This is a genomic window from Pseudomonas sp. MAFF 730105, assembly GCF_055380705.1.
On the sequence record NZ_AP018438.1, the window covers coordinates 4,615,981 to 5,069,086 of the forward strand.

408 protein-coding genes, 20 tRNA genes, 3 rRNA genes, 23 pseudogenes and 1 riboswitch (1 of these 455 cut by a window edge) are annotated in these 453,106 nt (G+C 60.5%); of the genes and pseudogenes, 167 read left to right on the top strand and 287 right to left on the bottom strand.

What is annotated here, in order from left to right:
- Positions 1-125: 125 nt before the first annotated feature.
- On the top strand, positions 126-770 hold the full coding sequence (locus PCOSP_RS19815; RefSeq protein WP_464709376.1) for a hypothetical protein: 645 nt from the start codon (positions 126-128) through the stop codon (positions 768-770).
- A gap of 332 nt (positions 771-1,102) precedes the next feature.
- On the opposite strand, the gene PCOSP_RS19820 is transcribed toward PCOSP_RS19815, so the two are convergent.
- The gene (locus tag PCOSP_RS19820) at positions 1,103-1,303 is read right to left on the bottom strand and encodes a hypothetical protein (protein WP_464709377.1); all 201 of its coding nucleotides are present in this window, start codon (positions 1,301-1,303) and stop codon (positions 1,103-1,105) included.
- Between the two features lie 113 nt (positions 1,304-1,416).
- Positions 1,417-1,962 (bottom strand): DUF4410 domain-containing protein, encoded by a 546-nt coding sequence (locus tag PCOSP_RS19825; protein ID WP_053194322.1) that lies wholly within the window; start codon positions 1,960-1,962, stop codon positions 1,417-1,419.
- A gap of 655 nt (positions 1,963-2,617) precedes the next feature.
- Between PCOSP_RS19825 and PCOSP_RS19830 the strand changes: the two genes are divergently transcribed.
- The gene (locus PCOSP_RS19830; RefSeq protein ID WP_464709378.1) at positions 2,618-3,388 is read left to right on the top strand and encodes a hypothetical protein; all 771 of its coding nucleotides are present in this window, start codon (positions 2,618-2,620) and stop codon (positions 3,386-3,388) included.
- Between the two features lie 309 nt (positions 3,389-3,697).
- On the opposite strand, the gene PCOSP_RS19835 is transcribed toward PCOSP_RS19830, so the two are convergent.
- The gene (locus tag PCOSP_RS19835; protein WP_175385649.1) at positions 3,698-4,258 is read right to left on the bottom strand and encodes a TetR/AcrR family transcriptional regulator; all 561 of its coding nucleotides are present in this window, start codon (positions 4,256-4,258) and stop codon (positions 3,698-3,700) included.
- A gap of 96 nt (positions 4,259-4,354) precedes the next feature.
- On the opposite strand from PCOSP_RS19835, the pseudogene PCOSP_RS19840 reads away from it, so the two are divergent.
- Positions 4,355-4,974: pseudogene (locus tag PCOSP_RS19840) on the top strand (DJ-1/PfpI family protein).
- A gap of 29 nt (positions 4,975-5,003) precedes the next feature.
- Entirely contained in the window at positions 5,004-5,531 is a 528-nt protein-coding gene (locus PCOSP_RS19845) for a DUF2867 domain-containing protein (protein ID WP_464709379.1), read from the top strand.
- Between the two features lie 90 nt (positions 5,532-5,621).
- On the opposite strand, the gene PCOSP_RS19850 is transcribed toward PCOSP_RS19845, so the two are convergent.
- A complete protein-coding gene (locus PCOSP_RS19850; RefSeq protein WP_464709380.1) occupies positions 5,622-5,894 on the bottom strand; it encodes a hypothetical protein in 273 nt (90 codons plus the stop codon).
- A gap of 423 nt (positions 5,895-6,317) precedes the next feature.
- On the opposite strand from PCOSP_RS19850, the gene PCOSP_RS19855 reads away from it, so the two are divergent.
- On the top strand, positions 6,318-7,403 hold the full coding sequence (locus tag PCOSP_RS19855) for a type I restriction endonuclease (protein ID WP_464709381.1): 1,086 nt from the start codon (positions 6,318-6,320) through the stop codon (positions 7,401-7,403).
- Between the two features lie 165 nt (positions 7,404-7,568).
- A pseudogene (locus tag PCOSP_RS19860) lies at positions 7,569-8,145 on the top strand (DNA cytosine methyltransferase); the annotation flags it as partial.
- A 139-nt stretch (positions 8,146-8,284) separates the two neighbouring features.
- Here PCOSP_RS19860 and PCOSP_RS19865 read toward each other — a convergent pair.
- Positions 8,285-8,719 (bottom strand): hypothetical protein, encoded by a 435-nt coding sequence (locus tag PCOSP_RS19865; protein ID WP_464709382.1) that lies wholly within the window; start codon positions 8,717-8,719, stop codon positions 8,285-8,287.
- A 3-nt stretch (positions 8,720-8,722) separates the two neighbouring features.
- Positions 8,723-9,109 carry a hypothetical protein gene (locus PCOSP_RS19870; protein ID WP_464709384.1) on the bottom strand — a complete coding sequence of 129 codons (387 nt, stop codon included), beginning with the start codon at positions 9,107-9,109 and terminating at the stop codon, positions 8,723-8,725.
- Between the two features lie 246 nt (positions 9,110-9,355).
- Between PCOSP_RS19870 and PCOSP_RS19875 the strand changes: the two genes are divergently transcribed.
- From PCOSP_RS19875 to PCOSP_RS19885, 3 genes are all read left to right on the top strand, one after another.
- On the top strand, positions 9,356-9,634 hold the full coding sequence (locus PCOSP_RS19875) for a hypothetical protein (RefSeq protein ID WP_464709385.1): 279 nt from the start codon (positions 9,356-9,358) through the stop codon (positions 9,632-9,634).
- Between the two features lie 438 nt (positions 9,635-10,072).
- The gene (locus PCOSP_RS19880) at positions 10,073-10,612 is read left to right on the top strand and encodes a hypothetical protein (RefSeq protein ID WP_464709386.1); all 540 of its coding nucleotides are present in this window, start codon (positions 10,073-10,075) and stop codon (positions 10,610-10,612) included.
- On the top strand, positions 10,564-11,220 hold the full coding sequence (locus tag PCOSP_RS19885) for a tyrosine-type recombinase/integrase (protein WP_464709387.1): 657 nt from the start codon (positions 10,564-10,566) through the stop codon (positions 11,218-11,220). The genes PCOSP_RS19880 and PCOSP_RS19885 overlap by 49 nt, the downstream gene beginning before the upstream one ends.
- Positions 11,221-11,245: 25 nt before the next feature.
- On the opposite strand, the gene PCOSP_RS19890 is transcribed toward PCOSP_RS19885, so the two are convergent.
- A tRNA-Val gene (locus PCOSP_RS19890) sits at positions 11,246-11,322 on the bottom strand.
- A 184-nt stretch (positions 11,323-11,506) separates the two neighbouring features.
- Here PCOSP_RS19890 and PCOSP_RS19895 point away from each other — a divergent pair.
- Positions 11,507-12,790 (top strand): NAD(P)/FAD-dependent oxidoreductase, encoded by a 1,284-nt coding sequence (locus PCOSP_RS19895; protein ID WP_464709388.1) that lies wholly within the window; start codon positions 11,507-11,509, stop codon positions 12,788-12,790.
- Between the two features lie 39 nt (positions 12,791-12,829).
- Here PCOSP_RS19895 and PCOSP_RS19900 read toward each other — a convergent pair whose 3' ends face one another.
- Together PCOSP_RS19900 and PCOSP_RS19905 are read right to left on the bottom strand one after the other, a co-directional pair.
- Positions 12,830-13,693, bottom strand: coding sequence for a PhzF family phenazine biosynthesis protein (locus tag PCOSP_RS19900; protein WP_464709389.1), 864 nt, complete (start codon positions 13,691-13,693; stop codon positions 12,830-12,832).
- Between the two features lie 45 nt (positions 13,694-13,738).
- Positions 13,739-14,368 carry a LysE family translocator gene (locus PCOSP_RS19905; protein ID WP_175385655.1) on the bottom strand — a complete coding sequence of 210 codons (630 nt, stop codon included), beginning with the start codon at positions 14,366-14,368 and terminating at the stop codon, positions 13,739-13,741.
- Positions 14,369-14,517: 149 nt separating this feature from the next.
- Here PCOSP_RS19905 and PCOSP_RS19910 point away from each other — a divergent pair, with 149 nt between their 5' ends.
- The gene (locus PCOSP_RS19910) at positions 14,518-15,054 is read left to right on the top strand and encodes a GntR family transcriptional regulator (RefSeq protein ID WP_464709390.1); all 537 of its coding nucleotides are present in this window, start codon (positions 14,518-14,520) and stop codon (positions 15,052-15,054) included.
- Positions 15,051-15,875, top strand: coding sequence for an aminotransferase-like domain-containing protein (locus PCOSP_RS19915; protein ID WP_464709392.1), 825 nt, complete (start codon positions 15,051-15,053; stop codon positions 15,873-15,875). The genes PCOSP_RS19910 and PCOSP_RS19915 overlap by 4 nt, the downstream gene beginning before the upstream one ends.
- Positions 15,876-15,899: 24 nt before the next feature.
- On the opposite strand, the gene PCOSP_RS19920 is transcribed toward PCOSP_RS19915, so the two are convergent.
- The 20 genes from PCOSP_RS19920 to leuC all read right to left on the bottom strand — a co-directional run bounded on the left by PCOSP_RS19920 (position 15,900) and on the right by leuC (position 37,322).
- On the bottom strand, positions 15,900-17,948 hold the full coding sequence (locus PCOSP_RS19920) for a 2Fe-2S iron-sulfur cluster-binding protein (protein WP_464709393.1): 2,049 nt from the start codon (positions 17,946-17,948) through the stop codon (positions 15,900-15,902).
- A gap of 282 nt (positions 17,949-18,230) precedes the next feature.
- Positions 18,231-18,307: transfer RNA gene (locus tag PCOSP_RS19925), tRNA-Asp, on the bottom strand.
- Positions 18,308-18,394: 87 nt separating this feature from the next.
- Positions 18,395-18,471, bottom strand: a tRNA-Asp gene (locus PCOSP_RS19930).
- Positions 18,472-18,529: 58 nt separating this feature from the next.
- Positions 18,530-18,605 (bottom strand) — tRNA-Val (locus PCOSP_RS19935).
- Between the two features lie 172 nt (positions 18,606-18,777).
- A complete protein-coding gene (locus PCOSP_RS19940) occupies positions 18,778-19,551 on the bottom strand; it encodes an SDR family oxidoreductase (protein WP_175363735.1) in 774 nt (257 codons plus the stop codon).
- The gene (locus PCOSP_RS19945) at positions 19,548-20,759 is read right to left on the bottom strand and encodes an O-succinylhomoserine sulfhydrylase (protein WP_464709394.1); all 1,212 of its coding nucleotides are present in this window, start codon (positions 20,757-20,759) and stop codon (positions 19,548-19,550) included. Before PCOSP_RS19945 ends, PCOSP_RS19940 begins: the two co-directional genes overlap by 4 nt.
- A 59-nt stretch (positions 20,760-20,818) precedes the next feature.
- Entirely contained in the window at positions 20,819-22,324 is a 1,506-nt protein-coding gene (gene purF, locus PCOSP_RS19950; protein WP_139644589.1) for an amidophosphoribosyltransferase, read from the bottom strand.
- Between the two features lie 41 nt (positions 22,325-22,365).
- Positions 22,366-22,926: a CvpA family protein gene (locus PCOSP_RS19955; RefSeq protein ID WP_041023745.1), complete on the bottom strand. Its 561-nt coding sequence runs from the start codon at positions 22,924-22,926 to the stop codon at positions 22,366-22,368.
- Between the two features lie 92 nt (positions 22,927-23,018).
- Positions 23,019-23,681, bottom strand: coding sequence for an SPOR domain-containing protein (locus PCOSP_RS19960; RefSeq protein ID WP_139644591.1), 663 nt, complete (start codon positions 23,679-23,681; stop codon positions 23,019-23,021).
- Entirely contained in the window at positions 23,665-24,972 is a 1,308-nt protein-coding gene (gene folC, locus PCOSP_RS19965) for a bifunctional tetrahydrofolate synthase/dihydrofolate synthase (protein ID WP_175363733.1), read from the bottom strand. Before folC ends, PCOSP_RS19960 begins: the two co-directional genes overlap by 17 nt.
- Complete coding sequence (gene accD / locus PCOSP_RS19970) at positions 24,969-25,889, bottom strand: acetyl-CoA carboxylase, carboxyltransferase subunit beta (RefSeq protein ID WP_024779156.1); 921 nt, start codon at positions 25,887-25,889, stop codon at positions 24,969-24,971. The genes folC and accD overlap by 4 nt, the downstream gene beginning before the upstream one ends.
- A 256-nt stretch (positions 25,890-26,145) precedes the next feature.
- Positions 26,146-26,778: a phosphoribosylanthranilate isomerase gene (locus PCOSP_RS19975; protein ID WP_464709395.1), complete on the bottom strand. Its 633-nt coding sequence runs from the start codon at positions 26,776-26,778 to the stop codon at positions 26,146-26,148.
- A gap of 62 nt (positions 26,779-26,840) precedes the next feature.
- Entirely contained in the window at positions 26,841-27,665 is an 825-nt protein-coding gene (truA, locus tag PCOSP_RS19980) for a tRNA pseudouridine(38-40) synthase TruA (RefSeq protein WP_464711973.1), read from the bottom strand.
- A 274-nt stretch (positions 27,666-27,939) separates the two neighbouring features.
- On the bottom strand, positions 27,940-30,546 hold the full coding sequence (locus tag PCOSP_RS19985) for a motility hub landmark protein FimV (protein WP_464709396.1): 2,607 nt from the start codon (positions 30,544-30,546) through the stop codon (positions 27,940-27,942).
- 208 nt (positions 30,547-30,754) lie between these two features.
- The gene (locus tag PCOSP_RS19990) at positions 30,755-31,765 is read right to left on the bottom strand and encodes an aspartate-semialdehyde dehydrogenase (protein ID WP_175363731.1); all 1,011 of its coding nucleotides are present in this window, start codon (positions 31,763-31,765) and stop codon (positions 30,755-30,757) included.
- Positions 31,766-32,032: 267 nt separating this feature from the next.
- The gene (asd, locus tag PCOSP_RS19995; protein WP_024779161.1) at positions 32,033-33,145 is read right to left on the bottom strand and encodes an aspartate-semialdehyde dehydrogenase; all 1,113 of its coding nucleotides are present in this window, start codon (positions 33,143-33,145) and stop codon (positions 32,033-32,035) included.
- A 54-nt stretch (positions 33,146-33,199) separates the two neighbouring features.
- Positions 33,200-34,282 carry a 3-isopropylmalate dehydrogenase gene (leuB, locus tag PCOSP_RS20000; RefSeq protein WP_139644601.1) on the bottom strand — a complete coding sequence of 361 codons (1,083 nt, stop codon included), beginning with the start codon at positions 34,280-34,282 and terminating at the stop codon, positions 33,200-33,202.
- Positions 34,283-34,343: 61 nt separating this feature from the next.
- Positions 34,344-35,108, bottom strand: coding sequence for a class I SAM-dependent methyltransferase (locus PCOSP_RS20005; protein ID WP_464709397.1), 765 nt, complete (start codon positions 35,106-35,108; stop codon positions 34,344-34,346).
- 137 nt (positions 35,109-35,245) lie between these two features.
- Positions 35,246-35,890, bottom strand: a complete 645-nt coding sequence (gene leuD, locus PCOSP_RS20010; protein ID WP_464709398.1) for a 3-isopropylmalate dehydratase small subunit — start codon at positions 35,888-35,890, stop codon at positions 35,246-35,248.
- A gap of 13 nt (positions 35,891-35,903) precedes the next feature.
- The gene (leuC, locus tag PCOSP_RS20015) at positions 35,904-37,322 is read right to left on the bottom strand and encodes a 3-isopropylmalate dehydratase large subunit (protein WP_139644606.1); all 1,419 of its coding nucleotides are present in this window, start codon (positions 37,320-37,322) and stop codon (positions 35,904-35,906) included.
- A 156-nt stretch (positions 37,323-37,478) separates the two neighbouring features.
- Here leuC and PCOSP_RS20020 point away from each other — a divergent pair, with 156 nt between their 5' ends.
- Positions 37,479-38,369, top strand: coding sequence for a LysR family transcriptional regulator (locus PCOSP_RS20020; RefSeq protein ID WP_175363729.1), 891 nt, complete (start codon positions 37,479-37,481; stop codon positions 38,367-38,369).
- Positions 38,370-38,436: 67 nt separating this feature from the next.
- Positions 38,437-41,715 (top strand): EAL domain-containing protein, encoded by a 3,279-nt coding sequence (locus PCOSP_RS20025; RefSeq protein WP_139644611.1) that lies wholly within the window; start codon positions 38,437-38,439, stop codon positions 41,713-41,715.
- A 207-nt stretch (positions 41,716-41,922) separates the two neighbouring features.
- Here the strand turns inward: PCOSP_RS20025 and PCOSP_RS20030 are convergent, their stop codons facing one another.
- The 11 genes from PCOSP_RS20030 to uvrB all read right to left on the bottom strand — a co-directional run bounded on the left by PCOSP_RS20030 (position 41,923) and on the right by uvrB (position 50,220).
- Positions 41,923-42,375 (bottom strand): Hsp20 family protein, encoded by a 453-nt coding sequence (locus PCOSP_RS20030; protein ID WP_047700569.1) that lies wholly within the window; start codon positions 42,373-42,375, stop codon positions 41,923-41,925.
- A 119-nt stretch (positions 42,376-42,494) separates the two neighbouring features.
- Positions 42,495-43,454, bottom strand: a complete 960-nt coding sequence (locus PCOSP_RS20035; protein WP_024779169.1) for a tRNA dihydrouridine synthase — start codon at positions 43,452-43,454, stop codon at positions 42,495-42,497.
- A gap of 211 nt (positions 43,455-43,665) precedes the next feature.
- A complete protein-coding gene (locus PCOSP_RS20040; RefSeq protein WP_464709399.1) occupies positions 43,666-44,124 on the bottom strand; it encodes an acyl-CoA thioesterase in 459 nt (152 codons plus the stop codon).
- Positions 44,125-44,264: 140 nt separating this feature from the next.
- The gene (locus PCOSP_RS20045) at positions 44,265-45,098 is read right to left on the bottom strand and encodes an alpha/beta fold hydrolase (protein ID WP_139644616.1); all 834 of its coding nucleotides are present in this window, start codon (positions 45,096-45,098) and stop codon (positions 44,265-44,267) included.
- Between the two features lie 29 nt (positions 45,099-45,127).
- Positions 45,128-45,667, bottom strand: coding sequence for a TetR/AcrR family transcriptional regulator (locus PCOSP_RS20050; RefSeq protein ID WP_139644618.1), 540 nt, complete (start codon positions 45,665-45,667; stop codon positions 45,128-45,130).
- Between the two features lie 181 nt (positions 45,668-45,848).
- A tRNA-Glu gene (locus tag PCOSP_RS20055) sits at positions 45,849-45,924 on the bottom strand.
- A gap of 76 nt (positions 45,925-46,000) precedes the next feature.
- Positions 46,001-46,076: transfer RNA gene (locus tag PCOSP_RS20060), tRNA-Ala, on the bottom strand.
- Positions 46,077-46,129: 53 nt separating this feature from the next.
- Positions 46,130-46,205: transfer RNA gene (locus PCOSP_RS20065), tRNA-Glu, on the bottom strand.
- Positions 46,206-46,283: 78 nt separating this feature from the next.
- Positions 46,284-46,359: transfer RNA gene (locus PCOSP_RS20070), tRNA-Ala, on the bottom strand.
- A gap of 146 nt (positions 46,360-46,505) precedes the next feature.
- The gene (gene gltX / locus PCOSP_RS20075; protein ID WP_041023763.1) at positions 46,506-47,987 is read right to left on the bottom strand and encodes a glutamate--tRNA ligase; all 1,482 of its coding nucleotides are present in this window, start codon (positions 47,985-47,987) and stop codon (positions 46,506-46,508) included.
- A gap of 217 nt (positions 47,988-48,204) precedes the next feature.
- Positions 48,205-50,220, bottom strand: a complete 2,016-nt coding sequence (uvrB, locus tag PCOSP_RS20080; RefSeq protein WP_041023764.1) for an excinuclease ABC subunit UvrB — start codon at positions 50,218-50,220, stop codon at positions 48,205-48,207.
- A gap of 332 nt (positions 50,221-50,552) precedes the next feature.
- On the opposite strand from uvrB, the gene PCOSP_RS20085 reads away from it, so the two are divergent.
- From PCOSP_RS20085 to PCOSP_RS20100, 4 genes are all read left to right on the top strand, one after another.
- Complete coding sequence (locus PCOSP_RS20085; protein ID WP_258625724.1) at positions 50,553-51,749, top strand: amino acid aminotransferase; 1,197 nt, start codon at positions 50,553-50,555, stop codon at positions 51,747-51,749.
- Between the two features lie 241 nt (positions 51,750-51,990).
- Positions 51,991-52,066, top strand: a tRNA-Asn gene (locus PCOSP_RS20090).
- A 245-nt stretch (positions 52,067-52,311) separates the two neighbouring features.
- Positions 52,312-52,506, top strand: coding sequence for a hypothetical protein (locus PCOSP_RS20095; RefSeq protein WP_024776483.1), 195 nt, complete (start codon positions 52,312-52,314; stop codon positions 52,504-52,506).
- 88 nt (positions 52,507-52,594) lie between these two features.
- Entirely contained in the window at positions 52,595-52,777 is a 183-nt protein-coding gene (locus PCOSP_RS20100; RefSeq protein ID WP_024776482.1) for a hypothetical protein, read from the top strand.
- Positions 52,778-52,786: 9 nt separating this feature from the next.
- Here PCOSP_RS20100 and PCOSP_RS20105 read toward each other — a convergent pair whose 3' ends face one another.
- Entirely contained in the window at positions 52,787-53,848 is a 1,062-nt protein-coding gene (locus PCOSP_RS20105) for an AI-2E family transporter (protein WP_139644623.1), read from the bottom strand.
- A gap of 146 nt (positions 53,849-53,994) precedes the next feature.
- Between PCOSP_RS20105 and trhP the strand changes: the two genes are divergently transcribed.
- Positions 53,995-55,320: a prephenate-dependent tRNA uridine(34) hydroxylase TrhP gene (trhP, locus tag PCOSP_RS20110; RefSeq protein ID WP_139644625.1), complete on the top strand. Its 1,326-nt coding sequence runs from the start codon at positions 53,995-53,997 to the stop codon at positions 55,318-55,320.
- Positions 55,321-55,642: 322 nt separating this feature from the next.
- On the opposite strand, the gene PCOSP_RS20115 is transcribed toward trhP, so the two are convergent.
- From PCOSP_RS20115 to PCOSP_RS20145, 7 genes and pseudogenes are all read right to left on the bottom strand, one after another.
- Positions 55,643-56,464, bottom strand: coding sequence for a methyl-accepting chemotaxis protein (locus PCOSP_RS20115; protein WP_373682455.1), 822 nt, complete (start codon positions 56,462-56,464; stop codon positions 55,643-55,645).
- An 84-nt stretch (positions 56,465-56,548) separates the two neighbouring features.
- Positions 56,549-57,436 (bottom strand): annotated as a pseudogene (locus PCOSP_RS20120) (cache domain-containing protein); the annotation flags it as partial.
- Positions 57,437-57,490: 54 nt separating this feature from the next.
- On the bottom strand, positions 57,491-58,807 hold the full coding sequence (locus PCOSP_RS20125; RefSeq protein ID WP_464711975.1) for a Na+/H+ antiporter family protein: 1,317 nt from the start codon (positions 58,805-58,807) through the stop codon (positions 57,491-57,493).
- A gap of 241 nt (positions 58,808-59,048) precedes the next feature.
- On the bottom strand, positions 59,049-60,362 hold the full coding sequence (locus PCOSP_RS20130) for a sensor histidine kinase (RefSeq protein WP_464709400.1): 1,314 nt from the start codon (positions 60,360-60,362) through the stop codon (positions 59,049-59,051).
- Positions 60,359-61,027, bottom strand: coding sequence for a response regulator transcription factor (locus PCOSP_RS20135; protein WP_139644633.1), 669 nt, complete (start codon positions 61,025-61,027; stop codon positions 60,359-60,361). The genes PCOSP_RS20130 and PCOSP_RS20135 overlap by 4 nt, the downstream gene beginning before the upstream one ends.
- A complete protein-coding gene (locus PCOSP_RS20140; RefSeq protein WP_139644635.1) occupies positions 61,027-61,338 on the bottom strand; it encodes a PepSY domain-containing protein in 312 nt (103 codons plus the stop codon). Before PCOSP_RS20140 ends, PCOSP_RS20135 begins: the two co-directional genes overlap by 1 nt.
- Positions 61,338-61,646, bottom strand: a complete 309-nt coding sequence (locus PCOSP_RS20145) for a PepSY domain-containing protein (RefSeq protein ID WP_464709401.1) — start codon at positions 61,644-61,646, stop codon at positions 61,338-61,340. Before PCOSP_RS20145 ends, PCOSP_RS20140 begins: the two co-directional genes overlap by 1 nt.
- A gap of 238 nt (positions 61,647-61,884) precedes the next feature.
- Between PCOSP_RS20145 and PCOSP_RS20150 the strand changes: the two are divergent.
- From PCOSP_RS20150 to codA, 5 genes and pseudogenes are all read left to right on the top strand, one after another.
- A pseudogene (locus PCOSP_RS20150) lies at positions 61,885-62,962 on the top strand (patatin-like phospholipase family protein).
- Positions 62,963-63,045: 83 nt separating this feature from the next.
- The gene (gene queD, locus PCOSP_RS20155; protein WP_003203918.1) at positions 63,046-63,402 is read left to right on the top strand and encodes a 6-carboxytetrahydropterin synthase QueD; all 357 of its coding nucleotides are present in this window, start codon (positions 63,046-63,048) and stop codon (positions 63,400-63,402) included.
- Between the two features lie 325 nt (positions 63,403-63,727).
- Complete coding sequence (locus tag PCOSP_RS20160) at positions 63,728-64,558, top strand: alpha/beta fold hydrolase (RefSeq protein ID WP_464709402.1); 831 nt, start codon at positions 63,728-63,730, stop codon at positions 64,556-64,558.
- A gap of 264 nt (positions 64,559-64,822) precedes the next feature.
- A complete protein-coding gene (gene codB / locus PCOSP_RS20165) occupies positions 64,823-66,094 on the top strand; it encodes a cytosine permease (RefSeq protein ID WP_464709403.1) in 1,272 nt (423 codons plus the stop codon).
- Between the two features lie 14 nt (positions 66,095-66,108).
- Positions 66,109-67,356, top strand: a complete 1,248-nt coding sequence (gene codA / locus PCOSP_RS20170) for a cytosine deaminase (RefSeq protein ID WP_175363721.1) — start codon at positions 66,109-66,111, stop codon at positions 67,354-67,356.
- Positions 67,357-67,528: 172 nt separating this feature from the next.
- Here codA and PCOSP_RS20175 read toward each other — a convergent pair.
- A pseudogene (locus PCOSP_RS20175) lies at positions 67,529-68,516 on the bottom strand (diaminopimelate epimerase).
- 179 nt (positions 68,517-68,695) lie between these two features.
- Between PCOSP_RS20175 and PCOSP_RS20180 the strand changes: the two are divergent.
- Complete coding sequence (locus PCOSP_RS20180; RefSeq protein ID WP_464709405.1) at positions 68,696-69,847, top strand: MFS transporter; 1,152 nt, start codon at positions 68,696-68,698, stop codon at positions 69,845-69,847.
- A gap of 62 nt (positions 69,848-69,909) precedes the next feature.
- On the opposite strand, the gene PCOSP_RS20185 is transcribed toward PCOSP_RS20180, so the two are convergent.
- The 6 genes from PCOSP_RS20185 to PCOSP_RS20210 all read right to left on the bottom strand — a co-directional run bounded on the left by PCOSP_RS20185 (position 69,910) and on the right by PCOSP_RS20210 (position 77,701).
- Positions 69,910-72,348, bottom strand: coding sequence for a TonB-dependent siderophore receptor (locus tag PCOSP_RS20185; RefSeq protein ID WP_464709406.1), 2,439 nt, complete (start codon positions 72,346-72,348; stop codon positions 69,910-69,912).
- A 98-nt stretch (positions 72,349-72,446) separates the two neighbouring features.
- Positions 72,447-73,430, bottom strand: a complete 984-nt coding sequence (locus PCOSP_RS20190; protein ID WP_464709407.1) for a FecR family protein — start codon at positions 73,428-73,430, stop codon at positions 72,447-72,449.
- A 66-nt stretch (positions 73,431-73,496) separates the two neighbouring features.
- The gene (locus PCOSP_RS20195; protein ID WP_464709408.1) at positions 73,497-73,991 is read right to left on the bottom strand and encodes a sigma-70 family RNA polymerase sigma factor; all 495 of its coding nucleotides are present in this window, start codon (positions 73,989-73,991) and stop codon (positions 73,497-73,499) included.
- Positions 73,992-74,675: 684 nt separating this feature from the next.
- Positions 74,676-75,116 carry a carboxymuconolactone decarboxylase family protein gene (locus PCOSP_RS20200; RefSeq protein ID WP_041020941.1) on the bottom strand — a complete coding sequence of 147 codons (441 nt, stop codon included), beginning with the start codon at positions 75,114-75,116 and terminating at the stop codon, positions 74,676-74,678.
- 103 nt (positions 75,117-75,219) lie between these two features.
- A complete protein-coding gene (locus PCOSP_RS20205) occupies positions 75,220-76,662 on the bottom strand; it encodes a mechanosensitive ion channel domain-containing protein (RefSeq protein WP_464709409.1) in 1,443 nt (480 codons plus the stop codon).
- A gap of 172 nt (positions 76,663-76,834) precedes the next feature.
- Positions 76,835-77,701: a pirin family protein gene (locus PCOSP_RS20210; RefSeq protein WP_139644651.1), complete on the bottom strand. Its 867-nt coding sequence runs from the start codon at positions 77,699-77,701 to the stop codon at positions 76,835-76,837.
- Positions 77,702-77,808: 107 nt separating this feature from the next.
- On the opposite strand from PCOSP_RS20210, the gene PCOSP_RS20215 reads away from it, so the two are divergent.
- A complete protein-coding gene (locus PCOSP_RS20215) occupies positions 77,809-78,717 on the top strand; it encodes a LysR family transcriptional regulator (RefSeq protein ID WP_175386785.1) in 909 nt (302 codons plus the stop codon).
- Positions 78,718-78,903: 186 nt separating this feature from the next.
- Here PCOSP_RS20215 and PCOSP_RS20220 read toward each other — a convergent pair whose 3' ends face one another.
- The 4 genes from PCOSP_RS20220 to PCOSP_RS20235 all read right to left on the bottom strand — a co-directional run bounded on the left by PCOSP_RS20220 (position 78,904) and on the right by PCOSP_RS20235 (position 83,872).
- Entirely contained in the window at positions 78,904-79,518 is a 615-nt protein-coding gene (locus tag PCOSP_RS20220) for a response regulator transcription factor (RefSeq protein WP_139644702.1), read from the bottom strand.
- A 113-nt stretch (positions 79,519-79,631) separates the two neighbouring features.
- On the bottom strand, positions 79,632-80,066 hold the full coding sequence (locus PCOSP_RS20225) for a response regulator (RefSeq protein ID WP_464709410.1): 435 nt from the start codon (positions 80,064-80,066) through the stop codon (positions 79,632-79,634).
- A 148-nt stretch (positions 80,067-80,214) separates the two neighbouring features.
- Positions 80,215-83,466 (bottom strand): transporter substrate-binding domain-containing protein, encoded by a 3,252-nt coding sequence (locus PCOSP_RS20230; RefSeq protein WP_464709411.1) that lies wholly within the window; start codon positions 83,464-83,466, stop codon positions 80,215-80,217.
- Between the two features lie 103 nt (positions 83,467-83,569).
- Positions 83,570-83,872: a hypothetical protein gene (locus PCOSP_RS20235; protein WP_464709412.1), complete on the bottom strand. Its 303-nt coding sequence runs from the start codon at positions 83,870-83,872 to the stop codon at positions 83,570-83,572.
- Positions 83,873-84,038: 166 nt separating this feature from the next.
- On the opposite strand from PCOSP_RS20235, the gene tam reads away from it, so the two are divergent.
- The 3 genes from tam (at position 84,039) to PCOSP_RS20250 (ending at position 87,539) form a co-directional block, all read left to right on the top strand.
- On the top strand, positions 84,039-84,821 hold the full coding sequence (gene tam, locus PCOSP_RS20240) for a trans-aconitate 2-methyltransferase (protein WP_464709413.1): 783 nt from the start codon (positions 84,039-84,041) through the stop codon (positions 84,819-84,821).
- A 101-nt stretch (positions 84,822-84,922) separates the two neighbouring features.
- Positions 84,923-85,723: an SDR family oxidoreductase gene (locus tag PCOSP_RS20245; RefSeq protein ID WP_139644662.1), complete on the top strand. Its 801-nt coding sequence runs from the start codon at positions 84,923-84,925 to the stop codon at positions 85,721-85,723.
- The gene (locus tag PCOSP_RS20250) at positions 85,716-87,539 is read left to right on the top strand and encodes a glycoside hydrolase family 15 protein (protein ID WP_464709414.1); all 1,824 of its coding nucleotides are present in this window, start codon (positions 85,716-85,718) and stop codon (positions 87,537-87,539) included. The genes PCOSP_RS20245 and PCOSP_RS20250 overlap by 8 nt, the downstream gene beginning before the upstream one ends.
- Positions 87,540-87,717: 178 nt before the next feature.
- On the opposite strand, the gene PCOSP_RS20255 is transcribed toward PCOSP_RS20250, so the two are convergent.
- Positions 87,718-88,077 (bottom strand): DUF6124 family protein, encoded by a 360-nt coding sequence (locus tag PCOSP_RS20255; RefSeq protein WP_464711977.1) that lies wholly within the window; start codon positions 88,075-88,077, stop codon positions 87,718-87,720.
- A 436-nt stretch (positions 88,078-88,513) separates the two neighbouring features.
- Here PCOSP_RS20255 and PCOSP_RS20260 point away from each other — a divergent pair, with 436 nt between their 5' ends.
- Together PCOSP_RS20260 and PCOSP_RS20265 are read left to right on the top strand one after the other, a co-directional pair.
- Positions 88,514-88,891 carry a hypothetical protein gene (locus PCOSP_RS20260; RefSeq protein WP_047698505.1) on the top strand — a complete coding sequence of 126 codons (378 nt, stop codon included), beginning with the start codon at positions 88,514-88,516 and terminating at the stop codon, positions 88,889-88,891.
- Between the two features lie 28 nt (positions 88,892-88,919).
- Positions 88,920-89,822 (top strand): alpha/beta fold hydrolase, encoded by a 903-nt coding sequence (locus PCOSP_RS20265; protein ID WP_175386775.1) that lies wholly within the window; start codon positions 88,920-88,922, stop codon positions 89,820-89,822.
- On the opposite strand, the gene PCOSP_RS20270 is transcribed toward PCOSP_RS20265, so the two are convergent.
- Positions 89,791-90,783: a GlxA family transcriptional regulator gene (locus PCOSP_RS20270; protein ID WP_139644672.1), complete on the bottom strand. Its 993-nt coding sequence runs from the start codon at positions 90,781-90,783 to the stop codon at positions 89,791-89,793. The genes PCOSP_RS20265 and PCOSP_RS20270 overlap by 32 nt on opposite strands.
- 98 nt (positions 90,784-90,881) lie before the next feature.
- Between PCOSP_RS20270 and inhA the strand changes: the two genes are divergently transcribed.
- Positions 90,882-91,568 (top strand): isonitrile hydratase, encoded by a 687-nt coding sequence (inhA, locus tag PCOSP_RS20275; RefSeq protein ID WP_175386773.1) that lies wholly within the window; start codon positions 90,882-90,884, stop codon positions 91,566-91,568.
- Between the two features lie 61 nt (positions 91,569-91,629).
- Here the strand turns inward: inhA and PCOSP_RS20280 are convergent.
- Both PCOSP_RS20280 and PCOSP_RS20285 read right to left on the bottom strand, forming a co-directional pair.
- Positions 91,630-91,886: pseudogene (locus tag PCOSP_RS20280) on the bottom strand (Atu4866 domain-containing protein).
- A gap of 28 nt (positions 91,887-91,914) precedes the next feature.
- The gene (locus PCOSP_RS20285; protein WP_175363709.1) at positions 91,915-92,652 is read right to left on the bottom strand and encodes an SDR family oxidoreductase; all 738 of its coding nucleotides are present in this window, start codon (positions 92,650-92,652) and stop codon (positions 91,915-91,917) included.
- A gap of 202 nt (positions 92,653-92,854) precedes the next feature.
- Here PCOSP_RS20285 and PCOSP_RS20290 point away from each other — a divergent pair, with 202 nt between their 5' ends.
- Both PCOSP_RS20290 and PCOSP_RS20295 read left to right on the top strand, forming a co-directional pair.
- On the top strand, positions 92,855-93,802 hold the full coding sequence (locus PCOSP_RS20290; RefSeq protein ID WP_139644680.1) for an AraC family transcriptional regulator: 948 nt from the start codon (positions 92,855-92,857) through the stop codon (positions 93,800-93,802).
- A gap of 176 nt (positions 93,803-93,978) precedes the next feature.
- The gene (locus PCOSP_RS20295; RefSeq protein WP_464709415.1) at positions 93,979-94,398 is read left to right on the top strand and encodes a hypothetical protein; all 420 of its coding nucleotides are present in this window, start codon (positions 93,979-93,981) and stop codon (positions 94,396-94,398) included.
- 485 nt (positions 94,399-94,883) lie between these two features.
- Here the strand turns inward: PCOSP_RS20295 and PCOSP_RS20300 are convergent, their stop codons facing one another.
- Positions 94,884-95,342 carry an SRPBCC family protein gene (locus tag PCOSP_RS20300; protein WP_139644684.1) on the bottom strand — a complete coding sequence of 153 codons (459 nt, stop codon included), beginning with the start codon at positions 95,340-95,342 and terminating at the stop codon, positions 94,884-94,886.
- Between the two features lie 154 nt (positions 95,343-95,496).
- Between PCOSP_RS20300 and PCOSP_RS20305 the strand changes: the two genes are divergently transcribed.
- The gene (locus PCOSP_RS20305) at positions 95,497-95,898 is read left to right on the top strand and encodes a lysozyme inhibitor LprI family protein (RefSeq protein ID WP_464709416.1); all 402 of its coding nucleotides are present in this window, start codon (positions 95,497-95,499) and stop codon (positions 95,896-95,898) included.
- A 140-nt stretch (positions 95,899-96,038) separates the two neighbouring features.
- On the opposite strand, the gene rrf is transcribed toward PCOSP_RS20305, so the two are convergent.
- The 5 genes from rrf to PCOSP_RS20330 all read right to left on the bottom strand — a co-directional run bounded on the left by rrf (position 96,039) and on the right by PCOSP_RS20330 (position 101,237).
- Positions 96,039-96,154, bottom strand: a 5S ribosomal RNA gene (gene rrf / locus PCOSP_RS20310).
- 159 nt (positions 96,155-96,313) lie between these two features.
- Positions 96,314-99,205: ribosomal RNA gene (locus PCOSP_RS20315) — 23S ribosomal RNA — on the bottom strand.
- 252 nt (positions 99,206-99,457) lie between these two features.
- A tRNA-Ala gene (locus tag PCOSP_RS20320) sits at positions 99,458-99,533 on the bottom strand.
- Positions 99,534-99,559: 26 nt separating this feature from the next.
- Positions 99,560-99,636 (bottom strand) — tRNA-Ile (locus PCOSP_RS20325).
- A 65-nt stretch (positions 99,637-99,701) separates the two neighbouring features.
- Positions 99,702-101,237, bottom strand: a 16S ribosomal RNA gene (locus PCOSP_RS20330).
- Together the 16S, 23S and 5S rRNA genes with 2 tRNA genes alongside form the textbook arrangement of a ribosomal RNA operon.
- 672 nt (positions 101,238-101,909) lie before the next feature.
- Here PCOSP_RS20330 and rhtA point away from each other — a divergent pair.
- Both rhtA and PCOSP_RS20340 read left to right on the top strand, forming a co-directional pair.
- The gene (gene rhtA, locus PCOSP_RS20335) at positions 101,910-102,797 is read left to right on the top strand and encodes a threonine/homoserine exporter RhtA (protein ID WP_175363563.1); all 888 of its coding nucleotides are present in this window, start codon (positions 101,910-101,912) and stop codon (positions 102,795-102,797) included.
- Positions 102,798-102,963: 166 nt separating this feature from the next.
- On the top strand, positions 102,964-103,245 hold the full coding sequence (locus PCOSP_RS20340) for a hypothetical protein (protein ID WP_041021352.1): 282 nt from the start codon (positions 102,964-102,966) through the stop codon (positions 103,243-103,245).
- Positions 103,246-103,255: 10 nt separating this feature from the next.
- Here the strand turns inward: PCOSP_RS20340 and PCOSP_RS20345 are convergent, their stop codons facing one another.
- Positions 103,256-103,825 carry a TetR/AcrR family transcriptional regulator gene (locus tag PCOSP_RS20345; protein ID WP_139649537.1) on the bottom strand — a complete coding sequence of 190 codons (570 nt, stop codon included), beginning with the start codon at positions 103,823-103,825 and terminating at the stop codon, positions 103,256-103,258.
- 90 nt (positions 103,826-103,915) lie between these two features.
- On the opposite strand from PCOSP_RS20345, the gene PCOSP_RS20350 reads away from it, so the two are divergent.
- Together PCOSP_RS20350 and PCOSP_RS20355 are read left to right on the top strand one after the other, a co-directional pair.
- The gene (locus tag PCOSP_RS20350) at positions 103,916-104,644 is read left to right on the top strand and encodes an SDR family oxidoreductase (RefSeq protein ID WP_139649535.1); all 729 of its coding nucleotides are present in this window, start codon (positions 103,916-103,918) and stop codon (positions 104,642-104,644) included.
- Between the two features lie 33 nt (positions 104,645-104,677).
- Complete coding sequence (locus PCOSP_RS20355) at positions 104,678-105,268, top strand: 2-hydroxychromene-2-carboxylate isomerase (protein ID WP_139649533.1); 591 nt, start codon at positions 104,678-104,680, stop codon at positions 105,266-105,268.
- 8 nt (positions 105,269-105,276) lie between these two features.
- Here the strand turns inward: PCOSP_RS20355 and PCOSP_RS20360 are convergent, their stop codons facing one another.
- The 5 genes from PCOSP_RS20360 to PCOSP_RS20380 all read right to left on the bottom strand — a co-directional run bounded on the left by PCOSP_RS20360 (position 105,277) and on the right by PCOSP_RS20380 (position 109,908).
- Entirely contained in the window at positions 105,277-107,085 is a 1,809-nt protein-coding gene (locus PCOSP_RS20360) for an aminopeptidase P family protein (protein ID WP_464709417.1), read from the bottom strand.
- Positions 107,086-107,133: 48 nt separating this feature from the next.
- Positions 107,134-108,300, bottom strand: coding sequence for a cysteine desulfurase family protein (locus tag PCOSP_RS20365; RefSeq protein ID WP_464709418.1), 1,167 nt, complete (start codon positions 108,298-108,300; stop codon positions 107,134-107,136).
- 154 nt (positions 108,301-108,454) lie between these two features.
- Entirely contained in the window at positions 108,455-109,069 is a 615-nt protein-coding gene (locus PCOSP_RS20370; protein WP_139649527.1) for a LysE family translocator, read from the bottom strand.
- Positions 109,070-109,165: 96 nt separating this feature from the next.
- The gene (locus PCOSP_RS20375) at positions 109,166-109,432 is read right to left on the bottom strand and encodes a hypothetical protein (RefSeq protein WP_139649525.1); all 267 of its coding nucleotides are present in this window, start codon (positions 109,430-109,432) and stop codon (positions 109,166-109,168) included.
- A 110-nt stretch (positions 109,433-109,542) separates the two neighbouring features.
- Positions 109,543-109,908: an antibiotic biosynthesis monooxygenase gene (locus PCOSP_RS20380; RefSeq protein WP_139649523.1), complete on the bottom strand. Its 366-nt coding sequence runs from the start codon at positions 109,906-109,908 to the stop codon at positions 109,543-109,545.
- A 94-nt stretch (positions 109,909-110,002) separates the two neighbouring features.
- On the opposite strand from PCOSP_RS20380, the gene soxR reads away from it, so the two are divergent.
- Together soxR and PCOSP_RS20390 are read left to right on the top strand one after the other, a co-directional pair.
- Positions 110,003-110,455, top strand: coding sequence for a redox-sensitive transcriptional activator SoxR (gene soxR, locus PCOSP_RS20385; protein ID WP_139649521.1), 453 nt, complete (start codon positions 110,003-110,005; stop codon positions 110,453-110,455).
- Between the two features lie 102 nt (positions 110,456-110,557).
- Positions 110,558-111,016 (top strand): VOC family protein, encoded by a 459-nt coding sequence (locus tag PCOSP_RS20390; protein ID WP_041021362.1) that lies wholly within the window; start codon positions 110,558-110,560, stop codon positions 111,014-111,016.
- A 156-nt stretch (positions 111,017-111,172) separates the two neighbouring features.
- Here the strand turns inward: PCOSP_RS20390 and prpF are convergent, their stop codons facing one another.
- The 5 genes from prpF to PCOSP_RS20415 form a co-directional block, all read right to left on the bottom strand.
- Positions 111,173-112,375, bottom strand: a complete 1,203-nt coding sequence (gene prpF / locus PCOSP_RS20395) for a 2-methylaconitate cis-trans isomerase PrpF (protein ID WP_175386341.1) — start codon at positions 112,373-112,375, stop codon at positions 111,173-111,175.
- A 26-nt stretch (positions 112,376-112,401) separates the two neighbouring features.
- On the bottom strand, positions 112,402-114,993 hold the full coding sequence (acnD, locus tag PCOSP_RS20400; RefSeq protein WP_139649517.1) for a Fe/S-dependent 2-methylisocitrate dehydratase AcnD: 2,592 nt from the start codon (positions 114,991-114,993) through the stop codon (positions 112,402-112,404).
- Positions 114,994-115,191: 198 nt separating this feature from the next.
- Positions 115,192-116,319 carry a bifunctional 2-methylcitrate synthase/citrate synthase gene (gene prpC / locus PCOSP_RS20405; protein ID WP_139649515.1) on the bottom strand — a complete coding sequence of 376 codons (1,128 nt, stop codon included), beginning with the start codon at positions 116,317-116,319 and terminating at the stop codon, positions 115,192-115,194.
- A 40-nt stretch (positions 116,320-116,359) separates the two neighbouring features.
- Entirely contained in the window at positions 116,360-117,250 is an 891-nt protein-coding gene (gene prpB / locus PCOSP_RS20410) for a methylisocitrate lyase (RefSeq protein WP_055127049.1), read from the bottom strand.
- Positions 117,247-117,960, bottom strand: a complete 714-nt coding sequence (locus PCOSP_RS20415; protein WP_175363555.1) for a GntR family transcriptional regulator — start codon at positions 117,958-117,960, stop codon at positions 117,247-117,249. Before PCOSP_RS20415 ends, prpB begins: the two co-directional genes overlap by 4 nt.
- Before the next feature lie 290 nt (positions 117,961-118,250).
- Between PCOSP_RS20415 and rloA the strand changes: the two genes are divergently transcribed.
- The 4 genes and pseudogenes from rloA (at position 118,251) to pabB (ending at position 122,932) form a co-directional block, all read left to right on the top strand.
- On the top strand, positions 118,251-118,787 hold the full coding sequence (gene rloA, locus PCOSP_RS20420; RefSeq protein WP_139649509.1) for a retropepsin-like aspartic peptidase RloA: 537 nt from the start codon (positions 118,251-118,253) through the stop codon (positions 118,785-118,787).
- 5 nt (positions 118,788-118,792) lie between these two features.
- Entirely contained in the window at positions 118,793-120,325 is a 1,533-nt protein-coding gene (gene rloB, locus PCOSP_RS20425) for an osmotic stress tolerance membrane protein RloB (protein ID WP_139649507.1), read from the top strand.
- Positions 120,325-121,310 (top strand): annotated as a pseudogene (locus tag PCOSP_RS20430) (alpha-L-glutamate ligase-like protein). The gene rloB and the pseudogene PCOSP_RS20430 overlap by 1 nt, the downstream one beginning before the upstream one ends.
- Before the next feature lie 278 nt (positions 121,311-121,588).
- Positions 121,589-122,932 (top strand): aminodeoxychorismate synthase component I, encoded by a 1,344-nt coding sequence (gene pabB / locus PCOSP_RS20435; protein ID WP_464709420.1) that lies wholly within the window; start codon positions 121,589-121,591, stop codon positions 122,930-122,932.
- A 144-nt stretch (positions 122,933-123,076) separates the two neighbouring features.
- On the opposite strand, the gene thrH is transcribed toward pabB, so the two are convergent.
- Positions 123,077-123,694 (bottom strand): bifunctional phosphoserine phosphatase/homoserine phosphotransferase ThrH, encoded by a 618-nt coding sequence (gene thrH, locus PCOSP_RS20440; protein ID WP_139649501.1) that lies wholly within the window; start codon positions 123,692-123,694, stop codon positions 123,077-123,079.
- A gap of 153 nt (positions 123,695-123,847) precedes the next feature.
- Between thrH and PCOSP_RS20445 the strand changes: the two genes are divergently transcribed.
- The 3 genes from PCOSP_RS20445 to PCOSP_RS20455 all read left to right on the top strand — a co-directional run bounded on the left by PCOSP_RS20445 (position 123,848) and on the right by PCOSP_RS20455 (position 127,362).
- Complete coding sequence (locus tag PCOSP_RS20445) at positions 123,848-124,588, top strand: phosphoadenylyl-sulfate reductase (protein WP_139649499.1); 741 nt, start codon at positions 123,848-123,850, stop codon at positions 124,586-124,588.
- A 455-nt stretch (positions 124,589-125,043) separates the two neighbouring features.
- Positions 125,044-126,573 (top strand): NCS1 family nucleobase:cation symporter-1, encoded by a 1,530-nt coding sequence (locus PCOSP_RS20450; protein WP_464709422.1) that lies wholly within the window; start codon positions 125,044-125,046, stop codon positions 126,571-126,573.
- 60 nt (positions 126,574-126,633) lie between these two features.
- Positions 126,634-127,362 (top strand): aspartate/glutamate racemase family protein, encoded by a 729-nt coding sequence (locus PCOSP_RS20455; RefSeq protein WP_464709423.1) that lies wholly within the window; start codon positions 126,634-126,636, stop codon positions 127,360-127,362.
- A gap of 128 nt (positions 127,363-127,490) precedes the next feature.
- Here PCOSP_RS20455 and PCOSP_RS20460 read toward each other — a convergent pair whose 3' ends face one another.
- Positions 127,491-128,414: a LysR family transcriptional regulator gene (locus tag PCOSP_RS20460; protein ID WP_464709424.1), complete on the bottom strand. Its 924-nt coding sequence runs from the start codon at positions 128,412-128,414 to the stop codon at positions 127,491-127,493.
- A gap of 125 nt (positions 128,415-128,539) precedes the next feature.
- Here PCOSP_RS20460 and PCOSP_RS20465 point away from each other — a divergent pair, with 125 nt between their 5' ends.
- Positions 128,540-129,286: a 3-oxoacyl-ACP reductase family protein gene (locus PCOSP_RS20465; RefSeq protein WP_464709425.1), complete on the top strand. Its 747-nt coding sequence runs from the start codon at positions 128,540-128,542 to the stop codon at positions 129,284-129,286.
- Between the two features lie 69 nt (positions 129,287-129,355).
- On the opposite strand, the gene PCOSP_RS20470 is transcribed toward PCOSP_RS20465, so the two are convergent.
- The 6 genes from PCOSP_RS20470 to PCOSP_RS20495 all read right to left on the bottom strand — a co-directional run bounded on the left by PCOSP_RS20470 (position 129,356) and on the right by PCOSP_RS20495 (position 134,673).
- Positions 129,356-130,051: an HAD-IA family hydrolase gene (locus PCOSP_RS20470; protein ID WP_139649491.1), complete on the bottom strand. Its 696-nt coding sequence runs from the start codon at positions 130,049-130,051 to the stop codon at positions 129,356-129,358.
- A gap of 263 nt (positions 130,052-130,314) precedes the next feature.
- Positions 130,315-130,674: a hypothetical protein gene (locus tag PCOSP_RS20475; RefSeq protein ID WP_139649490.1), complete on the bottom strand. Its 360-nt coding sequence runs from the start codon at positions 130,672-130,674 to the stop codon at positions 130,315-130,317.
- Between the two features lie 86 nt (positions 130,675-130,760).
- The gene (locus PCOSP_RS20480) at positions 130,761-131,060 is read right to left on the bottom strand and encodes a hypothetical protein (RefSeq protein WP_464712019.1); all 300 of its coding nucleotides are present in this window, start codon (positions 131,058-131,060) and stop codon (positions 130,761-130,763) included.
- Between the two features lie 265 nt (positions 131,061-131,325).
- Positions 131,326-131,733 carry a glycine zipper domain-containing protein gene (locus PCOSP_RS20485; protein ID WP_139649487.1) on the bottom strand — a complete coding sequence of 136 codons (408 nt, stop codon included), beginning with the start codon at positions 131,731-131,733 and terminating at the stop codon, positions 131,326-131,328.
- 407 nt (positions 131,734-132,140) lie between these two features.
- Entirely contained in the window at positions 132,141-132,362 is a 222-nt protein-coding gene (locus PCOSP_RS20490) for a hypothetical protein (protein ID WP_241801653.1), read from the bottom strand.
- A 121-nt stretch (positions 132,363-132,483) separates the two neighbouring features.
- A complete protein-coding gene (locus PCOSP_RS20495; protein ID WP_139649483.1) occupies positions 132,484-134,673 on the bottom strand; it encodes a GAF domain-containing hybrid sensor histidine kinase/response regulator in 2,190 nt (729 codons plus the stop codon).
- Positions 134,674-135,208: 535 nt separating this feature from the next.
- Between PCOSP_RS20495 and PCOSP_RS20500 the strand changes: the two genes are divergently transcribed.
- Positions 135,209-135,487, top strand: a complete 279-nt coding sequence (locus PCOSP_RS20500; RefSeq protein WP_139649481.1) for a short-chain dehydrogenase — start codon at positions 135,209-135,211, stop codon at positions 135,485-135,487.
- Positions 135,488-135,539: 52 nt separating this feature from the next.
- On the opposite strand, the gene PCOSP_RS20505 is transcribed toward PCOSP_RS20500, so the two are convergent.
- Together PCOSP_RS20505 and PCOSP_RS20510 are read right to left on the bottom strand one after the other, a co-directional pair.
- Positions 135,540-135,728: a hypothetical protein gene (locus PCOSP_RS20505; protein ID WP_041024573.1), complete on the bottom strand. Its 189-nt coding sequence runs from the start codon at positions 135,726-135,728 to the stop codon at positions 135,540-135,542.
- A 144-nt stretch (positions 135,729-135,872) separates the two neighbouring features.
- Positions 135,873-136,901, bottom strand: a complete 1,029-nt coding sequence (locus PCOSP_RS20510) for a sterol desaturase family protein (RefSeq protein WP_139649479.1) — start codon at positions 136,899-136,901, stop codon at positions 135,873-135,875.
- Positions 136,902-137,046: 145 nt separating this feature from the next.
- Between PCOSP_RS20510 and PCOSP_RS20515 the strand changes: the two genes are divergently transcribed.
- The gene (locus PCOSP_RS20515; protein WP_464709427.1) at positions 137,047-137,901 is read left to right on the top strand and encodes a DMT family transporter; all 855 of its coding nucleotides are present in this window, start codon (positions 137,047-137,049) and stop codon (positions 137,899-137,901) included.
- A 213-nt stretch (positions 137,902-138,114) separates the two neighbouring features.
- Positions 138,115-138,989: pseudogene (locus PCOSP_RS20520) on the top strand (DUF1206 domain-containing protein).
- Positions 138,990-138,999: 10 nt separating this feature from the next.
- Here the strand turns inward: PCOSP_RS20520 and PCOSP_RS20525 are convergent.
- Positions 139,000-139,326 carry an AzlD domain-containing protein gene (locus tag PCOSP_RS20525; RefSeq protein ID WP_139649475.1) on the bottom strand — a complete coding sequence of 109 codons (327 nt, stop codon included), beginning with the start codon at positions 139,324-139,326 and terminating at the stop codon, positions 139,000-139,002.
- A complete protein-coding gene (locus PCOSP_RS20530) occupies positions 139,323-140,051 on the bottom strand; it encodes an AzlC family ABC transporter permease (RefSeq protein WP_139649473.1) in 729 nt (242 codons plus the stop codon). The genes PCOSP_RS20525 and PCOSP_RS20530 overlap by 4 nt, the downstream gene beginning before the upstream one ends.
- 122 nt (positions 140,052-140,173) lie before the next feature.
- Between PCOSP_RS20530 and PCOSP_RS20535 the strand changes: the two genes are divergently transcribed.
- Entirely contained in the window at positions 140,174-141,130 is a 957-nt protein-coding gene (locus PCOSP_RS20535) for a LysR family transcriptional regulator (protein ID WP_464709428.1), read from the top strand.
- A gap of 224 nt (positions 141,131-141,354) precedes the next feature.
- Here the strand turns inward: PCOSP_RS20535 and PCOSP_RS20540 are convergent, their stop codons facing one another.
- The 4 genes from PCOSP_RS20540 to PCOSP_RS20555 all read right to left on the bottom strand — a co-directional run bounded on the left by PCOSP_RS20540 (position 141,355) and on the right by PCOSP_RS20555 (position 145,330).
- Complete coding sequence (locus PCOSP_RS20540) at positions 141,355-142,311, bottom strand: 2-hydroxyacid dehydrogenase (RefSeq protein ID WP_464709429.1); 957 nt, start codon at positions 142,309-142,311, stop codon at positions 141,355-141,357.
- 82 nt (positions 142,312-142,393) lie between these two features.
- Positions 142,394-143,152 carry an SDR family oxidoreductase gene (locus PCOSP_RS20545; protein ID WP_139649470.1) on the bottom strand — a complete coding sequence of 253 codons (759 nt, stop codon included), beginning with the start codon at positions 143,150-143,152 and terminating at the stop codon, positions 142,394-142,396.
- 40 nt (positions 143,153-143,192) lie between these two features.
- Complete coding sequence (locus PCOSP_RS20550; RefSeq protein ID WP_175386322.1) at positions 143,193-143,885, bottom strand: fumarylacetoacetate hydrolase family protein; 693 nt, start codon at positions 143,883-143,885, stop codon at positions 143,193-143,195.
- A gap of 92 nt (positions 143,886-143,977) precedes the next feature.
- The gene (locus PCOSP_RS20555; protein WP_464709430.1) at positions 143,978-145,330 is read right to left on the bottom strand and encodes an MFS transporter; all 1,353 of its coding nucleotides are present in this window, start codon (positions 145,328-145,330) and stop codon (positions 143,978-143,980) included.
- A 403-nt stretch (positions 145,331-145,733) separates the two neighbouring features.
- On the opposite strand from PCOSP_RS20555, the gene PCOSP_RS20560 reads away from it, so the two are divergent.
- Positions 145,734-146,666, top strand: a complete 933-nt coding sequence (locus tag PCOSP_RS20560; protein ID WP_464709431.1) for a helix-turn-helix transcriptional regulator — start codon at positions 145,734-145,736, stop codon at positions 146,664-146,666.
- A 220-nt stretch (positions 146,667-146,886) separates the two neighbouring features.
- On the opposite strand, the gene PCOSP_RS20565 is transcribed toward PCOSP_RS20560, so the two are convergent.
- From PCOSP_RS20565 to PCOSP_RS20575, 3 genes are all read right to left on the bottom strand, one after another.
- A complete protein-coding gene (locus PCOSP_RS20565) occupies positions 146,887-147,114 on the bottom strand; it encodes a hypothetical protein (RefSeq protein ID WP_047699184.1) in 228 nt (75 codons plus the stop codon).
- A gap of 244 nt (positions 147,115-147,358) precedes the next feature.
- Complete coding sequence (locus tag PCOSP_RS20570) at positions 147,359-147,847, bottom strand: DUF2059 domain-containing protein (protein ID WP_464709432.1); 489 nt, start codon at positions 147,845-147,847, stop codon at positions 147,359-147,361.
- Positions 147,848-148,016: 169 nt separating this feature from the next.
- Positions 148,017-148,106, bottom strand: a tRNA-Ser gene (locus tag PCOSP_RS20575).
- 306 nt (positions 148,107-148,412) lie between these two features.
- On the opposite strand from PCOSP_RS20575, the pseudogene PCOSP_RS20580 reads away from it, so the two are divergent.
- The 3 genes and pseudogenes from PCOSP_RS20580 (at position 148,413) to PCOSP_RS20590 (ending at position 151,181) form a co-directional block, all read left to right on the top strand.
- Positions 148,413-149,101: pseudogene (locus PCOSP_RS20580) on the top strand (crotonase/enoyl-CoA hydratase family protein).
- A 252-nt stretch (positions 149,102-149,353) separates the two neighbouring features.
- Complete coding sequence (locus PCOSP_RS20585; protein WP_464709433.1) at positions 149,354-150,076, top strand: 1-acylglycerol-3-phosphate O-acyltransferase; 723 nt, start codon at positions 149,354-149,356, stop codon at positions 150,074-150,076.
- 133 nt (positions 150,077-150,209) lie between these two features.
- Positions 150,210-151,181, top strand: coding sequence for a magnesium and cobalt transport protein CorA (locus PCOSP_RS20590; RefSeq protein WP_041020886.1), 972 nt, complete (start codon positions 150,210-150,212; stop codon positions 151,179-151,181).
- Between the two features lie 137 nt (positions 151,182-151,318).
- Here the strand turns inward: PCOSP_RS20590 and PCOSP_RS20595 are convergent, their stop codons facing one another.
- The 3 genes from PCOSP_RS20595 to PCOSP_RS20605 all read right to left on the bottom strand — a co-directional run bounded on the left by PCOSP_RS20595 (position 151,319) and on the right by PCOSP_RS20605 (position 155,497).
- Positions 151,319-152,053, bottom strand: a complete 735-nt coding sequence (locus PCOSP_RS20595) for an amidotransferase (RefSeq protein ID WP_464709434.1) — start codon at positions 152,051-152,053, stop codon at positions 151,319-151,321.
- 81 nt (positions 152,054-152,134) lie between these two features.
- Complete coding sequence (locus tag PCOSP_RS20600) at positions 152,135-154,279, bottom strand: 3-hydroxyacyl-CoA dehydrogenase NAD-binding domain-containing protein (protein ID WP_464709435.1); 2,145 nt, start codon at positions 154,277-154,279, stop codon at positions 152,135-152,137.
- A 12-nt stretch (positions 154,280-154,291) separates the two neighbouring features.
- Positions 154,292-155,497, bottom strand: coding sequence for an acetyl-CoA C-acetyltransferase (locus PCOSP_RS20605; RefSeq protein WP_139649436.1), 1,206 nt, complete (start codon positions 155,495-155,497; stop codon positions 154,292-154,294).
- Positions 155,498-156,106: 609 nt separating this feature from the next.
- Between PCOSP_RS20605 and PCOSP_RS20610 the strand changes: the two genes are divergently transcribed.
- Positions 156,107-156,934 carry a c-type cytochrome gene (locus PCOSP_RS20610; protein ID WP_175386343.1) on the top strand — a complete coding sequence of 276 codons (828 nt, stop codon included), beginning with the start codon at positions 156,107-156,109 and terminating at the stop codon, positions 156,932-156,934.
- Between the two features lie 46 nt (positions 156,935-156,980).
- Here PCOSP_RS20610 and PCOSP_RS20615 read toward each other — a convergent pair whose 3' ends face one another.
- The 14 genes from PCOSP_RS20615 to PCOSP_RS20680 form a co-directional block, all read right to left on the bottom strand.
- Positions 156,981-157,781: a transglutaminase family protein gene (locus PCOSP_RS20615; protein ID WP_139649434.1), complete on the bottom strand. Its 801-nt coding sequence runs from the start codon at positions 157,779-157,781 to the stop codon at positions 156,981-156,983.
- The gene (locus PCOSP_RS20620; protein WP_464709437.1) at positions 157,778-158,728 is read right to left on the bottom strand and encodes an alpha-E domain-containing protein; all 951 of its coding nucleotides are present in this window, start codon (positions 158,726-158,728) and stop codon (positions 157,778-157,780) included. The genes PCOSP_RS20615 and PCOSP_RS20620 overlap by 4 nt, the downstream gene beginning before the upstream one ends.
- A gap of 211 nt (positions 158,729-158,939) precedes the next feature.
- Positions 158,940-159,281, bottom strand: a complete 342-nt coding sequence (locus PCOSP_RS20625; RefSeq protein ID WP_041021831.1) for a ribonuclease E inhibitor RraB — start codon at positions 159,279-159,281, stop codon at positions 158,940-158,942.
- A 203-nt stretch (positions 159,282-159,484) separates the two neighbouring features.
- On the bottom strand, positions 159,485-159,721 hold the full coding sequence (locus PCOSP_RS20630) for a hypothetical protein (RefSeq protein ID WP_139649431.1): 237 nt from the start codon (positions 159,719-159,721) through the stop codon (positions 159,485-159,487).
- Between the two features lie 147 nt (positions 159,722-159,868).
- Positions 159,869-160,477, bottom strand: a complete 609-nt coding sequence (locus PCOSP_RS20635; RefSeq protein ID WP_139649429.1) for an START domain-containing protein — start codon at positions 160,475-160,477, stop codon at positions 159,869-159,871.
- 79 nt (positions 160,478-160,556) lie between these two features.
- Positions 160,557-160,811, bottom strand: a complete 255-nt coding sequence (locus PCOSP_RS20640; RefSeq protein ID WP_139649428.1) for a YkgJ family cysteine cluster protein — start codon at positions 160,809-160,811, stop codon at positions 160,557-160,559.
- 144 nt (positions 160,812-160,955) lie between these two features.
- Positions 160,956-161,429 (bottom strand): translation initiation factor 2, encoded by a 474-nt coding sequence (locus PCOSP_RS20645; RefSeq protein ID WP_464711979.1) that lies wholly within the window; start codon positions 161,427-161,429, stop codon positions 160,956-160,958.
- Between the two features lie 72 nt (positions 161,430-161,501).
- Positions 161,502-162,944: an aminotransferase-like domain-containing protein gene (locus PCOSP_RS20650; RefSeq protein WP_139649424.1), complete on the bottom strand. Its 1,443-nt coding sequence runs from the start codon at positions 162,942-162,944 to the stop codon at positions 161,502-161,504.
- A gap of 198 nt (positions 162,945-163,142) precedes the next feature.
- Positions 163,143-163,952, bottom strand: coding sequence for an OmpA family protein (locus PCOSP_RS20655; RefSeq protein WP_139649423.1), 810 nt, complete (start codon positions 163,950-163,952; stop codon positions 163,143-163,145).
- Positions 163,949-164,308 carry a DUF4398 domain-containing protein gene (locus PCOSP_RS20660; RefSeq protein ID WP_041021838.1) on the bottom strand — a complete coding sequence of 120 codons (360 nt, stop codon included), beginning with the start codon at positions 164,306-164,308 and terminating at the stop codon, positions 163,949-163,951. The genes PCOSP_RS20655 and PCOSP_RS20660 overlap by 4 nt, the downstream gene beginning before the upstream one ends.
- A gap of 9 nt (positions 164,309-164,317) precedes the next feature.
- Positions 164,318-165,142, bottom strand: a complete 825-nt coding sequence (locus PCOSP_RS20665) for a substrate-binding periplasmic protein (protein ID WP_139649420.1) — start codon at positions 165,140-165,142, stop codon at positions 164,318-164,320.
- A 138-nt stretch (positions 165,143-165,280) separates the two neighbouring features.
- The gene (locus PCOSP_RS20670) at positions 165,281-166,210 is read right to left on the bottom strand and encodes an electron transfer flavoprotein subunit alpha/FixB family protein (protein WP_041021840.1); all 930 of its coding nucleotides are present in this window, start codon (positions 166,208-166,210) and stop codon (positions 165,281-165,283) included.
- A 2-nt stretch (positions 166,211-166,212) separates the two neighbouring features.
- Positions 166,213-166,962, bottom strand: coding sequence for an electron transfer flavoprotein subunit beta/FixA family protein (locus tag PCOSP_RS20675; protein ID WP_024776877.1), 750 nt, complete (start codon positions 166,960-166,962; stop codon positions 166,213-166,215).
- 255 nt (positions 166,963-167,217) lie between these two features.
- Complete coding sequence (locus PCOSP_RS20680) at positions 167,218-167,409, bottom strand: hypothetical protein (RefSeq protein ID WP_464709439.1); 192 nt, start codon at positions 167,407-167,409, stop codon at positions 167,218-167,220.
- Positions 167,410-167,506: 97 nt separating this feature from the next.
- Between PCOSP_RS20680 and PCOSP_RS20685 the strand changes: the two genes are divergently transcribed.
- Entirely contained in the window at positions 167,507-169,171 is a 1,665-nt protein-coding gene (locus tag PCOSP_RS20685; protein ID WP_464709440.1) for an electron transfer flavoprotein-ubiquinone oxidoreductase, read from the top strand.
- Positions 169,172-169,353: 182 nt separating this feature from the next.
- On the opposite strand, the gene PCOSP_RS20690 is transcribed toward PCOSP_RS20685, so the two are convergent.
- On the bottom strand, positions 169,354-170,244 hold the full coding sequence (locus PCOSP_RS20690) for an AraC family transcriptional regulator (protein ID WP_139649414.1): 891 nt from the start codon (positions 170,242-170,244) through the stop codon (positions 169,354-169,356).
- Between the two features lie 179 nt (positions 170,245-170,423).
- Between PCOSP_RS20690 and PCOSP_RS20695 the strand changes: the two genes are divergently transcribed.
- Positions 170,424-171,476: an NAD(P)-dependent alcohol dehydrogenase gene (locus tag PCOSP_RS20695; protein ID WP_139649412.1), complete on the top strand. Its 1,053-nt coding sequence runs from the start codon at positions 170,424-170,426 to the stop codon at positions 171,474-171,476.
- Positions 171,477-171,531: 55 nt separating this feature from the next.
- Here PCOSP_RS20695 and PCOSP_RS20700 read toward each other — a convergent pair whose 3' ends face one another.
- From PCOSP_RS20700 to PCOSP_RS20720, 5 genes are all read right to left on the bottom strand, one after another.
- Positions 171,532-172,335 carry an IclR family transcriptional regulator gene (locus PCOSP_RS20700; RefSeq protein ID WP_041023886.1) on the bottom strand — a complete coding sequence of 268 codons (804 nt, stop codon included), beginning with the start codon at positions 172,333-172,335 and terminating at the stop codon, positions 171,532-171,534.
- 60 nt (positions 172,336-172,395) lie between these two features.
- Positions 172,396-173,706, bottom strand: coding sequence for an MFS transporter (locus tag PCOSP_RS20705; protein ID WP_139649410.1), 1,311 nt, complete (start codon positions 173,704-173,706; stop codon positions 172,396-172,398).
- Between the two features lie 187 nt (positions 173,707-173,893).
- A complete protein-coding gene (gene dgoD, locus PCOSP_RS20710; RefSeq protein ID WP_024776883.1) occupies positions 173,894-175,042 on the bottom strand; it encodes a galactonate dehydratase in 1,149 nt (382 codons plus the stop codon).
- Positions 175,043-175,091: 49 nt separating this feature from the next.
- Entirely contained in the window at positions 175,092-175,712 is a 621-nt protein-coding gene (locus PCOSP_RS20715) for a 2-dehydro-3-deoxy-6-phosphogalactonate aldolase (RefSeq protein WP_175363422.1), read from the bottom strand.
- Positions 175,713-175,731: 19 nt separating this feature from the next.
- Positions 175,732-176,715, bottom strand: coding sequence for a 2-dehydro-3-deoxygalactonokinase (locus tag PCOSP_RS20720; protein ID WP_139649406.1), 984 nt, complete (start codon positions 176,713-176,715; stop codon positions 175,732-175,734).
- Positions 176,716-176,904: 189 nt separating this feature from the next.
- On the opposite strand from PCOSP_RS20720, the gene PCOSP_RS20725 reads away from it, so the two are divergent.
- Positions 176,905-177,537: a glutathione S-transferase family protein gene (locus tag PCOSP_RS20725; RefSeq protein WP_464709442.1), complete on the top strand. Its 633-nt coding sequence runs from the start codon at positions 176,905-176,907 to the stop codon at positions 177,535-177,537.
- A 4-nt stretch (positions 177,538-177,541) separates the two neighbouring features.
- On the opposite strand, the gene PCOSP_RS20730 is transcribed toward PCOSP_RS20725, so the two are convergent.
- Positions 177,542-178,024 (bottom strand): GNAT family N-acetyltransferase, encoded by a 483-nt coding sequence (locus PCOSP_RS20730; protein WP_003179435.1) that lies wholly within the window; start codon positions 178,022-178,024, stop codon positions 177,542-177,544.
- A gap of 176 nt (positions 178,025-178,200) precedes the next feature.
- Between PCOSP_RS20730 and PCOSP_RS20735 the strand changes: the two genes are divergently transcribed.
- Entirely contained in the window at positions 178,201-178,545 is a 345-nt protein-coding gene (locus PCOSP_RS20735) for a hypothetical protein (RefSeq protein WP_139649403.1), read from the top strand.
- Between the two features lie 32 nt (positions 178,546-178,577).
- Positions 178,578-178,958 (top strand): Rho termination factor N-terminal domain-containing protein, encoded by a 381-nt coding sequence (locus PCOSP_RS20740; RefSeq protein ID WP_464709444.1) that lies wholly within the window; start codon positions 178,578-178,580, stop codon positions 178,956-178,958.
- Between the two features lie 258 nt (positions 178,959-179,216).
- On the opposite strand, the gene araH is transcribed toward PCOSP_RS20740, so the two are convergent.
- The 23 genes from araH to PCOSP_RS20855 form a co-directional block, all read right to left on the bottom strand.
- A complete protein-coding gene (gene araH, locus PCOSP_RS20745; protein ID WP_041020454.1) occupies positions 179,217-180,185 on the bottom strand; it encodes an L-arabinose ABC transporter permease AraH in 969 nt (322 codons plus the stop codon).
- 10 nt (positions 180,186-180,195) lie between these two features.
- Positions 180,196-181,740, bottom strand: a complete 1,545-nt coding sequence (gene araG, locus PCOSP_RS20750) for an L-arabinose ABC transporter ATP-binding protein AraG (protein WP_464709445.1) — start codon at positions 181,738-181,740, stop codon at positions 180,196-180,198.
- A 68-nt stretch (positions 181,741-181,808) separates the two neighbouring features.
- Positions 181,809-182,813, bottom strand: a complete 1,005-nt coding sequence (locus PCOSP_RS20755; protein ID WP_047699126.1) for a substrate-binding domain-containing protein — start codon at positions 182,811-182,813, stop codon at positions 181,809-181,811.
- A gap of 171 nt (positions 182,814-182,984) precedes the next feature.
- A complete protein-coding gene (locus PCOSP_RS20760; protein WP_464709447.1) occupies positions 182,985-183,803 on the bottom strand; it encodes an SDR family oxidoreductase in 819 nt (272 codons plus the stop codon).
- A gap of 236 nt (positions 183,804-184,039) precedes the next feature.
- Positions 184,040-184,915 (bottom strand): SMP-30/gluconolactonase/LRE family protein, encoded by an 876-nt coding sequence (locus PCOSP_RS20765; protein ID WP_464709448.1) that lies wholly within the window; start codon positions 184,913-184,915, stop codon positions 184,040-184,042.
- The gene (locus PCOSP_RS20770; RefSeq protein WP_139649393.1) at positions 184,912-185,658 is read right to left on the bottom strand and encodes a FadR/GntR family transcriptional regulator; all 747 of its coding nucleotides are present in this window, start codon (positions 185,656-185,658) and stop codon (positions 184,912-184,914) included. The genes PCOSP_RS20765 and PCOSP_RS20770 overlap by 4 nt, the downstream gene beginning before the upstream one ends.
- 186 nt (positions 185,659-185,844) lie before the next feature.
- Positions 185,845-186,405, bottom strand: coding sequence for a DUF1285 domain-containing protein (locus PCOSP_RS20775; protein WP_464709449.1), 561 nt, complete (start codon positions 186,403-186,405; stop codon positions 185,845-185,847).
- A gap of 15 nt (positions 186,406-186,420) precedes the next feature.
- Complete coding sequence (locus tag PCOSP_RS20780) at positions 186,421-187,026, bottom strand: DUF4823 domain-containing protein (protein WP_041020461.1); 606 nt, start codon at positions 187,024-187,026, stop codon at positions 186,421-186,423.
- Between the two features lie 172 nt (positions 187,027-187,198).
- Positions 187,199-188,167, bottom strand: coding sequence for a GTP 3',8-cyclase MoaA (locus PCOSP_RS20785; protein ID WP_464709450.1), 969 nt, complete (start codon positions 188,165-188,167; stop codon positions 187,199-187,201).
- A gap of 138 nt (positions 188,168-188,305) precedes the next feature.
- Positions 188,306-188,944, bottom strand: coding sequence for a TetR/AcrR family transcriptional regulator (locus tag PCOSP_RS20790; RefSeq protein WP_003204240.1), 639 nt, complete (start codon positions 188,942-188,944; stop codon positions 188,306-188,308).
- A 383-nt stretch (positions 188,945-189,327) separates the two neighbouring features.
- On the bottom strand, positions 189,328-190,122 hold the full coding sequence (locus PCOSP_RS20795; RefSeq protein ID WP_139649385.1) for a TatD family hydrolase: 795 nt from the start codon (positions 190,120-190,122) through the stop codon (positions 189,328-189,330).
- 11 nt (positions 190,123-190,133) lie between these two features.
- Positions 190,134-190,490 carry a PilZ domain-containing protein gene (locus PCOSP_RS20800; protein WP_024776899.1) on the bottom strand — a complete coding sequence of 119 codons (357 nt, stop codon included), beginning with the start codon at positions 190,488-190,490 and terminating at the stop codon, positions 190,134-190,136.
- 206 nt (positions 190,491-190,696) lie between these two features.
- Entirely contained in the window at positions 190,697-191,683 is a 987-nt protein-coding gene (locus PCOSP_RS20805; protein ID WP_464709452.1) for a DNA polymerase III subunit delta', read from the bottom strand.
- Positions 191,676-192,308, bottom strand: a complete 633-nt coding sequence (tmk, locus tag PCOSP_RS20810) for a dTMP kinase (RefSeq protein WP_139649381.1) — start codon at positions 192,306-192,308, stop codon at positions 191,676-191,678. The genes PCOSP_RS20805 and tmk overlap by 8 nt, the downstream gene beginning before the upstream one ends.
- A 19-nt stretch (positions 192,309-192,327) precedes the next feature.
- Positions 192,328-193,488 (bottom strand): endolytic transglycosylase MltG, encoded by a 1,161-nt coding sequence (mltG, locus tag PCOSP_RS20815; protein ID WP_139649379.1) that lies wholly within the window; start codon positions 193,486-193,488, stop codon positions 192,328-192,330.
- Positions 193,489-193,491: 3 nt separating this feature from the next.
- The gene (pabC, locus tag PCOSP_RS20820; RefSeq protein WP_464709453.1) at positions 193,492-194,307 is read right to left on the bottom strand and encodes an aminodeoxychorismate lyase; all 816 of its coding nucleotides are present in this window, start codon (positions 194,305-194,307) and stop codon (positions 193,492-193,494) included.
- Entirely contained in the window at positions 194,307-195,551 is a 1,245-nt protein-coding gene (fabF, locus tag PCOSP_RS20825; RefSeq protein WP_139649375.1) for a beta-ketoacyl-ACP synthase II, read from the bottom strand. The genes pabC and fabF overlap by 1 nt, the downstream gene beginning before the upstream one ends.
- A gap of 107 nt (positions 195,552-195,658) precedes the next feature.
- Positions 195,659-195,895 (bottom strand): acyl carrier protein, encoded by a 237-nt coding sequence (gene acpP / locus PCOSP_RS20830; RefSeq protein WP_139649372.1) that lies wholly within the window; start codon positions 195,893-195,895, stop codon positions 195,659-195,661.
- 190 nt (positions 195,896-196,085) lie between these two features.
- A complete protein-coding gene (fabG, locus tag PCOSP_RS20835; protein WP_139649371.1) occupies positions 196,086-196,829 on the bottom strand; it encodes a 3-oxoacyl-ACP reductase FabG in 744 nt (247 codons plus the stop codon).
- Positions 196,830-196,844: 15 nt separating this feature from the next.
- On the bottom strand, positions 196,845-197,783 hold the full coding sequence (gene fabD, locus PCOSP_RS20840; RefSeq protein ID WP_464709454.1) for an ACP S-malonyltransferase: 939 nt from the start codon (positions 197,781-197,783) through the stop codon (positions 196,845-196,847).
- 123 nt (positions 197,784-197,906) lie between these two features.
- Positions 197,907-198,917, bottom strand: a complete 1,011-nt coding sequence (gene plsX, locus PCOSP_RS20845) for a phosphate acyltransferase PlsX (protein WP_139649367.1) — start codon at positions 198,915-198,917, stop codon at positions 197,907-197,909.
- Between the two features lie 3 nt (positions 198,918-198,920).
- Entirely contained in the window at positions 198,921-199,103 is a 183-nt protein-coding gene (gene rpmF / locus PCOSP_RS20850; protein ID WP_003179396.1) for a 50S ribosomal protein L32, read from the bottom strand.
- A gap of 13 nt (positions 199,104-199,116) precedes the next feature.
- Positions 199,117-199,644, bottom strand: a complete 528-nt coding sequence (locus PCOSP_RS20855) for a YceD family protein (protein ID WP_003204262.1) — start codon at positions 199,642-199,644, stop codon at positions 199,117-199,119.
- A gap of 266 nt (positions 199,645-199,910) precedes the next feature.
- Here PCOSP_RS20855 and PCOSP_RS20860 point away from each other — a divergent pair, with 266 nt between their 5' ends.
- Positions 199,911-200,489, top strand: coding sequence for a Maf family protein (locus PCOSP_RS20860; RefSeq protein ID WP_139649365.1), 579 nt, complete (start codon positions 199,911-199,913; stop codon positions 200,487-200,489).
- Positions 200,490-200,494: 5 nt separating this feature from the next.
- Here PCOSP_RS20860 and PCOSP_RS20865 read toward each other — a convergent pair whose 3' ends face one another.
- From PCOSP_RS20865 to rluC, 3 genes are read right to left on the bottom strand one after another with little or no spacing between them, the layout of a single operon-like run.
- Positions 200,495-201,484, bottom strand: a complete 990-nt coding sequence (locus tag PCOSP_RS20865; protein ID WP_041024284.1) for a S49 family peptidase — start codon at positions 201,482-201,484, stop codon at positions 200,495-200,497.
- 20 nt (positions 201,485-201,504) lie between these two features.
- Positions 201,505-202,167 carry an HAD-IA family hydrolase gene (locus PCOSP_RS20870; protein ID WP_139649363.1) on the bottom strand — a complete coding sequence of 221 codons (663 nt, stop codon included), beginning with the start codon at positions 202,165-202,167 and terminating at the stop codon, positions 201,505-201,507.
- The gene (rluC, locus tag PCOSP_RS20875; protein ID WP_464709455.1) at positions 202,157-203,113 is read right to left on the bottom strand and encodes a 23S rRNA pseudouridine(955/2504/2580) synthase RluC; all 957 of its coding nucleotides are present in this window, start codon (positions 203,111-203,113) and stop codon (positions 202,157-202,159) included. The genes PCOSP_RS20870 and rluC overlap by 11 nt, the downstream gene beginning before the upstream one ends.
- Positions 203,114-203,810: 697 nt before the next feature.
- On the opposite strand from rluC, the gene rne reads away from it, so the two are divergent.
- The gene (rne, locus tag PCOSP_RS20880) at positions 203,811-207,008 is read left to right on the top strand and encodes a ribonuclease E (RefSeq protein ID WP_464709456.1); all 3,198 of its coding nucleotides are present in this window, start codon (positions 203,811-203,813) and stop codon (positions 207,006-207,008) included.
- 463 nt (positions 207,009-207,471) lie between these two features.
- Here the strand turns inward: rne and PCOSP_RS20885 are convergent, their stop codons facing one another.
- From PCOSP_RS20885 to PCOSP_RS20940, 12 genes and pseudogenes are all read right to left on the bottom strand, one after another.
- Positions 207,472-208,062 (bottom strand): nucleotidyltransferase family protein, encoded by a 591-nt coding sequence (locus PCOSP_RS20885; protein ID WP_464709457.1) that lies wholly within the window; start codon positions 208,060-208,062, stop codon positions 207,472-207,474.
- Positions 208,063-208,088: 26 nt separating this feature from the next.
- Positions 208,089-209,060, bottom strand: a complete 972-nt coding sequence (locus PCOSP_RS20890; protein ID WP_139649356.1) for an XdhC family protein — start codon at positions 209,058-209,060, stop codon at positions 208,089-208,091.
- Positions 209,060-211,374: pseudogene (locus tag PCOSP_RS20895) on the bottom strand (xanthine dehydrogenase family protein molybdopterin-binding subunit). The gene PCOSP_RS20890 and the pseudogene PCOSP_RS20895 overlap by 1 nt, the downstream one beginning before the upstream one ends.
- Positions 211,371-211,841: a (2Fe-2S)-binding protein gene (locus PCOSP_RS20900; RefSeq protein ID WP_024776917.1), complete on the bottom strand. Its 471-nt coding sequence runs from the start codon at positions 211,839-211,841 to the stop codon at positions 211,371-211,373. Before PCOSP_RS20900 ends, PCOSP_RS20895 begins: the two are co-directional and overlap by 4 nt.
- A gap of 254 nt (positions 211,842-212,095) precedes the next feature.
- Positions 212,096-213,115 (bottom strand): UDP-N-acetylmuramate dehydrogenase, encoded by a 1,020-nt coding sequence (murB, locus tag PCOSP_RS20905; protein WP_139649350.1) that lies wholly within the window; start codon positions 213,113-213,115, stop codon positions 212,096-212,098.
- On the bottom strand, positions 213,112-213,576 hold the full coding sequence (locus PCOSP_RS20910) for a low molecular weight protein-tyrosine-phosphatase (protein ID WP_464709458.1): 465 nt from the start codon (positions 213,574-213,576) through the stop codon (positions 213,112-213,114). The genes murB and PCOSP_RS20910 overlap by 4 nt, the downstream gene beginning before the upstream one ends.
- Positions 213,576-214,340, bottom strand: a complete 765-nt coding sequence (gene kdsB / locus PCOSP_RS20915) for a 3-deoxy-manno-octulosonate cytidylyltransferase (protein ID WP_139649348.1) — start codon at positions 214,338-214,340, stop codon at positions 213,576-213,578. The genes PCOSP_RS20910 and kdsB overlap by 1 nt, the downstream gene beginning before the upstream one ends.
- Positions 214,337-214,522: a Trm112 family protein gene (locus tag PCOSP_RS20920; RefSeq protein ID WP_003179363.1), complete on the bottom strand. Its 186-nt coding sequence runs from the start codon at positions 214,520-214,522 to the stop codon at positions 214,337-214,339. Before PCOSP_RS20920 ends, kdsB begins: the two co-directional genes overlap by 4 nt.
- A 23-nt stretch (positions 214,523-214,545) precedes the next feature.
- A pseudogene (gene lpxK / locus PCOSP_RS20925) lies at positions 214,546-215,555 on the bottom strand (tetraacyldisaccharide 4'-kinase).
- Complete coding sequence (locus PCOSP_RS20930) at positions 215,555-215,983, bottom strand: ExbD/TolR family protein (RefSeq protein WP_024776922.1); 429 nt, start codon at positions 215,981-215,983, stop codon at positions 215,555-215,557. The pseudogene lpxK and the gene PCOSP_RS20930 overlap by 1 nt, the downstream one beginning before the upstream one ends.
- Positions 215,980-216,615, bottom strand: coding sequence for a MotA/TolQ/ExbB proton channel family protein (locus PCOSP_RS20935; RefSeq protein ID WP_175363457.1), 636 nt, complete (start codon positions 216,613-216,615; stop codon positions 215,980-215,982). The genes PCOSP_RS20930 and PCOSP_RS20935 overlap by 4 nt, the downstream gene beginning before the upstream one ends.
- Before the next feature lie 107 nt (positions 216,616-216,722).
- Positions 216,723-218,956: pseudogene (locus PCOSP_RS20940) on the bottom strand (DNA internalization-related competence protein ComEC/Rec2).
- A gap of 144 nt (positions 218,957-219,100) precedes the next feature.
- Here PCOSP_RS20940 and PCOSP_RS20945 point away from each other — a divergent pair.
- A complete protein-coding gene (locus PCOSP_RS20945; protein ID WP_139649342.1) occupies positions 219,101-219,616 on the top strand; it encodes a DUF2062 domain-containing protein in 516 nt (171 codons plus the stop codon).
- Between the two features lie 141 nt (positions 219,617-219,757).
- Here PCOSP_RS20945 and PCOSP_RS20950 read toward each other — a convergent pair whose 3' ends face one another.
- The 3 genes from PCOSP_RS20950 to PCOSP_RS20960 all read right to left on the bottom strand — a co-directional run bounded on the left by PCOSP_RS20950 (position 219,758) and on the right by PCOSP_RS20960 (position 222,223).
- Positions 219,758-220,537: an ABC transporter permease gene (locus tag PCOSP_RS20950; protein WP_041024632.1), complete on the bottom strand. Its 780-nt coding sequence runs from the start codon at positions 220,535-220,537 to the stop codon at positions 219,758-219,760.
- The gene (locus PCOSP_RS20955; RefSeq protein ID WP_139649340.1) at positions 220,534-221,466 is read right to left on the bottom strand and encodes an ABC transporter ATP-binding protein; all 933 of its coding nucleotides are present in this window, start codon (positions 221,464-221,466) and stop codon (positions 220,534-220,536) included. Before PCOSP_RS20955 ends, PCOSP_RS20950 begins: the two co-directional genes overlap by 4 nt.
- A 133-nt stretch (positions 221,467-221,599) precedes the next feature.
- Positions 221,600-222,223, bottom strand: a complete 624-nt coding sequence (locus tag PCOSP_RS20960) for a glutathione S-transferase (RefSeq protein ID WP_175386878.1) — start codon at positions 222,221-222,223, stop codon at positions 221,600-221,602.
- A 451-nt stretch (positions 222,224-222,674) separates the two neighbouring features.
- Between PCOSP_RS20960 and PCOSP_RS20965 the strand changes: the two genes are divergently transcribed.
- From PCOSP_RS20965 to PCOSP_RS20985, 5 genes are all read left to right on the top strand, one after another.
- Positions 222,675-225,122 (top strand): acyl-CoA dehydrogenase, encoded by a 2,448-nt coding sequence (locus PCOSP_RS20965; protein ID WP_464709459.1) that lies wholly within the window; start codon positions 222,675-222,677, stop codon positions 225,120-225,122.
- A 94-nt stretch (positions 225,123-225,216) separates the two neighbouring features.
- A complete protein-coding gene (locus tag PCOSP_RS20970) occupies positions 225,217-225,624 on the top strand; it encodes a PA2817 family protein (RefSeq protein ID WP_024776930.1) in 408 nt (135 codons plus the stop codon).
- A 382-nt stretch (positions 225,625-226,006) separates the two neighbouring features.
- Positions 226,007-227,230: a type II and III secretion system protein family protein gene (locus tag PCOSP_RS20975; protein ID WP_139649332.1), complete on the top strand. Its 1,224-nt coding sequence runs from the start codon at positions 226,007-226,009 to the stop codon at positions 227,228-227,230.
- Positions 227,231-227,286: 56 nt separating this feature from the next.
- Positions 227,287-228,000, top strand: coding sequence for a tetratricopeptide repeat protein (locus tag PCOSP_RS20980; RefSeq protein WP_139649330.1), 714 nt, complete (start codon positions 227,287-227,289; stop codon positions 227,998-228,000).
- Positions 228,001-228,022: 22 nt separating this feature from the next.
- Positions 228,023-228,292 carry a DUF3613 domain-containing protein gene (locus PCOSP_RS20985; protein WP_041024639.1) on the top strand — a complete coding sequence of 90 codons (270 nt, stop codon included), beginning with the start codon at positions 228,023-228,025 and terminating at the stop codon, positions 228,290-228,292.
- 1,062 nt (positions 228,293-229,354) lie between these two features.
- On the opposite strand, the gene PCOSP_RS20990 is transcribed toward PCOSP_RS20985, so the two are convergent.
- The 12 genes and pseudogenes from PCOSP_RS20990 to PCOSP_RS21045 form a co-directional block, all read right to left on the bottom strand.
- Positions 229,355-230,320, bottom strand: coding sequence for a type II secretion system F family protein (locus tag PCOSP_RS20990; RefSeq protein ID WP_139649119.1), 966 nt, complete (start codon positions 230,318-230,320; stop codon positions 229,355-229,357).
- A gap of 27 nt (positions 230,321-230,347) precedes the next feature.
- Entirely contained in the window at positions 230,348-231,334 is a 987-nt protein-coding gene (locus PCOSP_RS20995; RefSeq protein ID WP_139649117.1) for a type II secretion system F family protein, read from the bottom strand.
- Entirely contained in the window at positions 231,331-232,773 is a 1,443-nt protein-coding gene (locus tag PCOSP_RS21000) for a CpaF family protein (protein ID WP_139649115.1), read from the bottom strand. The genes PCOSP_RS20995 and PCOSP_RS21000 overlap by 4 nt, the downstream gene beginning before the upstream one ends.
- A 3-nt stretch (positions 232,774-232,776) precedes the next feature.
- Positions 232,777-233,997, bottom strand: a complete 1,221-nt coding sequence (locus PCOSP_RS21005; RefSeq protein ID WP_139649113.1) for an AAA family ATPase — start codon at positions 233,995-233,997, stop codon at positions 232,777-232,779.
- Positions 233,991-234,485, bottom strand: a complete 495-nt coding sequence (locus tag PCOSP_RS21010) for a TadE family protein (protein ID WP_139649111.1) — start codon at positions 234,483-234,485, stop codon at positions 233,991-233,993. Before PCOSP_RS21010 ends, PCOSP_RS21005 begins: the two co-directional genes overlap by 7 nt.
- 8 nt (positions 234,486-234,493) lie before the next feature.
- The gene (locus PCOSP_RS21015) at positions 234,494-234,973 is read right to left on the bottom strand and encodes a TadE/TadG family type IV pilus assembly protein (protein WP_139649109.1); all 480 of its coding nucleotides are present in this window, start codon (positions 234,971-234,973) and stop codon (positions 234,494-234,496) included.
- A gap of 8 nt (positions 234,974-234,981) precedes the next feature.
- Positions 234,982-236,300: pseudogene (locus PCOSP_RS21020) on the bottom strand (pilus assembly protein TadG-related protein).
- A 63-nt stretch (positions 236,301-236,363) separates the two neighbouring features.
- Positions 236,364-237,176: a Flp pilus assembly protein CpaB gene (gene cpaB, locus PCOSP_RS21025; RefSeq protein ID WP_139649106.1), complete on the bottom strand. Its 813-nt coding sequence runs from the start codon at positions 237,174-237,176 to the stop codon at positions 236,364-236,366.
- Positions 237,177-237,191: 15 nt separating this feature from the next.
- Entirely contained in the window at positions 237,192-238,520 is a 1,329-nt protein-coding gene (locus tag PCOSP_RS21030) for a P-loop NTPase family protein (RefSeq protein WP_175385784.1), read from the bottom strand.
- 2 nt (positions 238,521-238,522) lie between these two features.
- Positions 238,523-239,053 carry an A24 family peptidase gene (locus PCOSP_RS21035; RefSeq protein WP_139649102.1) on the bottom strand — a complete coding sequence of 177 codons (531 nt, stop codon included), beginning with the start codon at positions 239,051-239,053 and terminating at the stop codon, positions 238,523-238,525.
- A gap of 25 nt (positions 239,054-239,078) precedes the next feature.
- Positions 239,079-239,273, bottom strand: a complete 195-nt coding sequence (locus tag PCOSP_RS21040) for a Flp family type IVb pilin (RefSeq protein WP_139649100.1) — start codon at positions 239,271-239,273, stop codon at positions 239,079-239,081.
- 155 nt (positions 239,274-239,428) lie between these two features.
- The gene (locus PCOSP_RS21045) at positions 239,429-239,623 is read right to left on the bottom strand and encodes a Flp family type IVb pilin (protein ID WP_008070254.1); all 195 of its coding nucleotides are present in this window, start codon (positions 239,621-239,623) and stop codon (positions 239,429-239,431) included.
- Positions 239,624-239,889: 266 nt separating this feature from the next.
- On the opposite strand from PCOSP_RS21045, the gene PCOSP_RS21050 reads away from it, so the two are divergent.
- Positions 239,890-240,762: a helix-turn-helix transcriptional regulator gene (locus PCOSP_RS21050; RefSeq protein WP_464709461.1), complete on the top strand. Its 873-nt coding sequence runs from the start codon at positions 239,890-239,892 to the stop codon at positions 240,760-240,762.
- Positions 240,763-240,798: 36 nt separating this feature from the next.
- Here PCOSP_RS21050 and PCOSP_RS21055 read toward each other — a convergent pair whose 3' ends face one another.
- A complete protein-coding gene (locus tag PCOSP_RS21055; protein WP_175363779.1) occupies positions 240,799-241,230 on the bottom strand; it encodes an Lrp/AsnC family transcriptional regulator in 432 nt (143 codons plus the stop codon).
- 199 nt (positions 241,231-241,429) lie between these two features.
- On the opposite strand from PCOSP_RS21055, the gene PCOSP_RS21060 reads away from it, so the two are divergent.
- The 4 genes from PCOSP_RS21060 (at position 241,430) to PCOSP_RS21075 (ending at position 246,217) form a co-directional block, all read left to right on the top strand.
- Complete coding sequence (locus PCOSP_RS21060; RefSeq protein ID WP_139649097.1) at positions 241,430-242,143, top strand: YczE/YyaS/YitT family protein; 714 nt, start codon at positions 241,430-241,432, stop codon at positions 242,141-242,143.
- A gap of 99 nt (positions 242,144-242,242) precedes the next feature.
- A complete protein-coding gene (gene amrS / locus PCOSP_RS21065; protein WP_464709462.1) occupies positions 242,243-243,727 on the top strand; it encodes an AmmeMemoRadiSam system radical SAM enzyme in 1,485 nt (494 codons plus the stop codon).
- Entirely contained in the window at positions 243,724-244,869 is a 1,146-nt protein-coding gene (locus tag PCOSP_RS21070) for a trans-sulfuration enzyme family protein (protein ID WP_464709463.1), read from the top strand. The genes amrS and PCOSP_RS21070 overlap by 4 nt, the downstream gene beginning before the upstream one ends.
- 64 nt (positions 244,870-244,933) lie before the next feature.
- Positions 244,934-246,217 (top strand): aminotransferase-like domain-containing protein, encoded by a 1,284-nt coding sequence (locus PCOSP_RS21075; RefSeq protein ID WP_464709465.1) that lies wholly within the window; start codon positions 244,934-244,936, stop codon positions 246,215-246,217.
- Between the two features lie 35 nt (positions 246,218-246,252).
- On the opposite strand, the gene PCOSP_RS21080 is transcribed toward PCOSP_RS21075, so the two are convergent.
- The 5 genes from PCOSP_RS21080 to PCOSP_RS21100 all read right to left on the bottom strand — a co-directional run bounded on the left by PCOSP_RS21080 (position 246,253) and on the right by PCOSP_RS21100 (position 247,561).
- On the bottom strand, positions 246,253-246,885 hold the full coding sequence (locus tag PCOSP_RS21080) for a LysE family translocator (protein WP_464709466.1): 633 nt from the start codon (positions 246,883-246,885) through the stop codon (positions 246,253-246,255).
- Positions 246,886-247,147: 262 nt separating this feature from the next.
- Positions 247,148-247,223 (bottom strand) — tRNA-Gly (locus PCOSP_RS21085).
- A gap of 3 nt (positions 247,224-247,226) precedes the next feature.
- Positions 247,227-247,302 (bottom strand) — tRNA-Glu (locus PCOSP_RS21090).
- Between the two features lie 105 nt (positions 247,303-247,407).
- Positions 247,408-247,483: transfer RNA gene (locus PCOSP_RS21095), tRNA-Gly, on the bottom strand.
- 2 nt (positions 247,484-247,485) lie between these two features.
- A tRNA-Glu gene (locus PCOSP_RS21100) sits at positions 247,486-247,561 on the bottom strand.
- Positions 247,562-247,929: 368 nt separating this feature from the next.
- On the opposite strand from PCOSP_RS21100, the gene PCOSP_RS21105 reads away from it, so the two are divergent.
- Positions 247,930-248,688, top strand: coding sequence for a hypothetical protein (locus PCOSP_RS21105; protein WP_139649087.1), 759 nt, complete (start codon positions 247,930-247,932; stop codon positions 248,686-248,688).
- A 182-nt stretch (positions 248,689-248,870) separates the two neighbouring features.
- Here the strand turns inward: PCOSP_RS21105 and PCOSP_RS21110 are convergent, their stop codons facing one another.
- The 4 genes and pseudogenes from PCOSP_RS21110 to PCOSP_RS21125 form a co-directional block, all read right to left on the bottom strand.
- A complete protein-coding gene (locus PCOSP_RS21110) occupies positions 248,871-249,752 on the bottom strand; it encodes a methyl-accepting chemotaxis protein (protein WP_392396974.1) in 882 nt (293 codons plus the stop codon).
- A pseudogene (locus PCOSP_RS21115) lies at positions 249,732-251,012 on the bottom strand (HAMP domain-containing protein); the annotation flags it as partial. The gene PCOSP_RS21110 and the pseudogene PCOSP_RS21115, both read right to left, overlap by 21 nt.
- Positions 250,945-252,342, bottom strand: coding sequence for an aminotransferase-like domain-containing protein (locus tag PCOSP_RS21120; protein WP_464709468.1), 1,398 nt, complete (start codon positions 252,340-252,342; stop codon positions 250,945-250,947). The pseudogene PCOSP_RS21115 and the gene PCOSP_RS21120, both read right to left, overlap by 68 nt.
- A gap of 217 nt (positions 252,343-252,559) precedes the next feature.
- On the bottom strand, positions 252,560-253,321 hold the full coding sequence (locus PCOSP_RS21125) for an SDR family oxidoreductase (protein WP_139649081.1): 762 nt from the start codon (positions 253,319-253,321) through the stop codon (positions 252,560-252,562).
- Between the two features lie 225 nt (positions 253,322-253,546).
- On the opposite strand from PCOSP_RS21125, the gene PCOSP_RS21130 reads away from it, so the two are divergent.
- Positions 253,547-254,551: an NADP-dependent oxidoreductase gene (locus PCOSP_RS21130; RefSeq protein WP_024776953.1), complete on the top strand. Its 1,005-nt coding sequence runs from the start codon at positions 253,547-253,549 to the stop codon at positions 254,549-254,551.
- Positions 254,552-254,617: 66 nt separating this feature from the next.
- Here the strand turns inward: PCOSP_RS21130 and pyrF are convergent, their stop codons facing one another.
- Complete coding sequence (pyrF, locus tag PCOSP_RS21135) at positions 254,618-255,316, bottom strand: orotidine-5'-phosphate decarboxylase (protein ID WP_175363785.1); 699 nt, start codon at positions 255,314-255,316, stop codon at positions 254,618-254,620.
- 291 nt (positions 255,317-255,607) lie between these two features.
- Here pyrF and PCOSP_RS21140 point away from each other — a divergent pair, with 291 nt between their 5' ends.
- The 3 genes from PCOSP_RS21140 (at position 255,608) to xopAW (ending at position 258,390) form a co-directional block, all read left to right on the top strand.
- On the top strand, positions 255,608-256,366 hold the full coding sequence (locus PCOSP_RS21140) for a response regulator (protein ID WP_139649077.1): 759 nt from the start codon (positions 255,608-255,610) through the stop codon (positions 256,364-256,366).
- Positions 256,366-257,427 carry a sensor histidine kinase gene (locus PCOSP_RS21145; RefSeq protein WP_175363787.1) on the top strand — a complete coding sequence of 354 codons (1,062 nt, stop codon included), beginning with the start codon at positions 256,366-256,368 and terminating at the stop codon, positions 257,425-257,427. The genes PCOSP_RS21140 and PCOSP_RS21145 overlap by 1 nt, the downstream gene beginning before the upstream one ends.
- A gap of 237 nt (positions 257,428-257,664) precedes the next feature.
- Positions 257,665-258,390 (top strand): XopAW family type III secretion system calcium-binding effector, encoded by a 726-nt coding sequence (xopAW, locus tag PCOSP_RS21150; protein ID WP_464709469.1) that lies wholly within the window; start codon positions 257,665-257,667, stop codon positions 258,388-258,390.
- Between the two features lie 239 nt (positions 258,391-258,629).
- Here the strand turns inward: xopAW and PCOSP_RS21155 are convergent, their stop codons facing one another.
- The 8 genes from PCOSP_RS21155 to PCOSP_RS21190 form a co-directional block, all read right to left on the bottom strand.
- On the bottom strand, positions 258,630-259,667 hold the full coding sequence (locus PCOSP_RS21155; protein ID WP_139649071.1) for an AI-2E family transporter: 1,038 nt from the start codon (positions 259,665-259,667) through the stop codon (positions 258,630-258,632).
- 69 nt (positions 259,668-259,736) lie between these two features.
- Complete coding sequence (locus PCOSP_RS21160) at positions 259,737-260,558, bottom strand: DUF4892 domain-containing protein (protein WP_464709470.1); 822 nt, start codon at positions 260,556-260,558, stop codon at positions 259,737-259,739.
- A gap of 129 nt (positions 260,559-260,687) precedes the next feature.
- Entirely contained in the window at positions 260,688-261,539 is an 852-nt protein-coding gene (locus PCOSP_RS21165) for an alpha/beta hydrolase (protein ID WP_139649066.1), read from the bottom strand.
- Positions 261,536-262,330 (bottom strand): alpha/beta fold hydrolase, encoded by a 795-nt coding sequence (locus PCOSP_RS21170; protein ID WP_139649064.1) that lies wholly within the window; start codon positions 262,328-262,330, stop codon positions 261,536-261,538. The genes PCOSP_RS21165 and PCOSP_RS21170 overlap by 4 nt, the downstream gene beginning before the upstream one ends.
- Before the next feature lie 262 nt (positions 262,331-262,592).
- On the bottom strand, positions 262,593-263,036 hold the full coding sequence (locus PCOSP_RS21175) for a hotdog fold thioesterase (protein ID WP_041024931.1): 444 nt from the start codon (positions 263,034-263,036) through the stop codon (positions 262,593-262,595).
- 195 nt (positions 263,037-263,231) lie between these two features.
- A complete protein-coding gene (locus tag PCOSP_RS21180; RefSeq protein WP_139649063.1) occupies positions 263,232-263,684 on the bottom strand; it encodes a SixA phosphatase family protein in 453 nt (150 codons plus the stop codon).
- Complete coding sequence (locus tag PCOSP_RS21185) at positions 263,681-264,028, bottom strand: DUF4389 domain-containing protein (protein WP_139649060.1); 348 nt, start codon at positions 264,026-264,028, stop codon at positions 263,681-263,683. Before PCOSP_RS21185 ends, PCOSP_RS21180 begins: the two co-directional genes overlap by 4 nt.
- Before the next feature lie 30 nt (positions 264,029-264,058).
- Positions 264,059-265,084: an NAD(P)H-dependent glycerol-3-phosphate dehydrogenase gene (locus tag PCOSP_RS21190; RefSeq protein WP_139649058.1), complete on the bottom strand. Its 1,026-nt coding sequence runs from the start codon at positions 265,082-265,084 to the stop codon at positions 264,059-264,061.
- A gap of 199 nt (positions 265,085-265,283) precedes the next feature.
- Here PCOSP_RS21190 and PCOSP_RS21195 point away from each other — a divergent pair, with 199 nt between their 5' ends.
- From PCOSP_RS21195 to fabB, 5 genes are all read left to right on the top strand, one after another.
- Positions 265,284-267,407 (top strand): TonB-dependent receptor plug domain-containing protein, encoded by a 2,124-nt coding sequence (locus PCOSP_RS21195; RefSeq protein ID WP_464709471.1) that lies wholly within the window; start codon positions 265,284-265,286, stop codon positions 267,405-267,407.
- Positions 267,408-268,340, top strand: a complete 933-nt coding sequence (locus tag PCOSP_RS21200; RefSeq protein ID WP_175363795.1) for an ABC transporter substrate-binding protein — start codon at positions 267,408-267,410, stop codon at positions 268,338-268,340.
- Positions 268,337-270,238 (top strand): ATP-binding protein, encoded by a 1,902-nt coding sequence (locus PCOSP_RS21205; protein ID WP_175363796.1) that lies wholly within the window; start codon positions 268,337-268,339, stop codon positions 270,236-270,238. The genes PCOSP_RS21200 and PCOSP_RS21205 overlap by 4 nt, the downstream gene beginning before the upstream one ends.
- 237 nt (positions 270,239-270,475) lie before the next feature.
- Positions 270,476-270,991 (top strand): 3-hydroxyacyl-[acyl-carrier-protein] dehydratase FabA, encoded by a 516-nt coding sequence (gene fabA / locus PCOSP_RS21210; protein WP_123346011.1) that lies wholly within the window; start codon positions 270,476-270,478, stop codon positions 270,989-270,991.
- Positions 270,992-271,002: 11 nt separating this feature from the next.
- A complete protein-coding gene (gene fabB, locus PCOSP_RS21215) occupies positions 271,003-272,223 on the top strand; it encodes a beta-ketoacyl-ACP synthase I (protein ID WP_139649050.1) in 1,221 nt (406 codons plus the stop codon).
- Positions 272,224-272,494: 271 nt separating this feature from the next.
- On the opposite strand, the gene PCOSP_RS21220 is transcribed toward fabB, so the two are convergent.
- Complete coding sequence (locus tag PCOSP_RS21220; protein WP_175363803.1) at positions 272,495-273,526, bottom strand: amidohydrolase family protein; 1,032 nt, start codon at positions 273,524-273,526, stop codon at positions 272,495-272,497.
- 106 nt (positions 273,527-273,632) lie between these two features.
- Here PCOSP_RS21220 and PCOSP_RS21225 point away from each other — a divergent pair, with 106 nt between their 5' ends.
- A complete protein-coding gene (locus PCOSP_RS21225) occupies positions 273,633-274,493 on the top strand; it encodes a pirin family protein (RefSeq protein ID WP_139649124.1) in 861 nt (286 codons plus the stop codon).
- Between the two features lie 138 nt (positions 274,494-274,631).
- Here the strand turns inward: PCOSP_RS21225 and PCOSP_RS21230 are convergent, their stop codons facing one another.
- The 4 genes from PCOSP_RS21230 to PCOSP_RS21245 form a co-directional block, all read right to left on the bottom strand.
- Positions 274,632-275,360, bottom strand: coding sequence for a dienelactone hydrolase family protein (locus PCOSP_RS21230; RefSeq protein ID WP_175363797.1), 729 nt, complete (start codon positions 275,358-275,360; stop codon positions 274,632-274,634).
- Between the two features lie 66 nt (positions 275,361-275,426).
- On the bottom strand, positions 275,427-277,331 hold the full coding sequence (htpG, locus tag PCOSP_RS21235; protein ID WP_139649046.1) for a molecular chaperone HtpG: 1,905 nt from the start codon (positions 277,329-277,331) through the stop codon (positions 275,427-275,429).
- Positions 277,332-277,417: 86 nt separating this feature from the next.
- The gene (locus PCOSP_RS21240; RefSeq protein ID WP_464709472.1) at positions 277,418-277,879 is read right to left on the bottom strand and encodes a PaaI family thioesterase; all 462 of its coding nucleotides are present in this window, start codon (positions 277,877-277,879) and stop codon (positions 277,418-277,420) included.
- Positions 277,876-278,352 carry a PaaI family thioesterase gene (locus PCOSP_RS21245; protein WP_464709473.1) on the bottom strand — a complete coding sequence of 159 codons (477 nt, stop codon included), beginning with the start codon at positions 278,350-278,352 and terminating at the stop codon, positions 277,876-277,878. The genes PCOSP_RS21240 and PCOSP_RS21245 overlap by 4 nt, the downstream gene beginning before the upstream one ends.
- Before the next feature lie 157 nt (positions 278,353-278,509).
- Here PCOSP_RS21245 and PCOSP_RS21250 point away from each other — a divergent pair, with 157 nt between their 5' ends.
- A complete protein-coding gene (locus PCOSP_RS21250) occupies positions 278,510-278,761 on the top strand; it encodes a hypothetical protein (protein ID WP_464709474.1) in 252 nt (83 codons plus the stop codon).
- 56 nt (positions 278,762-278,817) lie between these two features.
- Here PCOSP_RS21250 and PCOSP_RS21255 read toward each other — a convergent pair.
- The 11 genes and pseudogenes from PCOSP_RS21255 to sdhC form a co-directional block, all read right to left on the bottom strand.
- Positions 278,818-279,569, bottom strand: a pseudogene (locus tag PCOSP_RS21255) (DUF599 domain-containing protein).
- A gap of 260 nt (positions 279,570-279,829) precedes the next feature.
- A complete protein-coding gene (gene brnQ, locus PCOSP_RS21260) occupies positions 279,830-281,143 on the bottom strand; it encodes a branched-chain amino acid transport system II carrier protein (RefSeq protein WP_175363801.1) in 1,314 nt (437 codons plus the stop codon).
- 457 nt (positions 281,144-281,600) lie between these two features.
- Positions 281,601-282,485 carry a succinate--CoA ligase subunit alpha gene (gene sucD / locus PCOSP_RS21265; protein ID WP_003179236.1) on the bottom strand — a complete coding sequence of 295 codons (885 nt, stop codon included), beginning with the start codon at positions 282,483-282,485 and terminating at the stop codon, positions 281,601-281,603.
- The gene (gene sucC, locus PCOSP_RS21270) at positions 282,485-283,651 is read right to left on the bottom strand and encodes an ADP-forming succinate--CoA ligase subunit beta (protein ID WP_003179235.1); all 1,167 of its coding nucleotides are present in this window, start codon (positions 283,649-283,651) and stop codon (positions 282,485-282,487) included. Before sucC ends, sucD begins: the two co-directional genes overlap by 1 nt.
- A 196-nt stretch (positions 283,652-283,847) precedes the next feature.
- A complete protein-coding gene (lpdA, locus tag PCOSP_RS21275; protein ID WP_175363802.1) occupies positions 283,848-285,284 on the bottom strand; it encodes a dihydrolipoyl dehydrogenase in 1,437 nt (478 codons plus the stop codon).
- Between the two features lie 110 nt (positions 285,285-285,394).
- Positions 285,395-286,618 (bottom strand): 2-oxoglutarate dehydrogenase complex dihydrolipoyllysine-residue succinyltransferase, encoded by a 1,224-nt coding sequence (odhB, locus tag PCOSP_RS21280; RefSeq protein WP_139649035.1) that lies wholly within the window; start codon positions 286,616-286,618, stop codon positions 285,395-285,397.
- A gap of 42 nt (positions 286,619-286,660) precedes the next feature.
- The gene (locus tag PCOSP_RS21285) at positions 286,661-289,492 is read right to left on the bottom strand and encodes a 2-oxoglutarate dehydrogenase E1 component (protein WP_041024949.1); all 2,832 of its coding nucleotides are present in this window, start codon (positions 289,490-289,492) and stop codon (positions 286,661-286,663) included.
- 261 nt (positions 289,493-289,753) lie between these two features.
- Positions 289,754-290,458, bottom strand: a complete 705-nt coding sequence (locus PCOSP_RS21290; protein ID WP_024780617.1) for a succinate dehydrogenase iron-sulfur subunit — start codon at positions 290,456-290,458, stop codon at positions 289,754-289,756.
- An 11-nt stretch (positions 290,459-290,469) separates the two neighbouring features.
- Positions 290,470-292,242 (bottom strand): succinate dehydrogenase flavoprotein subunit, encoded by a 1,773-nt coding sequence (gene sdhA, locus PCOSP_RS21295; protein ID WP_024780618.1) that lies wholly within the window; start codon positions 292,240-292,242, stop codon positions 290,470-290,472.
- Positions 292,243-292,245: 3 nt separating this feature from the next.
- On the bottom strand, positions 292,246-292,614 hold the full coding sequence (gene sdhD / locus PCOSP_RS21300; protein WP_090324185.1) for a succinate dehydrogenase, hydrophobic membrane anchor protein: 369 nt from the start codon (positions 292,612-292,614) through the stop codon (positions 292,246-292,248).
- Positions 292,608-292,994 carry a succinate dehydrogenase, cytochrome b556 subunit gene (gene sdhC, locus PCOSP_RS21305; RefSeq protein ID WP_172679607.1) on the bottom strand — a complete coding sequence of 129 codons (387 nt, stop codon included), beginning with the start codon at positions 292,992-292,994 and terminating at the stop codon, positions 292,608-292,610. The genes sdhD and sdhC overlap by 7 nt, the downstream gene beginning before the upstream one ends.
- A gap of 351 nt (positions 292,995-293,345) precedes the next feature.
- Between sdhC and gltA the strand changes: the two genes are divergently transcribed.
- Positions 293,346-294,635, top strand: a complete 1,290-nt coding sequence (gene gltA, locus PCOSP_RS21310; protein ID WP_041024952.1) for a citrate synthase — start codon at positions 293,346-293,348, stop codon at positions 294,633-294,635.
- 269 nt (positions 294,636-294,904) lie between these two features.
- Here the strand turns inward: gltA and PCOSP_RS21315 are convergent, their stop codons facing one another.
- From PCOSP_RS21315 to PCOSP_RS21325, 3 genes are all read right to left on the bottom strand, one after another.
- Positions 294,905-296,563, bottom strand: coding sequence for a cation acetate symporter (locus PCOSP_RS21315; protein WP_139649033.1), 1,659 nt, complete (start codon positions 296,561-296,563; stop codon positions 294,905-294,907).
- Positions 296,560-296,871: a DUF485 domain-containing protein gene (locus PCOSP_RS21320; RefSeq protein ID WP_139649032.1), complete on the bottom strand. Its 312-nt coding sequence runs from the start codon at positions 296,869-296,871 to the stop codon at positions 296,560-296,562. The genes PCOSP_RS21315 and PCOSP_RS21320 overlap by 4 nt, the downstream gene beginning before the upstream one ends.
- A gap of 380 nt (positions 296,872-297,251) precedes the next feature.
- Positions 297,252-298,106, bottom strand: a complete 855-nt coding sequence (locus tag PCOSP_RS21325) for a glycine betaine ABC transporter substrate-binding protein (protein WP_041024955.1) — start codon at positions 298,104-298,106, stop codon at positions 297,252-297,254.
- A gap of 373 nt (positions 298,107-298,479) precedes the next feature.
- Between PCOSP_RS21325 and PCOSP_RS21330 the strand changes: the two genes are divergently transcribed.
- On the top strand, positions 298,480-299,778 hold the full coding sequence (locus PCOSP_RS21330; protein WP_464709475.1) for a serine/threonine protein kinase: 1,299 nt from the start codon (positions 298,480-298,482) through the stop codon (positions 299,776-299,778).
- Positions 299,779-299,803: 25 nt separating this feature from the next.
- Positions 299,804-300,544, top strand: coding sequence for an MlaA family lipoprotein (locus PCOSP_RS21335; protein WP_217510119.1), 741 nt, complete (start codon positions 299,804-299,806; stop codon positions 300,542-300,544).
- A gap of 132 nt (positions 300,545-300,676) precedes the next feature.
- Here the strand turns inward: PCOSP_RS21335 and PCOSP_RS21340 are convergent, their stop codons facing one another.
- The gene (locus PCOSP_RS21340) at positions 300,677-301,591 is read right to left on the bottom strand and encodes a DUF808 domain-containing protein (protein WP_464709477.1); all 915 of its coding nucleotides are present in this window, start codon (positions 301,589-301,591) and stop codon (positions 300,677-300,679) included.
- Between the two features lie 131 nt (positions 301,592-301,722).
- Here PCOSP_RS21340 and PCOSP_RS21345 point away from each other — a divergent pair, with 131 nt between their 5' ends.
- Positions 301,723-302,337: a TetR/AcrR family transcriptional regulator gene (locus tag PCOSP_RS21345; protein WP_464709478.1), complete on the top strand. Its 615-nt coding sequence runs from the start codon at positions 301,723-301,725 to the stop codon at positions 302,335-302,337.
- A 109-nt stretch (positions 302,338-302,446) separates the two neighbouring features.
- Here the strand turns inward: PCOSP_RS21345 and PCOSP_RS21350 are convergent, their stop codons facing one another.
- On the bottom strand, positions 302,447-302,905 hold the full coding sequence (locus tag PCOSP_RS21350; RefSeq protein ID WP_139649022.1) for an REP-associated tyrosine transposase: 459 nt from the start codon (positions 302,903-302,905) through the stop codon (positions 302,447-302,449).
- Positions 302,906-303,118: 213 nt separating this feature from the next.
- On the bottom strand, positions 303,119-303,559 hold the full coding sequence (locus PCOSP_RS21355; protein WP_464709479.1) for a GlcG/HbpS family heme-binding protein: 441 nt from the start codon (positions 303,557-303,559) through the stop codon (positions 303,119-303,121).
- Positions 303,560-303,826: 267 nt separating this feature from the next.
- On the opposite strand from PCOSP_RS21355, the gene gcl reads away from it, so the two are divergent.
- The 9 genes from gcl to PCOSP_RS21400 all read left to right on the top strand — a co-directional run bounded on the left by gcl (position 303,827) and on the right by PCOSP_RS21400 (position 314,741).
- Entirely contained in the window at positions 303,827-305,602 is a 1,776-nt protein-coding gene (gene gcl / locus PCOSP_RS21360) for a glyoxylate carboligase (RefSeq protein ID WP_139649018.1), read from the top strand.
- A gap of 153 nt (positions 305,603-305,755) precedes the next feature.
- Positions 305,756-306,538 carry a hydroxypyruvate isomerase gene (gene hyi / locus PCOSP_RS21365; protein ID WP_139649016.1) on the top strand — a complete coding sequence of 261 codons (783 nt, stop codon included), beginning with the start codon at positions 305,756-305,758 and terminating at the stop codon, positions 306,536-306,538.
- 183 nt (positions 306,539-306,721) lie between these two features.
- Positions 306,722-307,612, top strand: coding sequence for a 2-hydroxy-3-oxopropionate reductase (locus PCOSP_RS21370; protein WP_464709481.1), 891 nt, complete (start codon positions 306,722-306,724; stop codon positions 307,610-307,612).
- Positions 307,613-307,756: 144 nt separating this feature from the next.
- Complete coding sequence (locus tag PCOSP_RS21375) at positions 307,757-309,037, top strand: glycerate kinase type-2 family protein (protein ID WP_175363172.1); 1,281 nt, start codon at positions 307,757-307,759, stop codon at positions 309,035-309,037.
- Positions 309,027-310,442 (top strand): pyruvate kinase, encoded by a 1,416-nt coding sequence (pyk, locus tag PCOSP_RS21380; protein ID WP_464709482.1) that lies wholly within the window; start codon positions 309,027-309,029, stop codon positions 310,440-310,442. Before PCOSP_RS21375 ends, pyk begins: the two co-directional genes overlap by 11 nt.
- 117 nt (positions 310,443-310,559) lie before the next feature.
- Positions 310,560-311,462 (top strand): urea transporter, encoded by a 903-nt coding sequence (locus PCOSP_RS21385; RefSeq protein WP_175385764.1) that lies wholly within the window; start codon positions 310,560-310,562, stop codon positions 311,460-311,462.
- A gap of 20 nt (positions 311,463-311,482) precedes the next feature.
- Positions 311,483-312,307: an ion transporter gene (locus PCOSP_RS21390; RefSeq protein WP_139649006.1), complete on the top strand. Its 825-nt coding sequence runs from the start codon at positions 311,483-311,485 to the stop codon at positions 312,305-312,307.
- 85 nt (positions 312,308-312,392) lie between these two features.
- A complete protein-coding gene (locus tag PCOSP_RS21395; protein ID WP_139649004.1) occupies positions 312,393-313,391 on the top strand; it encodes a sulfate ABC transporter substrate-binding protein in 999 nt (332 codons plus the stop codon).
- A 162-nt stretch (positions 313,392-313,553) separates the two neighbouring features.
- Positions 313,554-314,741 (top strand): MFS transporter, encoded by a 1,188-nt coding sequence (locus tag PCOSP_RS21400; RefSeq protein ID WP_464709483.1) that lies wholly within the window; start codon positions 313,554-313,556, stop codon positions 314,739-314,741.
- 49 nt (positions 314,742-314,790) lie between these two features.
- On the opposite strand, the gene PCOSP_RS21405 is transcribed toward PCOSP_RS21400, so the two are convergent.
- From PCOSP_RS21405 to PCOSP_RS21420, 4 genes are all read right to left on the bottom strand, one after another.
- Positions 314,791-314,982: a PLDc N-terminal domain-containing protein gene (locus PCOSP_RS21405; RefSeq protein ID WP_003204476.1), complete on the bottom strand. Its 192-nt coding sequence runs from the start codon at positions 314,980-314,982 to the stop codon at positions 314,791-314,793.
- Between the two features lie 70 nt (positions 314,983-315,052).
- A complete protein-coding gene (locus tag PCOSP_RS21410; protein WP_464709484.1) occupies positions 315,053-315,583 on the bottom strand; it encodes a hypothetical protein in 531 nt (176 codons plus the stop codon).
- 251 nt (positions 315,584-315,834) lie between these two features.
- Positions 315,835-316,353 (bottom strand): ankyrin repeat domain-containing protein, encoded by a 519-nt coding sequence (locus tag PCOSP_RS21415; RefSeq protein WP_139648998.1) that lies wholly within the window; start codon positions 316,351-316,353, stop codon positions 315,835-315,837.
- Between the two features lie 95 nt (positions 316,354-316,448).
- A complete protein-coding gene (locus PCOSP_RS21420; protein ID WP_464709485.1) occupies positions 316,449-318,275 on the bottom strand; it encodes a long-chain-acyl-CoA synthetase in 1,827 nt (608 codons plus the stop codon).
- A 350-nt stretch (positions 318,276-318,625) separates the two neighbouring features.
- On the opposite strand from PCOSP_RS21420, the gene PCOSP_RS21425 reads away from it, so the two are divergent.
- Positions 318,626-318,904 carry a DUF3509 domain-containing protein gene (locus PCOSP_RS21425; protein WP_139649123.1) on the top strand — a complete coding sequence of 93 codons (279 nt, stop codon included), beginning with the start codon at positions 318,626-318,628 and terminating at the stop codon, positions 318,902-318,904.
- Between the two features lie 173 nt (positions 318,905-319,077).
- Here PCOSP_RS21425 and mtnC read toward each other — a convergent pair.
- The 5 genes and pseudogenes from mtnC to aroC form a co-directional block, all read right to left on the bottom strand.
- Positions 319,078-319,760 (bottom strand): annotated as a pseudogene (gene mtnC / locus PCOSP_RS21430) (acireductone synthase).
- 4 nt (positions 319,761-319,764) lie between these two features.
- Positions 319,765-320,310, bottom strand: coding sequence for a 1,2-dihydroxy-3-keto-5-methylthiopentene dioxygenase (locus PCOSP_RS21435; protein WP_139648992.1), 546 nt, complete (start codon positions 320,308-320,310; stop codon positions 319,765-319,767).
- Between the two features lie 18 nt (positions 320,311-320,328).
- Positions 320,329-320,949: a methylthioribulose 1-phosphate dehydratase gene (locus PCOSP_RS21440; protein WP_139648990.1), complete on the bottom strand. Its 621-nt coding sequence runs from the start codon at positions 320,947-320,949 to the stop codon at positions 320,329-320,331.
- On the bottom strand, positions 320,946-322,091 hold the full coding sequence (locus PCOSP_RS21445) for an MFS transporter (RefSeq protein ID WP_464709486.1): 1,146 nt from the start codon (positions 322,089-322,091) through the stop codon (positions 320,946-320,948). The genes PCOSP_RS21440 and PCOSP_RS21445 overlap by 4 nt, the downstream gene beginning before the upstream one ends.
- Before the next feature lie 34 nt (positions 322,092-322,125).
- A complete protein-coding gene (gene aroC, locus PCOSP_RS21450; protein ID WP_139648985.1) occupies positions 322,126-323,217 on the bottom strand; it encodes a chorismate synthase in 1,092 nt (363 codons plus the stop codon).
- Between the two features lie 142 nt (positions 323,218-323,359).
- On the opposite strand from aroC, the gene PCOSP_RS21455 reads away from it, so the two are divergent.
- Positions 323,360-324,325, top strand: a complete 966-nt coding sequence (locus PCOSP_RS21455) for an alpha/beta hydrolase (RefSeq protein ID WP_464711981.1) — start codon at positions 323,360-323,362, stop codon at positions 324,323-324,325.
- Positions 324,326-324,424: 99 nt separating this feature from the next.
- On the top strand, positions 324,425-325,213 hold the full coding sequence (locus tag PCOSP_RS21460) for an N-acetyltransferase (RefSeq protein WP_047698906.1): 789 nt from the start codon (positions 324,425-324,427) through the stop codon (positions 325,211-325,213).
- A 189-nt stretch (positions 325,214-325,402) separates the two neighbouring features.
- Here PCOSP_RS21460 and prmB read toward each other — a convergent pair whose 3' ends face one another.
- Positions 325,403-326,311, bottom strand: coding sequence for a 50S ribosomal protein L3 N(5)-glutamine methyltransferase (gene prmB / locus PCOSP_RS21465; RefSeq protein WP_139648982.1), 909 nt, complete (start codon positions 326,309-326,311; stop codon positions 325,403-325,405).
- 254 nt (positions 326,312-326,565) lie between these two features.
- Here prmB and PCOSP_RS21470 point away from each other — a divergent pair, with 254 nt between their 5' ends.
- From PCOSP_RS21470 to PCOSP_RS21480, 3 genes are all read left to right on the top strand, one after another.
- A complete protein-coding gene (locus PCOSP_RS21470; protein ID WP_041021549.1) occupies positions 326,566-327,156 on the top strand; it encodes a cysteine hydrolase family protein in 591 nt (196 codons plus the stop codon).
- Between the two features lie 130 nt (positions 327,157-327,286).
- The gene (locus PCOSP_RS21475) at positions 327,287-327,607 is read left to right on the top strand and encodes a hypothetical protein (RefSeq protein WP_139648980.1); all 321 of its coding nucleotides are present in this window, start codon (positions 327,287-327,289) and stop codon (positions 327,605-327,607) included.
- A 74-nt stretch (positions 327,608-327,681) separates the two neighbouring features.
- A complete protein-coding gene (locus tag PCOSP_RS21480) occupies positions 327,682-328,239 on the top strand; it encodes a Smr/MutS family protein (RefSeq protein WP_024780655.1) in 558 nt (185 codons plus the stop codon).
- Between the two features lie 54 nt (positions 328,240-328,293).
- On the opposite strand, the gene PCOSP_RS21485 is transcribed toward PCOSP_RS21480, so the two are convergent.
- The 3 genes from PCOSP_RS21485 to PCOSP_RS21495 are packed head-to-tail and all read right to left on the bottom strand — an operon-like array spanning position 328,294 to position 329,620.
- The gene (locus PCOSP_RS21485; protein ID WP_464709488.1) at positions 328,294-328,758 is read right to left on the bottom strand and encodes a MarR family winged helix-turn-helix transcriptional regulator; all 465 of its coding nucleotides are present in this window, start codon (positions 328,756-328,758) and stop codon (positions 328,294-328,296) included.
- A complete protein-coding gene (locus PCOSP_RS21490; RefSeq protein ID WP_175385756.1) occupies positions 328,758-329,192 on the bottom strand; it encodes an EVE domain-containing protein in 435 nt (144 codons plus the stop codon). Before PCOSP_RS21490 ends, PCOSP_RS21485 begins: the two co-directional genes overlap by 1 nt.
- Entirely contained in the window at positions 329,189-329,620 is a 432-nt protein-coding gene (locus PCOSP_RS21495; protein WP_464709489.1) for an SRPBCC family protein, read from the bottom strand. Before PCOSP_RS21495 ends, PCOSP_RS21490 begins: the two co-directional genes overlap by 4 nt.
- Before the next feature lie 474 nt (positions 329,621-330,094).
- On the opposite strand from PCOSP_RS21495, the gene folE reads away from it, so the two are divergent.
- Complete coding sequence (folE, locus tag PCOSP_RS21500) at positions 330,095-330,640, top strand: GTP cyclohydrolase I FolE (protein ID WP_010456659.1); 546 nt, start codon at positions 330,095-330,097, stop codon at positions 330,638-330,640.
- A 103-nt stretch (positions 330,641-330,743) separates the two neighbouring features.
- Positions 330,744-331,115, top strand: coding sequence for a glutathione S-transferase N-terminal domain-containing protein (locus tag PCOSP_RS21505; RefSeq protein ID WP_139648971.1), 372 nt, complete (start codon positions 330,744-330,746; stop codon positions 331,113-331,115).
- A gap of 134 nt (positions 331,116-331,249) precedes the next feature.
- Here the strand turns inward: PCOSP_RS21505 and PCOSP_RS21510 are convergent, their stop codons facing one another.
- Complete coding sequence (locus tag PCOSP_RS21510; RefSeq protein ID WP_464709490.1) at positions 331,250-332,416, bottom strand: aminotransferase-like domain-containing protein; 1,167 nt, start codon at positions 332,414-332,416, stop codon at positions 331,250-331,252.
- Positions 332,417-332,498: 82 nt separating this feature from the next.
- Between PCOSP_RS21510 and PCOSP_RS21515 the strand changes: the two genes are divergently transcribed.
- The 6 genes from PCOSP_RS21515 to PCOSP_RS21540 all read left to right on the top strand — a co-directional run bounded on the left by PCOSP_RS21515 (position 332,499) and on the right by PCOSP_RS21540 (position 340,875).
- Positions 332,499-332,945 carry a MarR family winged helix-turn-helix transcriptional regulator gene (locus tag PCOSP_RS21515; protein ID WP_139648967.1) on the top strand — a complete coding sequence of 149 codons (447 nt, stop codon included), beginning with the start codon at positions 332,499-332,501 and terminating at the stop codon, positions 332,943-332,945.
- A gap of 321 nt (positions 332,946-333,266) precedes the next feature.
- Positions 333,267-334,616, top strand: coding sequence for an NCS2 family permease (locus PCOSP_RS21520; protein ID WP_139648965.1), 1,350 nt, complete (start codon positions 333,267-333,269; stop codon positions 334,614-334,616).
- A gap of 62 nt (positions 334,617-334,678) precedes the next feature.
- Positions 334,679-335,308 carry a LysE family translocator gene (locus PCOSP_RS21525; protein ID WP_139648963.1) on the top strand — a complete coding sequence of 210 codons (630 nt, stop codon included), beginning with the start codon at positions 334,679-334,681 and terminating at the stop codon, positions 335,306-335,308.
- A 96-nt stretch (positions 335,309-335,404) separates the two neighbouring features.
- On the top strand, positions 335,405-337,498 hold the full coding sequence (locus tag PCOSP_RS21530) for a hypothetical protein (protein ID WP_464709491.1): 2,094 nt from the start codon (positions 335,405-335,407) through the stop codon (positions 337,496-337,498).
- The gene (locus PCOSP_RS21535) at positions 337,435-339,129 is read left to right on the top strand and encodes a hypothetical protein (protein ID WP_464709492.1); all 1,695 of its coding nucleotides are present in this window, start codon (positions 337,435-337,437) and stop codon (positions 339,127-339,129) included. The genes PCOSP_RS21530 and PCOSP_RS21535 overlap by 64 nt, the downstream gene beginning before the upstream one ends.
- Positions 339,130-339,516: 387 nt before the next feature.
- Positions 339,517-340,875 (top strand): hypothetical protein, encoded by a 1,359-nt coding sequence (locus tag PCOSP_RS21540; protein WP_175363160.1) that lies wholly within the window; start codon positions 339,517-339,519, stop codon positions 340,873-340,875.
- A 93-nt stretch (positions 340,876-340,968) separates the two neighbouring features.
- Here the strand turns inward: PCOSP_RS21540 and uraH are convergent, their stop codons facing one another.
- Complete coding sequence (uraH, locus tag PCOSP_RS21545; RefSeq protein WP_464709493.1) at positions 340,969-341,322, bottom strand: hydroxyisourate hydrolase; 354 nt, start codon at positions 341,320-341,322, stop codon at positions 340,969-340,971.
- Between the two features lie 412 nt (positions 341,323-341,734).
- Between uraH and puuE the strand changes: the two genes are divergently transcribed.
- The 6 genes from puuE (at position 341,735) to PCOSP_RS21575 (ending at position 347,274) form a co-directional block, all read left to right on the top strand.
- Entirely contained in the window at positions 341,735-342,661 is a 927-nt protein-coding gene (puuE, locus tag PCOSP_RS21550) for an allantoinase PuuE (protein ID WP_139648957.1), read from the top strand.
- Entirely contained in the window at positions 342,658-343,173 is a 516-nt protein-coding gene (gene uraD / locus PCOSP_RS21555; protein ID WP_024779639.1) for a 2-oxo-4-hydroxy-4-carboxy-5-ureidoimidazoline decarboxylase, read from the top strand. Before puuE ends, uraD begins: the two co-directional genes overlap by 4 nt.
- 64 nt (positions 343,174-343,237) lie before the next feature.
- Positions 343,238-344,233 (top strand): allantoicase, encoded by a 996-nt coding sequence (alc, locus tag PCOSP_RS21560; protein ID WP_139648953.1) that lies wholly within the window; start codon positions 343,238-343,240, stop codon positions 344,231-344,233.
- Between the two features lie 137 nt (positions 344,234-344,370).
- A complete protein-coding gene (locus PCOSP_RS21565) occupies positions 344,371-344,874 on the top strand; it encodes an ureidoglycolate lyase (RefSeq protein WP_024779637.1) in 504 nt (167 codons plus the stop codon).
- Between the two features lie 52 nt (positions 344,875-344,926).
- Positions 344,927-346,228 (top strand): urate hydroxylase PuuD, encoded by a 1,302-nt coding sequence (locus PCOSP_RS21570; RefSeq protein WP_139648951.1) that lies wholly within the window; start codon positions 344,927-344,929, stop codon positions 346,226-346,228.
- 260 nt (positions 346,229-346,488) lie between these two features.
- Entirely contained in the window at positions 346,489-347,274 is a 786-nt protein-coding gene (locus PCOSP_RS21575) for an outer membrane protein OmpK (protein WP_175363158.1), read from the top strand.
- A gap of 197 nt (positions 347,275-347,471) precedes the next feature.
- Here the strand turns inward: PCOSP_RS21575 and PCOSP_RS21580 are convergent.
- Positions 347,472-348,631: pseudogene (locus tag PCOSP_RS21580) on the bottom strand (patatin-like phospholipase family protein).
- Between the two features lie 36 nt (positions 348,632-348,667).
- Positions 348,668-349,600: a lipid A biosynthesis lauroyl acyltransferase gene (locus PCOSP_RS21585; RefSeq protein WP_175363157.1), complete on the bottom strand. Its 933-nt coding sequence runs from the start codon at positions 349,598-349,600 to the stop codon at positions 348,668-348,670.
- 118 nt (positions 349,601-349,718) lie between these two features.
- Here PCOSP_RS21585 and minC point away from each other — a divergent pair, with 118 nt between their 5' ends.
- The 6 genes from minC to PCOSP_RS21615 all read left to right on the top strand — a co-directional run bounded on the left by minC (position 349,719) and on the right by PCOSP_RS21615 (position 354,429).
- Positions 349,719-350,456 carry a septum site-determining protein MinC gene (gene minC, locus PCOSP_RS21590; protein ID WP_024779632.1) on the top strand — a complete coding sequence of 246 codons (738 nt, stop codon included), beginning with the start codon at positions 349,719-349,721 and terminating at the stop codon, positions 350,454-350,456.
- Between the two features lie 201 nt (positions 350,457-350,657).
- Positions 350,658-351,470 carry a septum site-determining protein MinD gene (gene minD / locus PCOSP_RS21595; protein WP_024779631.1) on the top strand — a complete coding sequence of 271 codons (813 nt, stop codon included), beginning with the start codon at positions 350,658-350,660 and terminating at the stop codon, positions 351,468-351,470.
- On the top strand, positions 351,470-351,724 hold the full coding sequence (gene minE, locus PCOSP_RS21600) for a cell division topological specificity factor MinE (protein ID WP_007960071.1): 255 nt from the start codon (positions 351,470-351,472) through the stop codon (positions 351,722-351,724). The genes minD and minE overlap by 1 nt, the downstream gene beginning before the upstream one ends.
- A gap of 180 nt (positions 351,725-351,904) precedes the next feature.
- On the top strand, positions 351,905-352,540 hold the full coding sequence (locus PCOSP_RS21605) for an RluA family pseudouridine synthase (RefSeq protein ID WP_003204542.1): 636 nt from the start codon (positions 351,905-351,907) through the stop codon (positions 352,538-352,540).
- A 197-nt stretch (positions 352,541-352,737) separates the two neighbouring features.
- Complete coding sequence (locus PCOSP_RS21610; RefSeq protein WP_464709495.1) at positions 352,738-354,027, top strand: M18 family aminopeptidase; 1,290 nt, start codon at positions 352,738-352,740, stop codon at positions 354,025-354,027.
- A 219-nt stretch (positions 354,028-354,246) separates the two neighbouring features.
- Positions 354,247-354,429 (top strand): hypothetical protein, encoded by a 183-nt coding sequence (locus PCOSP_RS21615; protein ID WP_139648944.1) that lies wholly within the window; start codon positions 354,247-354,249, stop codon positions 354,427-354,429.
- On the opposite strand, the gene PCOSP_RS21620 is transcribed toward PCOSP_RS21615, so the two are convergent.
- The gene (locus PCOSP_RS21620; RefSeq protein WP_139648942.1) at positions 354,421-355,149 is read right to left on the bottom strand and encodes a UTRA domain-containing protein; all 729 of its coding nucleotides are present in this window, start codon (positions 355,147-355,149) and stop codon (positions 354,421-354,423) included. The genes PCOSP_RS21615 and PCOSP_RS21620 overlap by 9 nt on opposite strands.
- Before the next feature lie 362 nt (positions 355,150-355,511).
- Between PCOSP_RS21620 and PCOSP_RS21625 the strand changes: the two genes are divergently transcribed.
- From PCOSP_RS21625 to PCOSP_RS21650, 6 genes are all read left to right on the top strand, one after another.
- Positions 355,512-356,579, top strand: coding sequence for an ABC transporter substrate-binding protein (locus PCOSP_RS21625; protein ID WP_139648940.1), 1,068 nt, complete (start codon positions 355,512-355,514; stop codon positions 356,577-356,579).
- A gap of 204 nt (positions 356,580-356,783) precedes the next feature.
- Entirely contained in the window at positions 356,784-357,590 is an 807-nt protein-coding gene (locus tag PCOSP_RS21630; protein WP_024779626.1) for an alkaline phosphatase family protein, read from the top strand.
- 5 nt (positions 357,591-357,595) lie between these two features.
- Complete coding sequence (locus PCOSP_RS21635; protein WP_464711982.1) at positions 357,596-358,432, top strand: ABC transporter permease; 837 nt, start codon at positions 357,596-357,598, stop codon at positions 358,430-358,432.
- Positions 358,419-359,219 carry an ABC transporter permease gene (locus PCOSP_RS21640; RefSeq protein WP_041021858.1) on the top strand — a complete coding sequence of 267 codons (801 nt, stop codon included), beginning with the start codon at positions 358,419-358,421 and terminating at the stop codon, positions 359,217-359,219. Before PCOSP_RS21635 ends, PCOSP_RS21640 begins: the two co-directional genes overlap by 14 nt.
- Positions 359,216-360,205 (top strand): ABC transporter ATP-binding protein, encoded by a 990-nt coding sequence (locus PCOSP_RS21645; RefSeq protein ID WP_464709496.1) that lies wholly within the window; start codon positions 359,216-359,218, stop codon positions 360,203-360,205. The genes PCOSP_RS21640 and PCOSP_RS21645 overlap by 4 nt, the downstream gene beginning before the upstream one ends.
- Positions 360,206-360,251: 46 nt before the next feature.
- Positions 360,252-360,905, top strand: coding sequence for an HAD family hydrolase (locus PCOSP_RS21650; RefSeq protein WP_454223918.1), 654 nt, complete (start codon positions 360,252-360,254; stop codon positions 360,903-360,905).
- A 50-nt stretch (positions 360,906-360,955) separates the two neighbouring features.
- Here the strand turns inward: PCOSP_RS21650 and PCOSP_RS21655 are convergent, their stop codons facing one another.
- The 3 genes from PCOSP_RS21655 to PCOSP_RS21665 all read right to left on the bottom strand — a co-directional run bounded on the left by PCOSP_RS21655 (position 360,956) and on the right by PCOSP_RS21665 (position 364,573).
- Positions 360,956-362,446 (bottom strand): Ig-like domain-containing protein, encoded by a 1,491-nt coding sequence (locus PCOSP_RS21655; protein WP_464709497.1) that lies wholly within the window; start codon positions 362,444-362,446, stop codon positions 360,956-360,958.
- A 360-nt stretch (positions 362,447-362,806) separates the two neighbouring features.
- On the bottom strand, positions 362,807-363,049 hold the full coding sequence (locus tag PCOSP_RS21660; RefSeq protein WP_024779621.1) for a hypothetical protein: 243 nt from the start codon (positions 363,047-363,049) through the stop codon (positions 362,807-362,809).
- Between the two features lie 561 nt (positions 363,050-363,610).
- Positions 363,611-364,573 (bottom strand): zinc-binding dehydrogenase, encoded by a 963-nt coding sequence (locus tag PCOSP_RS21665; protein WP_024779619.1) that lies wholly within the window; start codon positions 364,571-364,573, stop codon positions 363,611-363,613.
- Positions 364,574-364,712: 139 nt separating this feature from the next.
- On the opposite strand from PCOSP_RS21665, the gene PCOSP_RS21670 reads away from it, so the two are divergent.
- Both PCOSP_RS21670 and PCOSP_RS21675 read left to right on the top strand, forming a co-directional pair.
- Positions 364,713-366,794: a carboxy terminal-processing peptidase gene (locus PCOSP_RS21670; RefSeq protein ID WP_464711983.1), complete on the top strand. Its 2,082-nt coding sequence runs from the start codon at positions 364,713-364,715 to the stop codon at positions 366,792-366,794.
- Between the two features lie 119 nt (positions 366,795-366,913).
- Positions 366,914-368,665: a bifunctional diguanylate cyclase/phosphodiesterase gene (locus tag PCOSP_RS21675; protein WP_464709498.1), complete on the top strand. Its 1,752-nt coding sequence runs from the start codon at positions 366,914-366,916 to the stop codon at positions 368,663-368,665.
- 43 nt (positions 368,666-368,708) lie between these two features.
- Here PCOSP_RS21675 and PCOSP_RS21680 read toward each other — a convergent pair whose 3' ends face one another.
- The 6 genes and pseudogenes from PCOSP_RS21680 to PCOSP_RS21705 all read right to left on the bottom strand — a co-directional run bounded on the left by PCOSP_RS21680 (position 368,709) and on the right by PCOSP_RS21705 (position 376,642).
- Positions 368,709-369,131: a hypothetical protein gene (locus PCOSP_RS21680; protein ID WP_055137749.1), complete on the bottom strand. Its 423-nt coding sequence runs from the start codon at positions 369,129-369,131 to the stop codon at positions 368,709-368,711.
- A gap of 24 nt (positions 369,132-369,155) precedes the next feature.
- Positions 369,156-373,951: pseudogene (locus PCOSP_RS21685) on the bottom strand (RHS repeat-associated core domain-containing protein).
- A 405-nt stretch (positions 373,952-374,356) separates the two neighbouring features.
- Positions 374,357-374,728 (bottom strand): hypothetical protein, encoded by a 372-nt coding sequence (locus tag PCOSP_RS21690; protein WP_003179080.1) that lies wholly within the window; start codon positions 374,726-374,728, stop codon positions 374,357-374,359.
- Positions 374,725-375,066 (bottom strand): helix-turn-helix domain-containing protein, encoded by a 342-nt coding sequence (locus tag PCOSP_RS21695; protein ID WP_139648021.1) that lies wholly within the window; start codon positions 375,064-375,066, stop codon positions 374,725-374,727. The genes PCOSP_RS21690 and PCOSP_RS21695 overlap by 4 nt, the downstream gene beginning before the upstream one ends.
- A gap of 113 nt (positions 375,067-375,179) precedes the next feature.
- Positions 375,180-375,635, bottom strand: coding sequence for a YkvA family protein (locus PCOSP_RS21700; RefSeq protein WP_139648020.1), 456 nt, complete (start codon positions 375,633-375,635; stop codon positions 375,180-375,182).
- A gap of 293 nt (positions 375,636-375,928) precedes the next feature.
- The gene (locus tag PCOSP_RS21705; RefSeq protein ID WP_139648018.1) at positions 375,929-376,642 is read right to left on the bottom strand and encodes an FKBP-type peptidyl-prolyl cis-trans isomerase; all 714 of its coding nucleotides are present in this window, start codon (positions 376,640-376,642) and stop codon (positions 375,929-375,931) included.
- A 268-nt stretch (positions 376,643-376,910) separates the two neighbouring features.
- On the opposite strand from PCOSP_RS21705, the gene PCOSP_RS21710 reads away from it, so the two are divergent.
- Positions 376,911-378,719 carry a di-heme-cytochrome C peroxidase gene (locus PCOSP_RS21710; RefSeq protein WP_464709499.1) on the top strand — a complete coding sequence of 603 codons (1,809 nt, stop codon included), beginning with the start codon at positions 376,911-376,913 and terminating at the stop codon, positions 378,717-378,719.
- A gap of 31 nt (positions 378,720-378,750) precedes the next feature.
- Positions 378,751-379,887, top strand: a complete 1,137-nt coding sequence (locus tag PCOSP_RS21715) for a catalase family protein (protein ID WP_464709500.1) — start codon at positions 378,751-378,753, stop codon at positions 379,885-379,887.
- Positions 379,888-380,044: 157 nt separating this feature from the next.
- Here the strand turns inward: PCOSP_RS21715 and PCOSP_RS21720 are convergent.
- From PCOSP_RS21720 to PCOSP_RS21735, 4 genes are all read right to left on the bottom strand, one after another.
- Positions 380,045-380,121 (bottom strand) — tRNA-Asp (locus tag PCOSP_RS21720).
- A 17-nt stretch (positions 380,122-380,138) separates the two neighbouring features.
- Positions 380,139-380,214, bottom strand: a tRNA-Val gene (locus PCOSP_RS21725).
- Between the two features lie 174 nt (positions 380,215-380,388).
- A tRNA-Asp gene (locus PCOSP_RS21730) sits at positions 380,389-380,465 on the bottom strand.
- A 19-nt stretch (positions 380,466-380,484) separates the two neighbouring features.
- A tRNA-Val gene (locus PCOSP_RS21735) sits at positions 380,485-380,560 on the bottom strand.
- A gap of 160 nt (positions 380,561-380,720) precedes the next feature.
- On the opposite strand from PCOSP_RS21735, the gene rdgC reads away from it, so the two are divergent.
- From rdgC to sugE, 3 genes are all read left to right on the top strand, one after another.
- Positions 380,721-381,641 (top strand): recombination-associated protein RdgC, encoded by a 921-nt coding sequence (gene rdgC, locus PCOSP_RS21740; RefSeq protein WP_024779702.1) that lies wholly within the window; start codon positions 380,721-380,723, stop codon positions 381,639-381,641.
- A gap of 149 nt (positions 381,642-381,790) precedes the next feature.
- The gene (locus tag PCOSP_RS21745) at positions 381,791-382,759 is read left to right on the top strand and encodes a bile acid:sodium symporter family protein (protein WP_175363147.1); all 969 of its coding nucleotides are present in this window, start codon (positions 381,791-381,793) and stop codon (positions 382,757-382,759) included.
- Between the two features lie 131 nt (positions 382,760-382,890).
- The gene (gene sugE, locus PCOSP_RS21750) at positions 382,891-383,205 is read left to right on the top strand and encodes a quaternary ammonium compound efflux SMR transporter SugE (protein WP_139648009.1); all 315 of its coding nucleotides are present in this window, start codon (positions 382,891-382,893) and stop codon (positions 383,203-383,205) included.
- Positions 383,206-383,293: 88 nt separating this feature from the next.
- On the opposite strand, the gene PCOSP_RS21755 is transcribed toward sugE, so the two are convergent.
- The 4 genes from PCOSP_RS21755 to PCOSP_RS21770 all read right to left on the bottom strand — a co-directional run bounded on the left by PCOSP_RS21755 (position 383,294) and on the right by PCOSP_RS21770 (position 388,095).
- The gene (locus PCOSP_RS21755; RefSeq protein ID WP_464709501.1) at positions 383,294-385,168 is read right to left on the bottom strand and encodes an MFS transporter; all 1,875 of its coding nucleotides are present in this window, start codon (positions 385,166-385,168) and stop codon (positions 383,294-383,296) included.
- A gap of 100 nt (positions 385,169-385,268) precedes the next feature.
- Positions 385,269-386,417: a TDT family transporter gene (locus tag PCOSP_RS21760; RefSeq protein ID WP_464709502.1), complete on the bottom strand. Its 1,149-nt coding sequence runs from the start codon at positions 386,415-386,417 to the stop codon at positions 385,269-385,271.
- Positions 386,418-386,521: 104 nt separating this feature from the next.
- Positions 386,522-386,833: a cupin domain-containing protein gene (locus tag PCOSP_RS21765; RefSeq protein ID WP_175363143.1), complete on the bottom strand. Its 312-nt coding sequence runs from the start codon at positions 386,831-386,833 to the stop codon at positions 386,522-386,524.
- A gap of 68 nt (positions 386,834-386,901) precedes the next feature.
- Positions 386,902-388,095 (bottom strand): MFS transporter, encoded by a 1,194-nt coding sequence (locus tag PCOSP_RS21770; protein WP_464709504.1) that lies wholly within the window; start codon positions 388,093-388,095, stop codon positions 386,902-386,904.
- A gap of 115 nt (positions 388,096-388,210) precedes the next feature.
- On the opposite strand from PCOSP_RS21770, the gene PCOSP_RS21775 reads away from it, so the two are divergent.
- Together PCOSP_RS21775 and PCOSP_RS21780 are read left to right on the top strand one after the other, a co-directional pair.
- Entirely contained in the window at positions 388,211-388,750 is a 540-nt protein-coding gene (locus tag PCOSP_RS21775; protein ID WP_175363141.1) for a TetR/AcrR family transcriptional regulator, read from the top strand.
- 371 nt (positions 388,751-389,121) lie between these two features.
- A complete protein-coding gene (locus PCOSP_RS21780) occupies positions 389,122-392,592 on the top strand; it encodes a hybrid sensor histidine kinase/response regulator (protein ID WP_464709505.1) in 3,471 nt (1,156 codons plus the stop codon).
- A gap of 195 nt (positions 392,593-392,787) precedes the next feature.
- Here PCOSP_RS21780 and PCOSP_RS21785 read toward each other — a convergent pair whose 3' ends face one another.
- Positions 392,788-394,176 (bottom strand): DNA recombination protein RmuC, encoded by a 1,389-nt coding sequence (locus PCOSP_RS21785; RefSeq protein ID WP_464711985.1) that lies wholly within the window; start codon positions 394,174-394,176, stop codon positions 392,788-392,790.
- Positions 394,177-394,366: 190 nt separating this feature from the next.
- Positions 394,367-394,690: an SEL1-like repeat protein gene (locus tag PCOSP_RS21790; RefSeq protein ID WP_139647987.1), complete on the bottom strand. Its 324-nt coding sequence runs from the start codon at positions 394,688-394,690 to the stop codon at positions 394,367-394,369.
- 909 nt (positions 394,691-395,599) lie between these two features.
- Here PCOSP_RS21790 and PCOSP_RS21795 point away from each other — a divergent pair.
- The 3 genes from PCOSP_RS21795 to PCOSP_RS21805 all read left to right on the top strand — a co-directional run bounded on the left by PCOSP_RS21795 (position 395,600) and on the right by PCOSP_RS21805 (position 398,017).
- Positions 395,600-395,824 carry a hypothetical protein gene (locus tag PCOSP_RS21795; protein WP_008051046.1) on the top strand — a complete coding sequence of 75 codons (225 nt, stop codon included), beginning with the start codon at positions 395,600-395,602 and terminating at the stop codon, positions 395,822-395,824.
- A 275-nt stretch (positions 395,825-396,099) separates the two neighbouring features.
- Positions 396,100-396,582, top strand: a complete 483-nt coding sequence (locus PCOSP_RS21800) for a hypothetical protein (protein WP_139647985.1) — start codon at positions 396,100-396,102, stop codon at positions 396,580-396,582.
- 145 nt (positions 396,583-396,727) lie between these two features.
- Positions 396,728-398,017 (top strand): OmpP1/FadL family transporter, encoded by a 1,290-nt coding sequence (locus PCOSP_RS21805; protein WP_139647983.1) that lies wholly within the window; start codon positions 396,728-396,730, stop codon positions 398,015-398,017.
- Between the two features lie 90 nt (positions 398,018-398,107).
- Here PCOSP_RS21805 and PCOSP_RS21810 read toward each other — a convergent pair whose 3' ends face one another.
- The 13 genes and pseudogenes from PCOSP_RS21810 to cobO form a co-directional block, all read right to left on the bottom strand.
- On the bottom strand, positions 398,108-398,659 hold the full coding sequence (locus PCOSP_RS21810; protein ID WP_464709507.1) for a glutathione peroxidase: 552 nt from the start codon (positions 398,657-398,659) through the stop codon (positions 398,108-398,110).
- A gap of 182 nt (positions 398,660-398,841) precedes the next feature.
- Entirely contained in the window at positions 398,842-400,050 is a 1,209-nt protein-coding gene (locus PCOSP_RS21815; RefSeq protein ID WP_464709508.1) for an MFS transporter, read from the bottom strand.
- A 52-nt stretch (positions 400,051-400,102) separates the two neighbouring features.
- Positions 400,103-400,507 carry a MarR family winged helix-turn-helix transcriptional regulator gene (locus PCOSP_RS21820; RefSeq protein WP_464709510.1) on the bottom strand — a complete coding sequence of 135 codons (405 nt, stop codon included), beginning with the start codon at positions 400,505-400,507 and terminating at the stop codon, positions 400,103-400,105.
- A gap of 182 nt (positions 400,508-400,689) precedes the next feature.
- Positions 400,690-401,421 (bottom strand): adenosylcobinamide-GDP ribazoletransferase, encoded by a 732-nt coding sequence (locus PCOSP_RS21825; protein ID WP_464709511.1) that lies wholly within the window; start codon positions 401,419-401,421, stop codon positions 400,690-400,692.
- 2 nt (positions 401,422-401,423) lie between these two features.
- On the bottom strand, positions 401,424-401,999 hold the full coding sequence (gene cobC, locus PCOSP_RS21830; protein ID WP_139647974.1) for an alpha-ribazole phosphatase family protein: 576 nt from the start codon (positions 401,997-401,999) through the stop codon (positions 401,424-401,426).
- Positions 401,996-403,050: pseudogene (gene cobT, locus PCOSP_RS21835) on the bottom strand (nicotinate-nucleotide--dimethylbenzimidazole phosphoribosyltransferase). Before cobT ends, cobC begins: the two are co-directional and overlap by 4 nt.
- Positions 403,047-403,568 (bottom strand): bifunctional adenosylcobinamide kinase/adenosylcobinamide-phosphate guanylyltransferase, encoded by a 522-nt coding sequence (gene cobU / locus PCOSP_RS21840; protein WP_175363134.1) that lies wholly within the window; start codon positions 403,566-403,568, stop codon positions 403,047-403,049. Before cobU ends, cobT begins: the two are co-directional and overlap by 4 nt.
- A gap of 116 nt (positions 403,569-403,684) precedes the next feature.
- Positions 403,685-405,136 carry a cobyric acid synthase gene (locus tag PCOSP_RS21845; RefSeq protein WP_175385806.1) on the bottom strand — a complete coding sequence of 484 codons (1,452 nt, stop codon included), beginning with the start codon at positions 405,134-405,136 and terminating at the stop codon, positions 403,685-403,687.
- Positions 405,133-406,125: a threonine-phosphate decarboxylase CobD gene (gene cobD, locus PCOSP_RS21850; RefSeq protein WP_464709512.1), complete on the bottom strand. Its 993-nt coding sequence runs from the start codon at positions 406,123-406,125 to the stop codon at positions 405,133-405,135. The genes PCOSP_RS21845 and cobD overlap by 4 nt, the downstream gene beginning before the upstream one ends.
- The gene (gene cbiB / locus PCOSP_RS21855) at positions 406,118-407,026 is read right to left on the bottom strand and encodes an adenosylcobinamide-phosphate synthase CbiB (protein ID WP_175363132.1); all 909 of its coding nucleotides are present in this window, start codon (positions 407,024-407,026) and stop codon (positions 406,118-406,120) included. Before cbiB ends, cobD begins: the two co-directional genes overlap by 8 nt.
- Entirely contained in the window at positions 407,023-407,673 is a 651-nt protein-coding gene (gene bluB / locus PCOSP_RS21860) for a 5,6-dimethylbenzimidazole synthase (protein WP_464709513.1), read from the bottom strand. The genes cbiB and bluB overlap by 4 nt, the downstream gene beginning before the upstream one ends.
- On the bottom strand, positions 407,670-409,070 hold the full coding sequence (locus PCOSP_RS21865) for a cobyrinate a,c-diamide synthase (RefSeq protein ID WP_464709514.1): 1,401 nt from the start codon (positions 409,068-409,070) through the stop codon (positions 407,670-407,672). The genes bluB and PCOSP_RS21865 overlap by 4 nt, the downstream gene beginning before the upstream one ends.
- Positions 409,067-409,693, bottom strand: a complete 627-nt coding sequence (cobO, locus tag PCOSP_RS21870; protein ID WP_139647958.1) for a cob(I)yrinic acid a,c-diamide adenosyltransferase — start codon at positions 409,691-409,693, stop codon at positions 409,067-409,069. The genes PCOSP_RS21865 and cobO overlap by 4 nt, the downstream gene beginning before the upstream one ends.
- 81 nt (positions 409,694-409,774) lie before the next feature.
- Positions 409,775-409,974, bottom strand: a riboswitch (cobalamin riboswitch).
- A 160-nt stretch (positions 409,975-410,134) separates the two neighbouring features.
- On the opposite strand from cobO, the gene PCOSP_RS21875 reads away from it, so the two are divergent.
- Positions 410,135-410,719, top strand: a complete 585-nt coding sequence (locus PCOSP_RS21875) for a hypothetical protein (protein ID WP_139647956.1) — start codon at positions 410,135-410,137, stop codon at positions 410,717-410,719.
- A 66-nt stretch (positions 410,720-410,785) separates the two neighbouring features.
- Positions 410,786-412,096, top strand: a complete 1,311-nt coding sequence (locus tag PCOSP_RS21880) for a PQQ-dependent sugar dehydrogenase (RefSeq protein WP_464709516.1) — start codon at positions 410,786-410,788, stop codon at positions 412,094-412,096.
- A 183-nt stretch (positions 412,097-412,279) separates the two neighbouring features.
- Here the strand turns inward: PCOSP_RS21880 and PCOSP_RS21885 are convergent, their stop codons facing one another.
- The 6 genes and pseudogenes from PCOSP_RS21885 to PCOSP_RS21910 all read right to left on the bottom strand — a co-directional run bounded on the left by PCOSP_RS21885 (position 412,280) and on the right by PCOSP_RS21910 (position 417,521).
- Positions 412,280-412,942 carry a class I SAM-dependent methyltransferase gene (locus tag PCOSP_RS21885; RefSeq protein ID WP_139647952.1) on the bottom strand — a complete coding sequence of 221 codons (663 nt, stop codon included), beginning with the start codon at positions 412,940-412,942 and terminating at the stop codon, positions 412,280-412,282.
- A 15-nt stretch (positions 412,943-412,957) separates the two neighbouring features.
- Positions 412,958-413,491 carry a C40 family peptidase gene (locus PCOSP_RS21890; RefSeq protein WP_139647950.1) on the bottom strand — a complete coding sequence of 178 codons (534 nt, stop codon included), beginning with the start codon at positions 413,489-413,491 and terminating at the stop codon, positions 412,958-412,960.
- Positions 413,492-413,656: 165 nt separating this feature from the next.
- Positions 413,657-414,282 (bottom strand): annotated as a pseudogene (locus PCOSP_RS21895) (C40 family peptidase).
- Between the two features lie 212 nt (positions 414,283-414,494).
- Complete coding sequence (hda, locus tag PCOSP_RS21900) at positions 414,495-415,199, bottom strand: DnaA regulatory inactivator Hda (RefSeq protein WP_003178999.1); 705 nt, start codon at positions 415,197-415,199, stop codon at positions 414,495-414,497.
- 157 nt (positions 415,200-415,356) lie between these two features.
- The gene (locus PCOSP_RS21905) at positions 415,357-416,430 is read right to left on the bottom strand and encodes an AI-2E family transporter (RefSeq protein WP_139647948.1); all 1,074 of its coding nucleotides are present in this window, start codon (positions 416,428-416,430) and stop codon (positions 415,357-415,359) included.
- 32 nt (positions 416,431-416,462) lie between these two features.
- Positions 416,463-417,521 carry a DUF2066 domain-containing protein gene (locus PCOSP_RS21910; protein WP_175363126.1) on the bottom strand — a complete coding sequence of 353 codons (1,059 nt, stop codon included), beginning with the start codon at positions 417,519-417,521 and terminating at the stop codon, positions 416,463-416,465.
- Between the two features lie 364 nt (positions 417,522-417,885).
- Here PCOSP_RS21910 and purM point away from each other — a divergent pair, with 364 nt between their 5' ends.
- The 4 genes from purM (at position 417,886) to PCOSP_RS21930 (ending at position 420,912) form a co-directional block, all read left to right on the top strand.
- Positions 417,886-418,944, top strand: a complete 1,059-nt coding sequence (purM, locus tag PCOSP_RS21915) for a phosphoribosylformylglycinamidine cyclo-ligase (RefSeq protein WP_047700498.1) — start codon at positions 417,886-417,888, stop codon at positions 418,942-418,944.
- Positions 418,945-418,955: 11 nt separating this feature from the next.
- Complete coding sequence (gene purN / locus PCOSP_RS21920) at positions 418,956-419,606, top strand: phosphoribosylglycinamide formyltransferase (protein ID WP_139647945.1); 651 nt, start codon at positions 418,956-418,958, stop codon at positions 419,604-419,606.
- A gap of 8 nt (positions 419,607-419,614) precedes the next feature.
- Complete coding sequence (locus PCOSP_RS21925) at positions 419,615-420,328, top strand: DUF3108 domain-containing protein (protein WP_041020213.1); 714 nt, start codon at positions 419,615-419,617, stop codon at positions 420,326-420,328.
- Between the two features lie 377 nt (positions 420,329-420,705).
- Complete coding sequence (locus tag PCOSP_RS21930; RefSeq protein WP_139647941.1) at positions 420,706-420,912, top strand: hypothetical protein; 207 nt, start codon at positions 420,706-420,708, stop codon at positions 420,910-420,912.
- Positions 420,913-421,057: 145 nt separating this feature from the next.
- Here PCOSP_RS21930 and PCOSP_RS21935 read toward each other — a convergent pair whose 3' ends face one another.
- The 5 genes and pseudogenes from PCOSP_RS21935 to cysM form a co-directional block, all read right to left on the bottom strand.
- Positions 421,058-421,597 (bottom strand): DUF2058 domain-containing protein, encoded by a 540-nt coding sequence (locus PCOSP_RS21935; RefSeq protein ID WP_139647939.1) that lies wholly within the window; start codon positions 421,595-421,597, stop codon positions 421,058-421,060.
- Positions 421,598-421,623: 26 nt separating this feature from the next.
- Complete coding sequence (gene mazG / locus PCOSP_RS21940; RefSeq protein WP_139647937.1) at positions 421,624-422,457, bottom strand: nucleoside triphosphate pyrophosphohydrolase; 834 nt, start codon at positions 422,455-422,457, stop codon at positions 421,624-421,626.
- A gap of 158 nt (positions 422,458-422,615) precedes the next feature.
- Positions 422,616-424,861 (bottom strand): annotated as a pseudogene (relA, locus tag PCOSP_RS21945) (GTP diphosphokinase).
- A gap of 101 nt (positions 424,862-424,962) precedes the next feature.
- On the bottom strand, positions 424,963-426,333 hold the full coding sequence (gene rlmD, locus PCOSP_RS21950) for a 23S rRNA (uracil(1939)-C(5))-methyltransferase RlmD (protein WP_139647935.1): 1,371 nt from the start codon (positions 426,331-426,333) through the stop codon (positions 424,963-424,965).
- A complete protein-coding gene (gene cysM, locus PCOSP_RS21955; protein ID WP_041020218.1) occupies positions 426,333-427,235 on the bottom strand; it encodes a cysteine synthase CysM in 903 nt (300 codons plus the stop codon). Before cysM ends, rlmD begins: the two co-directional genes overlap by 1 nt.
- Before the next feature lie 332 nt (positions 427,236-427,567).
- Between cysM and PCOSP_RS21960 the strand changes: the two genes are divergently transcribed.
- From PCOSP_RS21960 to PCOSP_RS21970, 3 genes are all read left to right on the top strand, one after another.
- Positions 427,568-427,858 carry a helix-turn-helix domain-containing protein gene (locus PCOSP_RS21960; protein ID WP_175385804.1) on the top strand — a complete coding sequence of 97 codons (291 nt, stop codon included), beginning with the start codon at positions 427,568-427,570 and terminating at the stop codon, positions 427,856-427,858.
- Positions 427,859-428,220: 362 nt separating this feature from the next.
- The gene (locus PCOSP_RS21965; protein WP_464709519.1) at positions 428,221-428,388 is read left to right on the top strand and encodes a hypothetical protein; all 168 of its coding nucleotides are present in this window, start codon (positions 428,221-428,223) and stop codon (positions 428,386-428,388) included.
- Positions 428,389-428,815: 427 nt separating this feature from the next.
- The gene (locus PCOSP_RS21970) at positions 428,816-429,016 is read left to right on the top strand and encodes a response regulator transcription factor (protein ID WP_175385803.1); all 201 of its coding nucleotides are present in this window, start codon (positions 428,816-428,818) and stop codon (positions 429,014-429,016) included.
- A 511-nt stretch (positions 429,017-429,527) separates the two neighbouring features.
- Here PCOSP_RS21970 and PCOSP_RS21975 read toward each other — a convergent pair.
- On the bottom strand, positions 429,528-431,237 hold the full coding sequence (locus PCOSP_RS21975) for a hypothetical protein (RefSeq protein ID WP_464709520.1): 1,710 nt from the start codon (positions 431,235-431,237) through the stop codon (positions 429,528-429,530).
- Positions 431,238-431,470: 233 nt separating this feature from the next.
- Between PCOSP_RS21975 and PCOSP_RS21980 the strand changes: the two genes are divergently transcribed.
- Positions 431,471-431,971 (top strand): toxin-activating lysine-acyltransferase, encoded by a 501-nt coding sequence (locus PCOSP_RS21980; RefSeq protein ID WP_434010955.1) that lies wholly within the window; start codon positions 431,471-431,473, stop codon positions 431,969-431,971.
- 16 nt (positions 431,972-431,987) lie between these two features.
- Here PCOSP_RS21980 and PCOSP_RS21985 read toward each other — a convergent pair whose 3' ends face one another.
- Positions 431,988-432,455, bottom strand: coding sequence for a hypothetical protein (locus PCOSP_RS21985; protein WP_464709522.1), 468 nt, complete (start codon positions 432,453-432,455; stop codon positions 431,988-431,990).
- A 528-nt stretch (positions 432,456-432,983) separates the two neighbouring features.
- Here PCOSP_RS21985 and PCOSP_RS21990 point away from each other — a divergent pair.
- The 3 genes and pseudogenes from PCOSP_RS21990 (at position 432,984) to PCOSP_RS22000 (ending at position 438,056) form a co-directional block, all read left to right on the top strand.
- Positions 432,984-434,501 (top strand): HlyD family secretion protein, encoded by a 1,518-nt coding sequence (locus tag PCOSP_RS21990; protein WP_241801870.1) that lies wholly within the window; start codon positions 432,984-432,986, stop codon positions 434,499-434,501.
- Between the two features lie 11 nt (positions 434,502-434,512).
- Positions 434,513-436,647 (top strand): annotated as a pseudogene (locus tag PCOSP_RS21995) (peptidase domain-containing ABC transporter).
- Entirely contained in the window at positions 436,644-438,056 is a 1,413-nt protein-coding gene (locus tag PCOSP_RS22000) for a TolC family protein (RefSeq protein ID WP_464709523.1), read from the top strand. The pseudogene PCOSP_RS21995 and the gene PCOSP_RS22000 overlap by 4 nt, the downstream one beginning before the upstream one ends.
- 113 nt (positions 438,057-438,169) lie before the next feature.
- Here the strand turns inward: PCOSP_RS22000 and PCOSP_RS22005 are convergent, their stop codons facing one another.
- Positions 438,170-439,603 carry a sensor histidine kinase gene (locus PCOSP_RS22005; RefSeq protein ID WP_175385797.1) on the bottom strand — a complete coding sequence of 478 codons (1,434 nt, stop codon included), beginning with the start codon at positions 439,601-439,603 and terminating at the stop codon, positions 438,170-438,172.
- A complete protein-coding gene (locus PCOSP_RS22010) occupies positions 439,590-440,312 on the bottom strand; it encodes a response regulator transcription factor (protein ID WP_139647931.1) in 723 nt (240 codons plus the stop codon). Before PCOSP_RS22010 ends, PCOSP_RS22005 begins: the two co-directional genes overlap by 14 nt.
- Positions 440,313-440,526: 214 nt before the next feature.
- Here PCOSP_RS22010 and PCOSP_RS22015 point away from each other — a divergent pair, with 214 nt between their 5' ends.
- The 4 genes from PCOSP_RS22015 to PCOSP_RS22030 all read left to right on the top strand — a co-directional run bounded on the left by PCOSP_RS22015 (position 440,527) and on the right by PCOSP_RS22030 (position 445,350).
- Complete coding sequence (locus PCOSP_RS22015; RefSeq protein WP_139647929.1) at positions 440,527-443,277, top strand: response regulator; 2,751 nt, start codon at positions 440,527-440,529, stop codon at positions 443,275-443,277.
- A gap of 67 nt (positions 443,278-443,344) precedes the next feature.
- On the top strand, positions 443,345-444,334 hold the full coding sequence (locus tag PCOSP_RS22020) for a 2-hydroxyacid dehydrogenase (RefSeq protein ID WP_139647927.1): 990 nt from the start codon (positions 443,345-443,347) through the stop codon (positions 444,332-444,334).
- Positions 444,335-444,511: 177 nt separating this feature from the next.
- On the top strand, positions 444,512-444,946 hold the full coding sequence (locus PCOSP_RS22025; RefSeq protein ID WP_175363121.1) for a hypothetical protein: 435 nt from the start codon (positions 444,512-444,514) through the stop codon (positions 444,944-444,946).
- Positions 444,946-445,350 carry an META domain-containing protein gene (locus PCOSP_RS22030; protein WP_139647923.1) on the top strand — a complete coding sequence of 135 codons (405 nt, stop codon included), beginning with the start codon at positions 444,946-444,948 and terminating at the stop codon, positions 445,348-445,350. Before PCOSP_RS22025 ends, PCOSP_RS22030 begins: the two co-directional genes overlap by 1 nt.
- A 79-nt stretch (positions 445,351-445,429) precedes the next feature.
- Here PCOSP_RS22030 and PCOSP_RS22035 read toward each other — a convergent pair whose 3' ends face one another.
- Complete coding sequence (locus tag PCOSP_RS22035) at positions 445,430-445,897, bottom strand: TlpA disulfide reductase family protein (RefSeq protein ID WP_139647911.1); 468 nt, start codon at positions 445,895-445,897, stop codon at positions 445,430-445,432.
- A gap of 89 nt (positions 445,898-445,986) precedes the next feature.
- Here PCOSP_RS22035 and arsC point away from each other — a divergent pair, with 89 nt between their 5' ends.
- Genes arsC through PCOSP_RS22050 form a run of 3 tightly spaced genes read left to right on the top strand, consistent with a single transcriptional unit; the run spans position 445,987 to position 447,360 of the window.
- On the top strand, positions 445,987-446,340 hold the full coding sequence (arsC, locus tag PCOSP_RS22040) for an arsenate reductase (glutaredoxin) (protein WP_139647909.1): 354 nt from the start codon (positions 445,987-445,989) through the stop codon (positions 446,338-446,340).
- Positions 446,337-446,942 carry an NAD(P)H:quinone oxidoreductase gene (gene wrbA, locus PCOSP_RS22045; RefSeq protein WP_041020225.1) on the top strand — a complete coding sequence of 202 codons (606 nt, stop codon included), beginning with the start codon at positions 446,337-446,339 and terminating at the stop codon, positions 446,940-446,942. Before arsC ends, wrbA begins: the two co-directional genes overlap by 4 nt.
- Positions 446,935-447,360 carry a DUF2069 domain-containing protein gene (locus PCOSP_RS22050; protein WP_139647907.1) on the top strand — a complete coding sequence of 142 codons (426 nt, stop codon included), beginning with the start codon at positions 446,935-446,937 and terminating at the stop codon, positions 447,358-447,360. The genes wrbA and PCOSP_RS22050 overlap by 8 nt, the downstream gene beginning before the upstream one ends.
- Before the next feature lie 99 nt (positions 447,361-447,459).
- On the opposite strand, the gene PCOSP_RS22055 is transcribed toward PCOSP_RS22050, so the two are convergent.
- Positions 447,460-448,134: a DNA-3-methyladenine glycosylase I gene (locus PCOSP_RS22055; protein ID WP_139647905.1), complete on the bottom strand. Its 675-nt coding sequence runs from the start codon at positions 448,132-448,134 to the stop codon at positions 447,460-447,462.
- Between the two features lie 28 nt (positions 448,135-448,162).
- Positions 448,163-448,987: a tRNA 2-thiocytidine(32) synthetase TtcA gene (gene ttcA, locus PCOSP_RS22060; protein WP_139647904.1), complete on the bottom strand. Its 825-nt coding sequence runs from the start codon at positions 448,985-448,987 to the stop codon at positions 448,163-448,165.
- Between the two features lie 333 nt (positions 448,988-449,320).
- Between ttcA and PCOSP_RS22065 the strand changes: the two are divergent.
- A pseudogene (locus PCOSP_RS22065) lies at positions 449,321-449,922 on the top strand (Yip1 family protein).
- 155 nt (positions 449,923-450,077) lie between these two features.
- Complete coding sequence (locus PCOSP_RS22070; RefSeq protein WP_139647900.1) at positions 450,078-450,572, top strand: SprT family zinc-dependent metalloprotease; 495 nt, start codon at positions 450,078-450,080, stop codon at positions 450,570-450,572.
- Positions 450,573-450,691: 119 nt separating this feature from the next.
- On the opposite strand, the gene PCOSP_RS22075 is transcribed toward PCOSP_RS22070, so the two are convergent.
- Together PCOSP_RS22075 and PCOSP_RS22080 are read right to left on the bottom strand one after the other, a co-directional pair.
- The gene (locus PCOSP_RS22075; protein ID WP_175363119.1) at positions 450,692-451,873 is read right to left on the bottom strand and encodes a CaiB/BaiF CoA transferase family protein; all 1,182 of its coding nucleotides are present in this window, start codon (positions 451,871-451,873) and stop codon (positions 450,692-450,694) included.
- 194 nt (positions 451,874-452,067) lie between these two features.
- Positions 452,068-453,106: the 3' portion of a dicarboxylate/amino acid:cation symporter gene (locus tag PCOSP_RS22080; RefSeq protein WP_139647896.1), read on the bottom strand. The gene runs 314 nt beyond the window's last position; 1,039 of the gene's 1,353 nt are visible here — the last part of the coding sequence; its start codon lies beyond the right edge, outside the window; it ends in the stop codon at positions 452,068-452,070.

Consider the following 453,106-nt stretch of genomic DNA (forward strand, 5'->3'; position numbering starts at 1 on the left):
TGCTTGTCCCCAGCGAGCCAATGAGCCACCATCCATCCCCCCACTCCTGCGCGTGTAGGAGTGCACGAAAATCCCGGCCATCGTGTCGGTTTTTTTTTGGTTATCGAGCACATAAGGACATGGTCATGCGGGTCGTCACTTTCGTTATTTTTTTTGCTGCAGCACTTGCCGGTTGCTCTGGAATACCTTCAGTTCCCTACGAAGAGCCTGCTCAATCCGAGAGCTTGGCCCGTGTTCGGGTCATCACCAACTCCAGCGTGTATGGAGACAGCATCATTGGCAGTTGTGCCCCTGCTACCCGTCACAAAATGGCTGAAGCCGGACGTTTCGGGCGGGACGGGACGGCGAGCATCAACTATCCGCAGTACCCTCTGAAGACAGCGAGCATTGGCATGCCGCAACGCGTTATGCCCACTCTTATCGAGTACATCCCTGCCATTCGGATGGCCGAAGGGGCGTACAAAGAGGTCGTGACCGAGTATCGCGTCAGGGCTGATCTACCCTTCCAGGTTGCAACCCTGGGCGCGACCATTGGCGGCTATGGCAGCACTTACTCGTCCTGCGGTGGCCAGGCGCTGGTTTACAAGCTGGAACCAGGGAAAGACTATGAAGCTTTGGCAGGCGTGGCTAACAGCCCCAACAAAGATGGCGGGCAAACGCTTATGTGCATCCTCGGGGTTTTCGAACTCGCCTCTTTCCCTGGCACTTCAATTGTCATTCCCAAAAAGCTGACGCCTGCTGTGCCTCCGCAGGTAGCCTGCAAGAACTGACAAGCACAGCCCGCCATCCGGCGGGTTTTGTCTCTATCGGAAATGAGAAAGCCCCGATTTGGATCGGGGCTTTTGCGTTGCGGCGATAGCGAAAAAGGGACAAATTCATTTCCCATAGGCAGGCAGCCCCACTCAAAACAACGCGTTACGGCCTAATACCAGTCAGTTGAGGATCAAACGGCGCAAAACCTGTGGGAGCAAAGCTTGCTCGCGATTGCGCTAAGTCAGTCAGCAGCAATGTTGACTGGTCTGTCGTTATCGCGAGCAAGCTTTGCTCCCACAGGTTTGTGGCTTAACTGACTGGCATTAAGTGTTACGGCCTACTCTTCTCGTCAATGAAGCACCCTGCGGCTTTCACCAATCCTGATCCGGTCGAGGGCTCTATTTAAAGCATCCAAGGCATCGAGCAGCGCTTTCGCCTCAGCTTCCCGGCCATCGCCCCAGAGGCGCTCAGCCATTTTGTTCAGTGCCTGAATAGAGCGCTCGATGTCAGCAGCAGTCACTGCTTTGCTTTCCTGATGTTTCTTTAACATTGATCACCCCTTCCTCAGGGTGTGCTTTCTTTCCGTTTTTCCAAAAGCTTCACAGCAAAAGACATGAGATCAACGCCCCAATCCAAACGTCGATACGTTAAGCAAGAATCGTCTTACTTGGCTTTCGCGCTCTTGATGTCACTGATGATTTGCTGAGAAATAGCCTGAACCTGCTTTTGGGTCATGGCCGACATGACGCCCTCCCAAGCAGACGATGTCGTGTCATAGGTCCGTGTGCCAATCAGGTGGCCTGATTTCAAGTCCGAGTAATCTGCGCGGGAGTTGACCCACGCATTGCCTACCATGACACCGGCTCCGTAGCGTGCGCCTGGGGTCAGGTAACGGAAATTGCTCACGTTGATTTTAATGCCCACACCGTCTTTGCCGTCGAGGCTTGTCGGCTGGGCTTCGGCAAGGTGGTAGCCCGCGCGAGTCGCTTCCGCTTGCAGGGCGTCACTCCATTCTTGCTTCAGGCGAGACCAGTCCTCGTTCTGTTCAACCTTGCTGTTTCCCTGGAAGTTGACGACCAGGTTCTGCTTGGCTGATTCCTGGATGACCAGTGTTTCAGTTCCGCCGCTTTTCACAGAAGCAGCGCATCCACTCAACATCACGATGGCAACAGCGCAGGACAGCGCAATCGAGAGCTTGGTTTTGTTCATTGACGTCCATATCCACAGAATTGGTTGAGAGAGGTTAGGTATTCCCGTGGGGCAAATGAGCGCACACGTTGAACGCGCAGAATTTAGCATCATTACTTTGCCACTACGAGCCGGGGGCATTATGAAATAGGGACAGCACCACGATGCTCATCTCCCCCGTGATTCACCGCTGTATTCCCCCGCTCTAATCCAATGATGAGGTTTCCGGCGGAACCCAATAAGCCTCTCTCACCTCATCCAACGCCTGCCAGGGTTGGGTGGCGAATCTCGCATTCAGACAGGTCGGCTCATGCATGAACGTCAGCTCTCTATCGCTCTCGGACTGCTCGGCGCCACAGCTCTTGCATTTCACGATCTGATTGCGCAGCGCCCAACTTTCATGCCATGAAATCAGCTTTTCGAGGGGGGTCACTTTTCCTACATCCCATTACAAAAACCTGTACAAAAATATAAATCATGTACAGGTTATTGGCTAGCCAGTCGGGTCGACGCGACTGACCGTCGGGCGCCTTATGGGATTTGCCAACAGACGCCAGAAGAAATTGGGCATGGCCAGTCTTGACCTGATAGCGTTGCGGGCAAGGGTCATGGATGGATGGGTGCGGTGAGTGGGCAAACCAGGGGTTCCAATGTCAGGGCGGAATAAGGAACGTTAATGCCGTACAACTACACGAACGGCCGCTACCTGGTCTTCAAAGGCAATGGCAGCGATGGCGCACCCTTGGGCCGGATTCACCAGGACGGAAAAGTTCGAAACCACTTGGGTGAGCTGCTGTACTACATAGACGTAGACGAACGTGCGTTCCTTTCGGCCGACTTTATCTTTCACGGGAATATACAAAAATGTCGCGGCACGTTTTATGTCCTCAGCGACAAAGTTCTTTTCACATTCTCCGAGATGAAGGTTGCGCCACTGGGGAACGAGACCGAGGAGCAGGCCCTTCACAGGGAGTTCAAGAAAAGGGCGCTCAGTTTGGCAGGGCAGATCGTCCAGGCAAAAAATGAGATGGTGCAGGCACGCTTGGATATGGCCTGGTCAGATTTAAACCCTTTTCGCCGCCTCCGTGCCTTCTTCGCGGGCCGGGCCCACAGAGAGCGAGCATCACCAGAGTGGCAGTGCGGTGGAGCAGAAAGAGATCATGAACTCAAATCGAGCGCTGCCCCCTTGTCAGTCGCGACAATGGTCTTGTGGGCTGCGGATGCAAGGAAAACGCGGGCAGACCACAATTATGAGACGGTCCGATTACACGTGAACTCAAGCGGTGCCCTGCCCCCAACTGTCTGGTTTCCGCCGATTGAGGTGGGTCGTATAGCGTCATTTGCAGCAACGCCTCGCCGTAGCTCGCATTGGAAAAGGGCCCTGTCTATCTACACACCCAGTTTCTGCCCGCACACTTATCGACCGCCTTCACGGACGAGGAAATAGACGGTGATCAGCCATGTTGCAGATTGATCAGGACTTTATGACAAAGCTGGTTTTGGCACTCTCTCTGCTCACATTGGCCGCCTGCACCCCTTACAGATCCCTGGCCTCGACAGATCCAAACTGGATGCGCCTGGGTGGTGATGAGCCTGAGGGTTATCCAAGGACATTTGTTGAGAACCTGAGCGGCCATTGCTCTCTGGTGACCGAGTCATGGTCTGAAGGAAGAATCAATGGTCGTCTCTTATGGACCAAGCACCAGGCTCGGCAGTCTATGGCCTGCCCATAGCGTCTATGCCGGGAGGTATCAGGTCACAACTTAGCGCGCCACGGTGCAAGAGCCCCTTCGAGAAGTGAAAAGGCTCGATGCATGAAACCATTGAAGCGAGCGGCGTCACGCCGCAGCCCTGCCTGTTGGCCGCCGATCAGGCATAAATGGGCCATCTGACCCATCACCTCTGCTTCGCCTGGCCTATGGACCAAGCGGCGGCAGGTCCGTATCGCGAAGTCCAGTCGTCTTGTGTCGACACGCTGCTGAAACTCGCCTACCAACGGATCGCGCAGCGACCAGGCTCGGATGGAAACTTCCCGCCCTGGTTGTTTCTCAGCGGCAATACTCAAGTAGCGTTTCAAGGTCTCGCCCGCGCTACGCCCCTGCGCCGCATAAGCGAGCATGCGCTCCGTGTAATCTTCTTCCCAAGCGGCCAGCAAAGTGCGGACAAAGTCTTCGCGATTGCGGAAATGGTGATAGAACGATCCACGGGTCACATTCAATCGGCGCGATAGACTCTCGGCCGAAACGCCCGTGTACCCTATTTGGTCGAGGGCCTCAAAACCAGCGGCGATCCAATGGTTACGCGTCAGTTTTTTCACCCGTTATTTCGCTCCCTGTTTAGCACCATACAGACTGTGTAGGGTGGGCAACCGATTGATACGTTGCGAGCACCAGCACTTGTCATGGAGCTCGCCTTGAAAAAAATCGTTCTGGTTGCTTTCGACCACTTCACGGATATCGACCTGTTCCTGATGTGGGACATCTTAGGCCGCAGCACCGAGGATTGGCACGTCCGAATAGTGGGGTCCAGCCCTGTTGTGCGATCGGCGCACGGCCTGCCTGTTTCGGTGCACGGTCCGCTTTCGGAGGCCAATAGTGCCGACGCGGTATTGTTTGTCAGCGGCAAGGAAGGTATCCCCGCCGCACTTGCCGCTCCAGACTTCCTACCGTCGTTTGAACTTGACGCCAGACGCCAGCGAATCGGCTCCATCTGCGCCGGCGCTTTCATTCTCGAACGACTTGGGTTGCTTAACGGCCAAGCGACTACGCACCCGGATGCACGCTCGGACCTGCAAGCCCTGGGACTTGAGTGCGTGGACCAGCCTCTTGTATGCCGGGGAACATTGCAACCGCTGGCGGATGCCTGTCGGCACTCTATCTGGTGGGATGGTTGGTGGAGTCCTGGTTCGGTGTCGACAAGCGCCGCGCGACGTTACTCCCTGTTCTGCCAGCTGGGCAGCAAGCGCTCTATGATGCCGTGATTGAGCTCAGTATTCGCCAAGGAGCAGTGGGCGCTTCAACAACATCCAATTAATCCGTGTCAGAACTCAGGAAGGATCCCCGATGCACCGAGAATTTGAGCTCATTACCTCCGTGCCAGTCCCCACCAGGTCCGGCATCGCCCACCTTTACCAGTCGATGAACCTGGCGGACGCCTTCGCGATTCGGCTCCCTGCGGGCACATCCAGCAATCCGGATTCACTGGCTCGATTCATCCTTTCCCACCAGCCCTCCTGGATCGGCTGGCTCATGAAAGTCCGAGACACTATCGTTGCCTGTTTTGGTCTCAAGACAGCCAAACAGTTGGCAACCCTTGCCAATCGGGTTGGAATCTTCAAGGTCTACAGCACGAACCAGACTGAAATCGTGCTCGGAGAGGACGACAAGCACCTCGACTTCCGGATATCGATCTTATGTTCTGAAGAGACAGAGCCGGAAGGCAGTCGCCAGCTGGTTTTTTCAACCGTGGTGCACTGTCACAATCGTCTGGGCCGGGCGTACATCTTGGTGATTGCCCCGTTTCACCGATTGGTTGTCAAGGCCAGCCTTCTTCGTGCGGCGCGGGTCGGTTGGCCTCTGGCGGGCTGCTAAAAAACTCTACTGTAAAGACCGGTGGGCTACGACCGTTATTCAACCGACCCAAGCCTCATGAAATGGGCGACTCACAAGTCGCCCATTCTTCTAACCAGCCGCCTGCGCCCGCAACCGCCGACCAATCACATCCATCACGTCACACCCATCGCGTAGCGACGTCGTCAGGAGCTTGCAAAAGTCGGCGAGCACTACGGTGTCCGAACTGATATCCGAGTGAAACGCAATATTTTCCAGAAGCTGGGTAACGGTGCGAATGCGGTAATCGGCTGTTTCGAAGAGGACGTCGAGAGGCGCTTCGGTGTCGATGAACAGCGTTGCAGGGATAAGGTCGATGCCGGTGATGGGCATGTATCGATTCATGGGTAGTACCTCAATTCAATGGAAAAGGTCTACTTCATTCCATCGAGTCGCCAAACCCGAGTCGCCATTGGGCGACGGAAGGACTATAGGATTCGCTCTGCTGGAGCGGCAAGGTGATGGTTTCCGAGGTTTGTGTAGGATTTTGCGATAAGGATCAACGTGGTTCGTATTAGAAACGGGCGGGCTCCAGGGATAGCGCGAAGGAGACCTGGATTTACTAACACTCAGTCCATCTAGTAAGCATGCCCCTCCTTGTTCCATCAGGTTTTCAAGACCTGTAAACAATATGCGATGGCGCTGCACTTAAGCGTCGCTGTCTGGACATCCAGCATGGACGAAAATCCAGTATTCGACAGATCTAACAAGTAGTAGCGTTAGGCCTCCATAAGCCCGATCGGGCGAACGTGCAGCGGAGCTAGGAAAATGGAATTTTTAGAGCGCTTGAATGCAATGTCGGCGAAGGTGAGCCAATTAGCGTCAACGATCCAAACTGAGGAAGCAACTAAAACCGCGTTTGTAATGCCCTTCATTCATACAGTACTTGGTTACGACGTTTTCGACCCATCCGAAGTCGTTCCTGAATATATTTGTGACATTGGTACAAAAAAGGGCGAAAAAATAGATTATGCCATTTTAAAAAACGGCCAGATACAAATACTTATTGAAACCAAAAAAATTGGCGAATCTTTAAACATAAACCACGCCAGCCAATTATTTAGATACTTCCATGTCACAACCGCCAGAATCTCAATCTTAACCAATGGAAGGTATTATAGATTTTTCACCGATTTAGATGCTCCCAACAAAATGGATGAAAAACCATTTTTAGAAATAGATCTTCTGGACATTGATGAACACGTAGTTCCAGAATTACAAAAGCTTACCAAGTCAGCATTCGACGTTGAATCAATAATCAATGCAGCAGGCGAATTAAAATACGTCGGTCAGATAAAAAGGGAAATGGCCTCCCAACTTACTCAGCCCGACGATGACTTTGTGCGCTTCTTTGCCTCTCGAATCTACGAAGGTGCGATCACTCAAAAGGTAAGAGAACAGTTTGCGCTCCTAACCAAAAAAGCCGCTGCTCAGTTTCTGAATGATCAAATTAACGATCGTTTGAAATCTGCAATCAGCGGTGTACCGCTACCTACCCCTGCTGAACTGGTTGTATCCGAAACTCAACCAGAAACAAATGACACGCCTGAAGATAGAGTTCTTACGACAGTGGAGGAATTAGAGGGGTTCCATATAATAAAAGCTATAGTACGCACGGTAATCGACGCAAAGCGAATTGCACATCGAGACACCCAAAGCTATTTCGGAATTTTATTGGATGATAACAACCGAAAACCCATTGCAAGACTTCACTTCAACAGATCTCAAAAATATCTAGGTGTTTTTGACAAAGACAAAAATGAAACTCGACACCCTATAAGTTCACTCGATGATATTTATGGATTTTCAGATTCATTAAAAGAGACTATCACCTTTTATCAAGGGCAAGCTTGAACTACGGCTCCAGCCCGGAAACGGATGGAGCCGAACAAAACCTAAAGGTTACTGATTTATTCCTGCAAGCAGCAAGCATCTGTCAATACTGCCTTTCTATGGACTTTGATCTTTTTTGGACGCTTCTAACGCAGCGAAAACAAAAATAAATCTGTCCCCTTTACTCACCTGCGTGGCAACTATGATGCGAGGGACGTCGACAAGCCACTGCACACCGTCAGCGCCGGGGTCAGCACCACGGCCTGGTCAGCGCCTTCATGGAGCGCGCATTCGGCGCCAGCGTGAGCCAGGGCCTGGAAGAGCCCGCCCCCAACATCACCGCCGGGAGTGGCGGGAAAAGCTCTCTGGTATCGTTGACACTCTCGCCTGAGCACGAAGCCGGCGCCCTGCGAGTCGCGGCCTTCCTGATCAGCTACTACGGCACCGAGAACATCAGCGCCTGCGATGCCCCGGCGCGGACGATCACCACCAAGGACCGCCTGGCCATGGTCACCGTAATGGTGAAGGGCACGTCCTACGTCATGGTGGACATCTGCCTGCGGATGCTGAGCCCTCCGAGCTGTACAAGGCCCAAGGCTTCCCGGCCGGCTACATCATCAGCCACGGCGCCGACGGCAAGCCCTTCACCAAGACCCAGCAAGTGCACATGTGCGGCAACAGCGTCAGCCCACCGCCGATGGCAGCCCTCGCCCACTCCAATGACCCGTGGCGTGTTGCTGATCGCCAATCCGAAGCCGCGTAACTCCCCCACTCCACCGCCCGAGCCTGGCCCGGCAAGGACTCCCATGCCCACGGAAAATCAATCGCGGGCTCCCGCCCGGTAGTTGCGCAACAAACTTGCGAGCGGCCATTGGTGAACCCACTTTTAAAGGCAACCCCAGCTACTCATCTGGTGTTTTTGGATTCACACGTCTACTAGTTTTTGGCTTAATCTTGGTGCCAGTCGGCGCATGTTTATTGAGCTTTTGGAATTTATTATTGATTACCGACATTCGAGCTTGATTTTTCCTTGCAATAATTTCTTCTTTTTGAGAATCATCTAAGTTTTCATCCTTGAGAAAATCATCACACTCAACGACAAATTGCTTAACTTCAGATTTTTCTCGATAATCCGACCAGCTCTCCTTGATTCGCTCCTCTAATTCGCCGAATAACCCTGAAGCCAGCAATGTAATAACAGGTATGAAATACATTGCAGCACCCGCCTGCGCGGGCTCAAGATTACGATTAACTAAAACAATAGTAGCCGAACCGAGAGCAGCAGCGAAAACTTGTGAAACCTTGCCCTTAGGTGTTGCTGCCTGTGATTGCTCCATAACTTAAACTGCGCTTGGGAATTTTTCGCACAACTCAGCATATGCGTAGGACATGGAAGCGACGGAGAATTTAGCTAGACGTATGAATTCCTCGTCATTTATCGCAAAACCCTCGCATGACAGAACCAGGCCGGCATCATCATAAAAACACTTCATTATTTTATATGTTGAATTTATGTAGCGCTCAACTTCCTGTTGACCGACTTTATTATCGACCTCGTCAATAGCTACAGAAAAACCAAAACCTACAAACCCGTTATTATCCCCCTCAAATATCAACCTATAAATAAAGTTCTCGCTTTTGAAATAAATCACCCCATCTTCAACCTCATCTATATCGTAACTCAAACTTGCAAGAAGAGAACGAAACCTTCTCTTCTTGATCGACATGGTCGATCCTCTCTTTTTCACTGCCATACTAATCTCGCCTCATTAGTAATCATTAAAATGAATTGGTTAGAACTTTAAGCTACAAGAACTGAGCGGACTCCTGCACAGCGAATTAACGCCTGCTAATAAACGATCACGCCAATGATGGCATAATACTACCGCCCACCAAAAAAATCCCATCTGCTGACAATGAAACGCCGCCTTCTTCAAGCCCTGGAGTGACTCCATAAGAAGGGCTCGAGCCAAATGAAGCACCGCGCCGAGCCGGCCGAGAAAAGACGCGACCAGCTCAAGGCAGAGAACGAGGCGCTGCGCAAGATCATCAGTGAATCAGCCGCGGCGTGCGGAGCAGCCGTATCGGTCGAGTGCAGCCTGGAGTTTATGCAACACCTGCCGGCCGAAATTGCTTCGGTGGTTGGTGGGCTGTGCAAGGATGCCGGGCGATATCGGTGCACGAGTATCGAGGGTAACCTGGGTGGCTCGCATGTTCGGCAAATGGAGAGCGCACACCGGAGAGTATGGTGAGGCAAATCCGACAGACTGGCACCCGAGCCGGGAAGAGGCAATCGACGCGGCCATGAGCCAAGGAGAGCAGCCATGATCTCCCCCTGCTCTACATGGCCTGGCTGGGGGCCGAGACCATGAACACACTGGATTGAAATAGTCGGGAAACCGACAGTTGCAAGCATTGACCATTGAGCCTCGACCACCAACGAGGAACACCTCATGAATAAGTTTGCTGAATCAATAATCGCCGTTGCCCAAATCACAACCCGTCGGTCTAGAAATCAATTTTTCCGCGACTGCGACCGTTGGACCAACCGCCTTTTCAAAAGGGGTCTGATAACTCTCCACCAGCGCCAAGAGCAGCGGCAGCAAATCGCTGAAGCATATCTAGCCACTGTGATGTAACTCATCCCCATCAACTACAGCCTGCCGGTGTACGGCAGGCGAGGTATCCCTATGCCCGATCAAAAGTACTCACTGCGCGAAGCAGCGATAGAAGCAATCTCCGATATCGCCCAGCACCTGCCGCTCGACTGTCAGATGTTTCTCATCGCCTGCCGGCCGGGAAAGGTCGACTTCGATCTAGTCCTGCCGTCGCCCGAGGCGAACCTGAATAACGCGCTCGACGCACTGCGACGGCAGGGCCTGAGCATTGATGGCGACAACGCTTACAAGCGGGACCTGTGCGACATGATCGTCGAAGCCTTGGCCCTGGGCGCGCAGAACAGCAACCCGCCGCCTGCCGGCCATTGGAGTCAGCAGTTCTGGGATATCGGCCGGGAGGAGCGTGCGCTGCGCGACGAGCTCGTCGAAGTGTTGAAGGGAGTCCTGAAGCGCTGCGAGGGCATGGGCGAACGCAACTCGGCGGAGCTGACTCTGGTGAAGAAGGAAGCCGAGAAGAAGCGCCAGCGCCATACGGTTGAGGGCTTGAACAAGATTCTGGGGGTATGTGGGAAGCCGATCTGGCTGAAGCGGGCATCCGGCTGGGGTTGCTGAGTCTTCAGCGGCGGGAAGATATTGTGGCATGGCCGAAATCGGCCGTGAATCTCGAGCAGAACACTATCAGGGTGTCGCCCGGGAAGACGCAGAACTACGAGAAGCCGGTGCACCTTGAGATCGTCATGGGCCAGCTGCTACGCGAAGTGGTGATGGAGTGCATGAAGTCGCCGGTCGTCTGCCCGTACCTGATCCAATACGCGCCCAAGGCCCGAAAGCGCACCCAGTTGGATGCCAAGCTGCATTGGAACGCAGCAACCGCTGACTACCTGACCAAGTCATTCGCCCAGGCTCGGGACGACTCACAGGCTTACGCGGATATTCCGGCTGGCGAACGCCCGACTTTTCACGATATCCGAGCGCTGGGTGCCTGGCTATACGAGCAGCAGGGTTTCGATCAGGAACACATTCAGGGATTGATGGGGCACGCGGACGTCAAGATTGACCGAGCACTACCAGGCAGGGCACGGCGAAGAGGCGGTGGTTTACATGAAGGTCAAAGCCGACCTGAAGGTGTAGCGCGGTGGTCGTTTGCCCAAAATATTCCCAAAGTTTGCCCAAAGGGAAAAAAGCAAAAAGGGGTTACCGTTTCCGGTAACCCCTTCTAGACCGCCCAGCAGAGCGGATTTTGTTTGGTAGGCGCGATTGGACTCGAACCAACGACCCCCACCATGTCAAGGTGGTGCTCTAACCAACTGAGCTACGTGCCTGCTGTGAGGCGGCATTCTACGGAATTCCGAAGGGGTGTCAACACCTTTTTTTCACCTAACCCTATGAATATGCAAAATATTTAATTTCCCCCACGGGATGGAGATTTTGGGGGTGGCTGGCGGCCGATTTTTATCTCGGGTAGGATCTGTGCACTCGTAAAAAATATAAAACAGAGGTTGCAGAATGGCGAACACACCTTATCCAGCGTCCTATTACGCCGCGTCGGCCAATCCGGTGCCGCCCCGCCCGGCCCTGCAGGATGAAATCGAGACTGATGTGTGCGTGATCGGTGCAGGTTATACCGGTCTGTCCTCTGCCCTGTTTTTGCTGGAGAACGGCTTCAAGGTCACGATTCTCGAGGCCGCCAAGGTGGGGTTTGGCGCTTCGGGGCGCAATGGCGGGCAGATCGTCAACAGCTACAGCCGCGACATCGATGTGATCGAGCGCAGTGTCGGCCCGCAGCAGGCGCAGTTGCTGGGCAAGATGGCGTTCGAGGGTGGGCGGATCATTCGGGAGCGGGTGGCGAAGTATCAGATTCAGTGCGACTTGAAGGACGGCGGTGTATTCGCCGCCCTCACCGCTAAGCAGATGGGCCATCTGGAGTCGCAGAAGCGTTTGTGGGAGCGCTTCGGCCATACCCAGCTGGAGCTGCTGGATCAGCGGCGTATCCGCGAGATAGTGGCGTGCGATCAATATGTCGGCGGCATGCTGGACATGAGCGGCGGACATATCCATCCGCTCAATCTGGCACTGGGTGAGGCGGCGGCCGTGGAATCCCTGGGTGGGGTGATTTATGAGCAGTCACCCGCGGTGCGCATCGAGCGCGGTGCCAGCCCGGTGGTGCACACGCCACAGGGCAAGGTCAGGGCCAAGTTCATTATCGTGGCCGGCAATGCCTACCTGGGCAATCTGGTGCCGGAGCTGGCGGCCAAGTCCATGCCTTGCGGCACGCAGGTGATCACGACCGCGCCGCTGGGTGACGAGTTGGCCCATAGTCTCTTGCCCCAGGATTATTGCGTCGAGGACTGCAACTACCTGCTCGACTACTACCGGTTGACGGGCGACAAGCGCCTGATCTTCGGCGGTGGTGTGGTGTATGGCGCGAGGGATCCGGCGAACATCGAAGCGATCATCCGGCCGAAGATGCTCAAGGCGTTCCCGCAGCTCAAGGATGTGAAGATCGATTACGCCTGGACCGGAAATTTCCTGCTGACATTGTCGCGTCTTCCGCAGGTCGGACGCCTGGGGGACAACATCTACTATTCCCAGGGCTGCAGCGGCCATGGCGTGACCTATACGCATCTGGCAGGCAAGGTATTGGCCGAGGCGCTGCGTGGCCAGGCCGAGCGTTTCGATGCGTTTGCCGACCTGCCCCACTACCCGTTCCCCGGCGGTCAGCTGCTGCGCACGCCCTTCGCGGCGCTGGGCGCGTGGTATTACGGGTTGCGGGACAAGCTGGGGGTGTGAAATCCGCACTCGACGGCTCCATGTGATGGAGGGGGCCGCTCAATCAAGGGGCTGACGTTCAAAAAGCCCCTGTAACCGCCCCTCCACCTGAGTGCGCGTTTCGCCGCCAATCCAGACTTGGCCGGTGTCATCGCGCCGCACATGGATGCGCCCCTTGCGACCGAGACAGGTGCCTTGGGCTGCAACATAGGCCTGCTCAGCCGGGCCAGCCTCGAACAACCACTGCGCCAGCGAGGCATTCAGGCTGCCCGTGACCGGGTCTTCGACGGTGGCGCCCAAATGATTGCTGAAAAAGGCGCGCACTTCGAAAGCCGTGTCACCGCTGGCATGCGGCCCAATCACGCCGATGTCGACGTTACGCGGCCAGTTGGGTGCCGGTTGCAGGGCCAGGACTTGCTCGGCCGACGCCAATCGGATGCCCAGCCATCCAGGGCCATTGTCGACCCAGGCCGCCTCGACGACGTCGCACGGATCTATCCGCAGAAATTGCACCGCCTCGTTCAACTCCTCCCTGGATGGAGTGCCAGAGCGAATCAACGCAGGAGCGGCAAAGCAAAGCCGGCCTCGATCACGACGAATGGCCACGAGCCCCACGCCACACTCCTGGACTATGTGCGCCTCATTCATGGGTTTGTGGCCAGTCGAAAGCCAGGCATGGCAGCTTCCCAATGTCGGGTGCCCGGCGAACGGCAACTCCCGGTCCAGCGAAAAAATCCTGACCCGATAGTCGGCGTCCGGGTGCGTCGGCGATAGCACAAAGGTCGTTTCCGACAGGTTGAACCAGCGGGCCAGACGTTGCATCTCATCCGTTTCCAGCGCATCGGCGCCCATGATCACGGCCAGCGGGTTGCCGGAGAACGACTCGGCGCCGAACACGTCAACGATTTGAATCACAGGGTCCAAAACATTCTCCTTCGTTTTTCCTGGCGACTTCAAAACACCGGAACATCAGTGGGACGACACGAGAAGCTTCAATCCCGCGAGCGCAAACAGCGCAGAGAACAGCCCCTGAATCCAGCGCCGCAGCCGAGTGTAGCCGGCGATCATCCCAGCCGTCGAAAACGCGATGGCGTAGCCGCCGAAGATGATGACGCCGAGCAAGGCGCATCCGCCGATGATCGCGGGCAAGGTACCGACTGGCGCGTCTTCGCGGAGCCCGAGCGACATGATGGCCATCCAGGACATGATGGCCTTGGGATTGCCGATGTGCATGACCACACCCTGGCGGTACAGAGGCAGATAACGCCGAGCCTCCCGCCCGACAACCGCACCGGCGCTCTCGTGTGTCGATGCCATGGCCGCCTTGCCCGCGCGCATCGCCAGGTAGAGCAAATAGACCCCGCCCACCACCTTGATGACGAAAAGCGCCTGTGCACACGCCGCCAACAAGGCGGAGATCCCCGTCGCCGCCAGGAACGCCCAAAAGAGCGAGCCGGTCATGACGCCGGAGGCCAGGACCAAGGCGTGGGAGCGCCCGTCACGCATCGCCACGCCCATGATCGCCATATTGCTCGGGCCCGGGCTGGCGGCGGCAAGGATGTAGCTGCCAAAGGCAAGCATGATCGGATGATCGATCATTGGGATGTCCTCAAGAGGCGTTCAAGACGCGCGGCGTTTCCGTCGTTCCGAATAATTGAACCGTTGTCCGCAAGTACCATAATGCGCGTGACACTTCATGACTATTGAAATAGTGTCACGCGACACTATTCATTCACCGGTTGCCCACAATGCGCCTTCAATCGCCCTGGACACCCCGCCTTGCGGACATCGAAGCGAACGCATCAGAACGCCTGGTGTGCGCCTTGGCCGACGACATCGTCGAAGGTCGATTGAAAAGTGGCGACCGCCTCCCCGCCCATCGGCAGCTCGCGTGGCAACTGGGGGTCGGGCTGGGGACGGTGACGAAAGCCTATGCCGCCCTGGAACGACGGGGCCTGGTACGCAGCGTCAAGGGCCGGGCAACGTTCGTGGCCATCCTGCAGGCACACGGACAGCGACTGATCGATTTTTCGTCCAACGTGCCGCCCGCCATGTTGACGAGCCGCCTCCTGGCGCGGACCCTGACCGGCATCGCTCGCAAGATCGACGCCGACCATCTCAATCTCTATTCACCACCCGCCGGACACCTGGAACATCGTCGCCTGCTGGCCCGCTGGCTTGAAACCCTCGGCATCGTGGTCGAACCGTCCCACCTGGTACTGACAGGCAATGCCCGCCAGGCCATTTCCCTGGCTTTCGACCTCGCCTGCGGCCCCACGGGGTGATCCTGACGGAGCGCCTCACGTATCCCGGCGCGATTGCCCTGGCCCGGCGCAAAGGCTATCGGATGCAAGGGGTCGAGATCGACGCACAAGGCATGTTGCCGGAGGCGCTCGCCCAGGCCCTCGGTCATCTCGCAGCAACCCGCAACAAAGTGGTCTATCTCACCCCCACGCTTCACAACCCGACCACGGCGACGATGGGTACGGCGCGCCGGCAGGCGATCGTCGAGGTCTGTCGACAGGCGGGCGCCTGGATCATCGAGGATGGTGTCTATGCGCTGGGATCTGCGCCAGAGCCTGCCCTCGCGACGCTGGCGCCCGAGAGGGTGTTGCACGTCAACGGCCTGTCCAAATCCCTCGGCCCCGGATTGAGGATCGGCATGCTCACGCTGCCCGCTGAGTTGCATGGCGCTGCGCAGGAACACCTGCAGGATATTCCCCTGGGCCCGTCGCCGTTGTCCTGCGCCGTGGTGGAAGACTGGTTGTCCAGCGGCGTGGTCGCCTCCATCCAGCAGGACTTGCGGCATGAAGCGCGGCGCAGGACCGGCCTCGCCGCCGAATTGCTCGGCGAGGCCGAATGCGTCTCGCACCCGGATGCTTATCACATCTGGCTGCCGATGCCCCGTGACGCCGCGGAACGCTTCACCAAGGCGGCAGCCCAGGCGGGCATCAGCGTGACGGCACCAGAATCGCTGATGGTGGATCGCGATGAACCGGTAACCGGCATTCGCCTGTGCCTTGGGGGCCCGTCCTTCGAGGAATTGACCGAGGGGCTGACCCGCCTGTCGAACCTGCTGAAGCACGGGCCGGACGCGCCCGCTTGAACCAGGGACAGCCTCCAAACGCCTTCAGACATCCAGCACCAACGTCTCACTCCCCTGCGCCGGCACAGCACAGCAGATCAGCACCTCATCCGCCTCCAATCGTTGCGCCGGCGTATTGAGGTAATGCACCTGGCCACTGCTCAGCCGGGTCTTGCAGGTACCGCACGAGCCTCCGCGGCAACTGAACTCCGGATTCAGGCCCCGCGCTTCCGCCAGTTCGAGCAACGTCCCGGTGCCAGGCTCCCAGCGCGCTTCCTTGCCCGAGGTGGCGAACAGGACTTTCACCGGTTCATCGGCCATGGGCACTTGTTCCGCCGCAGGCACGCTGACTTCAATGTCACGGACCAGCGTTGACGGGCCGAAGGTTTCGGCATGAATGCGATCATCGGGAATGCGCAATGTGCGCAGCCCATCGTACAGCGCCTGGGTAAAACTCCCCGGCCCGCAGAGGTAGTAGTCGTAGTCATTCAGCGGGAGCAAGGTCTTGAGCAGTTCGACATCGATGCGGCCGGCCATGTCGTAACTGTCGGCTGAACCGTCGACGGGCGGCTGACTGACCACACGCAGGACCTTGATCTTGTCCCCCGCACGGGCCACCAACTCGTCGACTTCATCACGAAAGGCCAGGTCGGCCACTGAACGGCTGCTTTGTATCAGCCATGTCGGCCGCATGCGATTGATGCGTTTCCCTTGATAGACCACTTCGCGCAACATCGACAGCAGCGGCGTAATACCAACGCCCGCGGCCAGCAATACCAGTGGACGCCGCTCGGAGGCCTGGACCGTGAAATCCCCTTGGGGCGCCCGGACGTCGATCTGGTCCCCGACTTGAACCCGATCATGCAGATGCGAAGACACCGAGCCGTCGCGTTTGACGCTGATGCGCAAGAATTCATCCGACGGAGAACTGGAAACACTGTAGGTGCGGATGGCCGGTGCCTGCTGCCCTTCCAAGCGAACCCGCACGGGCAGGTGCTGCCCCGGTTCAAATCCGGGCAAGCCAGCGCCATCACTGGCCTGTAGATAGAACGAGCGGATGCTGCGGCTCTCATCCACGATGCGAACAACCTGCATCGAACGCCAGTGACTGCGCAGTGCTTCGGCCTGCAAGCGCTCGGTCGCCTGCTCCCAACTGCCCGTCATCATCGAGTTGGGTGAGGCGCCCTCGGCCGTGTCCGTCCAACGCAACGGGATCGCGGCCTGACGGTAAACAATACGCTGCGGCTTGAAGCGCCACAGCCGCTCGGCGCCCTGGAACGCGGCAATTTCAGGACTGTCCAGCAGCACCTCGGCTGAACCGCTCATTTGCAGCAGGTCACCGCTCTGGAAGTCGATGAACACCAGCCCGGCGCGGGGGTTCAGCAGGATGTTGCCCAGGGTGTTGAAGAACAGATTCCCGGAGAAGTCCGGAATGGTCAGCGTCCCGTCTTCTTCCATTCGCACAAAACCGGGTTTGCCGCCGCGATGCGAGGCATCGACCTGGTTCTGGCCATCGCGCACGACGTAGGTCGCGACATAGAACGAGTCGGCCGCAGTGACCATGCGCCGTACCTGTGGGTCCGCGCTGGTCAACTCAAGCACGGCGCCCGCTGTCTCGTCGACGAAGGCGTACTGGCGCAGATTGATGTAGCGCGGGCAATTGCCGTAGGCCTGGGTCACGGCGATTTCAATACCCTCATCCGACTGATGCAGTACGTTGCCATTCATGCGGTTGCGTCGACGGGTATGCAACTCGATGCCGAGCATGCCGATGGCATCGCCCGGCTTCATGCCGTCCTGGGCAGGGTCATCGGGCTGCGGCGGGAGGCTGATGTGCAGGCGTTCCGGCGTGGGAGAATGCATGAAGCCAGGTTGGCCCGTGCGTATCGTGGCCCATACATCGCCTTGCCGATCCACAGCCCCCAGCACCACGAAGGGTAACTGGGCATAGAACTCGCGATGCTGGTCCGGCATCCACGACCGTGCCAATTGCCGCTGGCCGACACCCACCATCATGTCGACCGCACCGACGGCGCGCTGCAAGGTCAACTCGCCTTCATGCCAGGGCGATTGAGGTATTGATACTTTATCCATTCGGTGTCACCTCGCGCATGCAGCGTCAACTGGCGCCAGCGGCTACAGTCAGGGTTCTCTCACCCCTGCGGAGGTGAGCGTGAGCGCTCATATTCCCCCCGATGCACCTGTGATGGAATGCGCACAAACCACAATCCACTCTTTCAGAAACTGGAATGGTCAGGCTTAAATGGCAGAAACAAAAAACCCCGGTCTTTCGACCAGGGTCTTTGCTATCGATCAGAAGAGGCGTTTCGGCTTTCTTCCTGGCTTCAAGGCGTTCAGTGGGCCTCGAAGCAGATATGGCGCAGCGGACGGGACTCGAACCCGCGACCCCCGGCGTGACAGGCCGGTATTCTAACCGACTGAACTACCGCTGCGTATCGCTGTGGACTTGCGTCCATTTGACTCGTCTGATCAAACCCGTGGGCTCGATCTCGAACCAGGCGGACCTGACTCGGAAAATATGGCGCAGCGGACGGGACTCGAACCCGCGACCCCCGGCGTGACAGGCCGGTATTCTAACCGACTGAACTACCGCTGCGCGTCGGTGGAGGCTTTTGACAGCTTCCGTCCTGCTTTCGCAAGACTCTCATGGAACATGGTGGGTGATGACGGGATCGAACCGCCGACATTCTGCTTGTAAGGCAGACGCTCTCCCGGCTGAGCTAATCACCCTTTGCTTCGCTGAGGCCGCGAAATTTACGCAGGTACCGAAGCTAAGTCAATAGCAGGGTTGGATTTTTTTCAAAAACAACGTCGAGCGACAAGCTTCAAGCTGCAAGCTGCAAGCAGAAACGCCAACACCGCAAAACCGCTTGCAGCTTGCAGCTCGCCACTTGCAGCTGCTTCATTCATAGATCATTTTCTTGGTCATGCCGCCGTCCACCACGAACTCCTGGCCCGTGACGAAACCAGCATTGCGCGACAACAGCCACGCCACCATCGCCGCCACATCCTCTACCGTGCCTACCCTACCCGCTGGATGCTGGGCGTGATCGGCGTCGGTAAGTGGTTCTGAACGGCGCAGAGACGGGTCACGTGCGTCGATCCAGCCAGGGCTGACGGCATTGACCCGGATCTCCGGCCCGAGGCTGATCGCCAAGGCATGGGTCAGGGCCAACAGGCCACCTTTGCTTGCGGCATAGGCTTCGGTGTCGGGTTCCGACTGTGCGGCACGGGTCGAGGCCAGGTTGACGATGGCGCCGTTGTGGGCCCGCAAATAAGGCGCACAGTGCTTGGCCAGCAGCATCGGTCCACCGAGGTTCACCGCCAGGACCCGATTCCAATGGGCCAGGTCCAGGCTTTCCAGGGTGATGTTGTGCGGGTCGGCAATGGCCGCGTTGCACACCAGCGCGTCGAGCCGGCCGAACTGGCCCAGCACCTCGGCGATCCCCGTGGCGACCTGGGCTTCGTCCGCCACGTCCATGGCGATGAACCAGGCGTTATCGCCCAACGTTTTGGCAACCTTGGAACCGCGCTCTCGATCCAGATCGGTCAGCACCACTTGCCAGCCTTCACAGATCAGCCAGGCGGCGATGCCCAGGCCTATCCCCCGGGCGGCGCCCGTCACCAGTGCAACCCGGCCATGGGTGCCGCTCGGCGGCGTTGCCAGCTCGATCACAAGGCCGCCAACCCACGCGCCAGGTCGGCTTGCAGGTCGGCCACGTCTTCCAGGCCGACCGCGACGCGGATCAGGCTGTCGCGGATCCCCGCTGCTTCACGCTCCAGGGGCGACAGGCGGCCGTGAGAGGTGGTGCTCGGGTGGGTGATGGTGGTCTTGCTGTCCCCCAGGTTGGCGGTGATGGACACCAGCCGGGTAGCATCGATGAAGCGCCAGGCGCCCTCCTTGCCCCCCTTGACCTCGAAGCTCACCACGGCACCGAAACCGCGCTGCTGACGCAGGGCCAGGTCGTGTTGCGGATGGCTCTTGAGGCCGGCGTAATGGACTTTCTCGATGCCGTCCTGCTGCTCCAGCCACTCGGCCAGGGCCTGGGCATTGGCACAATGGGCTTTCATGCGCAGACCCAGGGTTTCCAGGCCCTTGAGGAAGACCCAGGCGTTGAACGGGCTGAGGGTCGGACCGGCGGTGCGCAAAAAGCCCACCACTTCTTTCATCTGCTCACTGCGACCGGCCACCACGCCGCCCATGCAACGACCCTGGCCGTCGATGAATTTGGTAGCCGAATGCACCACCACGTCCGCGCCCAGCTTCAACGGTTGTTGCAGCGCCGGGGTGCAGAAACAGTTGTCGACCACCAGCATGGCGCCCTTGGCGTGGGCGATTTCCGCCAACGCGGCTATGTCCACCAGTTCGGCCAAGGGGTTGGACGGTGACTCGACAAACAGCAATTTGGTATTGGCCTTGATCGCCGCATCCCAAGCGGACAAATCCGCCAGGGGCACGTAATCGACCTCCACGCCGAAGCGCTTGAAGTACTTTTCGAACAGGCTGATGGTCGAGCCGAAAACGCTGCGCGATACCAGTACGTGGTCGCCGGCGCTGCACAGGCTCATCACCACGGCCATGATCGCCGCCATGCCGGTGGCGGTGGCAACCGCCTGCTCGGCACCTTCCAGTGCGGCAATACGCTCTTCGAAAGCGCGCACGGTGGGGTTGGTGTAGCGCGAGTAGACATTGCCCGGTACTTCACCGGCGAACCGTGCTGCCGCGTCGGCGGCGGTACGGAACACGTAGCTGGAGGTGAAGAACATCGGATCGCCGTGTTCGGCTTCCGGCGTGCGGTGCTGGCCAGCGCGAACCGCCAGGGTGTCGAACGCTACGCCTTCAAGGTCGCTGTCCAGCCGACCGGCATCCCAATCCTGACTCATGCTGTCACTCCTGCAATCGGTCAAACGCAAACCGGCCCCTCAGGGCCGGTTTGTCACTTTTAGTTGTTGTACAGATCGATGATCGCACTGACCGCCTGGGTCTTGGCCTTGGACGCATCGTTGCGGGCGCTTTCGATCTTGTTCAGGTAGGCCTCGTCGATGTCGCCGGTAACGTACTTGCCGTCGAACACCGCGCAGTCGAACTGTTCGATCTTGATCTTGCCGCCGCCCACGGCTTCGATCAAGTCCGGCAGGTCCTGGTAGATCAGCCAGTCGGCACCGATCAGGTCGGCGACCTCCTGGGTCGTGCGGTTATGAGCGATCAGCTCATGGGCACTCGGCATGTCGATGCCGTAGACGTTCGGGTAGCGCACGGCCGGGGCCGCCGAGCAGAAGTACACATTCTTGGCGCCGGCTTCGCGGGCCATCTGGATGATCTGCTTGCAGGTAGTGCCACGTACGATGGAGTCGTCCACCAGCATCACGTTCTTGCCGCGGAACTCCAGCTCGATGGCATTGAGCTTCTGGCGCACGGACTTTTTCCGTGCAGCCTGGCCCGGCATGATGAAGGTCCGGCCGATGTAGCGGTTCTTCACGAAGCCTTCGCGGAACTTGACGCCCAGGTGGTTCGCCAGCTCCAGGGCCGCGGTGCGGCTGGTGTCCGGGATCGGGATGACCACGTCGATGTCATGGTCCGGACGCTCGCGCAGGATCTTGTCGGCCAGCTTCTCGCCCATGCGCAGGCGGGCCTTGTAGACCGAGATGCCGTCGATGATCGAGTCCGGACGCGCCAGGTAGACGTGTTCGAAAATGCACGGTGTAAGGCTCGGGTTGGTCGCGCACTGGCGGGTGAACAACTGGCCGTCTTCAGTGATGTAGACCGCTTCGCCCGGGGCCAGGTCGCGAATCAGGGTGAAACCCAGCACGTCCAGGGAAACGCTCTCGGAGGCGATCATGTACTCGACGCCTTCGTCGGTGTGACGCTGGCCGAAGACGATAGGACGAATGCCGTGGGGGTCGCGGAAACCGACGATACCGTAGCCGGTGACCATCGCCACCACCGAGTAACCACCGACGCAACGGTTATGCACGTCGGTCACGGCGGCGAACACGTCTTCTTCGGTCGGTTGCAGCTTGCCCCGCTGGGCCAGCTCGTGGGCGAACACGTTGAGCATCACTTCCGAGTCGGAATTGGTGTTGACGTGGCGCAGGTCAGACTCGTAGATCTCCTTGGCCAACTGCTCGACGTTGGTCAGGTTACCGTTGTGCGCCAGGGTGATGCCGTACGGCGAGTTGACATAGAACGGCTGGGCTTCGGCGGAAGTCGAGCTGCCCGCCGTCGGGTAGCGCACATGGCCGATGCCCATGTGGCCGACCAGGCGCTGCATGTGACGCTGGTGGAACACATCACGCACCAGACCGTTGTCCTTGCGCAGGAATAACCGGCCGTCATGGCTGGTCACGATACCGGCAGCGTCCTGGCCGCGGTGCTGGAGCACGGTTAGCGCGTCATACAGCGCCTGATTGACGTTCGACTTACCGACGATACCGACGATGCCACACATGCGACGCAACCCCTACTTAATGGATCTGAACTGAACAACACTCACTGCGGCGTTTTGGCCGTCGGCAAGAGGTGTTCCTTGAACGGTATTTCAGCGGGTACGCTGATACCGCTGGCAAGCCACTGACTGCTCCAACCCAGGATCAGGTTCTTGGACCAGTCTGCGACCAATAGAAATTGTGGCACGAGCCGGGACTCCTGCCACCACGAATCCTGTTGTACCGGCCCCAGGCTCAGCAGCCCGACGGCCACGACCACCAGCAACGCGCCACGCGCGGCGCCAAAGGCCATGCCCAGGAACCGGTCCGTCCCGGAAAGCCCGGTGACGCGAATCAGTTCGCCGATCAGATAGTTGATCATTGCGCCAACCAGCAAGGTGGCGATAAACAAGATGGCACAACCCGCTATCACGCGAGCCGACGGCGTTTCGATGTATCCGGCGAGGTACTGGGACAGCGAGCCACCAAACATCCAGGCGACGATTCCCGCGATGATCCAGGTCAGCAGCGAGAGGGCTTCCTTGACGAAGCCTCGGCTCAGACTGATCAATGCGGAGATGGCGATGATCGCAACGATCGCCCAGTCAACCCAGGTAAATGGCACGGTGCAGCCTACGGACGGATAAGGCGGCGCATTTTAGCAGAGCCCAGGGCTGTCGGTAAGCTGCGATTATCAGTGAGAGGAAAATCAGCTACTTAGCCGCGTTCCGGCTGGAATCGCACCACAAAACCCTTGAGATTTTGTTGCCGTCCGAGCAGATCGCGCAGACGATCGGCTTCGGCACGCTCGATCAGCGGACCGACAAACACCCGATTCTTGCCATCGGCGGAACGGATGTAGGCATTGTAGCCCTGGCTGCGCAGGGATTTCTGCAGGTTCTCCGCGCTTTCGCGGCTGGTCAGGCTGGCCAGTTGCACGGACCAACTGACCGACAACCCGTTGGCGTCCACGCGACTCTGGCTGGTGTCGGGCTTGGTCGGCGCCGCGGTGATCGGCTGGGTCGGCGCCGGCTTGACTGCTGGAGTCGCCGGAACGGGTGCTGGAGCCGGAGCGACAACGGGCTTGCTCGATACCGTCGGCGCCGCAGGGACAGGTGCAGAAGGAGTGGCCGGTTGCTCAGCCAGCTCCTCATCACTCGGGACGGGCTCCTGAGGCAGCGCCTGCGGCTCGGGAACCGTCACCGGTTCGACCTGCACAGGCGGGACCGATGGCGCTTGGGGCGCGGCGGGTGCATCGACCGTGACCTGGCGCTGCTCGTCCTGACGGGAAAACAGCATCGGCAGGAAAATCACCGCCAGGGCCACCAATACCAGGGCCCCCACCATGCGCTGCTTGTATGCCTTATCCAGCAATGCCATCTGCAGCTTCCTCCGTGGAGCGCCGGGCCAGCCATTGCAGGGCCTCGGCGACGCAAAAAAATGATCCGAACAACAGGATTTCGTCATCGGCCGTTGCCACGGCGCACTGCCCTTCCAACGCGGCGGCCACACTGTCGTAAGCATCCACCGAAGCGCCACGACGCTGCAAGGCCGCCTGCAATTCAGCGGCGGGACGTGAGCGCGGTGAATCCAGGGGCGTTACCGCCCAGTGCTGGACACTAGCATCCAACGCCTCGACCACGCCATCCAGATCCTTGTCGGACAGCAGTCCGAACACCGCCAGGCGCCGTCCCGCCACCGACCGCCGCGCCAGGCGTTCGGCCAGGTATTGCGCCGCATGGGGGTTGTGGCCGACATCCAGCAACAGGTTCAGACGCTTGCCTTGCCACTGGAACTGGCGTCGATCAAGACGACCGACGATACGAGTCGCCTGCAGCGCCTTGACGATTTGCCCGGCGTCCCACGGCAACCCCAGCAGCAGGTAGGCCTGGAGCGCCAGTGCGGCGTTTTCCATCGGCAGATCCAGCAGCGGCAAGTCGCGCAACTCCACCGGATGGCCCTGGAGATCGCTGCCACGCCATTGCCAATGCTGCTCGGTCATGGCCAGATCGAAATCCCGTCCCCGCAGGAAAAACGGACAGGCCAGTTCCCGAACCTTGTCCAACAGCGGTTGCGGAGGATTGAGATCGCCGCAGAGCGCAGGCGCGCCCTGACGAAAGATACCGGCCTTCTCGAAGGCCACGGATTCACGGGTATCGCCCAGGTAATCGGCATGGTCCACGCCGATACTGGTGACCAATGCGATGTCCGCGTCCACCAGGTTGACCGTGTCCAGTCGCCCGCCCAGGCCGACTTCCAGCACAACGGCGTCGAGGCCGGCACGGGCGAACAGCCAGAAGGCCGCCAGGGTGCCCATCTCGAAGTACGTGAGGGAGATTTCACCCCGTCCGGCGTCCACCGCAGCGAAAGCCTCGCACAGCTCGGCATCGGCGGCTTCGACGCCGTTGACCTGCACCCGCTCGTTATAACGCAGCAGGTGTGGCGAACTGTAGACACCGACGCTCAACCCCTGGGCCCGCAGCAGCGAGGCCACGAAGGCACAGGTCGAGCCTTTGCCGTTGGTGCCGGTGACAGTGATGACCCGGGGCGCCGGCTTGCCCAGTCCCATGCGGGACATGACCGCTTGCGAGCGCTCCAGTCCCATATCGATGGCAGATGGATGCAATTGCTCGAGGTAGGCCAGCCAGTCGCCCAGGGTGCGTTCGGTCATAGCCCGGCAGGCACCGGCGGAACCACCATCGGTTCGATGGGTGCGGCGACGTACTGAGGCGTCGGCAAGCCCATCAGTTGAGCCAACAGGTTACCCAGGCGCGGACGCAGTTCCTGGCGATGGATGATCATGTCGATGGCACCGTGCTCCAGCAGGAACTCACTGCGCTGGAAGCCTTCCGGCAGTTTTTCGCGCACGGTTTGCTCGATGACCCGCGGGCCGGCGAAGCCGATCAGGGCTTTCGGCTCGCCGACGATCACGTCGCCCAGCATTGCCAGGCTGGCGGAAACGCCGCCGTAGACCGGATCGGTCAGCACCGAGATGAACGGAAGGCCTTCTTCGCGCAGACGCGCCAGGACGGCGGAGGTCTTCGCCATCTGCATCAGCGAGATCAGCGCTTCCTGCATCCGCGCGCCGCCGGAAGCAGCGAAGCAGATCATTGGGCAACGGTTTTCCAGGGCATAGTTGGCGGCGCGAACGAAACGCTCACCGACGATGGCGCCCATGGAACCACCCATGAAGGAGAACTCGAAGGCCGAGACCACCACCGGCATGCCCAGCAGGGTGCCGCTCATGGACACCAGGGCGTCTTTCTCGCCGGTCTGCTTCTGAGCCGCGGTCAGGCGATCCTTGTACTTCTTGCCGTCGCGGAATTTCAGGCGATCCACGGGCTCCAGGTCGGCACCCAGCTCAACGCGGCCTTCGGCGTCCAGGAAAATATCGATGCGGGCACGCGCGCCAATGCGCATGTGGTGGTTGCACTTGGGGCAAACGTCCAGGGTCTTTTCCAGCTCCGGGCGGTACAGCACCGCTTCGCAGGATGGACACTTGTGCCACAAACCTTCAGGCACCGAGCTTTTCTTCACCTCGGAACGCATGATCGAAGGGATCAGTTTGTCTACCAACCAGTTGCTCATGCTTTCTTTCTCCAGTACCGGCGGCCCGAACGCTCTGGTTCGCGGCCCCGCGTATGCCCTTGAGCTAAATTCATTGTGCGGCGAGGGCCGAAAAGCCACCACGGTCAGCGCGAAACATGACCTGCGTGCAGCCCAACCTTCCTCAACCATTCCTGCAACCGCTGCACCGCGGTTGCCGCTACGCTATCGGCCCGCCCGGAGGCGGTGCCTGCCTGCTTGTACAGTGCAGGTATGGACGGCGGCAGTCTGCCAGCCGTCACATTGGCAACTGGCTGCTGCGCACAGCGGCCATGAACGCCCGGATCTTCGCCGGATCCTTGATGCCCTTGCCCTGCTCCACCCCGCCGCTCACATCCACCGCGTAAGGACGAACCTGGCGAATGGCTTCGGCCACGTTGTCAGCCGTCAGGCCACCGGCGAGGACGATCGGCTTGCTCAGGCCACGGGGCACCAGCGACCAATCGAATGCTTCACCGGTACCGCCGGGAACGCCCTCCACATAGGTGTCCAGCAAAATGCCACTGGCGCTGGCAAACGTCTCGCACGCAGCCGCGATGTCATCCCCCACCTTGACCCGCAGCGCCTTGATGTAGGGACGGTGCCAGCCTTCGCAATCGGCCGGCCCCTCGTCGCCATGGAACTGCAACAGCCCCAGCGGCACCGCATCGAGTATCTCGCCCAACTCGCAACGACTGGCATTGACGAACAGGCCGACCGGGGTCACGAACGGCGGCAAGGCCTGGATGATCGCCCTCGCCTGCTGCACGGTCACCGCCCGCGGGCTCTTGGCATAGAACACCAGCCCGATGGCATCGGCTCCGGCCTCGACAGCTGCCAGCGCGTCCTCGACGCGGGTGATCCCGCAAATCTTGCTGCGAACGACCGACATGTTGTCAAAACCCCAGCTAAACCCGTGAAAGTCCCGGATGGTAGCAAATGCAGCGGAGGGCGTCAGCCGTCGAGTTCCGAGAAGCCCGTGAGGAAATGTGGCCCGATGTAACGCTCCGGCAGCTCGAACTCGTCGCGGTATTCAACCTGCACCAGGTACAAGCCAAACGGATGCGCCGTCACGCCGCCGGACCGGCGGATGCGGCTGTCGAGCACTTCCTTGACCCACTCCACCGGCCGCTCACCGGCACCGATGGTCATCAGCACGCCGGCGATGTTGCGCACCATGTGGTGCAGGAATGCACTGGCGCGGATATCGAGCACGATCATCTTGCCGTGACGGGTCACGCGCAGGTGATGCAACTCCTTGATCGGCGACTTGGCCTGGCACTGACCGGCACGAAAGGCGCTGAAATCGTGAACCCCGACCAGGTACTGCGCGGCTTCGGCCATGCGCTCGACGTCCAGCGGACGGTGGTTCCAGGTGACTTCCTCGTTCAGGTGCGCCGGACGGATCTGATCGTTGTAGATCACATAGCGATAACGCCGGGCGATGGCCTTGAAGCGCGCATGGAAATGCGCCGGCATCACCTTGGCCCAGCTGACGCTGACGTCATGGGGCAGGTTGATGTTGGCCCCCATGACCCAGGCCTTCATCGAACGCTCGACCTGGGTGTCGAAATGCACCACCTGGCCGCAGGCGTGCACGCCGGCATCGGTGCGCCCGGCGCAGTGCAGCGCCACCGGTGAATCGGCGACTTTGGACAGCGCGTTTTCAAGGGTTTCCTGCACGGTCGCAACGCCAGAGGCCTGGCGCTGCCAGCCGCGATAACGCGAGCCTTTGTATTCAACGCCCAAGGCGATCCGGAAAAAGCCGTCAGCCGCCATTTCGGCAGCCGGGTTGTCTATGTTTGCCAAGGAATTACAGCCTGCTGAGGTACGCAAAGGCGGGCATTATAAGGCCGGCGGGGTGGGATGCCAGTGCAACCGTTGATCCGGTGCCGGATGTGCTGGCCTTATCGCGAGCAGGCTCGCTCCCACAGGGGATTTGCGGCGCTCACAAAACTTTGTGGGAGCGAGCCTGCTCGCGATGAGGCCCACCTGAACGCCCCAAACAAAAACGGCAGCCTCAATGGCTGCCGCTCCTGTCACTGCGAACATCTCACGCCAGGCGCGCCAGCATCTCCTGCGCTTCGCTCTTCTGGGTGGCATCGCCTTCGCTGAGGACTTCGCCGAGGATATCCCGGGCACCGTCATGGTCGCCCATGTCGATGTAGGCCTGGGCCAGGTCGAGCTTGGTGGCTACTTCATCGGTGCCGCTGAGGAAGTCGAAGTCCGGCTCATCTTCGACACCGGCCAGGGCGTCTTCCGCCGTGAAAGTTGGCTGGCCCAGGCTGTCGGACAAGCGATCCAGTTCAGCGTTGACATCGTCCAGCTCGGACTCGAAGGCATCCTTCGGCGCGTCCATTTCGTCGGCCAGGGACAGATCGAAATCCGCTGGCAGTTCGAGATCGTCGGCCGGGGTGTCGAGCAAGGCTGGCGCCTCGGCCGCAGGCTCGTCCAGGCCCTTGAGATCGTCGCCCAGGTCCAGCAGGAAATCCTCGTCGTCCAGGGCTGGGGCCGGCGCATCGGCGCCCAGGTCCAGGTCGAACTCCGACAGATCGTCCAGGCTTTCGTTGGCTTCAGTCTGTTGCTTGAGCACCGATTCGAAGCTCAGATCGTCGTCCATCGGGAAAGCATCCAGCTCCGGTACCGGCTCAGGTGTCGGCGCTGCTGGTGTGTTTTCCAGGTCATCCAGGCTCAGATCGAAGGCATTGTCCAGCTCTTCATTGGTTGCCGGCGTTTCTTCCAGCAGCTCCTTGACATACTGGGCGTCCAGCTCGGCAGCCACCGCCGCCGCGGCCAGACCGGCGCTGGTGGCAACCACCATGGCCGGGAAGCGGCTCTTGAGTTGCTCGACCTGGGCGAAGTTTTCACCATTGGCCACCAACTGGCGCTCCTGGGCGACAAACGCGTCGCGGTCGCCTTGCAGACCATAGACTTCCATCAACTTCAGACGCAGGTCGCTGCGCTGTGGCTCAGCCTTGATGCCTTGCTCGAGCTGATCGGCAGCCTGGTTCAAGCGACCGCGATCAATGTGGGCCTGAGCCTGGTCCAGCACGTCGTCGAAACGATCGGCAGCGGGGGCGACCAAGGGCGCGGCGATAGGTGGCGAGACCACCACCGGCGCGACCACAGGGGCCGGCTGGGGAATGGGCTTGGGCGCCGGCGCAGGAGCTGGCTTAGGGTCGAGCTTGACGCTTGGCGCGGGTACTTCAATGCCCTCGAAGCTGCTCGGGGGCAGATCGAGCTCCGGGGAGAAGTCGGCCTCCTCCTCGAGGGCTCGGGCCATGCGCAGATGTTTCTCGGCTTCTTGCTGGGCCTTGCGGCGGCGGGCCAGCAACAGCAGCAGTAACAGCAGGACCAACGCACCACCACCGATCAAGCCGAGCAGGATCGGGTTGGTCAGCAGGTCGTTGTATTTTTGTTCGCTGGGTACCGCCGGGGCCTCGGCCGGAGCAGCCGGTGGCGTCGCCTCGGGCGTCGCTTCAGGAGCGGCTTGCGGTGCTGGTGCCGGTGCCGGAACCTGCGCCGAGGGTGCGGGCGTCAACTGCGCCGACATCGCCGGCGGCACTTCGTTGGCTGGCGGAACCGCGGCCCCTTCGGCCTGCATCTTCGCCAGTTGATTATTCTTCAGCTCGATCAGGCGCTGCAGCTTATCCAACTGGCTCTGCAGATCCGCCATGCGGCTTTTCAGCTCTTCATTGTCACGACGAGCCGAGTCGAGGCTTTCCTGGGTGACCGCGAGCTTGTTGCTCAGGGCCTGGGCATCGCCGGCAGCCCCCTTGCCTTTGCCCTTGCCTGCCTTCGCAGACTCCGCCGTCACCAGGCTCAGGTTATCGCGGCCAGCGGTCTGTGCCGGTGCGGCTTCACTCTGACCACGCTTGGTCGCGTCCAGTTGCTGCCGGCCACCAGGTGCCGCGCTCGCACGGCCTTGGCGTCCCTGGCGCCAGGCGGCGTTCTGCGCAGCCACTTCGGCAATGGCCTGGGGTTGCGGCAACGCAGTGCTTTGCACCGGATCCGGCATGCGCAGGACCTGGCCGGTCTTGAGCAGGTTGATATTGCCGTTGATGAAAGCGTGCGGGTTCAACGCCTGGATCGCCAGCATGGTTTGCTGGACCGACCCACCGTTGCGGGCCTTGGCGGCGATTTCCCAGAGGGTATCGCGCGGCGTGGTGGTGTACTGGGACGACTTGGTGGCGCGAGTGACCGGCGTCGACACCACCTGGGGCGGTTTCGGTCGGGCAGCCTCGGCAGCCTGGGGCGAGAACTTGGACGGGTCGAGCAACACGCTGTAGTCACGCAGCAGGCGGCCGTTGGGCCACATCACCTGCACGAGGAACTTGACCAGCGGCTCGGACAGCGGCCGACTGGAGGTCACCCGCAGGACGCTCTTGCCATTGGCGTTGATCACCGGGGTGAACGTCAGGTCATTGAGAAACGCCTGGCGGTCGACGCCGGCTTTGGCGAAATCTTCAGGCGAGGCCAGGCTCGGCACGACTTCGGCGGCGGTCAGTTGCTGGACATCGAGCAGCTCGATCTCCGCGACCAGAGGCTGGTTCGGCGTCGACTTCAGGGTCAATTCCCCGAGCCCGAGCGCTTGCGCCATACCGGAGGACAGCGCCGAGGCGGCCGCTATTGCTAACACCAGTTTGCGAACTTGAACCATAGCCTCTTCCTTTGTTTGAACATTCCTCGGCCAGCGAGAAGGTATTGATGTCGCTGCCGCAAGGCATTTCGCGCCCCCAAAACGACAGGTGCACGATCGTTTCTACTCATGCCCGGGAACGTCCCCAGCGGGAGATTTTCGCCTTCAGCGTCCAGGCCAAGCATAGCGCCCGCCTAGAATCATTCGACAAATTGTTGCCAAGTATCTTTTACAGCAGGTCTTTTATCAACAACTCCGCCACCTGCACTGCGTTGAGCGCCGCGCCCTTGCGCACGTTATCCGTCGTCAGCCACATATTCAGTTCCGTCGGATCGTCGATACCGCCGCGCACACGCCCTACATAAACCACATCCTGCCCCACCGCATCGCCAACCGGCGTCGGGTAGTCGCCCTCCTCCACCAGTTCGATGCCGGGGGCCGCTTCCAGGGCCGCGTTGACTTTCTTCAGGTCGACGGCGTTCGCAGACTGCACGGTCACGCTAAAGCTATCGCCAAAAAACACCGGGGCTTGAATGCAAGTGACGGAAATCTTTAACAAAGGTTGATCCAGCACCTGGCGCAACTCACGCACCAGGCGTTTTTCCAGCGGTGTATGGCCCTGTTCGTCCGGGGTACCGACCTGGGCCAACAGGTTGAACGCCATCTGCCGGTCGAAGAAGGTCGGCTCCAGTGGACGGGCGTTGAGCAACTCGGCGGTCTGGCGCGCCAACTCGCTCACGGCGACTCGACCCTGGGCCGACACGGCGAGGCTGGCGGTCAGGCTGATGCGCTGTAGATCCAGGCATCCGCGCAACGGGGCCAGCGCCACGGCCAGTGCGGTGGCCGATGCACTCGGGCTGCTGACCTGGAACGGCTTGCCGAGGCCCGCCAGCACCTGGGCGTTGGCTTCCGGCACGATCTGCGGTGCCTGTTCCGGCGGCAGGGCACCGGACAGGTCGATGAGCGCGCAACCGGCGGCCGTGGCACGCGGGGCGAAGCTCAGGGTCACCGCCGGACCGGCCGCGAAAAATACCAACTGCACTTTGCTGAAATCGAACTCGTCGACTTCTCGTACCCGCACGTTTTTGTTGCGGAACATCACCGAACTGCCTGCCGACTCACTGCTGGCCAGCAGGTGCAGGTTGCCAACGGGAAAATCCCGCTCTTCGAGGATCTGGACGAGGGTTTCGCCGACCGTACCGGTGGCGCCGATCACGGCGATGTCAAAGGACTGGCTCATGGGGTCTACCTCGGGTAATGCGTGGGGAGCGGCACTTTACCGGGTGGCTGGTATGCAGGCAATTGGCGGGGAGTTCTTGCGCTGACTGCATCAACCAAATCGCGGGCAAGCCTTGCTCCCACAAGCCCGGTGCTCATTGAAGACCCACTGTGAGAGCTTCATTGTGGGGGCATAGCTTGCTCGCGATGGCGATCTCACTGCCGATGCAACACCCATAAAAAAACCCGCACCTCTCACAAGGCACGGGTTCTTTCACAGCAGCAACGGTCAACGCTCGAGCAAGATCCGCAGCATGCGACGCAGCGGTTCGGCCGCGCCCCACAGCAGTTGGTCGCCGACGGTGAAGGCACCGACGAATTGCGAGCCCATGTTCAGCTTGCGCAGGCGTCCCACCGGTACGTTCAGGGTGCCGGTGACCTTGGTCGGGCTCAGCTCCTGCATGCTGGTTTCGCGGTTGTTCGGCACCAGCTTGACCCAAGGATTGTGCTGGCTGATCAACCCTTCGATGTCGGCGATCGGCACGTCCTTGTTCAGCTTGATGGTCAGCGCCTGGCTGTGGCAGCGCATGGCACCGATGCGCACGCAAATACCGTCCACCGGGATCGGGCTCTTGAAGCGACCGAGGATCTTGTTGGTTTCGGCCTGGGCCTTCCACTCTTCGCGGCTCTGACCGTTCGGCAGCTCCTTGTCGATCCAAGGAATCAGGCTGCCGGCCAGCGGCACACCGAAGTTCTCGGTCGGGTAGGCATCGCTGCGCATCGCCTCGGCGACCTTGCGGTCGATGTCCAGGATGGCGCTGGCCGGGTTGGCCAGGTCATCGGCGACGGCGGCGTGGGTCGCGCCCATCTGCTTGATCAGCTCACGCATGTTCTGCGCGCCGGCACCGGAAGCCGCCTGATAGGTCATGGCGCTCATCCACTCCACCAGACCGGCTTCGAACAGACCGCCCAGGCCCATCAGCATCAGGCTGACGGTGCAGTTGCCGCCGATGTAGTTCTTGGTGCCGGCGTCCAGTTGCTGGTCGATGACCTTGCGGTTGACCGGGTCGAGGATGATCACCGCGTCGTCCTGCATGCGCAGGCTGGAAGCAGCGTCGATCCAGTAGCCCTGCCAACCGGCCTCGCGCAGTTTCGGGAAGACTTCGCTGGTGTAGTCGCCGCCCTGGCACGTCAGGATCACATCGAGGGTCTTGAGCTCTTCAATGCTGTAGGCATCCTTGAGCGCACCGGTGTCCTTGCCCACGGACGGGCCCTGGCCACCGACATTGGAAGTGGTGAAGAACACCGGCTCGATGAGATCGAAATCCTGCTCTTCCAGCATTCGCTGCATGAGCACGGAACCGACCATGCCCCGCCAACCGATCAGACCTACACGTTTCATCGCAACTGCACCTATACAAAAGTGGGCCACCGTCGAAGCGGTGGACCGGAGAGATTACAGATTCCGCAGCGCGGCGACTACCGCGTCGCCCATTTGCTGCGTACCGACTTTGGTACAACCGGCCGACCAGATGTCGCCGGTGCGCAAACCCTGGTCCAACACCACGCTGACGGCCTTTTCAATGGCATCGGCGGCGTCATTGAGGTTGAAGCTGTAGCGCAGCATCATCGACACCGACAGGATAGTCGCCAACGGGTTGGCAATGCCCTGCCCGGCAATGTCCGGCGCCGAACCGTGGCACGGCTCGTACATGCCTTTGTTGTTGGCATCCAGGGAGGCCGACGGCAGCATGCCGATGGAACCGGTGAGCATCGACGCTTCGTCAGACAGGATGTCGCCGAACATGTTGTCAGTGACGATCACGTCGAACTGCTTCGGTGCGCGCACCAGTTGCATCGCGGCGTTGTCGACGTACATGTGGCTCAGTTCGATGTCCGGGTAATCCTTGGCCACCTGCTCGACCACTTCGCGCCACAGTTGGCTGGACGCCAGCACGTTGGCCTTGTCCACCGAGCACAGCTTCTTGCCACGCACGCGGGCCATGTCGAAGCCGACCCGGGCGATACGGCGGATTTCGCTCTCGCTGTACGGCAGGGTGTCGTAGGCCTGACGCTCGCCATTATCCAACTCGCGAGTACCACGCGGGGCACCGAAGTAGATACCGCCGGTCAGTTCACGGACGATAAGGATATCCAGGCCCGAAACGATTTCCGGCTTCAGGCTCGAAGCGTCGGCCAGTTGCGGATAGAGGATCGCCGGGCGCAGGTTGCCGAACAGGCCCAGTTGCGCACGGATCTTCAGCAAGCCGCGCTCGGGGCGGATGTCGCGCTCGATCTTGTCCCATTTCGGGCCACCCACGGCACCCAGCAGCACCGCATCGGCCGCGCGTGCACGGTCCAGGGTTTCATCGGCCAGGGGCACGCCGTGCTTGTCGATGGCAGCACCGCCGATCACGTCGTGGCTGAGCTCGAAGCCCAGGCCGTACTTGTCGTTCGCCAGTTCCAGGACCTTGACCGCTTCGGCCATGATTTCCGGGCCAATACCGTCGCCTGGGAGAATCAGAATCTGCTTGCTCATGCTTTCCTCGTTTGTTGTACCGGCGCGCCAGGTTTTCTACTTCCGGGCACCAGGAAAAATGCTATCGCTCGGCCCACAGCACCAGTACATCCGTACTGAAAGAACCATCGGCCTCAATTTCGAAATATTCACGCACTTCATCGCCCATCGCGCGTTGCAGCTCGAGAATCGCACCACGCATTACCTCGGGTGTGCGCATGCGCTCGACCCAGGAGTGGTATTCCAGGCGCAAGCGTTGGCGAGAGGTGCTGCTCACCTGCAGCCCCGCTTCGCTGACCTGGCGCAGCCACTCGGCGGCCGAATAGTCACGCACATGGCTGGTGTCGCGCAGTACTTCGACGCTTTGCAGGTAGGTATCCAGCAACGGCGTGCCGGGCGACAGGACATCAATGAACGCCATCACCCCACCCCGCTTGAGCACGCGGCGCACTTCGCGCAACGCCAAACCCAGGTCGCTCCAATGATGCGCCGAATAGCGGCTGAACACGAAGTCGAACTCGCCATCGGCGAACGGCAAGCGCTCGGCGGCACCGCACACCGTGGCGATGTTACCCAAGCCACGCTCCACTGCCGCCGTGGCCACCACGTCCAGCATCTGCTGGGACAGGTCGTAGGCCACCACTTCACCGGCCAATGACGCCACGTGAAAACTCACGTGGCCGGCGCCGCATCCCAGGTCCAGCACACGGGCATTGTCCTTCCCCGCCAGTGCCGCCTGCAGCAGCGCGAACTCGGCGCCCTGGGCGTGCACGCCACTGCTCAGATAGGCCGAGGCCTGTTCACCGAATTGCTTTTGTACAACCTGACTGTGGGCGGTGCTGGTCATGGGATGTCCTTAGGGTGTTGTAGTGCCTGGGCTGGCCTCTTCGCGAGCGGGCTCGCTCCCACAGGGTTTTGGGTACACCGAAAATCCAATGTGGGAGCGAGCCTGCTCGCGATAGCGTTGTCACGCCTTACGCGAAATCAAGCATCGCGAAACAACCAAGGCTGGCTCGCCCGATGCTTCGCTTCGAACGCGGCAATCGCCTCGCTGTCCTGCAGGGTCAAACCGATGTCGTCCAGCCCGTTGAGCAGGCAATGTTTGCGAAACGCATCGATCTCGAAGCTCAACACCTTGCCGTCGGGACGGGTCACGGTCTGGGCTGCGAGGTCGATCTGCAACTGGTAGCCCGAGTTGGCCTCGACCTGCTGGAACAGCTCGTCCACTTCAGCATCGCTGAGGATGATCGGCAGCAAACCGTTCTTGAAGCTGTTGTTGAAGAAGATGTCGGCGTAGCTAGGCGCGATGATGCTGCGGAAGCCGTACTCTTCAAGGGCCCAAGGCGCGTGTTCGCGGCTCGAACCGCAACCGAAGTTCTCCCGGGCCAGCAACACGCTGGCGCCCTGGTAGCGCTCGGCGTTGAGCACGAAGTCCTTGTTCAGCGGCCGCTTGGAGTTGTCCTGGTAGGGCTGGCCCACATCCAGGTAACGCCATTCGTCGAACAGGTTCGGACCGAAGCCGGTGCGCTTGATGGACTTCAGGAATTGCTTGGGAATGATCTGGTCGGTGTCGACGTTGGCACGATCCAGAGGCGCGACAAGACCAGTGTGCTGGGTAAAAGCTTTCATGCTGCGCTCTCCTTCAGATCAATTCACGAACGTCGACGAAACGGCCGTTGACGGCAGCCGCCGCGGCCATGGCCGGGCTGACCAGGTGGGTACGCCCACCGGCGCCCTGACGGCCTTCGAAGTTACGGTTGGAGGTAGAGGCGCAATGCTCGCCCGACTCCAGGCGGTCCGGGTTCATCGCCAGGCACATCGAGCACCCTGGCTCACGCCATTCGAAACCGGCTTCGATGAACACCTTGTCCAGCCCTTCCGCTTCGGCCTGGGCCTTCACCAGGCCCGAACCCGGCACCACGATGGCCTGTTTGATGGTCGAGGCGACCTTGCGGCCCTTGGCAATCACTGCTGCGGCGCGCAGGTCTTCGATCCGCGAGTTAGTGCAGGAACCGATGAACACGCGGTCGAGCTGAATGTCGGTGATCGCCTGGTTCGCGCTCAAGCCCATGTACTTCAAGGCGCGCACGATGGAGTCGCGCTTGACCAGGTCCATTTCCTTGGCCGGATCCGGCACCTTCTGATCCACCGCCAGGACCATCTCGGGCGAAGTGCCCCAGCTGACCTGCGGCTTGATCTGAGTGGCATCGAGCTCGACCACCGTGTCGAACCTGGCGTCGGCGTCGGACACCAGGTCTTTCCAGGCCTCTACCGCCAGGTCCCACTCGGCGCCTTTCGGGGCGAACGGACGACCCTTGACGTACTCGACGGTCTTTTCATCGGCAGCCACCAGGCCCACGCGGGCACCGGCTTCGATGGACATGTTGCAGATGGTCATGCGGCCTTCGACGGACAGGTCGCGGATCGCGCTGCCGGCGAACTCGATGGCATGGCCGTTACCGCCAGCGGTGCCGATCTTGCCGATCACAGCCAGGACGATGTCCTTGGCGGTCACGCCGAACGGCAGCTTGCCCTCGACGCGCACCAGCATGTTCTTCATTTTCTTGGCCACCAGGCACTGGGTGGCGAGCACATGCTCGACCTCGGAGGTGCCGATGCCGTGGGCCAAGGCACCAAAAGCGCCATGGGTGGAGGTGTGGGAGTCGCCGCAGACCACGGTCATGCCGGGCAAGGTCGCGCCCTGCTCCGGGCCGATGACGTGGACGATGCCCTGGCGTACGTCGTTCATCTTGAATTCAACGATGCCGTATTCGTCACAGTTGTCATCGAGGGTCTGGACCTGCAAACGCGAAACCTGGTCGACAATGGCTTCGATACCGCCCTTGCGCTCCGGGGTGGTCGGCACGTTGTGGTCCGGGGTCGCGATGTTGGCATCGATCCGCCATGGCTTGCGCCCGGCCAGGCGCAGCCCTTCGAAGGCTTGTGGCGAGGTCACTTCGTGGATGATGTGACGGTCGATATAGATCAGCGCCGAGCCATCGTCGCGCTGCTTGACCAAATGCGAATCCCAGAGCTTGTCGTAGAGCGTTTTGCCGGCCATCAGACGGTTCCTCATCAGCTTGTTTCTATGCCCCGGGTCTTGAACGACTCAATAACCCTTTGGCTTGTGAGGCTGATGGTATGGGGCTACATTAAATAACTCAAATTCATAATTTTTATACTTTGCATAACCAACAGGAATTCGACAAAGACTGCCATGGACCTCGCCAACCTCAACGCCTTTATCGCCATTGCCGAGACGGGCAGTTTCTCCGGCGCCGGTGAACGCCTGCACCTGACCCAGCCGGCCATCAGCAAGCGCATCGCCGGGCTGGAACAGCAGCTCAACGTCCGCCTGTTCGATCGACTGGGGCGTGAAATCGGCCTGACCGAGGCGGGTCGGGCCCTGCTGCCACGGGCCTATCAGATTCTCAATGTGCTGGACGATACCCGTCGCGCCCTGACCAACCTGACCGGCGAAGTCACCGGCCGGCTGACGCTCGCCACCAGCCATCACATCGGCCTGCATCGCCTACCGCCTCTATTGAGGGAATTCACCCGACGTTATCCACAAGTGGCCCTGGACATTCAGTTCCTGGATTCGGAAGTGGCCTACGAAGAAATTCTTCACGGACGGGCGGAACTGGCGGTCATCACCCTCGCCCCCGAGCCGCATGCGCTGATGCGTGCCACGCCGGTGTGGGACGACCCCCTGGATTTCGTGGTGGCGCCGGAACATGCGCTGCTGGACAACCGCGCGGTCAGCCTGGCGGACATCGCCCTGCACCCCGCGGTTTTTCCAGGGGGCAACACCTTTACCCACCACATCGTCCGGCGCCTGTTCGAGGCCCAGGGCCTGACACCGAACATCGCCATGAGCACGAATTATCTGGAAACCATAAAGATGATGGTCTCCATCGGGCTGGCCTGGAGCGTCCTGCCGCGCACCATGCTCGACGATCAGGTGGCGCGCATCCCTTTGCCGGGCATACAGCTCAGTCGCCAGCTAGGCTATATCGTGCACACTGAACGGACGCTGTCGAATGCTGCGCGCGCTTTCATGTCCTTATTGGACGCACAAATCGATCTGCCAGGGACAAGGGCATAGGTTGTGCTACTCCTATAGAGCCGAAAATGCCTGCGCTTAACGCTCACTGCCCAAGGCTCGCTAGATAATGCCCAAACCCGCTGACCATCTACCGCCCCTGCCGCGTATCCAGGCGCTTGACCCGAAACGGTCGGAGCAAAGCTGGGACAGCGCGCCGCAGTTGCTGGCCGCGCTGAACGGAGCGCGGCTGGGGGCCTGGTCGTGGGACATCGATACCGGGCGGATCAGTTGGTCCAGGGGCACCCAGGCGCTGTTCGGCTTCGACCCGCGCCAACCGCTGCCAGGGGATGTGGATTACCTGGACCTGCTATTGCCCGAGGACCGCACCAAGGCCATCCGCGCCTTTCACGCGGCCGTGGCCGGCGCGCCGCTGGAACAGGCGATGCACCATCGCATTGTCTGGCCCGACGGCAGCCTGCACTGGTTGGAAATCAGCGGCAGCGTATCGCCCGACAAGCACGGACGCCCGCGCATGATCGGGGTCATCCGTGAGATCACCCACCAGCGCGAGCGCGAACAGGCCTTGCGCAGCTCGGAGAAACGCTTTGCCACGCTCTTTCACCTCTGCCCGAACATGGTGCTGCTGACCCGCCAGGAAGACGGGCTGATCAGCGAAGCCAACCAGTATTTCGAAAGCCTGTTCGGCTGGCCGGTGCACGATGTCATCGGCCGAACCACCCTGGAGCTGGGCTTATGGGTCGATCCCAGCCAGCGGGCAAGACTGGTGGAAGCCACCAAGGCCAAGGGCGAACTGGTGAGCATGGAGGTGGAATTCCGCGCCAGTAACGGCCAGATCCACAACGGCATCCTCAGCGCGCAAAAGGTCGAACTTGAAGGGCAGCCCTATCTGCTGAGCACGTTTCTCGACACCACTGAACGCAAACTGGCCGAACTGGCCCTCAAGGACAGCCAGGAACGCCTCGACCTGGCCCTCGACTCGGCGCAGTTGGGCACTTGGGACTGGCACATACCCAGCGGCATGCTCTACGGCTCGGCCCGTGCCGCGCAGCTCCATGGCCTGGAGCCCAAGCCGTTCCACGAATCATTCGACGCTTTTTTCGAAGGGGTGCCCGACGAAGAGCGCAACAACATGCGCAATGCGTATCGCAGCCTGCGCGAAGGCCCGGCGGGCAATTATCAACTGACCTACCGCGTGCAATTGCCGGATGGCAGCTCCCGTTACCTGGAGAGCCGCGCCCGCCTCTACCGCAACGAAGACGGCAGCCCCCAGCGCATGGCCGGCACCTTGCTGGACATCACCGATCAGGTCCAGCGCGAGCAGAGCCTGGCGGCGTCCGAGGAAAAATTCGCCACGCTGTTCCAGGTCAGCCCCGATCCGATCTGCGTCACCCACCAGGAAAGCAGCCGCTTCCTTGAAATCAACTCCAGCTTCACCCAGACCTTCGGCTGGTCCGCCAGTGATGTGATCGGCCGCAGTGCCGACGAAATCGGCCTCTGGGACGCCTCGGGCAACAGCCTGCAACGCATCGAACGGGTGATTCGCGAGCAATCGCTGAACAACGTTGCCATTGTCGTCCATCACAAGAACGGCCAGCCGCTGACCTGCGTGATCTCCAGCCGGCAGATCAACGTCAGCAACCAGCCCTGCATCGTCACCACCCTGCGGGACATCACCCAGCAACAACGCTCCGAAGCGGCCCTGAAGGCCAGCGAGGAGAAATTCGCCAAGGCGTTCCACTCCAGCCCTGACGCCATCACCATCACCGAACGCGAAAGCGGCCGCTACCTTGAGGTCAACGACGGTTTCTGCCGCCTGACCGGCTACCGCTCCGACGAGGTGATAGGACACACGGTGTACGAGGTGGGCATCTGGGCCGAGGAAAAACAACGCGCGTCCCTGCTGGCCGAATTGCAACTCAAGGGCCGTGTGCACCACCAGGAAATGCTCGGACGCAACAAACGTGGGGAATTGCTCACGGTTGAGGTGTCGGTCGAGCCCATCATGCTCAACGAAACGGACTGCCTGTTGCTGACCGCCCGGGACGTGAGCCTGCTGCGCAACGCCGAAGCCCAGATCCGTCACCTGGCCTATCACGATCCGCTGACCAACCTGCCCAACCGGGCCTTGCTGATGGACCGGCTCAGCCAGCAGATCGCCCTGCTCAAACGCCATAATTTGCGCGGTGCGCTGCTGTTCCTCGATCTTGACCACTTCAAGCACATCAACGACTCCCTGGGGCACCCGGTGGGTGACACCGTGCTGAAAATCATCACCGCGCGCCTGGAAGCCAGCGTTCGCCTGGAGGACACCGTCGCACGACTGGGCGGTGACGAGTTCGTGGTGTTGCTCAGCGGCCTGGAAGGCACCCGCAACGAAGTCAGCGAGCAGGTGCAGAAGCTGGCCGACACCCTGCGCGAACTACTTTCAGAGCCGATGTTCCTCGACGGCCAGCGATTGCAGGTCACGCCCAGCATCGGCATGGCGCTGATTCCCGACCACGGTTCCACCCCGACCGATCTGCTCAAGCGCGCAGACATTGCGCTCTATCGCGCCAAGGATTCGGGGCGCAACACCTCGCAGATGTTCCACGCCACCATGCAGAAGGCGGCCAGTGAACGGCTGCGCATGGAAACCGACCTGCGCCAGGCCCTGGCCCGCGACGAGTTCAGCCTGCACTTCCAACCTCAGGTCGACGCCCGGGACAACCGTATCGTCGGTGCCGAAGCGCTGGTGCGCTGGCATCATCCCGAACTGGGCGCACAGTCGCCCAACGAGTTCATCAAGGTCCTGGAAGACAGCGGGTTGATCCTGGAAGTGGGCACCTGGATCCTCGATGAAGCCTGCAATGGCTTCAAGCAATTGATTGCGAAGGGCAAGATCGATCCGCAGCGGTTCAGCCTGTGCGTGAACATCAGCCCGCGCCAGTTTCGTCAGAGCGACTTCGTCGAACGCATCGAAAACAGCCTCACGATCCACGGCCTGCCCTGCACCATGTTGAAACTGGAAATCACCGAAGGCATCGTGATCCAGAACCTGGACGACACCATCGGCAAGATGCGCCGCCTCAAGAAGTTGGGGGTGAGCTTCGCCATGGATGACTTCGGCACCGGTTATTCGTCGCTGACCTACCTCAAGCGCCTGCCGGTGGACACACTGAAGATCGACCAGTCATTCGTGCGCGACGCCACCAGCGACCCCAACGACGCCGAGATCATCCGCGCCATCGTCGCCATGGCCCGCAGCCTCAACCTGGAAATGATTGCCGAAGGCGTGGAAACCCTGGAACAACTGCACTTCCTGCAGGGGCTCGATTGCCATCTGTACCAGGGTTACCTGCACAGCCGGCCGTTGCCGTTGGATGCGTTCGAGCGGTTGCTGCCGTAACGAGTGCAGCTGTCTTCTGTGGCGAGGGGATTCATCCCCGCTGGGCTGCGTAGCAGCCCCATGCTGCCGACTCAATCCATCTGACATACCGAGTTGCCTGACTTTAGGGCTGCTACGCAGCCCAGCGGGGATAAATCCCCTCGCCACAATAAAATCACCGGCATGAAAAAGGGCGCCCTTTCGGCGCCCTTTTTCAATTGCGATGCATCAGTTCTGCAGCGCGGGTTGTTGCTGCGCACCGTTGATCGGGATGCGCTTGGCTTTCGCCTCCTCCGGAATCACCCGCAACAGGTCGATGCTCAACAGACCGTTGCTCAGGCCCGCGGACTTGATCTCGATATGGTCCGCCAACCGGAAGGACAGCTTGAATGCACGCTGGGCGATACCCTGATGCAGGTAGGTCACGCTGTCGTTGCTGGCCTCGCGCTTACCGCCGCTGATGGTCAGCACACCTTTTTCCACCTGCAGGTCCAGGTCTTCTTCCCGGAAGCCAGCGGCGGCGACTACGATACGGTATTCATCATCACCGTATTTTTCCACGTTGTAGGGTGGATAGCTGCTGCCCGGTTCGTTGCGCAGGGCGGTTTCGAACAGGTCGTTGAAACGGTCGAAGCCCACCGAGGAACGGAACAGAGGGGCCAGCGAAAATGCAGTACTCATGATTCAAATCTCCTGAAAATTTCAGCAAGGTTTTTTGTCTCCGCGACCCGAATTCGGCATCGCGTACCCCTTATCTAGGGTCGCCAAATACTTTTCAAGAGCTTTTTTCGAAATTTTTTTCAGGCCGCTTCGGTGCGCTGCACACCCAGCAAATGGCCCACGGCATCGAGCTCGGTTTCCCGACGCAGCGCGGTAAACAGCTCGACCGCTTCAGGATAATTGCGGGTCAGCATCGCCAGCCACTGCTTCAACCGTCCGGGCGCCTGACGCGGCGTCAGCTGTTCGACCACTTGTACCCAGAAATCCTGGAGCATCGGTTGCAGCTCTGCCCAGGACATCTGCACCACCTCTTCACCAGCGCGGGCGGCGGCGATCTGTCGGGCCAGGTCCGGACGGGAAACGAGGCCACGACCGAGCATGATGTCCTCTACGCCGCTGATTTCACGGCAACGCCGCCAATCCTCGACGCTCCAGATATCCCCATTGGCGAACACCGGCACCTTGACCACTTCCTGCACCCGGGGGATCCACTCCCAATGGGCCGGCGGCTTGTAGCCGTCAGTCTTGGTCCGCGCGTGCACCACGATGTGCGCCGCCCCGCCTTCGGCCAGCGCCGTGGCGCAGACCAGCGCACCGTCCGGACTGTCGAAGCCCAGGCGCATCTTGGCGGTGACCGGAATGTGCTTTGGCACCGCGCGACGGACATGTTCGACGATTTCGTTGAGCAGCTCCGGCTCCTTGAGCAATACCGCGCCGCCCCTGGACTTGTTCACCGTCTTGGCCGGGCAGCCGAAATTCAGGTCAACGACTTCCGAACCCAACTCACAGGCCAACGCAGCGTTTTCCGCCAGGCACACCGGGTCGGAGCCCAGCAACTGCACCCTCAGCGGCACGCCGGCGGCGGTCCGGGCGCCGGTCAGCAGCTCCGGGGCGAGCTTGTGGAAATAGGCCGGCGTGAGCAGGCGGTCATTGACGCGAATGAACTCGGTCACACACCAGTCGATACCGCCGACGCGTGTCAGGACGTCCCGCAGGATGTTGTCGACCAACCCCTCCATGGGCGCCAGGGCAATTTGCATGGGAAAACGCACTCAACGAAAAAACGTGCGGCAGTTTACCGGATTCTGTGGGAGCAAGCGTGCTTGCGATAGTGGTGGGTCAGTTTGCAGTGTGCTGGATGTACCTCCGCCATCGCGAGCAGGCTCGCTCCCACAGGGGGCTATGGATGGCCGCCATGGGTCTGCTGGCCTAGGCCGATGTGGGAGCGAGCCTGCTCGCGATAGCGGTGGATCAGTTTGCGAGAATGCTGGATGTACCATGAGCCGCGAGCGCCGGGCCGTAGCCTTCGATGAACTCCGGCGGCATGCGCTTGGGCTTGCCGGTGGAGAGCTCAATGCAGACGAATGTGGTCTGCGCCCGCAGCACGGTGGTGTTGTCGCTGGGGCGGATCAGCTGGAAATGCCGGGTCATCTTCAGTCGCTGGTCCCAGTCGACGATCCAGGTGGCCAGTTGCAGTTCGTCGCCTTCGTAGGCAGCCGCCAGGTAATCGACTTCATGACGCACCACGGCCATCGCCCGGTCCAGTCGGCGGTACTCCGCCAGGTCCAGTCCCAGGCGCTGGGAATGGCGCCAGGCACAGCGTTCGAGCCAGGAGACGTAGACGGCGTTGTTGGCGTGGCCCAGCCCGTCGATGTCTTCGGCGGCTACTTGAAGATCCATGATGAACGGTGTTGCCCGATCCCAGCCCATGCCCCTCTCCCGGTCGAATGTGAATCGGGGCAGTGTACCCGATCCCTGTGGGAGCCGGGCTCGCCCGCGATAGCGGCGGGTCAAACTGCATCAATGTCGAATATACCGACGCGATCGCGGGCCAGCCCAGCTCCCACAACTCAGGCCGATTGCCGTGCCTGCAGATTGCGCCCGGCCAGCAGCGATAACACGCCATCGATGACACGGGGATCGGCCAGCACCCGCTGGTGCCCGCCCTGGGGCAAGCGCAGCAGGCGGCTGTCAAACCAGGCCTCATGAATCAACTGCGACTCGTTGACCGAGACGGAGGTGTCGTCCTCGGCGTGGACGATCAACCCCGGCACATCCAGCTGATAATGCGCGACGTCCAGCTTCGAGGCACGCATGCCCACGTCCTTTTCCACCTGACGAATGAACGCCGAACGCGCCTGGGGTGGCAGGCCCACCAGCCGGGCGAAGCCACGCAGCACCCCAAGAATGCGTGCGGGTGCGGCGATGCTGACCAGGGTCTCGGTGCGCAACCCCAACTGGACCGCGAGCATGGCACTGGCCCCGCCCATGGAATGCCCGATCACCGCTTGCAGCGGCGGCAGTTCCGCGGCGGCCTCGAGCATCGCCCTGGCGAATGACAGGAGATTCGCCTCACGGCCAGGTGAACGGCCATGGGCCGGGCCGTCCAGTGACACCACCGTATAACCGGCGCCCACCAGCGCCGTAATCAAAGCGGCGAACTGCGTAGGCCGCCCTTCCCAACCATGCATCATCAAGACGGTCGGGCCTTTGCCCCAGCGCAGGGCCGAAAGACCAAAGCGCAAGGTGATGCGCTCGGAGCTTGCCAGCAATGGCAATTCCCAGTCCCGTGGTGGCAGGTTCCGGGGATGCATGAACAGCGCGCGCATTTTCCTTGCCACCAAACGCGGAGCCACCCGACCCAGCGTGCCATTGACGCCACGAATCCAGCTCAATCTGTCCATCGCTCTTCTCCCACGGCTTGCGCCTTAGCTCACCGCACCGCAGATTTGGCGGCGCGCAGCACACGATCCGATAACTCCCCCGGCCCCAACGCCCTTGCCAGGGCCAGGCCACCGACCATCAAGGCAATGTCGGCGAGAGCCTTGTCGGCGTCTTCCGGGCTGGCCGCCAATTGCGCGGTCATTAATTCGATGTGTTCGTTGAGCACTTCACGAAACGGATCCGGCAGCCGTCCCAACTCACCGATCGATGCAGGGATCGGACAGGCGTTCTCAGTGGAGTCCCGATGCTTGCGCGACAGGTAGAACGCCGCCACCAGGGCGCGTCGCTCTTCGCCGGTCAGTTCGGCATCCATGTCGGCGATCAGGCCGCGACGCCGGCTGAGCAGTTGCTTGAAAGCCTCCAGCATCAACGCATCCTTGCTCTCGAAATGGGCGTAGAAGCCGCCCACCGTCAGCCCGGCCGCGCCCATGACCTCGCCCACGCTCGGCTCGGCCGGACCACGCTGAATCAGCGCATCGCTGGCGGCCTTGATAATGCGTTCACGGGTCTGTGCTTTTTTATCGCTCATCGTCGCCTCCGAATATTACGATCACAATATTATCCACATAATAATTTTCCGCAAGCAGAAACTCAGTCCGCTGGTCAGCAGTGTCTTTTCGAGGATAGGAGAATTGGCTGAACGCCAGACAAACAAAAGGGCCATTCAAGAATTGAATGACCCTTATAAAATCCCGCAGAGCGGGTAATCGTGGCGTCCCCTAGGGGACTCGAACCCCTGTTACCGCCGTGAAAGGGCGGTGTCCTAGGCCACTAGACGAAGGGGACACAAACCTTCTTGCTTGATCAGTGCTGAGTACTGATCGATTCAAGGCCGGTGTGGCCAGACCTTGAACCTGACGATTGGTGGAGCTAGACGGGATCGAACCGTCGACCTCTTGCATGCCATGCAAGCGCTCTCCCAGCTGAGCTATAGCCCCAGATTTTTCGCCTCGCGGCGGAGCGACATTTTGCAACATCGCTTCTGTAAAACTGGCGTCCCCTAGGGGACTCGAACCCCTGTTACCGCCGTGAAAGGGCGGTGTCCTAGGCCACTAGACGAAGGGGACGCAAACCCTTCTAACTGCTGATCAACGCTGAGTGTTGATCGCTTCAAGACCGGTGTGGCCAGGCCTTGAAGTGTAAATTGGTGGAGCTAGACGGGATCGAACCGTCGACCTCTTGCATGCCATGCAAGCGCTCTCCCAGCTGAGCTATAGCCCCTCATCGCTGAGGACGGGGCGAATCTTAAGGGCGTATCGGAGGGCTGTCAAATTTATTTTCAACAAATTTGAAAATTTTTTGCCGGGATAACAACCACTTACCGACAAACCCCGGAAAACCGGGGTATGCCCTGCCCTAACGACCGCTTAGGCAATCGCGCCCAGCAGTTTTTCCCACTCCTTGTTTTCCTTCTTCGACACGCCACCGAGCAGATCGATGGCCTGGCGCAGGCGGAAGCGGGTCAGGTCCGGCCCCAGGATTTCCATTGCATCAAGCACCGACACCGAGCTGGCCTGGCCGGTAATGGCGGCGAACATCAGCGGCATGGCGTCACGCAATTTCAGCTCCAGGGATTCGACCACCGCCTGGATAGTCGCGGTGATGCTGTCCTTTTCCCATTGGCGCAGGCTTTCGAGCTTCCACAGGATCAGTTGCATCAGCTGGCGCACCTGATCGCCCGAGAGCTTCTTGGACTCGAACAGCTTCGCATCCGGCGTCACGCCGCCGGCAAAGAAGAAGCCGGCCAGCGGCGCGATCTGGCTGAACGTCTCCACCCTGCCCTGCACGTGGGGAGCGATCTTCATCATGTACTCGGGGTTCAATGCCCACTTCTGCACGCGTGCGGCGAACTCTTCCACCGGCAGGTCGCGCAGCCACTGGCCGTTGAGCCAGGACAGCTTCTCGATATCGAAGATCGGACCGCCCAGGGACACCCGCGACAGGTCGAAATGCTCGACCATTTCCTGCAGCGAGAACTTCTCGCGCTCGTCCGGCATCGACCAGCCCATGCGGCCCAGGTAGTTGAGCATCGCCTCGGGCATGAAGCCCATGCGCTCGTAGAACGTCACCGAGGTCGGGTTCTTGCGCTTGGACAGTTTGCTCTTGTCCGGGTTACGCAGCAGCGGCATGTAGCACAACTGCGGTTGCTCCCAACCGAAGTATTCGTAGAGCAGGATCAGTTTTGGCGCCGATGGCAGCCACTCTTCACCACGCAGTACATGGGTGATGCCCATCAGGTGATCGTCGACCACGTTCGCCAGGAAGTACGTCGGCAAGCCGTCGGTCTTCATCAGCACCTGCATGTCCATGCGATCCCACGGGATCTCGACATCGCCACGCAGCATGTCCGGCACCACGCAGACGCCTTCGCTCGGCACCTTCATGCGGATCACATGGGGTTCGCCAGCAGCCAGGCGACGGGCGACTTCTTCCTTGGACAGCAGCAACGCGCGGCCGTCGTAGCGTGGGGTTTCGCCACGAGCCATCTGCTCGGCGCGCATCTGGTCCAGCTCTTCAGCGGTGCAGAAGCATGGGAACGCGTGCCCCATGTCCACCAGTTGCTGGCAATACTGCTTGTAGATATCGCCACGCTCGCTCTGCCGATACGGGCCGTGCGGCCCGCCAACGTCCGGGCCCTCACTCCAGTCGATGCCGAGCCAGCGCAGGGCGTCGAAAATCTGCTGTTCGGACTCGCGCGTCGAACGCAACTGGTCGGTGTCCTCGATCCGCAGGATGAACTCACCGCCGTGCTGCTTGGCAAAGCAATAGTTGAACAAAGCGATGTAAGCGGTGCCGACATGGGGATCGCCAGTGGGCGAAGGCGCGATGCGGGTACGGACGGTGGTCATGGCATGTCTCGGAAAGAAGGTAAAAGCGAAGATCAAACAAGAGGCGAATGGTAGCAGGCGATGGTAGGCGGGCTCCAGTCAAAGGGATTTGTGCATCTGTCAGACCGCGTCGTCCTCAATCGCGAGCAGGCTCGCTCCCACACTGGACTTGTGGCGTTCACAAATCCCTGTGGGAGCGAGCCTGCTCGCGATAAGGCCCTTAAGGCCACTGCAAAACTCAGACAGTGAGCAAACGCTCGCGCAACTTGCCAATCTCGTCCCGCAACTGCGCCGCCGCCTCGAACTCCAGGTCTCGTGCCAGTTGGTACATCTTCTCTTCCAACTGACGGATGCGCTTGGTGATTTCGCTCGGTGAGCGCAGTTCCGCTTCGTAGCGGGCACTTTCTTCGGCGGCCTTGGCCATCCCCTTGCGCTTCTTGCTGCGCGAACCAGGCACGGTGGCACCTTCCATGATGTCGGCCACGTCCTTGAACACCCCCTTGGGCGTGATGCCGTTGGCCAGGTTGAAGGCGATCTGCTTGTCACGACGGCGCTCGGTCTCGCCGATGGCCCGCTCCATGGAGCCGGTGATGCGGTCGGCATACAGGATCGCCCGACCGTTGAGGTTACGCGCCGCCCGACCGATGGTCTGGATCAGCGAACGCTCGGAACGCAGGAACCCTTCCTTGTCGGCGTCGAGGATCGCCACCAACGACACCTCCGGCATGTCCAGGCCTTCGCGCAGCAGGTTGATGCCCACCACCACGTCGAAGGTGCCCAGGCGCAGGTCGCGGATGATCTCGACCCGCTCCACCGTGTCGATGTCCGAGTGCAGGTACCGCACCCGCACGCCATGGTCGGCCAGGTAATCGGTGAGGTCCTCGGCCATGCGCTTGGTCAGGGTGGTCACCAGGACCCGTTCGTCGATGGCCACGCGCTTGTTGATTTCCGACAGTAGGTCGTCGACCTGGGTCAGCGCCGGGCGCACTTCGACCTGCGGGTCCACCAAGCCGGTCGGGCGCACCACCTGCTCGACCACGCGGCCGGCGTGCTCGGCCTCGTAGTTGCCGGGAGTGGCCGAGACGAAGATGGTCTGCGGACTCACGCTTTCCCATTCATCGAAGCGCATCGGCCGGTTATCCAGCGCCGAAGGGAGGCGGAAACCGTATTCCACCAGGGTTTCCTTGCGGGACCGGTCGCCTTTGTACATCGCGCCGACCTGAGGCACGCTGACGTGGGATTCGTCGATCACCAGCAAGGCGTCGGCCGGCAGATAGTCGTACAAGGTCGGTGGTGGCGCCCCCGCCGGGCGGCCCGACAGGTAGCGCGAGTAGTTTTCGATGCCGTTGCAGTAGCCCAGCTCGAGGATCATCTCCAGGTCGAACCGGGTCCGCTGCTCCAGGCGCTGGGCTTCCACCAGCTTGTTGTTCGAGCGCAGGTACTCCAGGCGCTCCTGGAGTTCGGCCTTGATCCCGTCAATGGCATCCAGCAGGGTTTCCCGCGGCGTGACGTAATGGCTCTTGGGGTAGAAGGTGAAGCGCGGCAGCTTGCGGATCACCTCGCCGGTCAGCGGGTCGAACGCCGAAATGCTCTCCACCTCGTCATCGAACAGCTCGATGCGGATCGCCTCCAGGTCGGACTCCGCCGGGTAGATGTCGATTACATCGCCGCGCACCCGGAACGTTGCCCGGGCGAAGTCCATGTCGTTGCGGGTGTATTGCAGGTCCGCGAGGCGGCGCAGCAAGGCACGCTGGTCGAGTTTGTCACCGCGATCCACGTGCAGCACCATCTTCAGGTACGTTTCCGGACTGCCCAGGCCATAGATGCACGACACCGTGGTGACGATGATCGCATCCTTGCGCTCAAGCAATGCCTTGGTCGCCGACAGCCGCATCTGTTCGATGTGATCGTTGATCGAGGCATCCTTCTCAATGAAGGTGTCCGACGACGGCACGTAGGCTTCCGGCTGGTAATAGTCGTAGTACGAGACGAAATACTCCACCGCGTTGTTCGGGAAGAACGCTTTGAACTCACCATACAGCTGCGCCGCCAGGGTCTTGTTCGGTGCCAGCACCAGGGTCGGGCGCTGCACCTGGGCGATCACGTTGGCGATGCTGAAGGTCTTGCCTGAACCCGTCACACCGAGCAACGTCTGGTGGGCCAGCCCCGCCTCGATGCCTTCGACCATCAGGCGGATGGCTTCCGGCTGGTCGCCAGCGGGCTTGAATCGGGTGACTAGCTGGAATTCAGACATAACATAACCCCTGGGTTCACGCCTGTCGGCCAGGCGACGGGAATGAAGAAGACCGAAACGACTGATGTCGTCCGAGGAAAAAACTGGAATGCAGACAATGTGGAGGTGAATGCCTTCGCTTTCAAGACGGACGTCCTACACGCCTTGGAGTCTTTGACGCGCCAAAGGGACTAACGGTCGAAAAAAATCGAAAATACTTACCGTAAAAACCGAATCGCCTGTCGCCCTGTCCGGTGATGGCCTCTATACTAGCTCCCCGTTTGTGCACCGCTCTAGTGCATCCGGCTGGAGCGCCACACGTCCCCTCACACTCCATTCAGAGCCGCGCACTAATGAGCCTGTTTTCCGCTGTCGAATTGGCACCCCGCGACCCAATCCTGGGCCTCAACGAAGCATTCAACGCTGACACCCGTACCGATAAGGTCAACCTGGGCGTGGGTGTTTACTGCAATGAAGAGGGGCGCATTCCGCTTCTGCGCGCCGTTGTCGAAGCCGAGACGATTCGCGTGGCTCAGCACGTTTCCCGTGGCTACCTGCCCATCGACGGCATCGCGGCCTATGACCAGGCGGTCCAGACCCTGCTGTTCGGCAAGGACTCGCCACTGATCGCCTCCGGCCGCGTGATCACCACCCAGGCCGTGGGCGGCACCGGCGCACTGAAGATCGGCGCCGACTTCCTCAAGCAACTGCTGCCTGACGCCGTCGTGGCCATCAGCGACCCGAGCTGGGAAAACCACCGCGCCCTGTTCGAAACCGCTGGTTTCCCGGTGCAGAACTACCGCTACTACGACGCCGCCACCCACGACGTGAACCGTACCGGCCTGCTGGAAGACCTCAACGCCCTGCCCGACCGCTCGATCGTTGTGCTGCACGCCTGCTGCCATAACCCGACCGGCGTGGACCTGAGCCCCGAGGACTGGAAAAACGTCCTGGCCGTGGTCAAGGCCAAGAACCATGTGCCGTTCCTGGACATGGCCTACCAGGGCTTTGGCGATGGCATCGACGAAGACGCCGCGGCCGTGCGCCTGTTCGCCGAATCGGGCCTGACCTTCTTTGCGTCCAGCTCGTTCTCCAAGTCGTTCTCCCTGTACGGCGAGCGCGTCGGCGCCCTGTCGATCGTCAGCGAATCGAAGGAAGAAAGTGCTCGCGTGCTGTCCCAGGTCAAGCGCGTGATCCGCACCAACTACTCCAACCCGCCAACCCATGGCGCCAGCATCGTTGCCGCCGTGCTCAACAGCCCCGAACTGCGGGCCCAGTGGGAAGCCGAACTGGCGGAAATGCGCCTGCGGATCCGTGGCATGCGCAACCAGATGGTGGACATGCTGGCCAAGGCCGCTCCACACCGGGATTTCAGCTTCGTCGCACGCCAGCGCGGAATGTTCTCCTATTCCGGCCTGACCGTTGAACAAGTGACGCGCCTGCGCAACGAGTTCGGCATCTATGCCCTGGACACCGGTCGCATCTGCGTGGCCGCGCTGAACCAGAACAACATCGATGCGGTGACCAAGGCGATTGTTCAGGTGATCTGAAAACCCGCATAAAACCTGTGGGAGCGAGCCTGCTCGCGATGGCGGAGGGTCATCCAACATTGATGTTGAATGATTCGCCGCCATCGCGAGCAGGCTCGCTCCCACAGTCGTTTTTTGCGGCATGATCCTTACTTGTGTGAAGCGGTAACAAGTGTTTGAGGGAAGCCCACGACCACTTAAACACACCGCCCACCATCCAAAAGCTTGACTTCTCTTTTCCAATCAGTAACATACGCGTCATTCCGCGATAGCTCAGTTGGTAGAGCAAGTGACTGTTAATCACTGGGTCCCTGGTTCGAGTCCAGGTCGTGGAGCCAGACAGCAAGATCAAAAGCCCCTGAATCGAAAGATCCAGGGGCTTTTTTGTGGGCGAAAAACGTGCTGGAGGCCATATAAGGCCCACCAGCGTCGCTACCGGAACAATATTCCGGCGCCAAAAAGGCATTATGGTCTGAATCCTGCTTTGTTTTTCTTCAACCCGAGCTGTCACATGAGCGTCATGGCTGTGCCGCAAGCTGGCCCTGTCCGTCAACAACAGCTTCATAACAACAAGGACGAAGGTATGCCCACGCAAAATCCCCACCGCATCGTCGGCCTGTGCACCTCTGGCAAGGTGTACAACGTGCTGACCGAGCTCAAGCACCTGGAAGGCCACCGCACTGCCAAGTTCCTTTCGTTGTTGACGGAAAACCTGGTGCGCAAGGGCGTGCTCAATGAACGGGAAGTGGTGCATATGCTCGATCTGGTCGTCGATTGAGCGGCATCGATTCCTACTATTGAAGCAGTTGATTTTCCCCCTTGCCGGCTGAGTCGTAAGGTAACCCCATCGATAGATGGAGGTTCCCATGCTCAACATTCAAATCATGTCTGTCATTGGCAGCGCCGTCCCCGCCGCACTCCGTGAACGTGGCCTGTTGGCTTGCTGGTACCTGGTCCAGGACGGCGTGACCATCAGCGGCCCGCTGACTTCCCTGCCCGCCGCCCAGGCCTTGTCGCAGCGCATCGGCACTTACATGCTGAGCGCCTGATAGGCGCAGTTAGGGCAATTTCACCCGGGGCGCACTTTCGACAAACAAGGCCCAACAGGAAATGAACAGAGCGGCAATGAGCGGCCCGATCACGAACCCGTTCAGCCCGAACACCGCCAGGCCGCCCAGCGTCGAGACGAGCACCATGTAGTCAGGCATCTTGGTGTCCTTGCCCACCAGGATCGGGCGCAGGAGATTATCCACCAGGCCGATCACGAACACGCCGAACAGCGTTAGCACAACGCCTTGCCAGATCGCCCCGGAGAGCAGGAAGTACACCGCCACCGGCGCCCAGACGATGCCCGCCCCCACCGCCGGCAACAGCGACAGGAGGGTCATCAACACGGCCCAGGGCAACACCGTCGGAATCCCCAGGATCCAGAAGATCAATCCGCCCAGCGCCCCCTGGGTGATCGCGACCAACAGGTTGCCCTTGACGGTCGCCCGGACGACCCGATTGAACTTCAATTGCAGACGACGCTTCTGGTACTCCGCCAAGGGAACGGCCGTGCGGACCTTGCGCACCAGTTCCGCGCCATCGCGCAGAAAGAAGAACAGCAGGTAGAGCATGACGGAGAAGCTGACCAGGAACTGAAACGTACCCTGGCCGAAGCTGAAGGCCTGGGTGGCGAAGAACTCGCTGCCCTGCATGGCGCTCTTGACGATCTTGTCCCGCAACCCACTCAGGTTGCCCAGGCCGAAGCGGTCAAGCAGGTGCTGGAAGTACGGTGGCAAGGCGTCCTTGAACCGCGCCAGGTAATCGGCAATGTCCAGCTCCCCGCTTTCCAGGCTCTTGTACAACGCCGTGCCTTCCTGGACCAGCAAGGTGCTGATGACGATCACCGGCAGGATTGCGATGACCACACAGATGCCCAGCGTGCACAACGCAGTGACGTTGCGCGGCCAGCCGAATTTCAGTTGCAGGCGACGTTGCATCGGCGCGAAGACAATGCCGAGGATGATCGCCCAGAACACCGCGCCATAGAATGGCAGCAAGATCCAGATGAAAGCGATGCTGACCAGGATCAACAGCAACATCTGGGATTTGTATTGCAGGCTCTTTCGGTTCATTTGCTTTCCATGTCCCAGGCTCGATAAGTGTTAGTCCGTCGGGACTCGCAGGAGTGCCGTTGCGTTCACCGGCGCCATTGATCCAGATCAATAACGCCAGGCCGACCGTGACGTACCCTCGCCGCTTTTTGCGATCAGACGCCACCATGCCCCTCGTAGCCCCCGAACTGCTCGCCCCGGCCGGCACCCTGAAAAACATGCGTTACGCCTTCGCCTACGGCGCCGATGCGGTCTACGCCGGCCAGCCGCGCTACAGCCTGCGGGTGCGCAACAATGAATTCGATCATGCCAACCTGGCCTTGGGCATCCGCGAAGCCCAGGCCATGGGCAAGCGCTTCTACGTGGTGGTGAACATTGCGCCGCACAACGCCAAGCTGCGCACCTTCCTCAAGGACCTCGAACCGGTGATCGCCATGGCGCCCGATGCGCTGATCATGTCCGACCCGGGATTGATCATGCTGGTGCGACGGCATTTCCCGCGGATGCCGATTCATCTGTCGGTGCAGGCCAACACGGTGAACTGGGCGAGCGTCGAGTTCTGGCAGCAGCAGGGCCTGAGCCGGATCATTCTTTCCCGGGAACTGTCCCTGGAGGAGATCGCCGAAATCCGTCAGCAAGTGCCGGCCATGGAGCTGGAAGTGTTCGTCCATGGGGCCCTGTGCATGGCCTATTCCGGGCGCTGCCTGCTGTCGGGCTACCTGAATCGGCGCGACGCCAACCAAGGCAGCTGCACCAACGCCTGTCGCTGGAAATACTCGGCCCAGCCAGCGGTGGAAAACGCCGTGGGCGACATCGTGCAGAGCTATCAACCCGAACCCACCCTGGGCCTCGGCGCGCCCACCGACCAAGTGTTCCTGCTCCAGGAGGCCAATCGTCCGGACGAATCCATGCCGGCGTTCGAGGACGAGCATGGCACCTACATCATGAACGCCAAGGATCTGCGGGCCGTGCAGCATGTGGAGCGGTTGACCCGCATGGGCGTGCACTCCCTGAAAATCGAAGGCCGGACCAAATCGCACTTCTACTGCGCGCGCACCACCCAGGTGTACCGCCGGGCGATCGATGACGCCATGGCCGGCCGGAAATTCGACCTTGGCCTGATGACCGACCTGGAATCACTGGCCCAACGCGGCTATACCGAGGGCTTCCTGCGCCGGCATGTGCATGATGAATATCAGAACTACCAGAACGGCAGCTCAGTCTCGGAGCGCCAGCAGTTCGTCGGCGAGCTCACCGGCGAGCGGCGCGAACGCCTGGCCGAAGTGCGGGTCAAGAACCGCTTCGAGCTGGGCGACCACATGGAACTGATGACGCCCAAGGGCAATTTTCACTTCGACCTGCATCAACTGCAGGACGTGAAAGGTCAGAGCATCGCCGTCGCGCCGGGAGACGGGCATGTGGTGTATGTGCCGATACCGGATGCGGTGGACCTGCGGTTCGGCTTGTTGATGCGGGATGTGCGCAAGCCATAGGACGGGCGGGCTTGGCAGTTGGCATCCTTGCCAACTGAACCACTGCTATCGCGAGCGGGCTCGCTCCCACAGGGTCCGGGCTTAATCTGATACCTGCGTGTCACCACCGATCCCTTGTGGGAGCGAGCCTGCTCGCGATAGCGGTGGGTCAGTCATGAATGTTTAACGGGCTCACCATTCCAACAGGGATGGGTGTTGACCAATGGATCGCGACAGAAACTGCCGAAGGCTGCGATCCTCCTTTCCCGATAGGGCCTGGTACTCCAGGCGAAGACATCTGGATCGGAAGCGGAAGATCGCAGCCTTCGGCAGCTCCTGGCCGTCAGATGCGGAACTGCCCGACCAATTTGCCCAGGCGCTGGCCCAGCTCGTTCAAGCTGCGGGAGGTCTGGGCGCCGAGTTGGGTTTCATCGGCCACGCTGTCCACCGCCACAGCGATCTGGTGCACGCTGCGGTTGATTTCCTCGGCCACCGCGGTCTGCTCTTCCGCGGCACTGGCGATCTGGGCGTTCATCGAGTTGATGGTGCCGATCAACTGCGCCATGGTGTCCAGGGACGCTCCCGCCTCGTTGGCCCGAACCGACGTGCCATCACCCGCCTCACTGGAACGACGCATCGCCTCCACCGCCGCATGGGTACCCGATTGCAGGCGATCGATCATGCCCTGGATCTCCTGGGTGCTCTGCTGGGTCCGACTGGCCAGGGCCCGCACTTCATCGGCCACCACTGCGAAACCACGCCCCGCTTCCCCGGCACGCGCCGCCTCGATGGCCGCGTTGAGGGCCAGCAGGTTGGTCTGCTCGGCAATCGAACGGATCACCCCGAGTACGCTGACAATCGAGGCCACATCCTGTTGCAGGCTGTCCAGGGACACGCCGCTGCTGCGGATGTCGTTCACCAGCGCATGAATCTGCTGGATGCTGCCGGCCACCACCCGCTTGGCGGACTGACCTTCTTCGTCGGTCTGCTGGGCGGCCACGGCGGCACCCTGGGCGCTACGGGCCACTTCCTGGGCGGCGGACGACATCTCGTTGATCGCCGTGGCGACCTGATCGGTTTCGTGGCGCTGGCGCTCCATGGCCTGCTCGGAGCGCTGGGCCTGCTCGGAGACCTGCGTCACCAGCCCGGTCAGTTGCGAAGTCATGTCGGTGATCTGCCGCACCAGACCATGGATCTTGTCGACGAAGCGGTTGAACGAGCCCGCCAGTTGGCCGAGTTCGTCCTGGCTGGTGATCGCCAGGCGCCGGGTCAGGTCGCCCTCGCCCGCCGCGATGTCGTCGAGGTTGTCTTTCATCAGGTGCAAAGGTCGCAGGATGGTGTTGGCCAGCAGCACTCCCACCACCGCAATCACCAGCAACACCACGGCGGCGATGCCGATGATGCTCAATATCACGCCTTGTACACGCTCATGGACCTTGGCTTCCACCAACGCCACCTGGGCTTCGATGCCGTCCAGGTTGACCGAACTGCCGACCGCCATGTCCCACTTGGACAGGTATTCGGTGTAACCGAGTTTGGGCACCAGGTCCTTGCTGTTGGGCAGTGGCGAGCTGTATTCGAGGTAGTGGGTCCCGTCCTTGGCGACTTTCACCAGGTCACGATTGACGTAGACCCCGTTCGGGTCGCGGTTGTCCTTGAAGCTCTTGCCCACGCCGTCGGGGCTGTTGGCCTTGAACAGGCGCACGGTTTCGGAGTCGTAGCCGAAGAAGTAACCGTCCTTGCCGTAACTGATGCTCGACAGCAGCTTGATGGCCTCGGCCCGCGCCGCGTTATCACCGGGAGCCGCCGCATCGTAAAGCGGCTTGATGGCGGTCAGGCCCACCGCTACGTAGCTCTGCAGCGTCGCCTTGGCGTCGCTGAGCAAGCGTTCGCGGGTCTGCTGGACCTCTTTATCGGCCTGCTCCTGCAGGATGAAGGCCGTGGTCAGACTGATGATCGCCGCAGACAACAGTACCGGCAATACTGCCAGGGACAGAACTTTAGCCTTCAGGCTCAGGCGCATGCTGGTCACCCTTGTTGGTGTTATTGGCGTGGTTAGCTGTATTAACGGCAAGCTTGGGGAAAACTGTAGGGCAATCTCAAAAGCATCGCGAGCAGACTCGCTCCCACAGGACATGCATTCCGATGTGGGAGCGAGCCTGCTCGCGATGGAAGCGTCTCGGTTTTCGGACTACAGCACCATCGCCGCCACCCAACCAAACGCCAGTAACGGCAGGTTGTAGTGGATGAAGGTCGGGACCACGGTGTCCCAGATATGGTGGTGCTGGCCATCGATGTTCAGGCCGGAGGTCGGGCCGAGGGTCGAGTCCGAGGCAGGCGAACCCGCATCGCCCAGGGCACCGGCGGTGCCGACGATGCAGACGATCGCCAGCGGGCTGAAGCCCAGTTGCAGGCACAGCGGCACGAAAATCGTCGCCAGGATCGGTACAGTGGAGAACGACGAGCCGATGCCCATGGTCACCAACAGGCCCACCAGCAGCATCATCAGCGCGCCGATACCCTTGTTGTGGCCGATCCAGGCCGCCGAGGCTTCCACCAGGCTCTGCACTTCACCGGTGGCCTTCATGACCTCGGCGAACCCCGAGGCGGCGATCATGATGAAGCCGATCATCGCCATCATTTTCATGCCTTCAGTAAACAGGTCGTCGGTCTCGCGCCAACGCACCACTCCCGACAGCGAGAAAATCAGGAACCCGGCCAGGGCACCGATGATCATCGAATCCACCAGCAACTGAATCGCGAACGCCGCTGCCACGGCGAGCCCCGCCACCATCAGGCTCATCGGGTTGTAGCGCACCGCCACCTGCTCGACCCGAGCGATTTTCTTCAGATCGTAGACACGCTTCTTGCGGTAGTTGAACAACGACAGCAGCAAGCCGAACACCATGCCCAGCGCCGGGATGCCCATGGCGTGGGTGACATTGATGCCGCTGACATCCACGCCGCTGCGGGCGATATTGGCGAGCAGGATCTCATTGAGGAAGATATTGCCAAACCCCACGGGCAAGAACATGTAAGGGGTGATCAGGCCGAAGGTCATGACGCAGGCGATCAGCCGGCGATCCAGTTGCAGCTTGGTCAGCACGTAGAGCAGCGGCGGCACCAGCAGCGGAATGAAAGCGATGTGGATCGGCAGGATATTCTGGGACGCGATAGCAACCGCCCCCAGCAAGCCGATCAGCACCCACTTGATGCCGGAACCACCGACGGCGTCCTGGCGATCCACCAGGGCCAGGGCCTTGTCGGCCAGGGCGTGGGCCATGCCGGACTTGGCGATCGCCACCGCGAAAGCGCCGAGCAAGGCGTAGGACAACGCCACCGTCGCACCGCCACCAAGGCCCGCGTTGAACGCCTTGAGCGTCGCCTCGATGCCCAGGCCGCCGGTCAGGCCACCCACCAATGCGCCGATAATCAGCGCGATCACCACATGCACGCGGGACAGGCTGAGCACCAGCATGATGCCAACCGCGGCAATTACTGCATTTATCATCGTTACCTCAAGGCGCAGTGGTGGAAAGCCACCGGAAAAAAGGCGGGGACTTTGCAGCAAGCGGCGGCAAGCTGCAAGGGCCATGCGGCGGGTTTCGAGGTGTTTTCAATATTCAAAATCACCACAGCCCCCCTGTGGGAGCGAGCCTGCTCGCGATGGCGGTGTATCAGATTGCATCAAGGTGACTGACCCGACGCCATCGCGAGCAGGCTCGCTCCCACAAGGGAATTCGGCGCGATCAGCGCCGCGGCAGCTCGATCAGGACTTTCAGCCCGCCCCACTCGCTGTCGTGCAGGGTCAGCATCCCGCCCCAGGTGTCGACGATGTCCCGCACGATACCGAGTCCCAGGCCGTGGCCGTCGGTCTGCTCGTCCAGGCGCGTGCCCCGGCTGAAGACCTGGTCGCGCCTCTCCTCGGGGATGCCCGGGCCGTCGTCTTCCACCGCCAGGATGAACGCCCCGCTCGTCTCGGTCACGGTCAGGCGCACTTCGGCATCCGCCCATTTACAGGCGTTGTCCAGCAGGTTGCCCAGCAGTTCCAGCAAGTCTTCGCGATCCCAGGGCAGGTGCTGCCCTGGCGCGGCGACATAGCTCAGGTGCAGATGCTCGCCGTGGATCATGTTCAGCGTCGCCAGCAGCCCTGGCAGTTCCGCATCGCAGTCCAGCTGCGCGCCGGGCAAGGCATCACCGGCCAGTCGCGCACGGTTGAGCTCACGGTTCAGGCGCTGTCGCACCTGCTCCAGTTGTTCGAGCAGCAACGTGCGCAGTTCGGGGTATGGGTCGAGTTGTTCGTTCGAGGCCAGGCTCTGCAACACCGCCAGCGGAGTTTTCAAGGCATGGCCCAGATTGCCCAGGGCATTGCGCGAGCGCTTGAGACTGTCTTCGGTGTGGGCCAGCAGATGATTGATCTGCGCCACCAGCGGTTCCAGCTCAAGGGGCACCTGCTCGTCGAGTTGCGAGCGTTGTCCACGCTGCAACTGCGCAATCTGTTCCCGGGCTTTCTCCAGCGGGCGCAAGGCGCGGCGCACCGTGAACCGTTGCAACAACAGGATCAGCAACAGCCCCGCCAGGCCGAGGCCGAGGCCAATCTGCTGCATGCGCAGGAAACTGTCGCGCACGGGGGTGTAGTCCTGGGCCACGCTGATGGAAATCGACTGACCCAGGCGTCGATAGTCGGTGCGCAATACCAGCAGTTGCTGGCCTTCAGGCCCCAATTGCAGGTTGGCGTGCAGACCCGGATGGTCGAGACGGGGCAGTTCCTGGTCCCAGAGGGAGCGGGAGCGCCAGTGCACGTCGGCGAAATCGATGCGGAAATAATGCCCGGAGAACGGCCGCAGATAGGCCGGCGACAAACGCCGCTCATCCAGTTGCAGCCCCTGGGGTCCACGCACCAGGGCCACCAGCAGGCTTTCGCTGTCGTTGCGCAACCCGGCTTCCAGATAGCGCTGCAGTCCCAGCTCGAACAGCCACAGACTGGTCTGCGCCAGGACCAGGCCGACCACCACCATCACACCGATCAGGCCCAGGCTCAGCCGGCGCTGAATGGACCTCACCGGCCCTGTCCGCCGAACAGGTAACCCTGGCCACGACGGGTTTCGATCACGCTGCGGCCCAGCTTGCGTCGCAGGTGATTGACGTGGACTTCCAGCACATTGGAATCACGCTCGGTTTCACCGTCATACAAATGTTCGGCGAGATGGCTCTTGGAAAGAATCTGCTCGGGGTGAAGCATGAAATAGCGCAGCAGGCGAAACTCAGCGGCGGTCAGTTGGATGTCCGCGCCGTCGCGAACCACACATTGCCGCCCCTCATCCAGATGCAGCCCGGCGGCCTGCAGCGTCGGCTGGTTGGCCTGGCCATGGGAGCGGCGCAGCAACGCCTGGATCCGCAGGTGCAGTTCCTCGGGATGAAAGGGTTTGGTCAGATAATCGTCGGCACCGGCCTTGAGGCCCTCGATGCGTTCAGCCCAGGAGCCGCGGGCGGTAAGGATCAGCACCGGAGTACTCAGGCCGCCAGCGCGCCATTGGGCCAGCACCTCGAGCCCCGGCACACCTGGCAGGCCAAGGTCGAGGATGATCAGGTCATAGGGTTCGCTGCTGCCCTGATACACCGCGTCGCGACCGTCGGCGAGCCAGTCGACGGCGTAGCCCTGTCGTGTCAGCCCGGCCATCAACTCATCGGCCAGGGGAACGTGATCTTCCACCAGAAGCAGGCGCATCAGTCTTCCTTATCTTTGAGCAAGCGGCCGGATGTGGCCTCCAGGTCCAATTCGCGCACAACGCCGTCGGTATCCAGCAGCTCGACCTCATAAATATAGACCCCGTGTTTCTCTTCCAGCTCGGCCTCCAGCAACTTGGCGCCGGGGTGCAGATCCAGCGCCTGTTGCAGCAACTGCTCCAGCGGCAGTATCACGCCCCGCTGGCGCAGTTGCAGGGCCTCGTCCTGGTCCAGGTCCCGCGCCATGACCACCGAACAAAACGCCAGCAGCACCAGCGGCCATGGACTGCGGGCGCAGAGATTAAGCTTCATTAAGTATCCTGATGATTCTTGAGCACCTTGCCGGTAACGGCGTCCAATTCCATATCCCATTCAACGCCCTGGGGATCGCGCAGCTCCACCTGATAGATGAACTTGCCGTACTTTTCTTCCAGCTCGGTATCGGTCAAGGTGGCGCCAGGGTGTTTGGCCAAGGCGGCAGCGTTGAGTTTTTCAAAGGATTGAATGGTACCAGCGTCTTGCAGTTTTCGGGATTCGTCGGGGCCGAGGTCCCGTGCGTGGGCAAGGCTGGCGCCCAGGGCCATGAGCGTTGCGATGAAAAAGGCAGTCAGGCGGTTCAAGGGTTATCTCCTTTTTATAATCGTCACGGGGCGACTGTAGCCGGGGGAACTTAACTGAAACTGAATTGCCATCATGGAACACAGATCAACGACCGTGCCCTGTGGAAGCGTGCCTGCTCGCGATGGCGGTGGGTCAGTCACTTTATTGCAATCTGATACGCCACCATCGCGAGCAGGCTCGCTCCCACTGGGGGTTGTGTCGCTATAATCCGTCGTTTGCCCACGCCAAGAGACCGGTATGACCGCCATCCACATCAAGTTTCCCGCCCTCACCCTCAAGGCCGGCCCCCGTGCCCTGGCGCGGATTCGCGAAGCCGGTCTCAAGGCGGCCGACGTTGGCATCCTGCCAGGCGCCGCCGGTGGCCCCAAGGCCCTGGGCATCCAGGGGCTGGATCTGGCGCTGTTTGGCGAATGGCTGCCCGCCGCCCCCGGGAACGTTCGTTGATCGGGGCCTCGGTGGGCTCCTGGCGCTTCGCCAGCGCCTGCCTGCCGGATGCCGCCGAAGGCATCCGACGCCTGGGTACTTTGTACAACGGCCAAAGTTTCGCCAAAGGCGTGACCATGGCCGGGGTCAGCCAGAGTTCGCAGCGCATGCTCGACGACCTGCTCGAAGGCCGCGACGCGACGATCCTCGCCAACCCCATTACCGGCTCAACATCATGGTCGTCAAAAGCCACGGCTTGCTCGCGCAGGATCATCGCGGACGGCTGGGCCTGGGCTTGTCGTCAGTGATTGCCGACAACCTGCGGGGCCGCGCGCGGCTGTCGCGGCATTTCGAACGGCTGATCATCCACGACCCGCGCCTGGCACCGCCGCTGCATCCCCTGAACGACTTTCCGTCACGCTTCGTGCCGCTTGCGGCCGGCAATCTACGCCAGGCGTTGCTGGCCTCGGGCTCGATCCCGATGGTGATGGAGGGGGTGCGCGACCTGCCGGGCGCCGGGGCCGGTACCTACCGCGACGGCGGCTTGCTGGACTATCACCTCGACCTGCCCTACAGCGGCGAAGACATTGTGCTGTATCCCCATTTCACCGACCGGGTCATTCCCGGCTGGTTCGACAAAAGCCTGCCATGGCGCCGGGGTAACGTTGAGCGCCTGCAAGATGTCCTGTTGGTGGCGCCGTCCCGTGAGTACCTGGCTCGCCTGCCCTACGGCAAGCTGCCAGACCGAAACGACTTCAAGCGTTTCATGGGCGATGACGCGAGCCGCCGCACCTATTGGCGCACGGCGATGGACGAGAGTCGCCGCCTGGGTGACGAGTTCCTTGAGCTGGCGGCCAACGGTGGGCTGGGCGAGCGTTTGCTGACCCTTTAGTCAGCATGAGCGCGCAACGCCGGAGCCAAACTGATAAACTCCGCCGCCTGCCTCGCGACCGCTACCTTAAAGAGCCTGAACCTGTGGAAATCTTCAAAGAATTCACCTTCGAATCCGCCCACCGCCTGCCCCACGTACCGGACGGCCACAAGTGCGGCCGCCTGCACGGCCACTCGTTCAAGGTGGCGATTCACCTGAGCGGCGACATCGACCCGCACACCGGCTGGATTCGCGACTTCTCGGAAATCAAGGCGATCTTCAAGCCACTTTACGAGCGTCTGGACCACAACTACCTCAACGACATTCCTGGCCTGGAAAACCCCACCAGCGAAGTCCTCGCCAAGTGGATCTGGAATGAGCTCAAGCCATTGCTGCCGGAACTCAGCGCCATCCGCATCCATGAGACGTGCACCAGCGGTTGCATCTATCACGGCGAGTAACCCGCAGTCCCAACCTTGAACAGACTTTTGTGGTGAGGGGATTTATCTGTGGCGAGGGGATTTATCCCCGCTGGGCCGCGAAGCGGCCCCAAAATCCAACATCAGTGCGTCAGGTTGATTCGCTTCGTATCTTTGGGGCGCGCTGCGCACGCCAGCGGGGATAAATCCCCTCGCCACAGATAGCCCCCCTCTCCACAGATAAATCCCCTCGCCACAGATAGCCCCCCTCTCCACAGATAAATCCCCTCGCCACAGATGTGTTTCCCCAGGAAAACTGCACTGGCCTATGCTCTATCCCCTGCCCCCCTTCAGTGGAGCATCGACCATGACCGACTGGCCGCTGGATCAGGCATACACCTTCGACGGACACGCCATTCGCTACGCCATACACGGTGACGGCCCGCCATTGGTATTCGTCCATGGCACGCCCTTTTCGTCCTACGTGTGGCATCGAATCGCCCCGCTCTTCAGCGCCACCCATCGGGTGCATTATTTTGACCTGTTGGGTTATGGCCAATCTGCGCAACCCGATGCCGATGTCTCCCTCGGCATCCAGAACCACCTGCTCGCGCAACTGCTGGAGCATTGGGGCCTGGACTGCCCTGACGTGGTGGCCCACGACTTTGGCGGCGCCACCGCCCTGCGCACGCACCTGCTCAATGGCAAAAACTACCGCAGCCTGACGCTGATCGATCCGGTGGCGCTGTCGCCCTGGGGTTCACCCTTCGTCCAGCATGTGCGACAGCACGAAGCAGCCTTCAGCGGCCTGCCCGATTACATTCAGCGCGCCATCGTGCCGACGTATATCCGGGGCGCGATCAAGCGGAACATCCCGGACGCAGAACTGGCGCCCTACGTGCAGCCGTGGCTCGGCGAGACCGGCCAGGCCGCGTTCTATCGGCAGATTGCGCAAATGGACGAGCGTTACACCCGCGAGGCAGAGAGCCTGTATTTGAGCGTGCGCTGCCCGACGCAGATACTGTGGGGCGAGGATGACCAATGGATTCCCATCGAGCGCGGCCGGGCGCTGCACTCATTGATTCCAGGCGCGCAATTCCACCCGGTGCCGAACGCCGGGCATCTGGTCCAGGAAGATGCGCCGGAAGCCATTGTGGCGGCGATCTTGCGATTCCTGTCGTTGCCTCGCCCTCTCTGAGTATTCCAATCCCCTGTGGGAGCGAGCCTGCTCGCGATGACGGCCTATCAGTTGAAACGGATGTGACTGATCCGGCGCCATCGCGAGCAGGCTCGCTCCCACAGGGGAATGCGAACCGTGTTCCAACTTGAATCACCGCTGCACCACTTTCACTCCCCGCCCGCCTCCATTTCTCCGGATTGTCTATAAATAACCTCGCGATCATTCGCTTGGCACGACCGCTGCACGCTTGCGACATTTCCCCTCCTGCGCAAGGACCGCCACATGACTCAGAACGATCCGGGCAACGACTATCCGTTGAGCGAAGTCCCGATGCATGCCCGCAAGGGCCTGGCTTCCACGGCCATGGTGCTGCTGGGTTTCACCTTTTTCACCGCCACGATGTTTGCCGGCGGCAAGTTGGGAGTCGCGTTCGGTTTTGCCGAGATGCTCACCGTGATCGTGATCGGCAACCTGCTGCTGGGGCTCTATGCCGCGGGACTGGGTTACATCGCGTTCAAGAGCGGGCTCAATTCGGTGCTGATGGGCCGGTTCTGTTTTGGTGAGGTCGGCAGCAAGCTCAGCGACCTGGTCCTGGGGTTCACCCAGATCGGCTGGTACGCCTGGGGCACGGCGACCGCCGCGGTGGTGCTGGGTAAATACTTCGGGTTGAGCGAAGGCGCCGTGCTGGGGCTGATGGTGCTGTTCGGCCTGGGGTTCTGCGCCACGGCCTACGTCGGTTATCGCGGGTTGGAGATCCTTTCGTACATCGCCGTGCCGGCCATGATGTTGCTGCTGATGCTGTCAATGTGGGTCGCGACGGTGAAAGTCGGTGGTCTGGAGGGCCTGTTGGCGGTGGTGCCCACGGGCAGCCTCGATGGGTCCACCGCCATCACGCTGGTGTTCGGCACCTTCGTCAGCGGTGCCACCCAGGCGACCAACTGGACTCGGTTTTCCCGCTCGGCGAAAGTCGCGGTGCTGGCGAGCCTGATGGGTTTCTTTCTCGGCAATGGCCTGATGGTGTTGATTGGCGCTTACGGGGCCATCGTCTACCAGCAGCCGGACGTGGTTGAAGTGCTGCTGTTGCAGGGCTTCGCCATGGCAGCGATGGCGATGCTGCTGCTCAACATCTGGAGCACCCAGGACAACACCATCTACAACTTCGCCGTGGCCGGTTGCAACCTGCTGCGCACCCGGCGGCGCAAGACCGTCACCCTGGGCGGCGCCATGATCGGCACCCTGCTGGCGCTGCTGGGCATGTACGACATGCTGGTACCGTACCTGATCCTGCTGGGTACGGTGATCCCGCCCATTGGCGGCGTGATCATGGCGGATTTCTTCTTCCGCTGGCGCGGGCGTTATCCACGCCTGGCCGATGCACGGCTGCCCGCCTTCAACTGGCCGGGGTTGCTGGCTTATGGGCTCGGCACCGTCGCGGCGTTCAATTCGCCCTGGGTGGCACCGCTGGTAGGAATCACCACTGGCGCGCTAACGTATGTGCTATTGATCGGCGTCATGGGTACCCGGACCACCAACGCGCCACTCCAAGACCTATAAAAAGGATTCGCCCGATGCACATCATCAACGCCCGCCTGCGCAACCGCGAAGGTTTGCATGAACTGCACCTGGAAAACGGCCTGATTGCCAGCATCGCCCGCCAGACCGAAGCCCCCAGCCTCGGCCCGCAGGACCTTGATGCCGGCGGCAACCTGGTGGTACCCCCTTTCGTCGAGCCGCACATTCACCTGGACGCTACCCTTACCGCCGGCGAGCCGCGCTGGAACATGAGCGGCACCTTGTTCGAAGGCATCGAGTGCTGGGGTGAGCGCAAGGCCACCATCACCGAAGAAGATACCCGGACCCGCGCGACGAAAACCATCCAGGCCCTCGCCGCCCATGGCATCCAGCACGTGCGCACCCACGTCGACGTCACCGACCCTGCACTCACCGCCCTCAAGGCCATGCTGGAAGTGCGCGAGCAAAACCGTCATCTGATCGACATGCAGATCGTCGCGTTTCCCCAGGAAGGCATCGAGTCCTACCGCAACGGCCGCGAGCTGATGGAAGAAGCCATTCGCATGGGCGCCGACGTGGTGGGCGGTATTCCGCACTTCGAATACACCCGCGACCAGGGTGTCAGCTCGGTGAAATTCCTGATGGACCTGGCCGAACGCACCGGCTGCCTGGTGGACGTGCATTGCGACGAAACCGACGACCCGCATTCACGCTTCCTTGAAGTGTTGGCCGAAGAAGCCCGCAGCCGCGACATGGGTGCCCGGGTCACCGCCAGCCACACCACGGCCATGGGTTCCTACGACAACGCCTACTGCGCCAAACTGTTTCGTCTGCTGGGGCACTCGGGCATCAGCTTCGTCTCCTGCCCCACCGAAAGCATCCACTTGCAGGGACGCTTCGACACCTTCCCCAAACGCCGCGGCGTCACCCGGGTCAACGAACTGCTGGAAGCCGGGATGAACGTGTGTTTCGGCCAGGACTCCATCGTCGACCCGTGGTATCCCCTGGGCAACGGCAACATCCTGCGGGTACTCGAAGCCGGCCTGCACATCTGCCATATGCTTGGCTATCGCAACCTGCAAAGCGCCCTCGACCTGGTCACCGACAACAGCGCCAAGGCCATGGCCCTGGGCGACCGCTACGGGCTGGAACCCGGCCGCCCGGCGAACCTGTTGATCCTGTCGGCGGACAGCGACTACGAAGTGATCCGCAGCCAGGGGCTGCCGCTCTACTCGATTCGCAACGGTGAAGTGCTGATGAAGCGACAGATGCCGGTGGTGGAGTTTGGGCCGCAATTGGGCTGAGCGATCCGACGATAGCGGTCTGGCCGTTGACCGTGAGGTGGCTGGCCCGACGCTATCGCGAGCAGGCTCGCTCCCACATTGGATCTTCAGCGGCCATACCTTTTGTGTCCGCCGCATCCCCCTGTGGGAGCGAGCCTGCTCGCGATAGCGTCATCAGCCGCACCGCAGGACGCTAAAGAAGCCGAGCCGTCCCAAACAAACTGACCCGTACCAGCTCCCCGCCCGCCTCTGTCAGCAGGATCGGCGCCGTCCCCCCGGCATCACCACACTCACCGGCCCTGCTTTCACCCAACCCACCCGCCACGCGGCGCTGGCCACCGCACTGGCGCTGGTGCCGGAAGAAGCGGTCGGTCCTTCGCCCCGCTCAAACACGCGGGCGGCGATCCGTCCTTCGGCCTCGAGCCAAGCCCATTGCAGGTTCACCCCGCCGGGCATGGAACTCCGGCACCACCAGGCATGGCATAAGCGATGCGGGTCAAGCTTTGGGAAAGTGCCGGGGCGCGCATCTGCGCGTTGCTCGGCAGCGCTTCGGCGCTGTCCACCAAGGTCACGCAATGTGGATTGCCCATGCTCACGAACTGACTGTTGCCCCACGCTGGGTTCAACGCTTGCAGTAGCGCCACTCGGCTGACTTCACGCTGATTGAAGCGCACGCTTTCCGTCGTTTGGGCAGCGACGGCCAGCGGCCCGAACAGCGGTTGTCCCAGGTTCAGCCAGAAGCCCTGCGTGCCTTCGAACTCAGCGGCACGAACCGACGTTTGCAGCGGCGACGCGCCTGCGTGTTTGTCGTGATGAACCTGCAACACACAGTCGTCCTCTCCCGGCATCAAGCCTTGCGCCTGCAGGGCCTGGGAGAAAATCGTCAAGCCGTTGCCACTGCGCTCGGCCAGGGTACCGTCGGTGTTGACGATCAACAGGTCGAAGGGCGGTTGGTCCTGGAACGGTCCGATCAGCAGCCCGTCGCTGCGATGAGCCTTGGCGCCCGGTGGTTTCTCACCCGGCGCCCAGGCGCAAAACCCATGCACCGCAGCCGCTGCCCAGGACTCACGGGCCTGTGCCGCCTGGGCCGCCGATGGCGGCAGGTCCACACCTTGGGCACGGACCTGTTGCGGTGAAACGACACCATAGATATTGCCGCGTGCATCATAGAACTGCGTCATGAATCGGGTCCGGAATCAGCCAGCAAGGGCGCCACTGTATGCTGCCCTGGCCCGTGGGAGCAAAGCTTGCTCGCGATGCAGCACCCTCGGTCGGCACCTAGAGGTCGCCGTGAGGTCAGTGGATATGCCAGCATAGGGTTCCCACCTGCATCACAGCATCGCAAAACCAAGGACGATTCATGACTGCCATCACGCCCCCACCCACGTTTGTTCCCGGACGCCTGGAACAGATGTCCACCCGCATCGCCTATCTCATCGCCGGCGTCGGCATTGCCGCCTGGGCGCCACTGGTGCCTTACGCCAAGGTGCGGGCGAACCTGGATGAAGGCACCCTCGGCCTGCTGCTGTTGTGCCTGGGGGTAGGGTCGATCCTGGCGATGCCGATTTCCGGCGCACTGGCGGCGCGGTTTGGCTGCCGACGGGTGTTGAGCGGTGGCACACTCCTGATCTGCCTAGCGTTGCCTTTGCTGGCGACGATGAGCACGTTTCCCTGGCTGGTGGCCGCGTTGTTCCTGTTCGGCGCCGGGCTCGGTACGGTGGACTCGACCGTGAACCTGCAAGCGGTGATCGTCGAGCGGGCCAGTGGCAAGACCATGATGTCGGGCTTCCATGGCATGTTCAGCCTCGGCGGGATCATTGGCGCGGCCGGCGTCAGCGCCTTGCTCGGCCTCGGGCTGTCGCCACTGGGCGCGACGCTGGTGGTCAACGGGCTGCTGCTGGTGGCGCTGTTCAAGGCGGCGCCGCACTTGCTGCCTTACGGCAGTGAAAGCTCGGGCCCGGCGTTCGCCGTTCCCCACGGCGTGGTGTTGTTTATCGGCATCCTGTGCTTCATCGTGTTCCTCGCCGAAGGGGCGGTGCTGGACTGGAGCGCAGTGTTCCTCGCCTCCGAGCGCGGGGTCGAGACCGCCTACGCCGGGCTGGGTTATGCCGCATTCGCGCTGACCATGACCGTCGGCCGCCTGACCGGCGATGCGGTGGTGCATCGCCTGGGCGCCCGACGGGTGATCATCTATGGCGGCACCACGGCCGCACTCGGTTTCCTGCTGGCCACCCTGGCGCCGATGTGGCAGGCGGCGCTGTTGGGTTGCGCGTTGGTGGGAGCTGGCTGTTCGAACATCGTGCCGGTGTTGTACACCGCCGTCGGCAAGCAGACCTTGATGCCCGAAGCGATTGCCGTACCGGCCATCACCACCATCGGCTACGCCGGCATCCTCGCCGGTCCGGCGCTGATCGGATTTATTGCCCATGGCAGCAGCCTGAGCGTGGCCTTCGGGCTGTTGGCGTTGTCGCTGGTGGGCGTGGCGCTCAGCGGGAAGATCCTGAAAGTCTGAATGTTTCCGGAACCCTTGTGGCGAGGGGATTTATCCCCTCGCCACAGAAGCAGATGTGAAACTTAAAACCCCACACTGGCCTGCACGAAGAACGTCCGCGGGGCGCCGGCGTAGATCCCCGAGTTGTTGTCGCTGGAGCGGGTGTAGTACGGGTGATCGAACAGGTTTTTCACCCCGGCACCGAGTTTCAGGTTCGACAGTTGTTCACCGAAGTCATAACCCGCGCGCACGTTCCACAGCACGTAGCCTGGCATGTCGCCGAACTGTCCGTCGGCGCTGCCATCGGTGTGGTAGTTGTTGCTGAAGCTGCCATCGGCATTGACGCTGTTGCCCGGTGAGCGCTGTTTGGACTGGGCAAAGGCATCGAGGTTGTAGGTCCAGCGATTGACCTCATAGCGCAACCCCACGTTTGCCACCTGGCGGGAATAGAACGGCAGGTCACGCCCCTTGAAGCTCGGGATTTCACCTTCGTAGGTCGCCCGGGTGTAGGTGAAACCGGCATTGGCGCTCAAGCCTTCGAGGCGTGGGTCCAGCGCGGCCAGGTCGTAATGCACCGAGGCTTCCAGGCCCTGGTGCTTGGTGGCGCCCATGTTGGTCCAACCCACGTCGTTGCTGATGTATTGCAACTCGTCGTCGAAGTCGATGTAGAACAGCGTCACTTCCCCGCCCCACACGTCATCGTTGTAGCGTGTACCGATCTCGTAGGTCTTGGCCTTTTCCGGACTCAGGCCGTTGGCGGTGTTGTTGCCCTCGCCGCCTTGGCCGAGTTGGAAATATTGCAGGCTGCCGAACGAGGTTTCGTAGTTGGCGAACAGCTTCCAGGCATCGGACAGGTGGTACATCACGCTCAGGGCCGGCAGCGGCTCGTTGCTGTCGATGCTGCGACGCTTTTCCTGCACCGGACGGCCGGCGGTGTCGAGCACCGGGCGATCGTGCCACTGCGTGCTGATGCTTTCGAAGCGGATGCCCGGGGTGATGGTCCATTTGCCGACGTCGATCTTGTCATCGACATAGACCGCGTGGGCCTCGGTGCCGCCGGTGCGGTCCTGATAGACATGGCCGTCGGAGCCCGGACGCACCACTGGCTGGTTATCGCGCAGCGCCAGGCGACTGGCTTCTTCGTGCATACCTTCCTTGAGGTAGCGATAACCGACGCTGGCTTCCTGGGTGGTGGCACCCAGGTCGAATACATGGGACACCCGGGGCTCGATGCCGAAGGTGTAATACGTGCGCGGATAGGACACCAACGTGCGCTGGTCCCGGGCGGCAATGGTGCTACCCCGGTAGCTGTCAGAGTAATACGTCAGCACCTCGGCCTGGGTACGGTCGCTGATTTCCCGGATCCACTTGAACGAAATGTCCTTGCGCCGGCCGCTGAAATTGTCCCAGTCGCGGTCGGACTGGTACGGGTCGGCGTCGTACTGCGCCTGGGTCAGTCCGCCAGGCATGTCAGCTCGGGCATCGTAGTAATGCAGGTTCAGCGAGAAATCGTCCACCTCGGTGGGCGCCCAATGGGTCTTGAGGATGACGTCGTCGATGTCGTTGCCATTGTTGCTCTGGCGATAACCGTTGCCGTTCACACCCGAATACAACAGCGCAATGCCCAAGCCGTTATCCGCAGTGCCACCGAGGAACGCCGTGTCGATGTGCTTCCAGCCGCCGCGCTGGGAGGTTTCCAGGGTCGTGCCGATTTCGCCGGTGGCCTTTTCCGGGATCGCGCGGGTCACGAAATTGATCACCCCGCCGACGTTCTGCGGCCCGTAACGCACAGACCCGGCGCCGCGCACCACGTCGATGCTGTCCAGGTTGCCCGACGAGATCGGGGCCATGGACAGTTGCGGCTGCCCGTAAGGCGCAAACGCCGCCGGCACGCCGTCGATCAGGACCGTGGAGCGTGGCGACAACCGTGACGTGAGACCGCGCACGCCAACGTTCAGGGCGATGTCGCTGCCACCGGTGCCGTTGGCGTCCTGCACCTGCACGCCCGGCACACGCCGCAACACATCGCCGACATTCATGGCGCCCTGCTCCACCATCGCTTCGCGGCGGATCACCGTCCGCGCGCCAGGGTGGTTCTGCACCACTTCGGCGTTGGCATCCCCGAGCCAGTCGCCCACCACCTGGATCTCGGTAGCGTCCAGTTCCATCGGGCCGCTGGTGGACACCGATGGCGCCGGCAGCACGGTCACCGAACCTTCATCGAGTTGGTAGCGCAGCCCGCTGCCCAGCAGCAGTTGGCGCAAGGCCGCTTCCGGCGACAGGTTGCCGTCCACTGCCGGGGCCTGTTTGCCGGCCACCAGTTCCGGACTGAAAAACACCTGCAACGAGGTCTGCTGCCCCAGCTGGCTCAAGGCCTGGCCCAGCGGCTGCGCCTGGATATGAATAGCGGTGGCGACCTGATCGGCGAAAGCCTGGGGCAGCGCGGCGCTGACAGCCAGGGTCAAGGCCAGCGGCAGCCAGTGTGCAGAAGTGCGGTTGTTGTTTTTGGCGGAGGTTTTCACGTCGAACCTTGTCCTGTCGAATCGCAAGAATACGCGTCTGTTAATGCAAACCAGTTGCAGTTGGACAAGAAGACGAAGAACTCGAAAAAAACCTGAATCTATCGTGCAATTATTTCCTGGCTGCCGTCGTCCAGGGTACGAACGGTCACCGGCAGGATATTCGGCAAGGCCTTGATCAGCGCTTCGGGGTCGTCCGCGCGAAATACGCTGCTCAGGCGCAGGTTGCCCACCGCCGCAGTACCGACCCGCAGGGGTTTGGCCCGATAACGGGAGACTTCTTCGGCCACGTCCCTCAGCGGTGCGTTGTTGAACACCAGCTTGCCGTTGCGCCAGGCGGTGAGTTCATCGGGGTTGATCGCATAAGGTGCAGCGACCTTTCCCTGGGCATCGATCCGGGTACCGAGCCCCGCCGTAAGACTGACGAACTGAGCCGGCGGCGCATTGCGCCCCTGGACCTTGACGCTGCCCTGCCCCACCGCAACCCGGGTGTGGTCGGCATCGCGGCGCACGTCGAAGCGCGTGCCAGTCACTGTCACCTGGCCGTTGCCCGCCTCCACGGTGAATGGCCGACCGGCGTCATGTTCGACGCTGAACAAAGCCTCGCCTTCGACCAGCTCCACACGCCGTTGGTGGTGGGCCAATTGAATCCGCACCCGACTGTGGCTGTTAAGGTCGATCACCGAGCCGTCCGGCAAGGCGATGTGCCGGCGTTCTCCCAAGGCCGTGGCAAATTCGGCGCTGTAATCGGTGGGAGAACTCAGGCCGCTGAACAAGCCCAATCCGACTGCCACCGCCAGCAGGCCGGCGGCCACGGCATAACGCAGCAGGGGGCGGCGCTTCGGCCGTACGGCAGGACGTTCGCACAGTGCTTGAAGGCGCTCCTTGGGCACCAGATCCGTGGCACTCCAAATGCCTTGCAACAATTGGATTTCGTCGCGATGGGCGGAGTGCTCATCCAGCCAGGCCTGAAAATGCTGACGCTCCTCGACGCTCATGGCCGGGGCTTGCAAGCGTACGAACCATTGCGCCGCATCGTCGCGAAGCCTGTCCCGCCCGCACGGGCATTCACGGCTATCGGTCATGGAAGGTCCTAGGGTTCGAAGTGGCCGGGGTCAAGTGGTCGGATTCAGCCAGGAGAGCACGAGAGGTCATAGATCACCGTCCAGGCGATCACGCAGATGCCGCAGGGTGCGGATCATATACTTTTCCACCATGTTTTTTGACAGCCCCAGGCGCTCGGCGGTTTCCGCCTGGGTCAGGCCTTCGATCTTCTGCCAGACAAACACGGTGCGGCAGTTGGCCGGCAGCTCGGCAAGCGCCCGCTCGATGGAGTCCGCCAGCTGGATCGCGTGCATGAAATGCTCCGGGTCGCTGGATAATGACTGACTGTGGTCGACCGCCTCCTCCATGGCGCCCCGTCGATCTTCGCGCCGATAGCCATCCACTGCAATGTTGCGTGCCGTCTGGTGCAGATAGGCCCGTGGCTGCTCGACTCCGGCCGAATTGGCCTCGAGCACCCGCACGAACGTATCGTGAGCCAGATCCTCGGCCTGCTCGCGATTGCGCAGGCGCCGGGTCCAGGTCCCGATCAACTCTTCGTAATGCTCGAAAAAGCCGGGTTTGCGGGGCAACTTGAGGGTCATTACAGCGCGCTGCGGGAACGGGATGGGAATAGTAATATTTCCCATTAATATGAAGCAAACGGATTGCAGTGCCTGTCATCCGAAGCTTCGTTTCCCCGAGACAGACTCTGCTCGCTCCCTCAGCGTTTATGGCGGGCTGGGCTTGTGGTTACCCCGGACCCCATGTGGGAGCGAGCCTGCTCGCGATGGCGGCAGCACAGTCAACATCGCCGCAAGCTGAACCACCGCTATCGCGAGCAGGCTCGCTCCCACATTGGATTCGGGATGTACGCAACATTTGCAAACGCCACCTGCCCCTGTGGGAGCCGGGCTTGCCCGCGAAGGCGGCGGCACCGTCAACATCGCCGCAAGCTGAATCACCGCTATCGCGAGCAGGCTCGCTCCCACGCTGGATTCGGGATGTACGCAGCATTTGCAAACGCCACCTGTCCCTGTGGGAGCCGGGCTTGCCCGCGAAGACGGCGGCACAGTCCACATCGCCGCAAACTGAACCACCGCTATCGCGAGCAGGCTCGCTCCCACATTGGATTCGGGGTGTACGCAGCATTTGCAAGCGCCACCTGCCCCTGTGGGAGCCGGGCTTGCCCGCGAAGGCGGCGGCACGGTCAACATCGCCGCAAGCTGAACCACTGCTATCGCGAGCAGGCTCGCTCCCACAGGGTATTTCGAGCGTCTATGGACGCTTCACGCCTCGGGCATCTTACGGAAGCCCACTGCCAGGCGGTTCCAGCCGTTGATGGCGTTGATGGCGACGGTCAGGTCGACCATTTCCTTGGGGTTGAAATGCTCGTTCAGCAGTTCATAGTCGGCGTCCGGCGCATGGGTGTCGCTCAGGCGGGTCAGGGCTTCGGTCCAGGCCAGCGCGGCGCGCTCGCGAGGGGTGAAGAACGGAGCTTCGCGCCAGGCGGTCACGGCGTACAGGCGACGCTCCGTCTCGCCGTCCTTGCGGGCATCGGCGGTGTGCATGTCGATGCAGAAGGCACAGCCGTTGATTTGTGAGGAACGCAGCTTGACCAGTTCGAGCAGGGACTTCTCCAGGCCCAGTTTCATGACAGCGTTCTCCAGGGCCAGCATGGCTTTGAAGGCGTCGGGGGAAGCGGTGTAGAAATCGATACGCGGTTGCATGGTGTGCTCCAGAACAATGGGGTGTGGCGCTACGTTAGCCCCAGGCTGGCGCGGTACAAATAGCCAATTATTGGGAAGTTCGAGTTACCAATGGGCAGGTTGTTCAGGCCCGGCTGCGCAACCAGTGCAGGAAGCGTTTCTTGGCCACCGGCTTGGGAGCTTCGCGGATCAGGTTCTGGGCGAGGTTCATCCGTACATCCAACAGGTTCTTCATGGCGTCGTTGATGTCGTGACGGGCGTCGAGGCAAGGCTTGAGGTAGTCCTTCTCAATGCGATAAAGGGTGCAGAACGTCTTGGCCGAAAAGTTTGCCAGCGCGGCCAGGTCGGAAATGATGCCGGCTTCGCCAATCACTTCCCCCGGCCCCATGCGCCCACCTTCGAACACTTGGCCGTTGCGCACCATGGTCACGCTGACCACGCCGGACTCGATGATGAACAGATGATCGCTGACTTCGCCGGACGGCAGAATCATCTCCCCCGCGCGAAAGGTCTGCAGGGTCATGTTCTGGCTGAAGGTCTCTTTCTCTTCCTGGCGCAACGTCGAGAAAATGCTCGAGCTGTCCAGCAACGCCCGGGGTCGTGACGAACCGCTGGCCGAGGCGCTTTCGCTGTCGGACAGGAGACTGATCCCCGACGCCCGCAGGTGCCGGAACGCCAGGTCGAACAGTTGATTGCGGACCTCGCGCTTCTGGGCTCGCGTGGCAACGAAACCGCTGATTTCATATTCCGCCCCGGCGCTGCTGGAACTTTTCAGCGTTACGCAAGGGGCCGGGACAGCGAGCAAGGCGCGGCAGCCGATCATGGCGCGCTCCAGCGCCTCGATCACTTTCTGTGGCCGGGCGTGGGGGCTGATCTGAACGCTGATGGCCAACCCGTGCACATCGCTGGGCCGGCTGAAGTTGATGACCTTGGCCTTGGCCGCCAACGAGTTGGGAATCACCGCCATGCTGCCCTGGGCGGTCTGCAAACGCGTGGCACGCCAGTCGATGTCGGTGACCCGGCCCTCGGTGCCGTCGATGGAGATCCAGTCATCGAGCTGATAAGGCTTGGTGGTGTTAAGCACGATGCCGGAGAACACGTCGCTGAGGGTGCTTTGCAAGGCCAGGCCGACGATGATCGCCATCGCGCCGGACGTCGCCAGCACCCCCTTGACCGGCAGATCCAGGACATAAGCCAGCGCGGCGATCACGGCGATCAGGAAGATCACCGCACCGAGCAGATCCTGCAACAGCCGCCCGGTATGACCGACCCGTTGCATCATCGCCGCGCCGATCAGCACCGTCAGGGTCCGTGCAGCGAACAGCCACCAGGCGATCTGCAAACCGGTGGCCGCCAGGTGCCGCGGTACATCGTCGACCCACTGTGCCGGCTCCATGGGGTTGAGGCCTTCATTGAACAGCAGCATGCTGAACAATGAAAAAATCACCAGCCGCCCGCCTATTTTCCAATAGGACCGCTGCGCATTGACCAGTCGCCACAACAGCATGTCGAGCACAAGCAGCACCAGGGCGCAGAGCAGCGGGTGATTGGTGATCAGAGACAGCATGGGACAGCTCCAGGAAGGCCATTGGCGAGAAGATTGGCACAGATGAACACGCCGTGGAATCAGCACACCCCATGTGGGAGCGAGCCTGCTCGCGATGTCGGTTGATCCGTCAACGCTTCAGCAACTGGCGGACCGCTATCGCGAGCAGGCTCGCTCCCACAGGGAACAGCAATCAAGCGTCCATCTGGCCGAACCGTCCGGAGTGGAAATCGTTGAAGGCCTGGTGGATTTCCTGCTCGCTGTTCATCACGAACGGGCCATGGCCAACGATGGGTTCGTCGATGGGCTCGCCGCTGAGCAACAGCACCACTGCGTCGTTATTGGCGTGCAGGGTCAACTGGTCGCCGGCCCGGTCGAACAGCGCCAGTTGCCCGGCCTCGATCCGCTCGCGGCCGTTGGCCTGGACTGTGCCATGTAACACCACCAGGGCCGTGTTGCGGCCTTCGTGCAGGTCGAGGGTCAGGCTCTTGCCGGCGTTCAAGCGGATATCCCAGACATCGATGGGTGTGAAGGTCTTCGCCGGGCCTTGTTGCCCCTCGAAGGTCCCGGCGATCAGGCGCAGTCTGCCGGCGTCGTCCTTCAGTTCAATGTTCGGAATGTCATTCTTGAGCAGCGTCTGGTAGCCGGCCGGGGCCATCTTGTCCTTGGCGGGCAAGTTGACCCATAGCTGAACCATTTCCATGAACCCACCCTGGCGGGCGAAGGCTTCTGAATGAAACTCTTCATGGATGATCCCGGAAGCGGCGGTCATCCATTGCACGTCGCCCGGACCGATCTTGCCGCCGCTGCCGGTGGAATCCCGGTGTTCCAGTTCGCCCTGGTAAACGATGGTCACAGTTTCGAAGCCCCGATGCGGGTGCTGGCCGACACCGCGACGCTCAGTGGTGGGGGTGAATTCGTTTGGGGCCGCGTGGTCCAGCAGCAGGAACGGGCTGATGTGCTTGCCCAGATTGTCGTAGGAAAACAGCGTGCGTACCGGGAAGCCGTCGCCGACCCAATGGGGCCGCGGGCTGGTGTAGAGGCCAATGAGCTTTTTCATGCTGCGTCTCCCAATCAGGTGTTGCGATTCGATGGGTACAGATTAAAACTGAGACCTTTGGTGCACTAGACTGCAAAAATCGGCTTTAGCGTTCTATCTGGAGAACGATCATCGAAGACCTGAACACCCTTTATTACTTCACCCAGGTGGTCGAACACCACGGCTTCGCTGCTGCCGGCCGGGCGCTGGACATGCCCAAGTCCAAGCTCAGCCGACGCATCGCACAGCTGGAGGAGCGCCTGGGCGTGCGGCTGATCCATCGCACCAGCCGGCATTGTTCGTTGACGGAAATCGGTCAGGCCTATTACCAGCGTTGCCTGGCGATGCGGGTCGAGGCCGAGAGCGCCGCCGAAGTAATCGAACGCAACCGCTCCGAACCCCAGGGGCTGGTGCGCATCAGTTGTCCGACGGCGTTGCTCAACAGCTGGGTCGGACCGATGCTGACCCGCTACATGATCCGTTACCCACGGGTGGAGTTGTTCATCGAGAGCACTAACCGCCGGGTCGACCTGATTCACGAAGGGTTCGATATCGCCTTGCGGGTGCGCTTCCCGCCGCTGGAGGACACCGACATGGTGATGAAAGTGCTGGGCAAGAGCACCCAATGCCTGGTGGGCAGCCCGATTTTTCGGGAGCGCCTGTCCTCCCCAGCGTCCCCGGCCGATCTCAACGGTTTGCCCAGCCTGCACTGGGGGGCGGCGCAACGGGAATATCAATGGGAGTTGTCGGGGCCGGACGGCGCCAGCGCGCTGATCCGCCACGCGCCACGCATGGTCACCGACGATTTGCTGGTCCTGCGCCAGGCGGCCCTGGCGGGAATCGGCATTGCCCACCTGCCCCACGTGCTGGTCCGCGATGACCTGGCGGCTGGGCAACTGGTGGAGTTGGTACCGGGCTGGGCACCGAAATGCGGGATCGTCCATGCGATCTTCGCGTCACGCCGCGGGTTGTTGCCGTCGGTGCGGACGTTGATCGATTTTCTGGCCGAGGAATTCAGCCAGAGTGATATGGCGTAGCGCAGTGTCATCGCTTTTTGTGGGAGCTGAGCTTGTGTGGGAGCTGAGCTTGTGTGGGAGCTGAGCTTGCTCGCGATGAAGGTGCCTCGGTCTATCATCGATCGCATTATCGTTCATCGCGAGCAAGCTCAGCTCCCACAACGGCTCACCTGATCAGTGCCTACATAACCCCCATGCTTACGGGGCTCAGAGGTGATTGCGCTTGGCGAAATCCGACAAGCCCACCAGGGTCTTCAGGCCAAGCTTTTCCAGCAGCCGGGTCTTGTAGGTACTCACGGTTTTCGGGCTCAGGTACAGGGATTCGGCGACATCCTTGCCACGCATGCCCATGGACAGCATTCGCAGGATGGATAATTCGCGGGTTGAAAGGCTTTCCAGGGCCTGCTGTTCGGTGCGCTGCTGGAAATCCAGCCTGACGGGCATCTGGGGAAAATAGGAATAACCGGACTTCAAGGCATGAATGGCCTTGGTCAGCTCCTTCAGGTCGCTTTTCTTGGTCACGAAGCCCCTGGCCCCAGCCGAGATGCAGCGGTTGCAGAAGTGTTGCGCATCCTGGGACGTAAACACCAGCACGCCGCACTCGGGGTGCTGGGCCATGATCCAGACCAGCAAGTCCAGGCCATCGAAACCGTTCATCACCAGATCCAGGATCACCAGCTCCGGCGTACGCTCCTTGATCAGGGCCCTGGCATCGAGCACGCCATTGGCGTCCCTGATCTGGGTAAACCCTTCGTTCTGGCAAATCAGCCGCAATGCCCCCCGTATGACAGGGTGGTCATCCACGATCAACACGTCTTTCAAGGCAACTCCCCAGATGAATACAAACAACGCCGATGCCATGCTGCAGCGGACTCTTGCACAAGCGACAGGCCGGGCCACCTGTCAGGTCTGACAGTGCCGACCAATGGTCAGGATCAACCGCCGTGGCTGTGCCTGAGGGGACGACTCCAGGGACGGGGCACCTCACACTCCGCCGGATCGACCCGTGTCATCAGGCGCGCCAGCGCCGCGAGATCAGGCAGCGGCGCAGGATGCAATTGCACGCTTGCCCGCCGCGCGACAGGGACCGACAGGAGGCCGGCCTGCTGCGCGTTGTAGATCATTCCATGGCGCACCTGCGGGTTATCGAGGAAGAAACCCAGCAGGTCCAGAGCCCCTTCCGCCAGGCAGGCATCGACGACCAGCAGGTCGAACGGCTCGATGCCGAACGCCATCAAGGTCATCAGCTCCTGCGCACTGCTCACGGGCGCAATCCGGAAATAGCCCTGTTGGTTGAACAGATACTCAAGCTTCATTCGATGAGAATGGTCTGTATCGGCAATCATGATACGTAGTGTTTTATTCGGCATGACGGGCATCCCAATGACAACGCGACGGGTGTGAACCGACTCGTAAACGTTAAGGGGCCTCAGGCTAGAGGAAGCTTTTGAGGGGCGCTGTAGGACGAGTCCTAAAAACAGTCGGAAAAAGCCCTCCTCGACACTCGGTTGTAGGAAGTCATTCCCGTGGGTGGTCAGGGGAAGCAAGCTCCCTCGTCACATGGCTCTCCAATTGTTCGGTGAGCAAGTCCATGGCCTGGCGCAGGTCACCCACCGCGTTGGCAAGCGACACGCCGTCGGCGCTTCGGCAGGCGTTTTCCAGCGCCTCACAGGCAGCGACCAGGCCTTGCGCCTGGATGATCCGCGCACCGCCCTTGATCCGGTGCGCCAGGTCCGCGAGTCCGGATACATCGTGTCGGGTGAACATGTCGATGAGTCGCACCTTGTCGCCGGCATTGGTGTTGACCAATTCCTCCAGCAGCTTTTTGATCGAGACGGTGTCGCCCCCCGTCAGTTGTTCGAGGCTGGTCAGGTCGAAATTGCCGGTCGACGCAACGGCGCGCGCCTCGTCAGGCGGCGCGCTGAGCGACCCCAGGCGTGCCTGCAGCTCCTTGAGGCCGATAGGCTTGAACAAGCAGTCGTCCATTCCGGCGTCGATGCAGCGATCCTTTTCCTCGGGCTGGGCATTGGCCGTGAACCCAAGGATCACCCCCCGCGACAGCCCTTGGGCCCGCTCTTCGTCGCGAATGGTACGAGCCAGTTCATAGCCGCTCATCAATGGCATGTTGCAGTCGGTGATCACCGCATCGAAATGTGCCGCGCGCCAGGCCTGCAATCCCTGCACACCGTCCCCGGCCTCCTGGACCCGGTGCCCCAGGTAGCTCAGCTGTCGGGACAACAGCAGGCGATTGGCCGGATGGTCATCGATCACCAGGATGTCCAGGGCCTGGGCCGGCACCGGCGCCTCGACCTCGGCCGCTGGTGCTTGCACCTGGGCGTCGAGCACGGGCAGGCGCAGCAGGATCTCGATCTGCGTGCCCGCCCCTGGCACACTGCTCAACGCCAGGGTGCCACCCATCATTTCGCACAGGGTGCGGCTGATCACCAGCCCCAGCCCGGAACCGCTTCGCGCGGACTGGCGATTATTGTCGGCTTGGATGAAGGGGCTGAACAGGCGTTGCTGGTCCTGCAGGGAAATCCCGCTGCCGGTGTCTTCGACCCGCAGGCGAATGCCCAGGCGGTTGTCGTCAGGGCCCGGGACAGCTTGCGCGCTCAGGCGTACCTGGCCTTGATCGGTGAATTTGATCGCGTTGCTCAGCAGGTTCGACACGATCTGCTTGAAGCGCAAGGGATCGATCAGGACATCCTTATCAATCGCCGCGTCCAGATCCAGTTGCAGGCTCAGGTGTTTCTGCCGGGCCAGACCTTCGAACATCCGCGCCACCGACTCGACCAACTGCGCCAGGTTGGCCCGCTCCGGTGCCAGGGACAATCGCCCCGACTCGATACGAGCAATGTCCAGGATGTCACCGATCAAACCGAGCAACCCCTGGGCCGCGTCGGAAGCGACTTCGATGGCAACCCGGTCCACGATGCCCTGGTCGGCTTTTTTCAGGGCCAGTTCCAACATGCCGATCAACGCATTCATCGGCGTGCGGATTTCGTGGCTCATGGTCGCCACGAAGGTGGTCTTGGCCCGATTGGCGTCGTCGGCGCTTTCCTTGGCGACACGTAGCTGCTCCAGCAGCCGACGCAAGTAAACGACCCAGCCCAGGGTCAGCAGCAGCGACAGCGCAGCGATGGCAAACCCCTGGATGATGGTGGTGCGGTTACGCAGCCAGTAGCTGTCGTCGATCACCACTTCACTGCGCCAGCGATTGGTCAGCTCGTCCATTTCTTCGGGGGAGATGCTCAGCAGTGCCTTGTCCAGAATCGAATGCAGCTCCAGTGCATCCCGCCGGGTCGCCAGGGCCACACGCGCCGGCAAGGTGCCCACGGTGCTGGTGATCTGCAACCTGTCACGGTACTGCCGCGAAATCAGGTAACGGGCGCTGATCAGCGAATTGACCGCGCCGTCCACCGTGCCGGCGGCGACCATGGCCATGACATCGGCGGTGTCTTGCGCCGGAACCCACTGCACGCGGGGGTACTGCTCCAGCAGGTACTCACGCAACACATTGCTCCGCGCCAGCGCCAGTCGCTTGTCGTCCATCTGGTCCAGGGTCAGAGGGACCTTGGCCTGGCGCGGCGTCACCAACACGAATGGCGTACTCAGGTACGGTCGGGTAAAGCGCAAGGCATCCTCGAACTCAGGGGTCACCGGCGCCGCCGCCAGGACATCGGCCTGGCCGCTCCTGACCTGCTCGATCAGGCCATCAAGCGAACTGCCCCGCTGGAGGTTGAACTTCAGGCCGGTACGCAAGCTGATCCTGGCCAGCACATCGGCGCTGATACCGCGAACATGGTCCTGGTCATCGACGAACGTCAGCGGCGGGAAATGTTCGTTGACGGCCACCGTGATCCGCGGATGCGCATCCAGCCAACGCTGTTCATTGACGCTGAAATGCAGCGCCTGCTGCCCCGGCATGCTGGCGCCACCAGCACTCCAGCGCCGCAGGATGCTCATGCGTTCACCGGTAGGGATTGCTTGCAGGGCGGCATCGACGATGCGCAACAAGCGCGGATTGTCACGTTTGATCGCGAAGGCGAACGGCTGCACCTCCATGCGGGAAAAATCCGCCAGTTGGATATTGTTCAGGTAGTTCTTGCTGATCAGGTAGTTGGCACTGATCGAATCCCCCAGGTAGGCATCGGCCTGACCGAACGCCACTGCGCCAATGGCACTCAAGGTCGAGGGATACAACTGCAAGGTGGCATCGGGATAGAACGCCTCGACCTTGGCCGGCGGCAAATAGTGGTACAGCATCGCCAACCGTTTACCCGCCAGGTCCGGGGGCAAGTCCTGGCTGTCATCAATGCGCGCCACGAGGGTGGGCAAGTCATCGGCGTACGCCTGGGACATGATCAATTCCGGGTCATCGGCTTCGAAGCCGTTGGCGGTACCCAGCAAGTCGATCTCACCGCTGTGCAGCGCCTGGAGCGATTCGGTACGGGACGGGTACCGCCGCACTTGCACCTCGACCTGCAGCAACTGCCCGAGCAACTGGACATAGTCGGCGGTCAGCCCCTCATAATCGTTGCCATTACCGGTGATGCTGAACGGTGAGTAATCTGGTGCCGAGGCGCCGACCCACAACCTGCCCTTCTGCCGTAACCAGACCCGGTCGGCCTCATCCAGGGACACTGAATAGTCATCCACATGGGAGCGCCCGAGCACGTGCAGCGATTCGGGGGCTGCGCCAACCTGTGGCGCCACACTCAATGAGCCCAGCAACAGCGCCACCAGGCCCGTGCGTAGAAGCAGCATCATCTGAATCAGGTTTTCGCCTGGCGAAGTCGACCCCGACACCTATTGTTTTCATATCGGGTCAGGGGAAGCGGCTGATAGGTTCAGACCCGCGTTCGGTTCCCGGTCAGGTCGGCGCCGGAATCTTGCTCGCTGCGATGGCGAGGTCAATCAACGCCTGCCTGTCATCGGCGTCCACATCGTGATCACCATCGATATCGCCATGCGCCGAAACCTTGTCGAACGGCCCTCCTGGCGTCGTCCTGAAGACACGCACGCTGTAGGACGAGATGATCGAGTCGCGGAACTCGTTGTCAGGGTCGTCATCGACGAAGCCAACCATACGCGTCACGAAATCGATCTCTACCGCCCGGTAGGTCTGGCCGGTTTTCTCGGTCAATGTAATCAGGATGCCCTTGCTGGTTTCCATTCAATGACTCCTTTACGGATGCCCTTATGTCATTGAGCAATGTATTCCGGGTCAACCGGCCTGTCTGCTGTAAGAACTAACAGGTGCGCGCCTCATCCCCCTTGGCCTTTATACTGCCGCGACCCGATTCGATCCGCCGCCCTTCGATCCGACAAAGGAGAACGCCATGAGCTGGTCCGCCCGGCAATACGTCACGTTTGAACAGGAACGCACCCGCCCTGCCCGGGACCTGCTGGCCGCCATTCCTCCTTTGGAAGCGCGCTCGGTGATCGACCTGGGTTGCGGCCCCGGCAACTCCACGGAACTGTTGGTGGAGCATTTCAACGGGGCAACGGTGCGCGGCCTGGACAGTTCCGGCGACATGGTCGACGCGGCTCGCCAGCGCCTGCCCGCCGTGGCGTTCGACATCGCCGATATCGGCCAATGGGACGAGCCCGGGCCATTCGATGTGATCTTCGCCAACGCCGTGCTGCAATGGCTGCCCGACCACGCCAGCCTGCTGCCGTCGCTGGTGAACAAACTCGCGCCGGGCGGCACCTTGGCGATCCAGATGCCCGACACGCTCCATCAACCGTCCCACCGCTTGATGCGCGATATTGCCGCCAGCGGCCCCTGGGCCCACCTATTGGCCGGGGCGGCCGATACCCGCACGGAAGTGGCCGACGCCAGCACGTATTATTCGATCCTGAAGCCCCATTGCAGCCGCGTCGATGTGTGGCACACCACCTACCATCACCCATTGGCCGGCGGCGCCGCGGGTGTGGTGGAGTGGTTCAAGGGCAGCGGTTTGCGGCCGTTTCTCGACCCATTGGACGAGGGGCAGCGTGCGCAGTACCTGAAGCAGTACCTCCGCGCCATCGAACAGGCCTACCCGGCCCTGGACGATGGTACGGTGCTGCTACCGTTTCCACGGGTGTTCATGGTTGCGACGCGCGAGGAAGCCGCGTAGGGGGCAAGCCCGGAGGAACATGAAGACCGCCTCCCCCAACTGAACTCTGCAGGCCCCGCGCCAGTCAGCAGGTAAGGCCCTCAGTCCAAGGTGCTAAACCCATGCAGATTTCCCTCGCGCAACAAGTTGCCCTCGTCACCGGCGCCAGCTCCGGCATCGGCGCGGGCTCGGCCAGGGCTCTGGCCGCCGCAGGTGCCGCCGTGGTGCTCAATTACCATTCCAACGCGGCCCCGGCCGAAGCGCTGGCTCGCGAGATCAATGAGAACGGCGGACGCGCCATCGCCCTCGGCGCCGACGTGTCCCAGGAACCAGAGGTCGAGCGGCTGTTCACCCAGACTCTGGAGGCTTTCGGTACGCTGGACATCCTGGTCGCCAACTCCGGCCTGCAAAAAGACGCCGCCGCCGTCGACATGAGCCTGGACGACTGGAACACCGTGATCGGCGTCAACCTCACCGGCCAGTTCCTCTGCGCCCGCGCCGCGCTGCGGATCTTCAACCGCCAGGGCATTCGCCAGGGCGTTTCCCGGGCAGCCGGGAAAATCATCCACATGAGTTCGGTCCACCAGCGCATCCCCTGGGCTGGGCACGTCAACTACGCGGCGTCCAAGGGCGGCATCGACCTGTTGATGCAGAGCCTGGCCCAGGAAACCAGTCACCAGCGCATCCGCATCAACAGCATCGCCCCTGGCGCCATCCGCACCGCCATCAACCGTGAGGTCACCGAAGACGAACAGGGGCAAAAGCTGCTGGAGCTGATTCCTTACGGGCGCATTGGCGACGTCGAGGATGTTGCCAACGCAGTGGTCTGGCTGGCGTCGGACCTTTCCGATTATGTGGTAGGCACCACGCTGTTCATCGATGGCGGGATGAGCCTTTATCCGGGGTTTCGCGACAATGGCTGAACATGACGAACCACAGAGCCCCATTGAAAACCATGGCATCATCGGCGACATGCGCAGTGCCGCGCTGGTCAACGACCGGGGCAGCGTCGACTTTTTCTGCTGGCCGGAATTCGACAGCCCCTCGATCTTCTGTTCACTGCTGGATACTCCGCAAGCAGGCATTTTCCAGATCTGCCCCGACCTGCCGGACGCCCGGCGCCAGCAGATCTACCTGCCCGATACCAACGTGCTGCAAACCCGCTGGCTGAGCGACGGCGTGGTGGTGGAAATCACCGACCTGTTGCCCATTGGCGACACCGAGGATGACTTGCCGGTGCTGATGCGCAAGGTGCACATGGCGGTCGGCCACGCGACGTTTCGCATGCGCTGCGCGGTGCGCCATGACTACGCCCGGGCGACCACCACCGCGCATCTGGAAGGCGCCCACGTGTGCTTCAAGGCGCAGGGGCAACCGAGTCTGCGCCTGCGTTCAGACCAGGCCATGACCCTGGACGGCAACGCGGCGGTGGCCGAATTCACCCTGCAGGAAGGCCAGAGTGCCGAGTTCCTGTTGGGCGGCATCGACGACCCCAGGCTTCAGGACAATGTCAGCGCGATATGCCTGGAACGCACCTTGGCGTTCTGGCGCGGCTGGATCGGCCAGTCCAATTACCGGGGCCGCTGGCGGGAAACAGTCAACCGTTCCGCCCTCGCGCTGAAGCTGCTGACCTCGCGCAAACACGGCGCCATCCTGGCCGCCGCCACCTTCGGCCTGCCGGAAACACGCGGCGGCGAGCGCAACTGGGATTACCGCTACACCTGGATCCGCGATGCCTCGTTCACCGTCTACGCGTTCATGCGCCTGGGCTTCGTCGAAGAGGCCAATGCCTACATGCGCTGGATGCGCGGACGGGTCAGTGACTGCCACGGGCAACCGGTCAAACTCAACATCCTGTATGGCCTCGACGGCAGGCAGGAATTGCCGGAAACCGAGCTGTCGCACCTGAGCGGCTTCGGCAACGCACAGCCGGTGCGCATCGGCAACCAGGCCTACGAGCAAGTGCAATTGGACATCTACGGCGAGTTGATGGACGCGGTGTACCTGGTCAACAAATACGGCGAAGCCATTTCCCACCAAGGCTGGAAACATACCGTGGAGGTGATCGACCAGGTGTGCGAAATCTGGCAGGACAAGGACGTGGGAATCTGGGAAATGCGCGGCGATAAACAGGATTTCCTGCATTCGCGCCTCATGTGCTGGGTGGCGGTCGACCGTGCCATCCGACTCGCTGGCAAACGCTCCCTGCCCGCGCCGTTCAGCCGCTGGGACGAGACTCGCCAGGCCATCTACAAAGACATCTGGACCCGTTTCTGGAACGAGGAATGCCAGCATTTCGTCCAGCGCCTGGGCAGCACCGCCCTGGATGGCTCGATGCTGTTGATGCCGCTGGTGCGCTTTGTCAGCGCCCAGGACCCACGCTGGCTGTCCACCCTCGACGCCATCGAAAAGCATCTGGTGCGCGACGGCATGGTGTACCGCTACCGCAACGACGATGACCCCATCGATGGCCTCAGCGGCACCGAGGGTTCGTTCGTTGCCTGCTCGTTCTGGTACGTCGAATGCCTGGCCCGTGCCGGCCGTGTGGAAAAAGCCCAACTGGAATTCGAACAACTGCTGCGCTACGCCAATCCGCTGGGCCTATACGCCGAAGAGTTCGACGGCCACGGTTATCACCTGGGCAACACACCCCAGGCCCTGAGCCATCTGGCGTTGATCAGCGCGGCGAGTTTCCTGGATCGCAAGTTGAGTGGGGAGAAGAACAACTGGCAGCCATGAGCCAGACTGACGCCACCCTCGAGTGAACACCGCCTTGTGGCGAGGGGATTTATCCCCGCTGGGCAGCGCAGCGGCCCCAAAACTGCCAGTTCGGTGTGTCAGCTTGATCGGGGTGAGCCTGATGTGGGCTGCTACGCAGCCCAGCGGGGATAAATCCCCTCGCCACAAAAGCGATATGTCAGGCCGCTGGCTCGATGTCATCCAGCGCACGATTGGCCAGCAACGTACCCAACTCAATCAACTGCTGAATACCCAACGCCACATGCCGCCGGGACCCTTCCAGCTCGAACGCCAGGTCACTGGCCATCGCATTGGCCGACGCCAGGGTTTCGCTGAGGCTGGTCAACACCGATTCGGTATTGATGCCCGGAACCACCGAAAAGACCTGGCCGTCGTGGGTGTCGGATTTAGCTTCGGTTGTTGGAGAGAGATGCACGCTCAGCGCACGATCGGCGGCCTCACGAAGTTTTCTTGAATCAAGGTTTGTGTAGGCAGAGAGATTTTCGGCCTTGGGCGGATTGGGGGTAATTTTGACCACTGTGAAACTCCATTCAAATGTGGAGCTCGCCATTTCCGCGACCAAGCAGAGGGTGGCGAACTGTACGCAGGTTGGTCGACCAGGGAATGGAAACCCGGCAGGGCCCGAAGCCCTCCCACGCACAGCCAGCCATAAAGCAGACAGCCGCTTGCGCGGCATTGTGCGCCATTCTAAACCCGGACGACCAAGCCCGGTCGCTGATTTTGCAGCGACCGGCAGAGCCTATCTCCACCGCTTCCTAACCGACAACCGCCGCGACTCGTCAGAAATTTCCTGTTCACAGGATTTTTTGTAGGGCCACAGATCCATCAGGGTATTCACCCCATTCATCGCCACGCCCCCTTTCAAGTTGCCAGCCCTCCAAACCCCTCCTAAGATCGATGCTCTCACGGGTGCAGCGGAGCTGCCCGATAAAAACCCGACTCAAGGATCAGGCATGACCTACGTGAAACGCACCATCGACACCCCGCCCCGTACCGGCCTGACCCGGGAAGACCTCTGGGAAGGCCAGGACAAGGGCTTGATCAAGTGTTGGGAAATCGGCCGCGACCGGGCGACGAAATTCCCGGAGCTGGCGCAACGTTGCCTGGCCGGAGAACTGCCGGTGCTGGGCTGGAAAGGCGGGGTCAACCGCAGCCTGAAGAAAAACGAAAAATTCGGCTGTCTAAAATACCTCGCCCAATGGCAAGGCTTGCGCGGTGAAGACCTGGACATCGACTTGTCCCAGGAACGCACACTGACCTGCACCAGCACGAAGATGATCGTGACGTTCACGCCAGATCGGGCCAAATACGTGAATCAGGAACCCGCCTGAGCGCAACCGGGCGCTGCCGGAGGCCGACATGAACCAGGATCCCAAGATCAGTTTCGCAGTAACGCCACTGCTGCGCATCGCCTATGAAGAGCACGGTCCCGCCAGCGGCGAGCCGGTCATTCTGCTGCACGGCTTTCCTTATGATCCCAGGGCCTTCGATGAAGTCGCGCCGGTCTTGGCCCTGCGTGGCTACCGGGTCATCGTGCCCTACCTGCGCGGCTATGGCCCGACCCGGTTCAACAACCCGGCGATCATGCGTTCCGGCCAGCAAGCCGCGCTGGCCCAGGACCTGTTGGACCTGATGCATGCACTCAACATCCCCCAGGCAGCGCTATGCGGCTACGACTGGGGCGGCCGAGCGGCGTGCATCGTGGCGGCGCTGTGGCCCGAGCGCGTGCGCTGCCTGGTCACCGGCGATGGCTACAACCTGCAGGATATTCCCCGGTCAACCCAACCGCTGGATCCGCAGACGGAACATCGCTTGTGGTACCAGTATTATTTCCATACCGCCCGGGGCGTGGAAGGCCTGAGGCAGAACCGACGTGAGTTGTGTGAGTGGCTCTGGCGCCTGTGGTCACCGACCTGGAAGCGCGGCGCAGAGCTGTATCCACTCAGCGCGCCCTCTTTCGACAACCCGGACTTCGTCGACGTGGTGATTCATTCCTACCGCCATCGGTTCCTGTACGCGCCGGGGGATCCGACCCTTGAATGGATGGAGGAACAGCTCACGGCGCAACCGGACATCAGCGTGCCCAGCATTTCCCTGTGCGGAGCCGACGACGGCGTGGGACCAGCCCCTGAACAGGATGAAGACGCCAGGCACTTCAGCGGTCCGTACGAGCGTCGACTGCTGAGCGGCGTGGGTCACAACATTCCCCAAGAGGCCCCCGAGGCCACGATCAAGGCACTGCTGGATCTGCTTGAAGGCTGACAGCGAAACGCTCGCGATACGCCTGGGGCGTCACCCCCATGGCCCGCAGGAAACTGCGGCGCAGGGTTTCTTCACTGCCGAAGCCACATTGCACTGCCACCCGCTTGATCGGCACGCCGGTGTCGGACAACAGGCGGCGGGCGGTTTCCACACGAATCAATTCTACCGCCCGCGCCGGAGTCTGGCCGGTCTCGGCGCGATAGTGACGGACAAAACTGCGTTCGCTCATGCCCGCCTGGGCAGCCAGGTTGGGCAGGCCCAGGTCCTGGGTGAGGTTTTCGGCGATCCAGGCGTGCAGTTCGTCAAAACGGCTGCCCTGATTCTGTAGCGACAAGGTCACGCTGAACTGCGATTGCCCGCCCGGCCGCTTGAGGAAAACCACCAACTGCCGGGCGACCTCCAGGGCCACGGCGCGACCCAGGTCGTCTTCCACCAGCGCCAGGGCCAGGTCGATGCCCGCCGTCACCCCGGCCGAGGTCCAGACCGGGCCATCGTTGATGAAAATCGGATTGGGCTCGACACGTAGTTGCGGATGCTGCTCGGCCAGTTGTTCGCAACGCGTCCAGTGGGTAACCACCCGACGCCCGTCCAGCCAACCGCTGGCGGCCAGCAGGAACGCCCCGGTGCACACCGAGGCCACTCGCCGCGAACGCTGGCCTTGGTCTTTGACCCAGGCCACCAGCGTCGGGTCCTTCGCCGCCTCGTACACACCCCAGCCGCCAGCGATCAACAAGGTGTCGCTGCCTTCGGTCGGCAACGGCTCGGCCATCAACGCCAAACCCGCCGAAGACACCACCGCGCCACCACCGGCGGCGATCACCGTCGGCGCGTACGGCAATGGCAGGCCTCGCTGGCGGGCCATATCGTTGGCCGAGGCAAATACCTGCAAAGGCCCAGTGACATCGAGCACTTGCACGTTGGCAAAAGCCAGTACATGAACGGTTTTCGGTGGATTGGGCATGTTGGCGTAATTCGTGGGCTTATTGGCGTATGCGCCAGAGCCTACGGACCTAAAGTAGAACCGTCCACCCCCCGGGCATTATCCAAAGGAGAAGCGCCATGACATTGCAGATCGGTTTGCTGTTATTCCCCCAGGTCCAACAGCTGGACCTTACCGGCCCTTATGACGTGTTGGCCTCGTTGCCGGACGTAAAGGTACACCTGATCTGGAAAGACCTGGCGCCGGTCACCTCCAGCACCGGGCTGGTGTTGTTGCCCACCACCACGTTCGAAGACTGCCCGAAGCTGGACGTGATCTGCGTCCCCGGTGGCAGTGGCGTTGGCCCGTTGATGGAAGACGAGCAGACGCTGGCGTTCATCAAGCGCCAGGCCAGCCAAGCGCAATACATCACGTCAGTGTGCACGGGGGCGCTGGTGCTCGGTGCGGCGGGCCTGTTGCAAGGGAAACGAGCCACCACCCATTGGGCCTACCACAGTTTGCTGTCCACCCTGGGCGCAACCCCGATCAAGGACCGCGTAGTGCGTGACGGCAAATTGATCACCGGTGGCGGTATCACCGCCGGAATCGATTTTGCCTTGACCCTGGCGGCTGAATTGTTCGATCAGGACACCGCCGAACTGGTCCAGCTGCAACTCGAATATGCCCCGGCCCCACCCTTTGACGCCGGCTGCCCGGACACCGCGCCAGCGCAAATACTGGAGGAAGCCAAACGGCGCGCGGCGGAGTCGTTCCGGGTACGCTCGCAGATCACCCAGCGTGCGGCGGCGCGGTTGGAATTGGCGTAACGATCGGTAAAACCTGTGGCGAGGGGATTCATTCCCTCGCCACCCCATATCGCCGTGTGCCTCACTCCTCCTGGCGATACAAGACCATCCCTGCGTGATAAAGCACGCCTTCACGAAAATCCCCGTCGGCGGTAAACCCGGTGTCGTCGTGGTACTCGATATGATCGTCCTGCAACCAATAGTCGCCCTGGTATGCACGCTCACGCGAACCTCGCGCTTCGTCATAGCGTCCCCCGGCAGCAGCCGATGGCGGATCACGCCATCGGCCGTCACCCACAGGCCGACAAATTTGTCCTGGTCACCCGATGTTTTTCTCATGGGAGCATCTCCTGTCGGTCTGGTCGATTCAGAATGGGCTGGCGGTTGGCCGGACGATCAGTTCGCTGACGTCCACATCCGCTGGTTGCTCGATGGCATAGGCAATTGCCCGGGCGATGGCCTCGGCGGGTATGGCGATCCTGCGGAACTCGCGCATTTCGGCGCGTCCCCCTTCATCGGAAATACTCTCGGCCAGTTCCGATTCGGTCACGCCGGGCGCAATCACCGTCACCCGCACATCACCGCCGACCTCCTGGCGCAACCCTTCGGAAATGGCCCGCACGGCATACTTGGTGGCGCAATACACAGCGGCGGTGGGGCTGACGGCGTAGGCCCCAATGGACGCAATGTTGATGAACTGGCCGCTGCGCTGACGCTGCATCAATGGCAGGCCGGCCGCGATGCCATGAAGCACCCCACGGATGTTGACGTCGATCATCCGATCCCACTCGTCGACTTTCAGCGCCTCAAGTTTGGAGAGCGGCATGACGCCGGCGTTGTTGATGATCACATCCACCTTGCCGAAACGCTCGACGGCGAAGTCGATCAGGCTCTGGACATCGTCGCGACGGGTCACGTCTACGGCCTTGCAGACCGCCTGCTGGCCAGAGGCTTCGAGCTCCTGGACCAGCGCTTGCAGACGATCGACGCGCCGCGCGCCAAGTACAACACGGGCACCGCGAGCGGCCAGCAGACGTGCTGCGGCTTCGCCAATCCCGCTGCTGGCACCGGTAATCACGACTACTTTGTTTTGGATATCGGACATGATGGTTTCCTCGTCTGGGTGTGTTCGCCCCCTAAGGGAGCGTTTTGACAGGTCCAGATTAAGGAGGCAGCCGATGGCGGGGTTAGCCGGATCCTCCTGCGCGCTTGCACGATCCTGTAGCGATAGAACCGACTATGGCTGCCGGCCGCGCAATAGGTTCTACTAGCGCGATCCATTTATTTGGCCAGGGAGATTGATTGGCATGTCGGTATCCACGTCCATACAGATTGCGCCAGACGACAGCGTCAACCAGCGCCGCGCCGAGCTGGCGGCGCTGATGAAACGTTTTGCGCCAAAAAATGGGGTATTCCCCACGGCCATCGGCACCTTGAACCTGATTCGCAGCGACCAGCCAACCGATGCCCTGCATGTCGTGCACAAGCCGGGCCTGTGCGTGATCATCGAGGGGAGCAAGGAAGTACGGCTGGCGGATGAGTGCTACGTCTATGATCCACTCAATTACCTGGTGGTCTCGGTCACACTGCCACTGGCCGGACAGGTCATCGAAGCCAGCCCCGAGCGTCCTTACCTGTGCATTCGCCTGGACATCGAGCCGGCACAGATCTGCCGCCTGATCGCAGACGCCAGCCCTATTGGAGTACCCGCTCAACAGGCCGGCCGTGGGCTGTTCCTGGACCGCATTGATGCGCCGCTACTCGACGCGGTGTTGCGCCTGCTGCGATTACTGGAGAGCCCAGACGACATAGCCGCCTTGGCTCCTCTGGCCCAGCAGGAGATTTTCTACCGTCTGCTGCGCGGCGCCCAAGGCCAGCGCTTGCATGAGATCGCCATTCCCGACACCCAGGCCCATCGCATCAGTCGCGCTATCGAGTGGCTCAATACTCATTACACCGAGCCGCTGAGCATCGACAGCTTGGCGCAAATGATCAATCTCAGCCCTTCGGCGCTGCATCATCGCTTCAAAGCCGTCACCGCCATGAGCCCGTTGCAGTATCAGAAACAACTGCGCTTGCAGGAAGCCCGGCGGTTGCTGCTGGAGAAAAACAGCGACGTTTCGTCAATCGGCTACAAGATGGGCTATGAAAGCCCTTCGCAGTTCAGCCGGGAGTACAGCCGTCTATTTGGCGCATCTCCGAGCAAGGACATCGCTCGCCTGCGAGCCCAGGCGCAGCAAGCCAGCAGCGCCTGATTCCGACACACAAACAGGATCAGGCAAATCCAGGACAGTATCCGTCTAACGATCACCCCTTCCCCGTCCCTAATCTGAACCCATGCAGCAAGACCACCGTCGCGCTGCAACGGGTTCAGCAGATGACGACATCTGAATGACCCGGCACTCAACCTTGATATGACCGGAGTCTTACCATGAAAACTTTCAGCACCTTGATCGCCGCTACCGCCTTCGCCCTGAGCACCAGTGCCTTCGCCTTGCCGAGCCAGCAACCGGATCATTTCTTTACCCAGGCTTCGGACTACCGGCAGACGATGGCTGCTGATGGCGCAGAACGCACTCCTGGGGGCCAGGCTCTGGCGGCCGATGGCGCAGAACGCACTCCTGGGGGCCAGGCTCTGGCGGCCGATGGCGCAGAACGCACTCCTGGGGGCCAGGCTCTGGCGGCCGATGGCGCAGAACGCACTCCTGGGGGCCAGGCTCTGGCGGCCGATGGCGCAGAACGCACTCCTGGGGGCCAGGCTCTGGCGGCCGATGGCGCAGAACGCACTCCTGGGGGCCAGGCTCTGGCGGCCGATGGCGCGGACCGGACCATGACAGGCCGCCTGGCATGATCAGAGCCACCTTCGTCCAAACGAAAAAAAACCCGCCGAAGCGGGTTTTTTGAGGACCAATTTGACTCCCTGTCTGGCATTCCGTGCCTGGTCCCATCATCCATGATCCCGAGCACTCCCTGTACTCAGTGGATGGACACAGATTAAGCCCATGACCGTCCTGGAAAAAGACGAGAACGCAGTGCCTATGCGTAAGCCTTTCGCCATACAACGCCGCTACAGCTTTTTATAGGCGAAAAAAAACCCGCCTAAGCGGGTTTTTCCAAGACCATTACGACTCCCTGTCGATAGCCATCCATGCAAGGTCGATCGTCCCTGATTCTGAGCACTCCCTGTGCTTCAGTGGATGAATACAGATTACGCGTCGGATCCAAAGTGCAATAGTCGACATCACTACCATCGCGTGTAAGACATTCGCCATACCACCCTTCCGATTCCCCTTAGTTACCCTCAGGGATCACCATCAATCGTCGATAGGACCGTCCTCAAGACTTGTTAAGGAACTCCTCGATATTGGCCATCTGCTCATCCCAGCCACGGCTGTCCATGCGGAAAGCCTTGAGTCGGCGTGCTTCGGGAATGCCGTCAAACCCCGACTCCACCACCTTGAGCAAAGTGCCTCCGTCGATGTCTTCCAGTTCGAATTGAACCCGCGTCTCGGGCTCCTGAGAGTAATCCACCTGGGGTTCGATGGCGTAGGGATGCCAGCGAAACGAGAACACCCGCTCAGGCTCGACCCGCTCTACCGCCACGTCCCAGGTAAGATGCTCATAACCGGGATAAGTGATCTGCCCCTGGGTCCGTTCACCAGCCACAAACCGCTTACCCTCCAGGGCCACGCCGAACCATTGGCCAAAGGCTTCGGCATTGGCCAGGGCACGCCAGACCTGGGAGCGCGGCGCCTTGAGCAAGATCTTTCTTTCGATGCGATCGGATAAATGCATGGGTCACCTCCTGTGTTCAACAGTAGGCTTGTAAGACCACAAGGCCAACCGGAAAGTTGTATCAGACCGTTGTTTGAGTATGGGCCGATGACTGAAACCTAAAGCAGCGAGGTAAACTCCTCCGGCTTTTCCCCCCTTCAAGGAGAGATCGACCATGTCCTCACGCTTGCTACTGGCCCTGACACCGTTATTGTTTGTCGCCCTGGCCCAAGCCGACGACTGCGCCAATACCACCACCCAAGGCGAGATGAACCAATGCGCGGCCCAAGAGAAGAATGCCGCCGACAACGAGCTGAATAGCTTGTACAAGCAGATCACAGCGCGCCTGAAAGACAATCCCGAGGGCAAGCAGTTACTGGTCAAGGCACAGCGGGCCTGGATCGGTTTCCGTGACACTGAGTGCAAGTTCTCTGCGTCCGGGGTCGAGGGTGGCAGCGTCTATCCGCTGATCTACAGCAACTGCATCACGGCGCTCACCAAGGCGCGGGTGGAGACCTTCAAGACCTACCTCAAGTGCAAGGAAGGGGACCTGAGCTGCCCGGTACCCGAGGCGTAGACGCTTCACCTTACGCAGTTAAACGGGTGCCTATCGATGCAATAGACACCTGGTCTGCACACTCGCGGTGAGTGCTAACTTTTTTGAGAGCAAAAACAAAACCCCTACCTGCCTCAGCAGATAGGGGTTTCGGAATTTAATCTTGACGATGACCTACTCTCACATGGGGAAACCCCACACTACCATCGGCGATGCATCGTTTCACTTCTGAGTTCGGGATGGGATCAGGTGGTTCCAACGCTCTATGGTCGTCAAGAAATTCGGTAGCCAGCGCGTGCCTTGCGGTCACGTTCCAGCGAATGGGTATGCGATAGTTTGTGTGTTGCTGCTGAGTCAGTCCGAACTTTCGGTTCGTTTCGTCTTCACACACCGCAATCTGGTGCCCTTTCAGGTCAACAAATTGCTTGGGTGTTATATGGTCAAGCCTCACGGGCAATTAGTACAGGTTAGCTCAACGCCTCACAGCGCTTACACACCCTGCCTATCAACGTCGTAGTCTTCGACGGCCCTTCAGGGAGCTCAAGGCTCCAGTGAGATCTCATCTTGAGGCAAGTTTCCCGCTTAGATGCTTTCAGCGGTTATCTTTTCCGAACATAGCTACCCGGCAATGCCACTGGCGTGACAACCGGAACACCAGAGGTTCGTCCACTCCGGTCCTCTCGTACTAGGAGCAGCCCCTCTCAAATCTCAAACGTCCACGGCAGATAGGGACCGAACTGTCTCACGACGTTCTAAACCCAGCTCGCGTACCACTTTAAATGGCGAACAGCCATACCCTTGGGACCGGCTTCAGCCCCAGGATGTGATGAGCCGACATCGAGGTGCCAAACACCGCCGTCGATATGAACTCTTGGGCGGTATCAGCCTGTTATCCCCGGAGTACCTTTTATCCGTTGAGCGATGGCCCTTCCATACAGAACCACCGGATCACTAAGACCTACTTTCGTACCTGCTCGACGTGTCTGTCTCGCAGTCAAGCGCGCTTTTGCCTTTATACTCTACGACCGATTTCCGACCGGTCTGAGCGCACCTTCGTACTCCTCCGTTACTCTTTAGGAGGAGACCGCCCCAGTCAAACTACCCACCATACACTGTCCTCGATCCGGATAACGGACCTGAGTTAGAACCTCAAAGTTGCCAGGGTGGTATTTCAAGGATGGCTCCACGCAGACTGGCGTCCACGCTTCAAAGCCTCCCACCTATCCTACACAAGCAAATTCAAAGTCCAGTGCAAAGCTATAGTAAAGGTTCACGGGGTCTTTCCGTCTAGCCGCGGATACACTGCATCTTCACAGCGATTTCAATTTCACTGAGTCTCGGGTGGAGACAGCGCCGCCATCGTTACGCCATTCGTGCAGGTCGGAACTTACCCGACAAGGAATTTCGCTACCTTAGGACCGTTATAGTTACGGCCGCCGTTTACCGGGGCTTCGATCAAGAGCTTCGCGTTAGCTAACCCCATCAATTAACCTTCCGGCACCGGGCAGGCGTCACACCCTATACGTCCACTTTCGTGTTTGCAGAGTGCTGTGTTTTTAATAAACAGTCGCAGCGGCCTGGTATCTTCGACCGGCGTGGGCTTACGCAGCAAGTGCTTCACCCTCACCGGCGCACCTTCTCCCGAAGTTACGGTGCCATTTTGCCTAGTTCCTTCACCCGAGTTCTCTCAAGCGCCTTGGTATTCTCTACCCAACCACCTGTGTCGGTTTGGGGTACGGTTCCTGGTTATCTGAAGCTTAGAAGCTTTTCTTGGAAGCATGGCATCAACCACTTCGTCACCCAAAGGGTAACTCGTCATCAGCTCTCGGCCTTAAGATCCCGGATTTACCTAAGATCTCAGCCTACCACCTTAAACTTGGACAACCAACGCCAAGCTGGCCTAGCCTTCTCCGTCCCTCCATCGCAATAACCAGAAGTACAGGAATATTAACCTGTTTTCCATCGACTACGCTTTTCAGCCTCGCCTTAGGGACCGACTAACCCTGCGTCGATTAACGTTGCGCAGGAAACCTTGGTCTTTCGGCGTGGGTGTTTTTCACACCCATTGTCGTTACTCATGTCAGCATTCGCACTTCTGATACCTCCAGCAAGCTTCTCAACTCACCTTCACAGGCTTACAGAACGCTCCTCTACCGCATCACTTACGTGATACCCGTAGCTTCGGTGTATGGTTTGAGCCCCGTTACATCTTCCGCGCAGGCCGACTCGACTAGTGAGCTATTACGCTTTCTTTAAAGGGTGGCTGCTTCTAAGCCAACCTCCTAGCTGTCTAAGCCTTCCCACATCGTTTCCCACTTAACCATAACTTTGGGACCTTAGCTGACGGTCTGGGTTGTTTCCCTTTTCACGACGGACGTTAGCACCCGCCGTGTGTCTCCCATGCTCGGCACTTGTAGGTATTCGGAGTTTGCATCGGTTTGGTAAGTCGGGATGACCCCCTAGCCGAAACAGTGCTCTACCCCCTACAGTGATACATGAGGCGCTACCTAAATAGCTTTCGAGGAGAACCAGCTATCTCCGAGCTTGATTAGCCTTTCACTCCGATCCACAGGTCATCCGCTAACTTTTCAACGGTAGTCGGTTCGGTCCTCCAGTCAGTGTTACCTAACCTTCAACCTGCCCATGGATAGATCGCCCGGTTTCGGGTCTATTCCCAGCGACTAGACGCCCTATTAAGACTCGCTTTCGCTACGCCTCCCCTATTCGGTTAAGCTCGCCACTGAAAATAAGTCGCTGACCCATTATACAAAAGGTACGCAGTCACAGAACAAAGTCTGCTCCCACTGCTTGTACGCATACGGTTTCAGGATCTATTTCACTCCCCTCTCCGGGGTTCTTTTCGCCTTTCCCTCACGGTACTAGTTCACTATCGGTCAGTCAGTAGTATTTAGCCTTGGAGGATGGTCCCCCCATATTCAGACAAAGTTTCTCGTGCTCCGTCCTACTCGATTTCACTTCTAAGATCCTTTCGCGTACAGGGCTATCACCCACTATGGCCGCACTTTCCAGAGCGTTCCGCTAAAATCAAAGAAGCTTAAGGGCTAGTCCCCGTTCGCTCGCCACTACTAAGGGAATCTCGGTTGATTTCTTTTCCTCAGGGTACTTAGATGTTTCAGTTCCCCTGGTTCGCCTCTTGCACCTATGTATTCAGTGCAAGATAACCATCTTGTGATGGCTGGGTTCCCCCATTCAGACATCTCCGGATCAAAGTCTGTTTGCCGACTCCCCGAAGCTTTTCGCAGGCTACCACGTCTTTCATCGCCTCTGACTGCCAAGGCATCCACCGTATGCGCTTCTTCACTTGACCATATAACCCCAAGCAATCTGGTTATACTGTGAAGACGACATTCGCCGAAAATTCGATCTTGCTCATGCGAGCAACTCACAAATTTTACCTTAGCCTGAACAACACCAGTGAAAGTGCCATTCAGTCTATCTTTCTATCACATACCCAAATTTTTAAAGAACGATCTAATCAAAAGACTAGAAATCAACATTCATCATCGTCTTGATGGAATGCTCATTTCTAAGCTTTAAACGAGGGTCACCAATCGGTAAATGGTGGAGCCAAGCGGGATCGAACCGCTGACCTCCTGCGTGCAAGGCAGGCGCTCTCCCAGCTGAGCTATGGCCCCGTATCGCTACAGGGTGCACCAGTAATTGGTGGGTCTGGGCAGATTCGAACTGCCGACCTCACCCTTATCAGGGGTGCGCTCTAACCAACTGAGCTACAGACCCAATCGTCTTCTTCAATGAATCAAGCAATTCGTGTGGGAGCTCATGGAGCAGCTGCCGTCGTCGATTAAGGAGGTGATCCAGCCGCAGGTTCCCCTACGGCTACCTTGTTACGACTTCACCCCAGTCATGAATCACACCGTGGTAACCGTCCCCCGAAGGTTAGACTAGCTACTTCTGGTGCAACCCACTCCCATGGTGTGACGGGCGGTGTGTACAAGGCCCGGGAACGTATTCACCGCGACATTCTGATTCGCGATTACTAGCGATTCCGACTTCACGCAGTCGAGTTGCAGACTGCGATCCGGACTACGATCGGTTTTATGGGATTAGCTCCACCTCGCGGCTTGGCAACCCTCTGTACCGACCATTGTAGCACGTGTGTAGCCCAGGCCGTAAGGGCCATGATGACTTGACGTCATCCCCACCTTCCTCCGGTTTGTCACCGGCAGTCTCCTTAGAGTGCCCACCATAACGTGCTGGTAACTAAGGACAAGGGTTGCGCTCGTTACGGGACTTAACCCAACATCTCACGACACGAGCTGACGACAGCCATGCAGCACCTGTCTCAATGTTCCCGAAGGCACCAATCCATCTCTGGAAAGTTCATTGGATGTCAAGGCCTGGTAAGGTTCTTCGCGTTGCTTCGAATTAAACCACATGCTCCACCGCTTGTGCGGGCCCCCGTCAATTCATTTGAGTTTTAACCTTGCGGCCGTACTCCCCAGGCGGTCAACTTAATGCGTTAGCTGCGCCACTAAGAGCTCAAGGCTCCCAACGGCTAGTTGACATCGTTTACGGCGTGGACTACCAGGGTATCTAATCCTGTTTGCTCCCCACGCTTTCGCACCTCAGTGTCAGTATCAGTCCAGGTGGTCGCCTTCGCCACTGGTGTTCCTTCCTATATCTACGCATTTCACCGCTACACAGGAAATTCCACCACCCTCTACCATACTCTAGCTCGACAGTTTTGAATGCAGTTCCCAGGTTGAGCCCGGGGCTTTCACATCCAACTTAACGAACCACCTACGCGCGCTTTACGCCCAGTAATTCCGATTAACGCTTGCACCCTCTGTATTACCGCGGCTGCTGGCACAGAGTTAGCCGGTGCTTATTCTGTCGGTAACGTCAAAACCATCACGTATTAGGTAATGGCCCTTCCTCCCAACTTAAAGTGCTTTACAATCCGAAGACCTTCTTCACACACGCGGCATGGCTGGATCAGGCTTTCGCCCATTGTCCAATATTCCCCACTGCTGCCTCCCGTAGGAGTCTGGACCGTGTCTCAGTTCCAGTGTGACTGATCATCCTCTCAGACCAGTTACGGATCGTCGCCTTGGTGAGCCATTACCTCACCAACTAGCTAATCCGACCTAGGCTCATCTGATAGCGCAAGGCCCGAAGGTCCCCTGCTTTCTCCCGTAGGACGTATGCGGTATTAGCGTCCGTTTCCGAGCGTTATCCCCCACTACCAGGCAGATTCCTAGGCATTACTCACCCGTCCGCCGCTCTCAAGAGGTGCAAGCACCTCTCTACCGCTCGACTTGCATGTGTTAGGCCTGCCGCCAGCGTTCAATCTGAGCCATGATCAAACTCTTCAGTTCAAACATCTTTGGGTTTTGAGAAAACCCTAAACTTGGCTCAGCAATCGTTGGTTACATCTTTGATTTCTCGCGGAGTAACTTGTGATGCTGATAATCTGTTGACTAGCAGTCTGACTCCACAAGCACCCACACGAATTGCTTGATTCAGTTGTTAAAGAGCGGTGGGTTGAGCCTTTCGTCTCAACCGAGGCGCGCATTCTACAGCGCCCCGTGTATCTGTCAAGCGATTATTTCAGAAGTTTTCAAAGTTTCCTTTTCAACTTCAACCACTTGCGCTTTCGATCTCTCGTTAGCGGGAGGCGAATTCTACAGCGTTAGTCGCTGCTGTCAACACCTCTTTTTCACCGCTTTCGACCGAGAAGATCGAACCGTCAACGGGGCCAAACAACACGCCCTGCCAACTCCTTCCGGACTTCGATGAACTGAAGCCCTGCGCCACCTTAAATCGTCTAACTCATTGAAACTCAAGGAGTTTTCCGTTTCGACTGCGCCGGAAGTGGGGCGAATTATAGAGACTCAGAATCTGCCGTCAACCCTTAATTACGCTTTTCTATCTATCCGCGACATCTGGCAAATGAAATCCGTCTCATATATAGACGCTGCCGCTCGAAATGCGCACTATATTGCTCAAATCAGCTGCCTCCCCGCCCTTACTCTGGACAAACCTTCGTAATGAATCCCCCACATCGCAGCCTGGCCTCCGCTTTGTACCCGGTCGCCCTGCTTTTAATTGCCATGGCATCCATTCAGTCTGGAGCCTCCCTGGCCAAAAGTATGTTTCCGGTAATAGGCGCCCAAGGCACCACGACACTACGACTCATTTTTGCCAGCATCATCATGTTGCTATTGCTGCGCCCCTGGCGCGCCAAGCTGACAGCCCAATCCCTGCGCACCGTAGTGGTCTACGGAATGGCACTGGGCGGTATGAACTTCCTCTTCTATATGTCAGTTCGCACGACGCCACTGGGAATTGCCGTGGCGTTGGAATTTACCGGCCCCCTGGCGGTAGCTATTTATACTTCGCGCCGGGCAATCGACTTTCTCTGGATTGCCCTGGCAGTGATCGGCCTGCTCCTGCTGATACCCACAGGAAGCGCCACCGCCGGCATTGACCCAATCGGCGCCTGCTATGCATTGGGAGCGGGTGTCTGCTGGGCGCTCTACATCCTGTTTGGCCAGAAGGCCGGCGCAGACAATGGCGTACAGACTGCCGCGCTGGGGGTAGTGATCGCAGCCTTGTTCGTAGCCCCTATCGGCATCGTCCATGCCGGTGCCACGCTGCTGACACCGAGTCTGATTCCAGTCGCTATTGGTGTCGCCATCCTGTCCACGGCCCTGCCCTACACACTCGAAATGGTAGCCTTGACCCGCTTGCCTGCCCGGACCTTCGGCACCCTGATGAGCATCGAACCCGCCGTTGCGGCCCTATCGGGGTTCGTATTCCTCCAGGAGTACCTGTCATTGGCCCAATGGATGGCGATTGCCTGCATCATTCTGGCGTCAATCGGCGCAACCCTGACCCTGAACAATGCCGTAAAGCCTGCCATTGCAGCGGATTGAAGCAGGATTTAACGAAGCTCTGGCATTTGCCGCGCATTTAGGCCATGTTTAGGTCCGTAACCCAATGTCAAACATGGAATTTTCATACAGGACGTCATGAACGCTTCAAGCGCAAGCGAATGTAGTCATACGTGAACAGAGATTCACGACGGCGTTAAGGACGGGAATGAAACGAATCTTGATATTGATCGCCGTACTCGCGGTTGCGGGCTGCGCGGCGACGACGAAAACTGAAGTCAAACGCGGCAAGAAAGCTCTGCACATCAATTGTTCCGGCCTGACGTCGTCCTGGGACCAGTGCGCCGCCAGTGCAGCCAATTCATGCGCCCCCAAGAGCTACAAGGTCATCGCCAAATCGGGGGACGCGGTCGAGGAACCTGGGGATTATCCTTTCGGACTCAACCCCGCCGGCTACACCAGCCGCAGCATGATCGTCATCTGCAAGTAGCGAACGGCCTTCAACCAACCCGCTGCCCGGCCATTCGACGGCTTATCTCCTCCTGGCTGGACTGGAGGACAGTACGCTGGATCTCTGGGGCGACCAGCATGCGCGCAACAACCAGCGCCCCAACGCATTGCGACAGGATGGCCCAGGCCAGGCTGTCGCTTTCCAGTATTCGCGCCCAGCTCTCATGCAAACGACAGATCCACGTTTGTGCAGCCTCCCGCACCTGCACATCCGAGCGTGCGATTTCAGCGCCAAGCACCGGCAACGCGCAACCGGCCTCAGGTTGTTCGACGTGACTCATGCTCAAGTACTGCTTGAGACAATGCTCCAACCTGGCCAAGTCCAAGACATGATCACCGCTCAGGCGCTCCAGGCTTTGGGTCAACTCCCGCTCAACGATGGCCTTGAACAGCTCGTCCTTGGAGGAAAAATGACTATAGAACGCTCCTCCGCTCAACCCAATCGCCTTCATCAAACCATCGACGCCTACCGTCGAAAACCCGGATTTCTTGGCGGAAACGGCACTGCTGGCGAGCAGTTTTTCCCGGGTTTCCATTTTGTGATTGGCTGAGTAACGCATGAATCCTGCCCCTGATCGCTCAACTTGACGTACAACGGAGCGTAGCATAACGTTCGTTCAGCTAACGATCGTTTACCAATGAGGCGAACCATGGATAACAAGAAGATCGTATTGGTTGTTGGCGCGGGGGATGCCACGGGAGGTGCGATTGCCAAACGTTTCGCGCAGGAAGGTTTTGTAGCGTGCGTAACCCGCCGTAGCGCCGACAAACTCGCTCCGCTGGTGGAGGCGATACGCGCCCAAGGCGGCGAAGCCCACGGCTTTGCCTGTGATGCGCGCAAGGAAGACGACGTGATCGCGCTCATCGAGCAAATCGAGAGCCAGATAGGCCCCATCGAGGCCTTTGTCTTCAACATCGGCGCCAACGTGCCGTGCAGCATTCTCGAAGAGACCGCCCGTAAATACTTCAAGATCTGGGAGATGGCCTGTTTCTCCGGTTTCCTCAACGCCCGGGAAGTGGCTAAACGCATGGTCAAGCGCCAGCGCGGGACCCTTCTGTTTACCGGCGCCACGGCGGGTTTACGCGGCGCCTCGGGGTTCGCCGCATTCGCGGGAGCCAAACATGGCATCCGTGCGCTGGCCCAGAGCATGGCCCGAGAGCTGGGCCCCCTGAATATCCACGTGGCGCATGTAGTGGTGGACGGCGCCATCGACACCGACTTCATCCGCGATAACTTTCCAGAGAAATATGCGACCAGGGATGAAGACGGCATCCTCGATCCCGAACACATCGCCGAAAACTATTGGTACTTGCATACCCAGCCACGCGACGCCTGGACCTTCGAGCTGGATCTGCGCCCCTGGAGCGAACGCTGGTAAGCCCCTCCCCATAACAACAAGAGAGCTGTGACCATGAGCAAATCGGTGGAGTTTTTCTTTGACCTTGGCAGCCCGGCGACCTACCTGGCCTACACCCAACTCCCGCAGCTTTGCGCACACACCTGCAGCGAACTGGTCTACCGACCCATGTTACTGGGGGGTGTCTTCAAGGCGACGGGCAATGCATCGCCGATTACCGTACCGGCCAAAGGCGCGCATATGGCCAAGGACCTGGATCGCTTCGCCAAACGCTACGGCGTGGCGTTCAAGCTCAATCCGCACTTTCCAATCAATACCCTGTCGTTGATGCGCGCCATAACCGGCATGCAACTGCGTCATCCTGAACGTTTCATAGCGTTCATCGATTGTCTGTTCCGCGCCTTATGGGTCGACGCCCGTGATCTCAGCCATCCGCAGACGGCAGCAGCGGTACTGGAAGAAGGCGGTTTCGACCCCGGCCACGTGCTGGCACTGACAACTGACGAGCACATCAAGGAAGCCCTGAAAGCCACCACCGAAGAAGCCATTGCCCGGGGCGTGTTCGGTGCCCCCAGCATGTTCGTCGGCGACGAGTTGTTCTTTGGCCAGGATCGGCTGGACTTCGTCCGTGAAGCCCTCGGCTGATCCCGGCGTCAGATAGCCATCGTTCGCGTGTGCAGCCATTGCAACGCACTGCCTTCCAGCAACGGGCTCAAGCGACGCTGAACCTCGGCATGATAGGCATTGAGCCAGGCCTTTTCATCCAGGCTCAACAGCGACGGTTCCAGGCAGCGCGTGTCAATCGGACACAAAGTCAGGGTTTCAAACTCAAGAAATTCACCGAACTCGCTGCTCCCCGCCTCACGGTTCAAGGCCAGGTTCTCGATGCGCACACCCCAGCGTCCGGGACGATAAGTCCCCGGCTCGATGGAGGTGATCATCCCTGGCTGCATGGCAGTCTGCGGCGTGGGAGCCGCCTGATAGGCGATGACCTGTGGTCCCTCGTGGACGTTCAGGAAATAGCCGACTCCGTGACCGGTACCATGTCCGTAATCCACCTGTTCGGCCCAGATCGGCGCCCGTGCGATGGCATCCAGCAGCGGCGACAGAATGCCGCGCGGGAACCGAGCCCTGGACAAGGCAATGACGCCCTTGAGGACACGCGTGCAGTCACGTTTCTGCTCGGCGTTGGGCGTTCCCACCGGCACCATGCGGGTGATGTCGGTGGTGCCGCCCAGGTATTGGCCACCGGAATCGATCAACAACAACCCATCGCCCTCGATGACCGCATGGGCTTCTTCCGTAGCGTGGTAATGGGGCATTGCACCATTGGCGTTGAAAGCAGCAATGGTGTTGAAGCTCAGGGAGACAAAATCCGGCCGGCGTCTGCGAGCTGCGGTCAGGTGTTCATCGATGGTCAGTTCGGTGATGCGCTCACGACCCCAGGCACTTTCCAACCAGGCGAAGAACTCACAGAGCGCTGCACCATCCTGTTCCATCGCGCGACGGATATGCTCGGCGTCGGCCAGGCTCTTGCAGGACTTGGCCAGCGTCGTGGGATTGAGCCCCTCCACCAGCTTCACGCCACTGTCCAGATTATCCAGTAAGCCGACGGTGACCCGGGCCGGATCGACCTGCAGGCTCGCGCCGCCAGGCACTTCACGTAATGCGCTCGCCGCTTCGCTGTAATCACGCAGGGTTACACCGTCCTGCTCGAGGACCGCACGCAGTGCACCATCGACCTTGTCCAGGGCCACGAACAAGGTTGCCTGCTGCTGGCTGATCAAGGCAAAAGCAATAAACACGGGATTGAACGACACATCCGCGCCACGCAGGTTGAACAACCAGGCGATGTCGTCCAGCGTGGCGATGAAGTGCCAGTCGGCGCCACGCGCCTTGAGGGTTTCGCGCAGCTTGGCGAGTTTTTCGACCCGGCTGACGGTCGCCTGGGGTGGAAGGTGTGCGTACACCGGCTGATCAGGCAGGCTTGGACGATCGGACCAGGCTTCATTCAGCAGATCGATGTCAGTGCGCAAGCGCGCACCTCGCTCCGCGAGCTTGCTGCCCAAGGTTCGGGCCGACGCCACGGCCATTACCGCGCCATCGACCGCGACCACCCCGCCTTCGGGCGTCTGTTCGGCCAGCCAGTCCAGGGGGCCGGGTTGACCGGGAATGAGCTTGACCAGTTCGATGCCGCTGCCCTTCAGCTCCTGGGTCGCCTGTTCCCAGTAACGACTGTCGGCCCAGACCCCGGCGAAGTCCTTCGTCACGATCAGGGTACCGATCGAGCCATGGAAGCCCGACAACCATTGCCGTCCTTGCCAATAGCCCGGCAGGTATTCCGACAGATGCGGATCAGCCGACGGCACCAGCAGCGCGTGGATACCCTCCCGACTCATCAGTTGGCGGATTCGGGCCAGGCGCTGGGGAACCAGTCCATGGGTCAAAGGCTCGGTACTCATCGTGTCTCCTGTCTATCAATATTATTGTTCGAGGCTCAAGCAACCGACTCAGGGGGTACTGGTCCAGAAGGCCGGTGCTGCGACGCAGGCGGCCTTGATCAGCCGCACGGCCTCGTCGATATCCTGTTCGCGGGTGAAGCGTCCCAGGCTCAGGCGAATGGTCCGCCCTGCCGCGCGAGCATCGTGCCCCAAGGCCAGCAGCACATGGGACGGCGTGTTGTTCGCCGAATTGCAGGCCGATGTGGCGGAAAATGCAAGGGAAGCCCCCAATGCCGCCGGGTTGAACTCACCCTCATGGAACGTCAGGCTCAGCGTGTGGGGAATGCGCTGGGTCGTACTGCCGTTGATACACACACCGGGCAACGCCAGCAGCGGCTCGAGCAAACGATTGCGCAAGCGGACGATTTTGTCGAGCTCGTCGTCGAACGACTGGGCCGCCAACTCGAACGCTGCGCCCATGGCCGCAATCTGATGAGTCGCCAGCGTGCCAGAGCGAAAACCGCCTTCATGCCCGCCCCCATGGATCTGCGCAGATAGACGCGGTCGGGCACGTTCACCGACGTAGAGCGCGCCGATGCCTTTGGGGCCGTAGATCTTGTGCGCGGAAAAAGACATCAGGTCCACCGGCCAGTGGGCCAGGTCAATCCTGACCTTGCCGGCGCCCTGGGCGGCATCCACATGGAACAGCGCGCCATGCCCACGGACGAGCTCACCGATGGCGACTACATCATTGACGGTACCCAGCTCGTTGTTCACCAGCATCAGCGACACCAGGAAGGTGTCCTCGCGCAGTGCCTCGCGGACAGCTTGCGGACTGATCAGGCCATCGGCATCCGGAGCCAGCCAGGTCACCGCGACGCCGCTCTCTTCGAGCTGCCGGACGGTGTCGAGAATCGCCTTGTGTTCGATCAGGCTGGTGATGACATGACCGCCGGACGCCCCGCGCGCCTGGGTCACCCCCTTGAGCGCCAGGTTGTTGGACTCGGTGGCACCGGAAGTCCAGACGATCTGCTGCGCCTGCGCCCCCACCAATTGCGCCACCTGCTGACGTGCCTGCTCCACCGAGCGCCGGGCTTCCTGCCCGAAGGCATGGGAGCTGGAGGCCGGGTTGCCGAAGTTACCGTCGAAGCCCAGGCATTCGACCATGACCTGGATAACCCGCTCATCCACTGGCGTAGTGGCGGCGTAATCGAAATATAAAGGACGTTTATTCATGGAAAACTCGCAGAGCCTGTTCCGGGATCGGGCGCTCTCGTTGGGTTCGAGGTTACTACCCGATCAACCTTAAAGAAGTGAGACTTCGTTTAAAAGTGCGTAGGAACGCTCCTGAACAGCGAGCTTAGCAGGCATCCAGTCGAAGCTCAGCCCCTCATCTCATGCTTTCGAGCAATAACGGATACAACGAGGCCACCAGCAACAGCGCCATTGCCCAGTTGAACAGACGCAGCCAACGACGGTCACGCAGCAGGTTGCGCAACAGGCTGCCGCAGACCACCCACAAGCTGACACTGGGCAGGTTGATCAGGGCGAACACGGCCGCGATCACCACCACGTTGAAGAAGTAGCCTTGAAGCGGCGTGTAGGTGCTGATGGCTCCGATGGCCATGATCCAGGCCTTGGGATTGACCCATTGAAATGCCGCGGCGCCCCAGTAGCTGATCGGCGTGCGCTCCCCCGATTCGCTCTCCGAGACCGGGCCGGAGTGGGCAATTTTCCACGCCAGGTACAACAGGTACGCCGCGCCAACGTAGCGCAGCACGGTGTAAAGCAGCGGATACGCCTGGAACATCGCGCCCAGGCCAAAGCCCACCGCCAGCACCAGGACAAAGAAACCACAGCTGATGCCCAGCATATGAGGGATGGTGCGGTTGAAGCCGAAATTCACCCCCGAAGCCAGCAACATGGTGTTGTTGGGGCCCGGTGTGATCGAGGTAACAAGGGCAAACAGGGCGAAGCCCAGCAGCAGGTCCAGCGAAAGGGTCATGGCGGTCAGTCCGTCGTGTGGTCAGGTGATGACCCTACTCTTGGTCCCGTCGCAAACCCATGGACAGTTGGGTAAAACTTCCGGCGGTACAGTCTCTCAGCTTGGCTTTGCAGACAACTGCACCGGCTGTTCGGCGCTCATCTCACCACGATCGTCGAAACCACTGTTTTTCTGCGACGGACCGAGCAGCTCGGCTTTTTTCGCGTGGTACTCATCGAACGACAGGCCCCGGCGATTCAAGGCTTCAAGGGCCAGTTCGCGGGTTTCTTCGGCGGTGTAAGGGCGCAGTTCAGGCGTCGAGGCGGCGCAACCGCTCAATACGGTGGCGACTAACAGCAGCGAAACGGCAAGGATGCGATTCATGACGAGTGTCCGGTGTTTTGGGGCGATGAATAAAGGCTACCCGCCGGCCCCACACAGCAGAAATCAACCCTCTTGATAGTGGGTATCGCCCCTCCGGATTCCTCATTCGCTCAATCGACCAACTGGCACTGCAGCGCATTATCCGGGCTGCGTTCAATGCTGCGGATCACCTGGAACGAGCCAAACGTCACGGCTTTGGCCCGGTGAGCCTGAATCAGCCGCCAGAAATCCTGCTCGCCGCTTTCAAACCGTCGAAACGCCGCCTCCCCCGCTTCCCGGGTCTGCCATTGCAAATAATTGAGTACACGCCTGCCGTCCTCGCTGACCTGGATGCTGGCACTCAGGAAGCCCTGATGATCCTGCGCCAGGCGCTCGGTCTGTTCCGACAGGGCTGTAATCAGCGCCTGTTGCCAGTGAGGTTCGATGTCGAATTCGATCAGTTGGGTGAAGCTGCGATTGTTCCTTGGCAATTGCATGAAAGGTCCTCGATACACGTAAGGTGAATCTTGCGATCCGAAGGCGTGCAGCGTAAAACCTCTACTTAAGTCAAGGTCAAGCAATGAATCCGCTATGGCACAGATAGATATCCATAAAGAACTCACCGTGGGCCAAGTGGCCGCCCGCAGCGGTGTGGCCGTCACCGCCCTGCACTTCTATGAAGCCAAGGGGCTGATCAAAAGTACCCGCAACCAGGGCAACCAACGCCGCTATCCACGAGGGGTGTTGCGACGCGTGGCACTGATCAAGGTTGCCCAGCGCCTGGGCATTCCCTTGGCGGAGATCGGCGAGGCGTTGAAGTCCCTGCCGGACAACCGCGCGCCAACGGCCGCCGACTGGCAGATCCTGTCGGCACAGTGGAGCCAGGATCTGGATGAACGCATCAACCAATTGATCGCGTTGCGTGACCGGCTGAACGGCTGTATCGGCTGTGGTTGCCTGTCGATGGAGGCCTGCCCGCTGCGCAACCAGGGCGACGTGCTGGGCGAGCGTGGACCGGGCGCGCATCTGCTGGAGGAACCATAAGGCGTTCGTCGGGACCAGGGGCGACTCGAAATCACTGGCCTATAGTGAATGGGCGCAAATCGACGAAGCCGCTCTTCGCCCGATACAAAAAGGAGAAACGTCATGGGCGTCAAAGCCATTCCCGAAGGTTTCCACAGCATTACGCCCTACTTGGGCATTCATAAAGCCGCCGAAGCCATCGAGTTCTACAAAAAAGCCTTCAATGCCACCGAGGTCATGCGCCTGGCAATGCCCGACGGGGGCATCGGTCATGCCGAACTGCGGATCGGCGGCAGCCCGATCATGCTCGGCACGCCGTGCGATCAGGGCCCCCTGAGCAATCCGGACCAATCGCCGTCGGTGGGCCTGCACTTATATGTCGAGGACGTGGACCGCGTGTATGCCCAGGCGATTGCCGCCGGTGGCACGGTGATCGCCGAGGTCAAGGATCAGTTCTATGGTGATCGCTCCGGCAGCTTGAAGGATCCCTACGGACATGTGTGGTTCCTGGCGACACACAAGGAGGATCTGACTCAGGAGCAGATCGAGCAACGGGCCAGGGAGATGTTCCAACAGGGCTGAACTGCCTCGATCAGTCAAACCACAGCCCTGTGGGAGCGAGCCTGCTCGCGATAGCGCCGGGTCAGCAACATCATTGTTGGCTGACACACCGCTATCGCGAGCAGGCTCGCTCCCACAATGATTCAGTGGTGACTCCCCCAGATCCTTTGTGGTGGATCAGAACGTGTCTGCCGGTACCCGCACGACCCCTTCCATCAACACCCGCGCGCTGCGACTCATGATGGCTTTGTTTACGGTCCATTCGCCATTGACCTGGCTGGCCTCGGCGCCGACGCGCAACGTGCCGGACGGGTGACCGAAGCGCACGGCGTTGCGCTCGGTACCGCCGGCGGCCAGGTTCACCAGGGTGCCGGAAATAGCGGCGGCGGTGCCGATGGCGACTGCGGCGGTGCCCATCATGGCGTGGTGGAGCTTGCCCATGGACAGCGCCCGCACCAGCAAGTCGACGTCCCCCGCCGCTACGGCTTTGCCACTCGACGAAACGTAGTCCGCTGGCGGCGCGACAAACGCCACCTTCGGCGTGTGCTGACGTTGGGCGGCTTCGTCCAGTTGCTTGATCAGCCCCATGCGCAGGGCACCGTGGGCGCGGATGGTTTCGAACATCGCCAGGGCCTTGGGGTCGCCATTGATGGCGCCCTGCAGCTCAGTGCCGGTATAGCCGACGTCCCGGGCATTGATGAAAATCGTCGGGATCCCAGCGTTGATCAGGGTTGCCTTGAGCGTACCGACGCCGGGCACTTCCAAGTCGTCCACCAGATTGCCGGTGGGAAACATCGAACCGCCCCCGCCTTCTTCCTCGGCTGCCGGGTCCATGAACTCCAACTGCACTTCTGCCGCCGGAAAAGTGACCCCGTCGAGCTCGAAATCACCGGTTTCCTGCACCGCGCCATCGGTCATCGGCACATGAGCAATGATGGTCTTGCCGATGTTGGCCTGCCAGATCCGCACCACCGCCACACCGTTCTGTGGAATGCGGCTGGACGATACCAAGCCACTGCTGATGGCAAACGAACCCACCGCCGCCGACAGGTTGCCGCAGTTGCCACTCCAGTCCACGAACGGCTTGTCGATGGAGACCTGGCCGAACAGGTAATCGACGTCGTGGTCGGCCCGGTTGCTCTTGGACAGGATCACCGTCTTGCTGGTGCTGGACGTGGCGCCGCCCATGCCGTCGATCTGTTTCTCGTACGGATCGGGACTGCCAATGACCCGCAACAGCAAGGCATCGCGTGCCGCGCCGGGGACACGGGCGGCTTCGGGCAGGTCCGTCAGATTGAAGAACACGCCCTTGCTGGTGCCACCGCGCATGTAGGTGGCGGGGATTCTGATCTGTGGTGAAAAGCGTGGTGCGTGAGCCATGAAGCACCTACTCCTTATCGTGAGATTTAAACGGCAACCGCCGATTCAAGGAAGTCCTGGGCAAAGCGCTGCAACACGCCACCCGCTTCATAAATCGACACCTCCTCAGCCGTATCGAGACGGCAGGTCACCGGCACTTCAACGCGCTCGCCGTTCTTGCGAGTGATGACCAGGGTCAGCGTCGCGCGTGGGGTGCGCTCGCCAATCACGTCGTAGATTTCGCTGCCATCGATGCCCAGGGTCTTGCGATCGGTGCCAGGCTTGAACTCCAGCGGCAACACGCCCATGCCCACCAGGTTGGTGCGATGGATACGCTCGAAGCCTTCGGCGGCAATCGCCTCGACACCGGCCAGGCGTACGCCCTTGGCCGCCCAGTCCCGGGACGAACCCTGGCCATAGTCGGCACCGGCGATGATGATCAGCGGCTGCTTGCGTTCCATGTAGGTTTCGATGGCTTCCCACATCCGCATGACTTTGCCTTCGGGCTCGACCCGTGCCAGGGAACCCTGCTTGACCTTGCCGTTTTCCTGGACCATTTCGTTGAACAGTTTCGGGTTGGCGAAGGTGGCGCGCTGGGCGGTCAAATGGTCGCCCCGGTGCGTGGCGTAGGAGTTGAAGTCTTCTTCCGGCAAGCCCATCTTCGCCAGGTATTCGCCGGCGGCGCTGTCCAGCATGATTGCGTTGGACGGCGACAGGTGATCGGTGGTGATGTTGTCCGGCAGCACCGCCAACGGGCGCATGCCTTTGAGCGGTCGCGCCCCAGCCAGCGCCCCTTCCCAATAGGGCGGACGGCGGATGTAGGTGCTTTGCGGACGCCAGTCGTACAGCGGCGTGACTTTCGGCCCGGTGTCTTCCTGGATGGCGAACATCGGGATGTACACCTGGCGGAACTGCTCCGGCTTCACCGAAGCCTTGACCACTGCTTCGATTTCCTCGTCACTCGGCCAGATGTCCTTGAGACGGATTTCCCGACCGTCCACCACGCCCAGCACATCCTTCTCGATGTCGAAACGGATGGTCCCGGCGATGGCGTAGGCCACCACCAAGGGCGGCGAAGCAAGGAACGCCTGTTTGGCGTATGGATGGATACGGCCATCGAAGTTGCGGTTACCCGACAGCACGGCGGTGGCATACAGGTCGCGGTCGATGATTTCCTGCTGGATCACTGGGTCCAGCGCGCCGGACATACCGTTGCAGGTTGTGCAGGCGAAGGCCACCACGCCGAAGCCCAATTGCTCCAGCTCCTTGGTCAGACCCGCTTCATCCAGGTACAGCGCCACGGTTTTCGAACCCGGTGCCAGGGACGATTTGACCCACGGTTTGCGAGCCAGTCCCAGGCGATTGGCATTGCGTGCCAAGAGGCCAGCGGCAATGACGTTGCGCGGGTTGCTGGTGTTGGTGCAACTGGTGATGGCGGCGATGATCACCGCGCCGTCGGGCATCTGCCCCGGCACTTCGGTCCATTGTCCGGCAATGCCGTTGGCCGCCAGATCGGCAGTCGCGACGCGGGCGTGGGGGTTGCTCGGCCCGGCCATGTTGCGCACCACCGAGGACAGGTCGAAGGTCAGACCTCGCTCGTACTGTGCGCCCTTGAGGCTGTCGGCCCACAGGCCCACCTGCCGGGCGTAGGTTTCCACCAATTGCACCTGCGCGTCTTCACGGCCGGTGAGCTTGAGGTAGTCGATGGTCTGCTGGTCGATGTAGAACATCGCCGCCGTGGCGCCATATTCCGGGGCCATGTTGGAGATGGTTGCGCGGTCGCCCAGGGTCAGCGCCTGCGCGCCTTCACCGAAAAACTCCAGCCAGGCGCCAACGACCTTCTGCTTGCGCAGGAACTCGGTCAACGCCAGCACCATGTCGGTGGCCGTGATGCCCGGTTGCAACTTGCCGGTCAGCTCGACGCCGACGATTTCCGGCAGGCGCATCCACGACGCGCGACCGAGCATGACGCTCTCGGCTTCCAGCCCACCGACGCCGATGGCGATCACGCCCAAGGCGTCGACATGGGGCGTATGGCTGTCGGTGCCCACGCAGGTGTCGGGGAAGGCGACGCCGTCCCGTTGCTGGATCACCGGGGACATTTTTTCCAGGTTGATCTGGTGCATGATCCCGTTGCCCGGCGGAATCACGTCGACATTCTTGAAGGCCTTTTTGGTCCAGTTGATGAAGTGGAAGCGGTCTTCGTTGCGACGGTCTTCAATCGCCCGGTTCTTGGCAAATGCCTGAGGGTCGAAGCCGGCGCTTTCCACTGCCAGGGAGTGATCGACGATCAGTTGGGTCGGCACCACCGGGTTGACCTGGGCCGGGTCGCCGCCCTGCTGGGCGATGGCGTCGCGCAGGCCGGCCAAGTCCACCAGGGCGGTCTGGCCGAGAATGTCATGGCAGACCACCCGGGCCGGGAACCATGGGAAGTCCAGGTCGCGCTTGCGCTCGATCAGTTGCAGCAGCGACTCGCCCAGGGTGGCCGGGTCGCAGCGACGCACCAGGTTTTCCGCCAGCACGCGCGAAGTGTACGGCAGGCCGTCGTAGGCGCCGGGACGGATGGCATCCACGGCCCCGCGAACATCGAAGTAATCCAGCGAAGTGCCGGACAGCGGTTTGCGAAATTCTGTGTTCATCGTCAGGACTCGGGTCACGGTGGGTTCAGAAGGGGCTGGCGCAGCATTGAAGTGAACCTGTTCTTCTGTGGGAGCGAGCCTGCTCGCGATTGTGGTGTGTCAGCCAACCATGAGGTTGCTGACCCGACGCTATCGCGAGCAGGCTCGCTCCCACAGGGTTCTGGGTTTCTCCAGTACCTGCGGTTAAACCCCTCCAGCTCAGCGTTGTTCGATTGGCACGAACTTGCGCTGTTCAACGCCGGTGTATTCGGCGCTCGGGCGGATGATGCGGTTGTTGGCGCGTTGTTCGAACACGTGGGCGGCCCAGCCGGTCAGGCGCGAGCAGACAAAGATCGGCGTGAACAGCTTGGTCGGGATGCCCATGAAGTGGTACGCCGAGGCATGGTAGAAATCGGCGTTGGGGAACAGCTTCTTCTGTTCCCACATGGTCTTGTCGATGGCTTCGGAAACCGGGAACAGCACGGTGTCGCCCACTTCATCGGCGAGTTTTTTCGACCAGCCCTTGATCACCTCGTTGCGCGGATCGTTGTCCTTATAGATCGCATGGCCGAAGCCCATGATCTTGTCCTTGCGCTCCAGCATCGCCAGGGTGCCCTTGACCGCCGCCTCCGGCGAGTCGAAGCGTTCGATCATTTCCATGGCCGCTTCGTTGGCACCGCCATGCAACGGCCCCCGCAGCGAGCCAATCGCCGCCGTGATGCAGGAAAACAGGTCCGACAGGGTCGAGGCGCAGACCCGGGCAGTGAAGGTCGAAGCATTGAATTCGTGCTCGGCGTAGAGGATCAGCGACACGTTCATCACTTTGACGTGCAGCTCGCTCGGTTTTTTGCCGTGCAACAGATGCAGGAAATGGCCGCCGATGGACGCTTCGTCGGTCACGCATTCGATGCGCTGGCCCTGGTGGCTGAAGCGATACCAGTAGCACATGATCGCCGGGAACGCGCCCAGCAGGCGGTCGGTCTTGTCGTGCTGTTCGGCAAAACTTGTCTCGGGTTCCAGGTTGCCGAGGAACGAGCAACCGGTGCGCATCACGTCCATCGGATGGGCGTCGGCGGGAATGCGTTCCAGCACTTCCTTCAGGGCCTGGGGCAGGTCGCGCAATTGACGCAGTTTGCGGACATAGCCATCCAGTTGCGCCTGGGTTGGCAGTTCGCCGTACAGCAACAGGTAGGCCACTTCTTCGAATTGCGCATCAGCCGCCAGGTCGCGAACGTCGTAGCCACGATAGGTCAGGCCCGCACCGGACTGGCCAACGGTGGACAAGGCGGTTTGCCCGGCTACCTGGCCACGGAGCCCGGCGCCACTGAGTACTTTTGCTTCGGCCATTTGCTGTCTCCAGTTCTTGAATTTGTAGGGAATCGGCCCGTTATTTTTTCGCAGCGAACAACGCATCGAGCTTCTGCTCGAAGGTGTGGTAGTCGATGCGATCGTAAAGCTCCATGCGGGTCTGCATGGTGTCGATGACATTCTGTTGCGTGCCGTCGCGACGGATCGCGGTGTAGACGTTCTCGGCGGCCTTGTTCATGGCGCGGAATGCCGACAGTGGGTACAGCACCAGGGACACGTCGGCACCGGCCAGCTGTTCGGTGGTGTAGAGCGGCGTCGCGCCAAACTCGGTGATGTTGGCCAGGATCGGCGCCTTCACGCGGCTGGCGAACAACTTGTACATCTCGAGTTCGGTAATTGCTTCGGGAAAGATCATGTCAGCACCGGCCTCGATGCAGGCGGCCGCACGGTCCAGCGCGGACTCCAGGCCCTCCACTGCCAAGGCATCGGTGCGAGCCATGATCACGAAGCTGTCGTCGGTACGGGCATCAACGGCAGCCTTGATGCGGTCGACCATTTCCTGCTGCGAGACGATTTCCTTGTTCGGCCGATGGCCGCAGCGCTTGGCACCGACCTGGTCTTCGATGTGGATCGCCGCCGCGCCGAACTTGCTCATCGACTTGACGGTGCGAGCCACGTTGAACGCCGACGAACCGAAACCGGTGTCCACGTCCACCAGCAGCGGCAGGTCGCACACGTCGGTGATCCGCCGCACATCTGTCAGCACGTCATCCAGGCCGGTGATGCCCAGGTCCGGCACGCCGAGGGAACCGGCTGCCACGCCACCGCCCGACAGATAAATAGCCTTGAAACCGGCGCGTTTGGCCAGCAGCGCGTGGTTGGCGTTGATCGTGCCGACCACCTGTAACGGATGCTCGGAGGCGACCGCATCGCGGAATCGCTGGCCTGGCGTGCTCTTGCTGGAACTCATGACTCACCTCGTTCAGTGGCGGCGCTGTCCTGGTAATGACGCGCGATGTTGCGTTTGGAGGCGCCGATGTGCCGGCGCATCAATAACTCAGCCAATTCGCCGTCACGGTCGGCGATGGCATCGAGAATCCGGTGATGCTCGGCAAAGGCCTGGCGCGGCCGGTTGGGCGTGGTGGAAAACTGAATGCGGTACATGCGCACCAGTTGATACAACTCGCCGCAGAGCATTTGCGTCAGCGTGCGGTTGCCGCTGCCCTGGATGATCCGGTAATGAAAGTCGAAATCGCCTTCCTGTTGGTAATAGCCGACACCGGCCTGGAAGGCCGCATCGCGCTCATGGGTTTCCAGGACCTGGCGCAGTTCGTCGATTTCCGCCAGGGTCATGCGCTCGGCCGCGAGGCGGCAGGCCATGCCTTCCAGGGACTCGCGGATTTCGTAGAGCTCCAGCAGCTCGGCATGGCTCAGGGAAACCACACGCGCGCCGACATGAGGCACCCGCACCAGCAGGCGCTGACCTTCCAGCCGATGGATCGCTTCGCGCAGCGGTCCACGGCTGATGCCGTAGGTACGGGCCAGCTCGGGCTCGGAAATCTTGCTGCCGGGGGCGATCTCGCCTTTGACGATGGCGGCCTGGATACGCCGGAAGACGTTTTCGGAAAGGGTTTCCGAGTCGTCTTGGGCCAGCACCGGCGTTTCGAGCTGATCGAGCATATTGTCGACACCTTCAAAATCAATACGACAAAAACTACCCAATCAAAGCGTATACGTCAAAACAAAAAACGATATTGTCGACAATCGTCTAATAGGCCCGTCCGCCACCACCACCTTTTCACAGGGTTCGTAGCCTCCGGCCAGCGGTGGCGTCAGAAAACCACCGTGCTAGAATGCCGCCGCTGTTGGCCACTCTCCTGTTCTTCTATATAGAGAGAAGGCTACTGAAGGAGCTTGTGCAGTAATGCCAGGGCCTGAACCGATAAACGGAACGCCGTGCACCAGGATCTATGACATTCAAGCCCTTATCCGCTGCCCTCTGCTTCATGTGCCTGCCGGGACTCGCCGCGGCGGGTGAAAAAACCGTGTACGGCCTCAACGAATACGCAGCGCTGCAGGGCATCGACCTGGAGGTGGCCGCCAAGCTGGACACCGGCGCCAAGACCGCCTCCCTCAGTGCCCGCGACATCAAACGCTTCAAACGCAACGGCGAATCCTGGGTGCGTTTTTACCTCGCCATCGACGCGGCCCATTCGCACCCCATCGAACGCCCGCTGGCCCGGGTCAGCAAGATCAAACGCCGCGCCGGTGACTACGACCCGGAAGAAGGTAAGAAATACACGGCCCGGCCGGTCATCGAACTGGATATCTGCATGGGCTCGGCCCTGCGCAGTATTGAAGTGAACCTGACCGACCGCAGCGCCTTCCAATACCCGTTGCTGATCGGTTCCGAGGCGCTCAAGCGCTTCGACGCACTGGTCGACCCCAGTCTCAAATACGCTGCCGGCAAACCCGCCTGCACCAATGCCGCTCTTACCGCAGAGTAATTCCAATGCGCTCCCTTACCCTCCATTTGAAAATGCTGATCGCCATCCTGGTGGTGCTGGGCCTGTCGGTGACGGCCTATCAGATTTTCGTGCTCGGCATCCCGGTGACCGAAGACGCCACGGACGACCTGTGGAACATCGATGCCAAGGTCGAATTCGTGCCCAACGCGAAAGATCCGGTGAAGATCCAGATGTTCGTGCCCCCGTTGAGCCGCGACTACGTCAGCCTCAACGAGAGTTTCATTTCCAACAATTACGGCGTAGCGGTGAACCGGATCGACGGCAACCGCAAGGTCACCTGGTCGGCCCGCCGGGCCAAGGGTAACCAGACCCTCTATTACCGCCTGGTGCTGACCAAGCGCTACAGCGCCGAAAAAACCAAGGTCAAGGGACCGACCTTCCGTGACAGCATCGCCATCGAAGGCCCGGAGAAGATCGCCGCCGAGGCCCTGCTCGCGCCGATCCGCCAGCATTCGGCCGATGTCGAGACCTTCATCAGCGAAGCCATCAAGCGGGTCAACAACCTCAACGACGACAACGTCAAACTGCTGCTGGCCGGCGACCCGACGTCGAGCAACAAAGCGAGAATCGTGGAGCTGGTGCTGTCCATCGCCCACGTACCGGTGGAAAAAGTCCACACCATTCGCCTGGTGGCCGATCAGCCACAAACGCCGGAACTGTGGCTGCGCAGCTTCAACGGCAACGACTGGCTGTATTTCAACCCGGATACCGGCGAACAGGGCCTGCCCACCGACCGCCTGCTGTGGTGGACCGGCGATGAAAACCTGATCACCGTCGATGGCGGCAAGAAAGCCACCGTCACCTTCAGCATGAACAACAGCGAAATGAACGCCATTCGCCTGGCCAAGCTGACGGACGAGAACACCGACGCGAATTTCCTCGAATATTCGCTCTACGGCCTGCCCCTGCAAACCCAGCAGACGTTCATGATCATGGTGATGATCCCCATCGGCGTGCTGGTGATCCTGGTTCTGCGCAACCTGATCGGCCTGCAGACCCTGGGGACCTTTACCCCGGTGCTGATTGCCCTGGCTTTCCGCGAAACCCAGCTGGGCTTCGGGATCGTCCTGTTCACGGTGATCACGGCCCTGGGCCTGTCACTGCGTTCCTACCTGGAACATCTCAAGTTGCAGATGCTGCCAAGGCTTTCGGTGGTGCTGACGTTCGTGGTGGTGCTGATCGCCGCCATCAGCCTGTTCAGCCATAAGCTGGGCCTGGAGCGTGGCCTGTCGGTGGCGCTGTTCCCGATGGTGATCCTGACCATGACCATCGAGCGCCTGTCCATCACCTGGGAAGAGCGCGGCGGCGGTCACGCCATGAAGGTCGCCATCGGCACCCTGTTTGCCGCGTCCCTGGCGCACCTGATCATGAGCGTGCCGGAGCTGGTGTACTTCGTCTTCACCTTCCCGGCGATCCTGCTGATCCTGGTGGGCTTCATGCTGGCCATGGGTCGTTATCGCGGCTACCGCCTGACCGAGCTGGTGCGGTTCAAGGCCTTCCTCAAGGCTGACTCGTAATGTTCGGTTTCTGGAAGACCTGGAAAGCCCTGGAAGCCCGGGGCATCATGGGCATCAACCGGCGCAATGCCGACTACGTGCTCAAGTACAACAAGCGCAGCCTGTACCCCATCGTCGATGACAAGATCATCACCAAGGAACGGGCCGTCGCCGCCGGCATCCACGTGCCGGAACTGTACGGGATCATCTCCACCGAGAAGGAAATCGACAAACTCGACGGGATCATTGGTGGGCATACCGACTTCGTAATCAAGCCGGCCCAGGGCGCCGGCGGTGACGGCATCATCGTGATTGCCGACCGCTTCGAGGGGCGCTACCGCACGGTCTCCGGCAAGATCCTGAGTCATGAGGAACTCGAACACCATATTTCCAGCATTCTCACCGGCTTGTATTCCCTCGGTGGGCACCGCGACCGGGCGCTGATCGAATACCGCGTAGTGCCGGACCAGATCTTCAAGAGCATCAGCTACGAAGGCGTACCGGACATCCGCATCATCGTGTTGATGGGCTATCCGGTGATGGCCATGCTGCGCCTGCCGACCCGCCAGTCCGGGGGCAAGGCCAACCTGCACCAAGGCGCCATCGGTGTGGGCGTGGACCTTGCCACCGGCCTGACACTGCGTGGCACCTGGCTGAACAACATCATCGCCAAACACCCCGACACCACCAATGCGGTGGACGGTGTACAACTGCCCTACTGGGACGGTTTCATGAAGCTGGCCGCCGGCTGCTATGAGCTGTGCGGGCTGGGCTACATCGGCGTGGACATGGTGCTGGACCAGGAAAAAGGCCCGCTGATCCTGGAACTGAACGCCCGGCCGGGACTGAACATCCAGATCGCCAACGACTGCGGCCTGACCTTGCGCACCCACGCCGTGGAAGCACGCCTGGAAGAGCTCAAGGCACGGGGGTGGTTGAGACCGTCGAGGAGCGGGTGGCGTTTGCCCAGGAGTTGTTCGGGCATATTCCGCCGGTTGAAGGCTGAGCACTTAACCGACTTAATAGAAAACCTGTGGCGAGGGGATTTATCCCCGCTGGGTTGCGCAGCAGCCCTAAATCCCGACACCTCGGTGTATCAGACAGATTGAATTGACTGACTGGGGCCGCTTCGCGACCCAACGGGGATAAATCCCCTCGCCACAATGTCGTTCACAACACCTATGCCAGTCGCTGGACTTGCTCATCTCCGACATCCCTCTAGGAGCAAATCCTACACAGGGATTACAATCGCCACCCCGCCTGAATGGCCGACCCACCCCGCCCATGCCGACCTGTTCCGTACACCCATTACCCTACCGCGCCAACCCCGCCGAGTATTTCGCGGCGATTCGTCATGCCCCGGGAAGCGTGCTGCTCGACAGCGGCCGGCCCACTGCGGAACGTGGGCACTATGATTTGCTCAGTGCCTGGCCGCTGGAACAACTGGCGGTGCTGCCGGAAGAGAGCGGCGCCGATTTCCTGCAACGTTTGCGCGCTCAACTGACGCAACTGGGGCACGCTGTATTACCGGGCACGCTGCAATTGCCTTTCGCTGGCGGCCTGATCGGCTACCTGAGTTATGACTTTGGCCGGCACCTCGAAGCCCTGCCCTCTCATGCCATAGACGACCTGCAACTGCCCGATGCCCGTTTCGGCGTGTACGACTGGGCACTGGTCAGCGACCACCAGGCCGGCACCAGCCAACTGGTGTTCCATCCGCACTGCCGCGACAGCGAACGCCAGCGCCTGATCGCGCTGTTCAGCCAGCCGGCCCCGGCGCCAGAGGCCGGCTTCAGACTTGAAAGTCCGATGGCTCCCGACCTCAGCGCCGATGAATATCGGCAGGCAATCGAGCGCATCCACGGTTATATCCAGGCCGGCGATTGTTACCAGGTCAACTTTGCCCAACGCTTTCGGGCGCCCTGCCGGGGGGATGCCTGGTCAGCCTACCAGGCCCTGCGCGCGGCGTGCCCGACGCCGTTTTCCGGCTTCCAGAGTCTGCCCGACGGCGGCGCGGTGCTGAGCCTGTCGCCCGAGCGCTTCGTCAGAGTCAGCGATGCCCATGTGGAAACCCGCCCGATCAAGGGCACCCGGCCCCGTAGCACATCGCCCGCCGAAGACGCGGCCAATGCCGCCGAGCTACTGGCGAGCCCCAAGGACCGGGCGGAAAATCTGATGATCGTCGACCTGCTGCGCAACGACCTGGGCCGCACCTGCCGGACCGGCTCGGTGCGCGTGCCGGAACTGTTCAGCCTGGAAAGCTACCCGAACGTGCATCACCTGGTCAGCAGCGTGACCGGCGAATTGGCCGACGGTAAAGACGCCCTGGACCTGATCGCCGGCAGCTTCCCCGGCGGCTCCATCACCGGCGCCCCGAAGATCCGCGCCATGCAGATCATCGACGAACTCGAACCGACCCGACGCGGGCTGTATTGCGGCTCGTTGCTGTACCTGGACGTGCGCGGGGAAATGGACAGCTCCATCGCCATCCGCAGCCTGCTGGTCAAGGATGGGCAGGTGTGTTGCTGGGGTGGCGGCGGGATTGTCGCGGACTCGGACTGGCAGGCGGAATATCAGGAATCGATCACCAAGGTCAAAGTGCTGCTCGATACCTTGCAGAGCCTCTGAGCCTCAATACAGTCCTGTTTGATCGTTCCCACGCTCTGCGTGGGAATGCCGCCCCTGGACGCTCAGCGTCCGCTTGTGACGCAGAGCGTCACTGGATGCATTCCCACGCGGAGCGTGGGAACGATCGATCAACAGCGTATGGGGTTACAGGCTCAGGTGGCGGTTCGAGGCCTTGAGGAATTCCTGTTTCAACTCGGCAAAGCTGTGTACCGCCGGGAATTGCGGGAATTCCCGGATCACATTGTCCGGCGCATGGAACAGGATGCCGGCGTCGGCTTCGCCGAGCATGCTGGTGTCGTTGTAGGAATCACCCGCGGCAATTACCCGGTAATACAGGCTCTTGAAGGCCAGGACCGACTGCCTCTTGGGATCCTTCTGACGCAGTTGATAGCCCGTCACCCGTCCCCCTTCATCCGTGATCAGGCGATGGCAGAGCAAGGTCGGGAAACCCAACTGGCGCATCAGGGGTTGGGAAAATTCGTAGAACGTGTCGGAAAGAATCACCACCTGGAAGCGCTCGCGCAGCCAGTCGACGAACTCGATGGCGCCGTCCAGCGGCTTGAGCGTGGCAATGACTTCCTGGATGTCGGCGAGTTTGAGCCCATGTTCGTCGAGGATGCGTAACCGCTGCTTCATCAGCACGTCGTAGTCGGGAATGTCCCGAGTGGTTGCCCTGAGGGATTCAATCCCGGTTTTTTCGGCAAAGGCGATCCAGATTTCCGGAACCAGCACACCTTCCAGGTCGAGACAGGCAATTTCCACAAGACACTCCATTTTCTGATGTTTATCGGTTGAGTGAACAAAAGGCCTGCCGACTCTAGCCGCAACGCACAGGAACGCGCCAGCCCTGGCCACTTTTGTTACCATCAGCGCCTATAGAGCGCGCAGCGCCACCGACCTGTAGGAAACCGCCTGATGAGCCCAACGTTTGATGTCGTGGAACTCGCCACGACCTATGCCAACAAGTCTCCACAAGACATCCTCAAGCTGGCCTTCGCCGAATTCGGCGATGACCTGTGGATATCTTTCAGCGGCGCCGAGGATGTGGTGCTGGTGGACATGGCCTGGAAGCTGAACAAGAACGTCAAGGTATTCAGCCTCGACACCGGTCGCCTGCACCCGGAAACCTATCGGTTCATCGATCAGGTCCGTGAGCACTACAAGATCGACATCGAACTGATCTCACCGGACCATGCGAAACTGGAGCCTTTCGTGAAGGAAAAGGGTCTGTTCAGTTTCTACAAGGACGGCCATGGCGAATGCTGCGGCATCCGCAAGATCGAACCGCTGCGCCGCAAGCTGTCCGACGTCCGCGCCTGGGCCACCGGCCAGCGCCGCGACCAGAGCCCCGGCACCCGCAGCCAGGTGGCTGTGCTGGAAATCGACACGGCGTTCTCCACGCCGGAGCGTACCCTGTACAAATTCAACCCGCTGTCGCAGATGACCAGCGAGGAAGTCTGGGGCTACATCCGCATGCTTGAGCTGCCCTACAACAGCCTGCATGAGCGCGGCTTCATCAGCATCGGCTGTGAGCCCTGCACCCGCCCGGTGCTGCCGAACCAGCACGAACGCGAAGGCCGCTGGTGGTGGGAGGAGGCCACGCAAAAGGAATGCGGCTTGCACGCCGGTAACATCATCAGCAAATCCAAGGCCTGATACTTAGCCGATCTTTCTGTACACAAAAATGTCACTTCAGGTGGCATTTTTTGTGTGCACCTCGTCAGAAAATGCACCGAAAAGTTACACCTTTGCGTTTCTCCCGCTGACCTTCGTTTCTCTCCTTCCGATTCTCAGAAAATAAATACCTGTTCAAACGGTCAATTTATAAGTCCGTAACTTCAGTGACTTATCTAAAATCGATAACTAATCGGAATCAAGGTTACTGCTGTTAGACCTTTGACTGGCATAAATCTGGCTTGAGCCGACAAGTGTTTTGTATACAAACCAAATAAAACATACACACACTTTAGATCCGCAAGCCTGAAGCGCCCTATCCCGTACAGGCTGCAGATGCCCCGTAACCAATGATGCTCGCCGTGCCGCGACGAAGATTGCCGAGCCTCGCGCTCATGCACAGTCATCGCTGCGCCGAGAATCAGGAGCCTGCCGGAATGCGTACAAGCCTCTCCAATAACATCGCGCTGGATCTACCCTCTCCAACCACTGCCTTCGATGACAAAACCGCAGCCACCCTAGCCTTGAGTCCAAGGCTGCACAACAAGGACCTGGCGCCAACCAAGGCCGAAGGTCGACGTTGGGGTCGCTACAGCATTTTTGCCCTGTGGACCAACGACGTACACAACATCGCCAACTACTCCTTCGCCATCGGCCTGTATGCACTGGGCCTGGGTGGCTGGCAAATCCTGTTGTCCCTGGGGATCGGCGCGGCCCTGGTGTACGGTTTCATGAACCTGTCCGGCTACATGGGCCAGAAGACCGGGGTCCCCTTCCCGGTCATCAGCCGGATCAGCTTCGGTATCCACGGCGCTCAAATTCCCGCGTTGATCAGGGCCGTCATCGCCATCGCCTGGTTTGGCATCCAGACCTACCTCGCGTCGGTGGTTTTCCGAGTACTGCTGACGGCGATTCATCCAGGCTTCGCCGACTACGACCACAACTCGATCCTTGGCCTGTCGAGCCTGGGCTGGGTGTGTTTCGTGGCGATCTGGTTCGTGCAACTGCTGATCCTGGCCTACGGCATGGAAACGGTACGCCGTTACGAAGGCTTCGCCGGGCCGGTGATCCTGGTGACCGTTGCGGCCCTGGCCGGGTGGATGTATACCCAGGCCGACGCAACCATTGCCTGGTCGATCCGCGAGCCGCTGACCGGCGGCGAGATGTGGCGCAACATTTTCGCCGGCGGCGCGCTGTGGCTGGCGATCTACGGCACGCTGGTGCTCAACTTCTGCGACTTCGCCCGCTCTTCACCATGCCGTCGGACCATCATCGTCGGTAACTTCTGGGGCCTGCCGGTGAATATTCTGGTGTTTGCCGCCATCACAGTCCTGTTGTGCGGTGCGCAGTTCCAGATCAACGGACAGATCATCGAGAGCCCGACCCAAGTGATCGCCTCGATCCCCAACACCTTTTTCCTGGTGCTCGGTTGCCTGGCGTTCCTGATCGTCACCGTGGCAGTGAACATCATGGCCAACTTCGTCGCGCCGGCCTTCGTGCTCAGCAACCTGGCGCCCAAGTACCTGAATTTCCGCCGCGCCGGGTTGATCAGCGCCGCCATCGCCGTGCTGATCCTGCCGTGGAACCTCTACAACAGCCCGCTGGTGATCGTGTACTTCCTGTCCGGGCTCGGTGCCCTGCTCGGCCCGCTGTACGGCGTGATCATGGTCGACTACTGGCTGCTGCGCAAAGGTCGTATCAACGTGCCGCAGCTGTATAGCGAGGCCCCGAACGGTGCGTACTTCTACAGCAACGGGGTCAACCTGCGGGCCGTGGCGGCATTCATCCCGGCGGCGCTGATCGCGATCGTCCTGGCGCTGGTGCCCGGGTTCGATAGTGTTTCACCGTTCTCCTGGCTGATCGGTGCTTCGATTGCCGGCCTGCTGTACCTGATCATCGCCAAGCGCCAAGCGTATTACGAGGACGTCAGCGGTGAATCCATCGCTGTGGATAACGTCAGCCATTGATCGTTCAAGGCGGCCCGCCGCTCCGGGCCGCCGTCTTTTCTGCGTTAAAGGAAACTGCTCATGCGAATTCTTGTGGTCAACGTCAACACCACCGAATCCATCACCGAGGCCATCGCCCGACAAGCCCAGGCCGTGGCCGCCCCCGGCACCGAAATCGTCGGGCTCACACCGCATTTCGGTGCCGACTCCGTTGAAGGCAATTTCGAAAGTTACCTGGCCGCCATCGCCGTGATGGATCGGGTGATGTCCTACGACCAACCGTTCGACGCGGTGATCCAGGCCGGCTATGGCGAGCACGGCCGCGAAGGTCTGCAGGAACTGCTCGACGTCCCGGTGGTGGACATCACCGACGCAGGCGCCAGCACCGCCATGTTCCTCGGCCATGCCTATTCGGTGGTCACCACCCTGGACCGCACCGTGCCGCTGATCGAAGACCGCCTCAAGCTTTCCGGCCTGTACGACCGCTGTGCCTCGGTGCGGGCCAGTGGCCTGGCGGTGCTGGAGCTGGAGGAAGACCCGCAGCGAGCAGTCGAAGCCATCGTCCGTCAGGCCGAACTGGCGGTGAGCCAGGACAAGGCCGAAGTCATCTGCCTGGGCTGTGGCGGCATGGCCGGGCTCGATGAGCAGATCCGCCAACGCGCCGGAGTGCCGGTGGTCGATGGGGTGACGGCGGCGGTGACCATTGCCGAATCCCTGGTGCGGTTGGGCCTGTCGACTTCGAAAGTGCGCACCTATGCGACGCCTCGGCCCAAGACCATCATTGGCTGGCCGGGGCGGTTTGGGCGGTGAGTTCACAGCTGTAGACCGCGTCGCCCCTATCGCGAGCAGGCTCGCTCCCACAGGGGATTTGTTTGCGCTCCAGATTCATGTGGGAGCGAGCCTGCTCGCGATGGAGGCAGCTCGATCTGAAGCCAGGCTCACACCGCGCTGAACCGCTCCCCCAACCCTTGCGCGGCAAACTGCTCGATGATGAAGTCCACAAACGCCCGGGTCTTGCCCGGCAGCAGTTTGTGCTCGGCGTAATAGATGGAAATGTTGCCATCGTCGACGTACCAGGCCGGCAAGACCCGCTGCAAAGCACCGCTCTTTAGATAGGGTGCGGCGAACGGCATGCTCACCAAGGCAATCCCCAGCCCTTGGCTTGCGGTAGCGCAGGCGGCCTCCGAATCGCTCATGGTCATGCGCACTTTGAGCGTCAGCGGGCTGTGTTGCCGGTTACGGCTGGTCAGTTGCCATGAACGGATGCGACCGGTTTGCGGTGAGCGGATCAAGATGCCCTGGTGCTGTGCCAGGTCTTCCGGCTCGACCACCGGAGCCTGTTGCTGCAAATAGGACGGCGCGGCGACCAGTACCCGGTGAGCCACCGTCAGCTTGCGTGCCACCACTCCCGGAGGCAGTTCAAACCCACCGCCAATAGCCGCATCGAAGCCTTGGCCGATCAAGTCGACCTGGCGGTTATCGAAATGCCAGTCCGGACTGATCGCCGGATACCGCTGCAGAAAATCCCCCAGCAACGGCACCACATACAATCGACCGAACGCGGTGCCCATGCTCACCTTCAGGGTACCTGCCGGTTGTCCACCGGCGCTGGCGAGGTTGGCGACGGCGTTCTGGATGGTATTGAGGCTGCTGCTCACTTCACCCAGGAACAATTGGCCCGCTTCAGTCAGTGTCAGGCTACGGGTGCTACGCTGGAACAACCGCACACCCAGACGCGCCTCAAGCTTGGCGACGCTTTTACCCACCGCCGCCGGGGTCACGCTCAGGCGGCGCGCGGCTTCGGCAAAGCTGCCGACTTCGGCGCTACGCACAAAACATTCGATACTACTGAAAGTCTCCACTGGCGCCACTCAAAACTTTTGGTTGATACAGACTGTAGCAAAAACCGTCTACACAAGGTGGCGCCGCATCCTGATACTCACCCCATCGCCGCGGCATCTCGCCCCGGTACATTTTGGAGAACATCATGAGCACTCACACATTGAACGGTAAAGCCGCCTTGATCCAGGGCGGCTCCCGCGGCATCGGCGCCGCCATCGTCAAGCGCCTGGCCGCAGAAGGTGCCGCAGTGGCCTTCACTTATGTCAGCTCAGCCGCCAAGGCTGAAGAATTGCAGAACAGCATCACGGCAGCGGGCGGCAAGGCCCTGGCGATCAAAGCCGACAGCGCCGACGCCGATGCCATCCGCAACGCCGTCGAAGCAACTGCCAAGGCCTTCGGCGGGCTGGACATTCTGGTCAACAATGCTGGTGTCCTGGCGATGGCACCGCTGGACGAGTTCAAGCTCGAGGACTTCGACCAGACCCTGGCCGTCAACGTACGCAGCGTGTTCATCGCCACCCAGGCCGCCGCGCGCCACATGACCGAAGGCGGTCGGGTGATCAATATCGGCAGCACCAACGCCGACCGCGTGCCCTTTGCCGGCGCAGCTCCTTACGCCATGAGCAAAGCCGCGTTGGTAGGCCTGACCAAAGGCCTGGCCCGTGACCTTGGCCCGCGGGGGATCACGGTCAACAACGTACAGCCTGGCCCGGTCGACACCGACATGAACCCGGCCGACAGCGACTTTGCGTCCAGCCTGATGCAGCTGATGGCCATCGGGCGCTACGGCAAGGCGGACGAAATCGCCGGCTTCGTCGCCTACCTGGCGGGCCCGGAAGCGGCCTATATCACCGGGGCCAGCCTGACCATCGACGGTGGTTTCGGCGCCTGATCCGGGCATGAAAAAACGCCGGTCATGGCTTCAACCATGACCGGCGTTTCGTTGTGTCGCTGCGGATCGTCAGGCCCGCTCCAGCTCCGGCAGGCCACAGAGCCCTGGTTGGAACATTTTCAGCGAACGGATGATCCCGTCGGCGTGAGTATATTTTTCGTCGGCCATGGCCGGATCCGGGATGGCGATGGCCGTCATGCCTGCCGCCTTCGCTGCCGTGACGCCGAACGGTGAATCCTCGAACACCAGGCAATCACGAGGATCAACGCCCAGGCGACGGGCCGCCACCAGGAAGATATCCGGTGCCGGTTTTGCCGCGCCCACCTCCGGATCGTCCGCAGTGACAATGAAGTCGAACAGCGCGAACCAGTCCCGATGCAAAGTGGTTTTCAAAGCAAAGGTATGGCGTGATGAACTGGTGCCCACCGCAATGGGCACGCCACTGGCCTTGAGGTGGCGCACCAGTTCCTCGGCGCCCGGCATCGCCAGGGCATGGGGAAAACGCTCGCGCATCAACGGCTCGCGGATCACCAGGAACTCCTCCGGGGTAATCGGTAGCTCCAGGGCCTGGACCACATAGCGGGCCAGATCCCCGGCCCCCCGGCCGATGATGTTCTGCTTGACGCTCCAGTCGAACGTGCGCCCGTAGCGCTCGGCGATGATGGACGTGACCTCGGTATAGATGCCCTCGGTGTCCAGCAGCAGCCCATCCATGTCGAAAATCACGGCTTTGATCGGGCCAAACTCTTTCAGGGGTGCATTCATCGCATCTGATCCGTTATCAACACAACATTCCAGGGATGGCTCAGGTGCGACCGGAGCAACGTGTTTGCCTTAAAGGATTCAGCAGAATAGCGAGGGGGGCCCGGATGAGGCAACGGGAAATCGTACGAACATCCCGTAAGAGCTGTCGAGCATAGCGAGGCTGCGATCTTTTGATCTTGATCTTCCCAAAACTTGTGAACATAGGGAAAAGATCGCAGCCTCGCTACGCTCGACAGCTTCTACCGGGTTCCATCAGGACTTGGTCATTGGCTTGAGCTGCTGGAGCCGCCCGAGCTACCGCCGCCGCTGCTACCGGCCGCGGTTCCGCTGCTGGAGGAATCGCCGCCCATGGTGCTGCCACCGCTGGTGGAACCGCTGCCGGTGCCGGGGCTCGTACTGCTGCCACTGGCGTCGCCGCCATTGCCGCCACTCACGGAACCGGGAGGCAGCGCGTTGGCATTGGCGTTGGAGTCGGAGGTCCGGCCGGCATCCATTTGAGTCGAAGGTGGCATGCCGCCCTTATCCACAGGCGGGCTGCCGCCCGAAGACTGAGCGACAGCAACGACTGAACTGACTGAGAGAATGCCGGCGAGGGTCATTGCCGTCATGTTTGACTTCATCATGGTGAGTCTCCTTTTCGAAGTACCTACCTGATGTGGCAACGGGGGCGTGCAGATGGTGCCGGAAAATCGACAGGCGGCCCGGGCCGTCAGCTCGGTTTGCCGGAAGCATCATCACCGGCGATATCCGGATCATCCGGGCTCGCCTCGACCTCCTCGTCCTCGCTCGGCCCCGGCTCCGCGCCGGTTTCATCATCCGGCGGCCGTTGGTCGCGATTCAGGGAATTGGTTGGCGAAGGCAGCGGGTATTCCGGGGTTTCGTCCTCGGTCTCGATCAAGGGAACCAAGGCATCATCCATCAGCGAACCGGGATCTTCATTGCCCGGATCATTGACGGAAGGCAGAGCCGACGGGCCTTTTTCTTCCTTGCCTTCGGTTTCCGGCGTCATGGCACACCTCGCTTTGCACATGGATGTATCAATTCGAGGCGCAGGGACAGTAAACGTTCCGACAAATACCAGGAAAGGAAAAAATCGGCACAACGCCCAACCGTGGGAGCAAAGCTTGCTCGCGATAGCGGTAAGTCAGTCAGCAATAACGTTGACCGACCTGCCGCTATCGCGAGCAAGCTTTGCTCCCACAGGGTTTGCACCGTTTGATCCTGAACTGACCGGCATCAGGCACAAGGCCGGGCTTCCTCATTCAGACATCGACTCAGCGATGCTTTCTTTTGTGTTTGTACTTCTTGCCGGAATGACGGTCGTTGTCGTTGGACAGGTTGCTGCCCAACGCACCACCCGCCGCGCCGCCGATACCCGCGCCGATGGTCGAACCGGAGGAGCCACCCAGGCGATTACCGACAATCGAACCACCGGCCGACCCCAGGCCGCCGCCAATGGCTGCTTCTGTACGGCTGCCCTTGCGAGCGCCTACCGCACTGCCAGCCGCGCCGCCGACACCGGCACCAATCGCAGCACCTGTGCTGCCGCCCATCTGCTGGCCGACCACATTACCCAATACACCGCCAAGGCCACCGCCGATCGCAGCGGTACCATCGCCAGCCGCCATCGCACCTTGGGCAACCACGAGCCCAAGCACCAGGGTGGACAAAGTCAAACGCATGATAAAAACCTCAAGAATGCCGCATCGGGAAAGATGGCCGGTGCGCGCGGGCGCGAGTTTACGCCAAACAGCATCAACCCTGCTGTTTGGACAACGACCATAAGGGGAGTTTTATGACAGGCAAAAAAAAGCCCGCTGGGGAAACGGGCAGGTACTGCTTTCTAACGGATGAGTTCAGCCTACGTATCCGAGTGTGAAAGAAACGTGAAAGAAATCGCTCGTGAGAAAAAAAGTAAACGTATTTACATCGCAGGCGGGAATAGTCTGAAGCGAGGGAGCTCGCCCCAGCCAGGCTGCACAGCGGAGCGCTTTGTGAATGCCTGGCCCCAAGTGGGAGAAGCTCCCTCGCCACAGGCTCATCCAATTTGAATGAACAGCATGTGTCTTCAGTGGCGGGCTGTGCTGCGTTATTTGCGGGCAGGGACCCTGGGCAGGAACTTGGCTTTTTCCCCTCGCTGCACTTTTGCAACCTTCGTCCGGATGGACTTGATCGGCTCATCGCCAAAGTCCGACCGATACGCCGATTGACCACACTGCAGCCCTTCATTGATCGGATATGCGGCTGCGACTTCCTCGCTGTACGGTGCTCCCATCGCCTTTCCCCTTTTCATCGAGATCGATACCGGCATCACCCGACGGCCTGAAAAATATCGACCTTCACGACTTTGAGACTAGCCGGTCATCAACGGACCGCACGACCACACGAACATTGCCCGACGAATGGAACCCACTGTTTCAAAAGGGAAACACTCAATCGGCGGCGCGCATCGTGCGGCTTAGAATCCGGGAAACCTGGTCGGCCGAATATGGCTTGGGCAAGAACTCGAAGCCTTCAGGGCCGCTATGGGCAAGCTCCTCGCTGTAGCCCGAAGTCAGAATCACCGGCAAGTCCTTACGGCGCCGACGCAATTCCCGAGCCAGGGCGATGCCGCCGATGCCTGGCATGACCACATCGGAAAATATCGCATCGAACGCAGCGGCGTCCGGGCCGGCCATCTCCAGCGCCTCCTCGGCGTTGGTCGCCCAGGCGGTTTCGTACCCCAGGTCCTGCAGGATCTGGTTGGCAAAACGTCCTACCTCCAGGTTATCTTCCACGATCAACACCCGGCGCCTGCCCTTTTCCAGTATCAGGTGCGTGGATTCTTCCCTGGTGGGTTCATGCCGCTTTTCGGCTTCGACTTCCGGAAGGTACAAGGTAAACACGGTGCCCTCCCCGACAACGGTCGAAACATCGACGTTGCCACCGGACTGCTTGGCAAAGCCGAACACCTGAGACAACCCCAACCCCGTGCCCTTGCCCACCTCCTTGGTGGTGAAGAAAGGTTCGAAAATGTGCTCGAGGTCTTCCGAGGCAATACCCGTCCCGGTGTCCGCCAGGGTCACGGCGACAAAGGGCTGGCCAGACCCGGCATGGCCACGAATCGGCGGCATGCCTTCACCACATTTGAGCCGAAGCCACAATGTGCCCTGGCCGTTCATGGCATCCCGGGCATTCAACGCCATGTTGATCAGGGCCGTTTCGAACTGGCTCAGGTCCGCACGGATGTAGCAAGGTCGATCGCACAACTCGACCTTGACCTGCATCCGCGCGCCCGTGATGGTTTCCAGCATGTCCCCCAGGTTCTGCACCTGTTTGCCGACATCGATGACTTCGGGTTTCAACGGCTGGCGTCGGGCAAATGCCAGTAGTTGGCTGGTCAGCTTGGCGGCCCGATCCACCGTTTCGGAAACCGCAGTCATGTAGCGCTGGCGGCGCTCATTGGACAGACCGGGCATACGCAGGAAGTCGACGGAAGAACGGATGATCGTCAGCAGGTTGTTGAAATCATGGGCCACACCACCGGTAAGCTGACCGATAGCCTCAAGTTTTTGCGACTGGCGCAGCGCTGCCTCAGTCTGTTTCAGGCGCATGCTGCGTTCCTCGACCCGCTCCTCAAGCGTTGCATTCAACTCGGCCAGGGCCGCCAGGCCTTCCCGCACGGCGGCGTCCGCACGGGCGCGCTCGATATGGGCCCAGGATCGCTCGGTGACTTCCTTGAGCAGCGCCAGATCATATGAAGACCAGCACCGGGGCGTTTTGTCATGGATCGCCATCAACGCCGTCAACCGCCCGCCCTTGATCAGCGGAACGCAAATGGTCGCCGCAATGCCAAGGGACTGGAACGTCGCCGCCTCCTGCGGTGCCAGTTCCACCCGGTTGTCGTTGACCACCAATGCCTTGCCGGCCCGAAGGTTGGCGACGGCCAGTCGACCGAAATCCGCCAACCGGTAATGCCCGACAATACTGGGCGAGCCCGCCCTGGCCCAGTCGCCGCGAATCGTGAAGCCGTCTTCGTCCTCATCCATGTCGGCATAAGCACAATTGGACAGGTTCAGGTGCGCCGCCAGGATTCGCGTGGTGGCCGCCATGATGTCCTGCGGATCGGTGACGTTCGCCACGGCGGTGCCGATGGCATCCAACACCGCCAGGCGCTGGTTCATGAACACCGTCGAGGTGGTCTCGGTGACGGTATCGAGCATGCCCACGACCTTGCCGAACTGATCACGGATGGGGCTGTAGCAGAACGTGAAATAAGCTTGCTCGGGACCTTCGCCACGCTCGATGACGAGGGGGAAGTTCTCGATATAGGTCGCCTGCCCATCGAAGGCCCCCTGCACGATCGGGCCGATTTCGCTCCAGGCTTCCCGCCAGACCTCATCGAACCGCCGCCCCAGCGCATCGGGCTTACTGCCGAGAATGGGCACAAAGGCATCGTTGTACAACATGATCAGGTCCGGCCCCCACACAATGGCCTGGGGAAAATGGGAGGCGAGACTGAGCGCCACGGTGGTCTTCAGGACATCGGGCCACTGTTTCGGTAACCCAAGGGGCGTGCTCGCCCAATCATGGCGCCGCACCCGCTCGGCCATTTCCCCATAGCTTTGCAGCCAGTCTGTCATTGCGTTAGATCCTTCTGCCGCCCATTCAGTCGAGGTACGAAGCACTCCGGCTTCAGACCGGTGCGTATTATCCCGCTGAGTGTGGGAATGTGCGACGGATTCTGAAGGATGGAACGTATTAAATCGTGGGAGCGTGGCAGAGATGGCTGATTGGCCTACGGTAATGTCCTACATATCTTGGGATAATCGAGTTGGCGCACCGTGAACGGCCGACAAAAAGCTTCGCACAAGCTATGGCAACCTCCTACATAACATTGGGAATCGTCTGCCGAATCAACCCCTTGTGTCATTTTTGCCGTGGCGACTATAGTTTTGGCGTCGTCCAGATGGCGACCGGGTTTGGCGACCCGTAGTGGGATGCGAAAGCGCTTGCTTGTTGCAGGCGCTCTTGCATCTGTAGAGTTGTCGTTATGGCAGCTGTACGCGGGAGACCTTCGGGTCTGCCGGCTTCCACTCCGGTTCGCCAACCTGCGTACAGTTGCCACCTATTCGTTTGGCGACGATTGGTGGCGAAACTTACCAGTGGAGCTTACCTATGAACCGCTACATGAGCCTTACCAGCAACGCCGACGAGCAACCCTTATACGTCGACACCACCGCCCCGCTCCACGTACTCCTTGACGCAGCGGGCTACCGAATCCGAGCCGTCACCCAGTTCCTGGAAAATATCGCAATGCGTGACGAACGCCCTATTGATCCCACGACCCTTCAGGACCTGGCGCAGCTTTGCTGCATATCCCTGCGCGATGGCTGTGATGTGATGGATGTGATTGCACGACGCCTGGATGCAGCACCCGCCGGGTCCGCTCTGTAAGGCGTGGAAATGCTGGAAACCGAAGCCCCCGGCTCGAATCAGGGGCTTTCATTCATAACCAGCCAAACCCCTTGGCCATCATCCCGGCCAGTCCCAGTGAGGCCACGATCAAAGCTGCGAACAGAACCCTGAAGTCCAGCCTGGTTTCGGTGCGATGTTCCCGCAGGTCCACGCCCATTCCGTTCAGTTCATGCCGGATATATTCGACATGGGTCTCAAGCTTCACGACACGCGATTCCATTCCCAACCTCCCAAAGATGCGACCTCATTTCAAGGCCTTAAACGTTGAGATTGCACGATAGCTCTTCTTGGCTTTGGACGTTTCTGTATGGAAAGTAGGAGGTTTCTTGTTTTCTTGTATCCGCTGCTCGTGCAACGCCAGACGCTATGAATACGGCGTCTCCCTCTCGCCCCCTCGCGAGCGTTTCAACAGTAGCTTGCCGGCGATCTCGACAAAGGGGGTGACAATCAGACTATAGACCGTCCGGTACCGCTGCTGATCCTGCTCCCCGGTACCAAAGCGCAGCGCCTCGGGCCGGGCGCTGGTGACGTAGAGCGTGCCGAACATCCAGTCCCAGAGTGACAGGTTCGTACCGAAGTTCCGGTTGAAATGTCGAGGTGCATCGCTGTGGTGGATCTGATGCTGGGCGGGGCTGTTCAACACGTGTTCGAGCACCGGGCCGAATGACAGCCAGACATGGGTATGGCGCAAATTGGCCGCCAGGCTGTTGAAGATGAACACCAGGTAGGTCATGCCAAACAGTGTGTAGTGGCTGATCTCACCACCGCTCAGGTACCAGAAGCCCCCGGCGTACAGGCCAAGACAGGCGGTAACGCCGAGGTTTCCGGCAATCCGCTCCACAAAATGAATCCGGCTCGCCGTCGCCGGTACCAGCACCGATGCCGAATGATGGACTTTGTGGAATGCCCACAGCCAGCGCGAATGAAACGCCCGGTGCGTCCAGTAGTGGACGAAATCCTTTACCAGGAACACCCCCAGCCCATAGAGCAAGGCCAGCAACAGCGCCTCCCCCGAGCGCGGTCGCGCGCCCCAGAGGTTGTTGAAAAAAGCCAGGTAGTCCCCGGACCTCAGGATGTACGGATCGACCAGATGAACGATGGGCAACATGAGCGCAATCTTGAGCGTCGTCCGCAGGAGGTAGTAGCGACAATCCAACCAGGCGGAGCGATGGAAATAGACCCGACTGCCACCGATGAACTGCCAGAACGAACGGGCTTCGGTCAGGCCGCGTTGCTTTCTGAAACGGAACAGGCCATAGGCCACGCCATAGGACGCACAGAGGAACAAAACCCCGAGGCGGCCATTGAAACTGAAAATGCTGTAGAACTGTTCGGTGATGGGGGTGATCACCCACTCGACCAGTTGCTTGTAGATCACGGGAAACACATCCACGAAAGACCGGCCTCTGTTGAAGAGGGGCCATTGTAGATCAGTCGATTGGAGGATGGCGTTCCAGAACCGACAAGGCGCTTCGGGCCTTGAGCATCGATACCCTTATAGACAGGGCTGGATCACGAACGGCCACGGAGGCGAAAACATGGGTCACCTCGCGGCGAAACATGATCGAGTTTATCAGGGTATCGCACTGATCGTCGGCGCGGTCCTGCTGCTGTCGCTGGCCGATGCATCGGTGAAATATTTCAGCAATCGATTGGCGTTATGGCAGTTGTTCCTGCTGGTGTCCTGCCTGACGGTGCCACTGCTGGGTGGTTGGCTGCTGCTTGGGCTCAGATCCGGGCAACTGCAGGTCACTTCGGTGGGCTGGGTGGTGGCCAGGAGTATCTCGCTGTTGCTGATGTGGGTGGCCTACTACTCAGCCCTGCCGCTCATTCCGCTGTCCGTGGCTGCCGTAGCCATCTACACCACGCCCTTGTTCATTGCGCTTTTTTCGACTTTTTATGGTGGAGAGAAACTCTCCCTTCTTGGTTGGATCGCTATCGGGACGGGTTTTGCGGGCGTCGCCCTGGTGCTGCGCCCTGGAGCGGACGCCTTTAACCTTGCCGCCCTCCTGCCCGTCATTGGCGCCGTTTTCTATGCGATAGCCATGGTGATAACGCGCCGTCACTGTCGCAACGAACATCCTCTGATATTGGCGCTGGGACTGAACGTGGCGTTCCTGATTGCAGCCAGCCTCGGCGGCATCGCCTCTTTTTTCGACAACGGAACCCTCGCCGACCGGGCCCCTTTCCTGCTGTCGGCCTGGCAACCACTCGGCTGGCAAGGGCTGGTCTTTGTCTGCGGGTATGCCATCGCCCTGATTGCTATCAATACCGCGACGGCAAAGGCCTATCAAATCGCACCGGCCGCGCTGATCGGCACTTTTGACTACGCCTACCTGGTCTTTGCCTGTTTCTGGGGTATTGGCTGTTTGACGAGGTGCCGGACGGGCTGACCTGGGGTGGAATGTCGCTGATCCTGGGTGCGGGGTTATTGGTGTTACGCCGATGACTGTCGAACTGTTTCATTGAAAGACGGCTGAACCTCCAGGCGCTGCAACGGACTTGCGCAGCCGCCCTCCCGTGCCGCCGCTACGCTGCCTTTCACTTCGATCGAACGCCTCCCACCTCGACAGGTCTTCTCCTTATCACGCTTCTGGAATCAGACCATGTCCGCACACAAGGGCCTTGTTGTACTCGCTCGGGGCGGTTACGCCGCCCGAGGCGTTATCTACTTGATCATCGGCATCTTCGCTTTGCTGGCGGCCCAGGATTCGAGCCGCCCCAAGGACAGCCACAAAAGCCTGGAGGCGCTGCTGAGCCAGCCATTCGGGCACGTATTGGTCGGTCTGGTGGTAGCGGGTCTGCTCGCCTTCGCCGGGTGGCGCATTCTGCAAGCGACGCAAGACGTGGACCATCATGGCAAAGACTTGAAAGGCCTGGTGATACGGGCAGGCCTGTTGGCCGGAGGTGCAGTCAACGGTGCGCTGGCCTTTTTTGCCTTGGGCCTGCTTATCAGCGGACTTAGGAGTTCCAGTGGTTCAGGCGGTGGACAGACCAAGGACCTGCTGGCCCATCTGCTGTCCTGGGAACACTCCAATATTTTGATCTACATGATGGCCCTGGTCCCGCTGGGCACAGGCCTCGCTCATATCTTCAAGGGCTGGAAGGCTTCGTTCGAGAAGTACTTCGAAGCGGACGAAGAGGTCATGCGTTATGTCCGTCCGGTGTCGCGATTCGGTCTGATCGCCCGTGGCGTGGTCTTCATCGAAATCGCCGTCCGGTGTCGCGATTCGGTCTGATCGCCCGTGGCGTGGTCTTCATCGAAATCGCCCTCCTGCTGGCGATCAGTGGTTCGAGCTACCAGGCGATGGATCCACCGGGAATGAGGGAGGCGCTCGACGCCCTTCAGAACCTGCCTGCCGGCAGTGTCGTTCTGATGTTGATGGCCCTGGGGTTGATCGCCTTCTCGGTCTACAGCTTTGCCGAAGCGTTCTGGCGCCGGATAAACATGGAAGTGCCCGGCGTTGCCGCTATCCGATAGCCCCGCGCAATCAAAGCCCGATGAACTTCACGCCCCACAACGCCAGCATCCCCACCACCAACGTCAGCAGCGTACTGCGCCAGCGCCAGGCCACCCACGCCGCCGCAATCGCTGCCGGTATCTGAGGGTTCTCCAACACCAATGCCCCTTGCCCGTTGGGATAGATCACCGCAGGCAGAACCAGGGCCGCCAAGACGCTCGCCGGCACGTACATCAAGGCCCGACGCATCAGGGGTGGAATCCGCCAGCGGCCATAGAGCTCGATGAAAGACAGTCGCATGGCGAAGGTTCCCAGACCCGCCGCGAGGAACAGGCCCCACAAGGATAGATCACTCATGATGGCTCTCCTTCGATGCCATCGGCGGTTGCACGGTTTGAAATGCTCTCAATCACCAACCCGGCCAGAACTCCGCCGATGGAGGCCGTGATCAACCCCAGGTTGTAGGGCAGCTTGACGGCCAGTACGGCAAGCAGTCCGCCGACCGCCGCGGCGCCCCAGCTTGCCCGACTCCGCAGTCCGGGAATGAGCAACGCCAGGAAGGAAAGTGGTATGGCAAAACTCAAGGACCAGGTGTCAGGGATGCTCGCGCCCAAGTACACCCCGGCCAGCACCGAGAGTTGCCAGGCCAGCCACATGCCCACCGCCGTACCGGCATAGTAATGATGGGCGAATGCTCCCAATTCACCCGATGAAAACTTCAAGCTGCACAGTGCATAGGCCTGGTCCGACAGCAGGTAAGCCATCGGCCAGGTCCAGCGACGGGGCAAGTGGTGCAGGTGCGGCGCCAGGGAAGCGCTGTACATGATGAAACGTAGATTGATGACCAAGGCCGTGGCCACGATCGCCACCGGCACGACGCCATTGTGCAACAACTGGAGTGCAACCATTTGGGCGGAGCCGGAATAGAACAGCAGCGTCATGCCCATGCTCATGCCGGGCGACAAGCCCATTTCAATGGCCATGACCCCCGTCACCAGCCCGAATGGGACGACACCCGGCGTCAATGGAAGGAGCGCACGAATACCTTGCATGAAAGCTTCTTTTCCACTTTGGCAGGGCATTTGTTTTCCTTGTTCGTTGTGCTCGCGCTAACGTTGCTCAGGGCACCGTGCGGTAGAGTGTAGGCATCGATGATCGCCGGGCTGAATCAACTTTTTTTCCGGCTAAACAGGTAGTTTTTGTTATGGCACGAAACGCCCCGCCTGATCAGGCGCTGATGAAAATGCCCTCGTTCAAGGCCATGAGATCCTTTGTCGCAGCAGCCAGGTATCGCAACTTTACCCGGGCGGCCGAGGCGTTATGCGTCACTCAGGCGGCGATCAGCCGCCAGATTCGCGATCTGGAAACGTACCTGGGCACAGAGTTGCTTATTCGCACGGGAAGAGAACTCAAGCTGACGCCGTCGGGAGCCGCGCTATTCGATGCCGCGCAGCTGTCGTTGCTCAACATTTTCCAGGCCACGGAAAGAATCCGCCGGAAAAAAAGCGAAAAACACATTCTCACCCTGTGCTGTACGCCCGCCATGTCGACCCTTTGGCTATCCCACAAGCTGAAGGACTTTTTCAGCGCCAATCCCGACATTGACTTGAACGTCATCACCACCCAGCACTTCCTGACCATGGAGCCCGGCATCAATCCGGATATCTTCATCGCCAAAAGCAGCGAGCACTACCCCGGCTACTTGCGTCAGGCGCTGTTTCACGAAGTTATCTATCCGGTGTGCACACCACGCTATCTGGAGACGCATCCTGAACTGCGCACATTGGAAGGCGTACGTAACAGTACCCTGCTGGACCTGAACCCTTATGGTCGTTCCCAACAGTCGGAACAGATCGACTGGAATGTATGGTTCGCCTATCAGTCCCAGGATTTGCAACTGCCCGTATCGGACAGCCCGCATTACTTCAGCAGCAACGACTACAGCCTCCTCCTGCAAATGACCCTGGATGATCAAGGCGTCGCGCTGGGCTGGGATCATCTGGTGAGGCATCTCGTGCAACAAGGTCGTCTGGTTAGGCCGGTCGCGGAAGAGTTGTCGCTCAGAGAATCGATCCAGTACCTAATGATCAATGAGGACAAGAAAGAGGATCCTGCTTGCGTGCGTCTGAAGGGGTGGTTGGTCGATCAATTTCAATCGTGAGGGTGGGACAGTAACCCCACACTTCTGAAACTGACCCATCGCTATCGCGAGCAGGCTCGCTCCCACATTGGATCTGGGGTGCGCGCGGCCTTTGCGTGGCCCCGCGCAAAAACTGTGGGAGCGAGCCTGCTCGCGATGGCGGCGACACAGCCAACATCGCCGCAAGCTGACACGCCGCTATCGCGAGCAGGCTCGCTCCCACAGAGAGCCAGGTCGCCAACGCCTCAACCGGTGACACAGCCCTGCGGCACTTTCCCGGCAAAACTGTCCACCAGGCTCGCCACCACCATTTCCCCCATTCGCGTGCGGGTCTGCCGGGTTGCGCTGGCGCGGTGGGGTTGCAGGACCACCTGCTCGTTGCCAAACAAGGCGTCGGGAACATTCGGTTCATCGACGAACACATCCAGCCCCGCCCCCGCAATGTCACCAGCGACCAGCGCCGCCACCAGATCGGCTTCGTTGACCAGCTTGCCCCGGGCCACGTTGATCAGGTAACCGCCCTTGCCCAGGGCACGCAGTACGTGAGCATCGATGATGGCTTCGGCCTGGTCGGCGGCGGCCGCCAGGATCAAGGCATCGCTGGCGCTGGCCAGTTGCTTGAGATCGGCGATGAAAGTGTGAGCCACATCGTTCATCGGCTGCAGGTCGGTGTAGCTGATCGTGCAACCGAACGCCGCCAGTCGTGTTGCCACGGCCCGGCCGACGCGCCCCATGCCGACGATGCCGACGCGCATGCCGGACACTTGACGGGCCAGCGGCAACGGCGCCAACGGCGTCGCGCTGTGGGGCCATTGGCCCGAACGCACGTAGCGATCGCCGGTGCACAGGCCACGGCACACGGCAATCAATAGGCCGACGGCCAGATCGGCAACGTCTTCGGTCAGTGCACCGATGGTGGCGGTCACGCGGATCCCGCGATCCCGGGCGTAGGCCAGGTCCACCGCATCGGTGCCCACACCGTTGACCGCCACCACTTCCAATTTAGGCAGCTGTGCCATGAGCGCCTGGCTGATGCCGGTATGTCCGCCGGTGATCACACCGCGAATGTGAGCGCCGTGTTCCTGCAGATAGGCCTGTTTGTCGGCCTGTTCAAAATAGCGCCTGACCGTAAACAACTCATTGAGCCGGGTGTTGATTTCAGGAATCAGGATCGGACTGAGTTGCAGGACTTCTGGTTTCATGTGGACCTCATGGAGCGAAAGAGTAGATCGATTCAAGCGTATTGCTGCCCGCTTACGGCGTAGCGAATGCCTGTGTTCAGGCTCAACCGCGACCGGCAAAAGGCATGGCCGTGGCCATGACGGTCATGTTCAGGACGTTGGCCGACAGCGGCAGGCCCGCGATGTAGCGCACCGCGTCGGCCACATGCTTGACGTCCACCATCGGCTCTACCGCGATGCTGCCGTTGGCCTGGCGCACCCCCTTGGTCATGCGCACCGACATCTCCGTCAGGGCATTGCCGATGTCGATCTGGCTGCAGGCGATGTTGAATTCCCGGCCGTCCAGGGCCAGGGACTTGGTCAGCCCCAACACCGCATGCTTGCTGGCGGTGTAGGCGCTGCTGAGCGGCCGCGGGGTATGGGCGGAGATCGAACCGTTATTGATGATGCGCCCGCCCTGCGGCTGTTGCCGGCGCATCAGCCCGAAGGCCCCACGGGCACACAGGAAAACCCCGTTGAGGTTGGTGTCGATCACGTTGCGCCATTGCTCGAACGTCAATTCATCCAACGGTACGGCCGGAGCGTTGACCCCGGCGTTGTTGAACACGACGTCCAAGCGTCCGAATGTCACGGTGATGGTTGCAAACAGCGCCTCGACGCTGGCCTGATCGCGCACATCGGTGGGCACCGCCAACGCTTTCCGCCCCTCGCTGGCGGCCAGCTCGACCAATGCCTGCAAAGGCTCGGGACGGCGTCCAGCCAATACCAAGGTGTACCCGTCTTCCATCAGGCCCAGGGCCACGGCGCGGCCGATGCCACTGCCGGCGCCGGTAACCAGGGCCACTTTCAATGGGTTGGACATACTGTCATTTCCTTTTCAAATCCATAGGACACTACCGCGCTCAAGGTCGCTGGCCGACCCGCATTTCCAGTTGGCCGATGCCGTCGATGCCGGCGCTGATGAGGTCGCCGGGGCGCAGCTCGTCGACGCCTGCCGGGCTGCCGGTCATGATCAGATCCCCAGCCCTGAGCGCCACCGATTGCGAGATTCGGCTGATCACTTCACTGACCGACCAGATCTGGCTGCCAAGGCTGTCGCGCTGACGCTCCTGGCCGTTCACGCTCAGCCACAAGTCACCCTCGGGATGCCCCGCCTTCGCGACCGGCACGATGGCGGTCATCGGCGCAGCACCGTCGAACACCTTGGCGCCCTCCCACGGCAAACCGTCGCGTTTGGCCTGGCGCTGGACATCACGGCGCGTCAGGTCAAGACCGGTGGCGTAGCCCCACACATAAGCCAACGCCTGGCTCTCGGGAATATTCGCGCCGCCCTCGCCAATGGCCACCACCAATTCGATTTCATGGACAAACTCTTCGGTCACCGACGGAAACGGTACTTCACCGACCGCATCCATCACGCAGCTGGCAGGCTTCATGAAGAACACCGGTGGCTGGCGGTTCTGCCCCTGGGCATCGGGCCATGGGTAATTGCGACCGACACAAAACACCCGGCCGACGGGAAAACGCTGTGGGGTGCCGACAACCGGCAGAGTCACTGGCAGGTCTGGAGTAAAGACATACTCGGTCATGTTCATCCTGGTAAAAATCCTTGTAGAAACGTCAGCGTACGGCGGCAGTCTTTGGCAAAGTTGGACAAAAACCGCCTCGTCTTGGAGAAAAACAGGTTTCAGGCTCGGGTCTTGAGTTCTATGCGATACAACCGCCCAAGCAGAAACGAGTAGGACAAGGTGCCCACCAGCGCCACGCCGCCGATGAACCAGAAGGCCAAGGCAAACGAACCGGTCTTGTGAACAATCGCACCGATCACGATCGGGGTGACAATACCGCCGATGTTGGCGGCCAGGCTGGTGATCCCACCGGTGAGCCCGATGAGCTCCTTGGGCGCGACCTCCGACACCGCAGCCCAGGAAGACGAAGCAATGCCCTGGGCGAAGAAGGCGATGGTCAGGATGGCAATGCAGATGACGTTCGAGTCGGTGAAATTCACCAGGACAATGGACATGCCCAGCATCGAACCCACCACCAGTGGCAACTTGCGGGCAAAGGACAGCGAATAGCCACGGCGAATCAGCAGGTCGGAAATAATCCCGGCGAGCAGAATACCCACCGTCGCCCCCACGAACGGCAGCACGGCGAAGATCCCGGCCTTGATCATGGTCAGTTGACGCTCTTCGATCAGGTACGTCGGGAACCAGGTGAGGAAGAAGTACAGCGCCGAAGTGCTGGCGAACTTGCCGATGCAGATCGCCCAGACCTGCCGATAGCTGAACAGCTCGGCGATCTGCCGCCAGTTGAAGCGGGTACGCTCCTGGCTGCTCTTGACCAGCCCTCCCCCGGCCTCGATGTACCTGAGCTCTTCCTTGCTGACTTTCTTGCAGTTCATCGGATCGCGGTACAGGTACAACCAGAGCACACCGAACACAATGCCCAATGCACCGGTGCTGTAGAACACATGCCGCCAGTCGTAGGTGGTTGCCAGCCAGAGCAGCGCACCGGTAAACAACGCCGTGCCCAGGTACTGGCCGCAGACGTAGATGCTGCTCGCCAGGCCCCGCTCCCGCGCCGGAAACCAGACCGTGACCGCCCGGCTATTGGCCGGAAACGCCGGCGCTTCCATCGCACCAACCGCCAGGCGCAGACCAAACAGCGAAGCGAATCCCGTGGCAAGCCCCTGGCAAACGGTGACTGTCGACCAACTGATCAAGGACACCCCGTAAGTGAACCGCGAACCGAAGCGATCAGCGATGAATCCGGCGGGCACCAATGCGATGGCATAGGTCCAGGCAAAGGCGGAGAAGACCAGGCCCATTTCGATCTTGTCCAGGCCCAGATCCTTGGCCAGGAATGGGGCCGCAATCGAGATGTTCACCCGATCGATGTAGTTGATGATCGTCGCAATCAACAGCAACGACAGCATGAACCAACGCCGGCGGGACGGCCGCCGGGCAGGCACGGCGGCGTCCAGGGCGCTGGCCGCCAGTGGCGGCGCGGTGGTCTGGGAGGTGTGGGAATTCGACATGGGTGACCCTTCATTATTGTTAGACGAATCGAAGTACTTGCCAGCAGCACACCTTGATTGGCCTTGGTAGCCAGGGGCTGCATGGCCGCCAATGTGGTCGTACAACCATGTGAAATCAATTGAAGCGTTAGATCGTTTTTTTCCAGGAAAACGGCGATTGATGAGGCTGTCCAAAAAAATCGGCGCTGAAAAATGTGCGAAAATTTTCTAAAAATTTATGTAACTTTCTGTTTTAAAAGAAAAATATATATAACCGACGCTTATCGTGTCTTGGACAAGCCCCGTCCTCCTTTGAGCCGATAAATTCCATGCAGACCCGATGTCATCGTATGACCTGTTGAAATGCAGCGGATGACACCCCCACAATCACAACGACCAAACCGCTGTCGAGGATCACCTGGAGATGTCATCACCGAGCCAAGTCCCCACCTATTTCATGCAGCAACGCTGCGAATTGACGGACTTCTACATCCGCGACAAGAAGGGCCGGCGCGCCGAAACCAGCCCCCATCGCCACGAGTACTTCCAGATCCAGATCAACCTCGGCGGCGACACCATGCAGCACATCGGTCATGTCGAGCGTCCGTTCCCGCGAAACACCCTGGCGTTCATCCTGCCCCATCGCGTGCATGTGATTCCGCACCCGGCGGACAGCAATTTCATGGTGATCAACTTTTCCCAGACCTTCCTGCTGCCCCATCTGCAGTGCGACCCGATGGATCTGGAAGAAGTCTCGATTCTGCTGGCACCCGAGTTATCGCCATTCCGTTTCCAGGAGCACCTGGATTTCATTCTGGGCCAAGAGGATTTCGCCAAAGTCTGCGGACTGATCGAGCAGATGCGTGTCCTGGACAGGAACCGCCAGTTCGGCACCCGAGAGGTCCTCAAGGGGTTGTTGCTGCAACTGATCGGCAGCGTCTGCGCCTTATATGCCGAGCCGCTCAAGCAGTTGGCCGAAGAGAACGCAGCCGAAATCAGCCGACGCGATGCATTGGGCAGGATGTCCGAATACCTGCGCAGGAATATTGCCGACCCCGACCTCAACCTGATCAAGGTAGCCGCTGCAACCTACCTGTCGCCGACCTACCTGACCCACTGGCTGCGCAAGGAAATCGGCAAGACATTCACCGAGCTGGTGCTCGAGCGCAGGATGCACGCGGCGCGCAACTACCTGCTCAATGGCACCCGCCCGGTGGGCGAAGTGGCGAGGCTGTGCGGGTTCGCCGACGAAGCTTATTTTTCACGACGTTTCCGCCAGATCCATGGGCTGCCGCCCGGACAGTTCAGACGCACGCAACTGGATCCGGACCGGCCGCAGTTGGCGTTGAATACGTGACCCTACCGAGGGCATCGGTTCAACCCATGGCCTGCTACTGGTGGGTAACGAGCCAATTGAGCACTTCATCCCAAAGTGGTTCTGCCGATGGCCGGCACTCTACCGCACGGCCTACAGCCAGGCCGAAGCGCAAAGCCTGGGAGCCCGCCAAGTCATTGTGAAAACGGCTCGTTATTCAACGAGCCGTTTTCACAAGAGTGCCGGACGCCCCTAATATGCATCAGCGCAGAATCAACACCGCCGCCACCGCTATCACCAGCACCACGCCGAATACCATGCGTGCAATCCACGGCGCTGTCAGCCAGACCCCAGTCACTCCGGCAATCTGCCCGACGTTTTTCTCCGTCAGGCGAAAACTCGGCTCGCGAAAGGGGTTGCCGCATTGAGGGCAAGCGTATGCCTTGTCGGAAATACGGGAAGAGCATTCTGGACAATCGATCAGGCTCATTGCGCTACCTCAGGTGGGTTGAACTTCGGCCACTCAACAGACCATTCATCAGTTCTTTTGTTCTGTACCCGGCTTAGTTGTTGGGAGTAAGCCTCATCTGCGTCATGGGCAGCCAAGCCACTTAGCACTGAATAAGTGAAGACCATAGCCGACCCCAGGCAACGCAGCGGTCAATCCGTAATTGAAACTGTCATGGCCCCACGAACCGAAACCCATCACGGCGATTCGAATTGCGCTTGGCAACCTATTGCTGAGCGTATTTGGACAAGGTCGCCTCAAGCGCGTCCGAAACGAGTGCAACCAGGATCGGCTGGGCATGGGCTTGCATGTAGCGACCGATTCCAACCTGCCGTTCTTTCACTTGCGACGCGTATATTGAAGCGCGGCCTTGCGCGACGAGCGACGACAACTCTTCTTCGGAGAAGGACTTCTCATAGGCCACGGCAAGGCTCTCATCCCATTTGGGCTGGTATTGCGGCAGCAGTGCATTGATCTCGTCGGATACCGCACTATTCGCACTGGCATTCCCAAGCTTATCGGCGATCGTCGCGTAGGTTGACGTGCTCTTCGCCGTCAGCAGTGCAAGGGAGGAGAGCTTCTTGCCCAGCCCGGTTTGGGCAACGAGTGTACGAGCCTCGTTAAGCGAAGCTGCATCAGCTTGGACGGTGGTTGAGCAGGCGATGCACAGTGTCAGTACGACAACTGCTAATGAAATCCTTTTCATTTTTTCCATTTCCAATCGGATAGCAATAGGTCCTAGGGTAGTTTCATCCTCAAAGCTATGCCAGAGGCGCTGTTCGAGACCTGAAACAGATGGGTCCCATATCGCCCTTTTTCAGACACCAAAAACCACAACCCCCCGACTTTCTCTAGGAAAATCAGGGGTTTGTGTTTGCAGAATGTGGCGGTGAAGGAGAGATTCGAACTCTCGATACAGTTTCCTGTATACACACTTTCCAGGCGTGCTCCTTAAGCCACTCGGACACTTCACCGTGTCTCGGCAAACTGTTCAGTCTGTCGAGGCGCGCTAATGTAGTCGAAAGCCTTTCCGATGGCAAAGGTTTTTTTCAGAATTTTCATGCGGTTAAGGTGTTCCGGCATTTCAAACGCGACGGAACAGGGCAAACCGGCCAATCTCCGGGTTGGCATGTATACCGCTCCACGGATACAGACACGGCCGACTGGGCGGGACAGACGGTTATTACGGCTCGGAGCTGACCGGTGAGTCAGTCATGACGCTTTACCTGATCCGCGACGGTGGGTAACGTTTGAGCCACTTCTCTTACAAGGAATGCGTCATGAGCGACCTGATTGCCTACCATCTCGAAGACGGTATCGCGACCCTGACCTTGAACAACGGCAAGGTCAATGCCATCTCACCGGACGTCATTGCCGCGTTCAACGCTGCACTGGATCAGGCGACGGAAGATCGGGCAGTCGTGATCATCACCGGGCAACCGGGGATCTTGTCGGGGGTTATGATTTGAAGGTGATGACGGCCGGCCCCAAGGAAGCGGTAGGCCTGGTCACCGCCGGCTCGACCCTGGCCCGTCGCCTGTTGTCACACCCCTTCCCCGTCGTTGTCGCTTGCCCTGGCCACGCCGTGGCGAAAGGTGCATTCCTGCTGCTTTCGGCAGACTACCGCATCGGTGTGGACGGGCCGTTCAGCATTGGCCTGAACGAAGTGCAGATCGGCATGACCATGCATCACGCCGGTATCGAGCTGGCCCGTGATCGCTTGCGCAAATCCGCGTTTCATCGCTCGGTCATCAATGGCGAGATGTTCAACCCGCAGAGCGCCGTGGACGCTGGCTTCCTCGATAAAGTGGTGGCGGCCCAGGAACTGCGGGATGCGGCGCTGGAAGCGGCGCGTCAGTTGCAGAAAATCAACATGAAGGCGCACAAGAACACCAAGTTGAAAGTGCGCAAGGCACTGCTGGAAACCCTGGACACTGCGATCCTGCTGGACCAGGAATACCAGGGTTAATCCCTGTTTATCCTTGTGGGAGCAAGCCTGCTCGCGATAGCGGTACATCAGCAGCATTTGTCTATTGGATGTACCCCTGCCATCGCGAGCAGGCTCGCTCCCACAAAAAACCGAGGCCACTCTAGCCTGCGGTTTTTCCTCCGTTGAAAACATGCCCTCGAACATCGCCCGTCTCCTTCCTCCTAGGGGCAATTGCCGAAACCAGTGCACACTCGTACACTTAACCACCTTTTTGTCCCGGTGGGTCTGTGGATGTTGTTCGTATTGCGTATGTCGCTGATGGGTCTGCATTTTCTTGTAGCGGGTGTGTTGGGTGTGATCCTGGGTCTGTGCCGTCCCTTCAACCCGGACAACAGCCGTTTATGCGCAAGGTTGTATGCGTGGCCCGCCATGTGGATTATGGGTTTACGGGTCAAGGCCGACGTCGAGACGTTGGTAGGTAAATCCCAGAGTTGCGTGATCATCGCCAACCACCAATCCAACTATGACCTGTTCGTGTTTGGCAACGTGGTGCCCCACCGCACTGTGTGCATCGGCAAAAAGAGCCTGAAGTGGGTACCACTGTTCGGACAGTTGTTTTGGCTGGCGGGAAACGTGTTGATAGACCGTGGCAACGCGATCAAGGCGCGCCGCGCCATGCAGACCACGACCCACACGCTGCAGCATGAACAGACGTCCATCTGGGTCTTCCCGGAGGGCACCCGCAATCTAGGCGGGGATTTGCTGCCGTTCAAGAAAGGCGCCTTTCAGATGGCGATCGCCGCCGGGGTGCCGATTGTGCCGGTATGCGTCAGCCGCTACATCAAGCACATGCACCTCAATCGCTGGCACAGCGGTGACATTCTCATACGCTCACTGCCGGCAATTCCTACGCAAGGGTTGTCCCTGGATGACATGCCCCGGCTTATCGCCCAATGCCGTGAGCAGATGCACCAATGCATCGCGGAGATGGAGCGGCAATTGCTGGTTCGTTGAGCCCAGCCTCGCACTGAAATGGTTTTCTTCTACTGGAGAACTCAGCGGATTTTGCTGACTCTGAAGCAACAGGGCGCGTTAAGCTGCACAGTGCCTGCTACTGCCATTTTCCAATAAGAAGTGAACCACCATCATGGGTAGAGTCGTTGCTGCTGCGGTTTACAGCGCCGGTAAGAAAGTCACCAACATCACGCTCGACGAAGGCAGCGCCTGGGCTGCAAAACCAGGGCATTTTGTGTGGATCGGCCTCGAAGAACCCAGTGTCCAGGAGCTGACCAATCTGCAGCGTCAATTCAACCTGCACGAACTGGCGATTGAAGACGCCATGGAGAAGCACAGCCGTCCCAAGCTTGAGACTTTCGGTGATGCGCTGTTCATCGTCACGTATTCGCCGATACGCAAGGACGGCAAGCTGCAGTTCATCGAAACCCATATCTTCGCCGGCAAGGGCTACATCATCACCGCCCGTAATGGGCATTCGGCCTCCTACGCCCATGTCCGACAACGCTGTGAGGCACGTCCACTCCTGCTAGAGCATGGGGAAGATTTCGTACTCTATGCCATCCTCGATTTCGTGATTGAAAACTATCAGCCGATGGGTGAAGCCATTCATAACGAGATCGATGAACTGGAGCACCATGTGCTGTGCAGTGCCTTGAACGAACGGGACATCCAAAACCTGCACAGCTTGCGTCGCGACGTGCTGCGCCTGCGCCGTTACGCAGCGCCGATGGTGGAAATCAGCGAGGAACTGCAAAAGCTGAACTTCCCTTTTATCGACAAGAACATGCGTCCGTATTTCCGCGATGTGCAGATTCATGTCACGCGGCAGATGGAAGATCTGACGACCCTGGCGGACATAGCCAGCCAGACCATCGAAGTCGGCGTGCTGCTCGAAGCGTCACGCCAGAGCGTGGTGCAGCGCAAGTTCGCAGCATGGGCGGCGATCCTGGCGTTTCCGACGGCGGTGGCCGGGATCTACGGGATGAACTTCCAGGACATGCCGGAGCTGAGTTGGCACTACGGCTATTTCACGGTATTGGGAGTGATTACCGTGGGATGCACCGCGTTATGGGCCAGCTTCAAGCGGTCGGGGTGGTTGTAGGCAGGCCTGCACCCCATTTGACCGTGTACCCATAACCCTGTGGGAGCGAGCCTGCTCGCGATAGCGGTTTATCAGCCGCCACTGTTGTCGGCTGACCCTCCGCTATCGCGAGCAGGCTCGCTCCCACATGGAAATTTTCAGCCCTGGGTCGTTTCGGCCTGTGGTTTATGAGCGACAAAACGCATCATCCACTCTGCCACCGTCGTTCCGTGATGGTCGTGTTCCAGGCTTGCCACACCCTGGTTGTAGACCTGCTCGCCAAGGTGTTGCTGACGGAGCTCCAGCAACGCCCGGGAGTAATCGTGGATGAATTCGGGGTGGCCCTGGAAGCACAGCACCTGATCATTGATATGGTAGGCGGCGTAAGGGCAGAAATCGCTGGAGGCGATGACCGTAGCGTTTTCGGGCAACTGAGTGACCTGGTCCTGATGACTGATCAGCAGGGTCAACTCCTCCATCACCGGACTCATCCAGGGGGCCTTGGCCGCGAGCTTGTAGCGGTGGGTGCCAACACCCCAGCCCTGGGTCGCGCGTTCGGTCTTGCCGCCCAGTAACAGCGCCAACAACTGGTGGCCGAAGCAAACGCCCAGCAGTTTGTCGCCACGCTGGTAACGGTCCAGCAGATACTTCTTGAGGGTTTGAATCCAGGGATCGGTACCAAAGGAATCGGCCTTGCTACCGGTCACCAGGTAAGCGTCGAACACCTCATCATCGCTCGGGTATTGCCCCTCCATGACGTTGTACACGACGAAATCGGCCGCGACCGGCTGTTGTGAAAACAGACGCTGGAACATCTGCCCGTAACCCTGATATTGATCGACCAGCTCCGGGCGCAGGATATCGGTTTCGAGAATGCAGATGCGTAGGGACATAAAAAATACCTGACACGGTGATGGGAATATTGCACACCCCAGAGCCTGCCTTGAAACACCCCTCAAGGCAAGCCCCCGCGATCAGAACAAGGCCTGCCTGGCGGCTTTTTCCAGCAACAGGGCCGGCGGCGAAAAACGTTCGCCATACTGCTCGGACAGGTACTGGGCCCGGGCGACGAAGTCCCGTGGGCCATACTGGTTGATGAACTGCAACGCACCGCCGGTCCAGCTCGCGAAGCCGATCCCGAAGATCGAGCCAACGTTGGCATCGGCCGTCGACATGAGCACGCCCTCCTCCACACAACGCACGGTTTCCAGGGCCTGGATAAACAGCAAGCGATCGCGGATGTCCTGGGGCGGAATCTGTCGGTCGGCATCTTCGAAACGACGTTTGAGCTCCGGCCACAAATGTTTTTGTCCGCCGGTTGGGTATTCATAGAAACCGGCCCCGGCAGCTTTGCCCGACCGCTGGTATTCCTTGAGCAACAAGTCAATCACGGCGAACGCCGGGTGCTCAATCGGCGTTTTCCCTTCTGCTTGAAGGTCCTTCGCGGTTTCGTCACGGATATGGCTGATCAAGCTGAGGGAAACTTCGTCAGACGCCGCCAGAGGCCCGACGGGCATCCCGGCCTTGCGGGCCTCGGTCTCGATCATCGGCGCACTCACCCCTTCACCGAGCATGGCGACGCCCTCATGGATAAAGGTGCCGAATACCCGCGACGTGAAGAAACCGCGACCGTCATTGACCACAATCGGTGTCTTGTTGATCTGCAGGACGAAATCGACACCACGAGCCAGGGTTACCTCGCTGGTGTGGGCACCTCTGACGATCTCCACCAAGGGCATTTTTTCCACCGGGCTGAAGAAATGCAGGCCGATGAACTTCGTCGGGTCCGTAATTGCAGCAGCCAGGCCAGTGATGGGCAACGTCGAGGTGTTGGAGGCAATCACCGCATCCGGTCCCACCACCGCCTGGGCGGCCGCCGACACCTTGGCTTTCAGGGCACGATCCTCGAACACCGCTTCGATGATCAGATCGCAACCGGACAGGTCCGCATCGTTATCGGTGGTATGAACCCGCGCCAGCGTGGTTTCACGTTGCTGCACGGTGATCTGCTGACGGGCGACTTGCTTGTCCAGCAGCGCGGCCAAACGGGCCTTGCCCTTTTCAGCTGCGGCCAGGTGGATATCCTTCAGGACCACCTCGATGTCGGCCAGGGCGCTGACGCAGGCAATGCCGGCCCCCATCATGCCAGCGCCAAGCACACCGACTTTTTTGGTCAGATACGGCGCAAACCCTTGTGGGCGCGAGCCTCCGGCCTTGATCTCGTTGAGCTGGAACCAGAAGGTACCGATCAGGTTCTTGGCGATCTGGCCGGTGGCCAGTTCAGTGAAATAGCGGGTTTCGATCAGGTGAGCCGCGTCAAAACCCACCTGTGCACCTTCCACCGCGGCACAAAGGATTTTCTCCGGTGCCGGCAAGCAACCCTGGGTCTTGGCGCGCAGAATCGAAGGGGCAATCGCCAGCGTCTGCATGACGTTCGGATCGGACGGCGTACCCCCGGGAATCCGATAGCCCTTTACGTCCCAAGGCTGCACCGCGTCCGGGTTGGCGAGAATCCAGGCCCGCGCCTTGGCCAGCAGTTCCTCACGATCGACCGCCAACTCATCGATCAACCCGGCCTGCATCGCTTGTAGAGGGTCAACCCGCTTGCCTTCGAGCAGATACGGCAAGGCCTTCTCCAAACCAAGCAGGCGCACCATCCGGACTAACCCACCGCCGCCCGGCAACAGGCCCAGGGTGACTTCCGGCAGCCCGATCTGCACCGACGGATGATCCAGCGCGATGCGATGATGACAGGCCAGGCAGATCTCCCAGCCACCGCCCAGCGCTGCGCCATTGATGGCAGCCACCACCGGCTTGCCCAGCGTCTCAAGGGCGCGCAACTGCGCCTTGAGCCCCAGGATCATCTCGTAGAAGGCCTTGGCCTCGGACTTGCCGACCGCAACCAGCTCGTTGAGATCGCCGCCGGCGAAAAAGGTCTTCTTGGCCGAGGTGATGATCACGCCGGCGATCGAGTCTCTTTCGGCAACCAGACGGGCAACGCAGACGGCCATCGCCTCACGGTACACCGCGTTCATGGTATTGGCGCTCTGGCCAGGCAGGTCCATGGTCAGGACGACGATCCGGTCGTGGCCGGTTTCGTAACGAATGGCAGCGGTCATTGAGAATGTCCTTCAGAGGCGTTCGATCACAGTGGCAATGCCCATTCCGCCACCCACACACAAGGTCGCCAGGCCATAGCGCAGACGACGCACCTCCAACTCATCGAGCAGGGTGCCGAGAATGGCGCACCCCGTTGCTCCCAAGGGGTGCCCCATGGCGATGGAGCCGCCGTTGACGTTGACCCTGGCGGGGTCGATGGCCATGTCCTTGATGAACTTGAGCACCACCGAGGCGAAGGCTTCGTTGACCTCGAACAGGTCGATGTCCTCCACCCGCAACCCGGCCTTGGCCAAGGCTTTGCGCGTGGCCGGTGCCGGACCGGTGAGCATGATGGTCGGATCGGTGCTGGTGACGGCCGTAGCGATGATCCGCGCCCGAGGCCGCAGGCCCAGGGCGCGCCCCTTGGCTTCGGAGCCGATCAGCATCAGCGCCGCACCGTCGACAATCCCGGAGCTGTTGCCGGGTGTGTGCACATGATCGATCCGTTCGACATGGCTGTAGACCCTCAGCGCCGTGGCGTCGAAGCCCATCTGGCCCATGGCTTCGAAACTCGGCTTGAGCCTGCCCAGGCCTTCAAGGGTGGAGTCGACCCGGATGAATTCGTCGTGGTCCAGCAGTACGATGCCGTTCTGATCCCGCACCGCCACCAGGGACCTCTCGAAAGAACCATCAGCCCGGGCCCGCCCGGCTTTTTTCTGGGAGTGCAGCGCATAGGTATCGACGTCTTCGCGGCTGAAACCTTCCAATGTGGCGATCAGGTCGGCACCGATGCCTTGAGGAACGAAGTGCCCCTGCAGGTTGGATTGCGGATCCAACGCCCAGGCGCCGCCGTCGCTGCCCATTGGCACCCGGGACATCGACTCGACCCCACCGGCCACCACCAGGTCCTCGAACCCCGAGCGCACTTTCATGGCGGCCAGGTTCACCGCTTCAAGGCCCGAGGCGCAGAACCGATTGAGCTGGAGACCCGCAACGCTGACATCCCAGCCGGCCACCAGGGCGGCGGTCTTGGCAATGTCGGCCCCTTGTTCGCCTACGGGCGTTACGCAACCGAGCACGACGTCATCGACCTGGCGGGTGTCCAGGTCCATGCGCTGCTGCAAGGCCTGGAGCAACCCTCCCACCAGATTCACCGGCTTGATACTGTACAAGGCGCCGTCCGCCCTGCCCTTGCCACGGGGCGTGCGCAAGGCATCGAAAATCAACGCTTGGGTCATGACATCCTCGAACCACGACGGATAACGCAATGCCTCCAACCATAAGCCCAGCGGTGCTGGATTCAATGACCCGAGTGCTCAACCGCATTGACGACCACGGTCAGACGAACGGTAGCGTGCTATCGGGTTAACCGATTCAGGAACGCAAGCTGTCTAGCTAAAGGACCCGCAAGAAGGTGGCAATAGGCCTCATTCCTTTTTTATAGCAACACGTTTGAACCTGATACGAATTGGATCTAAGCCAAAGCGACTGCGGCCCCTAATGTAATCCTTGTACAAGAATGTCGTCGGGTTTTGCCGAGGCGCTTGTCAGACAGGAAGTGCAACGCCAGCCATCATGGAGTTATGCAGGCTGGCCTCAGGAAATAACAAAAAAGGCGGGTCAGCCATGTTCAAACATTCGAAAGTTCGTCAAGCCGGACTCATTCTCTTCGCCACCACGCTGCTGTTGATTTTGCCGAATATTCCCAAAATGATCGGCTGAGTATTGCGTGCGGGCGCCTGCATCAACAGTGATGCGGTATCGCCATCCATTGTGTCGCCAAAAAATGTGACGGGTTCGTTGTTCGAGCGGCGTTGGCTGTGCCAACCTTGCGCCACTCTCTCGACATGGAAGGCGATCCATTGAAAGCTCTCATCCTGTTCGGGGCGTTGCTGCTCAGCACGCCCCTGTATGCCGCTCAACTGGTGCTGGAGTTGGGTGCGACTGCGCGTACCTGGCAAACCGAAGAACTGCTCAAGCATCCTGAAGCTCGAACGATCCAGATACCCGACGACGTTTCCTACAAAAAACCGATGAGCTATCGCGCCGTACCGCTGACGTCGCTGCTGACCGGTGTCCAGCCGGATGATCATCTGCAGGCCGTGGCCCTGGACGGTTTCGCCGCCGAAATGTCCGCCGCGCCATTACTCAACAAGAACGGCGCACGCGCCTGGCTGGCCATCGAAGACCCGGCCGCCCCTTGGCCCTCCCTGGGAGAGGGCAAGTCCAGTGCCGGACCTTTCTATCTGGTCTGGACCGATCCTCAAGCGGGCCATATCAGCCCGGAACAGTGGCCGTACGCGGTGGCGAGCATCAAGCGCATGTCAGCCGTGGCCGAGCGCTTCCCCGCCCTGCTGCCGGCGTCCACCCTGTCCAAGGACGATCCGGTCAACAAGGGCTTCGAGCTGTTCCAGAAAAATTGCCTGGCATGCCATCGGCTCAATGGCGCAGGCGACGCACAGTTTGGCCCGGACCTGAACATTCCCTTCAATCCCACGGAATATTTCTCGGGCGACTTCCTCAAGCGCTATATCCGGGATCCGCAGGGACTGCGCCACTGGCCCCAAGGCAAGATGCCGGCGTTTTCAGCGGCCGTGCTGCCAGACCCGGAACTGGATCTGTTGGTGGGGTATCTGAAGCATATGGCCGGGCGTAAACAGCCGTTGGGCCAATAAGACCTTCCCTTGGCGAGGGAGCAAGCTCCCTCGCCACCGTTCCACGTCATTGCTGCTGCACTGTGATCACCGGTGCCGGCGTCGCGGCCACCCTGGCCCGCATCTGCTCACCGCCACCACGACGCAGGCCACGTACCGGGCAAGCATCCAGGTAGTCCAGGCCAACGGCCAGTTTCAGGTGTCGCTCCGGACGAGACAACTGGTGGGTCACGTCGAAGCTGTACCAGGCGTCCTCGAGCCAGGCTTCGGCCCAGGCGTGGCTGGCCAGGTGTTCACTGTCCCCGCTGTACACGTAGCCCGACACATAGCGTGCCGGTATGCCCAGGCTGCGGGCGCAGGCCAGGAATACGTGGGCATGGTCCTGGCACACACCGGTACGGCCGGCGAATGCCTGGGCCGCGCTGGTTTCCACTTCAGTGGAACCGGGGGCGTAGGTCATGTGCTGGTTCACCCCGTGCATCAGGTCGATCAGCGCCGTGCGGTCGCGACGTTGCTTGCATTGCTCCCGAGCGAAGGCGCGGAGCGCCTCGTCTGCCTCGGTCAGCCGGGTGAAGCGCAGGAACGGCAAGGCTGACTGCTCCTCGTGTTCGGCCTCGCGTAGCGGGTCGATGTCCACCTGGCCCCGTGCGCCGATGATGATCGTTTCGTGGGGTTCCTCCAGGGTAAGGACGTGGAGGATGTTGCCGAACGGGTCCAATTGCGCATGCACCGGCCTCGGCAAATCGAGCTGCCAGCTCAACACATGCTGGCGTTCGGTGTCGTGGGGCGTCAGGCGCAGGTACTGGATACTGGCGCGAACCTGCTGCTCGTAGTGGTAGGCCGTTTCGTGGCTGATCGAGAGTCTCATATGACCTCCAGGTAGGAACTGTGGATGGCGTCGCCCAGTTCCCGAACCAGCGGGATGAATTCGGTGAGCCAGGCATGCAGGCCACCGTCGAGGATTTCGTTGATACCGGTGTAGCGCAGGCGTGCACCCATTTCCGCCGCCAGACGTTGTGCCAGTCGTCCGTTGGTGCCCGGCAGGCTGGCGAGGATCTGGTCGATCTCCTCGGTGCAGGCCCGCAGCGAGCGCGGCACGTCGGCACGCAACAGCAACAACTCGGCCACAGGGCGAGCCCCGGGAGCCTCACGGTAGAGTTGCGTATAGGCCTCGAAGGATGACAAGGCTCGCAACAACGCGCTCCATTGGTAATACGCGTGGGCCGTGCCGTCGCTGACGGTGGCAGCCTGATCGCCAGCCATTTCGTAGCGGGCGTCAAGTAAGCGTAGTGTGTTGTCGGCCCTTTCGATAAACGTTCCCAGACGAATGAACCTGAATGCATCGTTACGCATGATGGTGCCGAAGGTGGCCCCTCGAAACAGGTGGGATCGTTCCTTGATCCACTCACAGAAGCGGCTCAGGCCGTAATGCCCCAGGCCCTGCCCGGCGATGTCGCGAACCTCCAGCCAGGTGGCATTGGTGTTTTCCCACATGTCAGCGGTGATTCGCCCACGCACCGCATGGGCACAGGCCCGCGCGGCGCCCAGGCAACTGTAGATGCTGGCCGGGTTGGCGGCATCGAGGGCGAAGAAATGCAACAGTCGCTCGGCGTGCAGGTCGCCGTGCCGCTCCCGGTAATCGTCCAGGGTGCCGGTGATCATCAGGGGCATGGCCAGCTCGTGCAGGCCGTTGCCGCGACCATCCTGGGGCATCAGTGACAGCGAATAACTAACATCGAGCATTCGCGCGAGGTTTTCCGCCCGCTCCAGGTAACGCGACATCCAGTACAGGTCCGAGGCGGTCCTACTCAACATGGCCATTCGTCCTTCAGTCCTCGACCACCCAGGTTTCCTTTAACACCCAGCATAGTCATGGAACGTGGACATGGCCTCTGCTCGACACAGTCAGCTACAAAAGGTGAGTCATTGAGCGTAGTGGTATACCTGCCCGTGCTCGGCTACAGGTTGCACACACGAAAACGGCCAACCCGAAGGTCAGCCGTTGTGGTGTGGCAGGGCACGGATATCAAGCCTGGAGACGCCGGATCTCCTGCTTCACCCCCCAACCTTCGATGATGCCGCCCAAGGGCTCCACCACCGCTTCGAAGTCTTGCTCGAAATCTCCAATGTCATCGTAAGTGGCATACATCACCCGGCTCAGTTCCAATGACCAGGCACCGTCGTCCCGTGCGCTGATCTGTGCGTTCAATGACTCACCCCGAAAATGACCCGCCGCCCTGCGCGCCCGCTCCTCGTCCGGGAAAATGGCGTAGAACTCGATAGGATGGAATCGTGAGAAATCGAACCCGCCTTCTTTCATGCGGCGCAACACACTGGTGCTGATGTCTTCTTGATAGGCTGTGCTCATGAAACGTCCTCCTCAGATCGATGGATAGACTTTCCGTCTTCCCACGCGGGCAACCCGTGGATTGCAAGCGATACGGCATCAAATGACCGTCGGGACACAAGCATGTAGCTGACAAGACCGGACCTTGGCGATCCTTTCGCTGATCTCCATTGCAGAGTAGCCTCAAGTGATAGCCACTGCCAAGCGGGGCCAGGCCACGAACTTCATGAAATCGGTGTAATGCTGATGATTTCGATGCTGTGCTGGGATTTGAGATTCTTGACCGTTGGCTCGGCAGTTCGCCCTTCCAGGTCATTGAGGTCCAACTTGGCGGGCACCGGGAGCAATCTTTCACGAATCAACTGTGCCGCCTGCTCCATGGTGGGCTCCTGGTCATAGTCGAACTGCTCGGCGATCGCTTCGCCGTGGTCATCAACGAACGTGATTTCCCACTTGTGCATTAGTGTCTCCTCGATCAAATCATGGCCGGGCTTACCTCTATCTCGACCTTTGGGTGTGAATAATTGTTCCGCTGATTACCTGGACGGCACAAACGAAAAGACCGCCTGGCAGGCGGTCTCCGTGTGGGCATCCATCAAGCCTGACGATTATTTCTCGGCACGTTCCCTCAAGGCCTTCAAGGTGTTGAACGGTGCATCCACCACGAATTTGTTGGCTAGCCAGGACGGTACATCACCACCGGGTTCGGTGTGGACCTGATAGGTCACCTCGATCTGGTCCGCGCCCTTGGGCGTGAATTTCCAGAAGCCATCGACCTGGGCCACTCGCACAAACCCCTTCTCTTCCGGCAGGTAGGTCGGTACACCCTTGAGGTTGCGGGTCAGGCTGCCATCGGCGCCTTCGACGGTGGTGACTTGCAACACCGAATCCCGGGACGTGACCGGCCATGGCGTATTGAACTGGGTGTAGGTCCAGCTCTGGTTGCCTTCGTGCTTGAGCAGCTTCTGGGTTTTGCACTCATGAATCCAGGCACAGGCACCCGGGACATCTTCCTGCAGGGCCCGCAACTTCGTCATGCTGGTTTTCATGACCGTCACGCCGCGGTAGGCCTTGTACTTGGAGCCGGCCACTTCACTGAGAGAAACCTTGATACCGTCCTGCTCCTTGACGACCTGCCAATCTTCCGCCTGCGCAGTTGCGGTTGCCAAAAATGCACTCAAGCCACACAACACAGCCATACGATGCAGCGAACCCATAGTTTTTTTCCTTATTGTCGAAGTCCGGTCAGTTGAGTTTCGTCATTGGGCTTCACCATCAGCCCAGTCCATTGACCCATTACACCGCAGTGGCCTGCTCCCACCACCCGATCAGCCGGATGGCTTCCTCACGGCTGTTGCCGCAGACCTCAATGTCGGCCGCGAAACCCGAGCACACCGCCGGACGTTCCGGCTGGCCGAAGATCCGGCACAAGTTATCGACCGACAATTGCACACAACGTTCTCCCGCCGGCTTGCCATGGGGCATGCCGGGGATCGACGAACTGATGGAAGGGGCAATGCAACAGGCGCCACAGCCTTCACGGCATTTCATGACGACAACATCCTCACGGGTAATGGCCCAATAACGGAACACAGAGTAGCGGCTTAAACACTCGTTTTAAATTACCGTCTGCGTGTTTTTTCACCCAACGGAAGATGACCGGGCAGTCAGCGTCGAATTGTATTCACCGAAGATTTATCGCTTGAATTCGAAATCCAGGGCCGCACCTTCCACTTCCCGGCGCTCCGAATTACGCAGTGGCAGCTGCATTTCGTTATTCAGCAGGCGGCCATTGAGCTGGAACGGGTCCGGCTTCTGCTCGAACATCGACGGTAGCAACGACTCACGCTTGGGAAGCGGCACCTTCCCGGGTGGTTGCAGCTGCTGAACCATGTCATGGGGCAGGCTCAGATCCAGGTTGGCCGGTGGTAATGGAGTCTTGGCGACCTCATGGGCGGATTTGCTCTTCGAGGCAATAGGGGCCCGTTTCTTCTGCGAGGAAGCCGTTTTTTTAGCGACTGTCTTCTTCGCCGCCGGTGGTTTTTTCGACGCATTTTGGGTGGCGCTGGCGACCGGTTTTTCTTGCACCGAAGCCGCCACGACGCCTGCGGCATGGAAGGCAGTCAGCAGGCCGATCAAAACCCAGGAGGCAGGAGCAATGGCTTTCATAAAGACAACGGCACTTACGGCAGAGAAGTACATGCTCGCCTGATAATCCGACGCTGACAAGCCCGCTGATACCTACAGGAAACCGCTGGCGGTCTCCTGGCACAATTGCGTGGCCAACAGCCCCAATGTCATCAACGCCCGTTCCGCCTCGCGGTTCCAGGGGATGCCGCAGTTCAGGCGAATGCAGTGGTTGAACTGCTCGGTGTTACTGAAGATCAACCCCGGCGCGATACTGATCCCCTGTTGCAACGCCCGGACGTGCAGCTCCTGGGTATTGACCCGCCCCGGCAAGCTGACCCACAGGATGAAGCCACCGGTGGGACGGCTCATTTGCGTGCCTTCGGGGAAGTACTGTTGCACCGCCAGCTGGAAGGCACTGAGGTTCTTGCGGTACTCCTGGCGGATATAGCGCAGATGGCGGTCATAGCCGCCATTTTCCAGATAGGCCGCGATGCCCATCTGCGTGACGCTGCACGCCGAGTGTGTACTGAACGTCTGCAGTCGCTGGATCTCCTGCTGGAATTTACCGGCGATCATCCAGCCGATGCGTACGCCCGGCGACAACGTCTTGGAAAAGCTCGAACAGTAGATGACCCGGTCTAGCCGGTCATAGGCCTTGAGCGCCTTGGTCCGCCCCTGCTCGAACATCAACTCGCCGTAGATGTCATCCTCGACCACCTGAATGTCGAAGTCCGAAGCCAGGCGCAACAGTTGCTTCTGCCGCTCCTCAGGCATGGTACCGCCGAGGGGGTTGCTCAGCCGCGTGGTCAGCACCAGCGCCTTGATCGACCACTGGTTGGCCGCCAGTTGCAGGGCCTCCAGGCTCATGCCAGTCACCGGGTCGCTGGGGATCTCGATGACCTTGAGGCCCAACAGATCCGCCAGTTGCAGCAAACCATAGTAAGTGGGCGATTCGGCGGCAATCAGATCCCCCGGCCGGGTCAGTACCCGCAGGGACATTTGCAGCGCATCGACACAACCGTGGGTAATCACCACTTCGGAAGGATCCACCACGACACCGGCATCGCGCATGCGAATCGCCACCTGACGACGCAACGGTTCGAAGCCGGGGCTGAACATGTAGCTGAACGCCCGCGGGCTGTGGAAGCGCGTGACCTTGGCCAACTGCTGATGCAGTGCCCGTACAGGCAGGTAATCCACACTCGGCACCGCCGCTCCCAACGGAAATACCCCTTCGCGACGGGACTCGACCAATACCTGTTGGATGATACTGCTGCGAGTCACCAACCCCGGACGCTCTACCCGGGCGATATCCGGGGTTGGCGCCGTAAGCGCCGGCGTCTGGTGCACGTAGTAACCCGATTGCGGCCGCGCACGAATCAGCCCCTGGTCCTCAAGGTTGGCATAGGCCTGCAACACCGTCGCATGACTGACGTTGAGCTGCGAACTCATCTTGCGCACCGACGGCACGCGTTCACCGGGCTGATACACACCCCGGCGGATGTCTTCGGCCAGTTGCTGAGCAATACGTTGGTAGAGCAGGAGGTTGGTCATGACGCAGCACTCGATTTCACGGGCATGTTGTTCTTGTAGGAAACGATACCGGAACAGTTTAGAAGTGTACGGGGACAGTTGCCAGATTACTCGACCGTACAGTGCAGTGACAGCCCCAACTGTGTGCGAATGTGCGAACTACAAGCACAAAAAAACCCGGCGCCCCTGAGGGGCCGGGTTTTCCAGTGACGCGGCCCTTTAGCGGGCAGCGCCGAGCTGGCCCTTCTCGTCGGAGAACACAATTTCAACCCGACGGTTCTGCGCCCGGCCACGCTCGGTGGCGTTGACGTCCACCGGGAACTCGTCGCCGTAGCCTTCGACCTGGATGCGCTTGTCATCAATCCCCAGGTCTACCAGCACGTCCGCCACCGCCTGTGCGCGGTCTCGGGACAGCTTGAGGTTTTCCTGCTTGCCGCCGGTGCTGTCGGTATAGCCTTCGATGCGCACCACTCGCTTGGGGTTGAGCTGCAGGAACTGCACGATCTTGAGCACCACCCGGTTGGCCGAGTTTTTCAATTCAGCCTCGCCGGTGTCGAACAACACATCGCCGAGGGTCATCACCAGGCCCCGATCGGTCTGGGTGGTGGTCATCTCCATGATCTGCTCTTCCAGCCATTTGCCTTGCTGCTGGACACTGAGCAACTTGGATTCGCGCAAGGCCAACTGCAGACGCTGGCGCTCCAGTTCGAGCTTTGCCGCGCGCTCTTCGTTGAGCACCTGGTTACTGTGTTCCCGGGCGATTTCACTGTAGCGCTGGCTGAGGTAGGCGTAATGCAGTACATCCTCACCGCTGCCCCAGTAACTGGACAGCCGATCGGCCCGAGCCAGCGACTCACCGGCGCGAATCACGTCCCTGGGCGCTGCGCGCAAGACGTTGGCGTCTTCCTTCACCTTCTGGAAATCGGTACTGGCTTTTTCCAGTGCCACTTCACTGCGTTGACCCGCGCAGCCGTACAAGCTGGCCAGGCCCGCCAGGATCAAACCGCCAAACACATGGGAGTGCTTCATTGGGCATCCTCCCTCAGTTGCTTGCGCAAGCGCTTGATGCGGGTGTCGAGCACGTTCAGTTGCTCCTGGCTCTTGAGGGTCAGCACCTTCGCTTCGGCCAGACGTGCGTCCAGCTCGGCCTGCTCGGCACGCATGCGCGCTTTCTTGTACGACGCGTCGGCCATGTTGGATTTGGCGCGGGCGAACTTGTCTTCGGCGAGTTTCAGTTCCGGCACTTCATCGGCAGTGGCACCCACCGCCCGGGCTTGCTCCAGTGCCTGTTCAGTCAGGCGGATCTGTTCATTCGGCGCCGGATCGGCTGCGCAGCCCGCCAGAGCCAGAACGGCCAGGGCAGCGAAAAGAGGTCGAATAGTCACTAATGTTCCCTACTGTTTTGGGGCACCGACAGGTGGCTGCAACTGTGTGTTCCAACGTTCGAGATTGCGTTGCAACACAGCCTCCGTCAGGCCGGACGCGGCCAATTCTGTCATCTTTTGCGCCAGCTGTCCGCGCAACCATGGCTCGTTGCAGGCAGAGTCATGGGAAACCGCGAGGAACAGCCCCGGTTTATCCACCGGTTGTGGAGCCGCTTGCAGGTCGTTCGCCATGCCCAGTGTCTGCGCCATCGCCAGGCCCGAGTAGCGCCCGGCGAGGACATATTCCACCTCTCCCAGCAGCAATTTCTGAAAGGCCTGGGTCAGGTTGGAGGTGCGGACCAGGGACAATCTCTGCTCGGCGAAGAGGCTGAATTCCTGAGTCATGCGAGCCTTTTCCGACAAGGCGCCGGGATGACCGTGTAGATCCTCGGGCCCGTTGACGACCAGCTTGGAATCCTTGCGGGTCCAGACCAAGTAATCGTTGTCCAGTACGGGAGGATGGACATAGTCCAGGAAATCAAGCCCGGTCGGCGTCAACGGGGCGTCGGCAAGTAGATCCATGCGCCCGCTGCGCACCTCGTCCAGTGCCTGGGCGCGCTTGCCGGCATAGAGCAATTCGACCTTGATGCCCAATTCTCCCGCCACCTGGGTCAGCAAGTCGGCACTGGCACCGATCAAGTGCTTGGGATCCTGAGGGTCTTGCCAGAGATAAGGCGGCGCATCCGGGCTGCCAGTGGCGATCATCCGCTCGCACTTGCCGGCGGCGACAGACAGACCCGGCACGCCCGCCAGCGCCCACAGCAACGACCAGCCGGCCAAACGGCGAAGATCCATGGCGTTACGCTCCCCTTGAAAATGCAGACAATAAAAAGCCCGGCCAGGACCGTATTGCGCTCATTCAAGGACTCAGAAGAACCTTAAATGAGCTGCACTACGGTCAAAGCCGGGCTCTTTATAAGTGAAGAGGCCGGATTAGACCAGCTTCTCCAACTCAGGGACTGCTTCGAACAGATCCGCCACCAGGCCGTAATCGGCCACCTGGAAGATCGGTGCTTCTTCGTCCTTGTTGATCGCAACGATCACCTTGGAGTCCTTCATACCGGCCAGATGCTGGATCGCGCCGGAGATACCGACGGCGATGTACAGCTGTGGCGCAACGATCTTGCCGGTCTGGCCGACCTGCATGTCGTTGGGTACGAAACCTGCGTCGACCGCTGCGCGGGAAGCGCCGACGGCAGCGCCCAGCTTGTCGGCCAGGGCGTACAGGTGCTTGAAGTTGTCACCGTTCTGCATGCCGCGGCCGCCGGAAACGACGATCTTGGCAGCGGTCAGTTCAGGACGATCGGACTTGGCCAGTTCTTCGTTGACGAAGCTGGAAATACCGGCGTCGTGGGCAGCGCCTACGGCTTCGACGGCGGCCGAGCCACCTTCGGCTGCAACCGGGTCGAAGCCGGTGGCACGCACGGTGATGACCTTGACCGAAGCGCTCGATTGCACGGTGGCAATGGCGTTACCGGCATAGATCGGACGCTGGAAAGTGTCGGCGCTTTCCACCGAGATGATCTCGGAGATCTGGTCGACGTCCAGGGCAGCGGCAACCCGCGGCAGGATGTTTTTGCCGTTCGAAGTAGCGGCAGCCAGGATGTGGCTATAGCCCTTGCCCAACTCGGCTACCAGTGGTGCAACGTTTTCCGGCAACTGGTGCGCATAGGCGGCGTTGTCGGCCGACAGCACTTTTGCCACACCAGCGATTTTCGCGGCGGCTTCGGCCACGGCGCCAGCGCCCTGACCGGCTACCAGAACGTGGATATCGCCACCGATTTTGGCAGCGGCAGCAACGGTGTTCAGCGTGGCCGGAGCCAGCGCCTTGTTGTCGTGTTCGGCGATAACCAAGATAGTCATAGTTAGATTACCTTCGCTTCGTTTTTCAGTTTCTCGACCAGTTCAGCCACCGACTTGACCTTGATGCCCGCGCTGCGTGCAGCCGGCGCTTCGACTTTCAGGGTCTTGTTGGTGGAGGCGGTGGAAACGCCCAAAGCGTCAGGAGTCAGCACTTCAAGCGGCTTCTTCTTGGCTTTCATGATGTTTGGCAGGGACGCGTAGCGCGGCTCGTTCAAACGCAGGTCGGTGGTGACGATGGCCGGCAGTTTCAGGGAAACGGTCTGCGCGCCGCCGTCGATTTCGCGGGTCACGGCAACGCTGTCGCCGGACACTTCGACCTTGGAGGCGAAGGTGCCCTGACCGTAGCCGCTCAATGCGGCGAGCATCTGGCCGGTCTGGTTGTTATCGCTGTCGATGGCTTGTTTGCCGAGGATCACCAGCTGTGGCTGTTCCTTGTCGACAACGGCCTTGAGCAGCTTGGCCACGGCCAGGGAAGTCAGCTCCTCGGCAGATTCGACGAGAATGGCGCGATCGGCACCCAGCGCCAGCGCAGTGCGCAGTTGCTCCTGGGCGGTGGTCGGACCGATGGAGACGACGACGATCTCGGTCGCTACGCCTTTTTCTTTCAGGCGTACGGCTTCTTCCACGGCGATTTCGCAGAAAGGGTTCATCGACATCTTGACGTTGGCGAGGTCGACGCCGGAGTTGTCCGCCTTGACGCGAACCTTGACGTTATAGTCGACCACTCGTTTGACAGCTACAAGAACCTTCATGGATTCCTCGTTACTCTCCGGTGAAAAGAAAGTCGCCTAGGCGAACCTGGCGGTTGATGCTCATGGGCGCAAGGGCACCTCTAAAAACGCCGGCATGAACCACACATGACCTTGCTCACGGGAGTGAAGACCGTCCGTCAGTGATGACCGATGAGTCATTCATTATCGCGGCGTGTAAACTGCGCGTTCGAACACGCAATACGTCACTTTGTGCTGCCTTCGCCCTGTCTTTAGAGGTGCTCTTGAAACCAACAGTCAGCCTACGGCGAGCGCAAAACCGCCCGTATCTTGACCGGAACGCTTATTCCGGTCAATACGGCAAAATGGCCAGTCATAAGCCGCACGTCGGTGATTTATCTGGCCTGCGGCTATTTCAAACAAACGTTTGTATTGAACCTTGAGAGTGGTGTAGATATAATGCGCCGCCAAGAGAGAACCGCGGGTCATCCATTGTCACTTTCGTCGTTTTCCCGAAGGAAACAATGGATGCAACGCCCAACCTCCAATTAGAAAAACCGTGAGCCTTGAGAGTAGGAGATAGCCTGTGGAACGCGAATACATGGAATTCGACGTGGTCATCGTCGGTGCCGGCCCCGCTGGCCTGTCTGCCGCCTGCCGCCTGAAGCAGAAGGCCGCCGAAGCCGGTAAGGAAATCAGCGTCTGCGTGGTGGAAAAAGGCTCCGAAGTGGGTGCGCACATCCTTTCCGGCGCGGTGTTCGAGCCCCGCGCCCTGAATGAACTGTTCCCGGACTGGAAAGAACTCGGCGCACCGCTGAACACGCCAGTCAAGCGCGATGACATTTATGTCCTGAGAAACGCCGACACTGCGAGCAAAATCCCTGACTTCTTCGTGCCCAAGACCATGCACAACGAAGGCAACTATATTATTTCCCTCGGCAATCTTTGCCGTTGGCTGGCCCAGCAGGCCGAGAACCTGGGCGTGGAAATCTATCCGGGCTTCGCCGCCCAGGAAGCCCTGTTCGACGAAAACGGCGTGGTTCGCGGGATCATCACTGGCGATCTGGGTGTTGACCGTGAAGGCCACCCGAAGGAAGGTCTCTACACGCCTGGCATGGAACTGCGCGGCAAGTACACGCTGTTCGCCGAAGGCTGCCGTGGCCATATCGGCAAGCAACTGATCAAGCGCTTCAACCTGGACAGCGACGCCGATGCCCAGCACTACGGCATCGGCTTGAAGGAAATCTGGGAAATCGACCCGGCCAAGCATCAACCCGGCCTGGTGGTGCACACCGCCGGCTGGCCGCTGGACATCATGGGCACCGAGAACACCGGCGGCTCCTTCCTTTATCACTTGGAAAACAACCAGGTGGTCGTGGGCCTGATCGTCGACCTGTCCTACAGCAACACCTACCTGTCGCCGTTCGACGAATTCCAGCGCCTCAAGCATCACCCGGTGCTCAAGCAGTACCTGGAAGGCGGCAAGCGCGTCAGCTACGGCGCCCGTGCCATCTGCAAGGGCGGCCTGAACTCGCTGCCGAAAATGGTCTTCAAGGGCGGCGCGCTGATCGGTTGCGACCTCGGCACGCTGAACTTCGCCAAGATCAAGGGCAGCCACACCGCCATGAAGTCCGGCATGCTCGCCGCCGATGCCGTGGCCGATCGCCTGTTCGCCGAATCCGAAGGCGGTGATGAACTGACCGCTTACGTTGACAGCTTCAAGAACAGCTGGCTGTACGAAGAGCTGTTCGCCAGCCGCAACTTCGGCGCAGCGATCCACAAGTACGGCGCAATCGTCGGTGGCGGCTTCAACTGGCTCGACCAGAACATCTTCGGCGGCAAGCTGCCGTTCACCCTGCACGACAACAAGCCCGACTACGCCTGCCTGAAGCTGGCTGCCGATTGCAAGAAGATCGACTACCCGAAACCGGACGGCAAGATCAGTTTCGACAAACTCAGCTCGGTGTTCATCTCCGGTACCAACCATGAAGAAGAGCAACCCTGCCACCTGAAGCTGACCGACCCGAGCATCCCGATCGGCAAGAACCTGCCACTGTACGACGAACCGGCCCAACGCTACTGCCCGGCCGGTGTGTATGAGGTGGTGACCAAGGAAGACGGCGAGAAGCGCTTCCAGATCAACGCCCAGAACTGCGTGCACTGCAAGACCTGCGACATCAAGGACCCAGCCCAGAACATCACCTGGGTATCGCCGGAAGGCGCCGGTGGGCCGACTTACCCGAACATGTAAGCCGATTCGCTGAACATCAAGGCTCCCGCAATGGGGGCCTTTTTGTTGCCTGCGACTCTAACAACCACCCAAAACAATGTGGGAGCGAGCCTGCTCGCGATAGCGCTCGATCATTCAACATCTGCGTCGGCTGACACACCGCTATCGCGAGCAGGCTCGCTCCCACAGGGATTGGCGCTGGATCAGGCAGCGCGCTCTTCCCCGGGGTTGCGCTCGAAGTAGCGCTTGTACTCCCGGCTGAACTGCGACGAGCTCTGGTAACCCACCTGATGTGCGACCTGGGCCACGCCCATGCCCTCGCTGAGCAACAGCCGCTGCGCCTTGAGCAAGCGCAATCGCTTGAGGTACTGCACCGGCGACAGCAACGTACTGCGCTTGAAATGCTCATGGAAAGTCGAGGCGCTCATGTTCGCGCAGTTGGCCAGGGTCTCGACGTTCAGCGGCTCGGTGAAGTGCGCGTGTAAGTGGCTCAATGCGGCAGCGATCCGAGCGAACTGCCCTTGCTGCTCCACCAACGCCCGCAACACATCGGCCTGGGGCCCGCGCAACGCCGCGAAGAGCAATTCCCGCAACCGCGCCTGGCCCATGACCTGGCATTCCAGTGGGTCGTGCAAGCATTGCAACAGACGCTCGACGCATCCGCGCATGGCGTCATCGAGCACGGCGCTGGTCATGGATTCCGGTGTCTGCGGCGGCAGGTTCCGTCCCGGCGTCAATCCCATGGTCAGCACCAACTCGCCCAACAGCGCCCGATCGATCGCAACGGAAATCCCGAGCAGCGGAGCATCGGGCATGGCGTAGGTTTCGCACTCGAACGGTACCGGCAGCGCCTGGATCAGGTAGTGCCCGGCGCCGTACTCCAGCGTGCGCGGTCCCAGGTACGCCAGTTTACTGCCTTGGGCAATGATCACCAGGCTCGGCTCGTAGAGCTGCGGGCCACGGGCGATGTCTTCGCTGCACCGCAGTACTTGCACGCCAGGCAGCTGTGTAGGAATAAAGCCGTCACGGGTCGCCAGAGGTTCGATCAGCGAAACCAGCGCCGCGTTGGCATCGAGATAGCGGGTCAGCAACATGGGAAAAACTTCACGGAAAAAGGGATGGGAACATCATCGCAGGTCTGGCGCTCCATAGGATCAATCTACGGTCAAGGCCGGAGGATTAGGCATGACACCCGTAGGAATCGCCATCGCGGGATGCCGCCATGGCTCCCAGAATAGATCGCCTGACTGTTCATTGTTTAGCGAGGTTCAATATGTACACTGCCATCGGATACGCCGCTCAATCGTCCACCGCGCCCCTCGCCCCCATGAAGTTCGAGCGGCGCAGCCCGCAGGCCGACGACGTGGCAATCGACATTCTCTACTGTGGCGTCTGCCACTCCGATATCCACCAGGCCCGCAACGAATGGGGCATCGCTGTCTACCCGCTGATGCCCGGCCACGAGATCATAGGGAAGGTTACCGCCGTCGGTGCAAATGTCACCCGCTATAAGATCGGCGACTTGGTGGGTGTTGGCTGCATGGTCGATTCCTGCCGCGAGTGCGAAGCCTGCCATGCTGACCTGGAGCAATATTGCTACCAGGGCATGACCCAGACCTATGCCAGCCCGGACCGTATCAGCGGCGGCCATACCATGGGTGGCTACTCCGACAGCATCGTGGTCAACGAACATTTCGTGTTGCGTATCCCCGCCGCACTCGACCCGGCCAGCGCCGCACCGATTCTCTGCGCCGGCATCACGACCTACTCCCCCCTCAAGCACTATGGCGTGAAGGCCGGTGACAAGGTCGGCGTGCTCGGCATGGGCGGCCTCGGCCACATGGGTATCAAGTTCGCCAAGGCCATGGGCGCCGAAGTGACGTTGTTCACCCGCTCCGCGAGCAAGGCGGAGGAAGCCCGTCGCCAGGGCGCAGACCATGTGATCGTGTCCACCGACGCCAAGCAGATGGCCGCTGCCGCCGGACGCTTCCACTTCCTGTTGGACACGATTCCGGTACAGCACGACCTCAATCCCTACCTGGGGACGTTGCGTTTCGACGGCGTACACATTCTGGTGGGCCTGGTCGAGCCGATCGATCCGCCGGTCCATGCCGCCAATTTGATCATGGGCCGTCGCGTATTGGCCGGTTCGTTGATCGGTGGCATCGCAGAAACCCAGGAAGTGCTGGATTTCTGCGCCGAGCACAACATCAGTTGCGACGTTGAAATGCTCGACATCCGCCAGATCAACGAAGCCTACAGCCGCATGATCGCCGGAGACGTGAAGTACCGCTTTGTCATCGACATGGCGACGCTCAAGGCCTGACGCAGTGGCCTGTACGGTTAATTTGAGTGCATGAATTAGCCACACAGGCCACTAATCAGACCTTGGCACCCAGCTCCGCCGACAGCCGAGCTGTGACCCCTTTGACCAGGGGAATCAGCTCGGCCATTTTTTCCAACGGCATGTACGGCACGGTGCTGGCAATGCTGATACCGGCGACAATCCGCTTGCCGGCGTCCCGGATCGGCGCCGCCACGCAACGAATCGACGGTTCATTGTCCTCCAGGTCGAAGGCATAGCCTCCCGCCACATACTCCACCATCCGCTGCTGGAACTGTTCCCAGGACTGCTCCTGGTGCTGGGGCCAGAACTGATTCTTCCCAGCGGCCGGCAGACTGATTTCATACAGCCGCCGCCAATTGTCCTCGGGATCATCGAGCATCAGGGCCTTGCCAATCCCCGTGCGCGCCAACGGCATGCGATGGCCCACCCGCGAACGCATTTCCGGACCGTTGCGCCCCGGATTCTTCAGCAGGTACAGAACCTCGTCACCCTCGCGAATCGCCAGGTGAACGGTGTCGCCGGTCAATGCCGACAACTCGTCCAGATACGGTCCCGCCAGGCTCACCAGCGGTAGCTCTTCCCGGGCCTGGAAACCCAGTTCGATCAACTTCGGCCCCAGCAGATACCCCACCTGCGGCACCACGCGCAGGTAACGCTCGTCCACCAGGCAACTGGCCAGGCGATGGGTGGTGCTGCGGGTCGTGCCAATCAGCCGGGCGATTTCCTTCAGGTCACGGGCACCGCTGGCGACCGCCTGAACCACACCCAGGCCGCGCAGCAATGTCTGGGTGCCTGTAGGCGCTGCGTCCTTGGTGATTTTTGGATCGTCTTGCTGCATATCCGACCTTCAACAGTGAGCGGGGAACGGGGCGGCATTATGGTCGCCCGCCCCGTCGGACTACAACTCGATGCGCTCGACCTTCCCGACCAGCAGGATGTAGGACAACGCGCCCACCAGCGCCAGAACGGCGATATAGGTAATGGCCGGGGCAAACGAATCGCCGCTGGCAAGGAAACCAATGACAATCGGCGTGGCGATGGCCGCCAGGTTGCCGATGAAGTTGAACACCCCACCCGTCAGCCCGAGCAGCCGCGCCGGCGCCAGGGTCGACACCAGCGACCAGGTGATCGACGCCAGGCCATTGCCGAAGAAGGCCAGCGCCAGGAACGCGATCACCAGCGGTGTCGATTCAACGAAGTTGGCACCGATGATCGAGGTCGAGATCAGCAAGCCGCCAATGATCGGCAGCTTTCGGGCGAACCCGACCGTGGCGCCGCGCCGGATCAGCCAGTCGGAAAAGAACCCGGAGCACAACACGCCGACAAACGCCGCGAGAAAGGGCAACGATGCCAGCAGGCCAGACTTGATGAAGTCCATGCCACGATATTTCACCAGGTAGGTCGGGAACCACGTCAGGAAAAACCACAGCGTGGAGTTCAGGCAGAACTGGCCCAGATAGATGCCCCACAGCTTGCGCCGGGTCAGCACGACACCCAGGTCGGTCCAGCTGAATTTCGCCTTGGCCTTGGCCGCCTCGGCCTGGATGTCCACCAGCCCGCCGCCCTCGCGAATCAAATCGATTTCAGCAGCGTTGGCGCCCTTGAAATCCCGCGGCTCGCGATACACCGCGTACCAGATCACCGCCCAGAGAATGCCGACCGCGCCGGTCACCACGAAGACCATGTGCCAACCAAACGTGTGCTGCAGCCAGGCCAGCACCGGCGTCAGGAAAGCCAGGCCAACGAATTGTCCGGAAGTGTAGAAACCAATGGCCGTGGCCCGCTCGCGCTCAGGGAACCAGGTGGTCACTACACGGCTGTTGATCGGATAGGCCGGCGCCTCCAGGGCCCCGACCGCCATGCGCAGCACGAACAAAGCGATGAAGCTGGCGGCGAAACCGAGCATCACCGTGGCCACCGACCACAACAGCAACGCGACGCTGTACAGAATCCGCGGCGGCACGCGGTCCACCAGCCAGCCGCCGGGAATCTGCATGGCGGCGTAGGTCCAGCCGAACGCCGAGAAGATCAGCCCGACATGGATCGGATCGATGCCCAGTTCACTGGTCAGCGCGGGGGCGGCAATCGACAGGTTGCTGCGGTCCAGGTAGTTGATCACCACGGTGATGAACAGCAGGACCATGATGAAAAAACGCTTGCGGCTGGGCGTCACCAACGACGCCTGCGCGCTCAGGGTGTGCGCTTGCATGTGAGGTGCCTCTTCTTATGTTTATTGAGGAAACGGACGCGAGGATGGGGATCTCCTTGCCGATGGAGATCCTTTGTGGGAGCGAGCCTGCTCGCGATGGCGGTATGTCAGTAGCGCATTAATCAGCTGACCCACCGCGATCGCGAGCAGGCTCGCTCCCACAAGGTTCAGTGGTGGGCCTGGGAACTCACCACTCGGCAAAACTGCCATCGGCATGGCGCCAGATCGGATTGCGCCAGCGGTGGCCGACGGCGGCGCGTTCGATGACGTACTCCTCGTTGATCTCAATGCCCAGGCCCGGGCCGTTGGGGATCTTCACGAAGCCTTTGTCGTAGTCGAACACCCGCGCATCCTTGACGTAATCCAGCAGGTCGTTGCTCTCGTTGTAGTGGATGCCCAGGCTCTGCTCCTGGATGAACGCGTTGTAGCAAGCCGCATCCAGTTGCAGGCACGCCGCCAGGGCGATCGGGCCCAGCGGGCAGTGCAGCGCCAGCGCCACGTCGTAGGCCTCGGCCATGTTGGCAATCTTGCGGGTTTCGGTGATACCACCGGCGTGGGACGCATCCGGCTGGATGATGTCGACGTAACCTTCGCTGAGCACCCGTTTGAAATCCCAGCGGGAAAACAGACGCTCGCCGAGAGCAATCGGCGTGCTGGTCAGCGGCGCCAGTTCCTTGAGGGCTTCGTAGTTTTCGCTGAGCACCGGCTCTTCGATGAACATCAGCTTGTACGGGTCGAGTTCCTTCATCAGCACCTTGGCCATCGGCTTGTGAACCCGGCCATGGAAGTCGACGCCGATGCCGACGTTCGGCCCTACCGCGTCCCGCACCGCTGCCACGTTGGCGAGGGCCAGGTCGACTTTCTCGAAGGTGTCGAGAAACTGCAGCTCTTCAGTGCCGTTCATTTTCACCGCCGTGAAGCCCCGTCCCACGGCTTCTTTCGCTGCGCGGGCGGTGTCCGCCGGCCGGTCGCCGCCGATCCAGGAATAGACGCGGATCTTGTCGCGCACCTGGCCGCCCAGCAGGTCGCTGACCGACACCCCCAGGGCCTTGCCCTTGATGTCCCACAGCGCCTGGTCGATACCGGCCAGGGCGCTCATGTGCACGGCGCCACCGCGATAGAAGCCGCCGCGATACAGCACGGTCCAGATGTCTTCGATATTGCGCGGGTCTTTGCCGATCAGGTAGTCGGACAATTCCTCGACGGCGGCCGCCACCGTATGGGCACGGCCCTCGACCACCGGCTCGCCCCAGCCAGTCACACCCTCGTCGGTTTCGACCTTGAGGAAGCACCAGCGCGGCGGAACAATGAAGGTGGTCAGTTTGGTGATTTTCATCTTGTTGTCTCTCTTGTCAGATGCAGCGCACGCAGCGCTGGAAAAGTCTTCAGTTCAAGGCATTCCATTCGGCCACGTAAGCCTTGGCGCGCACCGCGACTTCGTCTGCCGTCATGCCCGGCTTGAACAACCCGGAGCCCAGGCCGAACCCCTTGACGCCCGCCTCGAGGAACACCGCCATGTTGTCCGGCGTGATCCCACCCACCGGCACCAGCACGGTCCCGGCCGGCAACACCGCGAGCCAGGCCTTGACCACCGCCGGGCCCATTTGCTCGGCAGGAAACAGTTTCAACACATGGGCGCCTTCGGCCAGCGCGGCAAATGCCTCGGTAGGCGTGGCGACCCCGGGCGAGAGGTAGAGCCCCGCCGCTTTCGCCGCCCGCAACACCTTCGGATCGCTGTGGGGCATGACGATCACCTGGCCGCCGGCAGCCTTCACCTGCTCCACCTGCTCTGGGGTCAGCACGGTGCCAGCGCCGATCAGGCAGTCGGCGGGCAAGGTATTGCGCAGGATGCGGATACTTTCGTACGGCTCGGGGGAATTGAGCGGTACTTCGATGACGCGAAATCCGGCGCTGTACAGGACTTCGCCGATGGCTGCCGCCTCTTCGGGACGCAGACCGCGCAAGATCGCGATCAGCCCGTTGTGCGCCAGTGCTTGTGTGAGCATGTCAGACCTCCAGTCAGGTTTAACGCGATGCGCTGGATTCGAGCAGCCCGGCCGCCACGGCCAGTTGCCACAAACCTCGTTCGGTAGCCTGTTCGGCCAGGGTCACCCGGGCAAAGCCGCAGGCGTCGAGAGCCCGCTGATAACGGGCGCAGAGTTGGGAATTGCCGATCAAGACCACCGTCGGCAAATGCACGCTGTTGCGCCGATGCCGCTGTGCGGCGGCCAGCGCCGTCAGCTCGTGGCCAATCAACAAGCCAGAGAGATAGTCGGCCTGGGCGCTCGCGCCAAGTTCACCGGTCAGCCCCAGGCTGCGAGCGCTGAACACGGTGGACAGCGGACCGACCTGTCCGTCCGTCGACAGCGCCACCTGCACACCCCGATCGAAGGCCACGCCATCGAACGCAGCACCGCGCTGTTGGGTACGGCCGAGAATGCTGTGGTCGCTGAGCACGGCGAAGATTTCACCGGTCATGAAAGTGTCGAAATGCACGATGCAACCGTCGGCCACTTCCACCCACTTCGAGTGGCTGCCAGGCAGGCCGATCAGCACCGCTTCGTTCGGCAAGCTGTGCAGGGCGCCGAGTACCTGGGTTTCTTCGCCGCGCATGACATTGGGCAACCGCGAGCGCTGGATCACCCCTGGCACGATGTGCACATCGACACCGCGAAGGCTCCGAACGGTTTGTAGGGAATGTCCGAGATTGGCGACGTTAGCCGGTGTGTCGCAGTAAGGCGCTTCGCACCAACCCTGGGCGCTGCCGACCATGCCGCAGGCAATGACGGGCAGGCCCGGCTGCGCGTCCAACCAATCACCGCAGGCCTCGTCGAACGCCAGCTCGAAACCGTCGGTGCATTCACGACCGGCCACGGTCCGCGGCCCGGAGGGCAACTGCATGATCCCCGACGACAGCGAGCGCTGTTCGAGCACCTCGCCTCCCGCGGCGAGTTTGTAAGCCCGTAGTGAGGTCGTCCCCCAATCGAGCGCGATCAATTGCGCCTGCATCCGCTTCACCTGTTCTGTTTTTTGGCAGTGAGTGGCACGGACTATAAACCTGAGCGCGACAAAATCTCAATATATAAATATCACTCCCATATATTGGGATTACCACGAAGAGATCTCCACCTATCGCTATCCACCCACGACCCTGCTACGTTTCCTGTCCGGATGCCTTTAACCCTCAGGGATAACGAAATGGGACAACTGCTGAAAATCCTCGGCCGCACTTCCTCGATCAATGTCAGGAAAGTGCTATGGACTTGCCGGGAATTGGACATTTCCTACGAGCGCGAAGATTGGGGCCTTGGCTTCAACTCAACCCACGACCCTGCGTTCCTGGCGCTTAACCCAAACGCCCAGGTACCGGTGATCATCGATGAGAACGGTGTGCTCTGGGAGTCGAACACCATCTGCCGTTATCTGGTGGGCAAGCATGGACGCAGTGACCTGCTTGCCGTCGAACCTGCCGCACGGGCGCGAATCGAGCAGTGGATGGATTGGCAGGCGACGGAACTCAACCCGTCATGGGGTTATCCGTTCTATGCCCTGGTGCGCAAGGATCCCAGCTGCCAGGACCCGCAGCAGATTGCCGCTGGGGTCAAAGGCTGGAATGAGAAGATGGGATTGCTTGAACAGCAGTTGAGCCGTACGGGCGCCTATGTGGCCGGAGCGGAGTTTTCCCTAGCAGATGTGCTCATCGGCCTGTCCGTGCACCGCTGGCGCCAGACGCCCATGGAACGGCCGGACTACCCGGCCGTGGCGGCATACTGCAAGCGTCTGGAACAGCGGCCCGGATTTGCCGAATGGGCCTCCGCCAACCACGCCTGAGCCATCAGTTGCCTTGGGCGAAATCCCGTAGCACCTTGCCGTCCATCCGGTAGCGCACCCATTCTTCCTGGGGTTGCGCGCCGAGGGATTTGTAGAACTCGATCGCCGGTGTGTTCCAGTCCAGGACGCTCCATTCGAAACGACCGCAATCGTTGTCGCAGGCGACCTTGGCCAGATGGCGCAACAACGTCTTACCCGCCCCGCCGCCACGCTGTTCGGGCGTGATGTAGAGGTCTTCGAGGTACAGGCAGTTGCTGCCCAACCAGGTGGAGTAGCTGAAGAAAAACACCGCGAAACCAATCGGTACGCCATCGCGCAGGCAGATCAGCCCGTGGGCGGTCGCGCCTTCGCTGAACAGGCTGCGCTCGATGTCGGCCACACTGGCGATGACTTCGTGACGGGCCTTTTCGTAGTCGGCCAGCTCGGTGATGAAGGCAAGGATTTGAGGCGCATCGCTGGGTTGCGCGGGACGGATCTCGATCGACATGAACGGGCCTTGTAGCCAATTGAAAGCGCCATACTAAGCCGCTACGTGGCGCTCGTCACATGCCAATCCAAAATGATTATGCTCCGCAAAAAGCGCCATTCGTCGCCCCCGAGGCACCAACCCCGATCCCGCACGGCCCAAGATCAGGCAAGCATCTGAAAAATGGAGGCGACACCATGATCACTTCAAGGCTGACTGCGTTCACATTTGCCGCACTGCTGTCTTCGGTGGCCTTCGCGGCGACCACCTCCGGTACCGGACCGACCGACCCGGTGGAGGCACCCAACTCGCCGGCCACCCAGGGCATGCCCAAGTTGAACACCGATGGCACCGGCGGCGGCACCTTGAACAATGGCCAGCCACCCGCCACAGGTACCGATCCGCGTGTGCAGGGCAATGACATGGGCCGCCAGGGCGGCATGAACACACCGGACTCTACAGCGCCCGATAACGCCGGAACCGGCGTGGGCTCGAAAACCACCACCGGTGGTTCGGGCTCCGAAGGTGGCGCCAGCCAGTAGCCTCTGCTCACACATTTGAGGAGGAGAATCCCATGCCTCGTGGAAGCAAAGACAAATACGCCGCCGAGCAAAAGCGCAAGGCCGAGCACATCGAAAAAAGCTACGAGAAGAAAGGCCTGTCCGAGGACACGGCCGAGGCACGCGCTTGGGCGACGGTGAACAAACAGTCCGGCGGCGGCGAACGTTCCGGCGGCTCAGGGAAGCACAAACCGGCCGCGGAAAAGAAAACCGACCGCAAGGAATCGGCTCGTCGTGCAGCCAAGACCCGGGAAGGCCATCCGCGCAGCAGCAAGGCTTCCCATGAAACCCAGACGGTCGACAGCCTGATGAAAGAAGCCCGGGCGAAAAACATTCCCGGGCGTTCGAAGATGCGCAAGCAGGAGTTGATCGAGGCGCTGCGCAAAGCGGCCTGATCGGCCGCCATCGCGAGCAGGCTCGCTCCCACATGCGGTCTGCGGCGTCTGCGGGCTTCGCGACAGACAAAAAACCTGTGGGAGCGAGCCTGCTCGCGATAGCACCAGATCAGCCAACATTGATATTGAATATGCCGACGCCTTCACGAGCAAGCCCGCTCCCACATGCGGTCTGGGCGGGCGCTGGTTTTGTGGCTGACACAAGACCCGTGGGAGCCGGGCTTGCCCGCGATGGGGCCCGCCCGGTCGAAGCAGGTTTCAGCGCTGTTTCATGCGGTCGATGACCACCGCGAGCAACAGGATCGAGCCACGGATGACGTATTGGTAGAAAGTGTCGATGTTCTTCAGGTTCATCGCGTTCTCGATGATCGCCAGAATCAACACCCCGGCAATCACATGGCGAATCATGCCGATCCCACCGCTCAACGAGACTCCACCCAGGACGCAGGCCGAGATCACCGTCAGTTCGAAGCCCTGGCCGATCATTGGTTGGCCAGAGGTCATGCGCGAGGCCAGGATCACCCCCGCCAGCGCGCCGATCACGCCATGCACGGCAAAGATAATGATCTTGGTGCGATCGACGTTCACCCCCGCCAGCAACGCGGCTTCCTGGTTACCACCGATGGCCATGGTGTTGCGCCCATAGGTGGTGTAGTTCAGCAACCAGCCGAAAAACAGAAAGCAGACGATGGTGATCAGGATCGGCACCGGCACCCCGAACAACTGGCCGTTGCCGTACACGAAGAACGATTCTTGGGACACGCCCACTGCCTTGCCATTGGCAAAGATGTAGGCCAGGCCGCGAACGATCTGCATGGTCGCCAACGTGGTAATCAAGGCATTGACCCGCAGCTTGGCAATGACGATGCCGTTGATCAGGCCAACGATCAGCCCCATCACCAGCGCCGCGCTGACACCCAGGAACACGCTGTTGGTATCGCGCATCACCACCGCCGCGACCACGCCGGCGCAGGCAATCACCGAGCCGACGGACAAGTCGAAGTGCCCGGATGCCAGGCAATACAGCATGGTACAGGCGGCAATGCCGGTGGTGGAAATTGCCAGGCCCAGGCCCCGCATGTTCAGCGGCGACAGGAAGTTGTCGATCAACAGGGTGCAGAGCACGAAGATGCCGATGGCCGCCAGCAGCATGACCCAGTCGTCCAGGAACCGACGCATGTCCAGGGGTTTGCGTGCCGTTGGCAGTGCATTGTTTTGAATGGTCATGATTTACCTCTCAGTTCGCCGCGTCGGCAACGCGTTGGCGTGGCAGCGCCAGTTGCAGCAGGTTGGATTCGTTGGCCTCGGCACGCGGCAGCTCGCCGCGCATGGCCCCTTCGCACAGCACCAGGATCCGGTCGGAAATGCCCATCACTTCCATCAGGTCGCTGGAGACCACAATCACCGCGATGCCCTCGGCCGCCAGGTTGTGGATGATCTGGTAGATCTCCGCCTTCGCACCGATGTCGATGCCGCGGGTGGGCTCGTCCAGCAACAGGACTTTCATCGGCATAGACAGCCAGCGACCGAGGATCGCCTTCTGCTGGTTGCCGCCGGACAGGAACATGATTTTCTGCCCCGCCGTCGGCGTCTTCACTTTCAACGCCTTGATCTGCTTGTCGGCGTTGCCCTTTTCCCAATCGCCGCGCAACAGGCAGCCGAGGGTGGAGTGGGCACTGCGAGCGCTGATGTTGATGTTCTCGCCGACGCTGGCCAGGGGCATGATGCCTTCCTTCTTGCGGTCTTCCGGGCAGAGCAGTACGCCGGCGGCGATGGCGTCCCGGGGCGAACGCAGTTTCAGCGCCTCACCGTGCAAGACCAGGCTCCCTTCGGTCTGGCGCTCCAGGCCGCTGAGCAATCGCAGCAATTCGGTGCGTCCGGCCCCTACCAGCCCGAACAAGCCAAGGATTTCACCTTTGTGCACCTGGAAACTCACCGGCTCACGCAGCCCCGGACCGAGCAGGCGATCGACCTGCAGCGCCACTTCACCGCGCTCACGGGCACGGTAATCGTAGATGTCCTGGATATCGCGACCGACCATGCAGGTGACCAACTGATCGTGGGTCAACTCGCTCATGTTTTCGAAGGTGCGCACGTAGCGGCCATCCTTGAACACCGTCACCGCGTCACAGATGCGGAACACCTCTTCCATGCGGTGACTCACATACAGCACCACTTTGCCCTCGTCCCGCAGGCGCGCGATGATCGCCATCAAGCGGTCGATTTCCCGTGCAGAGAGGCTGCTGGTGGGTTCATCGAAGGCAATCACATGAGCGCCCCGGGACAAGGCCTTGGCGATTTCCACCAGTTGGCGCTGGCCGAGGGACAGGCGACCGACTTTTTCCTGGGGATCGATTTCGTCGGCCAGGCCCTTGAGCAGCGCCAACGCCTGCTGGCGCAACACGCCACGATTGACCAGGCCGAAACGGGCCGGCAGGTGGCCCAGGAACAAATTCTCGGCCACCGTCATTTCCGGCACCAGATGCAGCTCCTGGTGAATCACCGCCACGCCGCTGGCGATGCTGTCGGCCGTGCACTTGAAGGCCATCGTCTGCTCGCCGATCTGCAGCTCGCCGCTGCTCGGGATGTAGGCCCCACCCAGAATCTTCAGCAACGTGGACTTGCCCGCGCCGTTTTCCCCCATCAAGGCATGAACCTGGCCTGGATGGGCGACAAAACTGATATTGGCCAACGCCTGCACGCCGGGAAAGGCTTTGCCGATTCCGTTGAATCGCAAGCTGGCGCCGATGTTGTGTTGCTGTGTCGCTGTTTGCGCTTGCATAACCACCTCGAACTCACAGAGATCAAGCGGCCCCAAGACACCAGGGCCGCTTTTGAATCAACCGGCCGTCAATTCCACAGGCCGATCTTTTCCAGCTCCTGCTTGAAGTTCTCCCGAGTGATCAGCGTCACCTCGTCCATGGCGGTGTACTTCGGTGGTTCCTTGCCGGTGGTGACCCACTCGAACATCATCTCGGCGGTCTTGTAGCCTTCGATGTGCGGGCTAGGCAGCATCGAACCGAAGAAACCGCTGTGGGGTTTTTTCAGCTCGCCGATGGCGTCGGTGCCATTGATGCCGATCCCGATCACGTTGTCTGCCTTGAAGCCGGCGCTTTCAGTCGCGCGCACGCCACCCAGCACGGTGTTGTCGTTCATGCCGCCGATGATCAGGTTCTTCGCGCCGCTGGGCAGTTTCACCAGGGCGGAGTTGGTGGAGTCCATGCTCCCCGGTACGTCGAGGGTCTTGAGCGCCGTGGTGAGGATGTGGTCGTCCGGCATACCGGCTTTCTTGAGGGCGTCCATCGAACCGTCGGTGCGTTTCTTGCCGGTGTCCAACTCGTTGAAGGTGTTGATCACCGCGTAGGTGTCTTTCCAGTCCCAGCCACGTTTTTTGGCTTCAGTAGCCATGGCGGCACCCTGCTTCTGGCCCACTTCGAACGCGGCCATGCCGAGGTACGGCACGTCTTCCATGAACTTGCCGCTGGCATCGACGAAACGGTCATCGACGGCGATGACTTTCATGTCGTTGAGTTTGGCCTTGGCCATGATGGCCGGGCCCAGGGACACGTCCGGCGGGCAAATCACGAAGCCCTTGGCGCCGTTGGCCGCGAGGCTGTCAATGGCTGAGAGGGTCTTCTCGCCATCGGGCACGGCAATCTTGATGACCTTGAAGCCCTTGTCCTTGCCCGCTTTTTCAGCGAACGCCCATTCGGTCTGGAACCAGGGCTCCTCGGCCTGCTTGACCAGAAAACCGATCTTCACTTCTTCAGCCGCCAGCAAGGTACTGCTGAGACCGACCGCGGCAACTGCCAAGGCAACGCGGCACAGGGAACGGATCCCACGACGATGATTCATAGTTGACTCCTTGTTTTTTTTATTGAAAGCCAAACGTCCAGGGTCTGCTCCACCATCGGTGGCAAAGCGCAGGCTGGGCGGTCACAGCAAGTTGCTACAGCATAGATCCAAATAGTCATATCGTATGATGATTGGATTACAGGCAAAGTTTCAGACTGCAATCCGGAATGTTCAGTCGTGGTACATGACCGAACGTCCACCATCAATGGTGATGCATGAAGCGTTGATGAAAGGTGCTTCATCACTGGCCAGGAACACGGCCGTCATTGCCACTTCGATCGGTTGCCCGATGCGGCGTGGCGGGTGCAGATCCAGCGCACGCTGGCGTTCGGCATGAGGATCGGCAAAACCGTTCCAGTAGTCGACGTTCAGTTGGGTTTCGATGTAGCCCGGTGCGATGGCGTTGACGCGTACGCCCTTGGGTGCGTATTCGATGCCCAGGGCGCGAGTCAGGCCGAGCAAGCCATGCTTGGCCACCGGATAAGGAAAACAGCCGGGGATGATGTGGGACGAATGGGTCGAAGCAATATTGATGATGCTGCCCACGCCCTGCTCGATCATCTGCGGCAACACAGCCTTGCAGCCATACCAGGCACCGTCCAGGTCGATGGCGAAGCAGCGGCGCCAATCTTCCTCGGTCATTTCCAACGGGTCGCGGAACACATTGACGCCGGCGCAATTCACCAGCACATCGATGCGGCCGTGCAATTCAACGGCACGGCGGGCCATGGCCTGCAGGTCCTGCAGGTTCGACACATCGGCTTGCAACGCTTGCACGTCCGCCCCGCGTTCACGCCAATCAGCGGCAACCTGTTCGACTTTGCCGGCCTGGATGTCGCTGATCACCAGGCGCGCCTGTTGCGAAGCGAACGCAGCGACGATGGCCTCGCCAATACCCTGGGCGGCACCGGTCAGCAACACCACCTTGTTCTTCAGCCGCTCGCCCTTGGGGGGCTCGGGCACTGGCGGCAAGGAAAGCGCTTCAGCCATGGCTCACGACTCCGCTATCCGCAGCCACGACAAAAACCGGGCATCCAGGGATGACCGGCCGAAGGCGCTGAGAGGACAGTGGGTCACGTACGCCACCGGGGCGTACGGGGATGGATCGTTGCATCGCTTCACCTGTTTTGTTTTTTTAGTGTGAATGCATGTTGCTGATGGAGCCGACTATAAACCCGGCCACCAAACAATCTCAATATATATATTTACATCCCATATTTTGGGATTTAACCCGCAAACCGCGTACAGCTCACACCCGGCACATCGACCCGCATGGACAGCACCGCGCCGTCCAGCGGATGCGCCAACGGACTGGCTGCGCTGGTGATGTACAGAGTCTTGAGATCCTCTCCCCCGAACACACAGCTGGTGGGACGACTGACCGGCAGTTCGATCACCCGGTCGACCTGTCCATCAGGGTTGATTCGCAGCAGGCAGCTGCCATCCCAGCGGGCGTTCCAGACATAACCCCGGGCATCCATCGCCGAGCCGTCCGGGCCGCCGCGCGAATGAGGGCCAAACCAGACTTCGGCGGGCGCCAGGCTGCCATCGGGATGGATGAAATGCCGGTACAACGTGCCGTCGAGGCTTTCACCGAAATACACCGTGGTGCCATCAGTGCTCCACAACAGCGTGTTGGGAATGCCCCGTCCGCGCAGCAACGGCATGACCCGGCCATCGGCGCCCACGCGAAACAAGCCGCCGGAGCGGTGTTCCAGGGGCAGATCCTCACCGTTTTCCCCAATGTTGTTCTGCATGGTCCCGAGCCACAGCTGGCCCAGGGCATCGCAACGGGCTTCGTTGGCGCGGTTACCGGGTTGGGGATCGGCCATGCACAGCAGCGTCAGGCGCGGCTCCAGGCCCGGCGAGTCCAGATCCAACCGGTAGACACCGCTGCTCAATGTCACCAGCGCATCACCACTCTGTGTGGGGATGAAGGCCGACACATGCTCGGGCATCTGCCAGATCTGTACATTGGCACCGATCAACCGCAGCGCCTGTTTGCCGGCGATGTCGACCCAATACAGCGCCTGGGTCAGCTCGTCCCAGAAAGGCCCCTCGCCCAGTTTCGCCCGGTGCTCCGTTACCGCCTTCCACATCATTGAAACCTCCTGTTTCCGGCTTGCCCGGCAATGTCTGTACGACCCGCCATCACATGAGGGTAGAAGCGCTTGATGGCCAGGTCAGCGTTGTCGATCAGGGTCATGCAGGCCCAGACGCCCCGTGTCGCGTCGCGGGACGCGATAGCTTCGGCGATGTCCTTGTGGATGGGCAAGGTGCGGCGCAGTTCATCCGGATCGGCAGCCGATACCTCGAACGACACCGCCAGCAACGCGCCCAGGGCCGGGACCATTTGTTCTATGAATTGATTGTGGCTGGCGGCGAGGATGCACTCGTGGAAAAACTGGTCGGCCCGGTTGTAGTCGACGCCGCTGTCCACGGCCCGCTCCAGCGCATGGTAGGCCAGGCGGATCGCCTGAACCTGCTCGACCGTCGCCCGCTCGCAGGCCCAGCGCACCGCCATTGGCTCGATGGTGCGGCGCAGATCCAACAGGTCATCGACAAAGTTCTCTGGCAAACCGCTGCGTGACAGCCAGCCGACCACCTGGGGATCGAACAGGTTCCAGCGCCGTACCGGCAGCACCCGCGTCCCCACTTTTGGCCCGACCTCGAGCATGCCTTTGGCCACCAGGGTCTTGATCGCCTCGCGAATCACCGTGCGACTGACCCCCAGTTGCTCGCCCAGGTCCGCCTCGACCTTGATGGTCTGCCCAGGCTTGACCTGGCCGGCGGCAATCCAACCGCCGAGCCAATCGACGGTCGATGCGTGAAAACTGCTGGACATGAAAACCCCGCGGGCCACTCTTATTGGTGGCTCACGCTAATCATCATATGATTGGCTGTCAATTGAATTCGTTCTGGGCACACATGTGGGAGCGAAGCTTGCTCGCGAAGGCGTAGTGTCAGCCAACATCCACGCTGGCAGTGTTATCGCGAGCAAGCTTTGCTCCCACAGGCTCGCCCCACAGGGTTACGGTTCCAGGCCAATGGGGAAGAACACCCCGCCACTCCACACCCCCAACCAGTGCTGCCCGTCGATCTCACGACTCACCGCCAGCTCCACCAACTGGTAGAACACATTTCGGTGAATCAACGCTTCGAGGTTGCTGCGCACATGCACGTAGGGCGCCGGTTCCTGGGTGTGCGGATCGATCACGACCCGCATCGGATGATCAGGGCCGGCCTCGGTGGTTTCATCGACGTGGGTGGTGAAGCGCAATAACTGCCCTTCGCCATGGCCCTCGACCTCCAGGCTCACGGCCACGAACGGCGCATCATCGACCTGGATGCCGACTTTTTCCACGGGGGTAATCAGGAAGTAGTCATCGCCGTCGCGGCGGATGATGGTGGAGAACAGCTTGACCATCGGCTTGCGGCCGATGGGCGTGCCCAGGTAGTACCAGGTGCCATCGCGTGCGATGCGCATGTCGATGTTGCCGCAGAAGTCGGGGTTCCATAAGTGGACCGGCGGCAGGCCTTTGGTCTTGGGGATCTGCCCCAGCAGGTCATTGGCTTTTTGCGGTCCGCTCATGGTGACTCCTTGTATTTACTCGTCGCTCATCCCCAGCAGGCTGCGGGCATATTCACGCAACGGCGTGGCGATGAGGTCTTGTGGCTGCTTGTCGTGCAACGTCAGTAAACCGCCACGACTCTTGATACGTGCAGTATCAATCAAATACTGGGTGCTGGTCTCGATCAACATGATCTGGATCACACTGGTGTCGACTCCCAGACGATCCACGGCTTCTTCGTCCAGCCATTCGTCAGAATTGCCGATGCGGTTGTCGGCCTTGGCGAACCGGGTGTACAGCAAATAGTGAGCACCGGCAGCACGGGCTTCGCCCATGGCCTGATCAAGCCCTTCGGGAACCCGGGCGCGACGGACCATCGGGAAATATTCGATGAACCCGTTAAAGGCTTCTTCGGCCACGACATTGGGACGCGGATAGGCACCGCCTGGCGGTGCGAAAGCGCCTTGGGCGATGTAGATGAACGAATCGGGCTGAATACGCAGGTTATTCACACGGCGACTGTCGCTGTGATCCAGCAGACCGGCGTCGCTCATGTGATAACGAACGCCCTCCCCCATGTCGCTGACATTCATACAGCCAGCCAGCGCCAAAACGGCCAGCAGCAAAACCAGGCTACGCATCCTACCCTCCAGAAACCGGTGTCGGAAAACCGGCGAATGGCCGTTGAATGCAGCTTTTGCGCCAGCTCAATGAAAATGGATTGACTGGAACAATGTAATCGCGGGCAAGCCTTGCTCCCACAGGGTAAACACCGTACCTGTGAGAGCAAGGCTTGCCCGCGATTGCGTGGGATCAGCCGCCGATGATCTTCATGATGGTTGCGCCGCCGGAAAACGCTACCTCTTGCTTGTCCCCCAAGGCCTTGACCAACAGCCGCTGAAGGGCCGGCAGCGCCTCGTGACGGGGTTTGTCCAGAAGGTCGCCGACGAAATGACGGTTGCTCGAGGACAGGCAACCATGCAACCAGCCTGTGGAAGACAACCGCAACCGCGAGCAAGTACGGCAGAAAGGCACGCTTTCGTTGGCGATCACACCGAAATATCCCATGCCTGGGATCTCATAGCGCACCGCCGTCGCATCCACTGGGGCGTCGGCTTGCAAGTATTCATACTGGTCACCGATCAGGCTCAAGAGTTGTTGCAGGCTGACAAACTGCTGCAAGAACCCGTTGGAATCGCTGGCCAGGTGCCCCATGCGCATCAGCTCGATGAAGCGCAGCTCATAGCCACGCGCCAGGCAGTATTCGAGCAACGGCATCACCTGATCCAGGTTCTGCCCGCGCAACGGCACCATATTGACTTTGATCTTCATGCCCGCCGCATGGGCCTGGTCCATGCCGTCGAGTACCGTCACCAGGTCGCCGCCGCGGGCGATGCTGCGAAATGCGGCAGGGTCCAGGGTGTCGAGGGAAACGTTGATGCGACGGATGCCCGCCCCCACCAGCAAAGGCAACTTCTTCGCCAGCAACTGGCCGTTGGTGGTCAGGCTGATGTCCTCCAGCCCCATCTGCCCCACCGCCGTCATGAAGCGTTCGAGCTTGGGACTGACCAACGGCTCGCCCCCGGTGATGCGCAGTCGCTCGATGCCGGCAGCTTCGATCAGGTAAGCCACGCCTCGCGCCATCGCCTCGGCCGACAACTCGTCCTGCGCCGCCACCAGGCGCTTGCCGTCGGGCACGCAATAGGTGCAGGCGTAGTTGCAGGCGGAAGTCAGGCTGATCCGCAAATTGCGAAAACGCCTGCCCTGACGGTCAACGATCATGGATGACTCCGGCGAAAGAAAAATCGGACCTACGAAACTTGACCTAGAATTCAGGTTTTCGCAAGACCCAAGCCTGAGTATATTACTGGGGCACTGCGCCATGTAAGCGGACATGGCGCAATCAGGTATCTGAATGCCTTAACTGCTCGGTACGTCGGTATCGCGCTTGCGCTTGTTGCCCATGCGCACGCCGATGTCCATCAGGAACTGGAAGAAACCTTCCTGATCCTCCAGCACGTTGCTCCAGAACGGTGAGTGGTACAACGCCACCGCACCATGCACCAACGCCCAGGCAGCGCAGTAGTGGAAGTAAGGTGGCACATCTTCGAGCTTGCCTTCGCTGATCCGGCCCTTGATCAGCAACGTCAGGCGCTCGAAGTTCGAAGCGCGGATCTTGTGCAGCTCCTCGACCATCTCCGGCACCTGGTTGCCCTTGACCACCTTCTCTTCCAGGCGGTCGAACAAGCGGTAGCGCTGGGGATCGCGCATGCGGAATTCGAAGTAGGCCCGGGACAGCGCCTCCTTGTCCTTGTCCACGTCCGCCGAATGCAGCAATTCGTTCAAATCGCGCTCGTAATCGAGCATCAGGCGCAGGTAGATTTCCGCCTTGGATTTGAAATGTTTATAGATCGTGCCTTTGCCGATACCCACAGCATCCGCAATCATCTCGACGGTGACGCTGTCTTCGCCCTGGTCGAGAAACAACTTGAGTGCGGTGTCGAGAATTTCCTGCTCGCGGCGGCGAAACTCACGGACCTTACGAGGTTCTTTGTGCATAAGAAAAAGGTCTGAAGGTCAAAATTCGAAGCCGGGTATTATGCCTAACTTACGCAAAAATGCACGGATCATCCGTTCCCGGCCATAGTTCCTCACAAAATCGTACAACATTGGCTCGCTGCCGCTTGCGCTACCGCGTCGTCCCGACAACCGGTGGCGACAGTGAGAACTTATCCGAAGCGAGCGTATTCCAAATTTGTTTAAAAACCGCCCCGGGCAAACTGGACGCGTCGGTATCCTGATCAATACTTCAATTGTCGGCGCGACATCTCCCCCAAGTGACGCGCCGGTAAAGGTACCAAAGGACCGCGTGCCTTTGTTTTACTCCTAATGGTCTTAACCCGGATTCACCCCCCAGAACCCGGGTTTTTTTTGTTCGAAATTCAAGCCTTGACCGACCGGACGTGAGCCAGCGGAAACAACCGTTTAAAATTCTCCGTCGTCTGGTCAGCGAACCGCTCGTAGGATTCGCCACGCAGCATTGCCAGGAACTCCGCCACCTCCCGCACATATTGCGGAAGATTCGGCTTGCCGCGATACGGGATCGGGGCCAGGTACGGCGAGTCGGTTTCCACCAGCAACCGGTCGGCCGGCACCCTGCTGGCCACGTCACGCAAGGCATCGGCGTTGCGGAACGTGACAATCCCGGACAGGGAAATGTAATACCCCATGTCCAGCGCTGCCTTGGCCATGTCCCAGTCTTCGGTAAAACAGTGCAGCACGCCGGCCTGGGGCAGCGCGGCCTCGCGCAGCAAGGCCAGGGTGTCAGCCCGAGCGCCCCGGGTGTGGATGATCACCGGCTTGCCAGTCTGCTTCGCGGCGTCCAGGTGCAGGCGGAATGAAGCCTGTTGCACTTCGGCGGCTTCCGGCTCGTAGTGGTAGTCCAGGCCGGTTTCACCGATGGCGACGACCCTTGGATGGTCGAGCTCACGCAACAGCCAGTCCAGGGCCGGCGCAGCATCGGGCTGGACATCCAGCGGATGGACACCGACCGAACAGTCGACATCTTCATAACGGTCGGCCAGGACCTTGACGTCGGCGGCATTATCGGCGCTGACACCGATGCACAGGAAGTGTCCGACGCCCCGCTGACGGGCAGCGTCCAGCGCTGCATCCAGGGAACCGCCATGGGCGGCAAGGTCGAGACGGTCGAGGTGACAATGGGAATCTACGAGCATAAAGGGTCGGGCTACATCGTATGGGTGGGACGGTCGGACTTCAGGGTTCCGGCCAGGTGGGTTTCGATCTGATTGCGGGCTGAGCTGTCGCCGTCATTGAACTGCACGCCGACGCCGGCCGCTCGGTTGCCCTGGGCACCTTTGGGGGTCATCCAGATCACCTTGCCGGCGACCGGGATTTTCTCCGGTTCATCCATCAGGCTCAACAGCATGAACACTTCATCCCCCAGTCGATAATGCTTGTTGGTGGGAATGAACAGGCCGCCATTCCTGATGAAAGGCATGTAGGCGGCGTAAAGCACCGACTTGTCCTTGATGGCCAGGGACAGGATGCCGTTGCGCGGTCCGGGACTGACAGGTTCGTTCATGCTGTTCTCCGCTGCGATTGAGCTGAGTCTAGCCTCAGTACGAAAAGCCTTGATACTTGTTCATGCTGCGTTGAAAACAGCCTCGGAATGCTCATGTACTCCAGTACAGTCGGACGCGACCCCGGGCGTTCCTCGGCTGTTTTCGCCTTGCCTGACCTTCGTCTCAAGACTTTTCGTACTGAGTCTAGGAGCCTTGGCGACGTCTGTCAGTTACGACCCGGCAAGCTCGCCCACCGCACCAACAATGCCTCGAGCAACAGCACCCGGTTGAGGTTCGCCTTGCTCAGCACCTTCTGACGTTGGGCAAGCAACCAGTCCTGAATGTTCAAGATTTTGTCCTGGCTGCTTTTTTGCGCCAGGTACTGAATCACCTTGCGCATGTCCGCCAGCCCCAGACCCGCCTCATCGTCGGTAAGCTGGTAACGCAAGATCAGGCTCGACCAGTCGCAGAACCAGTCGAACAGCAACAGCAGCGGGATGGCGTTCCACCCCTCGGCCAATTGCGTCGGTGATTGCTGCTGCTTGAGCAGCTTCTTCACCCCGTCCACCACCAACGCCCGCTGCTCACGCACACCCTGGGCCTGGAGGCTGACGGCCGCCAGGGGCGAACCGGCGGCGAGGGTCAGCAATTCGACACGCTCGTCATCGGTGCTGTCGGGCAAGGCCTGGGCCAACCATTGCAAACTCATCGCCTCGCTCGGCAACGGGCAGGCCTGTTGCACACAACGGCTCTTGATGGTCGGCAGCAAGCGACTCGGCTGGTGACTGACCAGCAAGAGGACGGTGTCGCCAGAAGGCTCCTCGAGGCTCTTGAGCAAGGCATTGGCGGCGTTGATGTTCATCGACTCGACCGGCTCGATCAGCACCACTTTGCGCCCACCCAGCTGTGAAGTCTGGACCACGAAGCTGACCAGATCACGGACCTGGTCGACCTTGATCGCCTTGTCCGCCTCCTCCGGCTCCAGCACATAGTTATCGGGATGGCTGCCAGCCTTGAGCAGCAGGCAGGACTTGCACTCGCCGCACGCGTTCGAGGCGCCCGGGCGCTGGCACAGCAGGTGGGCCATCAGGCGTTCGGCCAGTGCCCGCTTGCCGATCCCGACCGGGCCATGGAGCAGGTACGCATGGGCATGCTGGGCACGACCGGCCAGTTGTTGCCAGAGACCGTCCTGCCAGGGATAGGCTTCAGCCACGGACACGCTCCAGCAAACCGGGCAACAGGCTGTCCAGCGATTGCTGGACCTGGGTCAGCGGCTGGGAGGCATCGATCAACAGGTAACGCGCCGGATCGGCCTTGGCACGGCTCAGGAAGGCGTTGCGCACGGCATTGAAGAATGCCTCGCCCTCAAGCTCGAAACGATCCAGCCGACCACGGGCGCTGGCACGGGCCAGGCCGATTTCCACCGGCAGGTCGAACACCAGCGTCAGGTCCGGTCGCAGGTCGCCCTGGACAAAGGTTTCCAGTGCCGCGATGCGCTCCAGGGACAAGCCCCGGCCACCACCTTGATAGGCATAGGTCGAATCGGTAAAGCGATCGCAGAGCACCACTGCGCCACGGGCCAGGGCCGGACGAATCACCTCGGACAGGTGTTGTGCCCGGGCGGCGAACACCAGCAACAGCTCGGTGTCGGGGTTCATCACTTCTTCGGCCGGCGCCAGCAGCACCTCACGGATCCGCTCCGCCAGCGGCGTACCGCCCGGCTCGCGGGTCAGCACCACCTCGATCCCCGCAGTCCGAAGGCGTTCGGCCAGGAATTCGCGGTTGGTGCTCTTGCCGGCGCCCTCCGGGCCCTCCAGCGTTATAAACAAGCCAGTCACGGGCAGTCCTTAGTCAGAGTCATTGCGGGCTCGGGAGCTCGTCAGCATTCGGTTCGGGAGCAGGCTTCTCCGGTTGCACCTGGGGCAGGGCTTCGGGAGCCGTATCGGGCGAGGCCGCCGGAATCGGCGCCGAGTCACCCTGCGTGGCCGGAGCCGGGCTGGAGCGATAGTCGGCGCGACGCTTGAGCTGGTATTCGCGCACCGCGTTGTTGTGCTCATCCAGATTGTCGGAAAACACGTGGCTGCCATCCCCGCGCGCGACAAAGTAAAGGCTGTCTCCCGACGCAGGATTCAACGCGGCATGAATCGCCTCGCGTCCCACCATGGCAATCGGCGTCGGTGGCAACCCCGGAACCAGGTAGGTGTTGTACGGATTCTCTTCTTTCAAATGGGCACGGGTGAGTTTGCCAGTGTAGCGCTCGCCCAGGCCATAGATCACCGTGGGATCGGTCTGCAGCAGCATGCCCATGCGCAGACGACGCACGAACACACCGGCAATCTGACTGCGTTCCTGGGGTACGCCGGTTTCCTTTTCCACCAGGGATGCCATGATCAGCGCCTGGTAGGGCTGGGTATAGGGCACATCGGCGGCGCGTTCGGCCCATTCCCTGGCCAGTACGTCTTCAAGCCGGTCGTAGGCCTTGTTCAGAAGATCAACGTCCGACGTTCCGCGCACGAAGCGATAGGTATCCGGGAAAAACCGCCCTTCGGGGAACACCCCGGAGTGGCCCAGCCGATCCATCACCTCGCTGTCACTCAGGCCGGTGAGGGTCTGCTGGAGTTTTTCATCCTTGGCCAGTGCCGCACGGACCTGACGGAAATTCCAGCCTTCCACCAGCGTCACGCTGTACTGCACCACCTCGCCGCGTTTCCAAACGCCGATCAGGTTTTCCATGGTCATGCCCGGTACCATCCGGTATTCGCCGGAGTGCAGGGGCTGGCCGGCGAGATTGAAGCGCCAATACACCCTCAGCCAGAACGCGTCCCTGATCAGGCCGTCAGCCTCGAGGCGATAGAGGGTCTTGGTCGGGGTGGTCCCGTTAGGAATCTCCAGCAGTTCTTCCTGAGTGATGTTCAGCGGCTGTTGCAACGCCGAATGAATCTTCCAGGCAGAAGCGCCCCACAGCAGCCCTGCCAGAACCAGACCGGTTTCCAGCAACAGCAAGAATTTACGTCTCACGAATCAAACATCCAATAACGCGCGGGCAAGGGTCTGCAGTTTACGGGTGAGCGGCCCGGCCGACCAGCGTGTCGAACCGCATGCGCGTACCGGCCACACGCCATACACGCTGTTGCAGACAAAGACCTCATCGGCCTGGTGCAGTTGCTCAAGATGGATATCGGTCACTTGCGTGGCGATGCCCTGCGACTCGGCTTGAAACAATAATTCGGCACGCATCACGCCAGCCACGCCGCACCGGCTCAGGTCAGCTGTCATCAACACACCGTCACGCACGATAAACAGGTTGCTGAAGACCCCTTCGATCACCCGCCCGGACATATCCAGCATCAGGCCTTCGGCGTGCTCCGAATCGGTCCATTCGGCGCGAGCCATGACCTGTTCAAGACGGTTGAGATGTTTGAGGCCGGCCAGCAACGGCTGCTCGGACAGGCGAGTCGCACAAGGAAACAGGGCAACGCCCTGCTCGGCGTGGGCAACAGGATAAGCGGCCGGAGGATTCCCTTGCAGGATGCGCCGAACCTGGGCCGAAGGGGCGGCGGCATAACCGCGCAGGCTGTCGCCACGGGTCACAATCAGCTTCAGCACACCTTCACCCAGGTGTTGCGCGTAAGCGCTCAGTTCCGCGCTCAATGCGCGGTTGTCGAGATTGAGCGCCAACCGCTGGCAGCCCAGCTCGAGCCGCCGCAGATGACGCGCCAGCAGCACCGGCTCGCCATTGCGCACGGCGATGGTTTCAAACAACCCATCGCCATAAGCCAGGCCGCGATCCTTCAGCGACAGAACGTCAGCCGGCTGACCGTCGACCCAGCTGTCCATCAACCGGCAAACCGGCGGAACACCAGCGAGCCGTTGGTGCCACCGAAGCCGAAGGAGTTGGACAGCACCACATCGATGTCCATGCCCCGGGCGGTGTGCGGAACGAAGTCCAGGTCGCAGCCTTCGTCCGGTTCGTCGAGGTTGATGGTCGGCGGCGCCACCTGGCTGTTGATCGCCAGCACGCTGAAGATCGCCTCTACCGCGCCTGCGGCACCCAGCAAGTGACCGGTCATCGACTTGGTCGAGCTGACGGCCAGTTTGTAGGCATGCTCGCCGAACACGGTCTTGATCGCCTGGGCTTCGGCGAGGTCGCCCGCCGGGGTCGATGTGCCATGGGCGTTGATGTATTGCACCTGCTCGCTGTTGACCTTCGCGTCACGCAAGGCATTGGCGATGCAACGGGCAGCACCGGCGCCATCGGCCGGCGGCGAGGTCATGTGATACGCGTCACCGCTGGTTCCAAAGCCAACCAGTTCGGCATAGATGGTCGCGCCACGCGCCTTGGCGTGCTCCAGCTCCTCGAGTACCAGCGCACCGGCACCGTCGGACAGCACGAAGCCATCGCGGCCCTTGTCCCAAGGTCGGCTGGCACGGGCCGGCTCGTCGTTGCGGGTCGACAGTGCACGGGAGGCGCCAAAGCCGCCCATACCGAGACCACAAGCCGCCATCTCGGCGCCGCCAGCGATCATCACGTCAGCTTCGTCGTACATGATGTTGCGCGCGGCCATGCCAATGCAGTGGGTGCCCGTGGTACATGCCGTGGCAATGGCATAGTTGGGTCCCTGTGCACCCAGGTGGATGGACAGGAAACCGGAAATCATATTGATGATCGAGCCCGGTACGAAGAACGGAGAAATCCGTCGCGGTCCCGAATCGTGCAGCGTGCGGCTGGTTTCTTCGATATTGGTCAAGCCGCCAATACCCGAACCCATGGCCACGCCGATGCGTTCACGGTTGGCATCGGTGACTTCCAGGCCGGCGTTGCGCACCGCCTGAAAACCGGCAGCCAGGCCGTACTGGATGAACAGATCAAGCTTGCGGGCTTCCTTGACCGACAGGTATTCCTCGACATTGAAGCCCTTTACCGAGCCGCCAAAACGGGTGGAATAGGCAGAAAGGTCGGTGTGTTCGATCAGACCAATGCCACTACGGCCAGCCAGAATGCCCTGCCAGCTGCTCGGCACATCCGTGCCCAGTGGCGACAACATACCCATACCGGTGACTACGACGCGTCTACGCGACACAGCACTCTCCTTTTTCTAATGACGACTTTTCATCAGGCCTAAAGAAAAAACCGCACGCCGTAATGGCAGTGCGGTTTTTCCATGACAGCAAGCGACGACTAAAAAGGTTACGCCTGATGGGCGGTAACGTAGTCGATAGCAGCTTGTACAGTAGTGATTTTTTCAGCTTCTTCGTCAGGGATTTCGGTCTCGAATTCCTCTTCCAGAGCCATCACCAGCTCAACGGTGTCAAGGGAGTCGGCACCCAGGTCTTCAACGAAAGATGCTTCATTCTTGACTTCATCTTCCTTAACGCCCAGTTGCTCGGCAACGATTTTCTTGACGCGCTCTTCGATGGTGCTCATACCTTGTTTTCACTCCTAATGGACAATTCAGGCAACTGGCCGGTGGGTAAGTGTATAGAAAGGCTTTTCGATTTTTCAACCGAAAGCTTTTCCTTCGAACCCTGACGGCCCGCCGTCTATAAATAAGTTGCAGCTTTATAACGGATTTTAGACAGCTCGTATGACATTTTTTTGAAGCAATCCGTCACATTTAACTCATGTACATCCCGCCGTTCACCGGGATTGTAGCCCCGGTCACGTATGCCGCAGCGTCGGATGCAAGAAAAGCGACCACGGACGCGATCTCTTCGGCCTGCCCCAGGCGCCCCAGCGGAATTTGTGTCAACAAGGCTTCACGCTGTGCTTCCGGCAGTTCACGGGTCATGTCGGTGTCGATAAAACCCGGTGCGACCGAGTTTACCGTAATCGACCGCGAACCCACTTCACGCGCCAGCGCACGGCTGAAACCTTCCAGACCGGCCTTGGCCGCAGCATAGTTTACTTGGCCGGCGTTGCCCATGGCACCCACAACCGAACCGATACTGATGATCCGCCCCCAACGGGCCTTGGTCATGCCGCGCAGAACGCCCTTGGACAGCCGATACAGACTGTTCAGGTTGGTGTCGATCACGTCGAACCATTCGTCATCTTTCATGCGCATCATGAGGTTATCACGAGTGATACCGGCATTATTGACCAGGATAGCCGGGACACCGAACTGTTCCTGGATGCTGGCCAGCACCGCCGTGACGGATTCGTCACTGGTAACGTTCAGCTCAAGGCCCGTGCCTTGAATACCGTTTTCCTTCAGGGTCGCGGCGATACGCTCGGCGCCCGAAGCGGAAGTCGCGGTGCCGACAACGATGGCGCCTTGGCGACCCAGTTCCAGGGCAATGGCCTGGCCGATGCCGCGGCTTGCACCGGTCACCAGTGCAACTTTACCTTGCAGACTCATGCAAGCTTCTCCTGTTCAGGCCTGCGCTGCACGGGCGGCAGCGAAAGCGTCTGGGGTGTTGAGATTGGAAGTCGACACGCCTTCGGCGCAGCGTTTGTTCAGACCGGCCAGCACCTTGCCTGGGCCGCACTCGACCAGTTCGGTCGCGCCCCTGGCCGCCAGGGTCTGCACCGATTCGACCCAGCGAACCGGCTTGTAGAGCTGTTCCAGCAGGTCGCGCTTGAGGGTCTCGAGGTCTGGCGCCACATCAGCGCTGACATTCTGCACCACGGGAATCTGCGGTGCCTGCCAATCAATGGCGGCAATGGATTCGGCGAAGCGCTCGGCAGCAGGACGCATCAATTCACAGTGCGACGGCACACTGACCGGCAACGGCATGGCGCGCTTGGCACCACGGGCCTTGCAGCCTTCAATGGCGCGCTCGACCGCAGCCTTGGCACCAGCGATCACGACCTGGCCCGGGGAGTTGAAGTTCACCGCACTGACCACATCGCCCTGCGCCGCCTCGGCGCAGGCTGCCAGCACATCGGCATCTTCCAGGCCGAGAATCGCGGCCATGCCGCCCTGCCCGGCCGGAACGGCCTCCTGCATCAACTGGCCACGGCGCTCCACCAGCTTCACCGCGTCGCCCAGGCCAAGGCTGCCAGCGGCGACAAGGGCGCTGTATTCCCCCAGGCTATGACCGGCAACGAAAGCCGGACGCGCACCACCTTCAGCCAGCCACAGGCGCCACAGAGCGACCGAGGCGGTCAGGATGGCCGGTTGGGTTTTATCGGTTTGATTGAGCTGCTCTTCGGGCCCTTGCTGGGTCAAAGCCCACAAGTCATAGCCGAGTGCATCGGACGCTTCTTTGAATGTTTCGAGGATCAACGGGTATTGCGCGCCCAGCTCGGCCAGCATGCCGAGGGACTGCGAGCCCTGTCCTGGAAAGACGAATGCGAGGGAAGCAGACATGAAAACAAAGCCCCTAATGATCTTGTCGTCAAAAATTGACGCCCCGTGGGGCGCTAGGAAACTGACTGTTGGATGGCGGGTTGAACCGACCGGTCACATTTAAGCATTGTCGAGCGAAAACGCCTAAGTTAACAAATCTTCGAGGCGACCATGCAGGCGCTCGGGCAGGTTCTCCTGGATTTCGATCACCGCCCGGTTGATAGCGCTTTGAAAACCCTGCACGCCTGCCGACCCATGACTCTTGATCACAATCCCCTGCAACCCGAGAAAACTGGCCCCGTTATGCCGCGCTGGCGCCAGGTCCGCCTGCAGGCGACGCATCAAGGGCAACGCCAGGGCTCCCACCACCCGCGAGGCCAGGCTCTGCCGGAACAGGCTCTCGATCCGCTCGCCGATCATGGTTGCCAGGCCCTCGCTGGACTTGAGCAGGATGTTGCCGACGAAGCCGTCACACACCACCACGTCCGCCTCGCCCCGGTACAAACCATCGCCCTCGACGAAACCGATGTAGTTGATTCCCCGAGCGCGCTGCAACAACGTGGCGGCCAGCTTGACCTGCTGGTTGCCCTTGATGTCTTCGGTTCCGATGTTCAGCAGCGCCACGCGAGGGCGCGCGATACCTAGGGTTTCGGCCGCCACCGAACCCATCACCGCAAATTGCAGCAGGTGCTCGGCGCTGCAATCGACATTGGCCCCCAGGTCGAGTAACTGGCAGAAGCCTCTGCGGGTCGGGATCGCCGCGACCATGGCCGGCCGGTCGATGCCCGGCAGGGTCTTGAGCACATAGCGCGACAGCGCCATCAACGCCCCCGTATTTCCGGCACTGACACAGGCCTGGACCTTGTCGTCGCGCAGCAGCTCAAGAGCCACCCGCATCGACGCGTCAGGCTTGCCGCGCAAGGCCTGGGCCGGCTTTTCGTCCATGGTGATGACTTCGGACGCAGGGGTAATCGTCAGGCGCGCACGATCCGCAGCCGCTTGGCCACTGAGCATTTCTTCAAGAAGGGAGGGTTGACCAACGAGGGTCAGGTGCAGCGAGGGTGTTGCATTCAGACAAGCAAGGCTGGCCTGAACAATGCTGCGGGGACCGAAGTCCCCGCCCATTGCGTCAATTGCGATGACTTGAGCGGACAAGGATTACTCGTCAGCGCCCTTGTCGATCACTTTACGACCACGGTATACGCCTTCTGGCGATACGTGGTGACGCAGGTGAACTTCACCAGTGGTTTTTTCTACGGACAGGGTGCTAGCCTCGAGAGCGTCGTGCGAACGGCGCATGTCACGGGCAGAGCGGGATTTTTTGTTCTGCTGAACAGCCATAATTGATTAACTCCTAAACGTTTGGGTCACGCTTTAACTGCGCCAATACACTGAACGGGTTGGACCGCGTTACCTCGTCCTCGCTCGGTTCGGGTTCATCTGCTCCCGCCGGCTGCTGGCATTCTTCCGGATGATGAGCAGGCACAATGGGCAAGGCGAGCAGAAGCTCCTCCTCGATCAGTGACTGCAGATCCAATGGATCTTCGCCCAGTTCCAGCACGTCATAACCTTTCGGCAACGACTGGGTATTCGCACCCTCCTTCACCACGGCGTAACTGCATTCGCTGTGGATCGGCAGGGTGACCAGCTCAAGACAACGCTGGCAAACCATTTTGACTTCAGTGTCGATAAAGCTGTGGATTACCACAGATTTACGTTCATCTCGCTCAAAAACGAATTTGGCCTGGACCGTACCGACATCGTCGGAAAGCGGGTCGCAGAGTCTCTTCAAATCGGCCAGCAGCAGTTCACCTTGAAGGGTGGTGCCACGATCAGCCAATTTGCGCGGGTCAACGTGAGGTGGAATCGGGTCATTCAACATAGGCGCAGCATTATAGGGATGCCCCCGCCCATGTCAAAGGAAATTCAGCCCTGTCCATCACTTGCACGCCTCGCTAGCGTCCTGTCTCGGAAATACGTTCTCTTTTGGCGAGTGGCTTGGGTGTTCGGCCAAGGCGCCGCGACGAGTCATAGCAGGGCTATGCGAGGAGCGGCAACGCCGGCCGGGCACCCAAGACGCCGCCAAAAATGAACAGCTTATTTCCGAGACAGGACGCTAGAATTCGCCCCTGACTTTTGGAGATGCCCATGCTGCCTTTATTACTTGCCTCCAGCTCGGTCTACCGCCGGGAATTGCTCGCCCGCCTGGGACTACCATTCGTCTGCAGCTCGCCGGATATCGACGAAAGCCACCGCCCCGGCGAGCCCGCCCGGGAACTGGTAAAGCGCCTGGCCCGGGAAAAAGCCCTGGCCCTGGCCGACAGCCACCCGGCACACCTGATCATCGGCTCGGACCAGGTCGCCGTGCTCGGCGAGCGCATCCTGGGCAAACCCCACACCTTCGACAATGCCCGCGAACAACTGCTGGCCGCCAGCGGGACCCAAGTCACGTTCCTCACTGGCCTGGCACTGCTCAACAGCCAGACTGGCGCCTGCCAGGTCGATTGCGTGCCCTTTACCGTCAACATGCGCACGCTCGACCCGGAACGGGTCGAGCGCTACCTGCGGATCGAACAGCCTTATGATTGCGCCGGCAGCTTCAAGGCCGAGGGCTTGGGCGTGAGCCTGTTCCAGAGCACCGAAGGCTCCGACGCCACCAGCCTGATCGGCCTGCCCCTGATCCGCCTTGTGGATATGTTGCTGGCAGAGGGCGTGCAGATACCCTGAGCCGATTAGCGCAATGCCGGGCCCTGGAACCCCATCCACATCGCCAGGCGCTCGGCAATGCTCGCCCCCAGCTTCTTCGAGAAACGATCGAGCGGCGACTCTTCGACAGTGAAGTCCACCAGCTCCTTCTCACCGATCACATCCCGCGCCACCGAACTGGCACTGCCCAACCCATCGATCAAGCCCAGGGACAATGCCTGCTCTCCAGACCAGACCAGACCGGAGAACAGTTCCGGGTGCTCCTTGTCCTTGAGCCGATCACCCCGGCCTTTCTTGACGCTGGCGATGAACTGCTTGTGAGTCGTATCGAGCACCCCCTGCCAGAAAGCGGTTTCTTCCGGCTTCTGCGGCTGGAAAGGATCGAGGAACGACTTATGCTCACCGGCGGTGTAGACCCGACGCTCGATACCGAGCTTGTCCAGGGTCTCGACGAAGCCGTAACCAGCGGCGGTCACACCAATGGACCCCACCAGACTGGCCTTGTCGGCATAGACCTGATCCGCCGCGCTGGCGATGTAATAGGCTCCGGAGGCGCCGAGATCGGCAATCACCGCATAGACCTTGATGTCCGGATGCGCCGCACGCAGGCGAACGATCTCGTCATAGACGTAGCCCGCCTGCACCGGGCTGCCGCCCGGACTGTTGATGCGCAGCACCACCCCTTTGACTTTCGAATCCTCGAACGCGGCCCGCAGGCTGCCGATAATGTTGTCCGCGCTCGCCGCCTCCTTGTCCGCGATCATGCCTTCGATATCGATCACAGCTGTGTAGGCCGAACCGCTGCCGGGATTCTTCTTCATATCGATCGCCTGGATGATGACCCCCAGCCCGACGAAAAGATAAATAAAGACCAGGCACTTGAAGAAGATGCCCCAGCGGCGCGCACGACGCTGCTCCTCCACCCCAGCCAGGAGAGTCTTTTCCAGTAACTTCCAGCTCTTGTCGTCACCGTTGTCAGCGCTTGCCTTGGCCGGTGCCTTCCATTCATCGGTCATACTTGCATCCTTCAACAAATTTAATCGGTGTGCCGGCTCAGCCAGGCGTGCAACTCAGGAAAACGGTCAATGGCCAGTCGCGGCTCGAACGCCCGCAGCGCCTCGATCGTCTGCGCGCCGTAGCTGACGGCCACCGAGCCCATGCCGGCATTGCGCGCCATCTGCAGATCAAACGACGAGTCCCCGATCATCAGCGCTCGCTCAGGACGCACCTCGCAATGCGCCAGGATCTGCTCGAGCATCAGCGGGTGCGGCTTGCTGGCGGTCTCATCGGCGGCACGGGTGATATCGAAATAATCCTCCCAGCCATGAGCCTTCAGCACCCGATCCAGCCCGCGACGAGCCTTCCCGGTGGCGACGGCCAAGTGATAGCCCTCTGCCCGCAACGCCTCAAGGGTATCCGCCACGCCCTCGAACAACGGCGACGGCTCGGCTTCCAGAGCAATGTAGTGTTCAGCGTAGTGCTGGCGAAACACCACCAGCGCCTCATCATCGATGTCCGGATACAGGCTGCGAATGGCTTCCGGCAATCCGAGACCGATGATGCCTTTTACCGCAAAGTCATCGCGCCTGGCAAAACCCGTACGGTCGGATGCGACATGCATCGACTCCACGATCCGACCGATGGAATTGGCCAGGGTGCCGTCCCAATCGAAGATCAGGAGCTTGTAGTCAGGATGCACTCAATCGCTCCACAGTCTTGGCCCACATGGCGTCCACGGGTGCCTGCAACTTCAGCTCGCCCCCATCAGGCAGCGGCACCGTCAACATATAGGCATGCAGAAACAGGCGTCTTCCGCCGAGTTCGCGGATCTCACGGGTGAAATCGTCGTCCCCGTATTTGGGGTCACCGGCGATGCAATGGCCAGCATGCAATGTGTGGACACGAATCTGGTGGGTACGACCGGTCACCGGCTTGGCCTCCACCATGGTGGCGAAGTCACCGAAACGCCGCAGCACCTTGAACACAGTGAGCGCGTCCTTGCCTTCGTCGTTGACCTCGACCATGCGCTCGCCGGAACGCAGGTTGCTCTTGAGCAATGGAGCCCGGACCTGCTTGATGGACGTCGCCCAATGACCGCGCACCAGCGCCATGTAGCGCTTGTCGATGCCGTCACCGCGCAATTGTTCATGCAGATGGCGCAACATGCTGCGCTTCTTGGCGATCATCAGCAGCCCGGAGGTGTCGCGGTCCAGGCGGTGGACCAACTCCAGCTCCTTGGCGTCCGGACGCAACTGACGAAAGGCTTCGATCACACCGAAATCCAGGCCGCTGCCGCCGTGAACCGCGATGCCTGCGGGCTTGTTGATCACAATCAGCGCTTTGTCTTCGTAGATAATCGAGTCTTCCAGGCGCTGCAGCAGCCCTTGGGCAACAGGCACCGGCTCATCGCGCTCGGGCACGCGAACCGGCGGCACGCGCACGATATCGCCTGCCTGGAGCTTGTACTCCGGCTTGATCCGGCCTTTGTTCACCCGCACCTCGCCCTTGCGCAAAATGCGATAAATCAAGGTCTTGGGCACGCCCTTGAGCCGGGCGAGAAGGAAGTTATCGATTCGTTGGCCGGCATATTCCGGCGAGACCTCGAGCAGTTGAACGCTCGGGGTCGAAGGGGCAGTAGTCGTCATGGCGGCGATCATAACAATTTTTTATGGAATTGAAGCACTTAATCATTGCTGCTATAGTCGCGAACGCCGCCAAAAGTGGCTGGACAGCGGACTAACGGTCAAAAACCGGCCCTGACCAACGCAATTCACGAGGACGAGAGGCCGTCCTACGGGGCTTTTGCCACGATTCGGTAGAGTTTGCAGGTGTAACGAGCGCAGGTGACATGAGGCCTGAAATACGCCGCAAAGCAGAGTATTCACTCGCCTTGCGCGCCACATTCACGGCCAGTTCACAAAGTGCAGTCAGTTGCGAACGACCCCGGGCGAAAGCTGCGGAAACAACGCCTAATTAGCCATGATGCGTGACCTCCCCTTTCCGGAGCTCACGGTAAATGCCAACCCGCTGCGGATTCTGCGCGCGGCAGCACCCGAATTATCAGGGATACGTGTAGGGTGGAGATGTACAACCGTCGGACTGTGTAGCACTAGGCTTGTTTCAGACGCTTCATCTCGTCCACAGACGCCGGTTGATTCCTCCTCCTGACTGAGTGCTTGAGTACCAGCAAGCAGGACGCGTCCGTCGCGACTTCGCCATCATTGGGCCGAACTCGCTGGACACTGGAGTGGTCAGCCACTTCCATGACGCACCTGACACCGACCGTGAGAAGTCGTGTGTGCCGAACGCCGTTTCCGGCAGCCCGGAAACCGACGGTACTACATGAAAAGAATGCTGATTAACGCAACTCAACCCGAAGAGTTGCGTGTTGCACTGGTAGACGGCCAGCGCCTCTACGACCTGGATATCGAATCCGGTGCACGCGAGCAGAAGAAGGCCAACATCTATAAAGGCCGGATTACTCGCATCGAACCAAGCCTTGAGGCTGCCTTTGTCGATTTCGGCTCCGAGCGCCACGGCTTCCTGCCCCTCAAAGAAATCTCCCGCGAATACTTCAAGAAAGCCCCTGAAGGCCGCGTCAACATCAAGGACGTCCTGAGCGAAGGCCAGGAAGTCATCGTCCAGGTCGAAAAAGAAGAACGTGGCAACAAGGGCGCCGCCCTGACCACCTTCATCAGCCTGGCCGGCCGTTACCTGGTCCTGATGCCGAACAACCCGCGTGCCGGCGGCATCTCCCGCCGCATCGAAGGCGAAGAGCGCAACGAACTGCGTGAAGCCCTCAACGGCCTGGTTGCCCCAGCCGACATGGGCCTGATCGTGCGCACTGCCGGCCTTGGCCGCAGCAGCGAAGAGATGCAGTGGGACCTCGACTACCTGCTGCAACTGTGGACGGCCATCAAGGAAGCCTCGCTGGATCGCTCCGCGCCGTTCCTGATCTACCAGGAAAGCAACGTCATCATCCGCGCCATCCGCGATTACCTGCGCCAGGACATCGGTGAGGTGCTGATCGACAGCGTCGAAGCCCAGGACGAAGCCCTGACCTTCATTCGCCAGGTGATGCCGCAGTACGCCAGCAAGATCAAGCTCTACGAAGACAGCGTTCCGCTGTTCAACCGTTTCCAGATCGAAAGCCAGATCGAGACCGCCTTCCAGCGCGTCGTCGAACTGCCGTCCGGCGGCTCCATCGTCATCGATCCGACCGAAGCCCTGGTGTCCATCGACATCAACTCGGCGCGCGCCACCAAAGGCAGCGACATCGAAGAAACCGCTCTGCAGACCAACCTTGAAGCGGCCGAGGAAATCGCCCGTCAGTTGCGCCTGCGCGACATCGGCGGCCTGATCGTCATCGACTTCATCGACATGACCCCGGCCAAGAACCAGCGCGCCGTGGAAGAAAAAGTCCGTGAGTGCCTGGAAGCCGACCGCGCCCGCGTACAAGTCGGGCGCATCTCGCGCTTCGGCCTGCTGGAAATGTCCCGTCAGCGCCTGCGTCCGTCCCTGGGCGAAAGCAGCGGCATCGTCTGCCCACGCTGCAACGGCACCGGCATCATCCGTGACGTCGAGTCGCTGTCCCTGGCGATCCTGCGCCTGATCGAAGAAGAAGCCCTGAAAGACCGCACCGCCGAAGTCCGCGCCCAGGTGCCGATCCCGGTGGCGGCGTTCCTGCTCAACGAAAAACGCAACTCGATCACCAAGATCGAGCTGCGCACCCGCGCTCGCATCGTGATCCTGCCGAACGATCACCTCGAGACGCCGCATTTCGAAGTCCAGCGCCTGCGCGACGACAGCCCGGAAGCCCACAACAACCAGTCCAGCTACGAAATCGCCGCTGCCGCTGCCGAAGTGGAAGAAGTCCAGCCGGCTGCTGCCACTCGCACCCTGGTTCGCCAGGAAGCCGCCGTGAAGACGGCCCCTGCCCGCGCCAATGCTCCGGTTCCGACCGAAGTCGTCGCACCGGCACCGGCTCCGGTTGCTGCACCTGAGCCAAGCCTGTTCAAGGGCCTGGTGAAGTCGCTGGTCAGCCTGTTCGCGACCAAGGAAGAGCCTGCCGCACCAGCCGTGGTTGCCAAGCCTGCCGCCACCGAGCGTCCTGCCCGCAACGAAGAACGCCGTAACGGTCGCCAGCAGACCCGCAACCGTAACGGTCGTCGTGACGAAGAGCGCAAGCCACGCGAAGAACGTGCACCGCGTGAAGAGCGCGCACCACGTGAGCCTCGTGAAGAGCGCCAGCCTCGCGAAGCCCGTGAGGAAGTGTCGACCGTAGCCCGTGAAGAGCGTGCACCACGCCCACCACGTGAAGAGCGTCAACCGCGCGCCCCGCGTGAAGATCGCAAGCCTCGTGGCGAGCGTGAAGAGCGTGTACGTGAACTGCGCGAGCCTCTGGATGCCGCCCCGGCCGCTGCCGCCACCGCTGAAGAGCGTCCAGCGCGCCAGCCTCGCGAAGAGCGCGCACCACGCCCTCCGCGTGAAGAGCGTCAACCACGCGCCGAGCAGGCTGCCGCCGCTGCCAGCGAAGAAGAAGTGCTGAACGCCGAAGAGCAACTGCAGGAAGACGGTCAGGACAACGCCGAAGGCGATCGTCCACGCCGCCGCTCCCGTGGCCAGCGTCGTCGCAGCAACCGTCGTGAGCGTCAACGTGATGCCAACGGTAATGTGATCGAAGGCTCGGAAGAGTCCGAATCCACCGAGGCGCCAAGCACTGCAGACCTGGCCGCCGGCCTGGCCGTGACTGCGGCAGTTGCCAGCAGCACCATCAGCGCTCCAGCCGAGGCCCAGGCCAATGAACAGGCCGAACGCGCTACCGCTGCGGTGGAAAATGCGCCGGTTGAAACACCAGTGGTCGAAGCCACTACCCCGGTAGAAGTGACTGCTTCGCCAGAAGTGGAAGTTGCGCCAGCGCGTGAAGCCCAGCCTGAAGCCGAAGCCGCCGTCGAGCCTGCACCGGTCGTCGAACAGCCGGTAGAGGCCGCAGAACCTGCCGTTGAAACGCCTGTTGAAGCGGGCACCGAGGAAAAAGCAGCGGCACCTGTGCGTGAAGAGCAGACCGCGTTCAACTGGAACCCGGAACCTTCCGCACCGGCACCGGCGGTCGAGCCAGAGCCGATGCCAGAGCCTGTCAAGGCAGCCGAGCCAGCAGTGGTCGAGCCAGCGCCAGTGGTTGAAGCCCCGGTAGTTGCCGAAGCACCGGCCCCCGTCGAGGAGCCTGCTCCCGCCAGCGCCTTGACCGCGAACGGTCGCGCTCCAAACGATCCGCGTGAAGTGCGTCGTCGCAAGCGTGAAGCCGAGCGTCTGCAGAAGGAAGCCGAAGAGGCTGCCGCCCAGGCCCGTGCTGCTGAGCCGGCCCCAGCAGTGGAAGTTGTCGAGGCATCCCCTGCCCCGGTGACTGAAGCCGCAGCCGAACCAGCCCCGGTTGAATCGGCACCGGTGACCGACGAAGCTCAGCCTTCCGCTGAAGCTGAAGAAGTCACGCCTCATCGCGCCCCAATGGAAAAAGAGCACGAGCCCAAACCTCACGCCTGATTCCATCGCCCAATAAAAAGCCCCGCCTGGTGATGCCAGGCGGGGCTTTTTATTTCGTGTCGACTATCAGATCGTCATCGCGAGCAGGCTCGCTCCCACCAGGGATTTGCGGCAATCATAAATTCTCAACCCACCACAGAAAAATGTGGGAGCGGGCTTGCTCGCGAAAGCGGTGATTCAGCTTGCATTGATATTGAAAGTATCTCCGTCATCGCGAGCAGGCTCGCTCCCACAGGGGATTTGCGGCAATCACAAATTCTCAACCCACCACAGAAAAATGTGGGAGCGGGCTTGCTCGCGAAAGCGGTGATTCAGCTTGCGTTGATATTGAAAGTACCTCCGTCTTCGCTAGCAGGCTCGCTCCCACCAGGGATTTGCGGCAATCACAAATTCTCAACCCACCACAGAACCTGTGGGAGCGAGCCTGCTCGCGATGGCGGTGGCTCAGTCGACATCAATGTGGTTACTGAAAACTCAGCGCCTCAGGCACATCCACATCCCAAGCCACACCAGGATCATCCACAGCAACCTCAACCACTTGGGCTCCGGCAAACAGTACCTTGGCGCCGTGATCGCCTGTCAGCGCCATCAATTTCGGGCCGAACTCGCGACCAAACCCTACGGGATGCCCATATTCTCCCGCGAGTACCGGCACGCAGACGCCATCCTCGCGAATGCCAGCCGCCACCCGCTCAATGCTGGATGGCAGGATAAATGGCATGTCTGCCAGCACTATCAACCAACCATCGAGGTCCGGGCATGCCTGGACGCCGGCTGCGATGCTGTCGCCCAGGCCGGGGGAGTCCAGTTCGACGACATCGCATCCATAGGCCTGGGCCATGCGAATGGCCTGTGGACGCCCCTCACGGGTCACCAGCACGCGTTTTTCCAGGGAAGCTGGCAAATTGACCAGCACCTGCTCGATCACCGAACGGACGGCGCCGTCGCGCCCCGTGCAGTCAGCCAATAACTTGTCCTTGTCGGGGCCGGCCACCTGGCGAAAACGGTTGCCCAGTCCGGCCGCGACAATGATCACGCCAATCGATCCGCTCATGCGCCCTCCTTGCCTCTAGCGACGCCTTACAACGGCTTTTTCTGCCGCAGCTCGACGCCATTCTTGATGGCCACGATTTCGGCGAGCAGCGACAAGGCGATTTCCGCCGGAGTGTGGCTGCCGATGTGCAGGCCAATAGGACCATGCAGCCGCTCGATGGCCTGTGCTGACAAGCCTAGCTGAAGCAGATTGTCCCGGCGCTTCTGGCTGTTGACGCGTGACCCAAGGGCCCCCACATAAAAAGCCGGGGAATCCAGGGCGGTCAGCAAGGCCATGTCGTCCAGGCGCGGATCATGGGTCAGGGCAACGATCGCCGTGCGCTCGTCAGTCTGGATGTTCAACACCGCCTCGTCAGGCATTCCCGAGACGAAGCGACCGTGTTGTTCTTCCCACCCGTAGACGAACTCCTTGCGCGGATCGCAGATCAGCACTTCGAAGTCCAACAGCCGGGCCATTTCCGCGACATAGCGCGACAATTGCCCAGCACCGATCAGCAGCAGCCGCCAACGCGGCCCATAGATGGCACGCAGAGTCTGCCCATCGAACACCAGCACGTCGCTCTTGCTGGCGGGCGTCAACGCCACATGACCAGTGGCGATGCTCAACTCACGGGCGACAATCTGATGGGCTTCGCAGCGCTCCAGCAGTTCGGCCACCCATTGTGGGTCACCGACCCGCTCTTCCGTCAGGCGCAGGGTACCGCCGCACGGCAAACCGAAGCGCGCCGCCTCCTCGCGGGTAACGCCGTAGGTGATCATCTGCACCGGCGGTCCATCCGCTGGAATGCGACCATCGTGCAACCGGGCGATCAAGTCATCCTCGACACAACCGCCCGACACCGAGCCGATCACCACGCCGTCTTCGCGCAAGGCGAGCATCGCCCCCGGAGGCCTCGGCGCGGTGCCCCACGTCTGGACCACTGTGAACAGCACCACGCGCTGCCCGGCGCGGCGCCATTGCAGCACGCTACGCAGGACGTTCAGATCAACGCTGTCCATCAGGCCTTGGCCTGCTGCCAGCCTTGCAACTGATAGCGTACCGGCAGATTGCGGATGCGCTGGCCGGTGGCCGCGAAAATCGCATTGCACAGCGCCGGCGCAATCGGCGGCACTCCCGGCTCACCGACACCGCCCAACGGCACCTCGCCCGGTGGCGTGACCAGGTGCACCGCCACCTCCTTGGGTGCCAGGGACATGCGTGCCACTTCGTACATGTGGAAGTTGTCCTGCTGGACCTTGCCATCCTTGAAGCTGATCTCCCCCACCATCGCATTGCCCAGCCCCATGACGCAGGCGCCTTCGAACTGGGAACGAATACGTTCGGGGTTGATCTGCGGACCGCAGTCAACGGCAATGTTCGCCTTGTGCACGATCACCGTGCCGTCCTCCTTGACCTCCACTTCGATGGCCGCCGCCACGTAGGTGACGAAGCTGTAATGCACCGCCAGCCCTAGGCCACGGCCCCTCGGCAGCTTCTGCCCCCAACCGGCCGCCTTGGCAGCGGTTTCCAGCACGGTGCGGATCCGCGCCGTATCGATGGGATAGCGCTCGGGGGATTCGCCGTAGTTCCACTCTTCACTCAAGGTACGCGGGTCGATCTTGCGATCCGGGCCAAGCAACTTGAGGTGGTACTTCAGCGGATCCTGACCGGCCTTGTGGGCCAATTCGTCGATAAAACTCTGGATAGCAAAACCGTGGGGAATGTTCGACACCGAGCGGTACCAGCCCACTCGCGTGTGGGCCACCGCTTCGGGGTTCTCCAGGCGCAGGTTGGGAATGGCGTAGGCCATGTTGGTCACGCCCATGCCCACTTCGAACGGCGCTTCATGAACCATATTCGGCGCGAACAGCGCGGTGATGCTCGGGGCCACGGTGCGATGCAGCCAGCCGGACGGCATCCCGTCCCGGTTCAAGCCGGCCTTGAGGTACTCGGCCGATACGGTGTGGAAATACGAGTGATGGATGTCATCCTCGCGGGTCCATTGCACCCGGATCGCCTGGCCCGCGAACTCCTTGGCCAGCACCGCCGCCTCGACAACGAAGTCGGGTTTGGATTTGCGGCCAAAACCGCCCCCAGCAGCGTGATATTGATCGTGACCTTGTCGAAAGGAATGCCCAATCGTTCAGCGACGCGCTCGCGGGTCACCTGTGGCGCCTGGCTCGGCGCCCAGGCTTCGCACTGGCCGTCCTTGAAGCGGGCAATGGCCACCATCGGCTCCATTGGCGACTGGGACAGGTGCGGCAGATAATACGAGGCTTCCAGGGTCGAATCGGCCTTCGCCAGCGCATCATCGAGGTCGCCGGTGCTGCGCAGGACTTTCCCGGGCTTGAGGGCCGCAGCTTCGAGTTCCTTGCGATAGGCGACCGAGTCATAACCGGCATTCGGGCCGTCGTCCCACTCGATTTTCAGCGCATCGCGCCCCTTGATCGCGGCCCAGGTGTTCTTCGCCACCACCGCCACGCCACCCAGGGGCTGGAATTCCGAAGGCAGTGGACGCCCTTCGATCTGCACCACCTTGACCACGCCCGGCACTTTCAGCGCCGCGCTATCATCCACGCTCCTGACCTTGCCGCCATAGACCGGCGGACGCGCCACGACGGCGTAGAGCATGCCGTCGAAATGCACATCGGCACCGAACACGGCGCGACCGTTGACGATGTCGGCACCGTCGATGGCCCGGCTCGCTTCCTTACCGATGTAGCGAAACTCGGCCGGTTGCTTGAGGCGCAAGCTGTCACGGGCCGGCACCGGCAAGGCGCTGGCAGCGGTGGCCAAGGCGCCGTAGCCCAGTTTCCGACCGGAAGGCTGGTGCACCACGTTGTGCAACTGGGCACGACATTCACCCACCGGAACGTTCCATTGGGCCGCGGCGGCCTGCTCCAGCATGGTCCGGGCGGCGGCACCGCAACGGCGCATCGGCTCATACCAGTGGCGCATGCTGCGTGAGCCGTCGGTGTCCTGGTTGCCGAAACGTGCCTCATCGGCCGGCGCCTGCTGCACCTTCACCAATGCCCAGTCGGCGTCCAATTCATCGGCCACCACCATGCTGAGGCTGGTGCGTACACCCTGGCCCATTTCCGAACGATTGCAGATCACCGTCACGCTGCCGTCGGCGGCGATGCTCACGTACACCTTCGGATCGTCGACCGCACCATGGGGCATGCCCTCGGCACCGAACTTCTTGTCCTCGGCAAAGGCCTCCGGCAGACCCCAACTGGCAGCCAACACCAGTACACCGGTGGCGCTCGCGCCCTTGAGGAAGCCGCGCCGGCTGAGGTTGCTCAGCACGAAATCATTGGGCAGACGGCTCATGCCTTGGCCTCCTTCAGGTGAGTGGACGCCTGGCGAATCGCGGTCTTGATCCGGTTATACGTGCCACAGCGGCAGATATTGCCGACCATGGCTTCCTCGATCTGCTCGTCGCTCGGGTTGGGATTGCTCTTGAGCAAGGCGGTGGCGGACATGATCTGCCCGCCCTGGCAGTAACCGCACTGAGCCACGGCGGTATCGAGCCAGGCCTTTTGCACGACCTGACCAACCGGGTCGGCATGCAGCGCGTCGATGGTACTGACGTTCTGCCCCTGCACCGAGCCGATTGGCGTGATGCAACTGCGCGCCGGAGCGCCGTCGATGTGGATGGTGCACGCGCCACACAGGCCCATGCCGCAGCCGAATTTGGTGCCGTTGTACCCGGCGACATCCCGGATAGCCCACAGCAGCGGCATGTCCTCGGTCACATCCAGTTGATGGTCTTGTCCATTGAGTTTCAGGGTAATCATGGGCACGCCCGCATAGTTATCGAGTTATGGGGTCGAGCAATCTGCCGCTTGGGTGACGGTTTGGTGTCGCAGACTGGCTCAGGCTAATCGGGCTCTCTTATACAGACACGCAAGGGTCTGCACCGGGCCTCTAGGGTCACATTGTCAGCGGATTAAATTAACCCAGGTTCAAGCAAAACGCCCTGCACAATCCTGCACAAATGATGCTTGTGCGAGGTTGTGCAGGGCGTCCATGGTTCATGACGAACCTTGACTCAGTAGCGGTTGGGCTCCATTTCCAGGTCAACCTGGAAACGTTCGGCAACATCTTTTTGGATGCGCTGGGCCAGGTCCAGCAGTTGGAGGCCAGTGGCCGCGCCATAGTTGACCAGCACCAGCGCCTGCAACTTATGCACCCCGGCGTCGCCCTCACGGAACCCTTTCCAGCCGGCACGCTCGATCAGCCAACCCGCGGCGATTTTCATCTGGCCCTCGGGCTGTGGATAAGCCACCAGGTCGGGGTACTGCAGCTTGAGGTGCGTAACGTGCGCGGCCGGCACCAGCGGATTCTTGAAGAAACTGCCGGCATTGCCCAGCACGGCCGGGTCCGGCAGTTTTTCGCTGCGTATGCTGCAAATGGCCCGGCTGACATCAAGAGGCGTCGCCTGGTCGATGCCTTGTTCGCTCAACCGTTGACGAACCGGGCCATATTCCAGGTGCAGATGGGCGGCACGACTGAGAGTGAAGCGCACCCGCAGAATCAACCAACGACCCGGTTGTTGCTTGAACAGGCTGTCGCGGTAGGCAAAACAGCATTCTTCGAGGGTGAAATCCCGCAACTCGCCGGTGTGGCGATCCAGGGCGGTGAGCCCGGCAAAGACGTCCTTTATCTCCACGCCATAGGCGCCGATATTCTGCATCGGCGCGGCACCCACCGTACCAGGGATCAGGCTGAGGTTCTCCAGCCCCGCCCAGCCTTGCGCCAACGTGTGCTGGACGAAAGGATGCCAGGGTTCTCCGGCCTCGGCCTCGATCACCACCCGCTCCCCCTCATCGCTCAGCAGGCGGATGCCGCGGCTGGCCATACGCAGCACCAGCGCATCGATGTCGCCGGTCAGTAGCAAGTTGCTGCCACCACCGATCACCAGCAGCGGTACCTCATGCCCGGCGGCATAGGCCAACGCCTCGCGCACCTGCGCATCGCCGTGGGCCTCGGCGAACAGCCGGGCCTTGACGTCCACTCCAAAACTGTTGAAAGGCTTGAGGCTGACGCCGGCCTGTACCTGCAAGCTCATAGCCGCCCCTTCAATTCGATCACCAGGCGATCCGTGGCGCATTCGATCAGGTCCAGGACCTGCTCGAAACCCTGCTCGCCGTCATAGTACGGATCCGGTACGTCATCGACGCCGGCCTCGTAGCGCCGCAGGAACAGATCCAGTTCCGCCCGGCCGTTGGCCGGCTGCAGGGCCTTGAGATTGCGCAGGTTGCTGCTGTCCATCGCCAGGATCAGGTCGTAGGCGGCGAAATCGGCGCGGCTGACTTGCCGGGCACGCTGGGCCGACAAATCATAACCGCGCCGCAGGGCCGCGGCCTGGCTGCGCTTGTCCGGCGGCTTGCCCACGTGCCAGTCACCGGTACCGGCGGAAGCGACCTCCACCTGCCCGCTCAGCCCGGCCTCGCGCAGCTTATGTCGCAGGATGCCTTCGGCGGTGGGCGAGCGGCAGATGTTGCCGAGGCAGACGAACAGAACCCGCATCAGGCCTCCAGCAGGCGACGGACGCGCTCAAGGTCTTCGACCGTGTCGACGCCGGTTGGCGGGGCGATCAGCGCATCGGCAACATGGATCCGCACACCGTGCCAGAGCGCGCGCAGCTGCTCCAGGGCTTCGGTGTTTTCCAGCCAGCATGGGCCCCAGGCCACGAAGTCCTGGAGAAAACCGGCACGATAGGCATAGATGCCGATGTGGCGACGGTACGGCACGCCTTCAGGCATGACGTCACGGGTTTGAGCGAATGCATCCCGGGCCCAGGGCAACGTAGCGCGACTGAAGGTCAGCGCCAGGCCGTTCAGATCACTGATCACCTTGACCACGTTCGGGTTGAACAAGGTCTGTACGTCCTTGATCGGCTCGGCCAGCGTGGCCATACGCGCTTCGGGATGAGCCGCCAGGTTGGCCGCGACCTGATCGATCACGCTGGGTGGGATCAGCGGTTCGTCGCCCTGCACGTTGACCACGATGGCGTCAGGCTCCAGGCCCAGTTTCGCAGCGACTTCCGCCAGGCGATCAGTGCCGGAATTGTGATCTTCGCGAGTCATGACCACCTCGGCACCAAAGCCCTCGCAGGCTTCGACGATGCGCAGGTCGTCCGTCGCCACCACCACACGCTGGGCGCTGCTCTTGCAGGCCTGTTCCCACACGTGCTGGATCATCGGCTTGCCGGCGATCGACAACAACGGTTTGCCGGGCAAGCGCGTCGAAGCGAAGCGCGACGGGATCACAACGGTGAAGACGATGCTCATTTATCCAGGCGCTCATCGGTGGTCAGGGTCCGGGCTTCGCTTTCGAGCATCACCGGGATGCCGTCACGAATCGGGTACGCCAGGCCGGCGCCCTTGCTGATCAGCTCGGTCTTGTCGGCGCTGAGCTTGAGCGGGCCTTTGCAAACCGGGCAGGCCAGGATGTCGAGCAGTTTGGTGTCCATGGATTTTCCCCTGGATAAGGTTCTTAAGGTAATAGCCGATCGGGCAACAGGCGCATCAACTGCGTATCGAACCAGGCCTCGAAGGCCGGTGAAGGCGCGGCGTCCACCGCCAGGTACCACCAGTCGGGCGCGGCGAAGGCACGGCATTTGACCGCGTCCTTTTCCGTCATGACCACTGGCAATGGCGGCGTGAAATTCAAGGCCTCGACGCTGTATTCGGCATGGTCGGCAAACCCGTGCGGTATAGGCCGCCAGTGTAGCGTTTCGAGGGTTCTGAAGAAACGTTGCGGATTGCCGATACCGGCCACGGCGTGCACGGCCTGACCGGACGGAAAATGGTCGAGCGGGTATCGTTCATCACTGGCCAGATTCACCAGGGCAGTGGGCCGCAGCTCGAAGGCGAAGCCGTCTTCACGATCGGCAGCGGCGCCGTTGTACAGCACCGCATCCACCGACTGCAGGCGCTCGACCGGCTCGCGCAACGGGCCGGCAGGCAGGCAACGCCGGTTGCCCAGGCCGCGGGCATTGTCGATCAACACCAGCTCCAGGTCGCGAGCCAGCCGGTAATGTTGCATGCCATCATCGGACAGGATCAGGTCCAGCGGTTCCGCTGCCAGCAGCGCCTGGACCGCGCGGCTGCGATCCGGGTCGATCATCAGCGGCACACCGGTGCGCTGGACGATCAGCAAAGGTTCGTCGCCGGCGATCTCGGCGCCCTGGTCGGCCTCGACTCGCCACGGCAGCTGCGGCGGTTTGGCGCCATACCCCGGCTGACCACGCCAACCCGCAGGCCACAGCGCTGGCAGTGCTGGATCATCCACAGGATCATCGGCGTCTTGCCGGTCCCGCCCACGGTGATGTTGCCCACCACCACCAGCGGCACCGGCGGCTGATAGATATCGCCCTCACCCGCCAGGAAACGCTCACGCTTGCCGACCACCACGCGCCGGTACAGCCACTCCAGTGGCCGTAACAGCGCCAGGGCCGGGTGACCGTCATACCACGCGGCGAGCAATCGATCGGACATGGCCATCAGGGTGCGGGTGCCGCCTCGACCGTGGTCATGCGCAGGTGGCTGAAGCCGAGCTTGCCGGCCGCGTCCATGGCGGTGATGACCGATTGATGGGGAGTCTTGCCATCAGCGCTGATGGACAGCGGCAGGTTGGTGTCGCCGCCGGACTCTTTCTGCAGCACTTCGATCAGGGTCGCCAGGTCGCTCTTGGGCAACAACTGGTTGTTTACCGAAATCGACCCTTCTGCGCTGATGGTGATTTCCAGATTCTTCAACTGCTGGTCTTCGGCTGGCGAACCGCTGACCGCCTGTGGCAACTCGACTTTGAGCTGGGTTTCCCGGGTGAAGGTGGTGGTCACGACGAAAAACAGCAGCAGGATGAACACCACGTCGATCAGCGACGCGAGGTTGATCTCGATGTTTTCCCGTGGTTTGCGGCGGAACTTCACTTCTTGCTCCCGGCCAGGTCAACATCACGATCGCCCTGCACCACCTCGACCAGCTTGATGGCTTCCTGCTCCATGCCCACCACCAACTCGTCAACGCGGCGCTGCAGGAACCGATGGAAGAACACCGACGGGATACCGACCATCAGGCCCGCGGCGGTGGTGATCAAGGCTTTGGAGATACCACCGGCCAACGCCGAGGCATTGGTACTTACGCCGGATCCGGTAAATGCGCTGAAAATGTCGATCATGCCCAACACTGTGCCCAGCAGGCCCAGCAACGGGGCCATGGCGGCGATGGTACCCAGGGCATTGATGTAGCGCTCCAGCTCATGGATGACCCGGGCCGCGGCTTCTTCGATGCACTCCTTCATGATCTCGCGACCATGCTTGGAGTTCGCCAGGCCGGCCGCCAGTATCTCGCCCAACGGCGAACTGGCCCGCAGCTCCTTGAGCTTGTCCTTGTTCAGTTGCTTGTCCTTGATCCAGACCCAGACCTGCCCGAGCAAATGCTCCGGCGTCACGCGGCTGGCCCGCAGGGTCCACAGGCGTTCGGCAACGATACCCAGTGCCGCGATGGAACTCAGAATGATCGGCAACATCATCCAGCCGCCGGATTTGACCAATTCCCACACAGTGACTGCCCCCTCGAAAAAGTGCGCCACTTTATCATAGAGACTCGCCATGGAGGCCCCGCCCCGCCGATAACTGCGCCAGGAAGCGACCTGGGTCAAGGTTCGGCTCACGGCCCCGCAGACGGCGGGTCGCGCCAATAGCGCCAGTGGTCGGCCTGGGTGTCCGGCCGCTCGAAGGCCCCCAGTTGCAGACGAATGGCGCCCTGTTCGGCGCTGTCGTAGATCGCCATGTCCAAGCGTCGATACCGGGCCATCACCTGGGGGTGGGGATGGCCGAACGCGTTGCCTTGGCCTCGGGAAATCAATACCGAATGTGGCTTGAGGCGCGCCAGCAACGCCATCGACGATGAGCTGCGACTGCCATGATGGGGCGCGGCCAGCCACTGGGTCGGCACCGCCAGAGGGCCAGCGAGCAGTGCGCGCTCGGCATGGGTATCGATGTCGCCGGTCAACAACAGCCGCTCGCCGTTGGCCTCGACCAGCAGGACGCAGGATTTCTGGTTGCTTTCAAGGGCCGATGACCATCGCCACACGTCGAAGCGGACGCCGTCCCATTCCCACTGTTCGCCGCTGTCGCAGGCCTCTGCTTCAAGGGCGACGGGCAACGCAGCCGGATCGCCGCTGATCACCCGGGTGGTTGCCAGCCCGTTGCGCACGGCCTGAGCCCCCCGGCGTGATCGGCATCGGCATGGCTGAGCACCATCAGGTCCAGCCCCCGCACACCCAGCTTGCGCAAGGTCGGCAGCACGACACGCTCGCCCACATCGGCATCGCCGAAGCGTGGTCCTGCGTCATAGAGCAGGCTGTGGTGACGGGTGCGCACCAGCACCGCCAGCCCCTGGCCAACGTCGAGTTGCCAGATCTGCGCTTGCCCTGGCGGCACCTCTTCCCGTGGCGCAAACACCATCAGCAGCAACATCGGCCAACCCAGCACACGCAACGGTACCCCCTTGGGCAATAACAGCAAGAAAGCGCCGAACGCAGCGATGCACCACGCCCACAGAGGGACCGGAACAGGGACCCAAGCCGGCATCCGCCCCGCCACCAGCCCGAGCCCCTTGAACAGCAGATCGAGCAACCCCCCGGCGATCCAGAGCAGCGCTTCACCGATGAACGGCACCGGTAGCAACACCGTGCCGAGCAAGGCCGACGGCAGCACCAACAGGCTGATCCAGGGCACCGCCAACAGGTTCACCAGCGGCCCGCTGAGGCTCACCGGCAGGCCCAATATCAGCAACAACGGGCACAACCCGACCGCCACCAGCCACTGGGCGCGGGTCCAGGTTTGCCACCAGCGCCAGGGCCCCAGGCGACCGCCGAAGGTGAACATCAGTACCGCCACCGCGGCAAATGACAGCCAGAACCCCGGTCGCAGGCTGGCCAAAGGATCGAACAGCAGCACCCCATCGAAGGCCAGCAACCACGCCCACCAGGGATCGGGGTGCTTGAAGCGCACGCGCCACAGCAGCACCAGGCCGATCATCGCGCAGGCCCGCCGCACCGGCACCTCGAACCCGGCAAGCATGCCGTAAGCCAAGGCCGCGATGAAGGCCAGGGCGCAGGCCCAGGGTAACCACGGCAGACGTCCCGACCACAGGCCATAACGCGCCGCGCCGGCCACCAACAGGTACACCAGACCGGCGAGCAGCCCGATGTGCTGCCCGGAAATCACCAGCAGATGGACAGTGCCGGTGTCTTGCAACAGCTGCCAGTCTTCACGGCTCAATCCCCCGCCGTCGCCCAGCACCAACGCCATCAGCGCACCGGAGCGGCCTTGGGCGTCGACCTGTGCAAGTGCCTGGCGCACCCCGTCGCGCCAAGCGCCCCGGGCCGGTTGCAAGCGATGGCCGTCCTTGATCGTACCGGTCGCGCCAATGCCTCGACTCAACAACCAGGCTTGATGGTCGAAACCGTGTGGGTTGCGCAACCCGGCGGGCCGCTTGAGCTTCACCGCTAACCGCCAACGCTCGCCACTGCTCACCGGAGGCCCCCCGAACCAGGCCAGGCGCATTGAGGTCGGCAGCCGAGTGCGACGCGCTTGGGCCTCGACCAGATCGAAGCGCACCACGCCTTCACTGTATTGCGGCAAACCGATGACACGCCCTTCGACCCAACGGGTTTCTCCATCCAGCGCAGCCGGCAGGCGTTCGTCCAACGCGAATTGCGCCGACAGGCAGGCCCAGGCCAACCCCAACAGGAAAAAACCCAGCGGATACGCACGAAACGGCAGCACCATCAGCGCCAGCATCGGCATCGCTGCGATCAGCCACAACGGCGGCAACGCCGGAAAGAAAACCGGGGCCACCAGCCCCAGTGCAAGCGCGACCCACCCTGTGCGCATAACCCATCCTTGAGAGTTCTCTCTCCAGGCTTAGCCGGTCTGCGGCACCGTGGGCGTTATCAATTGTCACAAAGTCTGAATCTGCCGGACTTAGAATCCGGACATACTTGCCGCTTCATTGCTTTGAACCGACCGAGAAGCCTTATGCCCCGGCGCCTATTCAAACGTTACATGCCAGACCCAGCGAGCATTCGGGAACACAAATCCTTACGTTTTCTCGGCACCCTGCTGCACGACCCCAACCTCTGGCACCTCAATCGTCACTCAGTGGCCCGGGCGATGGCGGTCGGCCTGTTTGCCGCTTTTCTCCCCATTCCCTTGCAAATGCTCCTGGCCGCGGCGCTGGCCATCGCGGTGAGGGGCAACATTCCGATTGCGGTGAGCCTGGTCTGGTTGACCAACCCCATCACCATGCCGGCGGTATTCTTCTGTACCTACCAGACTGGCGCCTGGCTAATGGACGTGCCTGCCCGGACGTTGCCGGATGAATTGACCTGGGCCTGGATCACCGAACAACTGTCGACCTTGTGGCAGCCGTTTCTGCTGGGCTCGGTGGTGACCGGCCTGGTGCTCGGCGTCCTGGCGTATTTTGTCACCATGAGTTATTGGCGTTGGTGGGTGGCCCGGCAATGGAACCGGCGCAGGAAAAGCCGGATGTGAGAAAAAGAAGGCCTCCAATTTGGAGGCCTTCTTTTTGCGGCGTATCTGCGGCTAAGACAGATCAAGTGTGGGAGCGAGCCTGCTCGCGATTGCGATGGGTCAGATCCGACGCCATCGCGAGCAGGCTCGCTCCCACAGGGATCAGGTGCGCATGCCGCGCCCACTGACCAGCAACCGGGCACAACCGATATACAGCACCACGGTCGCCACCAGCATGAAAGTGATCGCCACGCTGATACGGATATCCGAAACTCCGAGGATGCCGAAACGGAAGGCGTTGACCATGTGCAGCACCGGGTTGGCCAGGGACACGGTCTGCCAGAACGGTGGCAACAGCGAAATGGAGTAGAACACCCCGCCCAGGTAAGTCAGCGGCGTGAGCACGAACGTCGGGATGATAGAAATGTCATCGAAGTTGCGCGCAAACACGGCGTTGATGAACCCCAGCAGCGAAAAGATCGTCGCCGTAAGCACCACCACCAATACCGTCACACCCAAGTGGTGCACCTGCAGATGGGTAAAGAACAGCGACAGCAAGGTCACGATCAGGCCCACCGCCAGGCCGCGCAACACGCCACCCAGGGTATAGCCGATCAGGATCGTGTGGGGCGAGACCGGCGACACCATCAACTCTTCGATCGAGCGCTGGAACTTGCTGCCGAAGAAGCTCGACACCACGTTGCCGTAGGAGTTGGTGATCACCGACATCATGATCAGCCCCGGCACGATGTAGTCCATGTACGTGAAGCCGCCCATGTCGCCGATCTGCCGGCCGATCAGGTTGCCGAAAATCACGAAGTACAAAACCATGGTGATGGCCGGCGGCAGCAGGGTCTGCGGCCAGATCCGCATGAAGCGCCGGACTTCACGGTAGACGATGGTATTGAGGGCGATGAGGTTGGGGCGCAATTCGGAACTCATACCGCCACCTTTGCCAGGTTTTTTTCCACCAGGGACACGAACAGCTCCTCGAGGCGATTGGTTTTGTTACGCAGGCTCTGCACTTCGATGTTCTGCAGGGCCAGTTGAGTGAACAACCCGGTAATGCCGACGGTTTTATCCACCTGCACCTCCAAGGTGTGACGGTCCACCAGCCGGGCCGGATAGCCGATCAACTGGGGGGCGGCCGCCAGGTCACTCTTCAGATCCAGCAGGAACGTCTCCACGTGCAGTTGGCTGAGCAACTGCCGCATGCTGGTGTTCTCGACGATAGTGCCGTGGTCGATGATGCCGATGTTGCGGCACAGCTGTTCGGCCTCTTCCAGGTAATGGGTGGTGAGGATGATGGTGATGCCTTTCTGGTTCAACTCGGTCAGGAAGGTCCACATCGAACGACGCAGCTCGATGTCCACACCCGCAGTCGGTTCGTCGAGGATCAACAGGCGCGGCTCATGCACCAGCGCGCGGGCGATCATCAGTCGGCGCTTCATGCCGCCGGACAACGAACGGGACGGCACGTCACGCTTGTCCCACAACCCCAACTGGGTCAGGTATTGCTCGGCGCGCTCGTTGGCGATCTTCGGCGGAATGCCGTAATAACCCGCCTGGGTCACGACGATGTCGAAGGTCTTTTCGAACTGGTTGAAATTGAATTCCTGGGGCACCACGCCAATGCAGCGCTTGAGCGCGGCAGGCTCGCGGTCCAGGTCATGGCCGAAGACATTCACTGTGCCGCTGGTCTTGTTCACCAGGGTGGAAAGAATGCCGATGGTGGTGGATTTGCCGGCGCCGTTGGGGCCGAGCAAGGCGAAAAAATCACCTTCGGCGACGTCCAGATCGATACCACTCAGGGCCTGGAAACCGTTGCCGTAGGTTTTGGTTAGCTGCCGGATGGACAGAGCGGAACTCATATCGGATCTACGCACCAAGAAGGGAGGAAAGGAATACATGAGGGCGAGCGGCGAACAATACAACCACGGCGCACGAAGGCCATGGTGCTTGGCGTCGCCGCACAAGTACAGTCACGCGTGTCGATAGTAAGTATTAAGTCAACGCGGTCATGACCGCCTTGCGGTAAGCCGGACGCTGCTGCAACCGCCGGTACCAGGCTTCGAGATGAGGCTGTGTCGCCCGCTCGATGGGCATTTCGAACCAGGCATAAATGAAACTGCCCAGGGGAATGTCGCCCATGCCGATCTCCTCACCCGAGAGGTAGGGCTGTTCGCTCAAGGCCTGGTCTGCCATTGCCAGCAAGCCCTCGCATTCCTTGATCGCCGCATGGATGGCCGGCCAGTCCTGCTGCTCGGCTGGCGTGCGAACGACACCCCAGAACACAGTGCGAAACGGCCCGGCAAAGGACGAGGTGGTCCAGTCCATCCATTTGTCAGCCGTGGCCCGCTTCTGGAGATCGGTCGGATACCAGGCTGAACCGGGCGCATGGCGCGCCAGCAGATAACGCACGATGGTGTTGGATTCCCACAGCACGAAACCGTCGTCTTCGATCATTGGAACCCGGCCGTTGGGGTTCTTCGCCCGGTACTCCGGTGTGTCCACTACCCCGAATGCACCGCCCGCATCGATGGCCTCGAAGGCCAGCCCCAGCTCTTCGGCGCACCACAGCGCCTTGCGGACATTCGATGAATTCTTCCGACCCCAGATCTTCAGCATCACGGTTTCCCTCAGTGGATAAGTGCCGCAGCAGCATACGCCCGATCAGTCGCGACTCAAATCGTCACCACGATCCAGAGCCGAACTGATCCCTGTGGCGAGGGGATTTATCCCCGCTGGGTTGCGCAGCAACCCCAAGATCTGTCTTCGCGGGGCGTCATTGTATAGGGCCGCTGCGCGCCCCAACGGGGATAAATCCCCTCGCCACAGGTCTTGCATTCACTTGCATGATTTAGCGTCCCGTATCTGTCCACAGTTAATGGCATTTCAGCCAAACAACGGCGTTTTCTCACTTTTGCAACGAACCATTTCCCACGGTTGTTGCCAACCAGACTGGCGCAATGCATCCGGGGTTTCCCACGAAATCAATCGCATCGCGCTGACCGCCGCTTTTACAGATGCCGTCTAAGCTCTGTGGGTCGGTTTTGCCCTGGTTCACGGAGGACTACCTATGCTGTTGTTGTGGATACTGGTTCTGGTCGTCGGGATAGCCTGGCTGGCGCATCGGCGCACCGCCCCGCTGCCCACGCTGGGGATCGTCGCGGTCTACCTGCTGGCGATGGGCATATTCAGCCACGCGCCAGGCGCACTGATGCTGATCCTCTGGGTCGTGCTCGGCGCCATCGCCGCGCCTTTGCTGCTGCCGGACCTGCGCCGCAAGTATTTCAGCGCGCCGATGTTCGACTGGTTCCAGAAGACCCTGCCGCCCATGTCGGAGACCGAGCGCGATGCCATCGACGCCGGCACGGTGTGGTGGGATGGCGAGTTGTTCAGCGGCCGTCCGGATTGGGATCTGCTACTGGCCTATCCCAAGGTACAACTGACCGAGGAAGAACAGGCGTTCCTCGACGGCCCCACCGAAGCACTCTGCGCCATGGTCAGCGACTGGCAGATCGGCCAGGCCATGGACCTGCCGCCCGAAGCCTGGGCGCACATCAAGGAACACGGGTTCTTCGCACTGATCATTCCAAAGGAATACGGAGGCAAGGGTTTCTCCGCCTACGCCCACTCCCAGGTGGCGATGAAACTGGCCACCCGCAGCGGCGACCTGGCCTCCACGGTGATGGTCCCCAACTCCCTCGGTCCGGCGGAGCTGCTGTTGCACTATGGCACCGAGGAACAGCGTGACCATTACCTGCCGCGGCTGGCCCGTGGCGACGACATTCCATGCTTCGCCCTGACCGGGCCTCTGGCCGGTTCCGATGCCGGTGCAATGCCCGACACTGGCGTCATCTGCAAAGGTGACTGGCAAGGCCAGGAAACCCTCGGCCTGCGCCTGAACTGGGAAAAGCGCTACATCACCCTGGGCCCCGTAGCCACCCTCCTCGGCCTGGCTTTCAAGGCCTATGATCCCGAACACCTGCTGGGGGACGAGGAAGACCTGGGCATCAGTCTTGCCCTGATTCCCACCGACACTCCCGGCGTCCATATAGGCCGGCGCCACCTGCCCTTGGGTGCAGCGTTCATGAACGGGCCGAACTGGGGCAAGGACGTGTTTATTCCACTGGACTTCCTCATTGGCGGCCAACCCATGCTCGGCAAGGGCTGGATGATGCTGATGAACTGCCTGTCGGTCGGCCGTTCGATTTCCCTGCCGGCTGTAGGCACCGGGGCGGCGAAGTTCACCAGCCTGGTGACCGGCCAGTACGCCCAGGTGCGGGAACAGTTCAACGTGCCGTTGTCAGCCTTCGAAGGCATCCAGGAAGCCATGGCGCGTATCGGTGGCAACGCCTGGATGATGGATGCCGCTCGCATGCTGACCGCCAACGCGGTGGACCTGGGAGAAAAGCCCTCGGTGCTGTCGGCGATCCTCAAGTACCACCTGACCGAACGCGGCCGCGAGTGCATCGGCCACGCCATGGACGTGCATGGCGGCAAAGGCATCATCATGGGCCCGAACAATTACCTGGGGCGCAGTTGGCAAGGCGCGCCGATCTTCATCACCGTGGAAGGCGCGAACATCCTCTCGCGCAACCTGATGATCTTCGGCCAGGGGGCGATCCGCTGCCATCCGTTCGTACTCAAGGAAATGGCCTTGGCGACACGCGAAGACAAGGACCAGGCCCTCGTCGAGTTCGACGGTTTGCTGCTCAAGCACATCGGCTTCGCTATCAGTAACGCGGCCAGCACCCTGGTGCTGAACCTCGGCCTGGGACATTTCGACAGGGCTCCCGGCAACACCTTGAGCCAGGGGTATTTCCGCGCGCTCAATCGACAGGCTGCGGCCTTTGCCCTGCTGGCGGACCTGAGCATGATGCTGCTGGGCGGAGAGCTCAAGCGTAGGGAACGCCTGTCGGCGCGTCTGGGCGATGTATTGAGCAACCTTTACCTGGCCTCGGCGGCGCTCAAGCGCTACCACGACCTGGATTCGCCGGACCACATGACGCCGCTGTTCACCTGGGCCATGGAGGAAAGTCTCGGCCAGTCGGAGCGTGCGCTGGACGAACTGCTGGCCAACTTCCCGAACCGATTGCTGGGTGGCCTGCTGCGCTGTGTGGTGTTCCCCTTCGGCCGTCGTCACAAAGGGCCGAGCGACAGGCTGGATGCGGAAGTGGCAGCGGTGATCGGCCGGGCCAAGGGCGATCCGACTCTCGAAGAGTTACTGCAGGGATGCTATCGCCCCCACTCGGTCGACGATCCGGTCGGCGCCCTGCAACACGCTGCCGACCTGCTGATGGCGGCCCAGCCGTTGCAGAAAAAATTGCATACGGCGCTCAAGCACGGTCAGCTCAAGCCGGTACCCGGCGAGCCCCTTATCGACACGGCTCTGGAAGCCGGTGTGCTGCAGGCCGGCGAAGCCCAGGCCCTGCGCGCAGCCGAAACGGCGCGGCGCAAGGTGATCGACGTGGACGATTTCGACAAAGAGGCGCTGACGCTGGCCGAGGGCAAGGTTCGTTGATCTTGGACTGGCCCCATGCTGACCCACGGCCATGTAAAAACCGGCGCAGGCGCTTTATACTCCCGCGCCCGTTTTGCTCTTGAGGACTTATCTCGTGTCCAATGTCGTTGCCGATCACCTTGTCTTACTTGACCACTTGCGCAGCATCCTGGTCGCCGTAGGTGAGGCCGAACAGGTTCCCGAAGAAAGCCATGCGCTGTTCCTGGAGCGCTTCGATGAATTGCGCGCGCAATTGCCCGTCGATCCGATCGAAAGCCAGTACCTGGGCCAGGACCTCCTCTGCCAGGTGATCGTCCGTTATCCACAAATCGCCCACCTGGTGCCGCGTGACCTGCTGTGGTACTTCGGCGGTGACTGCCTGCACTACATGCCCGACGAGGAAATCGACCTGTACCAGGCACTCGAGGAACGTCGTTTCGAAGCCGAACAGAATGACGAACCTTTCGACTGGAACCAGGAGAAGCAATTGCTGGCGATGTCGGACCAGGACAGCAAGCACTGATTGCGATCAGTCATGCAAAAGCCCGCACGGTTAACCCTGCGGGCTTTTTTGTGCCCCTGCCAAAGGATGTTGTCCATGGAGGCGCCAAAAAAATCCGAAAAAGACGTTTTATTGACGCACCCATCATCACTTTTTTCACCCCCGCCACTTTTCAGACGTTTTTTTCAATTTCGGCGTGGCGCTTTGCCATGGGTGAACTACCGTCAATCAGAAGCGAGCAAGGTGACCGGCAAATCGCCTCAGGCGAACTGTTTGCGCCAGTCACCGCTCGGTAACCTGGGTTCATTTCCGGGTGGTGAGATAGGGGGGTAGCCCGGACCCCATAAATGATCCGAGGCAACTGGTTAAGTCTAGGGACGGCCTGTCTGTCGAGGAGCATTCTATGAGCTATCGTACCGCGCCCGCGTTAAAACACTTTATCCATGGCCTGTTCCTGATGGGCCTTGGACTGGATGCGGCGCAGGCCGCAGCCAGCAATTGTTCGCAACTGGACAACTTGCCGGCGACCTTCGAGGTCGGCCAGGGACTCCAGAGCGAATTGCGCATCCTGGCCCCTGTGACCAAACTCGCGGTAGGCGACCCGAAAATCGCCGACGTGCAGCCCAGTGGCAGCGACGCTTTCATTCTCACGGGCGTGGCGCCAGGCGCTACCAGCCTGATGGTCTGGACAGCGTGTTCGAAGATGCCCCGCCAGAGCATGATCTTCGTCAAAGGCAGGGCCACCGAAGCACTGACCACTGCAGCGACTGTGCCTTCCGAAGATCCGATGCTGCTCGCCCAAGTGCAGACCGACATCCGTTTCGTCGAGGTCAGCCGGACCAAACTCAAGGAAGCTTCGACCTCGATCTTTGGCAGCCGTGGCAACTTCCAGTTCGGCGCGCCGAGGACCTTGCCTACCATCGGTGGTGTGGTCCGGCCTTCATTGCCAGTCAATAACGACATGTTCAACCTGTCCTTCGCCACTGGACAAACCTTGCTGATGATCAACGCGCTGGAAGGCAGCGGCTTCGCCTACACCCTGGCGCGGCCGAGCCTGGTGGCCCTCAGTGGGCAGAGCGCAAGCTTCCTGGCCGGCGGCGAGGTGCCCATTCCAGTGCCCAGCGCCGGCAGCGATAACGTGTCCATCGAGTACAAGGAGTTCGGCATTCGCCTGACCCTGACACCGACCGTCATCGGCAAAAGCCGCATCGCGTTGAAGGTCGCGCCGGAAGTCAGCGAACTGGACTTCACCAATGCCGTGAACATCGCCGGCACGCTGGTTCCAGCGCTCACCGTGCGTCGTACCGATACCAGCATTGCCCTGGCCGACGGCGAAAGCTTCGTCATCAGCGGCCTGATCAGCACGCGCAACGCCTCGCAGGTGAACAAGTTTCCCGGCCTGGGCGACATTCCGATTCTCGGCGCCTTCTTTCGTAACCACTCCATCGACCGGGAAGAACGGGAACTGCTGATGATCGTCACCCCGCACCTGGTCCAACCGTTGGCCGTCGACGCGCAACTGCCGACATTGCCGGGCGAACAGCTGCGCAACTATGACCCGAATTTCTATCGCATGTACTTCCTCGAACACGGCGAGTTCGACAACCGCAGCGGGCTTTCCCAATGAGCCGGCACCTGATGTGCAAGGGGTCGGGGGTTCAGCCTGGTGTCGGAGGACATTCCATGAAAGCAGTGATCGCGATAACGGCGACCTTGATACTCGCCGGCTGTGCCAGTAACGGAGTAGTCGCTTCCCTTCCGTCCAGTTGCGCCAGGCCCAGTTCCGATCAGGAACTGGCCCTGAACCTGGCGGATGACATGGCCAATGATGGGCGTTTGTACGCCAGCCTGGCGAACCTCGAAGGTCTACCCGAAGACCTCGTCCAGGTCCGCCTGCGCAAGGCCCGGGTGCTGCGCCTCATGGGCCGCAACGAGGCAGAGCCGTTGTACAAGAGCCTGCTCGGGACCTGCCTGGCCGCTGATGGAGAACATGGCCTCGGCCAACTGGCCGTCGCCAAGAATGATAATGCCAGCGCCGCCGAGCACCTTGAACGCGCGGCGAAAATGGCCCCTACCGAAGGAAAGATCCGCAACGACCTGGGTGTCGTCTACCTCAACCAACGCCGCATCCCTGAAGCGCGCTTCGAGTTCATGACCGCCATGGAACTCAGGCAGGCGGATTCCCTGGCCGCCCTCAACATGGTGACGCTGCTGATTTACCAGGACAACTGGAAGCAAGCCGCCGAACTCGCGAGCATGGCCAAGTTGAGCCCCGCACAAGTAGCGGATGCCCAGGCCCGCGCTGAGAGGATCAGGGGCTCGGCCACCAAGACGGGAACGACACAGGCAGACCGTTCGAATGAGGTAGTCGATGCCTCATCCGGCGCGGCCAAGTAGAGCGTTACGAGGAGTTCAAGAGATGAAAACGAAACAGCTGTTGATCGTCTGCATCGCATGCCTGTCCACCTCCGCCTGGGCAATCGAGCCGGGGCCCTCTTCGGCCGCGCAACAAGGCACGGAAAGCTGGATGCAGTTGCAGATTCGTGGTGTGGTCGCGTCCACCAACCTGCAGACCGCCTCCGCCGCCGAGCGTGAAATGGCCATGCAGCGCTGGCTCAATAGTTTCAACTATCCGATTCCGGAGTTCTTTGAACAGAAGTCGGGGGGAGAAATCACCAGCAGCAAATGAGTCGTGCTGGAAACCAAAAGGATCGTCCGAAGGCGTTGCTGCTTTCGGACGATTTTTTACGCCACCACGCCTGTGGGAGCGAGCTTGCTCGCGATGGCGTCGACCCATTCAACACTTGCGTGACAGACGCTCCGCTATCGCGAGCAGGCTCGCTCCCACAATGGGACTGGGGTTCGACCGGAGAGGTAGGTCGGCTGTACGACCGCCTTCGCGGGCGAGCCCGCTCCCACACTGGACTCGGGGTGTACGCAGCCTTTGCATCCACCACCAACCTCTGTGGGAGCGAGCCTGCTCGCGATGGTGTCGGCATATTCAACCCTTGCGTGACAGACGCTCCGCTATCGCGAGCAGGCTCGCTCCCACAATGGACTCGGGGTGTACGCAGCCTTTGCATCCACCACCAACCTCTGTGGGAGCGAGCCTGCTCGCGATGGCGTCGGCCCATTCAACACTTGCGTGACAGACGCTCCGCTATCGCGAGCAGGCTCGCTCCCACAATGGGATTGGAGTTCGACCGGAGAGGTAGGTCGGCTGTACGGCCGCCTTCGCGGGCGAGCCCGCTCCCATACTGGATTCGGGGTGTACGCAGCCTTTGCATCCACCACCAACCTCTGTGGGAGCGAGCCTGCTCGCGATGGCGTCGGCATATTCAACCCTTGCGTGACAGACGCTCCGCTATCGCGAGCAGGCTCGCTCCCACAATTGGATTGGGATTCGGCCAGAGAGATAGGTCGGCTGTGAGGCCGCCTCGCTTTTGCTTTTGCTTTTGATCTTGGGCGCCCCGTTAAACCACGATGGCCGAACGCAGGTATTGCGTAGTGGGCAACCCGGCATGGATGCCGGGTTAGCCGCGCTGGGCCACGGATGGCCCTTCGCGGCGGGCCCACGGAGCAATGCCGGAGTGAGGGCACACCGAGCCTAGGCGAGATGCCGAGTGGTGGGGCAAAGCGTTTTTGGTTACTTTTGGCGCTCTTCCAAAAGTGACCCGCTGTAAAAGCGGAACCGCCAGCAGCCGTTACCGCAGAAATGGATATGTACTCGATCCACAACGGCCCCACGCAGCTACATATTCCCAAACGCCCTGAACACCCCAATCATGGCCGGCCCAATCGCAACCAGAAAGAAACTCGGCCACAGACAGAAGATCAGCGGAAAGATCAGCTTGGTGCCAATTTTCGCCCCCATTTCCTCGGCAGCCTGGGTACGCCGGTCACGGAACTCATCAGCGTAGATACGCAGGGTATCGGCCACGCTGGTACCGAAGCGGATGCTCTGCGCCAACAGGCTGACCAGCCCCTGGATGTCCTCCAGGCCGGTGCGCATGGCCAGTTGCCGGAGCGCCTCGGTACTGGTGATGCCTGCGCGGATCTGCGCATTGACCAGGGCCAGCTCTTCGGCCAACTCAACCTGGCTGACCGCCAATTCCTCGGCCACCCGCTCGATGGTCGTGGGCAGGGCCAGGCCCGACTCGACGCACACCACCATCAGATCCAGCGCATCCGGAAAGGCGGCCCGCAGCCGGGCCTGGCGCGCCTGCTTGCGCTTACCGACGTAGAGCGCCGGCAACAGCCAGCCGATGCCCACCAACAGGATCACCCCCAGCAGGCCAATGATCATGGGCACCTTGACCAGCGGCAGCAGCAAGAGCGCCAGGCCGAGCATCAGCAGCGGCAGCATCAGGCGCACGGCCCAGTACATCTGCACCGCCGACGCGGAGCGGTAACCGGCGTGCGTCAGCAGGATCTGGGTGGCGGACGTCTGGGTCGGATCGGCCGAGGCAAAGCGCTGGCCGATCCGTTCGAGCAGCAGTTGCAGATTACCGGGCGCCTCATGCCCCGCCGCGCTGCCCGAATAGCCGCGCTTGATCAGCGCCAGGCGCCGCTGGACCGGGTCCTGCAACCCCAGCATCAACAACAGCAAGGCGGCCATCGTCAGCACTGTACTGAGCCCAATCGCAGTGACAAACAGCAGGCGAGCCAGCTCTTCGTTCCCGGTAAGCCGACTGAATAACCCGAGCAAAAAATCCATGACTGATACCCCGCGGCAAGACAGCGTTCAAACCTGGATCCGGATGATCTTCCGTATCCAGAAAATCCCGATCAACATGGCGCAGAACGCACCGATGATCAGCTTGTGGCCTATGGGATCGTTGATCAGCACAGGCATGTAGCTGGGGCTCGTGAGCACGATGGCAATCGCCAGCACGAAAGGAATCGCCACCAGCACCCAGGCCGACATGCGCCCTTCCGCCGACAGGGTCCTGATCTTGCGCTGGAAGCGGAAGCGCCCGCGGATCAACCGGCTCAGGCGCTCCAGCACCTCGGTCAGGTTGCCACCGGTTTCGCGGTGGATGAGGATCGAGGTCACCAGCATCATCACCGTCATGCTGGGCATGCGTTCCAACAGACCAAGCATGGCCCGGCGCACATCATTGCCATAGTTGATGTCGGCGAAGGTCATGCCGAACTCCTGGGCCACCGGTCCTTTGTGCTCATCGGCCACCAACCGCAGGGTTTCGTTGAACGGGTGACCGGCGCGCAGGGCCCGGCACATGGCGTCCAGCGCATCCGGCAAACCCTCCTCGAACGCCGCGAAACGCTTGCTGCGGTCGCGCATTATTTTCAACACCGGCACCCAGAACAGCACAAAGGCCGCCAGCAATGCCATCCACCAGATTGGCGAAACCATCAACACCAGGGCAGCGGCCGCCACGCCTAGGACCAGACCGAGCACCATCACCCGATAGGCGCGGTATTCATGGCCGGCCTGCTCGATCAGTTGCGTCAGGTTGGCCATGAAGGGCAACTGCTCGAGCCGAGCCTCCAGCGGCGACAGGCGCGTCAGGTATTTCTGCCGCAATACGGTTTGCATATTGGGCAGGTGGTTGGCCTTCTCCAGTACATGCAGGCGCCCGCGAATGCGCTTGCGCATCTTGCCGGCCTCGCCGAACACCGGCACCACCACGCCCTGGGACAAGAGGAAAACGGCGATGAACACCATGCCCAGGAAAATCAGGATAAATTCGGCAGGGATATTGTTCATGACGTCCGGGCCTCCATCCACTCAGGGCGGAACAGGGTCAGCGGCAACTCGATACCGCGCTTGGCCAACACATCGCGAAAGGCCGGGATCATGCCGCTGGGCCGATATTCGCCGAGCACCTCGCCGTGCTCGCCGATGCCCTGGCGGGCAAAGCAGAAGATTTCGGTCATAGTGATGACCTCCCCTTCCATGCCGTTGATCTCCTGGATGCTTACCACCCGTCGTTTGCCATCTTCTTGACGCTCCAGTTGGATCACCACATCAATGGCCGAGGCAATTTGTTGACGCATGGCCTTGATCGGAAAAGTCGCCCCGGTCATCGACACCATGTTCTCGATTCGCCCCAGGGCATCCCGTGCGGTGTTGGCGTGGATGGTGGTCAAGGAACCATCGTGACCGGTGTTCATGGCCGTGAGCATGTCCAGTGCCTCGGCACCGCGCACCTCGCCAATGACAATCCGGTCCGGACGCATCCGCAGGCTGTTACGCACCAGCTCCCGCTGGCTTACCTCGCCGCGCCCTTCGATGTTCGAAGGCCGGGTCTCCAGGCGCACCACGTGGGGTTGCTGCAGTTGCAGCTCGGCCGAATCCTCGATGGTGACGATGCGTTCGTTGTGCGGAATGAAACTGGACAGCACATTGAGCATGGTGGTCTTGCCGCTGCCGGTCCCGCCGGAAATCAGCACGTTCAGGCGCCCGCGTACGATGGCCTTGAGCAACAGGGCAATGGCCGGGGTCATGGTGCCCACCTGGATCAGGCTGTCGGTGTTGAGCAGGTCCACTGCGAAGCGCCGGATCGACATGCTCGGACCGTCGATGGCCAACGGCGGGATGATCGCGTTGACCCGCGAGCCATCCTTGAGCCGGGCGTCCACCAGTGGCGAGGACTCATCGATGCGCCGCCCCAGGCTGGAGACGATGCGGTCGATGATGTTCAGCAGGTGCTGGTCGTCACGAAAGCGCACGTCGGTTCGTTGCAGCTTGCCGAAGCGCTCGACGTAGACCGAGGCAAACCCGTTGACCAGGATGTCGGACACGCTGTGGTCGGCCAGCAACGGCTCTAGCGGACCGAGGCCCAGTACTTCGTCGGTGATCTGCTTGATGATCAACTGACGACTGGCGGTGCTCACCGGTGCCGAGTGTTCATCGAGCAGGCGCTGGCAGATGTCGCGAATCTGCCGCGAGGCCTCGACCTGTTCGAGGGCATCGAGCAAGGACAGGTCCATGACCTTGAGTAATTGCTGGTAGATCTTTTCCCGCCACTCGGCTTCCACCGGCGTGACCTGGCTGCGGGTTTCATAGAGCACGTCCGGGACGGCCTGTTCCCAGGCCATCAGTTCCTCCGTCGAATCCGACAAGCCATCGCCCTGCAGGGAGGCCACTGAAGCACCGGGTTTACCGGACTGTTTGCGCAAGCGGTTGCGGAAATCGCTGATCATGGGTCATCCCCCGAAAAAACGGTTGAAGGCGCGTTTGAACAGGCCTTTGTCTGTGTTCATCTGGTGACCGACCAGGTCCTCGGTCAAATCGCGCAGGGCGACGGTGATGGCCGCCCTCGGCGCGTGCAGCCCCAACGGCACGCCAGTGTTCTGACTCTGGCTGACCAAGTTGAAGTCATTGGGTAATTTGGACAGGTTCGTGCAGCGCAGGGCCTCGCCGATGTCCTTGAGACTGATCGCGGCCGCCTTGTCATAGCGGTTGACCACGATCTGCAACTGGTCCCCGCGCACACCCAGGTCTTCGCGCAGGATCCGCACCAGGGCACTGGCATCGCGCAGGTGGCTGACGCTCTGTTGCACCACCACGTACACCCGGTCCACCTGTTCCAGCACGGAGCCGGTGAGATGATCGATCTGCCGCGGCAGGTCCACCACCACCCAGTCGTAGCTGGCGCGGGCCAGTTGCAGGAGGGTGTCGAGCTGTTCCGGTTGGGCGTCCTGGGGCAGGCACAACTCACCGGCACGCCCGCCCAGCACATGCAGGGTCGGACTGAAGTGACTGCAGAAACCGCGCAGCGCGATGCTGTCCAGGTCGTCGATCTGCTGCAGCACTTCCAGGTGGCTGTGGGACTGCGCGACGTCGAGGTAATGGGTCACGCTGCCGAACTGCAGGTCCATATCCAGCAACAGGGTATTTCCCGCCCGGGCACTCAGTTGTTGGGCCAGGTTGCAGGCCACCAGGGTCCCGCCGGAGCCGCCCTTGGCGCCGATCACGGCGACCAGCTTGCCCTCGGCGCCATTGCCCAGGCGAACCTCGGCCACCAGGCGATTCAACGCCGCGACCAATTCGGTCTCGGCGATGGGCTCGGGCAGCACGTCACGAGCACCGGCCTGCATGGCCAGGCGCATGGCTTCCTGATCGCCCAACAGGCCACACACCAGCATTGGTGGACGCTCATGGGCCGGACGTTGCAGCAACGCCGCCAGCTCTTCGCGCCACAGGTGGCTGACCCGCAGCAGCAGCAGGTCGGGCATGCGCTCCAGGCCGTAAAGGGGATCGACATGCCCATTGCTCACCAATCGCGTACTGACTTCCAGGCAGGGCATGCGCTGGCAGACACATTGCAGGTCGCGCAGGGACGCGGCGTCGCGGCTGCTGATCAGCAGTCGCAGCCCGGCTTTGCCGACGGTACTCGAAACGGGCGTTTCTCTGGTATTCAGCATGGTGTGATCTCCCCGGAATCGGAATGGCGCCCAAGGCTTTCCCGTGGCAAGGTTGCCCTGAAGGCGGGCAAGGTAATGGACACGCCCAAGCCGGGAATGAACAGGTTGAACACGTAGTTCTGTACGCTCAACTGGACGTAGCGGATGGCCCGGAAGCCGGTGGCGCTGGACGTGTCGGCAGGGTTCGCCACCACGGCGCCATTGACGTCCAGGTAGGTCAGCGCCAGGTTCGTGGTGGCCAGGCTGGTGATCAGTTGGCTGGTGCCTGCATCGGTCGCGGCGTTGAAAATGGCCCGGCGCAACACCACCGGATCGCTGATGTTGCACACCGCCGCCAGGCGCGCACCGCGCCGTGCGGCTTCATCCAGGGCATTGGCGGTAAAGTACAACCGGCCCATCTCCACCACACCGAACAGCAGGATGAACACCAGCAGGCCCACGAAGGAAAACTCGACGATGTAGGTGCCGCGCATGTGTTTGTGGTTCATCGGCTTCATCACAGCGCCCTCATCACAGTGGTTGCGACCAGCGGAATGCCCAGCGGCATGGCGGCGCCGAAGAAGCCCGGCAGTGACCCGGCGCAATTGCCCGCGCCAATCACCGGGCAGAACGTGTAGGTGATGGTGACGCGTACATGGTTGGTGCCCACCGCGGCGACCGCCACGTTGGCCGTGGTCAACCCGGACACAACCGGACTACCGACCTGGGCGGGCACGCCATACACCGCGACGTTTTTCGTCTGGGTCAACAAGGTGTTGCTCAGGGCGATACCGCCCAACGTGGAATTCCAGGCCTGGCCGGCGACGAATCGATCGGCGTCACGGCTGGCCTGCAACAACACGTTGTACTGGTAAAGCATGCGACCGAACTCGCCGAAGGCCAGCAGCAACATCAGCACCAGGGGCAGCACCAGGGTGAACTCCACCAGCGCTACGCCTTGCTGGGCCTGTGAGGATTTGAATTGGACAAGTCCCATGACGCCTCCTACGAGTCAGTGCTCGGATTGCCACTGCCGTTGAGGTAGGTTTTGTAGAGCTGGATGATCTGCGGGCCGGCATCGGTGGACGGTGTGGGGCCCGGCACGCCATCGCCTTCACATTCCTGGACGAACTGGCCGAAGACCAAGGAATCCGTACCGCCACCATTCACCGGTTGCACGACGAAATAGCAACCGAACCCCAAGACCGGAATCGAGGTGGAGCCGCCCTGCTTGCCGGTGCAGTTGCCGATCACGATCTTCAGCATACGGCGCTCGAAAACCCCGTTGCTCTGACAGCCACTGGCCCCCCCGCCACACACGCCGCGACCTTGGCCCGCCAGTCGTTGTAATCGAGTATCGCCTCGCCTCCCGCCGAAAGATCGCCATGGTTAGACGTGACAGGCTTGTTTTTGTATTGCGCCTGGGAGAGCGCATCGTCGTAGGTCATCGCAGGGGAGCTGGAAGTTGTCACCAGGTCCGGTGGGTAGTCCGAAGCGCTGACTGGGCCGTTGTAAATACCAAAACGCGTATTCAAGCCCTGGGACGTCGGACCGGCGGTGTTGCCCGGTGACGTCTGGACATTGTCGCCAACGCTGCGGCAGATCGAACCACCGCCTGCCAGGTCCTCCCGAACCGAGCTGCCGCCCGAGCCGAAATCGAGCAACTGGAAATTCCCAGGGCCGATAGGCGAAGAAACACCTGCCGCCGTCTTCAATACTTGCAGGTCACCAAAGCGGTAGCCCCAGATGTTGCCCGCAGCCGGGTTGTATTGGGTTGGATCGCCACAGACCATCATCGGCGCCAGGTCACAGGGCGAGGTCGGGCTGGGACCCGCGGTGGCGATTGCCGCCACTCTCTTGTTCCCCAGGCCGGAACTGCCCATGGTCTGGACGAAACTCCAGAAAAACCCGTTCAGTTGATAACTCGATACCGACACCCGCACGTACTTGGCATCGGCAGGGCCGGGGTAAGAGAACGGGCCATAGACGCTGCTGGCCAGCTCTACCACGGCAAACGCCCCCGGATTGCCGGCGACTGCGGTGGCCAGTTCCGTGTTGCCCAAGGCCTGGGCGTTCTTGTTCAGCGTGTCCAGGGCCGCCGCACGGGTCGTGCTGGCCATGTTGAGGCCGCCCGTGACCTGGCTCAGGGTCTTGGCCCCGCTCAAGGCTGCGGCATCCACTGCGCTCTGCAAACGCGTCTTGTTGAGCAACATGTGGCCGCCGTCCAGGGCCAACGCTGCCATCATGGTGATCGCCACCAAGGCGATCACCATCAATACACTCACTGCCCCTCCCTGGCGCCGTCCGATATCGGAATTCATCATCACGCCCTCGTTGACTGCATTGAGGATCGCCATCGCCTGGGAACCAGGCTGTTTTCGCGCCACTCAGCGAAGGTTGATCACCTTGCTTTCAATGCCACGAATCACCGTCACCTCTGAGCTGTCCTGCACCCTGACGCGTTGCACGATGGGCCGTGGTACCGGAGCGGCGGCTACCGCCATGACCGGTGGCTCCGGCGGCGCGACAGCCACGGCTTTTTTCTCCAGGTTCAGGGGGTTGCGCAGGGCCAGTTGCAGCTTGCCTTCGGTTTGCGCGGTGACCAGCGCCTCCGCTTCGACCGCTGTCATTTCCAGCGTCACGGCCCGCACCACCACCGGTTGGGTCTTGTCGGTGCCCGCCGTCTGGTCCACCGCCAGCACCCGCAGGTTTTCCAGGATGGTCCGGGACGTGGCGCTGTTGCTGCCGGCGCTGGTGGTCTTGGTCGCCAGCACATCGACCCGGTTACCCGGCAGCAGGAACCCACCGACGCCCACGACATCGTCTACCCGGACCGAGATGGCGCGCTTGTCGGGAGCGATCAGCGAGGCCAGGGTGCTGCCACCCAGGTGCTCGCTCAGACGCGCACCGCGCACGATGTCGCCGCGCAGGATGTCGAACGTGGCGATCTTGCCCACGGCCTTTTCACTGGAGTCGAAGGCATCGTCCGGGATCGTATCCATCGGCATGCGCACAGTGGTGACCTGCTGGGCCTCGACCATTTGCCCGAAGGGGATTTCCACGGTGGCGACCACCACGCTGCGCAGGTGATCATCGGGGGTCGCATTGAGTCGCGCACTCAACCAGGAGTCGGCCATCCATGCAGCGCCAAGGCCCATTACCAGGGAAACGCCAATCAGCGGAAGCGTACGAGAGCTCATGTCGGTATCTCCGAATCAAAGGAAGTCGAGCTGAACGAAATAGTTGTGCCAGGCCCATTCCAGCTCTTGCGGCATCAGGGGTCCGGAACCGCCCAGGTAACGCTGGCGGTCGAGCGCCATGTTCAATAAATCGCGCGGATGGCAAGGCACCAGAGGCATGCCTTCGCCGGCATACAGCCGCTGCAGTACATAACGCACCAACAGCGGGTCGTAAGGGACACCCAAGCGCTCGCACTCCTGGCGCCAGATGCGTTCGTATTCGTCGGGCTTGAGGTAACCGAACTGGACCTTGTAGCCAATGCGCCGCAGGAACGCCTCGTCGGCCAACTCCAAGGGATTGAGGTTGGTGGAGAACACCAGCACGAGATCGAACGGCAGTTCGCAATGCCGACCACCGCCCAGGTTGATGAAGTCACGCTTCTCCTCCATTGGCACGATCCAGCGGTTGAGCAACTCGGCCGGGGCCATGCGCTGGCGGCCCATGTCGTCGATGATGAACAGGCCATTGCTGGCCTTGAGCTGCAAGGCGGCCTGGTATTGACGAGTGAACGGATCGTAGCGGACATCCAGCTGCTCCATGCTCAGCTCGCCACCGGTGATGACGATGGGGCGCTTGCAGCACAGCAGCCGGCGGTCGATGCCTTCGTTGAGCATCAGGTTGTTCGACAGGCTGTTGTCATCCAGGCGCTGATGCACCTGCGGGTCGTAGATCTCGATCACCGACTCGTTGATGACAATGGCGTGGGGCACCCAGATGGCCTCGGCAAACAGCCGGATCAACCGACTGCTGACGTAGGTCTTGCCGGTGCCTGCCGGGCCATAAATCATGATTGCCCGCCCGGAGTTCAGGGCCACGCCCAACTGGTCGAGCATGCCTTGGCTCAGCACCATGCCCGACAGGGCCTGCTGCATGTCGTTGGCGGTAATACGACCGTGGTGAATGGTCTGGATCTTGATCAGAGAACGATAGGTGCTCACCGGGAACGGTGCCGCGCCGATATAACCGCTGCGGGCCAAGGCGTCCCGGGCAGAGCTGCGACCGCGTTCGGTCAGGCCATAACGCAACGCCTGCACACTCGCCTGGCCGATCTGGCCCAGCACCTCGACACGACCGTCCTTGCGCAAGAACGCCAGGACTTCTTCCAGCACCGCGCCGGTCAGCGCCAGGCGCTCCACCAGTCGCGGCATATCCAGCACACCGGCGTCATGCAGATGCTTGCACACCAGTTCGCCCAGGAAACTGTCCGTCAGGCCGGTGTCGCGAATCGTGCAAGGCTGAGGTGCCAAGCGTTGTACCGCCTCCCGTTCGCTGGGGTAGGCATCACTATCGTTGATGACGTGCATGACTAGCCTCCCCAGCCACCGGCAACCAGTTGCCAGTAGACGCTGTTCAAAGTGCCGATCAGGATCGCAATCGAATAAGGAAAGGGTTTCCCGGCCACTTCGTCCGAAGTGGGCGCCAGGTAGGACTGGGCCCGAACGATCAGCCAGTAACGCCCGAGGGTTTGAAGCAGTTGGCCGCGGACCAGGACAATCAGGAATCCGCACACACCGCCGGCGATCAGGCTGAACAATGCAGCCCATAAGGCGTAATGGAATGGCAGGAAGCTGCCGACCATGGTCATCAACTTGACGTCACCGGCCGCCATGCCACCGACTGCGTACATCGGCAGGAACAACGCGAAGCAGATCAGCAGGCCCAGCAGGCTATCGCCCAAGCCGCTGATCCCGCCCGTGTAGACCTGACCGGCCAGCCCCAGGGCGAGCCCCAGAAGGACCAGTGAGTTGGGGATGCGGTGGCGGAGCAGATCGCTCACCACCGCCACGCCCAGCAGTCCCAGCAGTATTGATGTCGACACCAGCAATTCCATGGACATGGCGCGTCTCCCGGTTGCAGTTTCGTTAGCAGGCAACGTTGCTGTTGACGACCTGGCAAAGTGCCCGGATCTTGGTATCCACCGCGCCGCCCAAAAGGACGAATGCCGCCGCCACCAGCACCGTGATCAAGCCACCCGCCACCGCGTATTCCACGATGGTCAAGCCTTCTTCATCTTTGGCGAACCGGAGGATCGAAGTTCTGATTGTGTGCAGAGTCATTTTATTTACCTCACATTCGGAAGTAATACGGCCATGAACTTAGTAGTTGGGGACAGCGCCAAGTCCATTTGAGGTATTCGTTGTACTCACTGCAAAAGAGTCGCAAGCGTGATTCCGTAAAAGTTGCCGTGTCCCCCTATCGCAAAGCGTTGCGATCAGCAGGCAACGTTGCCGTTGACGGCCTGGCACAGCGCACGGATCTTGGTATTCACGGCACCGCCCAGAAGAACGAAGGCAGCGGCCACCAATACGGTGATCAACCCACCGGCCACGGCGTATTCCACAATGGTCAGGCCATCTTCATCTTTGGCGAACTTCAGTACCGAAGCCTTGATAGTTTGAAGAGTCATTTCGCACACCTCATCGGGGTTGTTTTTCAAGGGCAGTACATTGCGAACTGCCTGATGCAACCCTAGTCAGGAGGCCGGCATAGCCGTTAGGAGGATTTTGCACATCGCTAGGATTATTTTGCGCGAGGTCATCCGCTGGGGTCGCGGGAGCCGTCGCGATGGAATGGCGATAAAAACTTGGCTTTTGATAAGAATTTATTCGGCGCGGTGATAGCACATTGACGATACTTCCGGCTAAAGGGCAGGAAGAACCACTGAGTAGGCACATGACGTCGAATCTGACCGGAAAGCCAAGGTTGTTTTGGTTCGATCTGACTCACGATCGGTCCACGAAGGAACTCGCCATCCAGTTCGAGCAAGCCTGCCATTGCACGCTGGCCACCAACGCCACGCTGCCGGGTGGGGAGCAGGTCGACATGATCTGCATTCATTTCGACCGGCCGGACACCCCGGGCCTGAGGCGGTTGCTGGAGATCAAGCGGACCGTGCCCACCATTCCCATCACCATGTTCACCGTGCAGCATTCTGAAGAGCTGGCGGTCTGGGCCATGCGCTCCAATGTCTGGGAATACATGGTCCTGCCCCTTTCAGCCACCGAGAGAAAGCGCTACCTGACAGCGGTGATGCAATTGTGCGAGTTGCGGCGCAATACCGGCAGTCGCGGCAAGACCTCGCTGATCGACCACTCCCCCACCCTGCCGGACAGCATTCGCCTGACCTCCGGTCACCAGAAACACCAGGCCCTCAACCACATCCTGCTGTACATCGACCAGCATTTTCGCGACAGCATCGATCAGCGAGACCTGGCCAAGCGTTGCGGCATGACCACGTTTCGCTTCAGCCGCCTGTTCAAGGAAGCCAACGGGCTGGGCTTTACCGACTACGTCCTGAACAAGCGCATGAGTTTTGCCAAGGAACTGCTGGATAACAGCGAAATGCCCATCACCAGCATTGGCTACGAAGCCGGTTTCAAGGACCCGTCCTACTTTGCCCGCGCCTTCAAGCAGTACGCCAACTGCACCCCCAGCGAATACCGCCTGGCGCGGCAGGTGCGCACGACGGCTGTCACGCCATCGGCGCCGGAGGAAGAAGCCAGCATGGAGGCGCTTGAGAGCCTGGTGCACAGTCTGGAGGGCTGACGGGCGTTTTGATGCGATGGCTGGTGTTCAAGCGTCTCAAGGGGCGAGCTTTCTTCTCTCGATAGGAACTGACAAGACAATGCTGGTGCGCGTCTCTCCGTACGCGTTGATATTGGCAATGATCGCCTCGATCTCAGCCATCGATTTGGCATAGATCCTGATCAGGTAGGAGTCGTTACCCGTGATGTGCAGGCACTCCACGACCTCGGGAATGTCCTGGAGCGTCGCTATCAATTTGGCTTTCGCCGGCTTGAGGGTGGTGATGCCGACGACAGCCGAGATGCCGTACCCAAGCTTGGTGGGGTCTAACTGTGCGCTATAGCCCTTGATGACCCCAGCGTCTTCCAGCTTGCGTAACCTGTCAGTAGTGGCAGGAATAGAAAGACCCGCATGCTTGGAAAGTTCCGTGATGGAAATGCGGCCACAGTCCTGTACCTTCCCCAGGATTTTTATGTCTATACGGTCCATGTGCGTTTCTCTCGGTAAGAACTGTAAAATTTAATGAAAAGCCCGCGTTTTTCATTAAAAAAATCATGCACCAAAATAAAGCAGAGTGCTAGCCTATTTCCTGCCTGAAAAGCCTAAAAAGAATCCGGGCAATCAATAGCCTCCTCTTTGGCATGACGCACTGCATAATAAAATATTTCTCTCCAGGGATGGTGTTCGCATGGAAGATGAAAAAATAAAGTGTGGAAGAAAGTCACATCCATTCGCCCAGTATGTTGGAACGCAAGTCCTAGATCTGCGGAATTTCAAAAGGGATCAGCTGCTGATGTACCTGATGGGTGTCGGACTCTTCTCGGTGGGTGCCAAGTGCTTCATTATCAGCCAACTGGGAACCGATCCTTTAGATGTCCTGATCATTTCGATAGATAAACTATTTGCCCTTGGAATGGGCGCGTGTTCGGCTATCGTCTCCTTGTTCTTTCTAATATGGTGGATGCTCTGGAACAAAAAGTACCCGCCGATCAGTCCATTCATTACCACCACGCTGACAGGTTTGCTGATTGACTTGTGGTCGGTGTTGGGAATGGGCGAGTATTTGATTGTCAGAGTCAATGAGTACACTTTACTGGCAATAGGACTGATCCTGTGTGCCTACTCGTCTGCGCTGATCATCATGAGCGGTATTGGTATCAGGATCATGGATCTGGTGGTATTGACCATGGTTTCCAAATGGGGCTGGTCATTCACCAAAGCCAAAATGATCATTGAAATCGGCATCTTTTCAAGTGGCTGGTTGTTGGGTGGCCCTTTCGGTGTGGGAACAATTGCCTTCTTATTGGTAATCGGCCCACTTATCCAACCGTTCATGAACATGAATACCCGGCGTTTCTCACTCAAGAACCATGGCTTGATCCGCGCTTCGTCCGCTTACTGATTACAACAAAATGACTGCCACTTATGGCGGCTGAACTGTTTCGCCTCGACTTTTTAACCGATGATGTTGTTGGCAACTTTCGCAATGAGGAAATGAGAGATGGACACTACAAAAAATAAAAACTGGACCTTGGAAAGCACCCCGGCAAAACTGGAAGAACTACTCCCGGGCGGAGCCGTAAAGTGTCATCTTTCGCCACGCAACTGTGTCATCCAGGAGGGCAAGTTAGGTTTCTGCAAGGTTCGCGGAAATCGAGGCGGCCGACTCGTTACATTGAATTACGGGAAAGGCGTTCACAGCACTGAAGAGACGATCGAAACCGAGGCGGTCTTCCACTTTGCCCCCGGCGAGCGGATTCTTTCCCTGGGCAATATTGGTTGTATGCTCAACTGCGGTTATTGCCATAACTGGAAAACCTCGCAAGCCAAGTATGTAACCGACAAGGATGTGTATTACTACACCCCGGAGCAGGTTGTGGAGACCGCGCTCAAGCACGGGATACGCGTCCTCTCCTGGACGTATAACGATCCAGTGGTCTGGCATGAATTCATCCTCGACACGGCAAAACTGGCCAAGGAAGCGGGCCTGATCAACTTGTATAAATCAGCCTTCTTCATCAGTGAAGAAGCCATTGATGAATTGTTGCCGGTCATTGATATTTTCTCGATTTCGCTCAAATCGATTTCCCCCGAATACTATCGGAAAGTCACCACGGGCTGGGTTGAGCCGGTCCTGGCTGGTATCAAGAAAGTCTACGACGCCGGTAAATATGTTGAAGTCAGTACCTTGATGGTGACCGACATCAGCGACGATGAAGACACCGCCAGAAAAATCAGCCAGTGGGTATTGGATGAACTGGGGCCGAACGTGCCCCTGCACTTCGTGAGATTCCACCCCGATTACAAAATGAGCAATAGCGTTCGAACGCCCGTGGACAGGCTCCTGAAGGCTCGGGATGTCGCCCGCAGCATGGGCGTCGAGCATGTCTACCTGGGGAACGTGAATGATGTCGAGGGCACCAATACCAGTTGCAATAACTGCAACGCCCTGCTCGTTACCCGCTACGGCCTGAACGCCGAAATCATCGGACTGGACAGCAAAGGCTGCTGCTCTCAGTGCGGCCATGATGCGCATTTCAAATTGCTGGGCGAATACAAAGCCAATACCCCGGTCGGGATGCAAGAGGACGCGCTGTCTGCTTACGAGAAGCGGAAATTCGAGTGGCACGGGGATATCGTGTCGCTGCACGCCCAGGTGCTGAATACCGAAGACTTCGAACAGACCGTCTACCTGCGGCGCAACTACACCGACGGGCTCAACAGCGATTGGAAATCACTGACATTGCGCCCCCATGAAAGCTATCGATTCATTATCGCCAAGGCCCGAATCGACGAGTCGGGGCCTGAGGTCTGGCTACCCGACGGGGTGAATTCAAACCTTCATGAAGTATTCGACAGGGCTCACTTCCCAACCGAATCGATCGAAGAGATTGGTATTTCGCAAAACGACATTACGCCGGCCATTGGCTATGAGGGCAAGCAGAACATGTACGAACAGGTCATCAAAATGGTGACCCAGGCATGAACGTGTCCACGGAAATACTTCATATCAAAGTCGATGATCGAGACGCTCACCCCTCGGTCACACCGATTTATCAATGCAGCGCCTTCAGTGCTGACTCGACATTCTTCTATTCGAGAAAGGCCAACCCCAATGTGACTGAATTGGAACAGGTGGTCGCGTCCCTTGAAGGGAGCGAATATGCCTTGGCCTACAGCACCGGGATGAGCGCTATCTACATGGTGTTGGAACTGTTGAAACCGGGTGGGTCACTGGTGATCAACAAATATATCTATGGCTGCTCCTACAAGCTGTTCCAGAGATACGCTGCACGCATCGGTGCGCAGCTGACGATCCTGGACCTCACCACAGAAGCCGGCCTGAAAGCGTTGCCACCCAACGTCGACATGGTCATTTTCGAAACACCGACCAATCCTTTCCTGAAAGACATTGATATCCATGAGGTCAGCAAAGCAGTCAAACAAAACAATCCAGACGCCCTGGTGATCGTCGACAACACCTGGGCCACGCCGATCTATCAGAAGCCGCTGAACTTTGGCGCCGATATCTCGCTGTACAGTGCGACGAAATACTTCTCCGGGCATAGCGATGTCATGGGTGGACTGGTGCTCGTCAATGATCAGGCGATCTATAACCGCCTGCTTGAAGGTCGCTTTTATTCAGGCTCGATATTGACCCCCAATAGCGCATGGTTGCTTCGCCGAAGCATGCAGACGTTCAACCTGCGCATGGAGAAACACAGCCATACGACCTTGAGCATGCTCAATTACCTGCGCGAACTGCCCTTTATCGAGCATGTCTATTACCCACGCATCGATGGCAAGCAACTGACGGGTTATGGCGGCATTGTGTTTGTCGATATCCGGCCCGACCTGGTGCCCTTCTACAAAACCTTCACCAGCGCCCTCAAATGGTTTGGCACAGGCACGGGGATGGCCTGTGTGACCTCGATGGTTGCGCAGCCATTCAGTGGCAGCCATGCCTCGATGACGGAACAGGAAAAAGCGGACATGGGCATTGAAAAGGGCCTGGTTCGATTGTGCTTTGGCCTGGAAGACCTCGAGGACCTTAAAGAGGACCTGCTGCAGGCATTCGAAGCCATGGAAAACAAGGTTGACCAGGCTCGCTCACTCAATCCTGCGTAACGGCTGTCAGTCATGAGCGACGGGCGCCCAAAGCGCTCGTTGCTTTTTTTATGGAGAAGCGAGCGTGTCCAACGCCGTCGAAAATACGCTATTCGAACACCCTATCCTCAACGTCATTCATCTTCTGAATACGATTGCCCAGGAAAACCCAGCGGCTATATCACTGGCTTCCGGGCGACCTGACGACGAGTACTGCGACCCCGCGCTCATCGACAAGGGATTGGCCCGCTATCGACAACACATCGCCAGCACCGAACTCTCACTGGCGACACTGCTTTGCCAATATGGAAAAACCTCCGGGATCATCAATGAAATAATCGCCGACTACCTGTACGTAGATGAAGCGATAACAATTTCCAATCCCGAAAATATCGTGGTGTGCATGGGCTTCCAGGAAGCGTGCACTTTGACGCTCTTATCGCTCTTTGAAGGAGGCGGCATTTTACTGGTGCCAGATCCTGTGTTTTCCGGGGTCACAGGCATTGCAAAACTGCTGGGTATAAAGATGCTCCCCGTGCCCATGGTGACTTTTCTCGATCCAACCGCCCTGCGCAGATTGGCTGAAGAGCTTGAGTCCAAAGGGGAAAAAATACGCGCACTGTATGCGATTCCAGACTTTAGCAATCCTACTGCCGACAGCCTGTCCTATCCCGCCAGGGAGGCAATGCTTCGCTTAGCCAATGAACTGGATTTTTTCATCCTGGAAGACACGGCATACCGCTACTTCCGATATGAGGGAGATGAGATTGCATCGATGAGGTCGATGGACAGCCGTCGAGTATTCCTGCTCGGCTCGTTTTCCAAATCGATTTTCCCGGGCTTGCGCATGGGCTACGTAGTCGCTCCGGAAGGCGCAGGAGTCATGCCCTTCAGCGCCAGGTTGTGCAAAGCCAAAAGTTTGATCACGGTCAACACTCCAGCCCTGTGCCAAGCGGTCGTCGGCGGTTTGTTGATCGAAAACAACTACTCGCTGAAGAGTCTGAACCAACCCAGAGTGCTGTCTTACACACAGAAGAGGAACCACATGCTTGAGTGCCTTGAGCGTGCCTTCCCCTCCAAAGGCGACTCCCAACCAACCGTCACCTGGAATCATCCGGCGGGCGGCTTCTTCATCAATGTGCACCTGCCTTTTGTCTTCGGACAGGCTGAGATGAACGAATGCGCCAGGGACTTCAGGGTCATTGTATTCCCCACGTCCCTGTTCTCACTGACGAACGAAGCGGTCAATCAAGTCAGGCTGTCGTTCAGTAATGCCACAGCCACACAAACCACACAGGCGATAGGTCGTTTCAAAGCCTACGTTGAGTCCAGGCTTGGGGAAAGTCCCCTCCTGACTGAAGGGGACTGAGACATCGGCATCATTCACCGAATGGGGAAACCTTCTCAAACTCCCGTGGCCAGCATCACGCCGGTTGCCACTTGGTACGCCCCTAACAGACTGATGGTTGCCCCGGAAAAGTAGTTGATCAATTTAATTTTTGATTGAGCGATCCTGGCCTTGAAGATGGAGGAGAAGCCGCTCAGTCCTAACCACCAGACGGCCGAGCCCAGGAATATGCCGGTCACCATGGGCAGCACTGAGTGCTGACTGCCTTGTTCGCTGGCCATGCCATCGCTCAGGGCGGCAAATATCGCGATAAACGATAAAATGGTCATGGGGTTCGACAAGGTCAGGAACAGCGTGGTCGAGTAAGCCTTGAACATGTTGGCACGCTCGCCCCCCATGGCGGTCGCATTGCTGTTCGAGCGTATTGTCTGGTAACCAATGTAAGCGAGGAACAGCCCTCCCAGAATACATAACCAGGGCTTGAAGCTGATGAGCGTCGCGATGATAGCGGTGATCCCCAACGCCCCTATGAATCCATAGATCGAATCGGCGGTGGCCGCCCCCAACCCTGTCGCAAAACCGGCTCTCCAGCCAAGCATGAGACTCCTTTGTATACACAACAGCCCGATGGGCCCCACAGGGGCCGCAATACAAAGCCCAATGACCATCGATTTAACGAAAATCAACATAGATGCACCTCCAGAATCGGTACTGGAAGGTTAGGAGAACGGCATTTTTTTAGAAATTAAGTATTAATTTTCCAACATGCCTTCCCGTTAATTTTGCATGTAGTTCACCAAACCTCCCTTCATTATTAAGGTGATAAGGCCAACGCCCTAAAACACATGCAAATTGTTCGTCTAAAGCACCTGGGCCGGTCCGGCGCCGATTGAAATGGCTTTTTCACAGGCATAAAAAAACGCCGCTCAATGAGCGGCGTTTTTTTGAATTTGGAGCGGGAAACGAGACTCGAACTCGCGACCCCGACCTTGGCAAGGTCGTGCTCTACCAACTGAGCTATTCCCGCAAATGGCGTCCCCTAGGGGACTCGAACCCCTGTTACCGCCGTGAAAGGGCGGTGTCCTAGGCCACTAGACGAAGGGGACACGCTGCCCGGAACACATGGTGTGTGTTCCAGTGCCCAGATCCGAACCCGAAGGTATCGTTTCTGGTTTCACTCAACCCTGCTCGAAAGCAGAATTGTTTAAAATTGGAGCGGGAAACGAGACTCGAACTCGCGACCCCGACCTTGGCAAGGTCGTGCTCTACCAACTGAGCTATTCCCGCATTGGCGTCCCCTAGGGGACTCGAACCCCTGTTACCGCCGTGAAAGGGCGGTGTCCTAGGCCACTAGACGAAGGGGACACACGTACAACATTCACTGCTTATGGCGCTTGGCTGAGTGCTTTACGCTGTAAGTGGCGCGCATTCTATGGATGGATTGAGGGGTCGTCAACCCCCAGATATAAATTTATTTAAATCAATGACTTCGACCGGTTTGAGGAGCGATTCGCAGATTTTGCCTGTCCAGTCTCTGACGCCTATATTCTGTCGCCCGCCAAGACGTTATAGTCGCGCCCGGCAAATAGTGGCAATGTGCATCCACGCTACCGTGCCCCTGGTAAGCAGCACGCCCGTCTAATCTCGTCGCTCGGGCCTATGCGCTTAAAAGCCTAGCCACTACACTGATCCATGCGAACCCTATTAAAGAGGTCTTACCGGTGACACCACTCATGATCACCCTGCTCGTCGTAGCCGGGATCGCATTGTTGATCGCCATTGGCTATATGAACCATGTGGCGGAAAACAACAAGCTGGAAAAGGCCCGTACCAAGATCGAGCTCAACGACCGGCTGCGTCGTTGCGGCGAGCTCACCGAAACCTTCCCCGGCCAGTTGATGACTCCGTCCCTGAAGCTGCTGATCACCCGCCTTGAGATCAACGTCTGCCAGCGCTTGCTGGGCATGGAGAAGACCAATGCGGCGGTGAAGGCGCGCCTGGACGAACTGAACGCCCTGGCGGCCCAGGGCGAATCGATCCCGGTGAACAATCCTCCGGCACCGATCCAGACCGAAGCCAAGGCCAAGGACGTGCGGTTCCTGCTCGAGGCCTTGCACGGCCAGATCACCCGCGCCGCCCAGGACGGGTTCCTGCCGCCCAACGAAGCCAAGCGCTGGATCCGCGAAGTCCGGCACATTCTGGTGCTGCTGCACATCGAGTTCTTCAACAACCTCGGCCAACAGGCCCTGCAGCAGGAGCAACCTGGGCAGGCTCGCCTGGCATTCGAACGTGGCGTTCAATACCTGCGTAAACAGCAGGAACCACAGCTCTACGCCGAGCAGCTGGCTTACCTCGAGAAACTCCTGGCCCGCGTCAATGCCATGGTCCTGGCCAGCACCAAGGCGGCCGAAGGTGAAGTCAATCAGCTGACCGAAGGTTTGAAGGAAGACGAAATCAACGATGAGTGGAAGAAGAAAAAGGTTTACGACTGAGGCCAAGTCGAACCTTATTGTGGCGAGGGGATTTATTCCCGCAGGGCTGCGAAGCAGCCCTACGTTATTAACTGATACACCGAGTGTTCAGGTTTTTGGGGCCGCTTCGCGGCCCAGCGGGGAGATGCGACATTTCGATAAATCCCCTCGTCGCCACAGGTTATGGTCTCAAGCTGCCTACGTCACAACCTGAAATGCCCCACCATCCCCTTCAGCTCGACACCTAACTGCGCCAGTTCAATGCTGGACGCGGCGTTGCCTTGCATCGCCAGGGAGGACTGATCGGCACTGGCGCGGATGCTGGTAACGCTGCGGTTGATTTCTTCGGCGACCGAGCTCTGCTGTTCAGCTGCGGCGGCGATCTGCTGGTTCATCTGCTGGATCAACGACACGGCTGCCGCAATGCTGCCCAAGGCACTTTCAGTCTGCAAGGCATCGCTGACCGCCATCTTCACCAGTTCGCCGCTGCTCTGGATCTGCTGCACGGACGTCTGGGCGGCCGAACGCAAGGCGCTCACCAACCGCTCGATTTCCTCGGTCGATTGTTGTGTGCGCTTGGCCAGGGCCCGCACTTCATCGGCCACCACCGCAAACCCCCTGCCCTGCTCACCGGCGCGAGCCGCCTCGATGGCGGCATTGAGCGCCAGCAGGTTGGTTTGCTCGGCAACGCTCTTGATCACGCTCAATACCGTGCCGATGTTCTGGATCTCGGCGCTGAGGCTTTCGATGCTGGAACTGGCCGACGTGGCCGAGTCGGCCAGTTGCTCGATACGCACCATGCTCTGACGCACCACCTGTTGACCGCTTTCGACTTTGTCGTCGGCGGTCTGGGCCGCCTGGGCCGCTTCTTCGGCATTGCGCGCCACATCGTGCACGGTGGCGGTCATCTGGTTCATGGCCGTGGCAACCTGCTCGGTTTCCTCTTTCTGGCTGCTGACTTCCAGGTTGGTCTGTTCGGTCACGGCCGACAAGGATTGGGCGGAGTTGGCCAGCTGCTCGATCCCGGACTGCAACCCACTGACGATACTGCTCAGTCCCGCTCCCATCTGCTGCATGGCCAGCATCAACTGCCCGATTTCATCCCGGCGCGTCACGTCGACCGTTGCAGTCAAGTCCCCTCCGGCAATTTGCTGGGCGACACGAATGACGCTGCGCAACGGTGCCACGATCAGTCGGGTAATGACCCAGGCCGCAATCAACCCCACCAGCAACGCCAGGGCCGACGAACCGATGATCAACAACGAGTTCTTTTTCAACTCGGCCTGCATGGCCTGGTCTTCGGCGGCATAGGCCTGGTCAACCCGCTCCACCACCTGGGCAGCCCGTTCGCGCAGTTGCCCGGAGATGACCTTCTCCTGGGCCAGCAGACCGGTGTATTCGGCAAGCTTCTCGCTGAACCCAGCGATGTGCCCGGCCACTTCGTTGATGACGGTCTGGTAGCCCGGATCCTTGATCGCGGTCTTGAGGATTTCGGCCTGCTTCATCGCCTGCTCGGCCTGTTCGATCTGGCCCTGCCCGGCGTCCTCGCTGCCCTTGCGGGTCTGATCGAGGCGCACCCGCGCCTCATTCATGGCCACCAGCATCAACCGCGACACCTCGCTGACCTGGTTGGCTTGTTCGACGAACTCGGCGCCCTCCTTGCCCTGGGTGTCTTTCAACGTGTAGGTGCCATCATCCGCCAACCCCGCCCGCAACACATCGAGGTTATTGGCGACGCTGGACACCGACCAACTGGCCATATCCAGCGCCAGGTCCTTGCTCTGGCTCAATCCGACGAACTCGTCGAACGCCTTGCGATACGCCACAAGGGCCTGCTCCACATCGTTCATCACCGGCACATTGGCAGCCGACTGCGCCTTGAGTTCGTTTGCCTTGGCAATCAAGCTGTCGACGCCCTGGTGCAGGGCATCGACCGTCTTGGGATCGGAGCGCAATGCATAGTCCCGTTCAAGCAGCCGGACCTTGAGCAACTCGCTACTGAGCGAGGACATCTGCTTCAAGCCATCGAAGCGTTGACTGATGGTTTGCAAGGACCAGACGCCGATGGCCGCCACGACAGCCGTGAGCAGCAGCACCAGGACAAACCCGATCCCCAACTTCTTTGCCATACCCAGGTTGGCAAAACGTCTCTGCACGGCCGAAATCATTGCGCTCAGTCCTCTGCCAGTGTGTGTAATCGCAGATTCGCAACGAGACACCCCATCGCACAAGATGCTGGCGTCGGAATAATGGCAAAAAGCTACGGCCTCGTCGTTTTCAGAACGCTTGAGGTCGATCCAGACCCGTGGCCCGGAAGAACGCCAGCGCCCTGGAGTCCCGGGCATAGGCCACGTTGATCCGTAGCCAGTCACTGTCGACACCCGAAGGGCTGAACGCCGTACGCGAAGACAGTAGCACGCCGAACCGCTTGGCCAGGCGCTGTAATCCAGCGTAGTCGCACATGGGCGGACGTGCCCAGATGAACAGCCCGCCGGCCGGCTTGCCGAAGACCGTCCAGTCGGCGTCTTCCAGTACCTGGAGCACCGCCGCCATATCGGTCCCCAGGCGTTGCCGCTGGCGCTGGACCAGCTTGCGATAGGCGCCGTTGGCCAACAGGCCGGCGACAACCGATTCGCAGAACCGCGAACCGCCCATGCTGGTGACCTCCTTGACCTTGCTCAACCGCTCGATGATCGCAGCCCCGGCCACCACGAACCCGACCCGCAAGGAACTGCTCAAGGTTTTCGAGAAGCTGCCCACGTAAAGAACGTCGGCATCCAACGCTGCCAGCCGGGTCCGCGTCGTGCTCTGGAAGTCGGCATAGACGTCGTCTTCGATGACCAGCACGGCGTGCTTGCGGGTCAATTGCAGCAGCCGCTGGGCCACGGCCGGCGCCAGGCAACTGCCGGTTGGGTTGTGACACGCGCTGTTGATGAACAAGGCGCTGGGCCGATGAGTCGCCAACAACGCTTGCAACGCATCGACATCCGGGCCCCGTGGTGTCCTGGGTAACTCGATCATGTCGATCTCGTGGAGCCTGAGCAGCTCGAACAGCTTCGAATAGCCGGGACTTTCCACCACGACGCAACACCCCGGCCGCAACAATGTGCGCACGATCAGGTCCAGGCCGTGGGTCGCCCCCGTCGTTGTCAGGATGAGGTTTTCATCCACATTGATGTTGAGCTGCTTCAGCCGCCTGGACAGTTGTTCACGCAGGGCAGGCAATCCCTGCGGCGTGCTGTAGTTGAACAGCCCCGCCATGTCGGTGCGGGAGACCTGGCGAATCGCATAGGCCAGGTCATCGCTTTCACGCCAACGTTCGGGCAATCCGCCACTGCCCAACTTCAGCTCCCACTGCACATTGTCGGCTGAATCGGCCCGAACACCCTGCACGTCGTCCGGCACACCCTTGTCGAAAGGCTCTGGCCTGATCGAAGAAGGTGATGCGACAAAAAAGCCCGAGCCATGACGGGAGGACAATATCCCTTGGGCAACCAGGCGTTCACACGCTTCATTGACGCTGGACTGGCTGAGCAGATTCTCCCGCGCCAATTGACGGATGGAGGGCAGACGAGTCCCCGGTTGCACCTCAGCCTGTCGAATCCAGCCGGCCAGCGCGTCGACGATTTGCTGCACGACAGGCACCAGGGCCTGCCGGTCGATTCTCAACTCCATGAGTAACCAAGCTCCTAAGCGATTGTTTTATTTCCAGAAACAGTCGGTTTCCCGATGGAAGTTAAGCACAGGGTGTCGCCGGACGATGTACGACAACGTCGCCAAAAGGGTCGATTCTCATGCCTTGAAACACATTGATGGGCAGGTCTAGGGAATTTCCGGCCGCCCAAGAAAAAGCCCGCAGCAAGCGCGGGCCTTTTCCTACAACCCACCGCCTTCAGAAAGCCGTGACACCGCCGTCCACCGCCAGCGAATGGCCAGTGGTGAACGCTGCGCCATCGCTGCACAAATACAGCACGGCGCTGGCGATTTCCTCGACCTTGCCGATACGTCCTACCGGGTGCATGGCGTTGGCGAATTCGCCCTTCTTCGGGTCAGACTCATAGGCACGGCGGAACATGTCGGTATCGATCACTGCCGGGCAGACCGCGTTCACACGGATCTTCTTCTTGGCGTATTCGATGGCGGCCGATTTGGTCAGGCCGATCACGGCATGCTTGGAGGCCGCGTAGATGCTCATTTTCGGCGCCGCGCCCAGGCCAGCCACCGAAGCGGTATTGACGATGGCACCGCCACCCTGGGCCAGCAACAGCGGCAACTGGTATTTCATGCACAGCCAGACGCCCTTCACATTGACGCCCATGATCGCGTCGTACTCATCGAGGGTGCCGTCGGCCAGCTTGCCCTTCTCGATCTCGATCCCGGCGTTGTTGAAGGCATAATCGAGACGACCGTAGGTGCTGATCACTTCGTTCATCAGGTTCTGCACGTCGCTTTCCAGTGTCACGTCGCAGCGTACGAACACCGCTTCGCCGCCGGCTTCGCGAATCAACTGCACCGTGCCCTCGCCACCCGCCACGTCCAGGTCGGCCACTACGACTTTCAGGCCCTCTGTGGCGAACGCACGGGCGGTGGCGCGGCCAATGCCCGCGGCGGCACCGGTGACTACGGCGACTTGTCCGGAAAACGTCATGCTCATGATCAGTTCCTTGAAGGATGCAGGGTGGCGCCAGTGTAGCCACAGCCATGCATGGCGCAGCAGCACTATCCAGGTGCCGGTTAGGCATGCATGGACACCAGTGATAACAGCCCCGGCGGTATTATCACCGGGTTGTATCGGTCTGCATTCGCTACCCCGGCAAACCTTGCGACAAGCGCTTCGAAGGGCTATCAACAAAGCTTCATTTCATCTCGAGTACCCACCATGACTGCCCAGACCAATCGCCAGTTCCTGCTCGCCAAACGCCCGGTGGGCGCCGCGACCCGCGAGACTTTCACTTATCAGCAAGTACCGGTCGGCGAACCGGCGGCCGGTCAGATCCTGGTGAAGAACGAGTACCTGTCCCTGGACCCGGCCATGCGCGGCTGGATGAACGAGGGCAAGTCCTATATCGCGCCGGTGGGCATCGGTGAAGTGATGCGCGCGTTGGGCGTGGGCCAGGTGATTGCCTCGAACAACCCAGGCTTTGCGGTCGGGGACTACGTCAATGGTGCACTGGGCGTGCAGGATTATTTCCTCGGCGAGCCAAGGGGTTTCTACAAGGTCGATCCGAAACTCGCGCCGTTGCCCCGTTACTTGTCCGCCTTGGGCATGACGGGCATGACCGCTTACTTTGCGCTGCTGGACGTCGGCGCCCCCAAGGCCGGTGAGACCGTGGTGCTATCGGGTGCCGCCGGTGCGGTGGGCAGCATCGCCGGGCAGATTGCCAAGATCAAAGGCTGTCGCGTGGTGGGCATTGCCGGTGGGGCCGACAAATGCAAGTTCCTGATCGATGAACTGGGCTTCGACGGTGCCATCGATTACAAGAGCGAAGACGTTCAGGCGGGCCTGAAACGCGAATGCCCCAAAGGCGTCGATGTGTATTTCGACAACGTCGGCGGCGACATCCTGGATGCTGTGCTCAGCCGCTTGAACCTCAAGGCCCGCGTGGTGATTTGTGGCGCCATCAGCCAATACAACAACAAGGAAGCGGTGAAGGGCCCCGCCAACTACCTGTCTCTGCTGGTGAACCGGGCGCGCATGGAAGGCTTCGTGGTCATGGACTACGCCGCCCAGTTCGCCGCCGCCGGCCAGGAAATGGCTGGCTGGATGGCCAAGGGGCAGCTCAAGAGCAAGGAAGACATTGTCGAAGGGCTGGAGACATTTCCCGAGACGCTGACCAAATTGTTCAGCGGGGAGAACTTCGGGAAACTCGTCCTCAAGGTCTGACCGGTCACGATCCAAAAACCTGTGGGAGCGAGCCTGCTCGCTCCCACATTGGTTTTCAGTGCGGGATCAGGCCAGTTCGGCCACGACCGCCGCCAGGGCCTTGGCCGGATCCGCCGCCTGGCTGATCGGACGGCCGATCACCAGATAATCGGAGCCTGCATCCAGCGCCTGGCGCGGGGTCAGGATACGGCGTTGATCGTCCTGGGCGCTGCCCGCCGGACGGATACCCGGGGTGACCAATTGCAGCGACGGGTGCGCCGTTTTCAAGGCACTGGCTTCCAGGGCCGAGCAGACCAGGCCGTCCATACCAGCCTTCTCGGCCAGCGCCGCCAGGCGCAACACCTGCTCCTGAGGCTCGATGTCCAGGCCGATCCCCGCCAGGTCCTCACGCTCCATGCTGGTCAGCACGGTCACGCCGATCAACAACGGTTTCGGGCCACTGCGCTGATCCAGCACTTCACGGCAGGCCGCCATCATGCGCAGGCCACCGGAGCAGTGCACATTGACCATCCACACGCCCATCTCCGCGGCAGCCTTGACGGCCATGGCGGTGGTGTTGGGGATATCGTGGAATTTCAGGTCGAGGAACACTTCGAACCCCTTGTCACGCAGGGTGCCGACGATCTCCGACGCGCAGCTGGTGAACAGTTCCTTGCCGACTTTGACCCGGCAAAGCTTGGGGTCCAACTGGTCGGCCAGCTTCAGGGCGGCGTCACGGGTAGGGAAATCCAGGGCGACGATGATAGGCGTCTGGCAGGCGGACATGAGCGGGCTCTCAGGCAAGTCGAAATCGGCGCGCATTGTAGCGGAACCAGCGCCCGTGCGGGACCCGATGATCGGTAAATCATCATCGCGCCCTGGTGAGCATGGACAATTGTGCCTTTTGTGTCCAAGCCGATACATTCAAGACATCCGGGCAATACGCCAGCCCATTACCGTCCGCCGCCGCACCCCGTCCTTCCAGCCCTTCACGCCCTACGGCCTGAAGCCTATGCTGGAGCCACAACCTCGCCGCCTTCTTTGCCGTTGGCAGCTTACCTGGCAGATGATGCACCCATGCAGAACACCCCTGTTGCAAAGGCTGGCGGCCAACTGGCCTCAGGCGATGACAAGCGCTGGAGCATCCGCGCGCTGATCGTCGATGACGATGTACCAATCCGCGAACTGCTGATCGATTACCTGGCCCGCTTCAACATTCGCGCCAGCGGCGTAACCGATGGCGCGGGCATGCGCCACGCCATGCAGACCGAGCATTTCGATGTGGTCGTGCTCGACCTGATGCTGCCGGGGGAAGACGGCTTGCAGTTATGTCGCTGGTTGCGCGCCGAATCGGATATTCCGATCCTGATGCTCACCGCCCGCTGCGAACCCACCGACCGTATCATCGGCCTGGAATTGGGCGCCGACGACTACATGGCCAAACCATTCGAGCCCAGGGAACTGGTGGCGCGGATCCAGACGATCCTGCGCCGGGTGCGCGACGACCGCACCGAGCAACGCGCCAACATCCGCTTCGACAACTGGCGGCTCAACAGCGTGCTGCGCCAGCTGATCTCCGCCGACGGGCTGGTCGTGCCATTGTCCAATGCCGAGTTCCGGCTGCTGTGGGTCTTCATCGAACGACCGCGTCGGGTGCTCAGCCGCGAACAACTGCTGGACGCCGCCCGTGGACGCTCCATCGAGGCGTTCGACCGCAGCATCGACCTGCTGGTCTCGCGCCTGCGCCAGAAACTGGGCGACGACCCCAAGGCCCCGCAGTTGATCAAGACCGTGCGTGGCGAGGGCTACCTGTTCGACGCGCGGGACATCGGCTGATGCGATTGCGCCTCGACTCCCTGTTCGGCCGCCTGTTTGGCGTGCTGCTATTGGCGATCGTCCTGGCCCATCTATTGGCCTTTGCCTGGTTCATCCACTACGACCAGCCGCCACCTCCCGGCCCACCTCCGGAGTTTTCCCGACACGGTGACGGACCACCGCCCTTTGCGTCCTCCCCTTTCGCTCCGCCGCCCGAGCCCCGGCCACGCCCCTGGTTCGGTGGCCCCGTGGTGCCGCTGACGTTCCAGTTCATATGTCTGATCATCGCGGCCTGGTACGGCGCCAAACTCCTGACCCGGCCAATCCAGCGTCTGAGCGATGCCGCCGAACGCCTGAGCGAGGACCTTGACAGCCCACCGCTGGACGAAACCGGCCCGCGGGAGGCCCGACAGGCGGCCCATACGTTCAACCTGATGCAAAAGCGTATTCGTGAGCAGGTCCAGCAGCGCTCACGCATGCTCGGGGCGGTGTCCCACGACCTGCGTACCCCACTGTCACGGCTGAAACTGCGCCTGGAACAGATCGATGACATCAAGCTGCAAGGCCAGATGCGCCAGGACCTGGACGACATGATCGGCATGCTCGACGCCACCCTGACCTACCTGCACGAACAGCGCACCAGCGAAGCGCTGCAATGGATGGACGTGCAGGCCCTGGTGGAATCCCTGAGCGAAAACGCCCAGGACCAGGGCGCCGACGTGCAATTCAGTGGTTCCTGCGCGCCCTTGCAGGTGCAACCCATGGCGCTGCGCTCGTGCCTCAACAACCTCATGGACAATGCCTTGCGCTACGCCGGGCACGCGTCGATTGCCCTGGAGGACCAGGGCTTGCAGGTACTGATCCGGGTCATCGACCATGGCCCGGGAATCGCCGAGGACAAACGCGAGGCGGTGTTCGAGCCGTTCTACCGCCTGGAAGGCTCACGCAACCGCAACTCCGGCGGCGTCGGCCTGGGCATGACCATCGCCCGGGAAGCCGCGGAACGCCTGGGCGGGCAACTGAGCCTGGAAGAAACGCCGGGCGGCGGGCTGACCGCGGTCATCCGCCTGCCTCGCGCTTGAGTCCCTGTGTGCCAAGCCACCTGTAGGAGCGAGCCTGCTCGCGATAGCGGTAAGTCAGCCAATGAATGGATAGCTGATCAACCGCAATCGCGAGCAGGCTCGCTCCCACCAGGGCCCCGGATGAGCCAGGGTTTTGTACTGCCCCCGGTACAAACCCCACATACCCACGACAACTGCCCCGCCGAGGCTGCATAAGCCGGTGCACCCACCGGCTATTTCACCCCAAGGAGAGTGCCCATGATCGGCAGCGTCAGCAGTAGCAGCTACTCGACGTACACCAGCCTCAACAGTACCGCGACCCACAATGCCCGCGGCCAACAGTTCCAAAAGGAACTGCTCGGCAAGCTCGACAGCAACGGCAATGGCTCGGTCGACCAGGATGAACTGAGCACGGCCCTGTCGCAGAAGAGCGACAACGGCATCCTGGTCAGCCTGAGTGACAATTTCGCTGACCTGGACAGTGACAGCAGCGGTGACCTGAACAACGATGAAATGGCGGCAATGGCCCCGCCGCCACCGCCTCCAGGTGACCGGCCGCCAAACACCGAGTTGGCCGATGCGCTGCTCAGCGTCCTGGACGCAGACGGCGACGGTTCAGTCAGCAGCGACGAGTTGAGCAACAGCCTTTCCAGCGCCGGCAGCAGCGCCGACAGCACGCAAGTGTTCTCGGCACTGGACAAGAACGAGGACGGTACCGTCAGCCTCGACGAACTCGCCGCCAGCCTCGCACCGTCACCGCCGCCACAACAGGCCCCCAGTGAAAGGCTGTTCAGCCAATTCGACAGCGATGGTGACGGCAGCGTCACCGCCAGCGAACTGACCAGCGTCTTGCAATCCAGCGACAGCTCCACCACTCAATCCAGCGTCAGCGAAGCGCTGAACAGGATGATCGCCAACCTCAGTCGGCAGTATTCGCTGGATGACGTGGCGAGCGTGGGGAAACATCTGAACGTGGCGACCTGATGCCCTAAGAGCCTGGACTCACAAGCGCCAGGCTCATTGATCAGTCCCACTTGTGGCGAGGGGATTTATCCCCGCTGGGCTGCGTAGCAGCCCCAACTGCCTACATAGAAGCAATCTGAATACCGAGGCGCCAGCTTTTTAGGGCTGCTGCGCAGCCCAACGGGGATAAATCCCCTCGCCACCGATAAATCCCTCCACCACAAATAAATCTTTCACCACACTTAATTACCCATACCGAATCACCGCGCCTGGCTCTTGCTCCAATCCGTCAGCAGGCTGTACGCCACCGCCAGCAGCGTGGGGCCGATGAACAGGCCGATGAAGCCGAAAGCGATCAACCCACCGAACACCCCCAACAACACAATGACCAATGGCAGGTTTCCACCACGGCTGATCAAGTAGGGTTTGAGCACGTTGTCCACGCCGCTGATGATGAACATGCCCCAGATGCCGAGGAATATCGCCATCCCATATTCGCCCTTCCACACCAGCCAGGCCGTTGCGGGGATCCAGACCAGCGGCGGTCCCATGGGAATCAGGCTGAGCAGGAAGGTGGCGATGCCCAGTACCAGGGCACCCGGCACTCCGGCGATCAGGAAGCCGATCAGTGCCAGCAGGGCCTGGGCGGCGGCGGTGCCGATCACGCCGTTGACTACCCGTTGCACGGTACCCGCCACCAGCTCGATGTAGTAACCGGCACGGTCGCCGATCAGGCGTTCGAGCAGGCCGTGGACAAACGCCGCCAGGCGCGGGCCGTCGCGATAGAAAAAGAACACGAACACGATGCTCAGGGTCAGCTCGAGCATGCCGCCACCAATCTGCTTGCTGCGGGCCAGCAGCCAGTTGCCGACCTGCCCCAGATACGGCTTGATGGAAACCATCATCGCCGCCCCCTGCTGGTCGACGCTGTTCCAGATAGCGACGAGCCGCCCACCCACCAGCGGCAAGCCACCCAGCCAGGCCGGGGCATCGGGCAGGCCATCGACCTGCACGTCCCTGATGAACGCCGTGGCATCGCGTACATGATCGGCCAGGTTGAAACCCAACCACACCAGAGGCACCGCCACCAGCAACATCCAGCCCACCGTCAGCATCGCCGCCGCGAGGGATTCGCGACCATTGACCCAGCGGGTCAGCAGCCGCATCAGCGGCCAACTGGCGAAGGCCAGCACCGCCCCCCAGAACAGCGCCGACCAGAACGGAGCCATGACCCATAGGCTTGCGCCGAACAACACCAGGAGCAGGATCTGCACCAACAGCCGATCGTTATTGAGCATGAAAAGTCTCGAAGAATGAACAGGACCGGGGCAGCGGCGCAACGTCCGCCGTCCGCCGTCCGGCACAGCTTAGCGCAGCAACTCAAGGTGAAGGCCTGCCGTATTGCCATCACTGGCCACCTCCATCCGCGCCTCGCGAACCCCCTGCTCCGCCAGCGCCTGGCGCCAGGCCTCGGCCTTGGGGCCCGCGAGGCTGACCCGCAGGCCGGTGTCTAGGTTCAGTGCCCGGGCCAGCAGGCGTAGCCAGGTCTCGTCCGGCTCGCCGGCAAGACGTGGCAAATCCAGCACGCCGGTGTCCTTGAGCTGACGCAGCAGGGTGGCGGAGGTCGGCAGCAAGTCCCCCAGGGGAGCGCTCGCCTCGAACTGCTCGACATGCAGGTAGGCCTTGCGGTTGCCGCGGGTGATGCCGTACAGCGCAATCAAGGTGTTGTCTGCCGGTGGCGCCAGGCGCAGCAACAGATAGGCCTGGCCGTTGTCGGCACCGTAGAGCTTGGCGTTGCCGAACACTTCGTTGGCCCAGAGGCTGCTTTCCCCACAGTCACGGGCCTGGCACCAGTACAGCAGCTCGGCACCTTGCTGCTGCAAGGCTTCGCGGGCGACGGTAAAGGCCTGGGTAGCGGAATGTTCCGGCGGCAGCTCATAGGTCACCGACGTGACGGCACCGCGGCCATCGACCTGCCCGTCGAAACGCAACTGGCCGCTGATCTTGCGAATCGAGCCCAGGGGGTAGATGCGCTCGACGTCGCTGGTTTGCCGATAATCGACAATCTGCGCATCGGGCAGGCGCGGCACGCGCTCCAGGTCCCGGCTGCCGGGTACATCGGCGGCGAAAGACGCCGGGGTGATGCAGGCCAGCGCCAACCAGGTAAGTGAATGAACGAATGATTTCATCGGATCGACTTGGCCTGGCGCTCGTGGACGAAACCGGCGTCGTCCCTGCGCCACAAGGCGGGTAAACAGAGCTCTGTCATGGTGGTCTCCCTTTCAACCCGCCCAGCCTCGAGAGTTGCCCGGCGCAAGTCAAGAAGTGCTGAAGAACCGATTGAAACAGTCTGCTACAAGCACGGCACCGGTTTCGTCGTTCAGGTGCAAATGATGGCCGCCGGGCAATTGTTCATGACTGAAGGGTAGACGCTCCAGCAATTCGGGGTGCCGGGCCAGCATGCCCTCGGCTGCCACGATCAGATGGGCGGGACAACCGACCCGCGCCACGAAGGCCATGGCCTGTTCGTCGGTCAGGCGCAGCGGCGAGGGCAAGGTCAGGCGATTGTCGGTGCGCCAGGTGTAGCCACCCGGCACCGGCATCAGGCCACGCTGGGCGAGCAGCTCGGCGGCCTCGCGGCTGACCGCCACCAGCCCTTTCATGCGGGCTTCGATGGCCCGGTCGAGGGTTTTGTAGACCGGTTTGGTCTTTTTCTGCAGATCGAGCTGCGCCTGCAGGGCCATGCCCATGCGTTCGGCCGCGTTGTCGCCCTGGGCCGTCGGCGGAATGATGCCGTCGATCAGCCCCAGGTGCGTCACCCGCTCCGGCAGGGACCCGGCCAACACCAGCGACACGATCGCGCCCAGGGAATGCCCCAGCAGGGCGAAACGTTGCAGGCCCAGTTGCTCGGCGACCTGCAGCACATCATGGGCATAGTCCCACAGGGCGTAGCCGGCACCGGGCGGGCGATGCCCCGAATGACCATGACCGGCCATGTCCAGGGCAATGATCCGCAAGCCCTCCAGCCGGGGGGCCAGGCGGGCGAAACTGTTGGCATTGTCCAGCCAGCCATGCAAGGCGATCACCGGGCGCCCATCTTCCGGTCCGAACAGGTGGGCTGCCAGTTCGATGTGGGGCAGGCTCAGGCGGACTTCCTCGACTCCGTTCATGCGCTGCGCCCTTGCCAACGTTGGAACAGCCCCTTGAGCAGGTCAGCCGTGTCCAGAGGATGCTCCAGGGGAAACATATGGCCGCCGGGCATGCTCAAGGACTCGCCCAGGGGCATGCTGCCCACCGAGCGAGCGTGATGACGCATCACCACGCGGCTTTGTCGGCCTCGCACTACCGCCAAGGGCAACTTGAGCGTGCGGGTCCGACCGGGACTGGTGTGTGGCACGCCGCGGTAGATGCTGATTTCCGTGGCCGGATCGAAGCGCAATCGCAGGCGGTCACCGACTTGTTGCAGGCCATGTTGCAGATAGGCGTCGAAGCAATCCGGGTCGAAACCGCGAAACAGGGTCTTGCCGGAAAAATATTGCCGGGCCGCTTCCAGGTCCTCGAACTCCTCGCGCCGGCCCAGGGTCCGGCCGGCCGGGGTCAGGCGGTCGATGAAGCCCAGACGCTTGGCCGCCAGGATCACCCAGCGGTCCGTGCGGGTCAGGACCGGCGAATCGAGCATGACCACGCCACGGTACAACCGAGGGCAGCGCAAGGCCGCGTGCAGGTGCAGGACACCGCCCAGGGAGTGACCGACACCCCACACCGGTTCCGGCTGTTGTTCCAGGTGATGGATCAGCTCGTCCACCAGGTTGTTCCAGTTATCGTCCACCGGAAAACGTGGGTCATGGCCATGCAGCTCCAGGTGTGCGACCTGATACTGCGGCGCCAGCGCGGCAAACAGCTTGCCGTAGGTGGCCGAGGGAAAACCATTGGCGTGGGTGAAAAACACCTGTTGCGACATGACAGCCGATCCATTGAGGGAACTGAGGCCGATTGTCCGTAGAAGCCAGTGGCGCGGCAATGACCGTAACTGACAGGAATGATGACAGTCTGGCTTGGGCTATGGCGTTATGGCTGACCAGCCGCAAATTTTGTGGCAACGACACCTGTGGGAGCAAAGCTTGCTCGCGACGCGGACACCGCCATTTCTGAAAGACTGTGTTGGCTTCATCGCGGGCAAGCCTTGCTCCCACAAATCCCTTCGCTACAAAGGATCTGTGGAATCAGCGCGCCGGCGGTTGCTCGCCCAGCGGCACCACCGCCATGGTCAGGCGCGACACACAGTTGACCTTGCCTTCGTCGTTGCTCAGGCGGATGTCCCAGACCTGGGTGGTACGGCCCAGATGAACCATCCTGGCCGTGGCCGTCACCCGCCCGCTGCGTACACCGCGCAAGTGGTTGGCATTGATTTCCAAGCCCACGCAATAGAACTTGCTGGTGTCCACGCACAGGTAGGCGGCCATGGAGCCGACCGTTTCGGCCAGGACCACCGAAGCACCGCCATGCAACAGGCCGAACGGCTGATGGGTGCGGTGATCGACCACCATGCTGGCGGTCAGGGATTCGTCGTCGAACGACTCGAAACGAATATCCAGTACCTCGCTGATGGTGTTTTTAGCGGCAGCGTTCAGTTGTTCGATGTTGGGTGTGGTGCGCCACAGACTCATCGTTACCCTTCCTTATGTTTATGTGGGAACAAGGCCCCAAGGCCAATCAAGGATCAAGCGATATTTCTGTGGGAGCGAGCCTGCTCGCGATAGCGGTCTGTCAGTTGACAGGGATGTCGACTGACACGGCCTCATCGCGAGCAGGCTCGCTCCCACAAGTCATATGGTTTGACTGGCAGCAAGGCCCGGTCTTTCTCATGGATGCCGAAGGCCCTTGAGTCGCATCGCACCGGCCAACGGCAGGTCACCTTCCAGCTCAGCCAGACCAGCCGTGTTCACCCGCTCGGGTTGTTGCAGGTGACCGTGTTGCGCAAAGCCCAACAGGCTGCCCACCAACGGGTTATGGCTGACCAGCAGCACATCATCCCGATCCCCGAGATGCTCCAGGACTGTCTGGGGCCGGGTTTCCGGCTTGAGCCAGTCGACCGTGATCAACTCCGGTTCGAACCCCAACGCCTCACGCACCAGTTGCGCAGTCTGCTGGGCGCGCAGGTAAGGGCTGGCATAAATGGCGGTCAACGGGCGGCCGATCAATTCGGCGGCACTGCGCAGGACTTCTTCACGCCCGTGAACCGTCAAGGCCCGCTCGGGATCGGGGCGGGCACCGTATGGCTCGGCTTCGCCATGACGCAGTACCCACAGGTTCATAGCTTGGGCTCCTCATCCTGGACAGGGTGCGGCGCCGGCGCCACGACGTGGGGCGCTTCGCCTTCCGGCGCGCGCGGGCTCGGCCAGTCAGCGAAGGGCCAGGGTTTCTGGTCGCTGTGGAAGGTGCCGAAACGGCCGATCTGGGCCAGGAACTGGCTGAGGCTGTCGCCGAAGTTCATCAGGCTGGCGCTGGGTGCGCCATAGATCAATCGATAGATCAATTGCACCAGTACCACGGCGCCAAGGATGAATTGCGCCACTTGCCAGACCAGCAGGTAAACCACCATCCACAGCACCCGCAACAGGATGGACTCGTATTGGGTCTGCCCTTTCGAATCGTTCATAGCTCACTCCTGCCTGTCATCGACAGCGGCTCAATTGAAGCCACTGGTGGAAATGAAATCGACATCGGTCTTCGGCTCGCCACGCATCAACAGTTCGATCACCTGCTCCAGCGTGCGCCCTTCGAACAGAATCGCGTGCAACCCGGCGACCAGCGGCATATAGACCCCGGCCTCCTGGGACTTGGCCTTGAGTACCTTGAGGGTGTTCACACCTTCGGCCACTTCGCCCAGGCGCGACACGGCCTCGTCCAGGCTCAGGCCCTCGCCGAGAGCGAAGCCGACCTGGTAGTTGCGACTCTTGGGCGAGGAGCAAGTGACGATGAGGTCGCCCACCCCCGCCAACCCGAGGAAGGTCATTGGATTGGCGCCCTGGCTGACGGCAAAGCGCGTCATTTCCGCCAGAGCCCGGGTGATCAGCATGCTCTTGGTGTTCTCTCCCATGCCCAGCGCCACCGCCATGCCGGAGATGATCGCATAGACGTTCTTCAGCGCTCCGCCCAGCTCCACGCCGAAACGGTCGGCACTGGCATAGACCCGGAAAGTGCGGCCATGAAGCGCGGCCTGGACCCGCTTGCACAGTTCTTCGTCTTCACTGGCCACCACGGTGGCGGTCAAGGCGTGCTCGGCGATTTCCCGCGCCAGGTTCGGCCCGGAAATCACCCCGATCCGCGCTTTTGGCGCGATCTCTTCAAGAATCTCGCTCATCAGCTTGAAGGTCTGGGCTTCGATGCCCTTGGTCAGGCTGACCAGGAACTTGCCGCTCAGGCAGTCGGCATGGGGCGCCAGCACCGAGCGCAAGGCGCTGGAGGGCAAGGCGACAAAAAACAGGTCACTGCCCTGGAGCGTGGCCTGCAGGTCGGTCACCGGCTCCACTTCCGGACGGATCTTGATGCCCTTGAGGTAACGCGGGTTCTCGCGGTTGACCCGGATGGCCTCGGCCTGCTCCGGGTCACGCATCCATTGGCGTACCGGGTGACCATTCTCGGCCAGCAGGTTGGCCACGGCGGTACCGAAACTCCCGCCTCCCAGGACCGCAATCGGGCGCTGTTCAGTCATATGCAATCCGTTCATCCATACCAAGTGGCGATGCCGGGCATTATACGGAGCGCCCAGATCGCGACTAGCCCCGCTATTAATTACCCACAACTGTAGGAAGCTGACCATCAATTGCTCGGAAAATGCTATCAACGCAACTGGAAAAGTCTCTCAGCTCAGTTAACATGCCCGCCATCATTCTGTTATCAAAGGCTCTGCCGTGACCGTTGGCCCCTCCCGCTCAGGCTCGTCCCTGCTATTGGCGCTGCTCGTCAGCCCGCCAGTGTGGGCCGACGACTTGTTTGTCGACAGCCAACCCCTGCCCCAGGTCCTGACCGCCACTCGCTTGAAACAATCGCCAGCGGCGGTGCCGGGCAGCATGACCGTGCTGGACAGCGAGCTGATCAAGGCCAGTGGCGCCCGGGACATCAGCGAACTGCTGCGCCTGGTACCCGGCATGATGGTCGGCAACCTCAGCGGTAATCAGCCCACCGTGAACTACCACGGCACCAACGCCAGCGAAGCACGCCGCATGCAGGTGCTGATCGATGGCCGCTCGGTGTACCGCGCCGGTCTCGCCACCGTTGACTGGAGCGACATTCCGGTGGCCATGGAGGACATCGAGCGAATCGAAGTCTTCCGCGGCCCGAACACGGTCAGCTATGGCGCCAACGCGCTGATGGCGGTGGTCAACATCATCACCCGGGCGCCGGCCAACAGCCACGGCACGCGGGTGAAGATCACCCAGGGCCAGCGCGGCATCAGCGACTGGTACGCCAGCCAGGGCACCGGCTGGGAGGGGGGCGATCTGCGACTTTCCTTGTCCGGTCAGGAAGACGACGGCTTCGACAGCGACCGCAACGGCGCCGACTACCGCGACAGCCGCCGCTTGAACCGTATCAACCTGTCGGTCAGCCAGACACTGAATGAACAACAGAGCATCGATTGGCAGTTGAATGCCAAGGACGGGACCAACCAGCGGCCTTATACCTACCACCCGGTCTTTGCCGGGATTACCGCCGCTGGGGATAACTCCGACGTCATCGCCAAGGACTATGCCGGCTCGCTGCGCTGGAATCTGGACCTCAACCCCGACCACAGCCTGTATGTGCAGAGCTCGATCCAGCACTGGGATCGCCAGCAGACCTGGCGCGCCTGCGATGCCGAGGTGTCCTTCAGCCCGCAACTGACCGACCTGTGGCTGCTCAATCCCAACTACGCAGAGAAGCTGGCGCGCAACATGCCCGGCTTCACCAGCACCGGCGCGCCACCCGGTACGGCGCAGGAACAGGCGTTGGCCAACCAGGTGCTCGACCAATGGCGCAACGGCGCCTCGCGAACCGTGTGCGGCGATATCGACCAGAGTGCCCGGGAATCACGCTACGACCTGGAGATCCAGGACACCCTGAGCCTGTCCGACAGCCTGCGACTGGTGACCGGGGCGAACTATCGCTATGACCGGGCCGATTCCGAGACGTACTTCGACGGCACACTGGATGACACCACTTGGCGGCTGTTTGGCCAGTTCGAATGGCGGGCCACCGAGCACTGGCTGTTGCAGGGCGGCGCGATGTTCGAAGACACCCGCCTGACCGGCAGTTCGCTGACACCGCGGGTGGCGGTCAACTACCTGATCACGCCACGGCATGGCTTGCGGGCGGTGTACTCCGAAGCGGTACGCTCACCGGACATGTTCGAGAACAACGTCAACTGGAGCTATCAGGTCACGAACCTGCAACCCACCGCCTTTGGCCGAAGCAGCGCGCGTTACTTTGTCCAGACCCGCGGTCCGGGAAACCTCGAGCAGGAACACATGCGCTCCCGGGAACTGGGCTACAACGGCTATTTCATGGACCTGGGCCTGACGGTTGACGTCAGGCTGTTCCATGACGAAATCACCGGCATGATCAGCGAACCGCTGCGCAACAACCAGTACATCGCCAGCAACGCCAATGAGTCGCAGTTTTCCGGCGCCGAAACCCAACTCGACTGGCGCATGACCAACGCCGACCGCCTGCGCGTGACGTATGCCTACGTCGACGCCCTGGCCAGCGCGCCCCTCGATGAACAACTGACCGCCCGCAACAGTGGTTCGGCCGGCTGGCTGCGGGACTGGGGCCAGGGTTGGAACAGCTCGGTGTTCTATTACGCCGCCGATGCCCTCAACGGCTACCGCTTCGAACGGGTCGATACCCGCCTCGCCCGGCGCATCCCGCTGGGCAAAGCCAGCCTGGAGCTGGCGGGTGTCCTGCAACAACGCCTCGACAATCAACCCACCACCTTCGTCGACAACCGCTACGACTCCCGACATGTCATGTACTTCAGCGCGGAGTTGTCCTTCTAGATGGCCCGGAGCCAACCGGGCAAGAGGCCATTTCCCGGCCGCCTGCCGCTGGCACTGTGCCTGGTGCTGGCGGGCCTGCTGGCAACGCTACAGGCCCGCGCCGCCGAAATCCTGTTGACCGGAACCCAGGACAGCCCCGGCGTGCAGTCCTTTACCCAGGCCCTGAAGGCCCTGCGCCCCGAAGACGATGTGCGCTTCACCCCGTTGGCGAGTCTACCGGCACCGGACAAGTTGCCGGCCAATATCCGCCTGGTGCTGCTGGACCTGCCCAGCCTCGACTGGCGTCTGCAAGCGGCTCAGGGACCGGCCACGCTTGTGCTGCGGATCAGCCGGCTGCAAGCCCGGGACCGCCTGGGCGAGGCAATCCCCGCGCACTTGAGCCTGTTGTGGAGCGATCCGCCGGTAGCGCGACAATTGCGCCTGATTCGCACGATCTTCCCGCAAGCGCGCAGGGTCGGCGTGCTGTTCGACGGGCACAGCGAGTTCCTGCTCAAGGAGATCCGCCAGGCCGCCGCACCGCTGGGCCTGGAGATCGTCACCGAGCGCTGGGAAGACACCAGCGACAGCCGCCCCCTGCAAAACCTGCTGGGCCAGAGCGATGTCTTGCTGGGCCTCGACGACCCCGACCTGTACAACCCCAAGACCGTGAAGAACCTGTTGCTCAGCAGCTATGCCCGACAACGCGCGCTGATCGGCCCGAGCGCGGCGTTTGTCAGGGCCGGCAGTCTGGCCAGCACCTACAGCGACCAGGAAGACTGGCTGGCGATTCTCGACGATCTGCTCGACCGTCCCGTCGCCACCTGGCCACGCGCGCTGTATCCGGCTCGCTTCAAAGTCCTGGACAACCGGCAAGTCGCCCGCTCCCTGGGGCTCGAACCGATTGACGCCGCTTCCGTCGCTACGCAGTTGGCCGAAGGAGAACACCGCCCATGACCTTGCGTCGCCGTTGGGATATCAGTACACGCACCCAGCTCATCGCCCTTGGCCCGGCGTTGCTGCTGACCGTGCTGTTGATCAGTTTCTTCACCTTCGTGCGAATCCAGGACCTGCGCCAGGAACTCAATCACACCGGGCAACTGATCGCCAACCAACTGGCTCCCGCCACCGAATACGGCGTGATTTCCGGCAACAACGATGTGCTGGAAAGCCTGCTCACCGCCACCCTGGCCACGCCCCACGTGCGCTTTCTGGAAGTACAGGACAGCACACACCGGGTGTTGGTGCACGTCGAGCAGCCCGAGCAGAATCGTGTTCACTCCCAGCAGATCGAAATGTTCCAGGCGCCGGTTCGCCTGCAGCGCATCGCCCTGAACAACGATTTCCTGCAAGGCAGCAGCCCTCCCATCGAGACTCCTGGCGAAGATTACCTGGGCCGGGTGATCGTCGGCATGTCCAGCGATGCCTTCAGCCAGCGGCAGCAGGAAATCCTGTTCAAGGCCGCGATCCTGGCGTTGTTCGCCCTGCTGTTCACCTTCCTGGTGGCGCGTCGCCTGGCCTCTGACCTGTCCCGGCCGATCCGCGACATCGGCAACGCCGTCAAGGCCATCCAGCAAGGCGACTACAGCAAACCGTTGCCTATCGTTGACGACGCCGAGCTGGGGGCCTTGTCGCGGCATATCAACAACCTGGCCGACGGCCTGGAACAAGCCAGCCGGGAACAGCACCAGGCCATGGCGCAGTTGATCAAGACCCGGGAAGAAGCCGAAAAAGCCAACAGCGCCAAGTCGGAATTCCTGGCCATGATGAGCCACGAGTTGCGCACGCCCATGAACGGTGTGCTGGGCATGCTGCAACTGCTGGAAACCACCCGGATGACCGACGAGCAGCACGAGTACACGGCACTGGCTTCGGAATCCACCGAGCACCTGTTGAAGGTGATCAACGACATCCTCGACTTCTCGCGCATCGAACGTTCGGCCCTGGAGCTGGAACATATCCCGTTCAACCTGACCGAGCTGGTGGGCAGTTGCGCCCAGTCGTTCCAGCACAGCGCCGCCCAACGCAAATTGGGCCTGGACCTGCTGATTCCGGACGACATGAAGGCCTTGCAGGTGCAAGGCGATCCGACGCGGATCCGACAGATCCTGGTGAACCTGATCGGCAACGCACTGAAGTTCACCGAGCAGGGACGTGTCACCGTGCAGTGCCAGTGGCAGGCCCTGGACCACGAATTGCTGTGGTTCACCTGCACGGTGCGCGACAGTGGCATCGGTATTTCACCCGAAAGCCTGGAGCGCATGTTCGACGCGTTCCAGCAGGCCGACAGTTCGATTTCCCGCCGCTACGGTGGCACCGGCCTGGGCCTGCCGATCGCGCGCACCCTGGCCGAACGCATGGGCGGCACGCTGCGGGCCCAGAGCGAGGAAGGCCAGGGCTCGGTGTTTACCCTGGAAATTCCGCTGGCCCGGTCCACACAGGGTCCGGTGGAGATCGCACCGCGACTGTCCCACGGCGGCGAGGGTGGCGCCGGTCGCAACGTGCTGCTGGTGGAGGACAACCCGGTGAACCAGACCGTGATCGAAGCCATGTTGCGCAGCCTGGGCTTTACCGTCAGCATCGCCGCCGACGGCGCCCAGGCCATCCGCAGTGCTGAAAGCCTGATGTTTGAATTGATCCTCATGGATTGCCGCTTGCCGGTGGTCGACGGTTACGAGGCCACGCGACGGATCCGCCAGTTGCCAGGTTGCGGCGAGGTACCGATCGTCGCCCTGACGGCCAATGCCTTGCAGGGCGATCGCGAAGCCTGCCTCGCGGCAGGCATGAACGATTACCTGGCAAAGCCGTTCAAAAGGGTTGATCTGCAGCATATTCTGCAGCGTTGGGTGCATTAGTAGCCTGTGTAGCTGGCGTGAAAGACGAAAGTGCGGCAGTCTTAGGCACCCGAACGAGCCTCGATTGAAGCTCGGATAAAAAATTTCAGTGCACAGGTGTACATTCATTTTCCGTGTGCTGTGACTTTCACTACAACGCAATAGTCTATGAGTAGGCTGTCGATTCGAGGCATGACCGCTTCGATCGGTCGGGAAGATTCGCCCAACCCTGCCGCATGGGACTATTGAGGAGCTCGCATGACCAAACAAAACGCCTTTACCCGGGAAGATCTGCTGCGCTGCAGTCGCGGTGAGCTGTTCGGCCCAGGTAACGCGCAACTGCCCGCCCCGAACATGCTGATGGTGGATCGCATCACCCATATCAGCGAAGAGGGTGGCAAGTACGGCAAAGGTGAATTGGTCGCCGAGCTGGATATCAATCCGGACCTGTGGTTCTTCGCCTGCCATTTCGAAGGCGATCCGGTCATGCCGGGCTGCCTGGGCCTGGATGCCATGTGGCAACTGGTCGGTTTCTTCCTCGGCTGGCAAGGCCTGCCGGGTCGCGGTCGCGCCCTCGGTTCGGGCGAAGTGAAGTTCTTCGGTCAGGTCCTCCCGACCGCGAAGAAAATCACCTATAACATTCATATCAAACGCGTCCTCAAGGGCAAGCTGAACATGGCCATTGCCGATGGTTCGGTGGCTGTCGACGGTCGCGAGATCTATACCGCCGAGGGCCTTCGGGTCGGCGTTTTCACCTCCACTGACAACTTCTAAGGGTTATCCGCATGCGCCGCGTCGTTATCACTGGTCTTGGCATCGTTTCTTGCCTGGGCAATGACAAAGAGACCGTCTCCGCTAACCTGCGTGCAAGTCGCCCTGGCATCCGGTTCAACCCGGAATACGCCGAAATGGGTCTGCGTAGCCAGGTTTCCGGCTCCATTGACCTCAACCTCGAAGAACTGATCGATCGCAAGATCTACCGTTTTGTCGGCCATGCAGCGGCTTACGCCTACCTGGCCATGAAGGACGCCATCGCCGACTCCGGCCTGACCGAAGAGCAGGTGTCCAACCCGCGCACCGGCCTGATCGCCGGCTCCGGCGGTGCCTCGACCTTGAACCAGATGGAAGCGCTGGACATCCTGCGCGAGAAAGGCGTCAAGCGCGTCGGTCCGTATCGCGTCACCCGGACCATGAGCAGCACCGTTTCCGCCTGCCTGGCCACACCTTTCAAGATCAAGGGCCTGAACTACTCCATCGCTTCTGCCTGCGCCACCAGTGCCCACTGCATCGGTACCGCCATGGAACAGATCCAGATGGGTAAGCAGGACGTCGTGTTCGCCGGCGGCGGTGAAGAAGAACACTGGAGCCAGTCGTTCCTGTTCGACGCCATGGGCGCCCTGTCCAGCAAGCGCAACGACACGCCGGAAAAAGCCTCCCGCGCCTACGATGCCGACCGTGACGGTTTCGTCATTGCCGGTGGCGGTGGCATGGTGGTGGTCGAGGAGCTGGAACATGCCCTGGCCCGCGGTGCAAAAATCTACGCGGAAATCGTCGGCTACGGCGCTACGTCCGACGGCTACGACATGGTTGCCCCAAGCGGCGAAGGTGCTATCCGCTGCATGCAGATGGCGATGTCCACCGTCGACACTCCGATCGACTACCTGAACACCCACGGCACTTCGACTCCGGTCGGCGACGTCGCGGAAATGAAAGGTGTGCGTGAAGTGTTCGGCGACAAGGCGCCGGCCATCAGCTCTACCAAGAGCCTGTCGGGTCACTCCCTGGGCGCCGCCGGCGTTCACGAAGCGATCTACTGCATGCTGATGATGGAAGGCAACTTCATCGCCGGCTCGGCCAACATCGACGAGCTGGACCCGGAAGTGGCCGACCTGCCGATCCTGACCAAGACCCGCGAAAACGCCACCATCAACACCGTGATGAGCAACAGCTTCGGCTTCGGCGGCACCAACGCCACCCTGGTACTGAAGCGCTGGCAGGGCAAGTAAGCCCCGCTGCTACGCCGCACACGAAAACGCCCCGACCGGTTCGGGGCGTTTTTTTTGCCTGCTTCTACCCTGTGGGAGCACAGCTTGCTCGCGATCCAGACACCTCAGCGCTCAAGACCGCATTGACCTCATCGCGGGCAAGCCTTGCTCCCACACAACACCGCCAGGAAATTATCCCGCGCAACCTTTCTCGTTTTTTTGCCTGCTGCTGCCTGTGGGAGCATAGCTTGCTCGCGATCCAAACACCTCAGCGCTCAAGACCGCGTTGACCTCATCGCGGGCAAGCCTTGCTCCCACACAACACCGCCAGGAAATTATCCCGCGCAACCTTTCTCGCTACCTCTTCGGGCAAGGCATCGAGAAACGGATCGAAGCCGTGCAGCTCCTTCCCCAGTTTGCCGAAACGTCCGACCACATCCGACCCCACCATGAAGCGCTCCGGAAAGCGCTCCACCAGCCTTACCCACTCCGGCCGAGGCGTGCCCGCTTCGTCGAGCAAATAGGGCGTGAGCAGGCTCCAGGACAGATCTATGTACAGATTGGGGTAGGCCTCGAGCAGCCGGGTCAGGGTTGGCAGCAGGAAATCCAATCGGGTCTGATGCCGATGAATCTCCATGCTGGTGCCGGCGTGGGCCCAGATGAAGCGGGTGTGCGGGTGCCTGCGCAACGATTCTTCGATTTCTGGCAGGTAAAGCGGATTCTTCTCACGCTTGGAGGTGATGTTGGAATGCAGCATTACCGGCAGGTCGTGCTCGGCCGCCAAGTGATAGATCATCGTCATGGCTTCGTTGTTGGCGCGCGGGGTGTCGCCCGAGGTCAGCGCCGTGAGGTCATCGTGACGGGTGAAGACTTCACCGATGCCTTGCCACAACCCCGGGTACAGATCAAGCATGCGCTGGACATGGGCGGCGGAGTTCTTGTCATTGGGGTTGAAACCCGACAGGAACGGATGAAAGTGCCGGCGTTGCTCGGTGGTCAACTTGCTCACCGCCGCCGCGACAATCCCATCGGTGGCGCTGTACCAATAGGCATCCGCATCGTCACCGGCGTAATAACGTGGACGCTTGGGCTCGTCCTCGTGCCATTTCTTGGCGACCGGGATACCTGAAATCATCACATGCTCGATGCGATTGTCAGCCATCGCCTGGAGCAGCTTGGGCATGCCGGCGGTTTCCTGAAAGAAATCGACGTAATGCAGGTGCGCATCGCTGTAGGCATATTCGCGGGCCATGGCGGCACTGCTCGAAGCGATCAGCAACCAGGCGAAGATCAGACGGGTCAATGGGTCATCTCCAAGGGCCATGAGCAGCATAGACCCCACCCTTCCCACCCGGGTTCAAGTCGCCCGTGCCGCCAACCGCGACGGCGGGTTATGCTCGCCGCATCCGTTGTTCAATCCGGGAGACACCATGACCCTGCCCCTGACCGTTCGCCCCCGCGCAGAAGATGTCGAAGGCCAGCCGATTCTTCGCCCGCTGCCGTCCGCCAAGTGCCGCAGCGTCGGACCTTTCGTGTTTTTCGACCATATGCTGCAGACCACCTACCCGGCCGGCAAAGGGATGAATATCCGCCAGCATCCCCACATCGGGCTCTCCACCCTCACCTACCTGTTCGAAGGAAAAATCCAACACAAGGACAGCCTGGGCTCGGACCAGGTGGTCGAGGCCGGGGATGTCAGTTGGATGACCGCTGGCAGCGCCATAGCCCATGTCGAGCGCACGCCGGCCGCGCAACTGGGCAGCGATTTCGTCATGCACGGCTTGCAAGTCTGGCTGGCCTCGCCCCAATCCCACGAACAAGGGCCGGGGCATTACAGCCATCACCCGGCACGCACCCTGCCGGTCAGCGACAACCTGGGCGTCGTTATCCGCATGATCGCCGGGTCAGGCTTTTGCCTGGAATCGCCAGTACCGGTGCTGTCTCCTACGCTCTATGCCGAACTCAACCTGCAAACCGCGACGACGCTGCTGATTCCCACCGAGCATGCAGAAAGGGCACTGTACGTATTGAGCGGTGAAGCGCTGTTAGAAGGCGAGCCGCTGGAGCCGCACTCGCTGGTAATACTGCCGGTCGGTGAAGAGATGACGCTGTTTGCCAGCAGCGACTGCCATGCCGTGCTGTTCGGCGGCGCACCGCTGGACGGACCGCGGCGGATGAACTGGAATTTCGTCTCCAGCGATCCGGCCCGGATCGACGAAGCCCGCCGCCGCTGGGCGGCCGGAGACTGGCCGACCGTGCCGGGGGAAAGTGAGCGGATCGAGTTGCCCTGAGTTCAGTATCGCCTGATAGATCGCCATCGCGAGCAGGCTCGCTCCCACAGGAGGGCGTCGTTCACCCATCCAATGTGGGAGCGAGCCTGCTCGCGATGACGGCAGGCCAGACAACAACAAAATCAGATCAAGCCCAACTCAGCCCGCAAACACTTCATCCAGTAAATTATGCATCGACCGGAACGCCCGCGTGGCCACCTTGGGGTTGTACATCATCTTGCCCGGTACATTGGCGTGGGGGTCGGTGAACGAATGCACCGCGCCACCGTAGCTGAGCAGCTGCCAATCGACCCCGGCGGCGTTCATTTCGTCTTCGAAGGCCGGCAGTTGTTCTTTCGGCACCAGCGGGTCTGACGCGCCGTGCATCACCAGCACCGAGCCCTTGATGTTCTGCGCATCCGCCGGGTTCGGCGTATCCAGGGTGCCATGGAACGAGATGGCGGCCTTCAGCGGCGCACCCGCGCGGGCCAGTTCCAAGGCACAGCAACCGCCGAAGCAGAAGCCGAACGTGGCGAGTCTCGCAACGTCGACCGGCGTCTCACCCTGCCCTTGCAGTTGTTCGAATGCCGCCTGCATGCGCTTGCGCAACAGAGCCCGGTCATTCTTGAGCGGCATCATCGCCGCCCCCGCCTCATCGGCATTGGTAGGGCGCACGGTCTGGCCGTACAGGTCGGCGATCAACACCACATACCCCTTGGCCGCCACCGACTTGGCGATGTCCTCGGCCCCCGCCCCAACCCCCATCCAGTTCGGCGCCATCAGCAAGCCCGGACGCGGGCCCTGCTGGGCGGCATCGAAGGCCAGGCGACTTTCGTAGGTCTGGCCGTCGATCTGATAGACCACTGAACGAACCGTAATCTGACTCATGACTGTCTCCTTTTTAATGGATACCAGAAACGAAAACCCCGCCGAAGCGGGGTTTTCCTTACCTCATCAAGCTGACAGTTCAACCAGCAGCTTGTTCAGGCGACGCACATAGGCCGCCGGGTCCTTCAGGCTGTCGCCCGCCGCCAGGGCCGCCTGGTCGAACAGGATGTGCGACAGGTCGCCGAAGCGCTCTTCGCTCTGCTCGTTGTCGAGTTTTTCCACCAGCGGGTGAGCCGGGTTGAACTCGAAAATCGGCTTGGAGTCCGGGACTTTCTGGCCGCTGGCTTCCAGGATCTGGCGCATTTGCAGGCCGAGGTCCTGTTCACCGATGGCCAGGATCGCCGGGGAATCGGTCAGGCGGTGCGAGACACGCACTTCGCTGACGGCATCGCCCAGGGCTGTCTTGATCCGCTCCACCAGGCCTTCCTTGCTCTTGGCGACTTCTTCGGCGGCTTTCTTGTCTTCTTCCGAATCCAGGTTGCCGAGGTCCAGGTCGCCACGGGCCACGTCGACGAAGCTCTTGCCGTCGAACTCGTTGAGGTAGCTCATCAGCCACTCATCGATACGGTCGGTCAGCAGCAGCACTTCGATGCCTTTCTTGCGGAAGACTTCCAGGTGCGGACTGTTCTTGACCTGTGCATAAGTTTCACCGGTCAGGTAGTAGATCTTGTCCTGACCTTCCTTGGCGCGGGCCAGGTAATCGGCCAGACCGACGATCTGCTCGCCATCTTCACCCTGGGTCGACGCAAAGCGCAGCAGGCCGGCGATCTTCTCTTTGTTGGCGAAGTCCTCGGCCGGACCTTCTTTCATCACCTGGCCGAAGTTCTTCCAGAAGCTCTTGTATTGCTCGGGCTCGTTCTTCGCCAGTTTTTCCAGCATGTCCAGGACACGCTTGGTCAGCGCCGACTTCATGGAATCGATGATCGGATCTTTCTGCAGGATTTCCCGCGAAACGTTCAGGGACAGATCGTTGGAATCCACCACACCCTTGATGAAACGCAGGTACAGCGGCAGGAACGATTCGGCCTGGTCCATCACGAACACGCGCTGCACGTACAGCTTCAAGCCACGTGGCGCTTCACGCTGGTACAGGTCGAAAGGAGCACGGGCCGGCACGTACAACAGCGAGTTGTATTCCAGCTTGCCTTCGACCTTGTTATGGCTCCAGCTCAGCGGGTTCTCGTAATCGTGGGCGATGTGCTTGTAGAACTCCTGGTATTCCTCGTCCTTCACCTCGGTGCGTGGGCGAGTCCACAGGGCGCTGGCGCGGTTGACGGTTTCCCATTCCACTTCTGGCTTTTCTTCGCCTTCAGCGGCGGTGACTTCCTTCGGCAGCTCGATCGGCAACGCGATATGGTCGGAGTACTTCTTGATGATGTTGCGCAGGCGCCAGCCATCGGCGAATTCGTCCTCACCGGACTTGAGGTGCAGCACGATGCGGGTGCCGCGATCAGCCTTGTCGACGGTGGCGACTTCGAACTCGCCCTCGCCCTTGGACGACCAATGCACGCCTTCGCTCGCAGCGAGGCCGGCACGGCGGCTGAATACTTCGACCTGCTCGGCGACGATGAACGCGGAATAGAAGCCGACGCCGAACTGACCGATCAAGTGGGAATCTTTCTTCTGGTCGCCCGACAGGTTTTTCATGAAATCGGCAGTGCCGGACTTGGCGATGGTGCCCAGGTGCGTGATCACCTCTTCGCGGCTCATGCCGATACCGTTGTCTTCGAGGGTGACGGTCTTGGCGTCCTTGTCGAAGCTCACACGGATTTTCAGTTCAGCGCCGCCTTCCAGCAATTCTGGCTTGGACAGGGCTTCGAAACGCAATTTGTCGACAGCGTCGGAGGCGTTTGAAATCAGCTCGCGAAGGAAAATTTCCTTATTCGAATACAGCGAGTGAATCATCAGGTGCAGCAGTTGCTTTACCTCGGTCTGGAAGCCCAGGGTTTCCTTTTGAGTTTCCACGCTCATGGTCATCAAACTCCAAGTGGATGGTGGTGTCCGCCTCGCTGAGATGGCGGCGGGATGTCCTCAAGGTGGGGGCAACGATGGGGATTTCAAGGGTGGTCCGACTTTGCAGGCTCCTGGATCTTGAAATGCGCCCGCGCGGTTGCGATCGGCTCGGCTTCCACGTCTTGCCAGGCAGTGATGGCAACGTTGGCCACCCGTCGGCCCTGGCGCCAGACCTGGCACCTGGCATAGGTGTCGCGAAATTTCCCGGCGCGCAGGTAATCCAGGGAGAAATCGATGATCTTCGGCACACCCGGCGCGCGAGTGACGATCAACAGATGAACGGCTGCCGCCAGCTCCATGAAGCCGGCAATGACGCCGCCATGGATCGCCGGCAGTAAAGGGTTACCAATGTTGTCCTTGTTGGCCGGCAGGCGAAAGAGCAGGTCATCGCCCTGGCGCACGCATTCGACGCCGATGAGCTGTGCATAGGGGATCGCGGCGAGCAGCCGCGCATGATCGCCCTGCTCGCAGGCCTGGCGCAGTTCCTCTCGGGTGATGTCGGTCATGGCGTGTTCCTGGCAGCCTTCGGGCCACCCTTCGTGAATCCCCTGGCGTGCTGGCCCAGGCGCATGAACGTACCCACCACGTGGGCAATGGGGTGATCGGGGTCGTCCTGGTAGGCGAAACCACGGGTGAAAATCACGTCTGGCGTCACCCGATAGCATTGCGCGAAACCATAGACATCCTTGTTCGGCTCGGCGGCGTGCATGTAGTCGATGCGCAGATCCAGGGTCGGACAGACCTCGAACTCCGGCAGGACACAAAGGGTCGACATGCCGCAGGCGGTGTCCATCAATGACGTCAACGCCCCGCCATGAAGGACACCGGTAAGCGGGTTGCCCACGATACGGGGGCTGAAAGGCAGCACCAGGGTCAAGCCTTCATGGCTGGCACTGTGCAACTTCAGGCCCAGTACCTGGCAATGTCTCAGTGCGGACAGAAAACGCGTCGCGCGCTCAAAAACGGGGTCTTCGGCCATGGGTTCAATGCTCTTGTCAGTAACGGGACCTGATAACAGGCGCGACTCATAAAGTTCCATTGCATAGCAAAGTTATATATCTGTCGCAAAAGAGGAACTTAACCCGAGGCGGATTGCTCAAACGGCCAGTAGTTATATCCATAAGGAGAAACACCCCATGCGTAAGACTTTAGCTATTGCCTTGATGTTGGCCGCCTCCCTCGGTCTCGCTGCCTGCGATAAGAAATCCGAGGACAAAGCTCAAGATGCCAACCAACATGCTGAGCAAGCTCAGCAGGACATGAACAAAGCACAGGATAAAGTGAACGACGCGGCGAAAGAAAACGCCGAAGCCGCCAAAGATCAGGCTGAAGCGAACAAAGCCGCTGCTCAGGAACAAGTTCCTGCCACAGCGCCTAAAACCAACTGATCGGTTTTAGCGGCAAAAGAAAACCCGCCAAGTGCGGGTTTTCTTTTGCCTGCGATTTATCCGGCCGTTGTCATGCCGCGTCCTTGACGACTTCCGGTGCCGGTACTTCCGTCGGCGTATAGACCATGACGTCCAGCACATCGGAATGAAACTCGCGCTGATAAAGCACGAACACCACGCCGGCACTCATCAACATGAATAACCAGGGGCTGACGAACCACGCCAACATGGTCATGCCGAAATAATAAGAACGCAGCCCGAAGTTGAACTGGTTGGCGGCCATCGAGATAACTCGCGCGGCCCGCAGTGCAAAGGCCTTGCGTTCCTGCTCCGAGACATGGCGCTCGCCGATCATCGGTGCAGAGCCCACCAGGACCGCCGCGAAGTTGTATTGACGCATGCACCAGCTGAACGTGAAGAACGCGTACACGAACACCAACGCCAGGCACAGCAGCTTGACTTCGGCCATGCCCTGGGAAGCCTGCTGCACCAGCGGCAGGTCCGCCAGCAAGGACACCGCCCGGTCGGATGCGCCGAGTACCGTCAGGATGCCGGCCAGGATGATCAACGTGCTGGAGGCAAAGAATGACGCGTTACGCTCCAGGTTACCGATCACGCTGGCGTCGGCGATACGGTTCTCGCGCAGCAGCATGCGACGCATCCAGTCTTCACGATACAGGTGCATCACGCTGGCCAGACAGGCCGTATCACGGGCCTTCCACGTGGCATAACGGGTATAGCCGCCCCAGCAGACAATGAACCAGACAGCGGCCAGGAGATGGATCAGGTTGGCTTGGATGAATGACATGCAATTCCTTGTATAAAAAGAACATGGTGCAGTTGCTGCGCCTCCTGTGGGAGCGCGCCTGCTCGCGATTGCGGTTGATCAGCTATCCATTCATTGGCTGACTTACCGCTATCGCAAGCAGGCTCGCTCCCACAGGAAAACTTCATTTGTGCAGGACACTGCTTCGACGTTAGCCCAAGGAAAAAGACACCGCTGCATAAAAAAATGCCCCGTATCGATTGATACGGGGCATTTCGGTTAGCGAGAACGGCTGTAGATGCTTAAGCCAGTGCTTCGCTGCGCTTGCCCAGCAGGCGATCACACACCACGGCCACGACCAGGGTCATGACCGACGGCACCAGCCAAGCCAGCCCCTGCTCGCTCAGCGGCAGATGAGTCAGTTGCGCCGGCATCCAGTCTGCCAGCCCTGCTCCCTTGAGCGCGTCGACCAGGCCAAACAGGAACGACACCAGCATCACCGGGCCGACGATGCGCCCCTGTTCATGCCAGAAGTCCTTGCAGAAGCTCAGGGCCACCAGGGCGATGCACGGTGGATAGATGGCGGTCAGCACCGGAATCGAGAAGGCGATCAGCTTGGTCAGGCCGAGGTTGGACACCAGCAACGAAAACGCCGCCAGGATCACCACCAGCGTCTTGTAGGACAGCGGCAGGACGCGACTGAAGTATTCGGCACAGGCACAGGTCAGGCCCACCGCGGTCACCAGGCAGGCCAGGGAGATCAGTACGGCGAGGAAACCGCTGCCCAGGCTGCCGAAGGTGTGTTGCACGTAGGCATGCAGCACGGCAGCGCCGTTGGTGGCACCCAGTGCCACTTCGTGGCTGCCCGAACCCAGGCGGAACAGGCTGATATAGACCAGCGCCAGGCCGAGCCCGGCGATCAACCCGGCAATGATTGCGTAACGGGTGATCAAGGCCGGCGATTCGACGCCTCGGGAGCGGATCGCGTTGACGATGACGATGCCGAACACCAGGGCACCGAGGGTATCCATGGTCAGGTAGCCGTTGATGAAACCCTGGGAGAACGGTGCCGCGACATACTCCGGCGTGGCCACACCGATACCACCGGCGGGCAAGGCAAACGCTGCGATCCCCAACACGGCCAGGGCAATGATCTTCAGCGGCGCGAGGAACCGTCCAACGGTATCCAGCAGCCGACCCGGGTAGAGCGAGATGAAGAACACCACCAGGAAATACACCGCGCTGTAGAGGAACAGCGCCAGCGGGCTTTCGCCGGTCAGCGGCGCCAGGCCGACTTCGAACGAGACGGTGGCGGTACGCGGCGTGGCGAACAGCGGGCCGACGGCCAGGTAGCAGACCGCGGCCAGCAGACCGCCGGCGATCTTGCCGATGGGGCTGCTCAAGGCATCCATCGCCCCGCCGACCTTCGCCAGGGCGACCACGGTGACCACCGGCAGCCCGACCGCCGTGATCAGAAAGCCCAGCGCCGCCATCCAGACATGAGGCCCGGACTGCAAACCGACGATAGGCGGGAAGATGATGTTGCCGGCCCCGACGAACAGGGCAAATGTCATGAAACCAAGCGCCAGGATGTCCTGGCCTTTCAACACTTTCATTAAGGAAACCACACTACTGAATCGGAATTTAGAGAGGGATTTCCCCGAGGGTAGAGGGAAATGCTGCCGATCCGTATGGGACCGACCCGTTTAGCGCGGCGCTTCCTTGTGGGCAGCGGTCGCAAAATGGCTGCTAGCCTAACCAATCTGGAGCACAAACGCACTGTTACAGGGCAAACTATCCGATACACGACGTTTCAGTGTCGCGTTTACATATCTATTTTTCCCCCATAACCTCCCTGGTGGACAGCGGATGACCTGTGGCGAGGGATTTATCTGTGGGAGCAAGGCTTGCCCGCGACGAAGACGGCTCGGTGCCTGCGAAAACGAGGCGCATGCATCGCGGGCAAGCCTTGCTTCCACGCTTGCTTCCACGCTGCTTCCACACAAGTACCAGAAACGACAAAGGCCACCCGAAGGTGGCCTTTGTTGCTGGAACGAAAAGGTCAGCCGAAGCTTACTTCTTCATTTCCCAGCCAGTCAGCTCGGCCAGGGCCTTGCCGATGTCTGCCAGCGAACGCACGGTTTTCACGCCTGCGTCTTGCAGTGCAGCGAACTTCTCGTCTGCAGTGCCTTTGCCGCCAGAGATGATTGCGCCAGCATGGCCCATGCGCTTGCCCGGAGGAGCAGTCACACCTGCGATGTAGGAAACAACCGGCTTGGTCACGTTTGCCTTGATGTAGGCAGCCGCTTCTTCTTCAGCCGAACCGCCGATCTCACCGATCATGACGATCGCTTCGGTCTTCGGGTCTTCCTGGAACAGCTTCAGGATGTCGATGAAGTTCGAGCCTGGGATCGGGTCACCGCCGATGCCGACGCAAGTCGACTGACCGAAACCGGCGTCAGTGGTCTGCTTCACAGCTTCGTAGGTCAGGGTGCCGGAACGGGAAACGATACCGACCTTGCCTGGCAAGTGAATGTGACCTGGCATGATGCCGATCTTGCATTCGCCTGGAGTGATCACGCCTGGGCAGTTAGGGCCGATCAGGGTGATACCCAGCTCGTCGCACTTGACCTTGGCTTCCAGCATGTCGATGGTCGGGATGCCTTCGGTGATGCACACGATCAGCTTGATGCCGCCGAACGCCGCTTCAAGGATGGAATCCTTGCAGAAAGGAGCCGGAACGTAGATCACGCTGGCGGTGGCGCCAGTGGCTGCAACAGCGTCCTTGACGGTGTTGAAGACAGGCAGGCCCAGGTGCTCGGTGCCGCCCTTGCCAGGCGTTACGCCGCCAACCATCTTGGTGCCGTATTCGATGGCTTGCTGGGTGTGGAAACTACCTTGCGAACCGGTAATACCCTGGCAGATAACCTTGGTGTCTTTATTGATCAGGACGCTCATTATTTGCCCTCCGCAGCTTTAACGACTTGTTGAGCAGCGTCGGTCAGGCTGGTAGCAGCGATGATGTTCAAACCGCTTTCTGCCAGTACTTTAGCGCCCAGCTCAGCGTTGTTGCCTTCGAGGCGAACAACAACCGGGATTTTCACGCCAACTTCTTTCACGGCGCCGATGATGCCTTCGGCAATCATGTCGCAGCGAACGATGCCGCCGAAGATGTTGACCAGCACTGCGGCGACGTTGGTGTCGGACAGGATGATCTTGAACGCTTCGGTCACGCGCTCTTTGGTAGCACCACCGCCCACGTCGAGGAAGTTGGCTGGCTTGCCGCCATGCAGGTTGACGATGTCCATGGTACCCATGGCCAGGCCGGCACCGTTGACCATGCAGCCGATGTTACCTTCCAGGGCTACGTAGTTCAGTTCGAACTTGGCAGCGTGCGCTTCGCGCGGATCGTCTTGCGACGGATCGTGGAAAGTCTTCAGCTTAGGCTGACGGTACATGGCGTTGGCGTCGATGTTGATCTTGGCATCGAGGCAGTGCAGGTCGCCGTCGGCCTTGATCACCAGCGGGTTCACTTCCAGCAGTGCCAGGTCGTGGTCCTGGAACAGCTTGGCCAGACCTACGAAGATCTTGGCGAATTGAGTGACCTGCTTGCCTTCCAGACCCAGCTGGAATGCCAGTTCGCGACCCTGGAATGGCTGAGCGCCAACCAGTGGATCGATGGTGGCCTTGAGGATTTTCTCAGGGGTATCGTGAGCGATTTTCTCGATGTCCACGCCACCTTCGGTGGAAGCCATGAACACGATGCGACGGCTCGAACGGTCAACGACAGCGCCCAGGTACAGCTCTTTAGCGATATCAGTGCACGATTCAACCAGGATCTTGGTGACTGGCTGACCATTGGCATCAGTCTGGTAAGTTACCAGACGCTTGCCCAGCCACTGCTGTGCGAAGGCCTTGGCGTCTTCTTTGCTGCGAACCAGCTTGACGCCGCCCGCTTTACCGCGACCACCGGCGTGAACCTGGGCTTTGACAACCCACTCGCTGCCGCCGATTTTGTCGCAAGCTTCTGCTGCTGCTTCCGGGGTGTCTACCGCGTAGCCTGTGGATACTGGCAGGCCGTACTCAGCGAACAGCTGCTTACCCTGATACTCGTGAAGATTCATGCTTATTACCGTCTTCGTTAGGTACTGCGCATTCGGTGCTGCACCGTTTCAGTGCCGCACCACCTGTGACTGCTGCTTGCGTAGCCTTCCGGGCAACCGGTCGAGCTACGCAAGACTGCGTCCAGCGGACATTCCGCGGTGAGTCTTGCTCGCAAGGCTCACGACGGGCCGAACCGCCGTGGTTTCTTATTATTTATTAACGCTTCTTGCGGTTGGCCACGTGGATGGCGCCGCCATTTACGGCCAGGGCCGCTTCGTGCAAGGCTTCGGACAGGGTCGGATGGGAGAAGACCATCATGCCCAGATCTTCAGCGCTGGTGCCGAATTCCATGCCGATCGCGCCTTGCTGTACCAGCTCGGCAGCGCTTGGGCCGATGACGTGAACGCCCAATACGCGATCCGTCTTGGCATCGGCGATGACTTTCACGAAACCGCCGGTATCGTTGGCTGCCATGGCACGGCCACTGGCGGCGAACGGGAAGGTGCCGACGTTAACTTCAACGCCTTCGGCTTTCAAGGCTTGCTCGGTTTTACCGACCCATGCGATTTCCGGGTGGGTGTAGATAACCGAAGGGATCAGGTCGTAGTTCATCTGGGCCTTGTGACCCTTGATGCGCTCGACCACCACGATGCCTTCTTCGGACGCCTTGTGCGCCAGCATCATGCCGCGGACCACGTCACCGATGGCGTAGACGCCCGGTACGGTGGTGGCGCAGAAATCATCAACCTGGATGAAACCGCGCTCGTCGATTTCAACACCGCTGTCGGCAGCCAGCAGGTCGGTGGTCACCGGACGACGGCCGACCGCAACGATCAGTTTGTCGAAGGTGATGGTCTGTTCGCCGTTGGCGTCGGTGTAGGTCACCACGACTTCTTCGCCGTTGACCTTCGAACCGGTCACGCGAGCGCCCAGCTTGATGTCCAGGCCCTGTTTGGTCAGGGTTTTCAGCGCTTCCTTGGAAACTGCAGTGTCAGCCGCCATCAGGAAGGTGTCGAGGGCTTCCAGTACGGTCACTTGCGCACCCAGGCGCGACCATACCGAACCCAGCTCGAGGCCGATCACGCCAGCGCCGATCACGCCCAGGCGTTTTGGCACGGTCTGGAATTCCAGGGCACCGGTGGAATCGACGATCACATTCTGGTCGACCGGAGCCGGTGGAATGTCGATCGGACGCGAGCCAGGAGCCAGGATGACGTTTTCGGCTTCGATCACTTCAACCGAGCCGTCCGGCTTGGTCACTTCGACTTTCTTGCCCAGCAGCAACTTGCCGTGGCCCTGGATCGAGGTCACGCCGTTGGCCTTGAACAGGGTGGCAACACCGCTGGTCAGGTTCTTCACGATGTTGGCCTTGCGACCGACCATCGCCGGTACATCCATGCTCACGCCGGAGTGGCTGATACCGTGGATCTTGAAGCCGTCTTGCGCTTCGTGGAACTTCCAGGAGCTGTCCAGCAGCGCCTTGGATGGAATGCAACCGACGTTCAGGCAGGTACCGCCCAGGGCCAGTTTGCCCTCTTTGTCGGTGTACTTCTCGATGCAGGCAGTAGTGAGGCCCAGTTGCGCAGCCTTGATGGCCGCTACGTAGCCACCAGGGCCCGCACCAATCACTACCACGTCGAATTTCTGAGTCATGAGTCATTCCTTCTCGAATCAAACCGGACGGTCACTTGTGGAGACCGCCGTGGGACGAAACCGGTTGTTTCAGCAAAGGGCCGATCGACAGACCGGCCCTCGCGGCGATATCAGATATCCAGCAGCAGACGAGCCGGATCTTCCAGCAGGTTCTTGATGGTCACCAGGAACGTCACAGCTTCTTTACCATCGATCAGGCGGTGATCGTAGGACAGGGCCAGGTACATCATCGGGCGAATCACAACCTGACCGTTGATCGCCATCGGACGCTGCAGAATGTTGTGCATGCCCAGGATCGCCGCTTGTGGCGGGTTGACGATCGGCGTCGACATCATCGAACCGAATGTACCACCGTTGGTGATGGTGAACGTACCGCCGGTCATCTCTTCGATGGACAGCTTGCCGTCACGGGCCTTCTTGCCGAAGGTGGCGATGCCGCCTTCGATTTCGGCCAGGCTCATCAGTTCGGCGTTACGCAGGACCGGAACCACCAGGCCACGGTCGCTGGAAACCGCAACACCGATGTCGGCATAGCCGTGGTAGACGATGTCGGAACCGTCGATCGACGCGTTGACGGCCGGGAAGCGTTTCAGCGCTTCGGTGGCAGCCTTGACGAAGAACGACATGAAGCCCAGGCGTACGCCATTGTGGGACTTCTCGAACAGGTCCTTGTACTTCGAACGCAGGGCCATGACTTCGGTCATGTCGACTTCGTTGAAGGTGGTCAGCATCGCCATGTTCGACTGGGCTTCGACCAGACGCTCGGCAACCTTGGCACGCAGGCGAGTCATCGGAACGCGTTTTTCAACGCGATCACCGGCAGCGAACACCGGAGCCGAAGCGGCCGGTGCGGCTGGCTTGGCAGGTGCGGCGGCTGGAGCGGCTTTCTTGGCGGCCACGGCGGCAACCACGTCTTCCTTGGTCACACGACCACCCTTGCCGGTGCCGGCAACGGAAGCGATGTTGATGCCGTTTTCTTCGGCGATCTTGCGGGCAGCCGGCGCAGCGACTGGATCGTCTTCGCCATCGGCAGCCGGAGCGGCGGCCTGGGCAGCGGCAGGTGCAGCAGCAGCGGCCGGAGCAGCAGCGGCAGCACCACCTTCAACGATCGAGCCCAGCACTTCGTCGGACAGAACAGTGTCGCCTTCGTTCTTGACGATCGCGCCCAGCACGCCGTCGGCGGTCGCCAGGACTTCCAGCACGACCTTGTCGGTCTCGATGTCGACGATCAGTTCGTCACGCTTGACGGCCTCGCCCGGTTTTTTGTGCCAGGTGGCAACGGTGCCATCGGCAACCGATTCCGGGAAAGTGGGGGCTTTGATCTCGATAGCCATTATCTGTGGTTCCTTAAATTCGGTTTCAGGTGCGCGAAGGCATTAAACGGTGAAGGCATCTTGCAGCAGTTGTTCCTGCTGCTCGGCGTGCATCGATGCGTAACCACAAGCAGGTGCAGCAGAAGCGTCACGACCGGCGTATTCCAGGCCCAGAGCCTTGTTATGGTTGCCGATGCTGCGACGCAGGTGATGCTGGCTGCTGTACCACGCGCCCTGGTTCATCGGTTCTTCCTGACACCACACCACGTCGGTGAGGTTGGTGTAAGGCGCGATGGCCTCCATCAGGTCTTCTTCCGGGAACGGGTAAAGCTGCTCGATACGCACGATGGCGATGTCTTCGCGGCCTTCGGCACGACGTTTTTCCAGCAGGTCGTAGTAGACCTTGCCGCTGCACAGGATCAGGCGAGTCACCTTGGCCGCGTCCAGTGTATCGATCTCGGAAATAACGGTCTGGAACGAGCCTTCGGCCAGGTCCTCGAGCGTGGAGATCGCCAGCTTGTGGCGCAGCAACGACTTCGGCGTCAGCACGATCAGCGGCTTGCGCAGCGGACGGATGACCTGACGACGCAGCAGGTGGTAGATCTGAGCCGGGGTCGTCGGTACGCAGACCTGGACGTTGTGCTCGGCGCACAGTTGCAGGTAACGCTCCAGACGTGCCGAGGAGTGCTCCGGCCCCTGCCCTTCATAACCGTGTGGCAACAGCATGGTCAGGCCGCACAGACGACCCCACTTGTGCTCGCCGCTGGTGATGAACTGGTCGACCACCACCTGGGCACCGTTGGCGAAGTCGCCGAACTGGGCTTCCCAGATCACCAGCGCATTCGGCTCGGTGGTGGAGTAGCCATATTCGAACGCCAGGACGGCTTCCTCGGACAGCAGCGAATCGTACAGGTCGAAACGTGGCTGGCCTTTGTACAGGTGTTGCAGCGGGATGTAGGTGCTGGCGTCTTTCTGGTTGTGCAGCGCCGCGTGGCGGTGCGAGAAAGTGCCGCGACCTACGTCCTGGCCGGTGATGCGGATCGGGTGACCTTCGAACGCCAGGGTCGCGTACGCCATGGTTTCGGCGTAACCCCAGTTGATCGGCAGGCCGCCGGCTTGCATCTTCTGACGGTCTTCGTAGATCTTCGCGACCTGGCGCTGGACCACGAAACCTTCCGGAATTTCCAGCAGCTTGGCGGACAGTTCCTGAAGGGTCTTGAGGTCGAAACGCGTGTCGTGACGAGCGGTCCAGGCGTGGCCCAGGTATGGACGCCAGTCCACGAACAGCTCTTTGTTCGGCTCTTTGACCAGGCTTTTTACAACGTGCAGGCCATTGTCCAGGGCGTTGCGATATTCATCGACTTTTTCCTGGACGCGCTCGGCATTCAGCACGCCGCTCTGGGTCAGACGCTCGGCATACAGCTCACGGGTAGTGCGCTGCTTGGCGATCTGCTGGTACATCAGAGGCTGGGTGCCGCTTGGCTCGTCGGCTTCGTTGTGGCCGCGACGACGGTAGCAGACCAGGTCGATCACCACGTCACGCTTGTACTGCATGCGGTAGTCGATGGCCAGCTGGGTCACGAACAGCACGGCTTCCGGATCATCGCCATTCACATGGAGGATCGGCGCCTGGATCATCTTCGCCACGTCGGTCGCGTACTCGGTGGAGCGCGAGTCCAACGGGTTGCTGATGGTGAAACCAACCTGGTTGTTGATGACGATGTGCACCGTACCGCCGGTCTTGAAACCGCGGGTCTGGGACATCTGGAAGGTTTCCATGACCACGCCCTGACCGGCGAATGCCGCGTCACCGTGGATGGAAATCGGCAGTACCTTCTCGCCGGTCGGGTCGTTGCGACGATCCTGACGGGCGCGAACCGAACCTTCGACCACCGGGGAAACGATTTCCAGGTGGGACGGGTTGAACGCCATGGCCAGGTGGACTTCGCCACCGGTGGTCATCACGTTGGACGAGAAGCCCTGGTGGTATTTAACGTCACCGGAACCCAGCTCGACCTTCTTCTTGCCTTCGAACTCGTCGAACAGCTCGCGCGGGTTCTTGCCGAAGGTATTGACCAGCACGTTGAGACGGCCACGGTGGGCCATGCCGATGACCACTTCCTTGGTGCCGTACGAACCGGAACGCTGGATCAGCTCGTCCAGCATCGGAATCAGGCTCTCGCCGCCTTCCAGGCCGAAACGCTTGGTGCCCGGGTATTTGGTGCCCAGGTACTTTTCCAGGCCTTCACCGGCAGTGACGCGCTCGAGCAGGTGGCTCTTGATGTCGGCGGAGTACGTCGGACGGCCACGAACGCTTTCCAGACGCTGCTGGAACCACTGGCGTTGCTCGGAATCGGTGATGTGCGTGAACTCAGCGCCAATGGTGCGGCAATATGTCTGCTGCAACGCTTCGTGAATTTCACGTAGGCTCGCTTCCTCTTTGCCGATGAACAGGTCGCCGGCACGGAAGGTCGTATCAAGATCGGCATTGGTCAAGCCGTAGTGAGTGATCGACAGGTCTGCAGGTGCAGGACGCTGCCACAGCCCCAGCGGGTCCAGCTGGGCTGCCTGGTGGCCTCGCATCCTGTAGGCCTGGATCAGTCGCAGTACTTCAACTTGCTTCTTCTCGTGTTCGCTGCTCACGCTGCCGGCAGAGACCGGTTGAGCGCGGCGCTGGTTCTTTGCCAGCAGCACGAAATGATCGCGAATCGTCGAGTGCGAAACATCGGTGGCAGAGTTACCGTCAGCTGGCAACTTCTGAAAATAGGTGCGCCATTCTTCTGGCACAGCGTTAGGGTCGTGCAGGTAGAGCTCGTAGAGCTCTTCCACATAGGCAGCGTTACCACCGGAGAGGTGGGCACTGTTCCACATGCGCTGCATCACGCTTTCTTGCATGCTTGGTCACCCTCGATTAGGGGAACACCATCGGCGAAAACACCGAGCAAACTTGCAGAAGTCCGAGTGCAGCGACTAAAACAAGCCACTTAGGATCACGCTGATAGTCCGGGTACCAGCCCGGATGCCCCTGCTTGTCTCATTTCTTCAAAATAAGAACCGCCGCTTTGTAAGCGGCTGTTCTGGTTATGCTACGACGCGGGTTGAAGCCCGCGCCTTAGCCTCTACGGGTACAGCGGTTCTACGGGTACAGCAGCTGAATCACACGCCGCTTTGCAGCAGCATGTTACGTACGTGACCGATGGCCTTAGTCGGGTTCAGGCCTTTCGGGCAGACGTTGACGCAGTTCATGATCCCGCGGCAGCGGAATACGCTGAACGGGTCATCCAGTGCGGCCAGACGCTCGGACGTCTTGGTGTCACGGCTGTCTGCCAGGAAGCGGTACGCTTGCAGCAGGGCGGCCGGGCCCAGGAACTTGTCCGGGTTCCACCAGAAGGATGGGCACGAGGTCGAGCAGCAAGCGCACAGGATGCACTCGTACAGACCGTCGAGCTTCTCACGCTCTTCCGGGGACTGCAGACGCTCGATGGCCGGAGCCGGCGTGTCGTTCTGCAGGAATGGCTTCACCTTCTCGTATTGCTTGTAGAAGATGCTCATATCGACGACCAGGTCACGAATAACCGGCAAACCTGGCAGCGGACGAACAATCAGCTTGTTGCCCTTTACAACGGCCGACAGTGGCGTGATGCAGGCCAGGCCGTTCTTGCCGTTGATGTTCATGCCATCGGAGCCGCAAACGCCCTCGCGGCAGGAACGACGATAGGAGAAACCTTCGTCCTGCTCTTTGATCAGGGCCAGCACGTCCAGCACCATCAGGTCTTTACCACCGGTATCGACCTGGAAATCCTGCATGAACGGCGCAGCGTCCTGATCAGGGTTGTAGCGATAAACACTGACTTGCAACATGGCGGTCACCCTTAATAAGTCCGGACTTTAGGTTCGAAAGTCGGAACAGTCTTCGGCGAGAAGTTCACGGCACGCTTGGCGACGCGTTTTTCACCCGGGAAGTACAGCGTGTGGCACAGCCAGTTTTCGTCGTCACGGTCTTCATAGTCTTCGCGGGCGTGGGCACCACGGGACTCTTTACGCACTTCTGCGGCGATGGCGGTAGCTTCGGCCACTTCCAGCAGGTTCTGCAGTTCCAGCGCTTCGATACGAGCGGTGTTGAACGCCTGTGACTTATCGTTGATCTTCACATTGGCAATTCGTTCACGCAGTTCTGCCAGCTGGGCAATACCCTTCTGCATGTATTCGCCGGTACGGAATACACCGAAGTAGTTCTGCATGCAGCTTTGCAGCTCGCGACGCAGGGTAGCCACGTCTTCGCCATCAGTACGGTTGTTCAGGGCGTTCAGGCGCGACAAGGCTGCATTGATGTCAGCTTCGGTAGCGTCGTCGTATTCGATGCCATCGCTCAGCGCCTTCTCCAGGTGCAGGCCAGCGGCACGACCGAAGACCACCAGGTCGAGCAGCGAGTTGCCGCCCAGACGGTTCGCACCGTGAACCGATACGCACGCCACTTCACCCACTGCGAACAGGCCAGGGATGATTTCGTCCACGCCTTCGGCGTTCTGGGTGATTGCCTGGCCATGGATGTTGGTGGGAACGCCGCCCATCATATAGTGGCAGGTTGGAACCACTGGAACCGGCGCAACGACCGGGTCGACGTGAGCGAAAGTCTTCGACAGTTCGCAGATGCCTGGCAGACGGCTGTGCAGCACTTCCTCGCCCAGGTGGTCGAGTTTGAGCATCACGTGGTCGCCATTCGGGCCACAGCCGTTACCGGCGATGATTTCCTTGACCATCGAACGCGCTACGACGTCACGACCGGCAAGGTCCTTGGCGTTCGGAGCATAACGCTCCATGAAACGCTCGCCGTGCTTGTTGATCAGGTAACCGCCTTCACCGCGGCAACCTTCGGTAACCAGTACACCGGCGCCGGCGATGCCGGTCGGGTGGAACTGCCACATTTCGATGTCTTGTACCGGCACGCCAGCACGCAGGGCCATGCCGACGCCGTCACCGGTGTTGATCAGGGCGTTGGTAGTGGAAGCATAGATACGACCTGCACCGCCGGTCGCCAGTACGGTGGCTTTCGAGCGGATGTAGGTGGTTTCGCCGGTTTCGATGCAGATCGCGATCACACCGACGAAGGCGCCGTCCTGGTTCTTCACCAGGTCTACGGCGTAGTACTCGTTCAGGAACGTGGTACCGGCTTTCAGGTTGCCCTGGTACAGGGTGTGCAGCAGCGCGTGACCGGTACGGTCGGATGCCGCGCAGGTGCGTGCAGCCTGGCCGCCCTTGCCGTAGTCCTTGGACTGGCCACCGAACGGACGCTGGTAGATACGGCCGGTTTCGGTACGGGAGAACGGCAGGCCCATGTGGTCCAGCTCGAACACTGCAGCCGGACCTTCCTGACACATGTATTCGATAGCGTCCTGGTCACCGATATAGTCGGAACCCTTGACGGTATCGTACATGTGCCAGCGCCAGTCGTCGTTCGGGTCGGCCGAAGCGATGGCGCAGGTGATGCCGCCCTGGGCGGAAACAGTGTGCGAACGGGTCGGGAAGACCTTGGTGATCACGGCAGTCTTGTGACCGCCCTGGGCCAGTTGCAGCGCTGCGCGCATGCCGGCACCGCCGCCACCAACAATGATGGCGTCGAAAGAAATCGTTGGAATGTTAGCCATGGATCAGATACCCCAGAGAATCTGCACGCCCCAGACGAAGTAAGCGAACATCGCAACGCCGCATACTGCCTGGAAGAGGAAACGTACGGCAGTCGCCGACTTGCCGAACGCCATCGGCGTCAGGTAGTCGGTAGCGATGGTCCACATGCCGACCCAGGCGTGAGCGCCCAGTGCGACAAGGGCCAACAGACTGAAGATACGCATCCAGTTGTTTGCGAACAGTTCATGCCATTGGGCATAGCCAAGGCCTGGGTGGGCGACGACATATCCGATCAGGAAAATGAAATAAGCCGCGAGAACGACCGCAGACACACGCTGCGCCATCCAGTCATAGAGGCCCGAACGCGAGAGGTTCGTGACGTTGGTTACCATATCCAGACTCCTGCCAGAACGATTACCACCACGGAAACGGCGATAACGATTTTCGAGCCCAGCTTGCCGCCTTCCAGCGTCTCACCGATGCCCATATCCATGATCAAGTGGCGCACACCGGCAACCAGGTGATACAGCAAGGCGGACAGGATGCCCCAAATCACTAGCTTGGCTAGCGGACTGGTCAGACACGCCTTCACCTGACCGAAGCCTTCTTCCGAGTCGAGCGACTTGTCCAATGCATAAAGCATGATGGCCAGGCTGACAAAGAGGATGACACCGGAAATACGGTGAAGAATGGACGTGTAAGCAGTGACTGGGAGTTTGATGGTCCTTAGGTCTAGGTTTACAGGTCGTTGGCTTTTCACGGCTTTTTTCACACTGAAGAGCCCCTAAGAATCAGGGCAAAGTTGTTGCGGCGCGCACTGGTCAGGTACTCACCACCCAGGGAGTGACGACCCCCAGCGAAGCTGGCCCAAAAGCCCCTGGCGGTCGGCTGCCGAGTATAGACAGTTAGGTTACTAATGACAACGCGTTCACCTTCCACTGATGGCGCATTGCACAACAGCGGCAAAAGGCGTAAACGGCAGGTAATTTCGAGGAAAAAGTCCGGTTAAAGCCTTCTGGAGCAAGACTTTAGGCAAATTGACATTCGGATTTATCTCACTATAGTGGTGCGGGCCCTGCGTGGGGGGTCTGTCTGATGATTCCAAGCATTAATAGGAGGCCACATGGCTGACAAAAAAGCGCAGTTGATCATCGAGGGCGCAGCCCCCGTCGAGCTGCCCATTTTAACCGGCACCGTTGGTCCCGATGTAATCGACGTTCGCGGCCTGACGGCCACGGGCCGCTTCACCTTCGACCCAGGGTTCATGTCGACCGCTTCGTGCGAGTCGAAAATCACCTACATCGACGGCGACAACGGCATCCTGCTGCACCGCGGCTACCCGATCGAGCAACTGGCTGAAAAATCGGACTACCTGGAAACCTGCTACCTGCTGCTCAACGGCGAGCTTCCGACCGCAGAACAAAAGGCCCAGTTCGTCAGCACCGTGAAAAACCACACCATGGTTCACGAGCAGCTGAAGTCCTTCTTCAACGGCTTCCGTCGCGATGCCCACCCGATGGCCGTCATGTGCGGCGTTGTCGGCGCCCTCTCGGCCTTCTACCACGACTCCCTGGACATCAATAACCCCCAGCATCGCGAAATCTCCGCGGTCCGCCTGGTGGCGAAGATGCCGACCCTGGCGGCGATGGTCTACAAGTACTCCATGGGTCAACCCATGATGTACCCGCGCAACGACCTGTCGTACGCGGAAAACTTCCTGCACATGATGTTCAACACCCCGTGCGAGATCAAACCGATCAGCCCGGTGCTCGCCAAAGCCATGGATCGGATCTTCATCCTCCATGCCGACCACGAGCAGAACGCCTCCACGTCCACCGTGCGTCTGGCCGGTTCGTCGGGTGCCAACCCGTTCGCCTGTATCGCCGCCGGTATCGCGGCACTCTGGGGCCCGGCCCACGGCGGTGCCAACGAAGCGGTACTGACCATGCTCGATGAAATCGGCGATGTCTCGAACATCGACAAGTTCATCGCCAAGGCCAAGGACAAGAACGATCCGTTCAAGCTGATGGGCTTCGGTCACCGGGTCTACAAGAACCGCGACCCACGCGCCACCGTCATGAAGCAGACCTGCGACGAAGTGCTCAAGGAACTGGGGATCAAGAACGATCCGCAACTCGAACTGGCCATGCGCCTGGAAGAGATCGCCCTGACCGATCCGTACTTCATCGAACGCTCGCTGTACCCGAACGTCGACTTCTACTCGGGGATCATCCTAAAGGCGATCGGCATTCCAACCAGCATGTTCACCGTGATCTTCGCCCTGGCGCGGACCGTCGGCTGGATCTCCCACTGGAAGGAAATGCTCTCCAGCCCGTACAAGATCGGCCGCCCGCGCCAGCTGTACACCGGCTACGAGTCGCGTGACATCACCAAGCTGGAAGATCGCAAGTAAGTCCTTGCCATAACAACCTCCAGCTTCACTGAACGGCCCCCGCTTCTTATATACAAGAGCGGGGGCCGTTTTGCTTGAGCCCCCCCTGTAGTGACCATTTTGACGCCATCGCGAGCAGGCTCGCTCCCACATTGGAATGCGGTCAGCTGTGGGAGCGAGCCTGCTCGCGATGGCGCCAGACCTGATTCCCCCTTCTTCCGGGCACAAAAAAATACCCCAGCCTCTCGACCGGGGTATTTCTTCAAACGCTACGCTTGCTACTTACCGCCTCAGTGATTAACCGCCCCACTCGCCCCCAGTCCAGTCTGCGAACGCACGAACTGCGGGAAGAACAGCGCCCGCTCGTTCTCGGCTTCAGCCGACTTGTCGGTGATGGAGAAGAACCAGATACCGACGAAGGCAATGGCCATCGAGAACAGCGCAGGGTACTCATACGGGTAGATCGGCTTCTCGTGCCCCATGATCTGTACCCAGATGGTTGGGCCGAGGATCATCAGGCCCACGGCGCTGACCAGGCCCAGCCAGCCGCCAATCATGGCGCCGCGGGTAGTCAGTTTCTTCCAGTACATCGAAAGCAGCAGCACCGGGAAGTTGCAGCTCGCCGCGATGGAGAACGCCAGGCCCACCATGAACGCGATGTTCTGCTTCTCGAACAGGATGCCCAGGCCGATCGCCAGCACCGCCAGGGCGATGGTGGTGATCTTCGAGACACGGATCTCATCCTTCTCGTTGGCCTTGCCTTTCTTGATCACACTGGCATACAGGTCATGGGACACCGCCGAGGCACCGGCCAGGGTCAGGCCTGCCACAACCGCCAGGATGGTGGCGAACGCCACGGCCGAGATGAAGCCCAGGAACACACTGCCACCTACAGCGTTGGCCAGGTGCACCGCCGCCATGTTGTTACCGCCCAGCAAGGCACCTGCCGCGTCCTTGAAGGCCGGGTTGGTGCTGACCAGCAGGATCGCGCCGAAGCCGATGATGAAGGTCAGGATGTAGAAGTAACCGATGAAACCAGTGGCGTACAGCACGCTCTTGCGCGCTTCCTTGGCGTCACTCACGGTGAAGAAGCGCATCAGGATGTGTGGCAGGCCAGCGGTACCGAACATCAGCGCCAGGCCCAGGGAGAAGGCCGAGACCGGATCCTTCACCAGACCACCAGGGCTCATGATCGCCTCGCCTTTAGGGTGAACCTTGACCGCCTCGGCAAACAGCATGTTGAAGTCGAAGTTGACGTGCTTCATGACCATCAGCGCCATGAACGAAGCACCGGACAGCAACAGCACTGCCTTGATGATCTGTACCCAGGTGGTCGCCAGCATGCCGCCGAACAGCACATAAAGGCACATCAGGATACCCACCAGCACCACCGCAACGTGGTAGTCCAGGCCGAACAGCAGCTGGATCAGCTTGCCGGCGCCGACCATCTGCGCGATCAGGTAGAACGCCACCACTACCAGCGAACCGCTGGCAGACAAGGTACGGATCTGCTTTTGCCCCAGGCGATAGGACGCCACGTCGGCAAAGGTGTACTTACCCAGGTTACGCAGGCGCTCGGCGATCAGGAACAGAATGATCGGCCAGCCCACCAGGAAGCCGATGGAGTAGATCAGGCCGTCGTAGCCGGAAGCGAACACCAGCGCGGAGATCCCCAGGAAGGACGCCGCCGACATGTAGTCACCGGCAATGGCCAGGCCGTTCTGGAAACCGGTGATCCGCCCACCCGCCGCATAGTAGTCGCTGGCCGACTTGCTCCGCTTGGACGCCCAGTAGGTGATGCACAGGGTCAAGCCGACAAACGCCACGAACATGATAATGGCGGAGACGTTGAGGGGCTGTTTCTCCACGGCCCCGGTCAGGGCCTCAGCCGCCCAGGCACCCGGGGCGAACGCTGCGATGCTCAATAGAGCCAGTAGACGCCGGATCATTGTTGAGCCTCCTTGAGAATCGCATTGTTCAGCTCATCGAACTCGCCGTTGGCGCGTCGCACGTAGATAGCGGTCAGGACGAACGCCGAGACAATCAGGCCGACACCGATGGGAATACCCCAGGTGATCGTCGACTCGGGCGTGATCTTGGCCCCGAGAACGTGCGGCCCGTAGGCGATCAGAAGAATGAATCCGGAGTACAGCCCTAGCATGATCGCCGAAAGAATCCAGGCGAACCTTTCTCTTTTTCTCACCAGCTCCTTGAAGCGCGGGCTGTTTTGAATCGAGAGGTAAATGCTGTCGTTCATTGTTTTTATCCTCGCAGCACAATTTAAGATGGAACGACTCTACTCTATGCGGCTCAAGGCGAGGTTCCAGACGACCTTAGTATTAGAACGACATGACGGTTTTGCCAATTTTCAGCAAAAACTATCGCCACCGCACCCTGTGGGAGCGAGCCTCTGTACTTCAGGCTTGGCCCCTTCCTGGATAGCCAGGAGCGAGCCTCTGTGGGAGCAAGGCTTGCCCGCGACGGTATCGCTCCGACATCAAGATCAACCGAGGCGCCTGCATCGCGGGCAAGCCTTGCTCCCACAGGTATGTGTGCAGGATTCGAGCATTGCGTATCGCAAAAAAAACCGCATGACACGACGCCATGCGGTTTCTGGGGATTGTTAGATCAGGCAGATTACTTGCCAGTCCACTCCTTCACGCGGTCCGGGTGCTTGGCGACCCAGTCCTTGGCAGCGGCTTCAGGTTTGGCGCCTTCCTGGATAGCCAGCATGACTTCGCCGATTTCGTCTTTCGACGACCATTGGAATTTCTTCAGGAATTCAGCCACTTCCGGCGCCTTGGTCGCCAGTTCCTTGCTGCCGATGCTGTTCACGGTTTCAGCTGCGCCATAGACGCCTTTCGGGTCTTCCAGGAAGCGCAGTTTCCACTTGGCGAACATCCAGTGCGGAACCCAACCGGTGACGGCAATGGATTCGTTCTTTTTCTCGGCACGGGTCAGCTCGGCAATCATGCCGGCGCCGGAACTGGCCTTGAGTTGATAGCCGGTCAGGTCGTAGTCCTTGATCGCCTGTTCGGTCTTGAGCATCACGCCCGAACCGGCGTCAATGCCAACAATGCGGTTCTTGAAGCTTTCATCGGTCTTCAGATCAGCCACGGACTGAGCCTTGACGTACTCGGGCACGATCAGGCCAATCTTCGCATCTTTGAAGTTGGGGCCGTAATCGACCACCTGATCCTTGTTCTTCGCCCAGTAATCGCCGTGAGTCACCGGCAACCAGGCCGAGAGCATGGCATCGAGCTTGCCGGTGGCCACGCCCTGCCACATGATCCCGGTCGCCACCGCTTGCAGTTTCACGTCATAGCCGAGCTTCTGCTGGATGACTTCCGCCGCTACGTGAGTCGTCGCGACGCTGTCGGACCAGCCGTCAACGTAGCCGATGCTCAGGGTTTTGGTTTCGGCGCTGGCCAGTGTGGAGCTGATCGCCAGTACCAGTGCGGCACCTGCGCCCATGAGTCGTCGCATCTTCATCGTGTACTTCCCCGAAAGTGCTGCGCCCGACGAATGCCGAGCGACGTCAACGTGTTGTTATGGTGCTCAGCGCCCCCATCACGCTCGCCTGCCAAGCCAGTTCGAACATCAGTGGAGTACTGATGCAACGATCATCAACCTGCGACGATCTGGAACCTGATCTGTTAGCGACATCGAAACAGCGAGGAGCGACATCAGAACGCCATCCACGACAAGTGTAGGCAACTAGCCACCAACCACCCACACCGTGTATCGTCCCGTTGCTGCCGACCCCCGACTCAAACCTGTTTCGTGCCGATCATGGCACTTGGTTTCGCTTCAGTGGTCATAGCCTGCGAACCTCATTCGGCACCATCCTCTAAGGGATCCAGTCATGCTCCGTTCCTTGCGCTTCGCTGCCCTCATCGGCGGCCTTATCCTGAGTGCGTCCGCACTGGCGGTGGACATCGACGCCGCCAGTTATGGCTACCCCTTGACCAACCCGTTCGAGGCGACCATTGCGACCACTCCGCCTGACCTGCGCCCCGATCTGCCCTTGATCGAGGACATCAACCAGGCGGACTACAGCGTCACCCTGCGCCCGGAGCGCGAGTTCATCCTGCCGGACAACTTCTGGCCGGTGAAAAGCCTCACCTACCGCATGGCCACCCAGGACAAATCGGCCCCGCTGATCTTCCTGATCGCCGGTACCGGCGCCCGGTACGACAGCACGCTCAACGAATACCTCAAGCGCCTCTACTATAAGGCCGGCTATCACGTGGTGCAGTTGTCGTCGCCCACCAGTTTCGACTTCATGAGCTCCGCTTCGCGCTTCGCCACCCCGGGCATCACCAAGGAAGATGCCGAAGACATGTACCGGGTCATGCAAGCCGTGCGTGCGCAGCACCCCAAGGTGCCGGTGACCGAGTACTACCTCACCGGCTACAGCCTAGGCGCGCTGGACGCAGCCTTCGTCGCGCACCTGGACGAAACCCGGCGCAGCTTCAACTTCAAGAAAGTGCTGTTGCTGAACCCGCCGGTGAACCTCTATACCTCGGTCACCAACCTGGACAAACTGGTCCAGACCAAGGTCAAGGGCATCAACAGCACCACGACTTTCTATGAAGTGGTGCTGAACAAACTGACCCGCTACTTCCAGCAAAAAGGCTACATCGACCTCAACGATGCCCTCCTTTATGACTTCCAGCAGTCCAAGCAACACTTGAGCAACGAACAGATGGCGATGCTGATCGGCACGTCGTTCCGTTTCTCGGCGGCCGATATCGCCTTCACTTCGGACCTGATCAACCGTCGCGGCCTGATTACCCCGCCCAAGTTCCCGATCACCGAAAGCACCAGCCTGACGCCGTTTCTCAAGCGTGCGCTGCAATGCGATTTCGACTGCTACCTCACCGAACAAGTGATCCCGATGTGGCGCGCGCGGACCGACGGCGGCAGCCTGCTGCAACTGGTCGACCAGGTCAGCCTCTATGCCCTGAAGGATTATCTGCATGAAAGCTCGAAGATCGCCGTGATGCACAACGCCGACGACGTCATCCTCGGCCCCGGCGACCTGGGCTTCCTGCGCAAGACCTTTGGCGACCGCCTGACGGTGTATCCACTGGGCGGCCACTGCGGCAACCTCAATTACCGCGTCAACAGCGACGCCATGCTGGAGTTCTTCCGTGGCTAAATACCTCCTGCTTATCGCTGCGTTAATGGGTGCGGGCGTGGTTCACGCCGATGACAAGCCCACGGTGGATGCCGACGGCTTCAAGGAACCGCTGAGCAAACTCAAGTTCAATCCGGGCCTGGACCAGCGCGAATTCGAGCGCTCGACCCTCAACGCGCTGAACGTCTATGACCCGCTCGAGTCCTGGAACCGTCGCGTCTATCACTTCAACTACCGTTTCGACCAATGGGTATTCCTCCCCGTGGTCGATGGCTACCGCTACGTCACCCCGAGTTTCGTGCGCACCGGGGTCAGCAACTTCTTCAATAACCTGGGGGACGTGCCGAACCTGATGAACAGCCTGCTGCAATTCAAGGGCAAGCGTTCGATGGAGACCACGGCGCGGCTGTTGCTCAACACCACGATCGGCGTTGCCGGCCTGTGGGATCCCGCCACCTCCATGGGCCTGCCGCGCCAGAGCGAAGATTTCGGCCAGACCCTGGGCTTCTACGGCGTGCCCGCCGGCGCCTACTTCGTACTGCCGATCTTCGGCCCTTCCAACCTGCGGGATACTTCGGGGTTGCTGGTGGACTACACCGCCGAGTCAGCGATCAACTTCCTGAACGTCTCGGAAGTCAGCGCCAACCACCCGGAACTGCTGCTCCTGCGCGGCGTGGACAAGCGCTACCAGACCACCTTCCGCTATGGCCAACTGAACTCGCCGTTCGAGTATGAAAAGGTGCGCTACGTGTACACGGAATCGCGCAAGTTGCAGATTGCCGAGTAACAGTCGGCCAAGTGAGATCCCCTGTGGGAGCGAGCCTGCTCGCGATGAGGGCCTGACATTCAACATTTATGTTGCCTGACAGAGCGCTATCGCGAGCAGGCTCGCTCCCACAGTGGTTCCGGGTTGTCAGGTTCAGCCTTTCAGCGCTTTCCAGGTCTTGCCCACCACCATCACCCCCGCCAGCACCACCGCCCCCGCGACGATCCCCGCCACCGCATTGAGCAACATCGGCACGATGAACCCGGCCCCGCCGGCACTCGCCGCCGCGGCTTCGATCCAGTGGTGCACCACCGGCACGCCATGGGTGAGGATACCGCCGCCCACCAGGAACATCGCCGCCGTGCCGATCACCGACAGGCTTTTCATCATGTACGGCGCGGCGCGCAGGATGGCGTCACCGATGCTTCTGGCAACCTGCCCCGGCTTCTGCGTCAGCCACAGCCCCAGGTCATCGAGCTTGACGATCCCGGCCACCAAGCCGTAGACGCCGACGGTCATGACAACAGCAATGCCCGACAGCACAATCACCTGCTGGGTCAGTGGTGCATCGGCGACGGTGCCGAGGGTGATGGCGATGATCTCCGCCGACAGAATGAAATCAGTACGCACCGCGCCCTTGATCTTGTCCTTCTCAAACGCCACCAGGTCCACCGCCGGATCGGCCACGGCCTCGACCAACTGCGTGTGCTCGGCCTGGTCCTCGGCCGGGCTGTGGAGGAACTTGTGGGCGAGTTTTTCGAACCCCTCGAAACACAGGTAGGCGCCACCCACCATCAACAGCGGCGTCACCAGCCACGGCACGAAGGCACTGATAGCCAGGGCCGACGGCACCAGGATCAGCTTGTTGATGAATGAGCCCTTCGCCACGGCCCAAACCACCGGCAGCTCTCGCTCGGCCCGCACGCCGGCCACTTGCTGGGCATTGAGCGCCAGATCGTCGCCAAGCACGCCGGCGGTTTTCTTCGCGGCCATCTTGGTCATCAGCGCAACATCGTCGAGCACGGTGGCGATGTCGTCGATCAATACCAGCAAACTGCTTCCAGCCATGGAGGGGCTCCTTGAATGATAATGCCGCGCAGCATACCGCGAGCCGCCGTGCCACGGGGCATTCTTGAGCGTCGCGCGAGGCCGGTGCTACCATGCGCCACCGCCAGAACAGGCAAGGAACCCCTGGGTTTATGAGCACTATCCGCGAGCGCAACAAAGAACTCATCCTGCGTGCCGCCAGCGAGGAATTTGCCGACAAGGGCTTCGCGGCGACCAAGACCAGCGACATCGCGGCCAAGGCGGGCCTGCCCAAACCCAACGTCTACTACTATTTCAAATCCAAGGAAAACCTCTACCGCGAGGTATTGGAAAGCATCATCGAGCCGATCCTCCAGGCCTCGACCCCGTTCAACGCCGACGGTGTGCCCGGCGAAGTGCTGAGCCATTACATCCGCTCCAAGATCCGCATTTCCCGCGACCTGCCCTTCGCCTCGAAAGTCTTCGCCAGCGAGATCATGCACGGCGCCCCCCACCTGAGCCCCGACCTGGTGGAACAGCTCAATGCCCAGGCCCGGCACAACATCGACTGTATCCAGACCTGGATCGACCGCGGCCAGATCGCCCCCATCGACCCCAACCACCTGATGTTCAGCATCTGGGCCGCCACCCAGACCTATGCCGACTTCGACTGGCAGATCACTGCCATCACCGGCAAGACGAAGCTGGATGAAGCCGATTATGAAGCGGCGGCGCAGACGATTATCCGGTTGGTGTTGAAGGGGTGTGAGTTGGATCGCCAGGCTTAGCATCGAGTCGCCTTTATCGCGAGCAGGCTCGCTCCCACAGGGTCTGGCTGTATGACTGCTTTCCTTGTGGGAGCGAGCCTGCTCGCGATGGAGGCGACTCAATTCCAAATCAGACCCAGATCGCATCCCACAGTGGATAATCGCCAAACCGCTTGACCAATCCGGCCCGCAAAGGGTTGGCCACGACATACCGCGCGAGCTTGACCAAGTCATCTTCCCGCCGCAGTGCCCGGTCATGAAAACCTGGCTGCCAAAGGCAGAGTTTACGATCAAGACGCAGGTTCACTGACTTGGTACTCAATGATTTTGTTCGTTGCATCAAGCCACCTAACGACCCCTTGCGTAATTCGATCAACCAATGGAAGTGATCCGGCATGACGACCCATGCCAATGAGTTGGCGAGGCCCAGATCCTCAGCTTTCCGAAACTGCTCGACAACCAATCTCCCCAGACCAAAATCGCTGAAGATCGGCATTCGGTCGGAGGTGTTGGTGGTTAATAGGTAGATCCGGCTGGACTCAGTACAGCGGCCAATGCGTAGTCGGCGCGAAGCAGGTAGATCAGGCATTCCATGCCCCTTTGTTATCGAACTCCGGACAAGGCTAGACCTTCAAATACCTGAGTGTGGGGCCAGACCATAGCAGGATGTGTCTGCAAAATTGTCATCGCGAGCAGGCTCGCTCCCACAGGGGATTTGCGGTGTTCACACATTTTGTATCCACCCATCGAAAGCTGTGGGAGCGAGCCTGCTCGCGATAGCGATAGGTCAGTCAATACAGAATCAAGCAATCACCCCCGCATCCGCCCACAACCCCATTGCCTCCACAGCCCTGACAGCCACCTGCTCATCGACATCCGATAGATCGCCGCTGATCCCAACCGCACCCAATACCTGCCCTGCCTGATCCTTGATCAATACCCCACCCGGAACCGGCACGATGCTGCCCTGCCCCAGGCTGTTCAATGCAGCGATGAAGGCGGGGCGCTGTTGGGCGTCCTGGGCCAGCAGGCGTGAGCCTTTGCCCAGGGCAATGGCGCCCCAGGCCTTGCCGATGGCGATCTGCGGACGGAGCAGGCTGGCGCCGTCTTCGCGCTGCAGGGCAATCAGGTGCCCGCCGCTGTCGAGGACCGCGACGGTCAAGGGTGCTGCGTTGATTTCACGACCCGCGACAAGGGCTTGCCCCGCCAGGTTGACGGCGACGTTCAAGGTTAGAGCGCTCATGGATGCTGTCCTTCTTTTGTTGTTGGAAAGCCTTCTGGGTTTCACCTTCGGCAAAACCCCACACAACAAATAGAACACAATGATACATATTTTTGTATACAATAATTTCCGTAAATCGCCATACGCGACCAAAGCCCCCATGGTTATCGGCCTTCCGACGAATGAAACAGGCACTTGAGGAAAAGGATTGACCTGCACCATTCGCCGTGAATAAACTCGCCGAAAAGCCACTTGTATACAATTACAAAACGTAAGAGGCACAAAACCATGAGCAAAATGAGAGCAATCGAAGCCGCCGTTCTGGTGATGCGCCGTGAAGGCGTGGACACCGCCTTCGGTATTCCGGGTGCGGCGATCAACCCGCTGTATTCCGCCCTACAGAAAGTGGGTGGCATCGATCATGTCCTCGCGCGCCACGTTGAAGGCGCCTCGCACATGGCTGAGGGTTACACCCGCACCAAGGCTGGCAACATCGGCGTCTGCATCGGCACATCGGGCCCGGCCGGCACCGACATGGTCACCGGGCTCTACAGCGCCTCGGCCGACTCGATCCCAATCCTGTGCATCACCGGGCAGGCTCCCCGCGCCCGCCTGCACAAGGAAGACTTCCAAGCGGTGGACATCACCAGCATCGTCAAACCGGTGACCAAGTGGGCCACCACCGTCCTGGAACCGGGCCAGGTGCCCTACGCGTTTCAGAAGGCGTTCTTTGAGATGCGCTCCGGCCGCCCCGGCCCGGTATTGATTGACCTGCCCTTCGACGTACAGATGGCGGAAATCGAGTTCGACATCGACACCTACCAGCCGCTGCCGCTGGCCAAGCCTGCGGCCAACCGTGCGCAGGTCGAGAAAGCCCTGGCGATGCTCGATCAGGCCGAACGCCCTTTGCTCGTGGCCGGTGGCGGTATCATCAACGCCGATGCCAGCGAGCTGCTGGTGGAATTCGCCGAGCTGACCGGTATCCCGGTGATCCCCACGCTGATGGGCTGGGGCACAATTGCGGATGACCACCCGCTGATGGTCGGCATGGTCGGCCTGCAGACATCCCACCGCTACGGCAACGCGACGCTGCTCAAGTCGGACCTGGTGCTGGGTGTCGGCAACCGCTGGGCCAACCGCCACACCGGTTCGGTGGATGTCTACACCGAAGGTCGTCGGTTCATTCACGTGGACATCGAACCGACCCAGATCGGCCGCGTGTTCACCCCGGACCTGGGCATTGTCTCCGACGCCGCTTCGGCACTGACGGTGTTCATCGAAGTCGCTCGTGAATGGCAGGCCGCCGGCAAACTGAAGAACCGCAGCGCCTGGCTGCAGGACTGCCAGCAGCGCAAGGCCAGCCTGCAACGCAAGACGCATTTCGACAACGTGCCGGTCAAGCCCCAGCGCGTGTACGAAGAAATGAACCAGGTGTTCGGCAAGGACACTTGCTACGTCAGCACCATCGGCCTGTCGCAGATCGCCGGGGCGCAGTTCCTGCACGTCTACAAGCCACGCCACTGGATCAACTGCGGCCAGGCCGGTCCGTTGGGCTGGACCATTCCGGCCGCGCTGGGGGTGGTCAAGGCTGATCCGAGCCGCAAGGTCGTGGCCTTGTCGGGGGACTACGACTTCCAGTTCATGATCGAAGAACTGGCCGTGGGTGCGCAGTTCAAACTGCCGTACATCCACGTCGTGGTGAACAACTCCTACCTGGGCCTGATTCGCCAGGCACAACGCGGGTTCGACATGGACTACTGCGTACAGCTGTCCTTCGACAACCTCAACGCGCCGGAACTCAACGGCTATGGGGTGGACCACGTCGCCGTCGCCGAGGGCCTGGGTTGCAAAGCGCTGCGGGTGTTCGAACCGTCCGCCATCCAGCCGGCGTTGCGCAAGGCCCAGGAAATGATCGAGGAGTTCCGGGTGCCGGTGATCGTCGAGGTCATCCTGGAGCGGGTGACCAATATCTCCATGGGCACCGAGATCAACGCCGTCAACGAATTCGAAGACCTGGCACTGGTGGGCAACGACGCGCCGACGGCCATTTCGTTGCTCGATTGACCCTGTGGGAGCGGGCTCGTGTGGGAGCAAGGCTTGCCCGCGATGTAGGCGCCTCGGTTCATCTTGATACCGAGGCGATGTTATCGCGGGCAAGCCTTGCTCCCACAGAGGCCCATTCTCACAACGGCTTCAGAATATTCATAGGAGACTGTCATGCCGCGTTTCGCCGCCAACCTGTCCATGCTGTTTACCGAGCAGGATTTCCTCGCCCGTTTCGAAGCGGCCGCCAAGGCCGGTTTCACGGGTGTCGAATACCTGTTCCCCTACGACTACAGCTCCGCCGAACTCAAGGCCCTGCTCGACGCTAACGGCCTGACCCAAGTGCTGTTCAACCTGCCGGCCGGTGACTGGGCCAAGGGCGAACGTGGCATCGCCTGCCTGCCGGACCGGGTCGAGGAGTTCCGCGCCGGCGTCGACCTGGCGATCGCCTACGCCCAAGTGCTGGGCAACACCCAGGTCAACTGCCTGGCCGGGATTTGCCCGCACAATTGCGACGAAGCCCTGGTGCGCAAAACCTTCGTCGCCAACCTGAAGTACGCCGCCGAGAAGCTGCAAGCCAAGGGCATCAAGTTGGTGATGGAAGCCATCAATACCCGCGACATCCCCGGTTTCTACCTGAACAACACCGCCCAGGCCCTGTCGATCCGCGAGCAGGTGGGCAGCACCAATCTGTTCCTGCAGTACGACATCTACCACATGCAGATCATGGAAGGAGACCTGGCCCGGACCCTGTCGGCGCACCTGGGCGAGATCAACCATGTGCAACTGGCGGACAACCCGGGGCGCAACGAACCGGGCACCGGCGAGATCAACTATCGCTTCCTGTTCGAACACCTGGACCGCATCGGTTACTCCGGTTGGGTCGGCTGCGAATACAAGCCGCTGACCACCACCGAAGCGGGCCTGAACTGGCTGAAAACCCATAACGCAATCTGAAATGCACTCCTGTGGGAGCGGGCCCGTGTGGGAGCAAGGCTTGCCCGCGATGCAGGCACCTCGGTTCATCCTGGTACCGAGCCGATGTTATCGCGGGCAAGCCTTGCTCCCACAGAAGCTCGCTCCCACATAAAAGCAGTTCTTCATTTGCCTGAAGCAGCAACAAAACAAGAGGATTCTCCCATGGCTAAAATCGGATTCATCGGCACCGGCATCATGGGTCACCCCATGGCACTGAACCTGCAAAAGGCCGGGCACAGCCTGTTCCTGTCCCAACATCACGACCCGGCTCCCGCCGATCTGCTGGCCGGCGGCGCAGTGGCCCTGGCCAACCCGAAGGAAGTCGCCCAGGAAGCCGAGATCATCATCGTCATGGTCCCGGACACGCCCCAGGTCGATGACGTGCTGTTCCGCGCCGACGGCGTCGCGGCGGGCCTGGGTTCGGGCAAGGTGGTGATCGACATGAGTTCGATCTCCCCCACCGCCACCAAGGCATTCGCAGCGAAGATCAATGAGAAAGGCGCGCAGTATCTCGATGCCCCGGTGTCCGGTGGCGAAGTCGGCGCCAAGGCCGCAACCCTGAGCATCATGGTCGGTGGTGACAGCAGCGCGTTTGAACGCGTCCTGCCGCTGTTCCAGGCCATGGGCAAGAACATCACCCTGGTGGGCGGCAACGGCGACGGCCAGACCGCCAAGGTTGCCAACCAGATCATCGTCGCGCTGAACATCCAGGCCGTGGCCGAAGCCCTGCTGTTCGCGTCGAAGAACGGCGCCGATCCGGCCAAGGTCCGCGAAGCGCTGATGGGTGGTTTTGCTTCGTCGAAGATCCTGGAAGTGCACGGCGAGCGCATGATCAAAGGCACCTTCGATCCGGGCTTCCGCATCAGCCTGCACCAGAAGGACCTGAACCTGGCCTTGCAAGGTGCACGGGAACTGAACATCAACCTGCCCAACACCGCCAACGCCCAGCAAGTGTTCAGCACCTGCGCAGCCATCGGCGGCAGTAATTGGGATCACTCGGCGCTGATCAAGGGGTTGGAACACATGGCGAATTTCTCGATTCGCTATAACTGAGCCCGGTGTTTCCCTGTGGGAGCGAGCCTGCTCGCGATGGCTGTTTCACAGTCGATAAGGCTGTGACTGAAGCATCGCTATCGCGAGCAGGCTCGCTCCCACAGAAGATCGCATCAATCCAATAATAAGAATCGGGAGCCCGCCATGTCGGTCGATCCGCAACAATTGCTCCGCGAGCTGTTTGCCGCAGCCATCGACGCGGCCCATCCGCAGCACGTCCTTGAACAGTATCTGCCAGCCGACCGCAGCGGCCGGGTGATTGTCATCGGCGCCGGCAAGGCCGCCGCCGCGATGGCGCAGGTAGTCGAGCGTTGCTGGCAGGGCGAGGTCAGCGGCCTGGTGGTGACCCGCTACGGCCATGGCGCGCCTTGCCAGAAAATCGAGGTGGTGGAAGCCGCCCACCCCGTACCTGACGCGGCCGGCCTGGCGGTGGCCGAACGGGTGCTGGCGTTAGTCAGCAACCTGACGGAAGACGACCGGGTGATCTTCCTGTTGTCCGGCGGTGGCTCGGCGTTGCTGGCGCTGCCGGCGGCCGGCATCACCCTGGCCGACAAGCAGGCGATCAACAAAGCCTTGCTCAAATCCGGCGCCACCATCGGCGAGATGAACTGCGTGCGCAAGCACCTTTCGGCAATCAAGGGCGGACGCCTGGGCAAGGCCTGCTGGCCAGCGACGGTCTACACCTATGCGATTTCCGATGTGCCGGGCGACCTCGCCACCGTCATCGCATCCGGCCCCACCGTGGCCGACCCCAGCACATCGGCCGAAGCCCTGGCGATCCTCCAGCGCTACGGCATCGAGGTCCCGGCGTCGGTGCACGCCTGGCTGCGCAGCGCGGAGTCGGAAACCGTCAAGCCCGGCGACCCGAGCCTGGCCCGCAGTCATTTCCAATTGATCGCCCGCCCCCAGCAATCCCTGGAAGCAGCTGCGGTGAAAGCCCGCCAGGCCGGCTTCAGCCCGCTGATCCTTGGCGACCTGGAGGGCGAGTCGCGGGAAGTGGCGAAAGTCCATGCCGGCATCGCCCGGCAAATCGCCCGGTACGGCCAGCCGCTGGCGGCACCATGCGTGATCCTGTCCGGCGGCGAAACCACGGTGACCGTGCGCGGCCACGGCCGAGGCGGTCGCAATGCCGAATTCCTGTTGAGCCTGACCGACAACCTCAAGGGCCACCCCGGTATTTATGCACTGGCCGGCGACACCGACGGCATCGACGGTTCCGAAGACAACGCTGGCGCCATCATGACCCCAGGCAGCTACCGCCGCGCCGCCGAGCTGGGCCTGAGCGCCAGCGACGAGCTGGACAACAACAACGGCTACGGCTATTTCGCCGCGCTGGATGGGTTGATCGTCACCGAGCCGACCCGCACCAACGTCAACGACTTCCGCGCCATCCTGATACTCGAGAACCCCACCCATGACGCCTGACAAAAAGGTCAAGATCCTCGCCACCCTCGGCCCCGCCACCCGCGGGATCGACGACATCCATGAGCTGGTGCGGGCCGGGGTGAACATCTTCCGCCTGAACTTCAGCCACGGCGATCACGCCGACCATGCCCAGCGCTACCAGTGGATTCGCGAAGTGGAGCAGCGGCTCAACTATCCGCTGGGTATCCTGATGGACCTGCAAGGCCCGAAACTGCGGGTCGGCAGATTCGCTGACGGCAAGGTCCTGCTGCAACGCGGCCAGGCCCTGCGCCTGGACCTGGACCCAACGCCCGGCGATCAACGCCGGGTCAACCTGCCCCACCCGGAAATCATCGCGGCCCTGGAGCCGGGCATGGATCTGTTGCTGGATGACGGCAAGCTGCGCCTGCGGGTGACTGCCCGGCATAGCGATGCCATCGACACCGAAGTGCTCAACGGTGGCGAACTGTCGGACCGCAAAGGCGTAAACGTGCCCCAAGCGGTGCTCGACCTGAGCCCTCTGACCGCCAAGGACCGTCGCGACCTGAACTTCGGCCTGGAATTGGGCGTGGACTGGGTGGCGCTGTCGTTCGTCCAACGTCCCGAAGACATTCGCGAAGCCCGTGCACTGATTGGCGACAAGGCGTTCCTGATGGCCAAGATCGAGAAACCGTCGGCGGTGGCCCAACTGCGGGAAATCGCCGAGTTGAGCGACGCGATCATGGTTGCCCGTGGCGACCTGGGCGTTGAAGTGCCGGCCGAGAGCGTGCCGCAGATCCAGAAGAACATCATCGGCACCTGCCGCGCCCTCGGCAAACCGGTAGTGGTGGCGACCCAGATGCTGGAGTCGATGCGCTTCTCCCCGGCCCCCACCCGGGCCGAGGTCACCGACGTCGCCAACGCCGTGGCAGAAGGCGCCGATGCGGTGATGCTGTCGGCGGAAACCGCGTCGGGCGACTACCCCCTCGAAGCCGTGCAGATGATGAGCAAGATCATCCGCCAGGTCGAAAACGGCCCGGATTACCAGGCCCAACTGGACGTCAGCCGACCAAAAGCCGAGGCCACGGTGTCGGACGCCATCAGTTGTGCGATCCGTCGCATCAGCAACGTCCTGCCGGTGGCGGTGCTGGTGAACTACAGCGAATCGGGCAGCTCCAGCCTGCGAGCCGCGCGGGAACGGCCGACGGTGCCGATCCTCAACCTTACGCCGAACCTTCAAGCCGCCCGCCGCTTGACGGTGGCCTGGGGCGTGCACTCCGTGGTCAACGATCGGCTGCGGCAGGTGGATGAAGTATGTTCCACCGCCCTGGAAATTGCCCAGGCCCAAGGCATGGCGCAACGCGGCGATACGCTGTTGATCACGGCGGGCGTGCCGTTCGGGCAGCCGGGGTCGACCAATTCGTTGCGCATCGAGACGTTGATCTAGCGCTTGTACGGCCCCCATCGCGAGCAGGCTCGCTCCCACAGGGATTGCGTCGCTCTTTGTGGGAGCGAGCCTGCTCGCGATGGGCTCGACTCGATCCATCAGACATACCACCCAGCCATGCCCAATACCCACTGCCCCGACTGGGCCACCGCCCTGCTCAACGGCTTCAGCCAGATCTTCCTCCAACGTCATCCGCTGTGCGGCCTGTTGTGCCTGCTGGCGATCCTGTTCAGCGCGCCGGCTCTGTTCGGGTGGGCGTTGCTGGGCGGCGTGGCCGGGCTACTCACGGCCCAGCGACGCGATTACCCCAAGGCGGATCGCCAGGCCGGGCTGTTCAGCTACAACGGCATCCTGCTGGGGTTGCTGTCGGGCCTGGTCTTGCCCTGGTCCGTCTTGCTGCCGCCGCTGATCATCGCGGGCGGCGGCCTCAGTGCGATGCTGACCCAGCAATGGCTCAAGCGCACCCGTGGCCCGCGCTGCCTGCCCGCCTACACAGCGCCCTTCGTGGGGCTGGGCTGGTTACTGCTGGGATTCGCCCCGCTGCATCCGCCCCCACTGACAGTCGAACTGACAATGCCCAACCTGCTCACCGGTTGCTTGAATGGATTGGGCCAGATCGTGTTTCTCGACCAACCGTTGGCCGGAGCGCTGATTGCGACCGGCCTGCTGCTGACCAACCCTCGCGCCGCACGCTGGGCATTGTTCGGTTCCGTTGCCGGCCTGGCCTTCGCCTTATTGCATCATGAGAATGCAGCCGCCCTGTCAGGGCTGGCTGGCTATAACCCGGCCCTGGTGGCGCTGGCGCTCAGCCAAACGCGACGCTCACCCTGGCTGCCGCTCGCGGGCATCCTCCTGGCGATACTGCTCACACCCGGGTTCGCCGCCCTCGGCCTGGCACCGCTGACCGCCCCTTTCATCCTCGCCGGCTGGCTGGTCCGCGCCACGGTTCGAACGTGGCATCCAGCCAGACGCGACACCGCGCCTTGCGCTCTGCGGGGCAATCGCCCTAGGCTTCGCTGACTCTGAATCAGGCGAAGGTTATGGACAGCACCGACAATTGGCGTAAACGCCTCTACATCATGATTTTCCAGACCGACACCGTGGCCGGTCGACGCTTCGACAGTACGCTGCTGTTGATCATCCTTGCCAGCCTGGTGATCGTGATGCTCGACAGCATCGACAGCGTGCACAAGAACTACGCGGGCGTGTTGGCCGGGATCGAATGGGGTTTCACCTTCGTCTTCATCGTCGAGTACGGCCTGCGCCTGTATTGCTCGCCCAAGCCCCTGCGCTATGCGTTCAGTTTCTACGGCCTGGTGGATCTGCTGGCGATCGTGCCGGGTATCCTGGCGCTGTATTACAGCGATGCCCAGTACCTGCTGATCATTCGGATCATCCGGATGCTGCGGATCTTCCGGGTGCTCAAGCTCAGCCCTTACCTGAAGCAAGCCAATTACCTGATGGCGGCGCTGCGCGGCAGCAAGCAGAAGATCATCGTGTTCCTGGTCAGCGTCTCCACCCTGGTGACGGTGTTCGGCACGCTGATGTACGTCATCGAAGGCCCGGCGCATGGCTTCACCAGCATTCCCAAGGGCATCTACTGGGCGATCGTGACGCTGACCACCGTGGGCTTCGGCGATATCGTGCCCAAGACGCCCTTGGGCCAGGTGGTTTCATCCCTGGTGATGATCACCGGTTACTCGATCATCGCGGTGCCCACCGGTATCTTCACCGCGGAACTGGCCACCGCCATGCGCGGTGACCAACTCAATCACGATTGCCCGGTGTGCAGTAAAAACAGCCATGAACAGGCGGCGGCTTTCTGCTCCCGTTGTGGCAACGCGCTGTTTAAGAAATTGGAATAAGCAAAGTACTTTTAAATGCTTGAAGACCTATGAGCTTGCGGCTAGTTTGCCCGGCATCTCCTTCCCTATAAAAAAGGAATTCGCAGTGAAGAACTTTTTTGGCGCCACTCTTCTCGCCGCCGGCCTGACCTTCGGCAGCCTGGCCCACGCCGCACCGACGCTGCTCAACGTGTCCTACGACGTGATGCGCGACTTCTACAAGGATTACAACGCCGCCTTCCAGAAGCACTGGCAGGCCGAGCACAACGAGAACATCACCGTGCAGATGTCCTTCGGCGGCTCGAGCAAGCAGGCGCGCTCGGTCATCGACGGGTTGCCGGCGGATGTTATCACCATGAACATGGCCACCGACATCAACGCCCTGGCGGACAACGGCAAACTGGTGCCCGAGGACTGGGTCAGCCGCCTGCCGAACCACAGCGCCCCGTTCACCTCGGCCACGGTGTTCATCGTGCGCAAGGGCAACCCTAAGGCCCTGAAAGACTGGCCCGACCTGCTCAAGGACGGCGTGCAGGTGATCGTGCCCAACCCGAAGACCTCCGGTAACGGCCGCTACACCTATCTGTCGGCCTGGGGCTATGTGCTGAAGAACGGCGGCGATGAAACCAAGGCCAAGGACTTCGTCGGCAAGCTGTTCAAGCAGGCACCTGTGCTGGACACTGGCGGTCGTGCCGCGACGACCACGTTCATGACCAACCAGATCGGCGACGTGCTGGTGACCTTTGAAAACGAAGCCGAGATGATCGCCCGCGAGTTCGGTCGCGACCAGTTCGAAGTGGTCTACCCAAGCGTGTCCGCCGAAGCCGAGCCTCCGGTCAGCGTGGTGGACAAGGTTGTGGATAAAAAAGGCTCCCGCGACGCCGCCGAGGCGTACCTCAAGTACCTGTGGTCGCCCGAAGGCCAGGAAATCGCCGCCGCCAACTACCTGCGTCCGCGGGACCCAGCCATCCTGGCCAAATACACCGACCGCTTCCCGAAAGTGGATTTCCTGTCGGTAGAAAAAACCTTCGGCGACTGGCGCACCGTGCAGAAGACGCACTTCAATGACGGTGGGATTTTCGACCAGATCTACAACGGGCAATAAACGCCACTTTCCAGGCCACACAAAAACCTGTGGGAGCGAGCCTGCTCGCTCCCACAGTCGCATCAATCCCGGACATGGTTGTTATCAATCCAGGCGACTACCCCAAAGCCGGCACAGCCTTTAGCCTTGCCCGCAATCCTTACTAGTCATTGACGGAAACCCATGACCGCCAACTCCCCCGCCCTGACCCGAGGCATGGTCCTGCTGTTCGCCTTCTGCTGCGGCGCCATCGTTGCGAACATCTATTACGCCCAACCCATCATCGACCTGATCGCCCCCGATGTCGGCCTGTCCAGCACCATGGCCAGCCTGATCGTCTCGCTGACCCAGATCGGTTACGCCCTGGGCCTGTTCTTCCTGGTGCCGCTGGGCGACCTGCTGGAAAACCGCCGGTTGATGATCCTCACCACCCTCGTGGCGATTGCCAGCCTGTTGGGCGCGGCGTTCACCGATCAACCGAATGTGTTCCTGTTGGTTTCGCTGCTGGTGGGGTTCAGTTCAGTGTCGGTGCAAGTCCTGATTCCCCTCGCCGCGCATCTCACGCCGGAAGCGTCCCGGGGTCGAGTGGTCGGCGGGATCATGGGAGGGCTGCTGCTGGGGATCCTGCTGGCACGGCCGGTGTCCAGCGTGGTGGCCGATCACTTCGGCTGGCGCGCGATGTTCATGATTGCGGCGGCATTGATGGCGGTGATCAGCCTTGTCCTGGCGTTCACCGTGCCCAAGCGCCAACCTGACCACAGTGCCACCTACAGGCAACTGCTGGGTTCTCTCGGCACTTTGCTGCGACAACAACCGCTGCTGCGCCAACGGGCGTTTTACCAGGCCTGCATGTTCGCCACGTTCAGCCTGTTCTGGACCGCCGTGCCCCTGGAGCTGGCGCGTAACCATGGGCTGTCCCAGACCGAGATTGCCCTGTTCGCCCTGGTCGGTGCCATTGGCGCCATCGCTGCCCCCATTGCCGGTCGACTGGCCGACGCCGGTCACACCCGCATCGCCTCGCTGCTGGCGATGCTGTTCGCCAGCCTGAGTTTCCTGCCAGCGTTCATCCATCCGCTCTACAGCGTCATCGGCCTGGCTGTCACGGGCGTGGTATTGGACTTTTGTGTGCAGATGAACATGGTGCTGGGCCAGCGCACCATCTATGCCCTGGATGCCAAAAGCCGCGGCCGTCTCAATGCCCTGTACATGACCAGCATCTTCGTCGGCGGTGCCTTCGGCTCATCGATTGCCAGTGCGGTGTACGAGCATGGCGGTTGGTTGTGGGTCGTGATCATCGGCAGCGCCTTCCCGCTGCTGGCCCTGCTGCGCTTTCTTGGCACGTCACAGAAACACGCGTTGGCGGCGGCGTAATCGATAGAGGCCCGGCGAGCAAAGCCTGCCGGGTACAGCGCAAGCGTCGTCAAATCCGCACGTTGCCTCGCGGCCCGGCAATCGCCCAGATGATCAGGCCCAATACCGGCAACAGCAGGATCAGCAGTACCCAGAGGATTTTCATCCCGGTTTCCGCGCCACTCTTGAGCACATTGATGATCGCCCAGATATCGAGCGCCAGGATGATCAGGCCAACCAGGCCGTTGAAGGTGGAACCCATGGTGTCGCTCCCAAGTGATGGCATGCACACTTAGGATAGTCGGCCCCGACGAGGGTTCCGTTTTATTGCTTCAGACGTGGATCGCGACCTTGAGGGCTTCCAGGGCGGGGGCGGTGGCAATGCCGGCTTGCGCGCACAACTCCAGCACCCGCGGCACGTCGTTGCCGTACACCAGCACCATCTGCAATTCATCGTCGAGCAACTGGCTGAAGTTCATCAGCACATAGCCGCCGTTTTCCTTGTTCAGGCTGCTCATCTGGATCTGGATGCGGTTGAGCGCCGTCAGGGCCTCGGTTTTCGCCAGTTGCTTGGGCTTGAGGTTGAACGCCACGCCGGGGCCGAAAGACGCGACAATCTGCTCGAACAACTGCACATAGGTGTCAGCCTGGAACAGCACGGTGTCCGGCAAACTGCCGACGACCACCCATTCGCCCAAGGGGATCGGAAAGGTGTCGTCGTAGTTGATGTCCGGGTTGGCCGTCAGGAAAGCCGCCGGATCGGCATAGGCCTGGGCCGCTTCGTCGGCAATCCTGTCAATGTCGGCATCGCCCAGGCAGCCGGAGCTGATTTTGCTGATAAGTTCGACGAGTGCGGCTTTCATGGGCGAATCCTGTGGCAATGAAATTCAAGGGCACGCAGGATACCCGATCACACCCGGCCAGGGACTGAAACAGACCCGCTGCATCAATGCTTTTGTGGCGAGGGGATTTATCCCCGCTGGGCTGCGAAGCAGCCCCTCCAGATAACCTGAACACCGAGTTGTCAGGTTGTGGGGCCGCTTCGCGCCCCAGCGGGGATAAATCCCCTCGCCACAAGGTATTGCAGACTGAAGAGCCGTACTCGTAAAAGATATCAACCCAACAACTTCTCCAACTGCGCCGTGGTATCCGCCGCGCCCATGGTCCGGGCCGCGTCCAGGGCCGAGGCGCCGTTGGCGTCCTTCGCCTTCGGGTCCGCGCCTTTGCCGATCAGGTAGTCGACGATCGCCACCCGGTTGAACATCGCCGCCATCATCAGCGCCGTGCGACCGTCGAAGGAGGCACCTTCCACCTGTGCGCCACCGTCCACCAGCGCCGAGACCACCGCCAGGTCGCCCTTGAACGCCGCGCCGGCAATCGGGCTCTGGCCGTTGTCGTTGCGGATTTCCGGGTCGGCCTTGTGTTCCAGCAGTACTTTCACCGTTTCCACGTGCCCGTGATAAGCGGCCAGCATCAACAAGGTGTCGCCCTTGTGGTTACGCAGGTTGGGCGGCAAGCCTTTGCTCAGCAAGGCCGCCATCATGGCGGCGTCACCCTGGCGCGCCACGTTGAACACCTGTTCGGCAAATTCCGCGGCCTCTTCCGGGGTCATCTGGCGGCTTGTATCGGACATGGGGTACTCCACTTGAGTCTTCGAGAATGCGGCTAGTTTCCCGAGCGGCGCAGGGCCTGTCATCCCCTTTTTCTCAGTACCCGTCATAGCCAGAATCAATAGTCGAACTGCCCACCCTGGATCTGCGTCGCCAACTGGCGGTCGACCCGCACGTAGGTCCTGCTGCCGGGCAACCAGGCGTAGACCGGCTCGTCGCCCATGACGCAGGGGTCGAAGGCTTCGCGCCTGAGCCGGGTCTTGTGGTATTTGAAGGTGCCGGTGATGTCCATTTTCACTTTGATGCGCAGGAACAGCGGCACCGCACAGGCCGGCAGCCTGGCTTGCAGAAACTGCAGCAGCTCGCCGAAATCAAGGGTTGCCAACGATTCGGACGGGGTGATCGCCGCCATGCCGGCGCGCCCATCGCTGCCGTTGATCTCCACCCCATAGGCCACCGCCTCAGCCACTTGCGGATGCTGCAGCAAGACATTCTCGACCTGTGTCGTGGAAACGTTTTTGCCCTTCCAGCGGTAGGTGTCGCCGAGACGATCGACGAATTGCCCGTGGCCAAAGCCGAGGTCACGCAGCAGGTCACCGGTGTTGAAGTAACGGTCGCCAGGGGCGAAGACATCCCGGCAGATAGCCTCTTCGGTCCGGACTGGGTCGGTGTAGCCATCCAAGGGCGCCTGGTCATCGATCCGGGCCAGCAGCAGGCCCGGCTGGCCCTTCGGCACTTTCTGCATTCGCCCTTGCAGGTTGCGCAACGGCCTCCCGCTGCCATGGTCGTACTGCACCAGCGCCCAGCCCGTCAGGGAAAAACCGACGGTATTGTCGAAATTCAGTAGGTTGGTGAAGCCGATATTGCCGTCGCTGGCCGCGTACGACTCACAGATGTGCTCGACACCGAAGCGGGTCTTGAACGCAGCCCACGCGCCCGGCCGCAGGCCATTGCCGATCATCTTCTTCACCCCATGGCACCGGTCTTCAACGCTGGCGGGCTGGTCGATCAGGTAGCGGCACAGCTCCCCCGCATAACCCAGCGTGGTCACCCGATAACGGCGTACATCGCTCCAGAACCGGCCGGCGCTGAACGTGCGCCGGATCGCAAAACCCGACGCGCCACAAATCGCCGCTCCCCAACAAACGCACAGGCCCGTGGCGTGATACAGGGGCAAGGGGCAATAGAGGACGTCGTCGGGCCGCATGTCCAGGGCAATCAGGCCAAGGTGGGTGGACGTGCGCGTCCAGCGCCCGTGACGGAATATCACGGCCTTGGGCAACCCGGTGGTGCCCGAGGTGTAGAGGTAAAAACACGGGTCGTTGAAAAACACCTGCTGGCTGGTGGCCGGGTTTTCACCAGGATAGCCATCACTGTTTCCCAGCAAGTCGACGAAACCCCGAGGGACAGCGGCGCCTTGCTCGTCCGCCAGCCACCAGGTGCGCGCGCTCGACAGCGCGGTGCGGCCGCGCACTTCCTCGAAAGCCGGGACCCGCTCATCCCCCACCACGACCGCGACCGGCGCAACCAACGCCAGGCTATGGACCAGCGCATCCCCCGTTTGCGAGGTGTTGAGCATGGCGCTGACCGCCCCGACCTTCGCCACCGCCAGCAGCGTGATCAGCAGGTGTGGACGGTTTTCGAGAAAGATCGCGATGCAGTCGCCCTTGCCGATGCCCTGCGCCAACCAGTAATGGGCGATGCGATTAGCCTGCTCGTTGACCTGTGCATAACTCAAGGCCATGTCGCCGCAGAGCAATGCCGGACCCTGGGGATTGCGTTGCGTGGCCTGTTCGAAGCTCCAGCCCAGGCCGCAGGGTTGGGCCGGGTCCCGGACATAGGCGAGCTTGCGACCCTTGACGATCCGGGGAACGACGCTGGCGAGGGCAGGCAGCTTGCGCAGCATCATGCCCCAGGTAATGGCGTCGCTGGGTATACGACTCATGAAACTCCCTGTTCGACCTGCGGGTCTCGGTTCCTGCGCTCAGGCTGGCAGCGATGTTCGGTCGAAAGTACCCAGCGGTTGCCGCGCTGTACACGCGGTTTTTGCAATGTTTTGTATCCACCGCCGGGAACAGGCGAGACATGAGCGTCAGAAATCGATTTGGTTCCAAAAATGATTGCCTGACCACGCAAAATGCAGGATGCACGATGACTATTCATGCAAGATGCACGAAAGCGAAAAAACACAAAAAATATAACTTGTTGTTTTTAAAAGGATTTAAAGCGGATCCAATGCTGGCATGGTCAGTGCAACTTCTCCTCCACGGTTTGCCACCACCAAGGAGCAGTCATATGAATATGATTCAAGAGAAGTTCGCGTCCCTGTTTTCCAACTACGAAGTGACTACACAAGCTCGCCCGGACGGCGGCATCCTGCTGACATTGCGCAATAGCGAAGGCAAACAGTTCAAACGCTCGATTTCCTACGCCCAGCTGCATGCAGGGGACCAATTGTCCTGGGTGATCAGTGCTATCCGTCGTGACTTGGCTGAACAGGCCAGCGAGCTGCCGCAGATCGCTATGCTGCAAAGCCAGCATCGCTTCGCGCTGCCGACGTACCACAGCGCTTGATGCCGAAGTTCTAACGGTTGAGCTTTTGTGGCGAGGGGATTCATCCCCGCTGGGCTGCAAAGCAGCCCTGAAACCAGGCAACTCGGTGCACCAGGCAGATTGAGTTGACTGCATGGGGCTGCTTCGCAGCCCAACGGGGATGAATCCCCTCGCCACAGGATTTGCGGTGGTCCTCAGAAACCCTCGGGGTTTATGTCGGCAAAACTCTTCACGGTGAGATGTCCAGGTAACTCCCCCCCTCTCGAGCCAATCCACACGTCGCCATGCCAGCCCCCTGGGCCGCATCCAGTTCCTGGACGATGTCCGACAGGAACAGGATCTCGTCCGGCGCAATGCCCATGGCTTGGCTGATCCGCTGATAGGATTGGACCTCGCGCTTGGGCCCTGAGGTGGTGTCGAAGTAACCGCTGAACAGTGGCGACAGGTCACCGGCTTCCGAACAGCCGAAGATCAGCTTCTGCGCCTGGATCGACCCCGATGAATACACATAGAGCCCATAGCCAGCCTGATGCCAGCGCTTGAGGGCCTCTACCGCATCCGGGTACACGTGTCCTTTCAATTGCCCGGCCTGATACCCCTGCTCCCAGACCATTCCCTGCAACGCCTTGAGTGGCGTGGCCTTGCGGTCTTCGGCAATCCAGCCCAGCAAAATCGCGATGACCCGCTCGATGTCTGCCTCCGGCTCGCCACTGTCCTGGCGCACCGCAGCCAGTTGCTCGGCTACGTCGCCGCGGTCGGCGTGCTGACGGACAAATGCCGGCAAATGCTTCGCCGCGTAGGGAAACAGCACGTCGAAGACGAAACTCACCGCGCTGGTGGTGCCTTCGATGTCGGTGAGTATGGCTTTGATCGACACGGGCTCAGTCCTCCAGGCGTGGGAAACGGCTGGCGATGTCGTCGCCGGTGAACTTGGCGACCCAGCCTTCCGGGTTGTTGAACAGGCGAATGGCAACGAAGTGCGGGTGCTCGCCCATGTCGAACCAGTGCGGTGTACCGGCAGGTACGGAGATCAGGTCGTTCTTTTCGCACAACACGGCGTAGACGTAATCATCAATGTGCAGAGTAAACAGACCACGCCCGGCGACGAAAAAGCGGACTTCGTCCTCGCCGTGACGGTGTTCATCGAGGAACTTGGCGCGCAACTCGGCCTTTTGCGGATGATCGCTGTTGAGGCTGATGACATCGACCGTGATGTAGCCGCGCTCGGTCATCAATTGATCGATCTGGCTCCGATAGGCGGCGATGACTTCGTCCTGGGTCGCGCCAGGCTGGATTTTCATCGCGGCCTCCCAACGGTCGAAGCGAACCCCTTGTTCGGCCAGGGTCGCGGCGATGTCTTCAAAGTGGGTCAACACCTTGTTCGGGATGTCAGGACTTGAGACGTGGTAAACGGACAGGCTGCTCATGGCAATGACTCCAGCAAATTAACGGTTCAGGAGTGCGCGGGTTTTCAGCTCGCACTCGAACAGGAACTCGAACGCCTCGATCTGGCGCAACGCATCACTCATGCGTGCCCCCCAGGTATACAGGCCGTGGCCACGGATCAGGTAACCCACGCAATCGGGATGCTCGGCGAGCCACGGCTGTACCTTGGCGGCCAGGCGGGCGATGTCCTGGTCGTTGTCGAAAATCGGCACACGCACCCGGGACTCGTGTGTCGACACGCCGCTGAAGGCTTTTTGCAGTTCATAGTCTTCGAAATCGATGAACGCCTCGTTAGTCAGGCGCGACAGCACCGTGGCGTTCACCGAATGGGTGTGCAGCACCGCACCGATCTCCGGGCGCCAGCGATAGAGCTGGGTGTGCAGCAGGGTTTCGGCGGAAGGTTTCTTGCCCGGTTCCAGGCTGTTGCCATCCAGGTCAGTGGCCAGCACATCATCAACGCCCAACTGCCCCTTGTGCTTGCCAGACACGGTGAGCAAGGCCTGGTCAGGGGCAAGACGGGTGGAATAATTGCTGCTGGTGGCCGGGGACCAACCGCGGCCATACAGAAAACGCCCGGCATCGATGATTTCCCGGGCAAGCTGTTCACGGGTAAGGCTCATGGCCTGTCCTCTTGCATACGTGTGGCAATGATAACGGCTGCAGCGAAAGCTGCGACGCTGGCGATGCTGAAAGTCCAGGTGGCGCCCAAGGCGTTCCAGCTGTAGCCGGAGTACAACGCGCCCAATGCCCCGCCCGTGCCGGCCAGCGCGGCATACAGCGCCTGGCCCTGGCCTTGCTGGCGGGAGCCGAAGCTACGTTGCACGAAATGGATGGCAGCGGCGTGAAAGCTGCCGAAGGTCGCCGCATGCAGCACCTGGGCAAACAGCAGTACCCAGAGAAATTCGGCCAATGATCCCAGCAGCAACCAACGCAACGCCGCCAGCAGGAAACTCGCCAGCAGCACCCGTCGCACGGAAAACCGCGCCAGGATCCGGCTCATCACCAGGAACACCAGGACTTCCGCCACCACGCCGACGGCCCACAGCACGCCGATCACCCCACGGCTGTAACCCAGCCGTTCAAGGTGCAGCGTCAGGAAGGTGTAATACGGCCCGTGGCTCATCTGCATCAGGCCGACGCAAGCGTAGAAGGCCAGCACACCGGGGTTGCGCAACTGGCGCAGGAACCCGTCGCCCGTCACCCGCGGCCCCTGCACCGGCTGGGCATTGGGCACCCAGAAGCTGGCGAGCACGATGCCCCCCATGATCAGCACCAGCGCCAGCGGGTAGATGTCCAGGCTCAGCCATTCGAACAACCGGCCCAGCACGACCACGGCGATGATGAAACCGATGGAGCCCCACAGGCGGATCTGGCTGTAGCGCGAGGCCTGCCCGCTCAGGTGGGCCAGGGTGATGACTTCGAACTGCGGCAGCACCGCGTGCCAGAAGAACGCGTGCAACGCCATGACCATCGCCAGCCAGGCGTAGCTCTTGTCGATGAAGATCAGGGAAAAGGTCAGCAACGTACAGACCGCGCCGAACCGCACGATCGCCAGGCGCTGCCCTGTGTAATCCCCCAGCCAGCCCCAGATATTCGGCGCTACGCAGCGCATCAACATGGGAATCGCGACGAGCTCGCCGATGCGTGCCGCGTTGAATCCCAGGTGATCGAAATACAGCGCCAGGAACGGCGCCGTCGAACCGAGCAAGGCGAAATAGAACAGATAGAAGCTGGAAAGCCGCCAGTACGGCAGTGCCGCCATGGTCGTCAGGCCACGGCGGTCGGCAGGTCAGCCATCAAAGCTGACCCAGCACCGGGGTGCTGACCCTTACATCGGCGTTCTGGCCGCGATGGCGCAACAGGTGATCCATCAACACGATCGCCATCATCGCCTCGGCGATCGGCGTGGCACGGATGCCGACGCACGGGTCGTGACGGCCCTTGGTGATGACTTCCACCGGGTTGCCCTGAGTATCGATGGAGCGGCCCGGCGTAGTGATGCTGGACGTCGGTTTCAAGGCCAGGTGCGCCACGATCGGCTGGCCCGAGGAAATGCCGCCCAGGATGCCGCCGGCGTTGTTGCTGAGGAAACCCTGCGGGGTCAGTTCGTCGCGGTGCTCGGTGCCACGCTGGGCGACGCAGGCGAAACCGGCACCGATTTCCACGCCTTTCACCGCGTTGATGCTCATCAGTGCGTGGGCCAGTTCGGCGTCGAGGCGGTCGAAAATCGGCTCGCCAAGGCCGGGCATCACCCCTTCGGCCACCACGGTGATCTTCGCGCCCACCGAATCCTGGTCCCGGCGCAATTGATCCATGTAGGCCTCAAGCTCTGGCACTTTGTCCGGGTCGGGGCAGAAAAAGGCGTTCTGCTCCACCGAATCCCAAGTCTTGAACGGGATTTCGATAGGGCCCAACTGGCTCATGTAGCCACGAATCACGATGCCCTGGCTGGCCAGGTATTTCTTGGCAATCGCCCCGGCGGCCACGCGCATCGCGGTTTCCCGGGCCGAACTGCGACCGCCGCCACGGTAGTCGCGCTCACCGTACTTGTGGTGGTAGGTGTAGTCGGCATGGGCCGGGCGGAACAGGTCCTTGATGGCCGAGTAGTCCTTGGACTTCTGGTCGGTGTTGCGGATCAGCAGGCCGATGGCGCAACCGGTGGTGCGGCCTTCGAACACGCCGGACAGGATCTCGACTTCATCGGCTTCCTGGCGCTGAGTGGTGTGGCGGCTGGTACCGGGCTTGCGGCGATCCAGATCACGCTGCAGGTCCTCCAGGGAAATCTCCAGGCCCGGCGGGCAGCCGTCGACAATGGCGACCAACGCCGGGCCATGGCTTTCGCCCGCGGTGGTGACGGTGAACAGCTTGCCGTAGGTATTGCCGGACATGCAGGGTGCTCCGTGAAATCGCTGAGAAACTCAATCTGGGATTCGTGATGGGCGCCAGTATACGCAGGCTAACTGCGTAGTTCATCCTCGAACCTTATCGGTGACCGCCAGTCCAACCGGCACCTTCGTAACCAGTGGCGTGATGATGCTAAACCTGCGTGTCCTGAGCCTTACCCTGTTCATCGGCCTGTTTTCCAGCCTGGCCCAGGCGACGGTCCTGCTAAGACCGATCAGCCTCGATACCGGCCATGGGGAACTCTTCGGTTCACTGTTACTGCCAAAATCCGACACGCCGGTGCCGGTTGTCCTGATCATTTCCGGGTCCGGTCCTACGGATCGCGACGGCAATAACCCCGAGGGCGGACGCAATGACAGCCTCAAACGCCTGGCCTGGGTGCTGGCCAAACACAACATTGCCAGCGTGCGGTATGACAAGCGCGGCGTGGCCGCCAGCCTGGCCGCGACACCGGACGAACGCGACCTGAGTGTCGAGGCCTATGTGGCCGACGCCGTGGCCTGGAGTCACAAGCTGGCCGCCGACCCACGGCTGGGCCCGTTGATTCTGCTGGGGCACAGCGAGGGCGCGCTGATCGCCAGCCTCGCCGCCCCCCAGACCAGTGCGGCAGCGGTCATCTCGGTGGCCGGCAGCGCCCGGCCTATCGACCAGGTGCTACGCCAGCAACTGGGCAGCCGTCTGCCTCCGCAGCTGATGTTGCGCAGCAATGAACTGCTGGACAGCCTCAAGGCCGGTCGCGTCGATGCGAACGTGCCAGCGCCGTTGCAGTTCATTTTCCGCCCCAGCGTGCAGCCGTACCTGATCTCGCTGTTCCGCCAGGACCCGGCCCGGGCATTCGCCGCGCTGAAAGTGCCAGCCCTGATCATCCAGGGCAGTCACGACATCCAGGTCAGCGTCGATGACGCCCGGCAATTGAAGGCGGCCAAACCCGACGCCAAGCTGGCCCTGATCGAGGGCATGAACCACGTGATGCGTATCGTGCCCAACGACGAGAAACGGCAACTGGCGTCTTACAAGAACCCCGACCTGCCCCTGGCGGCGGCGCTCGGCACTCATATCCTGGCCTTTATTGACTCGATAACGACCCGTTAAACGCTTTTAGCCCTCCAGTCTTGGAAAAAGTGGCCGATAGACCGGTGTCGGACAGCGCATTGGCTGCCGACGAGCCGGCCAGGACAGGATTTCGCCGTTATGACTGAGACTGAAACTTCACCCGACACCACCGCCGAAACGCCCGCCACACCGGCGGCGGAGCTGCCTTGGGCGGACGTGCAAGCCGAGCACCACAAGATGCTCCGGCTGGCCCCGCTCAAGACGGACCGTGCCACGGGCGCGCGGCCGCTGCGGTTTGTCGAATTCAGCTACGCCGAGCGCCATAGCAAGGAACGCAGCTTGTTGCGCATGAGTATCCAGTTGCCGGGCCAGCGCGTGCGCAAGGAACAGAACCACCTGGACGTCTGGGCCGATCACGTCGAAAAGCGCCTGCATTTTTCCCCGGACAGCCTGCAGATGGAGCCCATGAACCGTGGCATCGGCCGCTTCCTCGCGGCCCAGGCCATTACGTGGGCCAAGAAACGCTGGTCAAGCTACCGGGTGGACGGCACCGACCTGAACAACAAGGACGCGCTGAACGAAGACACCCGACTGCGTCGCGACCGCTTCCTGCAAGCCCATGGCTTCGAGGTGGTGTATGCCGATGCCCAGCACCTCAAGGGCAGCGTCAAGGACGCCCAGGTCGGCGACCTGAAAGGAGACTGGAATACCGAAAAGCTGCAGTTCGTGGAAATCCTCGAAGCCGCGCAGATGCTGCAACAGGCCGAGCAGAACCTTGCGGAACAGGAGGTCAAACTCAAGCAGCAGGAGGAAAAGGTCAACAAGTTCAAGCGCGAAGACACCGGCCTGCGCTTCACCATCACCTGCCTGGTGGCGTTTGCCATGTTCCAGGCGGGCTTGCTGATCTGGATTGCGACGCGGCACTGAGTACCGGCTCTTTTCCGGGGCAATGACTTGGAATATATCTGTGGCGAGGGGATTCATCCCCGCTGGGCTGCGAAGCAGCCCATGCAGTCTCAACTCAATCTTTCTGAGGCACCGAGTTGCCTGGTTTCAGGGCTGCTTCGCAACCCAGCGGGGATGAATCCCCTCGCCACAAAGCCTGCCTAAACCGCATTAAACCCGCGAAGCGAACAAGCCCTGATGCTGGCGGCACTGCTCGGCGCTGAGCATGAACACGCCATGCCCGCCGCGTTCGAAATCCAGCCAGGCGAAATCGACTTCGGGGTACAACGCCTCGACATGAACCTGGCTGTTGCCCACCTCGACAATCAACAGCCCCTTCTCGGTCAGATGGTCGGCCGCCTCGGCCAGCATCCGGCGTACCAGGTTCAAACCATCATCGCCACAGGCCAGGCCCAACTCCGGCTCATGCTGGTATTCCTGAGGCATGTCGGCGAAATCTTCCGCATCGACGTAGGGCGGGTTCGACACGATCAGATCGAAACGCTGTCCCGGCAGCCCCTCGAAACCATCGCCCTGGACAGTGAATACCCGCTCATCGACGCCGTGGCGCTCGATGTTCTGGTTGGCCACTTCCAGTGCGTCGAACGACAGGTCGGCCAGCACCACTTCGGCTTCCGGAAATTCATAGGCACAGGCGATACCGATGCAGCCGGAACCGGTGCACAGGTCTAGGATCCGTGCCGGTGCCTGGGCCAACCAGGGTTCGAAACGCTTTTCGATCAACTCACCGATGGGCGAGCGCGGGATGAGCACGCGCTCGTCGACAATGAACGACATCCCGCAGAACCAGGCCTCGCCCAGCAGGTAGGCCGCCGGGATACGCTCCGCGATTCGCCGTTGCAGCAGGCGCTGCACATGGACCAGCTCATCGTCTTCCAGGCTGCAATCCAGGTAGCTATCGGCCATTTCCCAAGGCAGGTGCAACGCGCCCAACACCAGTTGGCGGGCTTCATCCCACGCATTGTCAGTGCCGTGGCCGAAAAACAGATCCTCCCCATGGAAACGGCTGACGGCCCAACGGATATGGTCGCGCAGGGTACGAAGACGGGAAGTGATCACGGCGGCAAACTCCAGAAAAAACGACTGGCGAGTCTAACAGCCAAACGCGCCCCCACCCAAACGCACCTCAAGGACGACTGAAAAACGCCGGAGCACTCGTAGGAACCTTCCGTTTTTTGCGCCACCCATTGAACAAGACAGGCATCTTGACAAGGCTGTAGGCCAGCAACGACGGCGCTTGCGATGGAAGCGATTCACAGAACCGCTCAGCCAGAGGAGAATGTCGCAAAAGCCCCACCCGAAGGAGCCCCAGAATGTCCGTTCCAAAAACGATGTTTCAACTCAGCGGCCGTGGTTACGCGGCGGCCAACCTGAGTCAAGCGACCCTGATCATCATCGATGCCCAGAAAGAGTACCTCGCCGGCCCCCTGGCCCTGAGTGGCATGGATGCAGCGGTTGCGAACATCAGGCAATTGCTCGGCGCGGCCCGTGCCGCCGGCCGGCCGATCGTGCACGTGCGGCACCTGGGCACCCATGGCGGGCTGTTCGATCCACAGGGCGAACGTGGGGAATTCATTCCAGGTCTCGAACCCCAGGGTGACGAAACCGTCATCGGCAAATTGCTGCCCAGCGCCTTCCATGGCACCGAATTGAAAAAGCGCCTGGAAGAATTTGGCCCCCTGGACCTGATCGTCTGCGGTTTCATGAGCCATTCCAGTGTCAGCACCACCGTGCGCGCCGCCAAGAACCTGGGCTTTCGCTGCACCCTGGTGGAAGACGCCTGCGCCACCCGCGACCTGCCGCACAAGGGCGGCGTCCTGAGCGCCGAGCACGTGCACCAGACCGAAATGGCGATCATGGCGGACAACTTCGCCACCCTGGCCCTGACCCACGACTTGATCTGATTGCCCTCGATGAGCGGCCGCGTCCGCCGCTCATCCGCAAAAGACTCTCATTAGCCGCAATTGCCCTAGCCTCAGGAACAACCCGAACATCTTCCGGTCGAAGGGCCGATACCCACTGAGGAAGATCGGAATGAAGTTATCCGATGGTTTTGACGCACGTCGCTTGCGGCCCAAGGGCCCGAGCAACTGGCGGTTTCGTTTTGGCGCGGCCATCGCGGCGCTCCTGGCAACGCTCGGCGTCCTGCTGGCCATGGCCGGTGCCGCCAGCCTGTTGGGCCGCCCGCCCGCGCTGGGCGACTTGAATGCCACCCCGCTTGGTTCGGCGATCATTCTGGCCGTGGGCCTTCTGGTCCTGTGGCTGGGCGTCTGGTTCTGGCGCCGCTGCCGCCGTCGCGCCCGCCAATCCCTGGAGCTGGCCATGGCTCCGCACCTGATGAAAAAGCACGACTGACCCGCCACCCGACGTTTTGTCGCGCCCGATCCCGCCGGACTTGGGTAAACTGGTCGGCCTTCGCGGAGGCTGACATGCAAGACGACGATTTTTCCCTGTTCAAAAGTGCGACTCAGGGCGTTAAACCGATCAAACACGATCGCGCCGACACCGGCAAACCGAAAGCCGATCGCGCACAGATCGCCAAGCTGCGCCAAGCTGCCACCGTGCGCGCCGATGCCACGACCGTGGACGGATTGTCCGATCAGTTCGTGATCGATGTAGGTCCCGAAGACGAGTTGATGTGGGCGCGCGACGGCGTCCAGGAAAGCCAGATGCGCAAGCTGAAGGTCGGCCAGATCCCCTTCGAAGGCAGCCTCGACCTGCACGGCATGAGCGTCGAAAAAGCCCGGGAAACCCTCTGGGCCTTCCTCGCCGAAGCCACGAAATTCGAAATCCGCTGCGTGCGCGTCACCCACGGCAAGGCCGTGCGCCTGGACGGCAAGCGGCCGATGATCAAGAGCCACGTCAACACCTGGCTGCGCCAGCACCCGCAAGTGCTGGGCTTCACCTCCTGCCAGGCGAAACACGGTGGCGCCGGGGCGGTGTACGTGATGCTCAAGCGCACCATGATGGAAGGCCGCGACGAGTAGCCCTCGATTGCCGAGCTTGCAGCGCCGTGTCCGCCAACGCCCCCTTTTCTCTCTCTATTGCGTCGATGATGCCTTATCGAGCAGTTGTCGGAAAAGGAGGACCAGGCTGGATTGCTGCTCGCCTAGAGTTCCAAAAAATTTACGATCAACTTCCTCCACTATGACAATCGCCTTGTGTGCGATATCACGACCGGCTTCGGAAACTGAAATAATCTTGGCTCGCGTGTCAGTAGGATGTACGTCTCTCACAAACAGCCCATTTTTAAGAAGCGTTCTGACCACTTGAGAGGTGGTCATCGGGTCGCTGCCAGTCAATTGTGACAGGCGTGCCTGGGTGAGCGGCTCTTGTGAGGCAAACCACGTTGCGACTGCAAGCATGACAAACTGGGTATGGGTAAGACCCAGCGGCTGTAATGCGGCGCGCTGCTCACGCTGCCAGGTGTTGGAGATGCGCCAGAGCAAAAAACCTGGACTATCTGACGGTCCGCTATGGAGGGTTGGCAGCGGTTTCGACTCCATCAATTACGCCTCAGTTCCAGCAGGTCAACACCCATCGCGCAAGCAATTGTGCAGATATCTTTGTCGGTCAATGGAATCAGCCCGCGCCTTAGCACAATGCCCCAGTTTGGCGGAACACAGAGGTCCAGTTGTCCACGCACGAGGTCCAGAGCGACTTCTTTTGCCTTGGCATATCGCACCCGACGACGAAACGGCACAAACCCTGCGCCCATGTCGAATTCGAAAACCTCATCGTCCTCAATTTTCCCTATGGCGGTGAAGGCTTTCAGCGGCGCCCCCTGCACCTCTATATTCGGGGAGTAATAAACAAAAATATCACCCTTGCTCATCTTGCGCAGCGGCTCCTTTTTGCCATGACAGACCTGTGCAAAGCCGCCCTCCATGCCTCGCCACACGTGCGACCGAGATACAACACCCAGCCAAGCCTGGCTCATACGTCCGTCTCACTTTCTGCGCGGGCTGCCAGCGCCCGCAGGACCTCAGAGAAATCACAAGACACTTGCGTGCAGATCTCCCCTGCGTCCTCTCCCACGACATCAATCGAATAAACGATTGAGTGATTGCCATTCAGGAGCGGAGTGATTTCATGCCTGACGCGAATAGTGGTGCTACCAAGTACAGTCTCATCAGTGAATCCGTTTGGTTTATTGACTTCTACTAACTGAGACTGGATGACCTCTTGGTCAGGCAGCACCATTGTCATCCATGTACCCTCAATGAAAGAACCGTGGAGCGTGCATGAATGGACACCTGCGTTCCAATCTTTCCATCGGGGAACAGCTTCGAAAAGCGCCCAGATTGCAGCTGCAGATGCACGGGTTTCGTGAGTATATGAAGCAGTGGCGTGCATGGGCTTGGGCATGTCGGCCTCCTTTTAGTAAGTCGACTTATCGTATGCACACATACCATTATCGTCAATCGTGCATCACGCAAAAGGAAGTCACTACGCTGTCGCACTGGTCAATCCGGTGGTTACGCCTGGGATGATTCCAAAGCGAATTGATGACACGAGGCGCTCGGTCAGAAAAACCCGATCCGAACAGACCGGTGAGCCCGCAGCCAGGTAAAGCCACACGCCGATGAGATTGGATGAATAGCACCGGCCGGCAATACAACTACTGGCACACATACGCTACCATGTGCCCCATGGCGGGTATGAGCCTGCATCGCTATTCAGCTGGGTTATGGCGCTCGAATGTTGCTTCGACCTGTGCCCGACGGATCAACTCCAGCACCGACTGGAGCGAACTCGGGAAACTCGAACACAGCTTGATTGGTACAAAACTGGTACAGACAGAACAAGTACCCTCCTGAAACCCCTATGGAATCAGCCTCTGTGACACTGGAACAGAATTACACCGCGATTCTCGGCCAACTGGGCGAGGACGTTTCCCGCGAGGGCCTGCTCGACACGCCCAAGCGTGCTGCCAAGGCCATGCAGTACCTCTGCCGTGGTTATGAACAGACTCTCGAAGAAGTCACCAACGGTGCCTTGTTCAGCTCCGATAACAGCGAAATGGTGCTGGTCAAGGACATCGAGTTGTACTCGTTGTGCGAGCATCATCTGCTGCCGTTCATCGGCAAGGCCCACGTGGCCTACATCCCGAGCGGCAAGGTGCTGGGGCTGTCGAAGGTCGCGCGGATCGTCGACATGTATGCGCGTCGCCTGCAGATCCAGGAAAACCTCAGCCGCCAGATCGCCGACGCGGTCCAGCAGGTCACCGGCGCCCTGGGCGTGGCGGTGGTGATCGAAGCCAAGCACATGTGCATGATGATGCGCGGTGTGGAAAAGCAGAACTCTTCGATGATCACCTCGGTGATGCTCGGTGAGTTCCGCGAAAACGCCGCGACCCGCAGCGAGTTCCTCAGCCTCATCAAGTAAGCTGTCGTTCGAGAAAAACCGGCATCGATCGCCGGTTTTTTTTCGCCCGTGAAAAATCAGGTAAGCTGCGCGCCCTCTTCTTCCCTGCCGCGAGGCTTATACCGTGATCGTCAAAGCGCTTCGAGTTGGTTTGGGCCAACTGATCATCTTCATCGACTTCATCACCCGTCCTGGCAAGAAAAAACGCCCGGCCGATGCCCAGGCGCAGGTCGACCAGACCGCCCGCAGCCTGACTTTGTATCAATTCCACGCGTGCCCGTTCTGCGTGAAAACCCGCCGCACCCTGCGCCGCCTCAACGTACCAGTGGCCCTGCGCGATGCGAAGAACAACGAGCAGGATCGCCAGACACTGCTGGAGCAAGGCGGCAGGATCAAGGTGCCGTGCCTGCGTATCGAAGAGAATGGCGAGACCACCTGGATGTACGAGTCCAAGGTAATCATTGATTACCTGGACAAGCGGTTTTCGGCGGTCTGATGGTTCTTGGGGAGATGTGAAGGCCCCATCGCGAGCAGGCTCGCTCCCACATGGGATCTTCAGTGTTCACAAAACTTCTGTGGGAGCGAGCCTGCTCGCGATAGCGCCAGCCGCTCACCACAAGACCCACCGCCTCACGCCGCCTCGGCAGCCAACGCCGCCCGTACCACCCCTGCCAGCCGCCTCAACCCTTCATCCAACCGGGCCGGATCGATGTGGCTGAAGTTCAAGCGCAAGTGTCCCGGATGCTGGTCCGGCTCGGGGAAGAACGGCTCTCCCGGCATGAACGCCACATCCGCCGCCAGCGCGGCAGCGAGCAACGTGCGGGTGTCCAGCGGTTGCTTGAGGGTCAGCCAGAAAAACAGCCCTCCCTCGGGCATGTTCCAATCCGCGATGTCGGAAAAGTGCGTGTGCAACGCAGCCTGGAACCGGTCGCGACGATCCCGGTAGAAATCCCTCAATTCACCGAGGTGACTGCGGTACTTCTCGCTACCGATCCACTGCAACGCCTGCCATTGACCGATGCGATTGGTGTGCAGATCCGCCGATTGCTTGAGCCGCAACAGGTGCGGGAACAGGTCAGGGCTGGCAATCAGGTAACCCACCCGCAGCCCTGGCAGCAGGGTTTTCGACACGGTGCCGGTGTAGATCCAACTGGCCTTCTTCAAGCGACTGACAATCGGCGTGGCGCTGCCGCCGTCGAAGCTCAGTTCGCGGTAGGGTTCGTCTTCGATCAGGGTCACACCGAACTCATCCAGCAAGGCCGCCACCGCGTCGCGCTTGGCCTCGCTGTAACGCACCGCCGAAGGGTTCTGGAACGTGGGGATCAGGTAGATGAATGCCGGTCGATGCTGTCCCAGCCGCGCCCGCAACTGTTTCAGGTCCGGGCCATCGGCCTGCAGCGGGACGGTGATGCAGTCAGCGCCGAACAGCTGAAAAATCTGCAGCGCCGCGAGGTAGGTCGGTGCTTCCAGCATGATCTCGGTGCCGACGTCGATGTGCAGCTTCGCCGCCAGGTCGAGGGTCTGCTGCGAGCCGCTGACCACCAGCACCTGACTCGCCTCACAAGCCAGGCCCAGCGCCCGTGCCTGCGCCGCCAAGGCTTCGCGCAGGGCCGGTTCCCCTTCACTCATGCCGTATTGGCCCATGGCCAGGGGCATGGCGTCCCACTCCACTTTCGGCAGCATGGCTTCGGCGGGCAGACCGCCGGCGAACGACATCACCTCAGGGCGTTGGGCCGCCGCGAGGATTTCTCGAATCAAAGAGCTTTTGAGGCGCGAGACACGTTCGGAAAAAGCCATGGGGACCACCTGTAGCGAGGCATTGGGGAAATGAGTCAAACTGATTGACCGAAATTACTCCGACCTCTCTGGATACGTCAATATGCTTGACCTTAAAAATCCGACTTCCCAGCAAATGGCCATGGAAGCGTTTTTCTTCGGCTACCAGGCGTTCACCGCCAAGGCCGATGAAATGCTCGAGCGTCGTGGGTTGAGCCGCGTGCACCAGCGCATCGTTTTTTTCATCGCCCGGTATCCGTCCCTCAGCATGAAAGAGCTGCTGGCCCTGCTGGGCGTCACCAAGCAGGCCCTGAACATGCCGTTGCGGCAATTGATGGAAATGCATCTGGTCAACAGCGTCGCGTCCGAGACCGACAAGCGTAAGCGGCTGCTGGAGTTGACCGAGGAAGGTGCGCGGTTCGAACAGGCGTTGCGGCGCGAGCAGGTGAAATTGCTGGAGCGGGTGTTTGCCGAGGCCGGGGAAGCGGCGGTGAATGGGTGGTTGGCGGTGAATATGGCGCTGGGTAAGGGTCAGGTATCCGCCGACTGATATCAATCAAGTCATGCATGGCCCGAGCTATCGCCATCGCGAGCAAGCTTTGCTCCCACAAGATGATCCCTATCTGTGGGAGCAAGGCTTGCCCGCGATAGCACCCTCCCTGGCGATATATCCCTATCGCCGGACATTTCGTCTACAAACTAGAAAACATTATTTGCTTTATTTGTATACAAAAGCATAATTCGCTTCGTGCGAGTTTCTGACCAGCAGGTCAACTACCTCGCCAGCCTTACCTGCCTCAAGGCGCGCAAGCCTCCCCCGGATGGCCTGCGACGCTGGAAATAACAATAAAACTGTTGAGGAGTACTCGCTGTGGAAAGCCGCAAACCCGAAGCCCGGACGCTGGACCTCTCGCCGCCATCAAGCCGTGGCTGGCTGGAGCGCATCTTCAAACTCAGCTTGCATGGCACCACGGTGAAGACCGAGCTGATCGCCGGCCTGACGACCTTCATCACCATGGCCTACATCATTTTCGTCAACCCCAACATCATGGCCGATGCCGGCATCGACCATGGCGCGGCGTTCGTCGCCACCTGCATCGCCGCCGCCCTCGGTTGCCTGTTGATGGGCCTGTACGCCAACTGGCCGGTGGGCCTGGCACCGGGCATGGGCCTGAATGCCTTCTTCACCTACACCGTGGTCGGCACCATGGGCTACAACTGGGAAACCGCGTTGGGCGCAGTGTTCATTTCCGGCGTACTGTTCATGATCCTGACTCTGTCACGGGTTCGTGAGTGGCTGCTCAACAGCATTCCGGTGAGCCTGCGGTTCGCCATGGGCGCGGGGGTCGGGTTGTTCCTCGGACTGATCGGCCTGAAGACCGCCGGAATCATCGTCGACAGCCCCGCCACCCTGATCAAGCTCGGCTCGTTGCGTGAACCCGGCCCGCTGCTCGCCGCCGTGTGCTTCCTGATGATTGCCGTGCTCAGTTATCACCGGGTGTTCGGCGCGATCCTGATCAGCATCATCGCCGTGACCCTGGCCGGCTGGGGCCTGGGCCTGGTGCAGTACAACGGTGTGATGTCGACGCCACCGAGCCTGGCGCCGACCTGGATGGCGATGGACGTGGCCGGAGTGTTCAACGTCAGCATGATCAGCGTGGTGCTGGCCTTCCTGTTCGTGCATATGTTCGACACCGCCGGCACCTTGATGGGCGTGGCCCAGCGTGCTGGCCTGGTGAAGCCCGATGGCCGGATCGAGAACCTCTCCCGTGCCCTGAAAGCCGACAGCGCCTCCAGTGTATTCGGCGCCATGGTCGGCGTGCCGCCGGTGACCAGCTACGTGGAAAGTGCTGCCGGTGTCGCGGCGGGAGGCCGCACGGGGCTTACCGCGGTGACCGTCGGCGTGCTATTTATTGCCGCCATGTTCTTCGCGCCGCTGGCCGGGATGATCCCCGCCTACGCCACCGCCGGTGCCTTGATCTACGTCGCTATGCTGATGATGGGCGGCATGGCCCATATCGAATGGGACGAGCCGACCGACAGCATTCCGGCCATCGTCACGGCCATCATGATGCCCCTGACCTTTTCGGTCGCCGACGGTATCGCACTGGGTTTCATCACCTACGTGGTGCTCAAGGCCGGTACCGGTAAACGCAAGGAAATTTCTGTCAGCCTGTGGGTGCTCTGCGCGATCTTCATCGCCAAGTTCATCTTCTTGTAAGCGACACCGTATCCACCCGCCTCACCCACTCGGTGAGGCTTTTGTACATCAGGAGCAAAGCAATGAATCTGGAAACTTGGCTGTTGTTCAGCGGCGCCGCGCTGGTGGTGATTCTCATCCCTGGCCCCCTGTCGTTATTGATGATCGGCAACAGCCTGAACTACGGCCTGCGTCGCTCGTATCCGGCATTCCTGGGTGGAGTGATCGCCTCGATCTGCTTGTTGAGCGCCTCGGCATTGGGGCTTGGGGCATTGCTGCTGGCTTCGGAGAAACTGTTCAGTGCCCTGAAGATCGTCGGTGCGCTGTACCTGTTCTACCTGGCCTGGCAGAGCTGGCAGCAATCGCGACAGCCCTCCCAAGGCGCCGAAGTGCCCCAGGCCGCCGCCGTCCCGCGCTTTCGCGCGCTGTTTGGCCGGGCATTCGTGTTGGGCGCCAGTAACCCGAAAGACATCCTGTTCTTCGCCGCGTTCCTGCCGCAGTTCCTGAGCGCCGGGCAACCCTTCCTGCCCCAACTGCTGATCATGATCGCCACCTGGACCGTCCTCGACCTGCTCTGCAAGCTGGCCTACGGCCTCGGCGCCCACGGCGCGGCGCGGTACCTGCGTACCGGTAAAGGCCAGAGCTGGTTCAATCGCATCAGTGCAGGCTTGTTTGGAGGCGCGGGCGCGGCGTCTTTATTGTCCGCCCACTGAGTGGCAAAACGAGGCAACAACCCATCGATATACACCGTTCAGGAAAACATCTTACATAGAGGGCCATTCAATCATCGTTGAACAAGGACGTTCACAATGGCCAAGGTTATTCAGCCCTCCTCCGTTTCTGCCGAGCACGGCATCGTCATTACGGATATAGGTTTGCACGCCAATGCGCGCACAACCGAAACGCTCGATTTCGAAGTTGCCGATCAATCGCAGCTCAGTTCAGAACTCAAGCAGCGACAGGCGCAACTTGAAGTTGTGGATAAACTTTACGGCCCGTTCCACATCGGCTCTGTGGCCGTCACCCGTTCATCCCTGAATGCACTCGGCGCAACAACCGACGGACAGCCCCTGAACGGCGAGAATACTTTTTTCCGCATTCCCAATCGCTTTTTCCTGAACTCATTGCAGTTCAATGCCAGTGATATCGAAACCCGTCTAAAACTCACCGGCGACGCAAACGACTATCGGCTGCCAACATTGCTGTTCGAAATAGCCAGCCAGCGGTCACGCTCCGTGCAATCATTGTTGCGGGAAAATCCTGGAGCCCAGGCTGAGCCGAGTCGTTATCGGAGCACGCTTGAAAGGCTTTTGCGGGCGGCCCAGCACCTCGACACCCAGGCACTGGTGCAACGATCATCCAGTTGGATCAACCAGGCCAAGAGCCAGGTCCTCATTCCCACGGGCCTGGGGCTGCAGGCCTTCGGCATCTACAGCGGCCTGCGGGGCCTGCAAGACGCCATCCGGGACAAGGACGCCTACCAGACCCTTTTCAACGGGGCCAGCGTGGCCGCCGAGGTGGCGTCCATCGGTGTCGAAGCGCTGGTGACCCGCCAAGCCACCCAGATGATCAAGGCCAGCCGACGCTCCCTGGGGGATTTCGCCAAGACGACCTTCGCCATCCGGCTGGCGCGTGGAAGCGGCCTGATTGCCAGTGTGCTCACGCTTCCTTTCGATATCATCGCCGCGGTCGACTCGTTCAAGGCCGCCGCCGGCTCCACCGGCCGCGAGGCCACCGACCACTACGTCAACGCAGCCTTGAGCGTGACCAGTGCCGCCATGGCCGTGACCCTCGGCGTCGCGGCGCTGGCAGGGTTTACGTCAGCGGGTCCTGCGGGGCTGGCCGCAGGGCTTATCCTGGTGGTCGGCTCACAGATCTGGGGCGCTATCCGCCAAGTCGATGAAATCGACGACTACCTACAACTCACCGTCCATGAGCGCCTCCGCACGGGCTGGTTCGCCTTCTGGACGATCAGTCCCGATGACGATATCCAGGACCGATACACCCTCGCCAAGGCAACCGCTGAACAGACGAAGCGACTCCAGGCCAATGCCTTGTACCTGCTCAGCGGACCGTTGAAAGACAGCACTGAAGCGATCGTTAACGGCAAGTTCACCGTAGAACTCGAACGGGTGACCTACAACACCCGGAGTTGGTGGACCGGGGAGCGGTATCAGGCAACCGCCGTGCGTCCCCGGATCAAGGACCGCGATGACTGGATCGATGCACGTAGCGGCGTAACGGCTGAAACACCCGGCGCAGTCATTGGAACGGCGGCAGACCACAAAGGCATCCACTGGTCCATCGGCGGCGGCAACGACACCGTTCTGGGCGTTGAAAACAAGCCAAACGTCTTCCATTACGGGGGAGGCGTCAAAGCACTGACCGGTGGAACGAAGGATGATGTGTTCATTTTCGAAGGGGCACCCGAGATGGTCGCTGGGAACCTGGAACCCCGACCGAGCCGCCTGATGGGGGGCGCAGGCAATGACACGCTGATTTTAGCCGGCGGTCCCAGCGACAGTCAGGCGCCAAGGCTGGGGTATCAGGTCGATCTGGCCGCTGGGCACGTCAGCGTCATCACCCAAGCCGCTCATGGCACAGCGAGCGGCGCCTACCGCCCTACTGTCCTCGAAAGCATTGAGCATGTCGAACTGCTTGAGGGCGGGACCAGCGTCATCAAGGGCACGGCTGGCCCGAACATCATCAAATCCCGCGGCAACGATTCAATCGAGGCCGGCGCGGGAGATGACCAGATCTCCATCCTCGGGGTCATAACCGCGAGGCCGCCGGTGGCCCTGGCGAAGACGTCTACGCCATCGCCCATAAACCGGGTCATGTGTCGATCACCGAAGACGGCGTGGGTAATAGCGTCATCGCACTGGACTGGCGAGCGGACCTGATTGAAAGCTGGGCAATTGAAGCAGGCAACCTGGTGCTGGTTTCGGGCTTCGATTCAAACGATTGGGACGTGCGCAAAGTCACCGTCAACAACGTCTACGGCGACACTGCGTACCCCCGGTCCTTACAGAACAGCAAACTGACGTTCATCACGAAAGACGGTTTCCATTGGGTGCCCGACCTGCCCGACAGCATCGAACATGACAACTGGCTCGCCATCGAAGCCGTCATGGTGCAACAAGGGACGCCGCGAAACCCAGCCATCCTGAATGATAAAAGCGAGCAATCGATCGCCCATGACAAAGATACGAGCTATTACGTTTCTCGCCTGATCGAACTCACCACCCTCAACATCAAACAAAAAAGTGAATACTCCACCACGCTCCACCTGGACTACGCCCCCTCCGAATTGACACGGATCGAGGCCCACTACAACGCCCATGTCATTCAGGAAGACGAATCGGACACGGTGAAGTATGGAGCGTGTGGCCTGACGCTGTACTTTGGCAATCGCCGGGTCATCGTGAATAACCTGGCCAGTTCAGATGAGCGCTATACCGCGCGAAAAACCGCCACGGGACGCCGTGCATTTTCCGCCCTCGGTCCGAATCATACGGTGATCCTGATCTTGAATGACGGCTCATCCTACCGTGTGGCCCTACTCACCCCCGACTATGGGCTGTTACTGGACAGGACGTTCATCGACAAGAACCCGGTGAAATGGAAAGCGGAAGTACCACTGCCACTCACGCCGACAAAAAAGAAATACGCCTATCTTCAGCCCTTGGATAAAAAGCCCTATTACATGGGTAACCGGGCGACCTGCGCCCTGCTCACTTCAGCCGCCGTACAAACGGGTGTCGAAGTCCTGATTGGCCAAGGCTCCAGCTACCTTGTCCACTTGGGCACGAACATGACGCTACGTCTCTCCACGCCAGGCGCACTGGCCAGCGCCAACCCCCGCTTACCCCAGGCCTCCTTGTGGGAGTTCGACGCTACACAGCTCGGCCAGGTCGAGATAAAACTGGCATCCAACCTGCTGCAAATCGGTGGAACGGTCATTCATCTGCCCGCTTATGAAGTTGACGACCTTGTGGACCAGATACGCGTTATCACTACACAAGGTGTCGTGTATGCGGTCGACAGCTTGTTCGAGAGCGTTTATGTAGAAGCCCTGGATGGTCGGTATTTTGCGCCCACGCTCGACCCCGATGCAGCGTTGCCCCTGGAACTTTCCAGGTTGTCGTCCGAGCAACTGAGGGTCTTCAATGTTGCCGTCAAGGACGGCACTCCCGGTGCCCTGAGCTATCACCTCAAGACACGCAAGTGGACCCTGGATACAAATAAGTCTCGGGTTATTACGGCGCAGGATCTTAGAAAAACCAACGTGTGTGACCACCATCTCAAGATCTATCAGGAGGTGGCCCGGGAAGGCCTCAGCCAACATCCCCCCTTGGACGACGAGTCACTGCGTTTATTGCGGGAACAATGCACCAAGTTAGTAGAGGGTTTAACGCCGAGCAAGTCGTTGATGCTCGCCCAGGCAATCATCTTGGGGCCGCCATTTGCCAGGGAGTTGCCTTATATGAACTGGATACTCTCGTCGGACAAGGCCCTATCCAACCCGGCATAGCCTCATGCAGGTTTTTTCCAGATGTTTAGTTCAAACGCAATATATATGTAGTGCACCTGCGCGGGCCTTTTCCATGAACATCTTCAAGGCGACGATCAGCCATCTGTTTCAAGTCATATTCATTATTGATATCCAAGAGCCGAACTTCCAATGAGTCCAAGAAAAAACACCCGCCCCAATGTTTCAACTTCGTCCTCCGATACATCCCGCACCAGTCGCGATACAACGCCGGAAAGTTCACCCAGGGGTCCCATGAGGACGGAAGGAACGGACCAGGTATCCGTCTCGCCGTCGGGAAGACACACCGAAGCGTCAGAATCTCAGCCCACGACCTTCCAGGTATCCGAAATCACACAACAGGCGTCCGCCCAAGGTCAGGCCGCCCCGGTGTCGCTGGACAATTATCACCTTTCACCCGAACTGGTCCCCCTGTTATCAGCGCCAGACGCGACCTCTGGCATCCGGACGTTCAGGACACGCACCTACGTCGAGCTGGAAGACGGTGCAACGGTGTTGCTGGGTCGCGATGCCGAACAGAACTACCGGGCCCGATCAAGCACCGAGCTCATCGCCTCCGGACCACGCCTGGAACAAGTAGAAGGCAGTCTCCTGTGGCGACGGGTTCCCCAGCCCATCGAGCCGGGCAGCAGTGACTCCCCCCAGACCATCACCCTCCACAGCCTGTCGGACGATGAACTGTCCGAAGGGCCCGCGCCCAAACGCCAGCGCACGACGTCGCCTCCTCCGCAAAGTGAAGCCGCTGTGCAAGGCCCGGCGGTCTTCAAGCGGGATTGGGCGTTCAAACCCACGCTGACACTGCCCCATTTCATCACCGTGAACGATGTTCACTACAAGGTGATGAGCCGCATGGAAGCTCGAGATTACCCGATCCTCTACATTCAGCCGCCCACTCATCCCGCCTATGATTTCGATGTGCTGGAGGCCATCCTCAGGCATACGCCTGACGAACAGCCCAGGGCTGTCATACGCGTCCCACCGGATAATCACTGGGAGATAGACGCCAGGCTGCCCTTCGAAAAACCCCTGACGGCCTACGTCAGGGACGTTTTCCCGGAGGTCACGACCGTGACCCTGGAAAACATCGCCAGAAAGCAATTCGAGCTGGCCAACAGCTCGACTTACGCCGACGCAGCGGGGCTGACCGCACTCAGGCAGATTTTCCACAGCTGGAAACAAGCCACCCCTTCACCGCACCCGCAATGGAGCGATCCATTATTGATGCTCTCGGTTCTGCCAACCTCTTCAGGCATTACAAGCACCTCGCGCGCGATCGAGCTGCCCTTCCCGTCCACGACGGGCACCTTGAACCGGCTGGACTTCGACCCCATGCGGTTCCGACGACAATGGGATTACTTCCTCTCGACGTATTCGACAGTGGACTTCAAACGCTTCATGGCCGACCTCCTGAGCCGTCATGGCTATACGGTCATGGAACCCAACAACTTCAACAGTTTTCCGGCATTGGTCTTTCGGCGCACAGGGCATGACTATCTGTTTTTCATGAGCCTGCACCGCACCCGGATCCCGAAGCTGTCCCTGCCCACCCACACCAACCCCAACACGACCGGCATGAACCTGGAAACCCAGGTCGGCGACGCCGCCGCGCAAGCCGTCAAGGACGCCCATGCCGCCAACAAGATCATCTGGCTCAAGGGCGGCTCCCAGATCCTGCCTGGCCACGCCGACACCGTCTTCATCATCCGGGACGACAATGCCCGGCTGTAACAGGCAGGCAAAAAAAAGCCCGCAGTGTGAGCGGGCGAAAAACCAGAGAAGCGCCATGCGCAGGCGCTTCCAGGAGCAGGCGGCTGCTTGGGGTCAGCTGCCGCGATAGGTTGAATAGGCGTAGGGCGAAATCAGCAGGGGCACGTGATAGTGCTCCTGCTCGGCCGAAATACCGAAGCGCAGCACCACCACGTCAAGGAAGGCCGGATCGGACAATTGCACACCCCGGGCGCGGTAGTAATCGCCAGCATGGAATTGCAGTTGATAGACCCCCGAACGGTAGTCCTCCCCTTGCAACAGCGGTGCATCGCACCGGCCATCGCCGTTGGTCGACGCGCTGGCGACGAGGTGCAGTTGCGGGCCTTCCACACGGTACAGCTCGACCTTGATCGAGCTGCCCGGGCAGCCATGTGCAGCATCCAAAACGTGAGTAGTCAAACGTCCCATTGATTGTGCGCGCCTCGCTGCTGGGCAGTCCGGCCCGACGCCTCCTGAATCAGTTGAAAGACAAGCCGCACCGTTTCAGAGCATGAAACGCCGCGGCGATGTGCAAATTAAGACATTTTAAATAGAAATTGTACACAATAAAAAACACATATTTGCCGCACCCTTTGCCCACTCGTCCTTAAGCTCGGGTTCGGGCCAAACCAGAGGATACACGGCTCTTCTAATGATTAATTGACCAACCCGGCAGATTTCTTGCAGTGTAGGACCAGCCAGGGGGGCGGTGAAAAATGCAAAAATTCAGGCTTACAAATCGCGCATAAAGTTGTATACAATCAACCCATCGTCGTGACGCCAGCTGTTGCTTCATCGCCCGGGCGCCACCTACATGGTACGAACAAGAAGGAACACTGCAGTGAGCGCTGACTACCCACGCGACCTGATCGGTTACGGCAGTAACCCTCCCCATCCCCACTGGCCGGGCAATGCCCGCATCGCCTTGTCCTTCGTGCTCAATTACGAAGAAGGCGGTGAGCGCAACATCCTGCATGGCGACAACGAGTCCGAAGCGTTCCTGTCGGAAATGGTCGCGGCGCAACCGCTGCAGGGCGAGCGCAACATGAGCATGGAGTCGTTGTACGAGTATGGCAGCCGTGCCGGTGTCTGGCGGATCCTCAAGCTGTTCAAGGAATTCGATATTCCGCTGACCATCTTCGCCGTCGCCATGGCCGCCCAGCGTCATCCGGACGTGATCCGCGCCATGGTCGCCGCCGGTCATGAAATCTGCAGCCACGGCTATCGCTGGATCGACTACCAATACATGGATGAAGCCCAGGAACGCGAGCACATGCTCGAAGCGATCCGCATCCTCACCGAAATCACCGGCGAACGCCCGCTGGGCTGGTACACCGGCCGCACCGGCCCCAACACCCGTCGACTGGTGATGGAAGAAGGTGGTTTCCTCTATGACAGCGACACCTACGACGACGACCTGCCTTACTGGGAACCGAACACCCCCAACGGCAAGCCGCACCTGGTGATCCCGTACACCCTCGATACCAACGACATGCGCTTCACCCAGGTGCAGGGGTTCAACAACGGCGACGACTTCTTCCAATACCTCAAGGATGCCTTCGATGTGCTCTATGCCGAAGGCGCCGAGGCCCCGAAGATGCTTTCCATCGGCCTGCACTGCCGCCTGATCGGCCGTCCGGCCCGCCTCGCCTCCCTCAAGCGTTTCCTCGAGTACGCCAAGGGTCATGAGCAGGTCTGGTTCAGCCGTCGCGTCGACATCGCCCGTCACTGGCAGCAGACCCATCCGCATCCTGGAGCCTTGAAATGACCGCGTTCCAGACCCTCAAGCCGTCGACCTTGAGCCGCGAGGCGTTCGTCGACGCCTTCGCCGACATCTACGAACACTCGCCATGGGTCGCCGAGAAAGCCTTCGATCTGGGCCAGGACCCGTCGATCGACGAGATCGAAACCCTGCACCAGCGCATGAGCGACATCCTGTTGAGTGCCGATCACGCCAGCCAACTGGCCCTGATCAACGCTCACCCGGACCTGGCCGGCAAAGCCGCCGTCCAGGGCCAACTGACCGAAGCCAGCACGAACGAACAGGCCGGCGCCGGTATTCACCAATGCACGGCCGAAGAGTTTCAGCGCTTCACCGAGCTGAACGACGCCTACAAGGCCAAGTTCGAGTTTCCCTTCATCATGGCGGTAAAAGGCAGCAACCGGCACCAGATCCTCGCGGCGTTCGAAACCCGCATCCATAACCCGGTGGACACCGAGTTCAAGTGCGCGCTGGCGGAGATCAACAAGATCGCGTTGTTCCGACTACTGACCCTTTAGCGAGCAGCCTGAGTCCAGGCCAGCAAGCATCCCCAGCCAACTTATTTAAAGGCAGACAAGAAGAATGAAAGCTTACGCCGTACCTTTCGAGAAGTTCGTCAACCTGGCCGACGCCCGTCTCGGCACAAAGATCATCTCCGTCACCGATGACTGGTTCGCCGACGCCAACCGCCTGTTCCAGCCAACGCCGGCCGTGTGGAAGGAAGGCGTGTTCGATGACAACGGCAAGTGGATGGACGGCTGGGAGTCGCGTCGCAAGCGCTTCGAAGGCTACGACAGCGCCGTGATCCGCCTGGGTGTACCGGGTTCGATCAAGGGCGTGGACATCGACACTTCATTCTTCACCGGCAACTACCCACCGTCGGCGTCCCTGGAAGCCTGCTTCCTGGCCGAAGGCGAGCCGGACGACAACACCCGGTGGACCGAAGTGCTGTCCGCCGTCGAACTGCAAGGCAACAGCCACCACTACCACGAAATCAGCAACGACCAGGCCTTCAGCCATCTGCGCTTCAACATCTACCCCGATGGCGGTGTGGCCCGGTTGCGGGTCTACGGCATCCCGTATCGCGACTGGTCGGCCGTCGGCGACAACGAACAGATCGACCTGGCCGCCGCCCTCAACGGCGGTCGCGCCCTGGCTTGCTCCGACGAGCACTTCGGGCGCATGAGCAACATTCTCAACCCGGGTCGTGGCGTCAACATGGGCGACGGCTGGGAAACCGCCCGGCGCCGCACGCCAGGCAACGACTGGGTCATCGTCGCCCTGGGCCATGCCGGCGAGGTCGAGAAAGTCATCGTCGACACCCTGCACTTCAAGGGCAACTACCCCGACAGCTGCTCGATCCAGGGCGCCTTCGTCAAGGGCGGCACCGACAGCCAGATCGAAACCCAGTCGTTGTTCTGGCGCGAGCTGCTGCCAAGCCAGAAACTGGAAATGCACGCCGAACACACCTTCGCCGAGCAGATCAAGGCCCTGGGCCCGATTACCCACATCCGCCTGAATGTGTTCCCGGATGGTGGTGTGAGCCGCCTGCGGGTATTGGGCAAGGTCGCGAAGTGACACGATGATCGTTCCCACGCTCTGCGTGGTAATGCATACGGTGACGCTCTGCGTCGCAAAGCGGACGCAGAGCGTCCGGTGAGGCGTTCCCACGCAGAGCGTGGGAACGATCAAATCAAGAGATTAAGAAGACCAGCATGCGCACACTCAAGATCGAACCCTTGACCAAAGAAGCCTTCGCCCCCTTCGGTGACGTGATCGAAACCGACGGCAGCGATCACTTCATGATCAATAACGGTTCGACCATGCGCTTCCATCGCCTGGCGACGGTTGAAACCGCCACGCCGGACGACAAGGCGATCATCAGCATCTTCCGCGCCGACGCGCTGGACATGCCGCTGACCGTGCGCATGCTGGAGCGCCATCCGCTGGGCAGCCAGGCGTTCATTCCGCTGCTCGGCAACCCCTTTCTGATCGTGGTCGCGCCACTTGGCGATGCACCTGTATCAGGCTTGGTCCGCGCCTTCGTCACCAACGGCAGGCAGGGCATCAATTACCATCGCGGCGTCTGGCACCACCCGGTGCTGACGATCGAAAAGCGGGATGACTTCCTGGTGGTTGATCGCAGTGGCACAGGCAATAACTGCGATGAGCATTTCTTCGAAGAGGATGAGTGTTTGATCCTCGACCCCCACCAATAAGAGAAGCGTCCGATCACGCGAGAACAAGCGTGACGGGCGAGAGGTAACGACTGTGGAAGCACATTTGCTGGAATGGCTGAACCTGAGCATCCGCTGGGTTCATATGATCACTGGCGTGGCCTGGATCGGCGCGTCGTTCTATTTCGTCTGGCTGGAAAACAACCTCAATCGCGTCAACCCCAGGAGCGGCCTGGCCGGTGACCTGTGGGCCATCCACGGTGGCGGTATCTACCACCTGGAAAAATACAAACTCGCCCCGCCATCCATGCCGGACAACCTGCACTGGTTCAAGTGGGAAGCCTATTTCACCTGGATGTCGGGTATCGCGCTGCTGTGCGTGGTGTTCTACTGGAACCCGACTATCTACCTGCTGGCTCCCGGTAGCAGTTTGAGCGGGCCCGAAGGCGTCGCCCTGGGCATCGGTTCGTTGTTCGTCGGCTGGTTCGTCTATTCCTTTCTCTGCGACTCGGCCCTGGGCAAGCGCCCTGCCCTGCTCGGCGCGATCCTGTTCGTCCTGCTGATTGCCGCAGCCTACGGGTTCAGCAAGGTATTCAGCGGTCGCGGTGCCTACCTGCATGTCGGGGCGGTCATCGGCACAATCATGGTCGGCAACGTGTTCCGCATCATCATGCCGGCACAGCGTGCGCTGGTCGCCGCCATCGCCGAGAACCGCACACCCGATCCGGCGTTGCCGGCCAAGGGCTTGCTGCGCTCGCGCCACAACAACTACTTCACCCTGCCCGTGCTGTTCATCATGATCAGCAACCACTTCCCGAGCACCTACGGCAGCCAATACAACTGGCTGATCCTCGCCGGGATCGCAGTGGCGGCGGTGTTGGTGCGTCATTACTTCAACACCCGCCACGACAGCAACCGGTTTGCCTGGACGCTGCCGGTCGGCGCCCTGGCAATGATCTGCCTGGCGTATGTCACCGGGCCCAAGCCCGTGTCCACCGCCCCGGACGTGGCCAAGGCTCCCGCCGCCATCGAGTACCAACCGCTGCCGGAAACCGCAGTGGGCGGTGGCGCCAAGCCGCAAGCCGCGCCGGCACAGCCTGCCGCAGCACCTGCCCAGGCCGCCAATGCCCAGGGTCCTTCGTTCGAGAAGGTGCACAGCGTGATTCAGGAACGCTGCTCGGTCTGCCATTCGGCCAAGCCCACCAGTCCGCTGTTCAGTGCGGCGCCGGCCGGGGTGATGTTCGATACGCCACAGCAGATCCAGCAACAGGCCGCGCGTATCCAGGCCCAGGCCGTGGCCACCCAGATCATGCCCCTGGGCAACATCACCCAGATGACCCAGCAGGAACGGGACCTGATCGGCGCATGGATCACCCAAGGCGCGCAGACCAACTGAGTGACCCTGACCGGTCTGATTGAACCCGTTACGCACACTACCCGCTGACAGGCGACCGCTCGCCTGTCAGCCACTCCCTGCATCTCGACACACAGAGCCCCAGACAGTTGAACGAGCCTTCCGGGAATCTCTCCAGGCTCGACCACCCGTATTTGCCACAAGCAAAAACCTGACCGAACGGATGTTTTATCTGGAGAAAAAGGCGCCACACCAGAGCGCTGACAAAAAAAGCGGTACCACCTACCTTGGGAGCAAACCGAATGAAACGCACGTGCACCAGCCTGATACTCGCAGGATCCTTGCTGGCCGGCGGCCAAGCCATGGCCGACGATCTGTTCCAATGGCAGAACAACAGCCTGACTTACCTGTACGGCAAGGACTTCCAGGTCAACCCGCGCATCCAGCAGACGGTGACATTCGAACACGCCGATGCCTGGAAATATGGCGACAACTTCTTTTTCCTCGACCGGATCTTCTACAACGGCAAGGAGGACGGCCAGTCGGGACCGAACACCTACTATGGCGAGTTCAGCCCGCGTTTGTCGTTCGGCAAGATTTTCGACCAGAAACTGGAAGTGGGCCCAATCAAGGACGTGCTGCTGGCCATGACCTATGAGTTCGGTGAAGGCGACAACGAGTCCTACTTGATCGGCCCGGGCTTCGACCTGGCGATTCCCGGCTTCGATTACTTCCAGCTGAACTTCTACAACCGCCAGACCGAAGGCCCACGCGCCGGCGACAACGTCTGGCAGATCACCCCGGTTTGGGCGTACACGATTCCCGTGGGCTCGTCCGACATCCTGATCGACGGTTTCATCGACTGGGTGGTGGACAACGACAGCAACGCCAAAGGCACCTCCCACGCCAACCTGCACATCAACCCGCAAATCAAATATGACCTGGGCAAAGCCATGAACCTGGGTGCCAAGCAGCTGTACGTGGGTGTGGAATATGACTACTGGAAGAACAAATACGGGATCGAAGACAGCGAAGGGTTCAAGACCAACCAGAGCAATACGAGCTTCTTGCTGAAGTATCACTTCTGATTACCCACCTTGATCCTGGATACACAGAGATTCTTGTGGAAGCTGAGCTTGCTCGCGATAGCGATGGATCAGGCCAAGTAAGTGCTGGATGTACCGCCGTCATCGCGAGCAAGCTCGGCTCCCACGGGGTTATGGGTGGTTGAGATTTCGCGTTCGCCATAGATCCCTTGTGGGAGCGAGCCTGCTCGCGATGGCGATCACCCTCGGGCCAATCCCAGGAACCGACTCAGCTCATCGCGCTGGGCCAGCGCATCCTGGCGACCCAGCTCGATCAGTTCGTTGCAATACCCCGACTCGAACAGCAGATAGCTCAACACACTGGCGCCGCTGGTCTTCGTCGCGCCCGGCCCGCGCAGGAATAACCGCAGCGCACGGGGCAGTTCCTGGCGATGGCGGGCGGCAATTTCATCAATCGGTTGGCTCGGCGAAATCACCAGCACCTCCACCGGCGCCGCGCCCAGGGAGTGGGCCGGCACGTCATCGGGCAGCAAATGACTGAACCCGTTCAGACGCTGAAGCAACTCGATATCGCTTTCCAGACTGTCGATGAAGGTACTGTTGAGCAAGTGCCCGCCGATCTGCGCCAGGGTCGGTTGCAGACCGGTATAGCTACGCGCCACCGGCTCCACCGCAGCGGGTCCACGGGGGTTGCCGCTGACGCCGATGACCAGCACCCGGTTCGCACCCAGGTGTAACGCCGGGCTGATGGGCGCCGATTGGCGCACCGCACCGTCGCCGAAATACTGCGGGCCGATCTTGACCGGCGCGAACAGCAGGGGAATCGCCGAACTGGCCATCAGATGCTCGACCGACAGCACGGTCGGCACGCCGATCCGACGGTGCCGCAACCAGGCGTCAATGGTCCCGCGCCCCTGGTAGAACGTCACGGCCTGGCCGGACTCATAACCGAACGCAGTCACCGCCACTGCGCGCAATTGGTGCTCTGCGATGGCCTGCTCGATACCCGAAGCCTGGAACTGTGCCTCAAGCAACTCACGCAGCGGGGAGCTGTCGATCAGCGCCACCGGCAACCTGGCGCCCAGGCCCAGCAGGCTATGGCCAAGGAAACGTCTCGCCTGGGCAATGACCCCCACCAGTCGCTGCGCATGACCTGATGGCTTCGCACCGCCTGCCAGAACGCGGTCAAGCGCTCGATGGCCGTCTTGAAGTGCATCGCCCCGCTCGCCAGACTGACCGCATTGATCGCCCCGGCCGAGGTTCCTACGATCACCTGAAACGGGTTCTGCGCCTCGTCCGGCAACAATTCGGCAATCGCCGCCAACACCCCCACCTGATACGCCGCCCGAGCCCCGCCGCCGGAAAGAATCAAACCTGTCACCGGTTCAGCTGGGATCATCGCAACACTCCGTGCTCATGGATGGAAACTACTGGCTCAACCGCGCTTGTCGTACAGCTTCGGCTCGCCCGGTGGGCGACTCTTGAAGCGCCGGTGGGCCCAGAGGTATTGCTCGGGGCAGTCGCTCACCGACTGCTCCACCCACCGATTGATGCGGATGCAATCGGCTTCCTCGGTCTCACCCGGAAAATCCTCCAACGGCGCCTGGATCACCAGGCGATAGCCGCTGCCATCGGCCAGGCGCTCCTGGACGAACGGCACCACCAACGCCTTGCCGAGACGGGCGAACTTGCTGGTAGCGGTCACCGTCGCCGCCTGGATGCCGAACAATGGCACGAACACGCTTTGCTTGGCGCCGTAATCCTGATCCGGTGCATACCAGATCGCCCGGCCGGCACGCAGCAACTTGAGCATGCCACGTACATCTTCACGCTCCACCGCCAGGGAGTCGAGGTTGTGCCGTTCACGGCCCCGGCGCTGGATGTAGTCGAACAGCGGATTCTTGTGCTCACGGTACATGCCGTCAATGGTGTGCTGCTGACCGAGCAAGGCCGCGCCGATTTCCAGCGTAGTGAAATGCAGGGCCATCAGGATCACGCCCTTGCCCTCGCGCTGGGCCTGCTTGAGATGTTCCAGCCCTTCCACATGAGCCAGCTTGGCCAGCCGCGAACGCGACCACCACCAGCTCATGGCCATTTCGAAGAAGGCGATACCGGTGGAAGCAAAGTTTTCCTTGAGCAGACGCTTGCGTTCAGCCGCGGATTTTTGTGGAAAACACAGCTCCAGGTTGCGCCTGGCGATGCGCCGTCGGTCGCCGGCCACCCGGTACATCAGCGCCCCCAGGACACGACCGACCCGCAACAGCAACGGGTAAGGCAACTGAACGATCAGCCACAACAGCCCCAGGCCGCACCATAGCAGCCAGAAACGCGGGTGAAAAAAGGCACTTCGAAAACGCGGGCGATCCATTACAGCTTCCATAAAGACATGGGCCGCGCATTCTACATCGTTCGACCCGGCTTGCGGCTCGCGGACGATCTCGTTATAAGTCTCGGCACTTTTAGTGACAAGCCGTTGTACGCCGACCATGAGCCAAACCGAACCGCTAGACCAAGATCCCGTGTTCCAGCTGAAGGGCAGCATGCTCGCCATTACGGTGCTGGAGCTGGCCCGTAACGACTTGGAGGGCCTTGACCGGCAGCTCGCGGCCAAAGTCGCCCAAGCGCCGAATTTCTTCAGCAATGCCCCGCTGGTGCTGGCCCTGGACAAGCTGCCAGCCACCGAAGGCTCGGTGGATCTGCCGGGGCTGATGCGCGTTTGCCGCCAGCACGGCCTGCGCACCCTGGCTATCCGTGCCAGCCGCATCGAGGACATCGCCGCCGCCATCGCCGTGGACATTCCGGTGCTACCGCCATCCGGCGCCCGGGAGCGCTTGCTGGAGCCGGCACCGGCCGAAGCGATAAAGAAACCGGAAAAACCACCGCAGCCCGAGATCAAGCCGACCCGCGTAATTACCTCGCCCGTGCGCGGCGGACAGCAGATTTATGCCCAGGGTGGCGATCTGGTAGTAGTGTCCTCGGTCAGCCCGGGGGCGGAACTTCTGGCCGATGGCAACATCCATGTATACGGTCCGATGCGCGGCCGCGCGCTAGCCGGCGTCAAGGGCGATACGAAAGCCAGGATCTTCTGTCAGCAATTGAGCGCTGAACTGCTCTCCATCGCCGGGCAGTACAAGGTTTCCGAGGATTTACGCCGCGACCCGCTGTGGGGGGCTGGCGTCCAGGTCAGCCTGTCGGGCGACGTGTTGAACATCATTCGGCTTTAACGGATACTGCCGCATTTTCCAAGCATCTCTAAAACGTAGCGAAAACGGCTAAAACGACGTAGGAAAAAGGATCAGGCAGCGTTTACCGGAGGTAAACCCGGCCCAGCACCCTATTCCAGCCAAGCCTGTCCAATTGCAGCAGTTTTCAAGAGATGTTTTTCAGGGACTGACAAAGTCCTTTTTCCTTAGGGGTGAAACACCTTGGCCAAGATTCTCGTGGTTACATCCGGCAAGGGTGGTGTGGGTAAGACCACCACCAGCGCCGCTATCGGTACCGGTCTCGCGTTGCGCGGCCACAAGACTGTCATCGTCGACTTCGACGTCGGCCTGCGTAACCTCGACCTGATCATGGGTTGCGAGCGGCGCGTGGTCTACGACTTCGTCAACGTCGTCAATGGCGAAGCGAACCTGCAACAGGCCCTGATCAAGGACAAGCGCCTTGAGAACCTCTACGTCCTGGCCGCCAGCCAGACCCGCGACAAAGACGCGCTGACCCAGGAAGGCGTGGAAAAAGTCCTGATGGAGCTCAAGGAACAGTTCGAGTTCGTGGTCTGCGACTCCCCGGCCGGTATCGAAAAAGGTGCCCACCTGGCGATGTACTTCGCTGACGAAGCGATTGTCGTGACCAACCCGGAAGTGTCCTCGGTACGTGACTCCGACCGCATGCTGGGCCTGCTGGCGAGCAAATCCCGTCGCGCCGAGAAGGGCGAGGAGCCGATCAAGGAACACCTGTTGATCACCCGCTACCACCCGGAGCGCGTGGAAAAGGGCGAAATGCTCGGTGTCGAAGACGTCAAGGAAATCCTCGCGGTACGCCTGCTCGGCGTGATCCCGGAATCCCAGGCGGTGCTCAAGGCCTCCAACCAGGGCGTTCCGGTGATCCTCGACGACCAGAGCGACGCCGGCCAGGCCTACAGCGATACCGTTGACCGTCTGCTGGGCAAAGACCTGGAACACCGGTTCCTCAACGTCGAGAAGAAGGGATTCTTCGAGCGCCTGTTTGGAGGTAGGTAATGAACCTTTTTGACTTCTTTCGTGCCAACAAAAAGCCCAGTACCGCCTCGGTCGCGAAAGAGCGTCTACAGATCATCGTGGCGCACGAACGCGGCCAACGCAGCACCCCGGACTACCTGCCCTCCTTGCAGAAGGAACTGGTCGAAGTGATCCGCAAGTACGTCAACATCGGCAACGATGACGTGCATGTCGCACTGGAAAGCCAGGGTAGCTGCTCGATTCTGGAACTCAATATCACCCTGCCGGATCGCTGATCGATCCAGCTGGAGCCACGGCGGCTCGGGCCTGAACCTATGTGGGAGCGAGCCTGCTCGCGATGACGGTGGACCTTTCAGCTTCAATGCAAGCTGGACCACCGCAATCGCGAGCAGGCTCGCTCCCACACAGGGAATGGATCCGAGCCGCCGTTGGCGTTTGTACCGAGACTGTTTTCAATGCCCCTTTCCAACATCCGCATCATTCATCAGGACGCCGCCGTCCTGGTGGTCGACAAGCCGACCCTGCTGCTGTCGGTGCCCGGCCGGGCCGACGACAACAAGGACTGCCTGATCACCCGCCTGCAGGAAAACGGTTACCCGGAAGCACGAATCGTGCACCGATTGGACTGGGAAACGTCCGGCATCATCCTGCTGGCCCGGGATCCGGACACCCATCGCGAACTGTCCCGGCAGTTTCATGACCGGGAAACCGAAAAGGCCTACACCGCGTTGTGCTGGGGTCAGCCGGAGCTGGACAGCGGTAGCATCGATCTGCCCCTGCGCTACGACCCGCCAACCAAGCCTCGTCACGTGGTCGACCATGAGCACGGCAAGCACGCCCTGACTTTCTGGCGCGTGCTGGAACGTTGTGGCGATTGGTGCCGGGTCGAACTGACGCCCATCACCGGGCGCTCGCACCAGTTGCGTGTGCACATGTTGTCCATCGGCCATCCGCTGCTGGGTGACGGGCTCTATGCCCATCCACAGGCCCTGGCCGCCTGGCCCCGCTTGTGCCTGCACGCCAGCATGCTCAGTTTCACCCATCCGCAAAGCGGCGAGCGCCTTCGCTTCGAGTGCCCGGCGCCGTTCTGAAGGATTGCGGTGCTCTCATCGCGAGCAGGCTCGCTCCCACAGGTATTGGCGTTGAACACAGAGTTTGTGTTCGACGAAGATCCCCTGTGGGAGCGAGCCTGCTCGCGATGACGGCGGCACAACCAACGTAGACTTCAACCCTCTCCCTATCAACAGCCAATACGGTAAACTCCGCCCATTGCTGTCTGGAGCTATTTATGCGCGCAGAGTTGAACCAGGGCCTGATCGATTTCCTCAAGGCCTCCCCTACCCCGTTCCATGCCACCGCCAGCCTTGCCCAACGCCTGGAGGCGGCGGGTTATCAGCGCCTCGACGAACGCGAGACCTGGGCCACCGAGGCCAACGGTCGTTATTACGTCACGCGCAACGACTCTTCGATCATTGCCTTCAAGCTGGGCCGCAACTCGCCGCTGCACGACGGCATCCGCCTGGTCGGTGCCCACACCGACAGCCCTTGCCTGCGGGTCAAACCCCAGCCTGAGCTGCAACGTCACGGGTTCTGGCAACTGGGGGTGGAAGTGTACGGCGGCGCGCTGCTGGCGCCGTGGTTCGACCGCGACCTGTCCCTGGCCGGACGCGTCACCTTCCGCCGGGACGGCAAGGTCGAAAGCCAACTGATCGATTTCAAGGCGCCCATTGCCACGATTCCGAACCTGGCCATCCACCTCAATCGCGAAGCCAACCAGGGCTGGGCCATCAACCCGCAGAACGAACTGCCGCCAATCCTCGCCCAGTTCGCCGGCGACGAGCGCGTCGACTTCCGTGCCGTGCTCACTGACCAGTTGGCCCGCGAACACGGCCTGAACGCCGACGTGGTGCTCGATTACGAGCTGAGCTTCTACGACACCCAGAGCGCGGCGATCATCGGCTTGCATGGCGATTTCATTGCCGGCGCGCGTCTGGACAACCTGCTGTCGTGCTACGCCGGTCTGCAAGCCTTGCTCAACGCCGACTCGGAAGAAACCTGCGTGCTGGTGTGCAACGATCACGAGGAAGTGGGCTCCTGCTCGGCCTGTGGCGCCGACGGCCCGATGCTGGAACAGGCCCTGCGTCGCCTGCTGCCTGAAGGGGAAGAGTTCGTACGGACCATTCAGAAATCTCTGTTGGTTTCTGCGGACAACGCCCACGGCGTGCACCCCAACTACGCCGACAAGCATGACGCCAACCACGGTCCCAAGCTCAACGCCGGGCCGGTCATCAAGGTCAACAGCAACCAGCGTTACGCCACCAACAGCGAAACCGCCGGGTTCTTCCGCCATCTGTGCATGGCCGAAGAAGTGCCGGTGCAGAGCTTCGTGGTGCGCAGCGACATGGGTTGCGGCTCGACCATCGGCCCGATCACCGCCAGCCAGTTGGGCGTACGCACCGTGGACATCGGCCTGCCGACCTTCGCCATGCATTCGATCCGTGAACTGTGCGGCAGCCATGACCTGGCGCACCTGGTGAAAGTGCTGAGCGCGTTCTATGCCAGTCGTGAGTTGCCCTGACACCATCCCCTGTGGCGAGGGGATTTATCCCCGCTGGGCTGCGCAGCAGCCCTAAACCAACCGCGCGGTGTGTCAGGCCAAAATGAGTCGCTGTCGTTGGGGCTGCTGCGCAGCCCAGCGGGGATAAATCCCCTCGCCACAACAGCGTTTGATACAGGTCATCCCGACTCCGCAGAACCCCAGCTAGACTGACCTTATCACCCCGACAAGGCCGTCACCATGATTCCCGCGTCCATCTTCAACGCCATGCTGGTGCCCATCCTCGCCGGCATGATCCTGCTGACCATCGGCTTCAATTTTCGCGACAAGAATGTCGGGGTCTTCGCCATGTGGATCGGCATGCTGCTGATCCTCGCCACGGTTCTGTTCAGGATCATGACCAAGCTCAACGAGTCACTCTGACGCCGCCTCCAGCACGTCCACGCCGACATGAATCGCATCGTGTCGCCAGAACTCCAGGTCACAGTCGATCAGCCGTTGATGCTGGTCATAATTGACCCGCGCAATCCGCAACCCGGGGCTGCCGACCGAGACCTTCAGCGCCGCCGCGGCTTCAGGCTGTAGAGACGTGGGTACGATTTCGAATTTCACCCGGCCGTAGTGCAGATCGTAGTGACGGGCGTACAACTCGGTCATGGACTGGTTGAGATCGAATCCGAGGATGTCGGGAAAATACTGCGGGTTCAGGTAATGCTCGACATACAACACCAGCCGCTCGTCGATACGCCGCACACGGCAGATCTGGATCACACTCGACAACGCCGGCAATTGCAGCCAGGCACACACCGCCGCCGAGGCCGGTTGCAGACGGGCCGAGATCACCTGGGTCGAAGGCACCCGCCCCTGGGCCGTCACCATGGCGTGGAAATGGCTACGCTGCATCAGGTTATAGGCCAGGCGTGGCGGTGAGACGAACCAGCCCCGACGTTCCTCGCGATAGATCTGCCCTTGGGCTTCGAGCTGCAACAGGGCTTCACGCACGGTAATGCGCGTGGTCCCGAACAACTCACTGAGCTTGCGCTCGGCCGGCAACTTGCTGCCGGGGGCCAGCAACCCATGGTCAAGCTGCTCCTGCAGGACCTGCCCGATGGTTGTCACCGCTTTGGTTGTCTCAATGCGCATCAACGTTACCTATCTGGACTAGACCAGCACTGTTTCGGGGCGGGATCGGCGCATGCATCGAGCCGCTTTTCGTTCCTGCAAGCCTAGGCACTGCACATGACTGGCAGATGACAGAACCGCCGAACGGTCGATCCGCAGACCTGCAAATTTGCGGCCAAGCCCTTTCATATCAGCTGTTTAACCATGGTCTACGCTTAGCTATCAGCCACTGCGCGCGAACCGAATCGGTGTAGGTGCATCCACCACCGACATCAAAATGTCACAGGGCTCGCCTACATTGGCTCAGGTATTGCTGACCTAGACCAACATAACCGCCAACACAACCGCAATCGCAGCGTTGAAAACGCCCATAGGAGCTTCGGATGAAACAGCTTTTCCTGGCATCACTGTTAGGCTCGACCATTGCCATGTGCACCGCCGCCATGGCCGCTGATACCGATCTGAAAACGTTGGAAGCCGCTGCGAAAGCGGAAGGTGCCGTGAACAGCGTCGGCATGCCCGATGACTGGGCGAACTGGAAAGGCACCTGGGAAGACCTGGCCAAGACCTACGGGCTGAAACACGTCGACACCGACATGAGCTCGGCCCAGGAAATCGCCAAGTTCGCAGCCGAGAAAGACAACGCCAGCGCCGACATCGGCGACGTCGGCGCGGCGTTCGGCCCGATTGCCGTCAAGCAGGGTGTGGTTCAACCGTACAAGCCAAGCACCTGGGAGCAGGTTCCGGACTGGGCCAAGGACAAGGACGGCAACTGGGCCCTGGCCTACACCGGCACCATCGCGTTCATCGTCAACAAGAAGCTGCTGCATGGTTCCGAAGCGCCCACCAAATGGGCTGATCTCAAAACCGGCAAATACAAGGTATCCATCGGTGACGTGAGCACCGCGGCCCAGGCTGCCAATGGCGTACTGGCGGCGGCACTGGCCAACGGTGGCAACGAGAAGAACCTGCAACCGGCCCTGTTGATGTTCGCCGAGATCGCCAAGCAAGGACGCCTGTCCATGGCCAACCCGACCATCGCCACCATGGAAAAAGGTGAAGTCGAAGTCGGTGTGGTCTGGGACTTCAATGGCCTGAGCTACAAGGCCAAGATGGCCAACCCGGATGATTACGTCGTGCTGATTCCGTCCGACGGCTCGGTGATTTCCGGCTACACCACCATCATCAACAAATACGCCAAGCACCCGAATGCCGCCAAGCTCACTCGCGAGTACATCTTCAGCGACGCCGGCCAGATCAACCTGGCCAAAGGCAACGCCCGGCCGATCCGCGCCGAGCACCTGACACTGCCGGAAGAGGTCAAGGCCAAGCTGCTGCCGAACGAGCAGTACAAAGGCGTGACCCCGATCAAGGACGCGGACGCCTGGGAGAAGACCTCCAAGGCACTGCCGCAGAAATGGCAGGAAGAAGTGATCATCAATATGCAGTGAGGCGGTAGCTCCCGCTCGGATATCCGCTGGAGATATCTTGTGGGAGCAAGCTTTTCTGTGGGAGCCGAGCTTGCTCGCGATGCAGGCGCCGCGGTGCAACTTCAAGACCGTGTCATCGTTCATCGCGAGCAAGCTCGGCTCCCACATTGAGCGCGTTGACACTTGCATCTTCTTTTCGGTCTGCCTCTGCGGAGCCTTTTTCCCATGAAGCACAACGTCATCCTGGTAGTGCTAGACGGCCTCAATTACGAAGTCGCCCGGCATGCCATGGGACATTTGCAGGCTTACGTCAGCGCAGGACGCGCGGCTCTCTACAAACTGGAATGTGAACTGCCGGCCCTGTCCCGCCCGCTCTATGAATGCATCCTCACCGGCGTCGCGCCCATCGACAGCGGTATCGTGCACAACAACGTCTCGCGCCTGTCGAACCAGCGTAGCGTTTTCCACTACGCCACCGAAGGCGGCTTGAGCACGGCTGCCGCGGCGTACCATTGGGTCAGCGAGCTCTACAACACCTCACCGTTCGTGGCTGGGCGGGATCGTCATACCGACAACCCCGAGCTGCCGATCCAGTACGGACATTTCTACTGGAATGACCACTATCCCGATTCCCATCTGTTCGCCGACGCCGAACATTTGCGTCAGCGCTACGCGCCGAATTTTTTGCTGGTGCATCCGATGAATATCGACGATGCCGGCCACAAGCATGGCCTCGACACCCCGCAATACCGCAACAGCGCCCGCTCGGCCGACATCAACCTCGCGGTCTACCTGCAAGCCTGGCTCGATGGCGGTTATCAGGTGCTGGTGACGTCCGATCACGGCATGAGCAACGATCGCTCTCACAACGGCCTGTTGGCCGAAGAACGGGAGGTGCCGCTGTTCGTGTTTGGGGACAGCTTCAGCCTCGACCCCGCCGCGAATCCCCGGCAGACCGAACTGTGCGGCACCCTCTGCCAGTTGCTCGGTGTTGCTCACGACAAACCCTATTGCCAGGAGTTGCTCAAGTGAATGCCATGACGCGCGGCAAATGGCTGGCAGCGTTGTGCCTGGTGCCCTTCGCGATTTTCTTCATCGTGTTCCAGATCGCCCCGCTGCTCTGGGTGCTGGTCAACAGCCTGGAGTCGGAAGAGTTCGGTTGGGGCCTGGCCAACTTCAGCAAGATCTTCAGTTCGAAGTTCTACCTGCAAGCGATCCAGCACAGCCTGGAAATCAGCTTCTGGTCCAGTGTGTTCGGGATCATCATCGCAGTGCTCGGCAGCTACTCACTGCGCCAGGTCGATTCGAAGCTGCGCAACTTCGTCAACGCTTTCGCCAACATGACCAGCAACTTCGCCGGCGTGCCCCTGGCGTTCGCGTTCATCATTCTGCTGGGGTTCAACGGCAGCATCACCCTCATGCTCAAGCAGGCGGGGATCATCGAAGACTTCAACCTGTACTCGAAAACCGGGTTGATCATCCTCTACACCTACTTCCAGATTCCTCTGGGCGTGCTGCTGCTCTATCCGGCCTTCGACGCGCTGCGCGAAGACTGGCGCGAGTCCGCCGCGCTGCTGGGCGCCAACGGCTGGCAGTTCTGGCGGCACATCGGTCTACCGGTGCTGACCCCGGCGCTGCTGGGTACCTTCGTGATCCTGCTGGCCAACGCCCTGGGTGCCTACGCCACGGTGTACGCGCTGACCACCGGCAATTTCAACGTGCTGCCGATTCGTATCGCCGCCATGGTTTCCGGCGACATCTCCCTCGACCCGAACATGGCCAGCGCCCTGGCCGTGGTGCTGGTGGCGTTGATGACCCTGGTGACCGTCGTCCATCAGCTACTGCTCAAGAGGAGCTACCATGTCTCGCGCTGAATCGAGCCCTGTCGGCCTCTATCATCGGGCCGTGGTGTACCTGCTGTTCGCCATACTGCTGCTGCCCCTGGCCGGCACGCTGATCTATTCCATCGCCAGCAGTTGGTCGGCCACCGTGCTACCCGCAGGCTTTACCTTCAAATGGTACGTGCAACTGTGGAGCGACCCACGCTTCCTCAGCGCCTTCGGCCAGTCGCTGATCGTCTGCGTCGGCGCGCTGGTGCTCTCGGTGGTGCTGATCCTGCCACTGTTGTTCGTGGTGCATTACCACTTCCCGAAACTCGACGCACTGATGAACATCCTCATCCTGCTGCCCTTCGCGGTGCCGCCGGTGGTGTCGTCGGTAGGACTGCTGCAACTCTATGGTTCCGGCCCGCTGGCAATGGTGGGGACGCCGTGGATCCTGATCGGCTGCTACTTCACCGTTGCCCTGCCGTTCATGTACCGCGCGATCACCAACAACCTGCAGGCCATCAACCTGCGCGACCTGATGGACGCCGCGCAGCTGCTCGGTGCCAGCACCTTCCAGGCGGCCTTGCTGGTGGTGCTGCCCAACTTGCGCAAGGGCCTGATGGTGGCGCTGCTGCTGTCCTTCTCCTTCCTGTTCGGTGAGTTCGTGTTCGCCAACATCCTGGTGGGCACCCGCTATGAAACCCTGCAGGTCTACCTGAACAACATGCGCAACAGCAGCGGCCACTTCACCAGTGCCCTGGTGATTTCCTACTTCTTCTTCGTACTGGTCCTGACCTGGGCGGCGAACATTCTGAACAAGGACAAAAGCCAATGAGCTACGTCAGCGTCCAACACCTGCAAAAAGGCTACGCGGGCACGCCGGTGTTCAGCGACATCAATTGCGAAATCGGCAAGGGTGAATTCGTCACCCTCCTCGGCCCTTCCGGCTGTGGCAAATCCACGCTGTTGCGCTGCATTGCCGGACTGACGGCGGTGGATGCCGGCAAGATCCTGCTGGACGGCCAGGACATCGTCCCCCTGAGCCCGCAAAAACGCGGCATCGGCATGGTGTTCCAGAGTTACGCCCTGTTCCCCAACATGACCGTTGAACAGAACGTCGCCTTCGGCCTGCGCATGCAAAAGATCCAGGCCGAAGATAGCCGCCAGCGCGTGCAGGAGATCCTGCGCCTGGTGGAACTGCACGAGTTCGCCACCCGCTACCCCCATCAACTCTCCGGCGGCCAGTGCCAGCGCGTTGCCCTCGCCCGCTCCCTGGTGACCCGGCCGCGCCTGTTGCTGCTGGACGAGCCGCTGTCAGCCCTGGATGCGCGGATTCGCAAACACCTGCGCGAACAGATCCGACAGATCCAACGCGAGTTGGGCCTGACCACGATTTTCGTCACGCACGATCAGGAAGAAGCCCTGACCATGTCTGACCGGATTTTCCTGATGAACCAGGGAAAGATCGTACAGAGCGGCGATGCCGAAACCCTTTACACTGCGCCGGTCGACGTTTTCGCAGCCGGCTTCATCGGCAACTACAACCTGCTGGACGCCGACAGCGCCACCCGACTGCTGCAACGGCCGGTGAACAGTCGTATCGCCATCCGCCCGGAAGCCATCGAGCTGAGTCGCAGCGGCGAACCGGATACGCTGATCCGCAGCCACAGCCTGCTAGGCAACGTGATCCGCTATCGGGTCGAAGCCCGCGGCGTGGAACTGGTGGTAGACGTGCTCAACCGTTCGGCGGCCGACCTGCATCCCGATGGCGCCCGCCTGGCGCTTTCCATCGATCCGTCGGCCCTGTGTGAGGTAGCCTGATGGCTGTGTTGATTTTGAAGCTGATATTGAGAAGGGAAACGCACTGATGGCCCTGGCAATTTTTGATCTGGACGAAACCCTGATCCACGGCGACTGCGCCACCCTCTGGAGCGAGCAGATGGGGCGTCTGGGCTGGGTCGATCCCGAGTCGTTCATGCGTCGCAACAACGAGCTGATGGACGCCTACAGCCACGGCAAGCTGCGCATGGAAGAGTACATGGACTTCAGCCTGGAACCGATGATCGGCCGCACACCGGAAGAAGTCGAACACCTGGTGACGCCCTGGGTGGAAGACTTCATCGAACCGATCATCTTCAGCGACGCCACCAAGGCCATCGCCGAACACCGCAAGGCCGGCGACCGGATCCTGGTGATCTCGGCTTCGGGCACGCATCTGGTGGGGCCGATTGCCGAGCGCCTGGGCATCGATGAGATCCTGGCGATCGAGCTTGAAGTGGCCCATGGGGCCTACAGCGGCAAGACCGTGGGCACCCTGACCTACCGTGAAGGCAAGATCGCCCGGTTGCTGGACTGGCTGGACGCCGAGGAAGAAAACCTGGAGGGGGCGAGCTTCTACTCTGATTCACGCAATGATCTGCCGCTGTTGCAACGGGTGGACTATCCCCATGTGGTGAACCCGGATCCGGTGTTGAAGGCCCATGCCGAATTGGCGGGGTGGCCGATTCACAGCTGGAAATAAGCCGACGTTCGCCGGGAGAGCCCAGAGCAGCGGCCTTCATTGGCATCTGCTCAATAAGGCACGACATACAGCGCACCGCTCACGCTGCTTTCGCCAGGTAATGCACAGGCGATTCCATGGGTATTTTCGGCGTGGTAGTAGGTGTAGTAACCCGCCGGACAAATGCCGCCATGCTCACCGAGCCAATACCTGCCGCGAGGCAGCGGGAAAGGCCGGGCATACAGGCTCTCCAGCGTCTGGAGCTGCCCACTGCTGTTGATCAGGTATCCGCCGACGGTTCTCAGCCATTGATGAAAAGCCGCCAGACTCGTGAAGGTGCCGGGCACCACGATCCCCAGCAACCAAGTATTGCTGACTTGGGCCGTATACGTTGCTGACTGCGCCGGCGTGCTCGAATCAGATACGGTGATCACCGCATTACCCCGTCTGAACCCTGTCACCTGGCCGTTGGCCGTGACCGTCGCCACCTGGGTATTGCTGGACGTGTACCGGTAGGGCGGGGTTCCACCCGCTGCCCTGCGGGTCACTGTGTTACCGGGAGCATCAGCTCCCGTCGCGGGCCAGGAAGCGAAGATCCTGAAACCATCCACTGCCAACGGCGTGCGGTCGATGGACAGCGGCCCGCCAAGAAGAAATGCCTGGTCAGCGCTGCGATAGACGAATGTCGCGTCACCCGTCGTTGTCGTGGGTAACGTCAAGAGAATAATCGGCAGCCATCGGTCGGTTTCAGCGTAAAAATCTCTCTGATACTGCTGGGCACCAAGCAATCCTCCTGCAGTGTAGAAAAGCGCTTCGATCGGTAAGTCACGGCCTGCATTCTGTGCCCAGGTAGCCACGCGCACTTCGTTCTGGACCGGGCCTATGGCCGGATCGCCATTACCCAACGTTCGCGCCTCGAGGCTGGCGTGAAATGCACTCGCCGAAGCTGTACCGAGTGAAGCACGCACATTGAAGCCGCACTGATGGTGTGGCCGTTGCGCCGACGCAACGGACTGGAAGTGCGTCAGCCATTGGGTGGCGGTGGTGATCCCCTGGGACTGGCATTCCCGACTTGTGCCTGGAAACGTCCGGTATTGGCCGCAACCTTTGTCGTCTCTTTCGAACGTCCAACCGTCCACGGGAAACGAACACAGGATTTCTGGCTTGAGCGCCTGTTTGGAATCATTGTAAGCGTGAAAAATGAAGCCGTTGTTATAGCCATAGGTCAAGGAGATGTACTTCGAATCTTCCCTCAAGTACGAGAAAGATACGCCGCCGCTTGCCACTGAAAAATGGCTGGGGTTCCAGAAATAATATGAGGCGGATGGCTGTGTTCCTCTGAACAAAACTCCCGAACACAGGTACGCCGGCGAGGTGGGACCGCAATCGGCCACGTTTTTATAATAACGAGCGGTCAGATTGATCGCTGTCTGCCTGCCTACTTCGTCAGCATTATTGGTATTCAGCTGTTGTGCATGTTGTGAAGTCGCGTTGCATCCCAGCAACAGTGCAATGCCAAAGGCAATGGGAAGTATTTTTTTCGTTGTTGTTGAGACCAACATGGCTGGACTCCACTCAAGGCGGTACCGGGTTCGATTAAAGGCGCGAAAGTCAGGGGTTGCCTACTGTCAGGAATGACAGTTCGAGCAATTACCGGATCAATGAATGGAATACAGGCCCTTGTGACGAGGGTGCTTGCTCCCGCTTGAGTGCGCAGCAGCCCGCTTTTTTTGAGCGCTTCGCACTCCAGTGAGAGCAAGCTCCCTCGCCACAGGGAAGCGTGCCATGACTGTCTGCTGGCGCGGATTGACTCCTTGTTCCGAAGTGTCCGATGGCACTTGTGCCCGGATCGACTCCAAGCAGATAAGGGAGCGTGCGAACATTAATGTCCGTAGTGCGGCGTAAGCAGACATCCCCCCACACTACTCGAACACGGAAAAGGCCTTGGCCAGTTCCAGCAGGGCATTTTCGTCCTGCACGTCCATATCGCCATCAGCATCGGTATCAGTCTTGACGTTGACGGTATCGTAGGCACCGTTCGTTTTTGAAGCGGAGATAAAAGTCGCGAACTGTAGCGCCTCGTCTTTATAGAACTCCACGAGAATATCGGGTGAGCTGTCGCCGTCAATATCTTCTTTGGACAGGCGGATCTCTTGTTTGGCCATCACAACACCTCTTCTGTCAGGGAAACTATCAGAGAGACCTCTATGGCTCTCGAGGCAAATCTAGAGCGGCTGTCTTCACGCCGTCTACTGGCAGACCTGACAGGGTGTATATCCATCTAGTGAGTGAAATCAAACTGACCTGTACGGGGAATACAGAACAATGGCTTGTTCACGCCAATACGCTGACGTCGCGAATTTCGCCGCAGAGGGGGCGTGGATCTACAACCATGAAGGTATTAACCGGCGGACAGCAGGTAACGTCTACTGTCAAGAATGGCGGTTCGGACCAATGCCCGGACATTGAAACCTTGTGGGAGCCGAGCTTGCTCACGATAGCGGTGGGTCAGCTTGCACGATGTTGTCTGTGGTGCCGCCATCGCGAGCAGGCTCGCTCCCACAGGTTTTGGCGGGTTCATGAAAGCAATGTTCGGGCACCCATACTTGTGGGAGCCGAGCTTGCTCGCGATGGCGGTGGGTCAGTCAACTACGCTGCAAACTGATCCGACGCAATCGCGAGCAAGCTCGGCTCCCACAGGCCCCACTGTCGCTCCACGGGTCCACTCAGTTCAGGCTTTCATCAATCACCAGCACCAATTTTCCTGATACCTGGTTGGTCGCCAGCTCGGCGAACGCCGCCTCGGCTTCCTGGATCGGGAATGTCGCGGCCAACTGTGGGCTCAGGCGTTTCTCGGTGAATAACGGCCAGACATGTTCACCCAGCTCCCGCAGCAGATCGGCCTTGAATTGATCGTCGCGACTGCGCAGGGTCGAACCCAGCAACTGGATACGCTTGGCGAGGATCTTCGCCAGGTCCAGGTGGCTTTCCCGTCCGCCCATCAGCCCGATCAACACCCAACGCCCGTCAACTGACAAAAGTTTCACGTTGAGTCTGGCGTAGCTGGCGCCCACCGGATCGAGGATCACGTCGAAGGGCGCGAAGTCGTTCAAGCGCTCGATGTCGTCCGCCCGCACAACCCCGCCCTGGGCGCCCAGCGCCTCGCAATAAGCCAGCCGATCGGCAGAACCGACACTGACCCAGCATGGGTTGCCAAACGCCTTGCACAGTTGGATTGCAGCGGAACCGACGCCACTGGCTCCGGCGTGCAGCAGCACTTTTTCCCCCGGCTTGAGGCCTGCCAACTGGAACAGATTCAGCCACGCAGTGCTGTAGACCTCAGGCAGCGCGGCGGCTTCAGCCAAGGACAGGCCCTCGGGCACCGGCAGCACATGCCGGGCATCGACCACCACCTCCTCGGCCATGCCACCGCCGGCGAGCAAGGCACACACGCGGTCGCCCACCTGCCAGGCCGAGCCCGGCCCAACCTCGCTGATGATCCCGGAACACTCCAAGCCCAGCACGTGACTGGCCCCGGGAGGCGGCGGATAAAGTCCGGCTTTCTGCAACAAATCGGCCCGATTCAGGCCGGCAGCCGCCACACGAATGCGAACTTGCCCTACGTCGCATGTCGGACTTGGCTCATCAGCCCATACCACTTGGCCTTCAACGCCTTGCAATGCTTTCACGGTGCCTCCATAGTGAGTCTCGACTGGGCCCGCTGCTGTAACGCCGGGCTTTCTTGCATTATGCGCCCGGGCCACATGGAACCGGCGACTTCAAAGACGGCCTAATATGCGTTATCAATTGTCCCTGCGTCGAATCAGTATGAAGCACCTGTTCCCCAGTACCGCCCTCGCGCTTGTCATTGGCCTCGGTCTGTTACCCCTGTCGAGCGATACGTTCGCAGCCAACAGCTGGGACAAGCTTCAACCTGATCGCGACGAGGTGATTGCCAGCCTTAACGTCGTTGAGTTGCTAAAGCGCCACCACTACAGCAAGCCACCGCTCGATGACGCGCGCTCGGTCATCATCTATGACAGCTACCTGAAGCTGCTTGATCCGTCGCGCAGCTATTTCATGGCCAGCGATATCGCTGAATTCGACAAGTGGAAGACCCAGTTCGACGACTTCCTCAAGAGCGGCGACCTCAACGCCGGGTTCGTCATCTACAAGCGTTACCTGGACCGCGTGAAGGCGCGCCTGGATTACGCCATTGCCGAGCTGAACAAAGGCGTCGACAAGATCGACTTCAATGCCAAGGAAACCCTGCTGGTCGACCGCAAGGACGCCCCTTGGCTCAAGAGCACAGCCGAACTCGATGACCTGTGGCGCAAACGCGTCAAGGACGAGGTGCTGCGCATGAAAATCGCCGGCAAGGATTCCAAGCAGATCCAGGAAACCCTGACCAAGCGCTACAAGAACCAGTTGGCCCGCCTGGACCAGACTCGCGCCGAAGACGTTTTCCAGGCGTACATCAACACCTTCGCCATGTCCTACGACCCGCACACCAATTATCTGTCGCCGGATAACGCGGAGAACTTCGACATCAACATGAGCCTGTCCCTGGAAGGCATCGGCGCGGTCCTGCAGAGCGACAACGACCAGGTGAAGATCGTGCGCCTGGTACCGGCGGGCCCTGCCGACAAGACCAAGCAGGTCAGCCCGGCGGACAAGATCATCGGTGTCGCCCAAGGCAACAAGGAAATGGTCGACGTGGTCGGCTGGCGTCTGGACGAAGTGGTCAAGCTGATCCGAGGCCCGAAAGGCTCGGTGGTGCGCCTGGAAGTCATTCCGGCCAGCAATGCGCCGAACGACCAGACCAGCAAGATCGTGTCCATCACCCGCGAAGCGGTGAAACTGGAAGAACAGGCCGCGAAGAAATCGATCCTCAACCTGAAACAGGATGGCAAGGATTACAAGCTCGGCGTCATCGAGATCCCGGCCTTCTACCTGGACTTCAAGGCGTTCCGCGCCGGGGATCCGGACTACAAGAGCACCACCCGCGACGTCAAGAAGCTGCTGACCGAGCTGCAGAAGGACAAGGTCGACGGCGTCGTCATCGACTTGCGCAACAACGGCGGCGGCTCCTTGCAGGAAGCCACCGAACTGACCAGCCTGTTCATCGACAAGGGCCCTACCGTGCTGGTGCGCAACGCCGATGGCCGGGTGGACGTACTCGAAGACGAGAACCCGGGCGCGTTCTACAAAGGGCCGATGGCCTTGCTGGTCAACCGCCTGTCGGCGTCGGCATCGGAGATTTTTGCCGGCGCCATGCAGGACTATCACCGGGCGTTGATCATCGGTGGCCAGACCTTCGGCAAAGGCACCGTGCAGACCATCCAGCCGCTGAACCATGGCGAACTGAAACTGACCCTGGCCAAGTTCTACCGGGTGTCCGGCCAGAGCACCCAGCACCAGGGCGTGCTGCCTGACATCGATTACCCGTCGATCATCGACACCAAGGAAATCGGCGAAAGCGCCCTGCCCGAAGCCATGCCATGGGACACCATCCGACCAGCGATCAAACCGGCGGTGGACCCGTTCAAACCGTTCCTGGCCCAGCTCAAGTCCGACCACGACAACCGCACCTCTCAGGATGCCGAGTTCGTGTTCATCCGTGACAAGCTGGCCCTGGCGCAGAAATTGATGCTGGAGAAAACCGTCAGCCTCAACGAAGCCGACCGTCGCGCCCAGCATGCCGACATCGAGGCCAAGCAACTGGCGATGGAAAACCTGCGTCGCAAGGCCAAGGGCGAAGAGCCGCTCAAGGAACTGAAGAAAGAAGACGAAGACCTGATCACCGAACCGGAAAAGACCAAGCCGGAAGACGATGCGTACCTGAGCGAGACCGGGCGAATCCTGCTGGATTACCTGAAACTCAATACAGCGGTCGCCAAGCAAGGATGATGGCCATTTAATGGTGACTCTCGTCGGACTGTCATCAAACTGACATCAGTCTGTCGTGAAATACAGGACTGGGCACCCCACCAAGGTGCCCGGTCCTTTTTTTATCGCCAGAGATCGCCATGACCACGACCGAACAGCTGAGTGCCTTGAGTTCAATCCTGGCTCAAAGCGGTTTGCACAGTCTGTTCCAACCGATCGTATGCCTGTCCGAACGACGCATCCTGGGTTACGAAGCCTTGACCCGCGGGCCGTCCAACAGCCCGCTGCACTCTCCCATCGCCTTGCTCTCCGTGGCCCGCCAGGCCGGACGCCTCAGTGAACTGGAACTGGCCTGCCGACGCAGCGCCTGCCAACGCTTCAACGAGCAAAAGTTGCCGGGCAAGCTGTTTCTCAATGTCTCGCCCGAGTCGCTGCTGGAGTCGGCGCACCAGACCGGACGCACCTTGCAACTGCTGCAGGACTTCGGCATCCCGCCCAGCCAGGTGGTCATCGAGCTGACCGAACAAACCCCGATCGATGATTTCCAGCTTCTGCAGAACGCGCTGCATCATTACCGGGCCATGGGCTTCTCCATTGCCCTGGACGATCTTGGCGCTGGTTATTCGAGCCTGCGGCTGTGGTCCGAATTGCGGCCCGATTACGTGAAGATCGACCGCCACTTCATCGACGGCATTCACCAGGACGCCCTCAAGCGCGAGTTTGTCGGCTCGATCCTGAAGATCGCCCGGACGTCCCGCTCCCAAGTGATTGCCGAGGGCATCGAACTGCCGGAAGAACTGGCGGTGCTGATGGAAATGGGCGTCGATCTGGTCCAGGGATACCTGCTTGCCCGCCCTCAGGAACAGCCATCACGGGATGCCAAGGCGCTGATGCCCAGGCAGGACAGCGGCACGGTGCCGCTGAGCGATGAAATCAACGACCTCAGTGCCCTGCTCAACGAGCAACCGGCCATGCCCCATGACACCCCTACAGCACGGGTCCTGGACGCTTTTCGGCGCCAGGCCAACCTCAATTCCCTGGCCGTGCTGGACAATCAGAACCGCCCCTGCGGCATCGTCCACCGCCATTCACTCTCGGACGCCTTGCTCAAACCCTTCGCCACCGACCTGTTCGCCCGCAAACCCATCAGCCGCCTGATGAGCGATGATTTCCTGGCCGTGGAACTGAGCCAATCGCTGCAACAAGTCAGCCGCCTCATCACCAGCCGCGCCCGCCAGCGCATCGAAGAAGACTTCATCATCACCCTCAACGGTCACTACCTGGGGCTGGGCCGGGTGATCGACGTGCTCAAGCTCATCACCGAACTGAAGATCCAACAGGCCCGCTATGCCAACCCGCTGACCCTGCTGCCGGGCAACGTACCGATCCAGCAATGCCTTACCCGTCTGCTGCAACAGCGACAGGAAGCGGTGATCTGCTACGTCGACATCGACAGCTTCAAACCCTTCAACGACATCTATGGCTACGGTCGCGGCGACGAAGTCCTGCTGTGCCTGGCCCAATGCCTGAACGAACGCATCGACCCCAGCCGCGACTTCGTGGGCCACATCGGCGGCGACGACTTCCTGCTGGTCCTCGGCCCGGAAGACTGGCGCAAGCGCCTGAACCAGCTGCTGAGCGACTTCCAGACCCATTGCCGCCGGTTCTATCGTCCTGAGCATCTGGAGGCTGGGTGCTTTACGGCGTTGAACCGGCAGGGGATTCGACAGGAATTTGCGTTGTTGTCGTTGTCGATTGGGGTGGTGCATCTGCGCTCGGAGGTTTGCGGGGAGCTGGATGCGAGCCAGTTGGCGGAACTGGCTTCGCAGGCTAAGCATCATGCGAAGGAAGTGCCTGGGGGAGTTTGTATTTGGTTGAGGCTGAGGCCGTAGAGTCTATTGGGGCGATGGTATGAAGTAGGCAACTCGAGATCGCCTACCAAGTGGATGGATCTTCGAGCGCTGCTTTTTCAATATCTTGCTTCCATTCTTCGCTTACTAGTTCATATATATCCTCGAAAAAGCTACGGGGGGTATGGATTTCAGATGCCAACCAAGGCGAAGCTGAAGACTCATCTGTCTCATAGTCATACTCAAAAAGCGCACCAAAATCATAAAACTCGTTCTCCAGCGCCTCCTTCAACTTAATCAAGAGTAAAAATTTATGTCTATACGACAAATATGCCTGCTCTTTAATTATGTAATTTTTAATTATAATTCGTCGATCCGACGCACTATTCGGGTCAAGCCTCAACAACTCCTTTCTAAATGAATCATCTTTATATTCCGTATCTATACCAGCCAAGAGCGCGTCGACAGTTGGCTGATAAGGCAACTCAGTGAAGGGAGCTAGCAACATAATCAACTCCATTTTTCGTCTAGCTTAATCAATAGGAAAGGCAGTAAACGGTTTATCAGTTTGAACTCTGTCAAATTTCACTTCTGCACCATTCATGTGTTCATTCAGAATTGGATTGGTTCTATCTCTTCTGTTGGGTTTGTACCCCCGACCGGCGCCAGGCATTTCCATCCTAACAATAGGGTTTTGCCTTCTGTCGAATCCCGTATGCGCGGGTAAACCCCGAGCCGTTCTTGTAAGAGCTTCATTTAGTGCGTGCATCTGCATTCTCCAACTCTTAAATTGAGAGCTAGAGCTCACGGGGCCTATTTGTCCGCTTATCGTTGGATGACTCCCGTCAATTGGCCGCTGCCTTACCGCCCTATCTGGTATCTCGGGATTATGCTTAGCAACAGTATGCATGTCATATTTCCTCTCATACTCCTCTACACGTCGCTTAGCATTCGCCTCCGCTAACTCATCAATCCGAGCCCGCCGCTGCTCCGCCGTCATCGGCAGTCGCGGCTCTCCCTCATCTACCCCAACCTTGGCAGCCGGATCCTGCTCCCCAACCGCCGGCCTGCACCCACCCTTCCCCGGGCAATCCACCAACCCCAACGGATCCACCCACCCCGTCGGGTTCAGGGTGTACCGATACCCATTGAGCCCACCCGCCAGTTTGCTCGGATCAGGCGTCAGGTAGCGGCCCGTTTCCGGATTGTAGTAGCGGTGCCGGTTGTAGTGCAGGCCGCTTTCCGGGTCGAAGTATTGGCCCTGGAAGCGCAGCGGTTGTTCCAGTTGTTCGCCGCCGCCGTGCTCTATCGCTCGGACTTTGCCGTAGCCGTGGTAGCGCGCCGACCAGACGATCTGGCCGCCGTAGTTGGTCAGTTCCTGGGGCGTGCCCAGGTGGTCGAGGTGGTAGTAGAACGGGCAGGCGTTGAGGCCTTTGCCGTCGAGCAGCGCCAGCGGGCGGAAGGTGCCGGGTTCGTAGAGGTAGCTGCGGTGGTGATGGCGGCTGCTTTCGGCAACGAGTTGGTCGCCCTGCCAGAAGAACTCGGTGGTCAGGCCGGCCACGGTCTTGCTGATGCGTCGGCCGAAGGCGTCGTAGCGGTAGGACGTTTCGCGACCGTCCGCCGTGGTGACGCCAATCAGGCGGTGCTGGCTGTCGTAGCGGTATTCGGTGACGAGGACCTGGGCCTTGCCACGGCGTTCGCGGATCAGGTTGCCGAAGGCGTCGTAGTCGTAGTGACGGTCGCCCTCCATCAGCAGGCGATTGCCCTTGAGGTGGGTCGGGCCGGGGCGGTCCTGCATCAGCAGGTTGCCGGCCGGGTCGTGGGCGAAGTGTTCCGCGGGATCGGTATGGGAATGCTCGATCCGGGTCAGGCGGTCCAGCGGATCGTACTGGTACTCGCGCCGCCCTCGACGGCTGTCGGAAATGGCGGCGAGGTTGCCCTTGGGGCTGTAGGCATAATCGCGCCAGAACAGCGTCTGCTGGCTCTGCAGCACGGTGTGGGCCTTGAGCCGGCCCTGTTCGTCGTGTTCGTACTGGCTGAGCAGCAGGCCCTGTTGGCGCTGAAGTTCGCGGCCTCCACGCAGTTGGTGTTCGGTGAGGCGTGCGCCGTTCAGGTCGATGGCAGTCAGTGCACCGCCCGGGGCATGGTGGTAGTCGAGGCGGCTATCGTCCGGCAGGCGCAGGTGATTGAGCCGCCCGCAGGCGTCGTAGCCATAGCGCAGGGTGCCCCAGCCCTGATGCTCGGTGATCAGCCGGTCCTGGGTGTCGTACTCGAAGGCCAGCGGGTGGTCGCTGCCGTCATCGACATAAACCAGCCGACCCAGCCCGTCATAGCGGTACTGGATCGCCTGGCCGTCGGGCAGGGTCTTGATCAGCAGCCGTCCGGCCGTGTCGCGCTGGTAGGCAGTGACAAGCTGGCTGCCGTCGGCACCGAACTCGGTTTTCTCCAGCAGATGCCCATTGAGGTCGTAGGCATAAGCGGTGCGCTGGCCGTCGAAGCCGATTTGCTGTCGGATCAAACCGCTGGGGGTGTAGTCCAGCTGATACTTTTCCCCGGACTCGTTCTCGATCTCGGTCAGCAGCAGCAGCGCCGAGTCGTAGCGGTAGCGCAACGTGCTGCCGTCGGGATTGATGCGGCGGCTGACCAGGTGCAGGTCGTCGGCGTACTCGTAGCGGGTGACGCGGCCCTGTTCGTCGCGCTCGGAGGTGACCTTGCCGTAGGCGTTGTAGGTCCAGGCTCGAGTAGCACCAGAGGGCAAGGTGGTCTGCAGCAACCGGCCCACGGCGTCCCATTGGTAGTGCGTCACCCCGCCGTGTTCATCCTGGCGGGTCAGCAAGCGCCCCAGAGCGTCGTAGGCAAAAGCCCGCTGGCTGCCGTCAGGCAGGGTTTCTTCTGTCAGTTGGCCGAGCCGGTTCCAGGTGAACCGGTGTTCACTGGCATCCGGGTAGTGGATCGACAACAACTGCCCGTGGGCATCGTAGGCATACCAGGTGCGCTGTTGATCCGGGTCGATGGCCTCGATCACCTCGCCACGGTCGTTGCGCCGATAGGTCCATACGGCTTTGCCACGGGAACGGGCGTGCAGGAAACCGTTGCGGTATTCGTAGGACGTGGGCGCGTCTTCGGGTGGAATCAGCGCCACTAGACGCCCGACTTCGTCGTAGTGGTATTCGGTGACGGCGCCCAACGGGTCCTGTTCGGCGATCAGCCGGCCTTGTTCGTCGTAGGCCTTGAGGTGTTCGCCGCCGTCGGGCTCGACCTTGCGCACCAGCCGTGCGCGGTCGTCGTGGACATAGGTCTCTTCGCTGCCGTCGAGGTGCCGGACCGTGACGCTGCCGTCCTCGCCCCAGCTGTAACGGGTGTCCATCTGCGCGAACGAGGCCCAGTGCCGCACGCAGCGGGCGGCCTGGCCGACGCCCTGCCATTCCCAGAAGAAACTCGCCCCGCCGGCCAGTTGTCGCTGGAGGATGACGTGGGCATCGTCGTAGTCGTAGCGCTCGCTTTCCCCGGCGGCGTTGGTCGCTTCGACCAGCCGTGAGCGCGCGTCGTAGCGGTAGGTCGCCAGGGTCTGTTCGGTGCGCCAGGCTTCGTCCAGGGTGAGGGCCGGGTGAAAGCTCTGGTAGTCGAGAGCGATGAGGTGGCGCTGTTCGTAGCGCAGTTGCAGGGCGCGTCCGGCGCCGTTGTCCAGGCGGCTGATGTCGCCATGGATGTTGCGCTGGATCGTCAGGCGGTTGTCGTAGCGGTCGCTGAGGGCGGTCAGATGACCGTCGCGAAAGTGTAGGAAAGGCGCCTGTTCGCCGGGCTGGGCGACGATCAGTTCGTCCGGCTCGGTGCCCAGGTAGATGGCCGCCCGGGCCAGGCTGTTGTGGATTGCCGGGCGCTGGGCATTGGGCAGCGGAAAGGTCGTGCGACGGTTTTCCTGGTCGATCCAGATGACCTGCTCGCCCTCAAGCAGCAGGCGGTGCGCCAGGGCATGGCTCCAGCCGCGTCCCAGCCCCACGTCCTGATCCGCCGCGCTGCTGCGGTACAGGCGGGTGAAGACGAACGACAAGCGGCCATCGAGCGTGCCGTCGTCCAGGGTCAGCAGTTCCTCGCCGGTGACCATCGATACCGGACAGCCGTCGGTGCGGGTCAGGGCCGCGCTGTCGGCGCTGTCGCCGTTGGGGTTTTTCGATTGGGCCGGGGCGTCGTCGTGGGGTTCGGGCTTTTTCAGTGCGGTGTTGCGTTGCGCATCCCAGCGCAGCTGCATCCGGCCTTTTTTTACTCCGGCCGCAATGCCGCGCGCCGCCACAGTCTTGTAACGGTCGACGTAGCCCATGAAACCGTTGACGACCGCAAAGATCGCGCTGACGAAACGCTGTACGGCATTTATCAGGCTTGCGCCGTGCTTGGCCAGCCGCATTGCCAGGTAAGCGACGCCAGCCCCCGCCCCGGCGAAGGTCAGCACCACGCCAATCAGCAGGTCAAGCAGCAACTGCACCACCACCGTCGAGAGTGCTTCGCTCGTTTCGCCGGCGATCTCACTGGGTGGCAGCATCTCCAGCCAGAGACTGGCGGTGCGAACCAGCAGGCACAGCGCCGCTTCGTCACTGGTCAGCAACTGCAGCTTCGCCATCACTTGCGGCGCGTCCTGCGCCAGCTTCATCAACTGACCGGCACTGCTGCCCAGGCGGTCAACAAACTGCCCGGGGTCCTTGAGGATGTCCGAGAGCAGGTTGAGGCTGTCCCATACCCCTTCGATTGCCGCCCAACTGCCGGCGAGCAAGCCGTTGCCCACCGCAGTTGCCGAGGTGGCCAGGGATTGCTGCGCCCACTGCGGCTTGAACCCCTGCCATTCGCCGCGCAGCCAGTCTGTCAGTTGCGTGGTCAGGCCATCGTAGGAGGAAAACAACTGACCGATCTGCGCGGGCGATACCTCGCCCTGGACATGGACCCGATAGAACTTCCCCGCATCCCCCTGAAGACTCCCAGCCCCTGGGCATCCAGGATGACCGGCGTGACCTCGCCGCTGTCCACCGCCACCACATCCACCACGATGTCGCCCAGCGGAATGTCGTACACCGATTCGAGTTTGCTCTCGATCGTCATCACCCCGCCTTGGGGGCACTGGACGACGGTGGAGAGGAAATCATCATCGCCGGTGCTGACGACGGTGGTGTTGTCACCGAAGCGAATCAACCGCTCCATGCCCATCAGCGAAGGCAGGTCGGCCGCCTGGCTGGCCCGGTCTGCCGCACGGACGTACCAGCGCTCCAGTTGCTCGCGATAGAGGGAAAGGGTGTCTTTGAAACTGTCGAGCTCCTGCTCGATACGGTGCACCTGATCCATCAAGGCATGACGCGATCAAGGGCCAGCAGGAAAAACCGGTCGAACATGGGCAAACGTCTCGCAGCACTCAGGAAGCGCGAGACTTTGCCGGGGATCGCAAAGGAAATAAGTCAGGGAAAGATGCAGTAGACGTAGGGCGATTCGCTAAATGCAAAAACCCATCGCCCCCTTGGAGTCGATGGGTCTTTAACCCGCCAAAAAAATCGTCGACGGCGATTGCTCAGCGCATGCGTCAGTTGCTGAAGCGCCCGCGATTTAAAGCCGCATACCCAACTGAGCCCCAGGCAAACATATTCATTTTCGACTTGGCTGCCCGATTTTTCTTGAGCGGCCCAGGAAAATCTCAAGAATGCCCGGTTTTTCCGATTTTCTTTAACCGGTCCGCGCCAGGATCCGTCAGAACAATCAGGCCTCCGCCGACTCCGGATACTCATACTCGAACACCCGCACCACTTCCGAAGCATGCCAGGACGCGGCGGCCACGCCATCGGAAGGGCCGGAAAAACGCCCCAGGCGTTCGACACACTCGAAGAAACCGGTTCGGGGTAACCGGCTGGCGCCCTGGCTGATGACCAGGGAGCTGCGCAACGGCTGTTCGGCCCGGGCGTCCAGCGCCGCCAGATGTTCAAGGGCGGCGGTCAGGGTCTGCATGGCCGGGCTGGGCAGCTGCAAACGCTCCAGCAAGGCACGATACGTCAACAAATGGCGCTGGCGGCGCGCCTGGTCCAACTCACCCAACAACCCATCCCAATGCTGCCGACTGATACGTACACTCACGATCCTTCCCTCCAACCCGGCACCGTCAATTCCCAGGCCAGACTACGTCGAATCGCAGCATCGGGCTGACGCTCGCCGCTTTCGATCATGGCCAGATAAGACGGGCTGATACCTACCGTGCGGGCCAGCGCCTCGATGGCGATGCCCTTCCCTTCGCGCAAACTGCGTAATTGATCCAGGCCAGGAAGAATCTGGTCCGGTGCCGCCGCGTGCTGGGCCTTGGCCTCTTGCGGCGGTGCTTGATGGATGCCTGCGGCTTTCAACAACGACTGGTACTGGTCCCACGGCAAAACCGCGTACTCGGGCTCTCCGTCGCGTGTGATTATCTGAATATCCATCTCTACCCCGTAGGACGATGACACTTAGCGAGTCAGCCTTTTCCTTGGAAGTGTAATCCTAAATGGCGGCTAAGGTCGCGGGGTGATGGTCGTCCGAAGGGAAACGAACAGAATCAGGGCTTTTTCTGCTCCTGGAGCTGCAGTTGTCGAGGGGTATCGGGAAGTCTTTCGACCCGTGCGAGCTTGTCGGGGGACTGCGCATCACGCCAGGCGCGGAAGGCACTGAGCTCGTCATCGAGGGTTTTCATGATCCACGCCAGCACGGCGATATCGTCGATCATGCCAAACATTGGCAGCAGGTCCGGAATCGCATCCAGGGGGCTGAGGAAATACATGAGCCCCGCCACCACCGATAGCAACGACTTGGCACTGACCGCCCGGTATTCGCCACGCCAGTAAGCCAGGCATAACGCCTGCAACAAACGCAGATCGTCCTTGAGCCTCCCCAGCCGTCCGCCTTCCCGGGCACTCTTGCGGGCGACGGCAAACAACAGCGTCGGCAAGCGGCCACGGGCCAGCAACCGTCCTGCCAAAGGCAGGAATCGTGCAAAATTCCACGGTGCCTTCATTTTTTCTTCCTACTGAAATGTTATCCACACAAATTGTGGATAACCTTGTGAACAGAGCTGCATTTCACCGCTGAAGCCCCCGTTTCATAAGGCCTGAGCTCAGATCGGGCGTTTTTTACTCACATAAAAAAACCCAATATTTCATTGACTTGACAGGCCGACTGGGTCTAGCCCAGCGCCTGTATTGCCTATGACTGCCGTCCGCGATGTGCGTTCGGTTTTTTCGGATTTTCCGCCGCCCGGATGCGACAACGCCCCGCATAAGCGAGGCGTTGTCGTTATAGCAGACGCGATTACTTGGCTGCGTCTTCTTTTGCCGGATCCTTGATCGCCAACAGTTCCAGGTCGAAGACCAGGACCGAGTTGGCAGGGATCGCAGGGCTCGGACTCTGGGCACCGTAGGCCAGGTCGCTCGGGATGTACAGTTTGTACTTCTCGCCGACATGCATCAGTTGCAGACCTTCGACCCAACCCGGGATCACACCGCTGACCGGCAGGTCGATCGGGCTACCGCGTTCCACGGAGCTGTCGAACACGGTGCCATTGGTCAGCTTACCGGTGTAGTGGACAGTCACTACGTCGGTCGGCTTGGGCTGTGGGCCGTCAGCTTTCTTGACCACTTCGTACTGCAAGCCGGAAGCGGTGGTGGTCACGCCAGGCTTCTTGCCGTTTTCCTCGAGGAATTTCTTGCCGGCGGCCGCCGACTCTTCACTCATCTTGGCCATGCGCTCTTCGGCACGCTTTTGCAGTGCGGCAAAGGCTTCGACCAGTTCTTCGTCTTTCAGCTTCTGTTCTTTCTTGCCGACGGCATCTTCGATGCCCTGGGCGACCGCTTTGGAGTCCAGGTCGTCCATACCTTCCTGAGCCAGGCTTTTGCCCATGTTCAGGCCGATACCGTAGGAAGCTTTCTGCGCCGGGGTTTTCAGCTCAACGCTGGTCTGCGAGTCGCAACCTGCGAGTACCAGGCCAACCAGGGCAACCGCCGCCGCCAACCGATGCTGTTTCATGCTATTTCCTTGTTCATGCGCCTAAAGGGCAATCGAGTAAAGCCGCGAGCTTATCAGGCCGCCACGACCAATGGCTACCGGCATGTGAGCGGAAAACCGGTGATAAGTTCAGGTGCCACAAACGCTTTTTGATCCTGTGCAGATGAAGCATCTGTCATCCGTTACGTACAGGGACCTGTCGCCGCACCCTGCGGCCGGAAAATAATGGCCACTTGCCGGCCGCGCGGCACTGAGGCATAAGGGCGTATCAAAAAACAAGGATGTGACCGTGCGCCTCCTCTCTCGCATTTTCCTGCTGCTCCTCGTACTGGTACTGGTCGCCGTGGCCGTGGTGCTTTATTACGTCGCCAATCCGCGCCTGCCGTTCTACACGCCCGTCGAACAGGTCCACTACCTGGATCAATGGAGCGCCGCCGAGCGCCAGACGTATTACTTCACGCCCCAGGGGACGCAAGTCAAAGGCCTGCGTTACGAGTGGTTCACGGCCCTTGAGTTGCCCTTCTCGCAGCAGCGCTTCGCGTCGCCCGAATACCTGGCGCGCTTCGGCTTTCTGGTCGATCCGGCGCAGAAAGCCTCCCAGGACAACCCCGGCAACCTGCCGGTGGGTTTTGCGCGACACCAGAACCCGGGCAGCACCGAACAATTCCTGGACATCACCTGTGCCGCCTGCCACACCGGCGAATTACGTTTCAAGGGCCAGGCGATACGGATCGACGGCGGCTCGGCGCAACATGTCCTGCCCTCCAGCGTGCCAACCTTGCGCGGCGGCAGTTTCGGACAGGCACTGGTCGCCAGCCTCGCCTCGACCTACTACAACCCGTGGAAATTCGAACGCTTCGCTCGCCAGGTCCTGGGCCAGGACTACGATGATGCCCGCCACGACGCATTGCGCAAGGCATTCAAGGATTCTCTGGATACGTTCCTGCGGGTCGCCTGGAATGACACCCACCGCGGCCTCTACCCCACCGAGGAAGGTCCTGGCCGTACCGACGCGTTTGGCCGCATCGCCAATGCCAGTTTCGGCGACGCCATTTCGGCGACGAATTACCGGGTCGCCGACGCCCCGGTGGATTACCCACAGTTGTGGGACATCTGGACCTTCGACTGGGTGCAATGGAACGGTTCGGCCCAACAGCCGATGGCCCGCAACGTCGGTGAGGCGCTGGGTGTGGGCGCCACGCTGAATTTCTTCGACGCCCAGGGCAAGCCATTGCAGGGCGATGCGCGCTACCCTTCCAGCGTACGCGTGCGCGATCTGCATACGATCGAAGAAACCCTGCAACTGCTCAACCCCCCGGCGTGGCCGGAAGCACTGCTGGGCTCGATCGATAAACCCCTCGCCGCCAAGGGCCGGGCGTTGTTCGCGGAAAACTGCGCCGGCTGCCATGTGCCCAAGGTGGTCCAAGGCCCCGACAGACCGGTCCAGCAACTGCACATGCTGCCAGTGAAGGTGATCGGCACCGACCCGGGCACGGCCAATAACATTGCCGACCACCGCTTCGACTTGACCAGCCTGCAATGGGACCCGGCCGAACTGGCGAAACTGGACGTACAACTGCACCCGACGCCGACGCAACCGCTGGACCTGAGCCAGGTTTCGGTCGCCAAGGGCCTGGCCTACGTCACGGCGTTCGTCGAGAACCGCGCCTACCGCGACGCCGGCGTCACCCCGGTCGAGCGACCGGCCATGGATGGCTTCGGCCTGCCCATCGGTGTACGCGAACTGCGCGCCTACAAGGCCCGGCCACTGGCCGGCGTCTGGGCCACGCCACCGTTCCTGCATAACGGCTCGGTGCCGACGATCTATCAGTTGCTGTCCCCTCAGGACGAACGAGCGACCACCTTCTATAAAGGCAGCTTCGAGTACGATCCCCGGCACCTGGGTTATCGCACCGAAGCCTTTACCAACGGTTTTCTCTTCGACACCCGGATCACCGGCAACCACAACAGCGGTCATGAATTCCGCGCCGGCGAACGGGGTAACGGGGTGATCGGTCGCCTGCTGCAACCGCAGGAACGCTGGGCATTGCTGGAGTACCTCAAGGTGCTGGGCGGGCCGCTGGAATCGCAACTGTAATGATGAATCTCTCAGGCAAAAGGACTGACCCATGCTGATCACGCTCTGGCTGCGCCTCGGCGCCTTTCTGGGCAAGACACTCCTGTGGCTGCTGGGCATCGGCTTGTTCGGCTGGGCGTTCGCCACGGCGTGGCTCGCCTGGCAACACAGCGGACCGGTGTCGGACAAGGAACAGATGCCACCCGGCGAAGCCGCCATGACCCAAGAGATCATCCAGACCGCCATCCGCATCGTCGATCAGCATCGCGAAGGCACGCGTTATCTGCGGGACGCCCATGCCAAGGCACACGGCTGCGTGATGGCCGAAGTCCAGGTACCGACCGATCTGCCTGCCCCCCTGCGCCAGGGCGTGTTTGCCGAGCCGGGCAAGGTCTGGCAGGCGACGATGCGCCTGTCCAATGGCAACGCGTACCCTCAGTTCGATAGCCTGCGTGACGCACGCGGGATGGCCATCAAGCTGTTGAACGTGCCGGGCAAGCCGCTGCTGGCGGACCGACAATCAGAGGGTGAACAGGATTTCGTGATGTTCAATCACCCGAACTTCTTCGTCAGTGATGTCGCCGAGTACCGTCAGAATGTTGCTGCCCAGGCCGATGGAAAAAAAGTGATGGCTTTCTTCCCAGGGCTGGACCCGCGCAGTTGGCAGATCCGCCACCTGTTCATCGCCCTGGCGACATTGTCACCGCCTCCCGCCAGTCCGACCCAGACTACGTATTTTTCGGTGTCGCCCTACAAGTTCGGTGAGGCCAACGCCAAGTTTCGCGTCGCGCCAGACCCGGACAGTTGCCCAAGCTATACCTTGCCAACACAAAACCAGGCGCTGCCGAATTTTCTGCGCAGTGCGTTGCATCAGCAGTTATCCACAGACCGGGTGCCAGCGTGTTTTGTCCTGCAGATCCAACGCCAGGACCCAGGCAAATACATGCCGATCGAGGACACCAGCGTTGAATGGCGAGAAAGTGACGCGCCGTTCGAGACGGTGGCGCGAATCAAGGTACCGCCCCAGGACTTCGACACCCCCAAGCTGAACCTGGCCTGCGACAACCTGTCGTTCAATCCGTGGTTCGGCATCGAGGCGCACCGCCCTATCGGCGGCATCAACCGCTTGCGTAAGGCGGTGTACGAGGCGGTCAGCGATTACCGTCACAGCCGGAACGCCGAGCAATAGATAAATGCCTTGGAAATGATCGTTCCCCCGCTCCGCGTGGGGACGCAAGCAGGGACAGCCAAGGCGTGCCCACTCAAACGGCAGACAGCAAAAAGCCCGCTCAATGAGCGGGCTTTTTGTTGGTGACCTGGCGTTCAGTATTCCAGGTCATCGAATATGGCGCAGCGGACGGGACTCGAACCCGCGACCCCCGGCGTGACAGGCCGGTATTCTAACCGACTGAACTACCGCTGCGCGTAACATTGAAAGTTTGGTGGGTGATGACGGGATCGAACCGCCGACATTCTGCTTGTAAGGCAGACGCTCTCCCGGCTGAGCTAATCACCCTTCACTCTCGATGCGGGGCGCATTCTCTCACACTTTTTCGTAATGTGCTGATTTAATTAGCAAAATCAGAAAAAAGTAATCGATACGCACCGCAGGAATCGCAAACAGCAAAAAGCCCGCATAAGCGGGCTTCCTGGTGGTCATCTGGCGTTCAGTATTCCAGATAACCGAATATGGCGCAGCGGACGGGACTCGAACCCGCGACCCCCGGCGTGACAGGCCGGTATTCTAACCGACTGAACTACCGCTGCGCGTAACACTTGAAACGAATGGTGGGTGATGACGGGATCGAACCGCCGACATTCTGCTTGTAAGGCAGACGCTCTCCCGGCTGAGCTAATCACCCTTCGCTTTCGGTGTGGCGCGCATTCTACGGAGCGTCTCCCGAGCTGGCAAGCACTTTTTAAATTAATTTCCTCAGGTCTTCCAAAGGCTTAGCGAAGGGTTGGCCTATGGCGCCGCGAAGAGAATAATGCGCTCCTTTGTATAAAGGAGAGACTCACCCCATGTGGTTCAAAAACCTGCTTATCTATCGCCTGACCCAAGATCTGCCTTTTGATGCCGAGGCGTTGGAAACTGCACTGGCCAGCAAACTGGCGCGTCCATGTGCAAGCCAGGAGTTGACCACTTACGGTTTCGTCGCGCCGTTCGGCAAAGGCGAAGACGCTCCTCTGGTGCATGTCAGCCAGGATTTCCTGTTGATCGCTGCGCGCAAGGAAGAACGCATCCTGCCTGGCAGCGTCGTACGCGATGCGGTGAAGGAAAAGGTCGAAGAGATCGAAGCCGAACAGATGCGCAAGGTCTATAAAAAGGAACGGGACCAGATCAAGGATGAAATCATCCAGGCGTTCCTGCCCCGTGCATTCATTCGTCGCTCCTCCACCTTCGCCGCCATTGCGCCGAAACAGGGGCTGATCCTGGTCAACTCCGCCAGCCCGAAACGCGCCGAAGACCTGCTGTCCACCCTGCGCGAAGTCATCGGCTCGCTGCCTGTGCGTCCACTGACGGTCAAGACCGCACCGACCGCCATCATGACTGACTGGGTCAAGACCCAGAAAGCCGCGGACGACTTCTTCGTGCTGGACGAATGCGAGCTGCGCGACACCCATGAAGACGGTGGCATCGTGCGCTGCAAGCGCCAGGACCTGACCAGCGACGAAATCCAGCTGCACCTCAACACCGGCAAGGTGGTGACGCAACTGTCGCTGGCCTGGCAGGACAAGCTGTCGTTTGTCCTCGATGACAAAATGGTGGTCAAGCGCCTGAAGTTCGAAGATCTGTTGCAGGACCAGGCGGAACAGGACGGCGGCGATGAAGCCCTCGGCCAACTGGACGCCAGCTTCACGCTGATGATGTTGACCTTCGGCGAATTCCTGCCGGCGCTGGTGGAAGCGTTGGGTGGGGAAGAGACGCCTCAGGGGATCTGACGACATAGCGTTACCCCTGTGGGAGCGAGCCTGCTCGCGAAAGCGGTATGCCAGTCGACATTTCACTGACTGTCACACCGCTTTCGCGAGCAGGCTCGCTCCCACATTGGTTTTGTGTTGTTTCAATTACTAATAACAAGGATCTGGTCATGCGCGCATTGGCTGCACTGAGCCGCTTTGTCGGCAATACCTTCGCTTACTGGGTACTGATTTTCGCCATCGTGGCATTCCTGCTGCCGCAGTGGTTCGTGGATCTGAAAGTCGCCATCGTGCCCTTGCTGGGGCTGGTGATGTTTGGCATGGGCCTGGCGCTCAAGCTGGAAGATTTTGCCGAAGTGGCCCGCCGCCCAGGGCGTGTAGCCTTGGGGGTGATTGCCCAGTTCGTCATTATGCCCGGTACCGCGTGGCTGCTTTGCCAATTGTTCAGCCTGCCACCGGAGATCGCCGTCGGTGTGATTCTGGTGGGCTGCTGCCCGAGCGGCACGTCGTCCAATGTCATGACCTGGCTGGCGCGCGGCGACCTGGCTCTGGCCGTGGCGATCTCCGCGATCACGACCCTGCTGGCTCCCCTGCTGACCCCGGCGCTGATCTGGTTGCTGGCCTCGGCCTGGTTGCCGGTGTCATTCTCGGCGCTATTCTGGTCGATCCTGCAAATCGTGCTGTTGCCGATTGCACTGGGCATCATTGCCCAACGCCTGTTGGGTGCACGGGTTCGTCATGCTGTAGAAGTGCTGCCGCTGATATCAGTGGTGAGCATCGTGATCATCGTGGCCGCGGTGGTGGCGGCCAGTCAGGCGAAGATCGCCGAATCCGGCCTGCTGATCATGGCCATTGTGATGTTGCACAACAGCTTCGGTTACCTGCTGGGGTATTTCACCGGGCGCTTGTTCGGTCTTCCATTGGCGCAACGCAAGACCCTGGCGCTGGAAGTGGGCATGCAGAACTCCGGTCTGGGCGCCGCCCTGGCGAGTGCGCACTTTTCGCCATTGGCGGCGGTGCCCAGCGCGTTGTTCAGCGTCTGGCACAACATCTCCGGGGCGCTGCTCTCAACCTACTTCCGCCGCATGAGCGAAAAGCAGGACCGCGAAGCGCTCGCCGCCGGGCAAGCGGCCGACTGAAAGCAGGCTTGATCGAGTGCCCGGGAATGGGCACTCTACCCTTTCAGCGCGGGGACGACCCCGCCACTTGATCCCATCCGCCGATCAAGTGTCAATCCGGGGACGACCCCATCGACTGATGGAGGTGCTCGATGTCCTGGATCATTCTGTTTTTTGCCGGCCTGTTCGAAGTCGGCTGGGCTGTCGGCCTGAAATACACCGACGGCTTCAGCCGCCCTCTCCCCACTGCATTGACGGTTGCAGCCATGGCGATCAGCCTTGGCCTGCTCGGCCTTGCCATGAAGGAATTGCCACTGGGCACGGCCTACGCGATCTGGACCGGAGTCGGCGCCGTGGGCACGGTGATCGCCGGGATTATTCTATTTGGTGAGTCGATGGCGCTGGTTCGGTTGGTCAGCGTTGCGTTGATCATTGCGGGATTGATCGGGCTTAAAGTCAGCGCCTAGACCCTTTTGCAAATAGAGCCTGTGGAAGCAGGGCCTGTGGGAGCAAGGCCTTGCTCCCACAGATTAGGGCCTCATAAGGCCTGAGTGTTTACCTGACATTCCCACGCAACTCGCCGACCAGCGCTTGCAGCCTGGCCGGCTCAGCCATCTCCACCGCCACCGCCGACCCCGCCACCAGGGTCACCCGCGACCATAACCGCCGAAACAGGCCCTTGGCCGGATCACGACTGAAGAAACTGCCCCATAAGCCCTGCAACGCCAGGGGAATCACCGGCACCGGCGTCTCCTGCAGGATGCGCGTCAAGCCGCTCTTGAACTCATTGATCTCACCATCAGCGGTCAACTTTCCTTCAGGAAAGATGCACACCAGCTCGCCATCCTTCAGATACTGCGCGATCCGCGTGAAGGCCTTTTCGTAGATATGAATATCCTCCTGGCGCCCGGCAATCGGAATGGTCCCGGCAGTGCGAAAGATGAAATTCAGAACGGGCAGGTTGTAGATCTTGTAGTACATCACGAAGCGAATCGGCCGACGCACCGCGCCGCCAATCAGCAGCGCGTCGACGAAGGAGACGTGATTGCAGACCAACAGCGCGGCGCCTTCATCGGGAATAGCGTTCAGATTGCGGTGCTCCACCCGGTACATGGAATGGCTCAGGAGCCAGATCATGAAACGCATGGTGAACTCGGGGACGATCTTGAAGATGTAGGCGTTGACGCCGATGTTCAGCAGCGACACCACCAGGAACAGCTGCGGGATCGACAGCTTGGCCAGGCTCAGCAATACGATGGAGACAATGGCCGAGACCACCATGAACAAGGCATTGAGAATGTTGTTGGCGGCAATCACCCGTGCCCGCTCGTTTTCAGCGGTGCGCGACTGGATCAGCGCGTACAGCGGCACGATGTAGAAGCCGCCGAACACGCCGAGGCCCAGGATATCGATCAGCACCAGCCAGGCATGACCGAAGCCAAGCAGTTCGAGCCAGCCATGGCCGTCGACACTGTCGGGGATTCCACCGGAATGCCACCACAACAACAGCCCGAACACCGTCAGGCCGAACGAACCGAACGGCACCAGGCCGATCTCGACCTTGCGTCCGGACAGCTTTTCGCAGAGCAGCGAACCCAGGGCTATGCCTACCGAAAACACCGTCAGGATCAAGGTCACCACGGTTTCGTCGCCGTGCATCCAGTCTTTGGCGTAAGCCGGAATCTGCGTCAGGTAAATCGCCCCGACAAACCAGAACCAGGAGTTGCCGACAATGGAACGGGACACCGCCGGGGTTTGCCCCAGGCCCAGTTTCAAGGTGGCCCAGGATTGACTGAAGATGTTCCAGTCCAGACGCATTTGCGGCGACGCGGCCGCCGCCCGGGGAATGCTGCGGCTGGCCAGGTAACCGAGCACGGCGATGCCGATGATCGCGGTCGACACCACCGGTGCATAGTGGGCCGAAGACATCATGACCCCAGCGCCGATGGTGCCGGCGAGGATCGCCAGGAAGGTGCCCATCTCCACCAGGCCATTACCGCCGACCAGTTCGTCCTCGTGCAGCGCTTGGGGCAGGATCGAATATTTGACCGGACCGAACAGCGCCGAGTGGGTGCCCATGGCGAACAGCGCCACCAGCATCAGCGACAAGTGATCGAACAGAAAGCCCACCGCGCCGACTGTCATGATGACGATTTCGCCAAGCTTGATCAGACGGATCAACGCATCCTTGGCGAATTTTTCCCCGAACTGCCCCGCCAGCGCCGAGAACAGAAAGAACGGCAGGATGAACAGCAGCGCGCACAGGTTGACCCAGATCGAACGATCGCCCTCGATGGTCAGCCGGTAGAGAATGGCGAGGATCAGCGACTGCTTGAACACATTGTCGTTGAAGGCCCCTAGGGATTGCGTGATGAAAAACGGCAGGAAACGCCGTCGGCGAAGCAAGGTGAACTGCGAAGGGTGACTCATCTTCCATGTTCCTGAGTGGCGTGGACGCTTATTGGAATAACGTTTTTTTATCCAGGCCACACATTAACCTACGGCACGTCGCTTGGGAGCCGCCGGGCAATTATTTCGCCAGCCCGGCAATGCACGGCGACACGAACAACTCACCGTGCCAGGCACCCGACAGCGTGCGCCAACCGACAATCAGCCACAGCACCACCAGCATCGCCACCAGCAGGCAACCGAACAGCGTGAAGAACCCCAGGCCCAACAGGCTCGCCAGTTTCAGCGTCGTCAATGCGTACACGCCCAAGGGGAAAGTAAAGCCCCACCAGCCGAGATTGAACGGGATGCCTTCGCGCAAGTAGCGCGCCGTGATCAGCAGCGCCATCAACATCCACCAGAACCCAAAGCCCCATAGCGTGACGCCGGCCACCAGCCCCAGGCCGGCGGAGATTTCACCGACGCCAGGCAAACCGTTGGCCGCAAAGATCATCGGGGCGTCGCTGCCCAGTACCAACATGCCCAGGGCCCCCGTACCGATGGGCCCCAGGGCCAGCCAACTTGAGGCCGCCATGCTTTCGTGGGGCAATTTGTGCAAGGCCATGCGCAGCAGCAGAATCGTCAGAATGCTGAACGCCACCGGCAGGGAAAAAGCCCAGAGCACGTAGCTGGCGACCAACATGACCAGTTGCGAATGGACGTCAGCCAGATGCGGCGCCAAGAGCCCGCCACTGGCGGCAGCGACTTCGGCGGCCACCACCGGCAACAACCACACGGCGGTCATCTGGTCGATCCGGTGTTCCTGCCGGGTGAACATCAGGAATGGGATCAACACGCCACAGGCCAGGGACAGCGCCACATCGACCCACCACAACGCCTCAGCCAGCGACACCACGGCCTCTCCCCAGCGCGGCAGGCCGAAAACCAGGAAACCGTTGATGATGGTCGCCAGCCCCATGGGAATGGTGCCGAAGAACATCGAGACCGTTGAGTGGCCGAAAATCCGCCGCGCTTCGTCGAAGAACAAAAGCCAGCGGGCAGCGTACAAACCGCTGAACAACACGAACAGCAGGATGTTGAACAACCACAACCCTTCACCCACGACTCGCAGGCCAGGCACATTGCCCGGCCATTGCGCCAAGGCCAGGGCGAGTACGCCGGTCCCCATGGTCACGGCGAACCAGTTGGGCGTGAATTGGCGAATGGCCTCCAACGGCCTGGGCAAATGGCTCAGTGGGCGCAAACGGTTTGTTGCAGGGCAGCATGTCATGACGAACTCCAGTCCCCGGTTGAGGTGGAGTCATCTTAGAGCCGGATCGAATATCGATATAACGGGTAATTTCTCTATATGTTATCCATTTTACAGATAACCCATTAGACGCTGCCTTCACTTTCGATCACCAGGATTCTCGCCGGTCCCTGGGGCTTGGCCACATGCTCGGTCCCGACCGAGGCGTAGAAAATATCCCCAACCCCCAGCAAGGTATCTTTTTCGATCCCCTCCTCCCGATAGCACATCTGCACAAGCCCATCGAGCACCACGAAGACTTCCTGACCATCGTTGACATGCCATTTGTACGGCTGATCGGTCCAGTGCAGGCGCGTGGTGATGCCGTTCATGTTAGCGATGTCCAACGCGGCCCAGGCACGGTCGCCGGTGAAGGACTTGCTGCGAATAATCTTCAAGGGAAATCACCAGAGATAAATGGCAAGACGCCTAGGCTAGCTCAATTCAACCGTCTGCATTCAACGCATCAAGGTCGAACGCCACTGCCTGCCGGCTTGGCGGCCTGACGCAACAGCCCCAGCAACGCAGCGCTCGCCAACAGGATCAGCACCAGGCCATAGCCATCGGTTGTCGGGATCAATCCGAACACCCGCGTCAGGTTCCCGGCCAGCAGTGACGGCAAGCTGAAAGCCAGGTAACTGAGCACATAGAATGCCGACATCAAGCCGGCCCGCTCATGGGGCAAGGCCAGCGGCATGATGCTGCGCAGCGCGCCCAGGAAACCCGCGCCGAAACCGCTGCCGGTCACCAGGGTGCCGATGAAGAACAACGGCAGGCTGCCTGTGTGCGCGGCGATCAATACCAGGGCGAGGCCGGTCATCAATAAGCTGGCGGCAAGCCGCAGCATCTTCTCTGCACTCTGGTTGCGCAGCGTGTAGATGGACAAGGCCCCGGTAAGCGTCAGGGCTGCCACCAATGCACCGCCAATCAGGTTGGAGGTCGATCCGGTCGCTGCCCGCACCAGGGACGGCGCCAACGACAGATAGAAACCACCCACCGCCCAGGCCGCCAGGTTCAGCGGCAGGACCCGCCACAGGGGCCGTCGCGCCTGCGGCGGCACATGCAAGGTTGGACACAGGGACTGCCAGGCACCGGATTGCGGGCTGACACTTTCTTTCAGACGCCAGAGATAGATCGCCTGGGCCAGGAACAGGCCCAGCAATAGCCAATAGGTCAGTTGCAGGGGCAACGGCGCGAACTCCGCCAGCAAGCCACACCCCAGCGCCCCGCAGGCCATCCCCAGCAAGGGCGCGACACTGGTGATCAGTGGGCCCTGCTGGCGATCGAAGTCCAGCAGCGCGGCCCCCAGTACACTGGTGGCCATGCCCGTGGCGAAGCCCTGGATCAACCGGGCCCCGATCAGCCACGCGATGCTGTCGGCGTTGATAAACAGCAGCATCGCCAGCATGTTGAGCACCAGCGCCACGAAGATCACCGGTTTGCGACCCAGGTAATCCGACAACGAGCCCACGGTCAGCAAGGCTGCCAACAGGCTGAAGGCGTATACGCCGAAGATCAGTGTGAGGATGGCCGGGGAAAACTGCATGTGTTCCTGATAGAGGTGATACAACGGCGTCGGCGCGCTGGACGCGGCGAGGAAACCGAGCAAGGTGATGGCCAGGAATATCAGGCTGGCACGGGTCGAAGCTGGACGGGACATGGGCACACTCCGCAGACGCTGTTCACAAAACATCAGCAAAAGCTAATTTTTTGCTTTTGCCGAGTGTGCTACCGATGCGTGCTTAAAGCAAATTCTTTGTGTTAAGGTCCGATTCATGGCTATTAAAGAAGGTTTACGCCCCGGCGGCAGAAGCGCCCGGGTACAAGAGTCGATCCATTCGGCCGTCCGCGCCCTGCTCCAGGAACAGGACCGCGCCACGCTGACCGTGCCGCAGATTGCAGCGCGCGCGGGCGTGACGCCGTCCACCATCTACCGGCGCTGGGGTGACCTGCCGGCGCTGCTGGCCGACGTCGCTGTCGCCCGCATGCGCCTCGACAGCGAACCGGCCAACACCGGCAGCCTGCGCGGCGACCTGCGCGCCTGGGCCGAGCAATACCTGGACGAGATGAGTTCCGAACCCGGTCGCAACATGATGCGCGACATCCAGGCCTGCGCCACGCCAGGGCATTGCGTGGGGATCATCAGCGCTCAGTTGCAGATCATCCTGGAGCGTTATCCCGATGAACCAAATCCCGGCATCGAGAGATTGATCAATGTGATGGTGGCGCCAACAGTGTTCCGCATTCTCTTTGCCAGCGCGCCGCTGGAGGTAGAGGAATTGTATCGGTTGATTGATATCGCGCTGGCGCAGTAAGGCCGCCATCGCGAGCAGGCTCGCTCCCACAGGGAACAGGCGGCGCACGCCAGATCTGTGAATGGTCCATAACCCTGTGGGAGCGGGCTTGCTCGCGAAGACGACTTTACATTCACCATTGATGCAAGCTGACCCGGCGCTTTCGCGAGCAGGCTCGCTCCCACATTTTCAGAGGTGGATGAGAAGTTTGTGTCCGTCGCACATCCCCCTGTGGGAGCGAGCCTGCTCGCGATGAGGCCCGCAAATCCACGACATGACCCGAGTGCGACACCCCACCACGCCTCGACCTTGGTCGACACTGACGAACCCGAGCAGGCATGCGAGACTGTCTTGCCGGGCCCAAGCCCGGTGTTCTTCGTTCGGGAGTTTCCATGTCGTTGTCCAGCGGGCTGATCGCCGTTGTTGCCCTGGCCTATATGGCCATCATGTTCGCCATCGCCTTCTACGGTGACCGGCGCAGCACGCCGTTGCCTCCACGGGTACGGGCCTGGGTCTACAGCCTGTCGCTGGCGGTGTATTGCACCAGCTGGACCTTCTTCGGCGCGGTGGGCCAGGCGGCCGAACAGCTCTGGTCATTCCTGCCGATCTACCTCGGACCGATCCTGTTGCTGGTGCTGGCGCCATGGGTCCTGCAAAAAATGGTGATGATCAGTAAACAGGAGAACATCACCTCCATCGCCGACTTCATCGCCGCCCGCTATGGCAAGTCCCAGTCGCTGGCGGTGGTGGTCGCGCTGATCTGCCTGGTGGGCGTGCTGCCGTACATTGCCTTGCAACTCAAGGGTATCGTGCTCGGGGTGAACCTGTTGATCGGCGCCGGTGCCGATGCCATGGGCACCCGCGCCCAGGACACCGCGCTGATCGTCTCGCTGATCCTGGCCTTGTTCACCATCGTGTTCGGCACCCGCAACCTCGACGCCACCGAACACCACCGCGGCATGGTGCTGGCCATTGCCTTCGAGTCCCTGGTCAAGCTGTTCGCCTTCCTCGCGGTCGGCGCCTTCGTGACGTTCGGCCTCTACGACGGATTCGACGACTTGTTCGACCAGGCGATGCTCGCACCGCGCCTGGAGCAGTACTGGAAAGAAACCATCAACTGGCCGTCCATGGTGGTGCAGACCGGGGTGGCGATGATGGCGATCATCTGCCTGCCGCGCCAATTTCATGTGACGGTAGTGGAGAACATCGAGCCCCAGGACCTGCGCCTGGCCAAGTGGGTGTTCCCCGCCTACCTGGCCCTGGCCGCGCTGTTCGTGGTGCCCATCGCCCTCGCCGGACAAATGCTGTTGCCCAGCTCGGTGCTGCCGGACTCATTCGTCATCAGCCTGCCGCTGGCACAAGCCCATCCGGCGCTGGCATTGCTGGCGTTCATTGGCGGCGCCTCGGCGGCCACCGGCATGGTGATTGTCGCGAGCGTCGCCCTGTCCACCATGGTGTCCAACGACATGCTGCTGCCCTGGCTGTTGCGTCGCAACAACGCCGAGCGGCCGTTTGAAGTGTTCCGCCAGTGGATGCTCTCGGTGCGTCGGGTGAGCATCGTGGTGATCCTGCTGCTGGCCTACGTCAGCTACCGACTGCTGGGTTCCACCGCGAGCCTGGCCACCATCGGCCAGATCGCCTTCGCCGCGGTCACCCAATTGGCGCCCGCCATGCTCGGTGCGCTGTACTGGAAACAGGCGAACCGCCGCGGTGTATTCGCCGGCCTCGCCGCGGGGATTTTCCTCTGGTTCTACACCTTGGTGCTGCCGATCGCTGCCCACAGCCTGGGCTGGTCCCTGAGCGCGTTCCCGGGCCTGGCCTGGCTGCACGGCAACCCCTTGCATTTGCCGATCAGCCCACTGACCCAAGGCGTCGTCCTGTCCCTGGCCGGTAACTTCACGCTGTTTGCCTGGATCTCGGTGCTGTCGCGCACCCGTGTGTCGGAGCACTGGCAGGCCGGACGTTTCATCGGCCAGGAAATCAGCGCCCGCCCCAGCGCTCGGTCGATGCTGGCGGTGCACATCGAAGACCTGCTGCAACTGGCGGCACGTTTCGTCGGCGAGGAACGGGCGCGCCAGAGTTTCATCCGCTTTGCCTACCGCCAGGGCAAAGGCTTCAACCCGAACCAGAACGCCGACAGCGAATGGATCGCCCACACCGAACGCCTGCTGGCCGGCGTGCTCGGGGCCTCGTCGACGCGAGCCGTGGTCAAAGCCGCGATCGAAGGTCGGGAGATGCAACTGGAAGATGTGGTCCGGATCGCTGACGAAGCCTCGGAAGTGCTGCAGTTCAACCGTGCCCTGCTGCAAGGCGCCATCGAGAACATCACCCAGGGCATCAGCGTGGTCGACCAGTCTCTCCGGTTGGTGGCGTGGAACCGTCGATACCTGGAACTGTTCAACTACCCCGACGGCCTGATCAGCGTCGGCCGGCCCATTGCCGACATCATCCGCTACAACGCCGAACGCGGCCTCTGCGGTCCTGGCGAGGCCGAAGTCCATGTCGCCCGGCGCCTGCACTGGATGCGCCAGGGACGCGCCCACACGTCCGAGCGGCTGTTTCCGAACGGCCGAGTGATCGAGCTGATCGGCAACCCGATGCCCGGCGGCGGTTTCGTCATGAGCTTCACCGACATCACCGCTTTCCGCGAAGCCGCACAGGCCCTGACCGAAGCCAATGAAGGACTGGAGCAACGGGTGGCCGAACGCACCCGGGAATTGTCGCAACTGAACGAAGCCCTGACAGAAGCCAAAAGCACCGCCGAAGCGGCCTACCAATCCAAGACCCGCTTCCTGGCCGCCGTCAGCCATGACCTGATGCAACCCCTCAACGCCGCTCGACTGTTCTCCGCCGCACTGTCCCATCAACACGACGGTTTGCCAGGCGAAGCCCGGCAACTGGTACAGCACCTGGACAGTTCATTGCGCTCGGCCGAAGACCTGATCACCGACCTGCTGGACATCTCCCGCCTGGAAAACGGCAAGATCAACCCCGACCGCAAACCCTTCGCCCTCAATGACCTGTTCGATACCCTCGGCGCCGAGTTCACGGTGCTGGCACGGGAACAGGGCCTGAAATTCCGCGTTCGAGGCTCGCGACTGCGGGTCGACAGCGACATCAAACTGCTGCGGCGCATCCTGCAGAATTTCCTCACCAATGCCTTCCGCTATGCCAAGGGCCCCGTCCTGCTGGGCGTGCGTCGGCGCAACGGCGAGTTATGCCTGGAGGTCTGGGACCGCGGACCGGGCATCGCCGAAGATAAGCAACAGGTGATTTTCGAAGAATTCAAACGCCTGGACAGCCATCAGACCCGTGCCGAAAAAGGCCTGGGCCTGGGCCTGGCCATTGCCGACGGGCTGTGCCGCGTACTCGGCCACACGTTGCGCGTGCGCTCCTGGCCGGGACGCGGCAGTGTGTTCAGCGTCAGCGTGCCACTGGCCCATACGCAGATTGCCGCGCCCAGCATCGTGGCCGAACCCAACGGGCATTTACCCAGCGGCGCGCAGGTTTTGTGTGTCGATAACGAAGACAGCATCCTGATCGGCATGAACAGCTTGCTGACTCGCTGGGGTTGCCAGGTGTGGACAGCGCGCAACCGTGAAGAATGCGAGCGCTGGCTCGCCGAGGGCGGACGCCCGCAACTCGCCTTGGTGGATTTTCACCTCGACGACGGCGAAACCGGCACCGAGTTGATGGCCTGGTTGCGTACCCGCATGGGTGAACCGGTGCCGGGGGTCGTGATCAGCGCCGACGGCCGCCCCGAGACGGTGGCCCAGGTGCACGCCGCCGGGCTGGATTATCTGGCCAAACCGGTGAAGCCGGCGGCGTTGAGGGCGTTGTTGAGTCGGCATTTGCCGTTGTAGGAGCAACGCCGCTCCGGCCAGGCATCGAACCTGTGGCGAGGGGATTTATCCCCGTCAGGCTGCGCCGCAGCCTCCGTTGTAAGTGCTGCGCACTCAAGCGGGGATAAATCCCCTCGCCACAGGGTTTGCATCAACCACAAGGTTTGCATCAGCCATAGGATCCGCATCAATCACGGGGCTTGCATTAGTGCCTGGTCAAGCGTCGGGTTTGGCATCGGCTTCTTCCGGCAACTCGGGCAGCCCATCCTCATCGGTCATCGCCCGCTCAAGCAGTTCACCCGGCAGCCGCTTGCTCGCCCGGGCGCCGAGCAGCTTGAGTTGTTCGGTGCGACTGACCAGGTTGCCGCGCCCTTCTGTCAGCTTGTTGCGCGCGGCACTGTAGGCCTTGTCCAGTTGTTGCAGGCGGCCGCCGATTTCGTCCAGGTCCTGGATGAACAGCACGAACTTGTCGTACAGCCACCCGGCCCGCTCGGCGATTTCCCGGGCGTTCTGGCTCTGGCGCTCCTGCTTCCACAAGCTGTCGATCACCCGCAACGTCGCCAGCAACGTGGTCGGGCTGACGATCACAATGTTGCGGTCAAAGGCTTCCTGAAACAGATTCGGCTCGGCTTGCAGGGCAGCGGAAAACGCCGCTTCGATCGGTACGAACAACAAGACGAAATCCAGGCTGTGCAAACCGTCCAGGCGTTTGTAGTCCTTGCCGGCCAGTCCTTTGACATGGGCCCGCAGCGACACGATGTGTTGCCTGAGGGCAAGCTGGCCGATGGCGTCATCTTCAGCGGCCACATACTGCTGATAGGCAGTGAGACTGACCTTGGAATCGACCACCACCTGCTTGTCGCCGGGCAGGTAAATCAACACGTCAGGCTGGAACCGCTCGCCATCCGGACCCTTGAGGCTGACCTGGGTCTGATACTCACGGCCTTTCTCCAGGCCAGCGTGCTCAAGCACCCGTTCCAGAATCAACTCGCCCCAGTTACCCTGGGTCTTCTGGCCCTTGAGCGCACGAGTGAGGTTGGTGGCTTCATCGCTCAGGCGCAGGTTCAGCTGTTGCAGTCGCTCCAGCTCCTTGCCCAGGGAGAAACGCTCACGGGCTTCGGCCTGATAGCTTTCTTCGACGCGCTTTTCGAAAGACTGGATGCGCTCTTTCAACGGATCGAGCAACTGCCCCAGGCGTTGCTGGCTGGTTTCGGCAAAACGTTGCTCACGCTCATCGAAGATTTTTCCGGCCAGCTCGGCGAACTGCGCCCGCAGCGCGTCCCGTGAACCTTGCAGGTCATCCAGGCGTTGCTGATGGTTTTCCTGCTGCTCGCGCAGTTCGGCATGCAGCGACGCCGCCTGGGCATCGAGCCGCCGCAGTTCCGCCTCTTTGCTGGCACGCTCCAGGTTCCAGGCATGAGCCGCGTCCCGAGCGTTATCGCGCTCGATCTGCAACAGTTCGACTTCCCGACAGGCCGCCGCGAGTTCGGCTTGCTTGGCTCCGTTGGCTTGGCTCAGGTCACTGATTTCGTCGCGGCAGGCATCGAGTTGGGCATTCAGGCCATCATGTGCCATGTGCGCGGTGGCCAGGCGCTCTTCCAGCAGCGCCACGTCGGTCTGCGCGGCACTGGCCTGGCGCTGCAGGTGCCAGGCCAGTGCGAGCAACGGCACCGCAGCGCCCGCCAGGCCCAACAACAGGCTGGTCAAATCCATAGCCATGACAAATCCTGTCGATCAGATGAAAGCCCGAAGGTTAACCAAGCCGCTGGAGGTTGCCCAGCTCAGCCCTGCTATTTCAGTCTTCTATTTCAAGAAGGGCCTGCCGGGCTCGATGATCCCCTGCCCGGGCGGCCTGGCGCAGCAGATCCTGACCGATGCGCCGGTCCCGGGCGTTACCGCACTCACGGCACATCAACCGACCCAGGCGACTTTGCGCAGCCACGACACCTTCCCGTGCCGGTTGCTTGAGCAGGCGCCCGGCCAGGTGCTTGACGCTGGGGCTTTCTCCGAGCCGCGGGCTGTCGAGCAACCACTCGGCGACCCGCATCGACATGCGCTTGGGCGGGGTAACACTTGGGGGTGTGGAAGTAACAGGATTTGATACTGAGCGAAACTTCATAACGCACTATGGGGCAGATCGAAAGGCGCGCCACTCTACTCCTTTTTTCGTGTGGGTAAAGCCGAAAAAAACCGGCACGCCCGTGCTAGAGCAAGTGCTTGGGACAATCCACAGAAGCTGTGGATAACTCAGTGGACAACCCCCCTGAAGAGGGCGAAAGCCCTATGGGACGGGGGCTGCGCTCAAACTGACGATTTTTTCACCAGTAAAAAAAAGCGATGTTTTTCATTGACTTAAATTTTGGATACAGGCACCCACCCCGGATTGTTGCGACATGACAGTTCGGTGACAAAGTCCCTGGGGAGTGTGCACAAGTAACACCCAGAGCGGTTATATCGGTGCGCTTTCTTGATGCATTTGGCGGTAAGCCTGGGGATAACCCGACCCAATATGGCACGACGCCCTACCCAGATCATCCGACCAAACGCAGCGGATCTGGATATTTTTTGAACAACAGACTTCCCTTCTGCAACTCGATCCGTTAACATCCGCGCCGTTAGTACCAAGCTGAAAGTCAATTCCGGGTCGAACACATCTCCACGGTCAGCCATCCCCAAGGGATGCCTCACCGATAACAGAGACCGACCCCCTCGATGGTTTCCAGGTAAATCTTGCGCCAACACAGCCTTTGACTGAATACAAAGGGTGTTGCCAAGCTCGTTACTCTGACCGAACCAACCTGCAAAATTGATCAGGATCTTCACCCTGGGCCCAGAACCTTTGCCCCTGCTGTGTCGCCTGCCCTCCTAAGTACCTACCTGCCAGCCCAAGCGCGCACATTCATATAGCGCTCAAACTGGCTGCTTTGTTCCAGTCGGGTTCTTCGTTCGACCAATGGTGGTCGACGTTACTGGAACGTTTTAACGTTGCACGGTTCTTAACCGTGTCATTTGTAGGAACACCCATAACATGTCGACTCAAATCCAGACACAGGATGCCATCCGCACCCTAACCAACGCTTTTGCTCCAATGAACTGCCTGATCATGGCCGCTCGCAAAGGCTGCTTCAGCTTCACGCTGGTCAACGAACACGGCATCGCTCGTCACAGCGAACGCCTGTACCCCGATCAATACTCCAGCGCAGAACCGCTGCAGGCCGTGATCGAGCGTACCCGTCAGGCACTGGTTGCCTGAAACGCCAGAACGCTGAAAACCCAAAGGCCCCGCCCGAAAAGCGGGGCTTTTTATTGCCTGAAGTTTCTCGATAAAGCGAAACGGCTTAAGCACCAACGGATATAACAGTTATAACCACTGGCGGAAGATGATTTAAAAACAGTCCTTTACAACGGGAATATGACACTACACTTCAAGTCAAGCGGCATGATCCGCTGTCGGCGGAGCCTGGACCGATCCACCGCTGCCAAGCCCCACGCTTCCAGGCTCCGCCCCTCTTACGCTTCGAGGGTGTTATGGGTATCGCTGCCAGCGAACTGTGTCGATATGTGATCCGCCCGACGCTCCTTTACCTGGGGCGCCACAGCGCAACGGCGGAGTCCTTGTTACTGGGCATTGCCGCCAGCCAGTCCGGCCTGGGTTCAGCCTTGCACGACCGTCGCGGCCATGGCCTGTATCGCATCACCGAACCCCGCCACAAAGCACTCTGGGATCATTACCTGGCGCTGGATCCGGAGCGCGCCAGCCTCGTGCGCGGCCTGGCCAGCCAACATGCCTTTCTCAGCGGTCCGCATCTGGAACTGACCGTCAACCTGCGTTACGCCACTGCCATCGCCTGGCTGCTGGTGGAGGAACAAAACACCCCGCTTCCCGATGCCGATGATCTGCTGGGCATGGCCCGGATCTGGCGCCAGACATTTCACCCCCAAGGGCGCCTGCGGGACTTCACCTGCGCCTGGCAACAATGTGTTTCATCGCTGAATCAGGTCGCCTGTTGAAGAGGATGTTTGGAAACTTCCTACAACGGCCGCGAATCTGGTCGGATTGTCCTACAAAACCGCTCTAACTCACGCAAAACAGGCTATAGCGCTTGAGCAAAAATGTTGGTAGTTTTCGCCTCGGTGACCACACGGAGTTCTAACAATGAAAAAAATGATGCTCAAAACCACCCTTGGCCTCGCCGTAACTTTGGCCTCCACTCAATTGTTCGCCAGCGGCTTCGCCCTGAACGAACAGAGTATCAGTGGCATGGGCACTGGTTTCGCGGGTCGTTCTTCCTCTGCCGATGATGCAAGTACCGTGTTTGGCAACCCTGCCGGCATGTCGCGCCTCAAGCGCCAGCAAGTGACGGGTGGCCTGGCGGCCATCGATGCTTCGACCGACATCAACGATGCCAGCGGCAGCCGCACCGGTAGCAACGACGGCGATATGGTGCCGTTCACTGCCGTACCCATGGGCTATTACGTCAAGCCTATCGATGATCAATGGGCGTTCGGCCTGGGTGTCTACGCCCCATTCGGCCTGATCACCGACTATGAAAACAGCTTCCAGGGACGCAACTTCGGCAGCAAGAGCGAAGTGAAGGTCATCACCTTCCAGCCTACTGTCAGCTATGCCTTCAACGACAAGGTGTCGATTGGTTTTGGTCCGACGATCAACCGTATTTCCGGTCAGCTGGAATCGGCGCTGACCCTACCGGCGCCTTTGCCCGGCACCGATGGCAACGTGAAGATCAAAGGTGATGACATTGGCTACGGCTACAACATCGGCCTCCTGGTCCAGGCAACCGACACCACTCGCGTCGGCCTGACCTACCACTCCAAGGTCAAGTACAAACTCGAAGGCCACACCGAGGTCACCCCGGGCGCAGGCGTTCCAGCCGCTTTCCTGAGAAACGGACGCTATGACGCCTCGCTGGATATCACCACGCCTGAATCGGCCGACTTCTCCGTCACCCAGCAAATCAACGATGCCTGGACAGTCTATGCAGGCAGTACCTGGACTCGCTGGAGCCGACTGAAAGACATCACGGTCAATAACGACGGCGTGACAGCGGCAGCCGGCGGCGGGTTGGCTCCAGCTCTCGTGGGCACTATCACCGAAGAACAGAACTGGCATGACACCTGGGCTTACGCCCTCGGTACCTCCTACCAGTTGAACAAACAGTGGGTACTGCGTACCGGCCTGACCTTCGACCAGTCCCCTGCCAACAACACCGACCGCTCGCCACGTATCCCGACTGGCGACCGGACCATCTTCAGCCTGGGGGCCGGCTGGAGTCCGACCGACGACCTGACCATCGACGTGGCTTACTCCTACCTCAAGGAAGAAAAAGTCAACGTCAACCGTACCAACCGACTGGGTCAATCCTACAACGCTGAGTACGAAAACAGCGCAAACGGCTTCGGCGTTGGTGCAACCTACCGCTTCTGATGACTCACGGCGAGCCTGACCCGCTCGCCATCCGAGGCGAAAAAAAGCCCCGCGCTCTGCAAAGAGCCGGGGCTTTTTCGTTATTGACGATCAGGGCCTGGAAGCAATCGCCGCTTCCACCGCCTTGATGAACTCAGGGTCGTCCGGTTTAATCCGACTGGAAAAACTGGCAACAACCTTACCCTGGCGATCCACGACGTACTTATAGAAATTCCATTTCGGCGCGCCGGATTGTTCTGCCAGGTGCTTGAACAATGGTATGGCGTCGGCACCACGTACCGGTTGCGGCTCGGTCATGGTGAAGGTCACGCCATAATTGACGTAACAGACCTTGGCCGTCTCGGCGCCATCCTTGGACTCTTGCTTGAAGTCGTTGGACGGCACGCCCAGCACTTGCAGGTCTTGATCCTTATAGCGCTGGTTCAGGGCTTCGAGGCCTTTGAACTGCGGCGCGAACCCGCAGAAGCTGGCGGTGTTGACCACCACCAGCGGCTTGCCGGCGAAGCGCTGGCACAGATCGATGGTTTCCTTGGCCCGCAGCTTGGGCAACGAACCCTCCAGCAACGGTGGGCAGTCGGCTGCCCAGGCTTGCCCGGTCACAACCAGTAACAGAGCGGGAACAGCTAGCCAGCGCATCAGCATGTAGGTACTTCCTTGAAGACATGTCAGACCACGACGTTACTCGTCATGGCCTGAAGCGTCCACCGCTCAGCAGTTGCCCATGCCCAGTTGCATCAAGGCCAATCCGCCCCGATGCCAACCCCACCAGGCAAACGCCAACAGCAGGATGGCGCCGGCAATCACCAACCAGGGGCCGACGCGACTCATGCCGCACCGGCCTGAACCTGCAGGCGCGCCACCGGGCGCTCGCGCACCGGCCAGTTCAACGCCGCCGCCAGCAGACTGAGCAGGATGGAGACCTGCCAGATCAAGTCGTAACTGCCGGTGCGGTCATACACCACGCCGCCCAACCAACCGCCCAGGAACGATCCCAACTGGTGGAACAGGAACACGATCCCACCCAGCATCGAGAGATTTCGCACACCGAACAGGGTGGCCACGGTGCCGTTGGTCAAAGGCACGGTGGAAAGCCATAAGAACCCCATCGCCATGCCGAATGCATAGGCCGTGGTGGTGGTGACCGGTAGCCAGAGGAACACGCCGATCACCACCGCCCGCGTCAGGTACAACCCTGTCAGCAGCCGTGGCTTGGACATACGTCCGCCGAGCCAGCCGGCGGTGTAGGTGCCAAAGATATTGAACAGCCCGACCAGGGCCAGCACCGTGGTGCCGACGGTGGCTGGCAGGTGTTGGTCCACCAGGTACGCCGGCAGATGCACACCAATGAACACCACCTGGAAACCGCAGACGAAAAAGCCGAACGCCAGCAACCAGAACCCGGAATGACTGCACGCTTCGCGCAACGCTTCGGACAAGGTCTGCTCATGGCCGGCCAAGGGCATCGGCGTGTCCTTGAGCATGCTCACCAGCGGTACTATCAGCGCCACCAGCAAGCCCAAGGCCAGCAGTGCGGCGGACCAGCCGAGCCAGCCGATCAGGCCCAAAGTACCCGGCAACATGGCGAACTGACCGAAGGAGCCGGCGGCACTGGCGATACCCATGCCCAGGCTGCGTTTTTCCGGCGGCACAGCCCGACCGACCACCCCGAGGATCACCGAGAAAGACGTACCGGACAGACCGATACCGATCAGCAGCCCTGCACTCAATGACAGCGACCAAGCGGAATCCGACAACCCCATGAACACCAGGCCCACGGCGTAGAGTACACCGCCGATCAGCACCACTTTCGCCGCACCGAAGCGGTCGGCCAGCGCCCCGGTAAACGGCTGCGCCAGGCCCCAGATCAGGTTCTGCAGGGCGATGGCGAAGGCGAACACCTCACGGCCCCAGCCGAACTCGGTGCTCATGGGGGCCAGGAACAGCCCGAAGCCATGCCGCACACCCAGGGACAACGCCAGGATCAGCGCGCTGCCCACCAGGACCCAACCACAGGTACGCCACATCGATGCCATTTTTATTCTCCACTCGCGGGTATATACCCGCTTATTATCGAACGAACCGGCTTCACGCCAGTTCATCCAGCAAGGCCAGCAATGCCGTGCGCTTCTCGGTGCCCAGTTTATCGATCAATCGTTGTTGCGCCGCTTCCCAGGCGGGCAATGCCGCCGCCAGTCGGTCGCGTCCGGCTTGCGTCAGCACGACGATGCGGTTACGCATGTCCTCACCCTCGGCAAGCGCCACCAGCCCCTCGCCTTCCAACACCCGAAGATTGCGCCCCAGGGTGCTGCGGTCCAGGCCCATGGCCTCGGCCAGGGACGAAATACTCGGCTGATCCAGGCGCGCCAGGTTGCTCAGCAAAGAATACTGGGCAACGTTGATCCCGAAGCCATCGAGAGCGCCGTCGTAATACCTGCTGACGCCTCGAGCGGCGCGACGCAGGTTGATGCACAGACATTGGGAAGGAAGCATGATGCGTGTATATACCCGTTAACTGGATGAATGCAAATTTAAATGTATCGCTTGACGAGGAAAACCTGTGGCAACAACTTGTGAGAGCAAGGCTTGCCCGCGATGAAGTCAACGCGGTGAGTCTTGATATCGAGGTGTCTTCATCGCGGGCAAGCCTTGCTCCCACAGACCTCCGCGTGGCGTCAGATCAATGCCATCCCCACCAACACTGCCATCTCAAGAAGCTCCAACAAGGCCCCGGCGGTGTCGCCGGTGCACCCACCCAGCCGGCGCAACATCATCTGCCGCAAGGCGATGAACACCACCACGGCGATGATCAGCGCCGAGATCCCGGTCCAGCCCGCCACCAGCACGCACCCCAGCGCACAGGCCGACAAGACCTGCCACCCCGCGGGTCGCGGCAGGTGGTCGGCGAGTGCCTGGCCCAACCCGCCGGCACGCACATAAGGCGTGGTCAGGAACAGACCCAGCAGCGCCGCACGCCCCAATACCGGCACGATGAGCAACACCAGGGCCTGCCCTTGTTCGAGCAGCGCCAGCAACGCCGCGAACTTGAGCAGCAGCACCAATACCAAAGTGATCACGGCAATCGGTCCGCTGCGCGGGTCTTTCATGATCAGCAGCGTGCGTTCGCGGTCGCCAAAACCTCCGAGCCAGGCGTCAGCACTGTCGGCCAGACCATCCAGGTGCAGACCGCCACTGAGCAGCACCCATGCCGTCAGCAACAGCGCGCCATGCAGCAGCAACGGCGTACCGAGCAGCAAGGTGTTGAAGCCCCAGAGCAATGCACCGAACAACAACCCCACCAGCGGGTAGAACAACAACGAACGGCCAAGCTCCCCAGGCTCCGGCATGCCCGGCAGGCGAACCGGCAAGCTGCTGAGAAATTGCAGGGCGATCCAGAACGGCAGCATCTTCAGCTTATCTCCGTAAAGACCGGACCGGACGACACCCGAAGGGAGAACCGCGCACCGTGGGCTACTTCAACGTTGAGCAGTTGCTCCCGGGGCAGGCCTCGGGCCTGGGCCAGCAGCAACTTCATCACGCCGCCATGGCTGACCAATAACACCCGCTGCCCCGCGTAAGCCGCGTGCAGGCGCTCCACCGCCGCCAGGACCCGCGTCGAAAACGCCAGCACCGGCTCACCGTCGGGGGGCGTGAAAGCATAAGGATCGGCCCAGAACCGGCCCAAGGCCTCGGCGTCCGTGTCCATCAGCGCCGCTGCGCTGCGACCCTCCCAAGCGCCGAAATGCAGCTCTTGCAGATCCGCGTCCACGTGCACCGGCAGGTTGAGTCGGCTACCAAGCTGCTCGGCAAAACGCGCACACCGCTGCAACGGCGAACTCACCAGCCGATCCCAGGGGCTATCCGTTGCCACAGCGGCGTGCATTTGCTCCCAGCCCCTGGCCGTCAACGCATCGTCGAGGCTGCCACGCAAGCCGCCGCCCAGCTCGGTTTCGCCATGGCGCAGCAGGTCCAGACGCAAGGTCATGCCGGGCGATCCGCCACGGCCGCTTCGGCAAACGTCGCCATTTGCCCGTGCAGGTCACAGGCCAGGCGCAATAGCGGTACCGCCAGCGCGGCGCCACTGCCCTCGCCCAGGCGCAGGCCCAGGTCGAGCAGCGGTTCGGCACCGAGTGTTTCCAGGACGTGGCGATGCCCCGGTTCGGCGCCACGATGGCCGAACAGCAGCCATGGCCGGCACCCGGGATTGAGGCGCACCGCCACCAATGCCGCAACGCTGCAGATAAAACCGTCCACCAGTACTGCGATGCCTTGCTGCGCGCAGGCCAGGTAGGCACCGGCCAGCGCGGCGATTTCAAACCCACCCAGGTTGAACAGCGTCTGCAACGGATCGCTGCTCTGGGCTCGATGCAGCATCAGGGCACGTTCAATCACTTGGGCTTTGCGACTGACACCTGCCGCGTCCAACCCCGTGCCCGGCCCGACCAGATGAGCCACAGGGCAATCGAGCAAGGCGCAGGCCAGGGCACTGGCCGCCGTGGTGTTGCCGATGCCCATCTCCCCCCGATGAACAACTGCGTGCCGCTGGTAGTCGCGCGAGCAACGCTGTCGCGTCCGGCTTGCAGGGCCTGCTCGCCCTGAGTCACGGTCATCGCCGGACCCTGGACGAAATTCGCCGTGCCGGGCCCGATATGCAGATGCCGCACACCGGGCAGATCCAGTGACGGCGTCACGGTTCCCAGGTCCACGACCTCCAACGCAGCGCCCAATTGCCGCGCCAGGACGCTGATGGCCGCGCCGCCGCTGACGAAGTTGAGCAGCATCTGCCCGGTGACCTCCTGGGGATAGGCCGACACGCCCTCGGCCACCACCCCATGGTCGCCGGCAAAAATCGCGATCCACAGTCGATCCAGGCTTGGCTTGACCTGCCCTTGCAGACCCGCCAGTTGCACCGCCACCGATTCGAGCCGCCCCAGGGAACCGGCTGGCTTGGTCAGTTGTTGCTGACGGGCCGCGGCTTGTTCCAGAGCCTGGGTATCGAGGGACTTGCACGGATCCAGCCACCAGCGGTGATTCATAACGCAGTACCTTTGAGGGTCAGGGGCAGGCCGGCAACGGTCAGCACAACACGCTGACAACGTTCGGCCAGGGCTTGATGCAGCCAACCGGCTTCATCGACATAACGGCGAGTCAACTCGCCCAGCGGCACGACACCCATTCCGGTCTCGTTGCTGACAAAAATGATTTCACCGGGCAGTGCGGCCACACAGTCCAGCAGTGCGTCGCGCTCCTTGCCCAGTCGCGGGGCGTCATCGAGCATCAGCAGGTTGGTCAGCCACAAGGTCAGGCAATCCACCAGCAGGCACTGTCCTGGCGCGGCGTTGTCCCGCAACACCTGGGCCAGGGCCAGCGGCTCTTCCACCAGCGCCCATTCGGCCGGACGACGCGCGCGATGCAGGGCGACTCGCTCGTTCATCTCGCCGTCCAGAGGTTGGCTGGTGGCGATGTAGGTCACCGGCAAGCGAGTGCCCACTGCGAGTTTTTCAGCCAGGCGACTCTTGCCGGAGCGGGCGCCGCCGAGGATCAGTTGGAGCATGGTGTATTACCTTTCAAATAGGCGGTGTTGCTGCCAGCCCCATCGCGAGCGGGCTCGCTCCCACATTGGCCCGGTGTCCGCAATCCCCTGCTCGCGATAGGGCCAGTCCAGCCACCCTAGATCCCACAAAGTTGGCGCAACAACCCGGTATCCAGATGCTTTTCCACCAGATCCGCCAGCCGCTCGATGTCCCGCTCGCGCAAGCCGTGATAATCCACCGCTTGCACGTCCGCCAACCCGGCCCAACGCAACAAGGCGCTGCTGGACTCGGGCGACTCGAACAGGCCGTGCAGGTAGGTGCCGAGAATCTGTCCGTCGAGGCTCCGGGCCCCGTCGCAGCGGCCATCATCCAATTGCACCAGGGGCTGTTCCAGCGCCGGGCCGACGGTCACGCCAGCATGGATCTCGTAGCCACTGACCTCGGCATTCTCAAGGGTCAATCGTCCTCGGACATTGCGCAGCTGCTTCTCGTGCTCCAGAGTCGTTTCGAACGCCAGGAGTCCCAGTCCGTCGCTGGAGCCCGGCGCGCCTTCCAGTCCCAGCGGATCGTGAACCTGTTGGCCGAGCATCTGCAAGCCGCCGCAGATCCCCAGCAGCTTGCCGCCATAGCGCAGATGCCGCTGGATGGCCGCTTCCCAGCCGTGGGCCCGTAGATGGGCCAGGTCGCTGCGCACACTCTTCGACCCCGGCAGGATGATCAGGTCGGCTGGCGCGATGGCCTGGCCAGGGCCGATGAATTGCAGGTCAACCTGCGGGTGCAGGCGCAACGGATCGAAATCGGTGTGATTGCTGATGCGTGGCAGCACCGGCACCACCACCTTGAGCACCTGCTCTGCCTTGTCAATCTGACGCCGATCCAGGCCGTCCTCGGCCTCCAGATGCAGGTCCGTCACGTAGGGCAGCACGCCCACCACCGGCTTGCCGGTGCGCGCTTCCAACCAGTCCAGGCCCGGTTGCAACAAGGCGATGTCGCCGCGAAAACGGTTGATGATGAAGCCCTTGACCCGCGCCTGTTCGCTGGGCGAAAGCAACTCCAGAGTGCCCACCAGATGGGCGAATACCCCGCCGCGATTGATATCGGCGATCAGCAGCACGGGGCAGTCCACCGCTTCGGCAAACCCCATGTTGGCGATGTCACCGGCTCGCAGATTGATCTCGGCCGGCGACCCCGCGCCTTCCACCATCACCACCGGATACGCCGCGCTCAACCGCTGGTGGGAAGCCAGCACGGCCTGCATCGCGATGGCCTTGTAGTCGTGATAGGCCACGGCGTTCATGGTGGTGACCGCACGGCCGTGGATGATGACCTGGGCCCCCGTGTCGCTGTTGGGCTTGAGCAAAACCGGGTTCATGTCGGTATGCGGCTCGAGACCGGCCGCCTGGGCCTGCACGGCCTGGGCACGACCGATTTCGCCACCGTCAGTGGTCACGGCGCTGTTGAGGGCCATGTTCTGCGGCTTGAATGGCACCACACTCACACCCTGGCGCCGGACCCAGCGGCACAGCGCCGTAACCAGGGTACTTTTACCGGCATCGGACGTGGTGCCTTGCACCATCACTGTGGTCATTGGAAGTCCTTGGCGTAGGCCTCGAAAGCCTGTTCGAGGCGCAGGAATTCGGCCTCATCGGCCGGCAACCCGAAGCGCAGGCTGCTGTTGTTCGTGAACAGCCGCAAGAGAATGCCGCGATGGGCCATGAAGTCATGAAGCACCTGCGCGTGTTCGGTGATCAACCACTGGAACAACCCGCAACCACCCTGGGGTTTGAAACCGTAACGGGCCAGCAGCAGCGCCAGGCGTTGACTGGCGACTTCGCAACGCTCTCGCTGACGGCTGTGAGCGGCGGTGTCGAGCAAACAAGCCTGGCCCAGGACCCGAGTCGGCCCGCTGACCGCCCACGGCCCGACCTGTTCGGCGAGCAACCTGAGCAAATGCTGCTCGGCCAGGACAAACCCCAGGCGAACCCCGGCCAGGCCAAAGAACTTGCCGAACGAACGCAGCACGATCAGCCCGACCTGATGGGCATGGGCGGCCAGGCTCAGTTGCGGGGTGACATCCATGAAAGCCTCGTCCACCACCAGCCAGCCGCCGCGTTGGGCCAACCGGGCGTGCCAATCCAGCAAACGTTCAGGGCTCAGGTTCAGGCCCGTGGGATTGTTCGGGTTGACCACCACCAGCACATCGAGACTGTCGAGGAAGAAATCCACCTCCGGCTCCAGCATCTCACGCACGATGTAACCGCTGCGGCGCCAGGCTTCGGCGTGCTCGGCGTAACAGGGCGACAGGACGCCGACCTTGCCGCTGCGACGCAGGCGTGGCAACAACTGGATCGCCATTTGCGAACCGGCCACCGGCAGTACCTGGGCCGCACCATAATAAGTGCGGGCAGCCTGCTCCAGCCCGTCATCGGTTTCAGGCAGGCGCGCCCAGGCCCGCAATGGAATCGTCGGGACGTCGAACGGCCACGGCGCCAGTCCGCTGGACAGGTCGAGCCAATCCACCTCGGCAATGCCATATTGCCGGGCCGCCTTGCGCAGGCGTCCGCCGTGCTCAAGCATAGAACTCAGCTCCCAGGCAGAGAATCAGCAACCACAACCATACGCCGCGCTGCACCAGTTGCCAGCCGCGATCAATGGAATCCGCGCTGGCCGGCACGCCTTCGCCCAGCGGTGGACGCTGGTGCAGTTCGCCGTGATAGACAGCCGCGCCCCCCAGCTCGACGCCCAGCGCACCGGCACCGGCGGCCATGACCGGCCCGGCATTGGGGCTGTCCCAGGTCGGGCCCTGGTTGCGCCAGCACTTGAGCGCCAGGCGGGTTTTGCCGAGCAGCGCATAGGTCAACGCCACCAGCCGCGCCGGAATGTAGTTGAGCACGTCGTCGATTTTCGCCGCCGCCCAGCCAAAGCGCTCGAAGCGTTCGTTGCGATAGCCCCACATGGCGTCGAGGGTATTGCTCAAGCGATACAACACCACGCCAGGAGCCCCCGCCACGGCGAACCAGAACAGCGCGGCGAATACCGCGTCGCTGCCATTCTCCAGTACCGACTCGGTGGCGGCGCGAGCAACGGCGGTTTCGTCCAGCTCGCGGGTCTCGCGGCTGACCAGATAGCCGACACGCTTGCGCGCTTCGTCCAGATCGCCGCTGCGCAGCGCCCGGGCCACCGGCTCGACATGCTCGCCGAGGCTGCGCAGGCCGAGGGCGCAGTACAACGCCAGGATATCCACCAGCCACCCCACCAGCGGCGTCCAGGACAGGGCCGTGGCGAGCAGGGTCAACGGCACTACCGCAATGACCCACGCCGTGACCCCATGGCTGCGCCAGCCACGCCCGCCGGAATTGAAACGTTGTTCGATGCGATCGGCAAAGCGGCCGAACGCCACCAACGGATGCCCACGCCGGGGCTCACCCAGTAGTGCATCCAGCGCTACGGCGGCGGCACTGAGCAGCGCGACACTCATGGGTTCACTCCCCAATGGTTTTCATAGAGCAATTCATTGAGTGACCGCGGTTGTGCCCAGCCCTCCAGGGCGAGCATCGGTGCCGGATAAAAACTCTCCACCGGGCCGAGGCAGAGTATCGCCAGGGGCTTGGCGCCCGCAGGCAGGCCCAGCAGATCGGCCAGGGCCTGGGGCTCGAACAGCGAAACCCAGCCCATCCCCAGCCCTTCGGCGCGGGACGCCAGCCACAGATTCTGGATCGCGCAGGACAGCGAGGCGAGGTCCATTTCCGGCAAAGTCCGACGGCCGAAGATGTGCCGCTCGCGGTCATCCATCAACGCCGCTACCAGTATTTCGGCACAGTCATTGATGCCCTCGACCTTGAGCTTCATGAACTCATCGCTGCGTTCGCCCAGGGCCTCGGCGGTGCGGATGCGCTCCTGTTCCACCAATTCCCGGATAGCTGCCCGCAGGGCGCGGTCACTGATGCGGATGAACCGCCAAGGTTGCATCAGGCCCACACTGGGTGCCTGGTGGGCGGCTTCCAACAGCCGGCGCAGCAACTGGGGTTCCACGGTGCCACCAGTGAAATGCCGCATGTCGCGGCGTTCGGCGATGGCGCGGTAGATGGCGTCGCGTTCGGCCTTAGGGAATGCGTTGTCAGTCATGGCCTCTTCGCGAGCAGGCTCGCTCCCACAGAGAATTGTGAACACCCATCCAATGTGGGAGCGGGCTTGCTCGCGAAAGCGGCTTCAGGGTCCGGCGCCAACAGCGCGGCGATGGCCCTCGGATTCGACGGAAAATAGAAATGCACATAGGAAGCTGTCATCCGCCCCTGCCGGAACACCGCCTCCGCGCCACGCCCACCGTTAGGGCTATGACCACGGGCGATTGGCTCCAGGTCGGTGCTGGTCAGCGAATGATGGTAGGTGTGTCCGCGCAGATTGCCTTCCGGCAGTTCCACCGATTGCAGCGCCAGGGCGGCCAGGCGCTTCTGCATCTGCGCGTCACCGGCGAGCAAACCGAGCAGCTCGGCGCGATTGCCCTCGACATCGGTCAGTGAATCCAGCAGATACAGCATGCCGCCGCACTCCGCCAACAACGGTTTGCCAGCGTCGTGGTGAGCGCGGATCGCCGCCAGCATCGGCGCGTTCCGCGCCAGGGCAAGGTGATGCAGTTCAGGATAACCGCCAGGCAGGTACAGGCTGTCCGCCTCGGGCAGCTCGTGGTCATGGATCGGTGAAAAAAAGCGCAGCTGCGCGCCCATGGCCCGCAGCAAATCGAGGCTCGCCCCATAAGTGAAGGCAAACGCTTCGTCCCGGGCCACAGCGATACGGACCCCGTCGAGCCACGGCTGGGCGGCACTCACCTCGGGAGCGGCGAACGTCACCGCCGGCGGAAGCGTCACTTCGCAACTGCCGGCCAGGGCCTCGGCTGCGGCGTCGAGGCGCAGGTCCAGGTCGTTCAGCTCGCTGGCCTGGACCAGCCCGAGGTGACGACTCGGCAGTTCGATCCCGGTTTCCCGGGACAACGCGCCGTACCAGCGCAGGCCTTCGGTGAGACTGCCTTCAAGCAATTGTGCATGACGCACGGTGCCGACACGGTTGGCCAGCACGCCGGCGAAGGGCAGGTCCGGCTGATAGCGCGCCAGCCCGAGGGCCAGGGCGCCAAAGGTCTGGGCCATGGCCGTGCCGTCGATCACCGCCAGCACCGGCACACCGAAATGCCGCGCCAGGTCGGCGCTGGACGGCGTGCCGTCGAACAACCCCATCACCCCTTCGATCAGGATCAGGTCCGCTTCGGCGGCAGCTTCCCACAACAACCGTCGACTTTCCTGCTCGCCGACCATCCACATGTCCAATTGATAGACCGGCGCGCCACTGGCACGCTCCAGGATCATCGGGTCGAGGAAATCGGGGCCGCATTTGAATACGCGCACCTTGCGCCCCTGGTTGCGATGCAACCGGGCCAGGGCGGCGGTGACGGTGGTCTTGCCCTGCCCCGACGCCGGGGCGGCAATTAGCACCGCCGGGCATTGGCGGTCCGGAAACGAAGCGTCACTCACAGTTCGACGCCTTTCTGTGCCTTGATGCCGGCCTGGAAGGCGTGCTTGATCATGCCCATTTCGGTGACGGTGTCCGCCAGCTCGATCATTTCCGGCTTGGCGCCGCGACCGGTCACCACGACATGCTGCATGGGAGGACGCGCCTGCAGATCGCTCAGGACCTGATCGAGATCGAGGTAACCATGCTTGAGGGCAATGTTCAGTTCGTCGAGCACCACCAGGCCAATGGACGGATCGCTCAGCAACTGGCGCGACACGGCCCAGGCCGCTTCGGCGGCTGCGATGTCGCGCTGTCGATCCTGGGTTTCCCAGGTAAACCCTTCGCCCATGACATGAAAGCGCACCTGCTCCGGGAAGCGCCGGAAGAACAACTCCTCACCGGTGCTATTGCGGCCCTTGATGAACTGCACCACGCCACATTGCATCCCATGCCCCATGGCCCGGGCCAGCATGCCGAAGGCCGAACTGCTCTTGCCCTTGCCGTTGCCGGTCAGCACCAGCAGCAAGCCGCATTCGTTCGGGGCATTGGCGATACGCTCGTCGATCACGGCTTTTTTGCGCAGCATGCGCGCCAGGTGACGCTCGTCGCGGTCGGACGCATCTGTATTGGGGGAGCCGGTCATGGGGAAGCCTCCGTTGGGAACTGGATAACGGCAGGCGGGCACAGGAAAAGACGGCAACAAGCCTGGCATCGCCCACCGTGATGCCGTTGGATGAATCAGGCCGGTCTCCGGGCTCATGAGCGGCGTGATGCCGGGCTGCGCGCCTTCCCATGTCGAGACACAGTGGCTTGCTGGCAGCTTTGACTCATTTACCGTTGCGGGGGCAGCGCCGGGTTCTCACCGGTTTCCCTGTTTCACTCTGTCGACCCGGGTCACAGAGCACCTGAAACAAGTCGCGAAGGTTAGAGGGTTGGGGATGGAGCGTCAATTAAAGCCGCCACGAGCCCAGCACTGATCATGGGCCTGGATCAATAAAGTGACGCCAATCTTGTGTCACGCTGCGGCAAGTGATATCAAATAGGCATTACGACCCGATATCACAAAAACAAGAGGGCAAAAAACATGCAAGGCATGATCATCAGCAATCCAAGGCTGGAATTCCTGCGCCCGGTGCTGGAACGCTGGTTTGACTGTATCGATCGCTACAACGCCGTGCGCGGCGATAACGACACGCCTTACTGGTTCGATGAAAAAGCCAACCTCGGCCTGCTCTCGGCCGCCGCCTGGATGGCCGAGATGGTCACGCTGCAACACACCGCAACCCGCAAACAGAATGAAGAAGGCGAACGCAACGTCAGTGCCGACCTGTTCATCGCCGGTGCCGAGGATCGCGCATTCATCCAGGCCACCCAACGCTGGCCGAAGGTCAAGAGCCTCAACCTGACCCAGCCCCTGCTGGATGTCACCAGCGATGCCAAGCGCATCAGCTACGCCACGGACCTGAAGCTGGGCTGCCTGTTCGTCGCCCCGCAAAAAGCCCAGCAAAGCACTACGCCCGAAGAACTCCAGGACATGATCGAAGACCTGCAAAAGGAAAACACCTGCGCCGTGGCCTGGTACTTTCCTTACAACTATCGCAAGTTGCGCAACGAGGCCGGTCATTACCATCCGGGCATCGCCGTGCTGTTCAAGCAGGCCCACGGCTGACCGGTTGAACCATCGCCGGTATATGCTTCTCTATGAATAACCACATGCATTCATAGGGAAGCCAGCATGCTCAAGCCACCGCACCTCCTGATCGTCGCCCTCGCCGCAGGGCTTGTCGCTTGTGGCGAGTCTTCCACACTGCAAGTCTCCGACGGCACTGGCCCATCGCCAAAACTGCCCGAACCGAACAAGACCCTGGTCCCCACCGTCAACATCGCCGAAGCCGTCGGCTGGCCCCAGGGCGCCAAGCCAACCGCGGCCGAAGGCCTGCAAGTAGGGGCGTTCGCTGAGGGACTGGACCATCCGCGCTGGCTCTACGTGCTGCCCAATGGCGACGTGCTGGTGGCGGAAACCAACGCCCCGCCCAAGCCCGACGACGCCAAGGGCATCCGTGGCTGGGTGATGAAAAAAGTCATGGGCCGCGCCGGCGCCGGCGTCCCCAGCCCCAATCGCATTACGTTGTTGCGCGACGCCAACCATGATGGCATCGCCGAAACCCGCACGGTCTTCCTGGAAAACCTCAACTCGCCATTCGGCATGGCGTTGGTGGGCAATGACCTGTACGTGGCCGACACCGATCGACTGATCCGCTTCCCCTACAAGGAAGGCGACACACAAATCAAGGCTCAGCCGACCAAGGTCGTCGACTTGCCGGCCGGCACCATCAATCATCACTGGACCAAGAACGTGATCGCCAGCCGTGACGGCAGCAAGCTCTACGTCACCACCGGTTCGAACAGCAACGTCGCGGAAAATGGCATGGAAGCGGAGGAAGGCCGCGCGGCGATCTGGGAAGTGGACCGCGCCACCGGCAATCACCGCATTTTCGCTTCGGGCCTGCGCAACCCTAACGGCCTGGCCTGGGAGCCGCGCAGTGGTGCCTTGTGGACAGCGGTGAACGAGCGGGATGAGATCGGCAGCGACCTGGTGCCGGACTACATCACCTCGGTCAAGGACGGCGCCTTCTATGGGTGGCCCTACAGCTATTACGGACAGCATGTTGACGTGCGGGTCGAGCCACAGAACCCGGCGCTGGTGGCGAAGGCCATCGCCCCGGACTACGCGGTCGGCCCACACACGGCCTCATTGGGCCTGACTTTCGCCGAAGGCAGCGCCCTGCCTGCGCCCTTCACCGAAGGCGCGTTCATTGGCCAGCATGGTTCCTGGAACCGTAAGCCCCACAGCGGCTACAAAGTGATATTCGTACCGTTCAACGGCGGCAAACCGGCGGGAGAACCCGTGGATGTGCTGACCGGGTTCCTGAATGCAGATGAAAAAGCCCAGGGCCGGCCGGTGGGCGTGGTGATCGACAAGCAAGGCGGCTTGCTGGTGGCCGATGACGTGGGAAACAAGGTGTGGCGGGTGTCGGGTAAATAAGCTGCCAATGGCCTGCAGAGAACTTTGTGGCGAGGGGATTTATCCCCGCTGGGCTGCGCAGCAGCTCCAAAGCAGTCAACTCAATCTGCCTGATACACCGAATGGTCTGGTTTTAGGGCTGCTGCGCAGCCCAACGGGGATAAATCCCCTCGCCACAAATGTCATTCCAATCAGGAACTGCGCTTAAAGCTTGCGACACAAGGTCAAGCCATCCCCCAACGGCAACAGCGACAGATCCACCCGTCGGTCATCCTTCAAGGCGCGGTTCAGGGCCTGGATGGCGCGGGTGTCCTCGCTCTGGGGCTGGGCTTCCAGCACCCGTCCGCTCCACAGCGTGTTATCGAACATCACCAACCCACCTCTGCGCAGCAACCGTAGCGCACGCTCCAGGTAAGCCGGGTAGTTGGCCTTGTCGGCATCGATAAAGATCAGGTCGAACGTGCCGCCCTGCCCTTGGCGCTCAAGGTCGTCGAGGGTTTCCAGGGCCGGCGCCAGGCGCAGCTCGATCCGCTCGGCCAGCCCGGCTTCGCGCCAATAACGCAGCGCCACGGCGTTGTAGTCGCCGGGAATATCGCAACAGATCAACGAACCATCTTGCGGCAAGGCCGAGGCCAGGCACAACGCGCTGTAGCCCGTGAACGTACCGACTTCCAGCAAGCGTCGGGCGCCGGTGAGCTTCACCAGCAATGCCAGGAATTGACCCTGCTCGGGCGCTATCTGCCAGCGCGCCATGGGCAGCGCCTGGGTCTCGTCCCGCAAACGTCGCTGCAAGGGCGTCTCCCGCAGGGAAACGTCCAGCAGATACTGGTAAAGGGCATCATCGAGATTGAGGGTGCGAGCGGTCATGACAACCTCCGCGAATCAGGGATAACGCGCCAAGTGTTCCGGTTGCAGCACCCGCTTGGCGCTCAGATAGGCTTTCTGCCAATAGGCCTTGGACAAGCTGTCGAGCTTGACCGTGCCGCCGGTGGCCGGCGCATGAACGAAGCGCCCCTCACCGACGTAGATCCCCGCATGGCTGACCTGGGAGCCACCGTTGGTGGCGAAGAAAATCAGGTCACCACTCTGCAGCGCGTCCTTGCCGACATCCGGGGCGCGCATGCCGATCATCTCGCGGGTCGAACGTGGCAGGGAAATACCGGCGGCATCACGGTAGACGTAACCGATCAGACCACTGCAATCGAAACCCGAATCCGGCGTATTGCCGCCCCAGCGGTAGGGCGTCCCAACCAGGCCCAACGCCCGGAAGAGCACATCTTCGGCGGCCGGAGGCAGAGGTTGCGAGGGAGCAAAGACCACTGGAGCCCGAACAGGCGCGGGGGGTGGCGTACGGCTTGCGCACGCGCTGAGCAGTGCGGCAAGGCAGATAAGAGCGAGGCGGGCCGACGTCGACATATGCAGAACAATCCTGATCTGGATGCGGCTTTTCTGCCGTGGACATGAAAACAAATCCGCCTGCGGAGTACGCAGGCGGATTGCCATCAATCAATGATCAAGGATTCTAGCGGCTATGAGGCAAACTTCAAGTAAGACTTTAAGTTTGCCTTACAAACTGTGCGCTTACTTGCGAGCGGTGACCACGGTCGGAGCCATGGCGAGGGCGCGCTTGGCTTCGATGAAAGTCTTGTTCCAGTAGGTGTCACCCAGGCTGTCGATCCGCACACCACCGCTACGGCGGCTGCTGGAATGGATGAACTGGTTGTCGCCCAGGTAGATACCGGCGTGGCTGACGCGTCCGCGACGACCGCTGGTGCTGAAGAACAGCAGGTCACCGGGTTCCAGTTGATTACGTGCCACCAGGGGGCGTTCACGTTGATCATTTCCCGCGTGGAGCGTGGCAGGCTCATGCCGGCCTCTTCGCGGAACAGGTAGCCGATGAAACCGCTGCAATCGAAGCCGGCTTCAGAGGTGCCACCAAAACGGTAACGGGTGCCGATCAACGACATGCCGCGTTCCAGGATGCTGTCGGCCAGCACCGGAAGCTGGTAAGGCTTGTTGCCGGCGAAGGCTGCCAGCTCTTTGTCGTTGGCCATTTCTTCCTGGAAGGAGACGGAGGAAGACTGGGCGGTAACGGTGTTCTGAACCTGTGGTTGTTGTACTTGCTGGGACACTGGGGAGTGGGCAGCGCAACCGAACAACAGGGTAACGAGTGCGAGAGGCACGAGGGGTGCGAAGCGATTTAGCATGGGCACGACCGTGGCTGAAGTAGTAAAGATGGCGAGACTATGCCTTCTATCGACTTCATTTGCAAATTCAATCGATGCAAATGTGACTTCTCGGTTTTACGTTTACATCTAAGCGCTTAAGCCCATTTTGAAAGTCATGTGGCCTGCCGCCCAGCAGGACCGCGGGTTTCGCCGTGTCCGGACAAGGCCAGGAGCCACTACTGGCAACGGTTCTACCAGCCCAAGGTTTCTTTCAAAAAAGGAATAGTCAGCTTGCGCTGGGCCTGAAGGGAAGCCTGGTCGAGGCGTTCGAGCAATTCGAACAGCGCACTCATGCTGCGGGTGCCACGGGTGAGGATGAAATGCCCGACTTCGTCGGTCAGATGCAGGCCACGGCGGGAAGCACGCAGCTGCAAGGCACGGAGCTTGTCTTCATCGGACAGCGGACGCATCTGGAAAATCAGCGCCAGGGTGAGACGGGACTTGAGATCCGCCAGTTTCACCGGCAGCTCCCGTGGCGACGTCGAGGCAGCGATCAGCAAGCGCCGACCGCTGTCCCGCAGCCGGTTGAACAGATGGAACAGCGCCTCTTCCCAATCAGCCTTGCCGGCAACGGCCTGGAGATCGTCCAGGCAGACCAGTTCGTACTGTTCAAGGTTGTCGAGGATTTCCACGCCGCGATCCAGCAACTCGGCCAGCGGCAGGTATACCGCCGGCTCGCCCAACTGCTCGAACCGCAGGCAAGCGGCCTGCAACAGGTGCGTGCGCCCTACCCCGTCCTTGCCCCACAGATAGATCAGACTCTCGGTCCAGCCAGCGTCGGCTTCGCAAAGCCGCTCGACATAGCCGAGTGCAGCGGCATTGGCGCCTGGGTAGTAGTTGATAAAGGTGGCGTCATCACGCAGACGCACACCTAGGGGCAGCTGAATCGGTTTCATGCTGGCTGGACAGCTCCAAAGGAACCGTGAGTGGCCTCTGTGTAAAGTTGGCAAAGTCTATACCCGTGGCGCGGGCCGCACAATGCGCCGGACCACGAGCAAAATCAAAGGTTTGCAGCGACAACGCCAGGGAGCGACGGTTTTCCTGACATTCACCCTACAGCTCGGGGTCTTCGGCGCCGCTGTAGATGTCCGAATCCTTGTACAAATCATGCATGTGCCGCACCAGCACCATGATGACGGCTGCCACCGGCAGCGCCAGCAGGATCCCGGTGAAGCCGAACAACTCGCCGCCCGCCAGGATCGCGAAGATCACCGCCACTGGATGCAAGCCAATGCGATCCCCCACCAGCAACGGCGTCAGCAACATGCCTTCCAGAGCCTGGCCCACCATGAACACCGCCACGATGCCCACCATGGGGTAGAGATCGCCGCCAAACTGGAACAACCCGGCGATCAATGCCGCGCCAATGCCGATCACGAACCCCATGTACGGAACGATGGCGGCCAACCCGGCGATCATGCCGATCAGGAGCCCCAGCTCCAGACCCACCAGCATCAACCCCGCCGCATAGATGAAGCCCAGCGCCACCATCACCAGCAACTGCCCACGCACAAAGGCGCCCAGCACTTCGTGGCATTCACCGGCCAGGGTCATGATGCGCTCTTCGCGATGACGGGGCAGCAGGCTGCGGACCTTGGCCATCATCAAGTCCCAATCCCGCAACAGGTAGAAGCTCACGACCGGAATCAGCACCAGGTTGGCCAGCCAACCGATCAGCGCCAGGCCCGAGGCGGTGGCCTGGCTCAGCACGACGCCAACAATGTCGGTGGTCTGGCCCATGTGAGCGCTGATGGCCTCCTTGACCTTGTCGAACTTCCAGAAACCATCCGCCAACCCCAGTTTCGACTGCACCCACGGCACCGCCGTGTGCTGCAACCAGTCGAGCATCTGTGGCGCCAGTTCGTACAGACGCACCAATTGCTTGGCGAGCATCGGTATCAAGACCAGCAACAGGGCGCTGACAATCAAGGTGAACAGCGTAAATACCGCCACTACGCCCCAGGTTCTCGACAGGCCGAGCTTTTCCAGGCGATCCACCACCGGGTCAAACAGATAAGCCAGCAGCAACGCAACCAGGAACGGCGTCAGAATCGGATGCAGCAGATAGATAAACGCGAACAGCAGGGCAATCCCGCCCAACCAGAACCAACGCCGCGTATCGCCCATGAACCACTCCCAGCTATATAAAGAAAGAAAATCTACCAGCGGAACCGCAGACTGGCCGTCGGCGCGGGCGCCGGTGCTGCTGCCGGAACCGTTCCATCTGTAGCCGGCGGAACCGCAGGCGTCGGGGCAACCGCTTCACCGGCGGGAATTTCCTGCAGCTTCGCCAGGGCCAGTTGCGCCTTCAGTTGCTCCGCGCTGCCGTTGACCCGATAGACGATCCGGTCACCTTCGACCCGCTGCACCTGCCCACCGAACGGTTCGAGCAAACGCCCAAGGGCGGCATAACGCTCAAGATTCATGCCCTGCACTTCCAACGACTGCTCGGTGGCCACACCCGGCTTGGCCACGAAGCGCGGCGCCAGGCGCTGACTCACCGCCAGCATCACCGCATCGGCCAGCGCAGCCTGATCGGCGCCCTGGACAGTGCCTTGCTCGCGTTGGTCGCCCAGCCACAGGCGCCAGGTCCCGTGCCACTGACCGCCCTCTTCCTTGGCATGGACCGCCAGCAGGGCATCCGCCGCGTATCGCTCCGAGGCATCGTGCAACGGCGCCGGATCGCTGCCTTCCAGGTTCGGTGCGGTGGCAACGATCTGCTCGCTCAAGTCCGCCAGCGGCAAGTGCAGCGCCAGGCCCCGGTGCTGGGCGGCACGGCGCAACGGCGTGGCGCTGGCCTGACCATCGCCCACCAGGCTGGAGCCTTCAGCCGAGTCGTTGAGCCACCAGCCCAGGATCGATGGTCGGTTCACGCCCCACAGCGACAGCCCTGCCGAGCGCAAGGCCCGGTCGGTGCTCGCCGGATCGAAGTCGACCTTGAGGCTTTCCGGAGGACCAGCGTCGTAGCCATATTGAAGAATGATCTGCTGCGGGTCCTTGCGGATCGCCGCCAGCCCCGGGTTCTGGGCGGCCTTGGCGTCACCGGTCAGGCGCAGCACCAGCGTATCCAGGGCGCGCAACGTCGCCTGGTCACGCTCTTCCGGCGTCTGGCTGCTCACCGGTTCGAGCACTTGATAGAGGCCGTTGAGGGTTTCGGCATGGCTCGCCAGACTGATCAGCGACAAGCAGCCCACGGACAAGAATTTGAACAAACGCATGGAATATTCCCGGACATAAACGACTGGAACAAGCCGTGTGAAGAAACGGAGCATGGCTGTGACCACAGCACCTGGCAAAACATTCACACACCCGATGGAAGTTTCGCACCGCGTAACCATAGCCGGTTACCGCTACACCTTATACAGGCGCACCGCGCAGCACCAACAGAAGAAATATCGGTTTTTTTCCTCGGATATGTCCCTGCCCGTCGGCGCGAGGATGGCCGCTGCCCCACAAGCCTGATAAAATCGCGCGCCTTCGCAGACCGGCAATGGCTGGGCACCCGGAATAATTCGTACAACGGTTATTCAAAGGCCCCGGCGATCGGTCGTTACCCAGAAATCCCCCCTAAAGGCCTGGATCATGAGCAAGCAACCCTCCCTGAGCTACAAGGACGCCGGTGTAGACATCGACGCCGGTGAAGCATTGGTCGAACGCATCAAGAGCGTCGCCAAGCGCACTGCGCGCCCGGAAGTCATGGGCGGCCTGGGCGGTTTCGGCGCCCTCTGCGAGATCCCGGCCGGCTACAAACAACCGGTGCTGGTCTCGGGCACCGACGGTGTGGGCACCAAGCTGCGCCTGGCGCTGAACCTGAACAAACACGACAGCATCGGCATCGACCTGGTGGCCATGTGCGTGAACGACCTGGTGGTCTGCGGTGCCGAGCCGTTGTTCTTCCTCGACTACTACGCCACCGGCAAGCTGAACGTCGACACCGCCGCCCAGGTCGTGACTGGCATCGGTGCCGGCTGTGAACTGTCCGGCTGCTCCCTGGTCGGCGGCGAAACCGCTGAAATGCCAGGCATGTACGAGGGCGAAGACTACGACCTGGCCGGCTTCTGCGTCGGCGTCGTGGAAAAAGCCGAGATCATCGACGGCTCGAAAGTCGCCACCGGCGATGCCCTGCTCGCCCTGCCGTCTTCCGGCCCGCACTCCAACGGCTACTCGCTGATCCGCAAGATCATCGAAGTGTCCGGCGCCGACATCGAAAACATCCAGCTCGACGGCAAGCCACTGACCGACCTGCTGATGGCCCCGACCCGCATCTACGTCAAGCCGCTGCTCAAGCTGATCAAGGACACCGGCGCCGTCAAGGCCATGGCCCACATCACCGGCGGCGGCCTGCTGGACAACATCCCGCGCGTCCTGCCAAAAGGCGCCCAGGCGGTGGTCGACGTGGCAAGCTGGACCCGCCCGGCGGTGTTCGACTGGCTGCAAGAGAAAGGCAACGTCGACGAAACCGAAATGCACCGCGTGCTGAACTGCGGCGTGGGCATGGTGATCTGCGTGGCTCAGGAGCACGTCGAGACCGCCTTGAACGTGCTGCGTGAAGCGGGCGAACAGCCTTGGGTCATCGGCCAGATCGCAACCGCGGCCGAAGGCGCTGCCCAGGTCGAGCTGAAAAACCTCAAGGCTCACTGATGCAGGAAAACATGCCTGCAACCTGTGACGTCGTGGTGCTACTGTCCGGCACCGGCAGTAACTTGCAGGCGCTGATCGACAGCACACGGACCGGCGACAGCCCGGTCCGTATTCGCGCGGTGATTTCCAACCGCGCCGATGCCTACGGCCTGCAACGTGCCAAGGACGCGGGTATCGACACCCGTGTCCTGGATCACAAGGCGTTCGACGGCCGCGAGGCCTTCGACGCCGCACTGATCGAACAGATCGACGCCTTCACTCCCCACCTGGTGGTCCTGGCTGGCTTCATGCGCATCCTCAGCGCTGGCTTCGTGCGCCACTATCAGGGCCGCCTGTTCAATATCCACCCATCGCTGCTGCCCAAATACAAAGGGTTACACACTCACCAGCGCGTGCTGGAGGCCGGAGAGACCGAGCACGGCTGCTCGGTGCACTTTGTCACCGAGGAACTCGATGGCGGACCACTGGTCGTACAGGCAGTAATACCGGTAGAGTTGCACGACACGCCGCAAAGCCTGGCAGAACGGGTTCACGCCCGGGAACACCAGATCTACCCGATGGCCGTGCGTTGGTTTGCCGAAGGACGGCTGACCCTCGACGATCGTGGTGCCTCACTGGACGGCCAGTTGCTCGCCGCCAGCGGCCATTTGATTCGACACTAGGAGATTTTATGCGTCGCGCCCTGCTCTTCGCCTGTGCTCTGCTTGCCTTGCCCCTGGCACAGGCTTCAGACCTTCAACCGTTCTCCGCCAGCTACACCGCCGACTGGAAGCAGCTGCCGATGAGCGGCACCGCCGAGCGCAGCCTGACCAAGGAGGCCAATGGCACCTGGAAGCTGAGCTTCAAGGCGTCCATGATGATCGCCAGCCTGACGGAAGAAAGCACACTGACCCTGGACAAGGACACGCTGCTGCCGCAGTCCTATCACTTCGAACGCGGTGGCCTGGGCAAGGCCAAGAAGGCCGACCTGGACTTCGACTGGAGCACGAAGATGGTCACCGGCACCGATCGCGGTGATGCGGTGAAGCTGCCGCTGAACCGTGGCATGGTCGATAAATCCACTTATCAGTTGGCCCTGCAGCACGACGTCGCGGCCGGCAAGAAGAGCATGAGCTACCAGGTCGTCGATGACGGCGAAGTCGATACCTACGACTTCCGCGTGCTGGGCTCGGAAAAGGTCGACACCAAGGCCGGCCAGATCGACGCGATCAAGGTCGAGCGCGTACGCGATCCGACACAGAGCAAACGCACCACCGTACTCTGGTTCGCCAAGGACTGGGACTACCTGCTGGTCCGCCTGCAACAGGTCGAGACTGACGGCAAGGAGTACAACATCATGCTCCTGGACGGCACGGTCAACGGCAAGCCTGTGAAAGGCAGCTGATCGACGCGAACACCAGGAAGCCCCGCCGATGCGGGGCTTTTTTTTGCCTGGATTTCGACTCTGTGGGAGCTTTGTGGGAGCAAGGCTTGCCCGCGATGCAGGCGCCTCGGTTTCTGCCGACCGCGTCATCGTTTATCGCGAGCAAGCTTTGCTCCCACGGGGTCTGCATCACTCAAGCGTGGTTTCTGCCACATGAAACCTTTTTCATGAACCACCCGCCTGCGACCAAACGCCGCGCCCTGCCCGGCCTGCGGGATTATTGCGCTTTTCATGAAAACTTCTTAATCGGCCAGGGCATTTACTTAGCAGGCTATCCAAATCTATAACAAAGTCCTGCACACGCCTTGCTGCAGATGACAGAGATTGGAGTTTGCAAGATGACTGTGAAAGTAAATGAACGCGATGATGCCCATATGTCCCACGAAGCCATTGCCGCCGGCATTCAGATCTGGGATGTGCGCCAACAGGATCTGCTGGTGGGGATGTTCCACTCCGAGACGGAGGCCTACCGCTACAAGGCCGAGTTGGAGCGCGAGGAAAGTCAGCGTGCCCATGAGGCAACAGAATCCCAAGAACAACTCTGACCCTGTAGGAGCCCCTCTGTGGGAGCCGAGCTTGCTCGCGATGGCGGTATGTCAGTCGATACGTTTGCTGACTGATACGCCGCCATCGCGAGCAAGCTCGGCTCCCACAGGATTTTGGGTTTAGCTCAACTGCAGTGCGCCAGGCTTACCACATCAAATCATCAGGGATCTGATACGCCGCGTACGGATCGTCGGCATCCACTTCTTCGGTCTGGGTGTTGAGCTGGACGATGCGCTTGGGGTCGCGCTCCTGGATCTTCAGGGCGGCCTCGCGCGGGATCACTTCATAGCCGCCGGCATGGTGGACGATCGCCAGCGAGCCGCTGCTCAGCTTGTTACGCATCAGGGCGTTCACCGAGATGCGCTTGACCTTCTTGTCGTCGACGAAGTTGTAGTAATCCTCGGTGGTCAGCTTCGGCAGGCGCGAGACTTCGATCAATTGCTTGATCTGCGCGGCACGGGCCTTCTGCTCGGCCTTTTCCTGTTGCTGACGGTTGAGCTCCTGGTCGCGCCGGGCCTTCTCGGCCATGGCTTCCTGGGCGGCGCGCTGCTGGGAATCATCCAGCTCGATCTGGCCTTTGTGGGCCAGGCGCTGCTGCTTCTGCTTGTCTTTGCCGACCTGCTTGACCTGCTTTTGGTTGACCAGTCCTGCTTTGAGCAACTGGTCGCGAAGGGAAAGGCTCATGATGCTTACTCACTTAGGCAACGGCCTCAGCCGCAGCTGGGCAAATTCTTTTCCTGACGTTTGGCTTCGCCCCACAAGGCGTCCAACTCTTCGAGGGTGCAATCTTCCATGGGACGGTGGGTGTCGCGCAATGCCTGTTCGATAAAACGGAAGCGTCGCTCGAACTTGGCGTTGGCTCCGCGCAGCGCGCCTTCCGGATCGACCTTGAGGTGCCGAGCCAGGTTGACGACCGAAAACAGCAGATCACCGATCTCGTCGGCCACCGCCGCCTGATCGTTTTCCGACATGGCTTCGAGCACTTCGTCCAGCTCTTCCCGGACCTTGTCGAGCACCGGCAAGGCGTCCGGCCAGTCGAAACCGACCTGCCCGGCACGCTTTTGCAATTTGGCCGAACGGGACAGTGCCGGCAATGCGCCAGGTACATCGTCGAGCAGCGAGAGCTGCTGCGGCGCGGCGGACTTCTCGGCACGTTCCTCGGCCTTGATTTCCTCCCAGCGCTGCTTGACCTGTTCTTCGCTCAGGCGCGGCACATCCAGCGGCGCATAGAGGTCGCCGGTGGGAAATACGTGGGGATGGCGACGGATCAGCTTGCGGGTGATGCTGTCGACCACACCGGCAAACTCGAAGCGGTTTTCTTCCCGGGCCAGTTGGCTGTAATACACCACCTGGAACAGCAGGTCGCCCAGCTCACCCTGCACATGATCGAAGTCACCCCGTTCGATCGCATCGGCCACTTCGTAGGCTTCTTCCAGGGTATGGGGGACGATCGTCTCCCAGGTCTGCTTGATGTCCCACGGGCAACCGTACTGCGGATCCCGCAGGCGGTTCATCAGATGGAGCAGGTCTTCAAGGCTATACATAAATCCATCTCGTCACACAAAACCCTGTGGGAGCGAGCCTGTGGGAGCAAAGCTCGCTCGCGATGGCGGTCTGGCCAACAACAGAATGCTGACTGAAACCCCGTTATCGCGAGCAAGCTTTGCTCCCACCCGCTTGCTCCCACATTTTTTGACTGCGCTTAACCCGGTGTCCGGTTACGCCGGGTCTCGATGATGTTCGGCAACTGGGAGATCCGCCCCAACAACCGTCCCAGCGCATCCAGCCCCGGAATCTCGATGGTCAGGGACATCAGCGCGGTGTTGTCTTCCTTGTTCGAGCGGGTGTTGACCGCCAACACGTTGATGCGCTCGTTCAGCAGCACCTGGGACACGTCACGCAGCAGCCCGGAGCGGTCGTAGGCGCGAATGACGATGTCCACCGGATAGGTGAGCACCGGCACCGGCCCCCAGCTGACCTGGATGATCCGCTCGGGTTCGCGACCGGCCAGTTGCAACACCGAGGCACAGTCCTGGCGGTGAATGCTCACGCCACGCCCCTGAGTGATGTAGCCGACGATCGCATCCCCCGGCAACGGCTGGCAGCAGCCCGCCATCTGGGTCATCAGGTTGCCCACGCCCTGGATCTGGATATCGCCGCGCTTGCCCGGTTTGTAGCCGGTGGCCTTGCGCGGGATCAGCTCCAGTTGTTCGTTGCCACGCTCCGGCTCCACCAGTTGCTGGGCCAGGTTGACCAGTTGCGCCAGGCGCAGGTCGCCGGCCCCGAGGGCGGCAAACATGTCCTCGGCGGTTTTCATGTTGGCCTTTTCGGCCAGCTTGTCGAAATCCACCTGCGGCAGACCCAGGCGACTGAGTTCGCGCTCGATCAGGGTCTTGCCGGCGGCGACGTTCTGGTCGCGGGCCTGCAACTTGAACCAATGGACGATTTTCGCCCGCGCCCGGGAGGTGGTGATGTAGCCCAGGTTCGGGTTCAGCCAGTCGCGGCTCGGCGTGCCGTGCTTGCTGGTGATGATCTCGACCTGCTCACCGGTCTGCAGGCTGTAGTTGAGCGGCACGATCCGCCCGTTGATCTTGGCACCACGGCAGTTGTGGCCGATCTCGGTGTGGACCCGGTAGGCGAAGTCCAGCGGCGTCGCGCCCTTGGGCAGGTCGATGGCATGGCCGTCAGGAGTGAAGATATAGACCCGGTCCGGCTCGATATCCACCCGCAGCTGTTCCGCCAAGCCACCGATGTCGCCCAGTTCCTCATGCCATTCGAGCACCTGGCGCAGCCAGGAGATTTTCTCTTCGTAGTGGTTGGACCCGGACTTGACGTCGGTGCCCTTGTATTTCCAGTGGGCGCAGACACCCAGCTCGGCTTCCTCGTGCATGGCGTGGGTGCGGATCTGCACTTCCAGCACCTTGCCCTCGGGACCGATCACCGCGGTGTGCAGCGAGCGATAGCCATTTTCCTTGGGGTTGGCGATGTAGTCGTCGAATTCCTTCGGAATGTGCCGCCACAAGGTATGGACGATCCCCAGCGCGGTGTAGCAGTCGCGCATTTCCGGGACCAGCACGCGAACGGCGCGCACGTCATAGATCTGGCTGAACTCCAGCCCCTTGCGCTGCATTTTGCGCCAGATCGAATAGATGTGCTTGGCCCGGCCGCTGATGTCGGCCTCCACGCCCGTGGCCTGCAGTTCTTCCCGCAGTTGGGTCATCACGTCGGTGATGAAGCGCTCGCGGTCCAGGCGCCGCTCATGCAGCAGTTTGGCGATCTGCTTGTACTGATCCGGCTCCAGGTAGCGGAAGGACAAATCCTCCAGCTCCCACTTGATATGACCGATGCCCAAACGGTGAGCCAGGGGGCATAGATGTCGAACACTTCCCGGGCGACACGATTGCGTTTTTCGTCGTCGGCGGCTTTCACCGCGCGGATCGCGCAAGTGCGCTCGGCCAGCTTGATCAGCGCGACGCGCACGTCGTCGACCATGGCCACGAGCATCTTGCGCAGGTTTTCCACCTGGCCCTGGGTACCCAGGACCATGGAATGACGCGGGCTGAGGCTGGCGCTGATGGCCGCCATGCGCAGCACGCCATCGATCAGCTTGGCGACCACCGCGCCGAAGCGCTGGCTGACCACCGACAGCTGGATCTGGCCTTCGCGCACGCCACGATACAGCACGGCAGCCACCAGCGAATCCTGGTCGAGCTTGAGGTCGGCGAGGATCTCGGCGATCTCCAGGCCCGTCTGGAAACTCGACGTGCCTTCGGACCAGAGGTTCTTCGCCGCGTTGTGTTGCTGTTCCGCCTCACGAGCGAACTCGCAGGCTTCCTTCAAGGCTTCGCGATCCAGTGCCATGTCGATACTGACCGCGTGATCGAGCCAAGCCTCGAGATTGATACTGCCGTCGGTGTTGATCGGCTGGTGTGCTCTCACCTGTACCATCTTTGCTTACCTTCCCTACGACGCAGATTCAATGCGTCAACATCGCTGACCTTCGTTGCCCGTGTTTCCGCCCAGGACTGTGGCGGGGTGACACGAACGGGTCAGTCGGACAAGCCATCCTGGCTCGCTTCAAATAACGCCATGGCCTCGACATGCGCCGTTTGAGGAAACATATCGAGAATCCCGGCACGTTTTAACCGGTAGCCCTGCTTGATCAATTCGACCGTATCCCGGGCCAAAGTTGCCGGGTTGCACGATACATAAACCAACCGTTTGGCGCCCAGGGACGCCAGCTTGCGCACCACCTCGAAAGCACCGTCACGGGGTGGGTCCAAGAGTACCGCAGAAAAGCCTTCGCCGATCCACTCGGCACCCGCCAGTGGCTGGGATAAATCGGCCTGAAAAAAGGCAGTGTTATTCAAATTATTGCTGACGGCATTGGCCGCCGCCCGATCCACCATGGTCTGCACGCCTTCCACGGCCACCACCTCACGCACGCACCGCGCCAACGGCAAGGCAAAGTTGCCCAGGCCGCAGAACAGGTCCAGCACCCGCTCCTCGGATCGCGGCGCCAGCCATTGCAGGGCCTGGGCGATCATCGCCTCGTTGACCCCGGCGTTCACCTGGATGAAATCCCCCGGCCGATAAGCCAGGTCCAGGTCCCAGGTGTCCAGGCGATAACCCAAGGTCAATCCAGCTTCGACCGGTTGCGGCTCACCTTCGCCGTGCAGCCACAGTTGGGCGCCATGGAATGCGCAGAAATCCTTGAGGATCGTCAGGTCGGCTTCCGACAGCGGCGTCATGTGCCGCAGCAATACCGCCAGGGACGAGCCGGCGAACAATTCCACATGGCCCAGCGCCTGGGGTTTGCTCAAGCGGCGGAGCATGTCCGGCAAGCGGCTCATGATCGGTTGCAAAGGCTGTACCAGCACCGGGCAGTCGCCGATGGCGACGATGTCCTGGCTGCCGACGGCACGGAATCCGACCTCAAGTTTCTTCGCTTTCTGGTCCCAGCGTACCGCCACGCGGGCGCGGCGCCGGTAAGCGAATTCCGGCCCGCTCAGCGGCGCGGCCCATTCGTCCGGCGCCACACCGGCGACCCGCGACAATTGCTCGGCGAGCATGCGCTGTTTCAGGGCGAGCTGTTCGTCGTGGGGCAGGTGTTGAACGCTGCAACCGCCACATCGACCGGCATGAATGCACGGCGCAGCGCGGCGCAGTTCACTGGCCTGAAACACCCGCTCGGTGCGTGCCTCGACCACCTTGCCATGGGCACCCAGCACCCGCGCCTCGACCTCTTCGCCGGCCAGGGCGCCGATGACGAACCAGGTGCGCCCGTCGACAAAAGCGATGCCCCGGCCATCATTGGCCAGGCGCTCGATGGTCAGACGCTGTTTCTTGCCGGTCGGCACTTGTGGGGCCCGGCTTCCGCCGCTGGGCTGGAAGCGCAAGCCTCTTTCATGCTTGGCCATCAGTTGGGCGCGTCGAAAATGCCGGTGGACAGGTAGCGGTCGCCGCGGTCGCAGATGATCGCGACGATCACCGCGTTTTCAACTTCCTTCGACAAACGCAGCATGCCCGCCACGGCACCACCGGACGACACGCCGCAGAAAATACCTTCTTCGCGGGCCAGGCGACGGGTCACGTCCTCGGCTTCGCTCTGGGCCATGTCGATGATGCGGTCCACACGGTCAGCCTGGTAGATCTTCGGCAGATACTCCTCGGGCCAGCGACGAATGCCGGGGATGGACGCGCCTTCCATCGGTTGCAGGCCGATGATCTGCACGTTTGGATTCTGTTCTTTCAGATAGCGCGAAGTGCCCATGATGGTCCCGGTGGTGCCCATCGAGCTGACGAAATGGGTGATGGTGCCGTCGGTCTGGCGCCAGATCTCGGGGCCGGTGCTGGTGTAGTGGGCCTCGGGATTGTCGCCGTTGGCGAATTGGTCGAGCACCTTGCCGCGCCCCTCGGCCTGCATCCGCTCGGCCAGGTCACGGGCGCCCTCCATGCCTTCGTCCTTGGTGACGAGGATCAACTCGGCGCCGTAGGCGGTCATCGCCGCCTTGCGCTCGGCGCTGGAATTGTCAGGCATGATCAGGATCATCTTGTAGCCCTTGATCGCCGCCGCCATCGCCAGGGCAATCCCGGTGTTGCCGGAGGTCGCCTCGATCAGCGTGTCACCGGGCTGGATCTGCCCGCGCAACTCGCCACGGGTGATCATCGACAGCGCCGGCCGGTCCTTGACCGAACCCGCCGGGTTGTTCCCTTCGAGCTTGAGCAAAAGCGTGTTGCTGGTCACGCCGGGCAGGCGCTGCAAACGAACCAGCGGGGTGTTGCCGACGCAATCGGCGATGGTGGGGTATTGCACAGTCATGGCGTATTCGCAATCCGGGCTGCGGGGGCGCCTATCATACCGGCAAACCCTGCCCGGCCATATCACGCAAAGTGCGGAGGTTATGGCTTAAAGGAATAAGCGAGGCATAAGCCGAGGGCACTGCTTTTGAAGTAATCCCTTTCCTACACAGCCGAGAGTTCAGATCATGCATGCATACCCGATGTAAGCACCGTCTGTCAGCATTCCTTCCGCCTGCTTGTGGGTTCGTTCTTTTTTACATGGAGAGCAAGCATCCAAGGCTATCTAGCTTTGGATCGTGTTTCTTTACAGTTGTAGCGCTAAACGTACGAGCAGGATGCAAGGAAATAACGATGGTCAACGTTTGGTCGAAACAAAGAGATCTGCAGCCCAGCGCCCGGCTGGCCTGCGGGCAACGCTTGCGCAACCTATTGGAAGAGTACGACATCACCCCCTCGGCTTTTGCTGAGGTGCTGCGTATCAGTCCTCAATCCCTGACGAATTGGAGCAGGCGGGGTGTACCACGATTGCGGATGGCGCAATTGGCACGTTTGCTGAGTGTCAGTGAAGTGTGGCTGGCAACTGGAAGGGGCGAACGGACACGTGACGTACATCGGGAAGTAGAACAGGATCAAACAGGTTAGCGGGATTAAGAGTGGAGCGTAGCTTCGACGAAAGTACCCTCTCAACTTGCGTCGCCTATTGGAACGCGAGTTGGCTACAGGCACCTCCGAGCTGCAATCAATTTTCTAGTTAGGTACTCCTGCGCCAAGGCATGTGAGATCAACACTTAAAACCTTCGGGATTGCTTCATAAGCACTTCATGAATTCTGTGCGCTCCCGACACCTTCCTGGAGCCCATTTGACATGATTTGCCCCCAACACCAAAGTCGAACAAGTCCATCTCTCCCTCCAAACCGATCGACGTTCGAAAATCCATTGACGGCGCGGGTGGGCCGGTCGAACTGAGTGTAGGTCGCCGCAGTTGATCGGAAGAAGAATTTGAATGTTCAGCGATATGCCTAAAGGCTTCACGGTGAGTGCCCAGCCCATAGATGATCGAGAAACTGCCTGGAGCCTTCTGCGCGCCCATATCAAGCACTGGCGCGGTGCCACGAGCGTCAAACTACGAAATCCCGTCAATCTGGAGCTGCATGTCTCAGTGTATAAATAAATGCTCTCTCTACGCTTTGACTGGGAGGAGTCGTGAAACGCCTGGTTTTTGGGACCGTTTCGCGCCCCGGCGAGAGCAAGCTCCCCTGCAATAGGGTCCACGCTCGATGATCTACGGAGCGTTACCTGTCCCAAAGCAGCGGCAAGACGACAGGAGCGTATCCGAACGGGACGAGTTATAAGACGTAGCCTGCCTGCAACCTCCTTCATATTCGCTCCATCTAACTATTACCCCCGTCACCTTCTGTAGTACTTCTTACCCTGCAAGGAACGTCATTTCCTCGCTCCATATAAAAATCTGTAGGAATACAATTTTTTATCGGATATTTCCGGCGACTAATCGAGACATCCATGAACTAGCAAATTTTCAAACACACCGATAACATCACTATCCAACAACAAAAAAAATCCAACCAAGGAACAACCAATTGAACAAGAACACTAAAGACTTAACAAAACGAGAGCATGAAGTCCTACAACTGCTTTTACTAGGTGAAACAAACAAAAAAATAGCCTTAATGCTCGGCATTAGCGATTTCACAGTGCGAGAATACGTTTCTTCAATTTTACGAAAAAAAGGGGTAAAATCTAGAGCGAAGCTATTTGCAGAGAAATTTAAAAAAAATTGAAATCGTCACACATCCTTCAAACTCGCGTGTTACCCCAACGACATGGACAACACTCCTGCTTCCAAATCAATACCAAATACCCCTCAACAAAAGAGCTAGACTCCCATGAATGAATATTTAAAACATGTTTATTTTTTTCAATAAAAAAATCTTTCACTCCAAACCAAACTTCCAAGCCACCCATTAAGTATAAATCATGACAAAGAACCGCTCTCGCACCCAGCGCAATCAAATAACCTCAACCAATTTAAATATGCAGTTTTACAAGCCAACTTCAGCGAACGCCTGATCAAATGACATCACTCTAATTTATGGCTAAAGCAAGCATCTTCTCTACCCAACCAAAGTGATCCACACCTCTTAGGACATGCCAACAAGACAGAACTAAATCACAACCAGAGACCAGCCAACTCACAAGCCAAACGTAAAAACTAAAAGATAGGAAATAAATATACCCACAATAAAAGCATCTAAAAACATGCAACAAAGAAGCTCACGAAAAACACATAAATTAAACCTCCTCCCAGCCGACTACATCCAATACCCCAGAATAAAAATCAATAGCTTTAAGCACTTCCGGATTTTGCGCGGCCAACCTCAGCAAACACTTCTCTGAATACAAATCCTGACCAGCTTGCCTTAGGATATAAAAACCACTTTCAAAATCGAACCAAATCTCTAATGACCGGCTTATCCAACATGGAACTCGAACATCATCCTCATTGTAAAATTGAAGACACGCCGCACCTACAACGTCCTCAACCAAACGACCAACATCATTATTTAAGTCCTTACCGCCGCCAACAACATCATCAATTTTATCTTCAAGTCCAGCCAAAGCAGCATCTATATGATTAACCCTGACTACATTTATTGCCATGCCAGCAACCCAATTTCGAAAACTCACTCCAACCGAATCAGCTTTACAATGTAAAAAATCAAAAAAACGATCGTAAGCTATAATCAGCTTTTTTAGTAGCGCCGGATTTATCTTCAAGATTAGAAGATCTGACTCTATGCCAAGCACCTTTTTTCTCAATAGAGCGATATATAATCGAAATCCCCAACACTCACACCCTTCCCACCCAGCGTCATTTGCAACAAACCTAGTTGAAAAATCATCAAAAGCCAGCAACTCTTTGACAATATCGGTAAACTCAAAAAAAACATCACTTTCAACTATATGTTTCAGCAAAATAACCGGAAACCCCATACGCATCGCACAATGCAATCTGCTTTGACAATCATACTCCTGCATAAACGCATTTAGCGCACCTTCCGCAATTTCATTTGCATCATCCAAACTAACAATCTTATGCTTGCTTAAGTAATAGCATATATTTCTAATGCTTTCGATAGCTAAAATATGCTCCCCAACAAATTGTTCATAGTCGACTCTATCAATTGGAATTAAATCAGAAAAAATTCGCACACTACTAAAGTCTATCCACGCCCCACTCAAGGTTAAGTTTGATGGAGTTACATTATAATGGATTATTTGTTTCGCTCTCGCAGCAGCAAACTGTTTTGCATAACGTCTTGCAAGTTCACAAAGACCTAAATTCAGTCGTTCATGCAAGGATCCTGACAAGCACTCCTCTCGATCCAAGGGTAAGAATTCAACGAGCTTTTTTATTACAACACGAACACGCCTAGCGTCATTACTCAGTGCACCGATATGTCTCTCTCTAAAATATACCGCACTAATAAAATGCGCCGGACGTACCGCAGGCATCCTAACCAACAACCCACGAAGATACGATTTATTATTAAACTCAAACTTCAACCCCGTATCTATTACAGCGACAGACCTTACCGCTCCGTAGGGAAGCGCTATATTTATAATTTCCGACCAGAGAGTTTCGTAGATGGCAGAGTTAAGGCTCATCAAGCCATTTCCATCAGCAAAATCAGCATCTTTCGCCACTAATTGGTTTGGCCCGATTCCTTTCAGTTGAAAATCACCATCAAATCCACAGCGACCACCTCCCCCATTTCTTAAAATTCCATCACCACCGTATCTTTCGGCGAAAAAAATTTTGCCGCGCTGCTCCTTCTGCTCGCCTCCACTGCCTCCCACAACATAGCTGTACCTAGAAAGAACGCCCTCTTCGTCTAGGTCAATTTTCAGGCCTTTATTAAAGAATGCGATGGAAGCACTTTCAATTTTCTCTGCCTTGAAACTCACAAAAACCTCATGCAGATCTGATAACTTTTTCATAGGTCGCTCACCAATCACTGTTCCGAACAGTACATATACCTCAACAATAAGGAGCAAAACTGATATTTTGTACCCTACACATGTAGGGGTGACCTCGACGAACATCCATGTAAACCTTCAACACCGCAGTGACGGTAGCTGGAAATCCATACCGTTCTTGCGACCTAGAGGAGACCTTGGACAGAAAGTACCAACAGCCATATATAATTCATAATGAAAGCGGAGGAAATATTGTGAAAATCCCAGCCAAACTACATACCTATTGCCGGAGTGATTACTCATCAAACAGGGCGAAACTAATAGGCTTTGCCTGCATAATCATTTGCACGAACAGTAACTACTCACTTTTTGAAATCATGAATCTGCGGCTTTGGATAGCTCCGGCTATAGACCACAAACAAATTTTATTCTTTTTCGATAAAAATGATTCACCCGTTGGGTACGTCACTTGGGCGAATTTAGCCCCAGACAGCGAAGCTAGGCTACTGAAAGATCCAAATTTTTTACTTCATGCATCTGAATGGAACGAAGGAGGTAAAACTTGGATTATTGACTTCTGCTTCCCCTCAGGGCATACAGCGGAAGCAATCAAATCTCTAAAAAAGCATTTTCAATCGCTTGGGATAGACAGGGTGTTTTGGGGTCGGCGGAACAGCGATAACTCAATCAGAAGGGTAGGAAACTTTGTTATCCCCCATCGGGAATACGCAACGCATTCGATAAATCTTAAGTAAGATGCGAACCTCCAACTCACGAATGCTGATTGCATATAAATGCCAATGTTAACAATTTGTCATAGGGTCCAATAAAGATTACCAACCCGCTTTGCGGGGTATATGTTATAGCTTCCGACTTGCAATAAAAAAAGAAGCTAAAGATTTTTTTGGACCAATACACATTAACTTTTTTCTCTGAATAACCGATGGATAGCATCGCGCATCGCAATACATCTCGCTCCACCTCAACATCCATTCTTAGCTCAGAAAGCGCTTCATCATAGTACATTTTCTTTATAACAATCGCTAAATACCCTGTCAGTCCGCTTAACACCTCCCAACCCAAAGGCCCATTCATTAGAGACATTCGACTCATAAAAATAAATACCAGTAAAATTAAAATAGAAGCCACTATAGCTCTTTCAATCAAAGCAAAAACTTTTAAAAGATCATTCGACAACTGATCTTTAAGCCTCAACCTTTTTAATTTAATTTTGGTCATACTTCAATCTCTTACCCTCTCTTTTTCAACCCACTAGATATGTCTGCAATTATTCACAGTATATCTAGCATCCTGTTCCGGAAATAAGCTGTTCACTTTTGGCGGCGTCTTGGGCGCCCGGCCGGCGTTGCCATCCTCGCCATAGCCCAGCAATGACTCGTCGCGACGCCGGACACCCAAGCCACTCGCCAAAAGAGAACGTATTTCTGAAAACAGGACACCAGTAGACAATCTAATAGTTAACTTCCCCTATTTCCGGGCACTTGGGGGAAAAAAGAGGTTCCATGAAAAGCACTTGGATTCCAAGAGTTAGCTGCGTCTTTCACAGCATTGTAAGCCGCGTCCCCTCCCAAAGCTCCCAGCCCACTCCCAACGGCCGCACCTGGCGTGCCAAGCCCGAATCGTCCCCCTATTGCTGCGCCCGCTGCCGCGCCCAAAGTGGCTCCAGCATTTCCGAAAAACGTAGAGCCCGAGTCGCCTGAGCCAGCGCCAGACACTAATAATATTTCTATAGGTGACAACTTTCTCATGGAAACTTCTCCTTTCTCTAAAAATAAAAAACTAAAGCGGCATAGTGATTACTTTCTTACTTCCTTCGAATCATTAAAAGGTTACAAAGCGCAATCCACGATAGCGATCAAATTCGATGATTTGTACCCTACACATGTAGGGGTGACCCAAACGGGCATACATGGGAATCTTTACTGCCTCGCCGCGATGCGGCCTCCTTTCCAAGAGATTCCAATTTATTGTCAGCAAGGAGTGCTCACATTGATCCAGGACACGTCGCTATTCAGAGCAGAGGCTTTGGAAGCTCAGCACACGCACTGGTTGGGCAGCATCGTCCTGATTCGTCCAGTCTCGTTCACCTTTCTCACAGTCTTCGCTACGATCCTTGCATCAATTGTAATTATTTTTTTCATATGGGGAAGTTACACCAAGCGAAGCACCGTAGTTGGACAGCTACTGCCCTCATCAGGACAAATTAAAATTTATGCTCCACAACAAGGGCGGGTACTTGAAAGCTTTATTCATGAGGGGCAGTACGTTAAGACTGGCACTCATCTTCTCACGTTGTCCAGTGAACACTATAGCGAAAATGCCAATCCGATCCAGGAAAGTATCAGCAACAGTCTCAAACAGAGAAGATTGTCCCTACTTGATGAACGGAAAAAAATAAAAATATTGCAGATCGATGAAAGAAAAAGTCTCACAACCCACTTAAGCAGCTTAAAAAATGAATTGGAGATGTTAAACAGACAAATTTTCAGTCAACAACAGCTGATTGCCTTGGCTTCCAATGCCACCAGCCGCTATTCGGGATTAATGGAAAAGGGATATATCGCCATGGATCAGCTACAGCAGCGCCAGGCAGAGTTACTCAATCATCAGCAGAAATTAAATACCCTTGAGCGTGACCGCTCCGCGATGCGACAGCAGGTAACCGAGCGCCATAACGAACTTTCTGGCTTATCCGCTCGACATGAAAATCAACTTGCCATTGTTCATAGAGCACTATCGGAAATTGACCAAGAGCTCATTGAGAGTGAGGCGCGACGCATACTGGTTATCAAGGCTCCTCAGGAAGGTGTGGTGACTGCAATTTTCGCGGAACCCGGACAAACTACAGGTACAGCCAGATCTCTTTTAAGTATTGTTCCAAATAACTCCTCATTGCAGGCCGAGCTTTATGCTCCGAGCAAATCCATTGGTTTCATTCGGGTTGGCGACAAAGTGCGCATTCGCTATCAACCCTATCCCTATCAGAAATTCGGGCAACATAACGGTACAGTTGAATCCATCTCCAAGACCTCGGTTTCTGCCGTAGAGCTTGCAAACGCGTCCGGAGAAATACCCGGGATTGGCCTGGATGGCGAACGCTATTACCGAATACGCGTCGGTCTGGACCAGCAGCATGTCCTAGCCTATGGCGAATTAAGGCCGTTGCAAACCGGTATGTTAATTGAAGCGGACATAACGCAAGAAACTCGCCATCTTTACGAATGGGTACTTGAGCCTCTTTATAGTTTGACGGGCAAGCTTTAGGAGAAATACCGTTGAATTATACGAATGCAATTTCACTCCATTGGAGGCGCCAGCTTCCGCTATTATTGCAAACCGAAACCGCTGAATGCGGCCTGGCATGTTTAGCCATGATACTCGGTTATCATGGACATAATTCAAGCCTGCATGAACTCCGAAATAAATTCCAAATCACATTAAAAGGCATGACATTAAAGCATATCATTCAAATAGCCGATCAATTGAAGCTAGGAACACGCGCCGTCAGGCTCGACATGAAAGATCTTCTACAACTTAGACTACCCTGCATTCTTCACTGGAATTTTAATCATTTTGTAGTCTTGAAGTCCATACATCAAGGTCACCTTATCCTTCACGATCCAGCACGAGGCATTCGCCACATATCACTTACCGAAAGCAGTGATTTCTTTACTGGAATAGCCCTAGAATTATGGCCAGAATTTGACTTTGAAGAAAAGAAAAAGAAGTCAAGCATCAAGCCTTCCAAAATGCTTGGGAAAACGTCAGGTCTGTATCGATCGCTATTACAAGTACTTCTACTGGCGCTCGCGCTGGAAATATTTTCTCTCGTCAGCCCGTTTCTTCTCCAGTGGACGATCGACAATGTCCTTCTCAGCGAGGATAGCGAATTACTAAAAACCCTTATATTAGGTTTTGGGTTATTATTGCTAATGCAGCAGGGAATAACAGCCATTCGTACATGGGTGTTGATTCACATGAATACGATGATTAGTGTGCAATGGCGCGCCAATGTGTTCACTCATTTATTGAGATTGCCTATTCACTTTTTTGAAAGGCGACATCTAGCGGATGTCGTATCGCGTTTTAGCGCAGTGGACCATATTCAACGAACACTTACCGCCGCTTTTTTTCCAGTATTCTTGACGGCCTGATGAGCATCGCTACATTAGCGCTGATGTTTATGTACAGTCCCACTCTAGCCTTAATTTCTCTCATCGCCATGGTGCTTTATATACTAGGCCGCTGCGTCTGGCACTCCCCTTTCCGCAGGGCAACGGAAGAACAGATAATCCACGCGGCGCGTCAGGAGGGCCACTTTTTAGAGACCGTCAGAGGTATTCGGGCGATCAAACTATTCAGACGATCCCACGAACGACGTTCCGTTTGGTTAGGGCTGTTGATCGAGCAAATTAATGCAGATATTCGTTCTCAAAAGATGCAACTTTTTTATACACAACTGAACGGTTTGCTTTTCGGCATCGAAAATCTGCTTGCGGTGTGGTTTGGCGCCAGCATGGTAATGAGTGGGCATTTTAGTGTTGGCGTATTAATAGCCTTCACCGCTTATAAGACACAATTCGTCGGTAGGGCATCAAACTTGGTAGACCTTTTTTTTGAATTGCGTGTGCTCCAGCTCCATGGTGAGCGCTTGGCCGATATTGTTCTTCATCCGCCGGAAGATAATCACGAAAAAATCAACTTAGTTACCCCCTACACATGTAGCACAAATATTGAAATAAAAAATTTGAGGTACCGCTATTCCGATCAAGAGTCTTACATTATTGACAAACTGAATTTATCTATAGCAGAGGGCGAATCGATAGCCATCACGGGCGCGTCTGGCGCTGGAAAAAGTACATTACTGAATTTGATATTAGGGATTCTCCCTCCTAGCGAAGGGCAAATCAAAATTGCTGGAATGGAAGTAAAAGACATGGGCGTTAACACCCTCCGAGACATGGTCGGCACGGTGATGCAGGATGATATCTTGTTTGCCGGCTCACTGGCGGAAAACATTTCTTTTTTCGACCAGAATGCTGATATATCCTGGATAATCCAATGCGCACAAATGGCAGCGATACATAATAGTATCCAATCAATGCCTATGGGATACAACACATTGGTTGGGGATATGGGGACGGTGCTCTCAGGCGGGCAGAAACAACGCATCCTCTTGGCTCGTGCGCTTTATAAAAGAGCTAGAATTTTATTCCTTGATGAAGCCACCAGCCATCTTGACCTGCAATGTGAGCAATTAGTCAACGATGCCATACGTTCACTAAAAATAACCCGCATAATTATCGCACATCGGCCTGAGACTATCGCGTCGGCGGACCGGGTTTTCAGACTGGAATCTGGGAAGCTAGAACCTTCTCCCATCCAAGCAAATATGGATGCGATTAAATGACGGGCTATTCCGTCTGTGCGCTGTCCATACTTACCGCGGGCATAACATTATCAGCTATAGGTGCTGAATTTGTTGCACTTAACCACGTTACATTCGCCTCTTCAAAAACAAGTTCCTATACGAGTCATCCATGCATTTTTGGAAGCACTCCAACAAAGTTGTCCCTACAGGAGAGCATAGAGCGAATACTTTGTAATGACCCAAAAACACGCTCGGCTTGGGTGCACGCAAAGGCGCAGGCCGCTCAAATCGGAGTCGGTCGATCCGCGTATTTTCCGAAGGTCACCGGCAGCATCGGCATGACTACGGGTCGGACCGTTACTGATTATGATCAGCGCAGTGAACTTTCCGGCGAGGGAAGCCGACGGCAGATATCCAATAGATTGCATTTCAGCTGGGTATTGTTCGATTTTGGACAGAGGGAAGCCGAGCTACGAAGATCCATGCAACTCTTAGTGGCTGCTAACGCCAATCAAGATGTCGTACTGCAAAAATCTTTCGCTTCCGCAGCAGAGCTTTACTATCGAGCTCTTGCCGCTCAGCGAAGCTTGATCATCTCAACAAAAGTTACATCGTTTGCAGCAGAAAACCTTGATGCCGCAGAAGCCAGGTATCATTCTGGAGCCGCGGCACTTTCTGATTTGTTGCAAGCGAAAACCGCCTTTTCCCAAGCCAGTCTGAATCAGATTCGCGATACGGGGGCACTTCGTAATACCGTAGGGATGCTTGCACTGCGTATGGGACTCTCTCCTGAGACGCCATTCGAATTGGAGGGCAATCTTATGTCGTTACCCGATGCGCAACTCATTAAGACAATTGCCGAGCTATTTCAACAGGCCCAACAAAATCACCCTGCCTTGGTAGCTGTTAGAGCCCGGATCAAAGCCGCTGAGGCGAAAATTGATGCGAGTCGCGCCGCTGGGAAACCAACCCTTTCATTGACGGCCGATATTTCCCATACCCGAATTGATCAATCCCATATGCTTAACGGCGACAGACGCGACCAAAATAGAGCCATTGGCCTGCAATTAAACATCCCTTTGTTTGATGGTTTCAGCCAAAAATATCAGATACGTAGTGATCTCGCGCATCTTGAGATAAGCAAGGAGGAGCTTCTGGAAGAAGAGTTGAAGTTGTCGCTTGAGCTTTGGGAAAATTACCAAACCCTTAGCAGTGAACTTCAGCGACTTAGCCATACAAACAAATTAATCACTCAATCACAGCAATCCCTGGAGGTGGTGCAAGGTCGCTATCGATCCGGGGTGGGTAGCATGGTTGAATTGTTGAGCGCTTTAAATGCCTACGCAAGTGCCGAAGATCAATATATTAATACCTTGACTACCTGGCATATCACACGACTACGCTTTTCTGAAAATTTGGGACTGCTTGGTTTTTGGAACTCGTATTAAACAATAATTTATCGTATAGGACCAGCATACAAACGCCTTGAGCAACTGGCGGGTAACGCTGTCAAAAATTGGTGCACATTTGGGCCGCTTTGACTTCTGGAAAACAGACTGATTCAGGTTTGAGGGCTGCTGCGCAGCCCAGCGGGAGCAAGCTCCCTCGCCACAAGAATCTCGTTCGACTGGCCTTTGTCGGCGCTCTCGCCGGCTATCAACCACAGACTCAACCGCAGCCCTCTCCCCGTATTTTCCGCCCACATCCGCCCGCCCTGGCGCTGCACCGCGTTGCGCGCGATGCTCAGGCCCAGGCCGAAACCGCCATCGCCGGGACGGGAGCCGTCGAGGCGGGTGAAAGGATCGAAGATGCGCCGCAGATCCTGCTCAGCCACCCCGCCGCCTTCGTCCTCCAGCCACAGATGCCAGAACGTGCCTTCGCGTCGGCCATCCAGGCGCACGATGCCATCGGGCGGTGAATGGCGGATGGCGTTGCGCAGGATATTTTCCAAGGCCTGGGCCAGGGTATTGAGGTTGCCCTGCACCCAACAGTCGGCCGCTACGGCGCAATGCAGTTGGCTGGCGGGCCAGCCGCTTTCGTAGCAGGCATTTTCCGTGAGCATTTCCCACAGCGCCTGGACCTGGATGGTTTCCCCAGGCAGCGGCGTACGGTCGGTGTCGAGCCAGGCCAGTTGCAATGTGTCTTCCACCAGCCGCTGCATGCCCTCGACTTCCCGGGCGACCCGCTCACGCAATGGCTCGAACGCCTGCTCGCTTTCGCTGGCGACTTGCAGGCGACTCAGAGGTGTACGCAGTTCATGGGACAGGTCGCGCAGCAATTGCTGTTGCAGGATGACGGTCGATTGCAGCCGTTCGGCCATGTGATCGAACGCACGCCCCAGCTCACCCAACTCATCGCTCCGGTCGGTCGTGCGACTGGGCAGGCGCACATTCAACTGATCGACGCGCCAGGCATTGGCCTGCTCGCGCAGTTGATTGAGCGGCACCACCAGCAAGCGATACAGGCCAACGCACAGCAACAAGGTGAACAGCCCGGGAATCACGCCATTGGTAATCACTCGCCAGAACACCCGGTATCGCCCCGGCAGGAAACGCTCGGGCAGCTCGATCACCAGGCTGCCTGCGGACGGATCATCGGGAAATGGCACCCGCAGCCACGGCCGGCCTTTGCGGTGAATGGGCCAATCGAGACCCCGTAGGAACGTCAGGCGCTCGATCTCTTTGTCCGTCAGCGGGTGCTCACTCAGGGACTGCAAGTCTGCGCCAATGACGCCGACCCAACTGGCTTCGCGCTGCTGCATGCCCTGCAACCACTGATCGACACCCGCCTGACTGCCCCCGAGCCAAGCCTGCTCGGCCTCGGCGGCATAGCGCGTGAGGGTGCCTCGGGCCTCGTCCGAGAGGAACTGGTTGCGCTGTTCCATGTAGCGGCCCCAGGACCAGCTCAACCAGATCATCAGCAGACAGAACGCTACCAGCAGACACGCGAGTTTCCAGAACAACGAATGCCGCGAGGGCAGATCAGACCATTTCATCGGCGGCACTCAAGACATACCCCTTGCCCCATACGGTGCGTACTTCCCGCGCGGTGTAGCCGATGGCCTTGAGCTTGCGGCGAATCTGGCTGACGTGCATGTCCAGGCTACGGTCGTGGGGGGCATAGCCACGCTGCAAGACGTGCTGATAAAGGAAGGCCTTGCTCAGCACTTCGTCGCCGCTGCGGTGCAGAACGTCCAGCAGGCGGTACTCGCTGCGGGTCAGCCCGGCATATTGTCCGGCGACCTGTACGTCACTGCGTTCTTCGTCGAAATCCAGCCCTTGGACCTGATGGACGGGGAATGTCGGGGCCGGACGCCGGTCCAGGGCCACCCGGCGCAGAATGGCCTCTATACGCACGTGCAGCTCAGCCATGCTGAAGGGCTTGGGCAGGTAATCGTCGGCACCGAGGCGAAAACCACTGATGCGGTCGGCTTCGGCGCCCAGGGCAGACATCAACACCACCGGGGTCGAATGGCTCTGGCGCAAACGGGTCAGCACCGCGAGCCCATCCATACCAGGCAGCAGGATGTCCATGAGCACCACGTCGAAAGCCTGGCGGCAGGCAATTTCCAACCCTTCCCGGCCGTTCTGGCACCAGGTCACGTCGAACCCGCTGCGGCCGAGTTGCTCGTGGACATAGGCGCCCAGCACGGGATCGTCTTCAATGGAGAGGATACGGGGATGAACAGCAGAAGTGGGATTCATGATTATCTGCAAATAATTCTCAGTTGCCGGATTATTCAAGATCACCCCTCTGGAGGCAACCGCCACGCATCGCGACACCGGTACAGCCAGCGTTACGGATGCACGGCGACATGAATTTTACGGAGATTGCCCGCCTGCAAATCGCTACACTGCGCAGGTATTGCGTGCCGGATGCGCGCAAAGTCGATCAGACCGCTGGATGCAGGAGACAAGTGTGCTGAAGAAACTGGGAATCAAAGGCCGCGTGTTGTTGCTGACCCTATTGCCGACCAGCCTGATGGCGCTGGTCCTGGGCGGCTATTTCACTTGGATGCAGCAATCGGACCTGCATGCCCAGTTGCTGCAGCGTGGCGAGATGATCGCCGAACAGCTTGCTCCGCTGGTCGCCCCGGCCATGAGTCGCCAGGACAGCGACCTGCTGGAGCGCATCGCCACCCAGTCCCTCGAGCAGACGGACGTGCGCGCCGTGACGTTCCTCGCCCCTGACCGCACGCCGCTGGCCCACGCCGGCCCGACCATGCTCAACCGCGCACCGGAGGGCAACAGCGCCCAGCTGCTGCAACGCACCGGCAACGACGCCACGCGCTACCTGCTGCCGGTGTTCGGCAAGCACCGCAACCTCGCCGGCGAATTGATCCCCGAAGAAGCCGACCGCTTGCTGGGCTGGGTCGAGCTGGAGTTGTCCCACAGCGGCATGTTGCTGCGCGGTTACCGCAGTCTGTTTGCCAGCCTCTTGCTGATTACCGCCGGCCTGGGACTGACCGGGTTGCTGGCCTTGCGCATGGGCCGCACGATCAACCGACCGCTGAGCCAGATCAAGCTGGCCGTGGCGCAACTCAAGGACGGTCACCTGGAAACGCGCCTGCCTCCACTGGGCAGCCAGGAACTGGATGAGCTGGCGTCGGGCATCAACCGCATGGCCGGTACCTTGCAGAACGCCCAGGAAGAATTGCAGCACAGCATCGACCAGGCCACGGAAGACGTGCGCCAGAATCTGGAAACCATCGAGATCCAGAACATCGAGCTGGACCTGGCCCGCAAGGAGGCCCTGGAGGCAAGCCGGATCAAGTCCGAATTCCTGGCGAACATGAGCCATGAAATCCGTACGCCTCTCAATGGCATCCTCGGCTTCACGCACTTGTTGCAGAAAAGCGAACTGACCCCGCGCCAGCTCGATTACCTGGGCACCATCGAAAAGTCCGCCGACAGCCTGCTGGGCATCATCAATGAGATCCTGGATTTTTCGAAGATCGAGGCCGGCAAGCTGGTGCTCGATAGCATTCCGTTCAACCTGCGGGACCTGTTGCAGGACACCCTGACCATCCTCGCCCCAGCAGCTCACGCCAAACAGCTGGAACTGGTAAGCCTGGTCTACCGCGACACCCCGTTGTCATTGGTGGGCGACCCGCTGCGACTCAAGCAGATTCTCACCAACCTGGTGAGCAACGCCATCAAGTTCACCCGCGAAGGCACCATCGTCGCCCGGGCCATGCTCGAAGACGAACACGAAGACAGCGTGCAATTGCGCATCAGCATCCAGGACACTGGCATCGGCCTGTCGAACCAGGACGTACGGGCGCTGTTCCAGGCGTTCAGCCAGGCCGACAATTCGCTGTCGCGGCAACCGGGCGGCACCGGGTTGGGCCTGGTGATTTCCAAGCGCCTGGTGGAGCAGATGGGCGGCGAGATCGGGGTCGACAGCACACCGGGCGAAGGTTCGGAGTTCTGGATCAGCCTGCGCCTGCCCAAGACCCGTGACGACGCCGAGGACCAGCCCGGCCCACCGTTGCTGGGTCGTCATGTGGCCCTGCTGGAGAACCATGAACTGGCTCGCCAGGCCTTGCAGCATCAGCTCGAAGATTGCGGCTTGCAGGTGACGCCGTTCAATACTCTGGAAAACCTGACCAATGGCGTGACCCTCGCCCACCAGACCGATCAGGCCATCGACCTGGCCGTGCTGGGCATCACCAGCAACGACATGCCGCCGGAGCGCCTCAACCAGCACATCTGGGACCTTGAGCACCTTGGCTGCAAGGTCCTGGTGCTGTGCCCGACCACCGAGCAGACGCTGTACCACCTCTCGGTGCCCAACCCCCACAGCCAGCTGCAGGCCAAGCCGGCCTGCACCCGCAAGTTGCGCCGCTCGCTGTCCGATCTGGTCAACCCGCGCCCGCCGCGCAACGAACCCAACGAGCCGGTGGCCAGCCGCGCGCCCAAGGTCCTGTGCGTGGACGACAACCCGGCCAACCTGTTGCTGGTGCAAACCCTGCTCGAAGACATGGGTGCCAAGGTGCTGGCGGTGGAAAGCGGCTATGCCGCGGTCCAGGCCGTGCAAAAGGAAACCTTCGACCTGGTCCTGATGGATGTGCAGATGCCCGGCATGGACGGTCGCCAGAGCACCGAGGCAATCCGTCAGTGGGAAAGCGAGCGCCATTGCACGCCGCTGCCGATCGTCGCCCTAACCGCCCACGCCATGGCCAACGAAAAACGCGCCCTGCTGCAAAGCGGCATGGACGACTACCTGACCAAACCCATCAGCGAGCGGCAACTGGCCCAGGTGGTGCTCAAATGGACCGGCCTGGCCCTGCGCAATCAATCCCCGGAGCGAGGCTTCGATGCCCAGGGCGGCAGTGAACTGCTGGTGCTCGATCATGAAGAAGGCCTGCGCCTGGCCGCCGGCAAGGCCGACCTGGCCGCAGACATGCTGGCGATGCTACTGGCCTCCCTGGAAGCCGACCGCGAAGCGATTCGCCAGGCCAGCGAGGCCAACGACCATAATGCCCTGATCGAGCGGGTCCATCGCCTGCATGGCGCCACACGCTACTGCGGCGTCCCGCAATTGCGCGCCGCCTGCCAGCGCAGCGAAACCTTGCTCAAGCAACAGGATCCCAAGGCCAGCATCGCCCTGGAAGACCTGGATCGCGCCATCGATAGGCTGGCCAGCGAGGCACGCATCAGCGCCTGATCCAAGGCAATAAACCCAAGCTCGATGGCGGCTAAGCTGACACGATTCAAAGTGCCAGGAGGCCGCCATGCGCGCGATTCTTTTCAGCAGCCAGACCTACGATCGAGACAGTTTCACCAAAGCCCCGCTCCCCGCCGGCCTTGAACTGCAATTCCAGCCCGCCCGCTTGAACCTGGACACCGTGGCCCTGGCCGAACGGCACGAGGTGGTGTGCGCATTCATCAACGATGACCTGAGCGCTCCAGTGCTGGAACGGCTGGCGAATGGTGGGACCCGGTTGATCGCCCTGCGCTCGGCCGGCTACAACCATGTCGACCTGACCGCCGCCAGGGGCCTGGGTTTGAGCATCGTCCGGGTTCCAGCCTATTCGCCCCATGCAGTGGCCGAACATGCGGTGGCATTGATCATGGCACTCAATCGCTGCCTGCACCGGGCCTATAACCGCACCCGCGACGGCAACTTCAGCCTCCATGGCCTGACCGGATTCGACCTGGTGGGCAAGACGGTCGGGGTGGTCGGCACCGGACAGATCGGCGCGACGTTCGCGCGGATCATGGCCGGTTTCGGTTGCCGCTTGCTGGCTTGCGACCCCTACCCCAACCCTCAGGTCGAAGCCCTGGGGGCTCGCTACCTGCCCCTGGCCGATCTGCTGGCGCAAGCGCAGATCATCAGCCTGCACTGCCCGCTGAACGAACACAGTCGGCACCTGATCAATGCCGATTCGCTGGCGACGATGCAGCCCGGCGCCATGCTGATCAATACCGGGCGCGGCGGCCTGGTGGACACACCGGCCCTGATCGAAGCGCTGAAAAGCGGCCAGTTGGGCTATCTGGGGCTGGATGTCTACGAGGAAGAGGCCCAGCTGTTTTTCAAGGACCGCTCCGACCAACCCTTACAGGACGACGTGCTGGCGCGGCTGCTGACCTTTCCAAACGTGGTGGTCACCGCGCACCAGGCGTTCCTGACCCATGAAGCGCTGGATGCAATCGCCGCGACCACCCTGGACAACATCGCCGCCTGGGCGAACGGCACGCCGCAGAATCTGGTGAACGGCTAAAGCCAACTCCAACACCAGCCCCCTGTGGGAGCGAGCCTGCTCGCGATAGCGGCAGATCAGTCGGCACTGATGTCAGCGCGAGCAGGCTCGCTCCCACAAGTAGAGGGGTATTCGTCGCATCCGGGCCATCGCCACCCATGCCGCGTGCTAGCATGTCGCGCCTATTTTGGAGGACCCATGGCCGAGCACGATTTCCGCTACACCCTGATGAACCCGCAGCACACCCTGACCGAAGTCCGCGCACTGGCGCCGGGCCGCTACCAGGTCACCGGCAACGGCGGTTCGATCCAGGCCAACGATGTTCTGCTGGTCACCCTCAAGGGCAGCAAGGATTTGTCCATGCGCCTGACCGTGGACACCGTTCGCCACCTGCTCAAGCCCATGGGCCAATGGACCGCCATGACCACCGGCCCGGTGTTCGGCGAGTTGGCAATCCACACCTGGCAGGTCAATTGCGACGGTTGCGCCAAGGAACTGAGCTTCGAGTTTGCTGTTGACGCCAAGCTCGGCGTCAAGGCCCAGAAACCCGCCGCCAGCGCGCGCATCGCCGAGTTGGGCTGGACCACCGTGGGTGAAAAACACCTGTGTCCGACGTGCCGGGAAGCCGCCTGATGAAACGTCTGGCCCTGTCCGCGTTGATCGGCATGAGCCTGATGGGCTGTGCCGCCGAACCTGTACAGTTGCAACAGAACCGCAGCTACATTCTTGAATGGATCGGTGAACGGCCGTTGATGGACTACAGCCACCTGACCATCACCCTGGGGGAAGATGGCCGGGCTTATGGCAATGCCGGCTGCAATCACTGGTTCGCCCCCTATACCCTGGAAGGCCACCGTCTGAGCTTCGGCAAGATCGGCAGCACCCGCAAACTCTGCGGGCCGGCGGTGATGGAGCAGGAGTCGCGGTTTTTGCAGGCGCTGGAAAAGGTCGAACGCTGGGACATCTCGCCCATCGAGCAGGTACGCTTCTGGCCGGCCCAGGGCAAGCCGCTGCGGTGGTGGCTGGAAGAGGGTTGAGGCCCTCAACCGTGAACCAGTGGCGAGGGGATTTATCCCCTCGCCACAACAGCCCTCACAACCTCCTCATCACAAAGTGCTATTTAAGCGCCTGCAACGCCTCAAGCTTCGCCATCACCCCCGCCGCCGTCTGCTCGCCCAGCAATTGCTCGCGCACCTTGCCCTCGTTGTCGATGATGTAGGTCACCGGCAACCCTTCGCTGCGCGGCAGGTCGAAGATCTCGGCCGGATCCCGGGCCAGCACGGTGAACCGGATACCCATCTTGTCGCTGGCGCTCTTGAGCTCCTCGCCTTGCACCTGATCGAAATTGACTCCGAACACACCGACACCGCGTCCCTTGAGCTGTTCGGCCAAGGCATTGAGTTCCGGGATCTCGGTGCGGCACGGCGCGCACCATTCGGCCCAGTAGTTGATGACCAGCCACTGCTTGTCCAGCCGTTGCGAGGCAATCGCCTGGCCGTTCTGGTCGACTCCGTAGTCGTTTCCGCAACCGGCGAGCAACAGAATGCCAATAAATGCCAGTGCCGCCGTCAATCGCCTTGCCATGTGCCAATCCTTGTCTGAATGTGAACGCTGCCACGACCCATCGTGGCACAGTAGAATAGCCGCCACCTTACGCAAGATGCGACCCGCTCATGACCGATCTGACGCTTTATCACAACCCGCGCTGCTCTAAATCCCGCGGTGCGCTGGAACTGTTGGAGGCCCGCGGCCTGACGCCCACCGTGGTCCGCTACCTGGAGACGCCGCTCGATGCAGCGCAGCTCGAACGGTTGCTGGGCAAGCTCGGCATCACGGCCCGGCAACTGCTGCGTACCGGCGAAGACGAATACACCAGCCTGAACCTGGCCGACGAAAGCCTGAGCCAGGCGCAATTGATCGCCGCCATTGCCGCCCACCCGAAACTGATGGAACGGCCGATTCTCGAAACCGCCGACAAAGCCGTGATCGGCCGTCCGCCAGAGAAAATCCTGGAGATCCTGCCGTGAGCACACCGTACATCCTGGTGTTGTATTACAGCCGCAGTGGCTCCACTAACGAAATGGCCCGGCAGATCGCCCGCGGCATCGAACAGGCCGGGCTGGAAGCCAGGTTGCGCACGGTGCCGGCGATTTCCACCGAGTGCGAAGCGGTGGCCCCGGACATCCCCGAGCAGGGTCCGCTGTACGCCACCCTCGACGATCTGAAGAATTGTGCCGGCCTGGCCCTGGGCAGCCCGACCCGTTTCGGCAACATGGCCGCGCCGCTCAAGTACTTTCTCGACGGCACCAGCAACCTGTGGCTGACCGGTGCCCTGGTGGGCAAGCCGGCTGGGGTGTTCACCTCCACCGCGAGCCTGCACGGCGGCCAGGAAACCACCCTGCTGTCGATGATGCTGCCGCTGTTGCACCACGGCATGCTGATCACCGGCCTGCCCTACAGCGAGTCGGCCCTGATCGATACCGAGGGCGGCGGCACGCCTTACGGGCCGAGCCATCACGCCGGGAGTGACGGTAAAAGCGGCTTGAACGAGCATGAAGTCGCCCTGTGCCGGGCCCTGGGTTCGCGCCTGGCGAAAACCGCACAATTGCTGGAGAGCGGCCGTGGCTAAAAAGCCGAAGATCCTGCCCTCCATCCAATGGCTGGAGCCGCGCGTACGCATCGCCCGCGTCCTCAGTCTGCTGTGTTTTTTCGGCCTGGTGGGGGTGCTCAGCGTGTATTACCTGCTGATCGCCGATCTGCACGGCGCACGGCCCTGGGTGATCCTGCTGATCGAGTTGGTGCCACTTTTGATATTGGCACCCGGGATGCTCACCGGCAGTGCTCGCGGCCATTCATGGATGTGCTTCGTGGTGAACCTGTATTTCATCAAGGGCGCATTGGCGGCCTATGACCCGAACCGGCAACTGTTCGGCGTGTTGGAGATGCTGGCGAGCGTGGCGGTGTTCTGTTCGGCGTTGTTGTATGTGCGCTGGCGGTTTCAGTTGAACCGGCGGTTGGCTGGCGAGGGAGACATCTCCGTCGCCTGATAGACCGCTATCGCGAGCAGGCTCGCTCCCACACTGGATTTATGAACACCGAAAATCCCCTGTGGGAGCGAGCCTGCTCGCGATGGATCCGACTCGGTCTCAATGATTCACGGTATACGCCAGCATCTTCGAAATATGGCTCATCGGCCGCCCGCCACTCTCTTCATGCCACTGGTTGAAGGCATTCTGCACCGTCGCCAGGTCCCGCAGGCTGGTGGGGACCTTGTCGATGATGCCCTGGGCATTGAGCGCCGCCACGACGTCGTAGCTGGTCACGAAGGTGTCCTTGCCCATCATCCGTAAAAAGTACGGAGCCGACAGGCCGCCCAGTTGATGGCCATGCTTTTTCAGGTAGGTCCACAGGCCAACGATGTCGGTCACCGGCCAGTCGGCGACCAGCGCGCCGAAGCTGCCTTTTTCATGGGCCACGTCCACTATCAGTTGCGCGTTGCGGGGCACGCTCTTGAGCTTGCCCAGGTGCCGGATGATCCGCGCATCCTGCATCAGCCGCTCCAGGTGCTCGGCACTCATCAGCACGACTTTTTCCGGATCGAACTTGAAGAACACTTCCTCGAACGCCGGCCACTTGGCATCCACCAGGCTGTGCTTGAGCCCGGCGCGGAAGATCCGCAGCGACATGGTCGAGAGGTAACGGTCATCACCGATCTTGCGCAGTTGCGCCGGGGTCTTGGGAACAGGCAGGTGGGCTTCCAGTTCAGCCGTCGAACCAAAGCGGTTCAGGCAGTATTCATGCAGCCACTTGTAATCGCGCATTCCTGCTCCTTGGGTCCGGTGTAGCGGGTCAGAGGTTCACCACGTTGACGAAGCGCGAAGCAGCGCTTTCGTCGATACGCAGGTTGGTAAAGTCGAACAGGTTACGGTCCGCCAACTGCGAGGGAACGACGTTCTGCAAACCACGGAAGATGCTCTCGGTACGGCCTGGCGTCTTGCGTTCCCAGTCCTGAAGCATCTCCTTGACCACCTGGCGCTGCAGGTTCTCCTGGGAACCGCACAGGTTGCAGGGGATGATCGGGAATTGCTTGAGATCCGAATAGGCCTGGATGTCTTTCTCGCTGCAGTAGGCCAGCGGGCGGATCACCACGTTGCGCCCGTCATCGGCGCGCAGCTTGGGTGGCATGGCCTTGAGCGAGCCGTTGAAGAACATGTTCAGGAAGAACGTCTCGACGATGTCGTCGCGGTGATGCCCCAGGGCCATCTTGGTTGCGCCGATCTCGTCGGCGAAGGTGTAGAGCGTGCCGCGACGCAGGCGTGAGCACAGCGAACAGGTGGTCTTGCCTTCTGGAATCAGTTCCTTGACCACCGAGTAGGTGTCTTTCTCGACGATGTGGTACTCCACGCCCAGCGACTTGAGGTACGTCGGCAGCACATCTTCGGGGAACCCCGGCTGCTTCTGGTCCATGTTCACCGCGACGATGTCGAACTTGATCGGCGCAACCTTCTGCAGGTGCATCAGCACATCGAGCATGGTGTAGCTGTCCTTGCCACCGGACAGGCAGACCATGACCTTGTCGCCGTCTTCAATCATGTTGAAATCGGCAACCGCCTCACCAGCCAGGCGGCGCAGGCGCTTTTGCAGTTTGTTCTGGTTGACCGTAAGAGTGCCCATGACGCGAAATCCGTGAGGTGTGACGAAGGGCCGGCATTTTACGCAAAAACAGGCCTGCGGCGAAGAGGCTGGCACACCCCTGTTGTGGCGAGGGGATTTATCCCCTCGCCACAGGGTTATTCACCCGTTTCAAGACTGTGTACACAGACCTATCGGCGATTAACCCGCCCACCTACAGCGCGATTTGCTCTAAGCCCCCCATCCCCCTCGGGATGAGTCCTTTCTATACTGCGTCATAAGGTCGCACACATATTCAGACCTTAACTTACTTGGCCATTTGGCCCGTAGGCGCTCCGTTGGGGGGCGATGGCAATAACAAAGGAGTGACTGACTATGATCCATCATGTCGTGGGGCTCTTTACCCACCCTGATCAAGAATGGAAAGACATCCGTGGCGATCAGGAGGAAAGCATCAGCCACATGTACCTCACCCACACGCTGATCCTGGCGGCGATTCCCGCTGTATCGGCGTTTATCGGCACGACGCAGGTAGGATGGGTCATAGGCAATCGTGCCCCGGTCATGCTCACCCATGAAAGCGCACTGTGGATGACCATCATGTCCTACCTGGCCATGCTGGGCGGTGTCGCGGTGATGGGTGCGTTCATCCACTGGATGGCCCGCACCTATGACGCCAACCCGAGCCTAGCCCGTTGCGTCGCGTTCGCCACCTACACCGCCACCCCCTGTTCATCGGCGGCCTGGCAGCGCTCTATCCCCACATGTGGCTGGGAATGATCGTGGGTACGGCGGCGATCTGCTACACGGTCTACCTGTTGTATGTGGGCTTGCCGACCTTCATGAATATTCCCCAGGACGAAGGCTTCCTGTTTTCCAGTTCGGTACTTGCCGTCGGCCTGGTGGTGCTGGTTGCCATCATGGCGTTCACAGTGATTGTCTGGGGGTTGGGCGTCGGCCCGGTCTATACCAACTGAAAAACCAAGGCTCTCCTAAAAAAACAGGGTCTGCCGACACAGGCCGCCGCAAGGCGGCCTTCCTATGTCTGACGGTGAGACGACCGCTGGGCACCTGAGCGATTCGCAACGGCCGACGCTTGCGGCATACTCGGGTTTCTGGAGACCCGTAAAGCATGCTCGAGCAACTCAATACCCGCGTCGAAGAGTGTTACCAACAAGCCGAATCCTTTTTCAAACGTCCTTTCAAACGCCCGGTGGTCAGCTTCAAATTGCGTGGCCAGAAAGCCGGTGTCGCGCATTTGCATGAAAACCTGCTGCGCTTCAATCCGCAGCTGTACCGGGAAAATGCCGAGGACTTCCTCAAGCAGACCGTCGCCCACGAAGTCGCGCACCTGATCGCCCATCAATTGTTTGGCGAACGCATCCAGCCCCATGGCGAAGAATGGCAACTGATCATGCGCGGGGTGTACGAACTGCCGCCCAACCGCTGCCATACCTACGAAATCAAACGCCGCAGCGTCACCCGCTACATCTACAAATGCCCCTGCGAAGGCAGCGATTTCCCGTTCTCGGCCCAGCGCCATAGCCTGGTGCGCCAGGGACGGCGGTATCTGTGTCGCAGTTGTCGCGGGACATTGGTGTTCAGCGGGGAGACGCGGGTGGAGTAGCGGGATCTGGGGTGCCTGGGCCGGCCTCATCGCGAGCAGGCTCGCTACCACAGAGGGGGTGCAGCGCCCACAGAGCCAATGTGGGAGCGAGCCTGCTCGCGATGAGGCCGGCAACACCACTACACAACCACCCTGCCCTCCCGCAGTCGAGCAATCCGCTCGGCACTGAACCCCAACTCCGCCAACACCTGATCCGTATGCGCCCCCAGCCCGGCACCAATATGCCGGGGCTCGGGCAAGCCTTCCGAGAACTTCAACGGGCAAGCCATCTGCGCCTGACTCGAACCATCGCCGCGAGGCACTTGGGTGACCACTGCCCTGGCCTGCAATTGCGGATGCCCGAGCGCTTCTTCCAGGCTCAGCACCGGCTCGACGCAGGCATCGATATCGGCAAACAACCGGCAGAGTTCGGCGCAGTCATGCTTTTCGAACTCGGCTTGCAGGGCCTGCTTGAGCATCTGCTGTCGCTCGGGCTCGGGTGACAGCCCGTGAGTGGCCAGTTCCGGCCGCCCCAGGACCTCACACAACGCTTGCATGAAGGCCGGTTCCAGACTGCCCACCGACATCCAGCGGCCATCCCGGGTGCGGTAATAGTCATAGAAGCTGCCGCCATTGAGCAGGTGCTTTTCCCAGCCGGGTTCGACACCGCTGGCCAGGTAACCGGCGCCCGCCAGAGCGTTCAGGCTGAACACGCAATCGGCCATGCTCACATCCAGGTATTGGCCCTGCCCACTCTGCTGACGGGCAATCACCGCCGCCAACAACCCGATCACTCCGTGCAGCGACCCACCGGCGATGTCCGCCGCCTGGATGCCCAGCGGCAGCGGACCGCTGTCGGCACGCCCGGTATGGCTGGCCAGCCCTGTCAGGGCCAGGTAGTTGATGTCATGCCCGGCGCGGTCCCTGTAGGGGCCGGTCTGGCCGTAACCGGTGATCGACACATAGATGAGCCGGGGATTGATGGCCCTCAACGCCTCATACCCGAGCCCCAGTCGCTCCATCACGCCGGGACGGAACTGCTCCAGCAGAATGTCGTAGTCGGCCAGCAACCGCTTGATCACCTCGAGCGCCTCCGGTTGCTTGAGGTCCAGGGCCAGGCTGCGCTTGTTGCGATTGAGGTAGGCATGGCTGGCGGAAACACCCCGGTCATGGGGCGGCAGAACCCGTAGCAGGTCCGGACGGGTCGGTGATTCGATGCGCAACACCTCGGCACCCATGTCCGCCAGCAGCAGCGAGGCGAACGGACCGGGTAGCAGGGTCGAGAAATCCAGAACCTTGAGCGATGCCAATGGGCCTTGCATGAAAGGTCTCCGCAGGATGATGAGCAAAGACTAGGCAGGCGCTGGCGGCGGGGCAATTACCGCAGGTGTCGTTTGGGATGACCAATGCGCTCAAGACTTGCGCACCTCTGTTGTGGCGAGGGGATTTAGCCAACCTCTAGAAAGTGCCCATGAAAAAACCCGCCGAAGCGGGTTTTTTCATTGCAGCCTGATGATTACCTTACCGCGCCTGGCGCAGAGGTTTCAGCCGCCGCAATCTGAGCCGCAGCGATCTGCTCGTCGTCTTCACGGACGTCGGAGATACCGCGACCGCCGGAAGCCAGCTCGGTCTGCAACTGCTCCTCATCCAGCTCCTTGACCCACTTGGCAACCACGATGGTGGCAACGGCGTTGCCCACCAGGTTGGTCAGGGCGCGGGCTTCGGACATGAAGCGGTCGATACCCAGGATCAGCGCCAGGCCGGCGACCGGCAGGGTGCCTACGGCCGACAGGGTGGCCGCCAGTACGATGAAGCCGCTACCGGTCACGCCAGCAGCCCCCTTGGAGGACAGCAACAGCACGGCCAGCAGGGTGATCTGGTGAGTCAGGTCCATCGGGGTGTCGGTGGCCTGGGCGATGAACACCGCAGCCATGGTCAGGTAGATCGAAGTACCGTCGAGGTTGAACGAGTAACCTGTCGGGATGACCAGGCCTACGACCGACTTCTTGGCACCCAGGCGTTCCATCTTGATCAGCATGCGTGGCAGGGCCGATTCCGACGAGGAAGTACCCAGTACGATCAGCAGCTCTTCACGGATGTAGCGGACCAGCTTGATGACGCTGAAACCGTGAGCGCGGCAGATGGCGCCCAGCACCACCAGCACGAACACGACGCAGGTGATGTAGAAGCAGATCATCAGCTGACCCAACTGCACCAGCGAACCGACGCCGTAGGCGCCGATGGTGAACGCCATGGCACCGAACGCACCCAGGGGAGCCAGCTTCATGATCATGTTGATGATGATGAACATCACGTGGGCGAAGCGATCGATGAAGTCCAGCACCGGCTTGCCATAGGCGCCCAGGCGATGCAGGGCGAAACCGAAGAGCACCGAGAACATCAGCACTTGCAGGATGTCGCCGTTGGCGAATGCGCCGACGATGGTGTTCGGGATCACGTTGAGGATGAAGGCGATGATGCTCTGGTCTTTACCAGCCGAAATGAAGCCGGCGATCTTGCTGGTGTCCAGGGTCGTCACGTCGATGTGCATGCCG

What these genes read in the sequence shown, in the direction of transcription:
- PCOSP_RS20305 (WP_464709416.1), top strand. Translation starts at nt 95,497, where the DNA reads ATGTCCTCACGCTTGCTACTGGCCCTGACACCGTTATTGTTTGTCGCC.
- PCOSP_RS20955 (WP_139649340.1), bottom strand. Translation starts at nt 221,466, where the DNA reads ATGAGTTCCGCTCTGTCCATCCGGCAGCTAACCAAAACCTACGGCAAC.
- inhA (WP_175386773.1), top strand. Translation starts at nt 90,882, where the DNA reads ATGACATTGCAGATCGGTTTGCTGTTATTCCCCCAGGTCCAACAGCTG.
- PCOSP_RS21060 (WP_139649097.1), top strand. Translation starts at nt 241,430, where the DNA reads ATGGAAGATGAAAAAATAAAGTGTGGAAGAAAGTCACATCCATTCGCC.
- PCOSP_RS21985 (WP_464709522.1), bottom strand. Translation starts at nt 432,455, where the DNA reads ATGACCAAAATTAAATTAAAAAGGTTGAGGCTTAAAGATCAGTTGTCG.
- PCOSP_RS22025 (WP_175363121.1), top strand. Translation starts at nt 444,512, where the DNA reads ATGGCCGAGCACGATTTCCGCTACACCCTGATGAACCCGCAGCACACC.
- truA (WP_464711973.1), bottom strand. Translation starts at nt 27,665, where the DNA reads ATGGCGGCTGACGGCTTTTTCCGGATCGCCTTGGGCGTTGAATACAAA.
- PCOSP_RS21390 (WP_139649006.1), top strand. Translation starts at nt 311,483, where the DNA reads ATGGACAGCACCGACAATTGGCGTAAACGCCTCTACATCATGATTTTC.
- PCOSP_RS21170 (WP_139649064.1), bottom strand. Translation starts at nt 262,330, where the DNA reads ATGTCGCAACAGGTGTTTTTCACCCACGCCAATGGTTTTCCCTCGGCC.
- PCOSP_RS21655 (WP_464709497.1), bottom strand. Translation starts at nt 362,446, where the DNA reads ATGTTGGTCTCAACAACAACGAAAAAAATACTTCCCATTGCCTTTGGC.
- PCOSP_RS20290 (WP_139644680.1), top strand. Translation starts at nt 92,855, where the DNA reads ATGTCGGTATCCACGTCCATACAGATTGCGCCAGACGACAGCGTCAAC.
- fabG (WP_139649371.1), bottom strand. Translation starts at nt 196,829, where the DNA reads ATGAGTCTGCAAGGTAAAGTTGCACTGGTGACCGGTGCAAGCCGCGGC.
- PCOSP_RS21240 (WP_464709472.1), bottom strand. Translation starts at nt 277,879, where the DNA reads ATGACCGACATCACCCGAGAGGAACTGCGCCAGGCCTGCGAGCAGGGC.
- leuD (WP_464709398.1), bottom strand. Translation starts at nt 35,890, where the DNA reads ATGAAAGCTTTTACCCAGCACACTGGTCTTGTCGCGCCTCTGGATCGT.
- PCOSP_RS20855 (WP_003204262.1), bottom strand. Translation starts at nt 199,644, where the DNA reads ATGTTGAATGACCCGATTCCACCTCACGTTGACCCGCGCAAATTGGCT.
- PCOSP_RS20350 (WP_139649535.1), top strand. Translation starts at nt 103,916, where the DNA reads ATGGATAACAAGAAGATCGTATTGGTTGTTGGCGCGGGGGATGCCACG.
- PCOSP_RS21565 (WP_024779637.1), top strand. Translation starts at nt 344,371, where the DNA reads ATGCGCACACTCAAGATCGAACCCTTGACCAAAGAAGCCTTCGCCCCC.
- PCOSP_RS21190 (WP_139649058.1), bottom strand. Translation starts at nt 265,084, where the DNA reads ATGACTGAACAGCGCCCGATTGCGGTCCTGGGAGGCGGGAGTTTCGGT.
- PCOSP_RS21405 (WP_003204476.1), bottom strand. Translation starts at nt 314,982, where the DNA reads ATGGGTTCCACCTTCAACGGCCTGGTTGGCCTGATCATCCTGGCGCTC.
- xopAW (WP_464709469.1), top strand. Translation starts at nt 257,665, where the DNA reads ATGATCGGCAGCGTCAGCAGTAGCAGCTACTCGACGTACACCAGCCTC.
- cysM (WP_041020218.1), bottom strand. Translation starts at nt 427,235, where the DNA reads ATGACTGTGCAATACCCCACCATCGCCGATTGCGTCGGCAACACCCCG.
- leuC (WP_139644606.1), bottom strand. Translation starts at nt 37,322, where the DNA reads ATGGCCGGCAAAACGCTCTACGACAAGCTCTGGGATTCGCATTTGGTC.
- PCOSP_RS20490 (WP_241801653.1), bottom strand. Translation starts at nt 132,362, where the DNA reads ATGCCGGTATCGATCTCGATGAAAAGGGGAAAGGCGATGGGAGCACCG.
- PCOSP_RS20680 (WP_464709439.1), bottom strand. Translation starts at nt 167,409, where the DNA reads ATGACCCGCGGTTCTCTCTTGGCGGCGCATTATATCTACACCACTCTC.
- PCOSP_RS21435 (WP_139648992.1), bottom strand. Translation starts at nt 320,310, where the DNA reads ATGAGCAGCCTGTCCGTTTACCACGTCTCAAGTCCTGACATCCCGAAC.
- PCOSP_RS20730 (WP_003179435.1), bottom strand. Translation starts at nt 178,024, where the DNA reads ATGTCGATCGAGATCCGTCCCGCGCAACCCAGCGATGCGCCTCAAATC.
- araG (WP_464709445.1), bottom strand. Translation starts at nt 181,740, where the DNA reads ATGCAAGCGCAAACAGCGACACAGCAACACAACATCGGCGCCAGCTTG.
- PCOSP_RS21030 (WP_175385784.1), bottom strand. Translation starts at nt 238,520, where the DNA reads ATGCACGTCATCAACGATAGTGATGCCTACCCCAGCGAACGGGAGGCG.
- PCOSP_RS19910 (WP_464709390.1), top strand. Translation starts at nt 14,518, where the DNA reads ATGCGCCTTCAATCGCCCTGGACACCCCGCCTTGCGGACATCGAAGCG.
- PCOSP_RS20250 (WP_464709414.1), top strand. Translation starts at nt 85,716, where the DNA reads ATGGCTGAACATGACGAACCACAGAGCCCCATTGAAAACCATGGCATC.
- PCOSP_RS20260 (WP_047698505.1), top strand. Translation starts at nt 88,514, where the DNA reads ATGACCTACGTGAAACGCACCATCGACACCCCGCCCCGTACCGGCCTG.
- PCOSP_RS21120 (WP_464709468.1), bottom strand. Translation starts at nt 252,342, where the DNA reads ATGGAGTTGAGAATCGACCGGCAGGCCCTGGTGCCTGTCGTGCAGCAA.
- PCOSP_RS19985 (WP_464709396.1), bottom strand. Translation starts at nt 30,546, where the DNA reads ATGGTTCAAGTTCGCAAACTGGTGTTAGCAATAGCGGCCGCCTCGGCG.
- rhtA (WP_175363563.1), top strand. Translation starts at nt 101,910, where the DNA reads ATGAATCCCCCACATCGCAGCCTGGCCTCCGCTTTGTACCCGGTCGCC.
- PCOSP_RS20035 (WP_024779169.1), bottom strand. Translation starts at nt 43,454, where the DNA reads ATGCAAATTGCCCTGGCGCCCATGGAGGGGTTGGTCGACAACATCCTG.
- PCOSP_RS21705 (WP_139648018.1), bottom strand. Translation starts at nt 376,642, where the DNA reads ATGAAACAGCATCGGTTGGCGGCGGCGGTTGCCCTGGTTGGCCTGGTA.
- PCOSP_RS19880 (WP_464709386.1), top strand. Translation starts at nt 10,073, where the DNA reads ATGCCCGATCAAAAGTACTCACTGCGCGAAGCAGCGATAGAAGCAATC.
- PCOSP_RS21820 (WP_464709510.1), bottom strand. Translation starts at nt 400,507, where the DNA reads ATGCTTCCTTCCCAATGTCTGTGCATCAACCTGCGTCGCGCCGCTCGA.
- fabB (WP_139649050.1), top strand. Translation starts at nt 271,003, where the DNA reads ATGCGCCGCGTCGTTATCACTGGTCTTGGCATCGTTTCTTGCCTGGGC.
- gltA (WP_041024952.1), top strand. Translation starts at nt 293,346, where the DNA reads ATGGCTGACAAAAAAGCGCAGTTGATCATCGAGGGCGCAGCCCCCGTC.
- PCOSP_RS19920 (WP_464709393.1), bottom strand. Translation starts at nt 17,948, where the DNA reads ATGGATAAAGTATCAATACCTCAATCGCCCTGGCATGAAGGCGAGTTG.
- PCOSP_RS20800 (WP_024776899.1), bottom strand. Translation starts at nt 190,490, where the DNA reads ATGAACGAACCTGTCAGTCCCGGACCGCGCAACGGCATCCTGTCCCTG.
- PCOSP_RS20500 (WP_139649481.1), top strand. Translation starts at nt 135,209, where the DNA reads ATGAACCGCTACATGAGCCTTACCAGCAACGCCGACGAGCAACCCTTA.
- PCOSP_RS20990 (WP_139649119.1), bottom strand. Translation starts at nt 230,320, where the DNA reads ATGGATTTTTTGCTCGGGTTATTCAGTCGGCTTACCGGGAACGAAGAG.
- PCOSP_RS21775 (WP_175363141.1), top strand. Translation starts at nt 388,211, where the DNA reads ATGGCTATTAAAGAAGGTTTACGCCCCGGCGGCAGAAGCGCCCGGGTA.
- minE (WP_007960071.1), top strand. Translation starts at nt 351,470, where the DNA reads ATGAACCTTTTTGACTTCTTTCGTGCCAACAAAAAGCCCAGTACCGCC.
- PCOSP_RS21620 (WP_139648942.1), bottom strand. Translation starts at nt 355,149, where the DNA reads ATGCGCATTGAGACAACCAAAGCGGTGACAACCATCGGGCAGGTCCTG.
- PCOSP_RS21575 (WP_175363158.1), top strand. Translation starts at nt 346,489, where the DNA reads ATGAAACGCACGTGCACCAGCCTGATACTCGCAGGATCCTTGCTGGCC.
- rloA (WP_139649509.1), top strand. Translation starts at nt 118,251, where the DNA reads ATGACATTCAAGCCCTTATCCGCTGCCCTCTGCTTCATGTGCCTGCCG.
- PCOSP_RS21320 (WP_139649032.1), bottom strand. Translation starts at nt 296,871, where the DNA reads ATGAACGACAGCATTTACCTCTCGATTCAAAACAGCCCGCGCTTCAAG.
- PCOSP_RS22010 (WP_139647931.1), bottom strand. Translation starts at nt 440,312, where the DNA reads ATGAATCCCACTTCTGCTGTTCATCCCCGTATCCTCTCCATTGAAGAC.
- PCOSP_RS21475 (WP_139648980.1), top strand. Translation starts at nt 327,287, where the DNA reads ATGAAGTTATCCGATGGTTTTGACGCACGTCGCTTGCGGCCCAAGGGC.
- PCOSP_RS19990 (WP_175363731.1), bottom strand. Translation starts at nt 31,765, where the DNA reads ATGAGCCAGTCCTTTGACATCGCCGTGATCGGCGCCACCGGTACGGTC.
- PCOSP_RS21965 (WP_464709519.1), top strand. Translation starts at nt 428,221, where the DNA reads ATGTTCAGCGATATGCCTAAAGGCTTCACGGTGAGTGCCCAGCCCATA.
- PCOSP_RS21040 (WP_139649100.1), bottom strand. Translation starts at nt 239,273, where the DNA reads ATGACTCTGCACACAATCAGAACTTCGATCCTCCGGTTCGCCAAAGAT.
- PCOSP_RS20670 (WP_041021840.1), bottom strand. Translation starts at nt 166,210, where the DNA reads ATGACTATCTTGGTTATCGCCGAACACGACAACAAGGCGCTGGCTCCG.
- PCOSP_RS20470 (WP_139649491.1), bottom strand. Translation starts at nt 130,051, where the DNA reads ATGAATGCACCCCTGAAAGAGTTTGGCCCGATCAAAGCCGTGATTTTC.
- PCOSP_RS20720 (WP_139649406.1), bottom strand. Translation starts at nt 176,715, where the DNA reads ATGCAGGCGCAATTGATCGCGCTCGATTGGGGGACGACCTCACTACGG.
- PCOSP_RS21755 (WP_464709501.1), bottom strand. Translation starts at nt 385,168, where the DNA reads ATGAGTCACCCTTCGCAGTTCACCTTGCTTCGCCGACGGCGTTTCCTG.
- PCOSP_RS20525 (WP_139649475.1), bottom strand. Translation starts at nt 139,326, where the DNA reads ATGAGTGATCTATCCTTGTGGGGCCTGTTCCTCGCGGCGGGTCTGGGA.
- PCOSP_RS21630 (WP_024779626.1), top strand. Translation starts at nt 356,784, where the DNA reads ATGAAGCACAACGTCATCCTGGTAGTGCTAGACGGCCTCAATTACGAA.
- PCOSP_RS21385 (WP_175385764.1), top strand. Translation starts at nt 310,560, where the DNA reads ATGCCCAATACCCACTGCCCCGACTGGGCCACCGCCCTGCTCAACGGC.
- PCOSP_RS21015 (WP_139649109.1), bottom strand. Translation starts at nt 234,973, where the DNA reads ATGGGACTTGTCCAATTCAAATCCTCACAGGCCCAGCAAGGCGTAGCG.
- PCOSP_RS20755 (WP_047699126.1), bottom strand. Translation starts at nt 182,813, where the DNA reads ATGAATCATCGTCGTGGGATCCGTTCCCTGTGCCGCGTTGCCTTGGCA.
- PCOSP_RS21670 (WP_464711983.1), top strand. Translation starts at nt 364,713, where the DNA reads ATGAAGCACCTGTTCCCCAGTACCGCCCTCGCGCTTGTCATTGGCCTC.
- bluB (WP_464709513.1), bottom strand. Translation starts at nt 407,673, where the DNA reads ATGACTGACAACGCATTCCCTAAGGCCGAACGCGACGCCATCTACCGC.
- fabD (WP_464709454.1), bottom strand. Translation starts at nt 197,783, where the DNA reads ATGTCTGCTTCCCTCGCATTCGTCTTTCCAGGACAGGGCTCGCAGTCC.
- PCOSP_RS19820 (WP_464709377.1), bottom strand. Translation starts at nt 1,303, where the DNA reads ATGTTAAAGAAACATCAGGAAAGCAAAGCAGTGACTGCTGCTGACATC.
- PCOSP_RS20475 (WP_139649490.1), bottom strand. Translation starts at nt 130,674, where the DNA reads ATGATGAAGTCAAACATGACGGCAATGACCCTCGCCGGCATTCTCTCA.
- mazG (WP_139647937.1), bottom strand. Translation starts at nt 422,457, where the DNA reads ATGTATAGCCTTGAAGACCTGCTCCATCTGATGAACCGCCTGCGGGAT.
- PCOSP_RS19885 (WP_464709387.1), top strand. Translation starts at nt 10,564, where the DNA reads ATGTGGGAAGCCGATCTGGCTGAAGCGGGCATCCGGCTGGGGTTGCTG.
- PCOSP_RS21225 (WP_139649124.1), top strand. Translation starts at nt 273,633, where the DNA reads ATGACCCTGCCCCTGACCGTTCGCCCCCGCGCAGAAGATGTCGAAGGC.
- PCOSP_RS20560 (WP_464709431.1), top strand. Translation starts at nt 145,734, where the DNA reads ATGTCATCACCGAGCCAAGTCCCCACCTATTTCATGCAGCAACGCTGC.
- PCOSP_RS20550 (WP_175386322.1), bottom strand. Translation starts at nt 143,885, where the DNA reads ATGAACATGACCGAGTATGTCTTTACTCCAGACCTGCCAGTGACTCTG.
- PCOSP_RS20650 (WP_139649424.1), bottom strand. Translation starts at nt 162,944, where the DNA reads ATGACCAACCTCCTGCTCTACCAACGTATTGCTCAGCAACTGGCCGAA.
- odhB (WP_139649035.1), bottom strand. Translation starts at nt 286,618, where the DNA reads ATGGCTATCGAGATCAAAGCCCCCACTTTCCCGGAATCGGTTGCCGAT.
- acpP (WP_139649372.1), bottom strand. Translation starts at nt 195,895, where the DNA reads ATGAGCACCATCGAAGAGCGCGTCAAGAAAATCGTTGCCGAGCAACTG.
- PCOSP_RS20665 (WP_139649420.1), bottom strand. Translation starts at nt 165,142, where the DNA reads ATGGATCTTCGCCGTTTGGCCGGCTGGTCGTTGCTGTGGGCGCTGGCG.
- PCOSP_RS20640 (WP_139649428.1), bottom strand. Translation starts at nt 160,811, where the DNA reads ATGAAATGCCGTGAAGGCTGTGGCGCCTGTTGCATTGCCCCTTCCATC.
- PCOSP_RS21325 (WP_041024955.1), bottom strand. Translation starts at nt 298,106, where the DNA reads ATGAAGATGCGACGACTCATGGGCGCAGGTGCCGCACTGGTACTGGCG.
- PCOSP_RS21760 (WP_464709502.1), bottom strand. Translation starts at nt 386,417, where the DNA reads ATGACATGCTGCCCTGCAACAAACCGTTTGCGCCCACTGAGCCATTTG.
- PCOSP_RS20415 (WP_175363555.1), bottom strand. Translation starts at nt 117,960, where the DNA reads ATGCTCGATCAGCTCGAAACGCCGGTGCTGGCCCAAGACGACTCGGAA.
- PCOSP_RS20195 (WP_464709408.1), bottom strand. Translation starts at nt 73,991, where the DNA reads ATGACCCTCAAGTTGCCCCGCAAACCCGGCTTTTTCGAGCATTACGAA.
- cobU (WP_175363134.1), bottom strand. Translation starts at nt 403,568, where the DNA reads ATGCTCCAACTGATCCTCGGCGGCGCCCGCTCCGGCAAGAGTCGCCTG.
- cpaB (WP_139649106.1), bottom strand. Translation starts at nt 237,176, where the DNA reads ATGAGCTCTCGTACGCTTCCGCTGATTGGCGTTTCCCTGGTAATGGGC.
- PCOSP_RS20265 (WP_175386775.1), top strand. Translation starts at nt 88,920, where the DNA reads ATGAACCAGGATCCCAAGATCAGTTTCGCAGTAACGCCACTGCTGCGC.
- cobD (WP_464709512.1), bottom strand. Translation starts at nt 406,125, where the DNA reads ATGCTTGAGCACGGCGGACGCCTGCGCAAGGCGGCCCGGCAATATGGC.
- PCOSP_RS20270 (WP_139644672.1), bottom strand. Translation starts at nt 90,783, where the DNA reads ATGCCCAATCCACCGAAAACCGTTCATGTACTGGCTTTTGCCAACGTG.
- PCOSP_RS20050 (WP_139644618.1), bottom strand. Translation starts at nt 45,667, where the DNA reads ATGAGCGATAAAAAAGCACAGACCCGTGAACGCATTATCAAGGCCGCC.
- PCOSP_RS20695 (WP_139649412.1), top strand. Translation starts at nt 170,424, where the DNA reads ATGTACACTGCCATCGGATACGCCGCTCAATCGTCCACCGCGCCCCTC.
- pabC (WP_464709453.1), bottom strand. Translation starts at nt 194,307, where the DNA reads ATGGACAGCTGGGTCGACGGTCAGCCGGCTGACGTTCTGTCGCTGAAG.
- PCOSP_RS20115 (WP_373682455.1), bottom strand. Translation starts at nt 56,464, where the DNA reads ATGACTTCGCAACTGACCGGGCTGGTGACGCAGGTCTCCGAGCAGGCC.
- PCOSP_RS21525 (WP_139648963.1), top strand. Translation starts at nt 334,679, where the DNA reads ATGAATCTGGAAACTTGGCTGTTGTTCAGCGGCGCCGCGCTGGTGGTG.
- ttcA (WP_139647904.1), bottom strand. Translation starts at nt 448,987, where the DNA reads ATGGGCACTCTTACGGTCAACCAGAACAAACTGCAAAAGCGCCTGCGC.
- PCOSP_RS20530 (WP_139649473.1), bottom strand. Translation starts at nt 140,051, where the DNA reads ATGCCCTGCCAAAGTGGAAAAGAAGCTTTCATGCAAGGTATTCGTGCG.
- hyi (WP_139649016.1), top strand. Translation starts at nt 305,756, where the DNA reads ATGCCGCGTTTCGCCGCCAACCTGTCCATGCTGTTTACCGAGCAGGAT.
- PCOSP_RS21615 (WP_139648944.1), top strand. Translation starts at nt 354,247, where the DNA reads ATGATTCCCGCGTCCATCTTCAACGCCATGCTGGTGCCCATCCTCGCC.
- PCOSP_RS21490 (WP_175385756.1), bottom strand. Translation starts at nt 329,192, where the DNA reads ATGAGCCAGGCTTGGCTGGGTGTTGTATCTCGGTCGCACGTGTGGCGA.
- PCOSP_RS20025 (WP_139644611.1), top strand. Translation starts at nt 38,437, where the DNA reads ATGCCCAAACCCGCTGACCATCTACCGCCCCTGCCGCGTATCCAGGCG.
- PCOSP_RS21125 (WP_139649081.1), bottom strand. Translation starts at nt 253,321, where the DNA reads ATGAGCATGACGTTTTCCGGACAAGTCGCCGTAGTCACCGGTGCCGCC.
- gcl (WP_139649018.1), top strand. Translation starts at nt 303,827, where the DNA reads ATGAGCAAAATGAGAGCAATCGAAGCCGCCGTTCTGGTGATGCGCCGT.
- rne (WP_464709456.1), top strand. Translation starts at nt 203,811, where the DNA reads ATGAAAAGAATGCTGATTAACGCAACTCAACCCGAAGAGTTGCGTGTT.
- PCOSP_RS21650 (WP_454223918.1), top strand. Translation starts at nt 360,252, where the DNA reads ATGGCCCTGGCAATTTTTGATCTGGACGAAACCCTGATCCACGGCGAC.
- rluC (WP_464709455.1), bottom strand. Translation starts at nt 203,113, where the DNA reads ATGACGACTACTGCCCCTTCGACCCCGAGCGTTCAACTGCTCGAGGTC.
- PCOSP_RS21455 (WP_464711981.1), top strand. Translation starts at nt 323,360, where the DNA reads ATGATGCTAAACCTGCGTGTCCTGAGCCTTACCCTGTTCATCGGCCTG.
- PCOSP_RS21005 (WP_139649113.1), bottom strand. Translation starts at nt 233,997, where the DNA reads ATGCTGAATACCAGAGAAACGCCCGTTTCGAGTACCGTCGGCAAAGCC.
- PCOSP_RS20360 (WP_464709417.1), bottom strand. Translation starts at nt 107,085, where the DNA reads ATGAGTACCGAGCCTTTGACCCATGGACTGGTTCCCCAGCGCCTGGCC.
- PCOSP_RS22000 (WP_464709523.1), top strand. Translation starts at nt 436,644, where the DNA reads ATGACGGGCTATTCCGTCTGTGCGCTGTCCATACTTACCGCGGGCATA.
- PCOSP_RS20545 (WP_139649470.1), bottom strand. Translation starts at nt 143,152, where the DNA reads ATGTCCAACCCATTGAAAGTGGCCCTGGTTACCGGCGCCGGCAGTGGC.
- PCOSP_RS20605 (WP_139649436.1), bottom strand. Translation starts at nt 155,497, where the DNA reads ATGACCCAAGCGTTGATTTTCGATGCCTTGCGCACGCCCCGTGGCAAG.
- uraD (WP_024779639.1), top strand. Translation starts at nt 342,658, where the DNA reads ATGACCGCGTTCCAGACCCTCAAGCCGTCGACCTTGAGCCGCGAGGCG.
- PCOSP_RS21185 (WP_139649060.1), bottom strand. Translation starts at nt 264,028, where the DNA reads ATGAACGATTCGAAAGGGCAGACCCAATACGAGTCCATCCTGTTGCGG.
- PCOSP_RS20445 (WP_139649499.1), top strand. Translation starts at nt 123,848, where the DNA reads ATGAGCCCAACGTTTGATGTCGTGGAACTCGCCACGACCTATGCCAAC.
- PCOSP_RS20585 (WP_464709433.1), top strand. Translation starts at nt 149,354, where the DNA reads ATGTTGTTCGTATTGCGTATGTCGCTGATGGGTCTGCATTTTCTTGTA.
- sucD (WP_003179236.1), bottom strand. Translation starts at nt 282,485, where the DNA reads ATGAGCGTCCTGATCAATAAAGACACCAAGGTTATCTGCCAGGGTATT.
- PCOSP_RS20160 (WP_464709402.1), top strand. Translation starts at nt 63,728, where the DNA reads ATGACCGACTGGCCGCTGGATCAGGCATACACCTTCGACGGACACGCC.
- PCOSP_RS21715 (WP_464709500.1), top strand. Translation starts at nt 378,751, where the DNA reads ATGCTGATCACGCTCTGGCTGCGCCTCGGCGCCTTTCTGGGCAAGACA.
- PCOSP_RS20540 (WP_464709429.1), bottom strand. Translation starts at nt 142,311, where the DNA reads ATGAAACCAGAAGTCCTGCAACTCAGTCCGATCCTGATTCCTGAAATC.
- PCOSP_RS20735 (WP_139649403.1), top strand. Translation starts at nt 178,201, where the DNA reads ATGATCACTTCAAGGCTGACTGCGTTCACATTTGCCGCACTGCTGTCT.
- codB (WP_464709403.1), top strand. Translation starts at nt 64,823, where the DNA reads ATGACTCAGAACGATCCGGGCAACGACTATCCGTTGAGCGAAGTCCCG.
- PCOSP_RS20715 (WP_175363422.1), bottom strand. Translation starts at nt 175,712, where the DNA reads ATGCTCACACAAGCACTGGCGCACAACGGGCTGATCGCGATCTTGCGC.
- PCOSP_RS21930 (WP_139647941.1), top strand. Translation starts at nt 420,706, where the DNA reads ATGACTGTGAAAGTAAATGAACGCGATGATGCCCATATGTCCCACGAA.
- purN (WP_139647945.1), top strand. Translation starts at nt 418,956, where the DNA reads ATGCCTGCAACCTGTGACGTCGTGGTGCTACTGTCCGGCACCGGCAGT.
- PCOSP_RS20635 (WP_139649429.1), bottom strand. Translation starts at nt 160,477, where the DNA reads ATGGGTTCGCTGCATCGTATGGCTGTGTTGTGTGGCTTGAGTGCATTT.
- PCOSP_RS21925 (WP_041020213.1), top strand. Translation starts at nt 419,615, where the DNA reads ATGCGTCGCGCCCTGCTCTTCGCCTGTGCTCTGCTTGCCTTGCCCCTG.
- PCOSP_RS20705 (WP_139649410.1), bottom strand. Translation starts at nt 173,706, where the DNA reads ATGCAAGCGCACACCCTGAGCGCGCAGGCGTCGTTGGTGACGCCCAGC.
- aroC (WP_139648985.1), bottom strand. Translation starts at nt 323,217, where the DNA reads ATGTCCGGCAATACCTACGGCAAGCTGTTCACCGTCACCACCGCGGGC.
- PCOSP_RS21340 (WP_464709477.1), bottom strand. Translation starts at nt 301,591, where the DNA reads ATGGCTGGAAGCAGTTTGCTGGTATTGATCGACGACATCGCCACCGTG.
- PCOSP_RS20505 (WP_041024573.1), bottom strand. Translation starts at nt 135,728, where the DNA reads ATGGAATCGCGTGTCGTGAAGCTTGAGACCCATGTCGAATATATCCGG.
- PCOSP_RS21975 (WP_464709520.1), bottom strand. Translation starts at nt 431,237, where the DNA reads ATGAAAAAGTTATCAGATCTGCATGAGGTTTTTGTGAGTTTCAAGGCA.
- PCOSP_RS20390 (WP_041021362.1), top strand. Translation starts at nt 110,558, where the DNA reads ATGGGCGTCAAAGCCATTCCCGAAGGTTTCCACAGCATTACGCCCTAC.
- PCOSP_RS21515 (WP_139648967.1), top strand. Translation starts at nt 332,499, where the DNA reads ATGCTTGACCTTAAAAATCCGACTTCCCAGCAAATGGCCATGGAAGCG.
- leuB (WP_139644601.1), bottom strand. Translation starts at nt 34,282, where the DNA reads ATGAGCAAGCAGATTCTGATTCTCCCAGGCGACGGTATTGGCCCGGAA.
- rpmF (WP_003179396.1), bottom strand. Translation starts at nt 199,103, where the DNA reads ATGGCTGTTCAGCAGAACAAAAAATCCCGCTCTGCCCGTGACATGCGC.
- PCOSP_RS20495 (WP_139649483.1), bottom strand. Translation starts at nt 134,673, where the DNA reads ATGACAGACTGGCTGCAAAGCTATGGGGAAATGGCCGAGCGGGTGCGG.
- PCOSP_RS22005 (WP_175385797.1), bottom strand. Translation starts at nt 439,603, where the DNA reads ATGAAATGGTCTGATCTGCCCTCGCGGCATTCGTTGTTCTGGAAACTC.
- PCOSP_RS22030 (WP_139647923.1), top strand. Translation starts at nt 444,946, where the DNA reads ATGAAACGTCTGGCCCTGTCCGCGTTGATCGGCATGAGCCTGATGGGC.
- PCOSP_RS21000 (WP_139649115.1), bottom strand. Translation starts at nt 232,773, where the DNA reads ATGATCAGCGATTTCCGCAACCGCTTGCGCAAACAGTCCGGTAAACCC.
- PCOSP_RS20210 (WP_139644651.1), bottom strand. Translation starts at nt 77,701, where the DNA reads ATGAAAAAGCTCATTGGCCTCTACACCAGCCCGCGGCCCCATTGGGTC.
- hda (WP_003178999.1), bottom strand. Translation starts at nt 415,199, where the DNA reads ATGAAACCGATTCAGCTGCCCCTAGGTGTGCGTCTGCGTGATGACGCC.
- PCOSP_RS21345 (WP_464709478.1), top strand. Translation starts at nt 301,723, where the DNA reads ATGAGCACTATCCGCGAGCGCAACAAAGAACTCATCCTGCGTGCCGCC.
- PCOSP_RS20295 (WP_464709415.1), top strand. Translation starts at nt 93,979, where the DNA reads ATGAAAACTTTCAGCACCTTGATCGCCGCTACCGCCTTCGCCCTGAGC.
- PCOSP_RS20030 (WP_047700569.1), bottom strand. Translation starts at nt 42,375, where the DNA reads ATGAGTACTGCATTTTCGCTGGCCCCTCTGTTCCGTTCCTCGGTGGGC.
- PCOSP_RS20655 (WP_139649423.1), bottom strand. Translation starts at nt 163,952, where the DNA reads ATGAAGCACTCCCATGTGTTTGGCGGTTTGATCCTGGCGGGCCTGGCC.
- prpC (WP_139649515.1), bottom strand. Translation starts at nt 116,319, where the DNA reads ATGGCCGAAGCAAAAGTACTCAGTGGCGCCGGGCTCCGTGGCCAGGTA.
- PCOSP_RS21990 (WP_241801870.1), top strand. Translation starts at nt 432,984, where the DNA reads ATGGAAACTTCTCCTTTCTCTAAAAATAAAAAACTAAAGCGGCATAGT.
- PCOSP_RS21165 (WP_139649066.1), bottom strand. Translation starts at nt 261,539, where the DNA reads ATGAACGGAGTCGAGGAAGTCCGCCTGAGCCTGCCCCACATCGAACTG.
- pabB (WP_464709420.1), top strand. Translation starts at nt 121,589, where the DNA reads ATGCCGACCTGTTCCGTACACCCATTACCCTACCGCGCCAACCCCGCC.
- PCOSP_RS20740 (WP_464709444.1), top strand. Translation starts at nt 178,578, where the DNA reads ATGCCTCGTGGAAGCAAAGACAAATACGCCGCCGAGCAAAAGCGCAAG.
- PCOSP_RS19905 (WP_175385655.1), bottom strand. Translation starts at nt 14,368, where the DNA reads ATGATCGATCATCCGATCATGCTTGCCTTTGGCAGCTACATCCTTGCC.
- fabA (WP_123346011.1), top strand. Translation starts at nt 270,476, where the DNA reads ATGACCAAACAAAACGCCTTTACCCGGGAAGATCTGCTGCGCTGCAGT.
- folC (WP_175363733.1), bottom strand. Translation starts at nt 24,972, where the DNA reads ATGACCGAACGCACCCTGGGCGACTGGCTGGCCTACCTCGAGCAATTG.
- PCOSP_RS21055 (WP_175363779.1), bottom strand. Translation starts at nt 241,230, where the DNA reads ATGGACCGTATAGACATAAAAATCCTGGGGAAGGTACAGGACTGTGGC.
- PCOSP_RS20190 (WP_464709407.1), bottom strand. Translation starts at nt 73,430, where the DNA reads ATGACCGATAGCCGTGAATGCCCGTGCGGGCGGGACAGGCTTCGCGAC.
- PCOSP_RS21625 (WP_139648940.1), top strand. Translation starts at nt 355,512, where the DNA reads ATGAAACAGCTTTTCCTGGCATCACTGTTAGGCTCGACCATTGCCATG.
- PCOSP_RS20380 (WP_139649523.1), bottom strand. Translation starts at nt 109,908, where the DNA reads ATGCAATTGCCAAGGAACAATCGCAGCTTCACCCAACTGATCGAATTC.
- PCOSP_RS19865 (WP_464709382.1), bottom strand. Translation starts at nt 8,719, where the DNA reads ATGGAGCAATCACAGGCAGCAACACCTAAGGGCAAGGTTTCACAAGTT.
- PCOSP_RS20780 (WP_041020461.1), bottom strand. Translation starts at nt 187,026, where the DNA reads ATGCGTAGCCTGGTTTTGCTGCTGGCCGTTTTGGCGCTGGCTGGCTGT.
- PCOSP_RS20675 (WP_024776877.1), bottom strand. Translation starts at nt 166,962, where the DNA reads ATGAAGGTTCTTGTAGCTGTCAAACGAGTGGTCGACTATAACGTCAAG.
- PCOSP_RS19825 (WP_053194322.1), bottom strand. Translation starts at nt 1,962, where the DNA reads ATGAACAAAACCAAGCTCTCGATTGCGCTGTCCTGCGCTGTTGCCATC.
- PCOSP_RS21640 (WP_041021858.1), top strand. Translation starts at nt 358,419, where the DNA reads ATGTCTCGCGCTGAATCGAGCCCTGTCGGCCTCTATCATCGGGCCGTG.
- PCOSP_RS21585 (WP_175363157.1), bottom strand. Translation starts at nt 349,600, where the DNA reads ATGGATCGCCCGCGTTTTCGAAGTGCCTTTTTTCACCCGCGTTTCTGG.
- codA (WP_175363721.1), top strand. Translation starts at nt 66,109, where the DNA reads ATGCACATCATCAACGCCCGCCTGCGCAACCGCGAAGGTTTGCATGAA.
- sdhA (WP_024780618.1), bottom strand. Translation starts at nt 292,242, where the DNA reads ATGGCTAACATTCCAACGATTTCTTTCGACGCCATCATTGTTGGTGGC.
- PCOSP_RS21890 (WP_139647950.1), bottom strand. Translation starts at nt 413,491, where the DNA reads ATGTCGACGTCGGCCCGCCTCGCTCTTATCTGCCTTGCCGCACTGCTC.
- PCOSP_RS20005 (WP_464709397.1), bottom strand. Translation starts at nt 35,108, where the DNA reads ATGACCAGCACCGCCCACAGTCAGGTTGTACAAAAGCAATTCGGTGAA.
- PCOSP_RS20960 (WP_175386878.1), bottom strand. Translation starts at nt 222,223, where the DNA reads ATGCTGAAGATCTGGGGTCGGAAGAATTCATCGAATGTCCGCAAGGCG.
- PCOSP_RS20775 (WP_464709449.1), bottom strand. Translation starts at nt 186,405, where the DNA reads ATGAGCGGACCGCAAAAAGCCAATGACCTGCTGGGGCAGATCCCCAAG.
- PCOSP_RS21805 (WP_139647983.1), top strand. Translation starts at nt 396,728, where the DNA reads ATGAAAAAAATGATGCTCAAAACCACCCTTGGCCTCGCCGTAACTTTG.
- cobC (WP_139647974.1), bottom strand. Translation starts at nt 401,999, where the DNA reads ATGACCTTGCGTCTGGACCTGCTGCGCCATGGCGAAACCGAGCTGGGC.
- PCOSP_RS21045 (WP_008070254.1), bottom strand. Translation starts at nt 239,623, where the DNA reads ATGACTCTTCAAACTATCAAGGCTTCGGTACTGAAGTTCGCCAAAGAT.
- PCOSP_RS20105 (WP_139644623.1), bottom strand. Translation starts at nt 53,848, where the DNA reads ATGAACCGAAAGAGCCTGCAATACAAATCCCAGATGTTGCTGTTGATC.
- PCOSP_RS20235 (WP_464709412.1), bottom strand. Translation starts at nt 83,872, where the DNA reads ATGGAAACCAGCAAGGGCATCCTGATTACATTGACCGAGAAAACCGGC.
- PCOSP_RS21935 (WP_139647939.1), bottom strand. Translation starts at nt 421,597, where the DNA reads ATGAGCCTTTCCCTTCGCGACCAGTTGCTCAAAGCAGGACTGGTCAAC.
- PCOSP_RS21795 (WP_008051046.1), top strand. Translation starts at nt 395,600, where the DNA reads ATGTCGACTCAAATCCAGACACAGGATGCCATCCGCACCCTAACCAAC.
- PCOSP_RS21480 (WP_024780655.1), top strand. Translation starts at nt 327,682, where the DNA reads ATGCAAGACGACGATTTTTCCCTGTTCAAAAGTGCGACTCAGGGCGTT.
- PCOSP_RS21010 (WP_139649111.1), bottom strand. Translation starts at nt 234,485, where the DNA reads ATGAACCACAAACACATGCGCGGCACCTACATCGTCGAGTTTTCCTTC.
- PCOSP_RS20790 (WP_003204240.1), bottom strand. Translation starts at nt 188,944, where the DNA reads ATGCACAAAGAACCTCGTAAGGTCCGTGAGTTTCGCCGCCGCGAGCAG.
- PCOSP_RS20700 (WP_041023886.1), bottom strand. Translation starts at nt 172,335, where the DNA reads ATGCAGCAAGACGATCCAAAAATCACCAAGGACGCAGCGCCTACAGGC.
- PCOSP_RS20590 (WP_041020886.1), top strand. Translation starts at nt 150,210, where the DNA reads ATGGGTAGAGTCGTTGCTGCTGCGGTTTACAGCGCCGGTAAGAAAGTC.
- cobO (WP_139647958.1), bottom strand. Translation starts at nt 409,693, where the DNA reads ATGACCGGCTCCCCCAATACAGATGCGTCCGACCGCGACGAGCGTCAC.
- PCOSP_RS21825 (WP_464709511.1), bottom strand. Translation starts at nt 401,421, where the DNA reads ATGCTGCCGTTCTGGATCGCCCTGCAATTTCTCAGCAGCTTGCCGGTT.
- PCOSP_RS20920 (WP_003179363.1), bottom strand. Translation starts at nt 214,522, where the DNA reads ATGGACACCAAACTGCTCGACATCCTGGCCTGCCCGGTTTGCAAAGGC.
- PCOSP_RS21845 (WP_175385806.1), bottom strand. Translation starts at nt 405,136, where the DNA reads ATGACCACAGTGATGGTGCAAGGCACCACGTCCGATGCCGGTAAAAGT.
- PCOSP_RS20945 (WP_139649342.1), top strand. Translation starts at nt 219,101, where the DNA reads ATGCCCCGGCGCCTATTCAAACGTTACATGCCAGACCCAGCGAGCATT.
- PCOSP_RS20625 (WP_041021831.1), bottom strand. Translation starts at nt 159,281, where the DNA reads ATGAGCACAGCCTATCAAGAAGACATCAGCACCAGTGTGTTGCGCCGC.
- PCOSP_RS21460 (WP_047698906.1), top strand. Translation starts at nt 324,425, where the DNA reads ATGACTGAGACTGAAACTTCACCCGACACCACCGCCGAAACGCCCGCC.
- PCOSP_RS21635 (WP_464711982.1), top strand. Translation starts at nt 357,596, where the DNA reads ATGACGCGCGGCAAATGGCTGGCAGCGTTGTGCCTGGTGCCCTTCGCG.
- PCOSP_RS20200 (WP_041020941.1), bottom strand. Translation starts at nt 75,116, where the DNA reads ATGCAACCGCGTATCGATTTCTACACCGCTTCCCCCGACGCCTTCAAA.
- PCOSP_RS20600 (WP_464709435.1), bottom strand. Translation starts at nt 154,279, where the DNA reads ATGACCGCTGCCATTCGTTACGAAACCGGCCACGACCGGATCGTCGTC.
- trhP (WP_139644625.1), top strand. Translation starts at nt 53,995, where the DNA reads ATGCCCCTCGTAGCCCCCGAACTGCTCGCCCCGGCCGGCACCCTGAAA.
- PCOSP_RS19850 (WP_464709380.1), bottom strand. Translation starts at nt 5,894, where the DNA reads ATGAATCGATACATGCCCATCACCGGCATCGACCTTATCCCTGCAACG.
- PCOSP_RS21700 (WP_139648020.1), bottom strand. Translation starts at nt 375,635, where the DNA reads ATGAAGGCACCGTGGAATTTTGCACGATTCCTGCCTTTGGCAGGACGG.
- PCOSP_RS20570 (WP_464709432.1), bottom strand. Translation starts at nt 147,847, where the DNA reads ATGGAAAAAATGAAAAGGATTTCATTAGCAGTTGTCGTACTGACACTG.
- PCOSP_RS21250 (WP_464709474.1), top strand. Translation starts at nt 278,510, where the DNA reads ATGCGTAAGACTTTAGCTATTGCCTTGATGTTGGCCGCCTCCCTCGGT.
- PCOSP_RS21130 (WP_024776953.1), top strand. Translation starts at nt 253,547, where the DNA reads ATGACTGCCCAGACCAATCGCCAGTTCCTGCTCGCCAAACGCCCGGTG.
- PCOSP_RS20595 (WP_464709434.1), bottom strand. Translation starts at nt 152,053, where the DNA reads ATGTCCCTACGCATCTGCATTCTCGAAACCGATATCCTGCGCCCGGAG.
- prpF (WP_175386341.1), bottom strand. Translation starts at nt 112,375, where the DNA reads ATGGCTCACGCACCACGCTTTTCACCACAGATCAGAATCCCCGCCACC.
- brnQ (WP_175363801.1), bottom strand. Translation starts at nt 281,143, where the DNA reads ATGAAAGTGTTGAAAGGCCAGGACATCCTGGCGCTTGGTTTCATGACA.
- PCOSP_RS20345 (WP_139649537.1), bottom strand. Translation starts at nt 103,825, where the DNA reads ATGCGTTACTCAGCCAATCACAAAATGGAAACCCGGGAAAAACTGCTC.
- PCOSP_RS20450 (WP_464709422.1), top strand. Translation starts at nt 125,044, where the DNA reads ATGCGTACAAGCCTCTCCAATAACATCGCGCTGGATCTACCCTCTCCA.
- PCOSP_RS22075 (WP_175363119.1), bottom strand. Translation starts at nt 451,873, where the DNA reads ATGCAAGGCCCATTGGCATCGCTCAAGGTTCTGGATTTCTCGACCCTG.
- PCOSP_RS20340 (WP_041021352.1), top strand. Translation starts at nt 102,964, where the DNA reads ATGAAACGAATCTTGATATTGATCGCCGTACTCGCGGTTGCGGGCTGC.
- purF (WP_139644589.1), bottom strand. Translation starts at nt 22,324, where the DNA reads ATGTGTGGCATCGTCGGTATCGTCGGTAAGTCGAACGTCAATCAGGCG.
- PCOSP_RS20690 (WP_139649414.1), bottom strand. Translation starts at nt 170,244, where the DNA reads ATGTTGCTGACCCGCTATCTCGATGCCAACGCGGCGCTGGTTTCGCTG.
- purM (WP_047700498.1), top strand. Translation starts at nt 417,886, where the DNA reads ATGAGCAAGCAACCCTCCCTGAGCTACAAGGACGCCGGTGTAGACATC.
- PCOSP_RS21220 (WP_175363803.1), bottom strand. Translation starts at nt 273,526, where the DNA reads ATGGCCCTTGGAGATGACCCATTGACCCGTCTGATCTTCGCCTGGTTG.
- PCOSP_RS21530 (WP_464709491.1), top strand. Translation starts at nt 335,405, where the DNA reads ATGGCCAAGGTTATTCAGCCCTCCTCCGTTTCTGCCGAGCACGGCATC.
- PCOSP_RS21415 (WP_139648998.1), bottom strand. Translation starts at nt 316,353, where the DNA reads ATGTCCGATACAAGCCGCCAGATGACCCCGGAAGAGGCCGCGGAATTT.
- PCOSP_RS21485 (WP_464709488.1), bottom strand. Translation starts at nt 328,758, where the DNA reads ATGGAGTCGAAACCGCTGCCAACCCTCCATAGCGGACCGTCAGATAGT.
- PCOSP_RS20245 (WP_139644662.1), top strand. Translation starts at nt 84,923, where the DNA reads ATGCAGATTTCCCTCGCGCAACAAGTTGCCCTCGTCACCGGCGCCAGC.
- PCOSP_RS20480 (WP_464712019.1), bottom strand. Translation starts at nt 131,060, where the DNA reads ATGACGCCGGAAACCGAAGGCAAGGAAGAAAAAGGCCCGTCGGCTCTG.
- PCOSP_RS21375 (WP_175363172.1), top strand. Translation starts at nt 307,757, where the DNA reads ATGTCGGTCGATCCGCAACAATTGCTCCGCGAGCTGTTTGCCGCAGCC.
- PCOSP_RS20535 (WP_464709428.1), top strand. Translation starts at nt 140,174, where the DNA reads ATGGCACGAAACGCCCCGCCTGATCAGGCGCTGATGAAAATGCCCTCG.
- PCOSP_RS21905 (WP_139647948.1), bottom strand. Translation starts at nt 416,430, where the DNA reads ATGGGCGATACGCGGCGTTGGTTCTGGTTGGGCGGGATTGCCCTGCTG.
- pyk (WP_464709482.1), top strand. Translation starts at nt 309,027, where the DNA reads ATGACGCCTGACAAAAAGGTCAAGATCCTCGCCACCCTCGGCCCCGCC.
- PCOSP_RS21355 (WP_464709479.1), bottom strand. Translation starts at nt 303,559, where the DNA reads ATGAGCGCTCTAACCTTGAACGTCGCCGTCAACCTGGCGGGGCAAGCC.
- PCOSP_RS21315 (WP_139649033.1), bottom strand. Translation starts at nt 296,563, where the DNA reads ATGATCCGGCGTCTACTGGCTCTATTGAGCATCGCAGCGTTCGCCCCG.
- uvrB (WP_041023764.1), bottom strand. Translation starts at nt 50,220, where the DNA reads ATGTCTGAATTCCAGCTAGTCACCCGATTCAAGCCCGCTGGCGACCAG.
- PCOSP_RS20995 (WP_139649117.1), bottom strand. Translation starts at nt 231,334, where the DNA reads ATGAACAATATCCCTGCCGAATTTATCCTGATTTTCCTGGGCATGGTG.
- PCOSP_RS20180 (WP_464709405.1), top strand. Translation starts at nt 68,696, where the DNA reads ATGACTGCCATCACGCCCCCACCCACGTTTGTTCCCGGACGCCTGGAA.
- PCOSP_RS20040 (WP_464709399.1), bottom strand. Translation starts at nt 44,124, where the DNA reads ATGGGCTGGGATCGGGCAACACCGTTCATCATGGATCTTCAAGTAGCC.
- PCOSP_RS21180 (WP_139649063.1), bottom strand. Translation starts at nt 263,684, where the DNA reads ATGAACCTGTGGGTACTGCGTCATGGCGAAGCCGAGCCATACGGTGCC.
- PCOSP_RS21770 (WP_464709504.1), bottom strand. Translation starts at nt 388,095, where the DNA reads ATGTCCCGTCCAGCTTCGACCCGTGCCAGCCTGATATTCCTGGCCATC.
- PCOSP_RS21140 (WP_139649077.1), top strand. Translation starts at nt 255,608, where the DNA reads ATGCAGAACACCCCTGTTGCAAAGGCTGGCGGCCAACTGGCCTCAGGC.
- PCOSP_RS21470 (WP_041021549.1), top strand. Translation starts at nt 326,566, where the DNA reads ATGTCCGTTCCAAAAACGATGTTTCAACTCAGCGGCCGTGGTTACGCG.
- PCOSP_RS20285 (WP_175363709.1), bottom strand. Translation starts at nt 92,652, where the DNA reads ATGTCCGATATCCAAAACAAAGTAGTCGTGATTACCGGTGCCAGCAGC.
- PCOSP_RS20370 (WP_139649527.1), bottom strand. Translation starts at nt 109,069, where the DNA reads ATGACCCTTTCGCTGGACCTGCTGCTGGGCTTCGCCCTGTTTGCCCTT.
- PCOSP_RS20135 (WP_139644633.1), bottom strand. Translation starts at nt 61,027, where the DNA reads ATGCGCCTGCTTCTGGTGGAAGATCACGTTCCCCTGGCCGATGAGTTG.
- lpdA (WP_175363802.1), bottom strand. Translation starts at nt 285,284, where the DNA reads ATGACTCAGAAATTCGACGTGGTAGTGATTGGTGCGGGCCCTGGTGGC.
- rlmD (WP_139647935.1), bottom strand. Translation starts at nt 426,333, where the DNA reads ATGGCCAAGCATGAAAGAGGCTTGCGCTTCCAGCCCAGCGGCGGAAGC.
- PCOSP_RS21335 (WP_217510119.1), top strand. Translation starts at nt 299,804, where the DNA reads ATGGGTGCGGGCGTGGTTCACGCCGATGACAAGCCCACGGTGGATGCC.
- PCOSP_RS20910 (WP_464709458.1), bottom strand. Translation starts at nt 213,576, where the DNA reads ATGCGGGTTCTGTTCGTCTGCCTCGGCAACATCTGCCGCTCGCCCACC.
- tam (WP_464709413.1), top strand. Translation starts at nt 84,039, where the DNA reads ATGAGCTGGTCCGCCCGGCAATACGTCACGTTTGAACAGGAACGCACC.
- PCOSP_RS20900 (WP_024776917.1), bottom strand. Translation starts at nt 211,841, where the DNA reads ATGATTACCCTGAAACTCAATGGACAAGACCATCAACTGGATGTGACC.
- PCOSP_RS20230 (WP_464709411.1), bottom strand. Translation starts at nt 83,466, where the DNA reads ATGATGCTGCTTCTACGCACGGGCCTGGTGGCGCTGTTGCTGGGCTCA.
- PCOSP_RS20975 (WP_139649332.1), top strand. Translation starts at nt 226,007, where the DNA reads ATGAGCTATCGTACCGCGCCCGCGTTAAAACACTTTATCCATGGCCTG.
- sucC (WP_003179235.1), bottom strand. Translation starts at nt 283,651, where the DNA reads ATGAATCTTCACGAGTATCAGGGTAAGCAGCTGTTCGCTGAGTACGGC.
- PCOSP_RS19945 (WP_464709394.1), bottom strand. Translation starts at nt 20,759, where the DNA reads ATGAGTCAGGATTGGGATGCCGGTCGGCTGGACAGCGACCTTGAAGGC.
- PCOSP_RS21105 (WP_139649087.1), top strand. Translation starts at nt 247,930, where the DNA reads ATGATCACCCTGCTCGTCGTAGCCGGGATCGCATTGTTGATCGCCATT.
- PCOSP_RS22035 (WP_139647911.1), bottom strand. Translation starts at nt 445,897, where the DNA reads ATGGCAAGGCGATTGACGGCGGCACTGGCATTTATTGGCATTCTGTTG.
- PCOSP_RS20885 (WP_464709457.1), bottom strand. Translation starts at nt 208,062, where the DNA reads ATGAGCGGATCGATTGGCGTGATCATTGTCGCGGCCGGACTGGGCAAC.
- PCOSP_RS19870 (WP_464709384.1), bottom strand. Translation starts at nt 9,109, where the DNA reads ATGTCGATCAAGAAGAGAAGGTTTCGTTCTCTTCTTGCAAGTTTGAGT.
- PCOSP_RS20085 (WP_258625724.1), top strand. Translation starts at nt 50,553, where the DNA reads ATGAGCCTGTTTTCCGCTGTCGAATTGGCACCCCGCGACCCAATCCTG.
- PCOSP_RS21605 (WP_003204542.1), top strand. Translation starts at nt 351,905, where the DNA reads ATGCCCCTTTCCAACATCCGCATCATTCATCAGGACGCCGCCGTCCTG.
- PCOSP_RS19830 (WP_464709378.1), top strand. Translation starts at nt 2,618, where the DNA reads ATGCCGTACAACTACACGAACGGCCGCTACCTGGTCTTCAAAGGCAAT.
- PCOSP_RS20365 (WP_464709418.1), bottom strand. Translation starts at nt 108,300, where the DNA reads ATGAATAAACGTCCTTTATATTTCGATTACGCCGCCACTACGCCAGTG.
- PCOSP_RS20860 (WP_139649365.1), top strand. Translation starts at nt 199,911, where the DNA reads ATGCTGCCTTTATTACTTGCCTCCAGCTCGGTCTACCGCCGGGAATTG.
- accD (WP_024779156.1), bottom strand. Translation starts at nt 25,889, where the DNA reads ATGAGCAACTGGTTGGTAGACAAACTGATCCCTTCGATCATGCGTTCC.
- alc (WP_139648953.1), top strand. Translation starts at nt 343,238, where the DNA reads ATGAAAGCTTACGCCGTACCTTTCGAGAAGTTCGTCAACCTGGCCGAC.
- PCOSP_RS20610 (WP_175386343.1), top strand. Translation starts at nt 156,107, where the DNA reads ATGGAAGGCGATCCATTGAAAGCTCTCATCCTGTTCGGGGCGTTGCTG.
- PCOSP_RS21110 (WP_392396974.1), bottom strand. Translation starts at nt 249,752, where the DNA reads ATGCTGGCCATGCAGCAGATGGGAGCGGGACTGAGCAGTATCGTCAGT.
- PCOSP_RS21205 (WP_175363796.1), top strand. Translation starts at nt 268,337, where the DNA reads ATGACCTTGCGTCGCCGTTGGGATATCAGTACACGCACCCAGCTCATC.
- PCOSP_RS20980 (WP_139649330.1), top strand. Translation starts at nt 227,287, where the DNA reads ATGAAAGCAGTGATCGCGATAACGGCGACCTTGATACTCGCCGGCTGT.
- PCOSP_RS19975 (WP_464709395.1), bottom strand. Translation starts at nt 26,778, where the DNA reads ATGTCGGTCGTTCGCAGCAAGATTTGCGGGATCACCCGCGTCGAGGAC.
- PCOSP_RS19815 (WP_464709376.1), top strand. Translation starts at nt 126, where the DNA reads ATGCGGGTCGTCACTTTCGTTATTTTTTTTGCTGCAGCACTTGCCGGT.
- PCOSP_RS21330 (WP_464709475.1), top strand. Translation starts at nt 298,480, where the DNA reads ATGCTCCGTTCCTTGCGCTTCGCTGCCCTCATCGGCGGCCTTATCCTG.
- PCOSP_RS21745 (WP_175363147.1), top strand. Translation starts at nt 381,791, where the DNA reads ATGCGCGCATTGGCTGCACTGAGCCGCTTTGTCGGCAATACCTTCGCT.
- PCOSP_RS21050 (WP_464709461.1), top strand. Translation starts at nt 239,890, where the DNA reads ATGACGTCGAATCTGACCGGAAAGCCAAGGTTGTTTTGGTTCGATCTG.
- PCOSP_RS21910 (WP_175363126.1), bottom strand. Translation starts at nt 417,521, where the DNA reads ATGCGTTTGTTCAAATTCTTGTCCGTGGGCTGCTTGTCGCTGATCAGT.
- PCOSP_RS22020 (WP_139647927.1), top strand. Translation starts at nt 443,345, where the DNA reads ATGCGCGCGATTCTTTTCAGCAGCCAGACCTACGATCGAGACAGTTTC.
- PCOSP_RS20965 (WP_464709459.1), top strand. Translation starts at nt 222,675, where the DNA reads ATGCTGTTGTTGTGGATACTGGTTCTGGTCGTCGGGATAGCCTGGCTG.
- PCOSP_RS21880 (WP_464709516.1), top strand. Translation starts at nt 410,786, where the DNA reads ATGCTCAAGCCACCGCACCTCCTGATCGTCGCCCTCGCCGCAGGGCTT.
- PCOSP_RS20020 (WP_175363729.1), top strand. Translation starts at nt 37,479, where the DNA reads ATGGACCTCGCCAACCTCAACGCCTTTATCGCCATTGCCGAGACGGGC.
- PCOSP_RS21410 (WP_464709484.1), bottom strand. Translation starts at nt 315,583, where the DNA reads ATGAAAGCCGCACTCGTCGAACTTATCAGCAAAATCAGCTCCGGCTGC.
- PCOSP_RS21035 (WP_139649102.1), bottom strand. Translation starts at nt 239,053, where the DNA reads ATGTCCATGGAATTGCTGGTGTCGACATCAATACTGCTGGGACTGCTG.
- gltX (WP_041023763.1), bottom strand. Translation starts at nt 47,987, where the DNA reads ATGACCACCGTCCGTACCCGCATCGCGCCTTCGCCCACTGGCGATCCC.
- minC (WP_024779632.1), top strand. Translation starts at nt 349,719, where the DNA reads ATGAGCCAAACCGAACCGCTAGACCAAGATCCCGTGTTCCAGCTGAAG.
- prpB (WP_055127049.1), bottom strand. Translation starts at nt 117,250, where the DNA reads ATGAGTTCCAGCAAGAGCACGCCAGGCCAGCGATTCCGCGATGCGGTC.
- PCOSP_RS22055 (WP_139647905.1), bottom strand. Translation starts at nt 448,134, where the DNA reads ATGCGCGATTACAAGTGGCTGCATGAATACTGCCTGAACCGCTTTGGT.
- PCOSP_RS20045 (WP_139644616.1), bottom strand. Translation starts at nt 45,098, where the DNA reads ATGGACAGATTGAGCTGGATTCGTGGCGTCAATGGCACGCTGGGTCGG.
- kdsB (WP_139649348.1), bottom strand. Translation starts at nt 214,340, where the DNA reads ATGAGCATCGTCTTCACCGTTGTGATCCCGTCGCGCTTCGCTTCGACG.
- PCOSP_RS21370 (WP_464709481.1), top strand. Translation starts at nt 306,722, where the DNA reads ATGGCTAAAATCGGATTCATCGGCACCGGCATCATGGGTCACCCCATG.
- PCOSP_RS20785 (WP_464709450.1), bottom strand. Translation starts at nt 188,167, where the DNA reads ATGATCGTTGACCGTCAGGGCAGGCGTTTTCGCAATTTGCGGATCAGC.
- PCOSP_RS20555 (WP_464709430.1), bottom strand. Translation starts at nt 145,330, where the DNA reads ATGTCGAATTCCCACACCTCCCAGACCACCGCGCCGCCACTGGCGGCC.
- rdgC (WP_024779702.1), top strand. Translation starts at nt 380,721, where the DNA reads ATGTGGTTCAAAAACCTGCTTATCTATCGCCTGACCCAAGATCTGCCT.
- PCOSP_RS21420 (WP_464709485.1), bottom strand. Translation starts at nt 318,275, where the DNA reads ATGAGTCGTATACCCAGCGACGCCATTACCTGGGGCATGATGCTGCGC.
- PCOSP_RS21810 (WP_464709507.1), bottom strand. Translation starts at nt 398,659, where the DNA reads ATGCTGATGCGCTGGCTAGCTGTTCCCGCTCTGTTACTGGTTGTGACC.
- sdhD (WP_090324185.1), bottom strand. Translation starts at nt 292,614, where the DNA reads ATGGTAACCAACGTCACGAACCTCTCGCGTTCGGGCCTCTATGACTGG.
- PCOSP_RS21425 (WP_139649123.1), top strand. Translation starts at nt 318,626, where the DNA reads ATGAATATGATTCAAGAGAAGTTCGCGTCCCTGTTTTCCAACTACGAA.
- PCOSP_RS20890 (WP_139649356.1), bottom strand. Translation starts at nt 209,060, where the DNA reads ATGGACAGCGTTGATCTGAACGTCCTGCGTAGCGTGCTGCAATGGCGC.
- uraH (WP_464709493.1), bottom strand. Translation starts at nt 341,322, where the DNA reads ATGGGACGTTTGACTACTCACGTTTTGGATGCTGCACATGGCTGCCCG.
- araH (WP_041020454.1), bottom strand. Translation starts at nt 180,185, where the DNA reads ATGACCATTCAAAACAATGCACTGCCAACGGCACGCAAACCCCTGGAC.
- PCOSP_RS20565 (WP_047699184.1), bottom strand. Translation starts at nt 147,114, where the DNA reads ATGAGCCTGATCGATTGTCCAGAATGCTCTTCCCGTATTTCCGACAAG.
- cbiB (WP_175363132.1), bottom strand. Translation starts at nt 407,026, where the DNA reads ATGAGTGTCGCGCTGCTCAGTGCCGCCGCCGTAGCGCTGGATGCACTA.
- PCOSP_RS20375 (WP_139649525.1), bottom strand. Translation starts at nt 109,432, where the DNA reads ATGAATCGCATCCTTGCCGTTTCGCTGCTGTTAGTCGCCACCGTATTG.
- sugE (WP_139648009.1), top strand. Translation starts at nt 382,891, where the DNA reads ATGTCCTGGATCATTCTGTTTTTTGCCGGCCTGTTCGAAGTCGGCTGG.
- PCOSP_RS21645 (WP_464709496.1), top strand. Translation starts at nt 359,216, where the DNA reads ATGAGCTACGTCAGCGTCCAACACCTGCAAAAAGGCTACGCGGGCACG.
- PCOSP_RS20225 (WP_464709410.1), bottom strand. Translation starts at nt 80,066, where the DNA reads ATGCCGAATAAAACACTACGTATCATGATTGCCGATACAGACCATTCT.
- pyrF (WP_175363785.1), bottom strand. Translation starts at nt 255,316, where the DNA reads ATGTCCGCCTGCCAGACGCCTATCATCGTCGCCCTGGATTTCCCTACC.
- PCOSP_RS21160 (WP_464709470.1), bottom strand. Translation starts at nt 260,558, where the DNA reads ATGAAATCATTCGTTCATTCACTTACCTGGTTGGCGCTGGCCTGCATC.
- PCOSP_RS21875 (WP_139647956.1), top strand. Translation starts at nt 410,135, where the DNA reads ATGCAAGGCATGATCATCAGCAATCCAAGGCTGGAATTCCTGCGCCCG.
- PCOSP_RS20485 (WP_139649487.1), bottom strand. Translation starts at nt 131,733, where the DNA reads ATGCGTTTGACTTTGTCCACCCTGGTGCTTGGGCTCGTGGTTGCCCAA.
- asd (WP_024779161.1), bottom strand. Translation starts at nt 33,145, where the DNA reads ATGAAACGTGTAGGTCTGATCGGTTGGCGGGGCATGGTCGGTTCCGTG.
- PCOSP_RS21815 (WP_464709508.1), bottom strand. Translation starts at nt 400,050, where the DNA reads ATGGCATCGATGTGGCGTACCTGTGGTTGGGTCCTGGTGGGCAGCGCG.
- rloB (WP_139649507.1), top strand. Translation starts at nt 118,793, where the DNA reads ATGCGCTCCCTTACCCTCCATTTGAAAATGCTGATCGCCATCCTGGTG.
- PCOSP_RS20770 (WP_139649393.1), bottom strand. Translation starts at nt 185,658, where the DNA reads ATGTCCAGCAGTTTTCACGCATCGACCGTCGATTGGCTCGGCGGTTGG.
- PCOSP_RS20515 (WP_464709427.1), top strand. Translation starts at nt 137,047, where the DNA reads ATGGGTCACCTCGCGGCGAAACATGATCGAGTTTATCAGGGTATCGCA.
- PCOSP_RS20465 (WP_464709425.1), top strand. Translation starts at nt 128,540, where the DNA reads ATGAGCACTCACACATTGAACGGTAAAGCCGCCTTGATCCAGGGCGGC.
- PCOSP_RS21495 (WP_464709489.1), bottom strand. Translation starts at nt 329,620, where the DNA reads ATGCCCAAGCCCATGCACGCCACTGCTTCATATACTCACGAAACCCGT.
- PCOSP_RS19855 (WP_464709381.1), top strand. Translation starts at nt 6,318, where the DNA reads ATGGAATTTTTAGAGCGCTTGAATGCAATGTCGGCGAAGGTGAGCCAA.
- PCOSP_RS21290 (WP_024780617.1), bottom strand. Translation starts at nt 290,458, where the DNA reads ATGTTGCAAGTCAGTGTTTATCGCTACAACCCTGATCAGGACGCTGCG.
- murB (WP_139649350.1), bottom strand. Translation starts at nt 213,115, where the DNA reads ATGAGCTTGCAGGTACAGGCCGGCGTCAGCCTCAAGCCTTTCAACAGT.
- PCOSP_RS21200 (WP_175363795.1), top strand. Translation starts at nt 267,408, where the DNA reads ATGGCCCGGAGCCAACCGGGCAAGAGGCCATTTCCCGGCCGCCTGCCG.
- PCOSP_RS21400 (WP_464709483.1), top strand. Translation starts at nt 313,554, where the DNA reads ATGACCGCCAACTCCCCCGCCCTGACCCGAGGCATGGTCCTGCTGTTC.
- PCOSP_RS20455 (WP_464709423.1), top strand. Translation starts at nt 126,634, where the DNA reads ATGCGAATTCTTGTGGTCAACGTCAACACCACCGAATCCATCACCGAG.
- PCOSP_RS21080 (WP_464709466.1), bottom strand. Translation starts at nt 246,885, where the DNA reads ATGTTGATTTTCGTTAAATCGATGGTCATTGGGCTTTGTATTGCGGCC.
- PCOSP_RS22070 (WP_139647900.1), top strand. Translation starts at nt 450,078, where the DNA reads ATGCTCGAGCAACTCAATACCCGCGTCGAAGAGTGTTACCAACAAGCC.
- PCOSP_RS20795 (WP_139649385.1), bottom strand. Translation starts at nt 190,122, where the DNA reads ATGCTCGTAGATTCCCATTGTCACCTCGACCGTCTCGACCTTGCCGCC.
- PCOSP_RS20355 (WP_139649533.1), top strand. Translation starts at nt 104,678, where the DNA reads ATGAGCAAATCGGTGGAGTTTTTCTTTGACCTTGGCAGCCCGGCGACC.
- PCOSP_RS21675 (WP_464709498.1), top strand. Translation starts at nt 366,914, where the DNA reads ATGACCACGACCGAACAGCTGAGTGCCTTGAGTTCAATCCTGGCTCAA.
- acnD (WP_139649517.1), bottom strand. Translation starts at nt 114,993, where the DNA reads ATGAACACAGAATTTCGCAAACCGCTGTCCGGCACTTCGCTGGATTAC.
- PCOSP_RS21285 (WP_041024949.1), bottom strand. Translation starts at nt 289,492, where the DNA reads ATGCAAGAAAGCGTGATGCAGCGCATGTGGAACAGTGCCCACCTCTCC.
- PCOSP_RS20205 (WP_464709409.1), bottom strand. Translation starts at nt 76,662, where the DNA reads ATGCTGTCTCTGATCACCAATCACCCGCTGCTCTGCGCCCTGGTGCTG.
- PCOSP_RS21695 (WP_139648021.1), bottom strand. Translation starts at nt 375,066, where the DNA reads ATGGATATTCAGATAATCACACGCGACGGAGAGCCCGAGTACGCGGTT.
- PCOSP_RS21510 (WP_464709490.1), bottom strand. Translation starts at nt 332,416, where the DNA reads ATGGCTTTTTCCGAACGTGTCTCGCGCCTCAAAAGCTCTTTGATTCGA.
- PCOSP_RS21070 (WP_464709463.1), top strand. Translation starts at nt 243,724, where the DNA reads ATGAACGTGTCCACGGAAATACTTCATATCAAAGTCGATGATCGAGAC.
- PCOSP_RS21350 (WP_139649022.1), bottom strand. Translation starts at nt 302,905, where the DNA reads ATGCCTGATCTACCTGCTTCGCGCCGACTACGCATTGGCCGCTGTACT.
- PCOSP_RS21145 (WP_175363787.1), top strand. Translation starts at nt 256,366, where the DNA reads ATGCGATTGCGCCTCGACTCCCTGTTCGGCCGCCTGTTTGGCGTGCTG.
- PCOSP_RS21230 (WP_175363797.1), bottom strand. Translation starts at nt 275,360, where the DNA reads ATGAGTCAGATTACGGTTCGTTCAGTGGTCTATCAGATCGACGGCCAG.
- PCOSP_RS20620 (WP_464709437.1), bottom strand. Translation starts at nt 158,728, where the DNA reads ATGTTGAGTAGGACCGCCTCGGACCTGTACTGGATGTCGCGTTACCTG.
- PCOSP_RS19895 (WP_464709388.1), top strand. Translation starts at nt 11,507, where the DNA reads ATGGCGAACACACCTTATCCAGCGTCCTATTACGCCGCGTCGGCCAAT.
- htpG (WP_139649046.1), bottom strand. Translation starts at nt 277,331, where the DNA reads ATGAGCGTGGAAACTCAAAAGGAAACCCTGGGCTTCCAGACCGAGGTA.
- PCOSP_RS20095 (WP_024776483.1), top strand. Translation starts at nt 52,312, where the DNA reads ATGCCCACGCAAAATCCCCACCGCATCGTCGGCCTGTGCACCTCTGGC.
- PCOSP_RS20765 (WP_464709448.1), bottom strand. Translation starts at nt 184,915, where the DNA reads ATGATGTGGAAGGCGGTAACGGAGCACCGGGCGAAACTGGGCGAGGGG.
- PCOSP_RS20950 (WP_041024632.1), bottom strand. Translation starts at nt 220,537, where the DNA reads ATGAGTTCCGAATTGCGCCCCAACCTCATCGCCCTCAATACCATCGTC.
- PCOSP_RS20865 (WP_041024284.1), bottom strand. Translation starts at nt 201,484, where the DNA reads ATGACCGATGAATGGAAGGCACCGGCCAAGGCAAGCGCTGACAACGGT.
- PCOSP_RS20300 (WP_139644684.1), bottom strand. Translation starts at nt 95,342, where the DNA reads ATGCATTTATCCGATCGCATCGAAAGAAAGATCTTGCTCAAGGCGCCG.
- PCOSP_RS21175 (WP_041024931.1), bottom strand. Translation starts at nt 263,036, where the DNA reads ATGAGTCTGTGGCGCACCACACCCAACATCGAACAACTGAACGCTGCC.
- PCOSP_RS21800 (WP_139647985.1), top strand. Translation starts at nt 396,100, where the DNA reads ATGGGTATCGCTGCCAGCGAACTGTGTCGATATGTGATCCGCCCGACG.
- PCOSP_RS20630 (WP_139649431.1), bottom strand. Translation starts at nt 159,721, where the DNA reads ATGCACAAGTGGGAAATCACGTTCGTTGATGACCACGGCGAAGCGATC.
- PCOSP_RS21780 (WP_464709505.1), top strand. Translation starts at nt 389,122, where the DNA reads ATGTCGTTGTCCAGCGGGCTGATCGCCGTTGTTGCCCTGGCCTATATG.
- PCOSP_RS21245 (WP_464709473.1), bottom strand. Translation starts at nt 278,352, where the DNA reads ATGGCCGAAGACCCCGTTTTTGAGCGCGCGACGCGTTTTCTGTCCGCA.
- PCOSP_RS20985 (WP_041024639.1), top strand. Translation starts at nt 228,023, where the DNA reads ATGAAAACGAAACAGCTGTTGATCGTCTGCATCGCATGCCTGTCCACC.
- PCOSP_RS19875 (WP_464709385.1), top strand. Translation starts at nt 9,356, where the DNA reads ATGAAGCACCGCGCCGAGCCGGCCGAGAAAAGACGCGACCAGCTCAAG.
- PCOSP_RS21610 (WP_464709495.1), top strand. Translation starts at nt 352,738, where the DNA reads ATGCGCGCAGAGTTGAACCAGGGCCTGATCGATTTCCTCAAGGCCTCC.
- arsC (WP_139647909.1), top strand. Translation starts at nt 445,987, where the DNA reads ATGACCGATCTGACGCTTTATCACAACCCGCGCTGCTCTAAATCCCGC.
- PCOSP_RS21440 (WP_139648990.1), bottom strand. Translation starts at nt 320,949, where the DNA reads ATGAGCCTTACCCGTGAACAGCTTGCCCGGGAAATCATCGATGCCGGG.
- PCOSP_RS20645 (WP_464711979.1), bottom strand. Translation starts at nt 161,429, where the DNA reads ATGAAAGCCATTGCTCCTGCCTCCTGGGTTTTGATCGGCCTGCTGACT.
- PCOSP_RS20100 (WP_024776482.1), top strand. Translation starts at nt 52,595, where the DNA reads ATGCTCAACATTCAAATCATGTCTGTCATTGGCAGCGCCGTCCCCGCC.
- dgoD (WP_024776883.1), bottom strand. Translation starts at nt 175,042, where the DNA reads ATGAAAATCACCAAACTGACCACCTTCATTGTTCCGCCGCGCTGGTGC.
- PCOSP_RS20615 (WP_139649434.1), bottom strand. Translation starts at nt 157,781, where the DNA reads ATGAGACTCTCGATCAGCCACGAAACGGCCTACCACTACGAGCAGCAG.
- PCOSP_RS20760 (WP_464709447.1), bottom strand. Translation starts at nt 183,803, where the DNA reads ATGGCTGAAGCGCTTTCCTTGCCGCCAGTGCCCGAGCCCCCCAAGGGC.
- PCOSP_RS21960 (WP_175385804.1), top strand. Translation starts at nt 427,568, where the DNA reads ATGGTCAACGTTTGGTCGAAACAAAGAGATCTGCAGCCCAGCGCCCGG.
- PCOSP_RS21885 (WP_139647952.1), bottom strand. Translation starts at nt 412,942, where the DNA reads ATGACCGCTCGCACCCTCAATCTCGATGATGCCCTTTACCAGTATCTG.
- PCOSP_RS20140 (WP_139644635.1), bottom strand. Translation starts at nt 61,338, where the DNA reads ATGAAGCTTAATCTCTGCGCCCGCAGTCCATGGCCGCTGGTGCTGCTG.
- PCOSP_RS19845 (WP_464709379.1), top strand. Translation starts at nt 5,004, where the DNA reads ATGCACCGAGAATTTGAGCTCATTACCTCCGTGCCAGTCCCCACCAGG.
- amrS (WP_464709462.1), top strand. Translation starts at nt 242,243, where the DNA reads ATGGACACTACAAAAAATAAAAACTGGACCTTGGAAAGCACCCCGGCA.
- PCOSP_RS21790 (WP_139647987.1), bottom strand. Translation starts at nt 394,690, where the DNA reads ATGAAGTTTCGCTCAGTATCAAATCCTGTTACTTCCACACCCCCAAGT.
- PCOSP_RS20725 (WP_464709442.1), top strand. Translation starts at nt 176,905, where the DNA reads ATGGGACAACTGCTGAAAATCCTCGGCCGCACTTCCTCGATCAATGTC.
- PCOSP_RS21660 (WP_024779621.1), bottom strand. Translation starts at nt 363,049, where the DNA reads ATGGCCAAACAAGAGATCCGCCTGTCCAAAGAAGATATTGACGGCGAC.
- PCOSP_RS21445 (WP_464709486.1), bottom strand. Translation starts at nt 322,091, where the DNA reads ATGGCGGCACTGCCGTACTGGCGGCTTTCCAGCTTCTATCTGTTCTAT.
- PCOSP_RS21155 (WP_139649071.1), bottom strand. Translation starts at nt 259,667, where the DNA reads ATGCTCAATAACGATCGGCTGTTGGTGCAGATCCTGCTCCTGGTGTTG.
- PCOSP_RS19960 (WP_139644591.1), bottom strand. Translation starts at nt 23,681, where the DNA reads ATGGCATTGCTGGATAAGGCATACAAGCAGCGCATGGTGGGGGCCCTG.
- PCOSP_RS21680 (WP_055137749.1), bottom strand. Translation starts at nt 369,131, where the DNA reads ATGTTGCTAGCTCCCTTCACTGAGTTGCCTTATCAGCCAACTGTCGAC.
- soxR (WP_139649521.1), top strand. Translation starts at nt 110,003, where the DNA reads ATGGCACAGATAGATATCCATAAAGAACTCACCGTGGGCCAAGTGGCC.